Here is a 450,541-nt window from a genome sequence, read left to right as displayed (position 1 = left end):
GAAATAACAAAACATTACAGTCGAAATTCTTCGTGATATCATATTCTTTATATCTAAAATGAGATTTACAGGATTTATCTAACAGCCCCTTGCATCTATAAATAATTCGTAAATTGGTTTAGCGCTCATTCAGTTTCTGATTATGTTAATCGTTGCTTTTTCAGTTGAAAATTAATGACCAAGCCCTTTTAAATATCCTTTTGTATCGGGATTTAAGTAGGCGATCTTTAAGGTATATGCGTTTAAATCATCAATCGTTAAAAAATACAACTGTATCACTTTATCTTTTGTAGTCCAGGTATAGGTTGGAATTCCGTCAGATTGGGGAACTACTTTTAACGTAGCGGTCTTGTTCTGCTTTTTTAATACCTCAAATAAAGCATTATACTCTTTCTGACCCCCGTTATGCAAATTTTGATTTTCAAGAATTATCCTAATTAATTTGTTAGCTGGTGTAGCACTTGCATATAGTTGGCTGAACCCAATTTCTTTTGAATCCCAATAGCCAAAACTCCTTAAATCAGGATCTCTCATTCCAAATAATGGGGCTCTCCTCTCCACAAAATTTAAGTCCCCGTACATTTCACCCTTGTTTATGGTATAATTCGCTCTCCGTTTGTATTGTTCAAGGAATGGCTGATCAGTGATATTATATATTGTGATCCGTTTAATCTTTAGCGGTTCGCTTTGATTATTTGTATGCACCTTTGGTCCCAATTTATCTTCTTTTCCATAAGCTAGTTTAGCAAAAAACTTATCTAAGTTAAGTTTTTGGAAATCAACCTACGCGAGATCAATTGGCTTCCCCCGTTCTAAAACCAGGTTATTTCCATCGGTTTTACAACTGCTCATACTAAGGAAACATAGCACTGAACATAACATTATTTTTAGCTTATTTTGTTTTCTTTTCATACTGAGCTATATAGTTTTCATTGGGATCATAATATACACCCTCATTTAACAAATGAGGAAGAGACTTCTATTTCTGCCATCATATCAATCCAGATCTTCACTAATCTTAATTTTACTCCTGGTCAGTTTTATTTCTTTCTCTTTGTTTTTTAATGACACCTCAGCAGTCATTCCATCTTCATTCAATTTGATTATCAGATCGATAGAATTAGCACCACCAAGTTTCGAATAAGCAGCGAGTATCTCCTTTTCATCAAAAGGCCTGATTTCGAAACCATTCCTTTTTCCTCCTTTATCTTTCCAGATCAGCGTAATGTAATTGGGAACAGCTCTTGAAATGTATCGATTACTGATCAGTTCTTCTCCGAACCTATTTTCTTGTTCTCCGTTTAGGTAACTATAAAAAAGTGTTGCAGCTTTCCCTCCATCTGGAAGGATAATCTGCGGGCGCCAATCGTAACGCTTCCGATAAGCCTCATAAATGTCCATATCCGGCTGTCCATACTGCTTAATTCGAGCTTTGATTTCTGGCTTCATCACCATATCATCTGCCAGTGTAAGCTGAATATAATTAGGTTTGAACATATACTTAGCATTCTCGTATGCTTTCACTGCGGTAACAGTCGTATCATGCGCTTGGAATGTGCCTACCTCGGTTTGAAAACCTGCACCACTAAGCCAAACCATTACCCTACCTTTTGGTGCTAGGCCAACTTTAATCAGTTTATAGGTTTCCTTCTTATGATTCATGGTATTGATAAAACCTTCTCTAAACAATTTTACGATGCGGTTCTTATCGAGCTTCCATTTGCCGGTATAAAATTTATTTTCAACTAGCGAAAGCCAGGTAAAACTTAAAGAATCGGGAGCTTCCATTTGCTTAGTGGAAACTGACATAATACCTCCATCATTTCCCCAGCCCGTATTTTGTGTTCCCCAAATGGCATCAAAGTCATAGGTAAAGTCACTGGCAATAATTGCGCCTTTGTAAACTTCTATAGGGTATTCTTCTGGAGCTGAGACTGTTCCCGTCCACTCGAATTTTTCTGCCACTTTTTGTCCTTTACAACCTATAAAGGCCAATAATGTTAGTAGAAGCAGCAAGTATTTGTTTTTTTCTGACTTCATAAATTGTGACCATTTGATACATTTTTTTGACTGCCATATTCATTTGATCCGTTTTCTATTTTTTGTCAAAATCGAGCATGTTGTTATATTATTTCAAAAGTGTCTTTTCCTTTAGGAATATGTAGGTATAGTCGTTCAAACCTCGATCTTATTTCTCCTTCTTTAGTTTTATAATCTCCCCAAATAGGTTTTTCAAATCTAAAAAACAAGTCATTACTATCTAATTCCAAACACACTACTTTACCATTTCCATATAACTGCATGCGATAATTAGCTAAAGGATCTAATTTAAAGCTTGGCTCTGTAAACATAAAATCCCCCTCATCAACGGTTTTTCTGATCAGCTCCTCGTCTAGGTACTCTGAAATAATTTGATAAGTATCACTATTAAAGCGCAGTTTCGCAACTTCATTTGCTTTTTTGTCCTGAATAAGATTCCAATAATACCTATAGGCTGCTTCAGTTTTATTTAAAAGTTCTATCTGATCAATTTTACTAAGATCCTTACTGTTTTCCAGAACGTCTAAATCGTAAGGTACTTTCGCTTCAAAATCAAAAGTGTAATCATAATAATCTTTCCCATCCCCTATAAAAGACTTGCCATCGGTTTTTGTAGCCGCATGGTGTGTAAGTAGCAATTTTCGGTTTTCAAAACTATTTACTGTATCCGCATTGTTGCGTACATATAGTTTAATATCAAATTTTGTATATAGAGTTAGCTTATTAAAACCTTCGCCATATGTCCTTTTAGTTTGCGGATACAAACGATACGTAATCGTCTGTTTACCTGACTTCTGAATAAAATTATTCAAATTAATAGGCGACATTATCTGGCCATCTTCTACATAATGAAATACCGGAATATCGTTAACCAGTATCCGAAAAAAGCATTGTTCATGATTTACATATAAATAGTAAAAAGGCTCGTTCGAATAACGTTGTATTTGCTTAAGTTCTTGAGCTAAGGTATTAGCAGAGGTAATTACTTGCTTGTTTGAATCAGTGATAGATAGTTTTATGTTATGGGCAGATTGTTTTTTTTGATTGCAAGCTCCTATGCAAAAGAGTAACGATATCCATATATACCTTACTTTCATTTCTGATGTTATAAAATATTTAAACATAGCTTACCGCTTAAAATGACCTTATATAATTTCAAAAGTGTCCTTTCCTTTAGGGATATGTAGATACAGTTTAGTAAAACTTACCCTGGTTTCACCTTCACTGGTCTTGTATTTACCCCAGATAGCCCATCTTTTTTTAAGCCGTAAATCATCACTAGTTTGCTCTAAACAAACAATTTTACCATGCCCATATAATTTCATACTGTAATTTTCCAGTGGTTCCAATTTAAAGGTAGGTTCAGTAAAATCGAGTAATTCATCATTCCTCCCCTTTTGAATCAAATCTTGATCCAGGTATTCTGAAATGATTTGCGAAATACCAGGGGTGAAACCTAATCTGAAATAATCATCTTGATTCTTTTTGTTTATAATATCCCAATAATAATGATAAGCTATTTCTGTCTTCTTCAGTAATTCTTTTTGATCCAGCTTAGTTAAGTCTTGACTATCTTCCAGACCCTTCAATTGATAAGGCACTTTTGCCTCAAAAGCAAAGGTATATTCATAGTAATCTTTCCCATCGCCGATAAAAGATTTTCCATCGGTCTTTGTCGCAGCATGATGTGTAAGCAGCAATTTCTGGTTTTCGAAACTATTTGCCGTATCGGCATTGTTGCGCTTATATAGTTTAACATCAAATTTGGTATATTTAGTCAACGCGCTAAACCCTTCACCATATGTTCTTTTGGTTTGAGGATACAAACGATAAGTAATGGTTTGTTGACCAGATTTACTGATGTAGTTATTTAAGATAATAGGCGACATAATCTCTCCATCTTCAAAATAACGGAATATAGGTACATCGTTTATTAATACCTGAAAAAAACATTGAGCATGATTTACATAGATATAATATAACGGTTCTTCCGAATATCTTTTAATCGCTTTTAATTGATGCTGTAATGAATTCTCTCCTGTAATTTTTTCCTTATTAGATTCGGTAATGGGAGGTTTGGTAATATCCATATTCTTTTGTTTTTGTTTGCAGGCTCCTACACTTAATAGGATCAATAAGATTGTGTATTTGATTTTCATTTTTATTGGTTGTTCTTGTAAAATAAATTAACCTTTGCCATTATAAAGGTTTTATCTTTAAATAAATGAAATTGGGTATCAGCCAAATTATGTTTTTCATCTCCATCCCACGAACTATTATCTTTATTTGACTTTACTACTTCAAGACTAATTTTACCCTTAATTCCCGAGAAATAAATTTTATCCTCATAAAAAATCCCCTCAGTTTCGTTTGCTCCGTAGGTACGAGTGTGTACCAGGTGAGACTCAAGAGTGGCTCCTAGCGTCGCATCATATTGTGTATGGTTGTTCTTAAAAAAAGTAGAAGCCAGAAATGGTGATATCGGGAGGCAACCGACAACATGTATGCGACCTTTTATCATTAATTCTGCCTCCATTTTTATCGCTGTATCTCCAATTACTTTACCGGCACTATTGCTAAACCCTTGCTCTAAACTATTCTTAATACTTACAGGCCCCGCAAATTGCTCATGTGGTGCTGGAGACGAAATTTTAATTTTATATTCTTGGTTTATGCTTCCGCTAAACATAATTTTAATCTTCGCATCGTAACCCGCACGGTCTAACAGTGTCTGCAATCCTTTCCCAATCCCTCCTTCCGCTTTACCTCTAGCAAAGTTTCTGGAGGTTTTATAAACATTATCCTTTAACGGATCTTTATCATCTATTTTTTCTTTTTTCAGGTTGGCAAATTCGTCTTTGTAGCCCATTTCGCCATCTTCTTTTTGCTCTTGAGTAAGCGCCCTTTTTATAAGGGCCTCTAAACTGAGACTTTTCTCAAACTTGATACCAATTACCGGATCAGCCTTTACATTAAACTCGGTGACATAGTGAATCAAACCCCCTGTATGTTTTTCTAAATAGGTTGCATAAGTAAAGGCAACTTTAGGAAATATGAATTCGAATCCTAAATCATCTACCTTATCTCCTACCTCTTTAACCTTTTTTATTAGGCGAGCGGCCTTTTTTAACTTTGGCAGTTTTGTTGCAGCAGATTCGCCCATAGTAAGAATGGCAATAATCAGTTCAACAATCATTACAAGAATGGTAAGGGTTAAAATCCCTTTCTCCACCAAATCCCTGTTATTGTCGGTGTAGTTGGTTAACTCACTAAACTTGCCACCACTGTAATTCCATTTTTTAGCATACCCTATGCCATACATCTCTGCTTCTGACACGAAAAAATCGATCGCCAAATTGGTAAGCATTTTGTAAGCATCTCCCATTGGAAAATAGGTTAATACACTTAAATATAGGTCTATATAATACTTGGCTCTTTCATGCAATCCTTTAATCCCTTTAATTATCGATATAGGTTCTGGTTTACCCCGATATACAATTGGGTAATCACCATCAAAATCGTAAGTAGCCTGTAGAATCCAAAGGGCATCCGTAAAAGCATTAATGACCAGCGTGGTTTTATTAGGATTTGGAAAGTATGCACAGGAATGGATTCCTATTTCATACCTGTTGGGCTTTAATCCCAATGCTGAGGGAAACATATCGCCTTCAAAGGAGAATATCTTTAGTTTTGCCTCTTCACCATTAAGTGAAATATCATTGGGTATATTTCTAACACCATCATAGTTTACGATTTCGCTATATTGGATCGTCGTATGGTCATGCTGTTTTTTTCCCTTTACCTCGGTAAGGCAGGCTTCTGTAACAAATTTTTTTACAAAAATTGAAAGGTCAACCGATTCTTTAAAATTGGGTGTTATCGTATTATAGAAAAGTGTTTTTAAATTATTCACCTTAAAGGTGAGCACTGTTTTACGGTTGATTTTATGAATTGGGCGATCTTCGTTGGTGATATAATCAAATTGTTTTGCAGCTCTCTCTCCATGGTAGAAAGCTTTTAGCTTATTTTTAACACCATTAGTATTAAAATAACTTAAAATGGCATTTGCCCTTTTCTCTGTTAACACATCATTATAGGCATGACTATTTCTAATATCTGCATAGGAATCTATGGTAACGGGTACGTGTGCATTTTGTTTAAGATACTTAATAATATTATTCAGTAATTGCTTACTAGCATTAGGCACCTCATACTGATCTGTATCATATAAAACATTTAGACTGAACAGAAATTTATCTTCCGAAACACCCATTTTGAACGGATTTGACTCATTAAAAACCGTTTCAGGGGCTTCTCTATCATAAATATTAATTTTAGAAAAGGTACAATGATCATACTTAACAGGCTTTTTTTCTTCTTCGCCGATGGTAATTACCTTATTACCTTTTGGTAATGGCACTACCCTAGCAATTATTTTACCGAAACTGTTTTTAATGAATAAGTGGGTTGCATGCTTTAAATCACCTTTTGGTGTGGTATCTTTAATATAGTCTGTAGTTCCTTCTACACTCAATTGGACGTAAAACTGTTCAATAGGTTTCTCGGCACCGATTTCTTTTTTCCATTGTAATACATCATTATAACTGATGTGCACATCTAGTGCACCATTAATACAGGTCTGGGTATAAGTTTTCCTAATTTTCGGATTATCATCTCTGAACAGATTAAATTCACAGTTATATATATGAACAGTACAGTTGTACCCATTCAATCCTTCTAATTCTAAATGTAAATGAAGGGGAACATTATATTGAGTGGGATTACCGACATGTATTTCCTTACTATTTCCGTCAATATCTTCTTTCCAATAAGAACTTACTACTCTTGGTGGACTGTAAGCACGCACAAACAAGCCCGTGCCACCTGATAAATCCTTAAAACCTGTTAAACTTGCTTCAACATAATAGGAAACCTTACCTGCCTGAGCTTTTGAAATAAATAAAGTATATGGTTTTGTACTCGCCTGGGTGCCTTTATAATAATCCACTTTTTGATCTGCAGATTGTCTCATCCAGGTTACCTGTTTTTTCTTATCTGCTTCTGTTGTACCAGGAAACCACTCACCTATAACAAAACCTACGGTAGATCCTCCGTCTATAACAATAGAGTAGTTTGGCTTAGATTTATCTTTATGCACTCTGCCTTCTCCATTCCAAGCGATTTTTTTTATACCTTTCTTTGCCATGTTTTTAGCCTAATACTATTACCCGTCAATAACACCATTATTTAAATCCTCTGTTTCTTGCATATCCTTAGCAGCAATCATCGGGTTAAGCGTTTTCTGCACCCCTTCATTCGCATTGTCAAAATTCTGTGCGGTAGGTTCTGCCATTTGTCCATGTTTAATAATCTTAATACAGTCTGCACCGCCAACCGGGCAAGTAGCTTTAGAACTTTCTAAAAGAATTTTCCCACCGTTATCGAGCAAGGTATCCTCATAGAAATCTGCCCATTTTGTTACCACCGCTGTACATGGAGAGTTGTTCTTTTTTGAACAGCTTCCAAAAGTGTTTTTTTCAAATGTTGATCCTATATCTTTATGGGTTGCAATTGGTTTTTTACTCCCATTATCATCATTTGCATAATTTTTCTGGTTTGTTAAAACTTTCAAATTATCCGGACTTGTACCAAAATTGCACAAGCAAACAGCACCTTGAACTACAATATGTTTTTCAGCCATACTACTCTATTTTAAGCTATTTAAACCAGTTACCCCAAAAGCCTTTTTCACTTTTGTTTGTTTTATTCCCATCCAAAAACACTAAATTTTCTATCGATGCTGCTGCTATATTAGTTGGCAACTTTTCATTGCTTAGCTTATCTGTTGTAAATAGTTTTAATGTTACTTTTTTCTCCGTAATTTCTTTAACCCACCACTCAGCAATGATCATCTGTATCGCTTTTGAAACTGGGCTTAATATGTATTTTGCCTGATAGCCACCTGTTGCTAAGTTTATTTCATCCTGCTCTAGTATCCCTTGGTGTTGTAATTGGAGCGCTCCAAAATGATTCGTCCGTGGGTTTACACTTTCTACCGTTTTATAACCTAAAGCCATGGGGTCAAGATTAGGAAAAACCAGTTGCTCTTCTAAATTTAACTGCGCGTTATAGTTTTTGTAAATCGATTGAAAATAAGTCTGAATAAACCAGTCCTCCCGAAAGCAAATCTGTATAAAATTATCCTCCATTAATCTCTCATCCATTAAATGAATGTATTTGGCAGCATAAGTTCCCTCAAAATAATTTTCAATATCTACCCTAACCTTCGTCCACCTTTTCCTTATTTCATTACAATTTTTAACACCCAAAAATTTCCCATCCCGTTTTGTTTCGACTATCAAAGGATAAAAGATTTTGCCAGCCTCGTAAGCAAGTTTATCTGCAAGTAATTCAGGAATTACCTCATTAATATAAACGGGACTGGTTCGGTCTAATTGCCACAAAAAATTTTGCTCCTCATTTAGCCCCAGGTAGGTTACTGATAGCTCGTATTTGATTTCATGCCATAAGCCTTCTTCTTCAAAAAGGATGACTAGTCCATAATGCTGTTGATCGCCTTTTTCTCCAAACTTTCTTTCCAGCCCGAAATTCCCATCAAATTGAATAGGTTGATTTGCTTTTTCAATCGTTTCAATTGATATTTTTTCTTCTTGAGAAACACCACCGCCATCAAATAATAATTTTTTGTAATTCATACCTTCAGTAAAAACCTAATAAGGGACTCTCACTCTATCTGGTGTGGGGTCCATTCCCACACCTTTATAATTGGCCGACCAATGAAGATACCCATGTCTTAAGGCACGTAAATCTTTTTGCTCTTGCAGTTCACGCTGGTATTCAGCGTACCTGGGCTCATTTGTTTTTACACCTTTATATTTCAAGTGTACATCTTTAAACCATTTAAAGGTGTACGCATTTCCGTTATTAAAAACATAGTTTTTAAGTTTTTTTCTCGCCCTTACCAATAATTGATCGTTGGAAATATCATATTTAATTTCTTCTAACAATTTTTTATTAATAGATATAGCATTATCAAATTGTTTTGCATAATCAACCATAATATGCAAGGGAACATAACTATAGGTATGTTTAAGCCTGCGCTTGCCTGATAGTTCATGATTAGGGCCCCAAAAACTAATAGCAAATTCTTCATCTAAATACCAACCCTGCTGCACCAATCTGTTTTTTTCTGCCTCTAACTGGTATTTTGAACCCTCTAAAATTATAGCAACCTTTTCCGTGCCACTGGTATAACTGCCTCCAATATCGCAATGTACCCCAGGGAGGCTCCGCTCCAGCCCGGTATGCGCATGTGTAAGTGCAAAATTTTCTCTGTGCTCATTTTCTGCGGTTAAATGCAATACACATTTAGCCTTTTGTATGTTATTTAAGCTCAGTTCTGCTACATCGTTTTTAAAATTGTGGCTTATGGCATCTATCGATACTACAGACGTCGCTTTGGGCTCGTAAGAAGAAACGGTATCGTAAATACCCAAAAAACGGATTTCCAGTTTTTCTACAGTTATTTTCTTGTCTTTTAAATATTTAGCCAGGTAACCATAGGCAGGTGTTGGATTTACACCTTTAATCTCTGCTTTGCTTACCTCTGAAACAAAATGCCTGGCAGCGGTAGCGCCACGGCTAAAGCCAAAAACATCAAGCTTAAGTACAGTTATTGTTTCCCCTTTTGGTAATGTAGTTACCAAAAGCATGCATCCTTTGTCTACACGGGCTTTTATACCTGTTTTGCCAGCACCAAAAGCATAACCAGGTATATCATCATCGCCTATATCAGTAGTGCCCATACCTTCTACGTATACACTTTGTTTATCGTTGTAACCTTCCCAAATACGGGCCACATTGCTATATTCGTTCTGGTAACTGCTTTTTTCATCATCAATTCCATATTTCCTATAAGCTTTCGATTTTTTCCCATCTGAATCACTGATCTCCTCCCACTTACTCTCTTTATGATAAGCTAGCCTACCTTCAGTATTGGTTTTATTATTCAGTGTGCCATCGAAAAAAACAGCTCTAACAACTAATACTTGTTCTTTATCTTTCGGTGGAGGAGTATAAGTGCCAAATTTAATATTCACTGCCATAGTTATTGATATGATAATGCACTTTTTCTATTTGTTTTTTGATGTTTCCTTGCTCTAAGCTTATAATGACGGCCTTTTTCTGCGGATCTATTTCGATGATTAATTCGATGGGGCTGTTTTTATCGGGAAGTGCCCCAAATAGCTGTTCTACTTCGCCACCCTCAAAATCTAAAGGAATCTCTTTACTATCGCCGTCATCAAAGTACTTTCGAAGATATCCTTGGTCGCCGGTTAGTACCATAAAACTCTCATACTTATTTCCATGCCAATCTTCAAACTTCAAGTTTATAAAATAAGGTAAAGCTCTTTCTGCCAATGGCAATGAATTACTTCCGACTGGAATATATTCTCTCTCCCCATTACACATCATCGCCCACCAGTTTTTCACCTTGAAGCCATTTGGGAGTACAAACCTAGGCTGCCAGTTATACTTTTTTCGGTAGTCAACTAAATAGATACTGGGATTGGGATAGCCGTGTTGCTTTATTTTCTCCTGTATTTCTGGTTTTACGATCATTGTGTCTTGCAACACATAATCCACATATTTTTTCGTGAACATATATTTATCTTCCTCTAGAACCTTAGCAGTATCTATATGGGCTTCCTCTGCTTTAAAGGTGGCCACTTCTACCTGGTTGCCAGAGCCTTCGCCAACCCAGAGGCTAATATGGCCTTTCGGTGCCAAGCCCACAACAAAAGTATTGTATGTGCTTGTTTTTGATGTGTCTGTAATGTCAGGAAAACCCTTTTTAAACAGTGCCAATATCTTATCTTTGGGCAGGGTAAACTGGCCTGAGTACACCTTTTTTTCTGCAAATGATATCCAGGTAATACCCAGATAATCGGGCAAGTGTTTGGTATCAGGGCCTGCGCCTACCGTACGTCCTCCACTACCCCAACCAGGAGTATGGATACCAAAATGACCGAAACTCTGTCCATAACCTTCCCCAGAAATTTCGCCCTGTACAACTTCTATCGGGTATTCCTCTGGGGCAGACAGTTTACCCGACCAATCAAATTTTTCGTCCATATTTTGTGCTTTACAACTTATTATGGTTAGTACTATTAAAAAAAACAGAAAATATAATTCACCTTGTTTTTTCATGTTTTATTCCCCCTGCCTACAATCTTTTTGTTACATGCTAATGTTAGATTATTGTGTGCTGCTTCGATATTCACCTGATCGGCAACCTTCTCAAGTTTCTTTTCTACACGGAGCACGTAATCAGCACTAACTTTTATCGTCATATTTTTCGACCGCTTAATTATTGCCATAACCTAAAACATTTTTGATTTTTCAGCACTATTGATCTCCACAATTTTCCCACTCTGAAGCGTCATATTTTCTCGTTGACTAAAAACGGTTATCTCACTTGCCAGCTCGTTGGATGTTTCTGAGTGTCTTAAAAAATCTTTGCTTACCATCTCTGTTCGGTTATCAGAACTTTCTTGAATATCTCCGGTAGCAGTTAACGAAAAATTATTCCCCGCAGAAGTGGTTATATCTTTCCCGACCGAGACTGTTTGATTCTCTCCAACGTTGGTAGATTGATCTTTACCCACTTGCACACCCATGTTTTCCTGTACATTAATTTGCATATTCTTGCAGTTTAATGTCATGTTCTCCAAAGCCGTAATGGTGATGTTATTCCCCTTGGTATCGATATGGATAATGTTGCTGTGTATATCAGTAATTTTTATCCCCTGAGTATTCGGATCATCATCAAACTCAATCAGGTGCCCACTTCTGGTGATGATACTTTTAAGGTGATTTTTAATTAAGGGACTACTATCTACACTGGAACTATGATACACACTTCCCATTACTACCGGTCGTGCAATATTTCCTTCTTCAAAAGCGATCATCACCTGATCATCAACCTCTGGTATAGCAAAATATCCACGGTTATTCCCCCTATCTCCTACTCCTGCACTAGGGCTAACCACACGCAGCCATTCGGTTACATCGTTGGTTAAACATTCCCATTTAAATTTCACCTTAATACGGCCCTGGCCCTGTGGATCGTTATTATCAATCACATCTGCCAACTGCATATCTGGATGTGGTTTTTCGAAGTTTTTAACCAATAAGCGTTCGGTAGTAGATATTTTCCCTTCGAAAGTGTTATGGTACTTACCATTTTCATCGATATGATGTTTGATACTGGTAATCAAAAATTTACCCAAACTTTCTGATTTAAAGGCCAGTTCTTTACGAATACTCATCGTAATTTCAGCGATGCTACCGATGCTAAGTCCGGCATTATCGCCCCTGGCTGTAACTTTTAAAAGCTCACTAGTATTGGCTTTCTCTTCGTTTTCTACCAGGTTTTTAATGTCGTTGCTGTTATCTACCCTGATTAACGAAGGTTGGTTGAAGGTTTTACTAAAAGTAAGGTTTGATGCTTTAATCGCATGTGATAAATCAGGTGTACCCTCTGCCTTACCGGTACTCTCGCTCAACAACATTTCATTTTGCTTTGGATTATAAGAGAACCGCTTATTTTTAATCGGCGCTATTTCCATCGCATATTGCATTTCCTGAACATCTCTTCCGTAAAATAGCGCTATCTCTTTTTGTTCGTTGGGTTTGCCAAAGTTGAGTTGCTTACCATCATAAAAAAACCACTCATGGTACTCGGCCGAAAGCCGGTTAAGGAATGCAAAATCACTTTCCCTATATTGGATCAGGTAATCAATTGATGTAGTTCTGGACGCATTGGCCACAACTTTTAAATCATTGGCTGGCGTATCTTTCGTTGCTAATTTTACAATTTCATTTAGATCCTTGTCTAAATAAGAACCTAAATCTGGCCCACGGTCAATCAAAATCGTAGGACTATAACCACTTACAATTAAAATCCCATGGTAGCCATGACTTTGCGACAGCTCAACTTTAGATACCAAACCCACAAAATTCTGCATGCCTTCCGGGGAATGACCAAAAGATGCAGTTAAGGTTTTACCTACAAAATCGCGACTATCATCTAAGCTGATTAAACCAGGCGCCCCCATCTGATCATGGTTAAAACGCAATTCGAAATAATGATGATCATTAAAAGCCTGTTGCAAGCTAAAGGAAGCAAAATGTGTAATTTCCTTATCCTCAATATTGATTTCTGTAATTAGTTTCTTTTCCATATTAATTATAAATCATGATCACAACAATTACCCGAAAATTATATTATGAATTTGTATGCGCGCCGCCCATTCCAGGCACCTATTACCTTGATACCAGTGATCGTTTTTTAATGAAGTTTTTTGGAGGTGGTTAGACATAGCTTAAGCTTAGATTTATTTTTTTTGAGTTGACATAGCAAAACCTTAAAGACATTAATAATGTATTTTAAGACCTAAAATTTAGTCCGGTAAAAAACATGAACGAACTAAAAGCGACTGGCCTGAACCAGTCGCTTCGATTGATTTTATGCGCTAAATAGTTAAGATTTAGGCCAATCATTTTCATGTTCTGCGTTGCCCAGCTTTAGCTTACGGGCTGACACCACAAAACTTAAGGTCATTGGTGTCTTGTCGTTTACCGCAATACCTTCGTTATATTGGATGATATAACCATCTTCAAAAGACAGTTCTTTCATTTTTGAATCCTCTTCTCCTTTTTTGAACACCAATGTTCCGGAAAGAGGCTTATATTGATTGTTAACCATTGATTCGATCACTGAAGTATCTTCAGTAGATTCGATTTCGATGTGGATGGTACCACCATAAACACCAGATGATGGACGGCCTTTTGCGTCAACATCTCTGTTTAGTGAAAAGCTGCACTGTAGTACATCAAATTCCTTTGATCCTAAGTTTAAACGGGTTTTAAATGCCATGATAATTTTATTAATGTTGAAAGATGGATAATTGTGGCCTTTCGTTAAACTTTTGGCCAATCGTTAAGGTGCTCAGCGCTACCTAATTTAAGCTTACGAGCAGAAATCTGGAACTTGAGTGTCATCGGGTGATCGCCCACAATGTTTATCCCTTCGGAATATTTAACAATGTAGCCATCCTCGAAATTAACTTCTTTCATTTTGGCATCTTCATCAGTTTTCTTGATCAGAAGTGTTCCTGAAATGGGTTTGTACTGGTTGTTTACCATCGCCTCTACAATTGAGGTGTCTTCCGTTGACTCGATCTCAATGTCGATGGTACCGCCGTAAACTCCGGAAGATGGTCTTCCTTTAGCATCTACGTCACGGTTTAATGAATAGGCACAATGAAGCACATCGTACTCCTTGCCTGATAAATTTAATCTAGCTTTGAAAGCCATAGTCTTAAAATTTAAAGGTTAAAAAAATTGATTATTGTAGCATCCACTACCGGATCAATTCAAACCAAATATCAGGCCAACTATTAGATTAACTGCTCATACACAAGGAATAAGCTTATTTTAAAAATGGCAACAAAACTCCTAAATCAACCTAAACAACTTGAAAAACGAATATTTATTAAAGAAAATATGTGGAAAGATTTTTAGTTATTTTTAATATTAAAAATACAGGATTATACTACATCACCAAAATAACTGTAGTAATTTCCCCCGGCATGTAGCCTTTTAGGGCACAACTTTATAAAAAAAGATACTGATTAAATCAACTTTGCACCAAACTTTTCCATTTTAGCCAGCCACTTCTGACTGTAATGATTTTCCAGGGAATGTAATTCTCCAATGGTATTAGTGAGTACCGGATTCATTTTACATTTTTCGAAAACAACTTTCTTAATAGAAAGATAAGTTGTTTTCTTATTTGCTTTCCATTCTTTAAAAGTTGCTTCATCCAGGATAGACACAATCCTCGCCGAACGGCCACTAAAATTGTTATTTACATTTTGCTGCTGAGCTGTAAAGATCTGATCAGGCATAAACAGCCGGTCAAAAAAACCTTTAATCTTTGCTGGAATATGATCTACATAGACCGGACAAAAAAGCACAACATGGTTACTTTGCCTAATCGCCGTTAAGGCTTTTTGCAAATCGGGCTCCAACTCGGCAATTTGTCTATTGTTAAATAGTTTGTTCGAGTTAAATATCAGATCAATGATGGCCAACTCCCTCACAGTTGCGCCAGCACTTTCTGCACCTTGCTTATAGGCGTTAATCAGGAAATTTGTAGATGTGTTTTTTTCAATATCCCCATTCAGGATCAGTACTTGTTTCATTTTTTTTGATTAATCTGATCGGGATGATGCATTACAAAACTATAAAGATTTTGGTATTGTCATGCATATTCCATAAAAAAACCAACGCTAAGGCTGGTTTTTTATTTTCAGCTATCAAAAACTATTGCTGGTTGTACTCTGTATTCCAGGTGGTGTTTTCATCCTCACCTTTATGTCCATCAAGTTTTACTACAAAACTTTTAGCTGGAAAATAAGGTGTGATGTGGATATCTAAATGGATTCTATCTTTTTGAAGTTCATCTCTTTCAAAGCGCATAATCTTAAATCTTTCAATTAAGCGATCTGCACCTTGAATTCCATCTAAGAATTTAACAATTTGACCACGCAAATCCTGCTCTGTTTTAGAAGTCCAGTTTTCGAATGCTCTCCTGTTTAAGAAATCGAACAATACTTTAGTAATGTAATCAAATACACGCACTACAGAATAAGTTTGCAAGCCAATATTATCTCCATTAAATAAGGTTTTAGCGGAGAAAGCCATTACTTTCCCATATTCATTAACCATTGGCACCAGGCCTACTCTTTCTAAGTGTGATATTTCGCTTTTCTTTAAGTCGAATTTTACACCATCTACCTCGTTCATTGCACCATGTTTTTTACCCGCAGTAACCTGCGACATTAAAGTGTAGTACATTTTACCTGCAAGTGCGGCCGATCCAGGCACAGTAAGATCATCTTCTTCTCCAACTTCAGCAACTTTACCGCGGCCAACCAACCAATTACAAGTCATAATCACATTAGATCTAAATGCATCAGCACCGGTAAGATTTGCTGCCGTAAATAAATCAAGCACATCATCTGGTTGATCAAGATCGGCAAAATCTGTTACCAGCATTGCTTTGTTATTGTGCGCTATTTTGCCCCATCTTTCTAATACCTTGTTTGAGCCCATGTAGCCAGGCACTACCATTAATGAATAGTTCTTACGAAGATCTAAACGGTCATAATTCTGCTTTAACTCATCATCAACATATTCAATAAAGCGGGGATTATCTAAATCTTTAATCTGATCCATTGATGCGTTTAACAGCACCACATTTTTAAGTTTATCAGATTCGGTATTTTTATAAAATAAATGGACCGATCTATAAGCTTGCTCCAGTTCTCTGCTACTTTCCAGCGCCTTTCCAATATTTTTCTTCAAATTTTGTTCAGCAACATCAAGTTTTTCAGTGCTTTTTTCTACCATATCTGCAACAGAAGTAGAAGACTCAAGCACGTCGATCCAAAGCTGAATTTTCTTTTTCAGCTCTTCGCGTTCTTTCTTCTTCTCATCGCCGGTTAAGAAGATCTGCTTTCTGGCTTTTCTTTCAGGGTTCAAATTCTGAAGGCCATCAACGGTCGCTTCTAACAAATCGAAACCACCAACCCTGGCCAGCTTTTCTAAGTTATCTTTAAGTGACGTCTTTTCTATGGTTTTGACTTCGGCTGGTTTAAAACCCGCCTGAGATATATTTTGGTCTGTTTTTAATTCTTGAGGATTTGACATGTTTTCTCAGCGGTTAGGTTATTTATTTTGCTCCAGTTCATCAACAAAGTTCTTTAAAGCACTAATGAAGGCCGACTTAGTTTCTTCGTCATCCAGCGTAGCTTTTAAGGTTTTGTTAGATTTTAATTGTTTAATTACATTAAGCGACATCTCTCTCTCGATGTTCACATTAGTTAAGTAGTTACTCTGATTGATGATATTTTTCACACCGAAATCTCCCAGATCGTTAAAATTTATCGTTTCAACAACAGTAGATCCGTCTTGCTTTTCGAAAGCTACTTTTACATTTGGTTTATAATGTTGGAATACTTCCTTCACGGTTTTTAATCCTTCTACCTTTTCTGGTTTTATAGGTTCGTTATCGGTAAGTTTCTGCACAAAAAGCGTTTTGTTATGGGCAATTTCTGCGAAAGCTTCTGAAGTATCAACTTTCCGTTCATTACCTCCAATTTCATAATTAAACATAGTTTGTTGATTTAGGTTTGCGATTAATTTTTCTAATAATATAATAGTTAACGTTTTAACTCAATTTTCGTTCCAACATTGCACCTACGGGCTGAATAATATTCCATACTAACTTATCCTCTTCCTGATGTTTGCTTACTTTAATCTTCGATCCTTTTTTTAGTTCGCCTGATATGATGTACTTAGAAATTGGTCTTCTTAAAAGATTCCTGATTACAGCTGATAATTGTCTTGCACCATATTTAGGCGTAAAGCCATCTAAAGCGATCATTCTCTTTGCATCCTCTGCTATTTCAAATTCAATACCCATTTTGTTTAATGATTGTATAAGGCTACTTAACTGGATTTCGAAAATGCGTACCACATTGCTTTCGTTAATCGGTGCAAAAGGAACAATTTCCGAGATTCTGGCTAAAAATTCAGGACGGAAATGTCCGGCCATGACTTCCATCAATTGATTCGAAGCAGGAATAATGCCTTTTCCAATCTGTTCTGCAATCCATTCGCTACCAATATTTGAGGTAAAAAGAATTAATGAATTGCTAAAATCACCCTCTTTACCTAAACGGTCGTGCATATGGCCTTCATCCAAAATCTGCAAAAAGGTATCGAAAACTGAAGGGTGTGCTTTTTCAATTTCATCGAACAGCAGCACAGAATAAGGTTGTTGTCTAATTTTATTGACCAACAAGCCACCTTCTTCATAGCCTACATAACCCGGAGGCGCTCCATAAAGCAATGCGGCACTATGCTCTTCTTTAAATTCAGACATATCGAAGCGGATCATTGCCTTTTCATCGTTAAATAAAAACTCGGCTATTGATTTTGCCAGTTCGGTTTTACCTGTTCCCGTTGGGCCGAGTAAAAAGAAGGATCCGATAGGCTGCCCTTTTTTGTTCAGTCCGCTGCGCGATTCCAGAATGGCATCCGAAACGGCTCTAAGTGCCTGATCTTGTCCCACCACACGTTTCTTTAGGTATTGCTCCATATTTAGCAATTTCTCCTTTTCGCCTGCCTGCAGTTTCCCCATGGGGATACCTGTTTTATAAGCTACTATAGAAGCAATATCCTGTTTGGTAATGCGATCGCTTTTTTCTGCAGCATATTTCTTTAGCTCCCGGAGGCTACCAGCTATATAACCCTGATATTCATCAGCAGTTTCAAAGGCATCAGTCTGCGTTTCATCTGTTAAGCGGCCTAATAAAACCGGACTTAGTTTATTCTGAAGTAAAGAGAAAAGCCATTTATAATCTGCAAATTTCCCGGCTTCCGATTGTTCGTCATTTATTTTCAATGCTTCTAAATCTTCTGCTAAACGCTCAATTACCTGAACAGAAGTGTCATTCATCATTTTCATTGCAGCCATAGTCCTATCCAGCAAATCAAAAGCAGAATCCGGAAGCCTTCTATCTTTCATGTAACGTTTAGCCAGGCGAACACATTCGCCCAAAGCATCGGGCTCAATACTTAACGTATGATGTTCCTCATATTTTACAGCTAGTTTTTGCAACATTTTCAGCGTACTCTCTTCATTAGGTTCATTTACCTGAAGCACTTCGAAACGCCTGCTAAAGGCCTGTTCTGGTTCAATAATTTTGCGGTATTCATCAATAGTGGTCGCTCCTATTACCGTTATTTCACCACGGGCAAGTTCTGGTTTCAATAAATTACCAATACCAGCGCCTAGTGGTCCTTTACTATCTAATAAGGTATGGATCTCATCGATAAAGAGCACCGCCTTTTCAAATTGCTTAATCTCTTTGATGATATTTTTTAAGCGGTCTTCTATCTCTCCTTTATAAGATGCACCGGCAATAAGGGACCCTAAGTCAAGCTCAAAAAGCTGGACTGACTTTAAACTATCAGGCACCTGCTGGTTTACAATGTCTATAGCAAAGCCATCAACCAGCGCGGTTTTACCTACTCCGGCATCGCCAGTAAGAATTACATTTGGCTTGGTTCTGCGACAAAGAATTTCCATCATCATCCGGGTTTCCTTATCCCTGCCTATTATAGGATCTGTTTTACCATCCCGAACCATTTGCAATCTGTCGATACAATACTTATACAGCGCATTACCTGTACTTTTATTTTCCGTACCAGCTGTTGTTTTATCTGGATCAACTACGCTCGAAATCTCTTTATCCTTTATGTATAAGTCTAAAATCTCCCGCTCTTTTATCGGGAAAGATTTCAATTGATCGGGCTGAAAACCTATACCTGGCTTTGCCAATGCGGTTAACACACAAACTGGTGTAATTAAATCTAAACCTAGTTTTATGCGAACATTATCTGCTTCTTCGAAAATAACACCGATTTCAGGCGCAGCCTTAACAGTATCATCAAAGCTTGCCGATTTTGTCTGCTCCTCAATCCGAACCTCTGCCCAGTCGCTGATGTATGCTTCATCTTTCCCAATTGAAGTAATGAATGAACGCAAACCAACGTCCTTATGCATTAATCCTTTGAGCAAATGAGCCCCGGAAAATTCTTCGTTTCTGTATTCTTTTGCCAGCGATTGTGCGATATGAATCGCTGTTTTTACCGATTCGCTTAAATTTGTAACTGCCATATTCCCTAGTTGGTTTTTGGCAAAACTGCCTGGTTAAAATTATTTTCGGTGATGTAGTAATATATTTTGCCGTTTGACACAAACTGTTGCTCAATCTGTGTCGCTCTTTTAATTTGCTGCACGGATTGATTTAATAATTTAATATAGTTTTCAAACTGATCTAGCGGCATTTTTGAAGTTCTCTTTAAATCACCTACCGTATACTGGAATAGAAACTCGTTGTTTAAAGGCAAACCCGTTACCAACTTAATGTAGCTGGCCAAAGTCATGGCTTTTATATCGCCCGATGACACTTTCATTCCAAGCAATTGCTTAGGCATTTTTACATAATTTTTAACCAGCTGGCTTCTAAAAGAAGATTGATCAGCCTGAAGATTTTGTCCCAGCATAATTGAAAAAACATCTATAATCTGCTTGTATTCCATATTGTTTAAAACAATAGCATATTGCAAAGCAGAGCGGTTATTCTTCACAACATCAGCCGATAAGGTTGCTGTCCTGTAATATTTAAAGGCATTGTGTGGCATACGGTCTGCAACTTCAGGGCCAACAGATTCAGGCAACAATCCTTCAACATCAGCAGAAAGATTTTTACGTGATATCCCTGTTAAGCGGAAAGCACTATCCAGCGAACTGATCTGATTATAAATATCAGTATTGGTTTCTTTTACAAAACGTTGAAGGGCTTTTGTCATGCTCTGATTGGAATTTACCGTTCCTTTGGTCGGAAAAACCACGCCACCTTGTATTAAACTATTTTTAGGATAATCTAAATAGTAAGAAATCGAATCTTGCAGACTCGTATTGTAAGGCTGAAAGATTTTTAAACCTTCCCCCTTAACCATTGTATTTTTTCTGTACTCGGCAGAACGGATGGCCGATTCGGAAACCAGTTTACGCGATTGGATTACGAAATCGTTAAATGATGAGTTAAAATCGCTATACACTTGTAAAGCCAAAATTCTAGCGTCAGCAAGGGCAACTTGCTCACTCAATGCGTTAATTAGGTAATTATTAGTCGTACCAACATTTCCCGTACTACCAACAAGGACAATTAAATTGGTTTCATTCTTTTTTTCTTTAAATAAATTTAATCCAGCTTTTAGTCCCCCAAAAACAGGCCCATCTGCAATTTCACCAGTACATGTCGAGGTATTTTTCGCCTCATTTGATAAGAAGGTCATTAACTGCCGGTAATCATCTTGAATCGGGCTAACAAAAATCCCCTTTAGTGCGCATCCGCTTCCGCCACGGTACACTACGCCACCATAGTTAACCTTTGTCCCTTTACCGAAATCGCCCATTATACTTTCAAAAGAAGCAATGGTGTTGGTCATTCCAGAAAAATATTTGGTCATTGAACTTCCTCCATCTATTACAAAAACAACGTTTATCTTATTTTTATTTTCACGCAGTTTCAAATAGTCCTGATAAGAAAGTGCAGATCCGTTAATGGTTAATATTTTATTGTCTTTTTTATTATAAACATCTGTGGCAATGCCCACAGCATAAGTACCTGCCTCATCCGAAATCACCGGAACACTTCTTAAGATCAGATTTTCTCCCGGCAATAAAGGATCTACAACGAAAGACCTTCCTATTCCCTTTCTTATGGCTGTTGAGGTAGAATCATCAAAGTCATAATTGCCGGGGTTAACCGAAGTAATGTATAGTCGATCGCCCCAGCTGTGTACTGCTTCAGCAGAAACCCACCCGTAAACACTTTTTAAAGCCGCATCTGCAACAAGCTGATCATCAGAACCGATTAAGTATTTTTTTCCGTCTTCGGATTTTTTGTAGATATAAGCAATTTCGTGCAACCTCACTTTGCTGCGTCTATCTTTAAGTTCAGGGGTATTGTAAACCAGGATAGAATCGGTGTTATCAAAATAGAATCTGGGTTCGGTTAGTGCATTTTTGCCATTTACAATGCCTATCGCTTTTTCTGCATAACCTGTTTTTTGGTTAGAGAATGCACGCTGCCATAAGAGCAGTTTAGATTTTGTAATCCAACCGTAACTGATGGCACTTTTTTTATCATTTATCTTTCTTCCCCTAACCATTCCCGCCTGGTATTTAATCAACTTCAGGTAACCGTTTTCCTCTTTAGAAACATAGAAAGGTTCCATAAAACTTATTTTTTTCATGATCAGGCTTCCGCCAGGAGAGGTAGTGGTATAGTTATCTTCACGATCGGAAAAAACAATCCAGGGCAAACTGCTGCTACTGGTAGCATCGTTAATATTTATGCTTTCAGCTGGCCTTTCATAAGATTTAGGCATATATTTCACTTTTTTGCCGAAGGACGATGGTGATTGTGCATACGCAAACGATATTCCTAAAAACAGGAAGGTTAAGGCATAATATTTTTTCATAATCTTAGTAGATGAGCTTTGAAATTAGGTTAAGATGTTAATCTATTTTGTTTTCACAGGAGCATCAGTAGTTGCTGATGTTCCTGGCTGGGCCGTTCCTGAATGTTGTTTAATATTTAATAAACTGGCACAGGTAGAACTTGGCTTAATGGTTAGCTGAGCCTCATCTATTGCTATTTCGCCCCCAAAAGTTAGCCCCATGCAATAAGAATAAATATCCGTCTGTTTTTTCTTACCATTCATTTCTACATTTACAGTTACCTTTTCGTTGCTGCACATATATTTGTTAATGAGATAGTAGTAATTAGAGTTAAAATCAGCACCATTTGCAATGGCCTGTAGTTTGGCTCTGATATCATCAATGGTTTTGCGTTCGCCATCGCCCGGAGCAACCAGATCGTCTACTATTTCGGCATTAGGGTCGGTAATTAAAACGGTTAAAAATGCAGGCTTACGGCTTTTATCAGACCTCAGGCGAACCATGTACTTTCCAGGAGCGCGGTAAGTGTATAAAGCGGTCTTTCCTTTAATATCTACGCGGCCAGTTTCGCCGAAAGACCATTCGAAATCCTTTCCTACTCCATCGCCTTCTAACCTTATTTCTTCGTTAACCAAGCCAGCCGTTGGGCCACTAATTGTTAAAGCAGTATCTATAACTGTTCTAATGGTATCTCTTACCGTTACCGGGAATTCTTGACGGAGTTCTCCATCAACAGTTAAACGTACAATGTAAGTATCGGGTTTACTGTAATGATAAGAACCTGTTTTTGAAGTAGCTTTTTCACCATTACCAAACTCCCACAACCATTTTGAGGCTTTTGGTGTATTATCAGTAAAAACTAAATCCTCATTTAAATAAATTTCATCCTTAACAATTCTCGCATCAACTGTTCTTTTCTCAAACAAAGAACTTTTAAATAAGAAAATCAGGCCTGTTAAAAGAGTTACAGCCAGGAGGATGTAGAGAATAACATAGCCTTGCGAATTTGAATTAACCTGCTTGGTGTTTGTGTCAGACATAGGTAGCGTTTTTTATAGGTTGGGATTTTTATCTTGCATTTATAGTTTGCTGTAATTGCCGCCTGTTGAGAATGCAGTCGTCCAATTGTCTTTTATGTAATTCGAGATCTGTAATATTTCTATTTTGTTCTTGTCTATCGTAAAATAACCTATCGTACAACTGGGCAGTCTGAACGAAGATTTTATATCGGGAATCTGATGCTTTACGATCAAATGCGGCTTTGATAGACCCTAATGACAGTTGGATATCGTTCTTTAAAAAAACGGCCTGCACATTTGGGTTGTAACGTGTAATCTGTTTAAAAGTAGTATCAACAATAGGCATGGTTTCTTTCACCATATCTTCGAACCCTTCATTCTCCTTAATCTTAACTTCGAGCGTTTCTTTGGAAATTTCATGCTGCGATTTACCGCTATAAAAAATCCCAAAGCTTAAAAGCCCTACAGTAAAAACAAATAATGCCAAAAAAAACAAGAATTGTTCGCGCCTTTCTTTTATGCTTAATTTTATCATAAGTCGTTAGTTATCGGCCATATATACCGTTTCTTATTTTTTTGGCTGCAGATTGATTTGCCCGTTGACAGTCGTTTATCCGCTCTTTATACCTTTGTATATCCCCCCTCGATTGGATGAGAGAATCTTGCAAATCAGCCATGGCACCCACATTATTATTTAATTTTCTATATAAATCGAAACTTAAGCCCGGAATAGTTTCCTTAACTATTAAATCCTTTATCCTGTTATTGGCAGTTTGAATATCACCAAGCAAAATACTTTGCTTGCTCATTTCGTTTGCATTATAATCGCGGTATTGAGCCAGTTCTTTGAGACGGACCAGAATAAGGTCGAAATTTGTATTGATATCTTTCCTTAAATAGGATAGCTTTTCAGTTTCCTTTACTTTTTTATCAAGTAAGATATACTCATAATCGGAGGCCGCGAAAAAAAGATAGATACAAAAAATGGAGAATAGGCTTAGGAATACAAAGTGTAAAATAAACTTTGTATAAGAATTCCTAATTTCAGTGGCATTAATGGGCTTCATAGACGTTAAGTAGGATGACATTATAGTATTCTGGCAATTAATTCGACAATCAATCTCAATAAAATCCCACAAAATTTCTCAAATTAACACTGCACTATGACAATTTTTATTATTTATTGTTTAGTTATTAAAACAAATTAATTTATTTTACTTTTAACAAACTTTAAGCCAAACATCTATGCCTGAATTTTTTTTCAACAAACCGTTCAGATTTAACTTCATTTTTTCCGGCAGTGGTTTTCAATCGACTGACCTGGGGAAATCGATTTCCAACCACATTGAGTTGGTTATTTTTACCCGTTATGGAGAGCATAGATATCACAATGATTTTGGCTGTGAGATATGGGATCTAGACTTTGAATTAATTGTAAGTGAAAGCATATGGGAGGAGAAATTCCGCAAATCCCTGCTAAAATCGATAACCGATTATGAGTTTAGAATTTACAATACAGCAGTAGAAGTTCGCATTACCGAAGTAGAGAATGTATATCCCTTGCGTAAGGTAACAGAAATCAAAAAAAAGGTGGATATTACCGTTAGAGCGCTAATAAAAACAACAGGCGAAAAATATTTTTTTAATACTGCTTTATTTCTCAGCCCATTATCAACCTAACCAAAATTGCACTAAATATCCTACACATGAAGCAAATTTTTTATTCATCAAAAGATGAAATCCGGAATAGAATTTTAAAAAATGCCCTGGATTTTTGGAATATTAAAGATAGTAACGATTTTGATCCGCTTGTAAAGCTAATTATGGAGGCCTTAAGCAACGAGCTTTTCAATGTCTCCAATGATGTTAAGAATCTGGAAAATAGAATCTTCGATAAAATCAGCCGCATTTTAGCTCCCGAACATTTAACCTCATCATTACCTGCCCATGCCATTATCCATGCCAGCCCCATCGAAGCGGAAGATTACCTTTCGCCATACACCCAGTTTGCTTTTAAGAAAAATATTCAGCTGGATCATGATGAGCTCAAAAAAAGCGACATCTTCTTTAGCCCCATGCACACGGTAAAAGTTCACAATGCAGCTGTTAAATATATTGCCACAGGAAATACCCTTTTTAAGGTAGAACAACTAAGCAAACAGCCTGGTTTAAACACTTTGCCTGGTTTTTCGGTAGAGAAAAACACCATATACATTGGTTTAACCGGGATAAAAAACTGGATGGATTTTAATAAGCTGAACTTATTCTTCGATTGGAAAAACTATTCCGTACCAGAAAATACTTACGATTTGTTATCGCTGGGGAAATGGTCCTACAAAGACAATGAACTCAGGGCTTATACCGAACGATTTATGGACGAGCCGTCAACAGGCAAAATCCAGGCACCATTTCATCACAAGCAGTTGCTCAATCTGATTAAGGCCGATGTGCTACAGTTTTACAGCAACAGGTTTATCACTTTGGGCGATCTTAATGATTTTAATGTTGACGGGAGCAAGGAATTGCCTGCTGTTTTTGAAAACATTTTTCAGCCCGCCAGCCTAAACCAGATCGATGAAAAAGTAAAATGGCTTAAAGTAGTCTTCCCGGCAGCCATAAACCAGGAAATGCTGAACGAACTTCATATTTACATTAATGCATTCCCGGTGGTTAATAAAAGGTTGAGTCAGATAAAACATCGCCTAAAAACCATGAATAACATTATCCCGATTAAGACTGAAGCACTTGATCAGATGCTCGCGGTAGAAAATCTGAAAGATAATAAGGGAAAAAGTTATAACGAAATTCCATACACTAACGAAAACGAAAAGGGCGATGGATCCTTCTCGATTAGATACGGCGGCACAGAGCGCTTTGATACCAGAAATGCTAAAGAATTAGTCGATTATCTTTTTGAACTATTAAGAGATGAGAAAGCTGCTTTCTCTGCTTATGGACCGGATTTTTTAAGTAACACACTTAAAAACTTAGAACAAAATATTGCGTTGATCGAACAAAAAAGCCGTGCTGCACTGAAGGATATTAAGGAGTTGCCTGGTTATATTGTATTAAAGCCGATTGATGATGCTAATATTCTATTCCTGGATATTTGGATTACACAAGCCGAAGAAGCTAACCATATTAATGCGGGTAGCCGGTTAGTGGTCTATGAAAATAACAGAGTTAATGCCGAAAGTATATATTTATTAAGCCCAACAAGAGGCGGCCGCTCCCGGTTAAACGCCACCAACAGGGTTCAAGCTTATAAATACGGATTAACTACTGCAGATAGAATTATTACCAAAGCAGATGTACTTAATTTTTGCCGTTATGAATTAGGCGACAAACTAAAAGACATCACTTTAGCCAAAGGCATAATAATGGATAATAAGCCAAATGCTGGTTTTATTAAAACCATAGATGTTATTATCGAACCTGCAGAGAACCTTAAGCTTAGCGCACAAGACTGGGAAGAGCTCTTAAGCCTTACCCTGGCTAAATTAAATTTAAGGAGTACGATGAATATACATTACCGTATACTATTAAAGCCATCTATTTACAAAAAGGTATAATAATGAAACGACCGTTTAAATATAAACGGTATAACCCAGATAAGCACTTTCGCCATCTGCGCTTAATAACGTTTCCTGAAAATCCGTAGCGGTAAGCAGCTCAACATTTACCTCTGCATCAACAGGTATTAAATAACTAATGGCCATATCTAAAATGGCCCTGTTCTTTTGTCCGGGAATAAAATTTACCAGTTCTTGCGGGGATGTTGGCCCAATGTGAATGCTGAAAGATTCATGCTCTGGCATAAAACTATCTCCAATAATGGTATCAATCCCTAAGGCAGCAGAGCCTAACTTCATCTGCAGTTCATCTGCAATTTTTACTGGCGTAACATTGGCTGTAGTATCTACAATAGCAATAGGTAAGCTAAATAATGCCGTAAGCACTTTAGCAACAAAATCGATATCGTTTCTTTTTTGTTGAATTTCAGGCAGCAGGTGCATCCAAATAATACTCTGTTCCTTGTTTAACAGGTTAAATTCATCCCATCCGAACTCAAATATCTGACTTAGATCAGCATAGGTTGTTTTTTTATCGAGCATATTTTCATACAGCTCGGTCATGATTCTTACATGATTAATTTCGGCATCAAATGGACTAAAAAATAAACGGGCCTGTTTTTCTTCCTCTCTCCGATCTCTGATATCCTTAATCATCGATTCCTCATCCATTCCGGCACTACCTATAGGTGGCCTGTGAAAAAGCCCTTCAGGCAGCATATCATATAAACCTTCTCTATTGGTATTGATGCGAATACGGTCCTGTCTTCTTTGTTCAGAATAATAAGCATTAGAATTTTCAATATCTTTTGCAAAAGCACGTTTATCGGGCCCTATAGGGATAATTTCGACACCATCTGCATCAATCACATTACGCTCTATCAAGTCGGCAGCATAAGCTACAGCCTTATAATCTGTAAAGAGTTCGTTATTAATCAAAGTTTCTTTTTTCATTTAAACTTTAAGGTTGCATTATTGTTATAAATTAAATTTATATTATTGAAAATAATTAGGATTATTATAAAGATACTCTGTTTGTAGCACATCACCTCTATAAAAAATTAATGGACGTTCAATCATTTTTCATTCGCTTCCTCTTATTTCCGCTGATATTTCTGGTCTCAACGGCAATACTTTCTGTCATTAACAAGAAGAACCAGTTTCTGAACAACAAAAGACTGATCGTAAGTGTTCTGCTTATCGGCATTATTTTAGCAATCCCAGGTTTTTTGGGATTCCTTAATTTTAATTTTATGCCATGGGGTTATATAATTTGCTGTATTTATTACCTTCTAATGGGTACAGTATTCGTTTATCTACTAACGAAATATTACCCAAAAGATTTGTTAGAGCGCAAGGTATTTATCTTTTTCGCCACCTTAATTTCAACCAGTTTATCAGTCTATTTATTCCAACTGGCCTTTAACTGGTTAAGTTCGGTAAACTTTGGATGGTTTGGTGCGGGCAGTATAGCCTGTTTTTTTGTACCGCTTATTTTTTGGTGGGCTTATGTTTCGCTACTTGGCATTCCTTCAGAAATTTATAAGATATGGAAGTATCCTGAGACTCCTCTTGATATTAATATGGATCATGTAGATTTCAACAGGCTTTTAGTCCTGGAGTTAGAACTATATAGAAAAAGTACTGATCCAGAGCCACTTAAAGTAAAAGTGAAGGCGCTGGAAGACATGAACTTTGGTATTTGGTTCCATAAGTTTATTGATGATTATAACCTTAAGTTTGCCAAAAGCCCTGTAGAGTTTAAAGGTGGTGATCAGGAGAATTATAAGTGGATTTTCTTTATTAAAACTTCCTTTTTCAAACGTAATATTTTCATAGATCCTGATCTCGACATTATAGAAAACGGCATTACCGAGAAAATGACGATTTATGCAAAACGCGTATCGGAAAATGTAAATAAACCTAACGAAGTTGGAGAAAGTGCTATATTTATTTAATCCATCCTAAAAAAAAAGTTACCATGATAAAGCCGCTAAAATATAAATCCATCAACTGGATTAATGGCATGAAGCTTTCCAGTGATCATTTTACAGCAAGCGACCTCTATTTACAAGATTTTGTCCGGGATGCTATATCACTACACTTAAATAGTAGTAATTATGGGTTTTTACCGCCTTTTGCCGGTTATAAAAGCTCACACGATATCGAAATTATCGAGAAAGCAACCAATCATATCGAAGTCAGGATAAGGTACTGCAATGCGATTACACCTGAGGGCTGTCATATCGACATTGTACAATCTGATCATATGGATACATTGGTTCATAACCATTACTTTGGTCAATCAGAGCCCCGTAACTATGTTATTTTGTTAGTGGTTAGTCCATTTAACCGGGTACCAGCAGGCACACCGAATCCTGAAGAAAGTCCGATCCGTTATCCTGAATTGGCGAAAAGCTATTCTATTGTAGTTTTACCAGAAAATGAACTGAGTTCGCAAACGCCAGACAGCTATTTTCTGACCATTGGACAGGTTTATTATGAAAATGGAAGATTATCTATCAACAATAGTTATATACCTCCAAGCTCCACTATAACCAGCCATCCGGCATTGATCAGATATTACGAGTCTTTCAGTGTTTTATTGAACGATTTACAATTGGCTGCCTTCAAAATCATCGATAAAACAGGAGGACGTGATAATGTTACACCACTCGGCAAGAATATCCGCATAGTCTCTGAAAAAATTGCAGATTATATTGCAGGTTTATTTTATGAGTACAGAAACATTACACACCGAGAATCGCCAGTGGTTATGGTTGGTTATTTCTCCAGTTTAGCTCATATTTTTTTTACTGCTATAAAACTGATTGATCCCCGGGAAAGGGAGGAACTGCTTAAATATTTTTACGAGTGGAAGGATGTTACCCCTGGAAACTTTGAAGAACTTTTAGCCAAAACCATTGAATTGGTTTACGATCATAAGCAGATAAATAATAGCATGATAATGGCCAATGAATTTATGAATGTATTGGTGGCCCTTTGGAATAAATTGAGTGGATTAGAATACATCGGCCAACGCAAAGAAAATATTGTTGTTGCCGAGCAGCAAGTTGTACAACAGGTACAAGCCAGAAAAACCTGGACGCTGCTAGATTAAAATTATTTCTAAAATTAAATTTTATAAAGAAGCTGTACCATTTTAAATATGGTACAGCTTTCCCTCTTCACATCTATCTTCTTTATTAAAATCCGTACCTCAAACCAATTTGAAATTGGTATGGATTACCCGAAGGATTCACAATACCGGAATTATTTACCCGGTAGTTGAATGATCTTGTTGCTGAATCATAGTTTGGAACTGCAGGAATAGCAGGTGTGGTTGGCGTAGCCGCTACCTCTGCACGTCCGTTTAAAGCATATAATGTCTGAGTGCCTAAGGACTCATTTACACCCCATGTTTTCTTAAGTAGGTTGGCAAAGTTGAAGATATCGCCTGAAACTTCTATATGATGTGTTTTATAAATTTTAAATTTCTTACTTACTCTTAAATCTACAACACCGAAGAAATCATTGATACCACCATTACGCTGAGCAATTTTACCTGAGTATTCTATGATATAATCTTTTAAGCTTTGGCTTGCAAGCGGGTTATCCAGTATCGCTTGAAGACCAGTCCGAACGTTTTGAGGAACGGCCTGGTTGTTTCTATCGAAGATAAAAGCCAAATCGTTGGTTGCTACAAAATCTCCATTGTTGTTCGCGCCGGATATCATGCTATAGCGCGTACCACCAATTCCCGAATAACGAACACCAACAGTGACTCCATAAAAAGTTGGAAGCGTACCATAAATCACCACTTTACTTCTGAACTGACCATCAGAATAGGTCATATTACTTAAATCTCTTGGATCATCTTTTACAGGCAGAGATAAGGTTGCAGAGTTTGCCACGTTACCATTGAAAGAGGTGTTGTCTTTTGCATCATTCCAGGTATAACTTGCTGATATTTCACCGTCTTTGAAATATCTCCATGTGGCATCAAGAACCAGGGCAAACTGGTTTACTTTACCTTCGCTGTTTAGTTCCAGTACGCGACCAAATTTATTGCTGATACGGCCCTGTTTCCAGTCCGGGGAGCCATTACCTGGCATTGCAGGTACAAAAACCCCACGGTTATCTTCATTAGGTAAAGTAAAATATGGATTTGCAACCATGTTTCTGTCCACGTACATATAGTTGTTGCGGCCTAAACTTGCATAACCGGTAATTCCAACTTTTAATCTGTCGTTAATCAACTTACTATAGGATAAATTGGCTTTATAGACAACCGGTATTTTTGCATCTTCACCATAGGTGTTGATTGTTGGTAGTTGTAACGACGCTAAGGTCGGTGCAGAAGCGGTACCGTTTCTATATCCAATAAAGTCTGGCTTAGGGACATTATCATTGATAACATCTACCGTTGCTAAGTGTGCACCATCAAAAGTTAAGTTATTAATGGTTACATAGTTGTTCACATCAGATCCGAATATACCTGCTCCGAAACGAAGAAAGTCGGTTCTGTTTTCATTGATATCCCAGTTGAATTGAATTCTAGGCTGAATTAAGAACTGCTTCAGTTTATGATCAGTTCTCACCCCTACCTCCTCCAGCAACGTCTGGTTAAGCGGCGAAGTTGGATAAGCGCTGTAATCCAAACGTAAACCTCCGACAAAATCCAGGCCTCGTGCTAATTTCGTTTGCATCTGACCATAAATAGCGGTATTCCAGATCCCGGCTTTAACTGTTGGATCTTCGACTAAAGGTACTTCACGGTAATATCTGTTTGGAAGCAGGTTGTTAAAATTCTCTAGTGAGGTACCTGCAGTTGAATTGGTATACTCAAATCTTCCGTTAACCTCACTTCCATAAAGTGATTTTGCATGGGTATACATTACATCAACCCCAAATGTGTATTTAACTTTATCCGTATTGTAATACAGGTTATCCACCAACTGGAAAACATTATTGGTAAAACCCTCCTGGGCAAAACGGTGGCCACCAATTTGTATCGCAGTGTTTGCGGTTGTACCATCCGATAAAACAGAAGGTATATTTCCAACAACGGCTCTTGGAATTGCGAAGCCAAGCTCGTCATTTTGCGTACTCGCCTGGAAGGTGTACAAATGCTGTACTTTCAATTCGTTGGTAAGTTTGCTGTTAATGGTGGAGCGTAAACTGGCCAATAAACTGTTGTCTACGTTTTTATCATTGCCATAACTCTCGAAAAAGTTAATCGCCGTGTTGTCGGCCAAACCTAATGGATTTCTGTCGTTCGTATAGTTATCACGAACCGTTAACAGGTTTCCCTCGTTGATTTGCCAGTCTATACGGGCAAATGCAGCATCGGAACCACGGGTTCTGTCAAATGTACCATACTGAGGGGTATTTGCTACGCCGTATTTTGTACGTGCTATAGCTAGAAATTGTGACAGTGTAGCATCGGTGATTCTAAATCTCGCCTCATCTGCAGGGCCGTTAATGTCCGCAATAATTAAGGGACGCGAATCTTTCTGATGGTCTAATCCCACAAAATAATGCAACTTATCCTTAATAATTGGTCCACCTAAAGTAAAGCCGTATTGATAAGTTGAGAAGTCGTTATCACGTTTGACACCTCTTATATCATAAGGGCTCGATAACCAGTCTGCTCTACCATACATGAACGCGCTACCGGAAACGGTATTTGTCCCGGATTTGGTTACTGCTGTAACAGTACCACCGCCAGCTCTGCCTAAGGTGACATCATATTGATTGGTCACCACCTTAAATTCACGAACGGCTTCCATGGATATGGAATAAGGTGCGCCACTACGACTGGTTGTACTTCCCGATGATGTCGGGTTTTTAGCACTCATACCATCAATGGTGAAATTGGTAGACGAGGCTAGTTGTCCGGCAATACCATTACCACGGCTTAAAGGAGATAAATCCATTAAGTTAGAGAAGTTACGGCCATTTACTGGCAATTGATTCATTGTTTTCGCTGATATTTCTGTTGATGCGCCGAAATTCTGAACCTTGTTTTTCAGGCCCGAAGCAACAACTTCCACTGCCTGTAAATCTTGTGATGCTTCCTGCATCACAATGGGAACTCTTGCTGCATCACCAAAATTCAGGATGGCGAGCGTTCTCGTCTGATCACCATACCCCATAAAGGTAGCCTTAACTGAGTATGGGCCACCCAAAGGAAGTTCCTTAAAAGTATATTCCCCTTTAGCATTAGTTGATGTTCTGGTGGTAAAACCTGTAGAGTTGTTCCTCACCTGAACTGAAGCCCCCGGGATTGGCTTCTTCTGCTGATCCGTAACCGTACCAAAAATAGATGCTTGTGTAGTTTGTGCAAAGAGGGGGTATTTAACACAAATACATAGCAATAACACTGCAAATAGTAATTTTTTTACCATAATAAGTTTAAGATTTTTTATGGTACGAAGATGTTGCCCAAATATTAATTGCACTGTGATTTTAAATCAATAAATGATTATGAAATAGGGGGTTTAGGTGCTAATGTTAAAATAAGAAGCACAGCCTAACAATATTATTTTTATCTGTTCTAACTATCATTAGTATTTCTAAATTTGATAATCACTTAAACCAATTATAATATTATGCCTACGCCTATTTCAGAATGCTTGTATTGCCAAAACAATGAAACATTACATCGTTTAATGATTAAAATTGGAGATTTAGAAGTATCCCAATTGTTTTTATTTAAAGAGCAATCACATCCAGGCCGCTGTAATGTGGTCTATAAAACGCATGGAATTGAGTTTCATGAATTGAGCGATGAGCAACGTAATGCATTTATGAGAGATGTGGCAAATGTGGCAAAAGCCATTTCTACTGTATTTAATCCTGATAAAATCAACTATGGAGCATATGCGGATACCATATCTCATTTACACATGCACATTGTTCCTAAATATAAAGATGGCTATGGATTTGGCGGTGTTTTTGAAATGAACCCACAAAAGGTTGCGCTTTCTGATGTCGAATATGCAGAAGTTATAGAAAAAATCAAAAAAGAAGTGGCAAAACAGTTAGAAGGTTAATCAGGCATCTGGTATTTCAGGTTACTTAAAAACTTCGGGTAGACTTTTACTTAATAGCAAACGCCCCCTGAAAATTAATCTCCAGGGGGCGTTGTATAGTATTATTGCGGCTTGTAAAAGCTAGAATTTCTGTCATGGCTAGCGCCCGAATCCGATCCTGTATTATAATTCCGGAAATAATTAGTTCCGAACATCCAGGACAGGATGCTGAACAGCATTTCTAAATCACCTTGTTTAAATGTCTCTTGTATAGCTCTGCACAAGCCAACGCATCACTCAAGGCATCATGATGATTTAATGGAATCCGATATTCCTGACATAGCGCTGCTAACTTCTGTCCGTAAATTTTATAGGTACATTGCTTCTCATAAACAGGTTGTGCAATCTTATAGTAATCTAAGGTTTGTGTAAGGCAGCTAAAATCAAAAGCTCCATTGTGAGCGACTACCGTTTGTCCATCAATAAAAGAAGAAATTTCCCTCCATACTGCGGAGAAATCAGGTGATCTACGCGTTCTTTCGGCGGTAATCCCATGGATTTCCGTATTCCGGTAGAAGTAAATATTGTCTGGCGGGCAAACCAGACGGTTAATAGTTTCTTTAATTATTCCATTTTCAACACGCACCAGACCAACCTGACAAATACTCCATCGTTTACCCTGTGCCGTTTCAAAATCAATTGCTGTAAAATTATGCTTCATAAATTATAATGCGGGAAAATGCTTTTGTTTAATTTGACCTATACGAAGAAACCTGTTTGTTTAGGAGAAATTGACCACCTAATTTGTTGGCGAACGATTGACGCAAATGCTTTAGAAGCATTTGCAAAAGTAGTAATTTAACGACAAACTTTTATTGAAATGAGGGCCATTATGAAAGTTGGCCAGACTGCGTCATTTGATAAGCTTGAAAAGTATAGAGAGATACTTTTCAAGCTTATCAAATGCTAAAAACCTGTCGTAATTACCCCCTCTATTTGTCGGTACTACCCCGTATAAAATAAAACAGGCTACTGTAACTTGCCATAAACTAAAATATTATGTGTGTGAAAAATGAACAGGTATTACATCAACTGAATAAGTTCATTGGGCATTGGAATACAGAAGGAGTTATCTCTTCCTCCAATAATAATGCTGAAGTGAAAATCACGGGATTTGACAGTTATGAGTGGATAGTGGATGGTTTCTTTTTGCTTCATAAAGCAGACGTGGTCATAGGAAGCGATAACAGTAAAACACATGAAATTATTGGCTATGATCATTTTAAACATCACTACACCATGCAGCATTATGACAACAAGGGCGACTCAGGATTTATGACCGCCACGGTTAATGACGGAATATGGACTTTCAGTAGTGACAGATTACGTTTTAAAGGGGGCTTTAATGAGAAGGAAGATGTCTTTTCCGGTGCCTGGGAGCAACTCACACCCAGCAAAATCTGGACTCATTTAATGGACATCAAACTATCAAAAACATCAGAATAGGTGTAGTTTTAAATTGTCGATTAACCGAATAGAAAAATGATTAGATTATTGGATGCAGAAACATTTTGCCATTCACCGTAATCCAGGTGAAATAATTGTATGGCCACTCTTTTGTTTTATTATTAACAATTTTAGACAGTTGCTGGTCGTCTATTGGTTCGATATAGACTTTACCGCTGGGATAATGGCATTGGTATAACTGTTGACTTGTTGTAAAGGCTATAGTTTGCTTATCTGGTGATAATGCTGCAAATTCCCCCCGGATTCTGTCTTTTCCTGGCCGGGTTATTTCATAAGATTTACCGGTTCTCTGGTTAAAAATATAGTCATTATCTACCATTAACAAGTTAGGTCCAATCTTCAGCATATCACGGTTTTCCCATTGTCCGTCGCCCTCTATAACTGTAGGTCTGTCTATACTATAGACCTTTAAACCCGATTTTTGTGCGGTGAATAAATAAAATCTATTTCCTATACTATATGGACCGGAAATGCGCGCAATAAAACTTGTTTTGGCTGGATTAATATAGGTAACGTCATCAAAGTCGTATTGTGAACGCTCCTGAGAAGGGTAGGCTGATAATTCGGAATCGCCCGGGCGCGTCACCTGGGGATTTATCCTGATAACTGTACTATTGTAAAGTACTTCATTCCACTCCGGGAATTGGTTAGATCCGAATAGGCCCCCTACCCATTTTTGTTTCCTGCTTTTTAGATGCCGCTGTGAAAATATAGGTTTGTTACCATTTGGGAGTTCATTTAAATTAACTTTTATATCAAAAAGTGCAGCTTGATATACTTTTTCATGCTTACAGGATGAAAATATGATCAAGGATAAACAAAGTATAAGCTTATTTTGAAAATGAATATTGGTCATAATTTTACTAAAAAAACTATAGTGTATGTAGCTTATTGAAAATTTGAGCTGCCGGTGTAATTTAATCAATTATATACAATTTTCATTTAAGAGGAATTCCATCATATTTAGACGTTCGGTTTTCCGGATCCGGGGACGTGATAACTGGAAAGTTCTATTGCATCTTCCAAAATCACTAACCCCTTTCAGCTATTTAGATTTTAAATCAGAAACAATTATGCTATTCTTTGTTTACACTTGATATGATTAAAACGAAGAAACCCCCTAAATTTGATATTTAGAGGGTTTTTGATAGACATTACATCTATGTGTCGGGGTGGCAGGATTCGAACCTACGACCTCCTGCTCCCAAAGCAGGCGCGATACCGGGCTACGCTACACCCCGAACTGGTATCAATCTTTTACTGGTCATTATAAATAAAACTACTCTTCCGAATAGTTTGTGTCGGGGTGGCAGGATTCGAACCTACGACCTCCTGCTCCCAAAGCAGGCGCGATACCGGGCTACGCTACACCCCGAACTGGTATCTTCTTTTTTTTCTTGTCAATACTAAACGACCTTTCCAGGTAATTTTTGTCGGGGTGGCAGGATTCGAACCTACGACCTCCTGCTCCCAAAGCAGGCGCGATACCGGGCTACGCTACACCCCGAACTGGTATCTTCTTTCTCCCCTTTTCGAGGGGCTTTAAAGTCACTAATCGTTTTGGTTAAACCAAACTTTTCGTTTCTCTATATTATGCGGAGAGGGCGGGATTCGAACCCGCGGTACCGTTGCCAGTACGACAGTTTAGCAAACTGTTCCTTTCGGCCACTCAGGCACCTCTCCAATTTCAATACTTTCAATTAACTATCCCGCTTTAAACAAAAACCGTTGCTGTTTTTCGGGATTGCAAATATAGGAAGATGATTGATAGTTCCAAAATAAATTTAAACATTTTGTAGGTAATCTATACGCACGTGATAGATGCTCATCAGCATTGTCTTGAATATCAACTTTATAGTTTCTAAATCTTTTAAAGTAATATCGCAATTATCTAACTGATTTTGTTCTAATTTATAGTTAATGATCCTTTCGACCAGGTCATTTATACTTTGCGCGTCCGGATTTTTAAGGCTTCTTGAGGCTGCTTCCACCGAATCTGCGAGCATTAACACCCCGGTTTCCTTAGAAAAAGGGATAGGTCCAGGGTAACGGAAAATGTTTTCGTCCACAAATTTCTCCGGAGAGTTCTTCAAAAAGGACTGATAAAAATAATCTACTCTTGTATTTCCATGGTGCGTTCTGATAAAATCGATCACACTTTCCGGTAATTGATGTCTGCGGGTAATTTCGATACCCTTGTGAACATGTTTAATGATGATCTGAGCACTTTGCTCATAAGGCAGCTTATCATGCGGACTGAGTGCCGTATTTTGATTCTCTATAAAGTATTGCGGGTTTTCAATCTTACCGATATCATGGTACAAGGCACCGGCCCTTACCAACAGGGAATTTCCGCCGATTTTAAAGATCGCAGCTTCCGCGAGGTTAGCCACCTGCAAAGAATGCTGGAAAGTGCCTGGCGCTTTAAAGGCCAGCTCTCTCAGTAATTTATTATTCGTATTGGTGAGTTCAATCAGCGCCACATCTGAGGTGATGCCAAACATTCGTTCAAAAGCATAGATCAGCGGGTAAGCCAGCAGGGATAAGAGCACACTAATAATGAAGGGCACAAAGTTGAGCCATTCAATCTCGCTGAAAGACCCTTCTCTTAATAAGCCAATACCAAGGAAGGACACAAAGTAAGCCGACAGGATAAACAAAGCCGACAACAACAGCTGTTCTCTCTTGATCAGGTTTCTGATACTATATATCGCCACCATTCCTGAGGTAATCTGATAAAAGACAAATTCAAAACTATTCGGCACAAAGAAACCCGCAATCAGGATCACCAGCAAATGGAGATACAGTGCCAAACGGGTATCAAACAAAATCCGGATGATGATCGGAACAATACAGAAGGGAATATAATAAATACTCGGCAGATTCAATTTAATGGCCCAGGTTAAACAGAGCAGCATGGTGGTAATCACCAGCAGCAATAAAGACAACTGACGGTTATCAGCAAAAATATCCTTTCTGAACAACTTCAAAAAGAACATCAGCAGACTGACAATAAAGCCTACCAGGAGTATTTGTCCGAAGTAAACCAGTTTACTATCCCCAATAGTTTTCGTTTGCGCTTCATAAGCCTCCTTAAAAGAGAGTAGCTTTTGATAGATTTCATCATCTACCACATTGTCTTTTGCGATGATCAGTTCTCCTTTCTGTACCATCCCACGGGTAGTAGAAAGGCTGTTGACCGTATTCTCCTGTACAATAGTGGTTAGTTTCTCATCAAAAAGGATGTTGGGTTGCAAATGATCTTCCACGAGCCCGACAATCATCTCTTTAACCTTCATGTTCACTGAAGTAAAGTTTTTTTCAAAGTATTCCAGGGCGGAGGGTACGGTAAAAACATCCTGCGTACTTAAATTTTTACTCACGTTATTATTGATCAGCGCAAAATCGTAGTATTTATTCCCTTTTTGGTGTTTAACATTCATGGCGATGATGCCCCTGTTGTAGATCGTCTCCAGAAGTTTAATAGAAGCCGCTTTATAAGCTGCCTTTTCTTCTTCCGGAAAGGCATTGGTCTTCCATTTCACATCAAACTCATTGGAATAAGCTTCTTCCACATTGTTAATCAGTTCTGTATTCATCTTGTAGATGGGCAATACATTACTTAAAGCATCTTTCTTATCTGTCGCCACCTGAGGTGTCGTTTTTAAGATCGCAAAGCTGAATGGAGAAACCAGGTCCTTATTTTTCCATATCTCCCCCTTTTCAAACTCATATCTGAACCTGGGTTGTTTAGGTAAAAACACCGTTATGATCAATACGGACAGCACCATCATCACATATTTGATATTTGATGAATACTTACGGTAAAGCACTCTGTGGGAATTCTTTTTGATTTTTGCCAAAATGGTATAAATTGATTTCATTCAAAAATAATACAATTTTTCCTCATATCGGCTTTTGAGAAAGCTAATCCTGCGAAAGGATGGGATTTACAAATAATAACCTTGCAAATAAGGAATATCATTCGTTACTTTATGATATCAAATCAATATCATTATGTATCAGGAAAAAATCATTAATCCCCCATCAGGCTATCTTACATTTGTATTATTCCTGGCGCTGTTAGGCGGCGGAATCTATGCATTAGCCATTGAACAGTATGCAATTGGCGCTATCGCTCTTGGCCTAAACTTCATTCTGGTTTTACCAGGACTCATCATCAACAATCCTAACGAGTCGAAAGTACTGACCCTTTTCGGGAAATATGTAGGCACCGTAAAGACCGACGGATTTTTCTGGGTAAACCCATTAACCGTTAAAAAGAAAGTTTCCTTAAAAGCGAGAAACCTGAACGGCCATCAGATCAAAGTAAATGACAAGCTGGGCAATCCGATTGAAATTGCGGCGGTAGTGGTGTGGCAAATCCAGGAAACTGCAAAAGCGATGTTTGCTGTAGAAGATTACAACCAATATGTAGCCATTCAAAGTGAAGCGGCAGTGAGACACCTGGCAAACATCTTCCCTTATGATAATTTTGAGGACGAAGAAGCAACGATTACCCTAAAAGATGGCGCGGAAAAAGTAAGCTCCCTCTTAGAAGCAGAATTGAGTGAACGCTTGTCGAGAGCAGGTATCGAAGTGATTGAAGCCAGAATCTCCCACCTTGCCTATGCACAGGAAATTGCCAGCGCCATGTTACAACGTCAGCAGGCGACCGCGATAATTGCAGCAAGAAAACTAATCGTAAAAGGTGCGGTAAGTATGGTAGAAATGGCCTTAGAACAACTTTCTGAGAAAAACATCGTAGAGCTGGATGAGGAGCGCAAAGCATCGATGGTGAGCAACCTGCTAGTAGTCCTTTGTGGCGACAGAAATGTACAGCCAGTCGTAAATACCGGCACATTATATAATTAACACGCATAAGAACATGTCTGAGAAAGATAAAAAAGCTTTTGTCCTGCGGATCAACCCTGCCCTGCTCAAAGAGATTGAGAACTGGGCAACGGATGAGTTCAGGAGCATCAACGGGCAGATAGAATACCTGTTGAATGAAGCTGTGAAATCGAAAAGAAAACGACGGATAAACAAAAATGATACAGATGAACCTCGTTAAAAACGATGGACTTTAACCAGCAGATACGACTAATTACTTAACTTTGCTTCTAACCAAAAATTAAAAGACATCAATGAGAGAAGTAGTTATAGTATCTGCAGTTAGAACCCCGATAGGAAGTTTTGGTGGTTCACTATCAGGTTTTTCAGCTCCCCAACTGGGAGGCATAGCCATTAAGGCTGCTGTAGAAAAAGCAGGCATCAGCCTTGCTGACGTTCAGGAAGTGTATATGGGCAATGTATTGTCCGCAAATATTGGCCAGGCACCAGCCACACAAGCTGCAAAGCTTGCCGGCTTACCCGACCTCCCTGCTACCACCATCAATAAAGTATGTGCTTCAGGAACCAAAGCCATCATGCTGGCTGCACAAAGCATCGCCCTTGGCGAAAACGACATTATCGTTGCCGGTGGTATGGAAAGCATGAGCAATGTGCCCTATTATTTAGATAAAGCAAGAAACGGATACCGTTTAGGCCATGGTCAGCTGACTGACGGATTGGTAAAAGACGGTCTCTGGGATGTATATAATGATTACCACATGGGTTCTGCCGCAGAATTGTGCGCAGCAGAATGTGAGATTAGCCGTGAAGATCAGGATGCTTTTGCCATCGGTTCTTATCAAAAAGCCCAGGCCGCGCAAAATGAAGGCAGGTTCGATTCAGAAATTGTCCCTGTACCTGTAAAAGACCGCAAAGGCGAAGTAACACTGATATCGAAAGATGAAGAACCATTCGCTGTTAAATTCGATAAAATCACGGGTTTAAAACCAGTATTCAAGAAAGATGGAACGGTAACCGCAGCCAATGCTTCTACCTTAAATGATGGTGCTGCCGCATTGGTACTGATGAGCGCCGAAAAAGCAAAAGAACTTGGATTAAAGCCATTGGCAAAGATCCTTGCCTATGCCGATGCACAACAGGCACCGGAATGGTTTACCACAGCGCCGGCAAAAGCAATCCCTTTAGCCTTGAAAAAAGCTGGTAAAAATATCAGCGATGTAGATTATTTTGAAATCAACGAAGCATTCTCTGTCGTTTCATTAGCGAATAACAAGTTACTGGAATTAGATGCAGAAAAAGTAAACGTAAATGGTGGTGCAGTAGCAATCGGGCATCCACTTGGTGCTTCAGGTGCGAGAATCGTAGTTACCTTATTAACCGTATTAGCCCAAAACAACGGAACTATCGGTGTTGCAGGAATTTGTAATGGCGGTGGCGGTGCCAGCGCAATAGTTATTGAAAAGTTAGTTTAAATGTTCAAAGTTTCAAAACCAATCCTGTTGGTCATGATATTATGCTGCGCGATGACGATAGTCCATGCGCAGCATACTTTTCCACTAACCAATATCCCGGCAATGGCCAGGTATCAGGACTCTTTAATCCGCATTGGCGATCAGGCTGAAAATGCCCAAAACAATCAGGCCCGTTTTGAGGCAAATGCACATTTTATAAAAACATTGGTCGAAGCCCTGAAAACTCCGGGCTCATTTAACCATCGTTTTGACTCCTTAAAAAGAGTATCCATCCTGAATGCTCCCGACAAATCCTTCCGCCTCTTCACCTGGTACCTTCCCGTAGATGATGGTAGCTATCGCTATTTCGGCGCGATACAAATCGCCAGTAAAGATGGTAAGCTCAAACTATTCCCTTTAATTGACGCGACAGAGCAGTTGAAAGATCCAAATGTCATTACCAGCAATAAAAACTGGTATGGTGCTTACTACTATCAGATCGTTCCGGTCAGCAGCAATGGAAAATCGCCTTGTTACGCCTTACTCGGATGGAAAGGAAACAACAGCAAAACGTCTAAAAAAGTAATCGAAATATTGTCCTTTGAAAATGGCGAACCCAGCTTCGGAAAAGCCATCTTCGTACAGCCTAAAAACCCGGGAAACAACCGCATCATCTTCGAGTACAATAAGCTCAACTCAATGACGCTTACGATGGACAAAGAGGTAAACATGATCGTTTTTGATCACCTCGCTCCCTTTAACGAAGAAATGACAGGAAATTTTGAATATTATGCTTCTGACCTAAGTTTTGATGCGTATAAAGTGGCTGGCGGCAAACTTAAACTCGTTGAGAATGTGGAACTAAAGAACGATCCCAATGAAATGGACGAGCTCTACATCGACCCTAAAGACAAAAAAATTCAGGCAATCAAGAAGCTTTAAAGGATGATTATACCGCTTTAAACTACTTTAAAAATTTGTGAGTTTGACTCTGGGTGCCTATCTTGCGCGATGGTTTATTTTAACATTATACAAAAACCCTACCAAAACACGCGCCTCTTCATTATTTATTTATAAGAACTAACTGAACCTTTCAATAAATTATTACACAAAAAAACTAACACATGAATGCACAAAATTTGGACACTCCAAATAACTTTTTTGAGAGTAAGGTACTAGGACATCCGGCCGGACTGTTTGTTCTATTCTTTACGGAGATGTGGGAAAGATTCTCCTACTATGGGATGCGCGCATTACTTGTGCTTTTTCTAACTTCTTCCATCATCGGCGACAATCCGGGATGGGGATGGCCTAGAGCTCACGCATTAGCGATTTATGGTTCTTATACAGGTTTGGCTTACTTAACCCCTATTTTAGGAGGTTACATTGCCGACAGGATCATCGGATACCGCTGGGCAGTTATTGTAGGAGCTGTATTAATGACCTTAGGGCATTTATCAATGGCTATCGAAATCGATCATTTCTTTATGTACTTAGGCCTATGCCTATTGGTAGTAGGAAACGGTTTCTTCAAACCAAACATGACTTCCATCATCGCACAGATGTATAAAAAACACCCGGAGAAAAAAGATGGTGCCTATACCATTTTCTACATGGGCGTAAATGCAGGTGCATTTTTAGGGATGCTATTGTGTGGATACATCGGAGAAAGTAAAGACTGGGGATGGGCTTACGGATTCGGTTTAGCCGGTATCTTTATGTTTATTGGTATGCTTCAGTTCTACTTCACTCAAGGTATTTTCGGAAATATTGGTTTAAAACCAGTTAAAAACGAAGTAGAAGAAGCTTCTGATAACCTGGAAGAATCTACCCGAAATCCTTTCTCAAAATTCGATCTGCTATTGATTGGTCTGATTGCAGCGATCGGTTTATCCTGGATCATCAATGATCCGGTTTCCAAAATCACGAGCATGAACTTGTTCGCATTTAAGGTTGGAAGCATGGACGGTAGTAACTTCATGATCATCACAGCGCTGGTACTTTTCTTATTCATCTTAGTGAAAAGGATCAGTCAGTATACTCCGGTATTACGCGATAAAATGATTGCCGTTATTATCCTGGCCTTCATTACCATTTTCTTCTGGGCATCTTTTGAACAGGCAGGTGGTTCGATGACGATCTTTGCAAAAGACTATACCCAACGACTTTTAACTGGTGATTCCAAGGTTATTTTTAACATTGTAAATACCTTGATTACCGTTATTCCTTTAATGATCATCTCTTATGTATTGTTAAAGTTGTTCTCTAAAACTTTCGGTAAATACTCGATCGGTAACATCATTTTAGCTTCAGGTTTCGTCATCATTTGGGTGATTGTAATCTACATGCTTAAAAACCAATATGCTGAAGTGAAATCAGAAGTTCCGGCCACCTGGTTCGGTATCCTGAACTCGCTATTTATTATCAGCTGTGCGCCAATCGTATCTAAACTTTGGGAAAGTAAATACAATCCATCAGCAACGTTTAAAAATGGCTTCGGAATGATTCTTTTAGGTATTGGTTTCGCTGCGCTTGCTTATGGTGCAAGCACGATTCCTCAGGGTGCTGCTGTAGCTTCAGTAAGTATGATCTGGTTGGTATTGGCTTACTTCTTCCATACCATGGGTGAGTTGTTCATCTCTCCGGTAGGTTTATCTTATGTAAGTAAACTGGTTCCAGGCAGAATGATCGCCATTATGTTTGGTATCTGGTATCTGGCCATTGCCATCGGTAATAAAATTGCCGGCACAATGGGTGGTATGATCGATGAGATCACTTCAAAATACTCTATGACTACTTTCTTCCTGATTTTCACCTTTATCCCTATCGGATTAGGTTTGATTATCATGGCGCTGACTCCGGTATTAAAACGCTTAATGCACGGTGTAAAATAATTAAAATCAAGCCTTTGGAACTCTCCAAAGGCTTTTTTTACTAACAGATCAATTACAATTAAGATATGGCTGAAAATCTTACTTTAGAACAAATTCAGGATTTCAAGGGCAAGTACCCTAAACAACTTTGGTACCTGTTTTTCTCAGAAATGTGGGAACGCTTCTGTTTCTACGGAATGCGGGGAATGCTCACCTATTTCATGGTGACGCAGTTAATGATGAAAGATGGCGATGCCAATCTTCAGTATGGCGCCACGCAGGCATTTGTATACGCGTTCACCTTTATCGGAGGGCTCTTTGCGGATAAAATCCTTGGATTCAGGAAATCCCTCTTTTGGGGTGGTATCCTCATGATCGTCGGAAGTGCAATCCTTTCCTACGACCCGCATCAGTTCTTCTTTCTCGGGATCAGTTTCACGGTAGTAGGTACCGGTTTCTTTAAACCCAACATTTCTACCATGGTAGGCTCGCTCTACAAAGGCAATGACCCCCGTCGCGATGCCGGTTTCTCCCTGTTCTATGCAGGTATTAACATTGGTGGTTTATTGGGTGGTTATGCTTGTATTTACCTTGGAAAAACCTATTCATGGCACCTTGCTTTCGGCCTTGCCGGAATTGTAATGACCATCAGTTTACTAACCTTCATATTTACTAAAAAGAGCCTCGGTCCAATTGGATTATCGCCTTTTAAAGACGAAGAGGTGACTGTGATCTTACCGGACAGTCTGGATGGAAAAATCCCTGCTGAACCTGCAGTAGTAAAAACAAAAGCCATCAACAGAAAATGGTATGATTACGCAGTTTATGCGGGATCATTGGCCATCATTCCTGTGATCATGACCATGGTTGCCAAAACGCAATATACCGACTGGTTTATGTACATCATCGGCCCTGCTACACTGGTTTACATCATTTATGAAATGAGTAAATACGGATGGGCAGAGCGTAAAAAGCTGATTGCAGCGATCATCTTTATCCTGTTCTCTATTGTATTCTGGGGAATTTATGAGCAAAGTGGTGGCTCTATGGCACTTTTCGCAGCGCGAAACCTCGACGATAAACTTCTTGGTGTGATTACCTTAGATCCAAACGGTGTAAACAACTCTGCAAACTCTTTCTTTGTGATCATCTTCGCCTTTATCTTTAGTCTGGTGTGGATTGGATTAGCGAAGAAAAAGATTGAACCGAATACCGTAGTAAAATTCGGATTGGGCTTTATCTTTCTGGCAGGTGGTTTCTTTATCCTGTACAGCACCCGTTTCTTTGCCAACGCGCAAGGTATTGCTTCTTTAGACGCCTTTACCCTTTCTTACCTGGTGATTACCTTTGGTGAGCTTTGTCTCTCTCCAATCGGCTTATCCATTATGACCAAATTGTCCCCGGTTAAGTTACAGGGTGTGATGATGGGAATGTGGTTCCTTGCCAGTGCTTACGGTCAGTATGTAGCCGGTATTCTAGGTGCAAACATGGCTAAAGGTGGAGAAAATGATACGACAGCTCAAAAATTAATCACCTTCACAGAAGGCTATAAGCAACTTGCTATTTATGCATTAATCGCAGGAGTATTGTTGATTATCCTTTCACCTTTGGTGAAAAAACTAATGGGAGACGTCAAGTAATCTCATTTTATTGTGATTTAACATACTTTAACCCTCAGTATATGGAATATACTGAGGGTTTTTTCGTTAAGAATACATAATTTCGCTCCTAAATTTATTTTACGTGTCAGACAGTCTAATTATAATCCCTACCTACAACGAGAAAGAAAATATTGAGAAGATCATTAGAAAGGTTTTTTCGTTGCCTTATGCTTTTGAAATCCTGATTATTGATGATGGTTCTCCTGATGGAACAGCTGCCATTGTTAAAGGATTGCAAAGTGAATTTCCTGCGCTTCATATTGAGGAAAGAACAGGAAAGTTAGGATTAGGCACCGCCTATATTCATGGTTTCCGATGGGCCTTGTCCCGTCCGGAATATCAGTATATTTTTGAGATGGATGCCGACTTCTCCCACAATCCGGACGACCTGACCAGGCTTCGTGATGCTTGTGTGAAAGGTGCAGATCTGGCCATTGGTTCCCGTTATGTAAATGGAGTCAATGTAGTCAACTGGCCAATGAGCAGGGTGCTGATGTCGTACTTCGCTTCTATGTATGTGCGTATCATTACCAGAATTGACATTCAGGATGCTACTGCCGGTTTTAAATGTTATACCAGACGCGTTTTAGAGACCATTCCTTTAGATAAAATCAAATTTGTGGGTTATGCCTTCCAGATTGAGATGAAGTTTACAGCGATCAAATATGGCTTTAAGGTAGTCGAAGTTCCAATCATCTTTACTGACCGTACAGAAGGTACTTCTAAAATGAGTACCCGTATTTTCAGGGAAGCATTTTTAGGGGTGATTCAAATGAAAGTCTGGAGTTGGTTCAGGAATTACAACCGGTAATTCCTTATTCCTTGCGGGGTTTTCCATCCCGCATCATCGTTCCGAAATCCCAGTCTTTGTCCATCGCAGTAACAATTTTGACCAGTCTTTTCGTTCGTGTAGCTTCTGTTTTCGCTGAATTCAACCAATTGATGTACCAGTTTTGATGAGATTTTGGTAACTTTAAAAAGCCTTGCAACCATTTTGGTTCATCAGAAAGGCAGGCTTCCAGATCTTCCGGCATCCTGATCTCGAAAGTTAGATCGGCTTCCAGACTAAGCTCAAGTACTGCTCCCTTCTCCTTTTTAAGTTTCTTGCGAAGTGGCCCGTTTAAGGCAATGATGAAATCGCCTTCGCCCATGGGTACCAATGCTAATCCTTCAACAGCAACCTGATCCAGCCTACCTTTTACCCGGTAGCTTTTTCTGCAATCTGCTTTGATTTCATTGGCAATCGCAAAGGGAATGAAAACATAAGTCCAGCCTGTTTTTTCACCCATTTCGGCAAAACGTTCTATCTCTGCTTTAAAAGTCACCATAGCATAAAGTTAAAACTTCTCTTCTACACCTAATCCAAATAATGCAAAATCGTACTTTACAGGATCCAAAGGATCAAATTCAGCAAGCTTTTTAGTCAATTCAACCGCAGTTTGCCAATCCGTTTGCTTTCTGCTGATCATCCCGAGTTTACGTGCCACACGATCTACATGAACATCACAGGGACAAATTAAATCTGATGGTTTCACCGTATTCCAAAGCCCAAAATCCACTCCTTTATTGTCCTTTCTAACCATCCAGCGTAAAAACATATTGAGGCGCTTACAGGTGGACTTTTGCATTGGCGAAGAAACATGTTTGATCGTCCTCTTTGGGAAATCCGGCAGACTAAAAAAGTAAGACCTGAAATAATTTAAGGCCTGTTCCGTTGGAGGTGTTTTCTCTAATTCTGATAACATACAGGCAGCAGAAGCATAGCCTTTTTGTGCTTTACCTTTTAAAGGCACTTCTTCCAGATATTCTTCCCTGAATTCAGGCTTCGGAGCAAGGAATGCAGTTTCCAGACTATCCGACTGTTCGTAATGAAACTTAAAGAAAGACACGAAATACAATAAATCTGTATCATTGAAGGTACGGTGCTTAAAGCCCAGCAAGCCTTTGAGGTCTTCATCGCTATGCTGCAACATGAAATCATAAGGCGCATTGTCCATGCGTTCAAACAGCTCTGTACATTTATTGATGATGGTTTTCCGTTGCCCCCAAGCTAAAATTGCCGCAAAAAATGCGGCAATTTCAACGTCTTGTTTTTTAGAAAAACGGTGCGGAATGCAAATCGGATCATTGGTAATAAAGTTCGGCCTGTTGTACTGCTCCACCTTATAGTCCAAAAAGTCTTTAAGTTCCAGGAATTCCAATATTTCTTATTTTAGTACTGTATAAATTAGCTTAAAGCCTGTTCTAAATCAGCGATTAAATCGTCGATATCCTCTACACCTACACTCAGGCGTAAAAGGTTATCAGTAACACCAACTTTCTCGCGTTCTTCCTTAGGAATAGAACCATGCGTCATACTTACCGGGTGGTTGATCAATGATTCTACCCCACCTAGTGATTCTGCAAGCGTAAACACTTTGAAAGAGGAAGCAACTCTGAACGTTTCCTGAAGGTCAGCACCTTTTAAAGTGATGGACACCATACCACCAAAACCGCGCATTTGTTTCTTCGCGATGTCATGGTTAGGATGATCTTCAAAACCCGGCCAGTAGATCTTATCTACCTTTGGATGAGTTTTAAGGAAACGCGCAACTTTTTCACCGTTCTCACAATGCGCTTTCATACGTAAATGAAGGGTCTTAATCCCTCTCAACACTAAAAATGCATCCTGAGGTCCTGGTGTAGCACCACAAGCATTGTAAATAAACCAAAGGTCTTTATACAACTGCTCATCATTCACTAATAAAGCACCCATCACTACATCAGAGTGACCACCGATATATTTGGTTACCGAATGCATCACGATGTCTGCACCCAGATCAATAGGATTTTGAAGATAAGGAGAAGCAAAGGTATTGTCTACCGTTAAAATCAGGTTATTGGCTTTCGTGATTTTGGCCACACCTTCAATGTCGATAATCTGCATTGTCGGGTTTGTAGGCGTTTCAATCCATACCAATTTAGTTTTATCATTGATATATGGCAGCATATTTTCTGGTTTAGATAAATCCAGGAAATGGAATTTGATGCCATATTTCGCATATACTTTAGTGAAGATACGGTAAGAACCACCATAAAGATCATTTCCGGTGATCACTTCATCACCCGGTTGCAACAGCCTTAAAACCGTATCTGTAGCCCCCATTCCACTAGAGAAAGCCAAACCGTATTTAGCATTTTCCAAAGCGGCAAGGCAATCTTCTAAAGCTTTACGCGTAGGATTTGTACCTCTGGAATATTCAAAACCCTGGTGATCTCCGGGAGATTTTTGCCAGTAGGTAGAAGTTTGATAGATTGGAGTCATTACTGCTCCTGTAGACGGGTCAGGTTCCTGACCGGCATGTATAGCTTTTGTTGCGAACTTCATAGGTTATTATTTTGTTCTGTTTCGGCCTTAAACTGATACCCCGGGTGTTTTCCCGTCGGGTAACCGCTTGCCGCCAACATGGATTGTTTCTGATTTAAAGTTACTTCTTTTATTTGCGCATAAGGGGGAATAATCAAATCGGAAGCCAGACAGATCAAAATTGACCGTTCAATGATATCTGTCAGGCTTTCTACCGTTACCAGATTTGCAAATCGCCCGGCAGTAGCAATGAGTTGCTTTTTCAGCAACTCAAAGACTTCCGTAGTATTTCTGTAGACCGCCTGTTTTAAAGAGGCTTTATTTTTGAATTCAGTAAGTATTTTAGCGTAATTTACTGTGTCCATTTTTTAATCTTTGTTTCCCTTAATCGCGGAAATTACTTTCTTTATTAATAGGCGCGGGCAAATAATACCCTTTGTTTAGATGGTTTGCCTGAGTAAATACAAACACCATCTTCCTGCTTATTGTTTAAAGGAATACATCTGATCGTTGCTTTTGTTTCCTCTTTTATCTTTTGTTCCGTTTCCGGAGTACCATCCCAATGTGCAGAAACAAATCCTGTTTTACCGTCTAACAGTTCTTTCAGCTCATCATAAGAATTCGCTTCAGTAGTATGTTCTTCGCGGTACTGGAATGCTTTATTATAGATATTTGCCTGGATTTCATCTAACAACTGTACGATGAAAATATCAAGACCTTCCTGAGCAACGGTTTGTTTCTCTCTGGTGTCTCTACGGGCAAGTTCAACAGTACCATTTTCCATATCACGGCCACCAATAGCTAAACGGATTGGTACACCTTTCAATTCATATTCTGCGAATTTGAATCCAGGGCGTTGTGCTTCACGGTCGTCATATTTCACCGATACGCCTAAGCTTTTCAATTTAGCAGTTAACTCATCTACAAAACCGGTGATATTTTTAAGGTCTTCCTCATTCTTGTGAATCGGAATAATGACCACCTGGATCGGTGCTAATTTTGGAGGCAATACTAAACCGGCATCATCACTATGTGCCATGATTAAGGCGCCCATTAAACGAGTCGAAACACCCCATGAACTAGCCCATACATGCTCGATTTTACCTTCTTTATTCGTGAATTTCACGTCAAATGCTTTGGCGAAATTTTGTCCGAGGAAGTGAGAAGTACCTGCTTGTAAAGCTTTACCATCCTGCATTAATGCTTCAATACAATAGGTTTCTAATGCACCAGCGAAACGCTCATTAGGCGTTTTCATTCCTTTTACTACTGGCATAGCCATCCAGGTTTCCGCGAAATCAGCATATACATCTAACATTTTCTCTGTTTCTTCCACAGCTTCCTGAGCAGTTGCATGAGCGGTATGCCCTTCCTGCCACAAGAATTCCGTAGTACGAAGGAACAGACGCGTACGCATTTCCCAGCGCACCACATTTGCCCATTGGTTGATCAGCAAAGGAAGATCACGGTACGACTGGATCCATCCTCTGTAAGTATTCCAGATGATGGTTTCAGATGTTGGTCTTACAATTAACTCTTCTTCCAGTTTCGCAGTTTCATCCACGATAATGTTTCCATTTCCATCATTTTTTAGACGGTAATGTGTCACTACGGCACATTCAGTGGCAAAACCTTCCACGTGTGATGCTTCCTTAGAAAAATATGACTTAGGAATGAATAAAGGAAAATAAGCGTTACTATGTCCTGTATCTTTAAACTTCTTGTCTAAAACCGCCTGTATTTTCTCCCAAATGGAGTATCCATAGGGTTTTATCACCATACATCCTTTAACAGAGGAATGCTCTGCCAGATCGGCTTTCATAACAATGTCGTTATACCACTGCGAATAATCTTCATTTTTACTTGTAATACCTTTGCTCATAACTATTTGGAATGTTTTTTGTGTAACTTTGCTTGAAATGTAGTTTACAAATTTATAAATTTATAGCCTACAAAAAAGCGTGTGACACACAAACAACACATATAGTTATGAAACCTAGACATTTATTCACCAGTATGCTGGCTTTGACGACCGTGGTTGTCGCTTCCTGCTCTGCGCCAAGGTATGCGCAGCAAGGTGCCCAAGAGGATGATGTTTACAACTCGAATGCAAAAGCGCAGATTTATACGCCTCAGCCAAGAGTAGTAGCTCCTCAAGAGTATTACGATTCTAACGATGAATATTATGGTACCAGTGATCCTTATTATGACATGGATTACTCTTCCCGTATCAATAGATTTTCTTACGCCAGTCCATGGAGATCTTATTATGATCCTTATTTCGACGGTGGCTTCGGTTACGGTGGTGGATTTGGTAATTACGGATTTTCTTTAGGCCTTAGCTTTGGTTCCGCATGGGGTAACCCATACTACGGATGGGGCGGTGGCTTCTATCCTTCTTTCGGTTATAACCCATGGTATCCGGGATGGGGTGGTGGTTTTTATCCGGGATGGGGCGGTGGCTTCTATCCAGGCATCATTATCGGCTCAAATACCGGCAGAACTAACAATGCTCCAAGACCATCAAGAGGCTTTGGTGACAGAATGAGTAATGGCGGTAGTACGGTCAGAGGAAATTCCGGAAACACAAGAAGCGACAGAAACGGAAATGTGATTTCCCGTGGAAGCAGAGCAGATTCCTATATCCCTAACAGAACACAAGGAACCGGTCAGAGACCAGCAGGTCAAAGTACCAGATCTGGACGTGATAATTACAACCAACAACCTCAAGCCAGACCTTCGAGAGAAAGTTACAGACCACAACCACAAAATACGCCAACCTATAGCGCACCATCACGTGGTGGAGATGGAGGTAGCAGATCTTCTGGTGGCGGTAGTAGCGGCGGCGGCGGTGGCAGATCTTCACGAGGTGGAAGAGGTTAACCTGGTCTAATTATTATCATTCAGAAAACAAACATGAAAAAAATTCTATCCTCCTTAGTGGTTATAGTAGCCACTACAGGTTCTTTATATGCACAGACCGGAGCTGATGCCCTGAGATTTTCTCAAACGAACTATGGCAGCACCGCCAGATTTAAAAGTATGGGTGGCGCACAAATTGGTGTAGGTGGTGATATGAGCTCTTTGGGTGGTAACCCGGCAGGACTTGGTCTTTTCACCAAATCAGAGTTTAGCTTTACTCCGGAATTCAATATGATGAAAGGAAAAGCAGATTTCCTTGGCGAAAGAACCAACTCTTCTAAAAATATGCTGAACCTTAATAACGTAGGCGCGGTGTTTTATAACCCTACTTATAAACCTAAAGGTCAGGATCCTACTAAAGGTGTGATCAGTACTGTTTTTGGCGTAGGTTATAGCCGTAACAACGATTTCACAGGAAAATACAGCTTTAATGGAACCAACAATCAGAATTCTGTCAATAATTTTTTTGCAGAAGAAGCCAACTTTTTCGCGCCGGGTGACCCGACAACTCTGACCAACTACAGCATAGAAAAAATGGCCTATGACAACTACCTGATCAATTACGACGGGACAAACGATGTTTATAGTCCGGCAACCCGTGCACCATACCGTCAAAGCCAAAACGAAATCAGAACAGGAGCCACCTCAGAAATGAATGTAGCAGGCGCTTTAAATATCTCCAATAAATTCTATGTTGGTGCCAGTCTGAATTTTGTAAACTCGAGGTATGTAAGTGATCGTTCATTTAAAGAATCAGGATATAATACCGGTGTTCTCAGCAATTATGATTTAGATTACAGAACAAATTCAGAAATTAAAGGTGCAGGTTTCAATGCCCGTTTAGGTATCATCTACAGACCTGATGCAAACCTACGTATAGGTGCAACTTACCAATCCCCTAGCTGGATGTATTATGATGATGTTCAGGCGCATTCTTTGTCTACTTCTTATTCTGAAGGCATAAAAGAAGGTCTTTTCACGAATACCCCGGGCGTAAATGGCATAACTTACCAATTGCGTACTCCTGGAAAAGGATCATTGGGCGCAAGTTATGTGCTTGGAGGCAGAGCCTTGATCTCGGCTGACATTGACTATGTTGATTATTCATCAATCCATTATTCTGTAGACCAGGACAACAACCAGGGTCAGGTAAATAATGCAAATGACTTCATTAGCGACAATTACCAAAGCGCGGTTAACTATAGAATCGGTGCAGAGTATAAAGTGGATAATGCAGTGAGTTTAAGAGCTGGTTACGGTAACAACGGTACTGCAATAAAAAATGATACCAAATCATATTTTGGCACTGAATATTACACTGGTGGTGTAGGCTACCGTGTAGGTAACTATTATTTAGACCTTGCTTACCAACGCATACAAGGCAATGTAGATCTTGATGGTTACTTTTTAAATAATGGATCAGAGCCTGTTGCCAATATCAAAACAAGTAGAGACAATGTATTTTTAACATTTGGTGTGAGATTCTAATCTCTCCGCCAGATACTAATTTACTATACTAAAAAGGGAAGCTGATGCAAAATCAGCTTCCCTTTTTTATTGAACTACACATGAACAAGTATACTGATTAAAACCCTCCGGCTTTAAAAAGTCCTGCAAATCTTTCTATATTCTTTTCTACCTGAACATCCTTAATTAGTTCCGGCGCATGGTGAGGCTTCTTACGTGCGTCAATTACCACCGGCCCGGTGCAGCCCCAATGTTTATTCGTGGTAAATGAATTGATGCCATGAATATCCACCGCAGGGTTACTTCTTGTAAAGGTGATCCATACCAGATTATTGATATTTTGTGCAGTGAAAGCACTATCATCACATAGCACAATTAAAGCAATTCCTTCCAGATCCAGATCTTTCAGTTGCTCATTTAAAAGCGCGATTTCTTCCATTGCTTTCGCATGGCTCAGGTATGAAGCAGCCTGAACAGCAAGCACCCCTGGAATAGCAATAAAAGCATTGCTAAAACCCTCCGGTAAAGTAAATCCTACCGGAACGACCTCCGATAAGGTTCTACGTACTGCACCAGCAGCTGCAAAGACTACTTTAGAGCCACTATTCAAACCATCACCACTATAATCTAAGGTATCGATGGTGGTATTTGTATGGAAATGCAAATCAGTCCGCGGATCCATTCTTGACAAAACATGTTGCATAAAACGGGAAAGATCATGCGTATCTAAAGATTCATCATCTTCCCTTGCGGCGATAAACAGGTATTTAGCCAGACTCAGCTGATTTTTACCTAGAATATGATTGGCAATGGTTAGGATCTCCTGAGGCCTGCGTTCTTTAAGGAAAGGTGTATATCGCTCGCTTCCTATAGCGAATAACAAAGGATGAACACCCGCAGCATCCACTGCATTCAGCTCTTTTAATCCATGGATTTCTTGCGGCAAAGCCGATCCTGCAATCTCATGAATCAAGGCGCCAAAACTGGTATCCTCCTGCGGAGGTCTGCCCACCACAGTGAAGGACCATATCGCATCCTTACGATGGTACACATTGTGAACCTTCATCAAGGGAAATGGATGGGTTAAGCTATAATAGCCCAAATGATCCCCAAAAGGACCTTCAGGTTTATTTTCCTGAGGATAAACGGTTCCGGTGATCACAAAATCAGCATCCGCAGAAATACAGAAACCTTCCTCATCATAAAAATACCTGAACCTGCGGTTGCCCAATGCACCTGCAAAGGTCATTTCCGACAAGCCTTCCGGCAAGGGCATTACTGCTGCCAGGGGATGCGAAGGCGGCCCCCCTACAAAGATACTCACCTTTAAAGGTTGTCCTTTTGCATTCGCTTTGGACTGATGCACGCCAATTCCCCGGTGAATCTGGTAATGTAATCCGATCTCCTGATCTTGTAGGTAATCATTACCGGCAAGCTGGATCCGGTACATGCCGAGATTGGCATTCATAATTCCGGGCTTATCGATATCTTCTGTATATACCTGTGGCATGGTAATAAAAGGACCACCATCCATAGGCCAGTTTACAATCTGTGGCAAAGCACTGATTGTCGTCTTACTAAAAGTTGATTTAAAAGTTTGTTTTAAAGGCAATGCTGTAAGGGCAGTAAGGGCAATCCCAGGAATTTGCAAGGGCTTTTTTAGCGCAGTCATCGGATCAAATTTCAATCCTACCAACTGCTCTACTTTATCCAGGCTATCTCTGAACATGAATTTTGAACGTTCCAGTGTACCAAATAGATTGGATACTGCCGGAAAAGGACTTCCTTTCACCTTCTCGAAGTACAAAGCGGGCCCCTGTTGTTCGTAAACACGCAAATGGATGGCTGCCATTTCCAGATATGGATCAACTTCTTCTTTAATCCTGATTAAATGGCCGTGTTTTTCTAAATCGGCAACACATTCTGCTAAACTTTTATATCCCATTACCTACCAAAGGTATTAAACTATTATTGTTTGGCCTAAAGCCATTCCATAGAAAAGAGATATATTGCTTTACTCTTATAAAAATAAAAGCTCCGCTGCCAGGAATAGCAGTCGAAGCAATTACAAATGGGAGCGTTCCATAATCTTTAATACCTATAATAAGAATCCCGGACTAATGGTAACTGGTACAAATGTTTAGCACTAATTACAATAACTATTAACCAAAGACAATACGTTTACATTTTTAACAAAAGTAACAGCGAAACTTTATGAAATAGCAAAATTTTACACCTAAAGAGTACAACATTATAATCTTACACCCACTTTTAGCTATTTTGCAACCGCAAACCACAAATTCCTCCATGCCTACACCGCTCCACCAGAAAAAAAAGCCTGATCAAAAATATTTGTATTCGGTATTTGAACGTTTAGATTACTTCTTTCCGCTCCCTTTAGCTGCCAAACTACAACTCAGTGAAACCTGCTATGAAATTCATGTCAGGAAGAATGAATATTTATTGAGAAAGGGGGACTACAGTTATTTTGTATACTTTATAATTGAAGGCATCCTAACCGGTGAGGCTACTTCGGGAAAACAAGTCATCACGAGTTTCATTTGTGTTCAGGGAGAGTTTGTATCTGCCATTGAGGGAATCTATGGAATTGTACCAGCTACGGAAGACATCAAAGCAGAAGAAGATTCCTTACTGCTGGGCGTACATGTAGACGATCTGGAAAAGCTGACCGCAGATTTTCCGGAAATGAATATTGTGATGAGAAAAGTGATGGAGCTTTATTATAAGATTGCACATCACCGTTCGGTATTCTTCCGGATTGGTACGGCATCAGATAAATATGCCGACTTTTTAAAGAATTACCCGCATCACGCTACACGTATCCCATTAGAACTCGTGGCTTCCTATCTGAACATTAAAATCACCACACTAAAGAAGATCGTGAGTGCCTATAACAGGCAGGGGGAGGAAACGGTGTTGTCAAAAGAAAGTATTGCAGCCTATCTGGAGGAACATCACCCCTACCGTCAGAAGAAATTGTCGCTGGCACAACTCGCAGAAATGCTGAATGTGAGTTCACATACCTTATCGCATTTGCTCAACTTATATTTCCAGCAAAATTTCAGTCATTTCATCAATACTTACCGGGTGAATTATATTTTGGCTGAACTACAAAACAAAGACCACTGCAGGCAATACAGTCTGGATGGCTTAGGTCGTGAAGCCGGATTTTCTTCCCGCAGCTCTTTCTTTTACGAATTTAAAAGACAGAAAGGAATTACACCACACAATTACCTGCAACAACAGATTGACCCACCGCTTTAGGAAATAAAAAAAGCCGCTGCCTGAATAATCAGACAGCGGCTTAACAGATCATTAGGGGGAATGATTGTTTACTTTTTACCACAAAAAGATCTCAGCATCCAGGTGTTTTTTTCTTTGAATTGCATGAATCTGTTGACCATGTCATTTGATCCGTCATCACCAGCTTTATCAGTGGCTTCCAACAAATCACGTTCTACCTGGATTAAATGAGCCATATCGGCTAAAATTTCTTCCACCATATCCATGTCTTTCATGCCTATGGTATTCACTTCTTCAAGAGTTGATTCTTTTATATAGTCTACAAAACGGCTATGTGGTGGCTTACCTAAAGTAAGGACACGCTCTGCTATTTCATCAATTGTTAACTGTGCATTGGTATATAATTCTTCAAATTTGATATGTAAAGTGAAGAAGTTCTGACCTTTTACATTCCAGTGACAACCTCTTAATTTCTGGTAATGTATATGATAGTTAGCTAGATAGTCATTAAGCATGTCCACTATAGGTCTTACTTCTTTCTCATTTAAACTAATTTCTTTTGCGTCCATAGTATATATTGTTTTATTTTTGTCCGATCATAGGGTTTGCCTATACAACAACACGAAAATTAAATGGTTTTGAAAATTGTTATTTAGAGGGACAATACCCCCTTGGAATGAACGTTTAATATTCAAAATTCCCGCTTTCTTTTATTATTCGTATAATTGTTCATTAAATTTAACAGAGACATTAATGTATAAATATTATATAGTATCGTTATTTGCAGTGCTTTTAAAATTACCCACTGCCAATGCCAATACCAGTACAAGGGATTCTATAGGAGTAGAAAACCGGAATGGCAAAAAGTTAATTATCCACGAAGTAGCCGCAAAAGACACTTACTATGCCATCGGCAGAAGATACAATGTGATCCCGAAAGACATCATGACTTTCAACGACAATAAGTTCCTCCAGATTGGCGTCATCATTAAAGTACCTACCAATATTCCATTTAATAGTCCGGCAGCGGCAAAAACACCAATCACAGCGACTGGTAAAAATGCGATTCTAAAGAAGAATGAAAATACTGACCCTGATGGCATCCTAATAGAACATACTGTTCAGAAAAAAGAAAACCTGGGTATGCTGGCTAAGAAATATGGCACTACCGTTAGTGAAATCAAAAGGGTTAATAACCTGAACACCATTAATCTTTCTATCGGACAAATCTTAAAAATCCCTGCAAACGAAGGCGTAGAAACTACGGAAACAGAGACAACAACAGCACCGGTAACGGCAGCAGTTCCGATCGTGGTGGCAGCTAAAACAAACACAGTACCTGCAACACCGATAGTGGTTCAGCAACCTGCTAAAAAGGAAGCAAAAGAAGAAGTTCTGATTCCTATCTTCCCGAAAAAACAAACAAAACCTGCTGCAACAGTTCAGGATCAACCGGTAACCGTAAATGCCCCGGCAGATACTTCGGAAGATTTTATTGAGCATACTGTAGCCTCTAATGAAACCATGTATTCTATTGCTACCCGTTACAAGTTATCGATGGATCAGGTGAAAGCTAAGAATAACCTGACCGGATACTCTTTAAGAGTTGGTCAAAAATTACTGATCAAAGGTCAATATCCACAAAAACCAGTGCCTTCGGCAAACCCGGTGGATACTTTGAATTCTATAAAAAATCCGTCATTAAGGTTGCCGGCCAGCAGGTATGGCTTAAACCAAATGGACGAAAAAGGAACAGGAATATGGATTGCAGATCCGGATCTTGATCCCTCAAAAATGTTGGTATTACATCGCAGTGCACCAATTGGAACCGTAATGAAAATCACCAATCCAATGAGCAACAGATCTACCTTTGCGAAGGTGGTAGGTAAATTCACGGAAAATGAATCTACTAAAGACGTAATTATTGTGATGACTAAAGCCGTGGCGGACGCGTTGGGTGCTATAGATAAAAGATTTTTTTGTAATTTAACGTACGGTGGACAAGATAATGAACAATAAGCCATTTATCATTGGTATTGCGGGGGGAAGTGGTTCCGGTAAAACCTTTTTTTTAAATTGTTTCTTACATCATTTTAAGAACGATGAAGTAACCCTGGTTTCTCAGGATGACTATTACATTCCTGTAGGCGAGATGAGCCAGGAAGAAAACAAGCTTTACAATTTCGACCTGCCATCAACCATTGATGATCAGCAGTTCCTTCTGGACATCAAGAAATTGATCAAAGGAGAAGTGATTTATAAGAAGGAATACAATTTCAACAATCCTTTAGCAATCACTAAAATTCTGGAAATCCATCCAGCTCCAATCATTATTGTAGAAGGGCTTTTCATTTTGCATTTCAAAGAAATTGCAGCCTTATTAGACCACCGTATATTTGTGGAAGCAGAAGAGTCTGTTGCTTTAGCACGACGCATTAAACGCGACGGTATGGAAAGAGGGTATCCTGAAGATGACGTTACCTACAAATGGCACAACCATGTGGTTCCTGCCTATAAAGAATACTTGTTGCCATACAGAGAAACTTGTGATCAATTGATCACCAACAATTTCGACACTCCTGATGACATCATTAAAATCACAGAGGATATCTCCTCAGATTTAAAAATAAAATATTTAAAGCATAAAGCAGAGTAAACAAGAAAGGGACGCATCAAGCGTCCCTTTCTTGTTGCCCGTTTATCCGGGATTTTAGCGCCGGTTTTCTTCTGGTATTCTATACCTGATGGACACTAATTTAATATCATTTCCGGCACGTCATCATCTGCAAACAACTTACCGGTTGTAGCTTGTCTGATGTAATCTACGCTCACTCCCGGTGCTCTTTCTATCAGTCTGAATCCGCCACCAGGCAGCACATCTAATACGGCAAGCTCCGTCACAATTTTCTTGATGCAGTTTACACCTGTTAAAGGCAAGGTGCATTTTGGCAAGAGCTTACTTTCTCCGGCTTTATTGACGTGTTGCATGGCCACGATAATGTTCTTTGCAGAAGCAACCAGGTCCATTGCACCACCCATTCCTTTAACCATCTTTCCGGGAATCTTCCAGTTGGCAATATCTCCGTTTTCTGAAACCTCCATTGCGCCTAAAATCGTCAGGTCAATCTTCTGACTTCTGATCATTCCGAAGCTCATTGCGGAATCAAATATGGAAGATCCTGGCAGTGTGGTGATCGTTTGCTTTCCGGCATTGATCAGGTCTGCATCCTCTTCTCCTTCAAAAGGAAAAGGGCCCATACCTAGCAAGCCATTTTCCGACTGTAGCACTACATTGATGCCTTCCGGGATATAGTTGGCAACCAATGTGGGAATACCTATCCCTAAATTCACATAAAAACCGTCTTTGATTTCTCTTGCGATACGTTTCGCAATTCCGTCTTTATCCAACATATAAATAATTTACAGGATTAATTTTTTGTTCTAACTGTGCGTTGCTCAATTCTTTTTTCATACGCCGAACCTTGAAAAATGCGGTGAACGAAGACACCAGGTGTATGAATATGGTCTGGATCAAGTTCCCCTGCCTCCACCAATTCTTCCACTTCTGCGATCGTGATCTTTCCGGCCATAGCCATCACCGGATTAAAGTTCCTGCTCGTAGACCTGAAAATCAGGTTGCCGGCAGTATCTCCTTTCCATGCTTTTACCAGCGCAAAATCAGCATCAAAAGCATATTCCATCAGGTAATCTTTACCATTAAAGTTTCTTACTTCCTTACCTTCGGCCACTTCTGTACCTACCCCGGCAGGCGTAAAAATTGCAGGCATCCCGTATCCGGCAGCCATACATCTGGTGGCCAGCGTGCCCTGAGGAATCAGTTCTACTTCCAGCTCTCCGGTCAGCAGCTGACGCTCAAATTCTGCATTCTCACCTACATAAGAAGAAATCATTTTTTTGACCTGACGCGTTTGCAGCAACAAACCGATGCCAAAATCATCTACGCCAGCATTATTGGATATACATGTTAAATCTTTAACGCCCTTTTTTACCAGAGCGGTAATGCAATTCTCAGGAATTCCGCAGAGCCCAAAACCGCCGAGCATCAGGGTGTTCCCATTCTCGATATCGCTGATGGCTTCATCAGCACCCGAAACTACTTTGTTGATCATATATAAGGTTTTGCTACTAAATTATAGTATAAAATGTGTTCGAACAATTTATTTGGCGATTTCTATAATTTTATCATCACCACCATTACTCGTGCTGATGTATAGCTTTCCTTCCGGAGATTGACAAATGGCCCTGAGGCGTCCAAACTGATTGACCAGAAAGTCTTTAGTAGCCGTGATTTTGTCGCCACCAGCATTTAAACTCAACTGTGTGAGTCTGGCACCTTTTAAACTAAGCAGCAATAAAGAGTTTTTCCATTGCGGAATATAATCCGAGTTATAATAAGAAAGACTGGAAGTCGCGATGGTAGGTGTCCAGGCGAACATCGGTTCTACCACATTATTTGAGGCACAAAAGACCTGTTCGCCAGGCAGGTTACAGAAACCTTCCACATTCGGCCAGCCGTAATTCCGTCCTTTGAGGATCAGATTGACCTCATCATCGTTATTTGGGCCGTGTTCTGAAGCGTAGATCTTATCGCCCACCTGAATCAATCCTTGTGGATTACGGTGGCCGAAACTCCAAACCGGACTATTTGCAGTCGGATTATCCGCAGGAATACTACCATCCAGGTTCAACCGGAGGATCTTTCCGGACAAGGAGTTTTGCAATTGTGCATTAGCCGCGTTACTGGCATCGCCTGTACTGATAAATAATTTTTGATCAGTGCTGATCATTAACCGGGAGCCGTTATGGATACTGGAAGCTGGAATCTGATCAATAATCGGTAATGGCGCTGTTAAGGCCCCGTTCGCATAAGTAAAACGGACCACTTTCTCCCTGTAATTGTTTCCCGTTCCATAATCATAGACCACATATACCCATGGATTAGTGCTGAAATTTGGCGCAAGAGCCATCCCCAGCAAACCACCTTCACCATTGGATACTACTTCAGAAATGGTATGTAATAAGGTGACGGCACCGGTTTGAGGATTGATCCTGCTGATCTTCCCCCCTCTTTCCGTGATCCACAATTGCTGATCAGGACCGTAAATGATTTCCCATGGAAAGGCTAAACCAGCGGTCAGCACCTTTGTTTTCAGTGCAGCATCGGGAAGCGGAGTTTCCACAGTTCCCTTAGATTTGTTTTTCTTGCAACCAGTAGTGCAAAGCAAAATTGCCAATGCACTGATCATCAATATTTTCATAGGACATTGCTTTATTTGATAACAAGCAATGTCCTGAATATGTTTAACTAATTGAAATACACGTAGGTAATCCCATCACCACCTCTATCGGCATGCTCATCTTCCACACGGTTTACCTGACTATATTTTTTAAGATACTCACGGATCAGCTTCCTTAAGATACCATCCCCTTTACCGTGAATCAGCTTAATGAATGGAAAACCCAGCATGATCGACTTGTCCAGATACTTCTCTACCTCATGCAAAGCATTTTCGCCCCGCATGCCACGCAGATCCAGCTCAGCGGTAAAACTACCAATAGCCTCCGACATGCTGCCGGAATAGGAGTTGTTCTGAACCGCCTTTTTAGCCTGTTTATTACTGATTTTATAAACCCTGTTTTTCTTCAATACGGAACGTAGCTCTCCTAAAGCGACCACCAGATTGTCTCTGTTGATCTCTAACACCTGTCCTGTAGTTTCACTATTGTTCAGCTGTACCCAATCTCCAACCTGAATCGGCGTATTTAAGGCCACTGCTAACTCAGGTTTCTTTTCTTCTTTCACCTGATGCTGCACCAATACCTTTTGCAGATTCTGACGCAGTTCTTTAGTTACTATTTTATCTGCCTGCTTATCTTTAATCTCCGCAATTGTATTTTCTACCAGTTTATTGGCATTTTTGATAATAGCCTGCGCTTCCAGTTTCGCTTCTTTAATCAGCACTTTCCTGTTTTCATCTAAAAACAGTTTCAGCTTTTCATTTTCTGCAACCAGATTTTTCACCTTATTCTGCTGATTCGACAAATGCAGTTTGGTATCATAAATCTGCTTTTTCTCTCTTTCCAGATCCACCAGTAAACTGTCAATACGGTTTTGGTTCGTTCCGGTTTTTGCCCTTGCCAGTTCCAGTACTTCTTTTTGAAGACCGATATTCTGTGCAATTTCAAACGCATAAGAACTACCCGGTTTCCCAAGCTCCAAAATATACATCGGTTTCATCCGGTCGTTATCAAACAACATAGATGCGTTTTCCAGACCGGGGGTATTCCCTGCGAAAAGTTTCAGGTTAGAATAGTGGGTTGTGATCACCCCTCTCACTTTCTTATTATTCAACACTTCCAACACAGCCTCTGCCATCGGACCACCAAATTGAGGATCGGTACCTGTACCAAACTCATCAATCAGTACCAGTGTTTTTGGAGAAGCATGCTCCACGAAATATCTCATTTTCGTTAAATGCGCACTATATGTACTCAAATCACTCTCAATTGACTGATCATCACCAATATCAGCAAAGATATTTTCAAAGATCCCCACCTCACTGGATTCATGTACCGGAATCAGTAGACCCGATTGCACCATGAGCTGTAATAAACCAACGGTTTTCATGCAGACCGACTTTCCACCTGCATTGGGACCGGAAACCAATACAATCCGAAGCTCTTCTGTGATGTGAATATTCAATGGAACCACTGTCTTTTTATCTTCCTTAAAAGAAAGATATAAGAGTGGATGCGTGGCATTAACGAATTTTGTTTTCGCTTCTTTGATCAATATCGGCATATCTGCGTCTATATCAATTGAAAACAAAGCCTTGGCCCTTACAAAATCTAATTTAGTCAGGAATCCATGGTACGACAACAATAAAGGTGTGTAAGGTCTTAAATCTGTGGTCAGCGCGATGAGAATCTTAATGATCTCTCTTCGTTTATCAAATTCAAGGTCCCTCAGCTTATTGTTAAGTGTAAATACCTCTTCCGGCTCCATATAAACGGTTTGCCCCGAGGCAGACTCATCGTGAATGAAACCTTTAAGTTTTCTTTTGTTCTCCGCAAGGATCGGAATACACATCCTTCCGTCTCTGATGGTTAAGCTACCATCCGCCACCCAGTTGTTGCCAACCGCAGTTTTGTAAATGGAATCCATCCGCTTTCTCACATCCTGCTCCGCTTTAGCAATATCGCCAATGATCTGTTGCAGGGTTGAGGAAGCATTAGGTTTGATTTTCCCTTTCGGGTCCAGCACCATTTCAATTCTTTTCAGGATATTCTTTTCTACCGGAAGGTGCTCTAATAAAGCCTCCAGGTTGGGATATACTTCTTTTCTTTCTTCAAAAAAACGCAATACAGAAAATACCGTGAGCAGGGAAGCATACATCTGGTGCAGTTCCTCTTCCACCAGATAAGTTCCTTCTACTTTAATTTTATCTGCTAATGATTTGATATCAAAAAACGAGCTGATCTGTAAAGGCTCCTGATTTTCCAGGATACTTTTAAACTCATAAGTCTGACGCAAAAATTTATTGATCTGGTCATACTTCGTCATGACCTGCATTTTATCAACCATTTGTTGTCCCATCGGACTCAAACAGTGTTTATGAATAAGTTGTCTGACCTCACTAAAACCCAAACGCTCTAAACAATTCTCCGGATATAACATACTTATAATTCTAATTTTGGTTTTTATAAACCATCTTTGGTTGAATAAACTCCATCGCCTTCTTCGTGGTATCCGTCAAACTCGTGGTGTCTTTCAAAAGGAAGCGGATTTTATAATCCGGTGATTTTCTGGCCAGCGAATCCGCTGATTTTCTTAACATTAATTCTATTCTATTTTTCGCGTTGATTACTGAATCTGATTTTGTAATCACGTCTTTTTGCCTAGACAAGTCCTGGATCACAAGTGTATAAATATCATCCAGCAGCTTTGGATTGGCGTTGTAATAAGCCATACTCCTTGCAAACATGGCCGAGTCAACACCATATTTCTTATAAATACCTTTATAATAGGAACTGGCCACTTTCTTTGCAGAATCCACTGCTGGAATTGTAGTGATATAACCATCTACCACATGGATATCACTCAACACACCCGGCATTTTATCCGGTTGAATGATGTCTTTAGGAATCCCTGGTTTACAGGCAGAAATCAGTAAAAAAAAGGATAGTATATATAAAAAGTTTCTCATTATGTTTAAAACATCATTATTTCTTAGCCAAAGTTCGCTAAGGTTCTTAATTTTACCAAAAATACTGATAAATGAGTATAGCAGATAACTTATTAAAATATAAAAACGAATTAGACGAAGTTGCGGTGAAATTAATCGCGGTTTCAAAATACCAGGAAGCATCGGCAGTTTTGGAAGCCTATAACGCCGGACAAAGGGTATTTGGAGAGAATATTGTGCAGGAGCTGGTAGAAAAGCAAGCGCAACTTCCTCCCGATATCGAATGGCACCTGATTGGTCATTTACAAACTAATAAGGTAAAATACATTGCCCCTTTTATCAGTTTGATTCAATCGGTAGACAGCTTAAAACTGTTAATTGAGATCAACAAACAAGCGGCAAAAAACAAAAGAGTGATCGATTGTTTATTGCAGATTTATATAGCTGATGAAGACACTAAATTCGGTTTAGGCTACGATGAAGCGATTGACCTGTTGCGTTCAGAAGAGTTTACAGCGATGAAAAACGTCCGCATTACCGGTTTAATGGGTATCGCCAGCAACAATGCACTGGAGAAACAAACCCTGGATGAGTTTACGGAGCTTAGAGTCCTTTTTGATGGCATTAAAGTAAGTTTCTTTAGAAAAGACGACAGCTTTAAAGAACTTTCAATGGGCATGTCCGGAGATTACAAACTGGCCATTGAAGCAGGAAGCACCATGGTTCGTGTAGGCAGCAATATTTTTGGAAAAAGGAAAATTAAACACTGGAAAGAAGAAGTATAATGAATATAAACATCAGAGTTGCCACACAGCAAGATTGCCCGCGTCTATTAGAATTGATTCATGAACTGGCTTTATATGAAAAGGCTCCGGAAGAAGTTACCGTTACTTTAGCAGAATTTGAAGATGCTGGTTTCGGTTCCAATCCGGTATGGAACGCGTTTGTAGTTGAAAATGACCAGTTGATTATCGGCTTTGCCTTATATTACACCAGATATTCTACCTGGAAAGGATGCAGATTATACCTGGAAGACTTTATAGTTACCGAAAGCTACAGAGGCAAAGGCATTGGAAAATTACTTTTTGAAAGAGTAATTAAAGAAGCCAAAGACAAGAACTTTAACGGCATGAACTGGCAGGTGCTGGACTGGAATGAGCCAGCCATCAACTTTTATAAAAAGTATGAAGCACAGCTGGAAGCAGACTGGCTAAATGGTTCTTTTTCTAAAGAACAGATTTCGAAATAGCTAAATTTACGCTAACCGGATTCATTGACCCTTTAAAATCTACCGAAGATGAAAAAATTAGCAGTATTAATGCTGGCATTAAGCTTTGCAGCTTGTCAGAGTGAAAAAAAAGCAAGTGATCAGGGAGACAGTACTGGTCTTTCTATCCATGCTGAAAATGACTTGACTTTTAAATACGACAGCCTTAAGGTTTTCAGTAAACCTAATCCTGCTGTCAAAACAAAAAGTACGGATACTACTTATGTTCGTATGGTCTATCCGGTTTTTTCAGATCAGAAGCTGAACCAGTTGCTGGAACAAAAAACTATTGAAGCGATTGCAAATCCCGATGATAAAAAAGCGCAAAGCTATCAGGAGGTAGCCGATACTTTTGTGAAAGCTTATGAAAACCTGAGAGATACGGAAGGGACTGCAGCGACCTGGTTTTTAGATGCCGAAACAAAGGTATTAACAGATCAGCCGGAGTATTTAGGATTGGAACATAGTCTGGTTAATTATGCCGGTGGTGCCCACCCTAACAGTGCAATGATCTACTGGAATCTGAACCCGAAAACCCTACAGGAAATCACACTGGAATCACTGATCAATGAGGATAGTATGCCTCAACTGGTGACTATTGCAGAAAAGATTTTCAGGAAAAATGAGAAACTAAGTCCAACGGCAAGCCTTAAAGACAGCTATTTCTTTGAAAATGACAAGTTCAACCTGAACCGTAATTTTACGATTACCAAAGAAGGATTAAAATTCCTTTACAACCCATACGAAATTAAAGCCTATGTTTATGGCAGCACTGAATTGATCATTCCTTTCAGCGATTTAAAAACCATAGCCAGGCCAAATACTTTACTCAGTCCGACAAAATAACTATGCTCGTATTCAAATTTGGAGGCGCCTCAGTGAAAGATGCAGCTGGCGTCATCAACCTTGCGCAAATTGTTAGCCGCTACCCGAAACAAAAACTATTGATCGTCATTTCTGCCATGGGCAAGATGACCAACAAACTGGAAGAACTCTGCAAAGCTTACCTCAATGGAGAAGAAGAACAGACTCATCAGATTTTTGAAGCCGTAAAAGCTTACCATTTTGAGATTATCGGGGACCTGTTCCCAAATCATCAACACCCAATCTATAATGATGTAGCCAATACATTTGTAGAAATCGACTGGCTGATTGAAGAAGAGATTACGGATACACCTGATTATATCTATGATCAGATTGTATCTATCGGCGAGGTGATATCTACTAAAATCGTTGCTGCTTATCTGAACGAAACCGGTTTAAAAGCCAAATGGCTGGATGCCCGTAACTTTATTCAAACAGACAACAATTACCGCGAAGGGAATGTAAACTGGGAGAAAACGGAAGCAGAAGTACAGCAACACCTATTGCCATTACTGGATCAATACATTGGCGTAACGCAAGGATTTATTGGTGGTACCAGTGAAAACTTTACCACTACTTTAGGTCGTGAGGGCTCAGATTATTCAGCGGCGATCTTCTCTTCCTGCCTCAACGCCGATTCTTTAACCATCTGGAAAGATGTGCCGGGCGTATTAAATGCGGACCCGAAGTGGTTTGATGAGACGGAACGTATTCCGCAATTGTCGTATCATGATGCCATCGAACTGGCTTACTATGGTGCTACGGTAATCCACCCAAAAACCATTAAGCCGATTCAGAATAAAAACATTCCATTATATGTCCGGTCTTTCCTTCATCCCGAAGCCGAAGGAACAGACATCACAAATGCGGAAAATCATTTACCTGTCCCTTCTTTTATCTTTAAGGTGCATCAGGTATTAATATCTATTTTTCCCAAAGATTTCTCCTTTATCATTGAAGAGAACCTGAGTGATATTTTCAGTCTTTTTCATAACCACAAGGTGAAGATCAATACCATGCTGAATTCTGCCATCAGTTTTTCGGTGAGTATTGATGAGGATCCGGAGAAATTGCAGAAACTAATTGAGGAGCTCTCCGTACACTACAAAGTAAAATACAATACAGGTTTAGAGTTGGTAACCATCAGGTATTACAACCAGGAAACTATCGATCGTGTGACGGTTGACAAGAGCATTTTACTGGAAGTTAAAAGCAGACATACCTGCCAGATTGTGATGAAAGACCGTACCCTTAACGCTTAAAATCAATTCCATTGAACAAAAATATTTTAGCCAGCGAAGTACAGGAATATATCAATACCCATTTAACCGGTGATGTATTTACCATTGCTATGGCTAAAAGTCCCTTTCCGGAGGTCAGTTCCAAAGAACTGGCCAACCAGATTGCAGCAAAGCAGAAGAGCGTAAAGAAACTACCGCAATGGTATCATCAGGAACTGATTTATTACCCGGCTTTAATATCAATTGAACAGTGTTCTTCGGAAAGTACGGCAGCCTATAAATCAGGTCTGGCCATTGGAGAAACGCTGATCGACCTGACCGGTGGTTTTGGTGTAGACAGCCTTTTCTTTGCCCGCAAGCTGAAACAGGTAACGCATTGTGAGATTAATCCGGAGCTTTCCGAAATTGCCTCACATAATGCTCTGGTGCTCCAACAGTACAACATGGAGTTTCTGGCCATGGATGGCATTGCTTATCTTCGGGAAACAAATATCTCTTTCGACACTATTTATATTGACCCCGCCCGAAGAAGCAGCATAGGAAAAGTGTTTATGCTCAAAGACTGCACACCTAATGTGGTGGAACATCTGGATCTGCTGTTGTCAAAATCTAAGAGAATCATCATCAAAACAGCACCTTTACTGGATTTCAGTGCAGGATTAAAAGAGCTGAAAAACGTGAGTGAAATCCATGTACTGAGTGTGAAAAACGAATGCAAGGAGCTGTTATGGATCGTCGAAAACGAACCATCAGCACAAGTAAAGATCGTTTGTACGACCCTTAATGAACAGGAGAAAAGCTTTAGCTTTTTTAAAGGAGAAGAGGATACCGAAGCCGAAATTCCGGAACTGGATTTACAACAATACCTATATGAGCCTGATACCGCACTGTTAAAAGGTGGCGCTTTCAACCTGATCGCCAGCAGATATGGCTTACAGAAACTACATTCGCAAACACAGCTTTACACCTCTTCAAAAGTGCTGGAAGAGTTCCCGGGAAGAAGGTTCCGAATCAATGGACTGATAGCCCCCGCAGATCTGAAAAAAGAAAAAGACCTGAGGGGAAATGTAATCGCAAGAAATTACCGCGACAAAGCGGAGCAGCTGGTTAAGAAATACAAGATCAAGCCTGATCAACAGCGCTTTTTAATCTTCACTCAAAGTAAAAAACAAGGCTATCTGGTAATTGATGCACATATTGAGCAGCACTATTAAACATCCTTTTGCCCAGGTTTCATTCCGCTGCCTTCCTGGAAAATTTAACATTCTTTAACATAATTTAACACTTGTAAAAAACTATCCTTTAATGATTTGGTTATTTTTGATTAACCCAAAATTAAACCTTAAATCATGAAAAATTATTGCCGCATCAACAACCTGGTGGGCTTCCTCCTTTTTGGAATCGCTACCATTGTTTATTGGCTGACAATGGAACCAACTGTCAGTTTCTGGGATTGTGGAGAGTTCATCGCTGCCAGTAATAAACTCCAGGTAGGCCATCAACCCGGAGCCCCTTTGTTCCTGATGATCGGCAAACTATTCTCCTTATTCGCCCTTGGCGATGCTACCAAAATAGCTTATTGGATCAATTTCAGCTCAGTACTATTTAGCGGAGCCACCATTATGTTCCTCTACTGGACTATTACAGCTATGGCCTCCAAACTATATCCCGAAGAAAAAACCAAATTAGAATCGCCGGGTGTCATTGCCGCAGGTATTGTTGGCGCATTGGCTTATACTTTTTCCGATACCTTTTGGTTTTCAGCAGTAGAATCGGAAGTATATGCACTCTCTACCCTCTTTACCGCTATGGTATTCTGGTCTATTCTGAAATGGGAAAAGAGCATGGACAACCGCTGGCTGGTTTTTATTTCTTTTCTGGTAGGCCTTTCTATTGGTGCGCATCTTTTAAGTTTACTCGCCATTCCTGCGCTGGTACTGGTTTATTATTTCAAGAAAACGAAAGAAGTGACCTGGTTGGGCACCATCAAAGCCCTTGCCGTTGCCTGTCTGATTGTAGGCCTTGTGCAAATTGTCATCGTGCAATATCTGGTATTAGCAGCTGCTAAATCCGACCTTTTCTTTGTCAATAATCTAGGATTGAGTTTTGGCTCTGGTGCCATCGTTTTTATTTTATTATTGATTGGCATCACCAGTTACGGCATTTACTATTCTATTCAGCACCGCAAATATAACCTGAACCTCAGTCTCCTTTGCTTTGCATTTATTATCTTCGGATTCAGTTCTTATTTTGTCATACTGATCCGTGCGAATGCAAAACCCAGCATCAACTTATCAAACCCTGACAGTCCATTTTCATTGTACAGTTACCTCGGAAGAACCAATTACGGAGAAACGCCGTTATTGTACGGCAAAACCTATGATGCCAAACAAACCGACTATAAGGAAACCGGCACAGAATACCGTAAGGGCACTTCAAAATACGAGGAGTCCGGAAAATCATTCAAGGTCAACTACGATAAAAACATACTCTTTCCGAGAATGTACAGCAGTAAACCGGATCATATTAACTTTTACCAGCAATGGATGGGTCTGGAAAAAGAACAGGCACCCACGATGTCTGATAACCTTGGCTTTTTCAGTTCTTATCAGGTAGGTTTCATGTACATGCGTTATTTCTTATGGAACTTTGTGGGCCGTCAGAATGATATTCAGGGACATGGAAATCTGGACGAAGGAAACTGGTTGTCCGGCATTAAGCCATTGGATGCCATCAGACTAGGTTCCCAAAATAAACTACCTCCTTCTATTCAAGACAATAAAGGCCATAATGTACTATATGGCCTACCTTTTCTGTTGGGAATGGCCGGACTGATCTTCCTCTACAGAAAGAACAAACAAGAAACCTTAGTGATCGCCACCTTATTCTTTTTCACCGGTCTGGCCATCATTCTATACCTAAATCAGGATCCTTTACAAGTTAGAGAACGTGATTACGCCTATGTAGGGTCCTTTTACGCCTTTTGCATCTTTATCGGTTTCGGGGTACTGGCGATTAAAGAAGCCCTTTCCCGCTTTACTCCAAAAAAGATGAGCCTTGTGCTTGCAGCATTAACGGGATTCCTTATTGCACCTGCTTTAATGGCGGTACAAGGTTGGGACGACCATGACCGTTCCGGCAAAACCACAGCAAGGGACTGGGCAGTCAACTACCTGAATTCCTGTGCACCTAACGCGATCCTGTTTACCAATGCAGATAACGACACCTTCCCTTTATGGTATGCGCAAGAAGTAGAAGGCATCAGAACTGACGTCAGGGTGATCTGCTTACAGTTTCTTAGTGACGGGAATTTCATCAATCAATTGAGGAAGCAACAAAATAAATCTGCTGCACTGCCGATTACCATGGCCGCGGAGAAATATCAGCAGGGTGTTCGCGATTATATCCCCTACATCGATTACGGATTTACTGATAGCGTGGAATTAAAAGACCTGTTAACTGTACTCACTTCAGATGCCAAAGACGATAAAGTACAGATGAACGATGGTTCTTATGAAAATTTCCTCCCTACCAAAAAGCTAAAAATGACTATCGATTCCGATCAGCTGGTAAAAACAAATACCATTAAAGCGGCAGATAAAGCCAAAGCTGCTGGCCAGATGGAATGGACCGTAGATAAAAATTTCATTGGTAAAGCAGACCTGGCGATGTACGACATCCTCGTACATAACAACTGGGAAAGACCGATTTATTTTGCCACTTCTGTTTCTCCGGATACCTATATCGGCTTAGATAAATACCTGTATCTGGAAGGCTATGCCTACCGCTTACTTCCATTAAAAACTGATCCTAAAGACGAGCGTAATAAATCAGAGATCACCAATACGGAAGTCATGTATGATAATGTGATGCATAAAATGGATTATTCGGGTTTCAAATCAGCGAAATACCTGGATATTGAAAGCAGAAGAATTGGAGAAAGCACCTGGACCTTCCACAATACCCTCGCTACAAACCTGATTTTAGCAGGTAAAAATGCGCAGGCTCTTGCGGTCATGAAGAAAAGTGCAAAGGAACTTCCGTTAAAAAACTACTCGATTCAGGATACGATTAACAGGTTCAATAGCATCAGGCTGTTTTATGAGTTAAAAGACCTGCCACAGGCCAATTTAATGGCTAAGGAAACTCTTTCCTTTCTAGACCTGGAGTTGCAGTATATCGCTTCTCTGGAGCCAGAGCTCCAGAGAAGACGATTAAGAGAGATACAGGTTGGCCTGTCTATATTAAACGGGCTGGAGGAACTCAGCAAGGCAAACCAGCAAGCGGAGCTGAGCAAAGCATTTAAATCCCGGTTTAGTAATTACGAAAGTATCTTTGTAAAGTCCATCGGATAAATTTGAAGTCCAAAAACAATTAAAATGCAATGGCCCCAAAATTCTCTGAATCCCGGGGCCATTGTTATGAAATAAAAACTTCAGAAATAAATCAACCTTTATTTATTTGGCTGAGGAGTCATTCTTAGATAAGGTTTGATCACTTTATGTCCTTTTGGAAATTTAGCAGGGATATCTTCTGTTTTAATGCTGTTCATTACCACTACATCATCACCATCTTTCCAATCTGCCGGAGTAGCAACACTATAATTTGCAGTCAGCTGTAAAGAATCAATTACTCTCAATACTTCGTCAAAGTTCCTGCCGGTAGAAGCTGGATAAGTCAGCATCAATTTCACTTTCTTATCCGGTGAAATCACAAATAAAGAGCGTACAGTTAATGTTTCTGAAGCATTAGGGTGAATCATATCATAAAGATCTGCGATCTTTTTATCTTCATCAGCAATGATCGGGAACTCTACAGTGGTATCTTGTGTCTCATTGATATCTCTGATCCATCCTTTATGCGATTCTGCTGAATCTACACTCAGGGCCAGCACTTTTACATTTCTTTTTTCAAATTCCCCTTTTAAGGAAGCCGTACGGCCAAGTTCAGTAGTACATACCGGAGTATAATCTGCCGGATGAGAGAATAAAACGCCCCAGCTATCTCCTAAGAATTCATAAAAATCAATGTTACCGATAGAAGTTTCTGCTTTAAAGTTGGGCGCTACGTCCCCTATTCTTAAACTCATAATGTTGTGGTTTTAGGGTATAAATTATAATATCTACAAATCTAGTATACTTTTTAGAATAATTGTGAATCTTATGTAATTTCTCAATTTTAAGCCCCTAAAAAATTAATCTCCGGGAGCTGGCTACCCAGATGTTTGTTGAATGCTTTGATGGTATAATCGGCCAGAATTGGCGTATCCTTTTCGTCATGTTGGTGCAGGAAGAAATAGACTTTTTCCAGGCCCTGATCCAGCCATACTTTAAGACGTTTCACCCATTCGTCAATTCGCGCTTCATCAGAAGCTTTGAACGCTGCCCCATTTCCTACAAAGCGAATAAAGACCTCGGGAATGGTCAGTTCCATATGGATCACATCCCTTCTTCCACTGGCGTCAGTAATGATAGCACCTTTATTTAATCTGGCCAACATTTCGAAAAGTGGTTTGCGGTTACTTTCAATGTTGAACCATTCTGTGTTTCTAAGTTCTACAAATACCGATAGATCGGTGGCCAGGTATTCGAGATAAGCCGCTAAGGTTTCCTTGTTTTTGGGCCCGAAATTATCACCCATTTGCAGAAAACAGGGCCCCAGGTATTCTCCAAATTCGGAAATACCGGAAAGAAACAGGTCAGTTGCTTCTTCTGCTCCTTTTAGTCTTTTCATATGGGTAATGGTTTGGGAAAACTTCGGACAGAATAAGAAACCATTGCTGGCATTTATGGCAGCCTTTTCTTTCCATTTCCTGATTTGTTCAGGCTTTGGAAGATTATAAAACACAGCATTTAGCTCAATGGAATTAAAATGTTTCACATACTCATCCAGGAAATTAGCTTCTTTAGTTTTGGGTGGATAAATCATGTTCACCCATTCTTTCCTCCCCCATTTGGCGCAGCCTACATAAAACTCAGGCGTATTGCCAGCTTTTTTGCCGGCTAAAGTTTGTGGCGTTTGCAGCCCATCTGCCGGCAGACTAAAGTCTACCCTATTAAGTTCATCATCAGAAACTTTTCCAAAATCCATGTCTTTACATTTAGGTCTTACTCATTAGATTAAATCCGGCTAACACTATAAATCCATACCGGCTTATCCCTATAAAGCTAGAAAACTCTCCAGATAAACGAAATAAAAAAAGCGGTTAAAAAAGAAGACCCTACAGCGAGATCAGCTATAGGGTCTTCTAAGGAATTATAAAGAAATTTCTATTTGTATACTTTGATCATGAATACATAATCCTGTATTTTTTGGACCTGTTTATTTCTGCTCAGGCCTTGTAAAGAGTTTCTTTTATTGAAGGCTACCTTTTTACCTAAAGAATCATTAGGAATAGAGTTTAAAGCCTCTTGAATATATTTCGATTTGATGGCAAATGTAGCCCCATCTACCTGTTTCTCCTTAGCAGAGATCACACCGATGATATTACCCTGATGGTCTAATAATGGACCACCGCTATTACCAGGATTCACAGGAATGGCCACCTGATACTGTGTTGTATCACCGTTATAACCTGTTTTTGAACTCACATAACCTTCGCCAAACACCGCATCATCTTTAGGGAATCCCAATGTATAAACTACATCACCCATTCCTATTCCGCTTTGTTTCAATCGGTAAGGAAGGTTAGAAAGCGGGCTAAATGAAGGGTCTGTAATTTTCAGAATGGCCAGATCGTATTGAGAATCTGTTCTCACTACTTTAGCTTTATAAGATTCACCTTTATTGTCCTGAACATATACAGAGTCTGCGCCATCTACTACATGCAGGTTGGTTAGCAAATAACCATTGGCGGTTAAGGCGAATCCTGTTCCTCCAAAATTGGCAGGTTTCACATTTTTAGGTGTGTTTTTAGAATTGATAATTCTGATCAGGCTACTCTGAGAATTTTTAATTTTCGTCAGTTCCCTGCTTACCAGCTCTACACTACCACTTTGTTTGGTATTTTGCTGTATAGAATACACGGTTACCACCGTTAACAGGATAAAAGACGCGGCAACAGCAATGGCTGCCTTATTTTTACGCCATAAGTTAACGATATAAGAAGGATGTGGCCTTAATGCCTCTGTTAAAGCATCCACATCAATTTCTGCGTGGGCGCGATCCATTTTCGCTTTTAAATCCATCATATTGGCATAGTCTCCCAGAGATTCCAGAAAAACTTTATGCGCAACCACCTTATGGTCCACTATGGGATCATTCTTGCGAAGCTGCTCAAAAGCTACTCTTTCTTCCTCAGAAAGCTTACCATTTAAATAATCTTCAATTATCCCCTCTAACTCAATCTCGTTTCTCATATCACCTTTATACTTGAAAAAACAATTTCTTCAGCCGCTGTAAGCATTTATATTTTTGAGTTTTGGCATTATCCGTATTGGTATAGCCAAACTTCTCACAAATGTCCTGCATAGAGAGACTGTTGATGTAAAAATCCTGAATAATGGTTTTGCAAGGCTCACCAAGATGAAGAAGCGCATCGTTCATTTTATCAAACTGCTGATCTTTTTCTTCATGTTGTTCCAAATCTACCTCTACTGCCATGATATCCTCAAAGTCTGAGATGTTATTGGTTTTCCGACTTTCCTGCGAAAGCTTTTTCAACCATATTCTTCTGCAAACTGAGTATATATAGGTCTTTAGTTTACTGCTCAATTCAAAATTTCCGCCCTTAATTTTATTATATAATACGATGATTCCTTCCTGATACACGTCTTTTGCATCATCTTCATCACCGTTATTATTAAGGATAAACTGCAGTACCATCGGAAAATATCCGGTGTACAGTTTATTTAGCGTATCTTCCGAGTCATTTAGTACCCCTAAAACTACCTCTCTATCTGTTGGAACTGAACTGCTTAACTTATTACTCACCAATTAATACATTTATACGTGAATGGTAACCCAATGTTAACCAAAAAAAAATACTTTTTCTGATCTTTCCCCTAATACCTTATATATAACGTCTGCCCTTCCGGATTCGTCAAATATTTTTTTTTATTTTTTTTGAATTAGCTGGGTTACCTTTTAATCTTTCAGGTATTAATCTGCAAAATTAATTAATTATTTAAAATAGAATTATAATGAAAAACGCATTTAAATTAGGCTTTGCAGCTTTAGCAATCACTTTATCAGTAGCAGCTTGTTCATCAGAAAAAAAAGGTGAATCAACTGATACTACATTAACTGATTCAGGTGCTGTTGTAACTACAGTTGATACTAACGTTGTTGATTCTACAGTAAAAGATACTACTGTAAAAACTACTACTGTTGCTACAGATACAGTTGTTAAAAAATAAGCTCAAAAGGCTAATAACAAAAAAGGTGCTGGAATTTTCCAGCACCTTTTTTGTTGCCGTATACTTTTCCCAACCTTTTTGAGGATACACAAAGTAAGATAAAGGAGATTCATCAGGGAAACGCTATCCATTGATCGTATACTGTTGGTATACGGATGCTATAGTACCGCTCGCTGTTTAAGGGTTACCGAAGGCTTGCTGAGGGGTTCGCGACAATTGATTAGGGGAAATCCTTAATCAGATCCTCATCAACTCTTCAGCAAGCCTTCGGCAACCAGAACCACTATAACAGCACAATATCAGCTATCTCATATCCCTAAGACAGGACGCTCTGAAAAAAAACACTACCTGCCCCTTATCCACAACGCATTCACCACCTATTTAAGGCCGGTCAATATTTATTTTAAAAAAAAATAAAAAATATTTGAAGAATCGGGGTTACCTTTTAGGATTTAGGGTATTAATCTACAAAATTGATTATTTAACATTTAAACAAAATATAATGAAAAACGCATTTAAATTAGGTTTCGCAGCATTAGCAATCACTTTATCAGTAGCAGCATGTTCATCAGAAAAAACAGGTGAATCTACTGACACTACACTTACTGATTCAGGTGCAGTTGTTACTACTGTTGATACTTCAGTTGTTGACTCTACAGTAAAAGATACAGTTGTTAAAACTACTACTGAAGCTGAGAAACCAGCTGCTCACTAGTTTTAATTAACTTCATAAAAAAAGGCTTTGGTTCACTCCAAAGCCTTTTTTTATGCCCTGAAATTCAATTAGCGCGGCTTCCATTCCCAAAAACGGCTAATAATACGTAACTTCGCGACCGTAAACAATCTTAATACCCATGAATTTATCACCATTACAAGCTATATCTCCAATAGATGGCCGTTATAGAAATACAACTGAAAGCCTGTCTAAGTACTTTTCTGAATCTGCCCTAATTAAATACAGGGTATATGTAGAAGTTGAGTATTTCATTTCACTATGTGAAATCGGACTACCTGGATTAGCGAAATTTGATAAAGCGAATTATGGAAAATTACGCCTGATTCATGAGCAATTCTCAGATGTACATGCTCAGGAGATTAAAGACACTGAGAAAGTAACCAACCATGACGTGAAAGCGGTAGAATATTTCATCAAAAAACAATTCGATGATTTAGGCTTCCAGGATTACAAAGAATTTATCCATTTCGGATTAACTTCTCAGGACATCAACAATACTGCAATTCCATACACTTTTAAGCTGGCCTTAAATGAAGTGTATTATCCAAACATCAGTAATTTAATCAGCAAGATTAAAGAACTGGCAACAGAATGGGCAGCTGTTCCTTTATTGGCATTTACCCACGGACAACCAGCCTCACCTACTAAATTGGGTAAAGAATTTCTGGTATTTGCAGAACGTTTAGAAATCCAGTTAAATAACTTAAAAAACATCCCTAACAGCGCAAAATTTGGCGGTGCTACCGGTAATTTTAATGCGCACCATATTGCTTATCCAAACGTTAACTGGGTAGATTTCTCTAATAACTTCGTAAATGAAGTATTGGGCTTAACACGTGCACAACACACGACTCAGATTGAACATTATGATCAGTTTGCTGCACAATGTGATGCATTAAAACGTATCAACAACATCATTATTGACCTTGACCGTGATATCTGGGCTTATATCTCTAAAAACTACTTCAAACAAAGAATTAAAGAAGGAGAAGTAGGTTCATCGGCAATGCCACATAAAGTGAATCCTATTGATTTCGAAAATGCAGAAGGAAACGCTGGTCTGGCCAATGCTTTATTTGAATTCTTCGCTGCAAAATTACCGATCTCCCGTCTACAAAGAGACCTTACCGATTCTACGGTATTGAGAAATGTAGGTGTTCCGATGGCACACACCGTAATTGCGATGTCTTCTACGCTTAAAGGATTAAACAAAATCATCCTGAACAATGATGCGATTGCTGCTGACCTTGAAAACAACTGGGCAGTGGTAGCAGAAGCGATTCAAACGGTATTGAGAAGAGAAGCTTACCCGAATCCTTATGAGGCCTTAAAAGACCTTACACGTACCAATCAAAAGATAACAGCGGATACAATGGCCACCTTTATTGATGGTTTAGACGTAAACGAAACCATAAAAGCTGAATTAAAGCACATTACCCCTTTTAACTATACCGGTGTCTTCTAGGAATTAATGACCTAAAACAGACATCGATACCTTAATTTGCAGCTTTGAATTATTTATTTTTGTAAGAAAAAAAGACAATGACGATCAACGTATATACAGAACAAACCCCTAATCCTGCCACCATGAAATTTATGGTCAATAAACTATTGATCAATGGCAGCGAAGATTTTGCGACTAAAGAGAGTGCTGAGCTATCTCCTTTTGCAAAGGAACTGTTCAAGTTCAACTTTGTAAACGGCGTTTTTTTTGCAAGTAACTTTGTAACGATCACCAAAACCGAAGACGCAGAATGGGCAGATATTGAGCCAATTCTTAAAGAATTCGTAAAGGGCGCAGTAGAATCAGAATATAAAATCAAAGAAGAAACTGACGAAGCTGCTCCGGCATTTACAGGAACAGATATCGAAATCAAGATTCAGCAAATCCTGCACGACTATGTTCGTCCGGCAGTAGAGCAAGATGGTGGTGCTATCAGTTATAAATCATTTGATGATGGTATCGTAACCGTAGAACTTAGAGGTTCATGCAGTGGATGTCCATCTTCTACCATTACGTTAAAATCTGGTATCCAGAATTTACTACAACGTATGGTTCCTGAAGTGAAAGAAGTAGTATCTGAAGCTTTATAAAAAAACAAAGCATACCAAAAGGGCCTTGATTCTAAAAATCAAGGCCCTTTTCTTTTATAAATAAAGGAAACTAATCGTTAAAGTGTGTAGCCATAATCGCCAGTATTTCGGCATCAATGGCACCATTTGTGGCCAGAATCTCGCGCTGTTCGATAAACTCGGCTCCGCCGGAAAAATTAAGGATATTCCCACCTGCCTGTTGCACCAGGTAAGCACCTGCCGCCACATCCCATGAATTCAGGTTGTATTCAAAAAAGCCATCAAACCTACCACAAGCTACATAAGCTAAATCCGTGGCCGCTGAGCCAATTCTTCTTAAGCCATGACAGCTACGCATCATTTCGGAAAGCAGCTTCATATAGGCTTCCTGTTTATCAAACTGATAGTATGGAAAACCGGTAGCCAATAAAGTATCGCTTAGGGAAGTTCTTTTAGAAACAGAGATTTCTTTGTTGTTCAGGTAAGCCGCTCCACCTTTATAAGTAGAGAACATTTCTCCCCTGTTGATCTCATACACCACCCCAATCACTGGCTGTCCATCTTCATAAAGGGCAATGCTGATCGCATAGGTAGGCAAGCCATGGATAAAATTCGTTGTTCCATCTAAAGGGTCTATAATCCAGTTAAAGACCTTACCAGCAGTATTGATCGTCTCTTCCTCCGTGATAAAGCCAGCCTCAGGAATCAATTTCACTAAATTCCTGACCAGTTGCTTCTCCGCATTTTTATCGACATAGGAGACCAGATCATTAAGCCCTTTAATTTCTACCGCATTCGCGTCAAAATTCATAGACTCCTTGCGGATAAAATTGCCTGTCAGACGGGCAATGGCAATAACTTTAGAACAAAGTAACTCGTAATTCAAATCTTAGATTTTAATAGTTAGCATGCTTTTCCTTATTCTTCACAGAATAGATGATCAGCAATAAACCGGATAGAAATAAAATACTGGAGATCAATTCCGCCTGAGTAAAACGGATCCCAGCAACATCGTATTTGGTATTCACTCTGATTAATTCTACAAAGAATCTTTCCATACCATTCATCATCAGGTAAATTCCGAACATCATACCTGGAAGTTTAATCTTAGTACGGATACGCCAAAGGATTAAGAATAAGATAAAGCAAACAATTACCTCATAAATCGGCGTTGGATATACCGGATTCGCCAATTCATGGCAGAATTTACCTACGCAACCCGGAATAGGAATCCCTTCATTGGCCACGTTATTCGGGTAAGTATAAGCCCATAACCAGTCTGGCAACCAGCTTACCGGTTTAGGGTTGAGGTTATCAATACCCCAGTCGCCATCTCCGGACATCTGGCATCCAATACGACCTACTGCATAAGCCAGCATCATTCCCGGACCACCAATATCCAACATGTGCAAGATCTTGATACCATTCTTTTTTGCAATATACAATACCGCAGCACCACCACAGATCAGGCCTCCGTAGAATGTAAGCCCGCTGAAAGACAGCAAACCACCAATCGGGTCTTGTACAAACGTATCCCAATGCTCCAGGTTATCAAATATCTTAGCGCCAAGGAATCCCCATACTGCTGCCCAGACAATCATATTGCCCATCAGTTCATAAGGATGCTGAATCACTTCCACCGTTTTTGGTGCCGGTAATTTAACCCTGTTTTTCTCTTTATGATCCCAGTAGGCAAACAAACCTGCAAAGAACAGGCCGCCTAAAATGTTACCTTTTGTAGAGAGCAATACCGTTTGGGCATCACTCACAAATAATTTATAATTTAATAACGCATAAACCAGTTTATAACCGATCAGGAAACCAAAAATACCGTTATAGAACAGTTCAATAGTGGTTGCAGGTTTTCCAACAGTAATGTATTTCTTAATTGGATGGATAACCCCTAAAGCCTCTTTACGTTTAAACTCTTCTGTAAATGCCCAATAGCCTGCAATGAAAGCAAGCGCTACAAAAACACCGAAGGTATTGAATGGAAGAGGTATCTGGACACCAAAAAGATATTCTATAAAATGAGATACGGTTGGAAACATAGGAATAGATAAGTATTTATGCGAATATAAGATTAATGAGCTAAAACTTCTTCGGTTTCTGCAACTTCTACCTCACCATCAGCGGTAAGTTCAAGTAATTTCACCCTTTTAATTTCATTCACCATTACAGGATCATATTTTGCCTTAACTTTCACATAGTTTTTAGTAAAACCATGCATAAAGCCATCCTTCTGATCATCTTCGAAAAGCACTTCACCTATCGTACCAATTTGTGACTGGTAGAAAGCTCTGCGCTTTTTATCAGATAAGATGTGGAGCATTTTGCTACGGTCCGCTCTCGTGCTTCCTGCAACACGACCCGTCATTTCTGCCGCAGCGGTTTGCTCGCGTTCAGAATAAGTAAATACGTGTAAGTAAGAAATGTCAAGTTCATTCAGGAACTGGTAAGTATCCAGAAAATCTTCATGTGTTTCTCCAGGAAAACCAACAATCACGTCTACACCAATACAACAATTTGGAATTAATGCTTTGATGGTGGCCACACGTTCTGTGTATAGTTCTCTTTGGTAACGTCTTTTCATCAGCCCCAGGATCTTATTAGAGCCCGATTGTAATGGAATATGGAAATGTGGAACGAATCTTTTTGATTGCGCAACAAATTCAATGATCTCATTGCTAAGCAGGTTAGGCTCGATGGAAGAGATACGGATTCTTTCAATTCCTTCTACTTCATCTAAAGCTTTAACCAGGTCGAAGAATTTATCTTCTCTGTTACCGTCTCTGATCCCGAAATCGCCAAGGTTTACACCGGTAAGCACGATTTCTTTCACCCCGCTTTCTGCAATCTGCGTTGCCCTGTTGACTACATTTTCGATGGTGTCACTACGACTGCCACCACGAGCCAGGGGAATCGTACAATAGGTACAAGGGTAATCACAACCGTCCTGAACTTTAAGGAAAGTACGGGTTCTATCGCCTATAGAATAGGCTGCAATAAAGTTGTGGTTTACCTTTTCTATGTTTTGCTGATGAATAACGGCTTTTGGAAGTTTCGTTAAATCAGAGATATATTCTACAATACGGAATTTTTCTGCGGCACCTAAGACCATATCAACGCCTTCAATTTCGGCAATCTCTACTGGTTTCAGCTGCGCATAGCAACCCACAATCGTCACATAAGCATTCGGGGAATACTTCAGGGCTTCTTTAACTACCTTGCGGCATTTCTTGTCCGCGTGCTCCGTTACAGAGCAGGTATTGATCACATATACATCCGCCCCGGCTGTAAAGTCCACCACCGAATATCCGGCATCGGTAAATAACCTCCCTATAGTTGAAGTTTCTGAAAAATTTAACTTACAACCCAGTGTATAAAATGCAACCTTCTTCATTTAGCCCTTATAAAATTTCTTTGAGAATGCGCAAAGATAAGGTTTTAGCTGAGATTATTGCTCATTCCAACGGTAACTATCCTGACGGAGACCGGCAAGGTCGATGACACGGCTAACCACGGTTTGCGCGACTTCTTCAATGGTTTTCGGCAGACTGTAAAACGAGGGACTTGCCGGACAAATGATGCCACCAGCTTCGGTTACGATCTTTAAATTATTGATGTGAATGAGGCTAAAAGGGGTATCACGTACTACAGCGATCAATTTTCTACGTTCTTTTAAGATCACATCGGCTGCTCTGCTGATGAGGTCGTTGGAAATGCCATGAGCGATTCTACCGAGGGTTCCCATAGAACATGGAATGATAATCATAGTGTCAAATTTTGCGGAACCGGAAGCAAAGGGGGCATTGAAGTCCATTTTTGGATAGAACTTATAAGGGTAACGATCGTAGTCTTCATTACCCAATTCAAAGCGCCAGACTTCCTTCGCATTGTCGGACATCACCACTGCTACTGTCTCAATCTGATCAGCAAGTGTCATTAAGTTATCCAATAGTAGTTTAGCGTAAATAGAGCCGCTGGCTCCGGTAATGGCAACAATGATTTTCTTCTTATCCATAGCAGCTGCAAAGATAAAGTTAAAACAAATACGATGTATGGAATGCTTATAGATGTAGCTACGCTAGAAACTGCTGTAAAAAAAAAGGATCGGAAATAAATTTCCGACCCTACATCTACCTATGAAAAACATACCCTCGAAAGGGTAAGCTCAAATGTAATTAACTTTTTGATTAAATGAAAGTTTAAACTCACTTTTTTACGGTAAAAACTTGTTTAGGATGGATTAAAGCCCGTTATTTTACAGTGTAAAGATTTTTACCACTCAGTATCTGCCAGTTAGCTCCAGCTTTCTTTTGCTTTAAGCGCAACGACATTACTTTTCCCTGTTCTTGTGTCACATAAATTTTGACCGGATGGTACCCTGCTTTAAGTTTCACACTAGTTATCATCTCTTTATCTGCTGAATATCCAAAATCAGCATCCAATAATTCCGCTTCATGTAAACGTACATAAGCTTTTCCATTAGTTTCCATAGAGAAACTGTATTCCCCGTCTTCCGCCGCTTTAAACCAGGCTTCATACAAGACCATACCAGCATTTTTAGGAATCTCCCCCGGGTTCAGTTCTGTTGTTTTACCTTTTTGCTGCGCGGTTCTTCCTTTTTCGGTAACCACCCATGGAAAATCTCCTTTAAAGAATCTCCAGCTAATGCCCGGGCTGAGTTTTCCAGCTGGATTTACTGCAGGAATAAGCGCTGCATCATAAGGCCGCGGTGCTTCTGCATCTACCTTTCTTCCTTGTAATACTTTGGCTTTCATCTTTTCCTGTAAGCTGCGATAAGCAGGATTGCCACCCAGATTGGTTCTCTCTTTAGGATCTTTGACCACATCATAGATTTCAAAATCATCGGCTGCAGATTTGATGCTATAGCGTACACCAACCAGATCGCCGATTCGAATCATTTGCATCTGGTTACGCTTTCTACCCCTTCTACTGGCTTCAAAATCTTTGAAATCCGGGGTATTCCCTCCTTCTGTATATTCTACGTACACCTGGCCTTGCTCCTGTTTCCCCTTACCGGTTAAGACTGGCAACAAAGAAACACCGTCTAATCTTGCCGGTGCAGGTATATTGGCGGCAGCTGCAAAAGTAGCCATCCAGTCGGACAGCATACCTGGCAAGGCGATAGTTTTCCCTGCTTTGATTTTTGAAGGCCAGGAAACGAGCGTTGGCATTCTCAGTCCACCTTCCCAAACGTCTCTTTTAATCCCATCAAAAGGACCGTAACTTCCAAAAAACTCCGGACTGTTGGCAACGTAACCTTTTGGCAGGTAAGATTCAATAGAAGGCCCGTTATCAGAGGTGAAAACAACCAAGGTATTTTCTGCAATATTCATGTCTTTTAAAAGCTGCATGATATCGCCTATGGCATCATCAATTCTACGATTAGCCGTTGCATATCGTTTATAAGTATCCGGCCATGGCTTTTCAGGAGTGTTCACATCCTGATCATCATCGTAAGTTGCATTCGCATAATCTGGATGTACATAGCTGTCAATTTCACCGGAAGCCGTATTAATCATGGCTCCGCTTTCCCCTGTCCACTGTAAACCGCCTTTTAAGCCACCTCCCGTAGGGTAAGCCTGAGTTGGCAACTCCAATACTGCATGTGGGGCATCATAAGCAAGAAACATAAAGAAGGGTTGTTTTGCTTGTTTTCCCTGTTCATGATCCACGATCCATTTCTTCGCATAAGCGGTCCATAAATCGGTCGTATAACTTTTACTTAAACCAGCAGCTACATTGGTATAGTTGTCATAAACTTCTTTCTTACCTCTGTAAAGACCTTCGAAAGGATAATGTTCATGACCGTCTGCATGTCTCATATAGCCAAAAAACTGATCAAATCCACGCTTTGACGGATGCGCAGGCCAGTTAGGCTCGTCCTTTGTTTCTCCTTGTAATCCCCATTTACCAATGGCCGCAGTGGCATAACCTGAAGTTTTCAGCATATTGGCGATGGTATGGTTGTTTTCAATTTGCTTGTCGAACTGGTTATCCCTTACGCTGGCATTTCCCTGGTTCATCCCCGTCATAAACGATGCTCTGGAAGGTGCACAAACAGGGGCATTACTATATTGGTTGCTGAATTTAGCGCCGGAGGCAGCCATCTGATCCAGATTAGGTGTCAATTGATAAGGTAAAGCGCCTTTTTGTTTTCGTTGGTTCTGAAAGAAAACACCAAGGTCTCCATAGCCCAGGTCATCCGTTAAAATGAAAATAATATTTGGTGCCCCCGCTTTTTGAACGTTCTGAGTTTTTTGATGTTTTTGGCTTTTCTGAGCGCTAAGGCTCATTGGCATAACTGCAATAGGAAGCATAAAGACCATCATTGTGGTTCTCCAGGTACTTTTCATCATTTTGGTTAAGGTTGCGTGTGTGTGTTAGCAACCAAAGTTATCAGTTTTTATGAAATACGCTTTATCCTAAGCTGATAATCCTGAGTTGGTTATCATGCACTGATTTTCCAAACAGAATCATTCAGCAATATTGGCGGTTATTTGTGTAATAATGAAATTACTGGGTATTTATAAAAGATTTTTATAAATTTAGCCAGACCTAACCAAATTTTATGAAGCCACAACTACTCAAAGTTTCAAACAACCTTGTGAATTCATTTAGTGCAAGGAGAGACAAAGTCCCCTACATCAACAACCGCTGGCATTACCATGCGGAAGTGGAATTAATCTATTTTAAGAAAGGAAATGGCACCCAGTTTATTGGCGATAATATCAAGCGTTTCAGATCCGGAGACGTGGTGCTTATAGGAGCACACCTACCCCATTACTGGAGATTCGACGACAGTTATTTTACTGAAGATGAACAAGAAAATGCTGATGTGGTCGTGGTTCATTTCTGTGAAAACTTCTGGGGAAATCATTTCCTGAATCTCCCGGAAAACAAAGCACTAAAACTGATTTTGGAAAAGGCGCAAAGAGGAATTCAAATTTCAGACAAAGCCAAGCAAGTAATCGGAGAAATCATAGAATCCATTTTACTATCTGAAGGATCGAAAAGAATTATTCTTTTAATGGAAGCATTACTAGCCGTAGAACACTGTACGGAGCATGAGTTGCTTTCTTCTATCGGCTTCCGTCATGATTTTGAAGAGATTGAAAATGACCGCATCAATGCAATTTACAATTACTCTCTGGCCAATTTCAAAAGAAAAATCCAGATGGAGGAAATGGCCGCAGTAGCCAATATAAGTCCCAATTCATTTTGTCGGTATTTTAAGTCGAGAACAAGGAAAACCTATACCCAGTTTATCTCAGAAATCAGAGTGGGCCATGCTTGCAAATTGCTGATTGAGGACAGCATGAATGTAAAGCAGATCTGTTATGAAAGTGGATTTCACAACTTTGCCAGCTTTCACAAACACTTTAAAATCATCACCGGAAAAAGCCCTTTAAACTACCAGAAATCTTATCTGCAAAAATAAACAACAGCTTATCCACCCAAAACAACAACAACAACAACAACAACAGACTAAAAGCTTTAAGCAACAACACCATACGTTTAACACACAAAACAACTCAGAAACCAACCAATTCTATGAACAGAAAGACCTTACTGTCGGCCTTGTTTCTCTGCCTGTCCATGACAGCCAGCAAAGCCCAGGAAAACAGCTCAAAAGAAAAAACCAATGCTACTGCCAATGCCAAAAAGATGGAGTGGTTTACCGATGCCAAACTTGGAATATTTATCCATTGGGGTGTTTACTCCGTAAACGGGATTTCAGAATCCTGGGCATTTTTCAACAACTACATCAGCCATGATAACTATATGAAACAATTGGATGGCTTTAATGCCTCCAGGTATCAACCGGAAGAATGGGTAAAGCTGATCAAAGAAAGCGGCGCCAAATATTCAGTGATTACCACTAAACACCATGATGGCGTTTCTTTGTGGGACACTAAAGCACCTAATGCCACGACTACCCTTAAACATAGTGCGGCTAAAAAGGACCTGATTTCTCCTTTTGTAAAAGCATTAAAAGCTTCCGGATTAAAAACCGGATTATATTTTTCTTTACCAGACTGGAGCTATGGCGATTATGATGGTTTCACAAGAGAACATAAAAGATATCAATTGAAGGCTGAGCCAAAGAGATGGAATACATTCCTTAGCTATTATCAGCAACAGCTTAACGAACTTTCAGCGAACTTTAAGCCCGACTTGATTTGGTTTGATGGAGATTGGGAGCATAGTGGCGAAGAATGGCAGGCACAAAAAGTGCTTAAAAACTTACGTAGTTACAACTCAAACATCATTATCAATTCCCGTCTTAACCACCATGGTGATTATGAAACTCCGGAACAGGGAATTCCTGTTGTAAAACCTGCCGGAGATTATTGGGAATTGTGTTATACTATTAATGATTCCTGGGGTTATCAGCCTTACGACAACAAGTATAAATCACCAAACATGATCATCCGCACTTTAGTGGATTGTATCAGCATGGGTGGAAATTTGTTGTTGGATATTGGCCCTAAGGCCGATGGAACGATCCCAGAGCAACAAGTTGCCGTATTAAAAGGTCTTGCCCGCTGGACCAGCAAACATGGGGAAGCCATTTATGGAACGCGTGCAGGAATCTCTACCGATCATTTCAATGGAAAAACCAGTCTTTCAAAAGACAAGAAAACCCTGTATCTATATGCTGATTGGACGCCTTACGGAGGAGTATTTAACCTGAATGGTGTACTTTCTGATGTTAAATCTGCGAAAATCGTAGGCAGCAATCAATTCCTAAGTATAAAAAAAGACGGGAATAACCTGAGTTTGCGCATTCCGGAAAACGCAGCAGATCAAGATGTAACAGTTATGGCACTTGAATTCAATGAGCCTATCCGCTTAGCAGAGAAAGCCCCTGTAATTGCATCGTTAGCTCCTAAAAAAGAGGCTACTGACAAGCAACAGATTGCTCAGTTTACCAGTGCCATTCATGATGGAAACAACCCTTTCCTGGATACAAAACTTACCGTAGATGGATTGGGATTGGAAGCAGAAAAGAAAACCTTATCTCCTGAAATTTACAACTGGATCACTAAGAATTCAGAAAGTTTATACAAAACAACCAAAGGACTTCCTGAAGGTCATTACCAGGGGAAAAGTGCTCTATCTGCCGATAAACAAACCTTATTCCTATTTGTTGAAGGCAAGCCAACAGGTCCGGTTGCTTTGAAAGGGATTAAAAATAAGATCAGCAGAATCCGCATTGTAGGCGAAGGAACAATGGTGGAACCAGAGATTTACAATAAATTATATTGGAGTGCGGTTCCTGGAATTGTATACATTCCTGTTCCTGAAGATCGCTTAGATAAAAGCTTAACGGTAATTGCCGTATTGCTGGATGGCCCGATAGATTTATACAGGGAAAAAGTAGGTGCGATAGAAAGCAACCTGTAACTCATCCGGTAGAAATATTAAACGCCGCTGTATCAGAATGATTTTACTGATGCAGCGGCGTTTTTTATTCAGGTGTTTTTCTTTAGAAACTAACCGAATGGTCTTCCGGATATAACTGTCCTGACCATGCTTTTTTACCGCTCCAGTCTTCTGCCGGATTTGTCCAGAACACATCATTGGCAGGTAAGCCCAAAGGCAAAAAACCAACACTACACAAGTATAAACTTCCTGTACTGATATAAGTTTCCGCAGCTTCGGGCTGATGTCCGCAAAAACCGAGTTGTAACCATCCTGAAGGACTGAATGTTCCTTTCATTCCGAACTGTCTTTTCATCACTGCGGTTAAAGCAGAGCGTACTTGTGCAGGGCTGATCATCGCAGGCAGCTGATGATTTAAGGCCAGCTGTCCCAATGGCTGGAATGCGCCAACACGATAAACCACCGACCTTCCGATAGCAGGATACGATCCTTCCGGCGAAATCATACGTTCCTGACTCGCGCCATAACGCTGCATTCTCCGCAGTATCAAATTATAGTCTTTTTCGGTGTACAGCCCCTTTTCCACCAACACCTTTACGATGTCTACCAACATGGGTTGAATCACAAATCCATTGTAATAGTCAAAATGGAATTTCTCACCATCCCCATACCAGCCGTCTCCTTTATACCATTCTTTGTGTTTATCGATGGCGTAAGTCACTTTTTCCTGTTGCCATTCTTCTCCGATTTTCAAAAAGAAAATCTCTACCATTGCGGCAAACAACAACCAGTTATTTTGTCCGGGTTTTATCCACCTTAAGTTACGAAAAGCGGTAATCACCTGTTGCTTTCCTGCGGCAGGCAATGGTTCCCAGAGCTGTAGTGGCGCACGTAAAAAAGCATGCGCTAAAAAGGCTGCATCTACCAATAACTGAGACTCTCCTTTTTTCACAAAATCCGTATAATCCGGACTTGCCGGATCTACGATATTTAGAATACTTTTCCGCGCAAGGTCTGCAAACTCCGCTCTTTTCAACCCTTCTTTCGTTTGGTCGGCAGGTAAAGAAAGCCAGCCTGATACACCGGCAAGTGTTCTACCCAAGGCTTCCAGATAAGTCACTTCGGCTACTTTTTTCGCATATCCTTTCGGTGTTTCCAGGGGCATGTTTTTCTTCAACTCCCCTTTAGATGCATTTTTCAAAACCGGTTCTGCAATTCTGATCATGAGTGCCAACCAATATTCCCGGTCTGAAACAGCTGTAAAAGTTTCCGGAATAGACGCAATAACGTTCCCCGGATTGATTAAGCCAAACAACCCAGCCAATGGCGCAATCTTAAAAAAATTCCTTCTTCTCATTAAAATATCATTTGATGTTTATGTTTTTAAACCTTTGCTACGCTAATAAAGCAAGTTCCCCTGCCATTCTATTTCTTCTCCGTAAGTATAAAATGTTTGGCCAGGGCGGCTTAATTAACTTTTCCAGCCGGCCTCCTGTTTGCCCCTTTTCGGTTCGTCAGGTCATCGCCAAGATCCGCTCTTGCTTCTTCCGCAAATCCTTCTATTTGCTTAACGATTTCAGGATAGTTTTCCTGAACATCGTATTGTTCCCCGGGATCATGGGATAGATTATACAAAGCCTTTTTCACTTTTACATCTGGCGCAGGGCCAGGATAACCACCTTTACCTGGTAAACTACCTGAATACGCTCTGGAACTATGTGGAAACACCAGTTTCCAGTTTTTATACCGTACTGCTTTCAGGTTATTGACATCATAATAATAGTAAAAAACTTCCCTTGGACCTTTAGCCGTTTTTCCGGTTAGTAAAGCGGAGAAATCCATTCCATCGATTTTATGAACCGGCAGCTTTGCTTTGGTCAATGCCACAATAGTGGGTAAAAGATCTGTATTCACCATCAATTGAGAGTTCACACTCCCTGCAGCAATTTTACCGGGCCACCTGATCAGGCAGGGAACACGGGTACCGCCATCCCAGGCCGTTCCTTTTCCTTCCCGAAAGCCTCCGGTAGAACCTGCATGGTCACCAAAATTTAACCATGGACCATTGTCGCTGGTAATAATCAAAATCGTGTTTTCCGACAGTTTATATCGATCCAACGTTTTCATAATCTCTCCCACCGACCAGTCCAATTCCATAATTACATCGCCAAATACCCCCAGTTCACTCTTTCCTTTGAAAGCTTTTGAAGCTGCTAAAGGCACATGTGGCATGGGTTGTGCCAGGTATAAAAAGAAGGGTTCCTGCTGATGATCCGTAATAAATTCGACTGCTTTTTTAGTGAAGGTACCGGTCAGTTTCCCCTGATCTTCCAGGTTATCATTATAGGCGACCACTTTCTCACCGCTTATGATGGGCAATCGCGGATATCTTCCTCTGTAAGTGGAGGAATCCAGCGGCTTCCCATCGTAACCAACCGGCCACATATCATGGGAATAAGGGATGCCATAAAAACTATCAAAGCCGAAATAAGTGGGCAGGAATGGCGCTTTAGAGCCAAGATGCCATTTTCCGAGCATTGCAGTTTTGTATCCTTCTTTTTTCAATAAAGAAGCAATGGTTTCTTCAGAATTACTTAAAGCTGTTTTTGCTTCCGGACTTAAAGCATGAGCCAGGCTGAGCCTGTTTGGGTAACATCCGGTGAGGAGTGCTGCCCGGGAAGGACTACATACGGCCTGTGCCGTATTGAAATGTGTGAGGCGCATCCCTTCGGTTGCCGCCCTGTTAAAATTGGGGGTTGGAATACCGGTCATCCCATAAGGTTCCGTATCTCCATAGCCCATATCGTCCATATTGATGATGATCACATTTGGACGTTCATTTTTCTTTTGTTGGGCATCCGTATTCAACGAAATGCCCAATAAAAACAGCAAGGATAGGCTTGTCTTTCTCATCCTACCTCCCCATCCATCCACCGTCAACAGTCATCACTGTACCGTGCATATAGTTTGAGGCTTCAGAAGCCAGAAATACCGTTGGTCCTTTAAAATCTTCCGCTTCTCCCCATCTTCCCGCAGGAATACGTTCCATAATGGAGCGACTTCTATTCTCATCTGCTCTTAAAGCAGTGGTATTATCTGTAGAAATATAACCTGGTGCAATGGCATTCACGTTTACCCCTTTGCTGGCCCATTCATTGGCAAAAGCTTTTGTCAACTGCCCTACAGCACCTTTACTTGCGGCATAACCAGGCACAGTAATTCCACCCTGGAAAGTCAAAAGAGAAGCAGTAAAGATCACTTTTCCAGACCCTCTCAATACCATCTCTTTTCCGATTTCACGGGTGAGGATAAATGGTGCAGTCTGGTTCACGGCAATCACTTCATCCCAATATTCATCCGGATGTTCCGCGATTGGTTTTCTCAGAATAGTACCTGCATTGTTTACCAGAATATCAATTACCGGATGTTCTGATTTCACCTTTTCAATAAATGCCTTTAAAGAACTACGGTCATTAAAATCACATTGATAAGCAAAGAAATTACGTCCTAAAGCTTTCACTGACTGCGCTACTGCAGAGTTTTCAATTTCCAGACTGGCGGATACGCCAATGATATCTGCTCCGGCTTCCGCAAGTGCTTCGGCCATAGCTTTTCCAATCCCACGTTTACAACCTGTAACCAGGGCTATTTTACCTTTTAAATTAAATAAATTCAGTACCGACATTTGATGATGTTTTTATAAAATAAGACTTATTGAACAGTCACCTTTAAAGGCTGTTCTAATGTTTGTTTAAAATTGTTCAGGTAGGTAAACCAGGCCTCAGCAGTTGTAATTTCACCTGCTTTATCCCATGCTGCACCATTATAATACACCACAGGTGATCCACTTTTTGCAGTAGTTTCTGCCAGTAACTGCTCTTTGGTTACCTTCATCTGAAGTTTAGGATCTGATAAGATCACCCCTATCCCCATGGTACCGTCTGCGCCATGTTTAGGCTCCCAATAACCCATTACACCTTGTTGTTCACTTAACAATAAAGTTCCCGGTTCAGGTCTTTTAATGATCCCGACTACCACTGGTAAGTTGCCACCTCCCGGATATTCATAGTTTGCTTCTACCCTATTCAAATGAGAACCTGCATCCAGTGAAATCGTTTTCGATACTTTCACTAATTTCCCGGCAACATCCCAGTTTTCATAACTCAATTGAAAAGTGAAACGCAATGCTCCCTGATCAAGGATTTTCCAGGTTCTGTAGTTTAAAGGATAATAGATTTTATCACCTGCTATCGGGGCAATATCGCCGCCGCCCAAAGTCAGCCCTACATGGTAATAATCATTCCCATCACCAAGGTCTTCATGGTATTTACCTCGTTTATAACGTTCGTTCAACACCATTCTGCTCACTCGCTTTCCCCATACATCGATACCGTAAGCATTTTCTTTCGGCGTATTTTCCAGCGCTTTTCCATACATACGGAAAGCCACCTTATCATTTTCCCAGGCGAAATCATCTTTACGCTCAGGAATGTATCTACCGAAAGTCTTTTGAACTGGTTTCAGCCCTTTTCCTGGAACAATAGTTAGTTTAACAGTACCATTTGCCGGCACGTCCAACTGTACCAGCAAGTTTTGAGGACTTGTCAGTCCTTTATATTCCAATTGAAAAGGCACTTCTTTTTGTGCCGCATTCAAGACCTTAAAGTTTGCCGTATCTATTGCCGGATATTTCGCCAGCACATTTTGCCATGGTATTGAAGTTACCGCAGCTGTTCTTTTTATTTTCGAAGTGTTCTGAATGCTGATCACAGCCTTCGCATTTTTTGTTTGTGCGGTAAGGGCGATGGGCAGCGTTGCACATACCCATAGCACCAGAAGAATCTTTTTCATTAGTTCATACGATTTAAAAGATCAGGCTGTCGCTATTCAGCACAACCTGATCTATTTTGGTTTATCTTTTTTATCTCAGTTCTGTTATCGCGCAGTGGTCCATATCGCCATAATCAAGGTTCTCACCAGCCATTCCCCAGATGAAAGTATAATTGCTGGTTCCTGCTCCGGAGTGTACCGACCAGTTTGGTGAAATAATCGCCTGCTCATTTTGCATCCACACGTGTCTGGTTTCCTGAGGTTGTCCCATAAAATGACATACACTCTGTCCTTCCGGTACTTCAAAATAGAAGTAAACTTCCATCCTGCGATCGTGGGTATGTGCCGGCATAGTATTCCAGACACTACCACTTTTCAATTCTGTCATGCCCATTTGCAGCTGACAAGTAGGCAATACACTGTTCACAATCAACTTATTAATCACCCTGTGATTGGCCGTTGCTGCTGAACCTAATTCTACTACTTCTGCTTCTGCTTTAGAAACTTTTCTTGAAGGATAAGTATGGTGTGCAGGTGCAGAATTGATATAAAACTTAGCCGGTGCATTTGCATCAGCGGAAGAAAAACTCACTTCCTGTGTGCCTTTACCAAGGTATAAAGCTTCTTTATATTCCAATTCGTAAGTAGTTCCATCAGCAACTACAGTACCTTTTCCACCGACATTGATGATCCCCAATTCTCTTCTTTCCAGGAAGTACTTAGCTTTCAGGTTTTCCGGGTTGGATAAAAGAACGGTTCCTTTTACCGGCATTACACCACCGGCAATATATCTGTCGAAATGGGATAAAGTCAAATGAATGGCATCTGCTTCAAAAAGCTTTTCCATCAGAAAGTTATCACGTAATCCTTGAGTATCTAATTGTTTTCCTTCATTTGGGCTCAATGCGAACCTGCTGTCAAAATATGTTTTCATCTATATAATTTTAATAATTGAATATGATCCTGCCTGTTTTATTTTAAGGCGATTGTTTTTATTTAATCCGTTGTTTTAAGCGCTTACAAATACCAGTTTTTATAACGGTGTAAGGCTTCTAAGAAGTAATAATCGGCATAAGTTAAAGGCACATCGATTTCCGATTTATGCGGAATAGAACCTACACTATGCATCAAAAGAAAACCACCATTCTCTCCCAATTTCGCGCGGTACGCGTCTGAGGCCAGGGAACGGATCATCTTTTCTGCTGCATCCACATAAGTTTTACGTTCTTTTTTGCTGACATACTGCCCCAGCTCCAATAATGCCGAAGCATTTACAGCAGCTGCAGAAGCATCACGGTAAGTATCTGGAATACCCGGTGCATCAAAATCCCAGTAAGGAACCAGGTCTGCCGGCATATTAGGATGATTCAAGGTAAACTTAGCGATATTTTTAGCTTGCTCCAGATAGCGTTTGTCTTTGGTAAAGCGGTACATCATGGTATATCCATATAATCCCCAGCTTTGCCCCCTGCTCCATGCCGACTCATCTGCGGCACCCTGTGCAGTTTGTTTTTTCACCACTTCCCCTGTTTTCATATCATAATCGATCACATGGTAAGAACTGAAATCCGGACGGAAGTGATTCTTTAAAGTAGTATTGGCATGAGTAATCGCCACTTCCTTATATTTTTTATCACCACCATGGTCTGACACCCAGCTCAACAATTCCAGGTTCATCATGTTGTCAATAATCACTGGTCCACCCCATTTCTTATTGGCATTCCAGGATTGAATTACTTTTGCCGCAGGGCGATATCTGGTTGTTAAGGAAGCCGCAGCAGTATCTATTGTAGTTTTGTAAGCGGGGTTTTTAGTGATGCGATAAGCATTACCAAAACTGCAATACATCATGAAACCCAGGTCATGGTTTCCTGTATAGTGTTTTTCCTTTTCAAGAATACCCAATCTGGCGGTCGCTTCGGTCAGGATTTCCGGATCTTTCGTATACTCATAGATATAAAATAAGGTACCCGGATAGAAGCCACTGCACCACCATTTGGTGTCACTGGTTTGCACTTTATTTTTCGCCGCATTATAGGTTTGAGGCATCACATCTGCCGGAACATTCTTGCTGAGTACTTTGTATTGCTGTTCAGCAAATTTAAACTGATCATCAATTAACTGGCTCATTCCCGCTTTTGCCGGAATATTCTGGGCCTTTAGAACAGCAGTGTTCATCATTAAAAAACTTAAAAAAACAAGAAGCTTTTGCATAATCTATATCTATTATTAATTCAAAATTTGTGTTTCAATTATTTAGGAAGACATCCGCCTGATCAGATCAACCGGAATCACATAAGGTTTTTGCCCGACTTCCCTTTCTCCATTTTTCAACTGCTCCATCAACACCTCTACAATTTTTTGCCCAACCTTAGCTGGATACTGCTCTATGGTAGACAAAGCGGGCGTAATGATTGAAGTTCTCGGATCATTTGAATACCCGATAATTTTCAAATCACGGGGCACCTGAATCCCGTTTTCTTTGGCAAATTCGAGTGCGGCAATGGCCGTCACATCATTAGCGGAAAACAGGGCATCGGGAACAATTGCTCCTGAAAACATCTTCGTCATCGCTTCTTTCGCATTTTCATGGGTCAGTTCCTGATGGAAAACCCAATCGGGGTTTACCGGCAGCTGGTGTTGTTCCATTGCCTTCCTAAACCCCGCAGTACGATCCTGATAAAGGTTAGAGCTTAACTTCCCGGAAATATGGGCAATCTTTTGACTACCCGTTTCAATCAAATGACAGGTAGCCAGATATCCTCCGCGAAAATCATCCCCTTTAATAAAAGTTGCGGGATAGGCATCCAGGGGAACACGGTCGTAAAAAATCACGGGAATTCCGCTACTCACCAGTTTATCAAAATGACTAAAATCCGTGGTTTGCAGGGTACAGGCAACAATCAAGGCATCTACTCTGGAAGCATAAAGGATATCGGCGAGTTCTTCTTCCATAGTCAGCAGATCATTTGACTGGCAAATAATCAGGTTATACCCATGTTTATGCAGGGCATTCTGAATCGTGGTGATCACTTCTGCATGAAAAAACATGGATATACGAGGCACGATAAGCCCAACGGTATGGGTCTTATTACTCCTTAACCCCGAAGCCATCTGGTTCCTTCTATACCCCAGCTGAGCCGCCATTTTCAATACATCGCTTTTTGTTTTCTCCTTCACATGAGGATGATTGTTCAGCGCCCTTGAAATCGTTGCCGGAGAAAGCTTCAAGGCCTCTGCGATATCAAGAATGGTGTTTTGTTGCGGTTTTTTATCCTTATTCATCTATAAAACTGGATTTTCAGTAAACTAAGAAGAGGCAAGCTAGTCATTTCTTCCATAAAATGAAAACGTTTTCATAAAATTCCAAAAAGCACATCTCCTCCATTATTTTGGCAATATATTAAGCAGAATTGCCGCGAAGCCTTGAAATTCCATCAAAAGTGATAACTTCCCTTTTTCTTAGGAATTCTGATGTGGTACCTGGGATCACGAAACCTTAAACTTTTCTCTATGACCGTTGGCCTTTTCATCCCTTGCTACATTGACCAGTTCTATCCAAATGCAGCAATTGCCACCTTAAAGCTCCTTCAAAAACTAGGCGTTAAGGTCAGTTATCCGCTACAGCAAACCTGTTGTGGACAACCTATGGCCAATTCAGGATTTGAGCACCTGACGACCGGTTGCAATGAACTTTTCATTGATAATTTTGCGGAGTTCGACTATATCGTTTCCCCTTCCGGAAGTTGCGTTCTACATATAAAAGACCATTTACATAGTGATGGACAGCCGGAAAAAGCAATTGGTGTACGTAAAAAGGTTTATGAGCTGACGGAATTCCTGACGGACATTTTAAAGGTAGAAAAGTTAACTGCGCGTTTCCCGCATAAAGTAGGCGTACATCAAAGTTGCCACGGACAAAGGGGATTGATGATGTCCCAAATGACAGAATTGGTGGCTGCTCCATTTTCAAAACCTTTACACCTGTTAAATATGGTGAAAGATCTGGAATTGGTAGAATTGAGCCGCCCGGATGAATGTTGCGGATTTGGCGGAACCTTTTGCGTAGCAGAAGAGGCCGTATCTGTAAAAATGGGTAAAGACCGCGTTGCAGACCACCTCAACCATGGTGCACAGTACATCACGGCAGCAGATATGTCCTGCCTGATGCATATGGAAGGGATTTTAAAACGCCGGAATAGCCAGGTAAAAGTGCTGCACATTGCAGAAATTCTAAATGCAGAAGAAGTTTAACCCATTAGATTTAAACGCAGAAATTTAAGAAAATGAGTACAGGAATAAAGGACCACGCAGCATTGTCTGACCTCTTCAATCAGGATGAAGCCCGCGTAGACTGGCACGATGAAACCTTATGGTTTGTACGTGCAAAGCGTGATAAAGCCGCAAATACATTGGAAGAATGGGAAGCGCTCAGAGAAAATGCTTCTCAGATTAAAGACAATGTATTGTCCAATCTCCACGATTATCTGTCGGAGTTTGAAAGCAATGCGCAAAAGAATGGCGTTATCGTACATTGGGCTGCCGATGCCGCGGAGCATAACCAGATTGTCCATTCCATATTAAAAGCAAAAGAAATCACCAGAATGGTAAAAAGTAAGTCTATGCTGACTGAAGAATGCCATTTGAACGAATATTTACAGCAAAACGGGATTGAGGTTATCGATACTGACCTTGGCGAACGCATCGTCCAGCTGGCCGGAGAACCGCCGAGTCATATTGTATTGCCTTGTATCCACAAGAAAAAAGAAGAAATCGGAGAATTGTTCCATGAGCATCTGGGCACCCCTAAAGGTGCTTCAGACCCGCAATTACTTACTGCTGCTGCGAGGGTGCATCTTCGTGAGAAGTTCCTGACCAGAAGAGCGGCGATTACCGGTGTCAATTTCGCAGTTGCGGAAACCGGAGAATTTGTAGTCTGCACCAATGAAGGCAATGCCGATATGGGCGCACACCTTTCTGAGGTTCATATTGCCTGTATGGGGATTGAAAAGATCATTCCAAAACGCGCAAACCTGGGTGTATTTTTAAGGCTTTTGGCCAGAAGTGCAACCGGACAACCGATTACGACCTATTCCAGCCATTTTCGAACACCCAGAGCAGGACAGGAAATGCACCTGATTCTGGTAGATAACGGGCGTACACAACAACTTGGAAGAGCGGATTTCCGTAACTCTCTAAAATGTATCCGCTGTGGAGCCTGTATGAATACCTGTCCGGTCTATCGCAGAAGCGGTGGACACAGTTACCACACGGCCATTGCCGGTCCTATTGGAGCCATCTTAGCACCCAACCTGGACATGAAGCAATATGCAGATTTACCTTTTGCCTCTACCCTATGTGGTTCCTGCACCAATGTTTGTCCGGTAAAAATCAACATCCATGAGCAACTTTACAAATGGCGACAAGTGATTGTGAAAGAAGGTTATGCAGACCCTAAAAAAGCGATTGCCATGAAAACCATGGAATTCACCTTGTCCAATCCTTCCGTATATAGAACTGCCGGAAAAGCGGGCCGATGGGTGATGAAAAACGCACCTTTTTTGGTCAACAACAAGTTAAATGCCTGGTATAAGCAGCGCGATATGCCAACGCCACCCCAACAGTCTTTCCGTGAATGGTATAAAAAGAATAACAATGAGTAGCAGAGCACAGATCCTTGCACGCGTTAAAGAAAACCAACCTGATCTAACCGTTTTACCCGCAGATTTAATCGCCCTGGTTCAGTACGCTGATCCTGTGGAAATGTTCGGCAAAGTACTCGATGGAATTGGCGGGATGATGCATCCTGTAAAAGACTATGCCGAAATGATCGGGCTGATCAACACACAGTTTGCCGGTTTACCAAGAATCATTTCCACGATTCCTGAATTGAAAGAACTTACTGAAAAAGACTGGGAAAATCAGGACCCTCACAGTTATGAAAACGTAGATGTAGCCATAATTAAGGCGCATTTTGGCGTAGCAGAAAACGCGGCACTCTGGGTAACGGAGTCCTTAATGGGACAAAGAGTGATCCCTTTTATTTGTCAGCAGCTGGTTGTAGTTGTTCATAAAAAAGATATTTTATCCAATATGCAGGAGGCTTATCAGCAAATTGCAGATTCCGTTTATGGTTTTGGCGCTTTTATCGCCGGTCCTTCAAAGACCGCTGATATTGAACAATCATTGGTACTTGGTGCCCATGGTCCAAAAAACATGACGGTTTTTGTACTTGCATAACCTATTTCTGGTGGATTTTTGAAGGAGCATCAACTGGCAAGGTGAAAAAGAACCTACTTCCTTTGCCAGGCTCACTTTCAAGGCCTATTTTCCCGTGGTGGCGTTCCACAATATCAGCGCAAAGGTATAACCCAATGCCAAATCCCGAGGCATTTTTCACCTGTAAATCGTCAATTCTATAGTAACGGTCAAATATTTTACTGAGGTGGTTATTGTCGATGCCAATCCCATGATCCGTTACAGAAACCAATACTTCTCCATTTTCCGGTTTGGCAGAAACCAGTACTTTTCCGCCCTGCGGGGAATATTTGATCGCATTGCTCACCAGATTATCAATTACCTGCGTAATCTTATATTTATCGGCATAAACCAGGGGTAATTCTTCTCCATCAAACAGAATCGGATGGTTCTTTTCCTGAAATAAATAATCATTAATGACTTCTTTAATCAGCTCATTTACATCGATCAATTCTTTTCTAAGTTCGGTCTTATTGGTTTCAATTTTTGAAAGATCGAGAAAGCTGTATACCAGCTTGGTCATTTTATTAATCTGCCCTTCAATTCTGGTGCCCACATTCTTAATGAAGCCCGGATCTGTGGCTGCCTTACTGGATTTCAATAATTGCGCGTACGCTTTTAAAGAGGTTAACGGCGTTTTTAACTCATGACTTGCAATGGCAATAAAATCGTTTTTCTGCAACTCTTCCTGTTTACTTTCCGTAATGTCCATTACGGTCCCCAGCATCCTGACCGGTGTTCCATTGTCGTTAAACATCACCTTTCCGGTAACGCTAATCCAGTAAATCAAGCCATCAGGCCGGTTAATTCTGGCCTGATAATTATACTTTCCTGTAATCAATGCGGTTTGAAAGGCCTGCTCCACTACAGAAGTATCCTCTGTATGGATGACCGAACGAAGCTCCGCATAGCTCAGGTCTTTCTTTCCTGGTATGCCGAATAAATCTGCCAGACCAGGAGAATAAATGATTTCCATGGTTTGCAGATCCAGGTCCCAACTCGCAATACCCGTTGCTTCGGAAGCCAGACGAAGCCGCTCTTCAGCATTTTCAATTTTTTTCCTTGCGAAGACCCTACCCGTCACATTATTTACCACAGAAAGCAATCCGGTAACCTCCTGCCCTTTGCCAAATACCGGCTCCAGATTCAGGTCGAAATAGAAAGTCTCCAGTACCCCATCCCGCTCATATTTAACCGGCGATTCCCTTCCCTGATAAGCCTGTCCGGTGGAAATAACCTGTTCAAAAATCTCCCGATAGCCGAAATCAAGCATAGAAGGCAGTAAATCAAAGATAGATTGCCCTAAAACCTCTAAAGGCCCACCTTTCCCCCACATCTTACAAATGGCTTCATTGGCATATTCAATGATAAAATTGTCTTTAGTATAGAGTGCCATTCCAATCGGAGCTTTCAGAAACATCCTATGTAGACGTTGCTGCTGCTGAAGCAGGTTTTCTGCTGAGGTTGTCGCCATGTCTTTCAACATCACCTGCGCCGTCACATTGGTGGTGGAATTGATGATATAGGCAACATTACCCTGCTCGTCCAACACCGGCTGATAAGAATTTGACCAGTACAATGGCTCCATCTTACCTGTTTCACTGGAATAGATGTCATAGATATAAATCGGAAGCTCTACTTTTTTCTTTGTGCTGATCACGTCTTCCAGTGCATTAAGCGCTAGTTCCCAGCCGTAATCATCTTTTACTTTACCAGGAAGAACATCCAACAGGTTTTTGCCCAATAACTCTGCTCTGGGCTTTAAGGAAATCTCTACAAATTGATCGCTTACCGCTAAAATGGTGAAATCCGGAGAATTAGCTTTAAAAACCACCGACTGCGGGGATACTTTAAAAAAGTTTTGAAAATCCCCACCTGTGTAGAAACAATCGCTGGAATCGTTATTAAGCGCATTGTTCATATTTATCAAAATTTAGTCAGGGTTATTATCATTAAACGAACCGGTATGCTTTTAAATTATGGTGATAACGTAAAACGTTGATATTAAGTTTTAAAAATTCCACGCAAATTCCGGGTAAAATAACCTCCCCGGGTTAACAATATGATAACCTTAAACTTAAGGGCAGCTTACACCAGGAGAATACCTTTGAGCCAATCTATAACCAACAAACCTTTGATATGAATAAAAACATACTATTTAGTTTCTTATTGATTGCCTTTATTGGCTGTAAAAAAGCAGAAACACTCATTACCGAAATACCGGAAGTTCTGGTCAATGAAGATGCGGGGACTTTTGCTGAAATCGCCAGTTACACTGTTGGAGGAGCCGGAGCTGCGGAAATCACTGCTTTTGACCCTGCTACCAAGCGTTTATTTGTGGTGAATAATACCGCGGGGAATAACAGAATTGAGGTGATCGACTTTAAAGATCCTACCGCCATGAAAAGCATTGGCAGTATTCCCGTTGCCCCTTATGGCGGTTTAGTGAATAGTGTAAGCGTGCATGATGGAAAACTTGCCGCAGCAATAGAATCAACAGATAAACAGGCAAATGGTAAGGTAGTGGTTTTCAAAACCAGTGATTATAGTGAGGTTAAGGTAGTAACTGTTGGCGCTTTACCGGATATGGTAACATTCTCTCCCGATGGCAAATACATCTTATCCGCCAATGAAGGAGAACCTAATGACACCTATACTATTGACCCTATAGGTACGGTTTCCATCATTTCTGTAGCCAATAATTACGCAGTAACCACCATCGACTGCGCTGCTTTTGCCAGTCAGAAGGCAGCACTAATGACGAAAGGTTTTCGTGTATTTGGTCCCGGAAATGATTTCCTGAAAGACATTGAGCCGGAATATATCACGATTTCTGAGGATTCAAAAACAGCCTGGGTCACCCTACAGGAAAATAATGCGATTGCGAAAATCAATATTGACAACAAAACAGTAACCGATATTTTCCCTTTAGGCTTTAAAGATTATAACCTTGATGGCAACGAAATTGATCCCAGCGACAAAGACAACGTCATGCTTTTAGGCAAGTGGAAAGTGAAAGGAATGTACCTTCCGGATGCCATCGCAGTATTGGAATCCGCAGGAACACCCTATTTATTTACCGCCAATGAGGGGGATTCACGAGAGTATGCAGGCTTCTCCGAGATCCAGAAAATCAAAGATAAAACCATCATTTTAGACCCTACAGTCTTCCCTACCGCAAGCTTATTGAAAAAGGACGAGCAATTGGGTAAGTTAAATATCAGCACTACTTTAGGCGATACTGATGGGGATGGCGATTTTGATGAACTGTATTCTTTTGGCGCACGTTCTTTCAGCGTATGGAATGGCAATAGCGGAGCGCAGGTATATGACAGTAAAAATGAACTGGATGCAAAGAATATTGCAGCAGGATTTTATGATGACAACAGAAGTGATGATAAAGGGTTGGAGCCGGAAGGCATCACCATTGGTACTGTTGGTGCTAAAAAACTAGCTTTTGTAGGACTGGAAAGATCTGATGCAGTAGCAATTTATGACGTCAGCAATCCTTCAAAGCCTGTATTCCTTCAATTGCTAAAAACAGGAGATGCACCAGAAGGTGTGCTTTTCATTGCAGCAAAAAATAGTCCGACTAAAAAGAGCTTGTTACTGGTAAGCAGTGAGGGCGACGGACAAATTAAAGTGTATACTCCTAAAACTATATAATTTTCTATTCTCGGCGGGGTAGCAGATCGTTCCCGGATCTCTATCCCGTTTTTTATTCGGTTATTTTTTTATTTGGTTCCCTAAGTAAAAACCAATGTACCATCTCCTCTTTGATAAACTTCTGATAGAAACCTAAGTTGGTCAGCGTTTTTGTAGAGGCTTCATTGACGTGCCTGCAACGGGCAGTGATCACTTTTACTTCAGGCTGTTTAAATGCCCATTTGATCAGCCCTTCGGCCGCCTCAGCAGCATAACCTTTACGTCTCTCAGCGGCAATAATTCCATAACCAAGGTCTACTACTCCTTCCGCATCCGGACGCCCTTTAAACCCCCCATCACCAATCAGCGATTTGCTGGCTTTATCAATGATCATCCAGGACTCAAAACCCGATGGTTCTCCTGCCAACTCCAGATTTTCAATAATCCGCGGCAGACATTCCATCAAATCCTCGTCCGGCCAGCCTTTGCCCGGGTTCAATCCCTGAGCTGATAATGAAGTAAAATGTCCGTCCATGACCTCCTTTGCAATCTGAATTGTAAATGGCAGTAAATAAAGACGTTCCGTAGTTATCTTTTTTGATTTCATGACTATAGTAAACTCAATAATAAGAATATTTTAGTCTTTAAACTATATTCCAGTCAATTATTTTTTAAAACCAGTAAAATTTTTATAATCCTAAAGTATTGAGCAATTTTGTAGTCTTTTATTAGTCCGCTTATAGCGCAGCATACTTACTTTATTCCCCTATGAAAATTTTTGCAGAAACTGATCGTATTATTTTAAGAGAGATTACCCTGGAGGATGCCCCATCAATGTTCAAAATGGATGCTGATCCGGAGGTACATAAATACCTGGGCAACAAACCTTTTAAAGACATCAGTGAATCAGAAGAGAATATCCGCTTCATCAGACAGCAGTATGAAGAAAATGGTATTGGCAGATGGGCCGTTATTGATAAGGAAACTAAAACATTTGTGGGTTGGGGAGGTTTGAAGTTCATCACGGTTCCCATCAATGACCGCAACCACTTTTATGAAGTCGGTTACCGCTTTCTAAAAGAACATTGGGGCAAAGGTTATGCTACGGAATCCGCAAAAGCATCATTGAAGTATGCGTTCGAAGAAATGAATCTGGAGACCGTTTATGCAATGGCACATGGGGAGAATGCAGGTTCCCGCCATGCGTTACAGAAATCAGGGTTAAAAATCACTGGTCATTTCGACCATGAAGGGATAAAATGTGACTGGTTTGAGATCAGTAAAGAAGATTGGCTGAAGATTTAAAAAAGAAAAGCCCGGCAATCAAATTACCGGGCTTTCGTTAAGGAGGACAAACGGAATATCAGTCTACAATCCGGTTCCAGTCCGGATGACGTTTCAGATAAGCAGCAACCAGCGGACATAACGGAATCAATTTATAACCGTTGTCTTCGATATAAGCCAACGTTTTTTCTATCACTGCCGTAGCTGCACCTTTACCTTTTAATTCTTCCGGCGACTCCGTATGGATCAACCAGATCTTCTTATCGCGTTCTTTATACTCGATAAACGCAGTATACTCCCCTACTTTAAGTTCAAAACGATGTTCTTCCGGGTTCTTCACCAGGGGTAGACTCACATATTCCTCATTCATAGCCTTATATATTTTAATTAATCAGCCAATTCACCAAATTTACCCATGTTAAAATCAACGATTGCCTGACTGATTTCTTCATCTGTATTCATTACAAACGGACCATAACTCACGATAGGCTCATTTAAAGGCTCGCCACTCATCAATAAGATCACACTACTTTGATTTGCTTTCAAGTGAATCTCTTCTCCTTCATTCGCAAACAAGACAAAATTATGTTCTCCCACAGCTTCTCCGTTTACCTCTACACTACCATTCACTACTAATAAAGCCGTGTTGTGTGTAGCAGAAACAGAGGTACTTACCGTTCCACCTTCGTTCAACTTAATGTCAAACAAATTTACCGGACTATAAGTTTGAGCAGGGCCTGCAATTCCGTTAAAATTACCTGCAATTACATTGACCACACCAGCGCCATCCGGCAATTCCAGTTTCCCCATACCCGCAGCAGTTAACTCCTGATAATGTGGCGTTACTGATTTATCTTTTTTAGGCAGATTTACCCATAACTGTACCATTTCAAAAGGACCACCTTTTTTAGAGAACGCTTCTTCATGATACTCTTTATGTAAAATACCATTACCAGCCGTCATCCATTGTACATCACCAGAATTGATCACCCCATGACTACCTGTACTATCATGATGCGCAACTGTTCCTTTGTAAGCAATAGTTACGGTTTCAAAACCTTTATGTGGGTGAACACCTACGCCTCTGACATGATTTGAAGGACCAAAATCATACTCGGGATTAAAGTCCAGGAGTAAAAACGGGCTGATTCTTTCCTGAGGGATACCTGCTCCCGGGATATAATTAAATACCCTAAACCCATCACCAACCATGTGTGGTCTGCCAGAATTTGTCACGATTTTTTCAATTACCTTTTTCATTATATTTCTCCTTTTTTAGACAATAATCAATCCCTGGTTATATTACATTTCAATTGAGAACGAACTAATAACCCTTAGCGAATTAATTATTGTATACAAAGATACCTTAGCCACTATGCTTCCACATTGATGTAGGATAAGAAGTATTATTTTCTGCCTCCTGCCAGAGTCTGAGGGAATGCATTCTTCATAATTGCCCTGATCACCTCATCAAGCTCATCGGAAGAAGACTTTAAATGCGAGATATAATCTTTTAAAACTTCATCAGAAGAATACTCGTCTAAAAGTTCTACGAGGCCCATAATACGGGCTAAAGGGGCGCGGATTTCGTGCGATTGTATCCAGGAAATTTCTCTTAACTGCCTGTTTTGTGATTCTATTGCTTTGATATGGTTGATCCTTTCCGTAATGTCCTGCATGGAACCAATCATACGTACCGGCTTTCCCAGGGTATCAAATACGATAAAAGAACGGTCTAATACCGACTTGTAAGTACCATCCGCACAGCGAAACCTATATTCCAGTGTTAACCTTGTCTTTTTATTGGTGGTGAGCAATTCAAACTCCTCCAACACCAGCTTCACATCCTCCGGATGAATTCTTTCCAGCAGCCAGTGCTGACTGGTATGGATATTAGCATAGCCAAAAACTTCCTTAATACCCTTGTTCCAAAGGATACTTCCCGTATCCATATTCCAGTCCCAGATGACATCACTGGTGGCCTTAGACACAATATTATATCTTCCGATACTCTCCGCAATTTTTCTTTTGTTCTCAATATCTTCTGTAATATCCCTTGAATTCCAAACCATCCCCTGAACTGCGGGATCATCCATCATATTGGTCATAATCGTTTCCATCCAACGGTAATCCCCCTGATTATTTTTAAATCGAAATGGAGGAATAGCCGCCTGTTTAGGTTTTTTTATCTTGTTAAACTGGCGTCTCGTTTCTTCCTGATCATCAGGATGAATGAAATCAAAGATATTTTCCCCTAACAGCTTTCCGGGATCAATGCCCAGAATGGTAATCGCTGCCGGACTCAGATATTTATATATTCCTTCAGTATCTACAATGGCGATGAGGTCCGAACCATTCTGAACAATTGCTTTAAACCTTTGTTCACTGCTGAACAACGCATATTCTGCCATAATCTGCTTGGTACGGTCTATTACCAATGCCTGACAAGCGGCAATATCTTTAAACCAAACGGCATTACTTTCCACGGAAACATAAACCAAATCCCCGTTCTTTTTACAATGACGGGTAATCGATTGGTTAATGTCGCCTAAATGGAGCGTTTGAATCACCACCTCCTGCAAAACCTCACGGTCTTCTAAAGGCCGGACATCTTTAATCGTCATTTTTAAAAACTGCGCCCGCGTATAACCATAAAAATTTATCGCAGCTTCATTTACATCCAGAAAAGCGAGTGTCTTTTGATTGTATACCCATTGAGGAATTGGACTCAGGTTGAACAAGTCAATGTATCGCTGTTTTTCCTTTTCCAGTTGCTCAGTGGCCAGTTTATGAGCAGTAATGTCCTTAAAATAAACAGACAATCCTTCCCCGGATGGAAAGGCCGCAACTTCCAGCCAGACTTTCTTAGGTTCAAAATATTCCTGAAAACGTACCGATGTATTTTCTGCTACAGCGCGATGGTACTCTGTGTAAAATTTCAGCGGAATCGCATCAGCATAAACTTCCCAGAGGTTTTTGCCAATGATATCTTTCCTCGGCATCATCAACACCTGCTCTGCCTGCTTGTTCCAATAGGTAACAGTCCAATTGCCATCCACTTCAAAAAAAGCGTCAGTAAAGCTTTCCAATATATTAGAAATTCTTTTTTGGTAGGCCTTTAATTGCTTTTCATAGGTGATATCTGAAGGGGGAGCCTTAATATTTTTCATCTGGTTTTATCTTAATCACTTATTCAAATACCTGTTTCCATATCCTGAATTGCTTTCTTAAAAACAAAACATAGAAAAAGTGTAAAAACACTTAGAAATTAAAATCTATCAGATATTATTGCTTGACTCCAAAGAATTAAGTAGTTATGCGAATAATAGATCCATTGTTCTTGAATTTGTAATACAACGAATGTAATACGCAATTGTTTTTAACTAGCGAATAAAATAAAAGAGTGTTCCTTCAAACCGGGCTTGGTATACCCCAGGCCCGGTGAGGATTTAATATTGCTTTATTTTTTGGAATTATCTGCGTCTTTGGAGTTCAGATTAGACTTACGCTGCGGCTTTCTAACCGCGATTACAGGTGTGTAAATGTCCAGACGAAGCTCATTAAGCAGCTTTTTCAAGCCTTTCATCAACCCAATCAGTAAAACAACCTGATTATCGTCCTGATTGAGCAATCTAAATGCATCATCATTAGCCAGCTTAAACTGTCTTTTTAACAGCAAAGGGATTTTATTGCTCTGCGCAGTTAAAGCACAGGAATATAAGAACATGCTATGGATAAATTCTGCAAGGGAACGTTCGTAGCTTAATTTAAGCTTTTTGTAGCTTTTACTACGTTTAAAAAACACCTGAAAGGGCTTAAAACGCATTCCTTCGATGGCATATGTTGCCATTCGTACCTCTTCACCCTCCTCGTCACTGATCCCAAACCAGGTATTCAATTCTTCCTTTGCCTGACCTATCATGGTAAAAGCCTTTAAGCAGTTTTGAACACATGGATCCTCCACATCATCAAAGAAAGCACCATCCTCAATCGGCGATTCCCAGGGATTATTAAATTCACTATAATATGCCTTAAATTCCTTTTTAAAGGTGAGGTAATAAATAAATTCATAAAAATCTGAATGAACAGAGCTCATCAACATACTCAAGCCTCTGATACAATTGTCTAAATCGAACGGATCATTTGTAGAAGTTTTCATAATAATTTATGACTAATAGCTAAACGTATAAGGATAAATATACAATTATATTTAATTTCCTATTTATCTAACTCATTTTTTAAGCGGAGGCTGATGACAGGAATCCCATCCGCCATAGACAGCTGCGCTTTACTGAGTTTAAGTTTAACCGCATGAGCAGTTGCTTCTGTAAACTCTACAGGCTGACCAGTTTCCAGCATATTGCAACTGATCACATCAGACTGATTAAATGGCAAGATCAATGCTCCGGTAGTTAAGGGTTTAATGATGCTGACGAATATCTCGCGGTCTCCCTTTTTCTTATTGGATTCCGTAAATACCACTCCTGAAGGTGCGGAAACACCTTTCAAAGGTTTAGTATCATAAACTGCTGCGCCATTGGCGACTAGCCAGCCTCCCATTTCCCGAAGTCGGTGAACTGCTGCTACAGGGATACGTCCATCAGGCATGGGCCCTACATTTAACAGATAATTGCCACCCTTAGCGGTATTACTAACCAGATATCCCAACATTTCTGTCGCCGGCTTCCAGCTATAATCTGTAGCATGCCAGCCCCAGGAATGTACCATGGTAGCAGGTGTTTGCCATGGACGTTCCAAAATCTTTTCCGGATACTGGTTGTCATGCATTTCTAAAAAGTCAATATCGTCGCCCGGCCCCTGATAACGAATACGTCCGTTAATTAAACATTTAGGACTATATTTTCTAACTAAGGAAATCAGCTCATCCCGTCTATGTCCGGTGATTTTATTGGGCTCGTCCCAGGTATCAAACCATAATAAATCAGGGTCATATCTTTGAATCAACTCCTGCACCTGTGGCAATGATTTTTCTTTCCAATATTTTTCAAACTGTGCATCGCTTCTTTTGACTTTACTCCATTCCGGCCAATCTCCGCCCGGATGCTCCCAATCCTGCCAGTGAGAATAGTAAAATCCAAATTTCAACCCATACTTTTTACAGGCTTTAGCCAGTTCCCCCAGTATGTCTCTTCCTTTCAGCGGACTATTAGCAATATCAAAAGTAGAAACCTTACTGTCCCACAATGCAAAACCATCATGATGTTTAGCAGTAATCACAAAATATTTCATACCCGCGTTTTTTGCCTCCAGAATCCACTGATCTGCATCGAAGTGGATAGGGTTAAACTGAGTCGCCAATTCCTGGTATTCCTTTGCCGGAATTTCTAACCTTTGCTGAATCCATTCGGCATACCAGCTGTTCCCGTATTTAAAAGTGGTATCCGGAAGGTTATGCCCTTTGTACTGCCCCGCTAAAATGCTGTAAAGCCCCCAGTGAACAAACATACCGAACCTGGCTTCTTTGAACCAATCCGCGCGATTAGCCTGATCAACAGGATTCTTTTGGGAATGAAGTTTAGCTCCTGATTGAGTCTTGTTTTGGGTCAGGGCTTGGGTTTGAGTTTGAGTTTGGGTTTGGGTTTGGGTTTGCCCGAAACTTCCGGATAGGAAAATCAGTACGACAAGCGTCGTCAGCAGTGTTCTTTTCATCATTTTGTTGGTTCCTGGTTATCATTTGGTTGTCCCAATTTACTGATTTCAGGCTGAACCAGACCTTTTAAATGCGAAAGATTCAGAAAAACCTTTAACCCGCAAAACCTGCTTGCCTCCACAATTGGCAATCCCCATTAGGTGACTCTATTTATTTTCCAAAATAGGTGTAGGTAAAATAAATTATATAAAGATAATACTTAGTAAGGTCAGGAAAATCAACAGCAATTCTTTGCAATTTTCCCTTTCAATTGCCTGGCGGCCTGCGTATACCCACCTTCTGAACCATCTACAAAATGAATATGGTCATTTTCAAGATCACGGACATAACAAGACATTACAGAATTCCTGCTGAGGTGTATGCCATATAAAATATCACCTGATTTTTCCATCAGGTCTAAAGCGTTTTCAAGCAGTAAACGTTGCGTTTCATTGCCAGAAATGACGGTATTTATACGGCCATCAATAACCAATGTATCCGACATCTCTACCAGACGATTCAGGTAATTCTTTCCCTTTTCTGTTCTAAAATAGATATACCCATATCCATTAATCAACCAGTTTTGAATCAGTTCAAAAAGCTTTGTACTTCCAATTCTAGCCCTCATCTCCATTTTCAACCTGGCGAAAGTAGATTTCAACCGCAATTTATTCACCGAAATTGGTTGCCTTTTCTGAAGACTCCCATAGATTTCTTCCAGCTGATCAATTACTTTACTAAAAACCAGGGAGGAACGTCTTCCCTCTTTTGCTATAATCAGCAGCGTAACAATCTCCTGGTTATTTTCCGGGGGATCAATTTTATCCCAGCGGCACTGCATCCCGGTTAAATCCAGCTCCTCAGCAGGAAGTAAATCTGGTGACAAGAGGTAATCATCTCCTTTCACCAGTTGCTCCGCATAGCTTAAGCCTGTTCCCAAAACTACCGGAATGGAAAAGAAAGAAGAAACACTGTATTTACTGATATTCAGATCTTTTCCTTGCTGATAAATCTGTTGAACAGAGACGGTTCCAACCCGCAGCTGGAGGTTAAAATTGGCTAGCGTGTTTGTTTTAAACCTCAACAAACCTTTCATGGCGATGTCCAGCAGAACTCCAGGAACTATAAAAGTGGCACCATCACCACCAAAAAAGAAAGGAATAGTGATTCCTGCTTTGTGAGCAAGATTTAATACGGTAACGATGCTACCGGTAGCGATCAGATTAACCGTTTCATGAAGCCCTGCAGCTACTGCTCCAGTAGAACCTTTGATGTCTGTGATAATAACATGCCAATCGGAAGGTACAGGATGTAAGTATTTTTCATCCTTCAAAAGCACCGGAAGCGATAGCTTATGGCTCACTAAATCCTGATAAAACGACACCGTTGATTCCATGTTACCTAATGATCAATTCTGTGATTCTACTTATTTTAACCAATGCTATTTTTCTATTCTTTACACCCCCTTTTGTGCTCAGGTGTTTTTTCAAGAACTAAGCTCTGAATAAATTTCCTATAATAATACCTTTCTTCCAATAGTTTATAATCTGCTGCTGTAAAATAAGGCATCATACTCACCAACTTTGAAGCTTCTACATTCCCCGCCAATTTAAAAAACCGATACATCAGGGTTAAGAAAACAGGTTTCCACCAGCCTCCGTTTCCTCCAACGGATTTCCCATCAGGATCTCCTCCGGCAGTTTCCGTCTTTGTTCCTGTTAAATTAAAATCCGTATGAAACCAAAGTCCCCCATCCCTGAGCATAGCATCCAAATGATGAAAGACCATTACAACCCTTTCCTCTGCAAAATTATCAAACAAAAAAGGCGTACAAATCACATCAAAAGTCACATCAGCAGAAAACTCTTCAATCCCAATATTCAGGAAATCAATGGTATTTGCGCTCGTCTTTTGCTTTTTCAAATCCGCCATCTTCTGCTTTGACAGCTCCATCATCTTCGCTGAAATTTCGACATAAACCAGGTGCAACCCTTCCGGACGAACTTTATCGATTTCTTCCAAAATCCAACCTGTCCCTCCCCCAACGATCAACACCCTCCCTTTTTCAGGAAGATAGCGCAGCTGATGAATCTGTGCATTCACCTGCGATTTAAAGAAAATCAGGCGACTCAACCGATCATAATAACGAGCTATTTTATCATAGTTATTTATCATAAACCTGGCGTATTAGCTGAATAGAACATTATTTACAGGTGAATAGCGCATTAGGTTAAAGGCATAAACTGCATTGCCAGTATTCCACAAATGGCTTTAAACAAAATCAATCCATCAATCACCATCAGATAATATAAGATATTTTTCCTGCGTCTCATGGTGTAGGCAATGTAAATGGTCAGCAGGAAAGGCAATAAATTCAGTAGAAACGGAACCGGTCCGAAACCTTTATAACTCACAAAAATGAATAAAGCGATGATCCCAACGATTAACAAAGGAATCAAAATATAAAAGATGGTCTTTCTTAAGCCAAAGCGGACTACAAAAGTTTTCAATTGTTTATTAGAATCCGTAGGATAATCTTTGATGTCGAAAATAATAGCATTCACCGTACAAAACATCCAGTTTTTAATGAACAGCCAGGTCCATAATAAAGGATCATGGTAGCCAACCCCGGTTTCAATTTTAAGCATAATCAGGGGCATCACATTCGCGCAGCAAGCCCAGACAAACCCGATTACAAATGCTTTTAACCATCCGGTATTCCTCAGATTCAATTGTCGGAAGGATTTTGGCAGCAAGCCATAATAAAAAGCACCGGCAAAAACAATCACCCCAATTGCCACCCAGTAATTCACAGGAAGGTCCAGGATATTCTGGTAATTCTGATAAAGCAGGCTGATGGCCAGTCCCAGGCAAACCGTAAAAAGTATCGCCTGACTCCATTTAATGAGGTGCTTATGCTGAAAATACCACATACTCCGCGGATTGTTTGGCACCGGTTGCGCAGACATTTTATGGTAAGCGTAAGTGTAGTAAATCGTTGGTGCTAAAAACAATAACAGGTAATAGTTAATGGAATTAAAGGGCAGTTTAAGTTGTTCCGTAGCTTCCAGCGTTAAAGCCACGGCCAATATGCCCACAAAGTAATTCCCAAAAAATATAAACTGAATAATTTTATTGCCCATTAAAAATACAAGACCAGAAGGATCTATGAAGCCAATTTCGGATATAAAAAGAATATTTCACTATAAACATCCTATTTTTATGGGCTACCCTCAAAACAATGAAAAAACATAGCCTGCTCAGCATCATATTTAGTATATTCTTCTTCGCTTTTTGCCATGCTCAGGAACTAAAACCAGATACCTTAGTCAAAGACCTCGATGCCGATCAGCACCCGGACAGTATTTTCTTCGATAAAAAATCATCCAGGATCATGTGTAAGCTGTCCGGTCAGGGCTTTCAGGAAATCAACAGTAAAGAAATTGAAAACGTAGAGCTGGTGATGTCGGGCATCAGGCTACAGGAAAATGGCTTTGAGTTTTTCAACAACTGGATGAGGGCCGGATATACTTGCTATTTCGTATACGATAAAGCGCGGAAAAAAATCAGACTGGCCGCTATGAGCAGGTATGAATTTGGAAATGCAGCTAATGATGGCAGTGGAAATTCCAACATCAACCTCATCAACAATCAATACACCGGAAATTGGAATTACTACGACGAGGAAAAGGAAAAACTCCTGAAAATGCCTGTCATCAAAAAGATGTTAAAGCTTCCTGTTACCTTTCTTGAAGATTTCTCTGACCAGCAAGTGGAGCAATACATGTTCAAATGCAGTGATTTGTATGAAACATTAAAGACAAAAATGAGAAAGTCAGGAAGCTAATAAGTCTCCAGATTATCACAATTCACGCAATGTAACACCCTTTGGTCTATGCCATAAAGGATACATTCGATATTTCTTCTTTCCTCAATAATTTGTCTGGCATATTTTAGCCCCTTATCCATGTTTTCAAAAACGGTATAAACCTTTTGATCGGGATACACCGCATAATTACAGGCCTCATCCAACACAATACCGGTGCTGATTTCAGCTCTGACCAGGGCGACTTCTTTAAAATCCATTACAGGGAAATTCTCCAGATTACACAAGGCATCTTCTCCTTTTTTCCAGCGCAAAACAATAGACCTTAGCCATTTTTTAAAACGACTGAGCAGTGACGACCGGTAACGTACTGGTTTTTTCATGAGATATAAGATGGAGAATCTGTCGCTAATTAATAAGGTAGAAAATTACGTATTATTTTCATCAATGAAAAATGTAATCCTCCTATACAGACCATTTTAGGCAGCATCCAAATCTAAACCGATGCCAGTTTCCCTGGTATTACCTGCCATTATCCCAATAAATTTTACAGAGATCACGGGCAGAAAAAACTATATTTGAATGAAGGTTAATCTGGTTGTGCAAAAACTTAAAGACAATCTTAAATGAAGGAAGTAGTCCACCAATATGGTGTAGAATTGGATTGGGTAGCAGGTCTTGCTGCACAAATCGGCGGCTATGTAGACGGGAATTATATCCGTATTGCAGATGAAGTACAACAGGGCAACCGTTATGTGCTCCCGATTAATGATCATTTGACCGCTTTTATCATTGATGTCACCTACCGGCAGGATGTGGTCTTCAAACTAAGGAATACCCGCAGCGACTTTGTCGGACTTTATTTTAACCTCAGCGAAGGTGATTCTATTCACATCTTAAATAATGTCAGCAGATCCGCCGGGCGCTGGGGATATAATCTGGGCATATTTGATGCAGATTTAAACGGGGACTTCCAGGTAAAATCAGGTTCAACAACCTATATGATCGCCATTTTCATCAAGAAAACTGCTTTAAAACAATACTTATCGGGCATCCCCCAACACCAGCAAATTGTAGAATCCATCTTCAACCCGGAGCTCAACACCATTGTTCGGTTCGACAGGATGAGCAATCATGCCTGGTGGCTGATGAATGAACTCAGAAAATCCCCTCCGGCAGGACCATTATACGACGTTTTCATCACCGGCACCGTTTATGGTCTGATCGCCGATTACCTGGACCAGCTCATCAATCAGGAAATCATTATCGGACAGGTGCTCCCGGAAGACGTCGGGAATATTCTCAGCTCACAAGCCTGGTTAATCACCCATATTGAAACCGCTTTTCCCGGAATTCAGGCACTGGCAACAGAGGCCAATATGTCGGAGACCAAATACAAAAAACTTTTCAAAAAAATCAGCGGCATTAGTCCGCATGCATTTTTCCTGAGCAACAAGTTATCTTGTGCAAAAGAAATGCTGGAAACGGGTGAATTTACCATTGGAGAGATCGCCGATAAATTCGGTTTCTTTGATTCGAGCCACCTGATCGAACAATTTAAACACACTTTCGGTGTGACACCGAAAGAATACCTTAGCCAGTTATAAGTATGGATCAGGAAAGAATAGAGTTTTGTTATCATTATACCCTTGGCCCGGAATGGCAGCATCAAATCGTAGACGGTATCGGTGCAACGCTAAAAGACAATAAGATTTTAACAATGCCGGAAAACATTGCTGATGGAGGTTCCATTTTTCTGGAAGTTACTCCAGGATTGTCAGTATTATTACTAGATATGACTTTTAAAGTCCCCGTAGCCATCACCAGAGTCCCTACCGACCAGAATTATTACATGGTTTATTTTGACATCGGCGATGAGATAACCACGCATATTATTGGAAACACCGTTCATAAAGCCGGATACCATGCTAAATTAGGGATGGGATTTATGGATTGTAGTATGAAAGGAGTGATCATGCCTCCGGTAGGTCAGCGCTCCTATAGCTTAAGGTTATTCATTGAAAAAGGGCATATGAAAGAGCTGGCAGCATCAACCAGAGACCTGGAAACGAACAACCTACTTTTTGATGAGTCCAAAAACACCCTGCTCTTCTACAGCCATATCGACAGCAGAAGCAAAATATTGCTGAGCCAGTTGAAGGAAAATGATTTTATCAGTCCTTCCTTTGAATTGAAGCTAAAAAGCACCGCATTATACCTCTTAGGTTACCTCGTAGAGCGTGCCAGCAGGTTTGAACCCATTATCAACAAACTATCTCATCAGGATATAGAGCGTGTATTTCAAACTTCCGGATACCTGATGGCGAATTTACAGGCAGAGTTCCCTGGCTTGCAAAAAATGGCAGATATGGCGGACATGTCTGTTTCAAAGTATAAAGGACTTTTCAAAAAGATACTAAAAGATAGTCCAAACCAGTTTTTCCTGAATGAGAAACTGTTACTGGCACAACAGTTTTTACAAAGCGGTAACTTTAACAATGTACAGGAAGTAGCTTACGAGCTGGGTTATAGCAGCCCGAATTATTTTGCAAAGGTGTATAAAAACATGTTCGATACCCTACCCGGCGACGTTTTGATAAAACAGAACAGCAGTCTGTAATGAGCAGCTGCTGTCTGTCATTTTGTAAAAAGTAATTGTTTACTTTTGCATACTGAACACCAGGTAACCTTTGTTTCTGGTATGCACAACTACACTCCCTCCCTTTAATTCGTATTTTTCTCCAATGGCTAGAAAATCCGCTACGTTAAGATCGTTCTCTCCGGGAACACCCTTGGAAGTGGAAACTTTTCCATCTGTCAGTCGCCCATCAGCGCTCACCTTATAGCTTCCTGTCATTTGTAGAAACTCAGGCTTACCAGATACATTGGCCGTCTTTTTATCCTGATCAAAGGTCAGACTTAAACTGCTGAGCGGGTACTTTACGCTTACAGAATCTTTACCCTCAGCATTAGATTGCATCATTTCAATCAACCGGTATTTTCCGGTTGGCAGTACATTTTCTTCCGGTTCTTGTACTTTATCTTTTTTACAGGCAATAAATGCAGTTGCGATCACTAATAGTACAGCTAAAAATTTGTTGTTCATCTTGTTATTTTTATGGTTAATTATTGTTATTTCTACTTTGAATATGGAGGGCTTGCACCTGATGAGGAAGGAATACCTTAATCGTTTATGAAAAGGAATATACTAATCGTCGATGCCCAGGTAGCGTGCAATTAGCTTCTGATCTCTTTCCGGTTTGCTGGCAATGGATAAGGAACTGCTTTCTCCAATACAAACCACACGTTTACCTTTTTTGTCCTTCACAATTGCGAAAAACCCTGCACTTTCCACTTCATTGTCTTTACCCGCCACCTCAGCGTGAATCAGATCTGATGGAAATAAGATAGGGCTTCCTTTTACGATGATATATTTTCTTAATGACATCTTTCCTGGTGTTGTTTTACACTACAAAAGTATGGACCAGTCATTTCCGGGAATGGAACGATCAGACATAAAACTCTTAAAATAAGACCGAAAACACTAAATTGAGCGTTAATACGAATTGATTGAGCCTAAAGACAAGCTGATGGAACCTAATGACGTAAAAATATCAAGGAAGAAACCGATTTTCCCGGTCTCTCCTGGCTTACAGAAATACCTGAGAAGCTACCAGCGGGAGTCCAGACTTCCGATCAGTTACAGTGATTTAATGATGTTCGATGAATCCTACCCCATCATGGATAAATATGGACGGGATTCTTTATGGGAAGGACCTATTTACTCTTCCGATCGAATTGAAAGTCTTCATAATGGCTTAAAGGTAATTTATGCGAATTTAAAAGCATCGGGTAACCTGCGCATTGTACAACATAAATACATTGATAAGATTGAATACTGCACCTTTGGTAACACCCACCCTTTCCGTGTCCGGATTGTAAACCGCTTAAATGATGTTTACGATTATTTCTATGTTAAAATGGCAGATGCCTCCCGTATTTACGGGCTGGAATTAGAAGAGATTTTCTCCCCAAATCAGGTAAATTACCTGGTGGACAGGGAAACACTGATTGAAGAACATATTGCCGGAATCCCTGGCGATGTCTTTGCAAAAACCTATTTACACAACCCGGAATACAACCAGACCCGTATCGCTAAGGAATTCGTGAAATTTAATGAGCGGTGTTTGGTGACCTTACTGGGAGATATGAGGGCCTATAATTTTGTAGTACAGATTACACCAGACTTTGACGACATACAATTTAGAATCAGGGCCATAGATTTTGACCAGCAGTTTTACGAAGGAAATTTAAAGGTATACCAACCACAGTTTTTCAAGGAGAACTACCCCTTTGTGAAATTGTGCACGGAACAGTTGACCGATAAAACATTTCTGCAATATCAGCAGGAAGAGAAGTCGTCGATACTACATCGCGTGCGTTCAGAGCGCCACCGTCTGGCTGATTTAAGAGATGTATCAAATGAAGATGAATTGACAACCATTGAAAACATCAATATGTTAAAACTAAGCATGGCTGCTCATTTTGCAGATCAACATTATCTGGAGTGTGAAACCATGACCGATATCATTGAATTGAATGTAAAGAACATCATCCGACAGGTAAAATTATAAGCAAAAATGCCCGGCAGTAAAATTACTGCCGGGCATTTTTCATTTGTAATCAACATTAAATGTCAATCATTAACATCGCTCCACATTAAATCTTTTTGATCATGACTACACCATTAGTGCTGTCATTCACATCCCCACGAACCTTTGCTTTTATAGTAAATACAGCACCGGTTTCATAGTTATCGATTTTGAAACTATACTTGTTATTACTTGCGTCACTTCCGCTAAAGCCTTCATGTTTATCTTCAGCCACCTTAACGCCGTTTTTAAACACTTCAATTGATTGAATATCCAGACGGGAATCTCCGCCGGTATACCAAAAATGAAGCGCATAAGCACCATTGCCATTGATTTTTCCGGAGCTGTTCATTTCCAGAATACCGAAATCTTTACCCTGAACATTCTGAGAATTCCATTCTGCAACCAGGTCACCATATTTTTTAAACTTTTCATGTTTACCAGGGAAGTAAAATGGTAAAGAGAACTGACTTCTGTTTAACACAGTAATCGCGTAAAAATTGCTCAATTCCGGTACGGTAACCGCTGTTGTATAAACCGGCGAATACACATTTGGAATAGTGCCATCAGTGGTATAACGTATCTCAGCACCATCTACCAGATTTTCCAGTTTAACCACATAACCATTCGCACCTTTCTCATTACTGATCAATTTTGGTACTGGCATACGGTAACCGATTCCGGCAGCATCATAACGGCTGTATTGGCTGCGCATTCTATTTTCAAAACCTGTCCAGTTTTGTCTGGCTACCGGCGTCCATAATACCTCTGCCAAAGCAGACATCCTAGGGAAAGTCAGGTAGTCAAAATATTGCTCTGAACGGTTCTCATTAAGAATTGGAATCTCCTGAAGTATTGTTCCATGAATAAACTGATCTGACCATAATGTTGCCGATGCTCCTAAGATCAATGGACGGTATTTCTCATCCATACCTTCCAGCATTGGATTCAACTGGTAAACTTTCTCTAAAGAGATTGGAGGCAGCCAGCCGGCTGCTTTAATTTCTCCGGGAATAGCACTTTCTGCCACATCGAAGTACAAATATCCTGTCAACGACATTACCGAATAGTGTCCGGCTTCCGAAGCTTTAAACGCTTTCTTAGGCTCATGCCAGATCATACCAACGGCTTTATCTTCTAAACCATCTTCAATAATCTCATCCCATCCTACAATGGTTTTTCCATATTTAGTGGCTATTTTCTGAACGCGGCGGTTGAAATGAAGGCGCAATTGCTCTTCCGTTTTCAAACCTAGTTCTGTTTTTTTCTTTTGACATGCCGGACAAGCTTTCCAACGCGTATAAACCGCTTCATCACCACCAATATGCAGGTATTTTGAAGGGAAGATCGCTACGGTCTCTTTAATGATGTCATCAATAAAATCATAAGTAGTTTCTTTACCCGCACATAAAATCTCTTTACTGATAGAATGTTGTGTCGGAACCTCATACTGGTCACCAGTACAACATAAATAAGGATAAGCCACAATCGCAGCTTGTGCATGAGCAGGTAATTCCAGCTCAGCAATAATATCTACATTCCTTGTAGTAGCATAAGCCACAATTTCCTTCAGGTCTTCCTGTGTATAATAACCACCTTTTCTATCTGGTCCGACACCGCTGAAACCACCAATAGAAGTCAGCTTTGGATATTTCTTAATTTCTATTCTCCAGCCCGAATCATCGGTCAGGTGAAAATGCAGCGCATTCATTTTGTACATGGCCATCATATCAATGAACCTCAATACATATTCCCTGGAGAAGAAATAACGGGCAACATCCAACATCATCCCTCTCCATGGGTACAAGGGTGCATCAGTAATGGCAACACCTTTAATCTCCCATTTCAGGCCTTTCTGACGCTCTTTATTGTAAACCTCCGGAGGTAACATCTGAAGCAGCGTTTGTATGCCATAAAACACCCCTGCACTTGTATTTCCTTTAATGCTGATCAGGTCTTTATTAACGTTTAGCTTATAGCTTTCTTTATTTGAAGAACCGGAATCTCCGGTGCTCAAAGCAATCCCGCTGACCGGACGGTCAGACTCCACTAAAACGAAGTCGTATCCTGTAGCCGGCGACAATGCCGCAACCAGCAGTTCTGCCTGTTGTTTCAGTCCTTTAGCGTAAGAAATCTTTGTTTGTGGTTTAATCAGAAATGGACTACCACCTTCAACCATCTTTTGAGGGAGTGGAACGATGTTAAACTGGGCGAACACCGGTGAGGTGGCCAACAGTAATACTGCGAGTAAAAAGCGCGCCTGGCATTTAATTTTCATAACAATATTTGGTTTGTTTAGGATCAGGACACACCGCATCCCTGGAATGTCCTGATACAATTGTAAGAAAATATTAACCAAAAAAACCTGTTAAAAAACTACGGGAAGGCACACAATCGTTTGCATTAAGCATTGCAAACGATTGCGTAATTTACAAAGAGAGGCCACCTTGGCAGCCCGTTTTCTTATTATTTAAGGTAATCCAATATTTTCTCCATCAATTCGGACTCTGTAAAAGGCTTCACGATATAATCATTCAAGCCGGCAGAAAGGTACCGTTCGTGCGAATCGCTGGTAATTTGTCCGGTGATCGCAATGACAGGTAACTGAGATTTCTGTTCATCCTCCAATGCACGAATTCTCTTCGTCAACTCAATTCCATCCATTTCAGGCATCTGAATGTCTGTCAGCACCATATCATACCTGTTAGATTCCAGGAAGTTCAGGGCCTCTTGTCCGTTGTGTGCCGTATCAAAGCTAATTCCGATCTTCTTAAAGATCATTTTGATCACCAGCAAATTCATATCAGAATCATCAACCACCAATAAATGGAGTTTTTTAAACCGGTCGCTATTGATTACGGCAGGCTTTTGTCCGTCCATTTCTTCACTATCTTTTTCGGCGATAGCGTAAGGGATTTCCAGTGTAAAAGTCGAGCCTTTCCCCAGGGTACTCTCTACAGAGATTTTTCCTTTATGCATTTCCACGAGTTTCTTGCTAATCGCCAACCCAAGTCCGGAGCCCTTTTGCCAGTCGCTACGGTTAGAATTGATCACTTGTGAAAACTCATTGAAAATCAAAGGCAGGTTTTCCGCAGAAATACCGATACCGGTATCCTTTACTTTAATGAGCAAAGTAATCTGTTTTTCGTCTGCTTTTTTAATGCTCAGGGAAATACTCACTTCCCCCTTATCTGTAAATTTTATCGCATTTGCGATCAGGTTCATCACCATCTGTTTCAGTCGGTAAGGATCACCATCCAGCAATAAATCCGGAGAATCGTCCATCACCAACGCTAAGGTCAGGTCTTTTTCATCTGCAAGAATTCTTGCAGTAGCAGCGATATCCGATAAAATCTTTTTATAACGGAAAGGTGTTTTTGCGAGGGACAGCTTTCCGGTTTCCAATCTTGAAAAGTCCAGCACCTCATTTACAGCCGATAATAACATGGAAGAAGAATTGTCCAGGAGCTTAGACATCTGCTGCTGGTCTTCATTTAAAGGAGTAGATTTTAATTGCTCAGACACCCCTATGATCGCGTTCAGCGGTGTTCTCATCTCATGACTGATACTCGTAAAGAACCTGGACTTGATCACTACCTGCTCTGCTGCCAGTTGATTGGCCCTTAAAGTCTTATCATAAGCCCTGTAAAGCTTCCACATCAACAGAATGATGGAAAGGTAAGAAAGTACGCTGATCCAAAAGTTGATCTGTCTGGATCTTCCTATTGCGTCCAGAGAGCTATTGGCCCTGCTTTTTAAAATAACTTTTTTCAGTTCTGCTTTGATCCCTTCTTTGTTTCTAAACTCCTGGAATAAGCGTTTAATATTTTGAAAAATGTTTTCATTTAACTTCAGAATCTCTTCTTCCTTTTTAGTTAAAACTTTGCGGTTATTCTTCAGGTCATCCAGAAGATTGACATAGAAGTTTTCAATATTTTGTAGTTGTTTTTTATTGTAAGCCTCTACATCTGAAGCCGTTTGTTCATAGGAAACCTCTGTTTTCAATCGCCTGATAGAATCCTTTGGCGCTGCTTTATTTACAATGGCATTCTTCAGCCTTCTAAATAGTTTCTGTTTAGGTACAGCTGGTGCTGCAACAGATTCCTCCACTTGCGTGACTTTCTTCAGTACTGCTGCCGGATAGATCTTGAGTGTTGGTTTATTTCCGGTGATTTTTAACAACTCCAACCCTACATTGATGTTATTCAGAGAGTCTGTGAGTTTCTTTAGCTCACCATATAAAGCCATCTGCCCTCTTTTATTCTTCAGATCCCCCTCAATATCCCCGGAAATATCGCTGTTATCAGCTACCGTAAGGTCTTTTAGCAAACTGGAAATCAAGACAATATCTTTTGTATATTTTCTATAATAAGTGGTATCCCATAAGGTGGTATACATTCTGAAATTATTTTCAGCAGTTTGTAAACCCAAAGTGATGGTATCCAGCTTAGAAATCCTTAAGCTGTTATCTTCTAACTCATTAAGACTGGAAACAAGGGTAGATTGCTGACCCCGCTGAACGACTGAATTTCGAAATAGAAAACCAATAAATAAGATAATGACTGCGGAAATGAGAAGGAAAGAGCGTTGTTTGTTTTTCATTGATAAAAAAAGATCAATATAAATTGCTGTCGGTTAGCCGATTTCATTTATTAAGTTCAAAGTTAAACATAATTTATAACAACGTTAAAACAACCGAATAATTATAGCCGGTAGCTATTAGCAGGTAACAACTTGTTTACTTTTGCCCGCTGCAAAGCATAAAACCAAGAATAGGCTGACACTTTTCAGCACAGGATTCATAAAAGCCACCTTCTACCCGATGCCCGGATGCCGTTTCTTTTCCCCAGAAAAACTCAGCAATACTTAAAGGTTTCAAACCATGTGTAGCGGCATAATCCAGCAATTTTGGTGCGCAACAATCTCCTGTACCAACAGGAATCCCCTTTTTCAATTGAAAAGCCTGCTCCAGGGTACGTTTTCCTCCGTTAAAATTATGGAAGGTATAAAGTGCATTGAGTTTTGCCAGAATCCCATGGGAGACTACCCTCCTTTCTGCCAGCTTCAAATACCATGCTTTCGACTCTTTTGGAAGCATATCGATTAAATCTGTTAAAGGGTGAATGTCCAGGTTTCCGCGTTCTACGGTGGCTACAAAAGCATGCTCATCTACCAATGGCGGTACCCAACCAGCAACATTCCAAACGCCGTTGTGGCGGGAAGAAAACGCACGAAGGATTACCTCTTTCCCATGCTCATCTTCACAAACCAGAATCCCAAACATACGTCCCCTCATCTTTGTATATAAAATATCGGTAGATAAACGGGGATCAGCGGCTTCCGGCGGCACATCAAAATCTATTCTTTTGTGCGTAGAAAGTTGAGCCATCAGGGCATGACAATGAGGGATAGCAAGCGCAGAAGGCAATTCGTGGATTTCTTCACAATCATTGCAATAACCAAAACAGGACATATAATTTGACAAGGATACAAAGATAAGTAAAAATATAATAATCGATTTGGATATATGTAGTCAACTACGTAGTTTTGAACCGTACAATAAAAAGAAACAGATGGAAGTACAGATAGTGCAAATAAAAAATGAATCTGCGGCAGCAATAATTGACCTGGTCTTACCGATTCAGCAAATAGAATTTAACGTAGCCATTACGTTAAGCGACCAACCGGATTTATTAGACATAGACAATATTTATTATAAAAACGGTGGTGCCTTCTGGGGCGCAAAAGCAGAAGACAAATTACTGGGCACGATTGCCATGATTAAATTCAGCGACAATGCCGTTGCACTCCGGAAGATGTTTGTAAAAAAAGAATTCAGAGGAAAAGAGTTTGGTATTGCCCAACACTTACTGGAAAACCTGATGATACATTGTAAAAACAACGGAATTGATCATCTTTACCTTGGAACAGTTCCAGTGCTACAGGCTGCGCTTCGTTTTTATGAACGAAATGGCTTCCGGAAAATGGAAAAAACAGACCTGCCCGCACAATTCCCTTTGATGGGTGGAGATTCCGTATTTTATCAGTTATCCCTAAAATAATGAGCGTCATTGACGAACTTGGTATCCTGGCCCTTTCTACACGCTTACAGCGCTTGAGTGAACAACTCCGGAAAGACGGTGCCCTACTCTACAATACCTATGAAATTGATTTCGAACCGAAATGGTTTCCGGTGATTTATACGCTTCATCACAAGCAGCCACTGGGCGTAGTAGAATTGGCCACGGAAATCGGTTATACCCACCCCTCTACCATCAGTTTGCTGAAAGAACTGGAAAAGCAAAAGCTGATCCGCTCCAAAAAAGACAAGAAAGATGAACGGAAAAGGCTGATCCAGCTGACCGCTAAAGGAGAAGAATTGATTCTCAAAATGCAACCGGTATGGCAGTTGATGACCCAAATCTTAACCGACATCACCGACACAGAAAACAACCTGCTGAAAGCCATGACGGAAACCGAAGAGAAATTGAAGCAATTGAGTTTTATACAAAGGGCATTGCAAAAAGGGGCTGCTGTTTAAAAAAACAGCTACCCGCTAATCATATCAAAAAGAACCTTTACACTCATCACACCTACAATCAGCACCACCAATCCCCCAAAAATACTGAGCCAAACCGGGTGCTTATAATCGCCTACAATCTCTTTTTTATAAGCAGCGAAAAGAATGGTTGCCAGGGTAACCGGTAAAATAAATCCGTTCAACACGCCTGCAAGGATTAGCAGTTTAACCGGTTTCCCAATCAACACAAAGATAATTGTTGAAATCAAAATGAAACCAATAATCACCAGGCGTTCCTTTTCCCTGATTTTAGCACTAAAAGATTTGATAAAAGAAACCGAAGTGTAGGCTGAGCCGATCACAGAAGTTACCGCAGCAGAGAACATCACCAATCCGAATAAACGGTAACCCAAATCTCCTGCAGCCAATTGAAAAACTGAAGCCGTTGGATTCGATGCATCTATAGCCAGGCCCTTACTGATGACACCTAAGGAGGCCAAAAACAGAAATACACGGATCAGTGAAGCCACTGAAATCCCCATCACTGCACTCGTATTTACCGAAGGTAATGCCGCTTTTCCTGTAACTCCTGCATCCAGCAAACGGTGCCCTCCGGCGAAAGTAATATACCCACCTACGGTACCACCAACCAAGGTTACAATGCTAACAAAATCTACATTTAAGGGCACAATAGTTCGCAATGCGGCTTCTCCTATTGGAGGCGCCGAAGTTATTGCAATATAAATGATTGCCATAATCATCACAAAGCCCATCACCTGCGCAAACCGATCCATCGCCTTCCCTGCTTCTCTAACCAAAAAAATAGCCACTGCCAGCGCTGCAGAAATGATCGATCCCTTAATCACAGAAATCCCTAATAAAGCTTGTAGTCCAAGGCCAGCGCCCGCTATATTTCCAATATTAAAGGCCAGTCCGCCCAGAACAATTAGAAAAGAGATAAAACCGCCTAATCCCGGCAAGAGCATATTTGCAATATCCTGCGCTCTTTTACCGGATACAGCAATTACCCGCCATATATTGAGTTGCACCCCGATATCTATAATGATAGAAAGCAAGATCACGAAGCCAAAACTTGCGCCCAGCGACTGTGTAAAAAAGGTAGTCTGGGTTAAAAAACCCGGCCCAACAGCAGAGGTTGCCATTAAGAATGCAGCCCCAATCAGGACACTTCGATTTTTTATAAATTTCATTTGTCTGCTACATTAGTATCCTTAGCTAAATCAGCTAAGCCAAGGCGCATTCCTTCCCCTTTCAATGCCACATGAAGCTGTCCGGCAAAGGCGACCGCAGTTTTCCCATCCCCATGAATACAGACTGTATCAGCCTGAATTTTCAGCAGTGTTCCCTGTGCGGAAAGCACAGTCCCCTCTTTAATCATCTGTACCACCCGGGCAACGGCCAACATCGGATCTGTGATCAAAGCATTCAGTTCATTCCTCGGCGTCAAGGTACCATCATGCTGATAAGTACGGTCGGAAAACACTTCATTGGCTACAGACAAACCTATTTTTTCTCCGGCAAGGATCAATTCAGAACCCGATAAGCCATATAAAACCAAAGCCGGATCGATCCTGTAAATTGCAGTTGCGATGGCTTCAGCAAGCGCTTTATCCTTTGCCGCCATATTATATAAGGCTCCATGCGGCTTTACATGCCGCATCGTTCCACCTTCAGTTTTCACAAAAGCAGCCAGAGCACCTACCTGATAAACCACCATATCGTAAGCCTCTTCCGCCGAAATAGCCATTATTCTTCTTCCAAAGCCTTGTAAATCAGGCAACCCTGGATGCGCACCAATGGCCAAACCGTGACTGATTGCTAATTTGACGGTCTTTTTCATCACTGATGGGTCTCCTGCATGAAAACCACAAGCGATGTTAACGGCAGAAACGAAAGGCATAATTGCGGCATCATTCCCAATATCAAAGGCGCCAAAACCTTCCCCCATATCGCAATTCAGGTCTACAGTAAAGGATTTAGTCATGATTTATATATTTGAAAGTTAAACTTTGTTTAAGTTGATTCATTTCCTGCTCCCTCGCAATTAAAAGCGCTTGCGCTTGCTTCAGGGTAAGGAGTTCAAATTGGATTGCATCTCCGGAACGGAGTTGTGCCAATTTCCCAAGGTCCGTACTCAGTACCTGTAAAATCCGCGGATAGCCCCCCGTGGTCTGATGATCGGCCATTAAGACGATCGGACTCCCTTTCGAAGTCACCTGTACTGTTCCAAAGGCTACTGCCGAAGACAGCATTTCTTGAGCTGTTTTCAATTGCAGCACCGGACCTTCCAGGCGGTAACCCATCCGATCGGCGGCTTTACTGATGATAAATTGACGGGTAAATAAGTCGGCAATACTTTTTTCCTGAAACAATTCAAACTCAGGACCCTTCATTACCCGAATCGTATGCTCATGAACCGGTGCATAGAAATCCGGACTTAATGACCAGTTCATTCGCTCAGGTAAATGAACTACATCCGACTTAAAAGCAATCCGGTCCCCCTTTTTTAAGGCTCGCCCCTCAAAACCACCAAAACCTGCACGCAGGTATGTGGAAGAACTACCCAACACGGGAGCCAGGTCAAAACCTCCCTGAACCATTAAATACGTACGACAACCCCTAATGGCTTGTCCGAAAGAAAGCACTGCCCCCTTAGCTACAGCCACAGGACGCCATAACGGAACAGGAAGCCCGTCAATTTCCGCCGATAAATCAGCACCGGTAACAGCAATCAGGGCATCGCTTTCAAAAAGAACCTGAGGGCCGGTTAAAGTACATTCCAATCCGGCTTCGCCCGCTTTATTCCCCAGTAATAAGTTGCCTGATCTTAACGCATCCTGGTCCATCGCACCGCTTACGGAAACCCCGTCTTTGCGGTATCCGATTCTGCCGGGGTCTTGTATGGTAGTCAGCATTCCTGCTTTAAGTATCTTAATTCCCATTTTCCCTCCTTATTTTCATAAATTCTATTTCGGAAATGGCAACAAACCGTACCCGATCCCCTGCTTTTAGCAGCGCCGGCACCTTACGGTTCAGGTCGAATAATGACACCGGACTTTGGCCGATGATCTGCCAGCCCCCGGGTGTCTCTATAGGGTAAATCCCGGTTTGCTGCCCTGCAATCCCTACAGCCCCTGCAGCAATTTTTGCGCGTGGCTGTTCTTTTCTGGGCGCAGCAATTTTTTCATTCATGCCGCCCAGGTATGGAAAACCTGGTGCAAACCCAATCATATAAACCAGGTATGTTGCGGCAGTATGCATGGCAATGACCTCTGAACTGCTCAGCTGGTTATGAGCCGCTACAAACTCCAGGTCAGGGCCACGATCTCCGCCATAAACTACCGGAATTTCAATAACTGCTGCAGGAGGAATTGGCGGATCGTCCATTAATTGGATCAACATTTCCTCCAATAAATCGTGTATCTCCGGATAACTGATAACCCAGGGTTGATAATAGATGGTTACAGAAGTAAAAGCAGGAGTATATTCTATGAATCCTTCGAATGAAAATTCATCAAGATAAGCAGCAACTGCCCTCACCTGCTGATGAATCGCTTCGCTGATCTGATCCCGAAACTGAATCACGATGGCTGAATCACCGAGTGGATAAAAAGTATAAGAATTTGTTTTTTTCATAACCAGTCCAGTGATCAGAATTTCAACTGCGAGCCTGATTCCAACTCATAAGGCTCCATTCCGGCAAGAAATATCCTGGAACTTTTACTGCCTTCGGTAGTCACTAGGGAATCTTTTACACGTACCCAGCTGCCTTCCCTCAATCCGACAACAGGCGTATCGTTAAATACATGAAATTCTTTGATTCTCGTTTCTCTGGTCTCTCCGTTATGCGTACTTGCAGGATCAGGATCCAGGTAATGGGCGTTGATATTAAAAGGTACTAAGCCCATCGTAGTAAAATCCGGAGGATAGACAATCGGCATATCGTTGGTGTTTTTCATATTGAGACCACCGATATTACTACCTGCGCTGGTTCCCAGATAAGGAATCCCGCTTTCTACCTTTTGCTTCAATACTTCCATCAGGTTTGAATTGTGCAGCTGTTGTACCAGTAAAAAGGTATTGCCACCACCTGTAAAAAAACCTTCGGCTTCGGCTATCGCGGTTTCAGGATTAGAATAACGATGCAATCCGCACACCTTAATCCCTATGGTTGCAAAAGTTTCCCTTACCTTTTCGGTATAGTCATCATGACTGATGCCTCCGGGACGGGCGAAAGGAATAAATACAATTTCGGAAACACCGGCAAAAAAGCCAGAAAGTTCCGGCAACAGGTAATCAAGGTATTCTTCTCCATATAAGGTAGAGGTACTGGCGAGCAGGACATTCTTCATAATGATCTTTTTTAAGCATTGCTAAAGTAACGATCAGGTTCCTTATAAACGAAAAATCGCCTCCCGATTTGATTCAGGAGGCGATTATTTATATTATTTAGATTTGCTTTCCAGCCATGCTCTGGCGTTTACAAAAGCTTCCATCCATGGAGATACTTCGTCTTTACGTCCTTTCGGATAATTAGCCCAATGCCATTGGAACAACGAACGTTCAATATGTGGCATCATTACTAAGTGTCTTCCTGATTTGTCACACATCATTGCAGTGTTGTAATCAGAACCGTTTGGATTAGCAGGATAGCTTTCATAAGCATATTTCGCTACGATACCATACTGATCTTCTGCATACGGCAATTGGAACTTACCTTCACCATGTGAAACCCAAACCCCTAATGTACTTCCGGCAAGGCTGGATAACATAACAGAGTTGTTTTCCTGTATCGTTAATGAAGTAAAGATACTCTCATGTTTATGACTGTCATTGTGCAGCATTTTAGGTTTCTCTTCATGATCTTTATTGATCAATCCCAATTCCACAAACAACTGACAACCGTTACAGATACCTACTGAAAGCGTATCCTCACGTTTAAAGAAGTTTTCTAAAGCTACTCTTGCTTTCTCATTGTATAAGAATGCACCAGCCCAACCTTTAGCAGAACCCAATACGTCTGAGTTAGAGAAACCTCCAACAGCACCGATAAACTGGATATCTTCTAAAGTCTCACGACCGGAGATTAAATCTGTCATGTGTACATCTTTCACGTCGAAACCTGCAAGGTACATGGCATTCGCCAATTCACGCTCAGAGTTACTTCCTTTTTCTCTCAATACCGCAGCTTTTGGTCTTGGTTTTGAAGCATCAAAAGAAGTTTTTTTACCATCAAACTGTAATGGGAAAGAATAGTTTAATACATGGTTTTTGTAGTTGTCAAAACGTTCCTTTGCTTTAACCGGACCAGCTTGTTTCTGATCTAATAAGTAAGAAGTTTTGAACCATACATCACGTAGGTGATCAATATCAAAGCTATGGCTGCTTGTTGCATTCTTAACCGTTAATACCGGCTCAGATTTCACGATACCAATTTTATGGTAAGCAACACCAGCTTCTGCTAATAATCCTTCTACAGATGGATCAGCCTGGAATACGATACCAATATTTTCTGCGAACAACACTTTAATCAGGTCATCATTACTCAATTCAGAAAGATCGATGGCTGCACCAAGGTCTCTGTCTGCAAAGCAAAGTTCCAATAACGTAGTGATTAAACCACCGCTACCGATATCGTGACCTGCCTGGATTTTACCAGTTTTAATTAATTGTTGAACGGTATTGAATGAGTTTTTAAACTGAGCAGCATCTGTTACATCCGGAGTTTCATGACCAATTTTGTTCATGATCTGCGCGAAAGAAGATCCACCTAATTTATAAGTATCATTTGAAAGGTTGATGTAATAGATAGAACCACCGTTTTTCTGAAGAACAGGCTCTACTACTGCGGTAATGTCATCACAATGACCACCGGCAGAAATGATCACCGTTCCCGGAGCGATTACTTCTCCATCAGGGTATTTCTGTTTCATCGATAAGGAATCCTTACCTGTAGGAATGTTAACCCCTAGTTCAATGGCAAATTCCGAACATGCTTTAACCGCTTCATATAAACGGGCATCTTCACCTTCGTTTTTACAAGCCCACATCCAGTTGGCAGAAAGCGAAACGCTGTCTAATCCATCTTTTAACGGTGCCCAAACGATGTTGGAAAGAGACTCAGCAATAGCGTTACGGCTACCCGCTGCAGGATCAATCAAAGCAGAGATTGGTGCGTGACCAATTGAAGTCGCGATACCATCTTTTCCCTGATAATCCAGCGCCATTACACCACAGTTGTTTAATGGCAATTGTAATGGACCAGCACATTGTTGTTTGGCAACTTTACCACCTACACAACGGTCAACTTTATTTGTTAACCAGTCTTTAGACGCTACAGCTTCCAATTGTAATACCTGCTCAAGGTAGGTATCTAATTTATTGATATCATAAGTAACAGGTTCGTATTTCCTGTCGATAGTTTTATCTTCCATCACCACCTTTGGCGAGCTGCCAAACATGTCTTTCAATTCCAGATCCATTGGTTTTAAGCCAGTAGCTTTAGAAGCGAAAGTAAAACGGTGATCACCGGTCACTTCACCAACGGTATACATTGGGCTACGTTCACGGTCTGCAATTTTATGTAAAATATCGATGCTGTCTGCGCCGATAACCAATCCCATACGTTCCTGAGACTCGTTTCCGATGATTTCTTTAGCTGAAAGCGTAGGATCTCCAACCGGAAGTTTATCCAGGTCGATCAATCCACCAGTTTCTTCTACTAATTCAGAAAGACAGTTTAAGTGACCACCAGCTCCATGATCATGAATAGAAACGATTGCGTTAACATCGCTTTCTACCATACCACGAACGGTATTAGCCGCTCTTTTCTGCATTTCCGGGTTAGAACGTTGGATGGCATTCAGCTCGATGCTCGAACCTAATGCGCCGGTATCTGCGGAAGATACCGCAGCACCACCCATACCAATACGGTAGTTCTCACCACCAAGGATCACAATTTTGTCTCCTGTAGCTGGTTTATGTTTTAAGGCCTGATCTGCTTTACCGTAGCCTACGCCACCTGCAAGCATGATCACTTTATCGAAACCTAATCTTCTACCTTCTTCTTCATGCTCGAAAGTAAGCACAGAACCGGTGATTAGCGGTTGTCCGAATTTATTACCAAAATCTGAAGCACCGTTAGAGGCTTTGATCAGGATATCCATTGGCGTTTGGTACAACCATTTTCTTTCGTCAACACCAGCTTCCCATGGGCGGTTTTCTTCTAATCTCGACAAGGCAGTCATATATACTGCAGTACCTGCAAGAGGCAATGAACCTTGTCCGCCTGCCAGTCTGTCTCTGATTTCACCACCTGCACCAGTAGCTGCACCATTAAAAGGCTCAACTGTAGTCGGGAAGTTATGCGTTTCCGCTTTAATTGAAATTACAGATTCAAAATCTTTTACCTGGTAATAATCAGGCACATCTGCTCTTTTCGGAGCGAATTGCTGTACTACCGGACCTTTTACGAAGGCAACGTTATCTTTATAAGCAGAAACAATTCCGTTAGGATGTGCTTCTGAGGTATGACGAATCATTTTGAATAGAGAATAGGGTTTTTCTTCTCCGTCGATTACAAATCTTCCGTTGAAGATTTTATGGCGACAGTGCTCAGAGTTTACCTGAGAGAAACCAAATACTTCTGAATCGGTTAACTTACGACCAAGGTTTTCAGCTAACTGGTTTAGGTAATTTACTTCTTCGTCGCTCAATGACAATCCTTCCTGCTTGTTATAAGCAGCGATGTCAGAGATTTCCAGGATTGATTCTGGCTGAACGTTAGTGGTAAATACATCCTGACCTAGTCCTTCATATTTTTGAAACAACATGTGATCAAAATCCGAAGCGTCAGCAGTTACCGTTTCAAACTCCTCGATACGAACGATACCATGAAGGTCCATATTTTGGGTTATCTCTACCGCATTCGTGCTCCATGGAGTCACCATTGCTGCCCTTGGGCCTACAAAGAAACCACTTAAGGAAGTTTCGGTTTTAACTTTTGCGCCTCCAAACAGCCAACTTAATTTTGAAATATCAGCTGGTGTAAGGCTCCGGTTTACTTGCAAGACATAAATCTTGGCAGATGGGGTTTCGAAGAAAGAGATCATATTCATAAAGTCCTGCAAAGATACTTTAAAAAGTAATAATGATGCAATTGAAAAAGACTAAAATAACAACAATCATTGGTTAAAAACAGGTAAATTGCCTCAGATATGACCCTGATCTGATCTTTTTCGCGGTATCGATGGCTTGCCTGTTTATCCTGTTGTCTGGTTAATCTCTGTTTTTATATCCTGGCACCTAAACAAAAAAAAATGCATTTTTGGCTAGAATACGAGGACAAAATCCCTTCAGCCTCTTGCTAAATTGTCTTCGTATTGCGGTCTTATCTTCCCTGGCCTTAACGGGGTGTTGGCCCTTGGTTGGCGGGGCCTTGACGGGGCCAGATGCACTTACAATCACGCGGCAGAAAAGCATCAACTACAGCATAACAACACAGACCTCCCGAACTCATCAGCACAATATCCCGAAAACATGGCGACATAAAAAAGGCTGCCTTCTCTTTGCAGAGGGCAGCCTTTTTTAAAAAATATAGGGTTAACTATGGATTTTGTCCGGCAGGACCGATTGCTTTATTGGCATCGATTTCTGCCTGAGGAATAGACCATTGCCATTCATTTCCACCAGCAGGAACGGTTAACACACCACTAATTGCGAGTGTTGCATTTCCACCGGTTCTGTCTACTGGTAAATTCAGACGTTTCAGGTCGAAGAAACCAAATCCTTCTCCCCAAAGCTCCACTCTTCTTTGAATAAGGATTTCATTCAATAGCGCAGCACCTGTATTTGTAGACAATACATAAGAAGCATCACGGTTTTTAGCCAAAGTAAACAAAGCATTTTGTGCATTGATATTTTCTCCGGCATTGCCTTCTACTGCTAAATGCGCTTTTGCTTCCGCTTCGATCAGGTACATTTCTGCTACCCTCATATTCACCACATCTCCGATACTTGTAGTTCCGGCATTGGTAAATTTACGTTGCATATAAGTAGATCTGATTCCTTGAGCAGGGATCGGGAAAGCTGTATTTGTTCCTGTTGGATCCCAAAGGCCTTTACGTACATCTGTTGCGGCAATTTTAGTATATAATGCCGAATTGATACGTTTCGGATTACTTCTGTTTGCAGTGGAAGCATAAGTTCCCATGTAAGCAAAGAAAGAATAGAAAAAAGTAGTCTGATCTTCTTGTTGTGCGCTACCCCACATCCACTCCGAATTGCTCAGGCTGTTAAAGCCTTTCAGGTAATCAGCATTGCTCATTAAGGTATATCCCGGTCTGGCTTCTGCTGCATTTTGAGCAGCAACCGCCCATAAACCTTGCGTTAAGGCCACTCTGGCTTTCAAGCCTTTAGCCACACTAAGATCCAGGTGTGATTTGGCAGTTCTTGCTGTTGCGCCGGTCAATAGTAAAATTGAAGCATCAAGATCTGCATTAATCTGCTTGTATACCTCTTCTACAGAGGATCTCGGTAAACCGGCATCTAGAATAGAACTGATTTTGATTGGTATTCCTGCTTGCGTATTGGCAGCTCCTTTGTCATAACGTTTTCCAAAAGTCTGTACCAGCACAAAATGTGCCCAGGCACGATAAGCTAAAGCTTCACCTTTGATCAGTTTTTTAGTTGCCTCTGTTCCATCAGCTGCATCGATACCATCAATGATCATATTGGCATTCTCTATGATCCTGTAATAGAAGGTATAGAAGTAGTTATTAGTACCATTGGTTGCATTTTTATGCGACACCCATTTATAAACGTTATGGGCAGTTGTGCTGACTGAATTAACCAGGTCGTTCCCCATATAATCAACATTCAGATTCACCGAACCCTGTCCACCTTCTTCCTGTCTGGAATATTGAATATACAGTGATCTGTGGATCCCGTTTAGGGCAGACATCGCATTTGCAGTGGTGATAAAAACCGCTTTGGTATCAACCAGGTTTGTTGGTTGAACATCTAAATATTCTTTTTTACAGGAGCCAAAGGACAAAATGAGCACGCCCAATGGTAAATATAGTTTGTGTAGATTTTTCATATTTGTCTTATTTTAAAATGTTGCACTTAATCCTAAACTCAGTACTCTCGACGGCGTGTAAACATTAGAGTTTGTACCGTTAAAGTTCTGTCTTGGGTCAAATCCTTTACGTTTAGACCAAAGAACAAGGTTCTCACCAGAAGCAAATACATTAAGATTGCTTAATCCAACACGTTTAATAAATGTTGGTGGCACTGCATAACTTAAGTTTACTGAACGCAGATCCAGGTAAGAAGCATCGATCAGGAAGCGTGTTGAAGTCGCATTACTTAATGCAGATCTACCAACATCCAATCTTGGGGTACTAGAATTATCTCCAACTTGTTGCCAGCTTTTCATAGCATCCACATGTAAGGAACCTCCGTAAGAACTGTAAGACATCAGTCCCTGATAGTTAGCGTCGAATGATTTTCCACCTACACCATAGTTCATTTGTACGGAAAGTGACCATCTTTTATAACGGAAGGTATTGGTGAAACTACCATCAAAATCGGGCAATGAAGTTCCTGAATAAGCAAATAATGCGTTATTGGTATTGGTCGTATAATCCTGACCGTTAACCGTTCTAAGATCCGCTGGAGCAAGAGGACTTAAAGGATTGATCAGGTATAAACTAGAACCATCACCTGGATCTACACCCGCCCATTGACGTAACCAGAATTGATAACGGGAAACACCTTCAGCCAATTGTTTTGTACCATCAATAAATGTTGGCACATTGTCTGGCATTTTGTTGATCTTATTACGGATCATCGTCCAGTTTACATTCAGTGCCCAGTTAAAATCCTGAGTTTTCACCAGATCTCCACCAAGTTGAATCTCAATACCTTTATTGCTCATCTTTCCGATATTCTGGGAAATAGTACTGTCGTATGTTGCTCCATTTCCGATACCGATACCGCTAGACAGCGCCAGGGGCACTCTAAACAATAAATCTGTAGAACGTCTGTCGAACACTTCAAATGAACCGCGTAATCTGTTTCCGAAAAAGCCAAATTCAACCGCTGCATCAACCTGTGTGTTGGTTTCCCAGGTCAAGCCAGGATCTGCAACGTTAGCCAGTAGGATACCTGGTTCAGCACCATTATTATAACCCAATCTATAGAAGTTTCCTGATGGATATAAAGAATCCAATCCGTCATTACCTAATGAACCGTAAGAAGACCTTACTTTTAAATAAGACAACCAACTTACATCTTTCAGGAAGTCTTCCTGACTGGCAAGCCAGGCGCCGCCGATGGCATAAAAATTACCCCATCTATTTCCAGGAAGCCATTTAGAAGAACCATCCGTTCTAAAGGAACCTGATAAAATATATTTCGAATCATAATCGTAATTCAATCTGGCAAAAAAGGCCTCTTTTTTATAAGTATCAGTAAAAGAACTCAGGTCTGTGGTAGTGGCAAAATTAATCAGTTCGGTGTTACCATCCAGAATCTGACCGTTTCTTGCCCCTGTTAAATACTTGTAGCTATAACTATAGTTGTTATGACCCAATAAGACACCAAAATTATGGTTATCAATTTTTTTAGTATAGTTCAATAACTGCTCAATCGTATAAGAAGTCGTGGTGCTGGAAGTATTTCTTGCTCTGCCATTCGGCGCACCATCACCCACAATTTTATTCTGGTAATCATTGAAGAAATAATTGTTTACATCTACCCCAAGGTTAGTCGTGAACTTAAAATCTTTCAGAAAGGTGATTTCTCCATAAGTCCTTGCACCCAATACATTTCTTTTGATTTGTGTAGTATTCAGCAAAGTTTCCTGTAGAATATGACGACCCGGGAGTGCTCCTGAAGGTCTGTTAGGAATACCTAAGGTAGCTTGTAAACCACCGGTATCATAAATCTTCTGACCTTTAGCATCTAAAATAAAGTCTCCTGTTGTAGGATCATGCGCATACACCGGGTAAATTGGTCCGATACTTCTGGAGAAGTTAAAAGGGTTTACAATACTGCCGGAAGTCTCTGCATCAGCCTGATTAGACTTGATGATATTACCGGAAATGTTCAATCCTGTTTTAAACCAGGTTAATGGCTTAGAGTTCACATTGATTCTACCACTGATTCTGTTATAATCAGAACGGATAATATATCCTTTCTCATTCAGGTAACCCAGGGAAACATAGTAATCAGATTTCTCAGAACCACCACTCACAGCCATGCTGTAATCTGATCTTATTCCATTTCTCTGCAAACCATCTAACCAATCCAGATCTCCTGGATATTTCAATTGTGCATTTGGGTTTAATAAACCATCTGTGCCTACAATTGTCTTATCAGGAACGTTAAAAGGGTTATTCGACAACAACGCTTTGATATCATTTGTAGCCATGGTATTGGCCGTAGCAAGAGGCAATCCTGTTCCGGTTGTCGGGTACACTAAACTGTTTCTGTAAGCCTGCCATGCTAAAGGATAATACTGATAAGCATCTACGGTTTCATATTCAGGAATACCTCTGGAGGTCATTCCCTGCAATGCTCTGAAAGTCAGCTGTTCTTTATTTGCTCTACCTTTTTTAGTGGTGATCAGGATCACACCATTTGCAGCACTGGAACCATAAAGGGCCGATGATGCAGCATCTTTCAGGACACTGATACTTTCGATATCTTCCGGATTAATACTTCCGATGTTTCCATCATACTGGATACCGTCCACTACATATAATGGATCATTAGAAGCATTGATGGATCCAAAACCACGCAAACGGATGGAAGGGCCAGCACCTGGCTGTCCTGTTCCGGCATTTACCTGGATACCCGGTGCAGCTCCTGCTAATGCGGTCAACACATTGGTTACCGGTCTTTCGGCCAGATCTCCCGCATTTATACTGGCAACAGCGCCTGTAAAAGCAGATTTCTTTGAAGTTCCATAAGCTACATTGATGACTACATCATTCAATGCTTTTGCATCTTCATCCAGTTTAATATCGCCAAGATTTTCAATTGCTTTCACTTCTTTTGAAACATAACCCAGGTAAGAAACTACCAAAATGGCTCCTCTGTCTACATTTTTAAGCACAAAACTTCCTGTAGCATCAGTACCTGCGCCTTTAGCACCGGATTTAAGTTTCACAGAAGCACCTCCCAAAGGAAGTCCTTTTTCATCCACTACGCGGCCATGCACATCAATTGCGACAATGGCAGCTGCTGGTTCAGTTTCAGCTTTCTTTCTGATCACCACGATATTGTTATTCACAGCATAGGTCAGATCCTGATTGGCAAAACAAATGCGAAGCACTTCTTCCAGCGTAGAGCCTTTCACATTGATGTCAATAGGCTTTGCAGTACGGATCAGTTTGGTATTACCCAGAAAGTCATAACCGGATTGTGTTCTTATTTTATTAATAATTTTTTCGAGAGAGGCGTTTTTCTCAGACAAGGTAATGCGCTGAGCATATCCACTGGCACTTACATGAAGTATCCCTATAGACATTAAAATGATAATCAGCTTCATAATTCTTATGAATTGAATAGGTATATACGCCGACGGCTTACCCCTAAAAAGATGGTAAATAATCATATATTTGATTGTTTGGGTTTAATTGATTGAGTTGTTTTTCGCAATAAGATGGGTTGTCCCGAACAAAAAGATAATTAATTATCGGAGCCGTTTGTGTTGGTAGCACAACGGCTTTTTTGTGGGATCCCTATGATGTTAAGTAGCATTATTTCATCACAATGATCCTCCTTCCTTCGATCCTAAAATGAACTTGTTCTGTTTGTTCAATCGCATCCAATATCGCGGAGACATTTTTACTGCGGGAAACTACGCCGAGCAGAGAAACCTCTGAAGGATTAACTTCGTACACAATTTCTACGTCATACCATCTGGCTACTTTTCGTAATATACTTTGGAGGTCTTCATCATTAAAGACAAAGTTTCCGTTTTTCCAGTCCAGCACATCATCCATATTTACGTTTACTACCTGAATATCCTTTCCGGTAACGGTACTTTGCTGCCCTGGTTTAAGCAGTATTCCGTTTGCTGACCCGGATCCTGAAGAAACTTTCACCATTCCTTCCATCAGACTTGTCCGTATCCCGGGCTCATCTTTATAAGCATTGACATTAAAATGTGTTCCTAAAACTTCTACTTCTTGTCCGGAGCTCTTTACTTTGAAAGGATGCGCTGTATCTTTAGCTACTTCAAAATAAGCCTCCCCTGCTAATTCCACCGTCCTGTCCCTGTTTATAAAGGACACCGGATAAGTAAGCCTTGATGCTGCATTTAACCAGACTTTTGTACCATCCGGCAAGAAGACCTGATACTGTCCACCTTTCGGGGTTTCAATGCTATTCATTGCCGTTAAAGCGCCTTTGGAATTCCCTTCCTGGTCAGCTATTTTATAAATGATATGCCCTTCCGAATTTTTGCTGATTTCTATGCCCGATTCTTCGGCTAAAGTCCCTATTCCGGCGTCTGTTAAAGTAATCTTTTTGCCATCTGCCAGGGTTAAATAAGCTTTATTTCCACCAGGAGGAATATCGTTTTTCGCGAACTTAGTTGCTGTATCATTTTTGGTTTTCCCGGCATCCTGTTTAAAATAAAGGAGGATGCCAACGGAGAAGCTGATGAATAAAATAGCCGCAGTGGAAATTCTTGTCCACAAACGGAAGGTATCCCTGTTGAAATTTAAACTGGTTTTTAGATTCTGCCAGACCTGAGTCCTCGCTTTGACCAGTTCTTCTTCAGCGATTTCATGATCTGATGGAATATCCTGTGCATACCAGGTTTCCAGCAATGCCAATTCTTCCGCATTACAGGTGCCGTTATGGTATTTGTGAAGTAAATCATTCAGATCAGCTTTTTTTTGCATAAGTTCTAAAAAGCCTTTTCTGAGCTTCCTAAACTATAGACCTTTAATACAGGGGGGATGGGGGTAATTTTTTTTTGATTATTTATCAAAAAAATGGGAATAGGAAAAAACTATCACTAAATAGATCAGTAAACCGAATTTAACTCTCAAAATTTTAAGTGCATTTTTCACATGACTGCGCACAGATTGCTCAGTGATGTCCATCTTTTCAGCGATTTCTTTATAGGTATAATTATGTTTTCTGCTGAGTTCGAATGCCACTTTCATTTTTGGTGGCAAAGACTGGACTTCTTTCTCGATGAGTTCGGCCAGCTGACGCTCCCTCACTCTGTGATCTGTAAGTCCTTCCCCAGGCAGGATCGTGACCACTTGTTTTGCAGCATAAGCGGTCACCACATTTTGATGGGCAATGATTTTTAATATTTTATTTCTGGTAGCAGTATAGAGGTAATTGGAAAGGTTTCTGTCGATAGTCATGACCTCTCTTTTTAACCATAAGTCTTCAAACAACTCATGAACGACATCTTTTGCCTGTTCCTGGTCACGAAAACGGTTGAATGCATGCTTGTACAATAACCCAAAAAAACGTTCATAGATCTCCGCAAAAGCCCGGTGATCTCCCAAATGGAGTCGTTCTGCCAGATCGCTATCTGAAAGGTCCTGGTAGGAGGTCATTGATGAATGGATAATAGGTTTAGTTTATACGCCAATATTAATTAATTATTAGCTGATTGTATTATATTTTTTACAAAAACATACAATATTGACTAATTATAAACTTGATAGGATTCTCATGCAAAGAGCTGTATGTTTTTTTTATGGTTTTGAATTTCACAACTAAATAGAGAATAATTAGTCAAATTATACCCGCTTTGACTAAAAGAAGACAGCAGAATTCATAGCTTAATCCTCCAATAAGCCAATCCTAAAAGCGAATATCTTTAGGAAAGGAAATATCTGGTTTTATTAAATTAGGTGGTACCTTTAGTTTTAAAAGAATACGAACATGAATCCGTCCTTACAACCCCTAAAAGATTCAACCAGAAAAATTTATATTACCGCCTGGTTTTTTGGCTTATTGTTTTATTTTCTCGACTATGTAATTCGCTCTGCACCAGCAGTCATGATTCCACAGCTATCAGAGACCTTCCAGGTAAACTCCATCGGTGTGGTCTCTATTATTGGAACCTATTACATCACTTACTCCACCATCAGCCTTGCAGCCGGGCTTGCACTGGATAAATTTGGTGCAAAATATTCTTTATTTGCGGGAGTACTTATTCTTGGGCTGGGCTGTCTACTTTTCATCATATCCAATCATTACGCAGGTACAACCGGACGATTGCTTCAAGGCGCTGGATGTGCATTCGCTTTTCCAGGCTGTGTTTATCTTGCCTCGAAAGGATTTTCGGCAAAATCGCTGGCCACCGCAATAGGTTTCACTCAATGCATTGGCATGCTCGGCGGCTCGGCTGGTCAGTTTATCGTTGGCCCATGGATAGCAGGCGGACTGGCCCCGAAGGTCTTCTGGATTGCCATCGGCCTGCTAACGATTGCTGTTGCATTTGTTTTGCTTTTCATCATTCCCAATTCAAATAATGAAACACCGAAATCAGCTAAAAAACACACATCGGTCAGCCTTTTGAATCCATACAAAGTCGTATTTTCAAATCCGCAATCGTGGTTATGCGGAATTATATCGGGATTTCTTTTTGCGCCGACAACTATTTTTGCAATGACCTGGGGTGTCGCAATTTTCCAGCAAGACAAGGCTTTTAGCTTTCATGAGGCTACCATAGCCAGTGCAATGATTCCAATGGGATGGGTGTTTGGATGTCCATTACTCGGTTACCTTACGGATAGAATCGGCAAACGTAAGCCTGTTCTAATCGGCGGGGCATCAGTGATGATTTTGGCCATCCTGCAAATACTTTTCTTTCCTGAGTTTTGCTCAACCTATGTAACCAATTTCATATTTGGTGTCGCATCTGGTGCTGCAATGATCCCCTATTCGGTTATTAAAGAATCTAATCCCGATGAAGTAAAAGGAAGCGCTACCGGAGCCATCAATTTTATCACCTTTGGCGTAACTACCTTACTAAGTCCAATCTTCTCTAAACTATTTGGAAAAGCAGTATCATTAGACATCGACAAGAATGCACATTTTAAATCTACTGGTCTTTTCTGGATCTCAGGGATCATATTAGCGATCATCTTAAGCATATTTCTGAAAGAAACCGGACAAGGGAAAAAAGGTCAGACCCTACCTGTAGGATAGATCTTTTCAAAACCTGACTTATTTCAAAAGAGACTTGCTGGCAGAGGTTTGACGAAGGAACACAAGCCCATCGAAGGCCTTTTTTAGGGTTCCAAAATATTTGTAATCATCTTCATTTTCAAAAACATACCCCATATCAAGCTGCCTCATTGACGTATCCAGCCAGGAAGAACCGGAGCTTTGCTTAACATTTAGCAGATTCAGGAAATAATTATCAGGTTTAACTTTGGCTAGAATATATTCATAAGTACCTCTATAGGCTGGTTCAATGGAATAGGACAGCCATTTTTTCTGCGCATAATTCTCTGCTGCCATATAGGTCCCCCCTGCGCTGGTGATGGATATCGGAAAATAGTCTATAGAAAATCTTTCCTTCAAAAAAGCACCCATTATTTTTTGCCCATCAAGGGTTCCATTGGCAATATGGGCGTTATGTGCCCAAAGTAAAACCTTATCCTCAGGATGAGACTCAAGAAAAATACTCATATTATCCGCCATATATTCATCTCGGTTTCCACGAAAGAACCTGGTTTCCAGCCACTGGCGACAAACCCTGGCATAGCTTCTTAGCTGAAAGGTATGTCCCTGATTACCTGTCTTTTTCCCTTCCTCCAGGATAAGGGAATCCAGGGAGCTGATGTGTTGCTTTAACCTATTTCCAGCTTCAAGTGTTGTTGGATCCTCCATGCCGTTCCTGCTTAGCTTTAGTAAATCTTCCAGGGATTTATCAAGGATGGCTGTCTGCGCAAGGATTTCTCCACTATGCAACCTGCCATAATCTCTCAACATTTTACGTGAATTTTTCAGTCCAAAATCTTCGCTATCTATGCCTATAAAACGAACCTTAACCTGGTTTGATAAGTTATAGTTGTGTATCCAGGTGAAAAGCCCCAATAGCTCTTCAGTTTTCCAAAGCTTGTAAAATGGCATACTTAAAAGGCTATCCTTTAGAGCTGCTAAAGGTAAATTGAGCAGGCGATTCATTTGATCGCAGGTTGATATTGCCTCTTCCAATGCAATGGTCGTAAATCCTTTTTCTTTAATCAGATATTCCATCAGGCGTATCTTAAATCTCCCTGCCTCACTTGTCCCGTGTGTTGGCTCACCAAGTCCCACTATCCTTGCTTTTTTTATGGCAGTCCCGATAGGCAATAAATCTTTGAATGATGAGCTGGCATCAAAGGACCTGAGCTCAGAGAGGTTTGCCGCTAACCATTTTAAGCTTTTTGCATCGGGTTCCTCGTACAGGCTTTTTGGATCGATAATTTCTACCCCATCCACCACCAGGCTTAAATCATCAAGCCAAACTATACCGTTAGACTTAGTTTCAATGCCATAATAGAATCCAACCCAGGTCTCCTCTGCCGAAGGATTATAAGTCAGGCTCAATTTCCGCCAGCCATTATTAATTAACCCCTGATCATACGCATATACGGTTTTTGCCCCATTCACACCTTGTATAAAAAGTGAAACCGTTGAATCAATCACTTCATTAGTTTTTATCCATCCAGTAACCTGAATGCTCCTGACGATTGTTGAAGAGGTTGCCCCGTATCTACTTCCGGCAACACCTACCTTTTTCTTATCCGCTCCGCTCTTCGATCCATCTAACTGAAGTGACTGCGTACCCGCACGGAATACATGCTTACTGATGCCTATTGCAAACTTCCCGTTTCCATCATCAGAAACCCAATTTCTGGGCATCCCCTTGTTATCGGACAATTCAAAGCCACCATTAATAGTTTCCTGGGCATTTGTAGCAATGTGACAAAACACGATCAGCAGAGAAAGGAGTAAAGAATAAAGGTTTTTCATTTTTTCTAATTTTAGTTTCTGTACAAATGAACCTGAAAATCCTGCGTTACACCTCTTTTATTCGGCCACCTGAATCTTTCGCCAGACCAAAGTCAATGTCCTTCCATTTGTCGTGAAAAAAGTAGCTTTCGTCGGGGAAGCATGGATTAATTCAAATTTTTAAACGATTTTAGTTCCGTGCAAAAAAAGAACGTTTTCAATTTCCCGCTGATCTTCGAAGCCATGATCTGGCTTTTTTACGTCGGTTTCTATAAGTATTCCTATTTAATGGAGCATGCCAATCTTCCTCCGGTAAAGAATGGGTATTTCCCCTACCCGGAAATAGGTCTCTATGCTATTGTCTCCACCTTATATCTGATTCCCTATTACCGCTGGGCGGTTCCAAAATTACTTTACCTCAGACGGTACATTGTTCTTTTCCTGCTGACTTTAGTGACTTTCCTGTTTATCACCACTTACAATAACATTGCGGTCTCCCGAATATTTCTGCAGTTTACAGAAAACACCCCTGTTGGCGCTTTTTTCAGAAGGGAGTCTGCGGGATTCTTCATGGACTGGAACATGATCATGACTGATTTCATTGCATTTCTGAGCATTGCCTTTTCGCGTTTCTCCTATCAGAATGAACGCGAACGATATCAAATCGAAAAGGATCACCTGGAGTTACAGCTTACGATGCTCAAGAACCAGCTCCAACCCCACTTTCTTTTTAACACCCTCAACAGTCTTTACGGAATGAGCCTCATAGGTTCAAAAGAAACCCCAAGATTTATCCTGTTGCTTTCCAACATGATGCAGTATATCCTATATGATTGCGACAAGCCAATGGTTTCCACCAGGGGAGAGCTGGAATTCATGAAAGGATATTTTGAACTGGAACAAAAAAAGTACCCTGATGCTTCGGTTAACCTACTGATTCACGAATTTACACAGGATATAGAAATACCTCCCATGCTACTATTACCACTCATTGAAAACAGCTTCAAACATGGAAAGCATAAGGTAGAAAATAACAGCTCGGTACATGCTGAGTTTATGATCAGGGATCACAAGCTCGAATTCATGATAAAAAATGATAAACTTTCCAGCATGCCCTTTCCTACAAAAAAACTTCCTGGTGGGATTGGACTGGTCAACATCAAAAAAAGACTGGAGCTTTATTATCCCGGTAGGTATGAACTGCTATTGACAGAAAATGAACTATCTTATTCCTCGAAACTAACTATTGCTTTATGATATCCTGCATTATCCTTGACGATGAACCTTTTGCACACCAGGTATTGGAGCATTACATTTCACAGGTCCCTGATCTGGTCCTTACGGCAAAGTTCAGAAATGCAGTAGAAGCCTTTGAATTTCTGGGAAAAACCACCGTCAATTTGCTATTTCTAGATATTGAAATGCCTCTGGTTAATGGTCTGAGTTTCCTTGCGGCCCTTCAACAACCACCAGCAACCATTTTTACGACAGCCTATAAGCAATACGCCTATGAAGGCTTTGAACTCCATGCAGTAGACTATCTACTCAAACCATTTTCTTTTGAACGCTTTCAAAAAGCAATTGATAAAACAGGATTATTACATCATAAGGTCATCCATCAAACCATAGCCATTAAAGATGATTATGGCATAATCAACCTCAGACAGGATGAAATCCTATATATTGAAGGGATGAAGGATTACATCAGGATTACCACAGCGGCACAGGTATATACGATATACCACACCTTAAAGGCCATGCTTGACAAGCTTGATCAGGCCCTGTTCCTGCAAGCCCACCGATCTTATATTGTGAACAGATCACATATTCGTCGTGTATCACAAGAAATGCTCGTGCTCTCCAATCAGACATTTATTCCAATCGGTAAATCTTTTAAAAAGGAACTTTTATTGATATTAAAACACGAATAACACAAAGTCCTCATTTCTGCTAAAGATCGGAACTGGGTATTTTAAGAGCGGTTTTATACTCCGTAAGCCAACAAAAAGATAGCTTACGGAGTATAAGGAGATTTTTTATTTAGAAAATGTTACTGTTTTAACGGCTTGACTATTTGCCGAAAGCACGGTTACTTTCCCATTGCTGGAAACGGTATATTGTGGTAACAAGACATAGGTACTAATCTTGATATCCAATTCTTTTGAAAATTGAACCGGTGCTTCCATTAGTCCATCGTTAGTAATCAAAACCGCTACCGGAACTTTTAAATGGCCAAATTCGCGATACTTATCTTCAAAATATTTATCGTACTTATCATTGTAGATGAGTGCAAGTTTATTATTAATCACCCCAGTACCAACCATGAGTTCCTGATCGAAGTTTTGTGAATTCATTTTACGGCTGATCGGAATCTCAAATTTTTTGCTGCCATCATTACTGAATGCGGTTACACTAATATCCCCATGTGTATAGTTGTAATTAGGGTTCGAAAGCTGGCTCGGACTAATCGCTCCAGTTGTTTTTTCTTCTTCTTTTTTATACTGTTCTCCGATCAGGTAAAAGGTATCACCATTATGAATAATGTTTCTGGCAATAACATTTTGAACCGGAGTTTCTGCTTTAAAAGTTTTAACTTCATTAGGTATCGCAGAGTTGAATAACCAGGTACCGTTATTCGCAATTTCACCTGCCGAAAAACTGGCTTTCTTCTGTGTGTACCCGGCAATGATAAGGTCGCCTTGTGGATTTAAAGCAGACGTATAACTTAGGTTCTTTAAAGTTGGATCAGCGATCATTACCGGAATGATCATTGGCGTACCACCAACAGAGAATTTATAAACTACAGGATAAACATATGACTTGTCGTAGTCATAGCTCGTCATGTAAAAATCACCTTTATCTGAAGCTAGAAAACCTTCAAAAGAAAGCTCTTTTGTATAGCCTGCAAAACTGAATTGACCCTTGCCGGTTTCTTTCAGGTTTTCATCCAGAATATAGTAATTCACTACATCTTCGGCACCTTTTACATGTGGCCTTAAACCAATAACTGCGATATGCTTTTTATCAGGAGTAACGCAGGTATACCATCTTCCACCATTTGAAAGCTTCAGGAAATCCATGCTTGCGACAGGAGTCGCTTCAGCAGCAATATTACCATTTACATCCACTACTTTGGCGACTAATTGATTTTTTAAATCTGCTTTACTTTTGTTCTGTAAAAAGATCAATGATCTGTTGCCAAAAATCATCAGATCAACAACATCAACAGTGTTATTAGAAACACCCATATTTACACTAATCTCCTGACTGGTTATGATATTTCCAGTTTTATCCGCTGTGATGAGGGTGTTTATTTTTTGATAACTTACTTCTTTGCCGATGATGAAATAATCATTATCAGCAGTACTATAAGAAGTAAAAGTAGGTTGTTTTTTGGCAACAAACTGAGGGCTGTTTTTTCCAATGGCAACTTTAACTTGTCCAAAAGCACTTGTGCTAACGAATAAGGTAACCAGGTATAAATAATATTTCATGGGATTATTAATTTATTGATTGTCTTTTTTTAAGCTCGGCGAATAAAATGTCGTAATCTAATTTTAACCTTCTTTCATTGTTGGTCATACTCAGCGAATTCAATTTCCCTAAAGTATTTTGTCCGCCCAGGGCATCGCCAACTGCGAACTGGCATTCCAACAAATTAAAATAGATGGCCATGGTGATTTCTTTGTTGATCCTGGCTTTTTTATTACTCAGGTCTGATTCAGTTAAGGCTTTATTCCAGATTTCGTTAGCATTTTTAAGCTTTACTACCGCTGAAGGGCCATCCTGTTGCAACATCAATAAACCTGAAGAAGCCTCATTAAATGCCATTGTCAGATCAGGATACTCACTATCTCCATTTTTAATGTAGTTTAAGGTTGCATCGCGTTTTACACTGGAATAACCATATTTATCATTGAGCAGGTTATTAATGAACGCCAGGTTGACCTGTAGTACACGCTCTTCGTTCTGTTTGATCAATAATTCATTGTTCGACATCAACTGGCGATCCGAATTACCTGACTTGTATATTTTGTAACTATTTAGTTCCGGAGGCGTTACACTTAAGACTTCTTTCCCCGATGGATCATATACCTTTACTGCCATAGGGTGACGATAAGAAAATTCGGTATGATAAACTATCGATTTATAGGTTGATGTTTTGCCACTCCCGCTACTCACATTGGTCATTTCCTCACCAATAGACCTTGGTTGGGTATGATCGAAACCATAAAACAACACCACAATTTTTAATGCATTTGATGGATCAGGCTGGTAGCCTTCCAGTTTCACATAAGTGCTTAAAATGGTATTATAATCATAAACTGATTGCAGTTTTGGTTGTTCAACACTTTCAAGATAGGGTTTGGTAATGATTTCTTTTTGAGGCTTGCCTGAGGCCAGCAAAGACTGTTCGACGATTTTTTTCCCTACTGTTTTTTTATTGTATTCTGCCATAGCCTTGCCATAGCTTTCATTTGCAGTTTTCACCAGATTTGCATAAACAGCAAGTTCTCTGTTGTATTTATCTATAGCTTCTTTTTTCTGTTCTTTATAATCAGCTAAAAGCTGCTTGTTTTTTGCTTCATAAGCAGCTTCCGCAACAACCTGATAGTTCTTTACACCTGCAATTGTAGCTGAAGGTAACCGGTTATAACTGTAACTAATCTTTTCTTCTTTAAGTTTTTGACCAAAGCTGTTGTTCATATTCAGACACAGCAATAACATACAAAAACCGAGATATTTATTTTTCATGAGTTTGGGCGTTAATTTAATAGGTGGTTAAGGGTTTTTAGTCAGTGCCTGGGCATTGTATTCATTAATAATATCAATAACATTCATCATACCATAACCTTTTTCTTTGCGCTCTACCTTGCCGGCAAGCGTTGTATTATCACCAATAAGCTTATTCATATTTTTCTTAAAACCTAAAGTTAAATCTGCACCAATAACTGGTGCTTCGTTACCTTTTGCCCAAAACATTTGTTGTTCCGGGCCATAATAGGCATAGGTGGTGATAGCTCCTGATTGTGCCACAAAAGCAAAGTTTCTACCTGGTTTACCAAATCTAAGCGTACCATCATAATTAACACTTCTATACTCGGTATTTTCGATAGTATAACTTATTAATTCATTTGGCTTGTAAATATGCTCGCCTCTTCCGTCTTTTTCTTTATAAAACAAACACTGTTTTTGATTTTTTTCATTGTAGTTATTATAAACATATCCATTGATTACAGTTCCGTCGAGTGTAACTACAGTACCCGGATAAAGTTTTAGATTAGGTAATGGATTGATATAATTTTGTGCTTTTGATTGTGATCCAAGCCCAATTACAACGAACAGAAGAAACAATATTTTTTTCATGATTAAATAATTTACACGTAAATCTACTCAAAAACTTCTAATTACAAAGCAGCAAGAACCAAACTATTGAATAAGTAACAATATGTTATTGTTTAGCTCAAAAAGAAATCAGCAAAAAGCCACTGGAGACTGATAATCTGCCTGTTCTGAGGATTAAAAATATATTTCGGTAATTTTTATACTTTGCCATGCCTGGAGACAATGCAAAATCTTTGGGATTGATCCAATCTTAGGAAATCCCCAGCAATCCGGACGAGGGCTGGAAACAAAAAAGCAGTCTTTTCAGACTGCTTTCAAAACCAGGGGTCGCTTATGGTCCAGATTAATTCTATGTTTATTGCTGATTTGAAGCGGTTGGCTGATTTAAAAAGAAAAATGGATGAATTTGATGAGCTTGGAAAAGGGCTAAAAAAAAAAACTGGAAGTAGTATCAGTTTTTTTGGTTTAAAATCTAAATGAAACATTTAGTAATAAGGTAAGTGGTCTTAGCCAAAAATCATTGGATGAAACCTGTAAACCATCAATATCAGTGATGATAAATCTTCGTTCGTTAAAAATATTCATGGCTTTAAACCCGATATCTGTTTTTGTTTTCTTTATGGTATAATTCAATTTAGCATCAAAAAGAATCAACTTATTAGAATTCCCATTATTGCTTTGATACAAATGATTAGCCTCAGCCTGCAAATAGAAATTTTCATTTACATTATAGGTAGATTGTAGTACGGTACTAATAACTTTGTTTACACCCGTAATGTTGTTTTTTAAAGAAATATTCTTCGTAAGAGAAGTTAGATAGCTTACACTCAATTCCGTATTAAAGTACCAAACAGGCTTGGAATTGATCGAAGTTGAAAAATTATTAGAAATGCTTTTTAATTTAGTAATCACATTATTTTGAACTTGATTATAATCTAGAACTGAAGCACTATAACCTGCCTTTATAGTTGCTTTGATTGGAAAAATATACTTACTAAAGTTTGATAAAACTAACAATCGATTACTCAAATTATCAAAATACTCCTGCTTGGTTAGTAACATACCCGAATTAAAAATAGTATTGGAAATAATAGGAGAATAGCTTTTTGAATAAATAATCGCGGTATTGAAAAATATTATTTTTATAGGATTTCTATACGCAAAACTTAAAGTTATTGAGTTGAAAGTGCCAAACTGAACTTCTTGATTATTTTGGGACAAAAGCCTATAACTGTGCAATATACCGCCAAATAAAAGATCCTGTGGAGTAGGAATATTAGTTTGCCTTCTGGCAGCAACTAATAATTTCGAATATCTTCCCAATTCTAAATTAGCTTTAACTTCAGGATGAAAAGAAAATCTGTCTATGGAAATAGATTTAGTCAAAATCTCATCATCATAATTTATATCACGTAAGACCACCGGCAACGTAATTGATAAGTTCATTTTGTTGGTTTTATAATCTACAGAGGGGCCTATCTTTAAACGCTGTTGAAACCAGTTTAAATCATTTAGAAACTTATCACCAAGTAACGTAGTGCTGTTATCTGTTTGTGTAAGGTTAATACCAGTTTGATAATTAATATTCTCCAAAAAATATTCCGCCTTTATAGCGGTTGTGAATTTCTTAATTTGCCTTGATAAGGAGAACATAGTGTTACTGGTAATTGAATGCTGCTTTGCATATTGATCCGCTTGCCTAAAATTTATATTATTGTTTAGCAACCAAGGGTAAATACCATAACCAATGCTTAAGTTCTCAGGATTAGTCGAGTATTTTATGTTTGAGGAAACTTCAAATAGATATTGTTTTTTACTTGCCTGCTTTAATAAAAAGTCATTTTGAATTGTGCTATTATTCCTGCCCAGGCTTTGTCTAAAATTCGTCAGTTCATTTTCTATGTTCGAAGCTCCATTATCTAAATGTGACTCAAAACTTAATCGGTTTTGAAGATAGAATTTACTTGAATTATTTAAGTATGTTAAACCAAAAAAGAGTGCTTTACTTTTTAAGTAACTGATCTGATTTTCATATTGTTTGATTGTATCATTTTGCAAATAAAAAGTGTTAGTGCTTTTTGTATCAGTACTAATTTTATTTGGTAACCAATGTAAGTTAAAACGAATATTTTTGGTTTTACTAATTGGAAGTAAAAAGTTTAAAGCAGCTAGATGGCTTATGTTATTAGTATAATATTTAAATGGTAATACCGGGTTTGGCAAACTTGTAAACCCAAGTAAATTCGTGACATTCTTATCTATTGCTTGTAACCATGGCGCATTAGTGTTTTGGCTTTGTACGTCAGTATTTAAATCCACACCAATATTATTAAAAGCGTAGGTATTGATAAATTTAATTTTACGCTTAAAGGCGAGGGCGTTTACCCTTCCTTCCCCTGAATATAGAGGTAAGCCTGCAGAAATATTTCCTGACCCAAAAACTTTAAGCCTGGCGCTTTCCTTTAACTTTATATTTAAGGCTCCATCATCACTAAATACTTTATTTTCCAACATTTTAACAGGCTGATGGTTCTCCAGAACTTGCACGGCCTCAACTGCATCTAAAGGAATGCTATTTGAGGCCAAGGCGTATTTTTCGCCCAGGAGGTCGTCTCCATCAATATAGAATTTATTTATTGGTCGCCCGTTATAGCTAATTGTTCCTGATGAATTTACGGTAATTCCAGGCAGGTTCTTTATCACGTCACCTATGGTTCTATCCTGGGTTTTACTAAATTTTTTAACGTTATAATTAAGGGTATCTCCATTTTTAGTCAACATATTTTGAGCTTTCACTTTAACCTCAGTTAAATTAACCTCCCCCTCAGTTAATTTGAAATTATATACAAATACCTTATCTGAAATTACATTTTCTTCATTATTAAAGCCAACATAGGATGCTCTAATAAAAACATTACTCATACTTGGTAAAGTAATTATGTAATTTCCCTTCTCATCGGTAATAAAATAGGCAATTATTCCCTTTGTCGTGCTATTGTTAACGGATACGGTAACATCTTTTAAGTTTTTTCCTAAAGCATCCTTTACGTTTCCATTTATTTTAAATTGTGCCTTGAGATTAAATGAACAAAATAAAAGAACAAAAAATACTTTAAAAAATATGTTCATGCACTAGTTGTCTTTTAACTCCACAGGGTTAGATGGTTTCTTAGGCTTGAAATTTCCATTTGCACCACTAGTTGAGAGTTGTAGCCCTGATCCTGCATCTGCTGCAGTTGAATTGATGAATCCCATGGGGTCACTTTTAGCAACTGTTTCCATCTGTAAGTAATCCTTTTTAGTTGTTTTAATGGCTCCTGGTGGTTCCAGGTTTATTTCGCTTATTTTTCCGTGATTTTTCTCTATGCCCGCAAATAAAAACATCACTTGTTTTTTTGTATCGTAGGCTTCTAATACCAGGCCAGGCAAACCCAATAATTTCCAAGGCGCACCCGTTAATGGCAATTCGGTTGTAAACCAGGCATAATAAACCCGCCCCTTATAATTGCCTTCAGCTTTGGTACATTTTATATCTCCAATCTCTTTAACTTCCGAAGTAATTTTCCAAATAATATTCGGGTAAGCATCCTCGTAGTAATACTTTTTAATCAAACTTTCTTTAATTATTATTTTTTTGGTGACCTTATCTGTTAATATTTGGGTAGCTGTTGTTTTCTTTCCTCCAGTATTTATAACAAAGCCTCCGCCTGATTCTATTTGTTTTAATCTAAGGGAATCCTTTTTTTCCTGATCGGCACTGAAGTATTCATTAAGTGATTTACCAACGTAAAGCTTCATATTTTCTTCTCGATAACTATTTTGTTGAGTGGTATCACTCATGTGCTTAAAAGTATAAAACACTTTACCAACAACATTATCCTTTTGCTGGGCAAATGTGTTTACTTTTATTAATACTAACACGATAGTGATAAATGTTTTCATAGTCTGTTTAAATTTTACTTAACTTTTAAAATGGGCAATGACCTTAGCGTAACTTGTTTTAACAGCATTAGTTTTTGCAAAAGTTGTTACAGCAAAAAGTGCAACAAAAGCTACTGACAATGTGATTCTTTTCATTTTTTTTTAGTTTGAGATTTAAACATTTAATTAATTAATTCAAACCTCATTTTAAAAAATGAATATAATATTTTTCGCACCAACAACCATCCAAACAACATGAACGACAAACGAGGCAACATGAACGGCAGTTCGGGTATATAAAAAATCATTGTTAAAATAAAAACAAACGATTACCTTAGTTTTAACCTAATAGTAAAAAATAAAAACTAACCTCTTAAACAATCTATTAAATATGTACACCTGCATCGCCATTGATGATGAATTTTCTGCTTTAGAATTGCTTAGGGATTACATAGCAGAAGAGCCTGACATTAAACTTTTAAAATCTTACACCAATCCGCTTGTTGCACTTTCAGATATAACTAAGCGATTGAAGCCTGTTGACATTATTTTCTTAGATATCCAAATGCCAGAAATGAATGGGTTAGAATTAGCAAAACTAATTAAACATCAAACAAAGAAACTTGTTTTTACAACAGCACATGCTAATTATGCCATAAACTCTTATGAATTGAATGCCGATGACTTTTTATTAAAACCAATTTCGTTCTTAAAATTTAGTCAAACCGTTAAAAAATTATTTGTAAATCCGGAGAAGTTAGTTCAAAAAGATATTAGTGAATATATCCTGGTTAGAAGCGCAGCACAACGTAATCAATTTATTAAAATAAAGGTGGCAGATATTATTGCGGTTGAGGCGCAAGAAAGATCGACCAGAATTACTGCAGAAAAAGAGACCATTTTTTCCAATTCAGGTTTATCAGAAATATTAGCTTTACTAGAAACAACAAGAGGCTTTTCACAAATTCACCGATCATTTGTTATTGCAGAAAATAGAATAAAAATTTTAGAGCGTTCGCATGTAGTTTTAAACAATAATTTAAAAATTCCAATAGGTAGAATGTTTTCAGATTTTTATAATAAGATGACTAAGAAAAACTATAGTCCTTTATAGTCCGTGTTTTTTGCCCGCTTTGGATTTTTCCCATAAACTATGTTTGCTGCAAGCACTTCATGAGCCTTTAATTACCGAATCGCAGTTTTACACTGTTCAGGAGGTCATAGAAAATAGGAAACCTAAATTGGGCTCCCTATAGCCACACCAAAGGAATTACCGCTTAGAGGCTTTCTTAGGTGCCCAACAAGAATGCTTACAGGTAGTCCATCAAAAGGAAAAAAGGGACACGTAGTCTATTATCATTGCACTTCTAAATGTAGTATTCGTTACAATGCAAAAAAAGCCAATGATGCTTTTATTGAAGAACTCCAGAATAATCAAGGATCAATGTAATGAGAAAATAACCAGGCAGGAAGCAAGATTAAGTGATCTCAACGTAGAAAACCATAACTATTTTAGATATAAAACCGATAGCCGAAGAGGCAATGAACAGCTTATGATTATTGGACGAATTTTATGAAAAAGCTGACGTAGAGGGTAAAAGATACCTGATAGGGATGTTGTACCCAGAAAAACTAACCTTTGATGGAAGCATGTATCGAACACCCTCAATGAATTTAGCGACCGAACTCATCCAGGGAAAAACAAAGATTTCCTCCGCAAAAAAACTTTGGGCAAAAAAAAAGCAGTCTTTTCAGACTGCTTTTAAAACTGGGGTGGAATATGGGGCTCGAACCCACGACCCTCGGTACCACAAACCGATGCTCTAACCAACTGAGCTAAAACCACCATGTTTTTTTCAAGGCCACAAAAGTAGTATTTAAATTTGATTTTACAATATTTGAGTGAAATAAATCTATTTTTTTATCTTTGCCGCGTTCCCAATCCCCCTGCTAAGCTTTACACTTAGTTTTATATCAATCATTTACCATCATGAGCAGCATTTTTAAATTTAAAGAATTTGAGGTTAATCAAACTGGCTGCGCCATGAAAATCAATACCGACGGCGTCTTGCTGGCTGCGATTGTAACTCAGGATAACCCGGAATATAGCTTAGATATTGGCACAGGAACAGGAGTTATAGCGATGATGCTGGCCCAACGCTTCCCAAAAACAGTGGTTGACGCCGTAGAAATTGATGAATCCGCAGCGAATACTGCCATTGATAATTTTGCAGGTTCAAAATTTGCTGCACGAACAGCGGCACACCTCAGCCCCATCGCCAGCTACCAGACTGCACGTAAATACGACCTCGTAGTATCCAACCCTCCTTTCTTTGTGAATGATTTGAAAAACCCGGAGATCAGAAAGGGTATCGCCAGACATGCTGATGAGGAGTTTTTCGACTCTTTGCTCCAAAAGGTGAGCGAAATCCTGAGCCCCGCAGGTTCTTTCTGGCTGATCTTACCCGTTAAACAAGCGGAATTAATGGCAGAAAGCGCCAGGCAATACGGACTATCATTACAAAGGCGCATTGAGGTTTGCTCCGACCAAAGTAAACCGGTGATTCGCCACATCATTTGTTTATCGAAAAACAACCACTCCTCCCCTGCTTCGGAAAGCTTTTATATCTATGAATCTAAAGGCGTTCATACCACTGCCTATAAGGAATTGCTAAAAGATTTTTTTCTGGCCTTCTAGGGCTTTCTTTTCCCTCTTTCAAAGATTTCTTTCCCCCTTTTTTTATTGATCTCCAGATCAATATACATAGCTTTGTATAGACAATAAAAGCTATACTTTGAAAAAAATAGGACTTCTTTCTGATACACACGGTTTTCTTGACGATGCCGTTTTCAAACACTTCGATGAATGCGATGAAATCTGGCATGCCGGCGACTTTGGTCCGGATGTAGCCGAACGACTTGCGGCTTTTAAACCACTGAAAGGGGTTTATGGGAACATTGATGATAAAGATATCCGCGCACAGTTCCCGGAACACCTGAGATTCAACTGTGAAAAGGTAGATGTATGGATGACTCACATTGGTGGATACCCGGGTAAATACGCCCCAAATATAAAGCGTGAAATATACACTAAGCCCCCAATGTTATTTATCACCGGACACTCTCATATCTTAAAAGTGATGTTCGATCCAAAAATCAAATGTCTTCACATAAACCCCGGTGCGGCAGGTAATTCAGGCTGGCACAAGGTGAAAACATTAATTAGGTTTTGTATTTCGGAAGAAAAAATCCATACCTTAGAGGCCATAGAAATAGGAAATAGATAACGTATAAAATACACTAAGCAATATGTCAGGCATCAAAACACTAGGCCAGTTTATCATTGAAAAACAAGCTGATTTTTCATACGCAAAAGGAGAGCTCTCCAGATTGCTCAGAGATATAGGAATTGCAGCAAAAATCGTAAACAGAGAGGTCAACAAGGCTGGTTTAGTCGATATTCTTGGGGATGCAGGAACCATCAATATCCAGGGCGAAGGCCAGAAGAAACTAGATGTTTTTGCCAATATCCAATTTATCAGTGCGCTCACCAGTGGTGGCGAATGCTGCATTGTAGCCACAGAAGAAGAGGATGAAATTGTCCGTATAGATTCACCCGTTTCGAAAAATGCCAAGTACATTGTATGTATTGACCCCCTGGATGGCTCTTCAAATATTGATTGTAATGTAGCTGTTGGTACGATTTTTTCAATTTACCGCCGACAATCTGTTGAAGGAGAAGCAACTCTGGCAGACGTATTACAAAAAGGCACACAACAGGTGGCAGCAGGATACGTAATTTACGGTTCTTCTACCATGATGGTCTACACTACAGGAAAAGGCGTAAACGGTTTTACACTAGATCCTTCTATAGGCGAGTTTTGCTTATCACACCCTAACATGACCATTCCTGATGGCGGAAACATCTATTCTTTAAATGAAGGAAATTACGTTCACTTCCCTGAAGGCGTAAAGAAATACCTGAAATATGTGCAGGTTCACGATGAAGAAACCAACAGGCCTTATACTTCCAGATATATCGGTTCTATGGTTGGTGACATCCACAGAAACCTGATTAAAGGCGGTATCTACATCTACCCTACGACCGCAAAATCACCAAATGGAAAATTAAGGTTATTATATGAATGCAATCCGATGGCTTTCATTGTAGAGCAAGCGGGTGGCGTTGCCTCTGATGGTTTCAACAGAATCCTGGAGATAGAGCCTACTGAATTACATCAACGCAGCTCTATTTTTATCGGCTCAAAAGAAATGGTAAATATGGCGGAAGGAATGATGGCTGAATTTTCTGCGGAAAAGAATGTAAATACCGTAACCACACAAAACTTAAAACAAGTAGGCTAAAAAGAACGCTACAGCAACACCGGCTTATAGTAAGGTTGCTTTATTCCGCTCTTTTTCAAACTCAACATCTATCGCCAGTGCAGCTTTATTCTTACCCGCTGCCACGGCCAATTCATCACAACGCTCATTCTCAGGATGGGCGTTGTGACCTTTGATCCATACGAATTTCACATCATGCAGTTTATAGACATCCAGGAAACGAATCCATAGGTCCTTATTCTTTTTGCCTTTAAAACCGATCTTCACCCAACCGAACACCCATTTCTTTTCTACAGAATCTACCACATATTTAGAATCGGAAACGACAGTTACCTGTTGCCCCGGACTTTTGATCGCCTTTAGACCTTCAATCACTGCCAGCAATTCCATCCGGTTGTTGGTCGTCATGCGAAAGCCACCACTCAATTCTTTATAATGCTTTCCTGAACGCAAAATGACCCCATAACCACCTGGCCCCGGGTTTCCACTTGCTGCGCCGTCTGTAAAAATCTCAATCATATGCGGACAAATCTATGTTTTTAAGCTTTAATTGCAATTCATGAAGGATAATAAATATTATTATGAAAATTAAATATGCTGAAATTGAATCGGTTAAAAGAAAAGACGAGGTTAAACCTCAAAAATATTTGCATTAAATAATATTAATCGTACTTTTGTGACGTTGAAAAAACATGGTGGTTTTAGCTCAGTTGGTTAGAGCATCGGTTTGTGGTACCGAGGGTCGTGGGTTCGAGCCCCATATTCCACCCCAGTTTTGAAAGCAGTCTGAAAAGACTGCTTTTTTTTTGTCTGAGATTTTTTTCATTCAACACGCAGCTACCAAAAAACGAATTTCCGATCAGTGTCGTTTTCTTTTAACCCAACTTCCTATCTGAAATATATGGCACAATCGGATAGATATAATCATCCATCTTAACCCCCAGCTTTTCCGGTGACGATCCTACAAAAACCGTTTTCTTACCTTTAATCGTAATCTTACCCTTCCCTTCAATTTCAATCATTGCCCATATCGGATCTTTATAAGGAACCGTGTATTTAATATTCGGATGTGATTTATCCACCTCTTCCGAATACCTGCTTTCCTTATAATCATCGCCTAGCCATTGATACGAAGCACTGTTGATCTGCACATAATGGATCTGGTTGATAAAATTGTAATAATCCTGATGGTGGTGACCACTGATCACCATAACTACCTTCTGCTGACCTGCCTTTTTATTTGCCTGCTCCAGCGTGTATCTCAGTAGAGTCCCATTTTCTAATCCACCTGAATCATTGTCCAATCCCTGATGACAAAAAACAACCGTTGGTAAGGCGGTATCATTCAGATCCTTTTTCAACCAGTCCAATTGTACCGGAGAAATATAACGTGCATAACCTTTTGGCCGATACTCACTCACATTATTTTCGTTTCCATCCAGTACCACAAAATGAAACCCATTAACATCAAATGAATAATATTTCCCTTTTGCACTCCAAAAATCAACCACTTGTTCTCGTGTATATCCTCCATCAGTATCGTGATTCCCGATGACATGATACTTCGGTCCTTTAAAATTATTCCAAACATCCATTAGTGGAAGGTTTCCTTTTTTTGGAAAGCAAAAATCACCGCCTTGAATGATAAAATCAGGCCTTTCTTCATTCATCTCTTTGATAAAAGCAGACAATCTATCTATGCCATCATGCATAATATCATGGTGCAAATCTGTGATCATTCCAAATCTGACCTTTTTGGGGATTGGATTTAGTTCAGGGAACTTCGCAAAAAGTAAAGTACCTCCTGCTAATCCGGATTTTGTGAGAAATTCTTTTCTATCCATATCTATTTTTTTAACTGAAATAATGTCATTATCGCGGCATGGTCTGAGGGAAACATCACCCTATGGTAATCAATAACGGCTGATGCCTTTCATTAACCTAATGTAGCAAGACTAAACATTAGTTTAGCATTACTGTATATAATTTTACCGCTACAAATGTTTTTTTCTACCATATAAAAGCATCCGACCAGAGAAAACGATACTATAGTATGTATTAAGCCTTAAAAGCGCATTCACCTGTTGCTCATTGGGATGACCAAAATGAATACTTTTATCGCCTTCTATCTGTAATTAGTCTAAATAACTGTATATTCGCCAAAAATCAGAAACAAATGAAGGTCAGAATTTCACCACTTTTATCTATAATGCTTCTCCTCCTATTCCCTTTACTTACCAATGCTCAGAATCACCAGAGTGTAGTGATTGGAAAAATAACAGATACCCTCCATCAAAAGATCAGCTTTGCTACGGTACAGCTCAAAAAACTCAATAAAAAAACAACTTCAGATAAAAACGGTGAATTTCAATTGAAAGGCATTCCTTCAGGAACGTATCAGCTTCGCATCTCTATGACGGGATTTGAAACTAATGAAACGCTGTTCACTGTGAATGAAAATGATACTTTAAAGATGGATTTCATATTAAAAGAGAAACATTCAGATTTAAAAGAAGTGATCGTTTCTGCCAGCAGAAAAGCAGAATCACTGGCGCAAACACCTTCATCGGTCACCGTGCTGACTGCAAAAGAAATCAACGCCCTATCTATTATCAGTCCGAATTTAGCGAATATACTAGCCTATAGTGTTCCCGGATTAGGCGCTGCCACCAATCAAACCGGAAATTCAGGTCAGACACTACGTGGAAGAACTGTATTGGTCTTAATTGACGGCATCCCACAATCTACACCGCTTAGAGCAGGTGGACGTGATATCCGTAGTGTAGACCCTTCGGTAATCGAAAGAGTTGAAGTCATTAAAGGCGCAACCGCTATCTATGGAAATGGCGCAGAGGGTGGTTTAATTAATTATATCACTAAAAGAGCACCAGCAGATAAAGTTTTCGGCGGTTATACTCAAATGGGCTTAACCGGAAATACCAAAGGAGACAGTACACTTGGCTACCGCGTGGTACAACAATTATATGGAAAAAGCGGAAAAATTGATTACATCGCAAGTGGTTCCTACGAAAAAACCGGCGTCTTCAAAGATGCTAAAGGCGAGGTGATTTCTCCGGATTACGGCTTAGGTGAAACAAAAACCTACAATGCCTATGCTAAAGTTGGCTACGACTTCTCCTCAAAACAAAGACTGGAATTAATGTACAATTATTTCAGTTCCAGACAACATTCTGATTATGTCTTAAAAAGCGGAATCTATGGACAAGAGCCTGCAATTGGAGTTAAAGGTGAAAGAACAGGTGCAGAAGAGGGTACACGCTACAATCACAATGCAAATCTTCAATATACCCAACAACAACTATTTGGTCAGACAGATTTCCAGGCCAATGTGTATTTACAGGATTTTTACACCATCTATTCCAATGTAGCTTCTTTTTATGAAGGTGGCCAATCTGCCATTAAATCTACAAAAATGGGTGCAAGAGTGAATTTAAATACGCCGTTTTCTATTTCTAAAAATGTATACGCACAGCTTAATTACGGTGTGGATTTGATGAATGACAAGACTTCACAAGACCTGGTTGACGGTAGAGTTTGGGTACCAAAAATGAACATGGTGAACTTCGCGCCTTACTTACAGGCGACCACTAATCTATTTAACGACTTAACCATTAAAGGTGGACTAAGGGTAGAGAATATCAACATTGACGTAGATGATTTTAACACCATTGCCACCGGAGCAAATAATGCCGGAAGTATTGCCGTTAAAGGAGGAAACCTAAACTATAATGCACTCGTGTTTAATCTGGGTGCAAGATATTCAGCCCATAAGCTCTTCAATCCTTTCATCAGTTACGCACAATCTTTTTCTGTGTTTGAGTTAGGTAGAGTATTGCGTTCTGCTAAAAGCAACACCTTATCTCAACTGCAAACCAAACCGATTATTGTAAATAATTATGAGGCTGGTTTTAGCAGCAGAATAGGCGATTTAAATTTTAGCGCCGCCTATTATATCAGTACTTCTAAACTTGGTGCAAATCTATTAGAGGTTGACGGCGTTTATATTTCACAACGAATCCCGGAAAGAGTTTCTGGCTTTGAAATCCAGGCAGATTACCCTTTGATGGATAAATTATTAATAGGTGGTAATTATGCTTATGTAGAAGGAAAAGGCGATATCGATGATGATGGCAAGTTTGATGGCGAAAACGATGTTTACCTGAACACTACCCGTATCCCACCTTCAAAAGCAACCGTTTACCTGAGGTATACTGGTGTTAAAAATCTAATGGTAGACCTGAACTGGATGAATATTGGAAGTAGAGATCGCTTTAAAACCAATCCCACCACCAATAGATATTCTATCGGAGAAGGCCCTGTAAAAGCTTACAGCCTGATTAACCTCGCTACTGCGTATCAGGCCTCAAAATCTTTAAAACTTAGCCTGGGCCTTGAAAACTTATTGAACAAAACCTATTATCCAAGTATTTCTCAATTCTACGGAAACAATACCGTTTATGCCAGAGGAAACGGTCGTAGGTTTAATCTTGCAGCAACTTATACGTACTAATGAAAATCACTAAGAAATTTATGCAGGTAATGAGGTTCAGCCATTTATGGCTGGGCCTTTTAACAGGTATTATTGTAGTGATCATTAGCCTGACAGGTTGTATCTATGTTTTCGAAAAAGAGATTCGGGAATACCTGGATAAGGATTACGCTTTTGTTCCAGCCCGGCAAGAACCACAGGCCAGTTTAGGCCTGTTATTGAAAGGATTTGAGAAGATGGCTCCGGATCAAAAGATCACCAGTATCACGATTCGTCATACCGAACCGAATGCCACAGTAGCTATTAACACCAAAGAACACCTGGTTTATTATCTGAATCCTTACAATGGCCAGCTGGTAAAAAAGTCTGAACTGGATTTTTTACATACCGTGGAGGAAATCCATACTTCTCTCCTCCTGGGAGATCAGGGCAAATTTATCATCCGCTGGTCGGTAGTTATTTTTGTACTGATGCTGATTACCGGTTTAGTTTTATGGTTTCCCGCACAGATGAGGTTACTGAAACAGGCATTCACCATTAAATGGAAGGGTTCCATCAAGCGTATTAATTATGATCTACATAATGTATTGGGCTTTTATGCCTCAGGTATTTTGTTGGTCATCTCTTTATCAGGCCTGTATTTTGGCTTTAAGGAGGTTAAAACTGCCGTTAGTTTTTTTAGCGGATCAAAATTAACTGAAGGCAAGAAAGCAGCACCAACCATACAGGCCGATACGGCAAGCTCAATTCCGGAACGATATGAGCACATGTATCAGAAAGCAATGGTTCAATTTCCCGGCGCCAGTCTCACGACTTTATCAATTCGTAAAGATGGAAGCATCAGACTCCGTTTAAACTACCCTACAGAATGGGCCCGAAAACGAAATACTTTCTTTTATAACTCAGAGAACGGGCAGCTCATCCGCTCTAAACTTTATAAAGATTTTAATCCCGCTGACACTATAGAAGCAAGTATTTACGACGTGCATACCGGACAGTTTTTTGGCTTGTTCGGTAAAATTGTAGCCACAATAGCCAGCTTAATTTCTGCCAGCCTGCCGATTACCGGTTTTATCATTTGGCTGAAAAAAGGAAAAAAAAAGAAAAAGTCTCCTAAAAGACGCCTGGTATTATCCAAATTACAAGGCAGGATTAATGATACTTTACCTAAAAGGGAGGTCTGTTAAACAGCCTCCCTTTTATTATTTATCATAGTATGTATATATACATATAGTATTGAGCTTACTATTGAGCTAACGCAAAAGCCAGAGGGATGGTATACCTCACCCTTACGGTCTCTGCATTCTGTCTGCCTGGTTTCCATCTTGGAGATTTACGAATGACTCTTAACGCTTCTTCATCACAACCAGAGCCAATGCCATTGATCAGTTTCACATCTGAGATTGATCCATCCCTTTCAATGACAAAACTCACCAGTACCCTTCCCTGCACACCGTTCTCCTGAGCTAAATCAGGATAGCGAAGATTTCTTTGCAGGAATTTTGCCCAGGCTTTCATCCCCCCTTCAAATTCCGGATAAACTTCCACCCCTGCTGCGTTGTAAATCTGATTGTCGATTTCCGCAGGACCACCAGGTCCTGTTGTACCTCCCCCGCCTTTACCGGTCTGTGCTAAGCGCTGCAAATCGGTTTCTAACCCCGCTTGTGTGACCGGACCAGCAACTGCATGTTCCATTTCTTTCAATGTAGGTGGTTCTGATACCGGATCCTGAACTACAACCGGACTTGAAACAGCCTTATACATTTTTAACTTTTCCTTTACCGGCTCCACCTTTGGCAATTCTTGCTGTTTTTTAGGCGGCAGATTTTCTACTGGCGGACGAAGTTCCACAACCACATCTTTTCTTGTGGCTACATCTGGCTGAGAGTTGATCATCGTTAATAAAAACGGGATCACGAACAGCGGAGTTGCAATCATCAGGGAGCGCAGGAGGATTTTGGAAGATTCAGCCCTCAATACAAATGCGCCATAATTTTGGTTTCTGTTTTTAAATACAAGGTCGAGCCACTCGGACTTGTACAGGTTTGAAGAGGAGTTTAGCATAATTCGAAGGGTTTATTCAAGGTGATGATGGAAATTTTACCTATATTCCATAATTAGTCGCTGTTTTTAATCGTTTAGATGAAAAACCAGAAAAGAACCAAACAGAAAGTGCAACAAAGCCTTTTTAAGACCTGTTTTCCAGAAAACACCAAAAAACGAGAAATATTTCTTTGATTATTTAACGACATTCGTATTTTTACAAACAAATCAAGAGAAATACCAAACAAAAATTATATTTTTGACCAAATTTTAAACAAATAAATGAAAAGCTTAAGGACAACTGCATTAAAAGAGGCACAATCAAGAATTTCACCAGAAGTAAAGTCGCCTTCGACTAAGATTTCTGAGTTTTTCGGGATAAATGTTTTTGATAAGAAAAAAATGAAAGATTTCTTATCAAAAGAAGTATTTGAAAAATTAAGTTCATCAATTGACCAGGGTGAGCTGATCAATCATGAAGATGCTAACCACATCGCTACAGCAATGAAAACATGGGCAATGTCTAAAGGTGCAACACACTATACGCATTGGTTTCAACCATTAACCGGTTCTACTGCTGAAAAACATGATGCTTTCTTTGAACCAAGTAAAGATGGCGCAATTGAAGTGTTTGCAGGAAGTGCATTGATTCAACAAGAACCAGATGCATCAAGTTTCCCTAATGGTGGTATCCGCAACACTTTCGAAGCGCGTGGATATACAGCATGGGATCCTTCTTCTCCAGCATTCATTATGGAAAGCAAAGCAGGTAAAACCCTTTGTGTTCCTACTGTATTTATTGCTTACACAGGCGAAGCCCTTGATTATAAAGCCCCTCTTTTAAAAGCATTATCTGCTTTAGATAAAGCTGCAGTTGATGTTTGTCAGTATTTTGACAAAGGAATCACTAAAGTAACCGCTTCTTTAGGTATTGAGCAGGAATATTTCCTTGTTGACCGTGCGTTATACAATGCCCGTCCGGATTTAGCTTTAACAGGCCGTGCCTTATTTGGACATATCTCTGCAAAAGGACAACAATTAGAAGATCATTATTTCGGATCTATTCCTGAGCGTGTGTTCACTTATATGGTTGATTTTGAAAACGAAGCCTTGAAATTAGGTATTCCTTTGAAAACCCGTCACAATGAGGTTGCACCTTCTCAATTTGAGTGTGCTCCGATTTATGAAGAAATCAACCTTGCCATTGACCACAACCAATTGTTGATGGACTTAATGGAAAAAGTTGCCGTAAAACATGACTTCAAAGTGTTATTACATGAGAAACCATATGCAGGTATCAATGGTTCAGGTAAACACAACAACTGGTCGTTAATCACCGATACTGGTAAGAACTTATTATCACCGGGAAAAACGCCTAAAAATAACTTAATGTTCTTAACGTTCTTCGTGAACACAATCAAAGCGGTACACGAACACGCAGACCTTTTAAGAGCAAGTATTGCTTCAGTGAGCAATGATCACCGCCTGGGTGCTAACGAAGCTCCACCGGCGATCATTTCGATCTTCCTTGGTTCTCAATTGAACGATGTGTTAGATGAAATCGAATCTTCAAGAAGCATCATTAAAAAAGTAAAAAGCGAAGACTCATTATGGTTAGGTATTCCTAAGATCCCACAGATCTCTTTTGATACTACCGACCGTAACCGTACTTCTCCTTTCGCCTTCACAGGTAATAAATTTGAGTTAAGAGCAGTAGGTTCTTCTGAAAACTCTTCTGCACCAATGACTGTATTAAACGCAATCGTTGCAGATCAATTGAATAAGTTCAAAGTTGAGGTTGACAAGCTGATCAAAAAAGGAGAGAAAAAAGATGTGGCTTTATTAACCATCATCAAAAGATACCTTAAAGAATCAAAAGACATCCGTTTTGAAGGAAATGGTTACAGTCAGGAGTGGGAAGAGGAAGCTGCGAAACGTGGTTTATCAAACATCAAAACTACACCTAAAGCACTTGATGCTTATGTAACTGATAAGACTACTGAACTTTTCGCTAACACAAATATCTTCAGCAAACGTGAATTACATGCTCGTCATGAGATTCTGTTAGAAAGCTATTTCAAGAAACTTCAGATCGAAGCAAGGGTAATGGGCGAAATGGTAAACAGTATCATCATTCCGGCAACCATCACTTACCAGAATGTATTAATTGAAAACGCCAGGGGTCTTAAAGATCTTGGTTTATCAGGCGAAGCATTAGAAACTCCGATTAACATTATCAACAAAGTTTCTGAGCATTTAAGCGGTCTGAAAGTAAACATCGACAAGATGTTGGAAGAACGTAAATTAACAAATGCTATTGAAGATAGCCGTGATAAAGCAATCGCTTACGATGAGAATGTAAAATCATACTTCGATACGATCCGTTATCACACAGATAAACTGGAGCAAATCGTTGATGACAGCGTATGGCCTCTTCCAAAATTCAGAGAATTATTGTTTCTGAAATAGACCAAAACGTAATAATCCATTAAATTTTAGTTTTTATAACCCTTCAATCAATTTTGAAGGGTTATTTTTTTGTTCTTAAGGCCTCAACATTCGGGCGTTTCCCTATCTTTGCAACAACATGAGTGATAACAGGTACAACCAACGTGGCGTTTCTGCGTCAAAAGAAGATGTGCACCAAGCCATCAAGAATATAGATAAAGGTATTTTTCCGCAAGCCTTCTGTAAAATCATACCTGATATTTTAGGGAATGATGACGCATTTTGCAACATTATGCATGCAGATGGTGCCGGAACGAAATCTTCCCTCGCCTACGTATACTGGAAAGAAACAGGTGATCTTTCCGTATGGAAAGGAATTGCTCAGGATGCCATCATTATGAACATTGACGATTTGATTTGTGTAGGCGCTACAGACCAGATCCTTTTATCTTCTACCATCGGACGTAATAAAAATCTGATCCCTGGTGAAGTAATTGCCGCAATCATCAATGGTACTGAAGAAATCCTTGCAGAACTTAGAGAACTAGGTATCTCGATTTACTCTACAGGCGGTGAAACTGCTGATGTAGGCGACCTTGTACGCACGATCATTGTAGATTCTACAGTTACCTGCAGAATTGAAAGAGATAAGATCATCAGCAATCATACGATTCAGGCTGGTGATGTAATTGTTGGGCTTTCGTCGTCCGGACAAGCTACTTACGAAACAGAATACAACGGTGGTATGGGTTCTAACGGACTTACTTCTGCAAGACATGATGTTTTTGATAAGTCGGTGGCAACAAGTTACCCGGAGAGTTTTGATCCTTCTGTTCCTTTTGACCTGGTATTTTCTGGTGGTAAAAAGTTAACAGATACCATCAAAATTGATGAGGATACAGAAATTACAGTAGGAAAATTAGTGCTTTCTCCTACACGTACTTATGCTCCGGTGATTAAACAGATTTTAACGGCTCACAGAAGTCAGATTCATGGTCTTGTTCATTGCAGCGGTGGCGCACAAACTAAAGTGCTTCACTTTGTAAATGATGATGTTCATATCATTAAAGACAATATGTTCCCTGTTCCTCCATTGTTCCAGTTGATTCAGGAGCAGTCTGGCACAGATTGGAAAGAAATGTACAAAGTATTCAATATGGGCCATAGAATGGAATTATATGTTCCTGCAGCAATTGCTGAGGATATCATTGCAATTTCTAAAAGCTTTAATATCGATGCGCAGATTATTGGTCGTGTAGAAGCTTCTGAGCAGAAACAAGTAACGATTGAAAGCGATAAAGGTACGTTTGTATATAATTAAGTAGATTTTTCGCTGAAAGGCGCGATTATAAAAGGAAACCGGTGATTTTATTGCCGGTTTTCTTGTTTTGTGAAGTTAGGTAAGTAAAAAAAGAACACCTCGCTCTTCAAAGGCGGCAAGCCTTGCGCTGAAGGGCGCAAAACCTGCTATGCCTTTTCTGAGAAGGTATTCCTTTTTTTTAGCAAATAGCCTATTCTTCCCTGCATTCGACACAACGGTTAAAGAAAATGGAGAAAGAGGTTAAAGGGCAAGACTTTTCTTAGCAGGATTACCCGGCAAGCTAACTAAGCACCCATATTAAACAGACGTGTTAAATAGACGTGTTAAACAGGCACATTAAACAAAGCGTATTAAGCAGTGTGCTATTAGAAAGCTGCCTTAATGGTTAAAATTAACGTATAAAAAAAGGGATCAGACTTAACGTCTGATCCCTTTTTGTTTTTCTGCTTCAGAACTAAACACCTTACCGGCTGTAAAATTATGATGCAGTATTACTCTTTTTTAAAATAAAGGATGTTCCTCTTTGACTACCTGCGAAGGTTTGCTCTTCAGCAAAGATTCGGGTAGGAGAAGAGAGAATATTCTTTATTTACGAATAGACAACTCGTTGATAATGTTTTTCGCACCACCTAACACGTCAATACACCACAATACGTAACGTACATCCACACAGATTGTGCGTTTAAATTCTTTATCAAAAGCGATATCGCCACTCATTGCTTCCCAGTTACCATCAAAAGCAAGACCGATTAACTCGCCATTACCATTGATTACCGGAGAACCTGAGTTACCACCAGTGATGTCATTGTTTGTGATAAAGTTTACGGTTAATGTACCGTTGTTACCATACTGACCGAAGTTCTTTTTATTATAGTTTTCGATAAGGTTGGCAGGAAGGTCGAACTCACTATCACCTGGAATGTATTTTTTCATCATACCATCGATGGTAGTGGTCGTTTTATAAACGATACCATCTTTAGGAGAGTAGTCCTGAACATTTCCATATGAAAGGCGCATGGTAGAGTTTGCATCCGGGTACATCAGCTTACCTTTGTTTTTCTCCAGGGTAGCTTTCAGGTACAGGTGATCAAGGTCTGCTTTCTTAGTTTCAAAATCAGCTACTAAAGAACCGAAGTTAGTTTTGATATAATCCGGAGGGTACACATTGGCAGCATAAACATAGGCAGGATCGGCTTTAACGGCTTCTAATGAAGGGTTAGTAGCCAAAAATGCTTTCAATTTCTCTGGTTTAATCAGGTTACTATTTTCCCACAGGTACGCTGCGAACTTATCGAAAGTAGTCTCAGGGTTCCCTGTCCAGTATTTCTCTGCAATTTCCGCGAAGAACTTAGGCTGAGATTTCACAGGAACATCCTGATAAAAAGCCGCAAGAATTTTAGCGAAGATCTTTTTATCTGCTGTTTCTACATAAGTTTCTGCATAAGCATTTGCCGCATTATTCAGACTGGTTTTCACTTTTTCAGCGAAAGCAGCATCACCTTTTTTCTGATCTACCGCAGCATAAGAGCGCACGATAGAAATCGCGTTAGGCACCCATGCAGAAGCCATAAAGCCTTCATTGATATAGGTACGTTGTACAGAAATCGGGTCGATATCTTTATAGATCTGAGCATATTGCTCCATCAGACCAGCAAATTCAGTTTTCTGAGCTGCCCAATCTGTGAAAGATTTCTCTTCTTTTCTTTTTGAATCAGAAACTTTAAGTCTTTTCAACTGCTCTGTCTGACCGATAAAATACTTCCAGTAGTTGGCGATATTTGCATATTGAGAAGACAATTTCAAGCGCGTATCTACACTTTTATCCATTTCCTGTTTCCAGGATTTAAGGCGGATATCACGTAATTTAACAATAGTAGGACTTACCTTTTCTGTCGCAAGATCAACACCATAAGAAGTTAAATATCTGTCGGTACGACCAGGATAGCCATAAACCATAGAGAAATCACCGTTTTTCACACCTTTGATAGAAACCGGAAGGAATTTTTTAGGGGTATAAGGAACGTTTGCTGCAGTATATTTTGCAGGTTGGTTTTCTTTACCGGCATACACTCTGAACACAGAGAAATCTCCTGTCTGACGAGGCCATTCCCAGTTGTCAGTATCACCACCAAATTTACCAATATTCTGAGGAGGCGCACCTACCAAACGGATATCGTCGAAACGCTCGTATACAAAAAGGATAAACTGGTTAGACTTATAAAAGTCTTTTACATTCGCTTCAATCGTTGGACCGGTTACTGCGGCTTTAGCAATTGTATTGAATACTTCTAACATTTTAGAAGATTTCTCCGCACCTGCTAGGCCTTTAGTAGCCGCTTCAACCTGAGGCGTTACATCTTCCATTTTCAACAGGAACTTTACAAATAATCCATCGATAGGTTTCTCTTCACCGTAATTTTTAGCGTAGAAACCATTGTCAAGGATGTTATTCTGAGGAGTGGAGTTCGAAGCGATCGCATCGTAACCACAGTGGTGATTGGTAAAGATCAATCCTTTGTCGGAAACAATCTCACCAGTACAGAAGCCACCGAAATGAACGATTGCATCTTTCAGACTGGAACCATTTGCATTATAAAGGTCTTTTGCTGTTAGCTTAAACCCTTGCTTCTTCATTTGCTCATAGTTTTTGCCTATCAGCATTGGGATCCACATCCCTTCATCTGCTTTAACGGTGTTTGCAAAGGACATAACCATTGCACACAACAGCAGATAAACTGTTTTTCTCATGATATAATAAATTAGTTAGTGATAACCAAAGTTAAGTAATTGTGACCATTAATAGGTATAAATTACACGCTTACCGTCTTTCTATGCGCAGATTTACTCCTATAAATCACGAAAGCAATAGTGGAGGCAATGCCGATCAGTCCTTCCATGAAGATTGCCGGTCTGGGGCCCATTACATTTGCCAGCCAGCCAATCAACAGGCTACCTATCGGAAGAATCCCCTGATAAGCCATGACATAATAACTGATGGCCCTTCCACGCATTTCCGGAACAGAATGCGTTTGTATATAAGTATTGATGGCTGAGGTTTGTCCCATCATCCCTACCCCGGTCAGAGTCATGAAAAACAACGCTACCGGCAACTGGGGTGCATAGGCGAGAAACAACAGGCTCCCCCCCAGAATTCCACCGGCGATGGCGACCATTTTCATCAGTCCGTTGTTGTTTTTCAGGTTGGCCAGATAAACCGCACTAATGATAGAGCCTAATCCGGCGGCACTCTCAAACCAGCTGAACGTTCGGGCATCACCGCTAAAAATATCTTTCGCGAAGATGGGCATCAGGGTATTAAAAGGGATCACAAACAGACTGCTCACACCAATCATGATCAGCATACTGCTCAGGTTTTTATCACCGGAAACGTACTTAAATCCTTCTTCCAGCTCTGTCCAGATGCTTTTCTCTGATTTCTCCATCACGATTACCTTTAAGCGCATCATAAACAGACAAATCAATACCGGGATGTAACTCAGGAAATTCAATATAAAGCAAAAGTCTGTCCCGAAGGTGCTTAAAATGATGCCGGCAACCGCCGGGCCAGCGATCCTTGCAAAGTTGACCATCGTAGAATTCAGTGCGATGGCATTTGGAAGGTCCTCTTTATGGTCTACCATTTCCACCATTAAAGATTGCCTGCAAGTCATGTCGAACGCATTGATGATCCCCTGAATCAGACTGAGCGCGATAATCAGCAGGATGTTGTAATAGCCGAAGAATATGATCCCTGCCAGGGCACCTGCCTGAACCATGGAGGCGATCTGCGTAAGCACCAGAATATGGTAGCGGTTGTGGCGGTCTACCAGACTTCCCGCGTAGGGCGATAAAAATAAAGAAGGGATCAGACTCACAAAGCCCACGACCCCCAGCAATAACGCCGATCCAGTCAATTGATAGACCAACCAACTCACCGCCGTCTTCTGCATCCAGGTCCCCACAAGGGAGATAGATTGTCCGTAAAAAAACAGTTTAAAGTTGCGGGATTTGAGTGATCTGAATAATGTCATGAAGGGTTATTTTCTGAGCTTTGCTGCGCTGATTGCTGAACAGATTGTTCAGCTTATCTGCGTTGGCCTCAAATCTCGGGATAAAGAATGTATCTGTAAAATTGATAGTTTTAATGATATTCATTAGTTTTACCGATTGATCAGAAGAAGATCACAGAGAGATTATACCAGGATCAGGCTAAGATCCCACAGCTATCTTACCCCATACATATAGACCATTATGGAATTCAGACAACTCAGTTATTTTATTAAGGCCGCGGAGTTATTACACTTCACAGATGCCGCAGCGCAGTGTTTTGTGACGCAGTCTACTTTATCACAACAGGTGAAGCAGCTGGAGGAAGAATTGGGAATGTTGCTTTTTGACCGGGTGGGTAAACACGTACAGCTCACCGAGGCGGGGAAGGTATTTCTAAACCATGCACGGCAGATTATGCTGGAAATTAAGAAATCAAAGCAAGCGATCTTTGAATTGAATAACCTGGTGAACGGGGAGTTAAGAATCGGGGTAACTTATGCTTTTAGTTCCTTACTGCTGCCTTCCCTCACTCCTTTTTCCAACAAATATCCGGGGATTAAGCTGCACATAGAGTCCGGTATTGCCGGCGCATTGGAAGCCAGACTGAAGACTGCAGATCTGGACTTCATTTTAGCTTTTCATGAGCAATCCGACAACGAAGGGCTCGAAATGCAGCTGTTGTTTTCTTCCAGGATCAAAATGGTGACCTCAAAAAAACACCCTTTAGCAAAACTAAACCGGATCTCTTTAAAGGAACTGGCACAAACTGAAATGATTCTGGCGAATAAAGGCTTCAGCTCCAGAGATATGCTCGATGAGATTTTCAAGAAAAACAACATCATTCCTAACATCAAAATAGAAATGAATGATACACATTCCCTGCTCTCATTAGTGGATACAGGAAACTGGGTTACAATTATCAATGAAAAAGCAATTACGAGCTGGGAAAACCTGGTCGCCATTCCGATAACCGGAAAAGAATTGTATAAAGAAGCTTATATCTTGTGGCAGAAGGGGGTTTTTAGAAAAAAATCAGCAACTCTTTTTATAGAAGAGCTGCTGAAAATAGTATAAGAGAGCGGACAAATATCGGAATATTCCACTCCCCCCGGAATGTATTTGACATGGCCTCTTTTCATTAGCAACCGACAATAAATATTGCCAGCATTATCAAAATATCCTGACCTCTCTAGTTACAAGAACTAAAACTACAGCAAATTATTGATAATAACCATTAATTAAATCATTACTTAACAAATAAATAGATTCTTCTTAAGAAGAATTACTTAGTTACAACTAAGCTACACCCATTTATTCATACAAAAACAGCTACTGATAAATAATCAGCAGCTGTTTTAAATAATCAGAATAAGGGCTTAATTAATAAGTTTTGATCGATGATTTATTCCCCGTCGTATTGATTTTATACCAGGCTTTATTTTCATATAATGCAGCTTCATGATGACCTGCATGTTGGTTCACGTCTATTCCAAGTACCTTTCCATTATAGTAAAAGCCTACATTGGTATCGGTAATCGTATGACCAACGATAATCCTTTTCACCTTATACAGTGCCAATGTCTGATCTACCTCTGCTTCTGTTGCTTTCGGTTCTACAAAATATCCCCTGTACCAGAATAAAGAAGAGCGTCCGCCATCAAACAATAGCTCCACTGCCTTATCAGGAATTGTGATTGATTTTCTGTCCTGATCATAAAAGGGTCTGCAACGGTCGTTGATTTCCTTCAAACTCATCTTCAAATCATTGATAACGGGAGCTACACCTGCGTGCAGACAAAGGTTATCGCCAATCTTTTCAATCAGGTTTTTAGTTCTCAACCAGCGCCCTATCTCGGCATCCGGACCATATAACTCCATGTAATTCAGTTCCATCAGCTTTGCATTGCTCATATATTTTGGCTGTACATAACGTAGGTCGCCACTTAAGTTCATGATGTCATGGTTACCCAGAATTGTGTGCAGATAGCCTCCTTTGGCCTTCGCATCCTGCTCCAGCTTATACAGCAACCAGATTGTGGCCGACACCTCTTCTCCGCGGTCGAATAAATCACCGCAGATCACCAGTTGCCCTTTCCCAAAAATCCAGTTGTATTGTTCATCCATTACCTTATTGGCCAGCAACAGCTTCCTGAAACCTTCAAACTCCCCTTCTACATCGGAAAGCGCGAGTAGCTTATCCGGTTGCTTAAATTCTGCAGGTTCATTTTTAAGAACGCGTTGCAATCTGACAGAGAAATTCCATTCCGGATGGTTAGAAAACTTCACCTCTACCGGCAGCTCAGCCTTCTTGCTGACCGGATAAGTTTGCAGCTTGCATTTCTGCAAACCACCTTCTGTCACAATCGTCCGGACCTCAATCAGGTCATTTTTATACAATACATAAGGACCGTCGTTCATATTCTTTGATGAAGCAGGAATTTGAGCACAGGAAGAGAAAGTCATCCAGCTGAGAACCAGCGAAAAGGCTGTTGTTAATAATTTCATACACGCTAATATAATTATTTATAGCATTCATTTTAAACAACATCAGGAAGCCTATTCCTCTGATTTCGCGAAATCTTTAACCACTGCTCCAAGGTCGTAGACCGGAGTTATTGCACCAAATTCCGCAGCGATAATGCTGCTTCCGGCGGCGCTTCTGCTCCCTCCTGCACAATGTACTACAATCGGTTTATCTGCCGGAACTTCCATAATACGTTCCCTCAGCTCACCCAAAGGAATGTTCGTAGCATTAGCAAAAACCTTTTTCTTTTTCACTTCATTCGCATTCCTGACATCAATAATGGTAAACTCCTCAGGATTGGCAATAAAGCATTCCAAAGGCAGTACCGGCATCAGTACATCACCAGAATCCGTTACAAAAGCGGCTACAATACACGCTTCATAACCGATACTTGCAGCGCGATGAATTAATTCTTCCAGATGTTGAGGATTGGCGGCTGTTAAGTAGAAATGCTCGCCAGGTCTGATGATGCTTCCCAACCAGGTTTCGAACTTTTTACCATACACAATATTCACTGCTCCCGGATAATGACCTTCCTTAAAATCGCCTTCCGGACGGGCATCCACGACAATTATGGCTGCATTAATCTCTTCCAGTTCCGGTTGCTTAATCCATTCTACCTGATCAACATTGGGTTTAAAATGAGGGGCACCCTTTCTGTTCAGGTCTACATCATAACCAAAATATTTCGGAATAAATGGCTGATCTGTGGTCAGTTCTTTAATAAAATCTGACTCGCTCATTTCCTGTAGCGACCAGTTACTGGTCTTTTCTGCGCCGATCGTACTGGAACTTGCCGTACTTAAAGCTTTACCACATAAAGTACCTGAACCATGTGCAGGATAAACCAATACCTCATCATCCAGCACCATCAGTTTATCTCTTAGCGAGTGGTACATCTGAAGGGCTAACTTCTCCCTTTTCGCCTGTAGGTTCCCGACAGATTCCCTCAGATCCGGTCTGCCACAGTCTCCGATAAACAAGGTATCACCGGTAAAAACTGCTTTAGCGACCCCATCATGCTCCAACAACACCGAAATGCTATCTGGTGAATGACCCGGGGTATGAATACTGGTCAGCTTTATTTTACCAAAACTAAGCGTTGCTTCTTCATCAAAATAATGTACCGGATAAGCGGCACCCGTTAAACTATGGGCATATATTGTAGCGCCGGTTGTTTCATGAATCTCCAGGTGGCTACTCACAAAATCGGCATGAGGATGTGTTTCTATGACCCCAATAATCTCTGCATCAAATTTCTTTGCAAATTCATAATAAGGTTCAGGATTACGCGCAGGATCTATCAACACGATCTTTTGCTCACATTCACTAACTATTGCATAGCTATAATGTGCTAAAAACTCATCTTTAAACTGTTCTATAATCATCTTTTATTCATTTAACGTAAAAAACTAATTCAAATCCTGTAAGGATTCATTGCATCCCCTTTAACGTTTCATGCTATACAAATTTCAGCATAAAAAGGCGGTGTTTTTTGTGATATAGGTCACGCACAAGCAATTAATTAATCATTTTATACCTGAACCTATCATTTAAAACCTGGTGATTGATTTGTAAATACAACAACCAAAACTGATCATTTAATGCGGGAGTTTATCTTTTAACAATCCATAAAGATAAGTTCCGAGTAAAGAACCAAAAATGACAATCAACATCGTTAGGTAACCGTATCCAAGGTTTACAAACATCGGCCCCGGACAAGCGCCGGTCAGTGCCCAACCCAGACCAAAAATCGTACCTCCAATGATGTATTTTTTATAGCTACTTTCCTTTTCAGGAAACTGAATCAATTGGTTTTCCGAATCTTTCAATTGAAACTTTTTAATCAGGAATACCGCAATTACACCAAGTACCACTGCTGTTCCGATGATTCCATACATATGAAAAGATTGAAAACGAAACATCTCCTGAATGCGGAACCAGGATACTGCTTCTGATTTACTCATGATGATGCCGAACAATATGCCGGCAAGTATATATTTTATTGATTTCATGTGATCTGCTTAATAATTTGTAATCGTTAATTTTTAACAGGAATCCATTTCATTTGGAACCTTCGCTTTAAATGAGGGAATCTTGTATCCTTAGTCAGCCCTTTCTTCTCCTTAAATCAGGAAAGGCAAAACCAGCCAGGTCATGATCAATCCTCCAATAAAAAAGCCAATTACCGCTACTAAAGAAGGCAATTGCAGGTTCGACAAACCTGATATTGCATGTCCGGAGGTACAGCCACCAGCATACCTGGATCCGAAACCTACTAAAACTCCTCCGAAAAGCAACAGGAACCATGTTTTTGGAGAAGCCAGTGCGTCCAGCGCAAACAATTCATCAGGATTTAGCTGACCATTGAAATGAACACCCATTTCCTGAAGGTCCTTTACCGTAGCTGCAGACAAGTCCAGCGCCTTAGGATTAGAGAGGAATTCAGAAGAAATCCATCCGCCAATAATAGCACCGACTAAAAACAGCAGGTTCCAGCGTTGTGCTTTCCAGTCAAAATCAAAAAACTTCACCTTTTTACCGGCACCGGCTATGCTACACATCGTTCTTAAATTGGAAGAAAAACCAAAGGATTTACCCCAGAAATTGAGCAATAACATAATTACTACAATCATAATCCCCGAGAAATACCAGGGCCATGGTTGCCTTATAAAATCTATCATCGTATTCATCTTATATATTACTATTAAAAAACTATATACTGTTATCAGAACATACTTTCAGTCTCCTGCTACCCGGCTTTTGCTCCGTTTTATTTAAACAAAAGCTCTTTCGTCAGGATATAAACACTCATTATCAACACAAACCAGCCGAAACCAATTTTCAGTTTCTTGCTATCCACCTTTTTACTCAGATTACCACCTATAAAAATACCGACAATGGCAATGAAGGTAATCTTTAATAAAAACACCCAATCGATATCAAAATGACCGAAATCTCCGGAGAACCCGATTAAGGAATTCAGGGCGATAATAAAAAGCGAAGTCCCTATGGCTTCTTTCATGGGTAAGCCCAATAATATGACTAAAGTAGGAATCAATAAAAACCCACCTCCGGCACCCAATAAACCTGTTATAAAGCCAATACCGACACCAAAAAACAACAACTTAGGAAGGTTTAGATCTTTAGCAACTGTAGGTTCTTCCACATTATTCTTTCCGCTTCTGATCATGGCAATTGCGGCGATGAGCATCAGTATCGCAAAAAGGCTCATCACCAACATGTTTTCAGTAAGCTCGAAATGCTTAAAAGAAGCGATATGAGGAGGAATGGCAGGAATCAGGAACTTTCTGCTGAGCCAAACGGTAGTTACCGAACTCAATCCGAACAACAAGGCCGTTTTCACCTGTACCTGACCGTTTTTATAATTCTGATAAGCACCTACCAGACTCGTACTCCCTACGATAAACAACGAATAAGAGGTGGCCATCAATGGCGCGATGCCAAACAAATACACCAATACCGGAACCGTTAAAATGGACCCACCACCGCCTACTAATCCTAATGAAATACCAATCAGCGCCGAGGCCAGGTATGCAACAACTTCCATATTTATTTCCTTTAGGACAAAGATGTAAATTCTGCACCTGACTTAGGGTGACTTTTGTCACAAGGTTTTATTTTTTCAGTTCAATAAAGTTCCTGTACAACTTTATTTCGCCCTTTTGTTCCATTTTTTTGAGCAATCTGGAGATCACCTCTCTGGATGAATTCAGATCAGAAGCAATCTCCTGATGGGTCAGCTGTAGCTCATTTGTTTGCAGCTGTTCCTGTTGTTTCTGCAGGTAAAAGCTCAACCTTTGATCCAGACCGTTAAAGGCAATACTATCTATGACCAGCAATAACTCTTCAAATCTGGAACGGTAAGTTTCCATCACAAAATAATACCAGCTGGGGTATTGCTTCATCAGGTCGTCCATTAAAGTGATGGGCACCATCAAAATCGTACTATCTTCAATTGCTTTTCCCATGATTTTACTGGACTCCTGTTTGGCGGCACAAATCATGGATAGTGCACAGGCTTCCCCGGGTTGCAGGTAATACATAAAAAACTCGTTTCCATCTGTACCTTCTCTATACAGTTTCACCCGTCCTTCCACAATTAACACGGTAGAACGAAAATATTGTCCGGTTTGCATCAGGTGTTCACCGGCTTTAAAATCTTTGATCGTTACCTGTTCAATTAACTTTTCTCTCAAAGCAGGCTCAAACTGCGGAAAAAGCGTATTTATATAATTGCTTATACTGGATGAATTCATATTTTTATAGCTATTGACCAAAACCCCAACAATTGAAATATACAGAAAAAAAGATCATTTCGGTATCAGGCGATCCTTTGCTATCCCTTCAACAGCTTTCTGTGAAGCAGCTCAGCGAACCTGTATCCTATCCGGTCTATACCATCCTGTTTATCCCCGAAGGCAAAGGTTCTTTCCAGGCTGATTTCGGAAACTTCTCTTTTGAAGGGCCGGTGATATTTTTTGCGACACCATTCCAGACCATCCATTTCAAAGAAATCCCGAAGGGAAAGCTGATGATGTTGCAGTTTCATGGTGATTTTTACTGCATTGCTTACCATAAAGCCGAGGTGGCCTGTAATGGCCTTTTGTTCAATAATATTTTTCTGGAACCCTCCATATCCTTAAGTCCGGAAGAAGCGGAATCATTTGATTCTTTATTAACCCAGTTAAAGAGTGAGCTGAGTAGCGAGCAACCGAGTGAAGCGGTCCTGACCGCCTATCTGCAATTGTTTCTGGCACAATCCAGTCGCATTAAATTGAAATCAATGCCGGCCATGGTGCAGCCTGCCAAAGAGGCCTTGATGGAAGCCTTTCAAACGGCTCTCGAAGAAAACTTCCTGACCTTGCGTAAACCCGCCGATTATGCTAATCTGTTACACCTGAATCCGAATACCTTTACCAAGCGCTGTAAAAAACATTTCGGCAAAACACCAACTACCCTCATTCAGGAACGACTGGTCCTGGAAGCTAAAAAACTACTGCACCTTACCCGGAAAAGCATTAAAGAAGTGGCTTATCAACTCAATTTTGAAGATGAATACTACTTCAGCCGCTTCTTCAAAAAGATGACCGGTGTATCTCCACAACTCTTCAGAGAGAAAACAGGAATATCTATTGTGGCTGATTTGTCCATCTAATACACAGGTATCGTCCATGGTTTAAGGGATAACAGATGCCGAACTTTGAAGCTTAATATCAAAGCTTATGTCTGTTCAATTTTCCTCCTTCCTTCAAACCCTTGCTGGTTTATCTTCGCTGAGCACCCGTTTAATCCGCATTGCGATCGCCATTGTGCTGATCTGGATTGGTGGACTAAAAGTTTACAATTATGAAGCAGAGGGCATTGTTCCTTTTGTGGCAAACTCTCCGGTGATGTCGTTCTTTTACGCGCATCCTTCCGAATACAAACCCTATATGCAAAAAGAAGGCGAAGCCAATCCCGATAAAATTGCCTGGCATACTGCCAACAACACTTATCTGTTTTCTTATGGATTAGGCGCGGTGTTGGTTGTTTTGGGCATCATGCTATTGCTAAACACTTATAACCCCGGCATTGGTATGGCTGGCGCAGCGATGGTCATCATCATGTCGGTTGTGACCCTTTCCTTTTTAATCACGACCAAAGACAACTGGGTTCCTGACCTCGGGGATCCGAACCATGGTTTCCCATTACTTTCCGGCCGCGGCAGATTAGTTGTAAAAGACATCATTATGATGGCTGGCGCTTTTGTTGCTTTATGTGATTCCGCCAGACAATACCTGGTTAAAACACAAAAGGCATAAAACATAAAAAGTTTATTGGACAATCAGTTTACCCCTCATTGTAGCAACATGACCGGGAAAAGTACAGATGTAATCATAGGTTCCTTTTTCCGGAACAGTAAACTCGATGGTATCAGATTCATTGCCTCCAAGTAGTTTGGTATGTGCAATAATTTTACTGCTTAAGGATTTAGGGATGAAATCATTGTCTTTTGCGGTTAAGGCAATTGTCGCAAAATTATCAATATCAGTTCCCGGAGTAAGCAGCACAAAATTATGCCCCATCACATTTTTATCCATGGTCCCGATATGGGTAAAGGTTAAGGTAATTGGCTTTCCTGCAAGGGCCTTTAATACGGTCTGGTCGTATTTCATCTCATCATGAGCTGACAGGGTTAACGTATTGCTGATTTCTTCAACAGGTGTGGGTGCCCATTGCTCCTCGGCAGGGGCTTTTGTTTTATCCTCTTTCCCACCGCCACATGAATTAAAACTGAATGCCATGATCGCGAGCAATGCGATGATACTTAGAGACCTTTTCATTTTTGATTGATTTTAATCCCCATAACATGTGTTATGTATTACAAAGTTATCGGGATCCGCAGCCTGATCTTATGATCGAGATCATAAGATTAAAAACAATTACCGATATACCTTATGGTTATCTATCAGAAGTTCTCCTTTTTTTTCCAGAGATTTAATCGACCGGATGACTGTCTCCACCCTTAACCCGGTCAGGTTAGCAATTTGCTGTCTGGTGATTTCTACCCGGTATTTTTGATCCGAAGCGATACAAAATACCTTGATTTTAAAATAGTCGAGTAATTTCAGCACCCTATGTTCCGGTTCCTGAGAAGAAATCTCAGAAGCCATAATAGACCTGAAATAAAGTCTTTTCGCCAGGTTAACAGTCACAGCAAGATGAACATCAGGATTCTCTTTCAGCAGCTGCAAAAACCTGTTTTTGGGCAACAGGAAAAGCGCTGAATGTATTAATGCTGACGTATTAGTTGCATAAAGATCCTCAATAAACAACGGTGGTTCTCCAAAACTGTCACCAGCGGTAAACAAGCCCTGAACAAACTCCTTCCCACCATCGTTAAAGTTATTCATTTTGACCGCTCCATTTTGAATCTGAAAATAATACCTGGGGCTGTCTCCCTGTCTGAATACAATCTCCCCTTTTTCAAAAACCACGAGTTTAGCGCCAAACTTAATCAGCAAATCTTCATCAATCATGAGCATTCATTTAAACCTGACCAACCATACCTTACAACAGCCATAGCACAAACATTGTTTATTGCCCCTATTTTTCAACTGCAATCCCCCTTTACACTATCTACACTCATGATCAAACGATTGCGTTGACATTTATATCAATCTGATGATAAATAACACTTAATTTTAATATAAAATCAACACAACCGTTTTTATGAAAAAATACTTTGTACCATTTATTTTGGTATTTCTGACCGGAGCGGGGGCTGCATCGGCACAGGAACTAAAATATACCAATGGTAAAGATGCATGGAACCCCGACTCCCTGGGCAACCACCGCGTGGTCCTCCAGGTCACCAGTGATGGAACTGTAGCCAAAGCCATCATCCCCTGGCGCAGAAGAGACCTGCAACCCGAACTAAAAGAGATTTGGGTAGTAGATGCGAAAACCAATCAAAAGGTAAAACAAGTCAGGGCCGCGGAAATCAACAGAGAACAAGGCAGCATTTATTTTGAACCGACCTCTGGTGCCGGCACTTACTACGTTTATTACCAACCTTACAAAGTAGATGGCCGTTCCAATTATCCGAATGCCATTTACCTCCGGAGAACGGCCAATGGAAACTCCTCCCGGCCATCCGCAACCGCGAAAACTGCAACGGTAAAAGTACAGGAAATCCAATCGGTCAATGCCATGAACAGCAATTACCCGATGGAAATCATCGCCACTGCAAAAGAAACCAAAGACCTGATCAAAGCGCATCCACAATCCGCTTACCTGGTATTTCCGGAAGACCGTTTAAATCCGATAAAGATGACGGAGGACCTGCCGCAGCGCTGGATCTTAAAAGGACTAAAACCACAGTTTTCGGGTACTGCTGCTAAAGGAGAAAACTATGCTTTTCAACTGGGAATATACCCGGTAAAGCAGGACTTAAAGAACGTACAAGTAAAATTTACCGACCTTAAAAGTAAAACCGGAGCGCGAATCCCGGCCAGCATCCTTTCCTGCCTGAATACTGATGGGATCAACTGGAATACACAACCTTTACATAAAACGGTGGACGTAGCTAAAGCACAGGTTCAAGCCCTGTGGATATTGGCCAACCTTCCCAAAAATGCCGTTCCGGGGAGTTATACAGGTACCATCACTGTTACTGCCAATGGCGTTCCGGCTACCCCGATCCAGCTCAACCTGACCGTCAGCACGAAAACCTTAGCAGATGGTGGCATCAGTGAACCCTGGAAACAAACCCGTTTAACCTGGTTAAATTCTACCCTCGCGCAGAAAAACGACGTCATTGCCCCTTACCTCCCATTGGAAGTAAAAGCGCAGACCATCTCTTTGCTGGGCAGAAAAGTAGTGTTGAACAAAGACGGATTTCCGGCACAGATCCAAACGTTTTTTACCCCGGAAATGACTGATTTTTCGACTACCGGAAAAGACATCTTAACGGAGCCAATTCATTTCCATGTCAAAAAGGGTAAAGACATCGTCTGGAAAAACGGACCATTAATCTTCACAGAACAACAGCCGGGAACGGTAAAATGGACTACAACCAACACTTCCGACAGCCTGAAGATGGAAGTCGAAGGTGCTATAGAATTTGACGGTTTCCTGGCCTATACCGTGAAAATCATCGCCTTACAGGACCTAAAACTGAACGACGTCCGTTTGCACATTCCTTTTTCGGAACAGGCGGCTAAATACATGATGGGCCTTGGGTTAAAAGGCGGCAACAGACCGGATACCCTAAAATGGAAATGGGATGTAGCCCATAAAAATCAGGATGGCGCATGGATTGGCGATGTCAATGCAGGCCTGCAATACACCCTGAAAGACAATCATTACGTCCGCCCGCTCAATACCAATTTCTACTTACAGAAACCTTTGTTACTCCCAACTTCCTGGGGAAATGAAGGTAAAGGTGGTATCGATGTGTTTAAAAAAGGAAAATCCATTTTATCGGACAACTACAGTGGTGAACAAAACCTAAAAAAGGGTGACACCTTATATTACAACTTCAACCTACTCATCACCCCTTTCCACCCGATCAATACTGATTTTCAATGGAGCAACCGGTTTTATCATAAGTATGACAACCTGGACACGATTAAGGCAACCGGTGCAAACCTGATCAATATCCACCATGCTACACCAATAAACCCTTATATCAACTACCCTTTCATCGCGCATAAAGAGATGAAATCATACATCAATGAAGCGCATTTGAAAGGCTTAAAGGTGAAGATCTACAATACCGTGAGAGAGCTGTCTAACAGCGCTTATGAAACCTTCCCTTTACGCAGTCTGGGGCATGAGATTTATTCGCCCGGAACCGGCAAAGGGTATTCCTGGTTGCAGGAACACCTGGGCAAAGACTATATCGCTGCCTGGTACGTACCGGAAATCAAGGATGCCGCAGTGGTGAACAGTGGCATGAGCAGGTGGCACAACTACTATGTGGAAGGCATGAACTGGCTGGTACAAAACGTAGGCATCGATGGTATTTACCTGGATGATGTGGCCTTCGACCGTACCACGATGAAAAGGATCAAAAGAGTATTGACGAAAGACGGGCATCCGGGGATCATCGATTTACACTCTGCCAACCAATACAATAAAAGCGATGGTTTTAACAACAGCGCTAACCTGTATATGGAGCATTTCCCTTACCTGAACAGGTTGTGGTTTGGAGAATACTTCTATTACGACAAAAACAGTCCTGATTTCTTCCTGACAGAAGTTTCGGGGATTCCTTTCGGCCTGATGGGCGAAATGCTACAGGACGGCGGAAATGCATGGAGAGGAATGGTATACGGCATGACCAACAGGATGCCATGGAGTGATGGTGCAGACCCACGTCCGATCTGGAAAGCATGGGATAACTTTGGCATGCAGGGCAGCAAAATGATCGGCTACTGGGTAGAAAACAATCCGGTGAAAAGCAACAACGCCAATGTTCCGGTCACCATTTACAAGAAAGACAAAAGCGTATTGGTGGCCCTGGCCAGCTGGGCGCCAACAGATGTCAATATTAAATTAGCGATAGACTGGAAGGCCTTAGGTATCGACCCTGCGAAAGCAACGATTACCGCAGCGGAGGTTAAGAACTTTCAATCCGCAGCAAGCTTCAAGGCAGATCAGGAGATCCCTGTTACAGCAGGTAAAGGCTGGATGTTAGTGATTAAAGAAAACTAAGCACTGGATTTATAGCTCCTTTAAAATAGTAGAAATAACAGGTATAAAAAATCCCCGCTCCTTTTACAAGGGCAGGGATTTTTTATATTGAGTAATTACGTTTAGTTAAAAATATATCTGATACCAAACTGTGCAGCCCAACGAGAGCTAATTTGGTCAACGTTATATCCTGTACCAGCAGTTGGTGCTCTGAAAGTATAACCGCTACCAGTATAGCTAATCAATGAGTTAGCCTGATTGCTTAGGAAATAACCTCTACCCCAGTCTTTATTGATTAAGTTACCTACATTAAATACATCTACAGAAAGCTGAATTTTGTTTGAAGAACCTTTAATTAATGCACCTAAATCCTGCATTAATCTTAAGTCAAACTGGTGTTGCCAAGGCATACGTGCACCGTTACGTTCTACATATTCACCTCTTTTGCCTTTCAAATAAGGATCACTATCAATGTAAGCATTTAAGCTATTCCATTGCTCAGCTGCCGTAATGGTAGGTGCTGAAGAAGAAGTAATGTCTAATAATTTGATCTCAGAAGCGTTTCTAGGCACATAAATTAAATCATTACCATTAGAACCATCACCGTTTAAGTCACCGTTATATAAGTAAGTAAATGGATTTCCAGATCTTCCAGCATAGAATACAGCGATTGAAGTACCGAATAAACCTTGTTTACCATATCTTACCCCGTAGTTTAAGCTACCCACGATTCTGTGTTTAGTATCGAAAGTTGAATAAGCCAATGGCGTGTTGTTCGGATCGTTGACGATCTGGTTGAACTGCCAGTTAGATACAGCTGTTGAGCTGGTACCACTGTTTACGTCTTTTGCTTCACCGTAAGTATAGGCGATGGAAGCACCGAAACCACTATTAAATTGTTTTTGTAATTGAGCGGTGAAGCTATATGCAGAACCTTCGTCGCTATTTTGAAGTAAAATTGCGTTGGTTACATTAGGGTTCACTTTACCACCATAAGTTGGTCTGGTATCCTGACCACCAGACAATCCAGGAGCTAATGTTCCTGTTACGCCCTTGATGTTAAGATCCTTGTAAGTAATGTTGTTCAATGTTTTGCTGTAGATCGCCTCTAAAGTTGCAGAGATACCTGCAAATAATTTAAAGTCGGCAGCGAAGTTAGATCTGAATACCTGTGGTAATCTGAAGTTATCCTCGATTAAGTTTAACTGGTAGTTCCCTGGAGTTCCTACAGTAGACTGCAAGTTTGGATCCGGTTGGAAACCACCTGGGATTTGTGCATTTGAGGTTAATCTAACCTCTCCTGTTAACAAACCTGTATTTGTAAATTGGTTAGACAACCATACAAATGGTACACGACCAGTAAAGATACCAGCACCACCACGTAATTGTAAGCTTCTATCACCAAATACATCATAGTTAAAACCCACTCTTGGCGCAACTAAAGGCGTGCTTTTTGGTGTTCTGTCAGTTCTGTAACCGAATGAAGCTTCAGCTGCAGGATTGTTACCTGGTTTATCAAAGAATAATGGAACGTCTACTCTTAAACCAGCAGTTAATCTCAACTCAGGAGTTACCTGAATATCATCCTGTGCATAGAAACCTAATTGAGCAGCGCCAAATTTAGCTTCTGGATTTTGACCATTAATTGGGAAAATCACCTCTGCACGAGAAGGTTTGTTAGCTTCAAAATCAGCTAAATTATTGAACTGCCAGTAACCATATCTATTGTTTACGAATAAGTTTCTGAATTTGTAAAACTCGTTGTGAGTACCGATAGTGAAGGTATGATTACCTGCAAAAATCTTAAAGTTATCCGTGATCTCGAAGATATCCTGATCTAACTCATTAGCAGTACTGCTTCTTTCTGAACCGAAAGCAACAATATTACTTGAAGCGTTAAAGTTACGGATTTCTACCTGAGGGAATAAAGAACCTGAGACTGATCTTGCATCTCTGATTCTTGAATAACCTAATAATAAGTTATTTGATAAGGTTTCGGAGATCTGGCTTCTTAATTCTAAAACAGAGATGTTTTGATTACTGTTGTTTCTTCCACCATTGTTACCAAATTTGAAACTTGTTCCAGAACGGGAAAGTACATCATCATAAGCTTTAATATAGTTATGACGAACCATCAATTGATTTTTAGCGTTGATGTTCCAGTCTAATCTGGCAAATAATTTATCATTTTGAGTTTCGGCATCCTGTTCACCATAAGAACCTACATCATATTTGTATTTATCCAATACGTAAGCAGCTAATTTTTGTGCTTGTTCTACAGACAATACAGCACCTGGATCACCTGCATTATTTACAGTAGGTTGTTTTTTTCTACCTAGCTCACCATTCAGGAAGAAGAATAATTTGTCCTTCACGATTGGACCACCAATTCTGAAACCATAGGAGTAATCAGAGAAATCAGCAGATTTCAAACCGTTTGGTTGTTTACCTACAGTCGACTGGTTTCTTCCGAAGAAGTATGCAGAACCTTCTACTTTGTTTGTTCCTGAGCGTGTAATTGCGTTTACACCAGCACCGGTAAAGTTACCATAAGTGATGTCGTAAGGTGCTAATACTACTTGAATCTCCTGAATTGCATCCAAAGAAATAGGTTGCGTGTTTGCACCGCCACCTGGCGTGATTGAACTACTTGACGCTGCAAATACATCGTTATTAACGGCACCATCAATAGTGATACTGTTATAACGTTGATTGGCACCACCAAAAGAGTTACCATTTGCCTGAGGCGTTAAGCGGTAAAAATCCGATAAAGATCTGCTCAAAGTTGGCAGGCTCTCTAATTGCTCTTTACTGATACTAGTAGAAGCACCGTTTTTCTTGTTGTTAAAAATGGCACTTTTAGTACCTACCACCTGAACCTGGTCTAAAGTTACACCTTCATCTCTTAATACTACGTTTAGAATGAAAGGCTCCCCTAATTTAAGTACGATTCCATCGTATTCCTGTGGCTGGTAACCAACAAATGTTACCACAATTTTATAACTACCACCAACACGCATGTTTGCAATATTAAAACGGCCTTCAGAGTTTGTTGATACTGAGTAAGTTGTTCCGGTGGACACCTGTGTCGCTTTGACACTAGCGCCAGGCAAAGGCCCTTTAGCGTCGCGAACGCTACCCGTCATACTTGAGGTAGTAACCTGCGCATTTACGTTGGAGATTAATCCTACGAATGCAAAAATGATTACTGCAATCTTAAATAGTAAAGATTTCTTCATACTTTTTCTAATTATTGTTTGTTTTTTTATGATACTGCAATACAAGTTATCGGCACAAAGGTAAAAATTAAATCATCCAGCAGCACGGTCGCAATGTTAAATTATTATTAAATATCACAATAATTTTCAACATTTAACATCTTCTTTAACATATCAAACGTGCAGATTGTCAGCAAACTGTTAAATTTTCAAATAAATACAATAAGGGCTTCTCTGGGGCGATATTTAAATTAAAATCTCCGAAAATCAACAACAAAAATCTAACAGGCCGTATTACTGAACAATTTTTTTAATTTTGGCAATTACTTAAGTTAAAATTCCTTTATATAAGATATGAACTACGATGTAATTGTAATAGGCAGCGGTCCTGGTGGATATGTAGCTGCAATAAGAGCTTCTCAGTTAGGTTTGAAAACTGCGGTTGTAGAACGCGAATCTTTAGGCGGTATCTGCCTTAACTGGGGATGTATCCCAACCAAAGCCTTGTTAAAAAGTGCACAGGTTTTTGAATATATCAACCATGCTGCTGAATACGGTATTAAAACTGCGGAGGCTGAGGCCGATTTCGCAGCGGTAATCAAACGTAGTCGTGGTGTTGCTGATGGCATGAGCAAGGGTGTTCAATTCTTAATGAAGAAGAACAAAATTGACGTGATCATGGGTACCGGTAAAGCTAAACCTGGAAACAAGGTGGAAGTTAAAGCGGCTGATGGAACTCAGAAGGACTATACTGCAACCAGTATTATCTTAGCTACAGGTGGCAGATCAAGAGAATTGCCAAACCTGAAACAAGATGGTAAAAAAATCATCGGTTACAGACAGGCAATGGTATTGCCTGAGCAACCTAAATCTATGGTGGTAGTTGGTTCTGGCGCGATCGGTGTTGAATTTGCTTACTTCTACGCTACTTTAGGTACTAAAGTAACGGTAGTAGAATTCATGGAAAACATTGTTCCGGTAGAAGATGAAGACATTTCTAAACAACTATTGCGTAGCTTCAAAAAAGCAGGTATAGAGGTAATGACTTCTTCAAGTGTAGAATCTGTAGACACAAGCGGTACTGGCTGTAAAGTTCAGGTTAAAACTGCTGCAGGTATGGTGACTTTAGAATGTGATGTCGTTCTTTCTGCTGCTGGTGTTGTTGCAAACATTGAAAACATAGGTTTAGAAGAAACCGGCATTAAAACTGAAAAAGGTAAAGTGATCGTGGATGAGTTCTACAACACTAACGTAAAAGGTTATTATGCAATCGGTGATATCGTTTCCGGACAGGCTTTAGCTCACGTAGCTTCTGCAGAAGGAATTATCTGTGTAGAGAAAATTGCTGGTCACAAACCAGAGCCTTTAGACTACAATAACATCCCTGGATGTACATATTGCAGTCCTGAGATTGCTTCTGTTGGTTATACGGAGAAAGCAGCAAAAGCTGCCGGATATGAATTGAAAATTGGTAAATTCCCATTCTCAGCTTCAGGTAAAGCCAGTGCAGCAGGCGCCAAAGATGGTTTTATTAAAATGATCTATGACGCAAAATACGGTGAATTGCTAGGTGCCCACATGATTGGTGCGAATGTAACCGAATTGATCGCTGAGATCGTAGTTGCCCGTAAACTGGAAACTACAGGACACGAAATGTTAAAAGCTGTTCACCCGCATCCAACAATGAGCGAAGCCATTATGGAAGCTACAGCTGATGCTTACGGTGAAGTAATTCACTTGTAAATTATAAAATCGCCTTTTCTTTAGAACCGGCTGATTGTTTCAAAAAACCTGTTGAGCTTTTCAACAGGTTTTTTTTTACATTTATATTTTTACCATTACCTAATTCCATCTCCTCATGAACTTACATACGATCGATACCGGTTTATTTAAATTAGACGGCGGAGCCATGTTTGGTGTAGTACCCAAATCAATCTGGCAAAAAACGACACCTGCCGATGCCAATAATATGTGTACCTGGGCCATGCGTTGCCTGCTGATTGAAGATGGGGACCGGTTGATTCTGGTTGACAATGGCATTGGAGACAAGCAGGATGAGAAATTTTTAGGTCACTATTACCTGCATGGTGAGGATACCCTGGATCGCTCGCTGGCGGCCAAAGGTTTTTCCAGAGCAGACATTACCGATGTTTTTTTAACCCACCTGCATTTTGACCATTGCGGAGGTTCTATTGTTCGCGAGGGCGATAAACTCAGACCAGCGTTTAAAAATGCTTTTTACTGGAGCAATGCTAAACACTGGGATTGGGCTGTAAATCCCAACGACAGAGAAAAGGCTTCCTTCCTGAAAGAGAACATCCTCCCTATTCAGGAAAGCGGACAATTGCGTTTCATAGAAGATATAGAAGGCGTACAGTTTCATGAGGGGATCAACATCCGCTTTGCTTACGGACATACTGATGCCATGATGCTGCCGCAAATCCAATACAAGGGCCATACCATCGTGTATATGGCAGATCTATTACCTTCTGTAGCACATATTCCACTGCCTTATGTGATGGCCTATGACATGTTTCCTTTGCAAACCCTGACAGAAAAGAAATCCTTCCTACAGGAAGCCGCTGAGAAACAATATATCCTGATGCTGGAACACGATGCCGTAAACGAATGTTGTACGCTTCAGCAGACGGAAAAAGGCATCAGACTGGATCGTACCTTCGACCTGTCCAGCCTATAATTCAAGAAATTCTAACACAAAAATCTGCCGGCTTGTTAAATAAAGAGACCTGTTTAGGTTCCATTATTTTACAAGCCGTTTTTTCATAGGAATCCCCCAGTCCATTTCCGGACAGCCTTTCTCTTAACCAATAATTAACCCGGTATGGATTAACCAGGCTTTCCGGGTAAGTGCTCCAGTTGTTTTTTGAGCGCCTGATATTCCTTTTCCAGACATTTAAATGCTTTGGTTTTGGGTATCTCGCCGTAACTGGCTTTCAATTGCGCTGAATAACTGCCTTCCACCTGGTCAAACCTTGTTTTCACCTGCTGGTATTTCTCCTGCTGTAGTTTTTCTGTTTCATTTTGACCTTCACCATTCAGATTGCCCAGATAAACACTGTCGGACACCTTTTCGCCATCCGCAGAAATAAAGGAAATATAAGCTTCTATCTGTTGATTCAATACCTGCTCATACATCGGAATAAAGCATTTCCCTTCTGATCTTCTGGCCACATTCAGGTATTCCTGGTCTTTTCCGGTTTCCGGGCAACAAATCATGACCATCACACTGTCGTTATCCTGTAAGCCTGCATAATCTTTTGGATCCCAGGTGATTTCCAGTCCGCCGGCTAACTTATTTATTTTTAAATCAGCGGTTTCCGGCATGATGCCCTGACTGAGCTTAACCTTGCTGTAATCAATGCTGATATTAGGGTATTCGCCTTTTAAAGCCTGTTTTTTATGATAGGAAGTCGCTAAGTTATGTGCATTATGGACTGTTCCTCTGGCTTGCAAACCGTAACCTAGTTTAATAAAGCCGCCCATTCTTTTAAGCAGTCTGGTGGTGACGGCCATTTCCTGATAATTGGCCAGTTGAAGCGTACTTGGTTTCCCTTTTCTGCCGTTTAAGCGTACTACAGGCTGCCCGTTGAGCATATAAAAAACAAGATTGCCTACTTTTCCGTTGAGGTGGCCTTGTGGGCCGTTTGAAGCTATTGCCATATTAGAGTCGTTAAAGATTTGAGGTTGAGCGCAGTACTATACAGTATGATTATCATGAAGGTAGTCATAATGTTTGGGTTATCCCGCTAATGACATCATAATTATCAGGGTACTAAAAGAAAGTTATAAGCTGTTCTTCAAGGCTTTGACAGGGCTACAAGCCCTCCGAGGCCCTATCAACCCCCTGTTAAAACAGGAACAATACCCTGATAATTATAAGCTCATTACGAAGGCAGTACGGTAACATAGTAACCTTTGCAGGTTTTCATGCTGGCGGTGGCCTTATCCTGGTATAACCAGGGAGTCAAAAGAAATAGTTATTTCTATTTATGAATATTTGTTTCCAATAAAAAAACAGAAAATCTTCAACAATTAAGGGTATTTTAGAGATATCATTTCAAAATGAATAAAATGCTCATTATCAAAATATTGTTTTGATATGATTTTTTTTATAAATTGAAATAAAAACCTCAACCTGAAAACAAAAAACTAATAAAAACGATTATGGGAAAATTCGAAATCAAAACAAGAAAGAACGGCGAATTTCAATTCGATTTGAAAGCAGGTAACGGCCAGGTTATCTTAACCAGTGAAGGCTATACGACCAAAGCCAATTGTCAGAACGGAATTGAATCCGTTAGAAAGAACTCCAAAGACGACAGTAAGTTTGACAAAAAGACATCTACCAATGGAAAGCCTTATTTCAATCTGAAAGCAACCAACGGACAGATTATTGGTACCAGTGAAATGTATGAATCGGAAGCTAGTCGCGACAACGGCATTGAATCCGTTAAAAAGAATGCGCCAGACGCGGAGGTTTCGGACCTTAGCTAAGCGCATATATAAAAAATGAATAAGGCCTGTCAGTTTCATTTGAAAAACTGACAGGCCTTATTTTTATGCTTTATTTATCCTTATGGGATTCTAAATCCTTACGATACGCTAAAATATCACCGGGTTGGCAATCCAATGCCAGACAGATCGCGTTCAGTGTTTCAAAACGAATCGCTTTTGCTTTCCCTGTTTTCAAAATGGAAAGGTTTGACATGGTAATGCCCACCTGCTCCGTTAATTCTGTTAATGACATTTTCCGCTGGGCCAACACCACATCTAAATTCACCACTATCGCCATCTTTTATATCGTTAATTCATGTTCCTGCTGCAACTCGTATCCTTTTTTGAAAACATACATGATCACCATTGTGATCATTCCCGCTGCAAATAAGATATAGTTAAAATCAAAGTAGTATTCCACCTGATAATTGGTAAACCTAAACAATTCTTGTTTCCTTAGAAAAGCCAGTACATCTCCTACCCAGAGCAATATGCTCAATGAAATGCAAAAAAAGCCAATTTCTTTAATACGGTTGATATTTTTTAAGGTAAAAATCTCCCCTTTTGCGGAATCGTCCAAAAAATAGTATAATTTACTGAACACCTTGAAGCTAATAATGAGCACAATGATGCCCAGAATAGTCATTATTATTGCATAAAAGGAAATCATGTGATTATCCTGATGAAGGTTATATACGGTACCCGTCACCATATCGCTCTTTTTCAAATTAAAAACATAGCCATCTCTGCCGTTTATATGCAAAGAATCCCCTGATTTGGTAATGATATTATCAAAAACGGCATTCTGAAACTGGGGTTGCAGTGGCTTTAATTCTTCATCTGCATTCCAGCCTTTCCTGAAGGCCGGGCTATGGTCATAAACAGCCCAAATCAATAAAATAGCAGAAACCAGGAGCAAAATCCCCTTGATTATCCGGATAAATTTTAGATCTTTTCTCATTTTCACAGTTTTTTGCGGTTATTATCAGAGCTTTTTGCTTTTTGTCAGCTGACAGATTCGCTCTCTTTATCGAAATTAATATTCCGCAATAAAGAATTTTGCATTCTGACTTCTGTTAGACAAATCACATTTCTAAACAAACATAACAGATTTATTATTATAAATCAAAATATATTTATTGAGAAACAATAAATATACACCTATTCACAATACCGACATAAAATACTGACAAAAGTATTTTGGAATAATTATTGCTACTTAAAATCTGTAGAAATACCAGTTGTAAACTGTAACATTTTCAGGAATTTAAGTTTTCAAATTGCCTTTAAATTCTTACTTTTGCAAGTTCAAACACATAACGAGTACCAAAGCATATAAATGAGACAACTCAAAATCACGCAATCCATTACCAATCGCGAAAGTCAGTCTTTAGACAAGTACCTTCACGAAATTGGTAAAGTAGATTTAATCACCGCCGAAGAAGAAGTAATATTAGCAAGGAAAATACGCGAGGGGGATCAGGCCGCATTAGAACGTTTAACCAAGACCAATTTACGTTTCGTTGTTTCAGTAGCGAAGCAGTATCAAAATCAAGGTTTAACACTAGGAGATTTAATCAACGAAGGTAACCTGGGTTTAATTAAAGCTGCAAAGCGTTTCGATGAGACTAAAGGTTTCAAGTTTATCTCTTATGCTGTTTGGTGGATTCGTCAGTCTATATTGCAGGCAATTGCTGAGCAAAGTCGTATCGTTCGTTTGCCATTAAACCAGGTAGGTTCATTAAGCAAAATCAGCAAGGCTTTTTCTAAGCTTGAGCAGGAATTTGAGCGTGAGCCTTCTCCGGAAGAATTAGCAGATATCTTAGAAACTACGGTTGATAAAATCTCTGATACTTTAAGTAACTCCGGTCGTCACGTATCTATGGATGCACCTTTTGTTCAGGGTGAAGAAAATACATTGTTAGATGTATTGGAAAATCATGAGCCAAATACGGATAGCAGTTTGATCAATGAGTCTCTTTCTGAAGAGATCAAACGTTCTCTTTCTACTTTAACAGAACGTGAGCGCGAAATCATCGTACTTTTCTTCGGATTAAGCACTAACCACCCACTATCTTTAGAAGAGATTGGTGAGAAGTTTAACCTGACCCGTGAGCGTGTACGTCAGATTAAAGACAAAGCGTTACAACGTTTACGTCATACTTCAAGAAGTAAAATCTTAAAATCATATCTGGGCTAGTCTGTTAGTTCCATTTAACACCTTGTGTGATAAATTTATAAAGTAAAAAGGTTGGGTATCTCGCTCAATCTTTTTTACTTTTGTGGCATTCTAACCAAAAATATTGCCACATGCTAAAGAAGTACCAATCCGAATTCCAAAGTTGGATTGAAAAAGAAAAAAAAGCCATCGAGCTGATTAATGTCGTAGGCCAGCTCTGGTTCGACAGATCCATTGAACTTGTATTGTTCCGCAAACCTTTATTTGATGTTGGAAGTAGCGAAATTCTTTCTCATCACCAGTACGCGAAACAAATCAGCGGAAAAGACATCAGTATCTATGAAACCCTGGAGCTTGCGCTGACCATTTCAAAATGTAACCTTGCTCCATCCCGTATTGACATCGGCCGTCTAGCTTCAGAATGGCTGGAAGACAATGACCACTACCCTACCATCCACGACTTTGTGGTGAGTAAACTCAGCAAACACATCGGTAAAGACAAAAGAAACTTAGTCCCTAAAGACGTGGTATTATTTGGTTTCGGTCGTATTGGCAGAATTGCCGCCCGCGAGTTGATTCTTCAAGCCGGTAAAGGTGAACAATTGCGCTTAAGAGCAATCGTAACCCGTAGTTACAGTGATGAAGAACTGATCAAAAGAGCAGAACTTTTACGTACGGATTCTGTACATGGCCCGTTCAATGGTACCATTACAGAAGATTTTGAAAATAAAGCGCTGATCATTAATGGTCAGACCATCTATTTTATTGTTGCCAAAGAACCGGAAGACGTAGATTATACCACCTATGATATCCATGATGCCTTATTAATCGACAACACTGGTATTTTCCGCGACCGTGAAGGTCTGAGCAGACACCTGGTTGCCAAAGGAATCAGCAAAGTCTTATTAACTGCCCCTGCAAAAGGAGATATCCTGAATGTAGTGGCCGGAATTAATGACTCAGGCATTGATTATGAGTCGGAGACCATTTTATCGAATGCCTCTTGTACCACCAATGCCATTGTACCGGTATTGAAACTGATTGACGATGCTTTTGGCATTGAAAAAGGACATATCGAAACGGTTCACTCTTATACGAATGACCAGAATTTACTAGACAATTACCATAAAAAATATAGAAGAGGCAGAGCTGCTGCTTTAAACCTGGTGATCACAGAAACCGGCGCTGATAAAGCGGTGGCTAAAGTAATCCCCCATTTAGGTGGCAAACTGACTGGAAATGCAGTGCGTGTTCCTACACCGAATGTTTCACTGGCGATCTTAAACTTATCCTTAAACACAGTAACGTCCAAAGAAGAAGTGTCTGAAATTTTAAGACAGGCTTCCCTTTTCGGAGATTTATCAGAGCAAATTGAATACTCTATTTCAAATGAACTGGTGAGTACTGATTTAATCGGTAACAGTCATGCTTCGATTATTGACGGACCAGCTACGATTATGGCCAAAGACAATAAGTCTGTGGTTTTATACGCCTGGTATGACAACGAATATGGCTATACCAGACAAGTGATCCGTTTGGCTAAAAAACTGGCAGGGGTAGTGAGGTTAACTTACTACTAATCCAGGAAAAATTGATTTAAAAAGGGCGGTGTTTTAAAAAACACCGCCCTTTTTAATTTAACTGCGAGAAAATTACCTGCAGTAATCTTTAAAACTGAGGTAGATGAGGTTTCGTTTGCATGATATCCTCAATATCTGTCATCACCTGTTCCGTAAGCAAAGGCAAGACCTCCAGGGTAGTCAGGTTTTCTTTGAGCTGTGCTGTTTTCGAAGCGCCTAAAATCACTGAACTCACATTTGGATTTTTTAAACACCAGGCCAGAGATAATTTGGCCAGCGGAACATTCAATTCATCCGCAAGTCCCTGAAGTTTTTCGGCCTTTTTCAATTTCTCTTCATTCAATACGGCATCCTTCAGCCACTCCATCCCTTTCAGTTCTAAACGGGTATCTTTAGTCCCCCCTTTGGTATATTTGCCCGACAATAAGCCGGAGGCCAATGGCGACCAGATGGTGGTACCCAATCCATATTCCTTGAACAACAACTGGTATTCATTTTCCATTTTATGACGTTCCAACAGGTTGTATTGTGGTTGTTCCATCGTAGGACCAATTAAGTTGTACTGTTTTGCTACCCGAATGGCCTCCATAATTTCTGAAGCACTCCATTCTGAAGTTCCCCAGTACAGGATTTTCCCTTGTTGTAATAAGGTATTCATTGCCCATACGGTTTCTTCAATCGGGGTGTTTTTATCTGGCCTGTGGCAAAAATAAAGATCCAGATAATCTACCTGTAACCGTTTTAACGCCCCGTTACAAGCCTCAATAACATGCTTACGGGATAAACCCATCCGATTTGGCCCTTTGTTTTCTGTCCCAAAAAAAACTTTACTGGACACCACAAAAGACTCCCGCTCCCATTTTCTGGCTTTAATGATCTTTCCCATCACCAATTCAGATTTACCTTCCGCATACCCTTCGGCATTGTCGAAAAAGTTAACCCCTGCATCATAAGCAATTCCCATTAATTCATCAGCGGTCTGGTCGCTGATCTGATTTCCGAAAGTAAGCCAGCTACCCAAAGAAAGTGCACTAACCTGTAATCCTGATTTCCCTAAACGTCTATATTCCATTTCCTGTTATTTATTTTATGAACTGATCTCACCCGTTCTATGGGCATTAGCCCTTTTAAGGGGCATTAGAAAAACACCTGTTCCTTAATTAAGTTTTCTCTATCCGGGATTGAACTAGATATCCATCATTTTTTTACCTTTATATAACAAGAGCCCATAAAAATGAAAACCTACCTGCTAATTCCTTTAATCGCACTGTTGAGTTGTAATTCCGTTAAGAATCAGAGTCAGGCGCAAAACACGGCTTCCTACACTAAAACAGAGCAACAATTACTGAAGGATGTGGAGATCTTATCTTCTGATGCTTATGAAGGCCGTAAGACAGGCACCAAAGGCGCCGAGATGGCAAGAGCATACATTAGCGGTCGGTTCAAAGAGATTGGCTTAAAACCGCTCCCTACCCTTACCGGGTATGAACAGGATTTCTCTTTCCCGGACCGATCAGGTGCTAATAAGACTATTTCCGGCAAAAATATGCTGGCTTATATACCGGGGAAAATGGAAGAAGTCATTGTTATTTCTGCACATTACGACCATGTGGGGGTGATCAGGGGCGAGGTTTACAATGGTGCCGACGACAATGCTTCCGGCGTTGCAGCCTTATTGAAATTTGCGGAGCATTTTAAAAAGAATAAACCCAATTACACCCTGGTATTCGCTGCTTTCGATGCAGAAGAAATGGGATTGAGAGGCTCAAAGGCTTTTGTAGCCCAGCCTCCTGTGTCTTTAGAAAAGATCAGATTAAATGTAAATATGGATATGATCAGTCACAACGACAAAGGAGAACTTTATGCTTGTGGCACGTTTAAACATCCGGACTTAAAAAAGTATTTCATCACGACCAGGCCAACGATTAAAGTACTGTTCGGGCATGATGACCCAAAAACCGGCAATGACGACTGGACCAATCAAAGTGATCAGGGTTCATTTAACGCGAAAAATATTCCCTTTATATATTTTGGTGTGGAAGACCATAAGGATTATCACAAGGCCTCGGATGAGTATAAAAACATCAATAAAAAGTTTTTTATCGATGCTGCTGCTTCCATTCAGGAAATCATTGACAACATCGATAAAAAACGTGACCTGCAATCCATCTTCAGAGAAAACCTCCAGATGAATAAGCAATAGGATTTAGAATTCTATGGCTAGAAGACTGTTTAAAGGGATATGAACCCCGCTTTTCAATTGCAGATATTTTTCAGTCACCTGCCATACTGTAGTAGAAACCGTTTTAGGTCCTTCTTTAGTGTTAAAGGAGATGTCTGCTTTGGATTTAAATTCATTTCCAAGGCGTTGTGCCGAATTCAATTTGTCTCTTAATTCTTCAGTATGGTTCTGCTCAGCTGGTATGATCTGGCTGATGTCTATTGCTTCTTTTTCGATTAATTCCCCGATCATAATACTCTGTCTTAGTTCTAATAAATATGCGTTTAAGCATTTAAAATCGCAATAAAAAGCCGCAGATCAAAGCCAATTTTTACATAACTGTGTAAATAGGACTTTACAATCTTCAAAAAACTCTGATTAACAGCGCTTTAATTTTTCAGTCTGTAACGGGTTTCCACCATACCTGCAGCACCCATATTGTCATTTGAGAAGTTTGTTCGCATCAATTTCGCAGGAGTTGCGCTTATACCCTGACCTACTGAAGAGCTGCGACTGGCCAATACGGAAGGAGCAACCGGAGCTAGTACCGAAAGTGCTTTATTCAGATAACTTTCTCTCGGATCTCCAAAATCATATCTGGAATCATCAAAAAGACTATTTTCTCCGACATCTGCATAGTCAGGTTTAATTCCGGCATAATACCCGCCTTCTCCTCTGGAATTCTTACTTTCAAAACTAGGCAAATACACCGAATAGTGCTTATCCAGCGTGATAGGAAAGAAACCTACCGGCTTACCATAAGTGGTCTGACCTACGAGTTTTACACTCTGAACATGTGGTTTTATACAGTTAATCAGCAATTCACTTGCAGAAGCTGTATTTTCAGAAACCAGAAAGAATATATTCTTTACGCCATTTAATGGCCCTTTTTTTGAAAAATTAAAAACATTGCCGGCATCGGACCAGTCAACATTTGCAAGTGTTAACAATTTCCCGGCACTATTGTAAACGAATTTGCCATCAGCACCTTTTAAAGGTTGATTGGCAAGAATCGTCGCATTTCCACTCTTCATCGTGTTGTTGTACGTTTCCTTAAACATCACGCCAGTGGTATTGGCAGGGGCGATCAGGTTGAGTAAATACTCAGCGGCCTGTACGGAGCCACCTCCGTTATACCTTAAATCGATCACTAAATCACTCACATTGCTGGCAGCAAAAATGGCAAATACGGGATCAATTCTGGAATCCGAGGGATTGTTATCATTAGGTACAGTTAATACAGAAAAACGTGCATATGCCAGGTAGCCGATTTTTTTACCTCCCTGATCAATTACTTTAGAAGTAAAAACCGGACTGCTGGTGTATTTGGTCACTTTTAAGGGAACATTGGTAAAAACAGTTCCATCTGTTCTTACGCCAGAAACGGTGGTGCTGGTAAGCGACCCATTTAAAACCCCATTGATGACTCCTACTTCCGCATTAAAATTAGTCCCTATAGACTGCCCGCCAATATTGGTAATCCGGGTTCCCCTGGTTATTTTGGCTAAATCTGCCGGTGAATTTGTGTAAACACCTTTGACATAGAGTTGATAATTATTATTATCTCCATAACCCTGAAAATTTAAAATACCCATATCGAAGCCGATATCCTGTAAATCTACACTGGCTTGTGTGCTTGCAATACTGCTCTGATTTCCATTGGAATTATTTTCATCCCTGATAAATGCATATTTCGGACTTGAGGATCCTGGAACAGTTTCAAAGGTCGAATATTTGGTGATGTTGAACAGCTCATTGTTAAAATTAGCCAGGTCTGTACTTAATCCTTTGTAGGTTCTGGGATCAAAGACATCATAAGTTGGTAAGGTTTCATTCCAATAATAGATCTGCTGTGCATATAAGAACAGGGAATCATTGGTTAGCTCACGCCTGTCGGTAGTAGGCGTTTGTTTGGTATTTGTTCCGGTGCCAGGCTGTGGTACAGTTACAGCCTTAGCTTCCGGAATAACCTTATTTTTTTTACAGGCACTAAACACAACAGGAAGGAGTGTCAATCCTATAATTATATACTTTCTATATATTGTACTTTTCATCATCTGTAGGAGATTTACATTTACAAAAGTATAACAATAAAATCTCATTACCGCATGATACTCAGCAACTTTAGTCCAATTTCTCCTCCAAAACCTCTGAAACAGACAAATATCCGACATTTGCATTCCGGGCACATTCCTGATCTGCGGCCTTCGCTCCGATCATCAGCACCTGTTCTGGTTTTAAATTATGGCGTTCCAGGATCATTTCTATTCCTTTTGTGCCGGGTTTAGGTTCCGATTCTTCAGAAAAATAAACGATGAGGTTCTTTTCCAGTCCATTCCATTCTACCTGTTTGATTTTATTTAATTGCATTAAGGAATCACCATCTACAAATAAAAATATTTGTTTGCCGGCAGCAACTATATCCTGTAAGAAAGTAAGCGCTTTATTATAAATCAGCAATTTCAATGGCAGCTTTGCATTTTGCATAACCAGATCAAAATTAACTTTATACTTCTCTGGAATTTTGAATTCCGCAGCCGTTTTTTCAAATAGGTTTTCCGGTCCTTCAGCAAGGTATTGCTCCTGCATATATTTTACAATATCCGCAGAATTCAATTGCTCACCGTATTCAATAAACTGCGCGAACAGATAGTATACCTGTAATAAATAATCTTTTTCAGGATAAAGGACATTGTCCAGTTCAAAAACGAATGCTTGTTTGTCTTTTAATAATTGCTCAGGCATCATGGGCTTAGGAATTGAGGGTAAATAAAACAGGTTTCAGGCCTTCAGGGCTGTCAACGGTATAAAACACACCATTCAATTTTTCTTTTATACCCAGTTCCTTTTGTGCTTCGGTCGCATTTTCAGGGAATTGCAAGGTACCATCCTGGTAGAGTGCCCAATCACCGGATTGCTTTCCTGTGTTCAGGAATTTAGGCAAATCAGCTGGTTCCGGAAGCAATACACGAATACCAAACTCTTCGAACAAGACCATAGATTTAGCGACTGCCTCAATTTCAAAATCGTGTATTGGCAAGAGTACTTCTATTTCCTGATCCAGACAATTGTTCAGCAAAGCATGTGCAGTGGTGTCGTCATTCCTGATGCCTAAAGAATGCATTTGATAAGCCGGGGAAGAAAATGCGGGCATATCTCCGTAATCGGCAAGTAGTATATGGTGGCTGGCAAAAGCTTTCAGCAGCTTTAATGCTGAGGCAGATTTACCTCCTGTAATTAGTATGTTCAAAATATTATATGATTAATCCGTCTTTCATGGTGACTACCCTGTCACTGATTTCTGCTAGTCCTTCATTGTGGGTAACGATCACGAAGGTTTGTTTAAAGTTATCGCGCAGGGTGATAAAAAATTCGTGTAAGGCATTGGCATTTGCCGAGTCCAGGTTTCCGGAAGGTTCATCTGCCAGGATAATCGCAGGACGGTTCACCAGGGCTCTGGCTACTGCAATCCTTTGCTGTTCTCCGCCCGACAATTCATTCGGTTTATGCGAGGCCCGATCCTTCAATCCTAAGAGGTCTAAAAGCTCCATTGCGCGGTGCTCTGCCTCTTTTTTGCTGGTTTTAGCGATAAATGCAGGGATACAGATGTTCTCCAGCGCACTAAACTCGGGCAACAGGTGATGAAACTGAAAAACAAAGCCTATGTTTTTGTTACGAAATACACTAAGTAGTTCTCCGGAGAGCTGATTTACTTTGGAACCATTTAATTCTACAGTTCCCTGATCTGGCTTGTCCAAAGTGCCCAAAATGTGCAGCAAGGTGCTTTTACCCGCACCGGAAGCGCCGATGATGCTGACAATTTCTCCCTTTTCCACCTCAAAATCTACCCCTTTAAGGATGGGTAAATTTCCATAAGCTTTCTTTATACCTGTTGCTTTTAGCATAAATGCAAACTTACTGTTTTTAAAACCAATCTGAAATTGTAGATTTGGACAAATTTTTTCAGCAAATGAATATCCACGAATATCAAGGTAAAGAAATACTTAAAAGTTTTGGTGTAGCCGTACAAGAAGGCGTCGTTGCCCATACGGTTGAGCAGGCTGTAGAAGCGGCTAAAAAAATGAAAACCGACTACAATTCTGATTGGGTTGTGATTAAAGCACAAATCCATGCAGGCGGAAGAGGTAAAGGCGGTGGCGTAAAGCTGGCGAAAAACCTTGAAGAAGTTAAACAAAGAGCAACCGATATTTTAGGTATGCAACTGGTAACTCCTCAGACTGGCCCGGAAGGAAAGAAAGTTAACAAGATTTTAGTAGCACAGGATGTTTACTACCCTGGAGCGTCTGAAACTAAAGAATTCTATGTGAGCGTGCTTTTAAACCGTTCAACAGGAACTAACATCATTATGTATTCTACCGAAGGTGGAATGGACATTGAAGAAGTTGCAGAAAAAACACCTCATTTAATATTCAAAGAAGAGATTGACCCTAAAGTTGGTCTTCAAGGATTCCAGGCTCGTAAAATCGCCTTCAATCTAGGATTAAGTGGTGCTGCTCATAAAGACATGGTGAAATTTGTTACCGCGCTTTACAAAGCATATGACGCTACTGACTCTGCAATGTTTGAGATCAACCCGGTATTGAAAACTTCTGATGACAAAATCATCGCTGTTGATGCTAAAGTTGACTTAGATGAGAACGCATTGTTCCGTCATCCTGATTATGCAGCAATGCGTGATAAACTGGAAGAAGATCCAACAGATGTGGAAGCAAGTGAGTCTAACTTAAACTATGTGAAATTAGATGGTAACGTTGGCTGTATGGTTAACGGTGCTGGTTTAGCAATGGCGACCATGGACATCATCAAAATCGCAGGTGGTGAGCCGGCTAACTTCTTAGACGTAGGTGGAACTGCAAATGCACAAACTGTAAAAGCAGGTTTCAACATCATCCTTAAGGATCCAAATGTTAAAGCTATTCTGATCAATATCTTTGGTGGTATCGTTCGTTGCGACCGTGTAGCTCAAGGTGTAATCGATGCTTACAAAGAAATCGGTGATATCCCTGTGCCAATTATCTGTCGTTTACAAGGTACTAATGCCGCTGAAGCGAAACAGTTAATCGATGAGTCAGGATTAAAAGTATATTCTGCAATCGCATTGAAAGATGCAGCAGATTTAGTAACTAAAGTATTGGCATAAGCACCAATCCTTTTATCCATAAAAAAGTCAGTTGTTTATTCAGCTGGCTTTTTTTTTATGGAAAAAATTTTCGCTCTGGGATTCTCCCCGCCACTTACAGGGATTTCCTGATTATTTCCCGCTCCACAGGCCTTTAAAAACAAAAGCGGCCTACAGTCATCCAACTGTAGGCCGCTTTAACCAAATATAAATTAAACGAGCTGACACAAATATAGAATTTAAACACATAATTCACAATTTATTTCAAAATAAATATCGATAAAAATGATTTAACCACAAAATAATAGCTTAAATAACCATAAAAGCACACAAATAAACCAAAAACAACAAAATAAACTAAAAATACAACCCAAAAAAGATTCAATTATTTTACAAAACAGGAATATTTTGATATTTATTGTGATAAAATTGAAAAACACCAACAAAAACAAGGTAAAATCCGGATATAATTGACTTAAATTCAAAAAAGACTAAAACAAAAAGACTAAACAGCCTGCAATTTCAAGGAAATATAAAAAACAGAGCCTTTACCGATTTCAGTTTCGAACCAGATATTTCCTTGTTGCTTTTCCGTATACTCCTTACACAAGAGTAAGCCCAGTCCGATTCCCTTTTCATTATTGGTTCCATAGGTAGCGGAGGCGTTAAGCTGGAACAGGCGTTCCTGCTTTTCAGGCGTTATGCCGATTCCATTGTCAGATATGATGATCAAGCCACTTGCACCACGGTAACGGGTGGAAATGACCACCTCTCCACCCTCAGGCGTGAATTTTAAAGCATTAGACACCAGATTCCTGATCACCAGATGTAACATGTCGTGATCAGCCATGACATGGAGTCGCCCTGCAGTCAGCATCTCCAAACGGATTCCTTTTTTAACGGCGATGGCATGTTCTACTTTCAACCAGTCCCGGAGCGCTTCATTTATATCCAGAGCCTCAAGTGTCACATTATCCCCTTTGACCTGCATCTTAGACCAGGATAGCAGATTCAGGAGCATTTCAGACGTATCTCTGGTAACTTGCAACAATTGTCCTTTTATCAATTGCTTTTCTTTCTCCTCCAGATCTATGGCGTTCAGAATTTCCAGGTAACCCTGGATGGAATTCAGGGGCATCCTGACATCATGAGCCACAATAGACAATAGCCGGTCTTTTTCCCTGTTCAAATACTCCAGCTCGGCCTTTTGCAATAAAATCTCCTCTTTTTGAGCTTCGATCTCCTGGTTACGCTGTTCTACAGACAATCGCTCATGCTCATAATTTATCCGGATATAACGTATAGACAAAAAGATTAAAATCACTGAAACGAGGTAGGCAACCGCAAAATCAATGGTTTTTGCTAAAGGGCCGGGGTAGAGGTCCGGCGCCAGTTGCGGCCGGCAGAACTCTATTACCAGCACAGCTAACACCAACAGTATATTTACCGGCACCCAGAACTTATATTGCGCTTTTGGGATAATGGCAATAATGAAAAAAAAAGAAAGTGCAAACAACAACACATTCGGGCCAAGGATCCCCGAGTTGTAAAAATAGCAATAGACAAAAGTGAGGTTGCTCATGATACAGAACAGTGTAATGGCAAGAGAAGACTTCCGTTTTACTTTGGAAAGATAGTATAGTCCGGAAATTAACACCATGCATACGCAACCTACCCAGACCAGCACCTTAAGGTTCATTAAATAATTATATGGCGACACGATGAACATGGCGAAAAACGCAAAAATACACATGGTATTAAAAATGCGCTCTTCCAGAGAAAACTCCGCGATTTTGCCAATAGAATTTTGCCAGAAATAGTTTTTATGATTTGATTGCACGTTAATTGAGATTGAGATGTCGCCGTGCAAACTTAATATAATAAGAAACATTAAAAAAATCATTCTACAATTGAAGATAAGCGCCTGGTTCTTCCTGATTTATTGATTAAATCCTTATTTTTGAACCTCTCCACAATAAAATCATGATCAAAAGAGAAAAAGTAAAAAGCCTGTTAGAGACAGAGCAGTTCGACAGAGAAGTAACAGTGATGGGTTGGGTGCGTACTTTCCGCAACAATCAGTTTATTGCTATCAATGATGGTTCCTGCATGGGAAATATCCAGATTGTTGTTGACTTTAATAATACCCCTGAAGATTTATTGAAACGCATCACTACCGGCGCTGCTATTGCTGTAACTGGTATGATCGTAGAATCTGTTGGTAAAGGACAGCGAGTTGACATTAAAGCGAATACTATTGAAATTTTAGGAGATAGTGATCCGGAAAAATTCCCGCTTCAACCTAAGAAACATAGTTTAGAGTTTTTAAGAGAAATCGCTCATTTACGTTTCCGTACCAATACCTTCAATGCGGTATTCAAATTACGTCATGCTTTAGCTTTTGCTATTCATCAGTTTTATAATGACAGAGGGTTTACTTATATGCATACCCCTATCATTACCGCTTCTGACGCAGAAGGTGCTGGTGAAATGTTTAAAGTAACCAATTTAGATTTAGAGAATCCTCCAAGAACAGAAGATGGTAAAGTAGATTTTTCTCAGGATTTCTTTGCCCGTGCCACCAACCTTACCGTTTCCGGACAGTTAGAAGGTGAGCTTGCTGCAATGGCTTTTGGACAGATTTATACTTTTGGCCCTACTTTCAGAGCTGAAAACTCAAATACTACCCGTCACCTTGCAGAATTTTGGATGATTGAGCCAGAGGTTGCTTTTGCAGACCTGGAAGACAACATGCAATTGGCTGAGGACATGATGAAGTATGTGATCAAATATGCTTTAGACAACTGTAAAGAAGAGATCGACTTCTTAAACAACCGTTTACTGGAAGAAGAAAAAACTAAACCTCAGAATGAGCGTAGTGAATTGTCGTTAATTGACAAGTTGAACTTCTGCTTAGACAATGATTTCGAGCGTTTAACTTATACAGAAGCCATCGCGATCTTAAGATCTTCTAAACCTAATCAAAAGAAACAATTCAAATATCTTATTGATGAGTGGGGAGCAGATTTACAATCAGAACATGAGCGTTACCTGGTAGAGAAACATTTCAAAAAACCAGTGATCTTAACGGATTACCCGGCAGATATTAAATCATTCTACATGCGTCAGAATGAGCCTGATGCTCAGGGCAGAAAAACAGTGGCCGCTATGGACATTCTTTTCCCTGGTATCGGTGAAATGATCGGTGGTTCTCAAAGAGAGGAACGTTTAGATAAGCTGACACAAAGGATGGATGAATTAAACATCTCTCAGGAAGAAATGTGGTGGTTCTTAGACACCAGACGTTTTGGTTCAGCACCACACTCCGGTTTCGGATTAGGTTTCGAAAGACTGGTACTTTTTGTAAGTGGTATGACTAACATCAGAGACGTCATCGCTTTCCCTCGTTTCCCTAGAAACGCAGAGTTTTAAGCTTAATATTGATATACGGAAAAGGCCGGGATTTGAAAATCCCGGCCTTTTCTATTTAATGCCATTCTGTTTCTATTTATAGGCTACACTACTCCTATTCCTGTTTCAAGCAGCTACTGTTTATACTCCAAGGTTCGCGTTTTAACTTTGTGCAGCCGGAGGCAGGTTGTCATGGAAAGAGTTTGCATGGGCATAGTCTATCGGAGAAACCTTATAATCCGTAGGATTAAAACTGCTGGAACTGCTTAAGGCCATCCCCAGTTCGAACCGCAGCGGATAAGGCGTTTTTAATAAACTCCCTTCCGGGATATATGGAAAAGTTTCCATGTACGACTGCATCACATTCGGCGCAATTCTTCTATTGATATAAGCTCTGGTCAGTTGATAGGGATGGTGTAATCCGGCCGCTCCGAGCAGCTCTACCGCACTACCAATAGTATACTTATGGAAGTTGTGCACCCGCACCTTTTTATCTTCTACAACCAGTCCTTTCATCAAGCTCGGGTCCTGAGTCGCCACACCTGTAGGACAGGTATTGCTATTGCATTCCAAAGCCTGAATACAACCCAGGGCAAACATCATTCCCCTTGCCGAGTTACATAAATCTGCCCCCAGGGCGATATTCTTAACCAGGTCGAAGCCGGAAGCTACTTTTCCTGAGGCAATGATTTTAATGTGTTGTTTTAAATTAAAGCCGGTCAGCACATCATATACAAAGGCTATGCCTTCTCTTAATGGCATCCCTACTGCGTTTGAGAATTCCTGTGGTGCCGCTCCGGTACCGCCTTCTCCCCCGTCTACGGTGATAAAATCAACATAGATTCCGGTTTCAGACATCGCTTTACAAATGGCAAAAAACTCGCTTCTTCTGCCGATACAGAGTTTGAAACCGATAGGCTTCCCTCCGGACAATTCCCTTAATTTCTGTACAAAACCCACCATTTCCAATGGAGTTTTGAAAGCCGAGTGGGCAGGTGGAGAGATCACATCAAATCCTTCTTTCACCAATCGGATTCTGGCAATTTCCGCCGATACTTTCTTTGCGGGTAAGATACCACCATGCCCGGGTTTAGCCCCCTGAGAAAGCTTTATTTCAATCATTTTCACCTGTTCGGACTGTGCTTTTTCTCCGAAAGCTTCGAAATTAAACGTTCCATCATGGTGTCGGCATCCGAAATACCCGGTACCGATCTGCCAGATCAAATCTCCACCCGGATTGGCATGGTAATCACTGATCCCACCTTCTCCGGTATTGTGGGCAAAGTTTCCGAGTTTTGCACCTCCGTTTAAGGCAAGGATGGCATTCTGACTTAAAGAGCCGAAACTCATCGCTGAAATATTATAGATACTTGCCGAATAGGGCTGCTTACATTCCGGGCCGCCTACCAGCACTCTTGGGTCTTCGTTTAACTCGGTATGGCTGATTGCCGCGATACTATGACTCAGCCATTCGTATCCGTTCTCATAGACATCGAGCTGGGTTCCGAAAGGAATGGTGTCATTTTCCCGTTTTGCACGCTGGTAAATGAGTGAGCGGTTTAACCTGCTGAAAGGTTTTCCATTGGTATCACTTTCCACAAAGTACTGGTACACTTTTGGCCGGAGATCTTCCGCCAGGTACCTTAATCTCCCCAGTACCGGATAGTTTCGTACAATACTGTGCTTCGGTTGATACAAATCATAAATTCCGAGCAGAATGATTGGGCCGATAAAAATAAATGCCCAATAAAAGGGTGGCCAGGCGAAACTGATCATCAGCGTCGCAGCGACCAAAAATGCGGCAATTGCAATAAAAGCTTTTCTCATAAAAGATAAATTAATGAAAACATACCAATACAACAACAATAAACCGGTTTCGGTACAAAGATTGTGTAAATTTACACATGCTCATAAAAATATATCCTGAAAACCCAAATCCTAAGGCAATTGAAGAAGTTGTTGAAGTCTTGAAAAAGGGAGGCATCATCATCTATCCTACCGATACCATTTATGGATTAGGTTGCGACATTACCAACCAAAAAGCAGTAGAGAAAATTTGTCGTTTACGTGGCATTAAACCTGAAAAGGCCAATTTCTCTTTCATCTGCTCCGATTTGAGACACATCTCAGATTTTATCAAACCGATTGACACGACTACTTTCAGGGTTTTAAAGAAAGCCCTTCCCGGCCCTTTTACTTTCATCTTTAATGCGAGTAATAATGTACCGAAGCTGTTGAGTTCTAAAAAGAAAACAGTGGGTATCAGGGTACCGGATAATGACATTGCCAGAGAAATTGTAAAGCTATTGGGAAACCCGATCTTATCGACCTCCATCAGAGACGACGATGATGTGATTGAGTATTCTACCGATCCTGAATTGATTCATGAGAAGTATGAAGACAGCGTAGACCTGGTGATTGATGGTGGATTTGGTGACAATGAACCTTCTACGGTGGTAGATTGTACTTCCGGATCATTTGAAATTATCCGTGAAGGAAAAGGCGATCTGGAAAGTTTCCTTTAAGCTGTTAACCAACCCCTTTAATCTTAATTTAGCACATGGCGAAACTTTTAAATTTACAAGCATTCAGAGATTTTTTCCGTTCCGGACAAATTGGAGGTATCATCCTATTGGTTTGTGTGGCCGTCTCTTTATTCATCGCAAACTCTTCTTTTAGTACCGGATTTGCAAACTTACTCAACACCAATTTAGGCCTCACCTTTGGGGAGACCAACTTATCTTTTACCGTTTCTGCCTGGATCAATGATGCTTTAATGGCGGTATTTTTCCTGCTGGTCGGTCTGGAAATCAAAAGAGAACTTCTGGAAGGGGAATTGTCTTCCATGAAAAAAGCTTCTTTGCCAGTCATAGCTGCATTAGGCGGAATGCTGGTTCCTGCCGGAATTTACTACGCCTTTAACTATGGTACTCCTTCTGCAAGTGGCTGGGGTATCCCAATGGCTACCGATATTGCTTTTGCATTGGCAATCATTTCTATGCTGGGCAAAAGTGTTCCTACTTCTTTAAAGGTATTTTTAGCGGCGCTAGCCATTGTAGATGACCTTGGTGCAATCCTCGTGATTGCGGTGTTTTACACGAATGAGGTTCATTTTGACTACCTTTTAATGGCGGCAGGTGTTCTTGCGGTCTTAGCCTTATTCAATTACCTGAACTTAAAAGCATTATTTTTCTACCTGATTCCAGGGGTTTTCCTTTGGTATTTCATCCACCATTCTGGTATTCACGCAACTATTGCAGGGGTGTTACTGGCTTTCACCATTCCGACTAACAAGACGAATGTAGAGTCTCCACTGGAAAAACTGGAGCACCTGTTAAACGGTCCGGTGAATTACTTTATCATGCCCATCTTTGCTTTGGCAAATACGAACATTACTTTTCAGAAGGAAATGTTGGGTGGCCTGGTTTCTCCATTAGCAATGGGGATTGTTCTCGGGCTATTTGCCGGAAAAACAATAGGGGTTACGTTATTTTCATGGATAGCAGTAAAGCTCAAATTAGGAACTTTACCTTCCAGATCCGGTTGGAAGCACATCATTGGATTGGGTATGCTTGCCGGAATTGGATTTACCATGTCCATCTTTATTTCCCTATTGTCTTTCAGCGACGAGATGCATGTTACGGAGGCTAAATTTGCCATCCTTTGCGCCTCTGTAATTGCTGGATTAGCAGGTTTTATCTACCTGAAATCAATCAACAAAAAGAAAGCCGTTACGGCTTAAATGTTTTCATAAATTCTTTCACACTACCGGATACATCATCGGCTTTGAGGTTCTTTACAAAAGCACTACCGATGATGGCTCCGTTAGCATACTGACAAGCTTTATCAAAGGTTTCTTTGCTGCTGATCCCGAAACCAATCATGGTTGGGTTCTTTAGCTTCAAGGCTGCGATCCTCGAGAAGTAAGCTTCTGTACCTTCAGACACCTGTAAATTTTGTCCGGTTGTAGCCGAAGAAGAAAGCAGGTAGATGAAGCCATTACTTAAACTATCGATCTTTTGAATTCTTTCCGGAGCCGTCTGAGGCGTAACCAGGAAGATATTGGTCAGGTCATATTGTTTAAAATCTTTTTCATAGAACTCTTCGTATTCTGCCATAGGCAGATCGGGAACGATACAACCGTCTACCCCTACTTCCGCACAGGATTTGCAAAAGTTGGCGACGCCATATTGTAATAAGGGATTCACATAGCCCATTAATAAAACCGGAATGCTCACTGTTTTACGCAGGTCTTTCAATTGCTCAAACAACAGTTTAAGCGTCATGCCGGCATCTAATGCCGATTTGCTGCTGGCCTGAATTACCGGTCCGTCGGCAACAGGATCAGAATACGGAAAACCGATTTCCAACAGGTCTGCACCAGATCTTTCCAGCTCTTCTGCAATGGCCACTGTATCCCCTAAGTTCGGGTAACCCGCGGTATAATAGATGGATAGTATGTTTTTTTTCTCTTGAAATAACTTATTAATTCTATTCATTGCTCTTCTTATAAACCAAAATACTTCATATAGGTATCCATGTCTTTATCTCCCCTTCCGGACAAACAAATCACGACATTTTCCTTACCTGTAAACTTCATTTTCTCTAAATACGCCAGGGCGTGTGCACTTTCAATTGCCGGAATAATTCCTTCCAGTTGTGTCAGTAACAATCCTGCCTGCAAGGCTTCATTATCAGTTGCTGAAACATACTGCGCTCTTAAAGTCTTGAACAAATGCGCGTGCTGAGGGCCAACACCAGGGTAATCCAGACCTGCAGAAACCGAATATGGTTCAATCACCTGTCCATCTTCCGTTTGCATCAGGATGCTTCTGCTGCCATGTAATACACCTTCTTTACCTAAAGCAGTGGTTGCTGCAGAATGACCGCTATCTACACCTTTACCGGCAGCTTCAATCGCAATCAGTTTTACGTTTTCATCATTTAGAAAATGATAGAACATGCCCATGGCATTACTTCCACCACCTACACAAGCCAATACGTAATCAGGCTGATCGTTACCGGTCTGCTCAATGAGTTGTTTTTTTGTTTCTTCAGAGATGATCGATTGAAAAGTAGCCACCATATCAGGGTACGGATGTGGACCTACTACAGAACCGATAATGTAATGGGTGTCGATTGGGTTATTGATCCAGTCGCGCATAGCCTCATTAGTCGCATCTTTCAATGTTTTACTACCGGAAGTTGCGGACACTACTGTTGCACCCAGCATTTTCATTCTGGCTACGTTAGGTGCCTGACGTGCGATGTCGATTTCGCCCATGTAAACTACACATTCCAGACCACGCAATGCACATACGGTAGCCGTAGCTACACCATGTTGTCCTGCACCGGTTTCTGCAATGATGCGCTTTTTTCCTAAACGCTCTGCTACCAGAATCTGACCAATGGTATTGTTGATTTTATGTGCTCCGGTATGGTTCAGATCTTCTCTTTTCAAAAAGATGTTTGCTCCGTATTTTTCCGAGAGGCGTTTGGCCAGATATAATGGCGAAGGTCTGCCTACATAGTCTTTTAACAGTTGGTGAAACTCCTTTTGGAAGCCCTCGTCTGCAATAATTTCCAGGTATTTAGTTCTCAGTTCCTCTACATTAGGGTAGAGCATTTCAGGGATATATGCTCCTCCAAAATCTCCAAAGTATCCCTTTTCGTTTACAAAATAGTTCATAATCTTGTTCTTATTTTTTATCCTGATCTTTTGGCTTTCAGCGTTGTTAATCCGCATTCCGCTTTTGATCATTTATATATTTACACCGGGTTGTCTATTCCTGGTTATTATTTCTGGTTGTCTATTTTCCCATGGTTACCTGCTACCTTTTTATCAGCCTGGCCATGCAGGAGACTACTTATGATAACCTGCTTTTAAATTCCTTTAGCTTAGGAAGGTCTTTTAGTCCGGGTTCTATTTCAAACTTACTGTTCACATCAATGGCAAACAGTCTTGGATCGACAATTCCATTCAATATTTCCGCACTTTCTACGCCGATTCCGCCACTTAAAAAATAAGGGACATCGAGTGTGTACTTTTGGAGCAGTTGCCAGTCGAACTGACGACCTGAGCCCCCATGATCCGGAGTTTGTGTGTCAAACAAAAAGTAATCTACCATACCTACGTAAGGGTTTAGCTGGCTGAAATCGAAATCATCGTTGACGCCAAATGCCTTGATCAACTGTACTCCCACTATTTTCAGCTTAGGTTCAGCAGCTTCGGCTTTGATTTTCAGTTCAGTAATCCCGGTATCAGCATGGTTTAACCTTATTTTCAACTCCTTACAGTATTCCGGGCTTTCTGCACCATGCAATTGCAAGGCATTCAAGCTGTATTTATCAACCAGGTGGAGTACGGTATCCAGTGTTTCATTCACAAAAACACCTGTTCTCTTTATGTTTTCAGGTAAGGTATCCAGAACTTCCGGCAATACTGCTCCGGCATATCTTTTTGAGCCTTTAAAAAAGATGAAACCCATATAGTCGGGTTGCAATGCTGCCACCTCCCTGATATTTTCCGGGTGTAGCATCCCACATATTTTCAATAGCGGAGTACTCATTATCCTACCAGGCTTTTAAAGCGTTTCAATGCACTTTTACTAAACAAAGATTCTTCGGCTTCATAGAAGCAATCGGCAAAAGATTTGGTATCATCTATGGTTTGTATCGCCAATGCGGCATTACAAAGGACCACATTGTGCTGTGCATCCGTTGCTTTTGCGTTTAACACGTTCATGAAAATTTCCGCTGAAGAAGCCACGGTGTCGCCACCTTTAATCAGGGACTCATCCATCTCTTCAAAGCCAATATCCGCTACCTTTACTAAGGCTTCTCCCTTTTTGCTGAAGATTTTAAAGTCGCAGGTCAGAGAAACTTCATCAAAACCGTTCACTGCATGAAGAATCGTATAGTTCTTATCAGTTTCCTGATATAAGTAAGCATACAAACGGGCCAGCTCCAGACTAAACACACCTACCAGTTGGTTTTTCGGCTGTGCCGGATTACACATTGGCCCAAGCATATTGAAAAATGTTTTTACGCCCAGTTCTTTACGAATTGGTGCTACTGTTTTCATCGCAGGGTTAAACAACGGGGCATGGATAAAGCAGATTCCTGAGGTATCCAGGTTTCTCTTTAAAGTATCCGGATCGCTCGTAAACTGATACCCCAGATATTCGATTACGTTAGAAGAACCGCAGCCGGAAGAAACGCCGTAATTACCATGTTTGGCTACTTTATGACCGGCACCGGCAACGACAAAAGAAGCCAGTGTAGAGATGTTAAAGGTATCCTTACCATCACCACCAGTACCACACAGGTCAATCAACTCATAGTCTGAGAAGTCGAGCTTTACACATAAATCCAGCATGGCATCTCTAAATCCCTGCAATTCCTCAACTGTGATATTACGCATCCCATAGGCGGTAATAAAGGCCGCAATTTGTGAAGTATTAAACTCACCTAAAGCAATAGCAGTTAAGATTTTTTGTGCCTCAGCTCTGCTGAAGGTCTTATTTTCAAATAAGTGATTTAGTATTTTCTTCATGGGTATAAAACAAAAAGGGCTGCTTTAAAAAGCAACCCTCAAAATATTTTTATGTAAAATAAAACGTTCAAATAGGGGGTTACACTACGCTATTGCGTTGTGCCACCACCAAAGATTAAGTACGTTTGTCTGTATCATCAAAAGCAAAGATGGAATAGTTTTTAATAATTGCAAAATTTTTCTTGAAATATTAAAGATTTAAGACCGTTTTTAAGAGAAAACTGCAAATACCCGCTGATTTTTATTCTGGTAACCAATCGGTTGCAAGGTATCAGGGATTAATATTGAGCCACAAAATCAAGTATTTTCTGATAAAGCTGGTTGCTTCCAAAAACCATCTGACTGATCATGCCTACATGTTTTTTACCCTTGATCACGTATATTGAACTGGGGATCTGTTGTGCGGTTAACTGCTTTTGAATACGCTCTGACTGTATTTGTATGGCCGGATAGGTTTTCTCTCCATAAAAAATCAGGTGTGGGTTTTCAATTTGCTGCACATAGTTTAATGGTGATGCTTTGGTCCAAACGACCGGATCATCACTGAACGTACGCAGAAAGTTATGGTAGTTATCATCCTTTTCGGCCTTGCTCAGGTACTCATTCATATCCAGTCCGAAAGCATCGTTTAAAATGACTCCTTTAACTTTTCCCTTAAATCCCGCTGCTTCCAGGTATTCCGGATCTGCATTGATGAACTCAGCAAGGTGCCCACCGGCAGAATGTCCCATCAGGAATATCCGTTCCGGATTTCCACCGTAATTATGAATATGTTGTGATACCCAGGTTACCGCAGCAGCACAATCGGCAGCCATTTGCGGGTATTGCTGCTCGGGGGCCAGACCATAATTGATGATCACTCCAACCAGGCCCTTGCGGGCCAGATTTCTGCCCAGCCACCAGTAAGTTTCCTTCTTACCACTACTCCAGGATCCGCCATGGATAAAGATGACAACTCCTTTTTTAGCGACAGTATCTGCCGGATAATAGACATTTAACTGGTTGCTTACCTTGCTTTGCTCCTGACCATAACCGATATCCTTCGCTACCTTAATCTGGGCAGCGGAAGTAAATATTTGTCCGGCAAAAGCTAATAGCATGTATAATAACCTGGTTTTCATTTATAGTTTATTTGATCAAAACGTTCTCCTTATCTATTCAACTTTACCTGATCAATTCTGCTTTATGTGATGAATTCTGCTTTATTTGATCAACGCGTTTTTCTCTTTGGTAAAATGGTTGAACACCAATTTATCCGCCAATGCGGGCAACAGTTTATTGATCCACACGGTTAATTTCCCTTGCCCTGTCATGATCAGCGTACGTTTTCTTGCTGCAATGCCATTTACGATACGGTGTGCAACCTCATCAGCAGTCATCATTTTACCTTCTTCCATACTGGTTTCTCCATGTGCAAGGCCATCTTTTGCCAATGCCGTAACACGGATATTTGAAGCGGTAAAACCAGGACAAGCCACCATAATATGTACCCCTGTTTTTAACAATTCTGTCCTTAACGCTTCCATAAACCCATTCATGGCAAATTTTGAAGCCGAATATCCGGTACGTCCCGGTAATCCACGGTAACCTGCAATAGAAGATACGCCAATTACACTGCCTTTGGTTTTCAAAATCTCAGGTAAAGCATATTTTGTACAATATACCGTGCCCCAGAAGTTCACATCCATCAGGTTTTTCAATACCGTAAGATCAAGGTCGTTGAATAAAGCACGCATCGATAGTCCGGCATTATTCACCAGGATATCAATTTTCCCAAAGCTGAGGATGGCTTGCTTAGTCAGTTCTTCGCAATCCTGTTCTTTACTTACATCAGCTTGTACAGCAACTGCTCGAATGCCATATTTACTTTCCAAATCTGCTGTAACTTCGCAAAGGGTCACATATTGTCTGGCAGCAAGCACCAGGTTTGCGCCACGTTTTGCAAATTCTTCGGCACAAGCCTTTCCTATACCGGAAGATGCACCGGTAATGATGACTACTTTATTCTTAAAATCCATGCTGATTATTTGATTAATGAGTTTTCATAAGGCACTCTTGTAATGATAGAGCGGCCCAGGGTGATTTCGTCTGCATATTCCAGTTCGCCACCAAAAGCGATACCACGCGCAATGGCCGTAATCGGAATCTGAAAATCTTTAAGACGTTTGTAAAGGTAGAAAAGAGTAGTATCTCCTTCCATAGTTGCGCTCAGGGCCAAAATAATTTCCTTAACGGGGCTGGTGGCGACACGTTGCACTAAAGAATCGATAAAAAGATCCGCCGGACCGATGCCATCCATCGGGGAAATCAATCCGCCCAACACATGGTAAACGCCGAAATATTGGGAGGTATTCTCTACCGCCATCACGTCCCTGGTATCTTCTACCACACAAATCACTTCTTTATCGCGCTTGTTAGCCGTACAGATTTCGCAATGCAAATGGTCCGAAATGTTATGACATACCGCACAATGTCTGATCTCCTGACGAAGCTTAATAATGGAGTTTCCGAAGTTCGAAACTTCTTGCTCTTCCTTGTTTAACAGGTGCAATACCAAACGTAACGCGGTCTTTTGTCCGACTCCCGGTAACTTTGAAAATTCGTTGACTGCGTCTTCAAGAAGCTTGGATGAAAAGTTCATTTTACAAATTTATATTTATCTTCCGTTATTTGATTTTTAAAATTTGATTTTCTTACATTTAGCTGCTAAAAACATACTATGAGCCCAGCTATACTTTTGTCTTTTTTGATTGGTTACTTCCTGATATTGATCATTATTGCCTTTGCTACTTCCAAAAAATCATCAGACAATGCCACCTTTTTTATTGCCAATAGAAATTCAAAATGGTACCTGGTTGCTTTTGGAATGATTGGTACCGCCTTATCCGGTGTCACTTTTATCTCCGTTCCCGGAGAAGTAGGTGCCCCATCCGGTAATCAGTTTCAATATTTTCAGTTTGTATTGGGAAATGCCGTCGGCTTTATCATTATCGCAACAGTTTTACTGCCGTTGTATTACCGGATGAGGCTCACCTCTATTTATAGCTATATCGAACAACGCCTCGGCTTTTACAGTTATAAAACTGCGGCATCGATATTTCTGATCAGCAGAACTATCGGATCAGCTTTCCGGTTATACCTGGTGGTTATCGTATTACAGCGCTTTATCTTCGACAGTTATGGTGTCCCTTTTTGGGTAACCGTATTAATTTCTCTGGGTTTAATCTGGTCCTATACCTTTAAAGGTGGATTAAAAACCATCATCATCACGGATACTTTACAAACGTTCTTCCTGGTATTATCGGTCTTCCTCACCCTGTACTTCATTTGCAGCAGTCTGGATATGAACATCCCTCAGGCCTTTGAAGCCATTAAATCGAGTGGTTATTCTAAGGTTTTCTTTTACGAGGACTTCATGACAAATGGCTTCCATTTCAGTAAACAGTTCATAGGAGGGGTATTTGTGACCATTGCCATGACGGGTTTGGATCAAGATTTGATGCAAAAAAACCTGAGTATGAAAACCATTGGAGAAGCGCAGAAAAACATGTTTACTTTTACCGGAATATTTGTAATCCTGAACATCTTCTTCCTGAGTGTTGGTGCTTTGTTATATATCTACGCCACTAAAAACGGTATTGAGATTCCTCTGGATCATATTACCGGAAAGCCACGAACGGATTTTCTTTTCCCGGAGATCGCCCTGAATCATTTGAGCGTGGTACCTGCTATTGTATTCATGCTGGGTTTAACAGCAGCAACCTTCGCCACAACAGATTCGGCATTAACCGCATTGACCACTTCCTTCTGTGTAGATTTCCTGCATATGGGTAAAGATGACAATGCCAATGCTGATGGCGCCGTAAAGAAAAGACATTTGGTACACGTCGTATTTTCGCTGTTAATGTTCCTGGTGATCATTGTTTTTAATACTTTAAATGATGAATCTGTCGTTAAGGGTATCTTTAAGGTAGCCTCCTATACTTACGGCCCATTACTTGGCTTGTATAGTTTTGGTCTTTTTATGAAGAAAAGAGGACTTCATGATAAATTAGTACCTTTAGTATGTATCCTCGCACCAGCAGTGTGTTACCTGCTCAATGCCAACTCTGCCACTTTACTTGGCGGTTATACATTTAGTGTGGAACTCATTCTCGTGAATGGGTTGATTACCTTTACCGGACTGTTACTGATCAGTAAAAAAACAGCATCGCAAACCAGATTTTAAGACCTAAATATCTATAGAATGACAAGTGAAGAGAAAATTAGAAGTGCATTTGAAAACAAAGACTGGCAGGAAATAAAAGTTACAGATTCCTGGCAGATCTTCAAAATAATGGCCGAATTTGTAGATGGCTTTGAGAAATTAGCGAAAATTGGTCCTTGTGTATCCATCTTTGGATCTGCAAGAACTGCGGAAACAAATAAGTACTATGAGATTGCTGTAGAATGTGGCAGGTTGCTTACGGAACGCGGATATGGAGTGATCACCGGTGGTGGTCCGGGTATTATGGAAGCCGGTAATAAAGGTGCACACATGAATGGAGGAAAGTCTGTAGGTTTAAATATTGACCTTCCTTTTGAACAGTTTCACAATAAATATATTGACCATAATAAGTTACTGGAATTTGATTATTTCTTCATCAGGAAGGTGATGTTCATGAAGTACTCGCAGGGGTTTGTCGTATTACCTGGTGGTATGGGGACAATGGATGAGCTTTTCGAGGCGATTACTTTAATCCAGACGGGTAAGATTGCGAGGTTCCCGATTGTTTTAGTCGGAAAAGAGTATTGGGGTGGTTTAGTAGATTGGATTACTTCTACGATGTTGCACCAGGAACACAATATTCATGCGGAAGATTTGAATCTGTTTAGGTTAGTAGATACGGCAGAAGAAGCCGCTGAACATATTTTCAGGTTCTACGACAAGTATGTGTTAAAACCGAATTTCTAGGCTTGAAGGCGGTTTTTAATTGACCGGTGTAAGAACTTAGGTAAAATGAAAAAGATAGTTGCTCCCCTCCTCAAATCTTTCGCTGAAGGGCAAAAGATTTGAATGTCGGGCTCACAACTATCTTTTTTCATTTTCAGCATCAATTACATTCATGATGAATACCTTATTTCAGGTTTATTTCATGATGATTACTTCAGTTCATATGGAATGCTTTATTGATCACCTTATTCCATGATGATTACTTCAGTTCATGTTAAATGCTTTATTCCAGGATTTATTTCATGTTGATTACCTCAGTTCATATAGAATGCTTTATTTCAGGATTATTATTTCCAATCAGTGATCATCAGCGTTCTTTAGCTTATCAGCGTTTTATTTTTAGATATGACTTACACCACCTGATACGACTAGTTTCATTGCTTCAGCGGCAGTCATTTTTAAAGGCTTGATCTTTTCATTTTTCACCACATAGACTTGTCCGGCGAAAGAGTAAGAAAAAGGAAAATATACGATAGATTCTCCCGGGAGTCCGATTGCAGATAAATCGCTTTGCGTTAGAAATCCGATTCTTTTTAAATCCCCTTCGACTTCTACGAGTACAGGGTTATTGAATTTCTTTTCATCCCCGACGAAAGCTTCTGTAAGGTCTTTAATGGAAGAATAAATGAATTTAAGGATGGGAAGTCTGTCCAGTATTCTGGCGAACCAGTTGTACATGGGTTCGGTTACGAAATTGGTAACGAACACACCGGCAACAAGTGTAATGGCTACTACGAGTGCTAAGCCCAGTCCGGGAATATTCCTGCTGGCACCTGTCCGGGGATCCACACCGAGGATATTGTTTATATTTAACCAGCTGTCTACTGTAGTTACAGCTACGATCACAATAAAAATACTTAGTGCAATAGGCAATACAATTAAGAGTCCTTTAATGATATATCTTAATAAGGCCCTACCAATTCTGTTCATGCTGCAAAACTACTCATAAAAATAAATCCGTTTCACCCTTTGTGAAATATTCGTTAAAATCTCATAAGGGATGGTTTCGATTTGTTCAGCGAGCATGGCAATGGTTAGTTTTCCATTGAAAACAATCACTTCATCACCTGTTTTTACGTCCAGTCCGGTTACATCTAACATGCACATATCCATACAGATCACGCCAACTGTTGGCACCAGCTGACCATTCACCAACATTTTCCCTACCCCATTACCGAACCTTCTGGTATAACCGTCTGCATAGCCGATTTTGACGGTTGCAATGGTTCCTCCTTCGGGTAAAAGCCCTTTCCGGCCGTAACCAACAGTTTCATTTGCTTTGATTTCTTTCACCTGAGTAATGGTAGTTTTCAATACGGCAACGGTTTGAAGTCCTTTATTCTGGTTTAATCCGCCATCATGGCCGTATAAACCTATCCCTAGTCGGACCATATCCAGTTGCGCTTCCGGATGACGGGAAATGCCGGAGGTATTCGAAATATGCCAGATAAAATTATACCCGAGTCCGTCTGTTATCTTTTGTGCAATTGACTTGAATCTTTGAATTTGATGTTGGGTAAATTCATCATGATGAATTTCATCACTCCCTACCAAATGAGAGAAAGCAGATACTACTTTGATTTTTTTACTGTCCTGAATAGTATTTAGTAAATCTCCGAGTTCGGTTTCTTCGAAACCCAGCCGATGCATGCCAGTATCAATTTTAAGGTGAACCGGATAATCATAGCGCTCTCCCGGAAGAAATTTGATGAAGCTATTCAGGATGTCCAGGTTATAAATTTCGGGTTCCAGCTTATATTTTACGATGGCATCAAAGGCAGAAGGTTCCGGACTCATCACCATAATCGGCATCGTAATCCCTCCTTTTCTCAGTGCTACACCCTCATCTGTATAAGCCACCGCCAGATAATCTACTTTATGGTATTGCAACACATTGGCGATTTCAAAACTCCCGCTTCCATAGGAAAAGGCTTTCACCATGGCCATGATTTTGACACCTGGTTTCAGCTTATTGCGATAGAATTGGAGGTTTCCTGCAAGCGCATTCAGGTCGATTTCCAATACGGTATCATGAACTTTTTGAGCGATCATCTTACTGATGCGCTCAAATTCAAATTTCCTCGCTCCCTTTACCAGGATGGTTTCATTATAGAAATGTATCGCCGGAAAATGATCTATAAAATCTTGTGTGCTTTCATAAAATGAGGCTTCCATATCAAATAGGGAGGCCATCGAAGATATATTAGGGCCAATACCGATTAGTCTTTGCAGGTTTTTCTGCTTTAACAGGTCTGCAATTTCCGCATAAAGAACGGATTCTTTTTTACCGGTCTCCTGTAAATCGGATAGAATTAATGTTTTTTTAGGGTGTTGATTCTGAAGGTTCAGAAAGTCGAGCGCGATGGCAAGAGAAGGAATATCTGCAACATAGGAGTCATCGATAACCGAACATTGATTGATACCGTTTTTCAACTCCAATCTCATCCCTACCTTGTTTAATTTCTCCAGACGTGCATCTGCTACTTCCGCCGGATACCCCATAGAGAGCATCGTAGCCCAGCAAATGATGCCATTTTCAACAGAAGCCCTGTCGCTAAAAGGGATCAGGCATTCTATTTCTGAACCTTTATATATTGCCCTGATATAGGTCTTGTCTTCTATAGGCTCCACAAAGGATATCTGTAGATCCGCTTTTTGCGTTAAACTCCAGGAGAATTTTGTTTGTCCCGGCAGGTCTTTAGTTGCTATTCCACTGGTATAATCCGGAGAATAAATGAAAACCTCAGTATCCTTAAAGAGCTTTAATTTCTCCAGCAGCTTTGCTTTTGGAGAGGAAAATCCTTCTGCATGCGCCTCCCCGATATTGGTTAAAATCCCGATTGTAGGTTTAATAATACGTTGAAGTGACTCCATTTCATTTTCTTTGGAGATCCCTGCTTCGAAAATCCCAAGGGTATGTTCTTCCTGAATGCTCCATACCGACAAAGGCACGCCGATCTGAGAATTGAAACTTTTAGGACTACGGACGATGTTATAATCAGCAGCCAAAAGTTGATAGAGCCATTCTTTGACTATCGTTTTTCCGTTGCTACCGGTAATAGCCAACACTTTTAAATCGTATTGATCCCTGTGTGCAATGGCCAATGTTTGCAGCGCCTGGCCTACATTTTCGACCAACAGCATGTTTGCATCCGGAAAAACGGCGAAGTATTGATCATCACTGATCACAAAACTCCTGATCCCGTTAGCGTATGCCTCCCTCAGATACTCATGACCATCACGCTTCCCCTGTAAGGCAAAAAACAAAGAACTTTCAGGGTCAATAACCGCTCTGCTATCTATCACCAGTCTGGTAATGGTCAATTTCGGTTGAGGACTAAAAGCTTTTGCATGAAGAATCTCCGCAAAATGGTCAATTGTATACGTGGTACTGCTCATAGCTTCAAAATTAAAGTATTTGCAGGGATAACAATAGTTAAGGCGTGATTTTTTGATCAATTTTATGCACCATTAGGTTTGACCGTTCTCTTGTTGGTTATTTTTGTTGATTTCCCACTATTACTGATACCTGTTGTTGATTTGTCAATTGTTAGTTCCGCTAACCTGGCCTTTTTGTTGTGAATACTGCTCTTGTTGCTATCTTTTGCTCCTAACCCTTTATTTGTATTAAAAACGTCAATATTGCATTATGGCCGAAGGATTTCAAATTCAGTAGTTATCGATTGTGTATTATTGTAGACTTGGAAAATTCAGAGAAAAAAATCGTCAAATACGATAAGAAAACAGCTTTATTCAAAGCCGAGCATTATTGTGCCTATCAGGAACGTGCGCAGCAGGAAGTCAGAAATAAGCTTTATGAATGGGGATTGAGGCCGGATGAGGTGGAAGAAAACATTTCTGAACTCATCACCACCAACTATTTGAACGAAGAAAGATTTGCTCATGCTTATGTTTCCGGCAAGTTTAACATCAAGAAATGGGGTAAAATCAAAATCAAGCAGGCACTTAAATTAAAAAAGGTTCCTGAGAAAATGATTTTAAAGGCTTTAAATACGATCGATTACGATGATTATTTAAAAGCCATACTAGCTTCTGCGGAGAAAAAGTCGAATTTAATCAAGGAATCTGATCCTTATAAAAGGAGAAATAAGCTCATCACCTACCTTATGACGAAGGGTTTTGAAAATAATTTGATCATGGAAGTATTGAAAGACAATAACTTATACTAGCCAACCAAATTATTTATAAAAAAAACTTGACAGATAAATAAAAGTCCCTATATTTGCATTCCCAAACGAAACAAAGGGTATTACGAAATACACTTTAAGAACTTGGCAACATCGGATGATGTTAAAATAAAAACCATGCGAAAGTAGCTCAGTTGGTAGAGCACGACCTTGCCAAGGTCGGGGTCGCGAGTTCGAATCTCGTCTTTCGCTCTAAATAACTTCAACTATCATGAAGCTATTTAATTTAAAAGGTTAACACCTGCTCAGATGGTGGAACTGGTAGACACGCAGGACTTAAAATCCTGTGACCTTAAAAGTCGTGCGGGTTCGATTCCCGCTCTGAGTACACAGCCTCTTTACGAAAGTAGAGAGGCTTTTTTTTGCCCCTATAATTCTGGCAATTACCCCCTCAGTAACCAGAATCAAGTTGAACACCTATACGACCTGCTCCTTTCGCTTCAGCCCAAAACATATAACTCCCAACAGTATAAAAATAAACCAGCAACTACTTTGAAATACAAAGTACTTTTCATTAACTTTAAGATACAATTGCTGTTCTATAAAAACTAAGTACTCCGGTTATTGAAAGAATAGCGACACGCTTAAAAAATACAGACACCTTATTATTAACAACAAAATGATCATGACACAGCACAACAGTTTACCAACCCAATCCATTCACGCTGCTCCATTAAGCAAACGAATGTTGCAAGGCGCAGGAATTGCTTTAATTCTAATCGTATTTTTTCTTTTTCAAACCGGAGAGCCTAACCCGGAATGGGGAAAGCTATGGATGATTAAACCGCTGATTATCGTTCCTCTGGCCGGTGCATGTGGTGGCATAGCCTATTATGTAATGGATCATATTCGTTACCATAACGGATGGAGAAAGGTAATGGCAAATATATTGAGTTTGATCGTCTACATCATTGCATTATGGCTTGGCACTGTTTTGGGATTAAACGGTACTTACTGGAATTAACAGCTGAACATGCGGGTTTAACTCCTACCCTAAGTACTTCCACTTCTTTAAGAAAGTAGAGTACAATTATTTAAACCAGCTATACCTGAAAAAAGACTCTCCTGGATTAAAAGCCATTATGGAGGCCAGAGAATACACCGCCAAACCTTATGTTGATGCCAGGCAGAGGCTTTGACTTTGGACCATCAGGAGAAAGTAAAGCATTGTATGTGAAAAATGTGATCGGATTCTCTGAAGATGGCAGGCCGATTACCATAGAAGTAGCGCTTTTACCAGTCGTATAACGCCATACCTGATCAAGTTTAAAACAGCCGAAAAGTAAGAAAAGGCCATTTAATCTATGCCTGGTAGTCATCAATTAAAATTTTACTCCCTGAAATCCAGCTTCTTCGATGAAATTCCAAAAAGAGATTGCAGAAAAGTGAAAACTATCCCTATCTTCGTGGCACGTTAACAGCGAAAGTAGCTCAGTTGGTAGAGCACGACCTTGCCAAGGTCGGGGTCGCGAGTTCGAATCTCGTCTTTCGCTCAAAAGCCTTCCATTCGGAAGGCTTTTCTGTTTTTAGCCCAAAATTCATTCTCTACAATCAGCAGGAGCTTTTTTTTTTGGATCAATCCCAAAACTCCTAAATCAGGTTTTATCTGGAATTCCTTTTCAGCCGGCATAACCTAAGCATCAACCACAAGCAAAACATCCATCCTCTACACTCCTGTTTCAATACCTCTGCTGATAAAAATGTCTCTGAATTTTAGAAATAGCAGCAGTATTTATCGATTATCATACTTTTCTTTAAAAAACACAGCCTCATTAATGGGGATCAAAAGCTGGTTTAAAGGTTAAGAATCGATATTTAGCTGTCAAAATGATGGGCAAGAAAAAATAAATGATTTTTTTCTGCTTGAAATCCAGTGCATTCGGTGAAATCTTCCGGGTGGAGTATAAAAAAGTCAAAACAATACCTATCTTCGTATCGTCATCAACGCGAAAGTAGCTCAGTTGGTAGAGCACGACCTTGCCAAGGTCGGGGTCGCGAGTTCGAATCTCGTCTTTCGCTCTAATGCCTTCCAGATAGAAGGCATTTATTTTAAAAGGTTTAACACCTGCTCAGATGGTGGAACTGGTAGACACGCAGGACTTAAAATCCTGTGACCTTAAAAGTCGTGCGGGTTCGATTCCCGCTCTGAGTACATTGCCTCTTTACAGCCCGTAAAGAGGCTTTTTTTTTGCTAAAAATTATTCTACGCTTACCTGATTGCCTGGTGACAAAATTTTTCGATACGGATGCTCCATGAACAGCTGCAAAAAATCCGTACCCTGAAAACTAAAACCAGATAAATGTCCACGGTTGTGAAATACGAGTAGCTGACTATTGGGCATATAACGTTTGATCAATTGATTATAAAAGGGCCGGCACCAGGGATCGATATCTCCGGCTGACATCAATACGGGGATACTAGAGTATACCGGAGATTTAACTGCTGCAGGTTCAGCCGCTACCTTCCAACATTTGCAAATCTCATGATCTACATTATTAAAAACATATTCTGAAAGCCATGGCATGACCAATTCCTGGTCATGGACCAACTTTTCATTTGAATAGGCGATCTGTTCTGTACAATAAACGGAATACCGCATCCCCCTGGACAATTTATCGTCGCCAGAGAAGTAGCCATCCATCACTTCCCTGACATAGTCAGCATGTTTCCCGTTAATCAGTTCATTCATAATAAATGGTACAGATTTGACCTGACTGGTATTCAAATGATTAATGATCACATCCAGCAATTCTGATTTCCCGTAATTGATTTTCAAACTATCTTTTGTGCCCTTTTCCAGGTAAGAAACACTAAATTCTTTTCCCGTAATCGTTGTAAAATATTGCTGGAAACGGGATTTAAGGTCTTTGTAGATTTCTTTTCGGGAAGAATCTGCCTGGCAATTTTCAAAAACCTGGTTTAGTGCTTCATTGATATTGAATAAAGCATGTTCTTCATAATTGACATAACCAGGAAGTGGAGAGTTCAGGATCAGGGAGCGGACTCCTTCCGGGTGGTTCCTGGCCACAGTGAGCATCAGACCACCACTGTAAGAAATCCCGACAAGGTTTAGTGAGTCCAGCTGTAAGGCCAGGCGAAGGTCATTTATATCTTTAGCGCTTTCTGTCGTATTGTATGCAGACAGGTTAATTCCCTGAGCTAATAGTTTCTCCCGACACTTTTTAACCGCTTCTAAAACAAGTCGTTTTTGAGGTAGGTTTCTTTTGTAACTGATTTTAATTGCGGTATCTATTTCCGGACAATCAAGGCAAGTGCCCGACCGCTTAGTCCCACGCTGATCAAAAACAATAAAACCTCCATATTTTAAGAACCCGGAGTCATAACCTACACTGTCAATGTTTGCGATCGTGCTATAGCCAGGACCGCCGGTAGTAAAAAGTGTTATCCCTTTTTTTTCTGCTGACCCGGGTTTTCTAAAAAAGACAAAAGGGATTTTAATCTTCCTACTCCTGGTATTTCCCCTATCCTCCGGGACAACCAGATATCCTGATTTAACAATTAACCGGGGATCATATTTGATCATAGACGGCCCTTGCTCAATGTGAGGTGTATATTTCTGTCCGATGACCTTTCCAAAAGAAAAAAACAGGATCGTTAATAACAGGAAGGTTCTCATCTTAATCTTCTCCATAAAATACTTTTCATAAAATAAATAAATCCAGTTCTCCGAAAAAAGTAAAAAACGGACAATTAATCATTTGAAAGCAGACAGTTTCTGTCCGGTGAATTTTAGGATATCTTTATAGAAATGACCTGGATCATAATATCCATGTTGATAGGCAGAAAAAGCTTTAGGGTTAAGAATATAGGAAGTCAAGGCCTTTCTGGCACGGTTTACCATCATATAGGTTTTAGGATTAGCGCCAACTGCTTCCGTAAAATGTCGATAAAATGTTTTATCGGTAAGACATAAATTACTTGCAATGAAACTATTGCTTTCCCCGGGCTTTAAAGTATCAAATGCATGAATGGCCTGCCTGATCACTTTGATGTGCTGGAGTTCTTTTCTTCCTTTTTGTTTTTCCAAAAAAAAATCCTGGAGCAGGTTCACTCTATCCGCAAAGTTCCCGCTTGATTTTAACCGGTTTAAAAAAGGAATGGGAATCAGATCGGAAAGTGGAACTACCTGATCTCCTATTTTATGTTGACTGAAGCCAAAGACGGATTCAAACCCTCCCGGATGAAATTTAACTGTAAATATATTGTCTGATGGAAGGTTATTTCTTTCCACAACCTGATTCCTCAGGACTAGAATATCTGCATGCTGGCCTATCCGTTGGGTCGTACTCCCGTTTTTCAGCCAATAAGGTGATCCCAGGTTGATCCATATGGTTGGGGTATAACTTGGAAAAAGTTTAACTGTAAAATTTTCAGATTTAATATAATGCGCTGTTGCAGTTAATGAGGTCTCCGAATAAAATTCGATATCCTTAGCCAGATCCGAACAAGGAGGCTTAAATTGATAAAGTTTTCTGATATCATTAAAAATTTCTATCATCAGCAAAGAATCTACAGTTTTACAAGGCCTTAGCTATTCAAATGTACGGGTTATTCTTTAGGTTTCTTCTTCATTCGGAGACCTGTCATTAGAAAATCCGTCATGCGGCCAAATCTCCTATCATAATAATTCTTAGCTTTATCTCCTATGAAAACCCATTTATTTTGTATCGCAATGCTGATTATGAGCACTGCATCATTCGCACAAAAAAACACCTCCGCTACCGAAGCGGTCATCACCTATGGCTCCCGCAGCAACGGCAAGGAAACCGGCGGAGAGAAAAAGCTATTTATCAAAGGAGCTCAGGCGAGGATCGCCGGTCAGGATCGCCAGGCAAAACAAGAACAATTCCTGCAATTTGAAGAGGCAGTTACCTATCAGGTGCTGAATAGCAATGGAAATCTATACACCTTTAAAAAACCTTTTTCTGAATATGCCACAGCAGAGCTGATCGCAGGTACAGATACAATAATGGGTATTCCCTGTAAAAAAGCAAAAGTTTTTATCCGCTCTAATACTATTGAAATCTGGTATACAAATGACCTGAAAATTAAAGGAACACCAGACCTGACCATTACTCCCGGCATCGGTCTGATCCTAAAAACCATTCGCAATGGCAATACAGAAACTTATGCGAAGAAAATTGATTACCGCAAGGTAAAAGCCGAAGAACTGGCCTGGCCTAAACAATGGGGTACAATCCTTGACGAAGCCGCCTATCAACGTCAGGTGATTGAAAGTCGCTACCAAACGATCAACATCTTCAATAAGGAAAAGATCAGTTTTGGAAACAAAACAGAGAACCCTGCTGCTGACCAGAGCAATGCAACTTACCATTTCTCCGGCGGTACCGTAATCCTTAAAAAAGTAAAACTTCCGGCTGCAAGACCAGGACAATCTGTATTTGCAGAGCTGATCCAAAACTCTAACGGTGATGCTTACGACAGAACAGGATCGGTGTTTATGATCCCGGTAGACAAATCAATTTCCTTCCTTAATGCCTTACAAAACGGATTACAGACTTTACCGGTTTATCTTGCCCGTAATGGCAAAAAATATCAGGGTGTTACGGCTACGGACAATTACCTCCCTCCTTTAGAACTGATGCGTTTTTTCACTTCATTTGGCGTGAAACACTTTAATGAACAAGCAAAAATAAAAGGATACAACTGGGCAGATTCAGTGATTTACAAACAAGATATTACTGTCCTTTCTCCGAAATTACAAGGCGAAGTCTGGATTGGCGTATATATCGGAAACTATGATAAAGGCGGACATACCGTAAGCCTGAACCTAAATTACTACCCTGGATATGAGGGTGAAAAAGAGAAGGAAAAGAAATCTTTTATCATGCCTGTATTTAACACCACCAATTTGATGGAAATGGCCGGACAAGAGTATGGAACCATGTTTGAAAAAGATTCCCTAACCGTAACCATTGATGTCCCACAAGGTGTAAAAAACCTAAGGTTAAGGTACCTGACAACCGGCCACGGTGGCTGGGGTAAAGGAGATGAATTCGTTCCAAAAATGAATGAGATTTTTGTGGATGGTAAAAGAGTTTATCATTTTATTCCATGGAGAGAAGATTGTGCAACCTACCGTTTTAGCAATCCTTCTTCCGGTAATTTCGGAAATGGTCTTTCTTCTTCAGATTTAAGTCGCTCAAACTGGTGTCCGGGAACGCTTACGCTTCCTGTAGAAATCCCCTTAGAAAACCTTACACCAGGTCAGCATACACTGCAGGTAGCCATCCCTCTTGGAAAACCAGAAGGCACCAGCTTTAGCTCATGGAACGTTTCCGGCGTATTAATCGGCGACCAGGAGTAAAGCCTGATCAAAAGGAATCAGCATTAAAATACTCCCATAAAATTATGCTGCACTGTCTCCAAAAAAGCATTGCACAGCTCCCAAAAGCATTGCACAGCCCCCAAAATGTTTGAAAATTTTGGGGGTATTTTTATGATGGATACCGCCATTCTACTTCCCTGTAAAATAGTGCTTCATTTTCTAAAACAGATGAATCAGCTCCCTGATCCAACACACAAACACCTCTAAATCTTACATTTATCTGTTTATACTTTTTTGTACAAGCAATAGGTTAGCCGTACCTTTATAAGGTACAGTTATTGTGATAATAACATCAAAGACCGATATCATGAATGAAGATTTGGATATGTTGGAGAAATCCGCACTAAACGACTACAAGTACGGCTTTACAACAAAAATAGATACAGACATCATCCCTAAGGGATTAAACGAGGGGGTTATTGAGCTCATTTCTAAAAAAAAGAACGAGCCGGAATGGATGCTTGCCTGGCGCCTTAAAGCCTATGCCTACTGGTTAAAGCTAACCGAACCAACCTGGGCCAACATCAAACACCCTCCTATTAATTACCAGGATATTATTTATTATGCTGCCCCGAAGCAAAAAGAGCAGCTAAACAGCCTTGATGAGGTTGACCCGGAACTGCTGCGTACTTTTGAAAAACTAGGGATTTCCCTGAACGAACAAAAGAGATTAACAGGAGTAGCCGTTGATGTGGTGATGGACAGTGTCTCTATTGCGACCTCTTTTAAAGAACAATTGTCCGAAATCGGGGTCATTTTTTGTTCCATAAGTGAAGCCATTCAAAAGCATCCCGAATTGGTAAAAAAACACCTGGGTTCGGTAGTACCGATGACCGACAATTACTTTGCGGCATTAAATTCAGCAGTCTTTACCGATGGATCATTCTGTTATATTCCTAAAGGCGTAAGATGCCCGATGGAGCTCTCTACTTATTTCAGGATCAACGCTGAAAATTCCGGACAATTTGAAAGAACATTGATCATCGCGGAAGAAGAGAGTTATGTGAGCTATCTGGAAGGTTGTACCGCACCGATGAGGGATGAAAATCAATTACACGCAGCAGTGGTAGAACTTATTGCCATGGAAAAGGCAGAAATCAAGTATTCTACTGTTCAAAACTGGTATCCCGGTGATAAAGAAGGAAAGGGAGGAATTTACAACTTCGTTACCAAACGTGGTATTTGTCAGGGGGATTATGCTAAAATCTCCTGGACACAGGTAGAAACCGGCTCTGCCATCACCTGGAAATATCCGAGTGTGATCCTTAAAGGTGACCATTCTATTGGTGAGTTTTACTCTGTGGCCTTCACCAATCATCATCAGCAGGCAGATACCGGCACTAAAATGATACATCTTGGAAAAAACACGAGAAGCAGGATTGTTGCCAAAGGCATCTCTGCCGGACAAAGTCAGAACAGTTACCGTGGCTTGGTTCGTGCCTCCAAAGGAGCGATCAATGCGCGGAATTATTCGCAATGCGATTCCCTCCTGTTGGGAGATAAATGTGGCGCCCATACCTTTCCTTATATAGAAGTAAAAAACAAAACCGCCATTGTAGAGCATGAAGCTACCACCTCCAAAATCGGGGAAGATCAACTTTTCTACTGTCGCCAGCGCGGTATTGATGCAGAAGCTGCTGTGGCGCTGATCGTAAACGGGTTTGCCAAAGAAGTGATGAACCAGCTCCCTATGGAATTTGCTATAGAAGCGCAAAAACTACTCACCATTAGTATGGAAGGCAGTGTAGGCTAATTTCTAATCCTCTAAAATTTCAAATATGATGTTATCTATAAAAAATATACACGCAAATATTGACGGCAAAGAGATCCTGAGGGGCATAAATCTGGACATTAAAGCCGGAGAAGTACATGCCATCATGGGCCCTAATGGTTCCGGGAAAAGTACTTTAGCCTCCGTACTTGCAGGAAGAGAAGAATATGAAGTCACTGAAGGTACGGTCACTTTTCTGGATAAAAACCTGCTGGATTTGTCTATTGAAGACCGCGCCAGGGAGGGTCTGTTCCTCGCATTTCAGTATCCGGTTGAGATCCCCGGGGTGAGCACAACGAATTTCATTAAGGCTGCAGTGAATGAAAAGCGTAAATATCATGGTCAGGAGCCATTGGATGCACTCGCTTTTCTGAAGATTATGAAAGAGAAAATGGCATTGGTGGAGATCGATCAATCCTTACTCAGCAGGTCGATCAATGAGGGGTTTTCCGGCGGAGAAAAGAAACGTAATGAAATCTTTCAGATGGCCATGCTGGAGCCGAAACTTGCCATCCTTGATGAAACAGATTCCGGACTGGACATTGATGCCCTTCGTATTGTGGCCAATGGGATCAACAAATTGAGAAATGAAAACCGGGCGATACTACTGATTACCCATTATCAGCGCTTATTGGATTATATCCAGCCTGATTATGTCCACGTACTTTACAACGGACGTATTGTTAAATCCGGCACCAAAGAACTTGCCCTTGAACTGGAAGAAAAAGGATATGATTTTATTACCGATGAAACGGATTTAGCTGCAAAAGAGTAATCTTTTAAAAGCACCATCCGGTCCATTTAAAAACGAATCCTTCTTAAAAGAAAAGACAATGACTAACATCGCTTATTTTACAGATCAATTTGAAGGTTTAGCAGCTACTGATTCCACAAGTACTATTAAGGAACTTAGTAAAGCAGCTTTTGATACTTTTAATCAATCAGGATTACCTACCTATAAGCTGGAAGAATGGAAATACACCAATATCAGCAGTTTATTTGACAAGAATTATCAGTTTTCAAAAGAGGATTCAAAAGAAAACCTAAGCCTTGCCGGGCTCCGCGCACTGAACTTACCCGGAAAAAATGAAGCCAATGAGCTTTATTTTATTGATGGACGGTTTATGCCTGGTTTATCAAAAATGATTTCTTCTGAAAAAGAACTGATCATTTTACCGCTGGAAGAAGCGGCAAAAGGCCCTTATCAAAAGATTGTAGCAGAACATCTGGGCAGTAGCAGCAAATACCTGAAAGATGGCCTCCATGCCTTAAACACCGCATTTATACAGGACGGAGTTTTCATTTATCTTCCAAAAGGGCAACAATTAGATGCAGCCTTGTATTTACACCACATTAACAATGCAAATACAGAAAACATCCTCTCCCAACCGCGGAGCCTGGTCTATTTAGCGGAAAACACGAATTTACAACTGGTAGAAACCTATACCACACTGGGCAGCATGGATAGTTTCAGTAATGAGGTGATCGAAATTGTCTTACAGGAAAATGCATTTCTAGCTTATTATAAACTTCAGAATGATGGCGCTAATGCCGCTCAGGTAAGCAGTACACAGATCCATCAAATCGGAAAAAGCTATGTGCAGACCTTAACGATCGCCCTGAATGGTGGCGTAATCCGCAATAACCTGAACCTGATTTTAGACGCCGAAGGCAATGAAACGCATTTGTATGGCTTGTCTCTTTTGAAAGGAAACAGTCATGTAGATCACCATACGCTGGTCGACAATAAACAGCCAAATTGCTTCAGCAACCAGCTTTACAAGGGAATTGCCGACGATACTGCGACCGGGGTTTTCAGTGGAAGAATCATCGTACAACCGGATGCTCAAAAGACAAATGCTTACCAATCCAGCAAGAATATCATTCTATCTGAGCGGGCAACTATTAATGCCAAACCTCAACTGGAAATCTTTGCTGATGACGTAAAATGTTCTCATGGCTGCACTGTAGGGCAGCTGGATGAAGAAGCGATGTTTTATTTAAGAGCCAGGGGGCTTCCTTTAAAAACTGCTGAATCTTTATTATTACAGGCATTTGCATCCGATATTCTGAACCAAATCAAGTTGGAACCTTTACGTATACACGTTGAACAATTAATTTTAGATCAGTTAGCCAGCTCATAAAATGAAAGCACCAGAGATCAAACCTTCCTCATTGACAGACAAAACAGCTGATTCAGGCCAAAGGACTAATGATGCGGAACAATCTGCTTTTGAGGTACAAGCCATCAGAGCCCAATTCCCTATCCTGAGCAGGACAGTCAATGAAAAGAAGCTGATCTATTTTGATAATGCTGCGACCTCCCAAAAACCGCAATGCGTAATTGATGCGCTAAGCGACTATTACAGTCGTTATAACGCCAATATCCACCGCGGAATACATACGCTCGCAGAAGAAGCTACATTGGCTTATGAGGCCAGTCGTCATGCCGTTCAGGAGTTCATTGGAGCGGCAATGCCGGAAGAAATTGTCTTTACACGCGGAACAACAGAAGGAATCAACCTCGTAGCCAACACCTGGGGCAGGCAAAACATTAATGCCGGTGATGAAATTCTGATCTCCGGAATGGAACACCATTCCAATATTGTACCCTGGCAAATCCTGTGTCAGGAAAAAAAGGCGGTTTTAAAAGTCATTCCTGTATTAGATGACGGGACACTTTCTATGGAGCAATACCAGCACTTACTGAATGAAAAAACTAAGCTGGTTGCCATTGTACAAGTCTCTAATGCACTGGGTACCGTCAATCCTGTCAAAGAAATGATTTCAAGGGCACATCAGTCCGGCGCAAAAGTATTGGTAGACGGCGCACAATCGGCAGTACACCTGGACATAGATGTTCAGGATTTAGACTGTGATTTCTTTGCTTTTTCAGGTCATAAATTATATGCCCCTACCGGCATAGGTGTACTGTATGGTAAGAAAGAACTCCTGGAAGCTATGCCGGTTTTTCAGGGCGGAGGGGAAATGATCAAAGAGGTTAGCTTTGAGCGGACCACCTATAACGACCTACCCTATAAATATGAAGCCGGAACACCGAATATCGCCGATACCATTGCCTTAAAAACGGCAATAGACTTCATCAAAAGCATCGGAAAAGATCAGATCAGAAAACATGAAAATGAATTACTTGATTATGCTACCGCCGGACTGGAAAATATACCTGGTCTGGAGATCATTGGAAAAGCTAAAGAGAAAGTAAGTCTGGTTTCATTTATCATCAAAAACATCCATCCACATGACATTGGCATCCTACTGGATAACCTGGGCATTGCCGTAAGAACGGGGCATCATTGCACCCAGCCACTGATGAAGCGGTTTGGCATTCCCGGCACCATAAGGGCCTCTTTTGCGCTTTACAATACGAAAGAAGAAATAGATGTCCTCCTTGCAGGACTTCATAAATCCATTAAAATGTTATCCTGATGAATCAAAAGAATATAGCTGAGATAGAAAAAGAAATCATTTCTGATTTTTCCATGTTTGACAGCTGGGAAGATAAGTATGAATACCTGATTGATTTGGGAAAACAATTGCCGGCATTGGAGGAAAGTTATAAAACGACAGACCATAAAATAAAAGGTTGTCAATCCAACGTATGGCTTATCGCGTCATATCAGGATGGGAACGTGTTTTTTAAAGCGGACAGCGATGCGATGATTGTGAAGGGCCTGGTCAGTATGCTAATTAAGGTGCTATCGGGACAGTCGCCAAAAACCATCCTGGAGGCTAAATTGGAATTCTTTAAAGAGATCGGGATGTTCAGCCATCTGGCGCAAACCAGATCTAACGGCTTATTGGCGATGATCAAACAAATGAAAAATTATGCATTGGCTTATCAATCCATTAAAGAACTTGAAAACAAATAGATCATGGACAAAGAGGAATTGAAACAAAAAGTAATTGACTGTTTACAGACCATATATGATCCGGAAATACCGGTCAGCATTTATGAGCTTGGCTTAATCTATGAAACAGAGATCCTGACTCCATTCAATAATGTTCAAATTGTGATGACCCTTACTGCGCCTGGTTGCCCTGCTGCACAAAGCATCCCTCTGGAAGTAGAGGAAAAAGTGAAAAAGATTGAAGGGGTAAATGAAGTAGCTGTGGTTGTCACCTGGAACCCGCCATGGACCAGAGACATGATGTCGGAAACCGCTAGATTTGAATTAGGAATGATGTAAAAATCAGGATTCCTAAAAAATAAACCTACGAAAACCTCCTTTAAACCCTACTAAACACTCATTCAGAAGTATTTCAAAATAAAGACTACTATTTTAGTATACTTTATATATATTTGCTGCTGTAGGGACCACACCTATTACATAGTCATGTGGCCGAGTGGTTAGGTATGGGTCTGCAAAACCTTTAACGGCGGTTCGAATCCGCCCATGACGTCATTAAAAGCTTGCCTTCGGGCAGGCTTTTCTTTTTTGTTGCTATTGAAAAATCCGGGGCAAAAAGAAACGGGGATATAGCTTCCAGCCACATCCCCGTCATCTAAATTAACGCTCTCATATATAAGACGCCTAAATCATCTGATTATTGTATTCCGCGTAAAAAATATTATTTTTCATAGAACTCTATGGGCAACAAATCAGGATCTGCAATAAAGGTAAATCGTTTACCGGTAAACTCATCTACTCTGATGGGTTCTGGCGCTACTCCTTTTTCTTTCAGCACCTGAATCACTTTTTCCAGATCGTCGACCTGAAAAGCAAGGTGTCTTAAACCTACTGACTCTGGTCTGGAAGGTCGCACTGGCGGATCAGGAAAAGAGAAAAGCTCAATCACGTACTCCCCGTTCAAGGCAAGATCAAGTTTATAAGAATCTCTTTCTGCCCGATATACTTCCCGGATGATGGTTAAACCCAATACATCCGTATAAAAAATCTTAGAAACATTATAATCGCTGCAAATAATTGCAATATGGTGTACTTTACTTAACATGGATTTACTTTGTAGTTATAGTTAACCGATAAATCTGCCCTTTATTGCCTGCAAGCAGGATTAAACCACCGGTTTTTGATTTTTGAATCACGTTCATGCTGACCACTGAAATATTATACCAGTTTTTACCACCATCAGAAGAAACATCAGTTCCTGAACTGCCTGTAGCTACCAGCATTTTTTCAGTGATATAAACCACTCCTGAGCGGTAGCCATCTACTGGCTTCTCAGGTTTCTGCCAGGTTTTACCGCCATTACTGGTCAACAAAACATTGTTTTCATTTTCTTTATCTTTCAGGTAATTACCACCCACTACTATCCCATGATTGTCATCATAAAAATCCATAGAAAAGGGGCCTGTACTACTTTCTCCCTGAAGAATCGGGCATTCAAACACCTGCCAGGTAGATCCAAAATTGCTGGAATAATAAATATTCGAAACCTTTCCTCCGGTAGCAATCCATACTTTTCCGTTATCCAGGGTTTTAATGGTGGTACCGCTGGCAGCAAAAGCGGCTTCGCCAACACCCATTTTAGCCTGCAGGTTTTCCGAAATGTCATTCCAGGAAACGCCACCATCGATCGTTCTTAACAATTGCATTTTACTATTAATCGGGTCGCCAAAAACAATTCCACGTTGTTCATTCCAGAAACCCATTCCATCTAAAAAAATAGCAGAATCCAGATTTTTATAACGCTCAGTCCAGGTTTTTCCGCCATCAATAGTTTGTAGGATATAAGCAGGCGAACCTGCATTAACTACGATTGCTTTATCTGCATCAAAGGCTTCAATGTCTCTAAAATCTAGTTTTTCATGACCTTCGGGTTTGATCCATTCCCAGGTTTTCCCGGCGTCGGTAGTTTTACCAATATGGCCATTACTGCCGCTTACCCAGGCCACCTGATCAGAAACGATACTCATTCCCCGCAGACTGGTATTTTCTCCGGTAGTGACCGGAATCAGGTCGTAGGTTTGTGAAAATGAGTATAAAGGAAAAAATAATAAACAAAAAATAAGTCCTCTCATCTATTTAAATCTTTTCCAAACATCCGTCCTGCCAATCAGAGAGAAACCAATATATCCCCTCACATTCAACTGTCCATTACTCTTAAGGCTCATGTTACAGCTGTAAGTCTTGCCTACTTTTGGATCATAAATCGTACCATCTACCCATTTTCCATTGTCATAAACAAAGTCCTTTAGCATTTCAAGGCCTAAAACTGGTCTTGATTTTAAATTAGCTGCAGGATTCTTTACGTCTAGTTTAGGATTACCCTTTTCGTCTTTCGGTTCTTTTAACCAGACGATTTTTCCAAAGAAGCGGTCTCCTTTTTTAAAAATATCAATGTGTGCTTCACCGGAAGAATTAATCCATTGGCCCAAAATAGCATCGCTTGTTTGAGAAAACCCGGAGAAAGAAATTGCAGTGAATAGAAGTAACAACGAAATGTATCTCATATTTCAGATTTTAAATGTATCTAAAGTTACTAAATAGCCCCTAGAATAAGTAAGGAACAGTAAAATTAGCACATTGTTTGCTATTCCGGTTTTTGATAAGGAATATCGAACTTAAAATGACATCCTTTTCCTGCATCACTTTCTACGCTGATGTGTCCGTTTTGAAGTTCTATCAGCTGTTTACAGATGTAAAGACCCAGGCCTGTTCCCGGTTTCCCTGCCGATCGGTTGGCCTGATAATATCTGGTAAAAAGTTTTCCCTGCTGGTCTTTTGGAATACCGATACCCGTGTCAATGATACTGACATTCAACAGCACAGTCTGCTCCCCAACAGTCTTTAAATCCACTTTTACATTCACCCCACCCTGATCAGTGTACTTTACTGCGTTGTTCAGGAGATTGAGCATGATCTGTTTTAATCTAAAAGGATCCCCATTAACCATTGCCTCTTCGTCCCCGTTAAAGTCGGCTGATAAAGAAATCTGCTTCCTTTCGGCAATGAAAGTCATGGCTGCAATAGTCTCCTTAATCTCTGTACAAGGTTGAAAAGAAACTATTTTCAAAGCTGTTTCTTTTTGGTGATCAATTTTGCTGACATCAAGAATATCATTGATGGTATCCATCAGCATACTTGATGATAAATTGATAGAGTTAAGTTTCTTTTTTTGATCCTCATTCAGCGGACTCCTGTTCAACAGGTAAATTAAACCGGTGATGGTAGTCAGCGGATTTCTAATCTCATGACTCATGATCGCCAGCATTTCCGATTTCTGTTCTGCCAGTGCGACAGCACGTTCGTTTTCACGAATGTAATTGTCTTCTGATATCCCTGCTTTACGGATATAAATGATCAGCAAAACAATAAAAATCAGAATCATCAATACCGCTACTCCGGTAAAGCTATTCATATCATTAGTTGCCGATTGGTATTGATTCAGCATTTCTGCCCTGGCTTTTTCCCAGTCATTCAAATAAGTATCTTTCAATTCCTGGACCAGCTGATGTAATTGAATCACCAGGCTTAAATTTGCTGAAATCAATTGCTGATTGGATTTCGCCAAACGTCCATTTTCTTCATTCAGTTTCCTGAGAATATCTCCCTGAGTATTGTTCTGTTTTCTGAGTACAGATCTGTTTATAGAATCCCGGATCTGCTTTTCGCGATTTACAGTAATCACTTTAAGGGACTGTTCACTTTCCTGTTTATTTTCTATCGCGTCCTGAAGCCGCTTAAAAAGTCCTTTTTTCTTTGGTTCAGGTTTGATGATCCGCACAGTAGTATCTGCTTTTCCGGAACTTCTTTTAACGGTAGTATTGTATTTATGTTTCTCAGTAAATTCTTTGGATGGATTCCCAACCATACTTTGGATGTTCGTAATCCGCAACAAGGAATCAAAATTATGCTTAAGGCTAAAAATTTCATTAGAAATCTGCAGTTTGTCGCCAAATGCTTTCCCTAATTGCTCTTTACTGGCAGAGAATCCACCTGAACTGTCCAGATCATGCTTTTTCAAAATCAGTTCAATCTGGTTGAAAGTCCGGGTCAGTTTAGTTTTATAATCTTCCAGCTTCTGATTCTCCCCATACAGAATGGCCTGCTGAAAATCACTTTCAGCACCGCTTAAGTCCAGCAAAATATTACTGATTTCCTGATTCTGAGAATGCTCACGCAATTTTGCCGCGAGTGTATCTAGCTTTTGGAAGATAGAATGCCTCAGCAATAAAGATCCTGCGGCAATTAGAAAAGTGAATACCAGAAATAAAACGAAAAGTTTACGAAGATTATTAGAGGTTTCACCTGATTTATTAACGAACATAGTATTATTTAATATTTCCACCAAAATCTTTGTGGACTGCAAATTTATTAATATTTATCCGCTATAAGAGAAGAAAGATCAGTAAGTCAAGCAAATAAAGGACCGCTGATTTGATGTTTTTTAAATTAAAATGGTATTTTTAATTATTAACGCGCTTTTTCCGAAGGTTTACGATGCTGTTCCTCATTGCTATTTTAATTGCTGTTTCGAGCTTTTTATCCTCCTTTTTAAGCAGATTAATTGGTTTTATTGCAATATAGGTTTCAATTTCAGTCTATATAGTTCTTAATTTCACAACATATAGTTTTCAATTTCAACCCATGCTGCTTTCAAGTCCACAACCTATAACTTTCAATTGCAGTTAATTCAATTGAAAGCTACCCTAATTCAATTATACCATACTATTTTCAATCTCACAGCATGTCAGATACTACAACACATCATCTAAATCATCAACCCGATTTTAAAATAAAAGACCATATGAAAACCTTGAAATTACTCCTGTTCATTCCGGCATTTCTGATCATCAACACGGCCTGTGCACAGGTAAACATTCCGCAGAAATTCAAAAAACTGGAATGGCTAACCGGCAAATGGAAACGTACCAATCCTAAAGCCGGAGAAAGCGGCCATGAAATCTGGGCAAAATCAGGTCCTTTAAAATTAATAGGAAAAGGGGTTACGCTGAAAGGGACAACGCCCACATTTATAGAAAACCTGGAATTCAGTGTCAAAGGAAAGGACATCTATTATATAGTTATGATGGAAGGTGATGAACAACCTACCTATTTTAAGCTCACTTCATTAGCAGCAGATGGCTTTACCTGTGAGAATCCGGAACATGATTTCCCAAAAAAGATCCGTTACAAAAGAACCGGAAAAAACATGAAGGCAGTCATTTCAGGAGGGGGTAAAACGATAGATTTCGACTTCATTAAAGACAAGTCCCAGGGGGAACACGACAAAACGTTTTAGAAAACCGATTCTTCTACTGCTTTCATTGAGAAAAATGATGAACTTTACGCCTACCCATTTTTAGGTACATAAAATTGCAATTTGCAGGAAAAGAAAGGATGAATCTGATGACAGAAGAAGAAGTGATACTGGTTGATGAAAATGATAACCCAATAGGAACTATGCCAAAACTTGAGGCACATCTTGAAGGCAAATTTCACAGGGCATTCTCCGTCTTTGTTTTTAACAGTGCCGGTGAACTTTTACTACAACAACGTGCGTTCGATAAATACCATTCTGCGGGAAAATGGACGAATACCTGCTGTAGTCACCCCAGACCCGGTGAACTTACCGCAGATGCAGCAAACAGAAGACTAAAAGAAGAAATGGGAATGGCCTGTGAATTAAGTCCGGTTTTCAGCTTCTCTTATCGTGCTGAACTTGAAAACGGACTGATTGAAAATGAGTATGACCATGTTTATTTTGGTCGAACTGATATTTTACCTGTTCCTAATCCACAAGAAGTGGCAGACTTCAAATACATAACCATGGAGGCGCTGGAACTGAGTTTAGTTCATGACCCTACAGTCTATACCGAATGGTTTAAAATTTGTTTTGACCAGGTCATCGAGCAATACCGTAAAAATTCATACTAAAATAGGAATTTGCTGCTCAGGAAGAGCAGCGGAAAATTACCTCATAAAAAAACCGGATTAAATTCTAAAGAAGAATTCAATCCGGTTTGTACCCAGAAGCAGATTCGAACTGCCACGCCTTTTCAAGCGCCACCCCCTCAAGGTGGTGCGTCTGCCAATTTCGCCACCTGGGTATTTCTCCTACAAATATATATTTATTCGCAGAATATGCTTAAGCCATCATAGGCTAATTTAATATTTTTTGGTAATTCTTCTTCTACCTCCTCATGTAAGCCTAAATTATGACTGATATGAGTCAGATAAGTCATTTCTGCGCCTATCTTTTGAGCAAATTCAATGGCTTCCTGTAGTGTAAAATGGGAAATATGTTCTTCATGCTGTAAAGCATTGATCACCAAAACCTTTGTTCCCTTTACTTTTTCAATGGTTTCTTCAGAAATTGTCTTAGCATCGGTAATATACGTGAAATCATGAATTCTAAAGCCCAGAATCGGCAGTTTATAATGCATGATATTTAATGGAATCACGGTGGTATTGCCAATTTCAAAAGGCTGGTCAACAATGGTATGTACATCTATCTGGGGCAATCCCGGGTAATGTGTTTCTGCGAAGATGTAAGAAAACTCTCTTTTTAAAGCTTCCTGAACACGCGTAGTTGCAAAGATGTCAATGTTCTTTTTCAAAAGATAATTAAAAGGCCTGATGTCATCTAAACCGGCCACATGATCTTTATGCTCATGTGTATAGAGAATAGCATCCAGGTCTTTCACCTTTGCGCGCAACATCTGGTACCTGAAATCAGGACCGCTATCAATGACGATCGTCTTATCTCCCATTTCAACCAATACAGAAACCCTCAGGCGCTTGTTTTTATGGTCTGTAGACTGACAAACCGAACAATTGCAAGTGATTACCGGAATACCCTGGGAAGTACCTGTTCCTAAAAATGTAACTTTCAAAATTGATGAGTTGAGGCCATATCTTCAAAAATAACAAATTACCTTAAGTCTACAACTTCTACTCCCGGATACTTCTTCGGATCAAAAGAAAAAGTACTTTCCGGAACTTTCAGGTTTGTCACCATCTTACTTACCGTATAGCTGTATTTATTACCACCTTTATCAAATATGACTACTGTACCAATCTGTTTCGCTGCCTTATCAATTCCTAAACGGATCTTAAAGTACGATTTACTTACGTCTACAGGAGCCAGATCGATCATTTGATATACTTTGCCGCCTACTTTACTTTCGCCGGTATAGCCATATTTAAAGCCTTTTTCGTAAATGGTGAATAGCTGAGCTGGATTTAAAGCATCACCGCTATGATCGGCGTCTGTTACCTGTACTTCTTTATCTTCTTTTAAATATGTCCATTGCGTTTTACCATCACTGATCAATTCCTGATTCGTCATTGTTACGCGGTACTTATTTGTTTTCGCTTTAACAATTAAAGTTCCTTTCTGTGTCTCTTTAAGCTTCGCCTGCGCGTTGTCTAAAGAAAAGGTGAAGTCAGCCTTTACCACATCAAAAGAACGATATTTCTTACTTACCTCTGCCAATATTGCTTTCGCCTTTGCATCCTGCTGTGCATAACCGGAAAATCCAAAACCTGTCAATACCAGTAACGACCATATTATCTTTTTCATCTATTTCTCTTTTCGGGTTAGTTATTCTTCAGGTCAGTCAAGAACTGTTCCAAAGCGTAATCGTCAGGAATCAGCACCTCTCTGGCTTTACTACCTTCAAAAGGTCCGACTACACCTGTGGCTTCCAGCTGATCGATGATCCTTCCGGCCCTGTTATACCCCAGCTTCAACTTCCTTTGAATCAAAGAAGTAGAGCCTTGCTGATGCATTACAATTAAACGTGCGGCTTCCTCAAACATCGAGTCACGATCTTTAGGATCGAAGTCCGATTTAGCTGATTCTGCTGCTTCATCAACATATTCAGGAAGCTGATAAGCCTCTGCATACCCTCTTTGATTGCCGATAAATTCAGAAATACGATCTACTTCAGGTGTATCCACAAAAGCACACTGCAATCGGATCAGGTCATTTCCTGTCGACAATAACATGTCTCCTCTACCAATCAGCTGATCGGCACCACCACTATCAAGGATCGTTCTCGAGTCAATTTTCGACAATACCCTGAAGGCCAGTCGCGCAGGGAAATTCGCTTTAATTGTACCTGTGATAATGTTTACCGAAGGACGTTGCGTAGCCAACACCAGGTGAATACCTATCGCACGTGCCAACTGCGCCAAACGGGCAATCGGTGCTTCCACCTCTTTACCGGCAGTCATCATTAAATCTGCAAACTCATCCACAATCAATACGATATAGGGAAGGAAACGGTGTGAGTTGTTCGGGTTTAGTTTTCTTTTGATAAACTTCTCATTGTACTCTTTCAGGTTTCTTACCTGTGCATCCTTCAATAAATCATAACGCTGATCCATTTCAATACAAAGTGAGTTCAGGGTATTGATTACCTTTTTCGTATCCGTAATAATCGCATCAGCTTCTCCCGGAAGTTTAGCCAGGAAGTGACGCTCAATTTTATTGAACAAGGTCAACTCTACCTTTTTAGGATCGACCAATACGAATTTAAGTTGTGAAGGGTGTTTCTTGTAAAGCAGGGAAACCAGGATAGAGTTGATCCCTACCGATTTACCCTGACCCGTAGCACCGGCCACTAATAAGTGAGGCATTTTTGCCAAATCACCAATATAAACCTCATTGGAGATGGTTTTACCCATTGCAATCGGTAATTCCATCGTAGTAGTCTGGAATTTTTCGGTGCTCAGGATACTTCTCATAGACACCATTTCCGGGTGTAAATTAGGTACCTCAATACCAATTGTACCTTTACCCGGCATCGGTGCAATAATCCTGATCCCCAATGCCGCTAAACTTAAGGCAATGTCATCTTCCAGATTTTTAATCTTGGAAATCCTTACTCCAGGTGCCGGTATGATCTCATACAAGGTTACCGTTGGACCAATCGTTGCTTTAATTTTATCAATTTCGATATTGTAATGAAGCAGGGTATTTACAATTTTATTCTTATTTGCTTCCAATTCATCCGTATTCACAGAAATCTTATTGGAACCGTAATTTTCTAATAAATCAAGACCTGGATATTTGTAACTGGCCAGATCTAAAGTAGGGTCATAATTACCAAACTGTTCTACCAGCTCATCAGATTTTTTATCTTCTTCGGACTTTTCAATCACCAATTCCAACTCAGGTTCCGCCTCCGGAACAGGCGTAATTTCCATCGGCATCGCTGCAGCTGCTGCTGAAACCAGTGGCGCCGGTTCTGTCGCGGCTACTGGCGGCATAGGCACCATTGGAGGTACTACCGGTGGCACTGGAATTACAGGCGGTGTTGCTATTGGCACATTAGCCAGCGGAGTAGTCTGTTGATGAGCTGTTGCTCTGTTATATTCCGAAATAACATCTCTTTCCAACTCTGGTTCTTCCATCTCTTCAAATCTTGTTGAAGGCATGATGGTCACATGCTGTTCTCTTTTTTTATCTCTAGCCAAACGGTCATTTAAGGTGAATTCTACTGGCTCTGAGCGCAGCGCATTTCCGGTTCCTTCGGTTTCATCTTCATCTTCCTGTTCAGGAATATCAGGAATAATAGCTTCCGGTCTTTTACGTTGTGGCAGTTTAAAGTCGATATTATAAGCAATAATCAGGATAGACAAGCCTAAAAATCCGATTAATCCGGCAACTCCAGCCTTTCCTATCTGGGCGGCCAGTAGTTTATTGGTCCAGTAGCCAAACTCTCCTTCCAGAAAATGAGGCGCATCACTGATAAAGGAATGCGCAAAACCAAGGGTAAGTGAGATGAACAATAAAAAGAAGAGGCTATAAGCCAGTGTTTTTTCAATAGAGAATATTTTCACCTTAAACAGCAGGCGGTATCCGATTACAAAGAATACAAAAATGAATAAGAAAGAGGCTAAGCCGAACCATTCATAAATAAACTGGTGTGCCAGTAAAGCTCCGATCTTTCCGAGCCAGTTAGACACTACCGGATTAATATTTACCTGTTGTAGCTCTTCGAAAGTTTTAAAAAGATTACCCCATCCCCCATTTGCATCGATCACATAACTATGATCTTCCTGCCAGGTGAAAAGATAAGAAGTAAAAGCAATTAGAAAATATAAAGACAATACGACAAACACTAATCCTATGATCTTAAACAACCTGCCATTCTGGAAATCCAGGCGGGGCATGATGTTAAATCTTTCTGTGGATGGTCTGGACGCTGATGACTTCGAGCTTTGCTTATCGCCAGATTCGTTTTTAAACGAATTGGACCTGAATTGATTTCCCCTTACCGACATTTTTCGTGACTAATATTATACACAACAAATATAAAACATATCCTTGTATGTACTAAGTTATTATAAATACATTTAAACGTATACTTATTAAATAAAAATTCTAACCTGCTTAATCGGGGGAAATCAACTGATTTCAGTAGCCGGTTAAACCTTATAACCCCATCATAGTCATACTTGTAGCGTTTGAATTTTGATTAGAGATAAGTTTTGTTTTAAGGTTAATCCCGTCCGGTATTTTTATCAGGCGGGATTTTTTTTATCCTGATGTCATTTAAAATTTGTTAATTTATTCCCATATTTTAAGAAATAAATCGATCAATGGACATCTCTCAGCTCGAAACACTAATAGAAACAGACAAAAAACAAGAGATTGCTGATTTGCTGAACAAACATCCGGAACTAACCAGCCAGGAAACCAGTCATGGAATATCGCCACTACTACTCGCTTGTTATTATAAGAAGCCGGTAACTGCTGGTATCATTGCTGGTTTTGCGAAAAACATTACGCTTTTCGAAGCCTGTGCATTGGGGAAATTTAAAGAAACGGATGACTTACTGACGCAGCAACCAGACCTGCTCAATTCTACTTCGAAAGATGGCTTTACTGCTTTAGGACTAGCTGCCTATTTCGGGCATGAGGAAATCACCAGATTATTACTTTTTAAAGGTGCAGATCCCAATATCCCTGCCAATAATGGATTTAATGTCTTCCCGATTCACTCTGCTGTTGCGGCGAAAAGTTTTCCCATTACCAAAATGCTTTTAGAAGCTGGTGCAGATGTCAATGCAAAACAACAAGCCGGATTAACCGCATTACACGCAGCTGCGCAAATCGGAAATATAGAACTTATTATCCTGTTACTGGAACATGGAGCTCCCCTGGACATTAGAATGGAAGGTGGTAAACTGCCTACAGACCTTGCTGAAGAAAAAGGATTTCCGGAGATCGCGGCTATTCTAAAAGTTTAAACATCCCAGATGCGTAACCTGATTTTTTTCACATAATGTCTCACATCCAATACCAATGCGGCCAGAATGTAAAAAATAATAGGAAAGCCTACCGCTAAAAAGGAAGAGTAAATGAAAAACAACCTGATTTTGCTGATTGAGATATTCAGGCGTTCAGCAAGATAAGTGCAGACCCCAAAACTTTGCTTTTCAAAAAATGTAATGATACGTTGGAACATGTTATTGGTTTAATATCTTGATTCCGATACCACAATTTAAGCATTTTTTCTGAGCACAATAGTATTTATTAATTTGAAGGACTGCCTGGGAGAAAAAAGCATTATCTATGCGGACCCCTGCTTGCTGATAGGACCTCGTGATCACATTACTTTCAGCAGGCGTTTCCTCTAACAACTGCAAGCCGCGGTTAATCAAATCCGGTTGATCCGAATATTTGCCATAAGCCGATACAAAAAGACAAATCGCATTAATGATCAGATGAAAAACTGAGCCCGTACCAAGCTGGATCTCCACCTTTTTTGCCTCCTTATGAAAATGATAATGGGTAGTCCAGTAAGGATTAACAGGTAGATTTTGCAGCAAGGTCTTTAATTCCGGCAATTCCTCCAGCTCCATCACCTTAGAAAACAAACGATCTGATTTCAGTAATAAAGCGCAGAACTGGGCCAGCCTTAACGTTGGGAAATTCTGCGGCCGCATCCTTAAGAACCGCCATGCAGCTACCCCAATGGGAATCAAACCATACTTCTTTTGCAGGAATCGATATTCCTTTTTTAATTCCCGGGGATATGTATCTTTAAAAGTAGCCGATAAAAAACCGGCTTGCCCAAATACCAATGCTTCCACCTGCAATGGATGATCCAGGTGCTTTCTGATCACCGACAAAGGCAAAGAAGCGGCTAAAAGTTCAAATGGGATCGCATTCACCTTAAAGCCAAAGCTTTTGGCTAAAAAATGGTAAAATGTACTTTCCCAATCCCCATTCACTTTTGCCAGATGTTCAAACACCTGTTCAGATTTCTGCGCTAAGCGCGTGATCATCATTCTGGATAAAACTCCATTCACAATCACTGCATCTATTCCATGAATTAGTTTTTCACAGGGAAAAGTATGGACGGAATTGACCAGGCCCTCATAATGTATTAAAAGACTTTCGGGGAACAGCTCTTTCAGGATCAGCACCGGAATCTCGCTGCCATCCTTTCGGTAAATTTGACGGTCATGCTCATAAACCACGTGTAGAATCACTGCATCATAACCAGAATCATCCTGATGACCATGTAAAAACCAGTCGGAAGACTTCAGGTGGATTTCCACATCCCCAACCCAGATATGGCCTCCAATACTAAGCTTCGCCTGAGTAAAATCCGGCCCTGCATTCTTATTTGGCATTCCTACTGCCTGAATACTCAGCGACTCCCCTGTGGTACAAAACAGATTTAGCGCCTGGAACAGCCGGAATTGCCAGATAAAATGAAGAAAGCTTTCAGGAAATCTCATGAAGTCTAACTTAATGATTCGGCATTAAATCATCACCATGAAATTACAAAATTATTTCCTTCTGTAATTAGTAATAAAAACACCAGCGATAATCAATACCGTTGCAATTAAAATATCCGTTGTAATGACCTCGTCTAAAACCAGCCAACCCAGGAATAATGCAATTACCGTATTGAAATAAGTAAGAATAGAAACTTCTGTAGGAGATACCCTTTTCAGCGCATAATGGTAGCAAAAAAAGGTAAATACGGAACCGAAAACTGCCAGATAGCCCACGGCCAGTAAACTATGCAAACTCCAGTTGCTCACCGATGTAGGGCCTGAGAACAGGAAGGCCAAAGCAAACTGGGCAACCGCCGAAAATGCAAACTGATAAAACAGATCCAGTAAAATATGATCTGATTTATGGCTGTTTTTCTTGGTATAAATGGTCCCGATTGTCCAACCGCTAATCGCGAAACAAAGAAACATGATACCCGTTTTATAATTAGGGTCCAGCAATTCACTAATACCCTCCCTAAAAATAAAAACAACCCCGAGAAAGGCAATAACTACACCTAAAAACCCTTTCCAGCTTGGTTTTTGCAAACCAACAGCTACACAGGCCAAAAATACGACTAAAGGATTTAAGGAATTCAGCAGGGATGTTAATCCGCTGGGAATCGTCTCTTCTGCAACGGTAACCATCCCATTGGCCATCACTACCATCAATGTAGACAACATGATCTGTCGTCTAAGATAGGGCCAACCCTTCCAGGCTAGTTCCTTTCGACTCATCAAAATGATCATCAAAATAAAAGAAGCAATGGTTTGTCGCATAGCTGCTACAAACCAGGCAGGAATTGTTTCCACCGCGACACGAATACTGAGATAGGTAGTCCCCCATACAATGGCGACTACCAATAATGCCCCAATAAGCTTTAAGTCAGTCTTTTGGGTCATATCAATTTAGCTGTCAACAGAATTGCTTCCATCTCCTGCTGCAACTTCAAGGCCTCTTCTCTTGCACGTTCGGCAAAATCTTCGCCTTTACTCGCATAAATGATGCCTCTGGAAGAATTTACCAATAGACCACATTCTTTATTTAAGCCAAATTCACAAACGTCCGCTAAGCTTCCGCCTTGCGCACCAACACCTGGAACCAATAAGAAATTATCTGGTGCCAGTCTTCTGATGTTTTTAAATTCTAAACCTCTGGTTGCACCGACAACATACATCAACTGCTCACTATCTGCCCATTGAGAAGAAATACGAATCACTTCTTCGTACAATTTACCTTCCGGAGTCTGGTGCAATTGAAAATCACTATGACCAGCATTTGAAGTTAGTGCCAACAAAATCACCCATTTATCTTTATAAGTTAAGAAAGGACTTACCGAATCTTTACCCATGTATGGAGCCACGGTAACCGAGTCAAAACTCATGTCCGACTTTGCCTCATTGAAAAAAGCATCCGCATACATCGCAGAAGTATTGCCGATATCTCCTCTTTTTGCATCTGCAATACTGAAAATATCTTCGGGCATATATTGCCAGGTTTTGATCAATGTTTCCCAACCTTTCAATCCCATGCATTCGTAGAAAGCCGTGTTCGGTTTATAAGCCACACACAAATCTTTTGTGGCATCAATAATCTGCTTATTGAATTCTAAAACCGGATTTTCGTATTTTAGAAGGTGCGGAGGGATATTTTCTAATACCGGATCAAGGCCAACACACAAAAAAGATTTTTTAATCTGGATCTGCTCAAATAGCTGTTTTTTATTCATCTATGCGTAATTTTGTGTGCAAAGATGCCAAATTTCACAAGGATTTAAGACTTGTTTTTAAACTTTTCAATGTAATTTTTATAAACATTTTAAAGTTTTCCTTGGAGATTAATTTACAAATACATACAATTGTGGCATAATTCCCTATAGTTTATCTGATCATTCCAGAAAATCCCATAAAATTTTGTTCCAAACCATCTTTTATAAATGCATTTTTTGCTCTGTTCAATTGGATAAACAATTTTATTTAAAATATTCTCTACACCCATATAATGTTTAACAAAACAGAATTAAATGAAAAGCTCACCGCCGAATTGCGGGAGATAGCTAAAACTCAAGGTATCCTAAATGCCGACGAGTTACGTAAAGCTGAACTGGTTGAAATCATCTCTCAAATGACAGAGCAACAACCAACTGTTGCACCTGTTGAAGGTGATATACCTGCAAAAGCGCCAAAAGTAAAAGCTGTAAAAGAAAGCTCTGCTGAAAAATCTACCAGAAAAAGGATCAGAATAACGCCTAAAGAGGAAGAAGAAAGCAAAAACAACAACTTTAACAGGGCTGCATTATTCGACAACGAGCCTGCTCAGGCCCAGTCGCAGGCTCCGGCCCCGGTAGTAGCAGAAGAGAAAATTACTAACGCTCCTGAAACCGCTCCGGCACAAGCCTCAGCACCAGCTATAGAAGCTGTTGCAGAAGTAAAAACCGAAACGGCAGCAAATACGCAAACGGAAGTTAAAAAACAACGCCCGCCAAGAGAAGACAACAGGCCACAGAAAGCGCCTAATCAACATGCAAATCAGAAACAAAGCGAAAACAGTTATTCTAACCTGGATTTCGACAATACCATCACCAACGAAGGGGTATTAGAGATTATGCCTGACGGTTACGGTTTCTTAAGATCTGCGGATTATAACTACCTGTCTTCTCCGGATGATATTTACGTATCTCAATCTCAGATCAAATTATTTGGTTTGAAAACCGGTGATACGGTTAAAGGAAGTATCCGTCCTCCAAAAGAAGGCGAGAAATATTTCCCATTGGTAAGGGTAGAAACCATCAACGGACGTTTACCTGCTGATGTAAGGGATCGTGTTCCTTTCGACTACCTGACTCCACTATTCCCTACAGAAAGATTAAACCTGTTCACGGAAAGCAATAACTACTCGACCAGAATCATCGACTTATTTACCCCGATCGGTAAAGGACAACGTGGTCTGATCGTAGCACAACCTAAAACCGGTAAAACCAATTTACTGAAAGAAGTTGCAAATGCGATTGCTAAAAACCACCCGGAAGTATACCTGATCATTTTATTGATCGATGAGCGTCCGGAAGAGGTAACAGATATGGCCAGAAGCGTAAGAGCGGAAGTAATTGCTTCTACTTTTGATGAGCCTGCAGAAAGACACGTTAAAATTGCCAACATCGTTTTAGAAAAAGCGAAACGTCTGGTAGAATGTGGTCATGATGTAGTAATCTTATTAGACTCTATCACCAGATTAGCCAGAGCTTACAATACGACTGCTCCTGCTTCAGGAAAAATCCTTTCAGGTGGTGTGGATGCCAACGCATTACACAAACCTAAACGTTTCTTCGGTGCTGCCCGTAACATTGAAAGAGGTGGTTCATTAACCATCCTTGCGACTGCTTTAACGGATACAGGATCTAAAATGGATGAGGTAATCTTTGAAGAATTTAAAGGTACCGGTAACATGGAATTACAGTTGGATCGTAAATTATCTAACAAACGTATCTTCCCTGCAATTGATATCACTGCATCAAGTACACGTAGAGACGATTTACTACACGATAGAGACACTTTACAACGTGTTTGGATCTTACGTAATCACCTGGCGGACATGAACGCTCAGGAAGCCATGGAGTTTGTACAGCAGCAAATCAGAAATACAAAAACCAACGAAGAGTTTTTGATTTCTATGAATAGCTAATTTGAAATGATCATAAAACAGATACCCAATGCCATTACCTCCGCTAACCTGTTTACCGGATGTATTGGCATTGTTTTCGCATTTAACCAGGATTTAAGATCGGCTGCCCTGTGTATCCTGATCTCCCTGTTCATCGATTTTTTTGATGGTTTTGCCGCACGCCTGTTAAAGGTGAGCGGGCCTATGGGCAAAGAACTGGATTCTTTGGCAGATATGGTGAGCTTTGGCGTATTGCCATCAGTGATCCTGTTCCACATGGCACCAAAATCATTTTTCGGATATGAAGCCTTCCCTATCCTTTCTTACTTAGCCTTTTTTATCGCAGTATTTTCTGCCTACCGGCTGGCGAAGTTCAATCTGGATACCAGGCAAACTGATAAATTTATAGGCGTGCCCACTCCGGCTATCTCCGCAGTGATCGCATCTGTTCCTTTTATCTATGAAAGTGATGTGTTTTATTTCGACAGTTCTACCACTACCGTATTGCTATACCTGGCTTTTATTCCCCTGGCATGCTATTTACTAGTCAGTGAGATTACCCTGATCGCTTTAAAATTTAAAAGCTTCGGCTTCGCTGAAAACACCTTCAGGTATACCCTTATTATCGCTTCCATATTATTATTACTGATCTTTAAATTTGTGGCGATCCCACTTATTTTGGTATTGTATATCGTTCTATCCATTATTGAGAATAGAACGACAAAAGTTAAAGCCGTTTCTTAAGATCGGCTTTAGCTTCATCCAGTTGTCTGTATAAGACTACCGCAAAATCGCAAAGCTCGTTAAATGCCTGTGGCAATTCTGAAATATTATTCAGCTCCCTGGCATTTCTTTCCATCATCTGCATATGATCTTTCGCATCTTCCCGTCCAACGTAAGCAAACGTAGGTTTGATTTTATGCGCACAGCTCGATGCTCTTGCCCAATCTTCGTCTGCTATGGCCTTGCCTAAATCCGCTACATAAGTAGGCGTCTGCGACTTAAAAAGGTCTAACATTTCTATAATAAATTCGGCGCTATCCCCTGACATATCCTTCAGGTACGTCAGGTCAAGTGGTTCGTTGTTCTTATTCGGGTCGATCATCAAACAAATCTAATAAATTAAATTTTTGTTACAGTTAAATTATCCTCTAATATAGCTAATATTTCTGATACACGCTTCCCGATAACAGGGTGAATTAACCCTCCTGCAATCTCCGCCAGGGGAACCAATACGAATTTTCGGTACTGCATCTGAGGATGTGGAATTTGAAGTTCTTCTCCCATATCTACAATTTCATCTCCATAAAACATCACATCAATATCCATCAGGCGGGCACCCCATTTTTCTTTCCTTACTCTCCCCAATTCCGCTTCAATACCCAATACGGCCTTCAAAACTTCCAAAGGGCTCAGTCCGGTTTTCAGCCCTACTGCCAGGTTTATAAAAGAAGGCTGGTCGGTTTTACCCCAGGCCGCAGTCTCATAAAATGAAGATTGTGCAAACACCTCACCTACCTTTTTTCCAATCTGCGCAACAGCATCATTCAGCAGCTCTTCCCGATCACCTAAATTACTGCCCAGTAACAAATAAACATTTTTACTATCCAACTCCATATAAAACCGTCAGGCATTTTTTCTACCTTTATTTACAAATTAAATATTTAACCAGCAAATGAAAGAATTTTTTAAGTATGTTTTTGCAACTGTTGTAGGAGTTATTTTATCGGTGGGGGTGTTTTTCATCTTATTCATCGCAATTATCGTAGGTATCGTCTCTTCTCTCGGTGAAGATAAAACGGTGGCTGTCGACAATGACTCTGTACTCTACCTCAACCTGGATCAGGCCATTACCGAACGTACTTATAGCGATCCGCTAGCTGACTTGCCTGTCTTTGGCAATGATGGTAAAAAAACAATCGGTTTTACGGACGTCATTAAAGCCCTGAAATCGGCTAAATACGACGATAACATCAAATGTATTTACCTGAGTGTTTCCTCTCCAAATGCTGGTTATGCCAATATGAGAGAAATCAGAGAAGCCCTGATCGACTTTAAAACCAGTAAAAAGAAAATCATCGCCTATAGCGAAGTCTACACACAAGGTGCTTATTATTTAGCTTCAGTGGCGGATAAAGTATACATCAATCCGGAAGGCGCATTAGAATTCAAAGGATTAAGCTCACAATCAGCCTTCTTTAAAGGTGCATTAGATAAATTGGGTATTGAAGCTCAGATCATCCGTGTAGGTACCTATAAAAGTGCTGTAGAGCCTTTCATTGATACTAAAATGAGTGATAAAAACCGTGAGCAGGTAACCGCTTATGTAAACGGACTATATGCGACCTTCCTAAACGATATTTCAAAAAGCAGAAACATCCCTAAAGACAGTCTGTTTCAGATTGCCAACCAGTATAAAATCCAACAACCAAACGATGCTGTAAAGTATAAAATGGCAGATGGCTTAAAGTATAAAGATGAAATCATTGACGAGTTAAAATCGCTTAGTGGAATCAGCAAAAACAAAAACCTAAACACCATTTCCATCAATGACTATGCGAAAAACGTCGTTATGGGCAGCAAAGGAAATACCAACAGAACTAAAGTCGCAGTAATCTATGCCAATGGCGATATTATGGGTGGCGAAGGAGACAATGACCAGATCGGTTCGGAAAGAATTTCCAGAGCAATCAGAAAAGCCAGAACGGACACTAGTATTAAAGCCATTGTATTAAGGGTAAACTCACCAGGTGGTAGTGCACTTGCTTCGGATGTGATCTGGAGAGAGGTTATCCTGACCAAAAAAGTGAAACCAGTGATCGCTTCTTTTGGTAATGTAGCCGCATCCGGCGGATATTATATCGCCTGTGCTGCCGATTCTATCTTTGTACAACCGAATACCATTACCGGCTCTATCGGCGTATTTGGCATTATTCCTAACTTCCAGAAGTTAATGAACAAAGAGCTTGGAATTACATTTGACGGCGTAAAAACAGGACAATATGCAGACATCATGAGTACCGTCCGTCCAATGACTGCCGGAGAACGACTGATCGTTCAGAACGGCGTAAACCATGTGTACGATAGCTTTATCACCCGGGTAGCAAATGGCCGTAAGAAAAGTAAAGCTTATATCGACAGCATTGCAGGTGGCCGTGTATGGGTTGGAACTGATGCCGTTAAAATTGGCCTTGCCGATAGAACAGGTAGCTTCGAAGATGCCATTAAAGCCGCTGCTAAAAAAGCGAAAATTACAGACTACAGAATTGTAGAATATCCGGAAATGATTGACCCGATCAAAGCTTTACTGGAAAACTCTACCGATAAAATAAAAACCTATTATGCTAAACAGGAGCTAGGTGCCAACTACCTGCTTTATCAGCAAATTAAAACTGCGATTTCAAAATCTGGTATACAGGCCAGAATGCCATTTGAAATCACGGTAAACTAACCCGGTAATTTCGACCGTCTACAATCAGACCGGTCCTAAAAGAACCCGGAAAACAGGAATGTAAAAGGCCTGAACTTAATCTTCTTGATAAGGAGTTTAAGTTCAGGCCTTTTTTCATGACCGTCTTTTCTAAAACCTGGCCCTGCGGCTTTCTCCAGCTAATTCTTATCATTATAAAGCAAGAAAGTCCACACATTTCCAGTTTAATCGGAAAATCGGGGCTTTTTATTTAATTTAGCATCCCCATGGAAAATAAGACCATTGCACGCAACCTGCGACTGCTTTCTCAATTGATGGAATTACACAATGAGAACCCTTTTAAAATCAAATCAGTAGCCAATGCTGGTTTAAAAGTTGATAAACTTCCGTTTGCCATTCAAGGCAAAACGCTGGAAGAGATCGCACAGATTGACGGACTTGGAAAGAGCATTTCTGCGAAAGTCCGGGAGCTACTGGAAACAGGTACCATGACCGATTTACAGGAGATTCTGGAAAGAACACCGGAAGGTATTGTCGAAATGCTGGGCATCAAAGGCATCGGACCAAAAAAGATCAATGTGATCTGGAAAGAACTCGGTATTGAAAACATCGGAGAACTTTACTACGCCTGCAATGAAAACAGATTGATCGAAGCCAAAGGCTTTGGATTGAAAACCCAGGAAGAGATTAAAAAGATCATTGAGTTCAGAATGGCCGGACTAGGGAAATTCCTATATGCCCATGCAGAAGGTACCGTGAATAAATTATATGCTGACCTTGCCGTTTGGTTAAACCAGATTTCAGGAGAACCACTATTGGGTATTGCCGGCGAATACAGACGTTGCATGGAGATCATTGAATACGTTCCTTTCCTGATTGGCGCTACCTCACCAGAAGAAGTTCGCGAGAAAATCAGCGCTTTTGATGGACTTACTTTTGAAGAACAAGCCGACGGAACTTACCATACCACCACCCTATCCGGATTAAAAATACAAATACATATCTGTCCGAAAGACGCTTTTTACCTGACATGGTTTGAGCTGACCGGCAACGAACAACATGTTAAAGAAGTACTTGCACTGGCAGGAGGTGGTCCTTTTGAAACAGAAGAAGCCATTTACAAAGCTGCAGGACTCGCATTTGTAGCTCCGGAAATCAGAGAAGGATTAAACGAAGTACAACTGGCTAAAGAAAACAAACTGCCAACCCTGATTACTTACGGGGACCTGAAAGGAAGTTTACACAACCACTCCACCTGGAGCGATGGTGTACATACCCTGGAACAAATGGCCACTTACTGTAAGGACAACCTGAAAATGGAATACTTCGGAATTTGCGACCACTCCAAATCGGCATTTTATGCCAACGGATTAAACGAGCAGCGTCTATATGCCCAACACCTGGAAATAGATGCATTAAACGCTAAACTTGCACCCTTCAAAATCTTTAAAGGCATAGAAAGTGATATTTTAAATGATGGGTCTTTAGACTATAGTGATGATATTTTGAAAACATTCGACTTTGTTGTAGCCTCTGTGCACAGCAATTTGAGAATGGATGAAGAGAAAGCCACAGCCAGACTGATTAAAGCAATAGAAAACCCTTATACGACGATTTTAGGACACCCTACCGGCAGGTTACTATTGAGCAGAAAAGGATATCCAATAGATTATGTAAAAATAATCGATGCCTGTGCAGCAAACAAAGTAGTGATCGAGATCAATGCCAACCCATTACGTTTGGATCTGGACTGGCGCTGGCACCGTTACGCGCTGGAAAAAGGCGTGTTACTGTCTGTCAATCCCGATGCGCATCGAATGGAAGGTTTCTACGATATGCACTATGGTGTACTAATCGGTAGAAAAGGCGGACTGGAAGCAAAACAGTGTTTAAATGCCATGACGCTCCAAGATATCTCAGAATACTTCAACAATAAAAAATAGTTATCCTTACCTTTGAGCCATGATTAGTCAGCTTTGTAATAAAATATTTCAGGACGTGATCAATGATTATCACGTTCACAACAATATAGATCAACCCATTCAAAATCCTTACCCAATCGGTACGCTGGAGCATTTATTATACATGAAATGCTGGATCGACACTGCACAATGGCACATGGAGGATGTAATCCGTAATCCGGAAATTGATCCGGTAGTGGCTTTGCAATGGAAACGTCGCATTGATGCTTCGAATCAGGAACGTACAGATGTGGTAGAATATATCGACAGCTACTTTCTGGAAGAATATAAAAATATTGTACCCGCAGCAAATGCAAAGATCAATTCTGAAAGTCCGGCATGGGTAATCGACAGGTTATCGATCCTTGCTTTAAAGATTTATCATATGAACGAAGAAACCCTTCGTACTGATGCTTCTGAAGAACATAAAATCAGCTGTACTACAAAACTTAATATTTTGTTAAACCAAAGAACAGATCTTTCTTCTAGTTTAGATGAATTGATCGCTGATATTGAAAGTGGCGCAAAATACATGAAAGTTTATAAGCAAATGAAAATGTATAATGATCCGAGCATGAATCCGGTGCTTTATAACAACAAGTAATTAATGCCAAAAGAAACTACTAAAATATTAGTAATCCGTTTCTCAGCAATGGGGGATGTCGCTATGACTGCCCCCATTCTAAAAGAATTCACTGAACACTACCCTGAACACCAGCTACTTGTTGTTAGCAGACCTTTCTTTAAACCCTTCTTCCATGAAGTGGAGCGCCTGAGCTTCCAGCCTTTTGATCCAAAAGGGACACACAAAGGATTTTTCGGACTATTAAAACTTTTCCGGGAATTGAGCAGGCAAGACATTACCGCAATTGCCGATTTACATAACAACCTGAGGAGTAAGATTCTTTGTTTCCTTTTTATGCTAAAAGGTATCAAATCGGTGTCTGTCGACAAAGGAAGAAAAGAGAAATCAGCACTAACGCGTAAAACCAATAAAATTCTGGTGCCTCTCGAACTGACGGTTTCCCGTTATGCCAAAGTATTCCAGAAGTTAGGTTTCCCATTTCCACTTTCCAATACCTTAAAAGCGCGGAATCCAGCACCGTTAAACAATGTTATTTTTCCGGAGAAAACGCAGAAATGGATTGGCGTAAGCCCTTTTGCACAACATTTACAAAAGGTTTATCCTTTGCATAAAATGGAAAAAGTGGTCCTTGAACTGGCAAAGCTGGGTCATCACCTGTTTATTTTTGGTGGATCAGCAGCAGAAGAAGCAACAGCCAATAGCTGGGCTGCTAAACATGAAAATATCACTTCCCTGGTTAGAAAAATCAAACTGGAAGAAGAATTAGACTTAATTTCGAATCTGGATGTAATGCTCAGTATGGATTCTTCGGGTATGCACCTGGCTTCCCTGAGAAACATCCCTGTTGTCTCTGTCTGGGGTGCAACACATCCTTACGCCGGATTTTTAGGCTATGGACAATCCCTGAAAGACGCGGTACAAATCGATTTGTATTGTCGCCCATGCTCGGTATATGGAAACATTCCCTGCTATAGAGGTGATTTTGCCTGCATGAACAATTTAACCGAATCAACTGTTATAAATAGTGTTTTAAACAAACTAATTCATGGGCAAGCAACTTCTATTGATACGACACGGAAAATCTGATTGGGGAAATAGCCATATTTCCGATTTCGAAAGACCATTAAATGCCCGCGGGCTTAGAAATGCGCCGGAAATGGCGGGTAGAATCCTGGCAAAAAACCTCGTCCCTCAGTTGTTAGTGAGTAGTCCGGCCGTTCGTGCATTAACCACCGCAAGAAATTTCGCAGAAGTATGGAACAAATCATTGAACCGGATTCAGGAAGAAACTTCCATTTATGAAGCCAATGTGATGACCTTACTAAAAGTGGTAAATAACCTGAGCGACAAACACGATCGTGTGGCTTTATTTGGTCACAATCCGGGACTTACAGAATTCGCCAATTACCTGAGTAATGCGAACATCTATAATATCCCTACTTGTGGTACAGTGCTTATGGAGTTTCCATTTGAAAAATGGGCACAGCTAAGCAACCATACCGGTAATTTATTAGCTTTTGATTTTCCTAAAAGCGCTAATGAAGACTAAAAATGCAAGTGCTTCACTGTTAATCCATTATTAATCAACTGTTTTAAGGAATCAATTCCAATTCTTAAGTGTGTATCCACGTAATTGCTGGTTACTGAGCTATCGCTTTCCGCAGTTTTTACACCTTCAGGAATCATTGGCTGATCAGAAACCAGTAGCAATGCCCCTGTAGGTATTTTATTGGCGAATCCGGTAGTGAAAATCGTAGCCGTTTCCATGTCTACAGCCATGGCACGTAAAGTTTTCAAATACTTCTTAAACGCTTTATCATGCTCCCAAACCCTGCGGTTGGTGGTATAACAGGTTCCGGTCCAATAGTCTCTGGAATGGTCACGAATGGTGGTAGAGATTGCTTTCTGCAAAGCGAAGGCAGGTAATGCAGGTACTTCAGCAGGTAAGTAATCATTTGAAGTTCCTTCTCCCCTGATTGCAGCGATAGGTAAAATCAGATCACCCAATTGGTTTTTCTTTTTCAAACCACCACATTTCCCTAAAAACAAGACTGCTTTAGGCGCAATAGCGGACAGCAAGTCCATCATTGTGGCTGCCATCGGACTACCCATCCCAAAGTTGATAATCGTAATGCCATCGGCAGTTACACTTTGCATTGGCTTGTCCAAACCCATAATCGGCGCACCACCATGCCATTCGGAAAACATATGTACATATTTACTGAAATTGGTCAATAAGATGTATTGTCCGAATTCTTCTAATGGTCTTCCTGTATATCGTGGAAGCCAGTTTTTAACAATGTCACCTTTAGATTTCAAACCAGATTTCACCGGAGTTTCTACTTCTTTATTTTTCTTTACTTTTTTTCCTTCTTCTCCGTCTTTGTTTACTTCTAATTCTTCATTCATATTATGCTCGTTTTTCTAGTATAGTTAGTAGTTTTTTTCCTGCAAGGAACCTGCCAGAATTTATTTTCTGATGGGCGGTTGATGAGCACCGCAGCAGATCCTAAAATAACAAGTTAAAAAAAATCCCCGTAAAACGGGGATTAAATTATTTAAGCAGCTTTCAGCTTTTTAAAATCAGCCTTTTCGAATTTCTCCAGCGCGTATTCGAGCGTAATGCTCAACTCCTTAATGCTGGGATCGGAAGGGATATCAAACATGGCGTCCAGCATAATCGCCTCGCAGATGGAGCGTAAACCCCTTGCACCCAGTTTGTATTCCATTGCTTTATCTACAATGAAGTCTAAAACATCATCTTCAAAAGTCAGCTTCACACCTTCAAATTCAAACAACTTCACGTACTGACGGAACAAAGAGTTCTTAGGTTCAGTCAGGATATTACGCAATGCTGATTTATCTAAAGGATTCAAGTGTGTCAATACCGGTACACGACCAATCAGTTCAGGAATCAAACCGAAAGATTTTAAATCCTGAGGCGTGATGTATTTATAAAGGTTGTTAAGGTCTAATTCTTCATCATCCTTTTTCACTTTATAACCTACCGCCTGGGTACGCAATCTGTTTGCGATTTTACGTTCGATACCATCGAATGCACCACCACAGATAAACAGAATGTTATTGGTATTTACAGGAATCATTTTCTGATCCGGGTGTTTACGTCCGCCCTGAGGTGGAACATTCACTATAGTACCCTCTAAGATCTTCAGTAAAGCCTGCTGTACGCCTTCTCCCGATACATCTCTGGTGATAGAAGGGTTATCGCTTTTACGCGCAACTTTATCTACCTCATCGATATAAACGATACCACGTTCTGCTGAGGCTACATCGTAATCCGCAGCCTGCAATAAACGGGTTAAAATACTCTCCACATCCTCTCCAACATATCCTGCTTCGGTTAATACCGTCGCATCACAAATACAAAAAGGAACGTGTAAGATCTTAGCGATAGTTTTCGCCAGTAAGGTTTTACCGGTTCCGGTTTCCCCTACCAACATGATGTTTGATTTCTCGATCTCCACCTCATCTGCCTGATCTACCGTTTGCCCCAATCTCTTATAGTGGTTATATACCGCTACAGAAAGTACTTTCTTAGCATCATCCTGACCGATAACGTATTGGTCAATATGTGCTTTGATTTCCATTGGTTTCAATAAGGTAACCGAGGTATCCATTGGTTTCCCTTTTTTGCTTCCCAGTTCCTGAGCCAGTAACTGATTGGCTTGAGTCACACATTTATCGCAAATGTAGGCATCAAGACCTTCAATAAGCATTAAAGTATCTTGCTTACTTGATCCACAAAAAGAGCAACGGGATTCTTTATTTTGTTTCGCCATTTTTTTCTTTGTTATTCGCTCCCAGCACTTCATCAATCATTCCAAAGCCTTTAGCTTCATCAGCTTTCATCCAGTAATCACGGTCTGAAGCTTTTTCTACCCATTCGTAATCTTGTCCTGAATGGTTAGAAATGATATCATATAATTCTTTTTTCAATTTCAGCATCTCTCTAAGGTTGATCTCCATATCTGAAGCAACCCCCTGAGCACCACCTGATGGTTGGTGAATCATCACACGTGAGTGTGGCAATGCAGCACGTTTACCTTTAGCACCTGCTACTAATAATACAGCACCCATTGAGGCTGCCATACCAGTACAGATTGTAGCCACATCTGGTGTGATATATTGCATGGTATCATAGATACCTAATCCTGCATATACAGAACCACCTGGTGAATTGATATAAATCTGAATGTCTCTATTGTTATCGGTAGACTGTAAAAACAGCAATTGTGCTTGTATAATGTTCGCGTTACCATCATAGATCGCATCACCTAAAAATATGATACGGTCCATCATTAAACGTGAAAACACATCCATTTGTGCCACGTTAAGCTGACGCTCTTCAATAATATAAGGAGTCATACTTTTTGGAGAGTTATTGGTAGCACCAATAAAACGATCCACGTTTAAACCATTAATACGATGGTGTTTAACAGCGTATTTTCTAAATTCGTCTTTGTCTATTTTCATCAGTATGTCTATTTATCTTTAATTGTAATGAAGCTTGCTTCGCAGGTTTCAGCAATATGTCTATTTATAATGTTCACCAAATTAATGAAACTAATTTGGTAAATTATTGTGGTATTGTAAAATTCTATAATGTCTTTATATAAATAAGGCGGCCTTAATAAAGCCGCCTTATTCTAATATCTGTTAAAAGTATCCGGGTTGCCCCTGAATTACTTCATTTCGATAAATTTATTATAAGCTATCTCTTTTTCTTCAATTGTAGCTACCGACTTGATGTATTCAAAAACTTTAATCGCTTTCACCTCATCAAAAATACGGTTTGCATTGTCTTTCTCTTTTAAGAAAGTTGCAGTGTACTGAGCCAACTGATCTTCAGGCATTGGGCTTGGGCTGTACATTCTGAACTGTGCATCTAAACGTTGTTTAGCAGTTTGGAAAACATCCTCATACTTGATTTCAATGCTATTGTCTTTAATTAATTTATTCTCAATTAAAGTCCATTTCAGGTTTTTAGCGAAATCTTCATATCCCTGATCTAGTTCAGCATCCGTTAATTTCTCGTTAGTAGCTTTTAACCACTTACGTAAAAATACATCAGGCAATTCCATTTTCACGCTTTCAACCAGTTTCGTGTAGATGTCATTCTGCAATTTGCGATCTGCATCCTGCTTGAACATACCTTCTACTTCTTCCGTGATTTTAGCGGTAAAACCAGCCTCATCAGTTACTACACCTTCACCAAATAATTTATCAAAGAACTCCTGGTTTAAATCAGACTCCTCTAAACGGTTTACATTTTTAACCGTTACCTGGAATTTCGATTTCACTTCTTTAGCTTCTTCTTCCGGAATGTTTAACAATTTGGCAATGATCACCTCATTGTTATCAAACGCTTTCTGAACATCTAATTCAACAACATCGTCTTTCTTCAAACCAACTAAGGTTTTCAAAATCTTTTTATCAGCAACCTGATCTAAACGAATAGAACCTGTGCTGGTGATGCCACCTTCAAAAACTGAACCATCAGCAGAAAGTTGTGCTAAATCGGCATAAAGGACGTCATCTTCTGCCGAAACTTCCGGGTTTGTCATTTTGCCATAGCTTCTTCTGATATTTTTGATACGTGAAGCTAATGTTTCTGCATCTGCTTTAACTACGTATTGAGTAAATTTATCTTTAGCTGTGATTTTTACCTCTACTGCTGGTGCAAGACCGATTTCATAGTCAAACTCGAATTCATCAGTACCATCCCATTTGTAGTCTTTAGTATCATCCATTATTGGCAATGGCTGACCAAGAACTTCCACTTTATTATCAGCAAGGTGCTTGCTTAAAGTTTCGCTCAATAGGGTATTGATTTCTTCCACTAAAATATTTCTGCCGAACATTTTCTTAATATGTGCAACAGGAACCATTCCTTTACGAAAACCTGGAAGGTTTGATTTTTTAGCTTGTTCTCTTATAGATTTATCAACCTTTTCAGTATAATCTTCAGGTGAAATCTTAATTTTTACAACCGCGTTTAAGTCGTTAATTTTTTCCTGTGTAATGTTCATCTTTCTGAATCAATAATTATTAATGTCTATATACAAAAAATCCCCCTTGCGGAGGAACTTTTATTGCGGAAGAATGGACTCCAATCCACCGCTCAAATTTCCCTTTCGAGGGCGCAAATATATTCTTTTTTGTTGATTTCAATGCCTATAATTGAAAATATTATGTCTGCTGATTGTCTGAATCTCAGCACTCCAAAGGCCAATAAAACCCGATATAAAGACAGATACAGAGGCTGATAAACCCCCTTCTATTTTTACTACAAAGCTGGTACAGAACTCCGGGTTGACGAAGGATTGCTCAAGGACTGCCGGAGCACCGATAAAGGTTGCTCAGGCCATATCCGTCATGAACACCTCATCACCTCTTCGTTAACTCTTTATCAACTACGACCACTATAACAGCAACACAGGATACCGGTAGCAATTCAAATCAGCGGGGATCAGAATCAGGTATCAGGCTTAGCTCAGGAAATTGCGATAAAAATGGCCGGAAAATAAAAAAGGTGATAAATTTTTCAATCTATCACCTTTTTTGTGCGGAAGAAGGGACTCGAACCCCCACGCCGTGAAGCGCCAGATCCTAAGTCTGGTGCGGCTACCAATTACGCCACTTCCGCAGTTAGGATGTTCCCTTTCGGGATTGCAAAGATAGAATAGTTTTTTAAAAACACATAAATATTTTAAATAAAAATACAGGCTTTTTTGAGCACTACAAAAACGACCAGGCTTTACCTCCAAATAATCAACCATTTACCCTTTAAACCGGCTTTAATACCGATCCATAAATAAAAAAACATTGGTGATATATGTCATGCAGGGCTCAGGATATTTTCAGCATATCCTCAGGATGCTTCGCATTGGGTCAAAAAAAAACCTTATTACAAATTTAGCTGCAGCACATCCCGGGAATACCGAAGAAAGGATGTTAGGAGGAACGGGCTCCCAAGAAACCCGGGCCAGATTTTCGGGCAAAAAAAAACAGCCCTTTCGGGGCTGATTTTCAATTGTTGTGCGGAAGAAGGGACTCGAACCCCCACGCCGTGAAGCGCCAGATCCTAAGTCTGGTGCGGCTACCAATTACGCCACTTCCGCAGTTAGGATGTTCCCTTTCGGGATTGCAAATATAGATATTGTTTTTATACTTAAAAACTCTTTTGCAATTATTCAGCGGCACTTTAGCTAACCTATTGATCTTACAGTATTTAATTTTCAATCTTTTTTACACGCCCTTTAATCAAACGCAAAAAACAATAGATTTAACACCATAAACCGATAGGTTTAGTACAATTCTTTCTGCAACTGGAACAAATACTGGACTGCTTTTACCAGTCTGCTGCCATACCAGGAGAACATTTCCCCATCTACCAGCATCACTTTTGCATCAGGCAGGAAGAGACTGATTTCTTCCAGATGCTTTTCCTTAAAGGGATAAGGTTCTGAAGATAAAAATACCAGATCGGGGTTCAGTCCCGCGAGGGTTTCCAGATCCATTTCAGGATAGCGGCTTTCTTTGATCACATTGTTAAGCCCGTTCATGGCCAGCATCTGATTGATGAAAGTATTTCTTCCGGCAAATAGATACGGGCCTTTCCAGATCAGGTAAGCCACTGATTTATTAAGGCCGTTTTGCAAGGCCAGAGTTTGTAAATCATTGAAGCCGGCAGTGATGAGGTGGTTAAGGTATGCCGATTCGGGTTCCCGGTCTACCAGTGCCCCTATTTCTGTAATTGTTCGCTTCGCTCCTTCCAGATCATAAATATCGCTCATCCAGACCGGAAATTCTGCCATTAGTTCTTCCATCTGATCGCGCTCATTCTCTTCTTTATTTCCAATGATCAGATCGGGTTTCAGACTCCTGATCAGCTCCATATTCAATTTCTTTGTTCCTCCGATTTTAGTCTTTTCCCTGAACTTTGTCTCCGGATGAATACAGAATTTGGTAATCCCAATCACTTCTTTATCCAGTCCCAACTCAAACAGTAATTCTGTCTGAGATGGAATCAGAGAAATGATCCTTTTTGGAGGATAATTAATATTTATGGTACGATTAAGCTGATCTGTAAAACTGCGTTGCATCTTACAAAGATACACGCCATTCCCTAAAAATCTATTCGTATTTCAGTGCATCTACAGGATTTGTTTTTGCTGCTTTGTAGGCTTGCCAGCTTACCGTTAAAAGGGCAACTGTTAGGGTGGAAAGCGCTGTTAACATAAAAACAGGCCAGCCAATAGCCACATGGTAATCAAATTTCGACAACCATTTGTCCATCATCCAGTAAGCAACAGGCATCGCAATCACGACTGCCACCAATACTATTTTCATAAAATCCAGCGACAGTAATTTCACCAGACCGCTTACCGAAGCACCCAGTACTTTACGCACACCAATCTCCTTTGTCCGCTGCTCCGCAGAAAAAGCGGAGAGTCCAAATAAGCCCAGACAAGAAATAAATATCGCCAGTCCGCCGAACAAATTAGACAAGATACCGAGTATCTTTTCGTTTTCAAATTTGATCTCAATCAGACTGTCTACAAATTTAATGTCGACAGGAAAATCCGGATTGATCTCCTTCGTAATCCTGGTAATCAGCGCCATATTATGCGCTGTAGAATTTAAAGGATTCATCCGCATGTTAATCACATCGCTATTCTCTGGATTAAAGCCGATCATCATTGGAAGATTCCGCTTAGCAGGATCTCCCCAGGTGACATCCTTAAACACGCCAATTATGGTTATATCCATGCCCCAAAGTTTGACTTTCTGTCCGACAGGCTCTTTTAAGCCCATCGTCTTAACTGCAGTTTCACTCAACATCAACGCGTTCTTATCCGAAGCAATCTTCGGGTCAAAATCACGCCCTTCCAACAACTGTATCCCATTCGTTTTAATGAAATCATAGTTGGTATAAATCTGATTAAAGGACATTCGTTTACCAGACTCGTCCATCCCTTTCCACTCCATTCCCGAAGCATTTGAATTGGGTGTAGAAATACTTCCGGATGACTGCGTTACACCGGTCACCGCACCAGAAGCCAGCAGGCGCTCCTTTAACAAGTCGAATTTAGGATATAAATTTCCTTCATGAGGCATTTCCAACAGGGAGTTGACTTCATAACCAAGGGGTTTATTCTTAATATATTGTAGCTGCTGATAAACCACCAAAGTCCCGACGATCAACACAATAGCAAAGCTAAACTGAACTACCACCAGCACTTGTCTGAAGTTTAAAGAAAAACCCTTTTTCGCATTTACCGACTTCTTCATCGTCTGTATCGGACTAAAAGAAGAAAGAAAAAAAGCCGGATAACTACCCGCTATGACACCGGTCACTAATATCAATACAATGGCTGTTAACCAGGCCAATGGGTTTGTGTAATTAAGTTCCAGTTGAATGTTCACCAAATGGTTAAATTTAGGCAAAGCCAGTTCTACGAGGATCACAGCAACCACTACACTCACAAAAGTGAGTAATAAAGATTCTAACAGGAACTGTACAATTAAGGACTTCCTGGAGGCCCCAATGGTCTTTTTTATGCCCACTTCTTTTGCTCTCTTTTGAGATCTTGCCGTGGCCAGGTTCATAAAGTTGATGCAGGCAATGATCAAAATCCCTAAAGCCAACGCTACAAAGAACCGCAACTGCTCAATTCTTCCTCCGGAAGGATGTCCATTTTTAAATTCTCCATACAAGTGAAGGTCAACTAATAACTGAACAAAGACACCGGGATCAATGTTATCACTTGGTGCATGTTTATCAATAATATTGCTGATTTTATGGTTAAACTGATCTACGTTAACCCCTTTTTTCAGGGTAAGCAAAGTATAATAAGCATAATTACCCCAATTAGGTTCAGCAGCCCAACTGTGCAGTTTTTCATATAATGTCCATGGAGTCAGACAATCAAACCTATAGGTCGTATTGGCTGCATGATCTTTGATCACACCAGTCACCTTTACATCTGCCTGATTTTCATATTTCAGCGTTTTATTCAACACATCCGTACTTCCAAACAATCGTTTTGCCGTACTTTCTGTAAGGATCACAGAATTAGGATCATTGAATGCTTTATCCGGATTACCACTAATAAACTGATAATCGAAGATCTTTAAGATTGCGGCATCTGCATTTCGCCCCTCTACTTTAAAAGTATTTTCGCCATTAGCCAGGAGGCGTTGTATAGGCCATAGGATCCTTGCGATGTTTTCAATTTCTGGTAACTCTTGTTTTAAAGTTATTGCCAGAATATTTGGCGCCTGATTTCCGGTAGCTGTCACTTGCTTGTGCTGATCAGAGAAATTTACCATCACCTGGTAAATATTATCCCTGTTTTTATAGCCTCTGTCGTAATTCCACTCATAAGCCACATACAGAAACAGCATCAAACAAGCGGCAAGACCAATCGCCAGACCGCTAATGTTGATCAGTGATGCGGTCTTATTTCTTAATAAATTTCTGAGCGCAATTCTAAAGTTCAGTTTAAACATCTACAGTCTGGATTAATTGGAGAAACAAAAGACAATTTGATTAAACACCCTGTTCTACTGCAAGGTCTTCTTTGATTACGCCATCCAATAAATGCAGGACGCGGCTACCATAAGCGGCATTCACTTCCGAATGTGTCACCTGAACGATCGTGATCCCCTCTTCTTCATTTAATTTCTTAAACAAATCCATAATTTGAAGTGCCTGCGCTGATTGCAGATTCCCTGTAGGCTCATCGGCTAAAATAATCGAAGGTTGCGCCACTAAAGCCCGGGCAATCCCCACCAATTGTTGCTGACCTCCGGAAAGCTGGTTCGGAAACAAGTCTTTTTTTGCCACCATATTGAAACGATCCAATATATCGGCGACCCTGCTTTTACGCTCTGCTCCACCTACCTTTTTATACAATAAAGGAGCTTCAATGTTCTCTGCCACGGTCATCTCATCAATCAGGTGATAAGCCTGAAATACAAAACCGATATGGTTTCTATAAAGTTCAATCCGCTTGCGTTCATTAAGCGAGAGTACATCTTCGCCCATGAACTCATATTCGCCATAAGTAGGCTCTTCCAGCATCCCAAGAATGTTGAGCAAGGTAGACTTTCCGGCACCGGAAGGCCCCATAATTGAAACAAATTCTCCTTGTTTAATATGCGTACTTACATGACGCAGGATATAACTTTTAACGCCTTTATTTGCGTAGTATTTCTCTATATTTTTAAGTGTGATCATGGTATTTATTTTAGTGTTCCTCTTGATTTATTTTAAGCATCGGATTACTCCTTTTTTATTGTCTTCTTAATCCTCCTATATCATATAATACTACTCATATTTCAACGCATCTATCGGGTTTGTCTTTGCCGCTTTTAAAGACCTTAAACTTACTGTTACCAGTGTAATCAATACCGACAACACCATGGCCAGCAGGAAGGGCCAGATGCTCAGGTCAATCCTGTAGGCGAAACCATCCAGCCATTTCGAAGTGAAAATATAAGCTAGTGGCCAGGCCACCAGGTTTGCGATGAGTACCATATACAAAAAGGAACGGTTCAACATTTTCACCAGCTCCATGGTTGAAGCACCCAATACTTTCCGGATGGCAATTTCTCTGGTTCTTTGGGTAGTGATAAAAGAAACCAAGCCAAACAAACCAATAAAAGAGATAAAAATGATCACTCCGGCGAATACTTTGAAAAGTACGCCCATCACCTGTTCCGTTCTGTAAAAGCTTTCAATGGTCTGGTCCATAAACTCCAGTTCATAAACGTGGTTGGGGAAAGTTGCATTCCAAATCTGCTCTACCTCATTCATGGTTTTACTGACCTCTTTGGGATCAATCTTCAGCGCCATTGAACTGTAATGCTTACGGTTACTAAAGATAACCAGGGGAGACACAGCCTGTTTTAACGAATTGTTATTGAAGTCTTTGACTACCCCAACAATCGGAGCTTCCAGGCCGTTAATCTTCATGCGTTTACCGAGCACATCCTCAGGACGCAATACGTTTAACATTTTCAATAACTTTTCATTAACTACATACTCCTTAACCGTATCGCTTTTTGACAAACCCCGTCCGGCAACAACAGCCATATTGAAAGTTTTCAGGTAATGTTCATCGGCTATTTTCAGATTCAATTGAAAGTCTTCATCTTTCCCGCGGTTATCAAAAGAAAAATTAGACTCACTATTACCATTCGACAATGGAGCTGCAATACAATAAGTGCTTTCTTTGACGCCCGGCAACTGCATTATTTTCTCTCTGAAACCATTCAACTTAGTCAGGTTCAAACTATCTGTGGGAATATCAACCACAGCAACCGAAGCGTGATCAAAGCCTAAAGACTTTTCCCGCACAAATTCCATTTGCCTGATCACTACCAGGGTCGATATGATCAAGACCGCTGTAATGGCAAACTGCAACACCACCAATGTTTTTCTTAACCCTATACCTCCGGCATTTGCCGCACTGATCTTGTTTTTAATGGCTAATGCCGGACTAAATCCAGAAATCACCAGTGCAGGGTAAAGACCTGCCAGAAAACTCACCACCGCTACCAGCAGCAGCATAAATCCAAAGATGGCAGGTTCAGCAAAAAGCTGGAACCTGATCTTATCATCCATCAGATGTTCCATTCCCGGAATCGCCAGTTCAGTCATCACACAAGCCAACAACAAGGCAATTACTGTAATCAAAGTGGTTTCACTCAGAAACTGCCAGACCAATTGTCCACGTCTGCTACCCATCACTTTACGCACACCAACTTCTTTAGAGCGACTAATTGCCTGGGCCGTAGCCAGATTAATAAAATTGATACAGGCAGTGATCAATAGAAAAATGCCGATCACCGCCAGACCTCCTAATTCCTGATAAGAAACGGTCGTATAGTTAAAGTTCCCAAAACGCCCGTCATGATGAACTTCGCTCATCGGCTGAAACATATGGTTCTCTTTTCCAGGACCGTTATCAACGTAATACTTTTTAATAAAATTTTGTAAAGGTTGATCAAGGTCTGTAACAGCTACTCCTGGCTTCAACAAGACATAACACTCCGAACGGTTTGTTACACTCCCCCATTCCTTAGAGTCCTTTCCCGGAAAGGAGGCATAGGAAGCAACCAGTCCAAATGGAAAGTCGCTGTTTTGAGGAAAATCTTTAAAGACACCAGTGATCTTAAAATCAGTCTTTTGATCGAAGTTGATACTTTTTCCTATCGCATTTTGCCAGGAACCGAAATATTTCGTGGCTGTCTTTTCAGACATCGCCATCATTCCCGGAGCAGATAAAGCGGTAGCAGGTTTACCGGAAAGCCAGGTGATATTAAAAATATCATAGAACCGGGGCTCCACATAATAGATCTCTTCTTTTCTTTTGACATCTGTATTCCCTTGTGTTCCTGCCGCTCCCTGTAGCTCTTTTCCCACCCGGTCTTCTGAGGTTGTATTGGCAACAGGATAGGTACCTTTTGCTAAAACTACACCTCGCGTACTTCGCACCGCAGCCACCTGTTCTAATTGCGAAAAATCATTACGCAAAGCAGGAGCTAAAGGAACTGGTACCCCATTCGAAAAGAAATCCCCGTCGGGATAAGTCCAGGAAGATACTACACGATAAATGCGGTCCTGCTTATCATAACTGTTATCAAAACTCGTCTGAAATCTTAAAAAAAGAAAGATCAAAAGGCAACTGGCCAGTCCTATTGCCAATCCAATGACATTAATAGCAGTGTAACCTTTATACTTCCAAAGGTTCCGCAGCGCGATTTTAAGGTTAAGTCTAAACATGGTTGAAATATTTATTATTCATATTTTAAAGCGTCAACAGGGTTCGCTTTCATTGCTTTTCTGGCTTGAAAACTAACGGTTAGTAAAGTCAAAAGAATACTAATTGATCCGGCAATTATAAATGGCAAAATTGGCAGGTCGATTCTATAGGCGAAAGTTTCCAGCCACCTTTGGGCAGCGATGTAAGCAATCGGCCAGCCGATGAGGTTGGCGATCAGCACGATCCTGACAAAGAACGTATTTAGCATACTGAGGATGTTATAATCTGTGGCACCCAATACCTTCCGTATAGAGATTTCTTTCATTCTGGTGGTTATGGTAAAGGCTGAAAAAGCGAAAAGACCAAGCGTAGCGATGAAAATGGTTAACAATGCAGCGCCATAAAAAACAGCTTGTAACTGTTCTTGTTTTTTAAACAGGCGGCCATACAACTCGTCCATAAACTCATACCTGAAATCGTCTCCATCCATCTTATTCAGGTCTTTCCAGTTCGATTTTAAGGCTGCTAATACTCCGGCCATCTGGTCAGGATCTATATTGACCATTAGTTTCATTTTACCGTTTGCACAAGCACTTTTGATCGTATAAACGGTAGGTTCAACCGCAGCCTCAAAGCCCTGCATTTTGGCATTCTGGATGACTCCAACAATGCGGTAATCCATATCACAGCCTCTGATCGTCTTTCCTACAGGTTGTGTGATTCCGTAGGCAGCAACCGCCGCTTCATTTAGCACGATTGCATTTTCTGCATCAGCAGGATAAGTTTTAGAGAAGAAACGACCGTCTTTAAGTTTCAAACGCAGGGTCTCGAAATAGTCGAAATCTACATGAACGATATCCATGCCCAGTTCTTTACCCGCCATCGTATAATTAACTCTTCCAGGGCGGGAACCATCAGGAATATCGGAGGCCACCGTAAATGAATTGACACCGGGGATTTCCATAACCCGTGCTTTCATGTTATCAAAATAACCCCGGTCAAACCAAACAATGTTCTTGATGTACACCACCTGTCCGGCTTTAAAACCGGTATCTTCTGTACGCATGTATTTCAATTGACTACTCACAATCAGTAATCCAGCCATGAAAACAATGGCCACAGTAAACTGTGTCACCAACAAGGTATTCCTCAGCCACAGCGTTTTATAGCTGGTTTGAAGGTTTCCTTTTAATACGTCTGCCGGTTTAAATCCAGACAGGACTAATGCAGGATAAACACCCGATATCAAGCTAATGATCAGCAACACTACAGGCAGCTGCCAGGCGAGTTCATAATTATCTTTCCATAGCGAAAATGAAACACCAAAGACCTCATTAAACTGCGGCAGAAAGATTTCGGCAAGGATCACTGCCAGAATCAATGCCACCAGGCATTGCATAAAAATCTCTATCAAAAACTGGAAGATCAGGTTGAGGCGGTAAGCACCCAAAACCTTTTTCACACCTACTTCTTTTGCTCTCTTATTGGTTTGTGCAATCGTCAGGTTCGTGAAATTGATACAGGCAATCACCATTACCAATACGGTGAGTACGGAGAGTGCCATCACAATTTTATAATTGGTATTATTACCGGCAACAGGTCTTAGATGCAGGTTATCCAGGGGATCCAAAAAAACACCTGATTTTTTTAATGTATTTACATCAGCAGCCATATTAACATCAGGAACCATACTTAATTCGGCAGAATTCCGGTCTTTAGCTGCCGTGACCATAGATTTCTTGATTTCTTCCTTAAAAACAGCATCGACCTTTTTCTGAAGCAGATCCGGATCAGTACCCGGTTTAACCTTGATATAAGTGTAATAATTATTGGCACTCGGTTCCTGATTTTTCCCTACATCCCCGGCAATGATTAAAGCATCAAAAACCACATTGGAATGTGCAGAATTATGGTTAATCATTCCTGAAACCTCACCAGATTGACCCGCACTGATTGGCCCAACACCCACCTTAACCGGAAAAACAGGTGTTTTCTTTGGAAACAAGGCTGCTATGAATTCTTTCGGTATATACACATTCAGCGCATCGCCTTCCGGTTTTAACAAGCCTGTTTTGGGTTCAATATGAAACATTTTAGCCAGGGTGTAATCAATTGAAAGTACTTCCTTTCCATACACACGGCCTTCAGGAGTGTTAAATGCAAACTCAAAGTTAGTCCCCCTGCTTCTACCAACACTTTCAATCTCCGGTATAGCTTCTTTTAGCGCCTGCGCCAATGACAAGGAAGTATAATTCGTTTTTTTGTCTGGTAAAACCCTACCTACCAAATAAATATCCTCATGACCAGGAACATCATGATCAAAACTGGTCTCGAAACGTACATAGATCGCTACTAAAATAAATGCAGACAAAGCAATGGCGAGTCCACCGATATTTATAGCAGTATAAACCTTGTTTTTCCAAAGGTTACGCAGGGCGATTTTAAGGTTAAGTCTGAACATAGTTTATTCGTATTTAAGTGCATCAACAGGATTTGCTTTCGCCACTTTCACAGATTGCATGGACACCGTAAACAGGGCAATCAGCAAGGATAAAACGATGGCAAGGACAAATGGGATTACTGAAATCTCCACCCGGAATTCATAATTAGAAAGCCATTTATTAATGATAATATAGGCTATAGGAAAGGCGATTACATTGGCAATGACCACCAGTTTAATAAAATCTTTATTTAATAATGTGAGGATATGGAAGGTATTAGCCCCCAATACTTTTCGGATACTGATTTCTTTTTTGCGTTGTTCGGCCATGAATAATGTGAGTCCAAGGAGACCGAGGCAAGAGATAAACACGGCAAAGCCCCCAAACCAATTGGCCAGAATACCCAGGAGTTTTTCATTGTTAAATTTCGCTTCAAAGCTGTCGCTCAAAAAGATAACCTCCGCTGGATAATCAGGGTTGATCTCTTTGACAATCGCCCGCACTTCTGCTAAAGAAGTACTGATATTTTGCGCAGGATTTAAGCGCATAGCCATCACCCCCTCCCCAACCTGTTCATTCCTGATGTACATTGGTGCGGCAGTTTGATAAGGATTGTCCATCACAAAGTCTTTCATTACGCCAATTATTGTCAATTGATCCCCATCCACGGTGATCAGCGAACCAATCGGTTTCGACAATCCCATCACTTTAACCGCAGCTTCATTGATCACCACATTGGTAGAATCATTGAAACGGGGAGAAAAATCTCTGCCCAACAGTAAATCTGACCCCAGCGTAGCGGCAAAATCATAATAAGCATATCTGGAATTGAACATGATCCTTTCTTCTGGATTTTTCCCTGGCCAACTCACATCAATGGTATTGTTACCGCCACGGGTCAGGCTCACACTGAACATACTTGCATGACTTACTGCTCCGGATTTCAGTAATTTATCCCGCAGTAAGATGGCTTTAGCCGGATCTTCCAGAACCCCTTCTATCGGGATTTCTACCAATCCATTTTTCTGATAACCAACCGGTTTATTCTTAATGAAAGTCAGCTGCTGATAAATTACTGCAGTACATATAATCAGACTGGAAGCGAAGACAAACTGGAAGATCACCAGGACTTTTCTTATGGATAAAGAAGCGCCTCCAGCCCTGTTGAACCCTTTTAATACTTTTATCGGTTCGAAAGAAGAAAGGTAAAATGCAGGATAACTGCCGGCGATAAAGCCGGTAAAGAGTGTCAGTCCGAATAATACAATCCAGAATTTCCAATCCGCATAATTGAGCGTCAGTGTCGTATTTAACAATCCATTGAAGTAAGGAAGGCTAACTTCGATCAGGATAAAAGCGACAATCATTCCCAAAAAGGCGAGCAACATAGACTCCAGCATAAACTGTCCGATCAATGATTTTCTTGCGGCACCAATGGCCTTTCTCACACCTACTTCTTTTGCTCTCTTTTCCGACCTTGCGGTGGAGAGGTTCATAAAATTGATGCAAGCGATCAATAAGATAGAGAAAGCGAGTATAACAAATATCTTAAGCGTATCTATCTTTCCTCCAACAGATTTCCCCTGTTCAAACTTATCGTATAAATGCCATTTTGAGAGTGGATGAATCAATCCAACATTATCATTTCCCTTCTGATTTCTTGTAAAAATAGTACTGAATGAGGCGTTTACCTTTTCAAAAGAACTGTTGTCTTTCAATTGAAGCACAGTTAAGCAATGGCCAAATCCCCAGCCAGCTCTTTTAACCCATGGGTTGGTCTGCTCATACATCCCCCATGACATCAGGTAATCAAACTGAATACTACTACTGCGGGGTACATCTTCAATAACACCCTCTACGGTTAGTAAATGTTTACCACTAAGTTTAACCGTTTTATTTATTGGGTCTTCCTTGCCGAACAGAATTTTAGCAAAACTTTCCGTAAGGATCACTCCATTTGGAGACTTTAATGCTTTTTCTTTATTCCCTTTAATCATTTGATAAGGGAAAATTTTCAGAAAGGAAGGATCAGTAAAAATGCCCGGTTTCTTAAAAGATTTATCCTGGTTAGTAATCAAAAATTCGTTGGGATAAGTAGAATGGGAAGCAAAGGCAACCTCAGGCATGGTACTGATTAAGTACGGTGCCATCACCCCTGGTGTCCAGGCATAACTATTGATATCATTTGCATTTTTCTGATTACTATACACCACATAAGTGCGGTCGTAACCCGCGGTATATTTATCGTAACTCCATTCGTAAGCCACGTATAACAGCAAAAGCATACAACTGGCCAAACCAATTGCCAGCCCTCCTACATTGATCAGGGTATAGCCTTTATGCTTCCAAAGGTTGCGTATGGCGATTTTGAGGTTGAGTCTGAACATATCTTTAGGTATTATTCGTATTTAAGGGCATCTACCGGTTTTGCATTGGCCGTTTTATAGGTCTGAATACTGACCGTAACAATCGTCACAACCACAGAGATGAACATCGCCGCCAGGAATGGCCAAATGGTAATCGTACTGCGATAGGCAAAACCCGACAACCAGGAACTGGCGAGTATGTAAGCAATTGGAATGGCAATCAGATTTGCGATCAGTACCAGAATTAGAAAACTGCTATTGATCATTTTTAAAATATCTTTAGTTTCTGCACCCAACACCTTTCTTACACCAATTTCTTTGGTACGTTCTTGTACGGTGAAAGAAGCGAGGGCAAATAAGCCTAGCATGGCAAGGGAAAGCGTTACATAGGTGAATATGTTAAAAAGCTTATCGAGTCTCACATATTGTACATATACATCGGCGAAAGTCTGGTCAAGCCAGGTGTATTCAAAAGGAAAAGGTTCTACAGATTGCCACACTTTTTTGATAGCTGCGATGGTTTCCTGCGTATGTTCTCCATTGAGTTTCAAGATCACATGATCAGCAGCATTTGTTCCTTTATATTCTATCATATAACCTGTTGGCTCTGCTGCAATTTCCATCCCTTTTTGGATGTGGTCTTTCACAACGCCAACTATGACACGATCGCCGAACCACTTCTTACCGACCATATTTCCTAAGTCATATTTTTTAACAGCAGCTTCGTTGACTACAATTGCCGTACTGTCCGTTTTAAATTGGTTAGAAAACACCCTGCCAGATTTAGCGGGCATACCCATTACCTCGAAATAATCAAAATCGACCGTAACCACACTCATATTTTCTATACGCTGCCCGTTAAACTCCCTTCCTACTACTTGCATGTCTTTTACTCCTGGATAATAATTCACCCGACTCAATGCAGTTATCCCATCAATTTTCAATAAGCGATCTTTTACCTGTTGAAAATTCCTTCTGGTATCTCCTTTTCTGATTTTAAATACCAGAACCTGTTCTTTATTAAAGCCAGCATCCTGATTTTTAATATAGGTAACCTGCTGTTTGATAATGATCAGGGCGATGATAAAAACGATGGCTACCACAAATTGTATAGACATCAACGCTTTGCGTATCCATAGGCTCCCGGCCCCCCTTGAAAAGTTTCCTTTTAAGACTTTAACCGGCTCGTAATTTGACAAAAAGAACGCTGCATATCCTCCGGAAAGGATAATAACCAATAACATGACGAGGCCAATCTGGAGGATCAGTTGTCCGGGGTTGTTATAAGTAAATAATGATAAATTAATATCCATTAACCGGTTCATCACCGGAAGAGATACTTCTGCAAATACAAGGGCCAACAATAGCGCTACCAGACATTGAATGGTTGTTTCAGTTAAGAAATAAGTAATCAGATTGCTTTTCGCAGCCCCTAATACTTTACGGATTCCCATTTCCTTTGCTCTTTTTACTGATTGCGCAATAGATAAATTGGTAAAGTTGATACAGGCAATAATGAGTAATAAAGAAGAAAACAAGATTAGGATGGTCACCATTGCCGGATTTCCTCTTTTAGTCGGGTCCTGCAGACTGGTGGAATGGAGGTAAACGTCAGTTACCGGTAAGGTAATCAACCTTACCTTTTGCATATTCGTATCTTTTCTTACTAAGGGTAATTTTTGAAATGCAGCATTGAGTTTTTGACTCAGTAACAAGGGATCTGTTCCTGGTCTGGTTTTTAAATAAGTATAAAAATTGCCATTGCTCCAACCATCTCCTTTGGAAGACTTTTTGATAAACCCCTCCACTTCAATATGCTCAGGGGTGTTTGGCACTTCATATACCCCGGTTACGGTATAACGTTTATTGGTATTGATTAATATAGATTGTCCAACAGGATTGGTTGTTCCGAAGAACTTTTCACTTACCGGCTGACTCAATACAATCTGATCATTTGATAAGATTGAAGATTTCGCTTCTCCGTAAATGAATTTATAAGGAAAAAGATTGAACCAGTTGCTATCTACCCCAAGAATATGATTGATATACATTTCTTTTGGGCCAGAACTCAATAATCGTTGTTGACTATCCCAAACATAATAACGGCCATAGTCTACAATTTCCGGGGTCATCTCTTTTAATGCGGGAGCCAGCTCTGCCGGGCTTGAAGAATATTCATCCTGATCAGGTCCCCATTTAATAGAAAGACGGTATACATTCTCTGCATTCGGATTCCAACTGTCATAACTTCTTTCCAGATTTGCATAGAGTAGAATCATGAGAAAACCTGCAAGTCCGATAGACAACCCGAGGATGTTTAATAAGGTATAGCCTTTGTTTTTCCAAAGGTTGCGAAATGCGATTTTTAGGTTGAGTCTGAACATCAGGAGCTGGTATACTGTTTTTAAATTAATTCTTCCGTACGGGCTTTGTTGATTTTCTCCGAGATCACATGACCATCTTTTAAATTGATGATGCGGTTGGAGAAACTGGCGTCATGAGAAGAGTGGGTCACCATCACAATGGTGGTTCCTGTTTCGTTGAGTTCACAAAGTAATTCCATCACTTCATTACCATGAGAACTATCCAGGTTACCGGTAGGCTCATCGGCAAGCACCAATTTAGGTTTGGTGACCAGTGCTCTGGCTACTGCTACCCGCTGTTGTTGTCCACCGGAAAGTTGCTGTGGAAAGTGTCCGCTCCTGTTTACGATATTCATCCTTTCAATGATCTCATTCACCAGTCGCTTGCGTTCGGTTGCAGCTACTTTGTTATAGATCAATGGCAGCTCAATGTTTTCGAAAACCGTCAGTTCATCGATCAGGTTAAAGTTCTGAAACACAAAGCCCATGTTACGTTTCCTAAAATTGGAACGCTCTTTATCATTCAGTTTCAGCAATTCCGTATCTATGAATTTGTAGCTACCACTTTCCGGCTTATCCAATAAACCCATCACATTTAAGAGCGTAGATTTACCGCATCCGGAAGGTCCCATAATGGAAACAAACTCTCCTTCTTTGACGTGCAGGTTGATCCCATTTAAAGCGGTGGTTTCAATTTCTTCAGTTTTGTAAACTTTCTCCAGGTTTTCAATTCTTATCATGGCTATATTTTTCAGGTTATTTACTTACTTCTACTATATCATATTGATTAAACTGGTCGTAAGATGAGGTAATGACATCTTCTCCTTTTTGCAATCCTTCCAGTACTTCATAATACTTGTGGTTTTTGCGGCCAATTTTCACATTTCTTTTCGTGGCTTTACCATCTTTCAGGACGAATACCCAGGTGCCACCGGTGCTTTGGAAAAACTGCCCCTGTGCAATCAGCAGTGATTTACTATTATCGGAAAGGGTAAGTTTCACCTGCATAGACAATCCTCTTCTCAGGTCATCCGGTGATTTTCCGTCGAACACGAGTTCTACCTGGAATTGTCCGGCAGTAACCTCAGGGATGACTTTCCGCACCAATAGCTTATAGGTGTTTCCATTGAATTCTACAGTGGCAGTCTGCCCTTCTTTCACTCTGTTCACATAATATTCGTCTACGCTGGCTTGCAATTTATACCCTTGCAACACATCGATTTTACCCAGCATTTCATTAGGGCTATAAGACTTACCTATGACCGGATCGTAAGAGGAGAGACGACCGGCCACAGGCGCCTTAATAGTCATGTTTTCTATATTTTGCCTGATGGTTTCCAGACTTTCATTCATTCTGCCGATAGAGATGTCAATTTGTTTCAGTTGCATCACCCTACCCTGATTTTCCTGTTTGATCGCTTGTCTCAAAATCCCTCTTCTGCCTTGAAAATATTCATAATCCTGATTAGAAGTGTTGAACTCTTCTCTGGTGATCACATTTTTCTTAAACAAGGCGCTATCAATTTTATACTTACGGGTTGCGGTTCTCAAACTATTTTCAATATCCATCATATCCTGTCCCATCATCCTTTGATTTTGCTCCAGGTCTAGTCTTAATTTCCTCAATTGATTGATCTGCTCTGTGATGCTGGTTTCGCTGGAGGTATAACTTGATAAAGCATTTGGATTGGCGATTCTCAGTAAAGGTGTACCCTTTACTACTGATGCACCATTTTCTGTAAAGATCTCTGCTACCGTTCCACCTTCCGGTGAACTCACAATCACCGAGGTCAGTGGAACTACACTGGCATTCAACAAAACCACATCTTCAAAGTCGCCAAAAGTTACCTGATTGATGGTCAGTTTCTCCGCATCAGCTTTGTAAACTTTATTTAGTGACAAGCTATATCCGTAGGCCACCAGGCCCACTAATGCAACCACCCCAACTATAGTCAGTATCGTTTTTTTGTTGAACCGTTTTTTCTCTATGATCTTATCCATTTTTGTATTACGCTTATTGCTGAGCCATAAGCTAAGGCTGTGCCAATCTACCAAAACACTTTTACATCGCTAACTATCAACAAGTTAAAGCTTAATCAGATTAAAAACCGTTCATAATCGGACAGTAGCTGTACATCATCGAACAGTTTCTTTTACTTTTGAGACCTAAAGAGGTAGAAAAGGAATTATTGATTCCAATGGCGGGCGGGATTAATATAGAAAAGCTTAAATTCATACCATGATAGATGCAAATGTTTTAGTTATTGATGATGATGATGACATCTTACTAAGTGCAAGATTATTCTTAAAACAACATTTCAGTCAGGTGATCACCTGCAAATCCCCGAAAGAGATCAATGTGCTGCTGAGTCATAATGAAGTAGACCTGATTTTGCTGGACATGAATTACCAAAAAGGGGCTAGTGATGGCCGTGAAGGGTTATACTGGCTGGAACATATCTTATCAATTGATAAGGATTATGTGGTGATCCTGATGACTGCCTACGGAAATGTGGAACTTGCCGTTCAGGCCATCAAAAAAGGTGCGACAGACTTTATCCTTAAACCCTGGGAAAATGAGAAACTGTTTGCCACCCTTTCTTCCGCTTCCCGGTTAAGGCAATCCAACAAAAAAGTGAAGAAGCTGGAAAAGATTCATTCTTCCCTGCAAAAGGACCAGGCCAGACAATTTGAACACATCGTAGGGAACTCCGCCCCGATAAAGCACCTGCAAAACACGTTAATTAAGGTAGCCCCTACCGATGCCAATGTCCTGATATTGGGCGAAAACGGAACAGGAAAACAGGTGTTCGCTTACGAATTGCACAAGCATTCCCTAAGGAAAAACTCGATCTTCATGCATGTAGATTTAGGCTCCCTCAATGAGAACCTTTTTGAAAGTGAGCTTTTTGGCTATGCGAAAGGTGCTTTTACCGATGCCAAAGAAGATAAACCCGGCAGGTTTGAACTTGCCGAAGGCGGAACGATATTTCTCGATGAGATCGGTAATTTATCTCAGCCACTACAGGCAAAACTGCTGAGTGTGCTTCAAAACAGAACAGTTACCAGACTCGGAGAAAGTAAAGAACGAAAAGTAAATGTCCGTTTAATTACCGCTACCAATATGCCTTTAAATGAAATGGTAACCAAGGGGACTTTCCGACAGGATTTACTTTTCCGCATCAATACAGTGGAGCTATTGTTACCAGGACTGGCACAACGCGGCGAAGATATCACCTTGCTGGCCAACCATTTTCTGCATAGTTTCAGCACCAAATACCATAAAAGCACGTACAAATTCGAGCCGAAAGCGGAAAGCTTATTACTAGGCTACCACTGGCCTGGAAATGTGCGCGAACTACAACATGTGATTGAACGTGCGGTAATTATGGCCGATGGAATGGAGATTTCTGCACAGGATTTACAGTTGAGTCCGCAGAAATTTGGTGGTGCTGCCCTGATCCAGCCGGAAATGGGCCTCGAGGAAATGGAAAAACTGATGGTTCAAAAAGCAATCGATAAACACAAAGGAAATATTTCCAGAGCTGCACTGGAGCTGGGCCTCACCCGTGCCGCACTCTACCGACGCATAGAAAAGTTTGACCTATGACCTTTTACAACCGATTCACCTTCCGTCTCCTCTACCGACTGGCTATCATCAATATACTGGGTATTCTTTTGTACCATCTGATCCAAAAAACAGAGCTCTGGTTTACCATTTCCGGCCTGACTATTCTTTTGATCGCCGCTTTGATGAACTTGTATTTCTACATTAACCAGATCAGGGAAGATATCAAACGCTTTATCCTCGCAGTAAAAATGCGGGACAGTACCTTAAACTTCAGAAACAAAGCCACAAAAGGGAGTTTTCCGGAACTTTACGAGTCCTTCAACGACATCATCCAGACACAAAAGGATATGCAGCTGGAAAAAGATTCTATGTTTCAGCTGATCAAAACCATATTGGAGCAAGTGCCGGTGGGTGTGATTGTGGTAAAAGACAATGAGCAGGATACCAAACAAGCAGAAATCGTGTTTTTTAATCAGGCAGCCACCAGTTTACTGGGAATTCCTGCTTATAAATACTGGCATCGGTTGGCGCAGCATAGTCCGGAGTTTGCTCAGGAAATAGAAAACATTGGTAAGGGAGGCAAGCGATTTATGGAGCTAAAAATTCAGGATAAACAGATCCAGCTTTCCACAGAAGTGATCCCATTAAACTTATACCTGACGGATTATACCATCATTTCCTTCCAGAATATCAAAGATGAGATTGAGCAAAAGGAATCTGAAGCCTGGAACCGCCTGATCGGTGTGATCTCTCATGAGATTCTGAATTCTATTACGCCAATCAGCTCTTTATCGGACACCGTAAACAGCATGATCGCCGATAAGGAATCCTTGAATGCTGAAGATCTTGAAGATTTAAAACCGGCCATAAAGACCATCAAAAGAAGATCTGAGGGACTGCTGGACTTTGTAAAGGATTACCGTCTGATCGCAGAACTACCTACCCCGGATCTGGAATACCATACCATCGGGGAAATCCTGCAACACATTAAAGTTTTGATGCAGCCTTTTGCCAATGGCAGAAACATCATGCTTAAAGTAGAACAAACTTCGTCTAAGATCACCATTCAGATAGATTTAAAATTGGTAGAACAGGCGCTAATCAACCTCGTTACCAATAGCATTTATGCTTTGGAAGGTGTGGAACATCCGGTCATAGAAATCAACTACCGCATGGATCAGAACAAACTTTACCTGGAGGTGAGCGATAATGGAAAAGGAATTGACAGCGAATTGATCGAAAAGATCTTTGTGCCTTTCTTTACCACCAGAAAAAACGGATCAGGTATCGGGCTTACCATCACCAGAAACATTATGAAAATGCACCATGGAAATCTGGAAGTGAACTCAGTCCCTTATGAAAAGACCGTATTCTCTTTAGTGTTCAGGTATCAATAAAAAAGCCTTGTAAGGGAAACCTACCCTTGCAAAGCTTTTTTACGGTGTTATTAAAATAATCATATCCTCAGTTTCAACAAAACTTATTTAGAGGGTGATGCTATCTTTAATCATAGTTTTAATCACGGTACCATCAGGAATCACCGCTCCTTTTTTCACCACTACAATACCATCTTTAACGGTATATAAGGAATGGTCGCTATCCGGAAGATGTGCTCCACCGATAATCTGTACGTCATTACCAATCCTGCAATTTTTATCCAGAATGGCATTGGTGATTGTACAATTGTCGCCGATACCAATCCATGGTTTGTTATTCTCCAGGTCCTTTTCCAAATCTTCCAATACCTGATATTTATCACTCCCCATGATATAACAACTGTCTATCGTGGTGCCTTTACCAATTCTTGCACGAATACCAATCACCGAATGTTTGATACATTTGGCGTGTAAAATACAACCTTCGGCAATAATGGTTTTATCCAGTGTGGTGCCTAAAATTTTAGAAGGCGGCAACATACGTGCGCGGGTAAAGATGCTGTGTTTACTATCAAAAAGGTTGAATTTAGGCAGGTCATCTGTAAGGCCCAGGTTGGCTTCAAAGAAAGAGGATATGTTTCCGATATCGGTCCAGTATCCATCATATTGATAACTCAACACATGATTAGAGGTTAATAACCTCGGGATAATCTCTTTTCCGAAATCCTTCTCCTCCGCATTTTCCGCGAAGATTTTAATCAGCAGATCTCTGTTGAAAATATAAATACCCATAGAGGCCAGGTGTTCACGACCTTCCTCACGCATTTCTTCGCCGGTATCTGAAGTCCATTCCTCCAGTAATTCCGCGGCAGGTTTTTCAATAAATGCAGTAATGATATTATCGGAATTGGCTTTAAGAATACCAAAGTCCGGCGCATCTTTTGCGGTTACCGGAATGGTAGCCAGGGTAATCTGTACACCACTTTCAATATGGGCATTCACCATTTTATTGAAGTCCATCTGGTAGAGCTGGTCGCCGGATAAAATGAGGACATACTCAAACTCATGGTTCAGCAAATGGTGCATCACCTGTCTTACTGCATCGGCCGTTCCCTGAAACCATGTCGGGTTTTCAGGAGTTTGTTCCGCCGCCAGAATGTCTACAAAAGCAGCACTAAAATGGCTGAAATGATAGGTATTCTTAATGTGTTTATTCAGCGATGCAGAGTTAAACTGCGTCAGGACAAACATCCGGTGGATACCAGAATTTAAGCAGTTAGAAATAGGAATATCGACCAATCTGTATTTTCCTGCAATAGGAACAGCAGGTTTGGATCGCGTTTGTGTTAGTGGAGAGAGCCTTGAACCCTGGCCACCACCGAGGATGACGGCTAATACTTTATCAGTCATAAATATTCAGTTTATATGTGGTACAAATCAATATATTGTTGTGCCGCTCTATCCCATGAGTGGTCTAATTGCATCATATACTTACGGATTTCTTTCAGTTGCCCATGATTCTGATACAGTTCATAAGCCCTGCCAATCGCGTGCCCTACATCCCAAACGCTGGTCTGATCGTGACAAATCCCAAAACCTCCATCACCAATATCTACCACCGTATCTTTTAATCCTCCTATCCTGCGGACGATAGGAACCGTCCCATATCTTAGGGCATACATCTGATTCAGTCCACATGGCTCCACTCTGCTTGGCATCAGCAGAAAGTCGGCCCCGGCATAAATCTGGTGTGACAACTGTTCGTTGTAACCAATGTACGCATTATAATTCCCGGGGAAAGCCTCTTTCAGCTGAATTAATCTACCTTCTACCTGGGGATCGCCGGATCCCAATACCAATACGTTTATAGCACCATTTCCCTTCGATAAGGCATTGTAAAAGATCTCCGGCAACAAGTCAGCCCCCTTCTCTCCTACTAACCTACCTATAAAAGTAAATAACGGCTTTTCAGGGTCCAGGTTAAACACCCGGCATAAGGCCGCCTTATTCGCCTTTTTCCCATTTTCTAATGTACGTAATGTAAATTTCTTTTCCAGCATCGGATCATGCTGCGGATCCCATACTTCATTGTCTATTCCATTTAAGATGCCCACAGATTTGGAGCGTTCCTGTGCGAGCAGGTCTTCCAGTCCATTGGCTTTAAAACTAATTTCTTCTAAATAACTCGGTGATACTGTTGTCACTCTCCATGCACATTTAATGGCCGCAGCAAGTGGATTTATAGAACCTTTCCAATCTAATTGTCCGGATTTCCATAAATCAAATGGCGGCAAATAATGCAGTTTATCCCAGCCAAACTGCCCCTGATACTGCGCATTATGAATGGTCAGAATCGTAGGAACATGGCTTAACTTTTTAAACTGATGCCCATATGCCATCATAAAAGGGACCAATCCGGTATGGTGATCATGACAGTGAATGACATCCGGCTTGTGCTCCCATTGCGCAATCCAATCCAATACGGCAATCTGGTAAGCTAAAAAACGCTCAGTATCATCGTCATAACCGTAAACATTTGGCCGGTCCATTAACCCCGGTATGTGAACGAGGTATAAGTCGAAGCCCAGTTTATTGGTTTGCTCCCTGAATATTCTTACCGGAAAATCATGAAAGCCCAGTTTTCCCCATCCATCATAAACTACTTCAAACTCGTTTTCCTGCATGAATTTGGTCTGATAAGCGGGCATTACCACTTTAGCAACGTGGCCAAGCTTGTTCTGATACTTCGGCAAAGCGCCTACAACATCGCCTAAACCACCTACTTTGGCAATAGGGTAACATTCAGCACTCAGGTGGATAATCTCCATAATTCTCAAGGGGTTAAAAAGTATCTTAAATTAGGTAATACAAGATGAAAAGGCAATTATTCCTGCAAATAATTTCACTTAAAAAAAGCAGGCTGTTCGATCCTGAAATCTTTTGCGCTGAAGGGCGCAAAATTTTCGAGGTCTCTCTACAGCAAAACTTTTTTTAACAGCAGCAAAATTAACGCAGGATACTCCTGGAGGGGGAGGGAGCTGAACAGGATACTTAAAGAGAGAACGAAAGTTAAACCCGGAAGCGATGGTGACAGCGGAATTGGAGTTGATGTAATAGTAAAGTTGAGGGAAAAAGATGAACAGCTTGGATTATTCTTTGCAGGAGTAACAAAAAAAAAGAAGCGTTCTAAGAAAAGGTATAGAAAGTTTTGTGCCCTTCAGCGCAAAAGATTTCAACCTTTTATTAGTAATGCTTCTTTTTTTAGTTCAAAAAATTAATAATCAGCGACCGCTCTAAACATCAGCGCAGCAACCGTTAAATTCGTTCTGCTGTCGATCAAAATCGCTGCACCATTCGCTTTATTCTCCGTATAAAGATCAAAAGCCAACTCATCAGCTGTTTTAATTAAAATCCGGCCAATGTCATTCAGCTTGAAGTCAGTTGCATTCTGCTTCTCTAAAGTATTGATGTCTACTTTATAGATGATTTCGCTGATCTTCGCTTTCGTAACCTTGCTATTGTGTTGCAATAAATAGGTGATGCTCTCATCAAGCGGACGACTATCCATCCAGCAAACATCTGCTTCAATCAGTTTAGCATTTTGTGGTAGATGATCTGCGTTTACCAGCACATCGCCCCTGCTAATGTCTATATTGTCTTTCAGGTGAAGGGTAACCGACTGTCCGGCATGAACCTCTTCCGGTCTAAGGTCAAATATTTCGATTCTATCAATTACAGAGCTACTTCCCGAAGGCAATACAGTAACCTTATCATTCACTTTAAAAGAACCGCTCAACACGCGACCAGCATAACCACGGTAATCATGAAGCTCATCAGTCTGAGGCCTTACTACCCATTGTACCGGCATTCTGGCCAGGTTATAGCTTTGTTTATCTTCTACATCAACCGTTTCCAGAAAATGTAGCAGGCTACGTCCCTGATACCAAAGCATGTTCTGAGATTCATGAACGATATTATCCCCTTTTAATGCACTCACAGGGATGAACGTTACTTCTTTCATATCCAGTTCGGCAGCCAGTAATGCATACTTCTCCGTGATTGCATTGAAGACTGTTTCACTATAATCTACCATGTCCATTTTATTAATGGCCACTACAACATGCTCAATACCCAATAAAGAAACCAGGTACGAATGTCTGATCGTTTGTTCTACTACTCCATTTCTGGCATCGATTAAGATGATGGCCAGTTTAGCCGTAGAGGCACCGGTTACCATGTTTCGGGTATACTGAATATGGCCAGGGGTATCGGCGATAATGAATTTACGCTTTTCCGTCTGGAAATATTTATAGGCCACATCAATGGTGATTCCTTGTTCTCTTTCTGCTCTCAGACCGTCTGTTAAGATGGCCAGATCTATGGTACCATCGTCATTTTTGCGGTTAGATTGCTGTAAGGCTTCCAGTTGATCCGCTAAAATAGAATCTGTATCGTAAAGCAGTCTTCCGATAAGTGTACTCTTTCCGTCGTCTACACTTCCTGCTGTAAAAAATTTCAATAAATTCATTAAAAATACCCTCCTTTTTTGCGGTCTTCCATCGCAGCTTCCGATACCTTATCGTCCAAGCGGGCGCCCCGTTCACTAATTTTTGATGCACTGATTTCCCTGATGATGTCTTCGATCTGATCGGCTTCCGATTCTACGGCTGCGGTACAGCTCATATCACCTACGGTGCGGAAACGAACCATTTTATTTTCTACGATATCGTCTGCATCCATGTTCAGGAATGGCGATGCGGCCATCAGCTGACCATTTCTGGTAATCACATCTCTGCGATGCGCGAAGTAGATGGAAGGAAGATCAATATTTTCTCTTTTTATATAGTTCCATACATCAAGTTCCGTCCAGTTACTGATTGGGAAAACGCGAACGTTTTCTCCTTTATGGATTTTACCATTATAGATGTTCCACAATTCCGGACGCTGACGCTTAGGATCCCATTGTCCGAATTCATCCCTTACGGAGAAAATCCTTTCTTTGGCTCTTGCTTTTTCTTCATCGCGACGTGCGCCACCGATACAGGCATCGAAACCATGTTTGGCAATCGTATCCAGTAAAGTGATCGTTTGCAGGGAATTTCTACTTGCATTTTTCCCTGTTTGCTCTACTACTTTACCCTGATCGATAGATTCCTGTACATGGCCAACGATCAGTTTTTCGCCAAGGCGTTCCACCATCTGATCGCGGTAAGCAATTGTTTCTTCGAAGTTATGCCCGGTATCGATATGTACCAGCGGGAAAGGGAACTTTCCCGGGCGGAATGCCTTTTCAGCAAGTCGCACCAGGGTGATCGAGTCTTTTCCTCCGGAGAATAGCAATGCTGGCTTTTCAAATTGGCCTGCTACTTCACGTAAAATATGAATCGCTTCAGCCTCCAGTTCGTCTAAATAATCTAAATTATATTTACTCATTTTCTTATCTTTTACTTGGTGGCATGTAAACCACATTCTTTCTTTGATTGATCTTCCCACCACCAGCGTCCGGCTCTGAAATCCTCCCCTTCGCGTACCGCTCTGGTACAAGGAGCACATCCGATGCTCGGAAAGCCTTTATCGTGCAGGGTATTGTATACGATGTTATGTTCTTTTATGTAAGCCTTTACTTCTTCGAGCGACCAGAAAAATATAGGATGAAACTTCAATAAATTATTCTGCTCATCCCATTCCAGGTTGGTCATATCAGTTCTGTTTACCGATTGTTCGGAACGGATGCCCGTTACCCAGCAATCTTTACCGGTAAGTGCTCTTTTTAAAGGTTCTAACTTACGGATAAAGCAACATTCTTTTCTGTTTTCTACCGATTCATAGAAGCTGTTTGGACCTTTGGCATTCACCATTTCCTGTAAAGCTTCTGCTTGTGGATGGTAGGCCAGAATTGGCTTTTTATAAATTTCTAAGGTTCTGTTCCATACGTAATAGGTTTCCGGAAAAAGTCTGCCTGTTTCCAGGGTAAACACTTCAATGGGAATATCATTTGAAAAGATCATGTGAGTGATCACCTGATCTTCCCAACCGAAACTGGTAGAGAACACAATCTTTCCGGGGTAGGTAGCTGCGAAATATCGTAGTGCCTCTACCGGGTCTTTATCTTTTATTTGTGCGGCTATTGCTGCTAAATCTTCTTTCATAACTAAAATTCTTTAAGGACAAAGTTGATGATGCTACGTAAGCTAACCAATACCACCAACACGCCTACCGACACCATAATTGTTTTTACAGAGATCTTGTTGGATACCCTTGCTGCAATCGGCGATGCCAATGCACTACCAATTACTAAACCTGCTACAGCTTCCCAATGAGCACCATTTAACATGGTGATAAAAGTCAGGGAGCTCATCAGAGCGATAAAGAAGCGGGTAATTTTTACCGTTCCTAAAGAGAACCTTGCGTTTCTTCCACCGGCAATTAAGCTCGACAATACGATTGATCCCCATCCACCACCACCAACAGCATCAATAAAACCACCGAACAAGCCCAGAAGGCCAATCTTTTTGATTTTACCTTTCGGATTTTTCACCTTACGGTTGATTTTCCAGGCCTTAGAAAGGATTACTCCACCAAGAATCAGCGTGTATAACGAAATGATTGGCTTGGTATAATGGTTGTAATGTTCCAGCGATGACAGCAGGTAAGCACCAACTACAGCGCCCACAATTCCTGGTAATAGCAACATGCGGAACAACTTCCAGTTTACATTACCAAAACGGTAATGCATCCAGCCGGCAATTCCATTGCTCAGGATTTCTGATAAATGGACACCCATACTCGCTGAGGCCGGAGGAACACCCATTGCCAGAGAGAAAGAAGTGGAAGTGACGCCATAAGACATCCCAATCGCACCGTCGATCATCGCAAAGACAAATCCACCAATCAGGAACCAGTAAAATAGCGGATCCAATTGTGTCAGGTATGCCTGAAATTCAGGCTCCTTATGCCAGAAAGCCGTAATCACTACCAAAAAAGAAAGCACAATCGAGGTCCATATCAGCCATTTGAAGTTCTTTTTCACCTTGTCGACCTTCTTTTCAGTCACCAAAATAGCCGTTACTTCATTCAGCCTTTTCACTTTTTCGGCAAAATCACCGTTCAAAGTATTTCTTAAGGCCTCCATGTTTCCTAAAGTATCATTCAGTCCTTCCGGCAGACTATCATTCAGCACCTCTTTTAAGCGTTTTGCAATTGTTGGCGACTTTCCATTGGTTGATATCGCAATTTTCAGGTCACCTTTTTTCACGATAGAACCCAGGTAAAAATTACACAGATCCGGCTTATCGGCAAAGTTCACTAACAAATTCCGCTGATCAGATTCGGCTCGGATCTGCTGGTTTAAGTCCGCATTATTTGTGGCGGCTACCACCAGATCGGCATTATCCAGATCCTCAGGAGTAAATTCCCTTTGGATAATTTCCACTCCCTGATAAGCCGCTGCCAGTGCCCTTAATTCCGGTAAAACATCAATTGCAATGACGGTAACCCGGGCTTCCGGGCTATTGGACAAGATGGCTGCTAATTTTTCCAGTCCAACCGGACCTGCACCAATCAGCACAGTGCGAATGGTATTCAATTTGATGAAGACAGGAAATAACTGGTTGCCTTCCATACTAATTATTGATCTTCTTTAAGTGCATTGAAAAATTCTCTGATGGGTTGGAAAGAAGGATGCAAGGACACCACCTCGCCAAAAATCAATAGTGCCGGTGCTTCAATGCCTTTTTCTTCTACGGTTTCCACGATGGTATCTACCACGCCGATCGCCAGTTTTTCATTTTGTGTAGAACCGCTTTGAATTGCAGCAACCGGTAGCTGTCCTTTTCCCTCATTTTGGAAAAGTTTCACAATCTCTTTCAGTTTACCCAATCCCATTAATACGACCACAGTAGCTTTAGATCTTGCTGCTTCGTACAAATCGTTGGAAATCTTTCCAGAAGCTGTGGTTCCAGTAACCACCCAGAAGCTTTCACTTAATCCGCGGTGTGTAACTGGAATTTGTTGCAAGCCAGGAACAGATATCGAGCTCGATAAACCAGGGATCACGGTTACCGGGATGCTATAACCCGCTGCAAAATCCAATTCTTCATAACCTCTGCCGAATACGAAAGGATCACCGCCTTTTAAGCGTACTACGTGACCATAGTTAAGGGCATAATCAATCATCAGCTTGTTCACTGCATCCTGCGAATAAGAATGTTCGCCGGAGCGCTTTCCTACATATACTTTGATGGCCTCAGGATTGGCATAATCCAACACTCCTTCATTCACTAAAGCATCGTACAAAACCACATCCGCAGATTTCAATGCATTTGCACCTCTCATCGTGATCAACTCAGGATCACCAGGACCGGCACCTACCAAAGTAATTTTTGGCTCTTTATTGTTTATATTTTTAGTGCTCATTAGATTTGCTCCTCTCTTTTTGCATTAATCTGATTAAAAAAGTCTGTTACATCAGCCAGGTAAGCGGCAGCAAATTCTGCTGTAGGCTCATTCTTGTTAATTTGTAACACCAGTTCATTAAAAGTACTTTTCAGTTTAAACTCTCCGGTTTCTACATAGTGGGTATCAAACTCACGGATTACACCGATTTGCGTGCTGCTGTTTACCGCTTTATCCAGTAACAGCGCTTTTGCAGCGTTCACAAATACTGCGTAAGTATGGTAAATAGCGTCAGACCAGGCCTCCGCTTCGAAGGACGCTTTTGCCCAACCTAGTTTTTCTTCTGCTTCTAAAAGCAAGGTTGCTACTAAGTCGATCACTACACCCGCACACTCTCCAACACCAATTGCCGTATTAAAGATCTCTTCATGACCCCAATCTACATATTCTTCATCTTTCAGCGTAGTCAGATCAGCCAGTGGTTTTAACAACTGGTAGAAATAATCTTTCCCTTGTCTGTCATAATAATGGTGGAAACTTTCTTCGGCTTCACTGTTGGTACTAAAATCGTTTAACAATGTTCTTAATACCGCAGTAGCACGCTTAGAAGGCGCTTTAATCACCCTTTCTGCAACTCTACCTTCGCCATCACCCACGGTACCACCACCCAGCATTACCTGTACTGCCGGCACAACTTTTCCGTTTGCTTTCACCGAGCTGCCATGGAAACCAATGTGAGCCAGGCCATGCTGACCACAAGAATTCATACAACCGCTGATTTTGATTTTGATGTCTTTATCGTAAATCAATTCAGGAAACTCTTCATAGATCACTTCTTCCAGCGCCACCGAAAGCGACATACTGTTCGAAATCCCAAGGTTACAGGTATCTGTCCCGGGGCAAGTGGTCACATCACCGATGCTGTCAAATCCAGGCGTAGCAAAATCTACTGCCTTTAATGCTAAATATAAAGAAGGTAAAGCGCCTTCTCTAACAAATTTCAAGAGTAAGCCCTGGTTTTGTGTGATGCGAATTTCATCTGCCACAAAGGGGCTGATGCCTTCCACCATTTTACGGGCACGGTCTGTTTTGATATCTCCTACCGGCACCTTTACATAGACACCATAAAAACCTTGTTGTTTTTGAGGTACTACGTTTGTAGCGCGCCAGTGCTGATAATCCAGGGTATCGACTACATCCAGTTCCGGGTAATCCAGCAAAGCAGGAGGTTCAGGAGAAAGAACAGCGTCTCTATCTATCTTGAAAGATTTTGATTTATTGGCAATTCTTTCCTCGTCAATTAATCTCAACAACTCTTCTAATCCCAGTTTTTGTACTAAATATTTAAGACGTGCTTTATTTCTGTTCGTACGTTCTCCGTAACGGTCAAATACTCTCAATACTGACTCAGCATAAGGAATAATCTGATCTTCCGGAAGAAAATCATGCACCAAACTAGCTAGAAAAGGTTGTGCACCCAATCCACCACCAAGCATTACTTTAAAACCACGTTCTCCTTTTTCATTGATTTTAGGAATAAAACCAAGATCATGGATATAGCTATATGCCGTATCTTTTTCATCCGAAGAGAAAGAAAACTTGATCTTTCTGCCCATCTCCTGGCAAATCGGATTGCGCAGGAAGTAAGTGAAAAATGCATGTGCATAAGGAGAAACATCAAACAATTCGTTTGGATTGATTCCTGAATCCGGCGATGAGGTTACGTTTCTTACCGTATTTCCACAAGCTTCACGGATCGTTACATCATCGCGTTCCAGCTCCTCCCACAATTGCGGGGTCCTGTCTAAACTCACATAATGAATCTGGATGTCCTGTCTGGTGGTTAAGTGGAGGTTTCCACTGCCATACTCATCAGATACATCTGCGATGCGTAACAGTTGTTTAAAGGTTACTTTTCCAAAAGGCAATTTAATACGCACCATTTGTACGCCAGGCTGTCTTTGTCCGTAAACACCACGGGCAAGGCGCAGGCTTCTAAATTTTTCCTCATGGATTTTCCCTTCGCGGAAGGCCCTGATCTTTTTCTCCAGATCAATAATATCCTTCTCAACAACAGGATTTTCTAACTCTGTTCTAAAACTTTGCATAGTACGTTTGGTCTTATTTGAAAAAAGCTTCTTCTGTCGGGGAGACTGAAGAAGCTTTTAAATATTTTTTCTCTTTACAGCCAAAATCATTAAACACACATACAGTGGCTTAGCATCAGATTTCCGTTGTAAATTGTTTGGTTCATAAAGCAAATATATAAAGTATATAGGTTTAGTAGTATATAACTTATGTAATTAATTTGTAACTTGTTGTTTTTCAGCTAATTAATTTAATACCAATCCTATAGGATTAATTACAAGAGAACCAATCATACTGATTATAAGTAGATTACAACAACGGCTTTCTGGTTGAATTTTACAGATATGTTGCCTTGTTCCTCTTTTCTATCCATCACCATACCTTATTCTGGTTCCTGTTTCAGTGTTCTGCTCCAACACGACAACCCAACCTCCCCTGCCCTTCCCACCTTCTATTTCTTAATCATCGGGAAAATGTCAAATTGACCGGGATCAAAACAAAATCCCTTCTGAAAACCTACATTTATAATTGTAAGCCTTTTATGAAAAGAAAAATCAACCTTTTGCCCCTTGCGATCATCGCCGGTTTTGTCTTATTGATCAACTGGTATGTCCTTTCCGGAATTGAAACACTGACCAGCAGCAGCTGGCTGAGTCCGGTATTCTGGGGCTTCCTCATTTTCATTCTGGCCTCACTAGCCTATTCTATTCAGCGCATGCGCAAAAATGGCATGGATATCTTTTTCAAGATCACTACACATACTTTTTTAGTATTGATCACCAGCGAACTGATCTTTATTCTTGTTTTAATGATTGGAGATGGCTATCGTCTGATTACCGGTGGGGCCCGAAGCGTTTACTGGGTCGAATTTGGTCTGGTTTTATTTGTCATCACCATACTGATTTTCTTATATGGAATAATTAAAGGGAAATACGCTTACCGGATCATTAAACACACCTTATTCTTCGACGAGCTACCTGAACAATTTGAGGGATTTCTCATTGCGCAGATCTCTGACGTACATGCGGGGAGCTTTAAAAATGTTAAAGCAGTACAGAAAGGCATCGACCTCATCAAAGCACAAAATTCAGATATATTCGTTTTCACCGGAGATCTGGTAAACAATAAAGCGGAAGAAATTGTACCCTGGATGGGCCATTTTTCGCAGGTAAAAGCACGTTACGGGCAGTTCTCTATCCTCGGAAACCATGATTATGGCGATTATATCAAATGGGAAAGTGAAGCCGCCAAACAAGCGAACTTACAAGCGCTCAAAAAACACCATGCAGAAATGGGCTACCGCTTGCTTTTAGATGAACATGTACGTATTGAAAAAAACGGACAACATATTACCCTCGCAGGAGTAGAAAACTGGGGCATTGGTTTTGGAGAACGTGGCGATCTGAAAAAGGCATTAGCAGGTGTAAATCCGGATGATTTTAAAGTCTTGCTTTCTCATGATCCCACACATTGGGATGCCGAAGTGAAAACCTGGCCTTCAAAAATACAGTTAACCTTATCTGGCCATACCCATGGGATGCAATTTGGGATTGAAGCTTTTGGCATCAAATGGAGTCCTGTGAAATATCGCTATGCGCATTGGGCAGGAATTACCAGTGCTAATGGCAGATACCTGAACATTAACAGGGGATTTGGCTTTCTTGGTTTCTCAGGAAGAGTAGGCATCTGGCCTGAAATTACCGTGATCGAGTTAAAGAAAACCAGAAGATAAGCCCCGTTTTCTTTAACCCGACAGGCAATATACAAACACCAATTACAGCAATAATCCTTCTGCATAAGCAGATACACCTGGTTTTGCATAACATTTTGCCAGCTTTTCAACCGCATAATCAATCTCTTCGGCTGTATTGTAACGGCTAAAAGAAAATCGAACCGTAGCCCGTCCAAAAGGAGTGTCCAACGCACTGAGCACATGAGAAGCGGCCCCCGAATGACTGTTACAGGCACTACCTCCGGATACTGAAATCTGATGTTGGTCCAGGTAAGAAATCAGGCTGATTCCAGTATTCGGATCAGGAACTGACACACTCAGCACACTATTTAAACTCTGTCCCGTATTTGCTGAATTCCCGTTGAAGTCAACATCAGCAATCCTATCCCTCAATTTAAAAATCAGGCGTTCCTTTAACCTGAGCAGGTGCTGCCGGGTAACTTCCTGGTTTCTATAACTGATTTCTAATGCCTTTGCCAGGCCCACAATACCGGTTACATTTTCTGTACCTGCGCGCTGCTTTTGCTCCTGCGCACCTCCATAAATCAAAGGGTAAAGGGCTTGTCCGGCGTTTCTGTATAAAAACCCTATGCCTTTCGGTCCATGGAATTTATGGGCAGAGCCGACCAGAAAATCCGCATTCAACCGGCGGGTATCGTAACGGTATTGGCCCATAGACTGAACGGTATCCGAATGAAAAACGGCCTGGTATCTTTTACAGACCTGAGCAATGGCTTCGATATCATTTAGGTTTCCGATCTCATTATTCCCATGCATTACAGAAACAAAGGCTCTTTCATTGGTACTCAGCAATTTTTCCAGATGGGGCAGGGAAAGATTTCCCTGAGCATCATGCTGCAGGTAAACAATCCGGATTTCTCCGTTTTTCTCCAGCGCCTGCAAAGTATGCAATACGGCATGGTGTTCAAAAGCAGAAGTGATGGCCAGTTTAATGCCATTACTACGAATACCGGAAAGGATAGCGGTATTGTCAGCCTCAGAACCACCTGAGGTAAACACAATGTTGTCCGGACTCGCATTAAGCAAGTCTGCGATGATTCCCCGGGCCTGGGCAATCGCTACTTTTGCCCCTCTCCCATGGTGATGTGCGGAAGATGGGTTGCCAAAGTTTTCAAAGAAATAAGGCTCCATCGCCAAAAATACTTCTCTGTTTAAAGGTGTTGTTGCGGCATTGTCTAAATAAATTCTCATGCGAATTGGTTTAATAGATTAAAAAATAATCTACTTAATCAGTTTACAAGAATAAGGCATAGGACGAGTTCCAGGAAAACCAACGAACAGGGTTTTCTAACAACTTATCTCTTCCGCCAATGGCGGACAGGAATTAGCACCTTATTAAATAACAGGTTGCTAAGACATCACAGGGCCTTTCCCTCAGTCTTTCTGGATAAGTAAATAAATGTATGAACGTTTACTGCCGACAAATATACAATAAAGACTACTATTTCAATAGTCTTTATTGAAATAGTTATTCATTTCATAATTTTCGTCATATAATTGCTAATTCTACCTAATAAATAATGGACTTTGGTACCAATTGAAGTTTCAATTCCATATTTTTGCAGCATATTCTAAAAGAGTATAATTACAAAACCTGAATGGAAGAAAATAAATTGAGAGAAGAGGCGCATCAAGTAACTGGCGACAGCAGTATTTTAAAAAGAATATTCCAGGATAGAAAAAGAACCAATATTTTAAGCGGTGTAGAACAGAGCACTATTTCATGGCTGGTAAAACGTATCCCTAATTTTATCAGTTCAGATATGCTGACGTTCATCGGTACTGCTGGTTCTGTAATTGTACTTTTAGGTTTTATCCTCGGTACTTATGTTGGTAGAGAATACCTGTTATTAGGTCCGGTAGGCTTAGCGATCAACTGGTTTGGTGATTCCTTAGATGGAAGAATGGCTTACTATAGAAATACTCCACGTAAATGGTATGGCTTTTCATTAGACATCATTATGGACTGGGTAAGCACCGTTATGATCGGCTTGGGCTATTTGGTATATGCCAGAAATGAATATGAATTGATTGCCTTTATATTTGTAGCCTTATATGGCTGGGCCATGATTATCTCCCAGTTGCGCTATAAAATCACCGATATTTACAGCATCGATGCAGGTCTGGTAGGTCCTACCGAGATCCGGATCATTCTTGCACTGATCATTATTTTAGAAGTAACGTTTGGACATTTAATTGAATACTTTGCAACTGGTATCTGTGTAGTCTTGTTCATCATCAACTTCATTGACACGAGAAAACTATTAAAACTGGGTGACATCAGGGATAATGCGGAGCGTGAAGCAAAACAACAAAAGGCGCGTTAATGAGCATGATGAAATCTGTATTCGTTTTTGCAAAGGCACAGGTTTCCGCTTTCTCGGGCGGCATTATCGATTACCTGATCATGATCGCCTGCACAGAATTACTACACATTCATTATACCATTTCTATCGCTATTGGTGGCATCATTGGTGCCATCGTAAATTTTTCCATCAACCGTTACTGGACCTTCAATGCCAACCAGTCCAACCAGCTTCCGGTAGGTAAACAACTCGTTAAGTTCGTATTTGTAGTGGCCGGCAGTATTCTTCTGAAATCTTCCGGAACCTATCTTTTCAGCACGATGCTGCGCCTGGATTATAAAATAACCAGGATCATGGTCGATATACTGGTTTCCCTGGGCTTCAATTATACCCTGCAAAAATATTGGGTCTTTAAAAAACATGATACTGTTTCAAAAACACCACAAGCAACAGAGCTAAAAGGCTAATTAGCGCAATACCCGATCAACACCTGAATCACAATCAGTAAAAAGTACCATTTTATGGAGAATTAGTACCGCTTGAAAATCCCCGTTAAGCAGTATCTTTGTATATGAAGAATGACATACCTGTTTATGACATCAGTACTTTTGAAGAATACAAAAATGCAGGTATTCTTGTGAGCAGGTTTGGTCATTATTCTAAGCAGTATTTACACTTACATTCGGCACACCGCCATTCCTTTTACCATATGGTTTGCTTCACAAAAGGAAGCGGCAATCAAACCATAGATTTTAAAAACTACCCTGTATTACCGGGAATGATTTATTTCATGACCCCCGGACAAGTGCACAGCTGGGCTTTTGAATCGGAAGTGGAAGGATATATCATCAACTTTTCTGAAAATTACTTCAAGTCGTTTTTATACAATCCGCTATACCTGGAGAATTTCAGTTTCTTTGATGAGCATTCCGGTGATGCAGTATTGGTATTACCAGAACTAACCATGGCAAAAGTTGTTTCTCTTTTTGAAGAAATCCTTCATGAAGGAAAAGAGCCGGGACCATTTGATGCCGATCTGGTAAAACTGTTAATGCTGAACATTTTTATTCAGGTGTCCAGAGGATTGAGTTTAAAACAACAAACACAAACGAACTCCTACAACCAGACCCTGCTTAAAAGTTTCAAACGGTTAATTGAAACCAATTTTATAGAATTGAGGTTTCCCAGGCAATATGCAGCGCTGTTATACATTACCCCAAATCATCTAAATGCCTTATGCAATGATCTTTTGGGCATCTCTGCTGGTCAGCTCATCCGGGATCGGGTGATTTTAGAAGCCAAACGTTTGCTGATCAATATGGAGCTTTCCATTTCGGAAATTTCGGAGAAACTGGCTTTTAGTGATCCCTCCTATTTCATAAAATTCTTCAAAAAACAAGTGGGTTCAACCCCGGATAAATTTAGAAAACAAGATAAATAAAACACACAGATATGAGCAGCACGGACCAATTAAATCAGAAACCGCATGTTTCCCAATGGTATGGTATCACCCATTCTAAATGCCCAAGATGTCGTACAGGTAATGTTTTTACAGGCGCTACTTACGGCTTCAAAGTGCAGAAAATGAATGAATTTTGCCCTCATTGTGGTTTAAAATTTGAACGCGAACCTGGCTATTTCTATGTAGCGATGTTTGTGAGTTATGCAATGAACGTAGCGCAAATGATCTCTATGAGCGTTGCCGCCTATGTTTTAGGTCTGCCTTTAACTTATGAAAACCTATGGTACTATGTAGCCATTCTATTGGTGGGTGTATTTTTATTCTCCCCATTCAATTACAGATATTCCAGAATGGTACTCCTGTATTGGTTATCACCGGGACTAGGTTACGACCCTTCTAAAGTTTAAAAAGACCGGTTGGCAGCATTTCACTAAGTCAACAATTCCCCCTCCAATAAGTAAAGGCTCACAGGTATACTGCTGAGCCTTTTGTTTTTCAAGAGCAGCAGGATGATTAACAACAAGAGCAGCAGGTTGAACCAAAGCTAGTTATGGCACCATCATTTCCTGAGGCCTCAAGCCTAATACCTGCTGAAAGGTATTGCTAAAGGTCGACACACTGTCGTATCCCACCTTCATCGATACGCTTTTCACGTTCTCACCTGATATCGAGAGCAACTCTACCGCCTTGATCATTTTATATAACTTAAGGTATCCGGCTACGGTAATCCCGATATCCTGCTTAAACAACCTTTCCATCGTTCTTGCAGAAAGATTAAAGCCTGCGGCTACCTCAGGAATTTTAAGTTCATTCATCACAGCACCACCTTTATCTACACATTCGGTCAGGTAATCCACCATTCGCGCAATCCTTGGATCCCGGGGTACCGGAAGTACCAAAGGCAAAGAGGCATTAAAAGTAAGCGGTAAAATCCCGACCAGGGCCTTAATAAAATCCTGCTCCAGGGCTTCTTCTTCTTCCAGCCCCGACCATTGTTCGGTAAACAAAATCATCTCTCTCAATACCTTTGAGGTATGAAAAATGTTCAGTTCTTTAAAAAACGGGCTATCACTGGTTTTATTTAGAAAGATACAGCGCAGGTATACCTGCTTGACAGGGCTTGAAGTCCGGTGCGCCAATCCCGGTGGAATCCAGGCACAATGCTGGCTGGGCAATAAATAAGTTCTTTCCGCAGTATGGAGATATTGAACCCCTTTTTCTACAAAAATCAACTGCCCCATCTGATGGGTATGCCATTCGTCAGAAAACTTCCAATCTGCTTCATGCCATACATAGGCTTCCTTTTTGACCGAATCAACGGTTAAATGACAAAATCTAGCTTTATTCATGTGTCGTAAAATGACATGTTATTGGCAAATATAGACATTTAAAGACAAGCAGGTTTACCGACCTTTGAGCTCTTATTACATCATTAAATCGATATTCAATGAATTTTATAAATTCAATCCGCGTAAAAGCGGGTGTTTTAGTATTGCTAGCCCTGTTGAGCAGCCCGATCTTAAAAGCCCAACCTAAAATGACCCAAAAACCTTCAGCTATGAAAATTCTGGTCTTATTTAATACAGAAAGTGGTGGTACCTACAAAATGGCGAAAGCAATCGCTGCCGGTATAGAAAAATTCCCTGGTGCAACAGCGGTATTAAAGCAGGTACCAAGGATTAAACCGCTGGCAAACGAGGATAAACAAGCATTTGGTAAAATTCCTTATGCCAGCATCACAGAATTACCGGATTATGACGGTATTGCATTTGGATCAGCCGTTCATTTTGGAAATATGTCCTCGGATATGCGTTATTTTCTAGACCAGTCTGTAGGCATCTGGACGGCTCATAAACTGGAAGGCATACCCGCAACCGTGTTTATGTCGGCAGGAAGCGGAGCCGGACGTGAGGCAGCCATCCTATCTTTTTGGAGTACATTAGCCGTTCATGGTATGCTAATCGTACCAACCGGAATTATGGGAAATCAGGAAATCGATAAAACCATCCCTCAGGGAAATACTGTTTTCGGCGCAACTTCTCTTGCCGGTGCAACTGCTGTAAGCAGACCTTCTGAAGGAGAATTACATATTGCTGCACTTCAGGGCTATGCCCTGGCTAAAGCGGCTAAAGGTTACCAACTGACCAAAGACAGCGCGCCAATGGCACCTGGTAAAGCGGTTTCCGCAGCACCTAAAATGAGTAAAACTGAAGCCCGTTTAAAAGCATTAAACCTGACTTTACCTGATGCTCCTGCACCCGTTGGAAATTATAAACCTTTCCGAATTTCAGGAAAACAGGTATTCATTAACCAGATTGCTTTAAATGCAGGAAAAGTTGATCATCCGGGAATGGTGGGTACAGAGGTAACAGAAGAACAGGCCAAACTGGCTACGCGCCAGACTTTACTGAACGTCCTTGCTGTTTTAAAACAAGCGGCTGGTGGTGATTTGGATAACGTGAAACAAGCGGTACAGCTGACAGGATTCTTTTACACTGCCGCTGGTTACACCAAACATGCGGTATTGATGAATGAAGCATCTAACCTTCTTGTAGAAATATTAGGAGAGAATGGCATGCACACCAGGGCTACTGTTGGCGCTTCCTCTCTCCCTATGAATTCGTCTGTAGAGATCCAGGCTATTTTTGAACTGGAATAACAGGAGTAGTCAGCAATCGCCTGTGGTAATTGATCTGACCGGTATGGTAGGCCAAATGCGCTAATAAATGACACAACATGAAATCGTTCGTTTGGCCTTCACACACCGCCTTGATATGAATCGGATAAGCCGCATTCAGATCTTCCAGCTTTTCAATACTCGCCTTTACATCTGCTTTTAAAGCGTAAAGTTCTTTCAGTAGTTCCTCATCGGTAAATCTTACCGCCTTAAATTCTGCTTCACGATCACGTTCATAAGGAAACCCGCCCATTGGCGCACAGACGAAGGTTCTTAAATTCCCGATCAGGTGTTGTGCCAGGTGGCCTGAGGTATTACTGATGCCGGTAGCATTTAGCCACATTTCTTCCGGCTGAGGATAAGCCTCCATCTCCATGATCAATCTTTGAAGGTCTCTTTCGTAAAGTTCGGTATAGTATTGTTTTGTCATGATGTATTTAGGTATGCCTTCAAAAATCGTAAAAAACAGCTGATCTTTACTCATTTTAATTAAAAAACCAGAGAAGAATTAGCACAATGTCATGATTGCCCATAGGGAAGTGCCGGATATAGCCAGCCAAAGGATCAGCCCTTGCAGGAATGGCTTAATGCCAACCACCCTAACCACTTTAAAGGACAAGCCGCTACCAATCAGAAACAGTGTAAGTGTCAATCCCGCTTTAGCAATACTCACTATATAAGGCGACAAGGCATTTACAAAAGGCAGGTAAGTATTGGCCAGCATAGCCAGGATAAACAAACCGATAAAATAAGGCAGCTGCACTTTACAACGGTCGCTTTTAAAGAAAAAGGCTGTTCCAAATGCCAATGGAACAATCCATAAAGCACGTGCCAGTTTCACTGTTGTCGCGATCTGCAAAGCTTCCGTACCGTACTTACTGGCGGCTCCCACTACAGAACTGGTATCGTGAATGGCGATGGCACACCACATTCCAAACTGGCTTTGTGTTAAGTCCAATGCGTGTCCAACCATTGGAAAAAGAAACAAGGCGACGGAGTTCAGGATAAAGACAATCCCTAAAGAAACAGAGATATCCTTTTCTTCGGCATTCATGACCGGAGACAGAGCGGCAATAGCGCTACCGCCACAAATGGCTGTTCCGGCAGAAATCAGATAAGCAGTTTTTTCTCCGATTTTAAAGATCTTTCCAAGGATGTAACCGAGGATAAGCACGCCTGCGATGGAGGCAATGGTAAACAACACCCCTTCCCTTCCGGCTTTCATGGCGGCAAACACGTTCATTCCAAAGCCCAGACCCACTACAGAAACCTTCAATAACCAATTGGTTGCCTTATGGTTGAGCTCCGGATAAGGATGTTTCATCAGTTGCGCCATTATTAAACCTAGTAATAAGGCCAATGGTGCCGACATGAACGGCAACAGGCAGAATAATGCGGCGGCTAAAAAAATAATCTTCCGTTTTTGCTCAGTCAGTTCCATAATCAATCTTCTTTCTGACACAAAATTGAGAAGAATGGAAGTACTGGTCAAATTGAAAAACCTGATCCGATATTACTTTAAGTTATAAGTTAACTGCGCATGACGTAAGAATACTTCAGACAATCCATCAAGTTTACCTTGGAGATGGATAAAGTAAAAATAGCGCTCAATGTTTAATCCATTTACATCAATCACACTCAGACTGCCATTTTGCAATTCTTTAGTCAAGGCATGAATAGAGATAAAAGCCAGACAGGAAGAATTCATCAGATAGGATTTCATACTTTCGGTACTACCCAACTGGATTTCCATTTTCAGATCGGACATTTTTAAGCCGACAGATTTTAGCGAATGGCTGATCACTTCTCTGGTTCCCGATCCCTGTTCCCGCAAAACGAAAGCATAATCTTTAAGGGTTTCCGGATTCAGCTGGTCCTTTTTCGCCAGGGGATGGTCTTTCCCGCAAACCAAAACAATTTCATCCTTGATAAACTCCGTATAACTGATTTCCTGATTTTTAGATTTCCCCTCTACAATGCCCAGGTCTATTTCTTTGTCGATCAAAGCTTTTTCAATCTGCTCTGTATTCCCATTGATGAGATTGAGACGAATGTCCGGAAACTTCTTTCTGAAACCGGCAAGTAGCGGCGCGGCAATATAATGCGCAATCGTAGTACTGGCACCAAGGTTCAACAAGCCTTCTTTTTTATCCACGAGGGCATTCATTTCAAAGTCGATGTTCCTGTAAATGGCAAACAACTCTTCCGCATGGTGTAATAATAATTCACCGGCAGGCGTTAACTCTATCCGGTTTCCTTTGCGCACAAATAACTTATTATTATACTGCTGCTCCAGTTCATGGATGTGTTTCGTGACTGCCGGTTGGGTAATGAATAAACTTTCGGCGGCCCTGGTAAAGCTGAGGCGTTTGGCCACCGTATAGAATACTTCTAGGCGAAAATCTGACATCGGAATCCGGGTTTGGGTGCTTAATTAAACACCCAAACTTAAAGAAACCCATTCAGGTATCCTTAAAACCGAATCATATTGTTACCTTTTATTTTACCGGAATTTCCATTTTCTTCAGGGCCTGGTTTCTAAAAATCGCTACCGGAACCTTTTGTACCAACTGGAAACCGGATTGAACTGTGGCCAGGTCATTCCAGTTTTTAATCTCTTTGCCATTGCACATCAACAACACATCGTTAGCCTTTAACAATCCATTTAATACACTTTTCTCCGGCACCTCTACCACCAATACACCTGTTTCGCTAGCCATACCTGTTGCAGAACGTTCGCCCAGGGTATTTAGATTCTTCACTTTTGCACCCAGAAAATCATGATATCCCTCTCCGTCAGACTTCATTTCTGAAACAATAACAGGCAATTTAACCGGCCGCAGCAATGCTTTTAAAGCGGCACTGGTTACACCAAATTGATCTGTTGGGAAATTCTTAAAACCTACTTTCAATGCCGGGGAACCCGCTTTCACTCTATAATCTCCTTTTTCAGGGTTGATAAACTGAGGATTACCAAATAAGGAATGGGCATCAGTACCTGCTTTTTGAGCAGCTAACAATGCTTCTTTATCAGGAAAAAGGTTATAGTCCACTTCTTTACCCCAATCCTTCACCTGAATCGGATAATAATTACGCATCACAATATTGTGTCTAAAGATATCTCCACTATTTTCAAACCATACATGAGGATGAAAAGAGTTATTGAGGATCACATTATTTTCAACGGTTCTGAAAAACCCTTCTCTGAGTTTTAGTCCGCCATTAAGGCAAACGTTGTTGTAAATATGGTAGTTACCGGAACCATCGTCCAGGTCAATATCCCAGCCATGATCGCAACGGAAACGGTTGTCGTGGATCACAATCGGCTTAATCACATCCGCAGTAATCAGCTGAGGATTGTTTTTAGCAATTACGCCCATCAAAGCATTGTCAGGGTGCCAGAAACGATCCCTGCCCCAGGAGTTAAATGCCCCATGGTCGCCAGATTCCAATACGGTATCATACACATCATTATAGGCAATCAGGTGTCCACCCCAGGTCCCCTCACTGATGTTAATTCCCGCTCTTGGAACATCATAGATCGTATTGTGACTCACTTTAATGTCCATCGACATAGAAATCTCTACGCCGGCGACCTGTTTTTCAACGCTTCCCAGTCCATACATTAAGGTATTTTCTACGGTACACCCGGCCGGATAATTATTGGTTTTCGGGCCGGGTTCGCGATCCATATCCTTTAAAGGAACAAACTGTACATATTCAAAACGCGGAGAACGTACAGCACCGGGATCACCAACAAAGCAAACACCACTGGCACCTGCATTGGCAATATGGCAACCGGTCACAACATTATTCCTGTTGTAATTGCTCATAAAAACGGCATTCCCACCAACAGTATTAAAAAAGCATTTGCTGATCACACAATTCTCCGCACCTTCCATCACTACAGCGCCACCACGATAAATCGTCCAGTCGCTACGCAATAAAGGTTCTTTAGTTTCCATGAAAGTTCTTAAAGTATGACTGAGTTCCATCCCTTCGATCCGGATATTTCTTACCGGCAAAGCGGCTGTTCCGCGGAACTCAAAAAGCGATTTTAACTGTGGAACCACCACCAATGCTCTGGTTATATTTACTGTTTTTTCCGGATACAAATACAGTGTTTTATCCTTTTTATCGAAATACCATTCCCCGGCAGTATCCAGTTCTTCAAAGATATTCTCTACAAAGCGGTATTTATCATGCATTCCTGATTGTCTGTTGTTCTGAAATCCGCCGGTTAGCGCCAGCTTTCCTTCTTCATCTTTCCCTGTAATCTCATAGTGGTATCCGCCCCATTCATGACGGTGTAGCGCATGCACAAAACCACCTTCCGGATGTTTCCAGCTTTTCACCCTTTCCGGACTGATGGCATCCGCTGAGGCACCACCAAAAAATCGTACCGCCGGATTGTAATTAGGATATCTGGCCATACGTTGTTGTTTCCCATTTACAAACAACTGATCAAAGGCCACATCTGCGGTTACCTTTGCTTTTTTGATGCCATTAGAAAGTGATTCCCAGGTCAATTGTAATGGCTTTCCTCCGCTTACCTTCACCTGTTCTCCATCGAAGGCTTTATAAACTACGGCAGTTTTTGGGGAGCGGTCATCTTCCCGCGTAAACAACAGGGGAGCCGAAAGGTAATAAGTACCTCCACGAACATATACCGTTACGGCTTCATTGATTTTCCTGGTCAGGAGTTGCGCTTTTTGGAAGCTGGCAAGAGGTTTTTCCTTTGTTCCGGGATTTTTGTCACTCCCCTTTACGGAGATGTAGAGGTCTTTAGCAAAAGAATTGCTGCTTAGTAATACTAAAAGCAGGCAACAGCGCAAAGAAAACTTAGCGCGCATTAAATGTTTCATCTTATATCTGGTTTATTTGGTGTTTCAGCTGTGGTTCAAACACTTAGCTAATGATACAAAATATAAAACAGAAACTGTAATAAATAATGAAATTGGTAAAAATAAGCCTGTTTTGTTGCTTTTTTTATCTGTTTTAGATAATTACGGGGGACCCGCAAAAATATAATACCTGCGTAAAACGGCCTGAAATGGCAAAAAAAAGCTGAAGGATGGCTTCAGCTTTTCATGAAATATGTACGGGAGCGTTTCTTGTTACGGGGATTTATTAAAAATAATAAATAATCTATAAACGACTGTTATTCAGTTCATTCATTATATTCCCAAAACCTATAAAACATATTTTCAAAAAAAATAAAACGATATAAAATAACCTGTCGATTAATGAAAGCCGCTATTTACCTGGAGTTGATAATGACCTGGTGTCATTCCGACTAATTTTTTAAATGCACGTATAAAATAATTCGCATCACTAAATCCAAGCTCATAACTCACCGCAGCTACTTTCGCTTTCGGATTGCTCAGTAGTTGTTTGGCTTTCGTGATTTTTTCAGAAAGGATAAATTCATTTGGGCTCAGTCCCAGTTCCCGTTTAAATAAACGGTAAAAAGTCGCTTTACTCATACATGCCTTATCCGTCAGATTATTGATGCTGATTTTCTCATTCAGGTTGGCTTTAATATAATGGAGCACAAAAGCCAGGGGATTGCGGTTCACATTTGCCGGATCTGAACCCAGTGTTTTCAAATTCTGTTTTTGCATAATCTGCACCAGCAATTCTTTTAAGGTCAGATCAGCCAGAATATCCATGGCTCCCGACCGCTCAGAACAAATCCTCACCACTTTATTAATCAATGAGGCGATATCTTCGCTATTCTGAAAATGGCAATCCTCAAAGTTCAGCTGCCATTTACCGGAAGCCGCTTCCTTAGGAAAAAACTCATTGAGATAACCTATTGTGTTTTTGATCTGATCGGGAGCTATGGCCAATGCGATACACTGCGTTGGATTTTCGTTGGTAGCTTCCGGAAAATCGATGTTCATCCCTAATGCGGGGGGTACAATCACCGTTTGTCCGGGATAGTAATCAAATTCCGCTTTCCCGGAAAGGTGCATTACCTTCTTCCCGCTCAACATACTGGTGATCACCAAATCATTAAACACCAGCGGTACCTGATAAGATTCCGTGTAAGTTTCAAAAACATTCAATTCACAGTTTTGCAAGGTATATGCGGTTCTGTTTTCTACAAGTGTCTTTAAACTTTCGGCTCTGCTGAGGGCAAACGGATTTAATCTGTGCTGCATATCAAGATAGGATTTGGTTTAACTTATAAATGTTTCAATTCAAACTTATCATATTGTAAAGCGGTTGTCAGGATGAGACAATAATGCTATGGAATGAAACAATCCTCCTACCTGTGGCAGCTCGTATGCCTTAGGTTTGTAATAGCGGGTTTCTCCCGATCAAATTCAATGTACTTTAAAATCATTAAAAAGACGATATATTCATGGAAAATCTAGTAAAAAGACCGTCATTTAAATCGCATTACGACAATTTCATTGGCGGCAAATTTGTAGCCCCTGTAAAGGGTGTTTATTTCGATAACATCTCTCCGATAGATGGGAAAGTATTTACAAAAGCAGCAAGATCCAGTAAAGAAGATGTAGAACTGGCCTTAGATGCCGCACATGAAGCTTTCAAAACCTGGAGCAAAAGTTCAGCAGTTTACAGAAGCAATATATTATTAAAAGTTGCACAAAAGATAGAAGACAATTTAGAATACCTCGCGACAGTAGAAACCATAGACAATGGAAAAGCGATCAGAGAAACACTGGCAGCAGATTTACCACTGGTTGTAGACCATTTCAGGTATTTTGCCGGCGTCATCAGAGCTGATGAGGGGTCTATTGCCGAGCATGATGAGCATACGGTAAGTATTGCCTTACACGAACCGATTGGTGTGGTTGCGCAAATCATTCCATGGAATTTCCCATTATTAATGGCCACCTGGAAAATCGCACCAGCCCTTGCTGCAGGATGTTGTACCGTAGTAAAACCAGCAGAACAAACACCGATATCCATCATCGTACTGATGGAATTGATTGGTGAAATATTGCCTCCCGGCGTGCTAAACATCGTTAACGGATATGGAATTGAAGTGGGTAAACCACTGGCTACTTCTTCGAGAATTTCGAAAGTTGCCTTTACAGGCAGTACCACTTCCGGCCGTTTAATTATGCAATATGCCGCAGAAAACATCATCCCTTCCACGATGGAACTGGGTGGAAAATCTCCTAATATATTCTTTGAATCGGTGGCTGATAAAGACGATGCCTTTTTCGATAAGGCGGTTGAAGGTGCGGTGATGTTCGCCTTAAATCAGGGGGAAATCTGTACTTGTCCCTCACGTCTCCTCGTTCAGGAAAGTATCTATGATAAATTTATCGCCCGTGTAATTGAGCGTACCAAAGCCATAAAAATCACACACCCGCTTGATAGAACGGGTATGATGGGAGCCCAGACTTCCAATGAGCAGTATCAAAAGATACTTTCTTACCTGGCGATTGGTAAAGAAGAAGGCGCGGAACTGCTTACCGGCGGAGTTGCCAATAAGCTGGATGGAGACCTGGGAACCGGTTATTACATTGAGCCAACCATTTTAAAAGGCCACAATAAAATGCGGATCTTCCAGGAAGAGATTTTTGGTCCTGTGCTCTGTGTAACCACCTTCAAAACAGTTGAAGAAGCGATAGAAATTGCCAATGACACTTTATATGGATTAGGTGCAGGAGTCTGGACCCGCGATGCCCATGAGCTGTATCAGGTACCGCGCGCAATTCAGGCAGGTAGAATCTGGGTAAACCAATACCATGCTTACCCTGCACACGCTCCATTTGGAGGATATAAAAAATCAGGTTTCGGAAGAGAAAACCATAAAATGATGCTGGATCATTACCGCAGCACCAAAAACATGTTGATCTCTTATGATAAAAATAAATTAGGATTCTTTTAGTGGTTGATTTTTCAATCCCGGGTTAACAGTTGTTAATCCGGGATTTTTTCATTTACGGGAATCGGATCCACAAATAAATATTAAACATGGGAATCAAAAGAATTGAAGCGACAGAAAAAGCCAAAGCGGTAATTGCTAAATTAAAAGAAGCATATGGGGAACTGATGTTTCATCAAAGTGGGGGCTGTTGCGAGGGCTCCTATCCACACTGTTTTGAAAAAGGCGGCTTTTTAGTCGGCTCCAACGATGTTTGCCTCGGCGAAATTGAAGATTGTAAATTTTATATGGCCGGAGACCAGTTTGAGTATTGGAAGCATACGAAGCTTACACTCGATGTCATTGCCGGAAGAGCCGCTGGTTTCTCTCTGGAATCTACCATCGATATGGGCTTTTTAATTCATTCCCGGTTATTTACGGAAGCGGAATTGAAAGATCTGGAACCAGTAACAGCTGCGGACTAAGCCCGCAGCTGTTAACTTTTATGAAATGAGTTTACTTGTAGAACTGATCCCGGCTGCCCTGGTAGTTCTCCTCAAAATTCTCCTTGTTATCAAAAACGATGGGCAAATTTTCCAGGCTGAAATAATTAAATTCATCATAAGATTTCAGTAGCTTCAGGTATTCCTTTCGGATTTCCGCCTGAACTCCGTTTTCTTTACTACCGGTCAGCTGTTCCTTTGTTTCAAAGATAAATGTGGTATAAGCACCAAATCGGGCAATCTCCCAAAGCTGCTGATCTAAAAACCGGGATTTAAAAGCATTGATTTCTTCCTGCGGAATTTTCTCATTACAGGCTGCCTGCTCAGCTGGTTCAAATTCCTGAAAAATCACCCAGATATCTGAGTTATCAGAAATCCCGCCATTTTCATTCCTGAAAGCTTTGAACTGATCTACAATAGCCTTCCGTTTTCCCTCATCATAACCTGTACCATTGTGAAAAACGGATGCCTGACCTTGAAGTTCAAAGATCAGGCTCAGTTTAGGCCGGTCATTAGGATCAATTTTATCGTAAATTATATTGATGGGTTTCCATCCAAATTCTTCTAAAATCCAATCTGCAAATCTGGAAAAAGAACTATCCAGCACTTTCTCTCCCTTTTTTATCAATTTTGTTGAATGATAATCTCTTTCAGAAGTATACATCATCTACCCTGCATTTTATATGGCCTTAACGGCCGGATTTCACCCGTCTCCCCTCTGTTTCGGAACTACTTGAGCGCTGACGGGCTCCCTTAACATCTTTACTTCCGAAACGATAGGTACAAGTTAGGCGAAATACCTGACTTTCCCATCTTTCATTGACTACATAATTTTGTGAAGGCAAAGCACTGGTTATCTTACTTTTTTGGAGCTTAAATGCATCATTGGCGGAGAACTTAAGGTTCAGTTTATTGTCCATAAAGGACTTACTAGCGCCCAGGTCCACACCATATTGCGAGGCAATTAACAAAGTTCCATAGACTTGTTTCGACTGATAATACCCGGACCATTCAAATTTTGTCGTAGAATTTAAGGTTAAGGTCTGCGTGGTATTCAGGTTAAATGATAATCTTCCGCTACTATAAGCAGCCCCCAAAATATCAGGTGCCTGGAAATTGTTGTAGTAAGTCGTTAAATTGTTGTTGGTACTCCACCAGGAGGTAATGGCAATAGGATAGCTGAGGTTCAGGTTATAAGAATCCTGTTTGGCCAGATTTTGTATTGAGATAAAAATTGTTTTTCTGGCGGTATCGGTCAGCAATACATCGGTCATCACATCACTGGTATGGCTATATCCTAAAGTCAGGTTCAAGCTCTTCTTAAAGGAATAAGAAAGTTCAAAAGCATTGGTAAATTGTGGTTTTAAGAAAGGGTTACCCTGTCTGTAAGAATACAAATCCAGGTAGCTGATAAAAGGGTTTAAGTTACCATAATCCGGACGGTCTATCCTGCGGCTATATGATACCCCAACCTCATGATCTTTTGACAACTCCTGATTGATGAAAACACTTGGGAATAAATTGATATAATCTCTTTTAACTACTTTATTCTCAGTGATAGAATTTCCTTTAGAATTGGTCTGTTCTGCCCTTAATCCTACCTGCAGCGTCGTATTTTTGAATTTTGTTTTAAAATTAGCGTAGGCTGCATTGATATTTTCATCATAAACAAAGCGGTTGCTCCTGTTCACATCATTTTGCCATTGATCCTGCACAAAATTCTCAAACAGGAAGTTATTATCCGTGTTCACAAAGCTGGACTTCAGACCAAGATCTAACTTCATATCCTTATTGATTGGATAGGTATAATCCATTTTTGCGCCCCATATTTTCACGGTAGAAGGAGCGGCATTTCTAAAAATATAATCGGGTTTTAAAGGCTGCCCTGTTGAATTTTTAAACATATTATTGAAAACATTGTCCTCATTTCCATTGTAACGGGAATAATCTGCATCAAAACTGATCTCCTTTCCCAGAGTATCCAATGTTCCACGGTAATTTAAATTATAAGTAATACCGGTATATTTTGAAGAGCCCGTATTTGGCGCCACTACCGAAGAATCTGTTTTACCAGGTTGATCACCAATTAACGTCAGCACATCTGAAGCAGATTTTCTGTGACTACGGTATCCATTTACAAAGAAGCCGAGGGTATGGTTGTCATTGATAAAATAGTCCATTCCTGCTTTAAAGTTCCCGTTTTTCCTGGTGCTAACCGAATGGCTGGTTTGATCAAAATAAGTCTGATCGGCAGCCGTATTGTTCACCCTTACAATATCTGTTTCTCCAAAACGCTTGTTCAATCCGAAATCGGCATTTCCGAAAACATTAAACTTCTTTTCCCTGTGGTTCAGGCTCAATCCGCCATTTGCTTTATGGTAAGTACCATAGCCGGCACCTGCTGATAAGGAACCATTGGTACCGAAATTTCGGTTTTTCTTTAATTTAATATTGATAATTCCTGAATTCCCCGCAGCATCGTACTTCGCAGAAGGATTGGTGATTAACTCTATGGATTGAATAGCGCTACCTTCCGTAGAACGCAATAAATTGGCCAGTTGCTCTGATGAAAGGTAGGTAGGTTTTCCATCCAGCATCACCGTTACGCCTTGTTTTCCTCTCAGGGCGATTTTACCATCTTTATCTACGGTTACACCCGGAGCTTTCTGCAGGATTTCCAAAGCCGTATTTCCTGTTGCGAGGATACTATTTTCTATATTCAACACCGTTTTATCGATCTGTCTTTCGATGAGCGGCTTTTGTTTCACAATCTCCACCCCTTTCAGCTGTTTCGCATCGACCACCATTTGAACCATGCCTACGGAGTGTAAACGTTGATCCGCTCCAATCTGATAAGGACCTTTAACCATCTTTTTATAGCCCACCACATAAATAGATACCAGATATTTACCTGGCTGAATGCTTTTAAATTCGTAGGTACCATTGTCTCCGGTTAAAGTCCCTCTTACCGAAATGGAATCTTTGGCATTTAGCAAACTGATACTTGCATAAGGAAATGCTTTCTGTGTTTCATCAAGGACTTTCCCTGAAATCTCTCCCGAACCGACTGCGGAATTCTGAGCTTGTGCTTCATTAAAAATAAATAACAAAGTACTGAGCAACAAGGGAAAGAAGTAGTATATTTTCGTTTTCATATAGACATAGTTGTTCCACCTACGCTTTTAAGCATATTATCAATTAAGGTGAAGAGTTTGGGTGATCTTGTTTATTTGAATATAAGATGTCCTTAACAGGCAGAAGGTTACATGAAATTGAAAATATTTTACAGACATGCGCGTATTTTTACAAAAACTACTGACGGAACGGGTGATCAGACTGGCGAACAAGTATACGTCCCGGCCAGAACAGAAACGCGTTCATGAAGCCCTCACCTCCTTATTTAACCACATTAGCAAAGGCCAGGGAAAGCAAGGTTTAATCCTTGATTTTGAGCATTCCTCCAGGCTCATTATATTTTCAGACCAGCACAAGGGTAACCGAAATCCCGGGGATGATTTCGCTTTATCAGAAAAAAACTACCTCGCTGCATTGCAGCATTACAACGATGAGCAGTTTCTTTTTTGCAGTCTGGGCGACAGCGAAGAATTTTGGAAATACCCTGTATTAAGTGTACTTAAACACAACAAGGCGACTTTTGAGCAGGAGTCAAAATTCTTAAAGCGCGGTGCATTCTTTAAAATTTTTGGAAACCATGATTTATATTGGGACAATGATCCGCTTGCCGGATACCAGCTGGAAAAAGTATATGGCAAAAAGCTAAAAGTCTATGAAGGAATAATTCTGCGCATCCCCGTTGAGGGCAAAACGCTGGAGATATTTTTAACCCATGGCCACCAGGGAGATCTTCAAAGTGACGGCAACTGGTTTAGCAAATGGTTTGTCTCCAATGTCTGGGGCCCTTTTCAGGCTTACCTCCGCATCAATCCAAATACACCAGCCTTCGACAATCAGTTGAAATCCACGCACAATGCGATGATGTATAACTGGACGGCCGAACAATCCGGTATGGCTTTAATTACCGGACATACCCATCAACCTGTATTTAATTCCCTGACCCACCTGGAAAGAACTTATATCCGTTTGGATGAAGCGAGAAAAAATGGACAGGCGGAAGTTGTTCAAAAGCTGGAAGCCGAATTGATTGCAGGAAAAATTAGTGGTGATACCTCCCCAAGGCTGGAATATTCCAAAAACACCTATTTTAATACCGGGTGTTGCTGCTTTAACGATGGTGATATTACCGGCATAGAAATCGAAGATGGTAAAATCAGGTTAATCAAATGGAAGTTCAAGCCCGATACTGGTTCCAAAAGATTTGTATTGGAAGAAAGTCCGCTGGCAAGCTTACTGGAGGCTGCTGTGAATGCCAAATCTAAAATCTAAGCCTGGTTTGCTCCCGCTAACCTTAAATGAAACAGCCGGAATCACTATGAAAACGAAGAATTCTGATAAAACTAAATCCACCAACAGTTGTTTTTAAATTATAAACATAGAAAGGAATCATCATGAACAAAGAACAACATCCCAAAAACAGTGGCGTTAGCCAGGGGAATCCGACCTCAGATCGTGCCTATCACAGTGTAAAAGACGACAAGAAAAAAATAGGTATTACCAATGGTGGCGGACAACGATCGGATCAGACTTCCAACAAAGACAATACCCGAAAAAGAACGAACAAATAAATTTCACCGCCTGTATTTCTCAAGGAATTGCAGGCGGTTGTATTTTTTCCCCGATTAGTGATTAACTTTACGGGATGAATCAAGAAATTGCAGTCATCTTTGACATGGATGGCGTTATCTGCCATACCAATCCTTATCATTCACTTGCCTTTCGTCATTTCTTTTCCCTTAGAAATCTGGCTCCTACAGAAGAGGAGTTTGCCCAACACATGTTTGGAAAAAGCAACAGCTATATCTTCAGTCACTTTTTCAACAGACCGGTTACCGGCACTGAATTGTTCGAACTGGAAGAAGAAAAGGAAGGGTTATTCCGCGAAATCTACAAAGACCATATTGAACCGATTGCCGGTATCGTTGAGTTCATGACAGATCTGGAAAGCCATGGGGTTAAACTAGGTGTTGCTACTTCTGCACCTTATGCCAATCTTGAATTGATCCTCAGCGAGGTAGACATCAGGAATAAACTAGGCTCTATTATGGCCAGCGAAGATGTGAAAAAACACAAACCAGATCCGGAAGTTTACTTAACCTCTGCAAAAAACCTGGGAGTATCACCGGATCAATGTCTGGTGTTTGAAGATTCTTATTCGGGGATTTCTGCTGCATTAAATGCAGGGATGCGCGTAGTAGGTGTTTTAACTTCCCATACGATTGAAGAACTTCCGATATGCGATTTATATATCAATGACTATAAGGAGCTGACTTACGACAAGATCATCCGGTTATTCAACTAGGATCCCAAATCAGTTATTACTTACATGAAAAATCCGGATTTCTACTGCAGAGCGCAGTGAAAATCCGGATTTCCTGTATAGTTATTTTTTTCTCTGGTTACTCAGCTCGATTTTCAACTGTTGAATTTCTTCCTGTGTATGTTTATTCTCCAGGTAATAATAGATGGCAAAGGCTAAAAATATCTTACCCAATATAAATACGGCTCCGAATACCCATCTCCATATCTTGTGGATACGCATATGACCGGATTCTCCTTCTACCTCAATAAACTGCTCAGTTTTACGTGATCCTGGATTGGGGCGGCTTCTTTCTACCGGCTCTTCACCGATGAGGTATTCCATCTTTGGGCTGGTCACCAGTTCGTTCATACTGGCTTCAATCTTCAGCCAGGTATTTGGCGGTGGCGCAATGGCCATATGTTCCGCGATACGTTCCAGATCAGCTTCCAGAATAGCCAGGGCTTCTTCAACCTGAGGATGTTTGGATTTAAGGGACAACAGCTCTTCAATTTCAGCTTTAGAGGCAGCGCCTAATACATAGGATTCCAATGCCCCGCTTTCTAAGTACTCGTTTATTTTAACCACCGCTTCTCATAATTAGGAAAGCCTCTTTTAAAGTCTTTCTGGTTAAATCCTCTGTTGTATTTAGTGCTACTGATAATGCCGAAATTGTTTGGCCATGATGATAAACTTCACAGAAAACCCTTCTTTGCATTTCATTTAACCGGTCCAGGTAAATATTCGCTGGACCAACCACTGTCATTCCAGGATGAGCATGAGTCTCTTCGTACCTGTTCTGCACATGAAGCAGCAGCAATTTTGTTTTTGTATATTTCAGCAACTGACACCAGGTATTGATGTCCACCTCACCCTGCTTTTCCCGCAGTAAGGAAAGGGCTGAAAAGATCTTCACTAAGTATTCTTCGGCTAATTTTCGGTCTTTTACCACTTCAAAAATATAACCTAATAGCATTCCCGCATGCTTATCATAAAGACAGCGTATGCTTTGAGTTTGGTGATCTATTGTCACCTGAGCGGTAGATTCGAGCATGATTACCTCTAATTTAACCAAAGTTTAGCAAAAACAAAATTAAAATAAACTATGCTGCTATACCTTCAGGCTGTTTCTTGTTCATTCTAAAGATGAAAAACATAATAACAATAGACAACAAAATCAGAATCAGGTAACTGTAACTCAGATTCCTTTCATCTTGTGCAGGAACGATATTCACGATACCATAACTTAAAAAGGAAACAATTACATAGGTAATTCCCCCGGTAAGTCCGCCTGCAATACCTGCATTTTTCGGGAATTTACTCAGACAGAAAGTGAAATAGTTATTAAAAGTATAACCAGCCCCCACATGAATGATAAAGGCAAAGAAAATCAGTGAATATAAATTACTGACGTAGTTCAGGCTAAAAATCATGACCGCAACAAATGCCAGTTGCAAAGAGACATTCCATACCAACCGGCTAAAGAAGGGCCTGTTGATGGTTGCTTTACCGATAAAGCCACCTACCATCCAGGCAAAACCCAGTACCAGTGAGCTATAACCAGCAATCACCGGAGAAAAATTAAGCTGATGTTCGATGATAAAAGGACCGGTCATATTGTAGACCATCACCATGCAATAAGCCAGACCCAGCATGACAATCCCCAGGGTAAAACTGGCTGTTTTAATCATATCCAGATAGATATTTACAATCTTTCTGAAATTAAATTCCGTCGCATGAACCAGGGTTTCTCCGCTGTAAATCAGTTCCAGTGCTGCAAAAACCACAGCAAATCCTGCCAGAAAATAGAAATTGGATTCCCAACCAAAAGCTGCCTGCAGGTAGCCACCCACAAAAGGGGCTACAATTGGCCCGGTAGACCAGATGATAGAAAACAAGCTGAGGTAATGTTTAAGCTGATCACCTTTAAAAACATCGACAAAATAGGCTCTTTTGGCGACTACAATTGCACCCACTGTAAGGCCATGGATGACCCGCATGGCGTAAATCAGGTAAATATTATGCGTAAGGGCAATCACCAGACTGGCTGCCGCGAAGATCAAAAGAGAAACCAGGCAAACTTTATACCTGCCAAAGCTGTCCAGCACACTACCGATAAACAATTGGGATACGCCATAACTGATCAGGAAAATACTCAAAGTAAGCTGGACCTGGATACTGGAAACATTCAATACTCCTGCCATAGTGGGCAGTGAGGGGATATATATATCGGTAGCAAAGCCCGATAAAGGAAGTAAAGCAAAAGCCAGCCACGTCGCAATCTGCTGATGGTTTTCTTTTATTGTTTTTGTTTTTGATAGAGTTGTAATCATAGATGCGGCAAAATTAACAATTTACCAGCAGAGAGAATTATGAGAATCAAATATGCGATTACATAAATCAACTAAACAAAACACCAAAGAGGCTTAAAAACACAATGAAGGCGCTAAATTCATTAAACCATCTTCCATACTCAAAACAAAGATTACACAATTCAAACAAAGAGGGTTTTAAATAGCGTATTACACGCTTTGGATTATTTTTTCAAAGTAAGGTAAAATATGGTCCCCTGTCCTAAAGCACTCCAGGCATGAATTTTCGCATTCATGATCGTCGCCATCTCATAAGAAATACTCAGGGCAAGACCGGCGCCATGATTTTGATTTTCCTCCCCATCAGCAGCTGCTAAAGTAAATAGCTGGTCTATTTTTTCCTGGCTCATTCCTGCTCCCTCGTCTTTAATGCTGACCACCATTTCTGCTGCGCCAAGCTCGAGGGCCACGGTAATCAGTCCACCTACCGGCGAAAATTTAGTCGCATTGTTCAACATATTCCGGAGAATAAACAGCAGCATCTGCTTATGCGCGCAAACACTGACATCTTCCGGAACATCCAGTTCCAGGCGGATCATTTTCTTCTCCTGTCCCATCTGAAAGAAAGTATTGGCCTCATCAATCAGGGCTTTGAGCATCAATTTTTCCGGATGGTATTCAAAGCCATTTTTCTTTGATTTAATCCATTCCAGCAAGCCGTCCATAAAGGACAGACTTTTCTGTGCGGTCCCATTGAGCTCCCTCATGATCTCCAGCTTTTCCTCCTCCCCCAGCAAATCTACTTCTGCATTAAAAATACTGGAAAGCATCACTACGGTGCTAAAAGGTTGCCGTACATCATGCGCAATCACAGAGATCAGCATGGTATTGAAGTGATTTGTTTTTTGCAGCTCCGTATTTTGTCTCAATGTCAGTTGATGGAGTTTTCTTTGAGCCTCGGCATATTCCTTTTTTGCCCGCAAAGAGCGATATACAAAAAACAACAGGGCCACGCTGAGTGCAAACAAGCAACCCAATAACGCAATCATCCGGAACCTGGAATCAGCTTTACCTTTTAGCTCCAGATTTTCATTTTCACGCAAGGCGAAGCTCAGGTAGTTAAAGCCTGACTTATCCGCAGCCCTGGCAATCTGATCTCTTTTACCCAATAAAAGAGAAACATAGTAATATGCCTTTTCAGGCTGTCCGTGTGATTTATAATAGCGGTATAATTTTTCTGCGAAGGTGGTATAATACTCTGCGTAGCCGAACTCTTCTGAAGCTTCCAGTCCATTGGTCAGGTAATTAATCCCCAGCTGGTCTTTTTTCTGATCCAGCATCATATCACTCAGCGCAACGTAAGTCCAGACCTTCACACTCTCAAAACCCATCAAATCAGCCTGCTTCAATGCATTTAATACCGTATCCAGTCCTGCCTGTTTTTCTCCAGCTCCATAAAGGCTAACACCGGTAGTGGCGGCATAGAAAATCATCATCCGGTGATCTTTATTCTTTTTCGCGATGGCATAACCTTCGTCAAACAACTCCTTAAAACGTGCTTTACTTAAAGCAGTATCAATATTCAGGTATTTGCTAATGAGGATGGAGCGGATAGAATCCTTTTTCAAAGACTTACTTTTCTCGTAAGCTTCATGGATATATTGTTGGGCATTGCCTCCAGATTTATTCACAAAAATCAGACTACCCATATTCATCTGGACCTGACAAATACCTTCCTCATCGTCTATTTTCTTATAAATCCGGAGGGCGTCATTAAAATATTTTGCAGAAAGGTAGTTGTTGATGGCTATATAATAAATACCCTGACAGTTTAGCGCGTCAGCAATTCCTTTATTATAATCATGTCTGAGGGCAATACTCTGCGCTTTCTGCGCATAATAAAGACAGGAGTCCCGATATTGAAGGTGGGAAAGCATACCAATGCGGTTGAGTACATCCACATACCTGATGCTATCTTTAATCCCCGGGAGCCTAGATTCCAGATTCCTGACCTCCGCAATTTGAGAGAACCCATCTTTGCTACTAAACCCTAAAGTTAACAACAACACAAAAAACATAAAACGTTTATGACTGAAGAGCGCGGATTGATCAGGCATAATAAGCTATTGTGTGGTCACTGGTCTCCATCATATTAATTTCCTTAAAAATAAGCAATAATTTTACAGCTAAGTTATTTTTATATATTTATAAATAGGTTCAATTTCACTGTCATTTCGCACTCTAAATAGGAGTGCAGCCCTAAAGAACTTTATTATCATGAAAATAACGTTCTCAACTTTCAGACCATCAATTAGATTACTGTTTTTTTTATCTTTTATTTTCTTTAATCTTAAAAGTAGTTCACAACCAAAAGTGTTATGGAAATTCAACACGGGAAATGCGGTATACGGCACAGCGACTATTCACAACCAAACGGTTTATTTCGGAAGTAGCAATCACAATTTCTATGCATTAAACAAAATTTCAGGGGAATTAGTTTGGAAATTTAAAACAAATGGGGCCATCCATTCAGATCCCCTGATTCATGGAGACAAAGTGATTTTTCCAGTGCCGATGGAAAAGTATATGCTCTAGACCATCGCAAGGGAAAGCTGATATGGACTTATACTACTAAAGGAGAACAGCAGTATGATGCCTGGGAATATTACCTTTCCTCCCCTGTTGTAGCAGAAGACCTCGTTTATATCGGTAGTGGAGATAGTAGTGTCTATGCGCTGGATTTACAATCCGGAAAAAAGATCTGGTCTTTTAAAACCGGAGGAATTGTACATGCCAGTCCTGTGATCAAAGATAAAAAAGTACTTATAGGCAGTTATGACGGCCTACTCTATGCTTTGGATACCCGGACCGGTAAACTCATCTGGAAATTTAAAACGGTTGGCGACCTGTATTTCCCAAAAGGAGAAATACAAAAATCGGCAGCTACAAACGAAAATCCGGTGTTTTTCGGAAGCCGTGATTACAATATTTACTCCCTCAATTTAAAAACCGGAACCGGACAATGGAATAGGAAAGAAAGCGGCAGCTGGATCATTGCAACCCCTTTTCTTTACCAGGACAAACTTTATATGGGCACATCAGATACCCATCAGTTTTACAGCATGGGCAGTACCTACGGTGATATCAAATGGACCTTAGCACTCCATATGAGGGTTTATGGTGCTACCCGTATCATGAACAAGGAATTGGTTTTCGGATGCTTCAATGGCAGAATTTATTTTGTTGATCCCGAATCGGGAAAGATAAATGCCAGCTTTCAAATGGAGGAAAGCAAAAAGCATTATGCCGCCTTATTTGATGAAAAAGATAAAGTCAGAAAAGACATTGATCCGGATGGAAAAAACTATTTATCCTCTCTACCCCTACCGTAGAGAATGATCTGCTTTATTTTGGCGACTCCAATGGCTTCTTCTATGCCCTGAAAAGGTAAGGGAATTAACCCTTACTTTCTGCCAGTTCCTTTACTTTAGCCAGAGCCAGAGGCCAGGTTTTCAGCATATACCCCTCGAAATCTTCGGTGATATCGGCGCTGATGCTCCATTCTGTCTGTCCATCTACCTCCGTGAGGGTATAATTTTCGAGCGCACCGGCCCATCCTTTTACCTCTTCGCTATCCAGGTCTTCTACACCATTTATCACATTCCCAAGGTGTCTGACCGACAGGAATTTATTGGGGATATTTTCTGCAATTTCAGAGACCATTCCATTTCCGCTTCCATCCAGAAAGATCGCCTTGCTGCCTTTTTTCCAATCCGTTTTCACTTTGGAGCCTTCGGCAAATCCCGCGGTCCATATCGGATAGGTGTCTACGCCCAACAGTACTTCCCATACTTTTTCAGCTGGAGCATTGATCATCGTTTTAAATTCCATTGTTTTCATAGCTTCAATATTTAGCGGGTTCACTTCTAAATTACGGCTTAAATTCAGTTTATTCAAAGATTTCCTGTCTTCTAAAAATCTAATAGACAAAGATAACAGGAGTTCCTGTTTTTGAAGCCTCGCAGAGCGGACAAATCCAGGGGCTATTCCCGCTAAAAAAGCTAAAAACCAGGAGGAAACAAAAACGCCCTGCAAACTAATAACAGCGATTGCAGGGCGTTTTATTTGAACAGCAGTTGATGCTGATATTTTTTAATCTGTTAGTTCAGGTTAATCATCCGCTTATTTAGCGTCGATTAATTTCACTGTAAAATCAAGTACTGAATTTTCCGGAATTCCACCTGTTGCTTCATTTTTATAAGCCAATTGGGAAGGAATCAGTAAACGGATTTCGCCACCTACATTAATTTTAGGAATACCGATCTGCCATCCTGTAATTACACCTCCCAGAGGAAAGCTAATCGCTTTTCCACCGCCATTATCAAATACACTACCATTCAATAATCTGCCTTCGTATGCTGCAGTAATCACTGTATTTGGGGTATAAACTACAGCCACATCTCCACGTTTAATAATCTGGTAGAATAAGCCTGAAGGATCTTCTACTACATCTTTTTCAGGAATCTTTTGGTCGGCAATAAATTTTCTGATCAGCTCTTTATCTTTTGAAAATTGCTTTTCCTGATCAAATTCTTTAGCACAGCCTGCAAAGCATACCGCTGTGCAAACCAATAGAAATAAGTGTTTTATCGTTTTCATTGCCGCAAATATATCATTTAATTGATTTTCACAACGTGATCCCTTAGTTTTTATTGCTAAGTTTAGTGCAGCAAGAAGCTCATCAGGCTATCCTTTTTTTTTATTAGCACTCCTTATGAAATCATTAACGCAAAGAATCCCATTGCTTGACCCTTTATTAAAGGGAGTCGGGCAAATCATGTTACAGGAAAATGCCTGGACAGGCCTTCTGTTTTTAGCCGGAATATTTTGCGGCTCCCTGCAAATGGGAATTGGTGCCATCCTCGCCACTTTATGTGGTACGATCACGGCAAAGGTTTTAAATTACAAAGAAGAAGAGATACAAAGCGGTCTTTACGGGTTTAGCGCGGCCCTGGTCGGTGTAGCTTTACCATTTTATTTTCAGACTGTAGCGGTCATCTGGATCGCAATTGTCATTGGTGCCATTTTAGCCACGATGCTGCAACACTTTTTTATTGTCAAAAAAATCCCGGTGTTTACCTTTCCTTTTGTATTTGTAACCTGGATTTTGCTGTATATTTTTCATCAGGTATATCCGGTAGCAGCTTCTGATGTATTGATGATGGAGGCGCAGGTGAATGAAGACTTCGCCCATGCTTTACGTGGCTTCGGACAAGTTATTTTTCAGGGCAGTACCATTGCCGGATTGCTGTTTTTTATTGCTGTATTTATCAGTTCTCCGATCTCAGCGCTGTATGCAATGGCGGCTGGTGTAGTCGCAGCTATGATTTCAAGCTGTTTATCCTTGACTCCACAGGAAAACATTGCCATGGGACTGGGTAGTTACAATGCGGTATTGTGTGCCATTGTTTTTGCCGGCACGAAAGTGATGGATGGATTTTGGGTATTATTATCAGTGGTATTGGCATTGTTTATAGCCTGGATAATGGCCAGCTATAATTTCACCTTGCTCACCTTCCCTTTTGTTGCAGGAACCTGTCTGACGTTAGTGCTTAAAAACATACATACTAATTTCTTCAACATAGAAAAGGTAGCCAAATCTGGCGCCAATCAAAGACATTAGCATATAGAAAAGCCGGATTGCAAAACATGCAACCCGGCTTCCTCTTAAAAACATTCGTTTTAAAGTCCTTTTGCTAAAATAGCAGCAGCATCCTGATCATCATAATTTGCGATCTGCGCATTCAATTCCTTATTCATTTCAGCGGTAATCTGCTCATAACCTTTCTTACCATATAGGTTATTCAGCTCATTAGGATCTTTTTTCAGGTCAAACAGTTCCCAACTATTCACGCGTTTATAGAAACGAATTAACTTATACCTGCTGTTCCTTATGCCGAAATGTGGCGATACGCTATGTTCTCCATTTTCGTAATAATGGTAAAACATCACCTTTCTACCCGCTGTTTTAGGGTCTTTCAGCTGAGGCAGCATTGATTTCCCTTGTATAGCTGCAGGAATGGCAATTCCGGCGGCGTCCAGCATGGTTGGTGCAATATCCAGGTTCATGACAAAATCCTTTGATACTGAACCCGGTTTAATCACCCCTGGATAACGCATCACCATTGGCGTACGGAAAGACTCTTCATAGATGAATCTTTTGTCGAACCAGCCATGTTCTCCAAGGTAAAAACCCTGATCAGACATATAAATAACGATGGTATTTTTGGCTAAGCCTTGTTTGTCCAGGTAATCCAGTGTTCTGCCGATATTGCGGTCTAAAGAAGCGGCCGTGCTTAAATAATCGCGCATATAATGCTGGAATTTCCATTCTGTTAATGCATTTCCAGTTAGATTTCTGGATTTCAGATCGGCAGCTATCGGCTCATAATAAGCATTGAATTTCGCTCTTTGCGCAGCATTCATACGTTTTACGGAACCCTCTCTATCGGCTTCGGCTTCTGATCCGAACATTTTCAGGTCATAACCCATGATCATTGTTTTAGCGATGCTCATGTCCTGAATTTTAGCAGCCTCACGGGTTTTATAATCGTCATAGAAATTATGTGGCAAAGGGAACGTTACTTTATCGAACATGCCCATATCGGCAGTATCCGGTAACCATACGCGGTGGGTAGCCTTATGCCCGATCACCAGGCAAAAAGGTTTCGACTGGTCACGTTTATCTAACCATTCTTCTGCTACATCTTCCACTACATTGGTCACATAACCATCGTATCTTTTCTTAGTTCCGTCCTGCATCAGAAAATCCGGGTTATAATATTGTCCCTGATCCGGCAATACCTGCCAATGGTCAAATCCCTGTGGCGTCGTTTCTAAATGCCATTTCCCGATCCATGCGGTTTGATATCCTCCATTTCTCAGTTGTTTTACAAAAGAATCCTGACTGCCATCAAATCTGGAATGTTCATTGTCTTTGAAGCCATTTTTATGGCTGTATTTTCCGGTTAAAATTACCGCGCGACTAGGTCCGCAGATAGAATTGGTGACATATCCTTTATCAAAGCGAACCCCTTCTTTAGCAATCCTGTCGATTGCCGGGGTTTTCATCAATTTGCTGCCATACGCGCTAATTGATTGAAAGGCATGGTCATCGGAAACTATAATGATGATGTTGGGCTGCTGTTGGGCATAGGTCAAATGTCCGCAGAACAGCAAAAATAATAAGGAAAGCTTTTTCATTTTGTGGTATTAGGTTTAAATTTCAGGCGGTCTAACCCACCGCCTGAAAGGGTTATTTATCCTGGGTTATATTAAAAGTAACTGCCGGAAGGTTAAAGGTAGGATTTACTTTTACAGTAACAATTCTCGCAACGCCACTGGTATTTGGTTTTACGGTAACCGGGAGTTTAAAATCTCCTGAGCCATACATCCGGGTGATCGTTACCCAATCTGTTTGGGGAGTCGTAATCCACCAACCGTCAGCACCTGCACTGATCACAATATTCAATTTTCCTCCCGCAGCAGGGAGGCTGGTTACTCCAGCTTCCACAACTGCAGAAAAAGGTGTAGGCTCAGGCTTTGGCGAGATCTTTTCCTTTTTACAGGAAAACGACAGGCCAATCAGCATGACCAAAAGCAAGAGTTTAAATTTATGATTGATTGTCTTCATTTCTTTTAATTTAGATTGTGATTACCATCCTGGATTTTGAACCCATTGACCTGCGGTTAATTGTATCATTCGTTGTTGAATCGGCAATAAATAATCTCTTTGCGGATTAAAGCCAGCACCATTTGGCAGCACACTTTTATAAGGATCGATGTATCGCTGTGCATCACCAGGGTTACCATTCAGGTAAAGATTTACCGATTTACCAGCTGGAGCAGTATCATAATACAATAAGGAAGCGCTATAAAATCCTCCGGCAACATTCTGACTGGTCATATCACTACCCACAAAAAGCGTCCCTAACTGGCGTTTGCCAATCAACAATTCTCCTGCTGCTGCCCAACGCATGATGTCATCTAAACGCATCCCTTCTGCGGCCAGTTCCACTCTACGTTCTCTCCTAACCGCCTGGATCACATTGCTCAGGTTCCGGAAAGGATAAGTAGCATCGGTATTATATTCTCTGTTGAAATCAATTGCAGGCATTCCAACACGCGCTCTCAATGGGTTGATTGCATTTGCAATTGCTGTAGGATCTCCGTTCAATTCTGCAACTGCTTCTGCATAGTTTAACAAGACCTCTGCATAGCGAAAAGCAATGGCCGGAGCAACACTTTTAAAGTCGTCAGATACGGCAGCAGCATTGTTGTACTCCAAAAATTTATAGAGCGGATAACCCGTTGTACTTTTGTTAAAGCCAGTCTGATTGATCGGCGGATATCCCGGAACTACTACAGCTGGTTTTAAAGGTTTAGCCGGAAGCGCTACGGTTTGTCCCAATCTAGGATCTCTCAGTACAGGACTCAGCTCTTTGGCATATACTTTTTGTGCATCTGCACGCTCAGCACCGACAAATGGCCTGCCGTCTCTGGTTAAATAATCATCCACCAGGGATAAGGTTAAGCCCAGATCCGCCCCCCCGGTAGAAGTATATTTGCTCACACTATGCGCAATATTATCATTAGCATTATATTTTTTCCAAAGCAGTACCTCCGGATTTGTAGATAAGTCCGTCGTAATAAACAGATTTCCATAATCTTCCAAAGGTTTTCCGGTGGTATAAAGAGACCATTTACCACTGCTCATCACCGCAGATGCGGCATCACGTGCCTGTTCAAAATAGTTTTGAATCTTCTCCGGACTAATGTCTTTGCTGAAAAACGGATCATTTTTAGCTTTATGGTATTTCTGCCAGGTTGCTTCATATAGTGCTACTCTCGACTTAAAAGCCCTGGCCACATCTTTATGAAGTCGCATACTGGCGCTATTATTAGCCGTAGGCAATAAAGTTACCGCCTTATCCAGGTCGGCCAAAACAGAATCTACAATCAGCATTCTCGAATCTCTTGGTACTTCCATTAATTCCTGCTCTCCGGGCAATACACGATTCACCCAGGTAACGCCGCCAAATCTCTTCAGCATATTAAAATAAGTATAGGCTCTGAAAAAACGTGCTTCCCCTAAATACTTCTCATTCTCAGCAGCCTGTCCTTTTGCATTTTTAAAATTCTCAAAGAAATAGTTCAGATTTCGAATCACGTTATATTCTACGATAACAGGGGCATTACTCAGGGCAAAAAGTCCGCTGGTACGCGTATTTACGGAGGAGAAAATCATGTTATCGGTTCCTGAATCATTAAAAGCAATCCCTACCCCGCCAATACCAGTTGGCTGGCCAGGGAAAGTATTCTGATAAAACTGGTTCATATACATCCTCAATTCATTCGTAGAAGCGAGACTATTGGTGGTACTTAAAGTATCCAGTGGCTCCAGATCAAGAAAGTTTTTCTTACAGGCAGAAAAAACAAACAGCAGGCCTAATACCAAACATATATTTAAATTCTTTTTCATTTTCTTATCTTTTTATAGCCCAATATTTACACCCAATGCATACACCCTGCTTAAAGGGTAAATCTTTCCGGCATCATTATTATTAACTCCGGCGATGGTTTCAGGATCCAGCATTTTCGCCAGTTTAGTGATTGTAAACAAGTTTTCACCCGTTACAAATACACTCACTTTACTCATCTTTAGTTTCCTGATCCATAGTTCCGGCAAGGCATAGCTGATGGTAGCATTTTTTAACCTGAGGTAAGCTGCATTTTGAATGTACCTATCAGCCACCTGTTCTGTTTTACTGGTAAAGGAACCCGCAGAACCAGCAGGTGCTGCATAAGGATTCGGATAATAAGCACCGGTATTTTGTGGCGTCCAATAATCTAAATGTTCTTTAAAGACGGTTACCTGAGCTAAAGAACCTGCACCCCAGAAATAAACATCACTAGATCCTGGCACGTAATCTCTTTTACCAATCCCCTGGAATAAGGCGGAAACAGAAATCCCTTTCCATTGGATGTAACCGTTGAAAGAATAAGCATACCTGGCGGCAGAATTACCGATAATGCTCAAATCTCCGGTATCACCGACTACATTATTTCCTCTATCAAGTTTCCCGTCACCATTCAAATCCAGGTAATTCACATCTCCGGGTACCCAATTTACTGCAGAAAGGAAAGAGTGGTTTAATTTATTAAAAGCAGCGGCCTCTTCAGGTGTTTGAATCAACCCTGAAGCTTTGTATCCCCAGATTTCGCCTACTTTTTTGCCTTCATACCAGGCAATGGCCGGGTCACTATTGGTTGGGTTCTGGTATTTTGTAACGACCGATTTATTATCAGATAACATGGCAGTCAGGGAATATTGAATGCCATTATCCAGCTGATCACGCCAGGTCAGCGACAATTCCCATCCATTGGTTCTCAGATTAGCATTATTGCTTTTTGGCGGAGTACCTCCGTACATATCAGCAATATCCAGAGAGGGACCTAACATATCTTTTGTACTTCTTTGGAAAACATCAACACTCCCGCTCAGCCTGCTATTCAAGGCTTCGAAATCTAATCCAATGTTCCCATTCTGCACCTTTTCCCAGGTAACACCCGGATTAAATGGTACCGGAGCATTGATATATCCTTCTCTGCCATTTTGAAAATACCATGGCCCGCCAGCTCCTGATGGACCCGGAACGGTGATATTCATCGATTGCGCATAAGAATAAAGACCTGCACCGGATTGATTTCCTAAGAAACCATAAGATCCACGCAGTTTAAGCATACTGATATGTTCTTTCAACGGCTCCATAAATTTCTCCTGAGCTATGTTGTATCCCAGAGAGAAAGAAGGGAAAAAACCCCATCTGCTGTCTGATGCAAAGCGGGAAGAACCATCGTAACGGCCATTGATCTCTACCAGGTATTTGCTTTTATAATTGTAATTGAATCTACCAAAAAAGCCCTGTGTTCCCCAATGGTTGCGTAGTTCCTGGGTAGTCTGAGCCCCTGTAGCCAGAGAAATACCTGGTCTTGTTGGGCTAATCAAATCCTGAACCGAAGAAGAAAGCCATTTATACTCATTCAACTCCTGTTGAAAACCTGCCATTACACTGAAATTATGATCTTCATTCAGGGTATAATTGTAAGAACTGTATACATTCGGTGAGAAGTAATTGGTGGACCCCATATTACGGGAATAGCCACCTAGTAAAGGGATATTATATTCGGACCGGTTTACAAACTTCGGCGTACCATCAATTCCATAAATCAGTCCCGGCAATTTCAAAATATCTTCATTGGTATTTTTCTTCAGGAGGTTGAAATCGGCCATGATTTTCCAGTTTTTTACCGGTTCAAATTCTAAACCAGGCAAAATAGCCAGGGTATTTTCTTTGACCACATCACTGGAACCAGACTGCAGATAAGGGACATTAGACATCTCCGAGAAATTCCCATTCAGGTCGTACGGAGAAACATTGGGCCTCATCCTGGCCAGATTATGAAAAAACAGAGCTTCAAAGCCCGCGAATGGCGTTTTAGAAGTAGACTGCGTGAATTTGGTGTTTAGCTTTAGTTTCACCCAACTTGTCAATTGCGAGCTGATACTGGCATTCAGGTTGTATCTATCGTAATTTATATCCGCATAGCGCATGCTTCCACCTTCATTATAATAGGCACCGGATACAAAGAACTGCGTATTCTTATTTCCACCACTTGCGCTTACATTGTGCGATTGTCGCAAGGCATAAGGTTTATAATGAAAGGCGAACCAATCGGTATTGGCCACCCCGTTTGAGGTGTTTTCCCAATTCGAATAGTAGTTATCATTAGCTTCCGGAAAGATATTCATTCCAGTAGGATCCTTGATATACTGTTGTAGCAAAGCCAGTTTCTCCTCAGAATACTGTTTGCTCCCTGTTGCGTTGAAAGTTGCAGTATTGAAATACGTTGCAAAATCATAGGAATTGGCCATTTTTGGCAGCATTAAGGGAGAGGTTAGTCCTACGTTACTGGAATAAGATAAGGTGGTTTTATCTGCCACTCCCTTTTTTGTAGTCACCAAAATCACCCCATAAGGTGCCCTTGCGCCATAAATAGCAGATGCTGCTGCATCTTTCAATATGGAAATAGACTCGATGTCATTCGGATTTACATCCGATAATGACATGGCCATTCCATCTACCAACACAAAAGGCCCATCTCCACCACTTATATTTCCGGCGCCTCTAATATTCAGGTTAAAACTTTGTCCGGGTTTGGTGTTACCCCCTACCGAAACATTTAATCCCGGGGCAAGTCCCTGCAAACTTTGCGTCGCATTAACAACCGGTCTATTTTCCAGCTCATCCCCTTTTACCACGGATATTGAACCCGTCAGGTTGACTTTCTTTTGTGTTCCATAGCCCACAACCACCACCTCATTTAGTTGCCCTAAATCAGCTTGTAATTTCAGGGTGATCTGTTTTTGTCCATTTAGTTTCACCTCCTGAGTGATATAGCCCAGATAAGAAACCACTAAGGTTGCGTTTTCATCCACACCTTTCAAAAGAAACTGCCCATTGGTATCCGTAACAGCCCCTTGTCTGGTGCCTTTCACTTTTACTGTTGCTCCGGGAACCCCTTGTCCGGTTTCATCCAGCACTTTTCCTTTTACCTCAATCCCTGCCAATCCAATCAATTGATTTAGGGATGCCGGCCTGGTCTTTTTATCTTTTACAATCACACTTTGCCCTTCAATCGTATACACGATTAGCGGCTGGTTTTTGAAACTTTGTCTCAGAGCTTCTTCCAGACTCACCTCTTTTACATTGATGTTTACAGGGTTAGATTGTTTCAGTGCATCAGAAACAAAAACAAGGTCGAAACCACTTTGTCTGGAAATCTCGTTAAGGACTTTTCTAAGCGACACATTTTTCTCCGAAAGTGAGATTTTATTTTGAGCAAAACCCGCAGCACTTACTTGTAGTAAACAGGACAATAACAACAGTACCGTGAGTTTCATTGTCAATAATAATTTACGTTTCATACGGCGATGGCCATACGAATTAAAGGTTATAAATTCATACATTTGGTTTAGTTGGTTTTTAATGAACGAGGCATAGCGGTGCTGTAACCCTCGTTCCTGGTCATTTATAATGCGTTCGTGTTTTATGAAATGATACCTGTAAAAACTTTATTGAACCAGGAGCGGCTTCAACGCTTCTGGTTTTTTTGTTACAGGCCTTTAGCTGGTAAAATTTAAGGCATAACTGTAACCCTCCTTCCTTCAACTTTAAAGTTAAATTTATCAGTGCCAGAGAGTGTTTTTAGCACCACTTTCAGCGACTTGTTCCGGGAAATTCGTCCACCAATTTTTTTAGAACTTATATGAGGCTCATAAGCCACGTCCACATCGTACCATCGTGCAACCTTTCTCATGATCGACCTGATATCCTCATCCTGAAAAAGAAAACAGCCCTCTTTCCATGCGACAACTTCTGCTACATCAATAGCAGATACATCCAGATGATCATATTCAAATACCGCTTGCTGACCGGGTTTAAGGAGTGCCGTTGCAGCAGATTTGGCTAGTTTAACTTTTACACTACCTTCCAATAGCGTGGTTTTTGTCTGTCCTTCATCTTCATAGGCATTGACATTGAAATGTGTGCCTAAAACTTCTATTTCCTGTCCCTTGGTATACACCACAAATGGCATTTCCTTGTTCTTTGCCACTTCAAAATAAGCCTCACCAAGAAGTCTTACTGCACGTTTATCCCCGGTAAAGGCCGCTGGATAATTTAAAGAGGAAGCTGCATTTAGCCATACCTTTGTGCCGTCAGGCAAACTGATCTGATATTGCCCACCTTTTGGCGTAGCAATATTATTAAAAGCACTTTCTTTTGCTCTTCCTTCGTACACCAGCAAACCATCTTTCGTTTTGGTAATGGTTACTCCAGCCTGTTTCGCAATTTCACCATTACTGGCTTCGTCTAAGGCAATCGTCCGACCATCAGCCAGGGTAAGCATGGCCTTATTCTTTGATGTTTGTGTGGTATGACTGATTTTCCCGTTAGGAACTGAGCTGACCTTATCCGGGGAATTATAGAAATAGAAGCCTATACCCAAAGTAATCAGCACCATTGCTGCTGCTGCTGTAATCTTTGGCCATAAAGGGGTAATATGGTAAACAGCTTCCGTATCCTCCGCAGCCGGGAGATCTATTTTATCAGCAAGAAAAGCCCATATTTCCTCTAGTTGCCCGTCTTTCTTTTCCTGAGAAAGCTCAGGAAATCCGGCTTCCTCATATTTAAGGTACCAGGTTTCCAACATTCCACGCTCCTGCTCTGAGCAATTTCCTGCAAGATATTTCTTTAATAAATTAGGTACCTCTTCTTTTTGCATAAGTAATCAAGAATTTTCTTCTTTTAAACCATGACAGCTAAAGGGTACCCTAACAGGTAGAAGGTTTGAAAATATTTTTCGTTTCTACAGGAAATAGAAAAAAACACCCAGTCTAACCCTTAAAATTTTCAGGGCATTGCTGATTTGTTTAGAAACTGTTTGAGGAGAGATATTCAGGTGTTTCGCAATTTCCTCGTGAGAAAGATGCCCTTCACGGCTCAAAACAAATACTTCTTTCATTTTAGCTGGTAATGCATCAATCTCCTGCCGGATAATTTGGGCGAACTCCTTTTCCCTGATCACCAGGTCAGTGATATAATTATCCTCATTGATAAAAGTCTGGATAGAACTGATGTATTTAGACGCGACTTGCTGATGCGACAGATGGTTAAAAACACGATTTCTTGCGGCACTAAACAAATAACCCGGAAGATTATCCGTAAGCGGCATCTCTGACTTATTATCCCAAAGCTTTACAAAAAGATCCTGTAATACATCTTTAACCAATTCCAGGTCACCCAATTTTTTGTACAGATGATTTTGAAGTAAATTTTTATGACGGTTATAAATCTCAGTGTAGGCGTACTTATCACCTGCTCTGAGCAGGCTGGTCAATTCCCGATCACTGAGTATTTTATATTCCAACATTACATTTAGGTCCCCGGAACGAAATTATAAAAATAAAAGGGTAGTTTTATCATACTTTATCCTTCTGCCTCATGCCATTGGCGCATGCGATCAGCTTTTGTAATCAGAATTTCCGGTTTGGAGAACTCTGATCAATTATAAAATCCTATTTTTATTAAAAAAAGCCTCCTTTTACTCCTTTCAAATAAAATCATATGAAAACTAACGGCCCTTTTGTAGAAGCGCAAATGTTGATCAGAAAACCTGCTGCCAGCGTTTTCCAGGCATTTATTGACCCGGAAATCACCAAAAACTTCTGGTTTACCAAAAGCAGTGGGCAGCTGGAAACCGGAAAAAGCGTGACCTGGGAATGGGAGATGTATAAGGTATCCAGCACAGTATTAGTGAAAGAGATCATAACGAACGAAAAAATCGCTCTGGAATGGGATCAATACTCCACACCGGTAGAGTTCTTATTTGAAGCCACCAGTCCGGAAACTACCTACGTAACCATCAAACAATACGGTTTTCGGACCAGTGGTGATGAATTACTGGCAGAAATTAATGGCGCGAGCGGTGGTTTTACAACCGTCCTTGATGGGCTGAAAGCTTACCTGGAACATGGAATCAATTTAAACCTGATTGCCGATAAATTTGCTAAGAAATAATCCCTCTTTTCGTTTTTCTTATCATAGGTCAAGAACAATGCTGCAATTAATCCTTCTATTTGCATCAAATATTTAAAAACCCATCAATAATAAAACAATGAAAAGATTAATCTTAGCTGTTGTAGTCTTAGGTACTACCCTTTTTTCTTTCAAATCTAATGCACAAACGACCTGGGAAGCTGATGCATCTCACTCTAAAATAGGTTTTGAAATCACGCACATGATGATCTCTGATGTAGAAGGATCTTTCAAAAAATTCCAGTCTACTATCGTTTCTTCGAAACCAGATTTCTCTGATGCAGTGATTACTTTAACTGCGGATGTAAACTCTGTAAACACTGACAATGACCAAAGAGATGGCCACTTGAAAGGTGAAGACTTTTTTGATGCAGCTAAATTTCCAACATTAACTTTCAAAAGTACTTCAGTTAAGAAAGTTGGCGGTAACAAATACAAAGTTGCTGGTAACCTTACTTTCCATGGTGTAACTAAAGCCGTTACTTTAGATGCAGTTTTAAGAGGCGTAACCACTAATCCAATGTCTAAAAAACCAACTGCTGGTTTCAAAGTGACAGGCACGATCAAAAGAGCTGATTTTAACTTTGGCAGCAAATACGGTGCGGCAATGTTAGGTGAAGAAGTTGCTTTAACTGCAAACACTGAGTTTGTACAGAAATAACATCAAAATAAGGTTGGGAATCAATTTTTCCAACCTTATTTTAAAGAGTAAAATTTATAACTATAGCCCGATCTGAATACATGGGTTTCATAGTAATCGGTACTAATCAAATGAAAACCATTCCCTTGAATGGTTTTTTTATAACCTGATGGTTCCCTAAAATTATACAGCCTCCCTGCGAAATCTTCTAAAGTATTCCCACAGTAGGCCAAATGAATGTTTTTTAGATAATAATTAGTCTTTCAGTTTTTTCAATCTTAACGAAAGATAAACCTGAAAAACTCCGATCACAATAAATGATGCGGCAGTATAGAAAACAATCGTCATCCCTGCAAAAATCGGATTCCAAAGCATGATGAAAGAAAAAATCAAACCTATGATACCGATCCCTAATAAGCTACCCCAGCTTTCAACTTTTTGTTTTTTAAGCTCTATCGACCAGCCTATGGCCATAATCGAACGGAATAAGATGGCAAAACCAACATAGAACGGAAGAACCAATAAGGAAATTTGTGGGTTTGCGACCAACATGATACCAATTAATAAATCGACTATACCACCGGCCAGCGACCAGCCCCAGTTATCGAGCGATTTACGATTGGAAATCGCATATACCAGTTCCATGATTCCGGTAAAAAGAAAAGTTACCGCAAACAACATAGAAAGGGTAATGTAAGATGCCAAAGGGGTCATAAACACCCAAACGCCGACTAAAATTAAGGCTACGCCCAATAAGGCCAGTAAATACCAATATTTAACCGTCTTTCTGATGCTTCCTAAAACTTGTGTTTCCATAGTATTGATTTTATATTTAAAATTTGATGTCTCTGTTACCCGTTTCATTTTTATGTCGAATCCATCAAATCCATTAACCAATATAATATGGCAAGTATATGAAAGCGTTATCCATCATAAAGACACGATTATGAGGACAACAAAAAATCTCTAAAAATGTTTATGCTTTATGCGGATTTGCCTGATCACAATCGCCTGCCATGGCAGTGAGCTCATCCTTTAAGACTGAACCAGTGCTCGTTACCGGCAGCTGAGGAGCCGATTTTATTGCAGAAATCGCCACATCATTGAGCAAAGATTCCAGAAAATCGCCCACATGAGTGGTCAAGCCGTTTTTATACTTTTCATTTCGGAACTTCTTTAGCATGTAGAAAATCCTCCTTTCTTTTTAGTAAAAAAAAACAGAATAGTTTATTGAAACCAAAAATATAGTTCATTTAAAACTTATCAAGAGGTATACCAAAGGGCAAAAACAAAATAAAAAGAGAATAAAAGTGTCAGATTTTCATTTTTCTGACAAAAATTCGCGTCAGGGGCAGCAGCATATTCCCGGCAGTTACAGCAGCTCTATTTTACTTCTTCCTAAAAATCAGGGGAACAAAAATGCAGAAGGCAAGGATAAAACTGAGTAATAATCCGATGACTGCAATCACAGGCATTCCATGGAATTTTGGTGGCCGGTCTGCGGAGATGAGAATTGCAGACCCGATCAATAAACCAGATAAGAGTAATGCCATGATTAACCTGTTCATCAGGCTGCCCATCATTTTTCTGGTACGTTCCAGTTGTGGCACTTCCTGAATCACCTTTAATTCACCATTATTTAGTTTGCTTAAAACCGATTGGAATTCTTCCGGCATGGTTTTCATCGCTTCCGTCAATGTTCTCAGCAGATTTAATGCATTCTTTTTCATTTCATCGGGACTGAGTTTCCGCAGTGCGATTTTCAGGATATACGGGCGTAAACTCTCTACAATATTCAAATCCGGAACCAGCGCTCTTCCAATTCCTTCAATCAGTACGATACCACGAACCAATAAATAAAGGTGATCAGGCATCAGGATTTCGTTCTGATTCAGGATTGCAGAGAATTTTGTGAGCACCTCTTTGATGTCCATTTCCTGAAGTGAGGCTCCTTCCAACAGGTTAAAGAAACCATGAATATCACGTTCCAGTTGGTTTTCATCCTTTACGTTAAAGCGAAGCGCCATTCTTTTGAGCGTCATGATCAGCCTTCTCGCATCCTGAGCCATAAAATGGGAGATAAAATCTTCCAGCATTTCTTTTTCAATCGGCATCATACTGCCCATAGAACCGAAATCAATAAAGGCAATTTGTCCACTTTGCAAGACGATCAAATTCCCCGGATGTGGGTCGGCATGAAAAAAACCATGTTCCAGAACTTGTACCAGGTATAAATCCAATCCGTTTTCTGCAATCTGAGCGGGTTTCAGCTCCATCCGGATGATCGCTTGCTTATCAGTAATTTTAGCTCCTTCAATAAATTCCATACAAAGGATATTATCATTTGAAAGCTCCGGAAACACTTTAGCGAGGTAAATCGACCGCTGTCCTTTAAAGTTTCTGGAAAAGCGTTCAATGTTATCCAGCTCATTCACAAAAGAAAGTTCATGAAAAATAGATTTTTCAAAGGCTTCCAGTACTTCCACCAGATTAATCCGCCGGAATACATCGCTATAGCTGATTAATAATTTGGCGATGTCTTTCATGATCAACATATCCGAGGTCACAACCTCACGGATACCAGGCCGTTTAATTTTCAAAATAACGTCTTCTCCGGTAATCAGGGTAGCTTTATAGACCTGAGAAATGGAAGCCGAGGCAAAAGGTATTTCGTCGATATGTAAAAAATAAGCTTCAGGATCTATGTTCAGATCTTCACTAAGTAAGGTTCTTACTGCAATTGGCTTTGCCTCCACATTATCCTGTAGCTTTTGCAATTCGACAATCATTTCTTTTGGTAAAAGATCTTCTCTGATACTAAATGCCTGTCCGAATTTCACATAGGTGGGACCAAGCTCTTCTAAAGTCATACGGATCCGCTCATAAACCGTTAAGGAAGCGTACTCATTGTTGTTGTCATGATTGGTATAGTTCAACAATTCCCCGAATCCATATTTCGCCAGGATTTTGACCAGCGAAACAGTTCTTTTAAGCTTTTTCTTCTGATTTATCATCATAGAATCTTAAATTTTTCGTTTAACAACAATCAAATATCTGGCCAGTATTAAAATAAAGTATTTATTTCGGGTGTTGAGTAGAAATAAGGATCAAAATAGACGTGTCGGGGAAGTGCTCGGGTTGTAGTCGGGAAGAACGGCATCTTCGGATAGGGTATGGTATAGGTTCAGTAACGGTTGCTCTAACTTTGCTGTGCTCCTGCCTATCCGAACCCTATCCATACCTTTAACCAACCCTAACTCAAAGTAAGGCTCTTCCCGACCAGTACCAACACTATTTTATACCCATTTGAAAGAAATTTAAAAAGATTCACCCATCCTTCAATTTTTTCCTTATAAGAAAATCCTTCGAATCGATCAGATTTGATTTTAACCGCTTATCTTTGACAAAAATTATTGATAAGCTATGAAAAGCATCCTAAAAACCGCCTTCATCATCGGTCTGACTCTTTTTTCTATAACCGGTTTTGCACAAAATAAAATGAAGACTGCGGATGAATTAATCAATACCACTGATCCGGCATGGCCTCTGGTTCAAAAATGGCTGGATTCTGCTAAAAATAAAGTTCAGGTATTGGAATGTGACACGGCGCTTGCTAAAACGGCCTTATACCATGCTCAGGTATCTACCTATGCGACCTTAGGAGCAGTTATTTACCACACTGGCGGGATCATGATCGACAATGGCTGGTTAAGAATTTTAGGTTCGGGAAGTGCGAAACTGAGTCGTTCTGTACCGGATTGGAATAAAGGAAAAACCATCAAAGAATTTGGAGAGCAACCTGATTTCACCCTGATCGCGGATGATGCGATAGGCGGTTTTTTTGCCATCAATTACGGTGCTTTCGGTGCTGATCTAAAAAGCGTGTACTATCTGGCGCCAAACAGTCTGAAATGGGAGTCTTTAGGCTTAGGCTACACTGAGTTTCTTCAGTTCTGTTTTAACGGTGATCTTTCAGATTTCTACAAAGGATTAAGGTGGTCTACCTGGGATCAGTTTATTGCCAATCTGGACGGCAACAAATCCTACAGTTTCAGACCTTACCTATGGTCGGAAGCCGGAATGGATATAGAAAAGGTGTCCAGGAAGCTGGTATCCACAGAAGAGCTTTATAAATTTAACCTCAATAAACAGAAGGAATTAAACCCTACAGGGGTAATTGAAAAACATTAAAACAATTGATCTTCAAAGAATGTATAGCTATTAAGCAATACCTGTGTTAAATAAATATACATTATGAAGAAAAAATACTATTTCCAACTGCTCGTTTCAGCGCTTTTGTTGAGCTGTCAAAGTAAAACAACCGGCGATCAGGGCGATGCCATTTACTTTGGTGGCCCTATTTTAACCATGGAGGATGCGGAACCTACCGCAGAAGCCATTGTGGTGAAGGATGGTAAAATCTTATTTACCGGAAAAAAAGCAGAAGCCGATAAATATGTTGGTGACAAAACGGAAGTCCATGACCTTCAGGGAAAAACGTTGATGCCTGGTTTTATAGATGCACATGGCCACCTGACTTCCAGAGCTGGTATGGAGTCGGCCATCGACCTTGCTGCTGCCCCTTACGGAACGGTAAATTCGATTCCGGATATGCAGAAAACCATCAAAAAATACATTGCAGACCATCCGATGCCAGCAGATATGCCATTATTGGGTAATGGTTATGACGATGCATTGATGGTGGAACATACCAATCCAACATTGGCGGAAATGGATGTAATTTCCGATACTCACCCTATTTTAGCCTTACATGCTTCTGGTCACGTGAGTGTGGTGAACACCGCCATGCTTAAATTTCTGGGCATTACAGAAACCGTTAAAGATCCTCCTGGTGGACATTACGGCCGCGATAAAAAAACCGGAAAGCTAAACGGGAAACTGGAAGAGAATGCCAATTTCATGGCTTTAAATGAATTGATTAAGAAAATGCCGGTACCTAAAGTAAAAGCCGGAGAAGAATCTCAGGCCATGCAAAACCTGATGAAAGCGCAGGAAGAATGGTTAAAATATGGACAAACCACGATTTGTGATGGCAGAACAATGGGTGAAAGTGTGCCGCTTTTAAAAGAAGCAGCAGCGAAAAAACTACTGGTAGCCGATGTGGTTTATTTCCCTGATTATGATATGTACAAGGATAAGCTGGAATCGTTTAAACCGGAATTCATGAAATATACTGATCGTTTAAAATTGGGTGGATTTAAGTTCTCCTGTGATGGTTCTCCGCAAGGAAAAACAGCCTGGTTAACGATTCCTTATGTGGTTCCACCGGAAGGTCGTGGTAAGGACTACAAAGGATCTCCGATTTATACCGATGAGTATTTGTACAATGGCTTGAAAAATGTTTTCCAACATGGATTTACTGCGCAGTTACACGTAAATGGTGATGCAGCGATTGATCAGGCCCTTGGTGCATTTAAAAAATTAAAAGACGAAGGCGTTTACAAACCTGATATGCGTGCGACCTTGATTCACGTGCAGAATAGTCGCCCGGATCATATTCAAAAGATAAAAGATGTAGGCGTGATCCCTTCTTATTTCTCTACGCATGTTTATATATGGGGCGATTGGCATTATACCAGCGTATTTGGCCCGGAAAGAAGCCAGTTCTTAAGTCCGGCAAACTCTGCCAGAAAAGCAGGAATTACTTTCACCATTCACCATGATGCACCTGTTACACCTCCTGATTTGTTAACCGCAGTATACGCTGCCGTAAACAGAAGAACTCAATCGGGAAGGATATTAGGACCGGATGAGAAAATAACTCCACTGGAAGCTTTAAAAGCAATCACCATCAATGCAGCTTATCAGTATCAGGAACAAGACCGTAAAGGTTCTTTAAAAGTAGGTAAACTTGCCGATTTGGTGATTCTTGATCAGGATCCTACCACGATTGATCCTTTAAAAATTAAGGACATTAAAGTAAGCGAAACGATTAAAGAAGGAAAGTCGGTTTACAAACAGAAAATATAAAACATTTTTTATTTACAAAAACAGGGCCTTCTTTAACGGAAGGCCCTGTTTTGTTTTACTGGAATTCCAGGTTTTATTTCATAGAATGGAATCCGATGGCATTGCCTTCAGTATCCATACCTACGCCACAGAAACCGTATTCTCCAATCGACATTTTATCATTCAGCAATTTTCCTCCTGCCGATACTACTCTGGATATTTCTGTTGCACAGTCTTCGCAGCTAAAGTAAACCAGCGTACCACCCAAACCAGGTTTGAACATCGATGATTTTACCAGCGCCCCACTAGTTCCCGGAGCGGCCATTTCCCCCGGAAAAGATACCATTTCATAAGAATCTTCGCCGTCTATGTCCATGCCAGCTGGCACAGGCAAAGGTTCCAATTTCACTGCCAATACTGTTTCGTAGAATTTTTGGGCTCTTGCCATATCTTCCACATAAATTTCTGTCCATCCAAATGGATTCTTTGATGCTGCCATTTTCTTGATTTTTAAATTATGAATATAATTTGATCATCTTTTCAACTACACTAAGTTCCGCAAATTAGTCTGGTTATTATGGGGCAAACAAGACAAAAGAAAGGGGCATTTGCGTCCTTAAAAAAAGATTCAAATGCCTTACCACATATCACCTTCCCTTAGCTGGAATTTTGCAGAACACCTGGTAACCTTTACAGGTTTCTCATTTTTATCAAATAAATCTCCTTCGAAACTCAGTTCCAGTTCGATTGTTTTGGTGCCTTTAATACGTTCCGCTTTCAGTATTTTGAACGTAGAATTACTATGGCTTTCTGCCGTTAAGGATGATTTCTTACCCAGGATTATTGGGCTATAAGAAGTGAGTGTGACAGAATTTGGCAAACTAATCTCTATGGCAACACCTTCCTGATCATTCTCTCTTTCAAAATCTAATGCAAATTTTGGACTGGTGTTTTTATACAAGTCAAAGTCACTTTTAGCATAATAAATAGATATGCCGGAATCCATTTCCCTTTTTGCATATTTCTTTATAAAAGAGACTTTAATTGAAGCTCCAGACTGGCCCATCGAAGTCTCAAAATACTTAGAATACTGTAAAGAATCAGGATGACCAGCCCAATACTTTCCATTTGACATTACCGTCCATTTTTTGTCTTTGGTTGTTTCTTTTAAATTCGCTCCACTATTGCCAGTACCTTTTGAATAAGATATACTTTTGTCCGCTTCATTGTAATTGGTAAATAATTTTCCATCTACCATAAATGAGACACGCCCCCAGGCAGAGGCGTCCTCTATTTCTGGCTTTGGTTCAGGCTTAACCTCAGTATCAAGCTCAGCTGATTCCTTTTTACAGGAAGCAAATATTACCAATAATGATAATACCATTGTTAATTTTCTCATAGTTTCATTTGTTTTAGCGTGTATGAACCGAATCTACAAAATAAAACCGCAAATAGATTATCTAATAATGACATTATTTGATAAAAATGATATTATTCAATAAAACATCAACACGAACATTTATTATTGTAGGATTGTTGTTTAAAAACAAAGCATAAAAACCGACCAGCATTGACAGAACTAGAGCATTACCTACATCACTATTTCAGCATTGGGCTGCATGACTGCAAAAAACTGGCTGCCCTATTTCAGGAAGAAAAACTAGCCAAAGGGGAATTCTTTCTAAAAAGCCAACAGCAAAGCAATAAGTTAAGCTTTGTAGCACATGGTCTTTTGAGGTTATTTGTGGTCTTACCAGATAAAGAAGTGACCCAATGGATCGCGAATAGCGGAAATTTCGTCACAGATCTTTCTGGCTTCCTCTTTCGCAATCCGGCACGATGGAACATACAGGCGCTTACTGAAGTCACTTTATATACGATCAGCCATGAGCAGTATCTGAAGGTCGGGGACTTGATTCCTAAATGGAACGAATTTGAGAAACTATTTATAGGAAAGTGCTTTGTTACTCTTGAAAACAGAGTATTTAACCAGATTTCTTTGTCGGCAGAGGAACGTTATCAGTTGTTATTTGAACAGCAACGCGAATTATTTCATCAGGTTCCTTTGCAATACCTGGCCTCCATGCTGGGCATGACGCCAGAAACCCTGAGCCGCATCAGAAGTAAAAAAAATTCTTGACTTTTGTCAATTCCAATTGCTGTTTTTCTCCCCTACTTTTGACCTGACAAATTTAAAAGATCAGGTAATGAGTAAAAAAATGAACCTCAGTATTCAATTGGAAGAAGCGGCTATAACTGCGATATCTGTATATTTCCTTTCACAACATTCCCATGGACTTTCTTTATGGGTCTGGATTCTGTTATTTTTTATTCCGGATATTTCTATGATAGGTTACCTGTTCAACACAAAAACAGGTGCTGTTATTTATAACCTGTTTCACCATAGAGGCATTGCATTGATTCTAGTCGGGATAGGATTTTTTATCCAGCAGGAAATATGGATGTCAATTGGCATTCTACTCTTCGCTCACGCTTCATTTGACCGGATGCTGGGATTTGGATTAAAATATAATGATGCGTTTAAACATACCCATCTGGGGACGATGTAATCGCAACATCAGGAATTATCTGAAAGTGCAAAACCTATTGCGCTTTCAGATAAACCGGTAAAAAGTTATAACCCCGATTGATTATATGTTATTAGTTTTCTGCCCTGAATGTATTGGACATTAATTTTCTTGGACGCTTTGTTTTAAAGGGCTCCGTGCTCATTGCAGAACCTTGTAATTCCTGAGATTGGAAACGGTTTTCTCTAACTGCTCTCGGTTTCTCTGCCCTGTCTTCATCAGCAAGTTTAACCGTAATTTTTCTACCTTTCAATACCATTCCATTGATAGCGGCAATCGCTCTGTCGGCATCAGCCTGATCCTCCATTTCGATAAAACCAAAACCTTTATGTCTTCCGGTCACTCTATCGGTTAGCAAACTCACACTGTGTATTGTTCCATGGATGCTGAAAATATCAATCAGTTCAGCTTCCTGTATATCTAGTGAGTACCCCACCACAAATAATTTAATCATGCTTTTATTTAAAGCTGCAAATTTAAGGTTTAATCCCTCAATAAAAGAACTTGTCTGTTTTTCGATTTTCCATGGGCATCAAAAACTTCCAACACCAGGGAAGTTATACCTACAGCTGCCAGGCTTATCACCAGTTCCTGTCCGATATCATCACTACTTACTACCCGCAGAATCTGGTCACAATCCTCCAGATCAACAGACCATGCGGAGATACTGAAGAAAGCATCCATCACCAGGGAAACTTGCTGTAAATCGAGCGGCGTTTGGATCACAGTGGATAGGATAATGACGTTTCCGGACATAGTAATTGTGGTTTGAGGGGACAAATGTATTAATTATTTGCAAACAAACCAATCGTTCGGTATCTTTGAAAAATGGAAAATCCATATAAAAGAAAGAAAGATCCGGAAGCCAGTAAGCAGCTGATACTTGATACTGCTGCCGAGATCGGTGCCACCGCAGACTGGCACCAGGTAACTTTTCAGGCTATTGCCGATAAAACAGGCCTGAGTAAAGGTGGTATTATCCATCATTTCCGCAATAAAGAGGAATTGCTTGAAGAACTGGTCCGTCAAAGCCTTACAGAGCTAACCGATTGGATCGTTGAAGAAAAAAGAACTTTAGGAAATGACATTGCCCCTATTGCCTTTCTGCGCTTCGTGATTAAAAAAAGCAGTGACTTACATTACAGGAGAACCATGAAAGTCATTTTACAGGCCGCATTGATCAATGAACATTATAAGAAAATGTGGCATGAATGGTTTACCGAACATATTGCTGGTGGATCAATTGAAGATCTGGATGTGAACAGCCAGATTATTATGCTGGTTGCTGATGGACTTTGGTTCGCAGATAACCTCAATCTCTACAATATCAGCGAAAAAAGCAAAGCGCAGATCGTTAATAAATTAATGAACTTAAACTAATTCCCATGAATAATTCTGACGAAACTACCGTCCACGAAGGCAAAACATTTACCAATATCAACTATGCAGAAAAACGATTGGAAAACAGGGAATTTATCAACTGCGAATTTGTAAACTGTGATTTTTCCAGGAGTGACTTAAGTCATAATGATTTTATGAACTGTGATTTTAAACAGTGTAATTTCTCCCTGACCATTGTAACAGGCACTGGATTCAAAGATGCCACCTTTACCGGTTGTAAAGTACTGGGGATAGACTTTTCAAAATGCAACAAGTTTTTATTCTCTTTTACCTTTGAACAGAGCCACCTGGATTACTCTACTTTTTATGGCACTAAGCTCAGGAAAACTAAGTTTACTGACTGCTCGCTGAAAGAAACTGACTTTGAAGAAACTGATTTAACTTCCGCCATATTCCATAACTGCGACCTTTCAGGAGCAACTTTTGTCCGCAGTATATTAGAGAAGGCAGACTTCCGTACCGCAAAGAATTTCAGCCTGGATCCCGCAGTCAATAAGGTAAAACAAGCTAAATTTTCTGCGCTAAATCTCTCTGGATTACTGTATCAGCATAACCTGGACATCGATTATCATGGTAGTTAATTAGCCCTCCTATTTCTTATATCCCGGGGGTTTTTCCAATCCTAAACTTAAAACAAGTTAAAATACTCAGTCCCTGCTAAGTAAAGCTAGCAGGGTTTTATCTTCAAGACGAAGATTTGGTCTAAAAAGCGAAATAATTTTTGTTAAATACTTTTTATATCTAAAAAATTAATAGATTTAGATATAAATGAAACTCTCTCTTAATTTAAAAACAGCGCTCTGTACGTTTTTTATCTACGTATCTTTTTATTCCCCAATAATTGCTCAAAGCAGCAAAATAGACAGCTCAGCCATGGTTACGCTGCGCCTTGACCCCGGAAGCGCCAGAGGTGCTGCCGTTTCCCAGGTTTTTGAGGAAGTCAGCTTTATTCCACTGGAAACGACTAAGGAAAGCCTTTTTGGTTCAATTAGCCAGTTAGAGGTCACTGAAAAGTGTTTTATTGTTTATGACTACGATACCAAATCCATTTTAATTTTCAGCAAAGCGGGCAAGTTTAAGGCTAAAATAAACTCCAGCAATATTAAAGATGAAAAGGGAAAAGAAGCGCAGTCTTTCTGGGGATTTTCTTTAAAACAGGAGAACCATGAAGACTTTATTCAAATCAATTCCGGTAAATATTCGATCTATTTTGATCTGAATGGAAAACTGGCCAAAAAAGTACAGTCAAAGGATGATAAACCTGATAACGGATTAAAATTCGCAGATAAAACGCAAATCGTAGAAGGATACTTAGACAAGAAGGATAAAGACAGTATTTATTATCAGGTCGGCTTGGTTAAAGACAGTAATGAGGTGGCAAAATATCTCCCTTATAAAGCCGATAGATTTAAAAATGACCAATTTTATTCCGGAGGCAATCCTTTTTATGACAGTGGGATAGCGGATGAACTATTCTTCCTGAATTATTATGAGTACAACATTTTCAAGGTAACGCCAAAAAAGATGCTGCTGGCGTATCGCATTATATTTCCGGCAATTAATTCTTTACCCGCTGATTTTGCAGCTAATCCTGTCTATAAGAACAAAAGACAGGAATATTTTGAGAAGTACCCCAAAGCGTTCTATGCCATTAGTAACACCTATAAGATAGGAGATCAGCTGTTTTTAAAAATGCACAACTGGGACCATAGCAAGGAAAATAAAAACGCCTTAATCTACAACCTAAAAACGACCGCTTTAATTTCCGTTAACGGTATAGAACCAGATTCTTCCTCTTTCTTCCTGCCGGTAACCGACCTGGGATTTTATTATGATTTTTCAAACCGGGGCTTTCTTAAGTATGATAAAAAATACTTTTACACAAGTTATTCCTCATTGGCCATGTTTGCATTTAAGGAGCAAAGTGCAGATAAAAAACCAAAATATAATGCCCTGATGTCAAACTATTTTAAGACAGAAAACAGGAAAAGTAACCCGGTTATCATTCAGTTAAAACCTAAGCAAGACTAACGCTCCTCTCCATGTATCTATTCCGAATTTTAATCACAGCAGTATTGCTTGCTGTGACCTTAATTAATACAAAGGCTCAAACTATTAACCCAAGCCATATTGGTACTGCAAAAGGTATCTTAAGGGATACGGTTCATAATTATGTATTAAAATCAGCTACGGTCTCCATCTATAAAGCCGCCGACAGCACCTTGTTAAGTTACCAGATCAGCAATAACTACGGGGAATTCAAGTTCAATAACCTGCCTGTAAATCTGCTGTTGAAAGTTGAGATCAGCCATGTTGGGTATCAGGCTTTAAGTAAAAAATTTACCATTCCCGCAGCCAAAAATCTCCTGGACTTACAAACCATGATTGTCAAGCCAAGGGATATATCCTTACAAGAAGTGATGATTTCTATACCACCAGTTAGTATGAATGGGGATACCCTGGAGTTTAATGCCTCTGCATTTAAACTGGATAGCAATGCGGTAGTAGAGGATTTACTCCGGAAAATACCAAACATTACCCTATGGGGTGATGGACAAATTACCGTAAACGGTCGTGAAGTGAAAAGCATTTTAGTGAATGGCAAGCCTTTTTTTGGTGGGGATACGAAAATGGCGACTCAAAACATAGCCAAAAATGCTTTAGAAAAAATCCAGGTTTACAATACCATCAAGAATAAAAGTAATCCCCTGGATTCTACGCTTGAGGTTAACCTAAAGCTCAAAAAAGGAAAAGATATTGGTTATTTCGGGAAAATCGGAGCTGGTTACGGGACAAATAAGCGCTATGAATCAGATCTCAGTTTTAATATTTTCTCCCCAAAAATGGAAATTGCCCTTATCGGAGCGAGCAATAATGTCAATAAGATCGCCAATAATATTCAGGCCTTGCAAAGCAACAGCACTTTTAAAGGCGTTGGTACCAATGTAGCCTATCAACCGGATTTCAGAACTTCAGGCTTACACCAACCTAATGCAGGAGGTGTTGCTTTTACCTACAATTTTATTGAAAAGCCTACATACGACAAGAAGAACAGCTTAAACTCGAACTATTTTCTACAGAATAAGAACAGCGAAAATTTATACGAGGCAAAAACAACTACAACCTTAAATAACAATGAGATCATCACCGAGAAAAATAGCCGTAAAACTAATGATGTCAGTACAAACCACAAATTCGATTCTAAATATGAATGGGTAAAGAAAAACAAATCATTAAATATTTCGCAATACTTAACTGTAAATCAAGGGGAAACGAACAGTGGTAGTTTCAGGGCTGCAGAAAACGGACAAAATATATTAACGAGTACAAATAATTCCATTAATCAGAGTAACTATAAAAACACCAGTTTTAACCTGTTTGCTAATTATGTCCTGGGCCAGAATTACATGAAATACAACCAGCGTTTTAAAGGATTTAATGCAACTTACAACCTTACTGTTAATGAGAATAGCGCTCAGCGGTTAAACATCACGGAATTTAAATCTTACACCGATCCTGGAGCCAACAAAAATTTCAACCGCAAATACGACACTCAATCGGAGGGAATCAATCAGCAAATTGACGTTGAATTGCCCAATATTAAATCCATTATTTTTGGCAATTCCAAATTGGCAGGAATAGATTTCTCCATCACTAATAACCTGAACATTAACCACAATAAAGACCATAACCGGGTAAAGGATCTTGATGAGGCTAGTCAAAACTACCAGAATAATGACTATTTAACCAACCAGATTCAAACAAATGTGATCAATGAAACTACAGGTTTAAATATCAAAAAAACATTTTCAAAAAGTCTATCCAACAGATTCAATAAGGACTTGTCTTTTAACCTGAGTCCCAACCAGCAGTTTATCTACCAAAACAACCAATCTGACAGGTCCTTTCAGAATATTAAACGTAGCTATAGCCAGTTTTTACCGAATGCTACTGCTTCTTACGTTCACTATCAATACGGAGATTTTTACAAGAGTTACCGACTAAATTACACGACTACCCTACACATCCCTACCATATACCAATTGGCTCCTTTAACAGACAGTACCAATCTCTATGCTTTGCAAAAAGGGAATGTAAATCTAAAGGCCGCCCTGGAAAAGAAAATCCATTTCAGTTATTCCCATACTGATCAGACCAACAAAAACACGTTAAATTATAACCTGAATTTTAGCGCCGGCACAATTAAAAACAATATTGTAGATAGTGTGCTTATTGATGATCAAAATAGAAGAACGATCTACCTTGTCAATGCCGATGGGCATAAATACATAAATTTTTATGGAAGTATACGAAAAGCCATTAAACTTAAAACCTCAGAAATTCAGGTCAGTTTAAATACCTCAATAAATTCCTCCAGACAACCCGGGTACACGAATGATGTTTTCAGCTTCTCCAAAAATTTCAACACAAACACCGCATTAGAATTAAACTATACCTATAAAAGCGATCTCGCACTTGTACTTGGCGAAAGCTTTTCGACGTACCAATCAAAGCAGGAAGCTTTTAATACCGAATACAGTGGAAAAACGCTGACAACAACCCTAAGATCCAGCTATAATATAACCAAAAAACTCACGCTAAACAATATTGTAAGTTTCAATTCGAGTGCAGCAGCAGCAACTAAAACTGTTAATTTCACCATATGGAATGCAAATGCAACCTATCGGTTTCTTAAAGGGAACAATGCTGAATTCAAATTCTCTGCCCTTGATTTACTACGCGAAAACAACAGTATTATCAACTACGGAAATGCGAATGGATTTACCGTGGGTACTCAAAACGTGCTGGAACAGTATTTTATGATCACCTTCTCCTATTATCCGAGACAATTCGGGAAGAAAGGAGTAAAGAAATAAATGGGGTTTAAGGCCAGCTACTGTGACACAAAAAAAGCGCCCTGATTTCCATCAGGACGCTAATATGATTCAATTTACTTTAGCTTACAAAGAGGCTAAAATAGTATTCAATGTTTCACTTGGACGCATTGCTTTGTTTGCCAGCTCATCATTTGGATGGAAGTAACCACCAATATTTTGTGGCTTACCTTGTGCAGCGATTAGTTCTGCAGAAATCTTAGCTTCATTTTCAGTTAACGCTTTAGCCAATGGTGCAAATTTAGCTTGTAATTCAGCGTCCTTAGTTTGTTTCGCTAACTCCTGAGCCCAATATAGAGCCAGATAGAAATGAGAACCGCGGTTGTCAATTTGTCCGACTTTACGAGCTGGAGATTTATCATTAGCCAGGAAAGTTTCAGTAGCTGCGTCTAAAGTTTCAGCCAAAACTAAAGCTTTTGCATTGTTTTGTGTCTGACCTAAATGCTCTAAAGAAGCACCTAAAGCTAAAAACTCTCCCAATGAATCCCAACGTAAATAACCTTCTTCGATAAATTGTTCGATGTGTTTTGGAGCTGAACCACCAGCACCAGTTTCGAACAAACCACCACCATTCATTAAAGGAACAATGGATAACATTTTAGCAGAAGTTCCTAACTCTAAAATCGGGAATAAATCTGTTAAGTAGTCACGTAATACGTTACCAGTTACAGAGATGGTATCTAAACCTTTTCTAATTCTTTCTAAGGTAACTTTAGTCGCCTCAATTGGTGCAAGAATCTGAATATCCAGACCAGTAGTATCATGGTCAGCTAAATATTTTTTCACTTTCGCGATGATTTCTCTATCGTGGGCCCTGTTTTCATCTAACCAGAAGATTGCTGGTGTAGCTGATAAACGAGCTCTGTTCACTGCTAATTTAACCCAATCCTGAATTGGAGCGTCTTTAGTCTGGCACATGCGGAAGATATCGCCTGTTTCAACTTTTTGATCGAAGAAAACATTTCCATCTGCATCTGTTACACGGATCGTTCCGTTTGCTTTTGCCTGGAAAGTTTTATCATGTGAACCATATTCTTCTGCTTTTTGCGCCATTAAACCTACGTTAGGTACAGAACCCATTGTAGAAACATTAAAAGCGCCATTTACCTTACAATCATCAATTGTTGCTGTGTAAACACCAGCATAACAACGATCAGGAATTAAAGCTGTTGTATCCTGAGATTTACCGTCTTTGTTCCACATTTGACCCGAAGTACGGATCATTGCAGGCATCGAAGCATCTACAATTACATCACTTGGCACATGAAGGTTGGTAATTCCTTTATCAGAATTCACCATTGCCAATGCCGGACCATTCTCTATGGCTTTGGCTAAATCAGCTTCAATTTCTGCTTGCTTAGGGTGGCCTGCAATTTTTGCATAAACATCACCTAAACCATTGCTTGTATCAATATTTAGTTCCTTAAATAAATCTGCATATTTAGTAAACACATCAGCGAAGTAAACTTCTACAATGGCTCCAAAAATAAGTGGATCAGAAACTTTCATCATCGTTGCTTTTAAGTGCGCAGATAATAAAGTTCCTTCAGCTTTTGTTGCTGCAATTTCTTTAGCTACAAATGCTTTCAAAGCAGCTAAGCTTAAAGCTGAACTATCAATCACTTCACCTGCTTTTAATGGAGCTAAACCTTTTAATTCAGTAACGCCACCATCTTCAGCAACAAATTCTATTTTAAATTGAGTTGGATCAGTAACAGTTACAGATTTCTCTGAACCATAAAAATCACCTTCGCTCATGCTTGCCACACGGGTTTTAGAATCAGCAGACCATGCACCCATCGAGTGAGGGTTTACTTTTGCATAATTTTTAACCGCTTTAGGAGCTCTACGATCAGAGTTACCTTCACGTAAAACCGGATTTACTGCCGAACCTAATACTTTGCCGTATTTAGCTTTTATTGCTTTTTCTTCATCCGTTTGTGCGTTATCCGGATAGTTTGGCAAAGCATAACCTTGTGACTGTAATTCAGTAATGGCTTCCACCAATTGAGGAATAGAAGCTGAAATATTTGGTAATTTAATGATGTTAGCTTCGGGCGTAGTTGCTAATGCACCAAGCTCTACTAAAGCATCACCTATTTTTTGATCATCTTTTAAAAACTCAGGAAAGTTTGCTAATATTCTACCTGCTAAAGAAATATCTCTTGTTTCTACATCAATACCTGCTGATGCGGTAAAAGCTTGTACGATTGGTAAAAATGAATAGGTTGCCAACATTGGCGCCTCATCGGTTTTGGTGTAGATAATTTTTGATGTATTCGACATATTGATTTTTGCTTTATAAGATTAACTATTCGATAGATTTTAATTGTAAACCTATCCATATTTTAAAATCGCCTAAATATAAAATAATCGTCCGACTAAAGGAACATACTAATGTATTTTATGGTATTAAAATAGACGATAAACCTAATGGTTAAGCGACGATGAAGATGGAGTCAAGCTCAGATGTTGCACGGAATGGCGTAGGCTGGAGACCATTTTGATCCGCAGTTGTTATAGGGCTGGTTCCATGTTAGAAAATACCAACATCAGCAGCCAGCAAAACAAAAATAATTTTTAACCCGGATTACTTTGATATTGAAAGCAAGACTAGCTATTGCGCCTGATTAATTATATTTCGCACCACCTCATCAAGATTCTGAGCTGCTTTTGCCAGCATATCTATGACATCGGCATTACATGTGGTGTCTTGGTTTTCTTTGATCAATTCTACAAGGCCCAATATGCTGGCTAGTGGAGCCCTTACTTCGTGCGATTGTGTCCATGATATCTTTTTCAGTTGTTCATTCTGTTTTTCAATCATTTTCATTTGCATCAATTGCTCAATTTGATTTTTTTTCTGCTCAGTAATATCAACAAAATAAACAGCCAGGCCGTCTTTTTTGGGATACACATGCATTGATCCCCAAACGCCAAGCGCTGTATAGCATTCTTCAAAATGTACGCTTATTTTTTCCTTTAATGCACGTTGGTATTCCTGATAAAACCTTCCTTCTTTTGATCCGGGAAAGAATTCCCAGAGGCTTTTCCCCAACAAATCCGCTCTTTTACAGTTTAAGATCCGTTCTGCCTCTTTGTTGATATAAGTGACTTCCCAATTTTCGTTCATGGCATAAAATCCATCAGTGATACTTTCCAGAATGTCAGCAATCTCCTCATTCTTTTCTTTTAGGGCATTTTCTGCCTTAACTTTTTGATCAATGTCAATTGCCATGACCACCCTGACCACTCTATTTTGGAAAATGTTACAATGTGCGTAGATGTGAACAAAGAATTGTTCGCCGTTTTTACGGATGTGTTTCCACACTCCATAATCGGAATAAATAGCCTTTATTTCCTGGATAGCCTTCTTGAAGCGTTTAACTTCTTCCACTGACCTGATTTGTAAGGCACCCATTAAGAGAAACTCTTCTTTTTGGTATCCGTACTGATTTAAAGCAGCAGCATTGACTGCCAGAAATTCATAAGTATGGAGATCAAAGATGTACATTGGCGCTGGGTTTCCCTCAAAAATTTGTCTGAAACTGGCCGATTCTGTATCCGTCGGATTGATCTTAACAGGGGTATTCATCATGATTTTACACTAAATAGGGAACCCAATTTAGTAAAAAATATGATTTAAGCATCGCTCTTTTAACGTACTTCAGATCAGGCGTACCTGAGGTGGTGGTTTCATACACCTTTTTCACTTGCTCCGACTGTTCCCGGGCTTGCGTGTCTTGTCCTGAAATCATAAGATTGCGTATTACCGCATAGGGAAGACAACTTTGACGTTAATTCCATAAATCAGGACAAAGCTTCAGAAAGAAGCCGGAAAGTTAAATGGTTCTTTTACAGAGCCCTTCCTGAAATTGGCTGGATGTATAATACTCGTGTTTAAGCTTGAACATTTGACGAATTGGTTGGTGATCCCTGTTAGGGAATCCCGTACAGAAAACTTTTAACTTCGATAGGTATATCCCTGAAGCTTCATAAAAGAGAAAAGGTATGGAAAAAAGTATCATTGCTCCACAAGTTTTGGGATTGATCCCTTTTATCGACCACATCTTCCGGCATAACCTGCAGAGGATCAATAAAAAAGGGTTGCTTTTTTATGAGCAACCCTTTGATTCTTCGGACATCAGTCCGGTATGTACCGTTTCTCCGGAATACTTTGAACATTTAGATCGATTTTTAGGGCTTATGGAACCTATTATTAATGATTTAAGTGTCAAAGGTTTTATTTGAATTTGCCTTTACTCTAGTTGTTAATTGTGCAAATTTAACGAAAAACAACCTTAACCGGACTGCTATTGAACCAAAAACTTGGAAGTAAAGTAATTTTGGTTTATGGGCCATGATGAGTTCGATCCATCGATCAAACACTATACTAAGAAAATACAATAACTGAAAGTAAAAAAACAAGCAAAGGACTCAATAGAATAAAATAATAAGATATATGATCAACTAAAGTATTCTTTTCATCAGTAATTAAATCATCTTTTTTATCTATATAATTCCTGTTTAAATATTGTAGAACATAAATCGCTAAAAAATAAAATGGTATATATATATACTTAGGAATATTTTTAAGAAAGGCGCTGAAAAATATGGCTACTACTACAAGCAACTGAACATTAAAGGCAAACATCAAACGAACCGTCTTATCTTTAACCCCTCTTTTATCTTTAGTTCTTGTTAAATAATTAAAAAACCAATCAATTACGCTCTTATACGGATTTAATGTCATAATTAAATTTTTGTTGGAACCATGCCTAAATTAATTAAATATCTTTGAATAGTCTGTTCGACTGGAGGCAAATTGGTATCTACCATTCCCTTTATACCATCAATTGCACCTGTAGCATCTAAAATCGCATAGGCAGCAAGAGCCCCTAAACTTACTATCCATCAAATGCACCGACAATGGGTTTGACACTTCTACTGTACCCACCTGAAATTTTGTTTGAAATGCATTTAAATCAAAATTAGCAAAATCTAGTGTCATTACTAATTTTAGAAAACTGATACAAAGGCTGTTTGATAATTTATTATATATACTAAAAAAAAAATTCGGTAGAAAAGTGCACATGAAGGGTGATTGGTTACTAATTTCATTTTGGGAAGATTTTTTCTTTTTAGGTCCTATAGGAGATGAGAAGAAAATGATGATGGAAGTAATTCTCAATCTTATAAAGATCAAGAATTAAAAAAGCCTCTAGATATCATCTAAAGGCTCCAATAAATATATTTTTTAATAACCTTTCCCATATGGGAAAGATTGCTGTAACGTTACTCCGGATTACTTTGAACATTTAGATCGTTTTTTAAGGCTTATTGAACCTATTATTAATGATTTAAGTGTCAAAGGTTTTATTTGAATTTGCCTTTGTTCTAGTTGTTAATTAGGGCAAAACTAGCGAAAAACAACCTTAACCGGACTAGTATTGAACCAAAAACCTGGAAGTAATTTATAGTTTTGATTTATATACTCTTCGGTCCTTATGGACTTTTGTGTTAAAGTATGTTACTATCTACTTAAAGGTAGCAACTCCACATACTGTTACTGGGTTTGAATCTGTAAAAGTAGTGAGCTATAAATTTCATTAGCTGAACAATTTTGTTTTATCGTTTTCCAGTGCTATACCCCATTTGGAACAGCTGCCACTGGCTCCTCTTTTTGTCCTTCTTTTACCAAATAATTGGTTGGGCTTCTTTTTGACAACGGGATTTCAGGTATTTTAAGTGTTACCATAAAACTTGCAATTACTAATACTAAAATCGCATCATAAACATTAGCTATTCCATTAGTATAAGCGCTGGCTGAAGTTGAGAATTGAGCGGTGGCTATGGATAATGTTAATATTACACCTAACATAGCAGATGTAATTAAACCTCCGATCTGCCGGGAAAATTGGCAAGCTGATGTTGCTTGACCGATGAGGTGTCTATCAGTGGCATTCTGCACCGCAAGCGTGTACAAAGCCATTGAGGGACCAATACCTAATCCACATATAGCAAGATAGCACAATAGACGAGCATACGAAACGCTTTCATTGACTCGAATGAGTAGCATCAGTCCCAGGCTTAGCAGGATAAGGCCACCAAGCATCCAGAATTTGTAATGGCCGTATTTTGACACCATCCTACCTGAAAGCATTGATGTGCAAACAATACCTAAAGACAGTGGTACTAAACCTATTCCTGCACGGGTAGCAGATTGGCCTAACACATTCACCATAAAGAGTGGTTCAAAAATAATGATGCCAAAAAAAGCACCCCCCAACAGGAAAATTGCGATTGACGCCGGCCGGAAAACCCGGTTTTTAAACAACCCAAAGTTCAATAAAGGATTGGAAGTTAAACGACTCCTGATCATGAACAGCAACAAGATGGATAAAGCCCCAACGAACAGTATGACAACAACCTTCTTTCCAAATATGCCTTTACTCGATTGAATGGCTAAAACAAATGTGCCTATACCAGTAATGAGTAATAGTGCTGAAAGCCTATCCAATTTTATGTTTTGCTGAACAGGCAACAAAGCTGGCATTTGTCGGGTAATAAAGATCAAGGCAATCAAACCGAATGGTAAATTGATGAAAAACACGAGCCTCCATCCTGCCATTCCTGATATTAAATGACTTCCATGATCGGTGAGGAAGCCACCAAGCATTGGCCCTAAAATGGATGCTACAGCAAATACTGCCCCAGTATAACCTTGGAAACGTCCGCGTTCAGCCGGGCTAAATAGATCTGCAATAATCACAAAAGCCATTGCAAATAAACCTGCTCCTCCTAAACCCTGAATACCCCTGGCTAAAATTAGCTGAGTCATGCCGTCACCAAAGAACCAAGGCAAATTAAACTGCCCAGCAAAACCACATAAACAGGAGCCTAATAAAAACACACACACGGAAGTTAGTTCGATTGCTTTGCGGGAATAGATATCGGCAAGTTTTCCATAAATCGGGATCAATGCTGTGCTTGCCATAAGATAAGCGGTAGTAATCCAAACAAACCGATCCATACCATGCAGATCCGCTACAATTTGAGGAACCGCAGCAGAAACGATGGTCTGATCAAGAGCCCCGAGAAACATAGCCAATAAGATCCCCGTTAAGATCATCATCTTTTGACGATGCGTTGTCTCTACACACATTCTTTCAAAAAAGCTTCTGGATCAACAGAATGATACTCCATCTTTAAATTGCCATTTTGATCCCACCAATGTTCTTCTGGACGATCCCAATAAAGTTCTATTCCATTCCCATCGGGATCATTTAGATAAATTGATTCATTTACAACATGATCAACAACAGAAGTGATGATCACGTCTGCTGCTTTTAGGCGTTGATAAACCTTAATCATCTCACTGCGTTTGGAAAATAAAATCGCCAGGTGAAATAACCCTGTTGTTCCTTGCGCTGGTACCGAACCGTTTTTACTGTGCCAGGTGTTTAAGCAGATATCATGGTGATATCCACCATAAGCTAAAAAGACGGCTTCATCCCCAATTTGCTTGGTAATTTTAAAACCAAGCACTCCGCTGTAAAATGCAAGAGCGCGATTAAGGTCTGCTACTTTAAGATTAATGTGTCCGATGCGGACCCCACCTACTGGTTTGTTCAGTTCTTGGTTGTTTTTTTGTATTGACATTTTTTAGAAAAATTAACAATGCAAAGAACCGTTATGCGGATTAAATTTGAAATGGAAGGACAAAGGCAATGATTGTACTATTCCCTGTTTTTATTGCGGAAAGTTAATGGGCTAATACCTACATGTTTTTTAAAAATCTTAAAAAAATAGGTATGGTCTGCGAAGCCCAAACTATGGGCAATTTCTTTCACATCCATTGAAGTATAGTACAGCAGGCGTTTGGATTCAAGCAAAAGTTCTGTCCTGATCCAATAGCTAATGGTAAATCCTGTTTCCTTCTTGATGGTGTCATTAAGATAGTTTTCTGTGACATTCAATAATTCAGCGTAGGTAGAAGGGCTTTTTAATTCCTTAAAATATGTGTTAAGCAAAGACTTGAATTGCCTACACAATTTATTTCTTCCCGTAATTTTCAAACTTAGACTATCTTGACGATTGTATTCGCAAGCGATAATCCCCACAAATGAGTGTAGGAGTGTTCGTATAACTTCCTGTTCTAAACTCCGATTTACACTAGAAGAATTTCTTTTTTGGATGATCTGTAATAAAGCCAGGGATTGGCTGAAGGACTCTGGACTCAATGTAAGGGCTTGCTGCAAAAAAAGGTTTTCTTCAAAAGCACTCCGCAATTCGATAGGAAGGAGTTGAGCATCGACTGCCAGGAACCAACCGTTCGCTTGTTGGTTGTTAATCCTACTATGAACCTGCCCCGGTAAGATATAATATACCTGATTAGGTTGAAAAGTGACTTCTTGAAAATCAATCAAAAGATGAGCCCTTCCTTCTTCAAATAAGAAAAAGATATAATGATCATCTCTATGAACCCCGATTTTTTGCCCGGGAGCAGGATGTTCACCCATACAGAACCGACGAAGGTTTAACGTTCCATTGTTCTGATTTAAATAGTGAATAGGAATTTTGTTCATATAATCTTCAATATATAGTTATATTTGTAACCGTTACAAATATAACTATTGATCATGAATTTGTCGAATGAAAAAAAAGTATCCTTAGAATTGAATAGTGTTGACCTGATCAAATATGCTTTGTTTAAAGATTACCATTTACCAAAGGAGTTTGCGATTAATATTACGCAGGAAAGAATTTTAATGAACGTAAAAAACTCCATGAACTTATCTATGGTATCCATTTCCAGGGCCATTGGTTTAGAAAAAGGACCATTTTCTAAATCTGTTGATAAACTAGAAGAACTTGATTTATTACAAAGAGTTCGCTCCTCCTCAGATAAAAGATTGGTCCATTTAAATTTAACACCAAAAGGAGATCTACTGGCTAAAGAAGTAGAAATGAGTATGGAAAATCACTTTTCCGAACAAATAAAAACGCTAAATGAGCAACAATTAAAAGCTTTTTTCGACTCCTTAGAAACACTAAAAAAAACTGCTGAAATTTTAATATCAAAATAAAACATGAATAAAATGCCAATTAATAAAAAAGAACATTTAGTCTATACATTTTTAATGGTGCTGTTTATGGCCGCTGTAATGACCTCCTACAACGTCATCCTACACAATGGATTCTCCGTAGAAAGTATAAAGATCGCCTGGTTAATGTTTCCTTTTACATTTGTAACCGCTTTTTTATGCGAATGGTTTCTTGTAGGAAAACTGGCGATGAAACTCTCCCATAAATTATTGAAACAGGATGATTTGATCATCAAAAAAGTCCTGATCACAGCTTTATTTTTTGTAACAGGTATGGTTGTATTGATGTCTTTTTTTGGTCCATTATTAGCTAACGGTTTTTCAACAGATATCCTGGAAATATGGGGAAAAAGCATTCCTGTAAACTTTGCAATGGCTTATCCACTCCAGGTAATTATTGCTGGTCCAGTTGTAGGTTATGTCTTTAGAAAATTATTTCCAGTAGGGACGCTGATGGTAGGATAATAAAAGCCTGATGAGGCTGATCTATCGACCAAAAGATTCTGAGCCTTTCACTATAACTATGCCTAGTTGAGGAAAATTCTGCTTTTCTAACTTACACAGTTAAAAAACTAAAAAAGCCTTTAGATATCATCTAAAGGCTCTAAAAATATAATTTTTATAATCTTTCCCATATGGGAAAAATTTCTGTACCGTTTCTCCGGATTACTTTGAACATTTAGATCGTTTTTTAAGGCTTATAGAAGCTATTATTAATGATTTAAGTGTCAAAGGTTTTATTTGAATTTGCCTTTGCTCTAGTTTATACTAGTGCAAATTTAGTCAAAAATAACCTTAACCGGACTACTCTTGAACCAAAAACTTGGAAGTAAAGTAATTTATAGTTTTAGTTGAAGTTACCAGACCTGTAGTACACAAGAGCCAGATTCCTCTCAGTTTTTTTAAAAAAAAATTAACGAGCGTTTTTAACACAAACACAATCACCAGTAACAGGGTCCAACTCTATGTGTTCATCAGGTTCACAATGGCAATTGAACAGTGAATTTACACCCGTATTTGCCGTAAGCCCCAATTTTACTAAAGTAAATTCTTCTAGGCCATTTTTAGCCAACACTTCATTTAACTGGGCAGAGATAAGTTTTAATTTCTTAACAGAGATCTTTTTAGCCATGGTTTTAATGTTTAGTTATTTGAAATAGTATGTATTAAGATAGAGTCTTTAATAGTGGTATTACGTCCATTTTCGTCAAGTAGATGGCATTTGAGCCAGATCCTTTTACCGACACCGATTTCGCCTGGTGTATATGTAGCTGACACGTTGGAACTGGCATTACTAGAAAGCTGTAACTGCCGATAGAAGCCGTTCACCGGCGTTCCATCCTCATAGCTATCACTAAAAATCACCTTATTACCTTTAGACACGAATTTATTGGAATTGTTAACCAGTTGGCCTATGATACTGATTTCATTGCCATATTTCACCATAACAGAAAATGAACTCGCCGTTAGCGTCAGTTTGTCAGGAATACTACTTAAAGCCTGAACACTAACCATTTTGGTGAAATCGCGCTTCTCATTAGAAAGGTCTACCCTGGCTTTTATCGTAATTGTACCAGTGGAGATGGGCGCTTTAAACTGGACACGGGAAATCAGCTTTTCTCCTTCAAAAATAGCCTTTTGAGAAATGGTAGAATCTCCCTTTTCACCGAAGCTTCCGTTGTTACTCGTAAACACTACAATTCTTCTGTCCGGATCAGAATCTTCATTAATTTCTGCAGTAACATAAAGGGTACTGCTTCCATCTGCAGGTACTTCAGTAGCGGAAACCTTCAATGATCTGATCAGATCGGTGGAAATGACTTTTTCTTTTTTACAGCTATTAAATAGTAATAGCAATAAAACTAAAACGCTTAAATTTTTCATAACTGTTACTTAAAAATTCTTGATTTAACTGAAGCTGCCGATGAAAAGATATCAAGATCAAAAGAAAAAGCAAAATATCCACCGAAATGCGTATGGGTATCAGAGATGATCGGGTTAATGTCTGTTTGTGTCGTTAATACCGTTCCTGTACCTAAACGAAACCACCTATTAAAACGGAAACTGGGCCCCAACATAAGAGAAAAGTCGTTGAACAGATTGCTAAATTCCTTATTCCCTAAATCTCCGTAAGTCAATCCGAGCTGAAATGACATAATCCGCATGAGGTTAAATCTCGGAAAATCCGCCTCTGGTAAAGATTTATCTACCGGACGAAAATAAACATTAATACCTACAAATGGTCGGGGATAGAATTTCCAACCTTTATGACCATTGAGTGCCAATGTGGCCAAGCCCACATCCGGCATGATCACAAACTTGGAAAGTTTTTCAAGGTCATTGAATTCATTACCTGCTATAAGCCATTCTTCAACAGTAATGCCTGGATGATCTTTAATCTTAGCAGTGATCTTGTTCAGATTATTACCCAGAACATCCAAATTTTCGTTTAATTTTTTGAGCCAGCAGCTGAAACGGTGTCGCAAGTCGTCTATCTTCTTATCTGTACCAAGCATTTGCAACTTGTCACATAATATCAAAACTTTTTTTACGACGCTGACGGCGGAATCTAGTCTTACGAGCCGTTTTGCATAATCGGTTTCTCTAACTGGGTCAGCACCTAAATTATGGATATCAACCCGGTTATTAAATAACTGATTAGTGGATCCGTCATTTACTAACTGGGAAATCAATAAGAGATCATTATTTTGAATTTTATTTATACTAAGTTTATACGCAAAGTAGTTGATTTCCTGTGGACTTATTCTAGGATATGACTCCAGATAATTATGTTCTTTTAAATTACGATATCTTGGCATCAGATATTCATTAAAAATCTTTTTATAATCTTGATGAGATATTTTTTGAAATGGCGGATTTCCATATTCCTTGGACTTCAGACAGTCCATGTAATTGGTGAAATATTTAAACATCCCACTTATAGCAGCAGTATCATTACGTAAAGTACTTTCATACAAACGCTCATTGATAGCCATAATCGTATCCATTTCTTTGGGATATAATTTTCTCAAGACAGCAATATCAATCAATGTATTGGGAGGTATCCCTTTAATATTCATCAACAAGACATTCTTTACAGTATCCCAGCTTTTGAGGTACTTTTCCCGATTGACATCCATATCCAATGTTTTGATTTTGCCACTAACTTTCACCCTATAAACATGAACCTTGAATAATTCATCTTTTTCAAGCGGATATTGCAGAGTAAAACTCCTATCAAATGGGATCGGTGCATCCGTTTTCTTTTTAAAACGATCAATCAAGATATTAGGGCTACTGTTGGGTGTAAAGATTTCAGGCTGCTGGGCCGCAGCATAATGGCAAAGAAAAACCAATACCAAGAACGATCGAATTCTTTTCATTTTTCAGGCGTTAATTCACTCTAATTTAATCACTTAAAATCAAAACACAAAACACATTTTAACCAAAGAAATAATAAATTAACATTACTCAACTCATTCAGTAATAAAACAGGGAATAAAAACCAAAATAACTACTCATTACCCCATACTGAACAACACTAACGTCGAGTTCCACCATTTTACAATTGAAAGGGTATTACACAGAATAGCAGAATTTGCTGCTCTTTTGAAAATGATTATATTAGTCGCAGGGATAGGTATTCTAATCTATAAACTTTCTGACCAAACTAATAAACAATGGAAACGGACCAATTGCACCTTTTCGAGAATAAATTGCTTGCCAAATTGAAGAAAGGTGATCAAGCATTGTTCAAATATTTCCACCACATATTTGCTTACAAGAACGCTCTCAATCTACCTTAAACCTTAATTGTGCAAATTGCACAGAAACATCCATTTTAAAATAAAAAAGTATAGTACAAAAAAATTATATGCCTAAAAGAACTGGCTCTCGCCGAGCTCTTATTGTTGATATAAAAAAAGGCAAGTTTAATAGTATAACCCTGCACGCCATTTTTAAGTATAATTTTGACAATCCAGAAAGAAAATACATTTTGGAGCATGTAAATTCAAAGTTCTTTGATATAGGGTATAATAACCCGAAGCCGGAAAGCCACCTCGAATTGATAAAAAATCCAGCATTTATTGAAGATGATATTACCTTAAAAAAAGAGCTGGATTTTTTCCTAGAAGGTTTACAGATGTTTAAATCTGAAATAAACCGATATCTTATTATAAATGACCAATTTGAGCATTCACTATTAAGTAGTGATTTTGAAAATTGCTTTAGCTATTTAGATAGCATGGATGAAGCCTCAGGCCACTCAATGTACACTTTACTTGCTGAATATTTAGTGAACGATCTAAGCGGAGACACTGAAGCTAATCACGAACTGTTGAAATACCTCAATTCAAATAGCTCGCAGCCAAAGCACTACTAGCTGAACCTCTAAAACAAAAGCAGGAAAGATTAAAAGAAAAACTGAATGCGATCAGCGCAATTAACGCCAAAATTCTAGAGCTGGAAGAGAAATTCATGAATAATCAGATTGAGAACACAACTTATCAGTCTTGGTTTAAGAAATACAAAGAAGAAAAAGCATCCCTGGAAATCAGCCTAAATGGAAATCCTAAATCAAAAATAGAAATTGACAGTCTGATTGATCGGGTTCTGCCGGCTCTTACCAACCTTTTTGAGATCTATGAAAAAAGTAACATCTACCAAAAACATGCTATTATAAGGGGGGTGTTCAAAGATAATCTGGTATGGGCAGGGGGTCTACTTAGAACCGCTTTCATCGACCCGACCTTCCGGCATAACCTGCAGAGGATCAATAAAAAAGGGTTGCTTTTTTATGAGCAACCCTTTGATTCTTCGGACATCAGTCCGGTATGTACCCGGAGCCGGAGTCGAACCGGCACGGTTTCCCACAGGTGTTTGAGACCAGCGCGTCTACCAATTCCGCCATCCGGGCATTTCCTTCGTTAGCGGGTTGCAAATATAGGAACTTGTTTTATAAATGCAAATTTTTATTTTAATTTTCTTCTTTTAGCTTTTTATCCACGATAAAAGGGGCAAAAGGTAGCAGGGAAGCAGCACCAATCATGGCTACTTTTTTGAAATTCCATTTATACTCCATCCAGGCCATGATTAAGATTACGATGTACATCACAAACAGTAAACCGTGCGCCCAGCCCGTATATTTAACGGCAAGTGGCATACCGGCCCAGTATTTCATTGGCATCGCTACAAATAACAATAACAGGTAAGACAGCCCTTCAGCCACCGCAACTTTTCTAAAAATAGATAATGTGTTCATATAAATGGGTTTGATCCCAAAAGTACCTTAAACAAGCATTGTAAAAAAGCCCTGAGGGGCTTTTTTACAATGCCGTAACACCTATGCGGCAGATTCTGCCTTTTTGATACTCTCCCGGATCCGGTATAAGTATTTATTGCGGTAATATAAATCCTTTATAGCAGTCAGGATGCGAAGCTGGGCTTCCTTATCCTTATTTTCGAATGAAGTCGTTAGAGAGACGATCTGATCGCTTAAACCCTTTTCTATTTCATCTACCTCTGCTTTTAATGCGGCTAAACGTTCGGCATCCGGATCAAACTGTAAATCCATCAGCGCTTCATTCACGTCCATCATTTCCATCAGGAAAGACTGAGGAAGCATATAATTCTCTCCCTCGATCAGCTGCCCCTTTAATTCCAGGATATAATGTACCCGTTTTTGAGGATCGCTTAATACCTGATACGCTTTATTATTGATCGTGCTGAATTCCAAAACCTCTGCCTGTTTCTCTTCCGGTTCATTGATGTAAAAATCCGGATGATACTTTTTGCTCAGCTCATAAAACTTCTTTTTAATCAGCGCAGCATCAGGGTGAAAAGTAACGGGTAATCCGTAAAATTCAAAGTAATCTACCATAGCGTTAAGGTTTGAAGAAGACTTTGAACAAGTCGTTCCCCAACACAAAGACCATCAACGACAGTAAAATCACGAAACCTACCATTTGCGCACGCTCCATAAATTTATCACCAAGTGGTTTACCTTTTACCATTTCAATTAACAGGAACACTACGTGTCCACCATCCAATGCAGGAATAGGTAATAAGTTCATAAATGCCAAAGCGATAGAAATAAAGCCTGTTGAAGCCCAGAATCTCGCCCAGATCCACTCACCACCGTAAACTTTACGTGCGATCTCTACAGGACCTGAAAATGCTTTGTTAGCATTAACTTTTCCGGTTACCACTTTCCAGATGCCCTTAGCATTGTCGCTAAAAGTTCTCCATGCCTGGTCTACACCAATTGGAAGCGCAGCAAACAAACTGTATTTAATGGTTTCCTGTTTAATCTCATTCGGGTCAAAAGCAAAGCCGATGGTACCAGCAGTGTCCACAGGAATCATCAGGTCCATATTTTGTCCGGCACGATTGATGGTGAAATCAGCCGTTTTACCTTTATTTTTTAAAATTAATTCGCGGGCATCAATATCACTTTTAACCGGTTCTTTATTGATGGCAAGGATCTTGTCTCCTTTCAATACGCCAGATTTTGCTGCTGGTTTCCCTGCAATCACACTATCTATTGTTGCCGTACGCAGTGGCACACGACTAATAAAGCCTTCAATACCAGAATCAGATACTTTGTTCAGAATATTATCAGGTACTTTAATATCTAAGGTTTTATTGCCACGGACAACCGTTAAAGTTGTATTTCCCAGCAATACTTTAGAGCTGATCAGTTCTTCAAAACGAATCACTTTCTTACCGTTCACCGCAATCACTCTGTCTCCTCTTTGAAGACCGATTTCTTTACCGATCTCACCAGGATTTATCCCTACGAGTACAGAACTGTTAGGAATGAATGTTTCTCCATATTTAAAGGTCATCATCCAGAAAATGAAGATACCTACCACAATATTGACAAATACACCGCCCAACATCACGATCAGACGTTGCCATGCTGGTTTACTTCTGAATTCCCAGGGTTGCGCCGGCTGGTTCAATTGCTCGGTATCCATCGATTCATCAATCATACCTGCAATTTTAACATAACCTCCTAAAGGCAACCATCCTATTCCGTACTCACAATCACCTCGCTTGAAGCTAAACAATTTGAAGCCCCAGGCATCAAAAAACAGGTAAAATTTCTCTACTTTAATCCCAAAAGCACGCGCCGCCAGAAAATGTCCTAATTCGTGTAAAATTACCAGTATCGATAACCCCAGAAGCAACTGGGCTGCCATAATCAATCCGCTCATATCTTATATTAATGTTTTAATTTTGATTCGTTAATTTCTATTTTGTTACTAATTGATTCGCAAATATACGCGTATGCTGATCCGTTTCTAAATAATTATTCAGCCCTGGTTCTTCAATAAATCCAATCTCTTCCATACACCTTTCAATCACCTCACTCATCTCCAAAAAGCCGATTTTATCCTGTAAAAACGCGTTTACGACCACTTCATTAGCCGCATTAATGATACATGGCATATTGCCTCCTTTTCTCAAAGCAGTATAGGCCAAATCAAGATTTCTAAAGGTTTCGTTATCCGCCGGATAAAAGGTCAGTTCCGGGTACTCCAGGAAGTTAAAACGCTTAAAGTCCGTACTTATTCTTTCCGGGTACGCAAAAGCGTAATGAATTGGCAGTTTCATGTCAGGAACACCCATTTGTGCCTTCATTGAACCGTCCTTAAACTGTGCAATAGAATGAATAACCGATTGTGGATGTACAATCACATCAATCTGATCTGCCTCCAGGTCAAACAACCATTTCGCTTCAATCACTTCCAGTCCTTTATTCATTAAAGAAGCAGAATCTATCGTGATTTTAGCACCCATCACCCAGTTTGGATGTTTTAAGGCTTGTGCTTTGGTTACACTGGCCAGAAACTCACGGTCTTTCCCTCTAAAAGGACCACCGGAAGCGGTAAGGTATATTTTTTCCAGAGACTGATTTCCCTCGCCTACCAGACACTGGAAGATCGCAGAATGTTCTGAATCCACTGGAATAATATTTACCCCATGTTTTTTAGCCAGACTCGTGATTAAATCACCGGCTACCACCAAAGTTTCTTTGTTTGCCAGGGCAATGTCCTTTCCTGCTTCAATCGCAGAAATGGTCGGTTTTAAGCCTGCTGAACCTACAATAGCGGTCAGCACCAGGTCAACTCCTGCTAAAGCAGCAGCTTCACATAAAGCTTCCTCACCTGCCAATACCCTGATCGGAGTACCTGCCAGAGCCGTTTTTACCACCAGATATTGACTTTCATCACCGATAACCACTAGTTGTGGCTCAAATGTTAAAGCCTGACTAATCAGTAAAGCAGCATTGGATTGAGCAGTTAGCGCCAAAACCTTATATATTCCAGGATTTGCCTCAACTACAGCTAAAGCCTGGGTACCTACAGATCCTGTAGACCCTAGTATTGATATGTTCTTCAATTAAAATTCTCCCTGTTCTTCGCCTTTCTGACGAATTGTAAAACTACTTAAATCATCTGCAATCTTCCTGTCATTTGATAAACGAGGAACTTTATTCTGTCCACCCAGCTTACCTTCCGCCCTCATATAGTTCACAAATGCGTCTTTTTGAAGGGAACGAATGATTAAAGGTTGCAGTATTTTACCTTCAATGAGGTCAAAATAGTAAATATTCTTCTTTTGCAAAGCCAGATCTACCTTTTTACTAAATGCAGCAAGGTCTTTTGGCGCAACAGAGAACTCCACAAACCACTCATGGTAAGGTAATTCTCCCTGTGGCGTACTCACTTGAGGGGCCACGGTGAATTCGGTGATCCCTACCCCCTCTTCATTGGCCACTGTTAAAAGTGCATGTTCCACTTCTTCCCCAATCACATGTTCTCCAAAAGCGGAGATAAAATGTTTGATCCTCCCGGTAACCATGATCTTATAAGGATCTTTTGAAACAAATTTAATGGTATCCCCAAGACTATAGCCCCATAAACCGGCATTGGTATTCAGAATTAACGCGTAATTCTTTTCCAGCTCCACTTCCCCCAGACTTAAACGCGTGGGGTTTTCACTGTAATATTCATCAGCTGGCACGAACTCATAAAAGATCCCTGCCTTCGCCAATAACAATAAACTTTTATCTTTCTGGCTGTCCTGATAAGCAATAAAGCCCTCAGATGCCGGATATGTTTCGATAGTATCTATTTTTCTGCCGATGCTCTCTTCAATTTTCGAACGGTAAGGCTCGTAATTCACCCCACCATAAACGAATAAGCTAAAATCAGGAAAGATATCTTTGATCTGTTTGCCCCCGGATTTCTCCCTCAGCTTATCAAAATACATCTGTACCCATGGCGGAATGCCGGATATCAGCGTCATATTCTCCTGAAAAGTCTCTTTTACAATCGCATCAACTTTCTCTTCCCAATCTTCAATACAATTGGTTTCGTAAGAAGGAAGCCTGTTTTTTTGCAGATACTTAGGCACCAGGTGGGCCACGATGCCTGATAAACGACCTACATTGATGCCGTACTTTTTGGTCATCACCGGACTACCTTGTAAAAAGATCATCTTCCCGTTGATGAACTTCACATTACCCGTTTCATGAATGTAGGTTAATAATGCATTTCTTGCTGCCTTGATGTGTTCAGGCATAGATTCCTTCGAAATAGGAATGTATTTTACACCGGAAGTAGTGCCCGATGTTTTAGCAAAATACTGCGGTTTTCCTTTCCACATCACATCGGCTTCGCCTGCCACTACGCGATCAATATAAGGTCTTAAGGCCTCATAATCTCTTAATGGAACCTGCTTTTTAAAGTCTTCATAGTTCCGGATTTTCCCGAAACCATGGTCTTTACCAAAAGCCGTATTTTTTGAGGAATCAATGAGCCCTTCGAGAATCGTATGTTGTGCAGCTACTGCATTTTTTTTCCATTTATTGATGCCCTTGACTACAATTGCCGCAAACGGTTTACTTAATGCCGCTTTTAATCCCATAAATTATTTTTAAACGATGTTGTGTAAAATATCAGGATGTTCATCTCCTTTATATTCTTTCACCATTCTACGGTAAGCTACAGTTACTAAAGCTGTGGAGAACGGTACGACAATAAAGGAACTAAAAATAGCTGTAAATAAAGAAACGTAGGAATAAATCTCGTAGTTGAAAATCAAACTGATCAATTGAAAACCACTTACCACTACGATATAGAAAAAACCGAAAACAATCGCCTGAATCAGCACAAAACCGCCAAAAATAAACAGCAACTTAATAAAGTTCCCTTTGGTGGTAGCCAGACTCAGCTTAATTGATTCGAAAGGATGCACATGTTTGTCAATGATAAAGAAAGGGAAGAAAATGATCCTGATGAAGGTAAAAAAGATGCTCAGAATCGCAATTGCTACTGCAATATTGACGATCACCTTACCCGCAGCAGTAAAATTCTCAATGAATCCCTGGTTGACTGCAAACTTTAAAATCAGGTCCAGAATGTACAATACCGGCAGCAATAGAATTCCTACCAGGAAAATACTGATCCCAAAATACACAGTACCTACTAAGAAACGGATGATTTCCGTTCTGGTTGGCAAAGTTTCAATGATCTGAATATCCTGATCATCTTCCTTATCCAACAGGCGAAAAATGTATTTCAGCAGGGAAAGGTTGACGATACAATACAATAATACAAAGATCAGCAACATCACCACCCTTACGCCGGTAGGAAGTTCTCCCATAAAAAAGGCCATAAAAGTTGAGGTGGAAACGGTTATAAAAACCAGGAAACACAAGGTGGCAATAGAGAAATAATTGTCGCGCGTAACGATCCAGGCCTGCATGATCACATCCTTCACCGTAAACGTACTCTCCTTTAAAAAATTTATCATGGTTGTTTAAATACTACACGCTTAAAAAAATCCTGCATAAACCCTAACCCATAAGCGGTTAGTTGAATGAATGATGCAATGATACTAAAAAATGCCACTTTTAAAGATTTGTTGATTTGCCAGGAATGAAAAAAGATCATCACAAAGTACAGCAACAACATAAAGTTACAGATAAAAGCCAATGGTGGCCAAATGATATTCATCAACAAAGTGAAGATCACAAAACAGGTAAATGCTGCAGGGAAGAAATGGACTATTTTCAGTTCCGAAGGGAAATGTTTATAGATATTGATCCTTGCTCTTCCAAAAAAGTGAAGTTGTTTATAAAACTGACCGAAGCTGGTTCTTCTCTTATGAAACACTTTGGCAGCCGGGATGAGCCCGATCTTAAATCCACTTTCATGGATTCTGATGCTGTACTCAATATCTTCTCCTAAACGGGTCAGGATAAATCCGCCTACTTTTTCCCATACCGCTCTGGAAACTCCCATATTGAAGCTTCGCGGATGGAACTGGCCGATGTGTTTCTTATTCCCTCTGATCCCACCCGTAGTAAAAGGGGAAGTCATCGCATAGCTGATTGCTTTTTGTACTGGTGTAAAAGTATCATGCGCCGCATCCGGACCGCCATAAGCATCCAGATGGTGTTCAAAAAGATAATTTTTCACCATTTCCAGGTAATCTTCCGGAATCAGGCAATCAGAATCGAAGATGACGAAATAATCACCTTTAGCCCGCTCAAAACCGTAGTTTCTGGCAAAGCCTTGCCCTTCATTAGGTTTAAAGAAATACTTAATATCAAGTTGATTTTCGTATTCCGCTACAATTGCTTTCGCATCATTTGTAGATCCATCCTCTATCACCAACACCTCAAACTGAGGGTAAGTCTGCTGTACCAAAGTATTCAGCAACTCATCAATTTCCTGCGGACGGTTATATAAAGGGATAATTATAGAAAAAAACATGGATTAAAGGATTTCCTTTTCAATAAGATAAGCATTTCTTTCCGGCGCATTTCTGGTCACCAGCTCTGCAACAAAGCCCGTAAGGAACAGCTGAGAACCTAAAATGATGGCCACTAAAGCAATGTAAAATAAAGGCTGGTCAGTAATTTCCCTTTTATAAGGAATCAACATCGCGATATGGTATAACTTTACACCGATCATCCAAAGCGCCATAATGGTTCCCAGAAGGAAACTCAACACGCCTAATGAACCGAAAAAGTGCATTGGTCTTTTGCCAAACTTGCCCACAAAGAAGATGGATAATAAATCCAGAAAGCCATTTACAAACCTGCTCAGTCCGAATTTAGTAACGCCATATTTTCTTGCCCTGTGTTCTACCACCTGCTCACCAATATTTTTGAAACCGGCCCATTTTGCAATTACAGGGATATAACGGTGCATTTCTCCGTAAACTTCGATGGTTTTCACCACCTCTTTACGGTATGCTTTTAAACCACAATTGAAATCATTCAGTTGAATACCAGACATTTTTCTGGTGGCTGCATTGAACAGTTTGGTAGGAATGGTTTTTGAAATCGGATCGTAACGCTTTTTCTTCCATCCGGAGATGATGTCCAGCTTCTCTTCTTTGATCCTGCGGAATAATTCCGGAATCTCATCAGGACTATCCTGTAAATCTGCATCCATTGTGATGATTACATCACCCTGTGCCGCCTCGAAAGCAACATTCAGCGCTGCTGATTTACCATAATTCCTCCTGAATTTAATGCCCTTTACCGCATTAAACTGAGTTTTCAAATCTTCAATCACTGCCCAGGAAGTATCTGTACTACCATCGTCAACAAACAGGATTTCGTAAGAGAAGTTATTCGCTTCCATCACCTTAGCAATCCAGGAAGTTAACTCCGGAAGAGACTCTTCTTCATTATATAAAGGAACTACAATAGAAATATCCATGACTTAATAACGTGCTAAAAAAAAGCAACGTGCAAATTTCATCAAATAAAATGATAAAACTGCACGTTGTATATTTATAAATACATCAGTTAAATTTACTTTAATCTGCGTGTAACGGTCTTTCCTTCTTGAAAACTGCCGCTCCAATAAGACTCGCAATCAAACCGATTATCGTGTAGGTAATCGCGGTTCCAAAACCAACAAATAATCCCATATAAGGACGCATCATTTCCGTTCCTTTAAGTTTTTGTTCGTCGCCATCAGCCTGGTCAATTGCAGCAGCAAACAATTCCTCAGTAGCCGATTTATCTACAAAATAATAGATGACCTGTACCAAAAAAAGTAGCAATCCAGCGTAAGCCGCAACTTTAAATCCGGCAGAAAAACCACGTTTAAAACTCATGTAATCACCAAGTTCTTTTTTATGGTTTGCTTGCACATACACAATAGCCAGAAAGAAAGGAACATAGGACAACAACTGACTCACCACTTTTGAAGCGGTAGACAAATGGGTATTTGCCGGACTGATATTCAGAAATTTAAACACAAAAATCAGTACGAAAAAGTATAATGCGAAAGCTGTAGCTGCTTGAAAAGCCAATTTATTTGGCTTTTTTTCCATCTCAATTAAGTCTTGGTCCATATATTGTTATTTAGGTATTAGTTTTTGTTAAAATTAGCAATTAACGTATAAACTGCAACGTCAAATTCTTTGTTAGGGCTATACTCCTGTAAATCTTTAATTACTTCTTCACTTTCTTTTGGTTGGTGGAAGAAACACATGAAAGGAATAAATAAATCTTCCATTTCTTCACCCAGGTCGATCATACCTACATGGCTGCAAATATCTTCTACGCTACTTTCTACCAGATTCTGGTTGGTAATCAAATCTTCATAGATATGGAATTCGTCCTGGAACTCATCTTCTTCAACCAATAAGAATTCTTTCAGGAAGTCGCCAAGCTCTGGCTTAATGCGCTCATCATGACATTCATTGATGTACAATAACAGGTTTAAAAGCTCTGTACCTCTATCGATAGTCTCTTCCTCAATATCTGCCCACTCATCGGTCTCCAGGTAATCTTCCTCCAGTTTTTTCACATCATTGGCAAAGAAATTAATCATCAATAAATCGAAGAAAACTTCTCTTAATTCCTCAAACGCAGGGTACTCATCAAATACCTCATCAAATTCTTCTACCTTCTCCAGGAAGCCAAGATCTTTACTAAATACTTCGATCAACCCCTCTTCTAATTTGATGGAATCTATTCCAGATACCGCTGCAAATTTATCTAACGACGCAATTAGCGCTGTTCTAACATGATTATCCATATGCTTGTAATTGTTTGTTATTATATACCAGTTGAACTTTACCGGTTAATTTTTTATTTAAAAGCGGTGAGTTCGCTGATTTTGATTGGTTATTTGCAATATTATATTCCCATTCCAGCGTTGGGTGATACACCGTAAAATTGGCGATCTCATCCTCTTCGATCACAGGAACTGCAAGCTTTAACAATTTGCGGGGATTGATAGCCAACTTTTCTGCAATCTGCGTTGCATCCAGTCCGGCTTTAAGCATTAAAGGTAAAACCGTTTGCAAAGCGATGATGCCATAGGCAGCGATTTCAAATTCTACGGCTTTAAATTCTATTTCCTGTGGACGGTGTTGAGAGCATACCGCATCAATAGTGCCGTCTTTTAAGCCGTTGATCAATGCTTTTACATCTGATTTTCCACGCAATGGCGGTTTCACTTTATAATTGCTGTCGAAATCATTCAAGAGCTCTTCGGTGAACACCAAATGGTGTGCTGCCACATCACAACTGATCTTTAAACCGTCTTTTTTGGCCTTTTTAATCAGTGCTACAGAACCGGCAGTAGAAATATTACTGATGTGTAATGGCGCTTCATGATAAGTAGCCAGGAAGATATCCCTGCTAATGTGCATTTCTTCAGCCAATGCCGGAACACCTTTCATCCCCAGCAATACACTGGTCTTACTTTCATTAATCTGTGATTTTCCGGAGATCGATTTGTTTTCAGGATGCACCATCATCAGGCCGTTAAAGCCTTTCAGGTATTGCAAAGCGCGGCTCATGAATCCATCGTCACAAATCGGTTTGGTTCCATCAGAGAAAGCAATGGCACCTGCCTGTTGCATATCATACATCTCTGCCAGCTCTTTTCCTTCCAGATCAGTACTTACTGCCCCGATTGGCAATACATCTACCAGATTTCCTTTTGCTTTGTTGATGAGGTAAGCGATTTCTCCTTTAGAATGAACAACCGGTCTGGTATGTGGCAAAACGGCCAGTCCAGTGAAACCACCAGCCATAGCGGCGCGGGTTCCCGTTTCCACATCCTCTTTAGTTTCAAATCCAGGATCTCCTATGGAGCAGTTCAGGTCAAAAAAGCCTGGTGATAAAATGGCACCTGCTCCGTCAAAAACTTCTTCCTTGCCGGAAGACTGCAGGTTACTGCCAATAGCAGTAATCTTGCCCTGTTCTACACGTACATCACAAGTTTTTTGATGGAACTGGCTGTTTGGGTCGGCAATGGTTACCCCAGTGATGAGAAGATTCATGGTTTTTGTATGTTTTTTGTTTTATTAAAAAATCGGATCAATAGTATTTCGATGGCTAAAAAAACAACAGCCAAAATTAGGCAAAGTTTCCATAACTCTATACTGCTATTTTTCGCCTGTATATTTAGCGATAAGGCATCTTTCTGAGAATTGTGCATCGCGATCTGTTGTCCTGCGAATAAATCCTTCAGGTTTTGCTCCTTTGCGTAATTCATATCGGACTCTCTGCGGTCGTCATTAAAAGCCAATACTGAGAGTACCGAATCGGTTCTTTTAAGGTCGTAGAAGCCAGGTTTCTTAATCTGGTCTGCAATATACAGCAGGGTTTTCCCTGGTGTCTGACGGATTTCAGGAATGATCTCCAGCCCTTCAGCAGATTTAAGAATAAGCGATTGGTTTGCACCGACACTGGTTTTTTGCTGCTCCAGTAAATCGTCTTTGCCGGCAGTATAATACATCGGCTGTTCTTTAGCGCTACTAAAAGCCACCTTAAACAACAGCGGTACAAAGACCGGATGTCTGGATAAATTGCTGTCTTCAGACTTAAGGCTGCTGGCCGATAAATAGATCTTTCCTGCTCCGGAAGGATATCTGGCAAAAAGAGCCTGGTTTAACGGTAATTGCAGGATATTTTCTTTCCCTGTCGCATTTCTTTCCAGATAACTGAAATATCTGTTGACTACCGGAAGGTCCATATTTGCAGGAACCTGATCAAATACGTCTTTAAACAAAGGGTCTTTGAGTTCGATGCTACTACTTACTGCTGCTCCTGTATTCAGTTGCTTTACTGCGGGCAGCCCTAGTGCCGTTAAAAACGGCGTATAAACCGCAGCACCGGCGTCCAGATCCGGAAATATCAGTAAAGACCCTCCATTCTGAACATAACTTTTAAGCTGTTGCGCCAATCCGGAAGAAGGTTGTTTTAAACCATTCAATACCATCAGGCTATATTCCGGGAAGCTCGAATATTTGATATTCGCCTCTGCCATTTCCGTTAGTTTAAAATAAGGATCGGTAGCGAACAGTGATTTTATGAACTGTTGTATGGGATCACCGGAGATACTTAAAACCTTCATTTCGCTATTCACGCGGAAGCTAAAATTCAGTTCATCATCAAAAGTGATGGGAAAATCTTTAATGGATATCAGGCCTTTTTGCCAGCCTTTTTGTAAACCACTGAATGCTAAAGTATCTTTTACAGATTTGCCGGCAGGGACTTTAATATTGCTGATGGCTTTTTGTTGTTGATTGATCAGAAGTTTCAAAGGAACATCATTGGCATCCTCAGCACCATAATTATGCAACTGTACCACCAATTGTTCCGCCTGTTTGGGCTGATGAACCGGCGAAAGGCTCCATACGCTGTCTACTGCAATATTTGGAAGCGCATTGGCATTTAATTTAATCAGGGAATACCTGATATTGGGATCAGATTTTATCTTTTCTGTCCCTGCAAAGTTTTGCTGAAAATCTGAAAGCAGGTAAACGATCTGGTTTTTTCTGGAATCACCTTCTTGATGCAGTCTGTTGACCACTTGTTGCAATGTTCTGCTGGCTGGTGATATTTTCACATCTTCCAGCATTTGAATAAAGGCTTCCTTATTTAATTTACGCTGATGTTTCCCTTCAAAATCATTGGTCAGCAACTGGAACTGGTCATTCAGCTGATAGGCTCCGGCTATTTCCTTCGCCTTGCGCTTCGCTTCATCCAATAGGTTCCCTTCCTTGTTTACCGTTTCCATACTATAGGAATTATCGATGTAAACACTGATCAGGCTGCCTTTATTAGGGTCTGCACCGGTTTCCAGCGGGATATATGGCCTTGCAAAAGCAAACACGAGGAACATAACCGCAAGAATCCTGCAAGCCAATACCAATAGATGCCGGAGCTTATCCCTGGAAGAATTCTGTTCTTTCGCCTCTTTAAGAAACTGTACATTACTGAAATATACCTTCTTAAATTTCCTAAAATTAAATAAGTGAATTACAATAGGAATGGCTATTGCCAGCAGTGCGAAAAGAAAACCTGGGTATAGGAAATTCATTAAAAACCAAAGGTAGAACTTTTACATGAATTTCCTCATAGCTGACCATAAAGTTTCATCTAAACCATAAACATCTGCTCTATATTGCATTGTACCGTTCTGTGACCAGGCAGTAATGTAATTAATAATCAATGGAACCTGTTTTTTGGTACCAAACCAGGTCGGTTTTAGTTTAAATAAATTAACGGTATCTGCTTTCTTTGCCAGTTTTTTGCGATACAGTGCCATTTTAGTCGTATCTAAAGGCGGAAGATTGACTTCCATCCTCAGCTGATCATAACGATTTTTATCTTTAACCAGGTTCTGCGCAAATTCTAAAGGTTTTTCTACACGGATACAACCATGGCTAATGGCACGGTTGGCTTTTGCAAAACCACTTTTATTATTGGTGTCATGCAGGTAAATACTGGAACCATTGTCGAATATAAATTTAAACTTACCCAAAGCATTACCGTTTCCGGAGCCCTGTTTAAACTGGTAGGGTAACTTCTCTCTCTGATAGTTGCTCCACTGAATGGTATCAGGCTCGCCAATCAATTTCCCATTACGGTACACATTGATATTGCTATTAGAAAGGTAATAAGGATCTTTTCTTGCCATCCAATAGATTTCATTTCTGGCGATACTCATCGGAATGTTCCAGATCGGATTTACCTGAATTGAATTCAGCTTACTATATAAGATCGGTGTTTCATGGTTTTTTGGTTTATCATCCAGATTACCACTTTTCAGGTATCTGGCGATTTTCTCCGCGTATCCATCTTCTCTCTTCCCTCCTACACAAACCTTCATATGGCTTAGGGTATCTTCTTTACTAAACCAGGTTAGCGAGAAATCAGGAATATTTACTTCTACGTACTCCTTCCCCATCTCGGGCAGTTTCCACCTTAAACGTTCCATATTTACCAGAATGGTTTTTGCCTGATCGCTCTTTTCTAAACCAGCCGATTTTAAAGCGGCAAATTTGCGTTGCAGCGCAAGATATTGTTTAGAAGCTGGCTGAATTTCTTTCAACAATCCCTGAATATCTGCCGTTTCCATGACCTTAGACATGCTCACACTATCCGGACGCTTTACCGGAACATAATAACGGGAGAACAGTTTACGAGGGTTTACACTCCCATAACTGACAAAATTATCATACTTGGTTAAGCTTTCCGCAGCATTCAGCTCTAAGTCTGCAATGGCAGGATAAACTTCCTGGATGGTTTTGAATTTATTGACCGATAACGCTTCTAAAGCCTTTTTCAATTCTTCCAAACGGAAAAGCTCCGGATTGTAACCATGTGCATCTACTCTTGCGATGTAAGCTGTTAAGGTATCCAGTCCGCCGCTAATGAAAAACTGAGTCACCAAACGCGGCTCCTCATGATGGCTTGCATAAAAGTTTTTAATGGTATTCGGATTAGTTAATTTTCCTTTCAAAGCATCAAAACGTTGCTTAAAGACTACATTATATTCAGCAGTATCAAAATCTTTATAAATTTTGCTATCGAAATGCTTAGCTAACACTAAACCGATCTCAGGAGTTTCCTTAAACCAGGAACAGGCGTTTAATAGTAAACAGAACGGGATTAAAAGGAACAGTAATTTTTTCAATGTGGTATTTTTTTTTACAAAACTAGACGTTAATTGTCATTATCAAACTGAAATAGGCAAATTAAATGCCATATATATTTTGTTTTGTGCTTTCAATCTATATATTTGCAGTCCCACAACATGCTAACACTTGTTGATTAAGGACTTAAAAAGAATTATGACACTAATTTTGAACCATCACTTACATTTGCACCATCGCCTGTCGGCGATGTATATGTAATGTTTTGTACTTCAAAACTTGTTTCCGAATTACCTTCTTGTCCAATATTCAATAAATTCAAATTAGCATAATTGAAAACACTTAAAATCGCTATCCAGAAATCTGGTAGATTAAACGAAAAGTCAGTAGAAATCCTTAAAAATTGTGGTTTATCATTCGAAAACTACAAAAGTTCCCTAATATCCACCGTTACTAATTTTCCTTTAGAAATTCTTTTCCTGAGAGATGATGACATTCCGGAATATGTTCAGGATGGCATTGCCGATTTAGGTATTGTTGGTGAAAACGTAATTGTGGAAGCCGGTGCAGATGTCACTTACCTTCAACGCTTAGGTTTCGGAAAATGCACCTTAAAAATTGCCATTCCTAATGAAAGCAGGATCACTGAGATCGCACAATTAGAAGGTAAAGCTATCGCTACTTCTTATCCGGTCATCTTAGAAAAATACCTGAAAGAAAACCATGTCAATGCGGAAGTAAGAACGATTTCCGGTTCTGTAGAGATTGGTCCGGGCTTAGGATTAAGCGATGCCATCTGCGATATCGTTTCTACTGGTGGTACTTTAAAGAGCAATGGTTTAAAACCCTTCTCGGAAGTGATGAAATCTGAGGCTATCCTTATTGGAAGCAAAGGTTCTGAGCTACTTCCTGAAGTTCAGGAACTATTACAAAGAATCCTTTCGGTGTTGCGCGCTAAAGAAACCAAATATGTGGTCTTGAACGTTGCAAAAATCAACCTAAAGAAGGTAGTTGATTTATTACCAGGTGTAAAAAGTCCGACAGTGGTTCCTTTATTTGATGAAGAATGGGTTGCCGTTCATTCTGTAATTGCGGAACACGATTTCTGGGAAAAAATCAACAGCCTGAAAGCTGCCGGTGCCCAGGGAATTGTAGTTATGCCAATTGAGAAAATCATCGCTTAAGTTTCACCTCATTGAAACCAAATCAGCATAATGTTTGCAAAAAGCATTGAAATATGCTGATGAAAGCTTCATAACCTTAAAAAAACAACATACTCTGATGAAAATCTATAGTTATAAAGAATTGGCTGAACAGGAGATCAAAAATCTATGTTTAAGACAACTGGAAGACGATAGTAGTATTCTGGATCGTGTAACTCAAATCATTGAGCAGGTAAAAACCCGCGGAGATGCTGCATTGATCGATTATGCACAGCAGTTTGACCAGGTAACTTTAACGGACTTATACCTTTCGGAAGCGGAGATTGAAAGTATTGCGGCTACTATTCCGGCAGCAGAAAAAGCAGCCATTGATACTGCTTATGCAAACATCAGCGCCTTTCACGCGGCTCAAGCCAACACGGAAGATAAACTGGAAACCATGCCTGGCGTAACCTGCTGGCGGGAATCCAGACCTATCAGTCGTGTGGGATTATACATTCCCGGCGGATCGGCAGTTTTACCCAGCACCTTTCTCATGCTCGGTATCCCCGCTGTATTGGCAGGATGTAAAGAAATCGTGGTCTGCTCCCCTCCTCAAAAAGACGGAAAAACCAATTGCTACCTCGCTTACTGTGCCCTAAAGCTTGGTATCAAAAGAATATATATGATTGGCGGTGCACAAGCCGTTGCTGCAATGGCTTATGGAACGGAAAGTGTGCCTAAAGTTTATAAGATCTTCGGCCCTGGAAACCGTTACGTTACCCAGGCAAAACAACTGATTCAATCCAGCAGCATGACGGCTATCGATATGCCTGCGGGTCCTTCAGAAGTTTTGGTCATTGCAGATGAGAGCGCCAATCCGGCTTTCATTGCCTCGGACTTACTGGCTCAGGCAGAACATGGCGCTGATAGTCAGGCAATTTTAGTGGCGACTTCTCCGGAAATAGTTACCGAAACTTTAAAACAAATTGAAGCGCAGATTGCTATACTTCCCAGAAAAGACGTCACAGAAAAGGCGATCGCCAATTCTTATGTGGTATTGGTGGAAAACCTGGAACAGGCCATGGAATTTAGCAACGAATATGCCCCTGAACACCTCATCTTAGCTACCAATAAATTTGAGCAGCTGATCCCCTTAATTGAGAATGCAGGTTCTGTGTTTTTAGGTAACCTGACTCCCGAAAGTGCCGGTGATTATGCCTCCGGAACCAACCATACCTTACCTACCAGCGGTTTCGCAAAAGCGTACTCTGGTGTATCGCTGGATTCTTTCCTCAAGAAAATCACCTTTCAACACATCACAGAACAGGGTTTAGCCAATATTGGCAACACCGTTGAAGTATTAGCCGCAGCAGAAGGCCTGCAAGCGCACAAGAATGCAATCACTATTCGTTTAAAATCATAAAGATGGATATCAATAACCTCCAAAGAGAAAACATCAAAAATCTGAAACCATATTCTACTGCCAGGGATGAATATAAAGGACAGGCCAGTGTATTTTTAGATGCCAATGAGAACGGATACGGTTCTCCATTAGATGTAAATTTTAACAGATACCCGGACCCATTGCAACTGGATCTTAAAGATGCCCTTAGCAAAATCAAAGGTGTACCTATTGAAAATACTTTCCTTGGAAATGGCAGCGATGAGGCAATAGATATATTGTTCCGCGCTTTCTGCGAACCTGGAAAAGACAATGTCATCATCCTTCCACCAACTTATGGAATGTATGAAGTATCTGCCAATATCAATAACGTAGAAGCCAGAAAAGTGAACCTCCTGCCGAACTACCAGTTAGATCTGGAGAAAATTGCAGAAGCAATTGATGAAAACACGAAACTGATCTTCATCTGTTCTCCAAATAACCCAACCGGAAATTCTATTATCCGCACAGATATTGAGACTGTACTGGCTAACTTCCAGGGATTGGTGATTATTGATGAGGCTTATATCAACTATGCAAAACAACGCACTTTTATTAAAGAACTGACGGAATACCCTAACCTGGTGGTCTTACAAACTTTTTCTAAAGCATGGGGTCTTGCTGCATTGCGCTTAGGAATGGCATTTGCTGCCCGTCCGGTAATCGACATCCTCAATAAAGTAAAGCCTCCTTACAACATCAACCAGGCAACACAAGATCTTGCTTTAAAAGCATTGGAAAACATCGCGCAGGTAAACGAGTGGATTAAAATCACCGTGGCAGAAAGAGAAAGCCTGAGCGAAGCATTGATTAATTTACCAATCGTTAAAAAAGTTCATGCTTCTGATGCCAATTTCATACTAATTGAAGTCATTGATGCGTTGAAAACTTATGAAGCCTTAGTAAACCAGGGCATCATTGTCAGAGACCGTTCTAAAGTGACATTATGCGAAGGTTGCCTTCGAATCACCATAGGAACCCCACAAGAAAACGAAATCCTTCTAGCGGCTTTGAAAGCGCTTAACTAATAAAAACATGAAACCGTTATAAGCATACTGCTTACAAACCATCATAATTATGCTAATAATAGCTTCATAACCACTGAAAACAATTACATGCTAATGAAAAAAGTATTATTTATTGACAGAGACGGCACCCTCATTAATGAACCACCTGATGAGCAGATAGACTCTTTTGAGAAACTGGAATTCTACCCACGTTCTCTTTATTACCTTTCAAAAATAGCCAGAGAGCTGGATTATGAATTGGTGATGGTGACCAATCAGGATGGATTGGGAACAGACTCCCACCCTGAAGTCAACTTCTGGCCGGTACACAACTTTGTGATGAGCACCTTTGCCAATGAAGGCGTAGTGTTCAATGAGGTGATCATCGACAAAACTTTTGCCCATGAAAATGCACCAACACGTAAACCTAACATCGGTTTATTGCAGCACTTTCTAACCGCAGATTACGACCTGAAAAACTCTTTTGTTATCGGTGACAGAATCAATGACATCATTCTAGCCAAAAACCTGGGTGCAAAAGCGATTTGGTTATGCAATAACCTGCAATTAGGGGCCAATGAAAATCTGGATAAGATAGAAGCACTTAACGAGTATATTGCATTAAAAACTCAAAACTGGGAAGATATATACACCATGCTGAAAGCCGGAACACGGACCATTCACCATGAAAGAAATACCAATGAAACAAAAATCAGCATCGATATTGACCTGGATGGCACCGGCAAAGCAGAGATCTCTACAGGATTAAACTTCTTTGACCACATGCTGGATCAGATTGCCCGTCATGGTAGTATCGACCTGAAAATCAAAACCAATGGCGACCTTCATATCGATGAACACCATACCATTGAAGATACAGGAATCGCTCTTGGCGAGGCATTTGCAAAAGCAATCGGCAATAAATTAGGTTTAGAGCGCTATGGTTTCTGCTTACCTATGGATGATTGTTTAGCACAGGCAGCTATCGACTTTGGCGGCAGAAGCTGGATCGTTTGGGACGCAGAATTTAAGCGTGAAAAAGTAGGTGATATGCCTACAGAAATGTTTTATCACTTCTTCAAATCGTTTAGTGATGCTGCAAAATGCAACCTGAACATCAAGGCAGAAGGTGAAAATGAACACCATAAAATTGAAGCTATCTTTAAAGCTTTCGCTAAAGCCATCAAAATGGCGATTAAACGCGATGCTGAAAAGCTGGTCTTACCGAGTACTAAAGGCGTATTGTAATGATTGGAATTGTAAACTACGGCGCAGGTAACATCTTTTCACTCAGCTCAGCATTGGAAAGACAATACCTGAACTATGGGATGGTCAATACGGAAGCAGATCTGGATAAATATACCCATATCATCATTCCAGGGGTTGGCCATGCTGGTGCAGCCATGAAAAAACTGGAACAAACCGGACTGGTGGAACCCATTAAAGCGCTTAAAAAGCCGGTATTGGGCATCTGTGTAGGTATGCAGCTCCTAACCGCTCATTCTGAAGAAGGAGATGCCGAACTAATGGGTATCTTCCCTTTAAAAACCCGCTTATTTGACAAAAATCAGGGCATTAAAATCCCGCATATGGGATGGAATAATATCGAACATAAAAACAATGCATTATTCGAAGGGGTTACTAACCTAACACAATTTTACTTTGTGCATTCGTACTTTATTGAATATAACCCTATTTTTGATATTGCCACTGCAAATTATGGTACGCCATTTTCTGCTGCGATACAAAAAGATAATTTCTATGGCGTTCAGTTCCACCCGGAAAAATCCGGGAGCGCCGGCGAGCATATATTAAAGAATTTCTCAAACTTAAAACAATAAAATGTACATTATTCCTGCTATTGATATTTTAGATGGTAAAGTGGTTCGCCTTAGAGAAGGTGACTATAACCAGAAAACTGAATATGATGTTTCCATCGCTGAAATGATCGAAACATACCGTTCTAACGGTACAGAATTCATACATATTATTGACTTAAATGGTGCTAAAGGAGATTTCAGTAACCAGAAAGCATTGTTTGAAATCATCAGTAAAACTGATATGCGTGTACAATACGGAGGCGGAGTCCGCACCATTCAACAGGTTACAGACCTATTGGATGCAGGAATTCACCGCGTTATCGTAGGTACACAAGCCATTACTAATCCTGATTTCCTTGCGGAATTAAGTCAGGAAGTAGGCAAGAAATATGATTATGCCAACAGAATCGTCGTTGCGATTGATGTGTTGGATGAAGTGATCAAATATTCTGGCTGGATGGAAAGTTCACCAATCAAATTAATGGATTACGTGGATAAATGTCTGCAACTAGGCTTTTTCAGATTCTTATGTACCGACATCAACAAGGACGGAAAACTAGGCGGAGCAGCAGTAGATCTTTATAAAAAACTATTGGAGCACTCTCCATTCATTAAACTGATCGCTTCTGGTGGTGTAAGTTCAATGAAAGATATTGAAGAGCTGGCGAAATTAGACATCCGTTCTGTAGTAGTGGGTAAAGCCATTTATGAAAACAGAATCACTATCGAGGAGATCAAAGAATGGAATTTAAAGCAAATGACTTCTCTTTAAGCCGATGCTAAGTAAACGTATCATTCCATGCCTGGATGTTAAAGATGGCAGAACGGTTAAAGGGGTCAACTTTGTGGACCTTAAAGACGCGGGAGATCCGGTAGAACTGGCCTGGCAATATGCACAGCAAGGTGCCGATGAACTCGTGTTTCTGGACATTACCGCTACTCATGAACGTCGTAAAACGATGATAGAAATGGTGAAATCAGTTGCCCGTCAGCTGAATATCCCTTTTACTATTGGAGGCGGTATTACCACGATTCAGGATGCAGAAGCCCTGTTAAATGCAGGTGCCGATAAGATCAGTATCAACTCAGCAGCGGTAAAAAACCCTGCTTTAATTGAAGAACTGGCTGCTGCATTTGGCGTTCAGTTTGTGGTGGTTGCCGTAGATACCAAATTGGTGGAAGGCAAAAACCGTGTTCATCTGAATGGTGGCCGACTGATCACTGAACTGGAAACCGAAAACTGGATCCGCCAGGCGGAAAGTATGGGTGCCGGAGAAATCCTGCTCACTTCTATGGACCATGACGGGACAAAACAAGGATTTGACTGTGGCTTATTGAATACCGTCACTCAAATGATCAATATCCCTGTGATTGCCTCCGGGGGTGCCGGAACCGTTCAGCATTTCATAGATGTCTTTGAAAAAACAGGCGTCGATGCAGCCCTTGCGGCTTCGGTATTTCACTTCGGTGAGATCCCTATCCCCGAACTGAAACAAAAATTAAAATACCACAATATACCTGTAAGGTTATGAATATAGATTTTGAAAAAACAGACGGACTGGTTCCTGTCATCATTCAGGACAACCAGACACTGGAAGTTTTAATGCTGGGTTACATGAACCAGGAAGCCTGGACAAAAACTCAGGAGGAAGGTAAAGTAACCTTCTTTTCCAGGTCTAAAAACCGCCTCTGGACTAAAGGTGAAGAAAGTGGCAACTTCCTTTTCGTAAAAGACACGCATATTGATTGCGATCGCGATACCATCCTGATTAAAGCGAGTCCTGTAGGTCCAACTTGTCATACCGGAAGCAGAAGCTGCTTTAAAACCGACTACAATCAAAACTTCCTTTTTGAACTGGAAAGCATTATCTCCGACAGGTATGAAAACCCTTCTGAGGAATCTTATGTCAACAAACTTCGTCAGAAAGGACTGAACAAGATTGCGCAAAAAGTAGGTGAAGAAGGTGTAGAAACCGTTATTGCCGCTTTAAATGAAACGGATGAAGATTTTGTAAATGAGAGTTCCGACCTGATTTTCCACCTTTTAGTCCTGCTGAAAGAAAAAGGAAAAAGCTTAACAGAGATTGCTCAGAATCTTGAAAAAAGACACCTTAAATAAAACAAATCATGCGCTGTAATTAAACGGCGCTAGTAAAATAAAGATTACCGGATAAAATAATTATGCTGAAACACTTACATACCCTAAACGGACACCAGAACCCAATTTATGCCTTAGCGACCTCCCCTAAAAAAGACACCTTTTTTAGTGCCGGTAATGACAAAGGCGTGGTAGAATGGTCACTGGAAACAATGGGTTTTGTAAAAGTTCTTGTTCCGGTGCAAAGCTCTGTATATGCTTTGCACCGTTTCGGCAACTTATTATTCATCGCACAGCGCAGCGGATCAATCCTGGTCTTTAACCTCGACGAAGAAAAGGTAACTGCCACTTTAAGCTTCCATCAGAAAGGGGTGTTTGACCTCAAAACCATTACTTATAAGAATGAACTGATCAGTACCGGAGAAGATGGTATGCTTGCCGTATGGTCTTTAGCGGACTTCTCTTTACTGTATCATTTTCAGGTGATTCCTCAAACGGTGAGGGCCATTGCTTTGAGTAATGATGAAAAGGAAATGGCACTAGGTGGTAAAGACGGCGTAATCAGAATCTATAAGACTGAGGATTTCAGCCTGCTAAAGGAACTAACCAGTCACACGCTCCCCATCACCTCCCTGCAATATGCGCCTACCGGAGATTACCTGATTTCGGGAAGCCGCGATGCACAGTTAAAAGTATGGAGCCTGCCAGGTTATGAACTGATCAATAGCATTGCCGCACACATGTTCAGCATCTATGCCATTGCATTTCATCCTACTGAGCCCTATTTTGCAACCTGTAGCCAGGATAAAGGCATTAAAATATGGAGCAGTACAGATTTCAGATTATACAAGATTCTAAGCCTTGAAAAAAACACAGAAGGACATTTTCATTCCATCAACAAACTGATTTGGAGTGCTGATGGGAAATACCTGATTTCTACCGGAGACGACAGACAAGTGATGGTTTGGAAATTTAACTAGCAGGTTATCAGAATACTGCCATTTACTTTCAAAAAACTGAGGAAAGAAAACTAAGAATGTTTAAATTGGTATAAAATAGTACCAATCATGCCAAAAGAACATCTATACAAAACCGTAGTCACCTGGACAGGAAATAAAGGTTCAGGAACAATGGACTATCGCTCCTTCGACAGAAACTATGTGATTTCTATTGATCATAAAGCCGACATTTCAGGTTCTTCAGATTCCGCGTTTCTAGGCGATAAAACCAAACACAATCCAGAAGATTTACTCGTTTCTTCCCTATCTTCCTGCCACATGCTTTGGTATCTTCACCTTTGTTCTCAAAACGATATTATTGTGATGGATTACAAGGACAATGCCGTAGGTACGATGCTGGAAAACGCGGATGGTAGTGGTTACTTTTCCGAAGTCACCTTGAATCCGGTGGTTACAATTACCAGAGCCAGTGATCAGGATAAGGCAAATGCCCTACACGAGCAGGCACATAAAATGTGCTTCATTGCCAATTCCTGCAACTTCCCGGTGAAGTGTGAACCCAGCTGCATTGTAGAAGGAAATTAAGTTTCCGCTCCTTAAATAAAACGTTTGATGATTCTGAGTTGGTGACTGTAACGTCCCAACTCCGCATTGTAAATACCCTGATCATCTATTGGATCAATCCTTACCTTACCCGAGGCATGGATGATACGATCGGCACTGAGCATGATGCCCACATGAATGATCTTACCGTCTGCGTTGTCGAAAAAGGCAACGTCTCCAGGTTTCACGGCAGGTAAAAAGTCCACCACATCCCCCTGCTCTGCCTGCTGCCAGGCGTCCCGTTTCAATTGATATCCGTTCAGTTTAAAGACAATCTGTACAAATCCAGAACAATCTATTCCGAACAAACTTCTTCCACCCCATAAATAAGGTGCATTTAAAAAGAAAAGTGCATGTTGAATCAATTCCTCGACGGTATGAAAAGCAGTGGTTTTTAATGGGGTAAACATCACGGCGAACTTTTGTTCCCCAATACTGCAAAAGCCGTTTTCCAACATCGGAAGGTTACTTCCCGGAGAAAGGTAATATCTACTCCCCTCCTCATCGATCACTGTTCCCATTAATTCCGCAGGAACCACATGGTCACAGGAATGGTTGTTAACATACTGCTCCAGGGTAATCATGCTCAGCTGCTTGAAATCCATCCAGCCCTCATAACCATCAAAGGCATTATAAACCAGCCACCAGTTTTCTTTCTTTTCCAGGATCTCTACATGATCACCAAAAAGTAATTGAGAACTTATTTCGGCCCTATCGGAGGCTTCAGTCCTTAGCGGCGCAATGGCCACCCTACAAATTCCATATTCTTGTTCCATATTATCGCTGACGCTGCTGCCATAAAAATAACAATATCTCTATCATATTACAATTTTTGAGTCATCCCTATTTCGGCTCCATTCTGAAATAAGACCAACTTCTTCGTTTTACCATCTTTGTCCAGACTAAACTTAATCCTTGCCGGTACTACGGTATAAAAGAAACTATCCTCAGCCTCCGGATAAATCTGAAACTCTGCCTGAGTATGATAACGGGCATAAAGATGGTTTCCATCTGCACGGATCTTCATTTTAAGTGCCGGAGTCTGATCAACTACATATTCACCAGCTAAGGGTTTTAATTTACCTGCAGCAATTGGGATACTTTTCTTAATGACTACTTTCACTGGAATCTCAGGTTGCTTCCCATCAAGGAGTTGAACAGCTCCGGCCATCAATTGAAAAACACTTGCCTTATTGCTGTAATTTGTCAAGAGAATTATGGTTCTTTTTAACCTGGTATTCCTAAGCATCAGGTTAACATAACCGCCAAAGCCACCTGTATGGAACATCTCCTCCCCCATTACTTCCCCGGGACTCATCATCCAGCCAAAACCAAAAGGACAACCCGGCATCATTTCCGCAAATTTATCAGATCCCACTAATTTTGTAGGGGTAAAAGCCGCTTTAAAAGTCTCTTTACTAACCAGTTTCTCTGTATATAATGCCTGATCCCATTTAAAAAGATCATTGATCGTACTACTGATGCCATATGGTCCATTTACGCCATCCAAATAATTCGTCATGTCACTTTTAAGATCATCCGTTTTAACATAACCATTTATCGCAGCATCCCAAACTTCATCACTGGCATAATTGAGGATCTTTTTCGGAGCGGTTAGTCTGGAATAAACTTCTGTGTGTAGCATGCCCACCGGAAGAAATACATGCTTTTCATATAGTTAGCAAAAGACTGACCAGATATCTTTTCTACGATAGTCGCAAGCAGCAAATAGTTAGTATTGGAATAACTACAGGCTATACCTGGTTTAAAAATCGGTTGAAGCTTACTACTTGCTAGTTTTTTAATGATATCCGTATTAAAGTTCACCTTGTTAAGGTCTAAATCATTGGCTGAAAACCCCAGAAATTCAGGAATACCTGAGGTATGTGTTAATAGATTCCTAATCGTTACCCCTGGATACTCCAATTCCGGGAAATACCGCTTTACGCTATCTTCATAACTGAGTTTTCCCTTTTCCTGCAACTGCATAATCGCCATTGCGGTAAACATTTTGGAAACCGAAGCCAATTCAAAAGCCGTTTCCGTGTTCAACAGGCGGTTTTGCTGCTCATCAGCATAGCCATAAGCTTTGCTAAAAATCGGTTTCCCCTCTTCTGCTATTAAAATGCAGCCATTTAAATTCTTTTGAGCATAAATCGTATCGAAGTAAGTTTGCAGTTTCGCTGCTTTATCCTGAGCATATAAAGCCGGATTTAACAGGCAAGAACCCGCAAGCAGGGCAATGGAGAAAATTCTGAAATTCATGGAGTACGTTAATTGAAAAGGAAAGATAGCCAATAAAATGAAGACTAGAAATTACGTGATGAGTTTCCATAAAGCCATTGGAAATCTATATATTAGACAGAGGGATTTACCTTTTCAGGAAATCCACAGCATGATATAACTTTAGCTAACCAAACAATTTACCTTAAAAAGATGTCTTAATAGTATAACCATTAAATTGTAAGACCATGAACCTTAAAAAGATTTTAATTGCTGTCGACAATAGTACCTGCTCCGAAAAGGCGGCCAAGACAGGGTATGAAATCGCAAAAACATTTGGTGCAGAAGTAGCACTGGTTAACATCATAGAGCCTATTCCGGCTAATATCAACCCGGATCTGACGCTTGCTCCTGTGTTTCTGGAGACTTACGATAACAGCGAAGAGAATAGCAATATGCTATTGAAAGAAATAGAGTCAAAATATAGCCTTGGGATTCCAACCACTTATTTAAGTGTGATTGACAATGCCGCACATGGCATCATTCAGCAATCCGACGAATGGGGTTCTAACCTGATTGTGATCGGTACTTATGGCCGCACTGGTCTTTACCATTTCCTAATGGGAAGTGTTGCAGAACACGTAGCCAGAAAATCCGCCTGTCCGGTACTGATTGTTCCCAACAAATTTGAAGATAAAGATTAAGTATAAAAAAAGGACGCCAAAAGCGTCCTTTATATTTTGTAATACTTCTGTTCTTAGTTTTCCTGATGTAACCAGGCCTTTTTAGCCAGTAGCTCTTCTTCAGTTTCACGTACATCTTCATCATCAACACAACAATCTACCGGGCATACTGCCGCACATTGAGGTTCATCATGAAAGCCTTTACATTCTGTACACTTATCGGAAACGATATAATAAACTTCGTCCGACCCTGCTTCCATTGCAGCTTCTGAATCCACTTCTTTACCGCCGAAATCAATGACACCATTTAAATTGGTTCCATCAGAGAATCTCCAGGCTGTGCCTGCGTCATAAATTGCATTATTTGGGCATTCAGGCTCACATGCTCCACAGTTAATACATTCGTCTGTTATTTTAATAGCCATGTCTTCGTCTAATTCTAATGCTAAGGTTACCTTTGCAAGGCAAATATAACACATAAACTTTAAAATAATTGGAATATGGCAATCCTTACTGCTGAAAAACTCAAAATTGCACTCAAAAAGCTTGGTCAATTTACTGCCAATCCCGATCCTGACTTTAAAAATTTAATTTTATCAGCACCAAACAGCAATGCCTGGTTCACCGTTGAAGAAGTAGAAAAAGCACTGAAAGCTTTGCACCACATGCTCAACGACGAGGATATTGAAATCTGGTTCAAATCTGTCAAGGTTAGCGAGACCCCAAAAAGAGTCGGATTAATCTTAGCCGGGAATATCCCGATGGTTGGTTTTCACGATGTGATTTCTGTACTGGCTACCGGAAATATTGCACTAATCAAACTTTCCAGCTCAGATGACAAGTTGTTACCTGCCCTGTTGAAAAGACTGGTTGAATTCGAACCTTTACTGGCAGATCAAATCGTTTATATAGAAAGACTGAAAGATTTTGATGCGGTGATTGCAACCGGCAGCAACAATACTTCCAGATATTTCGAATATTATTTCAGTAAAGTACCCAATATCATTAGAAAAAACAGAAATAGTGTGGCGGTGCTGACCGGCGAAGAAAGCAGAGAAGAAATCGCGATGTTAGGTCATGACATTTTCGATTACTTCGGATTAGGTTGCAGAAATGTATCTAAACTTTTCATTCCGGAAGATTACGACATTAAAGATTTCTACGAGCCTATAGAAGGTTACCAGGACATCATCAACCATTTCAAATACAACAACAACTACGATTATAACAAGTCTATTTACCTGGTCAATGCAGCGACACATTTCGACAATGGATTCCTATTGCTGAAAGAAGATGAAAATATGGTATCGCCACTGGCTGTCCTGTTTTACGAGCGTTATAAAAACCTGGACGAAGTTCAGGAAAGACTGGCCAAAGAAGAGGAAAACATCCAGTGTATTGTTTCTAAGGCTGATTTAAAACTAAATACTACCGTGTTGGCACCAGGACAAAGTCAGGCTCCTAAATTATGGGATTATGCTGACAATGTAAACACCATTGAATTCCTGAACGGAATATAAAGGTCTGATTCTTGTATCTCTGCTTAGGAAGCGTGTTAGCTGACCATAGTGTGTCCTGGATTAATGGTAAAATTAGGGGGAAACCGCTTCATTTCTCATTTTGAAATACTATTTTTGAACAAAATGTATGTAATCAAAGTTAAAGGCATTGCCAAAATCCCAGACTATGTACAGTTGCGGGATGAAAAGTTCACGCTATTGGCGTATTTTAGGGTAGACAGGCCTGAGAAATCCCTGGAGAAACTCGGTTTAGGGGAGAAATTAACGGCTATAATGAATTTTGTGAACGATTTGCCTTTCGGACAAATCGCTAAATTAGATATTTAAACATGACAGAAAACGCAGTTATAAATTTAAAAAACGTAGATGTGTTCCAGCAAAAACACCTGGTCTTATCTGATGTAAATCTGAATGTGGATAAGGGAGAGTTCGTTTTTCTAATCGGTCAGACAGGTTCCGGTAAAAGTAGTTTACTAAAAATCATTTATGGCGATCTGCATATCGGAAACGGTGAAGGGCAGATTGCAGGATTTGATTTAAAGAACCTGGCGATTAAGGACGTGCCTTATTTACGTAGAAAACTGGGCATTGTGTTCCAGGATTTCCAACTGCTAACCGATAGAACGGTAGAAAAAAACTTAGAGTTTGTATTAAAAGCAACCGGATGGAAAGATTCGGCATTAATTCAGGAGCGTATTAAAGACGTACTTGAAAAAGTGGGCTTACGTTCTAAGATCAGAAAAATGCCTCATGAGCTTTCTGGTGGAGAGCAGCAACGTGTGGTTATAGCCCGTGCTTTACTGAATAACCCGGAGATTATCCTGGCGGATGAGCCTACAGGAAACCTTGACCCGGATACTTCCGAAGAAATTGTAATGTTACTGAAACAAATCAGTCAGGGAGGAACCGCTGTATTAATGGCTACCCACGACTACCATATCATCCGTACTTTACCTTCCAGAATCATAAAATGTGAAGGTGGTATCGTGCATGAGGATGCACAAATTGTGTAACCATATTCTGACAAATTATTATAATTCAGCCATTCTAGTCAGTGTTTTCATTTGAAAACTGACAGTATGGCTGATATCATTCATTGGCAAACCTTTTGAGTTTGAATCCAAAAATTCTACTATACCATGTTTAGCAAGAAGAAAAAAAACGACATCGAAGATCCTATTATGGGAAATACTGCTGATGAGCAGGTAACCAACGTGCAAGCCGAAGAAAGTGCAGATGCCGCTTCAACACCGGAAGAAGTTATACCGGAACTTTCAGTTGAAGAAAAACTACAACAAGAAGTTGCAGCTTTAAATGATAAATATCTGCGCTTATTCGCAGAGTTCGACAACTATAAACGTCGTACTCAAAAAGAACGCGTAGAGCTTTTACAAACTGCAGGTAAAGACGTAATTGTCTCTATGCTTCCGGTATTGGACGATTTTGACCGTGCCAATAAGGCCATGCAAGGTGCTACTGACGTTGCACCGATCCTTGAGGGTCTGGCATTGGTTCACCACAAATTAAAAAGCACATTGAACCAGAAAGGACTGAAAGAAATGGAAACGTTACATACGCCATTTGATACAGACCTTCATGAGGCAATAACTAATATTCCTGCTCCTGAGGAGTTAAAAGGAAAAGTGATGGACGAATTAGAAAAAGGATACACTTTAAACGACAAAGTAATACGCTTTGCTAAAGTCGTTGTAGGGAGTTAATATTTTATGAGCAAGAGAGATTATTATGATGTGCTTGGCGTGTCCAAGGGTTCATCTGCTGAAGAGATTAAAAAGGCTTACCGTAAGTTAGCCATTAAGTTTCACCCGGATAAAAATCCGGATGATAAATCAGCAGAGGATAAGTTTAAGGAAGCAGCTGAAGCTTATGAGATTTTAAGTAATCCAGAGAAAAAACAACGCTATGACCATTATGGACATGCGGGTGTTGGCGGTGCTTCTGGCGGCGGTGGCGGCTATGGTGGTGGCGGCATGAACATGGAAGATATCTTCAGTCAGTTTGGAGACATCTTCGGTGGTGGTGGCGGCAGCCCATTTGATAGCTTCTTTGGCGGCGGCGGCGGTGGTCAGCAATCTCGTGGTGGCGGCCGACGTGTAGCGAAGGGTACCAACCTGCGTATTAAAGTAAAACTTACCCTGGAAGAAATCGCCAACGGTGTAGAAAAGAAAATCAAAGTTAACAAACAAGTTAGCTGTAAAACCTGTGATGGTTCAGGTGCTAAAGACCGTAATTCGGTAAGCACTTGTCAAACCTGTGGTGGAAGCGGTGCAGTACGCAGAGTAACCAATACCATATTGGGACAAATGCAAACGACCTCTACCTGCCCTACCTGTAACGGTAGCGGTTCACAGATTACTTCTAAATGTACTTCCTGTCATGGTGAAGGTATCACCCGTGGTGAAGAAACCATTACCATCAATATTCCTGCGGGAGTTAGCGATGGTATGCAACTGAGCATGAGTGGTAAAGGTAATGCAGCTCCTCAAGGTGGAATTCCAGGTGATTTGATCATCCTGATTGAAGAAATTCCTCATGAAAGCCTGAAACGCGAAGGAAACAATGTTGTTTACGACTTACATGTTTCTATCATTGATGCAGCTTTAGGTTACAGTGCTGAAGTTCCTACCATTGATGGTAAAGCAAAAATCAAAATTGAACCAGGTACACAAAGCGGCAAACTTTTACGTTTGAAAGGCAAAGGTATTCCGGAAATCAATTCTTACCACCGTGGTGATGAGATTATCCATGTAAACATCTGGACGCCGAAAGCTTTAACTTCGGAAGAAAGAAGTATGCTGGAGAAACTTAGGGAATCCCCTAACTTCAAACCTCAGCCAGGAAAGAACGACAAGAGTTTCTTTGAAAAAATGAAAGAATATTTTGACTAAAATCAATTAGTCAGAACCGAAAAAGCCACCTCAGGGTGGCTTTTTTTATGTCTCATTTTTATTGTATTTTAAATTATTATCTAAAAATCAGTAACATTTTAATAAGTTAGTATACTAAACTATTAAAACTAAAAAATGCTGATTATTAATAACATTGTAAAGCAATATGCTGCTCATCGCGCTTTAGATGATGTCAGTTTACGCGTAGAAAAAGGAAAGATCTTTGGCCTTTTAGGCCCGAACGGTGCAGGAAAGACCTCCCTCATCCGAATCATCACCCAAATTACCGGCCCCGATAGCGGAGAGGTACTTTTCAACGGAGAAAGGCTTAATGTACAACACATCTCTCAAATCGGCTATCTGCCGGAAGAAAGAGGCCTTTATAAGAAAATGGAAATCGGCGAACAGGTCTTATACCTCGCCAGACTCAAAGGATTAAGCACTGCCGAAGCCACCAAAAGAATCAGGTACTGGTTTGAAAAACTGGACATGGCCGATTGGTGGAATAAAAAAGTAGAAGACCTGAGTAAAGGGATGCAACAAAAAGTACAGTTTGTAGCTACCGTATTACATAAACCAGAGCTGATCATCCTCGATGAACCCTTTTCAGGCTTCGATCCGGTGAATGCAGATGTCATCAAAAACGAAATCCTGGAACTCAATAAAGAAGGCGCTACTTTCATTTTCTCTACACACAGGATGGAATCTGTGGAAGAGCTTTGTGACAATATCGCCCTGATCCACCGTTCTAAGAAGATCCTGGACGGACCGATGGCAGAAATCAAAGCACAATACCGCAACAATACGTATTGGCTGGAATACCAGGGGGAATACAATACTGAAAACGCCAGGGAGATTTTTGAAGTGCTGGAACACGCTAACATTGCAGGTAAAACCAGACTCAAAATCAAAATCAGAGAAAATCAGAATGCAAATCAGGTGCTGGCGGCCTTACTTCCTTACGTCGCCATAAGCAGACTAGATGAAGTGATCCCTACCATGAACGATATTTTCATTGAAAAAGTAACCCAACAAAGCTAAAATCATGAACAAAATCTTACTCATTATACAAAGAGAATACTTATCAAGGGTAAAGAAAAAATCCTTTATTGTGATGACTTTACTTACTCCAATCATCATTGCCGCTTTTTATGGTTTGATCATTTACTTTTCAATTGAAGGTGTCAAAGGAACCCATAGCAAAGTAGCGGTTGTTAACAACAATAAGGCTTTAACCGAGCAACTCAGCTCCAATAAAAACATCAGCTATACCTATGTCGGTCAATCTTTAGAGGACTTAAAAGCCTCTTTTAAAAAATCAGACTATGACTACATCTTGTATCTCCCGCCTTTTGAACTGAGCAAACCGACAGGAATTCAACTATTAGGCACTAAACAAGCTGGTTTATCCCTCAACGGACGAATCTCCGGAGATGTAGAAAACATGATCCGCAACCAGAAACTGAAAGCCTCCGGAATTGCGCAGGCTGATCTGGATGGCTTAAAAACCAATGTAGATATCGACAACAAAAAAATTGGCGAAAGCGGTAAAGAAGAAGATTCCAGTGCCGGAGCCAGCACCATTATCGGAACCGTAGCGGGTATCCTGATGTTCATGTTTATCATGCTTTATGGCATCCAGGTGATGCGTGGGGTAATTGAAGAAAAAACGAGCAGGATTATAGAAATCATGATATCCTCCGTGAAACCCTTCCAGTTGATGATGGGAAAAATCGTCGGCATTGCCCTGGTTGGGCTTACCCAGTTCATCTTGTGGATCGTACTTACCGCTTCTATCTCCACGGTTGCCGTAACCGCTTTCGTAGGGAAAGATAAGCTGAAAGAAAGCAGCGGCATGGTTTTAAAAGCAAAAGACGGTACAACCATCAATACACCGGCAACTGCCACCGTAGACAGCCCCGTGTTGTCCATGCAGAAAAGTCTGGCTAGCTTACCACTAACCAAAATCATTCTGGTATTTATATTTTTCTTTATTGGCGGATATCTGTTCTATAGCGCGCTCTATGCAGCCATCGGATCGGCCGTCGACAGTGAGACGGAAACCCAGCAATTTATGATGCCTGTCATGATGCCATTACTGGTAGGTTATGCACTCTCTTTAAGTGTGGTGGCTAATGATCCTTACGGACCCATCGCATTTTGGCTGTCCATGATCCCTTTCACCTCTCCTATTGCCATGGTGGTGCGTTTACCTTATGGTGTACCGGATTGGCAATTGGCGCTGTCAATGCTTATTTTAGTAGTCGGATTTATAGGTACTGTTTGGCTGGCCTCGAGAATCTACAGGGTAGGAATTTTAATGTATGGCAAGAAAACCAGCTTGAAAGAGATGATCAAATGGTTTTCTTATAAAAACTAATCAGCATGAAGGTTGCAGTTATAGATCTCGGCACAAATACTTTTCACCTGATCATCGCTGATCTGGATGGGCCTGAGGCTAAAGTTATCTATAAAACAAATCTGCCGGTCAGACTTGGTGAAGGAAAAATTAATGACAACATCATCATCCCGGAGGCTTTCGAAAGAGGCCTCCGGGCTCTGGAACAATTCAGTCTGCTGATTAAAGCGCATGGGGTTAGCCTGGTTAAAGCCACCGCTACCTCTGCGATCAGGAGCGCTGCCAATGGCGCTGACTTTGTAAAAGCCGCCAAAAACTACGCAGAAATTGAGATTACCGTAATTAGTGGTGAAGAAGAAGCTGCTTATATTTTTGAAGGTGTAAAGGCTACCGGGCTCCTAAAAGAGTGTTGTTTAATCATGGACATTGGTGGTGGAAGTACAGAGTTTATCATTTGTGATCCTACACAAGTCTACTGGAAGAAAAGTTACAATATTGGCGCTGCAAGGCTGATGCAAGCCTACTTTCATTCTGACCCGATCAATACGAAGGATAAAACTGCGATTACACAGCATTTAACCACTGAATTAGCCGACTTAAAGGAAAACTTAGACAAGTACCAGCCAAATCATTTGATTGGCTCAGCGGGCGCATTTGAGACTTTCACGGGGATGCTTTATCCTGAGCTGGATTTAAAGGCAATCAAATCACACAAAATCCCCCTTGCTGATTACCGGGAGCTATCGGCAACTTTTATAGCTTCCAGTCATGCGGAAAGAGCGCACATGCCAGGTCTGATCAAATTAAGGGTGGATATGATTGTGATGGCCGCCCTACTCACAGATTATATTCTGGAGCTGGGCAACCTTCAGCAAATGAGTTTATCTACCTACGACCTGAAAATGGGCGTACTAGCATCTTTAAAAGATCAGACAGACCAGTTACCTTCGGCCAAAGCCCTGTAAAGTCGTTCTGTAGGCAAGCCCATTACATTGGTATAAGAACCGATGATTTTCGCAACAGCGATTAAACCGATCCAGTCCTGAATACCATAGGATCCGGCCTTATCCAGTGGCTGGTAGTTTTTGATGTAATATTGGATTTGTGCTGGCGTCAAAGTATTGAAAAACACTTCGGTAGTGTCGTAGAAAGAACGGATTTCGCCATTATGGGTTAAACTAACACCAGTATACACCTGATGATTGGTACCTGATAATTTGGTTAACATTTCTGTAGCATGATGTGCATCTTCAGGTTTCCCAAGAATTTCACCGTTATAGGCAACAATGGTATCGGCAGTAATGACAATACTTCCTTTGCTGTCTTCATCAAATGCTTTCGCTTTTTTCTCTGCGATGTAAACCGCGATTTCTGCTGGAAGCAGGTCTTCCGGATAAGTCTCATCCACCTCCTTCAATACGACCTTAAAATCAAGGTTCATTGCAGTCAATAGCTCTTGTCTGCGTGGAGATTTCGAGGCCAGGATAATGGGAAGTTTTTGCTGGTACATAAAATATATTTGTGCAAAAATAACAAAAGCGGCCAATGGCCGCCTTTATTATTTGCAATAAAAGTAATTTATTGCTCCCCCCCAACTTTGGGTCCCTGACCCATCCTATTATTTTTCATGCGTTCTTTACGTTCCGCTTTATACGTTTCGTAAGTTTTTTTCTGATCGGCAGTTAAAATTGCAGCGATCTTTGCATCAGTATCTTCCGACAATTTCATCATTTCAGCTCTTCTGGCCTCTTTATCAGCATTAGCAGCTGCACGGGATTTTTCCATGGCATTCGCCTGATCTAAAAAGATCGCCGTAGCTTTAGTCTTTTGATCATCATTCAGGTTTAACTTTTTGGTTAAACTTTCAACGCTTCTTTGGGCTCTTTGCTCCGGTGTCATTTTCTGACGACCGCCATCTTGTGCCTGTGCGAATGTAATTACACTGAATAACAGTCCGCAGATCATTAATAATTTCTTCATGTGGTTCATTTTAATTTTTTAAAATTCTGAGTTCAACACACCGATCCGCAAAATTAGGGTCAGTATCAGGAGCCCGTTTTTTGTAGAATTAGAGAAAAAAAAACGCACATGGTTTAACACCCCTAATGTAACATATCTATTACACAAAGAAGCAGGAAAACAAAAAAATAGATTTATTTATTTACCGGAGTCGGCAGCAGCAGGGTTTTCATCAAACCATTTCTCCTGTACACGCATTACTTTTTCAATAATATCTCTCACGGCAGTCTTACCACCGGTGTAGGGAGAAACATATTGTGCAATTGCTTTAATTTCAGGAACGGCATCTGCCGGACAAGTAGGGAGCCCTACGAGTTTCATGACCTTTAAATCAGGGATATCATCACCCATATAAGTTACTTCAGCCATGGTCAGCTGACGTCTATCCAGATAATTGCTAAGCACTTGTACCTTATCAGATACGCCAAGAAAAATGGCCGTAATGCCTAAACCTTCAAAGCGTTTCTGCATGGCCAGCCCCTTACCGCCGGAAATGATACAAACATGGTAGCCTTTTTTTACAGCAAGCTGCAAGGCATAACCATCTTTAATATTAAATGTCCGCAAAAACTCCCCCGAATCTGAGGCCAGGATATCCCCGTTTGTCAATACACCATCCACATCAAAAATGAAGGTGGTAATCTCTTTGAGTTTTTGCAGAAACATATGGTTTAATTTTGGTTATCTCTCCATTCATAAACCCAGGCCGACTGGATTTGCTCCAGGTGTCCTTCAGAACTTTCTTCTTTGGTTCCTTTAAAATTAGGCAGGGAAAGTACCCATTCTAATAATTCAGTAAACCTGATACGGTATATTTTGGCTTCATTGAATTCGTCCCCAAATTTCTCATATAATTCCTGAGCGATGTCTTCGTGGTCGTTCCAATAAATTGGTAAGGCAAATTTATCTTGCATGATGCTGTTTGTTTATTAATTAATGGCCTAAAAATTCGGATTGATCCGGGATTGTCACTTCAATATCTCCGCTGATTACTACACATTGGCAGCCTAGTCGGGAAGTAATCCTGGGACGAACAGCACGGTCAATAAAGTCTTCCTCCTTATCGGAGATTTCCTGAATATTATCCATACCCTTAGTCACGTAAACATGACAAGTACTACATCCACAAACACCACCGCAGTTATGTTGCAACTCTATTCCGTGATCATGGCATACATCAAGAACTGATTCACCTCCAGCGATTGGAAGTTCAATTGGTTCTTTACCCTTCTCTTCAAAATTTATCTTTAATTTAAAAATACTCATAATTTATGTGTCAAAAATAAGCACCAAAAACGGTAATTAAGTTATTAAACTGTTTTTTTAATGCTTTTACTTAAAGTTTCATAGAGATCCTGAAGTTCAGGCATCCCTGTTAACAATTCTTTATGTTTGGATAATGTTTGTTCATCATTACGGATGGCAGGTCCGGTTTGTACATCGCGGGGAAATGCATGTTGCACTTTTTCAGCGGTTTCCATAATTAAAGGCCGTAAAATCTCAAAGTCAAGCTGGTTCTTTTCCAGGATATCCTGACCAATTGCATACAGGTGGTTGCTGAAGTTACAGGCAAAAACAGCGGCTAAATGTAAGATCCTCCTTTGCGCAGAATTCACCTCATAAACCAGTGGGCTCAAACTCAGGGCAATCTTTTTCAAAACAGCCAGTACCGTTTCATTTTTCGCCTCCAGACAAAGCGGCACCTTTGAAAAATCGAGTGCTTTAGTCCGGGAAAACGTTTGTAAAGGATAAAGTACTCCGTAGTTCTTCATCGAAGCAGGAAATACGTCAAGGTCTGTTGCACCTGAAGTATGTACGACCAGGCCATTAACCTCAGCCAGTAGCTGCACCATTTCCGGAATCGCATCATCCTTTACCGCAATCAGGTATAAATCAGCATGAAGGTCGATATCCGCCAGGACGGAAATCCCTTTAGCCCCTACCTGATCGGCCAATAACACCGCATGGTCCTGATTTTTGCTCCATACCTGAACCAATTCATATCCTGCTGCAACAAATGCAGTAGAAAAATGTGTTGCCACATTACCAGAACCGATGCAAACTACTTTCATTTCAGAACCAAATTTAAATGCCTGAGCTTTCCTGATAAATAGATCATCGGGAAAGCTCAGGCAATATATAATTAAACAACTTTAGCCTCTTTTTGTCTTCTCAGGATCGACAGTAAAAACCCGATCACCATTACTATGGTACCCGCCCAGTATAAATTGATGTACGGGAATTCAATAGATTTAAATACTACCCAGTCCTTAGCTTGCTGAGGTTTTTCGAAAACCTGCAACTCTACTTTTCCCTGATCAGGAAGTACTTTGGTAAATCTGAATCTCAAGCCCAGCTCATCAATATTACGTGCAAAATCAAAGGTATTGTTTCCTTTTACCAGGAAGATAGGCTCCGTTTTGTAGACCTTACCATTCACTTCAACTTCCAGTGGTAAACCTACTGCAAGATCGTTTTCTCCCAATACCAGGCTTTTTGCGGCCGGTTTATTATTCAACGCTTTGATGGTAATGATACCACTACCCGTGTGTAAAGTATCACCTGCTTTTACGTTTGCAATTCTAGGTGCCTTATAGTTTTCCTCTGGATTATGATCTTCATGATCCTCATGCGTATCCTTTTTATCAGGGGCACTGGTGATGTGGGTATACACATCATAAGTCAGGTAATGTTTGGTATCCGGAGAAGCAATCAATCCCATTTTCTCATTCGCCTGAACATGTGGATTCAATTCAAAATCTTCTTTCAGCTTGCCAGTTTCCTCATCATACACCTTAAAATTCAGCGTATAAATCGTGTTTGGAGCAATGGTTGTATCTCTGGTATAAGTAACCGTATACTTGCCCATTTTCTTAGGCTCATTTTTATACAATACAATGTTTTCACCAGGTTTCTCTGCTTTCTCAAAATCCTTTACCGGGATAAAGTTTGTGGTGTTGATAGAGATCGGTTTATTTGTTGCAGCAGCAACTAAAGCGCCAATCAACAATAATGCAAACCCCATGTGTGCCACAGCAGCACCTACCAGTTTACGTTTTCCACCAAGTCCTTGCGCCAGAACTCTTGCATTGGCAAGAATCGCAAATACACAGCTAAAAGTAAGCAGGATATACATTAAGTTAGTGTAAATATTGGTCAGGTATACGAAACCTGCAGTGATGATAATGGCAAAAACAATCGAAGCAATTAAGCTGCTATAGAATTTACGGATATCTGTCCTCTTGTATTTCATGAACTGTGCGAAACCAGAGATCACGGTTACCAGGATGGCAAACGGTGCCTGCCATTGGTTGTAATATTTAATGGCATCAATCGGAGGGGCAAAATTAGTCCCGAAAGCCGCATTGAATACCGGAACGGAAGTAGAGAAAATCACCTGAATACAGGCAACAGTAATCACTAAAGCACCGATAAACATCCAGAATTCTCTGGAATAAGTTTCTTCATCTTTGTTGGTGATCGGCAATTCCTTCCATCTGATGATCAGGAGCACCACAGGGATCGTCAGGAACACCACGTTATATAAGATCAGGTGACCAAACATCCCCAAATCTGTAAATGAATGCACTGAAGTTTCGCCAAGGATACCACTTCTCGTTAAGAAAGAAGCGTATAATACCAGTACAAAACTGATAATCACTAAAATAATCGCAGTAAAGAACGAGTGACCTGTATTTTTAAAAGCGATCATCACGTGTACACCTGCAATCAGGGTTAACCAGGGAATGATGGAGGCGTTCTCTACCGGATCCCATGCCCAGAAGCCACCAAAGTTTAAGGCTTCATAAGCCCAGAAAGAGCCCATGATAATACCGGTTCCCAGGATCATTACGGCAAATAAAGCCCATGGCATCGCAGGTTTAACCCATTCTTTATACTTCTTCTGCCATAAACCAGTCACGGCATAAGCGAAAGGAACGATCATACTGGCAAAACCCAGGAACAAAGTTGGCGGGTGAATCACCATCCAATAGTTCTGTAATAATGGGTTTAATCCTCTACCATCGGTAATAAATTTCAAATAGTTTTTAAAGTTCTCAGGATCGGCAAATACAACCGGTGCCATATCTTTCAGATTTACCGCTTCCCTTAGCAGGATAAATGGGGAGCTACCAATTCGTTCTCCAAAAATCTGTACGCCCAATAACATGGAGGTTAAGAAGACCTGCGAAAAAGCGACAACAGTCATGACACCATTTTCCCAGGATTTTGCTTTCCAGATCAGGATTCCTCCTAACAATGATTGCCAGAAAGCCCATAACCAGAAGCTTCCTTCCTGTCCTTCCCAGAATGCAGAAACGATATAATAAACCGGAAGTTCTTTTGAAGAGTGCGAATAAACGTAGTAATACTCGTTATTGTGATTTAAAATCAGGTAAAATAAAGTAACGCCGATTCCCAGGATACTTACCCAGTTAATTAGAAATGAAATCCGACCTATGCGTGTCCATGATCGATCTCCAAGGTCTTTATTCTTAGTAGCAAAAAAGTAAGCTATCGTAGAAAGTAGTGAGGCAGCAAATGCTAAAACAATAAAGAATTGGCCGATTTTACCGGGCAGGAGGTTCTCTCCAAAAAATTGTATATCCATTAAGATTAATTGTATTTTATTACCTGACCGTCCGCTTTCACCTCAACAAGGTCGTTGTTGTATTTAGAAGGACATTTCATTAATATTTTTGAAGCATAAAAGGTACCATCTTTCATTTTACCGATTAAAACTAATTTTTCTGAACGTTCAAAATCTTGTGGTTTGGTGCCTTTGTAAACCACCTGGTTCACCTTCCCTTTTTCATCTTTCATGAAGAAAGCGAAATGATTGGCATCTTTCTGAGCATCATAGTACATGCCTTTTTCTTTTTCCCAGAAGCCCATTACGTGGAATTCTCTGGAATCTTTGGCAGCCTCAGTAAAAGTTGAATAGTTGCTGGTACCGGCGTTTAAACTGATTAAGAAGCCTACGCAGATCGCTATTGTGATTAAACCAATAATTGCACTTTTTCTCATGATGCTAATAAAATTTTAGATTGACACAAAGATAAAAAATATAGTTACCTAAAATCTTTTAGAGCCCTGCAATTCACTTTGATGACGATTTATTGATAGTTCTCTGACAAAAACAATGTAAATCAGTGAGCAATGATCGAAAAAGAAAATATTTCGCCTATTTCAGGTACTCAGATTTGATCATTTCCGGCATTTCAGACCTCAGTTTCATCACTTTTGGTCTGGAAACATTTCTGATATAGGAGTTCCCCTGATTTCGCTGATAATAATCCTGATGTTCCGTTTCTGCGGGATAAATCACTTCGAAAGGAAGGATTTCCGTAGCGATAGTTCTGCTCTTAAAATCTGTTTGCTCCAGCCTATGAATCATACCGGAAATGATGCGGTACTCTGCCGGCGAACGAAAAAAAGCAATAGAGCGGTATTCCGGTCCCAGGTCTGCGCCTTGCCTGTCTACCTGCGTTGGGTCATGGACGTAAAAGAACGCTTTGCAAAGCGTTTCAAAAGAAATTACGGAAGGATCATAATACACCTGTACAGCTTCGGCATGCCCACTGCTTTGCGACTGTAAATCCTGGTAAGTTGGGTTTTTGATTGTTCCACCGGCATAGCCACTGATCACTTTATGAACACCTTTTAATTCTATCATAGCCTCCTGAACAGCCCAGAAACAACCACCTGCAAAAGTAGCTTCCTTTTCATTCGCTGCCGGCGCAACGATCACTGCAAATCCGTTTTTACTTTCCAGTTGCTGTACTTTTTGATTCCCGGAACAGCCCCATAATAAAACCAACACTGCAATAATGATAAAATTCGATATGCTCATGATTTACCCCTCCAATACTACAAGATACGGGAATCGGGTAAAAAAAGATGTTGCACATTAGAAAGTGCTACAGGGAAATGACAAAAATAAAGGTCATAAAAAAAGAGGAGGAGTTACCTCCTTCCTCTTCGCTTTTAAATTCTGAACCGATCAGGGCTTAAGGCCAGATACCAAGATTCATATAAGAAATGGCAATTTTATCTATAGAGCCTACAAAAGCAGCCGTTCTTAACGTCTGGATGCCTGGTTTGCTCATTAATGTTTCTCTGATTTCATGGTAAGAATGGATCATCGTATCCTCTAAACCTGAGTTCACCAATTCCAATTCAGAAGCACCTTTAACGATCATTAAACGGTGTTCAGCAGGAATGCTTTTACCGGTTAAGCTTTCTAAAGTATTGATCAGGTTTCTGTTTGAGTTTTCCGCATAACGGTTTTCCATACGGCCAAACGCGACGTGAGAAAGGTTTTTCAACCACTCGAAATAAGATACGGTTACCCCACCTGCATTACAATACATATCAGGAATGATGATACCACCCATTTCAGTGAAGATCTCTTCTGCTTCAGGAGTACAAGGACCATTTGCACCTTCAGCGATGATTTTCGCTTTGATATTTCTGATATTGTCTGAAGTGATCACATTTTCCAATGCTGCAGGAACCAGGATATCACATGGTTGCTCTAAGCCTTCCATTGAGTTTTTAAACTCTTTAGCGCCCGGGAAACCTAAGATAGATCCGGTTAATTTACGGTGTGCGAACACTTCATCAATGTTCAATCCGTTTTCATTGTAGATCGCGCCTTCAAACTCGCAAAGACCAACGATAGTAGCACCAAATTCAGCTAAAAACTTAGCAGAATGGTAACCTACGTTTCCTAAACCCTGAACGATCACTCGTTTATCACCTAAACCAGCTTTAAAGCCAATTTTAGCCATATCTTCAGCTACAGTCACACATTCTCTGATGGCATAAGCTACTCCACGACCAGTCGCTTCCTTACGTCCACGGATACCGTGTAAAGCAATTGGCTTTCCGGTAACGCAACCCAAAGCATCTAACTGACCCGGGTTCATGGTCATATAAGTATCTGCGATCCAACTCATTTCACGCTCACCTGATCCGTAATCCGGAGCAGGAACGTCAATACCAGGACCGATAAAGTTCTTTTTGATTAATTCTGTTGTATAACGACGGGTGATGTTTTCCAGCTCACCAACGGTATAGTTTTTAGGGGTGATTTTGATCCCACCTTTAGCACCACCGAAAGGAACGTTTACGATCGCACATTTGTACGTCATCAATGCGGCTAAGGCCATCACCTCATCTTCATTTACCATCTCGCTGTAACGAATACCACCTTTGGTAGGACTCATGTGATGAGAATGTTCCACGCGCCATGCATCGATTACCTCAAACCCATTTCCTCTGCGGATAGGGAATTGAAAACGATACACACTGTTACAAGCTTTAATTTGGGTTAACAGACCTTCTGGATGAGAAGTAAATTGTGCGGCACTGTCAAAGTTCTTGCATACGTCTGCAAAAAAATTTGTCTCGTTTGCTGTATTAGCCATTCTTTGTTTTTTATGAATTGAATATAAGTTCTTATACTAATTACCTGCAAAATTGCAGTAAAAAAAACCATTTATGCAAATGGTAAATCACTTAGTGTAAGGCAAACACTACATCAAAACAAGCGCCAAAACAGGGCTTAAACGATTTAAAATAAGTTTTTAGCCGGTTATTTCTTTTCTAACTTTTTTAATCTTTTTTCTATTGTAAACAGAAAGAAAAGCAAGCCAAGCAAAATTACCAATACACAAGCCACTACAACGTATATTTTGCCGGATGAATAAAGGGTGTCGCTGATGGCAGAACCAGTTCCCTGAGCGAACAATTGCAGCGTTAACAAGAACATTAAAAAGGTTGCTGTAAATTTTTTCATTAGAATATCTTTTGATGATTAAAGGCTATGGAAAGACCATTTCCTGTTTATTTCGATAATTTATTTCTTTCTAAATCGCGGAGTCTGTAAAGGATGTTGTAAATCCAGCAGCCGATCAGAATCCAGCCCAGACAAGCCGGGTAAAACACCATTCTCATGTGCTTATCCAGATCATAAGCATTAAAACCGGGGTTACCGCCATTGCCGGGGTGTAGGGAATCCGACAAACGTGGCAATACAAACAGTAAAACCACCATAATCGGGAAGGCGAAAATATTGTAAATCGCAGAAATTTTTGCTCTCTTTTGTTCTTCATCAATCGCATTGCGAAGTACCAGATAAGCGAAATAAAGTAAGATGGCTATCGCAGCGAAATTTTGCTTTACGTCGAAACTCCATGCTTGTCCCCAGGTAAATTTAGCCCAGATAGCACCGGTTACGATACCCAAAAGGCCGAATATCACCCCTGCATTGACACTTTCTACGGCTTTAATATCGTCTGCAGGATCATTACTTCTCAATGACTTGATGCTGTAAAAAACGGAAATACTGAACAATACGATCATGCTAAACCACATTGGCACATGAAAATAAAGGTTTCGGATACTCTCCCTAATAATTGGCAATTCAGGAGTTTTCATTAGAAAACCTGCAACAGTTGAATAAATCACCAATATTGCACCTAATACTTTCCACCAGTTCTTATACATTGACATTAAAATTTGATCTCTTTAACTCTGTTAATCGGCAAATGTAGCTAGAAAATTCCCTACTTCCGTTATATATCAGCCGATAAACGGCGGTTCTTTAGCTGTAAAGCATGGTAAATGACGCGGGGCTTACGGAATTTTAATCTCTCCAGAGGTATGGGAATAACAAGACTGATACCGACATCACCAGGGCGTTAATGATCAGTAACAGGCCGATTTCGTCCAGACTCACACTGCGATCTAAACCGTCCATTGCATTTTTGGTAAGTTTAATCAGGACCACCAGCACCGGAATAATGATCGGAAAACTCAAAATCGCCATCAGCATTCCTCCGTTTCCGGCTTTGGACGCAATCGCAGAAACCATCGTGAAAATCGTAGAAAAGCTCAGGCTTCCCAATAAGGCTGCCAGTAAATATAAGCCCAAATCCTGAGGACCAAAATCAAAAACCATAATGTAGAAGCCAAGTGCAATCACGGTCAGCACCATCATTAACATGGAATTATAGATCGTTTTGGAGATAATAAGTGCCAGTGGACTGGCAATCGTATAAATATAAACCTGTCTGCCCCTGCTCTCCTGCAGAAAACTTTTAGACACTGCATTGATCGAAGCGAAAAGCATGATGATCCAGAATAAAGCATTTAAAGTGACCTTATCTGTACTCACAAAAGATAAAAAGCAGACAAAGACGGTAGACACGACGTATAAAAGCACCCCGTTTAAAGCGTATTTGGAACGCCACTCTAACAACAATTCCTTTTTTATTAAATGTTTGATCTGTTCTGCTAAATTCATCCGGTCGCAAAGATAATTGTTAATCATCCGATTTACTAACGAGCAGGGTAATTAAGTTAAATGCCAGCGTAAAACAGGTCTAAATGCCTTGATAAAACCTATATAACTGTGACTTGACGAAGGACTGATAAAGAGTTGGTCAAGAGTTCAGGAAGATTGCTAAAGGGATATCCTTCAGCAACTGATCAGCACCTGACCGGCAACCCTTCGACAACATGGACCACCGTACGAACACAAAAAGAAAAATATAGCTGGTATAATTCAACCCCTTATCCAGGTTTCAACAACTCAATACAGGTAGCCTGAAAACACCATGAATATTATACCTGATAGGTAATATACTTTTGAAAACTTCTTCCTTTGAGCAGGAAGATAAAATGCAACCCAAATTGAGGAATCCCCCAGGTACTGAGGTAACCGGCAATCGGCTCATCCAAACGGTCTATAAATTTAAGACAATAATGTTCAAAATTATGGTCAATAAATTTGTCCTGATAATCCGGACTAAAATGGTTCAGATTAATGCGCAGATTACCATTGGCCAACAGGATCAACAAATGATGTCCAGTCATTGCACGCATAATATGTGGGTTCTTCTTCACCCACCTCGCCATACTCCTGTTGAAGTCTAGCTCATCAATATCAATAAACTCTTGCGCTTCCATTTTATAAATCAGGGCAATACTAGCAAAAAAAACTAAAGCGTTAAAATTTTATACATTTGAATAGCAAAACTTTACCTAAGTATGCCTATGAGCACGATCTATTGCAGTATTTTACAAAGTCCGGTTGGCGCGGTTTATATATTTACCGGCGAGGAATCGGTAAACGAAATCACCTTCAGGGAAAGCGATACGCGTGGACTTTCGGAAAACAGAATCAGCAAACTTGCAGCAACACAGCTAAATGATTATTTTGAAGGAAAATTAACAGCCTTCCAGCTGCCACTGCAACAATCCGGAACGGTCTTCCAGCAAGGGGTATGGACAGCCTTACAAACCATTGATTATGGCCATACCTGCTCCTATCTGGAATTTTCAAAACAACAAAACAATGTGCTGGCAATTCGTGCGATTGCCGCTGCGAACGGAAAAAATAAACTAGCCATTGTTGTCCCTTGTCACAGGGTGATTGGCAGCAATGGCAAACTGGTGGGGTATGCCGGGGAACTCTGGCGCAAAAAGTGGTTGCTGGACCACGAAAGAGCCATCAGTAAAAAAGGACAAATGACACTTGCTTTCTAAACCTGTTAACCCGGATCTATAAATTAATATTTAGCCCTATGAACGAATATCTGGATATTATGCTGAGAAGTCTCGCCGTTTATGCCTTTATGCTGGTCGCCATTCGTTTGACCGGTAAAAAGGAACTTTCACAGCTCAACACAACCGATGTTGTACTGATTTTGCTGATCAGTAATGCAGTACAGAATGCAATGGTAGGCAACAATACGAGTCTGCTGGGTGGTTTGGTGGCTGCCGCAATCCTTTTTGCGCTGAACTTCGCACTGAAAAAACTAATGTATAAAAGCAAGTGGTTCCGGGAGCTGCTTTCCGAAAAACCGGAAATTCTGATCCATAACGGTAAGCTTGATTTTGAAAAGCTGGCAAAACTAGACATTACAGACGAAGAATTGAGAGAGGCCATGAGAGAACATGGCGTAGAAAAGTTCAAAGATGTGAAGCTCGCGATCTTTGAAGTGGATGGAAACATCAGCATCATTAGTGGCTCAGACAGCCTGAAACAGACGCATTACAAACGAAAAAGAAAACAAAAAGCGCTAGGGGGATTGAACTAAAAATAGATTAAAATAAAACCAACCTATAAAAAATGAGCTGATCCATTACGATCAGCTCATTTATATTTTATCCGATCATTTAAGAATCTTTACAGTCTTCCTAAATAACTCATACAGCTCATTTAAAGACTATAATACGGCAACATCCGGCTGACCGGCCTGCACCAATACTACCCTTGGTTTTCTTACCGTAATTAAAACCCCGGCACCAACTACAATCACGTACCAGCCCCATTTCAATTTCACCATTCCTGCTGCAATATTCACCATCTTTTTGAAGTGAAGAAAGCCAAAAGAATCGTGTACTTTGAAATAAATACCGACTAATGTAATCGCGACCAATGCCATTACTGCCCAACCTGCAAACTTGATTAAACCAGTTTTATTAGCAAAAGAACCTAATAAAGCGACTACTACTAACACATAAAAAGTGATGGCCAAAGTAGGATCAATATCAAAATAGTTCCAGTTTCCAATGATCGGTAAGCGCATCAAAGGACATAGTCCACCGACAGCCATAACTGCTGCACCAATAACTCCCTGAATTTTCATTCTAATCTTATTGCTGCGTATTAATCCCCATTTTATCGGCGAAATGCGCACAATAATCGCGTAAATCTTCGACGATCAGTTTCTCACCTGTAGCTTTCAGGAAGCTATCACCCATCGTTTGCAAAGTTTCATAAAAGAATCTTTTCATCTCATCTACAGGCATATCTTTAGTCCATAGATCGATGCGCATAGAGTTCTTATAATTATGATCCCAAAGTGCTAACATCATCGATTTCACAGGCACCTGCTCTTTAGTAGCTGAATCTGTAGATTCCCAAAGAATATTGTCCGGTACATTGTTGTCGTCTAACTCAACGGTAATTTTAATTTCTGCTTGTTTCATTTAATTTATGCTGACTTTTATAATAATAAATAAGAGAACGGTAAAAAGGATCACAGTACACTCGATAATCCAGATCTTCTTCAACTCAGGAATAAACTTCCTGAAAATCTGATCGGACACGAAAGCCACTACCGCAATAACCAGACTAAAACCAACCAGGATTGCCTTTAAATCGATTACATGCGCATGTGATGGCGGTCTTTTCTCGAATAACATCACGACTGCTATCGTTATAAAGATGGCAGAAATGATATTAAGTGGGGTCAGTTTTACTTTCAATTCCCTTGTTTTACTTTTTGTTTTTGAACTTTTTTGACTTCCAGGCAGGAGTTTTATTTTTCATTTTCTCTCTTTCTGAAGCTGCAATCGCTGCGGCGTGTTTCTTCTCATGGAAAGCTCCTTTAAACTCAGGATCATCCTTACGTTTCTGGTCATCAATTGATCTGGCAATTGCCTGACGTTCTTCATAAGGCGTCTCTTCTACGAAAATTTCCGCTGGTAAAGGTAGCACAGGAATCTGTTGTCTGATCAACTTCTCTATTTTCTCAATGTAATATTTTTCTGCAGGCGTAGCGAAAGTCAAGGCATCTCCTTTGGCATATGCCCTGCCAGTACGTCCAATACGGTGTACATAATCTTCAATAATGATCGGTACATCGAAGTTGATCACATGACTCACCTCAGAAACATCAATACCTCTGGAAGCAACATCTGTAGCTACCAATACCCTGATATTTCCTTCTTTAAAGCTATTAATCGAGTTGATACGTGTATTCTGACCTTTATTGGCATGGATTACCCTTACCGCTTCCGCACCGAATCTACGCTCGATAAAGCTGAAAATATTGTCGGCAACTGTCTTCGTTTTACAGAATATGATCAGTCTCTTAAACTCCTCATCATTTTTCAGCAGGTGCTGTAATAAATTGATCTTGGTTTTGAAATTGGGAACCTCATACAACTTCTGCGTAACCGTTTGCGCAGGTGTAGCTTGCATGCCTACCTCAATAATAGTCGGGTGTTTCAGGAAGTCACCAGCAATTTTCTGTACCAGATCACTCATGGTAGCAGAGAATAATAAGTTTTGACGGCGACGGGGAACCACTTCTAAAATACGGTGAATAGAGCCAATAAAGCCCATATCCATCATTTTATCCGCTTCATCCAACACCAAAAACTTCATGTATTGCGTATTGATGTGTCCGGCTAAATAGATGTCTAAAAATCTTCCCGGAGTAGCCACGATAATGTCTACACCCGCTTTAATCTGTTCGATTTGTGTTTTTGGACCGATACCGCCGAAAACGACAACGGTACGTAAGTCTGTATATTTAGAGAAAATTTTAACATGTTCAGTGATCTGCATCGCCAACTCTCTGGTCGGTGCAAGGATCAGGGCTCTTGGCGCATCGCCCTGAGCATATTTTAATTGCATCAGGATCGGTAAAACATAAGCCGCTGTTTTTCCGGTTCCAGTCTCGGCAATGCCGAATATATCCTGTCCTGATAAAACAGGTGCAATTGATTTTTCTTGTATAGGGGTGGCAACAGTAAACCCTGCATCAGCTACAGCATTTAAAATCTGTCGATTAAGGTTAAACTCTTCAAATGTTTTGGGCATTTTGCAAAGATACTATTATTTATAGGATCAACAGCTGAACGTATTATTTATGATGGCGATTGTTTTAAAAAATCTTAAATAATGTACTTTTATAAGTATAACGAATCAACCAGATGCGAAAACAACAAAACAGATGGTTAAAGGCAATATTCCCGGCTGCCTTTACCTTACTGCTAACCGGAACCACGGCGGCTTATGCCCAGGATTTATACTTACCCAGAAATATTAAAATGGCTTATGAAAAAGGAAGCCGGTCTAAAGATGGAAAACCAGGAAAGCATTACTGGCAAAACAAAGGCAAATACGACATGACCATCAGTGTGGACCCTGCCAGTAAAATCGTAACTGGTTCAGAAATCATTAAATATACCAACCACAGTCCGGATACATTGGGTCAAATCGCCATCAGATTTGTCAACAACCTGCATAAACCAACCTCTCCACGTGCAAATTATGTGAACAAAGACTTTTTAAGCGCAGGATTAACCATCAGTTCTTTTCAAATTGACGGGCAAAAATATGACATCAAATCTGAGAATTGGGAGACAGTAGAAGGCATTAAACTCAAAACACCCTTAAATCCGGGGCAGACTACCGAGCTGAACATCAGCTGGTCTTATCCACTATCAAAAGAGAGCGGCAGGGAAGGTCAGCTGGACAGCAGTACTTTTTTTGTGGCCTATGCCTTCCCGAGAGTTTCCGTTTATGATGATTACAATGGCTGGGACTATATCCCCCATACCGACAGGACTGAATTCTACAACGATTTCAACGATTACCGGCTTACTGTAAAAGCCCCGAAAAACTTCGTCGTATGGGCTACCGGCGATCTGCAGAACCCTCAGGAAGTGTTACAACCCCTTTTTGCAGAAAGGTTGAAAAAATCTTATACCAGTGATGAGATCGCTCCGATTGCCAATGCAGAAGAAATGGCGAAAGGTCTGGTTACGCAACAAAACGAATGGAATAGCTGGGTATTTACCGCAGATCACATCACAGATGTAACTTTTGCCTTAAGCAACCATTACTTATGGGATGGTGGTAGTGTGATTGTAGACCCAAAAACCGGCAGAAGAGCCAGTGCACAGGCCGCTTATGATGCGAAAGCACCCGATTTCCCAAAAGCGGTAGACTGGACCAAACAATCACTATCCTGGTTTTCCAACAGCTGGCCGGGCGTTGCCTATCCATATTCAAAAATGACCGCTGTACAAGGTTTTGCAGACATGGAATACCCGATGATGATCAACGATTCTACCACTCCTGACATAGAATTCTCTCAATTTGTATTGAACCATGAGGTTGCACACACCTATTTCCCTTTTTACATGGGCACCAATGAAACCAGATATGCACACATGGACGAAGGTTGGGCCACGACTTTTGAATACCTGATCTCTACCGCACAGCTGGGAAAAGAGAAAGCAGATGCGAACTTTAAGAAATTCCGCGTGAATCGCTGGATCAACGATCCTTCCACCGAAGAAGATCAACCAATCATCAGCCTGTCTACGCAGGTTTCCGGCCCGGGTTATGGCAATAATGCCTATGGAAAACCAGCCCTCGCCTACCTTGCTTTAAAGGATATGTTGGGCGATGTTGCCTTTAAAAAGCACCTGCATACCTATATGGAGCGCTGGAACGGCAAGCATCCTATTCCATGGGACTTCTTCTACACCTTCAACAATGTATCCGGACAAAACCTGAACTGGTACTGGAACAACTGGTTTTTCAGCAACAATTATATTGACCTGGCGATTAAACAAGTGTCCGGCAAAGGACTGGCTTACCAGATTAAACTGGATAATATTGGCGGTTTTGCCGTCCCATTTGACATAAAATTGAAATATAAAGATGGCACAACCGGCGTATTTCATCAGACTGCCGGAGTTTGGAAATCCAGTCAGAAAACCACAGTCATCAGCCTGAAAGCAAAGCAGGTAGTTGCAGAAATTCTGATTGACGGTGGGATATTTGTAGATGCTACCCCTGCGGACAACATCTGGAAAAGCAAATAACGTTTTTTTTATTTAAGTTTGAAGGCATGAACACCATTCTGATAAAAGCGGCCTCAGTGGTAAACGAAGGCCAAATCTTTGTTGCTGACGTACTGATTAAAGAGGGATTTATTGTGAAAATTGCGCCTAATATCCAGGCGGAAGGCGCAAAAGAAATCAATGCAGAGGGCTTGCACCTCTTCCCTGGAATGATCGATGATCAGGTACATTTTAGAGAACCCGGACTAACGGATAAAGCGGATATATTTTCTGAAAGTATGGCTGCCGTTGCCGGAGGGATCACTTCCTTCATGGAAATGCCCAATACCGTTCCTAATACCTTAAGTCAGGAATTACTGGCCGATAAATATAAAATCGCCTCTGATGTTTCTTTAGCGAATTACTCGTTTTTCATGGGTGCTTCCAATGACAATCTCGATGAAGTATTGAAAACTGATCCTAAAAACGTTTGCGGGATTAAAGTATTCATGGGCTCTTCTACCGGAAATATGTTGGTAGACAATGCGACGGTTTTGGAAAACATTTTCAAAGAGGCGCCGATGTTAGTCGCTACACATTGTGAAGATGAAAAGACCATCAGAGAAAATATGGCGCGTTATAAAGCGGAATATGGCGACAACATCACCATAGACATGCACCCATTGATCAGAAGTGCAGAAGCTTGTTATATTTCTTCTTCAATGGCCGTTGAACTTGCTAAAAAATACCAGACGCGTTTACATATTCTACACATTTCTACTGCCAGAGAAGTCGCGTTATTTGATAACATTACGCCATTAAAAGATAAAAGAATTACTGCGGAAGCCTGCGTGCATCACCTTTGGTTCGACGATAGAGATTATGCCACAAAAGGCAACTGGATCAAATGGAATCCGGCAGTAAAAACGGAGCAGGACAAAGATGCGATCTTAAAAGGCGTATTGGATGGCCATATCGACATCATCGCGACAGACCATGCCCCGCATACTATTGCAGAAAAAGAGCAGCCTTACCTGCAAGCCCCTTCTGGTGGCCCATTGGTACAACACGCCCTTTCTGCCCTGCTGGAAATGTACCATCAAAAGAAAATCACACTGGAACAGATTGCTGAAAAAACAGCTCATAATGTGGCTACTTGTTTTCAAGTGGACAGAAGAGGCTTCATTAGAGAAGGTTACTGGGCAGATTTAGTGTTGGTAAACCTGAATGATCCGGTTAAAGTAACCAGAGCGAATCTTTGGTACAAATGCGGATGGTCACCTTTTGAAGGACAAACCTTCCAGTCAGAAATAACACACACGTTCGTTTCCGGAAATCTGGCTTATCAAAAAGGTAGTTTCATGACCAATGAAAAAGGAAAAAGACTGGCTTTTAACAGGTAACAGGATTACTTATCCGGATCCTGATAGGATGTGGTCATTGGATAAATCCATCACAAATTAAAAGGAATAGATCATTAAATTGACGAATCATAAAATTAACAGATCATAAATAATGAGATTAATGGACAAGCCCGGATTTAAACAGTTTGTCCAGCTGTTCAGTCTGTCAGGAATTGTATTTCTTGCCGGACTGAACAGTAATTTTATAGAGAAATACTATTCCAATGGCCTGTATCAGGTCAGTTCTGTGATTCAACGCTGGATCAGCTCCTTATTTCCCTTCCCTGTCGGGGACTTTCTCTACCTCCTACTCGTGTTGTACATCCTGAGGAGTATCTATCTCTTTTTCAAAAAGCTATCTCAAAAAAAACTAAAGAAGGCAGACCGGATCAAGATCCCCTTGCAGCTGGTTAATTTCGGTCTGATTTTATATCTGGTCTTTAAAGTCCTTTGGGGATTAAACTATTCCCGCCCATCTATCGCCAAACAACTTGGTATTTCAAATGAGAAGTATACGACTGCAGAACTGGTCTCACTGGGTGAATATTTCATAGGCCAGCTCAACAACCTGCAAACGATTAAAAAGGAAAGATACACCCTGAATCAACTCGAAAGCAAGGCGAAAACCTCCTATGATAGCCTAAAGAAAACCAATCAATTCTTCAACTATCCTGCGCCTTCGGTTAAGGCAGTATTGAACAGCTGGATTGTCACCAAAATCGGTATTGAGGGTTATTACAACCCCGTATCCGGCGAAGCCAATGTCAACATGAGACTGCCCACAACGGCACTCCCATTTGTGACCTGTCATGAAATTGCACACCAACTGGGCATCGGCAGAGAAGATGAAGCTAATCTGATCGGCTACCTCGTGGCCATCCACAGTACTGATAAAAATTTTCAATATTCTGCGGTATACAATATGCTCAGAAGTATTCTTTTTGAAATCAAATACAAGTCGCCGGAAGATTACATACGGCTCTACGCGACCATAAATCCGGTCACCTTAAACGATTTTCAAATAGAAAGCGCTTTCTGGAAAAAATATAACAGCGACATGTATGGCTATATGGATGTGGCCCTGGATAGCTTTTTAAAGCTTAATAACCAGAAAAAAGGAACAGATAGCTATCAGGATATTGTATTATGGTTGTATAATATTCATAAAAAAGACCTGATTCCAGCTGAGAAGGTTAAAACATTACAACCTTAAAACAAAAAAAGAACAAAACATTCCTAAATTTGCCCCACTATGGCAAAGATATCCATTAACCTCGCAACAGGTTCCTTACAGAAAGAAGAAATCATCGTCGGCATTGACCTTGGTACAACCAACAGTCTGGTAGCCTTTATCAACCCCGACAAAAACCCTATGGTCATTAATGACACGGGAAAGGGCGTATTGGTACCATCAATCGTGCATTTTAATGCAAATGGCGATGCAGTTGTAGGAAATGAAGCCAAAGATTTTTTAATCAGCGATCCCTCAAACACCATATTCTCAGTAAAAAGATTATTAGGCAGATCCTATAAAGATGTTGCTGCACACCAGGATACTTTCTCTTACAAAATCATAGATGACGAAAACGATTCTTTGGTGAAGATCAAAGCAGGCGATAAGTTTTACACGCCGATCGAGCTTTCCGCAGAAATCCTGAAAGAACTAAAAGCAAGAGCAGAACACGCGTTAAAAACACCGGTTAACCGTGCTGTAATTACCGTTCCTGCTTATTTTAATGATAGTCAGCGCCAGGCCACCCGTGATGCGGGCAGGTTAGCAGGCCTTGACGTGTTGAGAATTGTGAACGAACCTACCGCAGCCAGTCTGGCTTACGGAATCGGTCTGGACCCTACTCAACAAAAAACCATTGCCGTGTACGACCTTGGCGGAGGAACGTTTGACGTTTCCATCCTGTCCATTCAAAACGGAATCTTCGAAGTACTGGCCACTAATGGAAATACCTTTTTAGGAGGTGACGATTTTGACCGTGCCATTGTTCACCACTGGATAGAGCAAAACAAACTTGATGCTGCAAGCTTATCAGCAGATCAGGGATTAATGCAGTCCTTAAGACTCAAAGCAGAAGAAGCTAAAAAAGCCTTGAGTACTCAAAATCTTTTCAATGAGCAAATCGGAGAAATCTGGTGTACTTTAGATAAACAGACCTTTGAACAACTGATTTCGGCTAAAGTTGCAGAAACCATGACCGCTTGTAAACAAGCCTTAAGCGATGCCAACTTAACTGTAAAAGAAATCGACGAAGTGGTGCTTGTTGGTGGCTCTACACGTACCCCATATGTAAAAGCACAGGTTGCTGAGTTCTTCAATTCTACGCCACACGACCAGATTAATCCGGACGAAGTCGTGGCATTAGGTGCTGCAATTCAGGCAGACATCCTTGCCGGAAACCGCTCAGACATCCTTTTACTGGACGTAACGCCATTGTCTCTTGGTATTGAAACCATGGGTGGATTAATGGACGTGATCATCCCTAGAAACGCAAAAGTACCTACCAAAGCAGGCAGACAATACACTACCTCTATCGACGGACAGGTGAACATGAAAATCTCTGTATTCCAGGGAGAACGTGACCTGGTTAAAGAAAACAGGAAACTGGCTGAATTCGACTTAAAAGGTATCCCGGCAATGCCGGCAGGATTACCAAAAGTAGACATCAACTTTATGCTGAATGCCGATGGTATCCTAACCGTACAGGCGATAGAGCTACGTTCTGGTGTAAAACAGGAAATCGACATTACTCCAAGTTATGGTCTTACCGATGATACGGTAGAACAAATGTTGATCGACAGCATTACCCATGCGAAAAGTGATGTGGAACAACGGATGTTGATCGAAGCAAGAAGTGAAGGCGAACAATTGGTGTACACCGCAGAACGCTTCATTGAAAAACATAGCAACTTCCTGACCGCAGCAGAAATCACAGACACAAAAACGTATATTGAATCGCTGAAAAGCGCATTGGCTACCGCAGAAAAAGATAACATTTTGAAAAAAGCGGATGAGTTGAATGAATTCACCCGTCCATTCGCCGAAAGGGTGATGGACATGGCTGTTTCCTCAGCCATGAAAGGAAAAAGCATCGAAGAATAACCAGGTAATAGGTTATTATACAGAACTTGACAGGGATGAATCGTGTATTTATCCCTGTTTTGCTTTTAAGCGCATTGGTATTGTGTTCCTCCTGGGGATTTTATGCACACCAGCGCATCAACTACCTGGCTGTTTTTACGCTCCATAATGGCCTCAATACTTTTTACAAGGCAAATATCAACTACCTGAGCGATCACGCTGTAGACGCTGATAAGCGTCGCTATGCAGACACTGCAGAAGCACCCAGACATTTCATCGATGTAGAATGTTATGAAAATCACATTGACAGCATCCCCCGCAAATGGAATGATGCGCTAAAAAAATACGGTGCGGAAAAACTTCAGACCAATGGCATCCTCCCCTGGCAAATCCAGAAATCCTATTTCAAACTTGTTCAGGCCTTTGTAAACAGGGATTCCCTGAAAATACTGATCTATTCGGCTTATCTCGGCCATTACCTTTCGGACGCGCATGTCCCCCTCCACACCACGCAAAACCACAATGGCCAGCTAAGCAACCAGCATGGCATCCATGCCTTCTGGGAAAGCCGTTTACCGGAACTCTTTGCAGCGCAATACAATTTCCGTGTCGGGAAAGCAGTCTACATTGATGACCCTTTAAAAACAGCCTGGAAGATGGTGACTAATAGTCACCGGTTGCTGGACAGTGTTCTGGCTATGGAAGCAAAAGTGAGCGCAAGTACTCCCGGAAGGAAGAAATACAGCTTTTCTAAGCGCAAGAACCTGCTGCTCCGGCAGTACTCAGAAAGTTATTCCATGGCATATCATAATGTAATGAACCAAATGGTGGAGCGACAAATGCGGGCCGCCATTCATGCTACAGGCAGCTATTGGTACTCCGCCTGGATCGATGCCGGACAACCAAACCTACAAAACATGCCTAAAAAAAACGCTGCTTCAAGTCTGGTTAAAGAACTCGAAGCAGCGCCGATGCCCAATGGGCGTATAATTGGTAGAGAGCCGAATTAGCCCTTCAAAATATCTTTTGGTTTGATTCTGCTTTTGATCGCGGCATAAATTACCGGACCGAAGGTCACCACAGCAATTGTAATGATCACAATTGAAAAGTTATCTCTGATGATTGGAATTTGTCCAAGCAGGAAGCCCGCAAACAATAAACTGAAAATCCAGCCAATCCCACCTACTACATTGTAATAGGTAAATCTGCCGAAAGGCATTTTAGCTACACCTGCAACGAAAGGGGCAATCGTTCTGAAGATCGGAAGAAAACGGCTGAAAATAATCGCTTTACCACCATGCTTTTCAAAAAACTCATGAGATTTATTGTAGTATTCCAGCTTCAGGATCTTATTCCCTTCTTTAAATACTTTAATACCAAAATAGCTACCCAAGCGGTAGTTCAAGCTATTTCCAGCAATCGCAGCAATGGTTAGTAACAGGAACATGATCCAGATATCAAGGCCGGTTCCGCCTTTTGCGATCAATGCACCAACGGCAAACAGCATGGAGTCACCAGGTAAAAACGGGGTAACTACAAATCCGGTTTCCGCGAAAATGATTAAGAATAGAATAAGGTAAGTCCATGTTTTATAATCGCTTACAAGCTGTACTAAAGCTTTATCGGTATGCAATATAAAATCTACTAGTTGTGATAAAAGTTCCAAATCGTATAGTTTAAGCCCAAAATTAAGAATAACATGTTAATAAACATCCTATTTTAAATTTTAGTAGTCAATAATTAGTTAGCTGTGACAGAACAAATTCCGTGGTTCTTCCGGGGATTTGGCAAAAAGAAGGCCTGATAAAATACCAGGCCTCTTTTTATACTTTAAGATAATTCTAGTTGTAGTTGTTCAGCATTACTGGCATCACCAACATCAAAACATCTTCATTCTCGTCATTTGTGTGTGGAATTAGTAATCCTGCACGGTTAGGTGTAGAAAGTTCCAAAGTCACTTCTTCGCCGCTCAGGTTGCTCAGCATTTCGATCAGGAAACGGGCATTGAAACCAATTTCTAAATCTTCTCCTTCATACTGGCAGCTCAAACGCTCATGTGCTTCATTGGCGAAATCTAAATCCTCCGAAGAGATATTCAGCTCAGAACCATTGATTTTTAAACGTACCTGATGCGTAGTTTTGTTGGCGAAAATTACCACCCTACGTAAAGTGTTTAAGAACAATGCGCGGTCGATGATCAGTTTATTAGGGTTATTCGCAGGAATTACTGCTTCATAATCCGGGTAACGCTCATCAATCAGGCGACAAACCAAATTGATGTTTTCAAATTTAAAGAAAGCACTGGTGGCATTATAATCCACAGACACATTCACATCTGTAGAAGGGAGTGCTGCTTTTAATAAAGTCAGTGCTTTTTTAGGAAGGATGAATGAAGAAGCTTTTTCGCCTTTGCTGTCCATTCTTCTATATCTTACCAATTTATGTGCATCAGTAGCTACAAAAGTGATGTGTTGTTCAGATAACTGGCAATATACACCAGTCATTGCCGGACGCAACTCATCACTGCTTACTGCAAAAATGGTTTTGGTAATCGCTTCTGTCAAAACTGAAGCAGGAAGGTTTACCGATGAAGCATTTTCTACTACCGGAATCTTCGGAAAATCATCCCCGTTTTCTCCGCTTAGTTTATATTTACCGTCACCTGCACTGATTTCAATGGAGAAAGTGTTGTCGTCAATATTGAAAGAGATCGGCTGATCTGGTAATGTTTTTAAAGTGTCTAAAAGTATTTTTGCTGGCACAGCTACTTTTCCGCCTTCCTTAGACTCAACCGGTAAAGAGGTGGTCATGCTGGTTTGTAAATCAGTAGCAGAGATGGTTAAACTTCCATCTTTAATTTCAAAAAGGAAATTCTCCAATATCGGCAATACAGTACTGCTGCTTGATGCACCATTTACTGTTTGCAAATGTTTTAATAACGTTGATGTGGATACAATAAATCTCATAGTATGATCTTGTCAGTTCTCAAAAATATAAAAATTACCTCGCATACTTATGCTTGCGGTAATAATGTTGAAAAATCGCGAACGATATTAACAATAATAAGGGCAATGCCATATTGACCAATTGCCATTGTAGTTTTTCTGTACGTAGTTTCGCTTTATCCAACAGCCTGATCTTAACCTCTTTATTTCTCAAAGCGATTAAATGATCATCATTCGACAGGTAATCTGCGATATTTAAGAGCAAAGCTTTATTTCCGTAGTTTTTTTGCGTGTATCTGTCGAAGCCCAATGGAAATGCCGAACCGTCCTTGCTGCTGATTTGATTTTTGAAAACATCTCCGTCGCCAATGACCACCATTTTAGTTGGCTTGCTGACCGCCGGAAGCGGGTAGTTCCCGATGATTCCTGCCGGAACAGCACGGTTCAAAAATACAGAAGGAAAATTCCCTTCGATCAATACGGCCAGCGCTTGTGGTACGCTCGCATAAGCCCGTGGATCCGGTTGCTCGGCCACCATTTGCAACGACAATAATTTAGGCGCATTGAAGATCTTATTAAAGGGAGAAGTGTGTAAAATGACTGTTTTCTTCAAGCCTTTCACTGCGATGGTATCCACAGTGCTCACAAACTCCCCTTTGACCACATCAATATTCTTAACGAGGTTGTGCGAAGTATCCGGCTGCATTAAAGGATAATATACCCATGGTGCCATCTCTATTTGCCCGTTTCCGCCCATACTCAAGGGAATTTCCGCACAATTGGCATCAGCAATCAGGTTGTAATTTACCCTTGCACCGTACATGAACAGCATATCGTCCAGGTTTAGTTTTTTATTGAAGGCCAGCTGTTCTCCCGAACCTTTCAGGCTATCCAGATCAGCACTCACCTGATCAATCGCCCAGACTACCCTGCCGCCTTTCATCACAAAGTAATTGATTTTATACTTCTCCGCTTCTGTAAATTCCTTTTGAGGCCTGGCAATGATCAGTGTTTTCAATTTATCCAGTCCCGCAGCATCGATGGTATTCAGGTTTACCCTGCCCACTTCATAGCTATCAGACAAACTGGTAATGGCATCGTTCAACAGCAGATCCGGCAATTCTCCGTTTCCTTCTGTAAAACCAATCCTTGGGTGATCCGTAGAAAGCAGCTTTTGTATGGCAGACGTAAACAGGTATTCCAGGTTCTGAATCGAATTGTTAATATTTTCCTCATAACCACCGGTAGCCCCTAAATTCTGTAATAACTTTACCGGTAATTGCCTCTCATGGCTTTCCAGCATGGCCATCGGAAAGACCATTTTCTGCGCAAAACCAGCATCATTTTTAATGTTGACCGTGGTTGGTTCAATCCCTGCCTCATATAAGTGATTGATCACCGTATCCTGATCGGCTATCGACAATCCTGAAACCGGGTCTTTGAAAATCACGCTAATCTCCCGACCAGAAGCTGCTTTGTAATCAGCCAGCAGGTCTTTTGTAGCGTTTCTCAACCTTTTAAAAGGAGCCGGCAAATCGCCTTCCAGAAACACCGTAATGGTGATAGGTTGTTTAATATTCCCTAAGATCTCCTTTGATTTTGCAGTAAGGGTGTATCTTTTCTCTTTGGTGAAATCGATTCTGGTGTAAAAATACTGAGCCCCTATATTGAGCAAAACCAAAGCGAGAATGAAAACGGCAATACGGGTTAATTTCTGTTGCAGAATTACCATTTCCTACCTCCGATCACCAGTTTGGTTAAGCCTAGAAAAGTCAAAATAAAAGTCAGGAAGTAGATCAGGTCACGTGTATCTAATACGCCTCTGCTCATGGATTGATAATGTTCATTGACACTCAGATTGAGCAATATATTTTCAATGGAGCGAAAGCCAAAAATCTGGCTCATCGCCTCAAATCCACTGTAAGTGAAGAAACAAAGGAATACAGAAAATGCAAAAGCTACCACCTGATTTTTGGTCAGCGAGGAAGCAAAAATGCCGATGGAGGCAAAAGCTGCCCCTAACAACAATAAGCCTATATAAGACCCGATGATGGCTCCGGTATCGATATTTCCTTTTGGCAAGGCCAGTTCAGAGATTGAATACGAATAAATCAGGGTAGGCAATAAAGCAAACAAGACCAGTACAAAACAGGCCAGGTATTTGGCGATAATGATCTGCCAGTCAGTCACAGGACGCGTGGCCAGTAAGATGTAAGTACCTTCCCTCCTTTCCTCTGCAAAAGAACGCATGGTGATGGCAGGGATAAGAAAAAGGAATAAAAAAGGAGCAAGCCCGAAAAACCCGCTGAGTTCTGCATAACCATATTCCAGGATAGAAGTATCCGGAAAAAACCACAACAACAAGCCGGAGGCCAGCAAAAACACACCGATGGTAATATAGGCCATCAATGAATTCAATAAACTAAATAACTCTCTTTTAAATACCGCGTACATTCATTTGGATTAACGATGCCGAAGTTAGAAAATTTAAAAGACAAAAAAAGGGTGCCCAATAAAATCGGACACCCCACACACTAACTAAAACCCCTAAGTTTATTATTGTTTATCCCACCAAACTCTACCTTTGGTTTCATTGATATCGACTCCGTAAGCTGCATCTTTAGCTTTCATATCGTTAGCAGCTTTCAATATGTTGGCTCTGTTCAAATCAGCACCGGGTAATACACCTCTTCTTGGTCTGATCAGATTGGCATTACCATTCCATAAGTTTTCCAGGTAAGCAACCCCGGTACCATCACCAATATTTCCGGGAGTGGTTGGTTGTCCGGCTCTGTAATCTACAGCCTGAGGATAGCCTGTTCTTTTCCACATTGCCCATGCTTCTTCCGGTTGAGCCAGAAAATGCACCCAGGATTGAGAATATATACTTACCAGTCCATTATAAGGGAAACGTGACAAATAATCTCCCAAAGCAAGCGTTGATGCAAATGGCACTTTAATATCTACTCCAACTTTTTTGTATTGATCAAATGAAGCAGTAACACCTTCATTATACCAGGTAGCTGCAGCTTTCCCCATTACAGAACCACCTTTTTTAGCTGCAATTTCTGCCATCATGAAACAAGTTTCCGCATAGCTCAGGAACAAAGATTTATACTTTAATGAACCACCGGCAACCACTTCTTCATTTGTGTTCAATAGTGGATCAGCTATTCCTTCTTTAAAACCACCATTTTTAACGAAGTAGCGACCTTGAATCAGTGATTGATAAGTTAAATTAACCGCAGCACCAGTCGTTGAAAATGTTTGGAAGCGACCCGCTCCTGTTGGTCCATAGGAAGCATCCTGTGAAGCAGGGAACGTATGTTTCCCATAATAACGCTGTTTATACTCAGGAGTAGCCAATAAGGCAAGAGTAGCCGGAGTAGCCGTAGTTAACAAACTGCTATACGCTGGATTGTTCGTTCCCAATTGATTCTGACGAACCATTACTGCCAATCTAGGATCATTAGCAGATTTCAGGAACTCTACAAAAGGATAGGCTGCATTAAAGCTCGTTTTGATCGCATTGATATCATCCACGTTATTGTTCCAATCTCTGGAATTATTGATCCCGAAAGATTCTTCATAAGTAGAGATCAATTGTCCACCAAAGTTAGTTTCCACATCAACCAGGATCGCATCCAGATTTGCGGGATCTCTTTTCTCATAACGTTGCGCAATTTTAATACGCAATGTATTGGCAAACTTCAGCCAGTTGGTCATTGCCCCTTTATAAAAGAAGTCATTAGCGGTTAATTCCGATTGTCCGGCAGGTAAGGTTTTGATCGTATTCGCTGCTGCTTTTAATTTAGCATCGAATATTTTATACAGGTCGTAATCATAATCATATGCAGGTAATGGAAAGGCCACATCTTGAAAAGCTTGCGTGTAAGGCATCGCTCCGAATACATCTGCTGATCTCCAGGCCTGGTAAACATCAATAATCTGACTAATTGCCTTTAAATTCGCATAGCCGGTTTTTTGAGCTTCCGGCATTTCATCAATTTTAGCGATGATCCTGCTCAGGCCTACACCTACCTTTTGATAATAATCATTATAATATTGACTCAGGCCGGGATTTCCTCCTTTAGTAGCAGCTGGTGCCCAATAATTGCCTGAAAGATCCGCATTAGCACCATCCTGAACAATATATTGCATATAGGTCATGATGGTGAATCTATTCTGAACCTTAAACCTTTCATTATAATTGATATCGTTTATTGCGGTAGAGAATAAGAACCTTGGATCAACATCCGGAAGCGCATCAGGTCTTGTGTTGAGGTTAATCATGTCTTTTTTACAAGACTGTCCAAGTGATGCAAAGACAATCAGTCCCAGTATATATAATTTCTTTTTCATTTCTTTAGTTTTTAGGATTAGAACTTAACGTTTAAGGAAACTGCATAATTCCTTGTAAAAGGAACTCCACCAGTAATCCATGGGCTAAAAGGATCATTACTTTGAACAGATTCAGGATTTTGACCGCCTGTTAAACTGTTGTATAAATACCCCAGATTTCTAGCGGTAAAGCTGAGACGTGCGCCTTTAATCTTCACCTTGTCCAGGATTTGATAAGGAATTTGATAACCTAAGGTTACCTCACGTAACATCAACCAGGACATTTTAGAGATTGCATCGGAATTATTCAGTGCATTCTGCCATCCTTTTGTATAAGTGTAATAAACTGAAGCTTTCCATGGCTCTACAAGTCCCTGATCATAAGCCGACTTGAAGGTCATCCCTCCGATAGATTTGGTTGGATCAATTAAACTCATTTGTCCTGGAGCAAAAACAGCATCAGGAATTGCACCATCAAACACCGTTTGTCCGGTATAAGAATCTATACGGGCTACACCACCATGAGCCTGATCACGATATTTTAAAGAGGCTAACGGAACACCATTTCCCATAGAGTAGGCATATGTTTCTGAATAAACATAACCACCAAAACGGGCATCCATTTGTGTAAATAAGCTAAAGCTTTTATACCTCAGATTCACAGAGAAACCACCTGTTAAACTTGGTTCCACTCTACCGATAGGCAACCTTCCATTTGGCAAATCGGAATCAGAGTTATCAACCAGATTATAGTTGGCCACATTGTATTTCACATCTGCATTTGCATTTGCAAGTCTGGGGGCATTGATAATTAAAGGAAACCCTGTAGCAGGATCAATTTTCACAGTGGTATTGGCACGCATTTCCAATACGCCAAAATCGCCACCTTCATACGCCCAGATTTGTCCACCTTCATAATCGCCGGTAATGTTCCAGCTGGTGATACCGCCACCAAATTTGATGATCTTACTTCTGTTGTGGGCAAGGTTAAGGGATAAATCTAATCCCCAGTCTTTAGTTCTGATTGGAGAGCCACTAACTGAAGCTTCAAATCCTTTATTTTGAATGTTACCTGCATTAAAGAAGGTTCTTTTATAACCTGTTTCGGGTACTCCGTCCAATTTAAGGAGCTGATCGTAAGTATTACCTTTATACCAGGCAAAATCCACATCTATCCTGTTTTTCAGGAAAGATAAGGTAGTACCAAACTCAATTTCACGTTGTCTCTGCGGTCTAAGGTCATAATTTGGTTTTGTATCCCCATTAATCTGAGTCGCAGCAGGTACCGTCTGACCATTCTGGTCAATAATAACCGATGGCGAATATCCGGCACCTGTATCGAAAGGTCTGGCAATACCTGCACTTCCTACATAGGCAATGGAAGCTCTGATTTTCCCGAATGACAACCAGGATGGCATATCATCTTTAAAGTGATCAGAGAAGATATAGGAAAGGTTTGCCGAAGGATAGAATACAGAATTGTTATTTTTTCCCGGAACAATTTTAGGATAGGTTAAAACAGAAATCCAGTCGTTACGTCCGGACAACTCTAAGTTCAGGTATTTCTTATAAGAGAAGTTCACTACTCCGGCTATACCGATTGTTTCTCTGCTCGGCTTAAGAACTGAATACTTCCTGGTGGTCAGGTTAACTGCATCTCCCTGAATAGGTTTAACAGAGTTATCAAGGAAGAAAAAGTTTGGTACTGCCAAACCACCGTTGGTATTTGCACCATAAGTTTCACCTAGTTTATCACCATAAATTTCATTAATCAACCTGACATCAACATTCAGGTCGTCGCTAATATTTTTATTGGCATGTGCCATGAATAATAAGGTATAATCCGTAGAATAACCACCACCTGCAGCATAATATCCACCTTTATTATCTTTCTCGTTACCATATTCTTTGGTTTCGGCAAAGTTTTTCTGGTAGTTAAAGTTACCTCTTGCACTAAAATCTAACCAGGGGTTTACCTGTGCTTTTAATTGAAGGTATCCCAATAGTGAATTCTCATGATTGGTATAGTTCTTTTTGTCAATTCTTGAAAAGGTGTTGACTACCGCATCAAAATTACCCCCGGGTTTACTGTAGGTATAGATCTCATTATTTGCAGGATTTCTATATCCGGCATACCAATCTGCAAAATCAATATTTCTTGGTAAATAATAAGTACTAAAAGCCAGGGCATTGTCGCCATAAACAGAAAATCTACTTTGGTTAAAATAGTTGGAAGTTCTGGTATTCGCATAGCTGATTCCCATTTCCGAAGAAAATATTTTATTAATATCTCCACCAACTTTAACATCTATCGCGTCTCTTTTCAAGCCATTATTTGGCAAAATACCTTTGTTACTGGTATTAGAGTAAGAAACACGGTAATTAAATTTATCCGTACTTCCACCTAAGGCCACGTTGTTATTGATATAATTTCCATTGCGGTAAAAGGTCTTCCAGTTGTCTGGCTGCGCCTCATAAGGAACCATTTTTGATGGGTTATAAATCGCCGGAGTCAATCTTCCATCGAATTTTGGCCCCCAGTTACCTGTGGTTAAACTTTGCGTACCATCTGGTCTGAAATTACCCTCTCTGGTAATGTAACTTCCCATACCATGCTCATTCTGAAGTTCCATAAAGCTTTTATAAACTTCAGTAGTCTGGTAAGTACTGTTCACCTCAATACCTAATCCCTGACCACTTTTCCCTCTTTTCGTGTTGATAACAACCGCTCCATTCAAACCTCTGGAACCGTATAATGTAGTTGCCGCAGCACCTTTAAGGATCGTGATCGATTCATAATCATCAGGATTCAAACTTTTAAGCTGAGAACCGCCGTCAGCAGCATCACCACCTACAATGTTATTGGTGATCACCTGACCATCAATCACAAAGATTGGCTGGTTATTCGCTTGTCTGTCGCTGCTACCCAATACTTTAGCACCCCGGATTTGAATGTAAGGAGAAGTTTGTACCCCTGCAGTTCCCACCACATTGATGTTCACTCCAGCCACTTTACCTTGCAAACCAGTAATTGGATTGACGGTATTGGTACGGGTAATTTCGTCTCCTTTGATCTTGGTTATGGAATAACCGAGGTTCCTGTCTATCTTTTTCACCCCGAGCGCGCCCTCTACGGTCACTTCCTTCAAAGCATTATCGCTTGGACTTAAGCTGACATTAACCACCCTGTCAGCACCCACAACAGCTTCTTTGCTTGCATACCCCAGATATCTGAATTCCAGTGTATTTCCAGCTACTGCATCAATCATGAATTTCCCCTCTGCATTGGTACTAGTTGATTTTTTTGTTTCTTTCACCCGCACGCTTACCGCAGGCATAGGCGAGCCTGTCTCATCTTTTACAGTACCGGTTACGGTACGACCAGTCTGAGCAAAGACTCCGATGCTCCAGAATAACGCCGCAAAGCTAAGCCACGTCATTTTTAGTAGTAGTTTTGTCATAGTTGTTTTGTTTTAATTTGGGTTTATATTGATCGGTTAAAGGATGGTTCTCTTTTAAGGTTTACTTTATAAAAAATCCGTTCTCTCTATCACCATGTGAGCTGCCCCAAGCAATTCCGCCTCATTGCCGATTTCAGAAACTTCGATATCGGTACACTCTGCTATTCTGGGAATACAGAACTCATTAATGGCCTGCTGAATCGAAGGCATAAAGATCTTACCAGCTATGGCAGCTCTCCCACTCAACACAATTTTCTCAGGATTCATGATGTGAATTAAGGTAGCGACCCCCTTACCAAGATGAAATGAGGCTTCGGACAAGATGGAGATGGCCAATGGATCTCCGGAACGGGCGGCAGCTAAAAAATGATCCCCGTCATGTCTGGACTTATCCAAAAACAATCGTTTCATACTTGATTCGATACCTGCCTCCACCTGGGCTTTGGCCTTCCTTGCCATCACCAATAAGGAAGTTTCTACTTCCAGGCATCCTCTTTTACCGCAGGAGCATAAATGATCATTACCCGATAAAGGGATATGGCTAAACTCACCAGCGAAACCACTATGGCCCCTAAATACTTTTCCAGCTATAATCATCCCAAGGCCGGTGCCCCAGCCCAAATTGATCACCATGACGTCTTGCTTGCCTTTGGCTTTTCCAAATTTTAGTTCTGCAATTCCAATTAAACTAGAGTCGTTGTCTATGAACACCGGTAGATTTAGGTGAGTACTGAGGTGATCTCTCAGGCATTCCCCACCGGCAGTTGGAAATATGGTGTAGTTGATCCCTTCTTCAATGTTTACGAAACCAGGCATACCTATTCCGATGCCCAGGATATGATCCCTGTTTAGCCCTGATTTCTCCAGATTATCCGCAATAAACACCACTAATTTCTGAAGCGCGTTTACATCAGTGTAAGTATCAATTTCAATAATTTGAAGTGGAAGTTGAATTTGATTGGTCAGATTATAAATCACCATTCTGGTAACTACCTGATCTACAGCAACCGCAATAATGTATCGTTCTTTTTCAGGATTCAAAAGAAACATAGAGGCTCTTCTTCCCCCACTTGAAGGCGCAAGTCCATCGCTGATCATAAATCCATCTGTCACCAGATCATTTACCACGGTGGTCACAATAGGGAGACTTTTCTGAGTCAGTTTGCTGAGCTCATTTAATGAAAGTGCTAAGCCTGAATATAAATGCTTAAGTATTTCCTTCCTTAATTGTGCACTCTTCTTAATTATTGCAGACATATCTATCGTTAATTTTACATAAACATATAGAAAGTTACATTAAGAATACAAACCTTTTATATTTTTTTAAAAAGATTGAATAGGTTAGGAATAAAATAGATAAGAGTACAAGTATTTGAAAAGCCTAAAAAACACTTGAAAGAAAATTCAAGGAAAATCTGTGAAAAATCACTTTAGTTTAAAAAATAACGCTCGATGAAACGGTTGAGTTTATTAGAAATATTTTTAGGAAAAAATTATCTTTTACTTTAAATTGACATTTCTTTAAAAAATAGACAAAACAACTCATTTCTAGTCGGTTAGTGTTATTTCTACACTTGAAAAAAAAATCAAAAATAAGTTCAATTACTTACAAAAAGTATTCTTAAAAGAAGTAAAACACCTTAAAAACAAGTGCTTTTAGGGACTAAAACTGCCGCTAAAAAGTCTGATTCTTCCTAAAACCGATCAAGTCAGACATAATCCTACTAACTTTTGCTCCAAAAGGCCTTATAAATCCGGCTAAAAAAAGGGAAAATATAGTGATTTTCTCTCCCTGAAAAACTGAAAATGATGAGCCCGGGATCAGTCCCCTCATCATCGATTATCTGAATCAAAGAAAAGACGTGGCAAACATTTAAGCTGGAGAGATGAAAGGGGTAAAAAACAGCAAAGCCCTCCTGTTTCCAGGAAGGCTTTAGGGATGCTTATGTTAGCACCGAATAAAATTAGTTAAAATTACAAACCGAAGTTGAATGCAGCTCTTACACCTATGAAAGAAGGAGTAAGACCAAATTCTTTTGACCAGGCTTCATAACGGACACCTAAATCAATTGAAGCTTTATCTGCCACTGGAAACTCAACACCAGCACCTGGTGAATATGCAAATCTGGTTTTATCACCATCTTCGGTAGCAAATGCAGCACCGACCTCACCGTTCAAATAAAAGTTTTCAGCTAAAAAATACCTTGCACCAACCTTCACTGGAATGTAACCAGAGGTACCTGAAAACCCTAATATTTCTTTTGTTTTAAAACTAAGGTACCCGGCATTTGCAGTTAAATTCAAATTTGGAGCAACAGGATGTTGGTAAGTCAATGACCCGCCATATCCCATTTTATAAAAATCACCATAATTTCCCATCGGAAATGCAAATTCTGCACCTATACCTAATTTAGGACCATTCATAGCAGGATCTTTCTGAGCCTTGGCATTTGAAAAGGCAAAAATACCTGCGATCGCTGTTAGTAAAAATAATTTTTTCATGTGTTTAAGTTTAATTCGTATTAATGATATAAAATCAATACATAAATGCAAAAACTTGGCCAATGGCTTAAAACACATCAAAAAAACCACATCAGGAAGTCAGTTTTCTGAAAATATCCTCTAAAGAAGTCAGTTTGTGTTCTCTTTTAAGTTCATCAATTGAGGCATTTGCTACAATACACCCTTTATCAATGATAATCACCTCGTCGCAGAGTGCTTCTACTTCCTGCATAATGTGCGTAGAAATGATCACTGTTTTGTTTTTCCCAAGTTGCCTGATCAGCTCCCTGATCTCTACCAACTGGTTGGGGTCCAAACCCGAAGTCGGTTCATCTAAAATTAATACCTGCGGATCATGAATGATTGCCTGCGCCAAGCCCACCCTTTGCTTATAGCCTTTAGAAAGCATCGCAATTTTCTTATGCTGTTCAGAAGCAAGCCCTACCTTTTCAATGGTATCCTTTACTTTTTGTTTAGCATTTTTCAACTGATAAGTATCGGCAACAAACAGTAAAAACTCCTGAACATACATATCGGTATACAAAGGTGTATTTTCAGGAAGATAGCCCATAATCTTTCTAACTTCGACAGATTGTGTCTGCACATCAAAGCCACAAAGGCTGGCGGTACCTGAGCCAGGTTTCAGATAGCTTGTCAACATTCTCATGGTGGTCGACTTCCCAGCCCCATTGGGACCGAGAAAACCTAAGATCTTGCCTGGTTTAGCTTCAAAACTAATTCCGTCTACTGCTTTTTGCCGGCCGAAATGTTTGCTGAGTGATTTTACCTGGATGCTCAATTTATTTTACCTTTTTAATGTGTGAAGAACGCATCTTTTTATCTTTTCTATACTGATCAAATTCTTTTCCAGCCAATGCTAAATTATCAGTAGAAATCATATCGGCACCAGCTTCCAGATACTGATAGTAATATTTACCATTTGGTCTGGCCAGGGAGCGTTTGTCTAAGTTGCCCATGGTGCCCATGATACAGGTGATCCCGTTTTCATGTAAACCCTTAAATACTTTTTGTTCCGGAAGGGAAGTCCCTACGAAAGCCACAATCCTGTTGTTTGGCACACCTTTACCATTTAACCTGTCCAGATCTGTCGCATATTTAACGGAAGCTGAAATCATCAGATCAGGTGCAAGACGGTGTACTTCTACAGCCTGGTTGTCATTATAAGTGATCACAATGGAATTGTTCTCTGATTTTGTTTTACGTACCTCATCGATGATCTTGGCAAAAGGAACACCCTTTTTCACATCAATGGTAAACAATACTTTTCCTTTCCCCCAGGTGAGCACCTCATTTAAAGTAGGGATTTTATAAGTGGTTAAAGTTCCGTAGTCGTCTTTCAAGCGCAGCTTTTGTAATTCTGCGTAAGTATAGTTTCCAATCATCCCGGTACCATTACTGGTTCTGTCCAGACGGTCGTCATGCATAATCACCAATACAGAATCTTTACTCAGGGCAACATCAAACTCAATCACTACCGGTTGATATTTAGTCGCATTTTGAAATGTAGGGATACAATTTTCAGGAAAACCTTTCATTGGCGCTCCTCTATGTGCAGAAATCAGCGGATAACCCGGTGTTTTTCTATTTAAAAAGGACCTTAATTCTTCGCCACTGCTAAAAGAAATATAGTTTTTTGTTTGTCCTGTGCAGGATACGGCAAGCATCAGGAAGCTTACCAGAACCAGATTAAATTGTTTCATGGCCAAAAGTAGGAATTTAGGCCCTATATATATTTGTTAATCTTCTATATTTGCATCATTATGGCAAAGAACACTAACGACGAACAATTTAAAAATGTAATATCACATGCCAAGGAATACGGTTTCGTATTTCAAAGTAGCGAGATTTATGACGGACTAAGTGCTGTATATGACTACGGACAATTAGGCTCGGAATTAAAGAATAACATTAAAACTTATTGGTGGAAATCCATGGTTCAGATGCATGAGAACATTGTAGGAATCGATTCTGCAATCTTTATGCACCCGAAAGTATGGAAAGCCAGCGGACACGTAGACGGCTTTAGCGATCCTATGATCGATAACAAAGACTCTAAAAAACGCTACCGTGCTGACCAGTTGTTAGAAGATAAAATTGCCCGTTACGAGAAAGACGGTAAAACTGATAAAGCTGCAAAATTGCAGGCGGATATGGATGATGCATTAACAGCTGATGATCTTCCACGCTTAAAACTACTGATCGAAGAGCATGAAATTGCTTGTCCGGTGAGTGGCACAAAAAACTGGACCGATGTACGTCAGTTTAACCTGATGTTCAGCACACAGTTTGGTGCAATGGCAGAAGGTGCTGAAGAGGTCTATTTACGTCCGGAAACTGCACAGGGTATCTTTGTAAACTTCTTAAATGTGCAGAAATCAGGAAGAATGAAAATTCCTTTCGGTATCGCACAAATCGGTAAAGCATTCAGAAATGAAGTAATTGCACGTCAGTTCATCATGAGAATGCGTGAATTCGAACAAATGGAAATGCAATTCTTTGTTCGTCCGGGAGAAGATTCAAAATGGTTTGCTTACTGGAAAGAAGCGCGTCTAAAATGGCACCAGGCTTTAGGTACGCCAGCTGAAAAGTACCGTTTCCATGACCATGTTAAATTAGCACATTACGCAAATGCCGCAACAGATATCGAATTTGAATTCCCATTCGGATTTAAAGAAGTAGAAGGTATCCACAGTCGTACAGATTTCGATTTAACACAACACCAGACTTTCTCTGGTAAGAAAATGCAATATTTCGATGCCGAACTAAACGAAGAAGGCAAGCCTTACGGAAATTATGTTCCTTACGTAATCGAAACTTCTATCGGTTTAGACCGTATGTTCTTACTAACGATGATCAATGCTTTTGAAGAGCAGGATTTGAGTACTGAAGAAAAACAAGACAGCAGAACTTTACTACGCTTACACCCTTGCTTAGCACCGGTTAAAGTGGCGATCTTCCCATTGACGAAGAAAGACGGCTTACCAGAAAAAGCAAGAGAAATCATGAACAGCCTGAAACTTGATTTCAACTGTGTGTATGAAGAAAAAGATGCTATTGGTAAACGTTACCGCAGACAAGATGCAATTGGTACGCCATTCTGCTTAACTGTAGATCACCAGACTTTAGAAGACAATACCGTAACTATCCGTCACCGCGATACGATGGAACAGCAAAGGATTGACATTAAAGACCTGGAAGAGTTGATCTCCAGCAGAGTAAGCTGGAAAAACCTTTTGCAGTAAGGATATATTAACTGAATAAAAAACCCCTGCAATCATACGATTGCAGGGGTTTTGTTTTTGTGTGATCCTGAAAAAGGTAGACTAAACCAGCGTTCGTTTTCTCAGGGTATGCAAACGTGCATAACAAATGCCACTGTAGAAAGCCCATAACAACATCAGGTGCAGCAATAACTTCGGATTCTCCCATATACTTGCCCCCGACTGTACCACCGCAGTATAGAGCTGTATAAATGGCGTAGTTGGCAATAACATCGATAACCACTGCACTGGCAACGGTAGAGACTCAAATGGCCAGGAATACCCGGTAATCAGGAAAATCGGGTACGTTGAAAAGGCCATCATCTGTAAACAGAGTAGCTGTGATTTGAATAAAGATCCGATAAACTGTCCCATTGGAATTAACGTAAGCAGGAACAGCAATAGCAATAAGCTCAGCTCAAAACCATTGCCCCTCATGGGCAGATCGAGCAGACTGTAATTGACATTGAGAAAGAAAAACGCATAGGCGGAGAACAGGATCAGGTAAAACAAGCCTTTACCCCAAATCGCAGTTGAGGCACCACCTCTTAACCAACCGCCTAAAGTAGCGTGTTGCCTTTCGGCTGCTACACTTTCCGAAAGACCGATCAGCAAAGTTTGTTGCAGAATTAACGCCAACAATCCAGGTAGCAGGAAAGCTCCGTAACTGGATCGCTCATTAAAGAGCGGTCGGTAATCGAGGCTAACGGGCATTACATTCTGCATCGCAATAGTGGAGGTCATCCCCTCACTCTTCTCAAAAAACCGGAGCCGGACTCCTGCCCCTACAGTCAGACAGATTTGTTGTACACTCGCCAGAATATCACTGGAAGGTAGAAATCTGGCAGCATTTACCGCCAATACCACATTACTTTGTTTGAGGCTTAACAGATTTGTTTGTGTCCCCCTGGGAATGTACATATAGCCCTGGCAATTCCCTGCATACATCTGTTCCTTTGCATCTTCCAGATTGGAAAAATGGAGTAGTTCTACCATCGGGGAATTGTCGATATTTTGCTGTAATAAACGAGACAAACGGGTTTGATCATCGTCTACGATGGCCAGTTTCACATTTTCTTCTTCTTTATTGATGTAAATACTGCCGTAAAAAAAGGCATATAACAAAGGGGCGATCAGCAAGGTAAGGAGCAAACTATGGTCCTTTACCACTAGTGCAGCCTCTCTCAGTAAAAGATTAATTAAGGACGGGTTCGGCTGCTGCTTCATTTTTGCTGTTATTAAATTGACGTTGGAAAAGAATTAGGGCAGTCGGGAACATGACGGCTGGAAACAACAATAACTTATACAAGTCGGCCTGCGCATAATAAAAAGGCAGGTTCATATAGTATATTTTAAAGAAAGTATCCAGAAAGGGGGTATACGGCATGATTGTCGCGTAATACTGATCATACCAGGGCATTGCCCAGCGTGGAAAAGTAAAACCACTGAACACAAAAGCCGGCGAAGTATAAAACAAGGCCACATCGCCTGAAAGCATCACATCTTTAAACAAGGCAGAGATGAACATTCCGATCCCGATACAGGCGATAGACAGTAAGGTATATAGGGCAAAAAACTTGCCTGTTGCCGCCGGAACGCCGATCTCAAAAAATGGGAAGAGGATAAAGGCAATGAGGACAAAATTGAACCAGCTGACCACCAGGTGGGCAATTGTTTTTCCGGTAATCACGCGAAATGCCGAGCCCTTTGCCAATTCATAAAGCTCCCCCATCGTATTCGTTTTGTACTCATAATTGAGCGCCAGCATACTGCTGATGATCAGAATCATTTGCATTCCCACAGTAATCAGTCCGGGCACGAGGTATTCCTGGTAATTGTAAGTCGCATTGTACAGCTGATAGGTGTCCAGTTTGATGGGGTTAGCCAAAGCCATTGCCCGATCTGGCTCCATCCCTGTCTTGACCAACTTCTTCAGCACAATTCCGGTACTACCGGTAATGATCACCTGTGCCGCAGCCTTATAGACCATTTTTGCTGGCACTAAAGCCGCCGCATTGGTATATAAAGTCACTGTTGTAGGGTGACGACTATAAATATCGTTCTGCATATTGACAGGAAAATGCACGGCGCCCATGATTTCCCCAGTCTGAATTGCACGCTGTACTTCTGCTTCGCTATACAATCTTTTGCTAATGCGCAACGCATCCCGTTGCTCCAGCAAAAAAATCAGCTGTCTGCTTACCGGACTTTGATCGTCATCCCAGATGGCAAAAGGAAGGTTTTTCGCCTCTTTTTCCTGATAGATATACGCGTAAAAAGAAAATAACAGGGCAGGAACCACCAACATCACCAGGTAAAATACCTTTAGCTGGAGAATCCTGTTCCATTCCCGAATAATGATCTGACAAGTCGAACGCATTATGGCAAAATTAAGGAAGCGGTCATGCCAGCACGCAGGCCTTTAATTCCGGCAGGGTTTTCTGGTTTCAGCTCTATGGTAAATGTTCTCAGTTCAAACTGTCCTTTGTCTTTTGTAGGCACCCAATTGGCAAATTCCAGGGTTGGTGCAATAGAAGTGACTTTTACTTCAAAAGATTCCGGATCACAGCCAGGCACTTTTACAGAGGCTTTAGAACCAACTTTCAAAAGGTTAGATTCATCCTGACGGACATTAAACCTCAACAGTTTGGAATTTTTCTTTTCAATGGTCATCATTGGATAACCGATAGAGACAATTTCACCCTGGTGGGTTACTAAGCTAGAAATCACCCCGTCTGCCGGAGCATGAACCCTCGTATTATCACCTAATGATTTTGTCAGCTCATAAGCCTGTTCTGCTTGTTTTACAATCGCATTAGCCGTTTTCATAATTTCAGGACGGGTACCATCTTTTAACATTTTCAGGTTCAGTTTCGCCATTTCCATTTCTTTTTTTGCAGCCTCATAGCGGAAATAGAAAACATCTCTTTCCTGACCGGAAATCACATCTGCGTTGTACAGACGTTGCATTCTGTCGTTGGTGGCACTAAATAGTTTGTACTGATCTTCGCTGATCTGGTAGAGTTTAGAAGTAGCATCGATCAATTCTGGTCTTGCCCCTTTTAATAATAATTCCTGCTGTCCTTTTGCGGCATCAATTGCGGCAAGGGCCTGTGCTTTTATCGCATCAATCTCGTTAGAACGGAGAATCGCTACGATCTGGCCCTCTTTTACTGTATCGCCAAGTTCTACCAGTAAAGAATCCAGACGGCCCGGGAATTCTGCCGCCACGTCTACGCTGGAAGCATCTACCATCCCGATGAAATTATTGGCTTCTTTTTTATTCCCTGCCAGGAAGAAGAACAACGCAGCGATGACCACTATAACAGGGATTAGTAAGGCCCAGTAATTTTTTATGATATCTTTCATGTATAGGTGTTTTATATCTTGAGTTTTATGTTTGTATTAATTGTAATTGTATGCGGATAATTTATTTAAGGAATTGTGCCAGTTCTTTGGGAGTTCCTATACTATTAAAGTAAGCGGCAACGGCCAGATAATAGCCAAAAACGGCAGTATGATAGCCTTTATCAATCTCTGTTTCGAACAGTAAAGCATCATTAACATCTTTAGGAGAAGAAAGTTGATTTTTCATCCTTTCGCCGATAAGCGTACTGGTGGTATGTGCTTCTTTCCTGGCATTGTCTAAGGCGTTCACATCATTTTGCAGCGACCTCATTTTATTTCTGGCCACTGTTGATTGCACCTGTAAGGCCAATCCTGCACTTTGCTCGCCAAGTTTAGCCTCTTCTACGAGTTTTCTGGCTGCTTGTGTGCGTTTACGCGTTTGTCCGTTAAATAAACTCCATTGCATTTCTACGCCGATAAACCAATCTGGCATCGTTACCGGAAGGTCTTTCTGGTAAAGGTTGTAATTACCAATGGCAAAAATATTAGGTAGGGAAAAGGATTTGCTGATCTTCTCTGCGGTTTTCGCATAGTTGATTTTACTTCCTGCGAGTCTGTAAATGGGGTTTGATACCCAAAAATCTTCTTTTGGTGCCGCCGGCACGATATGGCGGTATTTTAGCGTATCGGCGATTACGATATTCGAATCCAAGGGGATACCCAGCAGTTTATTCAACTCTACTTTCGCATTTTCCTGCTCTAGTTTAATGTTATTGAACTGGCTCTCTGCCTGAATCAGGACCACATTTGTCCAGCTTTTCTGGTATGGGGCAAGGATTTCGTTTTTCACCAGCTCCTGTGCGTAAACCTTATTTTTAGTTAATGCGGTCACCATCGTTTGCTGTTCGCGCAGCAAAGTATTCAGGAATAAAATCCGCAGGTACTGCAAAGAAATCAGGAATTCTACTTCCTTACCTACCAGGTCTACATTGATGTCTGCCGATTTAACCAATGATTCTGCGAGATTCCCCGCAGCATCCAGTTTATAACCCAGAAATATAGGCTGTCTAAAACCTACTCCAGCTACAAAATAAGACTGTCGGCTCAGGCTAGGATTATAATCCGGGTAAATAGCGCCGATCACATTTTTAGAAGTGTTGTAAATGCGGTCTTGTACCGATTGTGGAAGGGGATTCCCGGTAATTTCTTTGAACACTTCATTGGCCGTATTGACACTTTGCTGCGAAGAACCGTTCACCACCCCATCCCTTGCCTGTTGCAGGTTAATGGTTAAAGGACTGCTCAGATAGGTATAGCTGGACAGTAAATCCACCTTAGGCAGGTAGCTTTTCTGCTCTGCTTTCAGGTTGGCTTCTCCGGAAGCCAGGGAAGACTTTGCCTGTCTCAGGGTCAGGTTGTTTTGCTGTGCGAGCTTAAAACAATCCTCCAAAGTAGTATTCTGTGCGTTTGCCCCGATCCCCCAGACCATCAGGCCACAAAGGAGGACATAACTTTTATAGGTATGTATTTCTTTAAACATGTTACTTTTTTAAAACTTTACTCAAGGTATATTCCCAATTCATTCTGGCGATATTCAGGACGGAAATGCTTTGCGGACATTCCACTTCACAAGCTTCGGTATTGGTACAATGACCAAAATCTTCAAGGTCCATTTGTGCCACCATAGACAATACCCGTTTTTTCGATTCCATCTTTCCCTGTGGTAATTTAACGAGGTGTGCAATTTTAGCGGAGGTGAATAAAGCGGCACTGGAATTTTTGCAGGTAGCCACACAGGCGCCACAACCAATACATGCGGCACTATCGAAAGCCGATTCTGCCTGCTCATGTGTGATTGGGATGCCGTTCGCTTCCGGCGCTTGTCCGGTGTTTACAGAAACAAAACCTCCGGCCTGGATGATTCGGTCGAAAGCAGAGCGGTCTACGCGAAGGTCTCTTTTCACCGGAAAAGCAGCCCCTCTAAATGGTTCTATATAAATCGTATCGCCATCTTTAAACTCGCGCATGTGCAGCTGACAAGTGGTTAAATGTTTGACCGGGCCATGTGCACGGCCATTGATCATCATGCCACATTGTCCACAAATTCCTTCCCTGCAATCATGGTCGAACTCCACAGGGCGATCGCCGCTTAGAATTAGTTGTTCATTCAGGGTGTCCATCATTTCCAGAAAGGACATGTGTGGAATCACATTGTCCAATTCATAACCGACCAATTTCCCCGGACTACCGGCATCACTTTGTCGCCATATTTTTAAATAGATCTTCATAGCCGCTGTATTATTTGTAACTCCTTACGGTTAATTCTACATTTTCAAAATGCAGGGGTTCCGGAACCAGTAATTCTTCCTGATCCTCCCCCTGGTATTGCCAGGCTGATACGAAACAATATTTATCGTCGTTTCGTAAAGCCTCTCCTTCCGGAGTCTGATATTCTTCCCTGAAATGGGCGCCACAAGATTCTTCCCTGCTCAATGCATCCTGACACATCAGTTCTGAAATTTCCAGGTAGTCACTGATGCGGCCTGCTTTTTCCAGCTCTCCATTCATTTCCTCCTCGGTACCGGGCACTTTGAGGTTCTGATAGAAGTCTGCACGCAGATTTTTGATCTCCTGTATTGCTTTCGTTAATCCTGCTCTGCTTCTTGATAAACCACAATAGTCGTAAAGAAGTTTTCCCAATATTTTATGGTAGTGATCAGCAGTTTTTGTACCGTTAATGGCGATTAGTTTACCGAGCTGTGCTCTTACGCCAACTTCGGCATCTACAAACTCTTGTTCCTCCGTAGTCAGCCTGGCAGATTTAATTTCTCCGGCCAGGTAATCAGACACCACATAGGGTGCGATAAAATAACCATCCACACAAGCCTGCAACAAGGAATTAGCCCCTAATCTGTTGGCGCCATGGTCGGCAAAATTAGCTTCTCCTAAAGCAAATAAACCCGGAATGGTGGTCATCAGTTCATAATCCACCCATAAACCGCCCATAGAAAAGTGTGCGGCAGGCGAAATCATCATGGGTTCTTCGTAAGCATCGATATCTGTGATTTTACGGTACATATCAAACAGGTTTCCGTATTTCTCTTTAATCTTGTCTTTTCCCTGTTCTTTGATCGCTTTTGAAAAGTCAAGGTAAACGGCATTGAGCTGTGGACCTACGCCAAAACCGGCATCGATGCGTTCCTTTGCTGCACGGGAAGAAATATCCCTTGGTGCAAGGTTTCCAAAAGCAGGATAACGGCGTTCCAGATAGTAATCCCTTTCTGTTTCGGGAATATCATTGGGTTTCCTACTTTCAGGATTTTGCAAAGGCACCCAGATCCGACCGTCATTCCGTAAAGATTCGGACATCAAAGTCAGCTTACTCTGGTAACTACCTGATTGTGGTAAAGAAGTTGGGTGCACCTGTGTCCAGCTTGGACAGGCCATAAAGGCACCTTTTTTATGCGCCCGCCATATGGCAGAAGCGTTGCAGCCCATGGCCAGTGTAGACAAATAGTAAATCTTACCGAAGCCTCCGGTGGCCAGAATCACGGTATGGGCGCTATGTCTTTCGATCTCACCGGTATCCAGATTTCTCACAATAACTCCTCTCGCTTTCCCATCTACGATCACCAGATCCAGCATTTCATGTCTGGTATATAAGGTGACAGTTTTGGCGGCTACCTGTCTCATGAGTGCCTGATAGGCGCCCAATAACAGTTGTTGTCCGGTTTGTCCCCTTGCATAAAAAGTCCGGCTCACCTGTACACCACCAAAAGAGCGGTTGTTCAGGTATCCACCATATTCACGGCCAAAAGGTACGCCCTGGGCTACTGCCTGATCGATCAGCTGTGCCGAACATTCTGCCAGGCGGTAAACATTGGCTTCTCTGGAGCGAAAATCTCCTCCTTTAATCGTATCATAAAACATGCGATACACACTATCGCCGTCATTTTTATAGTTTTTCATGGCATTCACACCACCTTGTGCGGCAACAGAATGCGCTCTTCTTGCGGAGTCCTGGAAGCAAAATGATTTAACATTGTAGCCCATTTCTCCCAGAGATGCGGCAGCAGCACTTCCGGATAGTCCGGTACCTACCACGATCACATCCATTTTCTTTCTATTGGCGGGGTTTACCAGACGGGCATGGTCTTTATAAAAGCTCCATTTATCTTTTAAGGGGCCCGGCGGGATTTTAGCGTTTAATTCCATACCACATGCTGCGTTAAATAAATATAAACAGGGATAATTGCGAAGCCGAACGTAATCACGTAACTGTAAACCTTTCCAAAATTCCTTACCCAGTTAACGTATTTAGGATGGTAGAGTCCGAGAGAACGGGCGGCAGAAAAAAAGCCGTGTAGTAAGTGATAACCCAGTGCAAACATAGAAAGCACATAGAACAACACATACCACCAGTCCTGGTAAGCAGCGATCACAATACTGTATAAATCTTTATGTCCGGACTCGTCCATAGGTAAGGTTCCAAACTTGTATTGGTACCAGAAATCTTTGAAATGGAATACCAGGAAGATCAGGATCAATGTGCCTAGAATCCCCATATTCCGGGAATACCATTTGCTGGTAGCAGCTCTTCCATCTACAGCATATTTACCGGCAGTTTTTTTATTCTTCAGGGTGATCACCAGGGCATCTATACCATGTATCATGATAGCGGCATACAACACATAGGAAATGATTTTAATAAATATATTGCCCGAAAGCAGTTGGGAATAACCGTTAAAGCTTCCTTTTGCCTGTTCTGCTGGCAATAGCAATTGCAGGTTTCCCAGCAAGTGAATCACCAGAAAAAAACAGAGGAATAAGCCAGTTAAAGCCATCAATGTTTTACGCATCAGCGTAGAGGTATTTGTTTTTCTATCCATAGCTTTAAATTAAAATACGCCAATTACTTTCCACCAAAGTCCACCGATACCCATCCAGATGATCAGGAAAATGATGCTGAGAATAAAGCCCCTCGACCACCAATCTTTCACATCTACATACGTACTTCCAAAAAACACGGGGGCGGGTCCATGTCCGTAATGGGTTAAGGTGCCGAAAATACCACCGCAAAAACCCAGTGATAAAGCCAGTAACATCGGTGGAATACCAATAATTACGCCTACCCCTAATAATGCAGCATACATAGAGGCTACGTGTGCTGTTGCACTGGCAAACAGGTAATGACTGTAAAAATAGACCAGTATGATAATGGGAAAGGCGAGTGTCCAGCTCAGGCCACCAATCTGATCTTTCACCAGGTTGCTCAGCCATGGAATTAATCCGAGGGTATTTAACGCACTGCCCATCATCACCAAAGCGGAGAACCAGACAATCGTATCCCAGGCACCTTTTTCACTTTTCACATCTTCCCAGGTCAATACCCTGGAAAGCAGGAGAAATACCAGTCCGATAAAAGCGGTAGTAGTGGCATCGATTTTGAAAAAGTCGCCGCTTACCCATAACACCAGGAGCAGTACAAAAGCGATGAGCATCAACCATTCATTGGTAGAAACCGCACCCATTTCTTTTAGCTTATCCGTAGCCATTTTTGTTGCGCCCTGTGTGGCTTTAATTTCCGGCGGATATATTTTATAAAGTACATAAGGGATGACCAGCAGCGAAATAATACCGGGAACAATCGCAGCCCACATCCATGACATCCAGGTAATCTGAATACCCAGATCCGCAGCAAACTTCTGACACATGGGATTACTGGCGGTACCGGTAAGGAACATGGAAGAAGTGATGAGGTTGACATTATAACTGCTCAGACTCAGGTAGGCACCCAGTTTTCTGTGCGTTTCTTCCTGATCAGGAAAAGAGCCGAAGTTGATGGCCATTGCTTTCATAATCGGGTAAATAATACCACCTCCACGTGCTGTGTTACTGGGAATTGCAGGTGCGAGCACTAAATCTGCCAGGCCTAATCCGTAGCCTAAGCCCAGAGAACTGCGACCAAATACGCGGATAAAAAGATAGGCAATCCTGCTCCCCAGTCCCGTTTTTATAAAGCCACGGGCGATAAAGAAAGAGATCCCGATTAACCAGATCACCTTATCACCGAAGCTACTTAAAGCTAAAGAGATTGCCTTTCCCGGATCACCAGGCGCGAGTACGCCAGACACGGCCACAGCAGCAATAGCGATCATAGACATGGTGCCCATCGAAGCGGCCTTGAGAATAATCCCCAGGATAGTAGCCAGGAAAATGGCCAGTAGCTGCCATGCTTCTGCTTTGACCCCTTCCGGTTCCGGGATGAACCAAATGACCGCCCCGAATACCAGCGTAATCAGGAGCATTTTGTAGTTTATTTCTTGCATAGTTTGGTTTATACTATTTTAAAACAAGCTTATTTTATTAAAAACCGGGTTTCCCCTGATTAAAAACGGGCCTGCACCTGGCAGATCACCCGGTTGGTATTGTATTGTGTGGTGTTGGGTATATTTCTTTCGTAGCGGTCCATTTGCAGTCCGACTTGTACGCGGATGGCGTAAGCCTCGGCAAAAGAAGCGCTGAGCATTGGAATGTAAGTCTCCCTGGAATTTCCGGCCTGCCTGAAGTCAGCATCCAGATATTCATAGCGAAAGGCAAATTCAAGGTCTTTCAACCTTGTGTTTTTAAAGCTATAACTCACATTTGGCAACACATATACCCCTCTCATGGCATATTTGCTGACTGGTTTCAGTGGTGTTTCCTGTCCAAAGAACTCCTGACTGTTGATGCCTTGCTTATATTCAGAAACAAAACTCATCCCCCATCTGTCGTTCAGCTTTTTGGTATAGTCTACATCTACGCCATAAGCCCAGATCTTCTGTCCCATATTCTTTCCTACTCCTCCACTGGCACCCAGATGGGTGTTTTTGCTTAAGCCAAGGACTACTCTCGCAGGAAAAATCTTCCCATCGTCATTATCGCTGACCTGATTCCGGTTATTGCCGTTAAAAACACCTATCGAATATTGAATGGGAATTGCGATATCTTTAATCTGTCCAGAGAAACTTGCACCAATCTGGAAACTCTGCCAGCTATTAGCACCAAAGAGATAGTATTGATTAGAAAAGTCTATAGATTTGACAAAGTCTACCGGGTAATTATCTTCCTGTCCAAATTGCGGACGGAACTGTCCGAATTGAAAGTTCACATAATCATTGACACTATATTTGATATAGGCGTTTTCCAGCACTTTATTTTGTGGGTTTCCGGTAAAGTCACCGAAGTTGACCAGGATCACCGCATTGATACGGTCGTTGATGGCCGCATTCAGTTGTACCCTTGCCCGTTTTACGGAAAATGAATTGTGCGCAAAATGCTCATCACCGGAATGATGTAGCCCTTTGATGTCTACATCATCGTCCAGCGAGTAATTAAACTGGCTTTGCAACATGCCCGATAAAGTAAGTTTGGTCTTCGAGGACACCGGTATTTCGACCCCCTGGGCCTTTAATAAAACCGGTGTACATAGCATTGATAGAAACGTTAGAATTTTGAACTTCATTAATTTAGAGCTTTTGATGAGCATCACCTAAATAATAAGAAGGCGCCTTACCGGTGTTTTTAATAAAGGCCCTGAAAAAAGTAGTTCTGGAAGTAAATCCCGCCTGCCATGCCATGCCTTCTAAAGACAATTGTTTCCATTCTTCCTGGTGGATTTGTGACTTCACATATTCCACTCTCTGAAAGTTAATAAAATTCTGGAAATTTAACTGGTACTCCTTGTTAATCAGGCAGGAAAGATGATGTGCAGGTATACCGGTATCTTCTGCAAGATCTTTGATAGAATACCCTTTGGTAAGGAAAGGCTGCTGATCGGCAAGTGTTCTTTCTAAAGTTTCCAGATAGGCAGTACGCTTATCTTTACCATAGAGCAGGTGTCCCTGACAGGGGATGATTTTTTCCATCGGTTGCCCGACGTTTACCTCTGGTTGAGGTTCAGGTGAAAGTTTTCTTTTGAGGGTATTTATAAATCGGAAAATGGGGTGTTTTACGACTTGTGGAACGAAAAAAAGCAGATAAGCTGCGCTTACAAACGCGTTATTATCGATTTGCAGGGAAAAATGTACCATGTAATGAGCATTTAGTATTTCAAGGATAGATAGGATGTTTTTAGGCAACAGGAAAACTACCCCGGACGGAGATACCTGTTAGCATGAGGAGTATGTTTTTCCATAGGTAATGGATTTTGTAAGTTTTTTCCGCTAAGCAATTAATAATTTCACAACCTACATCTCTACAAAAAAGAGCTAAAAGCTCCGGTTTTAGAGATAGAGGTTTAGTATAGTACATTATTGAGGGAAAAAGGTTTTATTTATTTTGAAATAAATAATTACCTAAATAGAGGATTATTATCAGAATAATTCTATGTAAAGTTCCGCTCCTTTTATGAAGATAAAAGAAGGGAAACATTTAATTTCTTAACAAAAAATTAAGATACTGAAAAACTAAAATCTGAATTGCAGCGTAAGCTGAATTCGGCTATTATTGGCAGAATCGCCGTTTAAATTCTTTCTGCTGCCATATAAGTATTCAACACCACCTTTTACAAAGCTATTTGGATAATAGATCAGGTTTAAAATCCCATAATTAGACGCTTTAAAGTTCTGATCTGCAACAGTCCCCTTATTTTCAAGGTTTAAATATCCCCATCCGGCAGTCGAGCTAAATTTATCCGCCCACCAGTGATCATAAGAGGCAGATACTCCCCAAACAGCCAATACTTCCAGGTTGTCGCTGACCGGATTATAGACCCCATCGTAATTATCCGGGCCAATGTCGTTAATGTATTTACTGATCCCCTTGCCATAAGTGGCCTGAAACACGAAATTATCCTTATTTCCGGGTTGCTGTAATACGCCACTCGCACTTAAGCCGTATCCAAGCTTACTTTCTCTTTTCTGCTGCGCATCTTCGTATATAATAGGGTGTAATACTGATGCAAAACGCAGGTGACTTCCATCTTTACTGTACTGAATACTGCCGGTAATATCAGGTATTTGCTTTAAAGCTTTAAAGTCCGATTGCTCCGGCAGGGTTAGAAAACTCTGAGGGTCTTCCAATGCGAATGCTACTGCTGTGGTTTTGCTGACTGGCAGGGTTAACCTAAACTGTACTTGCCGACCGGAAGTCATCGCATTAGGCCCATTATAATCCAGCGTATTTGGATAAGCATCTACATCCATAAAGTTAGACCAGTACATTCCGACTAGTACCTTCCCATATTCGGCATAAGCATTTCTTAAATTCGGACTAAAAGAGCTGTTGAAAAGATCAAACTCCAAAACTGTTTTCAGCGCTTTCCCTTCAATCGGGATTTGTCCACTGAGGTTAAAACGACTGGCGGCAACACTATAAGTTGTATTGCTTTTTTTAGCATTGGGAATATCTATTCCGGAAGAGAGAAAGCCTAAAGGGCTGTTGTTATTGTGAAAATCATGAATGGCATCCGTCTGGATAAAACCACCGATCTGCAGGGCAACACTTTCATCGTCGGCCATAACCACACCGGTATACCTTCCCGATTCTACCGCACTTCTGGTTTGCGTTCTTGGCGGAGAAGCATTTTTCTTTAACCTGATGTCAAGGTAATTCAGGCGGGCTTCCAGACTATCCAGGCGTTTGCGGATCAGGGAATCTTTTTGCGCAAAAGCGGTCATCGCCAGCATTTGAAGGAGCAATAAAACGGGTGTCAGTTTAAGGAGAAGTCGCATCATTTGATCAGTTTTGATAGTACATAATATATAGTTCATTTATCCCGGCCTTCTTTTTCTTAACTCAGAGCATCCATCGCCTTTGAGCAGTGAAAGAAATGGTGAGCCATAGGTTGTTATTTTTATCTTTAATCCCATCGTACACTTCCGCGCGGATTAAATCCAGCTCATCTACGGAATGGAGTGGATAGCCTTCCGGTAAAAGAAAATCAATTTCTATCAGATGGTGCTTGCCGGTTTTAGCGATATGGCTTTTCACATCAAGGAAGTTCTTAGTACTCACAATCTCCTGAACCAGTGCCCTGGTAGTTCTTTCCACTTCATCATCGGGAGCAAATAAAAGCAGCTCTTTCAGGTTCCTGATCCCCGTTCGGATTGGCTCGACGAGAAAAATCAGCGAAGCCAGAATTACTAGTGCAGGATCTACATAAGGTACAAAGGCATGGAAACCCAGCCAGTCCAAAATAAAGGCAACCATCATTCCTATTAAAATCGCGATGCTCAAAAAAGTACCCAGTTGCCATTCCAGAGCCTCTATTTTCACAAACTCAGAAGCTACTTTCTGCGCTTTTCTCCTGAAATACAACCAGATAGCAAGAGATCCAAAAGCAGAAAATATTAAAAAGACAATGGCGACATCCAGGTTTACAATTCTACCGCCATGCATAAAATCCAGCGTTGCGGTAATCAGAGAATATAGACAGAGGAAGATGATGACGAGACATTGTATCAGAATGATAAAAGGTTCAAAATGAGCCCTTCCATAAGGAAGCACCTGGTCTTCTGGTTTTCTGATGAAGCGGATGGCG

Annotated in this window: 393 protein-coding genes, 16 tRNA genes, 2 pseudogenes and 1 riboswitch (1 of these 412 running past the window's edge); of the genes and pseudogenes, 152 read left to right on the top strand and 259 right to left on the bottom strand. The window is 40.5% G+C overall.

Going from position 1 to position 450,541, the window contains the following annotated elements:
* Positions 1 to 171: 171 nt before the first annotated feature.
* From OQX61_RS10615 to tssO (OQX61_RS10515), 21 genes are all read right to left on the bottom strand, one after another.
* Positions 172 to 582, bottom strand: coding sequence for a hypothetical protein (locus OQX61_RS10615; protein WP_265841635.1), 411 nt, complete (start codon positions 580 to 582; stop codon positions 172 to 174).
* A 414-nt stretch (positions 583 to 996) separates the two neighbouring features.
* Entirely contained in the window at positions 997 to 2,040 is a 1,044-nt protein-coding gene (locus OQX61_RS10610; RefSeq protein ID WP_265841634.1) for a DUF2931 family protein, read from the bottom strand.
* Positions 2,041 to 2,123: 83 nt separating this feature from the next.
* The gene (locus OQX61_RS10605) at positions 2,124 to 3,164 is read right to left on the bottom strand and encodes a hypothetical protein (protein ID WP_265841633.1); all 1,041 of its coding nucleotides are present in this window, start codon (positions 3,162 to 3,164) and stop codon (positions 2,124 to 2,126) included.
* Between the two features lie 21 nt (positions 3,165 to 3,185).
* Positions 3,186 to 4,199 carry a hypothetical protein gene (locus OQX61_RS10600; RefSeq protein ID WP_265841632.1) on the bottom strand — a complete coding sequence of 338 codons (1,014 nt, stop codon included), beginning with the start codon at positions 4,197 to 4,199 and terminating at the stop codon, positions 3,186 to 3,188.
* A gap of 2 nt (positions 4,200 to 4,201) precedes the next feature.
* A complete protein-coding gene (locus tag OQX61_RS10595; protein ID WP_265841631.1) occupies positions 4,202 to 7,246 on the bottom strand; it encodes an OmpA family protein in 3,045 nt (1,014 codons plus the stop codon).
* 18 nt (positions 7,247 to 7,264) lie between these two features.
* Positions 7,265 to 7,741, bottom strand: a complete 477-nt coding sequence (locus tag OQX61_RS10590; protein ID WP_265841630.1) for a DUF4280 domain-containing protein — start codon at positions 7,739 to 7,741, stop codon at positions 7,265 to 7,267.
* A 16-nt stretch (positions 7,742 to 7,757) separates the two neighbouring features.
* Positions 7,758 to 8,756: a hypothetical protein gene (locus OQX61_RS10585; RefSeq protein WP_265841629.1), complete on the bottom strand. Its 999-nt coding sequence runs from the start codon at positions 8,754 to 8,756 to the stop codon at positions 7,758 to 7,760.
* 15 nt (positions 8,757 to 8,771) lie between these two features.
* The gene (locus OQX61_RS10580; RefSeq protein WP_265841628.1) at positions 8,772 to 10,166 is read right to left on the bottom strand and encodes a DUF2235 domain-containing protein; all 1,395 of its coding nucleotides are present in this window, start codon (positions 10,164 to 10,166) and stop codon (positions 8,772 to 8,774) included.
* On the bottom strand, positions 10,150 to 11,271 hold the full coding sequence (locus OQX61_RS10575; RefSeq protein WP_265841627.1) for a DUF2931 family protein: 1,122 nt from the start codon (positions 11,269 to 11,271) through the stop codon (positions 10,150 to 10,152). The genes OQX61_RS10580 and OQX61_RS10575 overlap by 17 nt, the downstream gene beginning before the upstream one ends.
* On the bottom strand, positions 11,268 to 11,441 hold the full coding sequence (locus OQX61_RS10570) for a hypothetical protein (protein WP_265841626.1): 174 nt from the start codon (positions 11,439 to 11,441) through the stop codon (positions 11,268 to 11,270). Before OQX61_RS10570 ends, OQX61_RS10575 begins: the two co-directional genes overlap by 4 nt.
* A gap of 3 nt (positions 11,442 to 11,444) precedes the next feature.
* Complete coding sequence (locus OQX61_RS10565) at positions 11,445 to 13,307, bottom strand: phage baseplate assembly protein V (protein WP_265841625.1); 1,863 nt, start codon at positions 13,305 to 13,307, stop codon at positions 11,445 to 11,447.
* 299 nt (positions 13,308 to 13,606) lie between these two features.
* Positions 13,607 to 14,002, bottom strand: a complete 396-nt coding sequence (tssD, locus tag OQX61_RS10560; protein ID WP_265841624.1) for a type VI secretion system tube protein TssD — start codon at positions 14,000 to 14,002, stop codon at positions 13,607 to 13,609.
* Positions 14,003 to 14,046: 44 nt separating this feature from the next.
* Entirely contained in the window at positions 14,047 to 14,442 is a 396-nt protein-coding gene (gene tssD / locus OQX61_RS10555) for a type VI secretion system tube protein TssD (RefSeq protein ID WP_265841623.1), read from the bottom strand.
* A gap of 317 nt (positions 14,443 to 14,759) precedes the next feature.
* Positions 14,760 to 15,332 carry an NAD(P)H-dependent oxidoreductase gene (locus tag OQX61_RS10550; RefSeq protein ID WP_265841622.1) on the bottom strand — a complete coding sequence of 191 codons (573 nt, stop codon included), beginning with the start codon at positions 15,330 to 15,332 and terminating at the stop codon, positions 14,760 to 14,762.
* Between the two features lie 121 nt (positions 15,333 to 15,453).
* On the bottom strand, positions 15,454 to 16,842 hold the full coding sequence (locus OQX61_RS10545; protein WP_265841621.1) for a DUF5458 family protein: 1,389 nt from the start codon (positions 16,840 to 16,842) through the stop codon (positions 15,454 to 15,456).
* An 18-nt stretch (positions 16,843 to 16,860) separates the two neighbouring features.
* Positions 16,861 to 17,307 carry a hypothetical protein gene (locus OQX61_RS10540; protein ID WP_265841620.1) on the bottom strand — a complete coding sequence of 149 codons (447 nt, stop codon included), beginning with the start codon at positions 17,305 to 17,307 and terminating at the stop codon, positions 16,861 to 16,863.
* 55 nt (positions 17,308 to 17,362) lie between these two features.
* Positions 17,363 to 19,879, bottom strand: a complete 2,517-nt coding sequence (locus tag OQX61_RS10535; protein ID WP_265841618.1) for an ATP-dependent Clp protease ATP-binding subunit — start codon at positions 19,877 to 19,879, stop codon at positions 17,363 to 17,365.
* Positions 19,880 to 19,884: 5 nt separating this feature from the next.
* Positions 19,885 to 22,254: a type VI secretion system protein TssR domain-containing protein gene (tssR, locus tag OQX61_RS10530; protein WP_265841617.1), complete on the bottom strand. Its 2,370-nt coding sequence runs from the start codon at positions 22,252 to 22,254 to the stop codon at positions 19,885 to 19,887.
* A 42-nt stretch (positions 22,255 to 22,296) separates the two neighbouring features.
* A complete protein-coding gene (locus OQX61_RS10525) occupies positions 22,297 to 23,274 on the bottom strand; it encodes a PKD domain-containing protein (RefSeq protein WP_265841616.1) in 978 nt (325 codons plus the stop codon).
* A 28-nt stretch (positions 23,275 to 23,302) separates the two neighbouring features.
* Positions 23,303 to 23,788: a type VI secretion system TssO gene (gene tssO, locus OQX61_RS10520; RefSeq protein WP_265841615.1), complete on the bottom strand. Its 486-nt coding sequence runs from the start codon at positions 23,786 to 23,788 to the stop codon at positions 23,303 to 23,305.
* 10 nt (positions 23,789 to 23,798) lie between these two features.
* The gene (tssO, locus tag OQX61_RS10515; protein WP_265841614.1) at positions 23,799 to 24,320 is read right to left on the bottom strand and encodes a type VI secretion system TssO; all 522 of its coding nucleotides are present in this window, start codon (positions 24,318 to 24,320) and stop codon (positions 23,799 to 23,801) included.
* 178 nt (positions 24,321 to 24,498) lie between these two features.
* Between tssO (OQX61_RS10515) and OQX61_RS10510 the strand changes: the two genes are divergently transcribed.
* Positions 24,499 to 24,933 (top strand): GPW/gp25 family protein, encoded by a 435-nt coding sequence (locus OQX61_RS10510; protein ID WP_265841613.1) that lies wholly within the window; start codon positions 24,499 to 24,501, stop codon positions 24,931 to 24,933.
* Positions 24,934 to 24,959: 26 nt separating this feature from the next.
* Positions 24,960 to 26,825 carry a hypothetical protein gene (locus OQX61_RS10505; protein ID WP_265841612.1) on the top strand — a complete coding sequence of 622 codons (1,866 nt, stop codon included), beginning with the start codon at positions 24,960 to 24,962 and terminating at the stop codon, positions 26,823 to 26,825.
* A 15-nt stretch (positions 26,826 to 26,840) separates the two neighbouring features.
* On the opposite strand, the gene OQX61_RS10500 is transcribed toward OQX61_RS10505, so the two are convergent.
* Positions 26,841 to 27,779: a type VI secretion system baseplate subunit TssG gene (locus OQX61_RS10500; RefSeq protein ID WP_265841611.1), complete on the bottom strand. Its 939-nt coding sequence runs from the start codon at positions 27,777 to 27,779 to the stop codon at positions 26,841 to 26,843.
* Positions 27,780 to 27,889: 110 nt separating this feature from the next.
* Here OQX61_RS10500 and OQX61_RS10495 point away from each other — a divergent pair, with 110 nt between their 5' ends.
* Positions 27,890 to 28,783, top strand: coding sequence for a TssN family type VI secretion system protein (locus tag OQX61_RS10495; protein ID WP_265841610.1), 894 nt, complete (start codon positions 27,890 to 27,892; stop codon positions 28,781 to 28,783).
* A 23-nt stretch (positions 28,784 to 28,806) separates the two neighbouring features.
* Positions 28,807 to 29,946, top strand: a complete 1,140-nt coding sequence (locus OQX61_RS10490) for a hypothetical protein (RefSeq protein WP_265841609.1) — start codon at positions 28,807 to 28,809, stop codon at positions 29,944 to 29,946.
* Between the two features lie 85 nt (positions 29,947 to 30,031).
* On the opposite strand, the gene OQX61_RS10485 is transcribed toward OQX61_RS10490, so the two are convergent.
* A complete protein-coding gene (locus OQX61_RS10485; protein ID WP_265841608.1) occupies positions 30,032 to 33,235 on the bottom strand; it encodes a carboxypeptidase regulatory-like domain-containing protein in 3,204 nt (1,067 codons plus the stop codon).
* A gap of 204 nt (positions 33,236 to 33,439) precedes the next feature.
* On the opposite strand from OQX61_RS10485, the gene OQX61_RS10480 reads away from it, so the two are divergent.
* The gene (locus OQX61_RS10480; RefSeq protein WP_265841607.1) at positions 33,440 to 33,883 is read left to right on the top strand and encodes an HIT family protein; all 444 of its coding nucleotides are present in this window, start codon (positions 33,440 to 33,442) and stop codon (positions 33,881 to 33,883) included.
* Positions 33,884 to 34,103: 220 nt separating this feature from the next.
* Here OQX61_RS10480 and OQX61_RS10475 read toward each other — a convergent pair whose 3' ends face one another.
* Positions 34,104 to 34,583: a 3'-5' exonuclease gene (locus OQX61_RS10475; protein WP_265841606.1), complete on the bottom strand. Its 480-nt coding sequence runs from the start codon at positions 34,581 to 34,583 to the stop codon at positions 34,104 to 34,106.
* 338 nt (positions 34,584 to 34,921) lie between these two features.
* On the opposite strand from OQX61_RS10475, the gene OQX61_RS10470 reads away from it, so the two are divergent.
* Positions 34,922 to 35,368 (top strand): DUF1579 family protein, encoded by a 447-nt coding sequence (locus tag OQX61_RS10470; RefSeq protein ID WP_265841605.1) that lies wholly within the window; start codon positions 34,922 to 34,924, stop codon positions 35,366 to 35,368.
* Between the two features lie 40 nt (positions 35,369 to 35,408).
* On the opposite strand, the gene OQX61_RS10465 is transcribed toward OQX61_RS10470, so the two are convergent.
* The 6 genes from OQX61_RS10465 to OQX61_RS10440 all read right to left on the bottom strand — a co-directional run bounded on the left by OQX61_RS10465 (position 35,409) and on the right by OQX61_RS10440 (position 39,273).
* Positions 35,409 to 36,245 carry a hypothetical protein gene (locus tag OQX61_RS10465; protein WP_265841604.1) on the bottom strand — a complete coding sequence of 279 codons (837 nt, stop codon included), beginning with the start codon at positions 36,243 to 36,245 and terminating at the stop codon, positions 35,409 to 35,411.
* Between the two features lie 311 nt (positions 36,246 to 36,556).
* Positions 36,557 to 36,630 (bottom strand) — tRNA-Pro (locus tag OQX61_RS10460).
* A gap of 60 nt (positions 36,631 to 36,690) precedes the next feature.
* Positions 36,691 to 36,764, bottom strand: a tRNA-Pro gene (locus OQX61_RS10455).
* A gap of 58 nt (positions 36,765 to 36,822) precedes the next feature.
* Positions 36,823 to 36,896, bottom strand: a tRNA-Pro gene (locus OQX61_RS10450).
* Between the two features lie 89 nt (positions 36,897 to 36,985).
* Positions 36,986 to 37,072 (bottom strand) — tRNA-Ser (locus OQX61_RS10445).
* Positions 37,073 to 37,173: 101 nt separating this feature from the next.
* On the bottom strand, positions 37,174 to 39,273 hold the full coding sequence (locus tag OQX61_RS10440; protein ID WP_265841603.1) for an HDIG domain-containing metalloprotein: 2,100 nt from the start codon (positions 39,271 to 39,273) through the stop codon (positions 37,174 to 37,176).
* A 133-nt stretch (positions 39,274 to 39,406) separates the two neighbouring features.
* Between OQX61_RS10440 and OQX61_RS10435 the strand changes: the two genes are divergently transcribed.
* The 7 genes from OQX61_RS10435 to OQX61_RS10405 all read left to right on the top strand — a co-directional run bounded on the left by OQX61_RS10435 (position 39,407) and on the right by OQX61_RS10405 (position 47,039).
* On the top strand, positions 39,407 to 40,264 hold the full coding sequence (locus tag OQX61_RS10435) for an SPFH domain-containing protein (RefSeq protein ID WP_265841602.1): 858 nt from the start codon (positions 39,407 to 39,409) through the stop codon (positions 40,262 to 40,264).
* A 13-nt stretch (positions 40,265 to 40,277) separates the two neighbouring features.
* The gene (locus OQX61_RS10430; RefSeq protein WP_265841601.1) at positions 40,278 to 40,463 is read left to right on the top strand and encodes an Arc family DNA binding domain-containing protein; all 186 of its coding nucleotides are present in this window, start codon (positions 40,278 to 40,280) and stop codon (positions 40,461 to 40,463) included.
* Between the two features lie 73 nt (positions 40,464 to 40,536).
* On the top strand, positions 40,537 to 41,715 hold the full coding sequence (locus tag OQX61_RS10425) for an acetyl-CoA C-acyltransferase (protein WP_265841600.1): 1,179 nt from the start codon (positions 40,537 to 40,539) through the stop codon (positions 41,713 to 41,715).
* Positions 41,716 to 41,748: 33 nt separating this feature from the next.
* Positions 41,749 to 42,636, top strand: coding sequence for a hypothetical protein (locus OQX61_RS10420; RefSeq protein ID WP_265841599.1), 888 nt, complete (start codon positions 41,749 to 41,751; stop codon positions 42,634 to 42,636).
* A gap of 182 nt (positions 42,637 to 42,818) precedes the next feature.
* A complete protein-coding gene (locus OQX61_RS10415; protein ID WP_265841598.1) occupies positions 42,819 to 44,588 on the top strand; it encodes a peptide MFS transporter in 1,770 nt (589 codons plus the stop codon).
* 65 nt (positions 44,589 to 44,653) lie between these two features.
* Positions 44,654 to 46,207, top strand: coding sequence for a peptide MFS transporter (locus tag OQX61_RS10410; RefSeq protein ID WP_265841597.1), 1,554 nt, complete (start codon positions 44,654 to 44,656; stop codon positions 46,205 to 46,207).
* Between the two features lie 103 nt (positions 46,208 to 46,310).
* Positions 46,311 to 47,039: a polyprenol monophosphomannose synthase gene (locus tag OQX61_RS10405; RefSeq protein ID WP_265841596.1), complete on the top strand. Its 729-nt coding sequence runs from the start codon at positions 46,311 to 46,313 to the stop codon at positions 47,037 to 47,039.
* A 4-nt stretch (positions 47,040 to 47,043) separates the two neighbouring features.
* On the opposite strand, the gene OQX61_RS10400 is transcribed toward OQX61_RS10405, so the two are convergent.
* From OQX61_RS10400 to proS, 5 genes are read right to left on the bottom strand one after another with little or no spacing between them, the layout of a single operon-like run.
* Entirely contained in the window at positions 47,044 to 47,556 is a 513-nt protein-coding gene (locus tag OQX61_RS10400) for a YdeI/OmpD-associated family protein (RefSeq protein ID WP_265841595.1), read from the bottom strand.
* Between the two features lie 9 nt (positions 47,557 to 47,565).
* Positions 47,566 to 48,429: a TIGR02757 family protein gene (locus tag OQX61_RS10395; protein ID WP_265841594.1), complete on the bottom strand. Its 864-nt coding sequence runs from the start codon at positions 48,427 to 48,429 to the stop codon at positions 47,566 to 47,568.
* A 26-nt stretch (positions 48,430 to 48,455) separates the two neighbouring features.
* On the bottom strand, positions 48,456 to 49,595 hold the full coding sequence (locus tag OQX61_RS10390; RefSeq protein WP_265841593.1) for a cystathionine gamma-synthase: 1,140 nt from the start codon (positions 49,593 to 49,595) through the stop codon (positions 48,456 to 48,458).
* Positions 49,592 to 49,939 (bottom strand): hypothetical protein, encoded by a 348-nt coding sequence (locus OQX61_RS10385; RefSeq protein ID WP_265841592.1) that lies wholly within the window; start codon positions 49,937 to 49,939, stop codon positions 49,592 to 49,594. The genes OQX61_RS10390 and OQX61_RS10385 overlap by 4 nt, the downstream gene beginning before the upstream one ends.
* Positions 49,940 to 49,983: 44 nt before the next feature.
* Positions 49,984 to 51,456 (bottom strand): proline--tRNA ligase, encoded by a 1,473-nt coding sequence (gene proS, locus OQX61_RS10380; protein WP_265841590.1) that lies wholly within the window; start codon positions 51,454 to 51,456, stop codon positions 49,984 to 49,986.
* Positions 51,457 to 51,563: 107 nt separating this feature from the next.
* On the opposite strand from proS, the gene OQX61_RS10375 reads away from it, so the two are divergent.
* Both OQX61_RS10375 and OQX61_RS10370 read left to right on the top strand, forming a co-directional pair.
* Positions 51,564 to 52,457: a hypothetical protein gene (locus tag OQX61_RS10375; protein ID WP_265841589.1), complete on the top strand. Its 894-nt coding sequence runs from the start codon at positions 51,564 to 51,566 to the stop codon at positions 52,455 to 52,457.
* A gap of 33 nt (positions 52,458 to 52,490) precedes the next feature.
* Positions 52,491 to 53,984, top strand: a complete 1,494-nt coding sequence (locus OQX61_RS10370) for an outer membrane protein transport protein (RefSeq protein WP_265841588.1) — start codon at positions 52,491 to 52,493, stop codon at positions 53,982 to 53,984.
* Positions 53,985 to 54,081: 97 nt separating this feature from the next.
* Here OQX61_RS10370 and OQX61_RS10365 read toward each other — a convergent pair whose 3' ends face one another.
* Positions 54,082 to 55,908 (bottom strand): UbiD family decarboxylase, encoded by a 1,827-nt coding sequence (locus tag OQX61_RS10365; protein WP_265841587.1) that lies wholly within the window; start codon positions 55,906 to 55,908, stop codon positions 54,082 to 54,084.
* A gap of 362 nt (positions 55,909 to 56,270) precedes the next feature.
* On the opposite strand from OQX61_RS10365, the gene OQX61_RS10360 reads away from it, so the two are divergent.
* Positions 56,271 to 57,248, top strand: coding sequence for a helix-turn-helix domain-containing protein (locus tag OQX61_RS10360; RefSeq protein ID WP_265841586.1), 978 nt, complete (start codon positions 56,271 to 56,273; stop codon positions 57,246 to 57,248).
* A 68-nt stretch (positions 57,249 to 57,316) separates the two neighbouring features.
* Here OQX61_RS10360 and OQX61_RS10355 read toward each other — a convergent pair whose 3' ends face one another.
* Positions 57,317 to 57,796, bottom strand: a complete 480-nt coding sequence (locus OQX61_RS10355) for a DNA starvation/stationary phase protection protein (protein ID WP_265841585.1) — start codon at positions 57,794 to 57,796, stop codon at positions 57,317 to 57,319.
* A 184-nt stretch (positions 57,797 to 57,980) separates the two neighbouring features.
* On the opposite strand from OQX61_RS10355, the gene OQX61_RS10350 reads away from it, so the two are divergent.
* A complete protein-coding gene (locus OQX61_RS10350; protein WP_265841584.1) occupies positions 57,981 to 59,246 on the top strand; it encodes a LysM peptidoglycan-binding domain-containing protein in 1,266 nt (421 codons plus the stop codon).
* Entirely contained in the window at positions 59,236 to 59,883 is a 648-nt protein-coding gene (locus OQX61_RS10345; RefSeq protein ID WP_265841645.1) for a P-loop NTPase fold protein, read from the top strand. Before OQX61_RS10350 ends, OQX61_RS10345 begins: the two co-directional genes overlap by 11 nt.
* Before the next feature lie 95 nt (positions 59,884 to 59,978).
* Here the strand turns inward: OQX61_RS10345 and OQX61_RS10340 are convergent, their stop codons facing one another.
* The 5 genes from OQX61_RS10340 to OQX61_RS10320 are packed head-to-tail and all read right to left on the bottom strand — an operon-like array spanning position 59,979 to position 65,455.
* Positions 59,979 to 60,638 carry a CoA transferase subunit B gene (locus tag OQX61_RS10340; RefSeq protein WP_265841583.1) on the bottom strand — a complete coding sequence of 220 codons (660 nt, stop codon included), beginning with the start codon at positions 60,636 to 60,638 and terminating at the stop codon, positions 59,979 to 59,981.
* Positions 60,639 to 60,655: 17 nt separating this feature from the next.
* Positions 60,656 to 61,357, bottom strand: a complete 702-nt coding sequence (locus OQX61_RS10335; RefSeq protein WP_265841582.1) for a CoA transferase subunit A — start codon at positions 61,355 to 61,357, stop codon at positions 60,656 to 60,658.
* A gap of 48 nt (positions 61,358 to 61,405) precedes the next feature.
* Positions 61,406 to 62,506 carry a PQQ-dependent sugar dehydrogenase gene (locus OQX61_RS10330; RefSeq protein WP_265841581.1) on the bottom strand — a complete coding sequence of 367 codons (1,101 nt, stop codon included), beginning with the start codon at positions 62,504 to 62,506 and terminating at the stop codon, positions 61,406 to 61,408.
* 47 nt (positions 62,507 to 62,553) lie between these two features.
* Positions 62,554 to 64,926 (bottom strand): endonuclease MutS2, encoded by a 2,373-nt coding sequence (locus OQX61_RS10325; protein WP_265841580.1) that lies wholly within the window; start codon positions 64,924 to 64,926, stop codon positions 62,554 to 62,556.
* Between the two features lie 10 nt (positions 64,927 to 64,936).
* Positions 64,937 to 65,455: a DUF4296 domain-containing protein gene (locus OQX61_RS10320; RefSeq protein ID WP_265841579.1), complete on the bottom strand. Its 519-nt coding sequence runs from the start codon at positions 65,453 to 65,455 to the stop codon at positions 64,937 to 64,939.
* Positions 65,456 to 65,526: 71 nt separating this feature from the next.
* On the opposite strand from OQX61_RS10320, the gene OQX61_RS10315 reads away from it, so the two are divergent.
* The 6 genes from OQX61_RS10315 to OQX61_RS10290 all read left to right on the top strand — a co-directional run bounded on the left by OQX61_RS10315 (position 65,527) and on the right by OQX61_RS10290 (position 73,161).
* A complete protein-coding gene (locus tag OQX61_RS10315; RefSeq protein WP_265841578.1) occupies positions 65,527 to 66,219 on the top strand; it encodes a YggS family pyridoxal phosphate-dependent enzyme in 693 nt (230 codons plus the stop codon).
* Positions 66,219 to 66,683 carry a GNAT family N-acetyltransferase gene (locus OQX61_RS10310; protein WP_265841577.1) on the top strand — a complete coding sequence of 155 codons (465 nt, stop codon included), beginning with the start codon at positions 66,219 to 66,221 and terminating at the stop codon, positions 66,681 to 66,683. Before OQX61_RS10315 ends, OQX61_RS10310 begins: the two co-directional genes overlap by 1 nt.
* Before the next feature lie 48 nt (positions 66,684 to 66,731).
* Positions 66,732 to 67,547, top strand: a complete 816-nt coding sequence (locus OQX61_RS10305) for a DUF3298 and DUF4163 domain-containing protein (protein WP_265841576.1) — start codon at positions 66,732 to 66,734, stop codon at positions 67,545 to 67,547.
* A 2-nt stretch (positions 67,548 to 67,549) separates the two neighbouring features.
* Entirely contained in the window at positions 67,550 to 68,827 is a 1,278-nt protein-coding gene (locus OQX61_RS10300) for an aspartate kinase (RefSeq protein ID WP_265841575.1), read from the top strand.
* An 11-nt stretch (positions 68,828 to 68,838) separates the two neighbouring features.
* Complete coding sequence (locus tag OQX61_RS10295; protein WP_265841574.1) at positions 68,839 to 70,020, top strand: hypothetical protein; 1,182 nt, start codon at positions 68,839 to 68,841, stop codon at positions 70,018 to 70,020.
* Between the two features lie 135 nt (positions 70,021 to 70,155).
* Complete coding sequence (locus OQX61_RS10290; RefSeq protein WP_265841573.1) at positions 70,156 to 73,161, top strand: DUF2723 domain-containing protein; 3,006 nt, start codon at positions 70,156 to 70,158, stop codon at positions 73,159 to 73,161.
* Between the two features lie 98 nt (positions 73,162 to 73,259).
* On the opposite strand, the gene OQX61_RS10285 is transcribed toward OQX61_RS10290, so the two are convergent.
* The 4 genes from OQX61_RS10285 to OQX61_RS10270 all read right to left on the bottom strand — a co-directional run bounded on the left by OQX61_RS10285 (position 73,260) and on the right by OQX61_RS10270 (position 76,738).
* Complete coding sequence (locus OQX61_RS10285) at positions 73,260 to 73,895, bottom strand: peroxiredoxin (protein WP_265841572.1); 636 nt, start codon at positions 73,893 to 73,895, stop codon at positions 73,260 to 73,262.
* An 89-nt stretch (positions 73,896 to 73,984) separates the two neighbouring features.
* The gene (locus OQX61_RS10280) at positions 73,985 to 74,896 is read right to left on the bottom strand and encodes a DUF72 domain-containing protein (RefSeq protein WP_265841571.1); all 912 of its coding nucleotides are present in this window, start codon (positions 74,894 to 74,896) and stop codon (positions 73,985 to 73,987) included.
* 179 nt (positions 74,897 to 75,075) lie between these two features.
* Entirely contained in the window at positions 75,076 to 76,164 is a 1,089-nt protein-coding gene (locus OQX61_RS10275; protein ID WP_265841570.1) for a serine protease, read from the bottom strand.
* A gap of 7 nt (positions 76,165 to 76,171) precedes the next feature.
* Positions 76,172 to 76,738 (bottom strand): sigma-70 family RNA polymerase sigma factor, encoded by a 567-nt coding sequence (locus OQX61_RS10270; protein WP_265841569.1) that lies wholly within the window; start codon positions 76,736 to 76,738, stop codon positions 76,172 to 76,174.
* A gap of 209 nt (positions 76,739 to 76,947) precedes the next feature.
* Here OQX61_RS10270 and OQX61_RS10265 point away from each other — a divergent pair, with 209 nt between their 5' ends.
* The 4 genes from OQX61_RS10265 to OQX61_RS10250 all read left to right on the top strand — a co-directional run bounded on the left by OQX61_RS10265 (position 76,948) and on the right by OQX61_RS10250 (position 79,993).
* Positions 76,948 to 77,163 carry a hypothetical protein gene (locus OQX61_RS10265; RefSeq protein WP_265841568.1) on the top strand — a complete coding sequence of 72 codons (216 nt, stop codon included), beginning with the start codon at positions 76,948 to 76,950 and terminating at the stop codon, positions 77,161 to 77,163.
* Positions 77,164 to 77,665: 502 nt separating this feature from the next.
* The gene (locus tag OQX61_RS10260) at positions 77,666 to 77,878 is read left to right on the top strand and encodes a hypothetical protein (protein ID WP_265841567.1); all 213 of its coding nucleotides are present in this window, start codon (positions 77,666 to 77,668) and stop codon (positions 77,876 to 77,878) included.
* A 139-nt stretch (positions 77,879 to 78,017) separates the two neighbouring features.
* On the top strand, positions 78,018 to 79,364 hold the full coding sequence (purB, locus tag OQX61_RS10255; protein WP_265841566.1) for an adenylosuccinate lyase: 1,347 nt from the start codon (positions 78,018 to 78,020) through the stop codon (positions 79,362 to 79,364).
* 77 nt (positions 79,365 to 79,441) lie between these two features.
* Positions 79,442 to 79,993, top strand: coding sequence for a NifU family protein (locus tag OQX61_RS10250; protein ID WP_265841565.1), 552 nt, complete (start codon positions 79,442 to 79,444; stop codon positions 79,991 to 79,993).
* 70 nt (positions 79,994 to 80,063) lie between these two features.
* On the opposite strand, the gene OQX61_RS10245 is transcribed toward OQX61_RS10250, so the two are convergent.
* The 5 genes from OQX61_RS10245 to OQX61_RS10225 form a co-directional block, all read right to left on the bottom strand.
* Positions 80,064 to 80,858, bottom strand: coding sequence for an inositol monophosphatase family protein (locus tag OQX61_RS10245; RefSeq protein WP_265841564.1), 795 nt, complete (start codon positions 80,856 to 80,858; stop codon positions 80,064 to 80,066).
* A 10-nt stretch (positions 80,859 to 80,868) separates the two neighbouring features.
* Positions 80,869 to 82,023 (bottom strand): prolipoprotein diacylglyceryl transferase family protein, encoded by a 1,155-nt coding sequence (locus OQX61_RS10240; RefSeq protein ID WP_265841563.1) that lies wholly within the window; start codon positions 82,021 to 82,023, stop codon positions 80,869 to 80,871.
* A gap of 32 nt (positions 82,024 to 82,055) precedes the next feature.
* Positions 82,056 to 83,375 carry a tRNA (N(6)-L-threonylcarbamoyladenosine(37)-C(2))-methylthiotransferase MtaB gene (gene mtaB, locus OQX61_RS10235; protein ID WP_265841562.1) on the bottom strand — a complete coding sequence of 440 codons (1,320 nt, stop codon included), beginning with the start codon at positions 83,373 to 83,375 and terminating at the stop codon, positions 82,056 to 82,058.
* 54 nt (positions 83,376 to 83,429) lie between these two features.
* Positions 83,430 to 83,996: a UbiX family flavin prenyltransferase gene (locus OQX61_RS10230; RefSeq protein WP_265841560.1), complete on the bottom strand. Its 567-nt coding sequence runs from the start codon at positions 83,994 to 83,996 to the stop codon at positions 83,430 to 83,432.
* A 235-nt stretch (positions 83,997 to 84,231) separates the two neighbouring features.
* The gene (locus OQX61_RS10225) at positions 84,232 to 86,358 is read right to left on the bottom strand and encodes a sulfatase-like hydrolase/transferase (protein WP_265841559.1); all 2,127 of its coding nucleotides are present in this window, start codon (positions 86,356 to 86,358) and stop codon (positions 84,232 to 84,234) included.
* A 212-nt stretch (positions 86,359 to 86,570) separates the two neighbouring features.
* Between OQX61_RS10225 and OQX61_RS10220 the strand changes: the two genes are divergently transcribed.
* Entirely contained in the window at positions 86,571 to 87,440 is an 870-nt protein-coding gene (locus OQX61_RS10220) for a helix-turn-helix domain-containing protein (protein ID WP_265841558.1), read from the top strand.
* 113 nt (positions 87,441 to 87,553) lie between these two features.
* On the top strand, positions 87,554 to 89,410 hold the full coding sequence (locus tag OQX61_RS10215) for an alpha-L-fucosidase (protein WP_265841557.1): 1,857 nt from the start codon (positions 87,554 to 87,556) through the stop codon (positions 89,408 to 89,410).
* Positions 89,411 to 89,492: 82 nt separating this feature from the next.
* Here the strand turns inward: OQX61_RS10215 and OQX61_RS10210 are convergent, their stop codons facing one another.
* From OQX61_RS10210 to OQX61_RS10180, 7 genes are all read right to left on the bottom strand, one after another.
* Positions 89,493 to 90,746: a DUF2264 domain-containing protein gene (locus OQX61_RS10210; RefSeq protein WP_265841556.1), complete on the bottom strand. Its 1,254-nt coding sequence runs from the start codon at positions 90,744 to 90,746 to the stop codon at positions 89,493 to 89,495.
* Positions 90,747 to 90,856: 110 nt separating this feature from the next.
* Entirely contained in the window at positions 90,857 to 92,302 is a 1,446-nt protein-coding gene (locus tag OQX61_RS10205; protein ID WP_265841555.1) for a sulfatase, read from the bottom strand.
* Position 92,303: 1 nt separating this feature from the next.
* Positions 92,304 to 93,074 carry an SDR family NAD(P)-dependent oxidoreductase gene (locus tag OQX61_RS10200; RefSeq protein ID WP_265841554.1) on the bottom strand — a complete coding sequence of 257 codons (771 nt, stop codon included), beginning with the start codon at positions 93,072 to 93,074 and terminating at the stop codon, positions 92,304 to 92,306.
* A gap of 26 nt (positions 93,075 to 93,100) precedes the next feature.
* Positions 93,101 to 94,240 (bottom strand): DUF4861 family protein, encoded by a 1,140-nt coding sequence (locus OQX61_RS10195; protein WP_265841553.1) that lies wholly within the window; start codon positions 94,238 to 94,240, stop codon positions 93,101 to 93,103.
* 70 nt (positions 94,241 to 94,310) lie between these two features.
* The gene (gene kduI, locus OQX61_RS10190; RefSeq protein ID WP_265841552.1) at positions 94,311 to 95,153 is read right to left on the bottom strand and encodes a 5-dehydro-4-deoxy-D-glucuronate isomerase; all 843 of its coding nucleotides are present in this window, start codon (positions 95,151 to 95,153) and stop codon (positions 94,311 to 94,313) included.
* Between the two features lie 83 nt (positions 95,154 to 95,236).
* Positions 95,237 to 96,400, bottom strand: a complete 1,164-nt coding sequence (locus tag OQX61_RS10185; RefSeq protein WP_265841551.1) for a glycoside hydrolase family 88 protein — start codon at positions 96,398 to 96,400, stop codon at positions 95,237 to 95,239.
* 75 nt (positions 96,401 to 96,475) lie between these two features.
* Entirely contained in the window at positions 96,476 to 97,504 is a 1,029-nt protein-coding gene (locus OQX61_RS10180; RefSeq protein ID WP_265841550.1) for a LacI family DNA-binding transcriptional regulator, read from the bottom strand.
* Positions 97,505 to 97,732: 228 nt separating this feature from the next.
* Here OQX61_RS10180 and OQX61_RS10175 point away from each other — a divergent pair, with 228 nt between their 5' ends.
* The 3 genes from OQX61_RS10175 to OQX61_RS10165 are packed head-to-tail and all read left to right on the top strand — an operon-like array spanning position 97,733 to position 100,459.
* Entirely contained in the window at positions 97,733 to 98,473 is a 741-nt protein-coding gene (locus OQX61_RS10175) for a (Fe-S)-binding protein (protein WP_265841549.1), read from the top strand.
* A gap of 32 nt (positions 98,474 to 98,505) precedes the next feature.
* Positions 98,506 to 99,882 carry a lactate utilization protein B gene (locus OQX61_RS10170; protein ID WP_265841548.1) on the top strand — a complete coding sequence of 459 codons (1,377 nt, stop codon included), beginning with the start codon at positions 98,506 to 98,508 and terminating at the stop codon, positions 99,880 to 99,882.
* Entirely contained in the window at positions 99,875 to 100,459 is a 585-nt protein-coding gene (locus tag OQX61_RS10165) for an LUD domain-containing protein (RefSeq protein ID WP_265841547.1), read from the top strand. The genes OQX61_RS10170 and OQX61_RS10165 overlap by 8 nt, the downstream gene beginning before the upstream one ends.
* A gap of 1 nt (position 100,460) precedes the next feature.
* Here OQX61_RS10165 and OQX61_RS10160 read toward each other — a convergent pair whose 3' ends face one another.
* Positions 100,461 to 102,398, bottom strand: a complete 1,938-nt coding sequence (locus tag OQX61_RS10160; RefSeq protein WP_265841546.1) for an ATP-binding protein — start codon at positions 102,396 to 102,398, stop codon at positions 100,461 to 100,463.
* A 218-nt stretch (positions 102,399 to 102,616) separates the two neighbouring features.
* On the opposite strand from OQX61_RS10160, the gene OQX61_RS10155 reads away from it, so the two are divergent.
* A complete protein-coding gene (locus OQX61_RS10155; RefSeq protein WP_265841545.1) occupies positions 102,617 to 104,143 on the top strand; it encodes a choice-of-anchor I family protein in 1,527 nt (508 codons plus the stop codon).
* Positions 104,144 to 104,195: 52 nt separating this feature from the next.
* Here the strand turns inward: OQX61_RS10155 and OQX61_RS10150 are convergent, their stop codons facing one another.
* Positions 104,196 to 104,729 (bottom strand): GNAT family N-acetyltransferase, encoded by a 534-nt coding sequence (locus tag OQX61_RS10150; RefSeq protein ID WP_265841544.1) that lies wholly within the window; start codon positions 104,727 to 104,729, stop codon positions 104,196 to 104,198.
* Between the two features lie 161 nt (positions 104,730 to 104,890).
* On the opposite strand from OQX61_RS10150, the gene OQX61_RS10145 reads away from it, so the two are divergent.
* Positions 104,891 to 105,427 carry a GNAT family N-acetyltransferase gene (locus OQX61_RS10145; protein ID WP_265841543.1) on the top strand — a complete coding sequence of 179 codons (537 nt, stop codon included), beginning with the start codon at positions 104,891 to 104,893 and terminating at the stop codon, positions 105,425 to 105,427.
* A 58-nt stretch (positions 105,428 to 105,485) separates the two neighbouring features.
* On the opposite strand, the gene OQX61_RS10140 is transcribed toward OQX61_RS10145, so the two are convergent.
* The 8 genes from OQX61_RS10140 to OQX61_RS10105 all read right to left on the bottom strand — a co-directional run bounded on the left by OQX61_RS10140 (position 105,486) and on the right by OQX61_RS10105 (position 114,199).
* On the bottom strand, positions 105,486 to 105,776 hold the full coding sequence (locus OQX61_RS10140; protein ID WP_265841542.1) for a GNAT family N-acetyltransferase: 291 nt from the start codon (positions 105,774 to 105,776) through the stop codon (positions 105,486 to 105,488).
* Between the two features lie 17 nt (positions 105,777 to 105,793).
* Positions 105,794 to 106,666, bottom strand: coding sequence for a pirin family protein (locus tag OQX61_RS10135; RefSeq protein ID WP_265841541.1), 873 nt, complete (start codon positions 106,664 to 106,666; stop codon positions 105,794 to 105,796).
* 146 nt (positions 106,667 to 106,812) lie between these two features.
* The gene (locus tag OQX61_RS10130; RefSeq protein WP_265841540.1) at positions 106,813 to 108,576 is read right to left on the bottom strand and encodes a PAS domain S-box protein; all 1,764 of its coding nucleotides are present in this window, start codon (positions 108,574 to 108,576) and stop codon (positions 106,813 to 106,815) included.
* Between the two features lie 290 nt (positions 108,577 to 108,866).
* Entirely contained in the window at positions 108,867 to 109,565 is a 699-nt protein-coding gene (locus OQX61_RS10125; RefSeq protein WP_265841539.1) for a hypothetical protein, read from the bottom strand.
* Positions 109,566 to 109,624: 59 nt separating this feature from the next.
* On the bottom strand, positions 109,625 to 111,079 hold the full coding sequence (locus tag OQX61_RS10120) for an alpha-L-fucosidase (RefSeq protein WP_265841538.1): 1,455 nt from the start codon (positions 111,077 to 111,079) through the stop codon (positions 109,625 to 109,627).
* 215 nt (positions 111,080 to 111,294) lie between these two features.
* Positions 111,295 to 112,452 (bottom strand): DUF3095 domain-containing protein, encoded by a 1,158-nt coding sequence (locus OQX61_RS10115; RefSeq protein ID WP_265841537.1) that lies wholly within the window; start codon positions 112,450 to 112,452, stop codon positions 111,295 to 111,297.
* A 53-nt stretch (positions 112,453 to 112,505) separates the two neighbouring features.
* A complete protein-coding gene (locus OQX61_RS10110; RefSeq protein ID WP_265841536.1) occupies positions 112,506 to 113,231 on the bottom strand; it encodes a class I SAM-dependent methyltransferase in 726 nt (241 codons plus the stop codon).
* Between the two features lie 50 nt (positions 113,232 to 113,281).
* Positions 113,282 to 114,199, bottom strand: coding sequence for a UbiA family prenyltransferase (locus tag OQX61_RS10105; protein ID WP_265841535.1), 918 nt, complete (start codon positions 114,197 to 114,199; stop codon positions 113,282 to 113,284).
* Positions 114,200 to 114,297: 98 nt separating this feature from the next.
* Here OQX61_RS10105 and OQX61_RS10100 point away from each other — a divergent pair, with 98 nt between their 5' ends.
* Positions 114,298 to 114,903: a hypothetical protein gene (locus OQX61_RS10100; RefSeq protein ID WP_265841534.1), complete on the top strand. Its 606-nt coding sequence runs from the start codon at positions 114,298 to 114,300 to the stop codon at positions 114,901 to 114,903.
* Here OQX61_RS10100 and OQX61_RS10095 read toward each other — a convergent pair.
* On the bottom strand, positions 114,900 to 115,265 hold the full coding sequence (locus OQX61_RS10095; protein ID WP_265841533.1) for a hypothetical protein: 366 nt from the start codon (positions 115,263 to 115,265) through the stop codon (positions 114,900 to 114,902). The two genes, OQX61_RS10100 and OQX61_RS10095, sit on opposite strands and share 4 nt — an antisense overlap.
* A 243-nt stretch (positions 115,266 to 115,508) precedes the next feature.
* Between OQX61_RS10095 and OQX61_RS10090 the strand changes: the two genes are divergently transcribed.
* The gene (locus tag OQX61_RS10090; protein ID WP_265841532.1) at positions 115,509 to 116,489 is read left to right on the top strand and encodes an AraC family transcriptional regulator; all 981 of its coding nucleotides are present in this window, start codon (positions 115,509 to 115,511) and stop codon (positions 116,487 to 116,489) included.
* A gap of 2 nt (positions 116,490 to 116,491) precedes the next feature.
* Positions 116,492 to 117,502 (top strand): AraC family transcriptional regulator, encoded by a 1,011-nt coding sequence (locus OQX61_RS10085; protein ID WP_265841530.1) that lies wholly within the window; start codon positions 116,492 to 116,494, stop codon positions 117,500 to 117,502.
* Positions 117,503 to 117,541: 39 nt separating this feature from the next.
* Here the strand turns inward: OQX61_RS10085 and OQX61_RS10080 are convergent, their stop codons facing one another.
* Together OQX61_RS10080 and OQX61_RS10075 are read right to left on the bottom strand one after the other, a co-directional pair.
* Positions 117,542 to 117,988, bottom strand: a complete 447-nt coding sequence (locus OQX61_RS10080; protein ID WP_265841529.1) for a hypothetical protein — start codon at positions 117,986 to 117,988, stop codon at positions 117,542 to 117,544.
* 102 nt (positions 117,989 to 118,090) lie between these two features.
* Positions 118,091 to 118,330 carry a hypothetical protein gene (locus tag OQX61_RS10075; RefSeq protein ID WP_265841528.1) on the bottom strand — a complete coding sequence of 80 codons (240 nt, stop codon included), beginning with the start codon at positions 118,328 to 118,330 and terminating at the stop codon, positions 118,091 to 118,093.
* A gap of 142 nt (positions 118,331 to 118,472) precedes the next feature.
* Between OQX61_RS10075 and OQX61_RS10070 the strand changes: the two genes are divergently transcribed.
* A complete protein-coding gene (locus OQX61_RS10070; protein ID WP_265841527.1) occupies positions 118,473 to 119,516 on the top strand; it encodes a hypothetical protein in 1,044 nt (347 codons plus the stop codon).
* Positions 119,517 to 119,601: 85 nt separating this feature from the next.
* Here the strand turns inward: OQX61_RS10070 and OQX61_RS10065 are convergent, their stop codons facing one another.
* From OQX61_RS10065 to OQX61_RS10055, 3 genes are all read right to left on the bottom strand, one after another.
* Positions 119,602 to 121,812, bottom strand: coding sequence for a family 20 glycosylhydrolase (locus OQX61_RS10065; RefSeq protein WP_265841526.1), 2,211 nt, complete (start codon positions 121,810 to 121,812; stop codon positions 119,602 to 119,604).
* A 188-nt stretch (positions 121,813 to 122,000) separates the two neighbouring features.
* Complete coding sequence (locus tag OQX61_RS10060; protein ID WP_265841525.1) at positions 122,001 to 124,136, bottom strand: ATP-binding protein; 2,136 nt, start codon at positions 124,134 to 124,136, stop codon at positions 122,001 to 122,003.
* Positions 124,137 to 124,272: 136 nt separating this feature from the next.
* Positions 124,273 to 125,007 (bottom strand): hypothetical protein, encoded by a 735-nt coding sequence (locus tag OQX61_RS10055; RefSeq protein ID WP_265841524.1) that lies wholly within the window; start codon positions 125,005 to 125,007, stop codon positions 124,273 to 124,275.
* Positions 125,008 to 125,107: 100 nt separating this feature from the next.
* On the opposite strand from OQX61_RS10055, the gene OQX61_RS10050 reads away from it, so the two are divergent.
* The gene (locus OQX61_RS10050) at positions 125,108 to 125,596 is read left to right on the top strand and encodes a GNAT family N-acetyltransferase (protein ID WP_265841523.1); all 489 of its coding nucleotides are present in this window, start codon (positions 125,108 to 125,110) and stop codon (positions 125,594 to 125,596) included.
* Positions 125,596 to 126,075: a MarR family transcriptional regulator gene (locus OQX61_RS10045; protein WP_265841522.1), complete on the top strand. Its 480-nt coding sequence runs from the start codon at positions 125,596 to 125,598 to the stop codon at positions 126,073 to 126,075. The genes OQX61_RS10050 and OQX61_RS10045 overlap by 1 nt, the downstream gene beginning before the upstream one ends.
* An 8-nt stretch (positions 126,076 to 126,083) precedes the next feature.
* Here OQX61_RS10045 and OQX61_RS10040 read toward each other — a convergent pair whose 3' ends face one another.
* The 10 genes from OQX61_RS10040 to OQX61_RS09995 all read right to left on the bottom strand — a co-directional run bounded on the left by OQX61_RS10040 (position 126,084) and on the right by OQX61_RS09995 (position 141,671).
* Positions 126,084 to 127,265 carry an NRAMP family divalent metal transporter gene (locus OQX61_RS10040; RefSeq protein ID WP_265841521.1) on the bottom strand — a complete coding sequence of 394 codons (1,182 nt, stop codon included), beginning with the start codon at positions 127,263 to 127,265 and terminating at the stop codon, positions 126,084 to 126,086.
* Positions 127,262 to 128,059: a 5-oxoprolinase subunit PxpA gene (locus OQX61_RS10035; protein ID WP_265841520.1), complete on the bottom strand. Its 798-nt coding sequence runs from the start codon at positions 128,057 to 128,059 to the stop codon at positions 127,262 to 127,264. The genes OQX61_RS10040 and OQX61_RS10035 overlap by 4 nt, the downstream gene beginning before the upstream one ends.
* Complete coding sequence (locus OQX61_RS10030) at positions 128,052 to 129,017, bottom strand: biotin-dependent carboxyltransferase family protein (protein ID WP_265841519.1); 966 nt, start codon at positions 129,015 to 129,017, stop codon at positions 128,052 to 128,054. Before OQX61_RS10030 ends, OQX61_RS10035 begins: the two co-directional genes overlap by 8 nt.
* Positions 129,007 to 129,711 carry a 5-oxoprolinase subunit PxpB gene (gene pxpB / locus OQX61_RS10025; RefSeq protein WP_265841518.1) on the bottom strand — a complete coding sequence of 235 codons (705 nt, stop codon included), beginning with the start codon at positions 129,709 to 129,711 and terminating at the stop codon, positions 129,007 to 129,009. The genes OQX61_RS10030 and pxpB overlap by 11 nt, the downstream gene beginning before the upstream one ends.
* A gap of 14 nt (positions 129,712 to 129,725) precedes the next feature.
* Positions 129,726 to 130,427, bottom strand: a complete 702-nt coding sequence (gene pepE / locus OQX61_RS10020) for a dipeptidase PepE (protein ID WP_265841517.1) — start codon at positions 130,425 to 130,427, stop codon at positions 129,726 to 129,728.
* 93 nt (positions 130,428 to 130,520) lie between these two features.
* On the bottom strand, positions 130,521 to 134,186 hold the full coding sequence (gene purL, locus OQX61_RS10015) for a phosphoribosylformylglycinamidine synthase (protein ID WP_265841644.1): 3,666 nt from the start codon (positions 134,184 to 134,186) through the stop codon (positions 130,521 to 130,523).
* A 494-nt stretch (positions 134,187 to 134,680) separates the two neighbouring features.
* Complete coding sequence (locus OQX61_RS10010; protein ID WP_265841516.1) at positions 134,681 to 136,174, bottom strand: RagB/SusD family nutrient uptake outer membrane protein; 1,494 nt, start codon at positions 136,172 to 136,174, stop codon at positions 134,681 to 134,683.
* 12 nt (positions 136,175 to 136,186) lie between these two features.
* On the bottom strand, positions 136,187 to 139,633 hold the full coding sequence (locus OQX61_RS10005; RefSeq protein WP_265841515.1) for a TonB-dependent receptor: 3,447 nt from the start codon (positions 139,631 to 139,633) through the stop codon (positions 136,187 to 136,189).
* A 211-nt stretch (positions 139,634 to 139,844) separates the two neighbouring features.
* Positions 139,845 to 140,996 (bottom strand): FecR domain-containing protein, encoded by a 1,152-nt coding sequence (locus OQX61_RS10000; protein WP_265841514.1) that lies wholly within the window; start codon positions 140,994 to 140,996, stop codon positions 139,845 to 139,847.
* 78 nt (positions 140,997 to 141,074) lie between these two features.
* Positions 141,075 to 141,671: a sigma-70 family RNA polymerase sigma factor gene (locus OQX61_RS09995; RefSeq protein ID WP_265841513.1), complete on the bottom strand. Its 597-nt coding sequence runs from the start codon at positions 141,669 to 141,671 to the stop codon at positions 141,075 to 141,077.
* 331 nt (positions 141,672 to 142,002) lie between these two features.
* Here OQX61_RS09995 and OQX61_RS09990 point away from each other — a divergent pair, with 331 nt between their 5' ends.
* Complete coding sequence (locus OQX61_RS09990) at positions 142,003 to 143,274, top strand: MFS transporter (protein ID WP_265841511.1); 1,272 nt, start codon at positions 142,003 to 142,005, stop codon at positions 143,272 to 143,274.
* 18 nt (positions 143,275 to 143,292) lie between these two features.
* On the opposite strand, the gene OQX61_RS09985 is transcribed toward OQX61_RS09990, so the two are convergent.
* The gene (locus OQX61_RS09985) at positions 143,293 to 145,089 is read right to left on the bottom strand and encodes an erythromycin esterase family protein (protein WP_265841510.1); all 1,797 of its coding nucleotides are present in this window, start codon (positions 145,087 to 145,089) and stop codon (positions 143,293 to 143,295) included.
* 177 nt (positions 145,090 to 145,266) lie between these two features.
* Between OQX61_RS09985 and OQX61_RS09980 the strand changes: the two genes are divergently transcribed.
* Positions 145,267 to 146,325, top strand: coding sequence for a sensor histidine kinase (locus OQX61_RS09980; protein WP_265841509.1), 1,059 nt, complete (start codon positions 145,267 to 145,269; stop codon positions 146,323 to 146,325).
* On the top strand, positions 146,322 to 146,999 hold the full coding sequence (locus tag OQX61_RS09975; RefSeq protein ID WP_265841508.1) for a LytTR family DNA-binding domain-containing protein: 678 nt from the start codon (positions 146,322 to 146,324) through the stop codon (positions 146,997 to 146,999). The genes OQX61_RS09980 and OQX61_RS09975 overlap by 4 nt, the downstream gene beginning before the upstream one ends.
* Before the next feature lie 105 nt (positions 147,000 to 147,104).
* Here the strand turns inward: OQX61_RS09975 and OQX61_RS09970 are convergent, their stop codons facing one another.
* From OQX61_RS09970 to OQX61_RS09960, 3 genes are read right to left on the bottom strand one after another with little or no spacing between them, the layout of a single operon-like run.
* Positions 147,105 to 148,562: a hypothetical protein gene (locus tag OQX61_RS09970; protein WP_265841507.1), complete on the bottom strand. Its 1,458-nt coding sequence runs from the start codon at positions 148,560 to 148,562 to the stop codon at positions 147,105 to 147,107.
* A gap of 7 nt (positions 148,563 to 148,569) precedes the next feature.
* The gene (locus OQX61_RS09965) at positions 148,570 to 149,823 is read right to left on the bottom strand and encodes a hypothetical protein (protein ID WP_265841506.1); all 1,254 of its coding nucleotides are present in this window, start codon (positions 149,821 to 149,823) and stop codon (positions 148,570 to 148,572) included.
* A 27-nt stretch (positions 149,824 to 149,850) separates the two neighbouring features.
* The gene (locus OQX61_RS09960) at positions 149,851 to 150,435 is read right to left on the bottom strand and encodes a hypothetical protein (protein ID WP_265841505.1); all 585 of its coding nucleotides are present in this window, start codon (positions 150,433 to 150,435) and stop codon (positions 149,851 to 149,853) included.
* 312 nt (positions 150,436 to 150,747) lie between these two features.
* Between OQX61_RS09960 and OQX61_RS09955 the strand changes: the two genes are divergently transcribed.
* Entirely contained in the window at positions 150,748 to 150,894 is a 147-nt protein-coding gene (locus OQX61_RS09955) for a hypothetical protein (RefSeq protein ID WP_265841504.1), read from the top strand.
* On the opposite strand, the gene OQX61_RS09950 is transcribed toward OQX61_RS09955, so the two are convergent.
* Positions 150,880 to 153,543, bottom strand: a complete 2,664-nt coding sequence (locus OQX61_RS09950; protein WP_265841503.1) for a hypothetical protein — start codon at positions 153,541 to 153,543, stop codon at positions 150,880 to 150,882. The two genes, OQX61_RS09955 and OQX61_RS09950, sit on opposite strands and share 15 nt — an antisense overlap.
* 3 nt (positions 153,544 to 153,546) lie before the next feature.
* Positions 153,547 to 154,356, bottom strand: coding sequence for a GLPGLI family protein (locus OQX61_RS09945; RefSeq protein ID WP_265841502.1), 810 nt, complete (start codon positions 154,354 to 154,356; stop codon positions 153,547 to 153,549).
* Between the two features lie 370 nt (positions 154,357 to 154,726).
* Here OQX61_RS09945 and OQX61_RS09940 point away from each other — a divergent pair, with 370 nt between their 5' ends.
* Positions 154,727 to 155,449 carry a LytTR family DNA-binding domain-containing protein gene (locus OQX61_RS09940; RefSeq protein WP_265841501.1) on the top strand — a complete coding sequence of 241 codons (723 nt, stop codon included), beginning with the start codon at positions 154,727 to 154,729 and terminating at the stop codon, positions 155,447 to 155,449.
* A gap of 655 nt (positions 155,450 to 156,104) precedes the next feature.
* On the opposite strand, the gene OQX61_RS09935 is transcribed toward OQX61_RS09940, so the two are convergent.
* A tRNA-His gene (locus OQX61_RS09935) sits at positions 156,105 to 156,181 on the bottom strand.
* Between the two features lie 198 nt (positions 156,182 to 156,379).
* On the opposite strand from OQX61_RS09935, the gene OQX61_RS09930 reads away from it, so the two are divergent.
* The 3 genes from OQX61_RS09930 to fbp all read left to right on the top strand — a co-directional run bounded on the left by OQX61_RS09930 (position 156,380) and on the right by fbp (position 158,700).
* On the top strand, positions 156,380 to 157,033 hold the full coding sequence (locus tag OQX61_RS09930; protein WP_265841500.1) for a methyltransferase: 654 nt from the start codon (positions 156,380 to 156,382) through the stop codon (positions 157,031 to 157,033).
* Between the two features lie 97 nt (positions 157,034 to 157,130).
* Complete coding sequence (locus OQX61_RS09925) at positions 157,131 to 157,622, top strand: metallophosphoesterase family protein (RefSeq protein WP_265841499.1); 492 nt, start codon at positions 157,131 to 157,133, stop codon at positions 157,620 to 157,622.
* Between the two features lie 22 nt (positions 157,623 to 157,644).
* A complete protein-coding gene (fbp, locus tag OQX61_RS09920; protein ID WP_265841498.1) occupies positions 157,645 to 158,700 on the top strand; it encodes a class 1 fructose-bisphosphatase in 1,056 nt (351 codons plus the stop codon).
* A gap of 24 nt (positions 158,701 to 158,724) precedes the next feature.
* Here fbp and rnhA read toward each other — a convergent pair whose 3' ends face one another.
* The gene (gene rnhA / locus OQX61_RS09915) at positions 158,725 to 159,198 is read right to left on the bottom strand and encodes a ribonuclease HI (RefSeq protein ID WP_265841497.1); all 474 of its coding nucleotides are present in this window, start codon (positions 159,196 to 159,198) and stop codon (positions 158,725 to 158,727) included.
* A 176-nt stretch (positions 159,199 to 159,374) separates the two neighbouring features.
* Here rnhA and OQX61_RS09910 point away from each other — a divergent pair.
* Positions 159,375 to 159,451: transfer RNA gene (locus OQX61_RS09910), tRNA-His, on the top strand.
* A gap of 103 nt (positions 159,452 to 159,554) precedes the next feature.
* On the opposite strand, the gene OQX61_RS09905 is transcribed toward OQX61_RS09910, so the two are convergent.
* Complete coding sequence (locus tag OQX61_RS09905; protein WP_265841496.1) at positions 159,555 to 160,523, bottom strand: metallophosphoesterase; 969 nt, start codon at positions 160,521 to 160,523, stop codon at positions 159,555 to 159,557.
* Between the two features lie 332 nt (positions 160,524 to 160,855).
* Between OQX61_RS09905 and OQX61_RS09900 the strand changes: the two genes are divergently transcribed.
* Together OQX61_RS09900 and OQX61_RS09895 are read left to right on the top strand one after the other, a co-directional pair.
* Positions 160,856 to 163,210: a TonB-dependent receptor gene (locus tag OQX61_RS09900; RefSeq protein WP_265841495.1), complete on the top strand. Its 2,355-nt coding sequence runs from the start codon at positions 160,856 to 160,858 to the stop codon at positions 163,208 to 163,210.
* Positions 163,210 to 164,376 carry a PepSY-associated TM helix domain-containing protein gene (locus tag OQX61_RS09895; protein WP_265841494.1) on the top strand — a complete coding sequence of 389 codons (1,167 nt, stop codon included), beginning with the start codon at positions 163,210 to 163,212 and terminating at the stop codon, positions 164,374 to 164,376. The genes OQX61_RS09900 and OQX61_RS09895 overlap by 1 nt, the downstream gene beginning before the upstream one ends.
* Positions 164,377 to 164,434: 58 nt before the next feature.
* Here the strand turns inward: OQX61_RS09895 and OQX61_RS09890 are convergent, their stop codons facing one another.
* On the bottom strand, positions 164,435 to 165,253 hold the full coding sequence (locus OQX61_RS09890) for an energy transducer TonB (RefSeq protein ID WP_265841493.1): 819 nt from the start codon (positions 165,251 to 165,253) through the stop codon (positions 164,435 to 164,437).
* A 261-nt stretch (positions 165,254 to 165,514) separates the two neighbouring features.
* On the opposite strand from OQX61_RS09890, the gene OQX61_RS09885 reads away from it, so the two are divergent.
* Positions 165,515 to 167,701, top strand: coding sequence for a glutamine synthetase III (locus OQX61_RS09885; protein WP_265841492.1), 2,187 nt, complete (start codon positions 165,515 to 165,517; stop codon positions 167,699 to 167,701).
* A gap of 118 nt (positions 167,702 to 167,819) precedes the next feature.
* On the top strand, positions 167,820 to 169,001 hold the full coding sequence (locus tag OQX61_RS09880) for an AIR synthase related protein (protein ID WP_265841491.1): 1,182 nt from the start codon (positions 167,820 to 167,822) through the stop codon (positions 168,999 to 169,001).
* Between the two features lie 585 nt (positions 169,002 to 169,586).
* On the opposite strand, the gene OQX61_RS09875 is transcribed toward OQX61_RS09880, so the two are convergent.
* The gene (locus tag OQX61_RS09875) at positions 169,587 to 171,749 is read right to left on the bottom strand and encodes a S46 family peptidase (protein WP_265841490.1); all 2,163 of its coding nucleotides are present in this window, start codon (positions 171,747 to 171,749) and stop codon (positions 169,587 to 169,589) included.
* Positions 171,750 to 171,811: 62 nt separating this feature from the next.
* Positions 171,812 to 173,032 (bottom strand): MFS transporter, encoded by a 1,221-nt coding sequence (locus tag OQX61_RS09870; protein WP_265841489.1) that lies wholly within the window; start codon positions 173,030 to 173,032, stop codon positions 171,812 to 171,814.
* Positions 173,033 to 173,252: 220 nt separating this feature from the next.
* Between OQX61_RS09870 and OQX61_RS09865 the strand changes: the two genes are divergently transcribed.
* On the top strand, positions 173,253 to 174,125 hold the full coding sequence (locus OQX61_RS09865) for a LysR substrate-binding domain-containing protein (protein WP_265841488.1): 873 nt from the start codon (positions 173,253 to 173,255) through the stop codon (positions 174,123 to 174,125).
* A gap of 306 nt (positions 174,126 to 174,431) precedes the next feature.
* Here the strand turns inward: OQX61_RS09865 and OQX61_RS09860 are convergent, their stop codons facing one another.
* From OQX61_RS09860 to OQX61_RS09835, 6 genes are all read right to left on the bottom strand, one after another.
* Positions 174,432 to 175,556 (bottom strand): metallophosphoesterase, encoded by a 1,125-nt coding sequence (locus OQX61_RS09860; protein WP_265841487.1) that lies wholly within the window; start codon positions 175,554 to 175,556, stop codon positions 174,432 to 174,434.
* A 51-nt stretch (positions 175,557 to 175,607) separates the two neighbouring features.
* Positions 175,608 to 176,963 carry a rhodanese-like domain-containing protein gene (locus tag OQX61_RS09855; protein ID WP_265841486.1) on the bottom strand — a complete coding sequence of 452 codons (1,356 nt, stop codon included), beginning with the start codon at positions 176,961 to 176,963 and terminating at the stop codon, positions 175,608 to 175,610.
* A gap of 213 nt (positions 176,964 to 177,176) precedes the next feature.
* Positions 177,177 to 177,590 (bottom strand): DUF6691 family protein, encoded by a 414-nt coding sequence (locus tag OQX61_RS09850; RefSeq protein ID WP_265841485.1) that lies wholly within the window; start codon positions 177,588 to 177,590, stop codon positions 177,177 to 177,179.
* A 111-nt stretch (positions 177,591 to 177,701) separates the two neighbouring features.
* Positions 177,702 to 178,259, bottom strand: a complete 558-nt coding sequence (locus OQX61_RS09845) for a YeeE/YedE thiosulfate transporter family protein (RefSeq protein WP_265841484.1) — start codon at positions 178,257 to 178,259, stop codon at positions 177,702 to 177,704.
* Positions 178,260 to 178,348: 89 nt separating this feature from the next.
* A complete protein-coding gene (locus tag OQX61_RS09840; RefSeq protein WP_265841483.1) occupies positions 178,349 to 179,146 on the bottom strand; it encodes a sulfite exporter TauE/SafE family protein in 798 nt (265 codons plus the stop codon).
* Between the two features lie 67 nt (positions 179,147 to 179,213).
* Entirely contained in the window at positions 179,214 to 179,855 is a 642-nt protein-coding gene (locus OQX61_RS09835; protein ID WP_265841482.1) for a Crp/Fnr family transcriptional regulator, read from the bottom strand.
* A gap of 32 nt (positions 179,856 to 179,887) precedes the next feature.
* Between OQX61_RS09835 and OQX61_RS09830 the strand changes: the two genes are divergently transcribed.
* Both OQX61_RS09830 and OQX61_RS09825 read left to right on the top strand, forming a co-directional pair.
* A complete protein-coding gene (locus tag OQX61_RS09830; protein ID WP_265841481.1) occupies positions 179,888 to 180,754 on the top strand; it encodes a helix-turn-helix domain-containing protein in 867 nt (288 codons plus the stop codon).
* Between the two features lie 67 nt (positions 180,755 to 180,821).
* Positions 180,822 to 181,400: a DUF417 family protein gene (locus OQX61_RS09825; protein ID WP_265841480.1), complete on the top strand. Its 579-nt coding sequence runs from the start codon at positions 180,822 to 180,824 to the stop codon at positions 181,398 to 181,400.
* Positions 181,401 to 181,412: 12 nt separating this feature from the next.
* Here OQX61_RS09825 and OQX61_RS09820 read toward each other — a convergent pair whose 3' ends face one another.
* Both OQX61_RS09820 and OQX61_RS09815 read right to left on the bottom strand, forming a co-directional pair.
* Positions 181,413 to 181,922, bottom strand: coding sequence for an azurin (locus OQX61_RS09820; protein ID WP_265841479.1), 510 nt, complete (start codon positions 181,920 to 181,922; stop codon positions 181,413 to 181,415).
* 99 nt (positions 181,923 to 182,021) lie between these two features.
* Entirely contained in the window at positions 182,022 to 182,618 is a 597-nt protein-coding gene (locus tag OQX61_RS09815; RefSeq protein WP_265841478.1) for a Crp/Fnr family transcriptional regulator, read from the bottom strand.
* A gap of 193 nt (positions 182,619 to 182,811) precedes the next feature.
* Here OQX61_RS09815 and OQX61_RS09810 point away from each other — a divergent pair, with 193 nt between their 5' ends.
* Positions 182,812 to 185,799: a glycoside hydrolase domain-containing protein gene (locus tag OQX61_RS09810; RefSeq protein ID WP_265841477.1), complete on the top strand. Its 2,988-nt coding sequence runs from the start codon at positions 182,812 to 182,814 to the stop codon at positions 185,797 to 185,799.
* Between the two features lie 101 nt (positions 185,800 to 185,900).
* On the opposite strand, the gene OQX61_RS09805 is transcribed toward OQX61_RS09810, so the two are convergent.
* On the bottom strand, positions 185,901 to 189,017 hold the full coding sequence (locus OQX61_RS09805; protein ID WP_265841476.1) for a carboxypeptidase regulatory-like domain-containing protein: 3,117 nt from the start codon (positions 189,015 to 189,017) through the stop codon (positions 185,901 to 185,903).
* A 333-nt stretch (positions 189,018 to 189,350) separates the two neighbouring features.
* On the opposite strand from OQX61_RS09805, the gene lpdA reads away from it, so the two are divergent.
* Positions 189,351 to 190,739: a dihydrolipoyl dehydrogenase gene (gene lpdA / locus OQX61_RS09800; RefSeq protein ID WP_265841475.1), complete on the top strand. Its 1,389-nt coding sequence runs from the start codon at positions 189,351 to 189,353 to the stop codon at positions 190,737 to 190,739.
* Between the two features lie 115 nt (positions 190,740 to 190,854).
* On the top strand, positions 190,855 to 191,694 hold the full coding sequence (locus OQX61_RS09795) for an MBL fold metallo-hydrolase (RefSeq protein ID WP_265841474.1): 840 nt from the start codon (positions 190,855 to 190,857) through the stop codon (positions 191,692 to 191,694).
* A gap of 149 nt (positions 191,695 to 191,843) precedes the next feature.
* On the opposite strand, the gene OQX61_RS09790 is transcribed toward OQX61_RS09795, so the two are convergent.
* A complete protein-coding gene (locus OQX61_RS09790; RefSeq protein WP_265841473.1) occupies positions 191,844 to 192,677 on the bottom strand; it encodes a DUF6266 family protein in 834 nt (277 codons plus the stop codon).
* A 504-nt stretch (positions 192,678 to 193,181) separates the two neighbouring features.
* Here OQX61_RS09790 and OQX61_RS09785 point away from each other — a divergent pair.
* The gene (locus tag OQX61_RS09785) at positions 193,182 to 193,511 is read left to right on the top strand and encodes a YegP family protein (RefSeq protein WP_265841472.1); all 330 of its coding nucleotides are present in this window, start codon (positions 193,182 to 193,184) and stop codon (positions 193,509 to 193,511) included.
* Positions 193,512 to 193,581: 70 nt separating this feature from the next.
* On the opposite strand, the gene OQX61_RS09780 is transcribed toward OQX61_RS09785, so the two are convergent.
* On the bottom strand, positions 193,582 to 193,809 hold the full coding sequence (locus OQX61_RS09780; RefSeq protein ID WP_265841471.1) for a helix-turn-helix transcriptional regulator: 228 nt from the start codon (positions 193,807 to 193,809) through the stop codon (positions 193,582 to 193,584).
* Positions 193,810 to 193,812: 3 nt separating this feature from the next.
* Entirely contained in the window at positions 193,813 to 194,472 is a 660-nt protein-coding gene (locus OQX61_RS09775; protein ID WP_265841470.1) for a DUF2975 domain-containing protein, read from the bottom strand.
* 378 nt (positions 194,473 to 194,850) lie between these two features.
* On the opposite strand from OQX61_RS09775, the gene OQX61_RS09770 reads away from it, so the two are divergent.
* Both OQX61_RS09770 and OQX61_RS09765 read left to right on the top strand, forming a co-directional pair.
* Entirely contained in the window at positions 194,851 to 195,711 is an 861-nt protein-coding gene (locus OQX61_RS09770) for an RNA polymerase sigma factor RpoD/SigA (RefSeq protein WP_062547391.1), read from the top strand.
* Positions 195,712 to 195,821: 110 nt separating this feature from the next.
* Positions 195,822 to 197,270: a glyceraldehyde-3-phosphate dehydrogenase gene (locus OQX61_RS09765; RefSeq protein ID WP_265841469.1), complete on the top strand. Its 1,449-nt coding sequence runs from the start codon at positions 195,822 to 195,824 to the stop codon at positions 197,268 to 197,270.
* A gap of 88 nt (positions 197,271 to 197,358) precedes the next feature.
* Here the strand turns inward: OQX61_RS09765 and OQX61_RS09760 are convergent, their stop codons facing one another.
* Positions 197,359 to 198,342 (bottom strand): aldo/keto reductase, encoded by a 984-nt coding sequence (locus OQX61_RS09760; RefSeq protein WP_265841468.1) that lies wholly within the window; start codon positions 198,340 to 198,342, stop codon positions 197,359 to 197,361.
* Positions 198,343 to 198,504: 162 nt separating this feature from the next.
* On the opposite strand from OQX61_RS09760, the gene OQX61_RS09755 reads away from it, so the two are divergent.
* Positions 198,505 to 199,473 carry a M20/M25/M40 family metallo-hydrolase gene (locus OQX61_RS09755; RefSeq protein ID WP_265841467.1) on the top strand — a complete coding sequence of 323 codons (969 nt, stop codon included), beginning with the start codon at positions 198,505 to 198,507 and terminating at the stop codon, positions 199,471 to 199,473.
* A gap of 3 nt (positions 199,474 to 199,476) precedes the next feature.
* Here the strand turns inward: OQX61_RS09755 and OQX61_RS09750 are convergent, their stop codons facing one another.
* From OQX61_RS09750 to OQX61_RS09730, 5 genes are all read right to left on the bottom strand, one after another.
* Entirely contained in the window at positions 199,477 to 199,743 is a 267-nt protein-coding gene (locus tag OQX61_RS09750) for a hypothetical protein (RefSeq protein WP_265841466.1), read from the bottom strand.
* Positions 199,744 to 199,880: 137 nt separating this feature from the next.
* Entirely contained in the window at positions 199,881 to 201,548 is a 1,668-nt protein-coding gene (locus OQX61_RS09745) for a S41 family peptidase (protein ID WP_265841465.1), read from the bottom strand.
* A gap of 67 nt (positions 201,549 to 201,615) precedes the next feature.
* On the bottom strand, positions 201,616 to 202,239 hold the full coding sequence (locus OQX61_RS09740; protein WP_265841464.1) for an HAD hydrolase-like protein: 624 nt from the start codon (positions 202,237 to 202,239) through the stop codon (positions 201,616 to 201,618).
* A 4-nt stretch (positions 202,240 to 202,243) separates the two neighbouring features.
* Positions 202,244 to 202,741 (bottom strand): hypothetical protein, encoded by a 498-nt coding sequence (locus tag OQX61_RS09735; RefSeq protein ID WP_265841463.1) that lies wholly within the window; start codon positions 202,739 to 202,741, stop codon positions 202,244 to 202,246.
* Between the two features lie 4 nt (positions 202,742 to 202,745).
* Positions 202,746 to 203,396, bottom strand: coding sequence for an ABC transporter ATP-binding protein (locus tag OQX61_RS09730; RefSeq protein ID WP_265841462.1), 651 nt, complete (start codon positions 203,394 to 203,396; stop codon positions 202,746 to 202,748).
* 65 nt (positions 203,397 to 203,461) lie between these two features.
* On the opposite strand from OQX61_RS09730, the gene sucC reads away from it, so the two are divergent.
* Positions 203,462 to 204,652, top strand: a complete 1,191-nt coding sequence (sucC, locus tag OQX61_RS09725; RefSeq protein ID WP_265841461.1) for an ADP-forming succinate--CoA ligase subunit beta — start codon at positions 203,462 to 203,464, stop codon at positions 204,650 to 204,652.
* Between the two features lie 484 nt (positions 204,653 to 205,136).
* On the opposite strand, the gene OQX61_RS09720 is transcribed toward sucC, so the two are convergent.
* Complete coding sequence (locus OQX61_RS09720) at positions 205,137 to 206,471, bottom strand: HAMP domain-containing sensor histidine kinase (protein ID WP_265841460.1); 1,335 nt, start codon at positions 206,469 to 206,471, stop codon at positions 205,137 to 205,139.
* Between the two features lie 143 nt (positions 206,472 to 206,614).
* On the opposite strand from OQX61_RS09720, the gene asnS reads away from it, so the two are divergent.
* A complete protein-coding gene (gene asnS, locus OQX61_RS09715; RefSeq protein ID WP_322973559.1) occupies positions 206,615 to 208,063 on the top strand; it encodes an asparagine--tRNA ligase in 1,449 nt (482 codons plus the stop codon).
* 141 nt (positions 208,064 to 208,204) lie between these two features.
* Here the strand turns inward: asnS and OQX61_RS09710 are convergent, their stop codons facing one another.
* Positions 208,205 to 209,869, bottom strand: coding sequence for an FMN-binding glutamate synthase family protein (locus OQX61_RS09710; protein WP_265841459.1), 1,665 nt, complete (start codon positions 209,867 to 209,869; stop codon positions 208,205 to 208,207).
* A 77-nt stretch (positions 209,870 to 209,946) separates the two neighbouring features.
* On the opposite strand from OQX61_RS09710, the gene OQX61_RS09705 reads away from it, so the two are divergent.
* The gene (locus OQX61_RS09705) at positions 209,947 to 210,567 is read left to right on the top strand and encodes an L-threonylcarbamoyladenylate synthase (RefSeq protein WP_265841458.1); all 621 of its coding nucleotides are present in this window, start codon (positions 209,947 to 209,949) and stop codon (positions 210,565 to 210,567) included.
* A 35-nt stretch (positions 210,568 to 210,602) separates the two neighbouring features.
* Entirely contained in the window at positions 210,603 to 211,784 is a 1,182-nt protein-coding gene (nhaA, locus tag OQX61_RS09700) for a Na+/H+ antiporter NhaA (RefSeq protein WP_265841457.1), read from the top strand.
* Here nhaA and trpA read toward each other — a convergent pair.
* From trpA to recR, 7 genes are all read right to left on the bottom strand, one after another.
* The gene (trpA, locus tag OQX61_RS09695; RefSeq protein ID WP_265841456.1) at positions 211,774 to 212,541 is read right to left on the bottom strand and encodes a tryptophan synthase subunit alpha; all 768 of its coding nucleotides are present in this window, start codon (positions 212,539 to 212,541) and stop codon (positions 211,774 to 211,776) included. The genes nhaA and trpA overlap by 11 nt on opposite strands.
* An 8-nt stretch (positions 212,542 to 212,549) precedes the next feature.
* On the bottom strand, positions 212,550 to 213,731 hold the full coding sequence (gene trpB, locus OQX61_RS09690; protein ID WP_265841455.1) for a tryptophan synthase subunit beta: 1,182 nt from the start codon (positions 213,729 to 213,731) through the stop codon (positions 212,550 to 212,552).
* Between the two features lie 178 nt (positions 213,732 to 213,909).
* Positions 213,910 to 214,611: a phosphoribosylanthranilate isomerase gene (locus OQX61_RS09685; RefSeq protein ID WP_265841454.1), complete on the bottom strand. Its 702-nt coding sequence runs from the start codon at positions 214,609 to 214,611 to the stop codon at positions 213,910 to 213,912.
* Complete coding sequence (gene trpD, locus OQX61_RS09680) at positions 214,611 to 215,597, bottom strand: anthranilate phosphoribosyltransferase (protein ID WP_265841453.1); 987 nt, start codon at positions 215,595 to 215,597, stop codon at positions 214,611 to 214,613. Before trpD ends, OQX61_RS09685 begins: the two co-directional genes overlap by 1 nt.
* A gap of 278 nt (positions 215,598 to 215,875) precedes the next feature.
* Positions 215,876 to 216,718, bottom strand: coding sequence for an alpha/beta hydrolase (locus tag OQX61_RS09675; protein ID WP_265841452.1), 843 nt, complete (start codon positions 216,716 to 216,718; stop codon positions 215,876 to 215,878).
* An 81-nt stretch (positions 216,719 to 216,799) separates the two neighbouring features.
* Positions 216,800 to 217,615 (bottom strand): SDR family oxidoreductase, encoded by an 816-nt coding sequence (locus OQX61_RS09670; RefSeq protein WP_265841451.1) that lies wholly within the window; start codon positions 217,613 to 217,615, stop codon positions 216,800 to 216,802.
* A 5-nt stretch (positions 217,616 to 217,620) separates the two neighbouring features.
* On the bottom strand, positions 217,621 to 218,238 hold the full coding sequence (recR, locus tag OQX61_RS09665) for a recombination mediator RecR (protein ID WP_265841450.1): 618 nt from the start codon (positions 218,236 to 218,238) through the stop codon (positions 217,621 to 217,623).
* A 78-nt stretch (positions 218,239 to 218,316) separates the two neighbouring features.
* Here recR and OQX61_RS09660 point away from each other — a divergent pair, with 78 nt between their 5' ends.
* Positions 218,317 to 219,825: a sodium:solute symporter gene (locus OQX61_RS09660; protein WP_265841449.1), complete on the top strand. Its 1,509-nt coding sequence runs from the start codon at positions 218,317 to 218,319 to the stop codon at positions 219,823 to 219,825.
* An 18-nt stretch (positions 219,826 to 219,843) separates the two neighbouring features.
* A complete protein-coding gene (locus tag OQX61_RS09655) occupies positions 219,844 to 220,551 on the top strand; it encodes a TIGR00730 family Rossman fold protein (protein ID WP_265841448.1) in 708 nt (235 codons plus the stop codon).
* A gap of 378 nt (positions 220,552 to 220,929) precedes the next feature.
* Here OQX61_RS09655 and OQX61_RS09650 read toward each other — a convergent pair whose 3' ends face one another.
* Both OQX61_RS09650 and OQX61_RS09645 read right to left on the bottom strand, forming a co-directional pair.
* Positions 220,930 to 221,520, bottom strand: coding sequence for a DUF502 domain-containing protein (locus tag OQX61_RS09650; protein ID WP_265841447.1), 591 nt, complete (start codon positions 221,518 to 221,520; stop codon positions 220,930 to 220,932).
* Positions 221,521 to 221,529: 9 nt separating this feature from the next.
* The gene (locus OQX61_RS09645; protein ID WP_265841446.1) at positions 221,530 to 223,989 is read right to left on the bottom strand and encodes a bifunctional UDP-N-acetylmuramoyl-tripeptide:D-alanyl-D-alanine ligase/alanine racemase; all 2,460 of its coding nucleotides are present in this window, start codon (positions 223,987 to 223,989) and stop codon (positions 221,530 to 221,532) included.
* Positions 223,990 to 224,291: 302 nt separating this feature from the next.
* Here OQX61_RS09645 and OQX61_RS09640 point away from each other — a divergent pair, with 302 nt between their 5' ends.
* From OQX61_RS09640 to OQX61_RS09605, 8 genes are all read left to right on the top strand, one after another.
* Positions 224,292 to 224,780: a regulatory protein RecX gene (locus tag OQX61_RS09640; protein ID WP_265841445.1), complete on the top strand. Its 489-nt coding sequence runs from the start codon at positions 224,292 to 224,294 to the stop codon at positions 224,778 to 224,780.
* Positions 224,781 to 224,917: 137 nt separating this feature from the next.
* Positions 224,918 to 224,990: transfer RNA gene (locus OQX61_RS09635), tRNA-Gly, on the top strand.
* Positions 224,991 to 225,041: 51 nt separating this feature from the next.
* Positions 225,042 to 225,126 (top strand) — tRNA-Leu (locus OQX61_RS09630).
* Positions 225,127 to 225,423: 297 nt separating this feature from the next.
* Positions 225,424 to 225,762 (top strand): hypothetical protein, encoded by a 339-nt coding sequence (locus OQX61_RS09625; protein ID WP_265841444.1) that lies wholly within the window; start codon positions 225,424 to 225,426, stop codon positions 225,760 to 225,762.
* Positions 225,763 to 225,917: 155 nt separating this feature from the next.
* Positions 225,918 to 226,046 (top strand): hypothetical protein, encoded by a 129-nt coding sequence (locus OQX61_RS09620; RefSeq protein WP_265841443.1) that lies wholly within the window; start codon positions 225,918 to 225,920, stop codon positions 226,044 to 226,046.
* Positions 226,047 to 226,218: 172 nt separating this feature from the next.
* Positions 226,219 to 226,291, top strand: a tRNA-Gly gene (locus OQX61_RS09615).
* 453 nt (positions 226,292 to 226,744) lie between these two features.
* Positions 226,745 to 226,817 (top strand) — tRNA-Gly (locus OQX61_RS09610).
* A gap of 48 nt (positions 226,818 to 226,865) precedes the next feature.
* Positions 226,866 to 226,950: transfer RNA gene (locus tag OQX61_RS09605), tRNA-Leu, on the top strand.
* Between the two features lie 46 nt (positions 226,951 to 226,996).
* On the opposite strand, the gene OQX61_RS09600 is transcribed toward OQX61_RS09605, so the two are convergent.
* On the bottom strand, positions 226,997 to 228,451 hold the full coding sequence (locus OQX61_RS09600) for an alpha/beta fold hydrolase (RefSeq protein ID WP_265841442.1): 1,455 nt from the start codon (positions 228,449 to 228,451) through the stop codon (positions 226,997 to 226,999).
* A gap of 63 nt (positions 228,452 to 228,514) precedes the next feature.
* Complete coding sequence (locus OQX61_RS09595; protein ID WP_265841441.1) at positions 228,515 to 229,318, bottom strand: helix-turn-helix domain-containing protein; 804 nt, start codon at positions 229,316 to 229,318, stop codon at positions 228,515 to 228,517.
* Positions 229,319 to 229,465: 147 nt separating this feature from the next.
* On the opposite strand from OQX61_RS09595, the gene OQX61_RS09590 reads away from it, so the two are divergent.
* The 8 genes from OQX61_RS09590 (at position 229,466) to OQX61_RS09555 (ending at position 237,362) form a co-directional block, all read left to right on the top strand.
* Complete coding sequence (locus tag OQX61_RS09590; protein ID WP_265841440.1) at positions 229,466 to 231,148, top strand: PNGase F N-terminal domain-containing protein; 1,683 nt, start codon at positions 229,466 to 229,468, stop codon at positions 231,146 to 231,148.
* 328 nt (positions 231,149 to 231,476) lie between these two features.
* Complete coding sequence (sufB, locus tag OQX61_RS09585; protein WP_265841439.1) at positions 231,477 to 232,922, top strand: Fe-S cluster assembly protein SufB; 1,446 nt, start codon at positions 231,477 to 231,479, stop codon at positions 232,920 to 232,922.
* Positions 232,923 to 232,950: 28 nt separating this feature from the next.
* Complete coding sequence (gene sufC / locus OQX61_RS09580) at positions 232,951 to 233,715, top strand: Fe-S cluster assembly ATPase SufC (RefSeq protein ID WP_265841642.1); 765 nt, start codon at positions 232,951 to 232,953, stop codon at positions 233,713 to 233,715.
* A 58-nt stretch (positions 233,716 to 233,773) separates the two neighbouring features.
* Positions 233,774 to 235,084, top strand: a complete 1,311-nt coding sequence (gene sufD / locus OQX61_RS09575; RefSeq protein WP_265841438.1) for a Fe-S cluster assembly protein SufD — start codon at positions 233,774 to 233,776, stop codon at positions 235,082 to 235,084.
* 1 nt (position 235,085) lies between these two features.
* Positions 235,086 to 236,387: a cysteine desulfurase gene (locus OQX61_RS09570; RefSeq protein ID WP_265841437.1), complete on the top strand. Its 1,302-nt coding sequence runs from the start codon at positions 235,086 to 235,088 to the stop codon at positions 236,385 to 236,387.
* Entirely contained in the window at positions 236,387 to 236,830 is a 444-nt protein-coding gene (locus OQX61_RS09565) for a SufE family protein (protein ID WP_265841436.1), read from the top strand. Before OQX61_RS09570 ends, OQX61_RS09565 begins: the two co-directional genes overlap by 1 nt.
* A gap of 3 nt (positions 236,831 to 236,833) precedes the next feature.
* Positions 236,834 to 237,148 (top strand): iron-sulfur cluster assembly protein, encoded by a 315-nt coding sequence (locus OQX61_RS09560; RefSeq protein ID WP_265841435.1) that lies wholly within the window; start codon positions 236,834 to 236,836, stop codon positions 237,146 to 237,148.
* Positions 237,149 to 237,291: 143 nt separating this feature from the next.
* Positions 237,292 to 237,362: transfer RNA gene (locus OQX61_RS09555), tRNA-Cys, on the top strand.
* A gap of 168 nt (positions 237,363 to 237,530) precedes the next feature.
* Here OQX61_RS09555 and OQX61_RS09550 read toward each other — a convergent pair.
* The 4 genes from OQX61_RS09550 to OQX61_RS09535 all read right to left on the bottom strand — a co-directional run bounded on the left by OQX61_RS09550 (position 237,531) and on the right by OQX61_RS09535 (position 241,190).
* A complete protein-coding gene (locus OQX61_RS09550) occupies positions 237,531 to 237,914 on the bottom strand; it encodes a VOC family protein (protein ID WP_265841433.1) in 384 nt (127 codons plus the stop codon).
* Between the two features lie 4 nt (positions 237,915 to 237,918).
* On the bottom strand, positions 237,919 to 238,941 hold the full coding sequence (locus OQX61_RS09545) for a YCF48-related protein (RefSeq protein WP_265841432.1): 1,023 nt from the start codon (positions 238,939 to 238,941) through the stop codon (positions 237,919 to 237,921).
* Positions 238,942 to 239,373: a DUF2147 domain-containing protein gene (locus tag OQX61_RS09540; protein ID WP_265841431.1), complete on the bottom strand. Its 432-nt coding sequence runs from the start codon at positions 239,371 to 239,373 to the stop codon at positions 238,942 to 238,944.
* Positions 239,374 to 239,453: 80 nt separating this feature from the next.
* Positions 239,454 to 241,190: a HAMP domain-containing sensor histidine kinase gene (locus OQX61_RS09535; RefSeq protein ID WP_265841430.1), complete on the bottom strand. Its 1,737-nt coding sequence runs from the start codon at positions 241,188 to 241,190 to the stop codon at positions 239,454 to 239,456.
* A gap of 480 nt (positions 241,191 to 241,670) precedes the next feature.
* Between OQX61_RS09535 and OQX61_RS09530 the strand changes: the two genes are divergently transcribed.
* Positions 241,671 to 242,165, top strand: coding sequence for a DUF6265 family protein (locus tag OQX61_RS09530; RefSeq protein ID WP_265841429.1), 495 nt, complete (start codon positions 241,671 to 241,673; stop codon positions 242,163 to 242,165).
* Between the two features lie 107 nt (positions 242,166 to 242,272).
* Positions 242,273 to 242,800, top strand: coding sequence for an isopentenyl-diphosphate Delta-isomerase (gene idi, locus OQX61_RS09525; protein WP_265841428.1), 528 nt, complete (start codon positions 242,273 to 242,275; stop codon positions 242,798 to 242,800).
* A gap of 89 nt (positions 242,801 to 242,889) precedes the next feature.
* Here the strand turns inward: idi and OQX61_RS09520 are convergent.
* From OQX61_RS09520 to OQX61_RS09505, 4 genes are all read right to left on the bottom strand, one after another.
* A tRNA-Leu gene (locus OQX61_RS09520) sits at positions 242,890 to 242,973 on the bottom strand.
* A 21-nt stretch (positions 242,974 to 242,994) separates the two neighbouring features.
* Positions 242,995 to 243,759: an MBL fold metallo-hydrolase gene (locus OQX61_RS09515; protein ID WP_265841427.1), complete on the bottom strand. Its 765-nt coding sequence runs from the start codon at positions 243,757 to 243,759 to the stop codon at positions 242,995 to 242,997.
* Between the two features lie 38 nt (positions 243,760 to 243,797).
* The gene (locus OQX61_RS09510) at positions 243,798 to 244,448 is read right to left on the bottom strand and encodes an outer membrane lipoprotein carrier protein LolA (protein ID WP_265841426.1); all 651 of its coding nucleotides are present in this window, start codon (positions 244,446 to 244,448) and stop codon (positions 243,798 to 243,800) included.
* Positions 244,449 to 244,465: 17 nt separating this feature from the next.
* Positions 244,466 to 247,159 (bottom strand): DNA translocase FtsK, encoded by a 2,694-nt coding sequence (locus tag OQX61_RS09505; protein WP_265841425.1) that lies wholly within the window; start codon positions 247,157 to 247,159, stop codon positions 244,466 to 244,468.
* Between the two features lie 318 nt (positions 247,160 to 247,477).
* On the opposite strand from OQX61_RS09505, the gene OQX61_RS09500 reads away from it, so the two are divergent.
* Positions 247,478 to 248,128, top strand: a complete 651-nt coding sequence (locus OQX61_RS09500; RefSeq protein ID WP_265841424.1) for an ankyrin repeat domain-containing protein — start codon at positions 247,478 to 247,480, stop codon at positions 248,126 to 248,128.
* Here the strand turns inward: OQX61_RS09500 and OQX61_RS09495 are convergent.
* From OQX61_RS09495 to pyrF, 4 genes are read right to left on the bottom strand one after another with little or no spacing between them, the layout of a single operon-like run.
* Positions 248,125 to 248,346: a PspC domain-containing protein gene (locus OQX61_RS09495; protein WP_265841423.1), complete on the bottom strand. Its 222-nt coding sequence runs from the start codon at positions 248,344 to 248,346 to the stop codon at positions 248,125 to 248,127. The two genes, OQX61_RS09500 and OQX61_RS09495, sit on opposite strands and share 4 nt — an antisense overlap.
* Before the next feature lies 1 nt (position 248,347).
* A complete protein-coding gene (locus OQX61_RS09490) occupies positions 248,348 to 249,628 on the bottom strand; it encodes a DUF2851 family protein (RefSeq protein ID WP_265841422.1) in 1,281 nt (426 codons plus the stop codon).
* A gap of 51 nt (positions 249,629 to 249,679) precedes the next feature.
* The gene (locus OQX61_RS09485; RefSeq protein WP_265841421.1) at positions 249,680 to 250,570 is read right to left on the bottom strand and encodes an EamA family transporter; all 891 of its coding nucleotides are present in this window, start codon (positions 250,568 to 250,570) and stop codon (positions 249,680 to 249,682) included.
* Complete coding sequence (pyrF, locus tag OQX61_RS09480) at positions 250,567 to 251,397, bottom strand: orotidine-5'-phosphate decarboxylase (RefSeq protein WP_265841420.1); 831 nt, start codon at positions 251,395 to 251,397, stop codon at positions 250,567 to 250,569. The genes OQX61_RS09485 and pyrF overlap by 4 nt, the downstream gene beginning before the upstream one ends.
* Positions 251,398 to 251,669: 272 nt before the next feature.
* On the opposite strand from pyrF, the gene rho reads away from it, so the two are divergent.
* Complete coding sequence (gene rho, locus OQX61_RS09475) at positions 251,670 to 253,349, top strand: transcription termination factor Rho (RefSeq protein WP_265841419.1); 1,680 nt, start codon at positions 251,670 to 251,672, stop codon at positions 253,347 to 253,349.
* 6 nt (positions 253,350 to 253,355) lie between these two features.
* Complete coding sequence (gene pssA, locus OQX61_RS09470) at positions 253,356 to 254,072, top strand: CDP-diacylglycerol--serine O-phosphatidyltransferase (RefSeq protein ID WP_265841418.1); 717 nt, start codon at positions 253,356 to 253,358, stop codon at positions 254,070 to 254,072.
* Here pssA and OQX61_RS09465 read toward each other — a convergent pair.
* Complete coding sequence (locus OQX61_RS09465) at positions 254,056 to 254,433, bottom strand: Hpt domain-containing protein (protein WP_265841417.1); 378 nt, start codon at positions 254,431 to 254,433, stop codon at positions 254,056 to 254,058. The genes pssA and OQX61_RS09465 overlap by 17 nt on opposite strands.
* A 17-nt stretch (positions 254,434 to 254,450) precedes the next feature.
* Complete coding sequence (folK, locus tag OQX61_RS09460; protein WP_265841416.1) at positions 254,451 to 254,945, bottom strand: 2-amino-4-hydroxy-6-hydroxymethyldihydropteridine diphosphokinase; 495 nt, start codon at positions 254,943 to 254,945, stop codon at positions 254,451 to 254,453.
* Positions 254,946 to 255,003: 58 nt separating this feature from the next.
* Here folK and sppA point away from each other — a divergent pair, with 58 nt between their 5' ends.
* From sppA to OQX61_RS09435, 5 genes are all read left to right on the top strand, one after another.
* Positions 255,004 to 256,779 (top strand): signal peptide peptidase SppA, encoded by a 1,776-nt coding sequence (sppA, locus tag OQX61_RS09455; protein ID WP_265841415.1) that lies wholly within the window; start codon positions 255,004 to 255,006, stop codon positions 256,777 to 256,779.
* A 245-nt stretch (positions 256,780 to 257,024) separates the two neighbouring features.
* Positions 257,025 to 258,701 (top strand): DNA polymerase/3'-5' exonuclease PolX, encoded by a 1,677-nt coding sequence (locus OQX61_RS09450; RefSeq protein WP_265841414.1) that lies wholly within the window; start codon positions 257,025 to 257,027, stop codon positions 258,699 to 258,701.
* A 19-nt stretch (positions 258,702 to 258,720) separates the two neighbouring features.
* A complete protein-coding gene (locus OQX61_RS09445) occupies positions 258,721 to 259,323 on the top strand; it encodes a DUF4254 domain-containing protein (RefSeq protein WP_265841413.1) in 603 nt (200 codons plus the stop codon).
* Positions 259,324 to 259,326: 3 nt separating this feature from the next.
* Positions 259,327 to 260,391 (top strand): glycosyltransferase family 9 protein, encoded by a 1,065-nt coding sequence (locus OQX61_RS09440; protein WP_265841412.1) that lies wholly within the window; start codon positions 259,327 to 259,329, stop codon positions 260,389 to 260,391.
* The gene (locus OQX61_RS09435) at positions 260,351 to 260,854 is read left to right on the top strand and encodes a histidine phosphatase family protein (RefSeq protein WP_265841411.1); all 504 of its coding nucleotides are present in this window, start codon (positions 260,351 to 260,353) and stop codon (positions 260,852 to 260,854) included. The genes OQX61_RS09440 and OQX61_RS09435 overlap by 41 nt, the downstream gene beginning before the upstream one ends.
* Here OQX61_RS09435 and OQX61_RS09430 read toward each other — a convergent pair.
* The 15 genes from OQX61_RS09430 to OQX61_RS09360 all read right to left on the bottom strand — a co-directional run bounded on the left by OQX61_RS09430 (position 260,851) and on the right by OQX61_RS09360 (position 282,272).
* Entirely contained in the window at positions 260,851 to 261,714 is an 864-nt protein-coding gene (locus OQX61_RS09430) for an AMP nucleosidase (RefSeq protein WP_265841410.1), read from the bottom strand. The two genes, OQX61_RS09435 and OQX61_RS09430, sit on opposite strands and share 4 nt — an antisense overlap.
* Before the next feature lie 149 nt (positions 261,715 to 261,863).
* Positions 261,864 to 263,105: an ATP-dependent Clp protease ATP-binding subunit ClpX gene (clpX, locus tag OQX61_RS09425; protein ID WP_265841409.1), complete on the bottom strand. Its 1,242-nt coding sequence runs from the start codon at positions 263,103 to 263,105 to the stop codon at positions 261,864 to 261,866.
* Positions 263,089 to 263,799, bottom strand: coding sequence for an ATP-dependent Clp endopeptidase proteolytic subunit ClpP (clpP, locus tag OQX61_RS09420; RefSeq protein ID WP_062547320.1), 711 nt, complete (start codon positions 263,797 to 263,799; stop codon positions 263,089 to 263,091). Before clpP ends, clpX begins: the two co-directional genes overlap by 17 nt.
* A 209-nt stretch (positions 263,800 to 264,008) precedes the next feature.
* Entirely contained in the window at positions 264,009 to 265,355 is a 1,347-nt protein-coding gene (gene tig / locus OQX61_RS09415) for a trigger factor (protein ID WP_265841408.1), read from the bottom strand.
* Between the two features lie 535 nt (positions 265,356 to 265,890).
* Positions 265,891 to 265,972 (bottom strand) — tRNA-Leu (locus OQX61_RS09410).
* 393 nt (positions 265,973 to 266,365) lie between these two features.
* Positions 266,366 to 266,447 (bottom strand) — tRNA-Leu (locus OQX61_RS09405).
* 186 nt (positions 266,448 to 266,633) lie between these two features.
* Entirely contained in the window at positions 266,634 to 267,431 is a 798-nt protein-coding gene (locus tag OQX61_RS09400) for a helical backbone metal receptor (protein ID WP_265841407.1), read from the bottom strand.
* 31 nt (positions 267,432 to 267,462) lie between these two features.
* Entirely contained in the window at positions 267,463 to 269,841 is a 2,379-nt protein-coding gene (locus OQX61_RS09395) for an ABC transporter permease (RefSeq protein WP_265841406.1), read from the bottom strand.
* Positions 269,842 to 269,881: 40 nt separating this feature from the next.
* On the bottom strand, positions 269,882 to 270,571 hold the full coding sequence (locus OQX61_RS09390; RefSeq protein ID WP_265841405.1) for an ABC transporter ATP-binding protein: 690 nt from the start codon (positions 270,569 to 270,571) through the stop codon (positions 269,882 to 269,884).
* Between the two features lie 90 nt (positions 270,572 to 270,661).
* The gene (locus OQX61_RS09385) at positions 270,662 to 273,121 is read right to left on the bottom strand and encodes an ABC transporter permease (RefSeq protein ID WP_265841404.1); all 2,460 of its coding nucleotides are present in this window, start codon (positions 273,119 to 273,121) and stop codon (positions 270,662 to 270,664) included.
* A 14-nt stretch (positions 273,122 to 273,135) separates the two neighbouring features.
* Positions 273,136 to 275,562, bottom strand: coding sequence for an ABC transporter permease (locus OQX61_RS09380; RefSeq protein WP_265841403.1), 2,427 nt, complete (start codon positions 275,560 to 275,562; stop codon positions 273,136 to 273,138).
* 3 nt (positions 275,563 to 275,565) lie between these two features.
* The gene (locus OQX61_RS09375; protein WP_265841402.1) at positions 275,566 to 277,929 is read right to left on the bottom strand and encodes an ABC transporter permease; all 2,364 of its coding nucleotides are present in this window, start codon (positions 277,927 to 277,929) and stop codon (positions 275,566 to 275,568) included.
* 11 nt (positions 277,930 to 277,940) lie between these two features.
* Positions 277,941 to 280,292 (bottom strand): ABC transporter permease, encoded by a 2,352-nt coding sequence (locus OQX61_RS09370; RefSeq protein WP_265841401.1) that lies wholly within the window; start codon positions 280,290 to 280,292, stop codon positions 277,941 to 277,943.
* A 20-nt stretch (positions 280,293 to 280,312) separates the two neighbouring features.
* On the bottom strand, positions 280,313 to 281,011 hold the full coding sequence (locus OQX61_RS09365) for an ABC transporter ATP-binding protein (RefSeq protein ID WP_265841400.1): 699 nt from the start codon (positions 281,009 to 281,011) through the stop codon (positions 280,313 to 280,315).
* A 16-nt stretch (positions 281,012 to 281,027) separates the two neighbouring features.
* Positions 281,028 to 282,272 carry an HlyD family efflux transporter periplasmic adaptor subunit gene (locus OQX61_RS09360; protein WP_265841399.1) on the bottom strand — a complete coding sequence of 415 codons (1,245 nt, stop codon included), beginning with the start codon at positions 282,270 to 282,272 and terminating at the stop codon, positions 281,028 to 281,030.
* 238 nt (positions 282,273 to 282,510) lie between these two features.
* On the opposite strand from OQX61_RS09360, the gene OQX61_RS09355 reads away from it, so the two are divergent.
* The gene (locus tag OQX61_RS09355) at positions 282,511 to 283,881 is read left to right on the top strand and encodes a sigma-54 dependent transcriptional regulator (RefSeq protein WP_265841397.1); all 1,371 of its coding nucleotides are present in this window, start codon (positions 282,511 to 282,513) and stop codon (positions 283,879 to 283,881) included.
* The gene (locus OQX61_RS09350; RefSeq protein WP_265841396.1) at positions 283,878 to 285,239 is read left to right on the top strand and encodes an ATP-binding protein; all 1,362 of its coding nucleotides are present in this window, start codon (positions 283,878 to 283,880) and stop codon (positions 285,237 to 285,239) included. The genes OQX61_RS09355 and OQX61_RS09350 overlap by 4 nt, the downstream gene beginning before the upstream one ends.
* A gap of 87 nt (positions 285,240 to 285,326) precedes the next feature.
* Here the strand turns inward: OQX61_RS09350 and OQX61_RS09345 are convergent, their stop codons facing one another.
* From OQX61_RS09345 to OQX61_RS09310, 8 genes are all read right to left on the bottom strand, one after another.
* Positions 285,327 to 286,628: a glucose-1-phosphate adenylyltransferase gene (locus OQX61_RS09345; protein WP_265841395.1), complete on the bottom strand. Its 1,302-nt coding sequence runs from the start codon at positions 286,626 to 286,628 to the stop codon at positions 285,327 to 285,329.
* An 11-nt stretch (positions 286,629 to 286,639) separates the two neighbouring features.
* On the bottom strand, positions 286,640 to 288,046 hold the full coding sequence (locus OQX61_RS09340; RefSeq protein ID WP_265841394.1) for a glycogen synthase: 1,407 nt from the start codon (positions 288,044 to 288,046) through the stop codon (positions 286,640 to 286,642).
* A gap of 446 nt (positions 288,047 to 288,492) precedes the next feature.
* Positions 288,493 to 289,746: a GTP-binding protein gene (locus OQX61_RS09335; RefSeq protein ID WP_265841393.1), complete on the bottom strand. Its 1,254-nt coding sequence runs from the start codon at positions 289,744 to 289,746 to the stop codon at positions 288,493 to 288,495.
* Positions 289,746 to 290,651, bottom strand: coding sequence for a sulfate adenylyltransferase subunit CysD (cysD, locus tag OQX61_RS09330; RefSeq protein WP_265841392.1), 906 nt, complete (start codon positions 290,649 to 290,651; stop codon positions 289,746 to 289,748). Before cysD ends, OQX61_RS09335 begins: the two co-directional genes overlap by 1 nt.
* Before the next feature lie 11 nt (positions 290,652 to 290,662).
* Entirely contained in the window at positions 290,663 to 291,367 is a 705-nt protein-coding gene (locus tag OQX61_RS09325; protein WP_265841391.1) for a phosphoadenylyl-sulfate reductase, read from the bottom strand.
* 2 nt (positions 291,368 to 291,369) lie between these two features.
* Positions 291,370 to 292,839 carry a TSUP family transporter gene (locus OQX61_RS09320; RefSeq protein ID WP_265841390.1) on the bottom strand — a complete coding sequence of 490 codons (1,470 nt, stop codon included), beginning with the start codon at positions 292,837 to 292,839 and terminating at the stop codon, positions 291,370 to 291,372.
* Positions 292,840 to 292,844: 5 nt separating this feature from the next.
* Positions 292,845 to 293,633: a uroporphyrinogen-III C-methyltransferase gene (gene cobA / locus OQX61_RS09315; RefSeq protein ID WP_265841389.1), complete on the bottom strand. Its 789-nt coding sequence runs from the start codon at positions 293,631 to 293,633 to the stop codon at positions 292,845 to 292,847.
* Complete coding sequence (locus OQX61_RS09310; RefSeq protein WP_265841388.1) at positions 293,633 to 295,720, bottom strand: nitrite reductase; 2,088 nt, start codon at positions 295,718 to 295,720, stop codon at positions 293,633 to 293,635. Before OQX61_RS09310 ends, cobA begins: the two co-directional genes overlap by 1 nt.
* A gap of 521 nt (positions 295,721 to 296,241) precedes the next feature.
* Here OQX61_RS09310 and OQX61_RS09305 point away from each other — a divergent pair.
* A complete protein-coding gene (locus OQX61_RS09305) occupies positions 296,242 to 297,432 on the top strand; it encodes a metallophosphoesterase (protein WP_265841387.1) in 1,191 nt (396 codons plus the stop codon).
* Positions 297,433 to 297,474: 42 nt separating this feature from the next.
* Here the strand turns inward: OQX61_RS09305 and OQX61_RS09300 are convergent, their stop codons facing one another.
* Entirely contained in the window at positions 297,475 to 298,644 is a 1,170-nt protein-coding gene (locus OQX61_RS09300) for a cysteine desulfurase family protein (protein WP_265841386.1), read from the bottom strand.
* Between the two features lie 101 nt (positions 298,645 to 298,745).
* A riboswitch (SAM riboswitch) is annotated at positions 298,746 to 298,847 on the bottom strand.
* Between the two features lie 204 nt (positions 298,848 to 299,051).
* Between OQX61_RS09300 and OQX61_RS09295 the strand changes: the two genes are divergently transcribed.
* From OQX61_RS09295 to OQX61_RS09280, 4 genes are all read left to right on the top strand, one after another.
* A complete protein-coding gene (locus tag OQX61_RS09295) occupies positions 299,052 to 299,780 on the top strand; it encodes a CDP-alcohol phosphatidyltransferase (RefSeq protein ID WP_265841385.1) in 729 nt (242 codons plus the stop codon).
* Positions 299,780 to 300,226 carry a GtrA family protein gene (locus tag OQX61_RS09290; RefSeq protein WP_265841384.1) on the top strand — a complete coding sequence of 149 codons (447 nt, stop codon included), beginning with the start codon at positions 299,780 to 299,782 and terminating at the stop codon, positions 300,224 to 300,226. Before OQX61_RS09295 ends, OQX61_RS09290 begins: the two co-directional genes overlap by 1 nt.
* Positions 300,227 to 300,330: 104 nt before the next feature.
* Complete coding sequence (locus tag OQX61_RS09285) at positions 300,331 to 301,200, top strand: helix-turn-helix transcriptional regulator (RefSeq protein ID WP_265841383.1); 870 nt, start codon at positions 300,331 to 300,333, stop codon at positions 301,198 to 301,200.
* An 11-nt stretch (positions 301,201 to 301,211) separates the two neighbouring features.
* Positions 301,212 to 301,628, top strand: coding sequence for a DUF983 domain-containing protein (locus tag OQX61_RS09280; RefSeq protein ID WP_265841382.1), 417 nt, complete (start codon positions 301,212 to 301,214; stop codon positions 301,626 to 301,628).
* Between the two features lie 141 nt (positions 301,629 to 301,769).
* Here the strand turns inward: OQX61_RS09280 and OQX61_RS09275 are convergent, their stop codons facing one another.
* On the bottom strand, positions 301,770 to 302,570 hold the full coding sequence (locus OQX61_RS09275; RefSeq protein WP_265841381.1) for an AraC family transcriptional regulator: 801 nt from the start codon (positions 302,568 to 302,570) through the stop codon (positions 301,770 to 301,772).
* Positions 302,571 to 302,668: 98 nt separating this feature from the next.
* Here OQX61_RS09275 and wrbA point away from each other — a divergent pair, with 98 nt between their 5' ends.
* Positions 302,669 to 303,880: an NAD(P)H:quinone oxidoreductase gene (gene wrbA, locus OQX61_RS09270; protein ID WP_265841380.1), complete on the top strand. Its 1,212-nt coding sequence runs from the start codon at positions 302,669 to 302,671 to the stop codon at positions 303,878 to 303,880.
* Here wrbA and OQX61_RS09265 read toward each other — a convergent pair.
* The 5 genes from OQX61_RS09265 to OQX61_RS09245 form a co-directional block, all read right to left on the bottom strand.
* Positions 303,861 to 304,382, bottom strand: a complete 522-nt coding sequence (locus OQX61_RS09265) for a DUF1572 family protein (protein WP_265841379.1) — start codon at positions 304,380 to 304,382, stop codon at positions 303,861 to 303,863. The genes wrbA and OQX61_RS09265 overlap by 20 nt on opposite strands.
* Before the next feature lie 24 nt (positions 304,383 to 304,406).
* The gene (locus OQX61_RS09260; RefSeq protein ID WP_265841378.1) at positions 304,407 to 305,339 is read right to left on the bottom strand and encodes a putative sulfate exporter family transporter; all 933 of its coding nucleotides are present in this window, start codon (positions 305,337 to 305,339) and stop codon (positions 304,407 to 304,409) included.
* A 72-nt stretch (positions 305,340 to 305,411) separates the two neighbouring features.
* Positions 305,412 to 306,308, bottom strand: a complete 897-nt coding sequence (locus OQX61_RS09255) for a LysR family transcriptional regulator (protein ID WP_265841377.1) — start codon at positions 306,306 to 306,308, stop codon at positions 305,412 to 305,414.
* Between the two features lie 88 nt (positions 306,309 to 306,396).
* The gene (locus tag OQX61_RS09250) at positions 306,397 to 308,763 is read right to left on the bottom strand and encodes a right-handed parallel beta-helix repeat-containing protein (protein ID WP_265841376.1); all 2,367 of its coding nucleotides are present in this window, start codon (positions 308,761 to 308,763) and stop codon (positions 306,397 to 306,399) included.
* Positions 308,764 to 309,141: 378 nt separating this feature from the next.
* Positions 309,142 to 310,065 (bottom strand): AraC family transcriptional regulator, encoded by a 924-nt coding sequence (locus OQX61_RS09245; RefSeq protein ID WP_265841375.1) that lies wholly within the window; start codon positions 310,063 to 310,065, stop codon positions 309,142 to 309,144.
* 203 nt (positions 310,066 to 310,268) lie between these two features.
* Here OQX61_RS09245 and OQX61_RS09240 point away from each other — a divergent pair, with 203 nt between their 5' ends.
* Together OQX61_RS09240 and OQX61_RS09235 are read left to right on the top strand one after the other, a co-directional pair.
* Complete coding sequence (locus OQX61_RS09240; protein ID WP_322973557.1) at positions 310,269 to 311,774, top strand: aldehyde dehydrogenase family protein; 1,506 nt, start codon at positions 310,269 to 310,271, stop codon at positions 311,772 to 311,774.
* An 86-nt stretch (positions 311,775 to 311,860) separates the two neighbouring features.
* Positions 311,861 to 312,235 carry a DUF779 domain-containing protein gene (locus OQX61_RS09235; RefSeq protein WP_265841374.1) on the top strand — a complete coding sequence of 125 codons (375 nt, stop codon included), beginning with the start codon at positions 311,861 to 311,863 and terminating at the stop codon, positions 312,233 to 312,235.
* Between the two features lie 31 nt (positions 312,236 to 312,266).
* Here OQX61_RS09235 and OQX61_RS09230 read toward each other — a convergent pair whose 3' ends face one another.
* Both OQX61_RS09230 and OQX61_RS09225 read right to left on the bottom strand, forming a co-directional pair.
* On the bottom strand, positions 312,267 to 312,920 hold the full coding sequence (locus OQX61_RS09230) for a hypothetical protein (protein WP_265841373.1): 654 nt from the start codon (positions 312,918 to 312,920) through the stop codon (positions 312,267 to 312,269).
* A gap of 22 nt (positions 312,921 to 312,942) precedes the next feature.
* A complete protein-coding gene (locus OQX61_RS09225; protein ID WP_265841372.1) occupies positions 312,943 to 315,408 on the bottom strand; it encodes a TonB-dependent receptor in 2,466 nt (821 codons plus the stop codon).
* Between the two features lie 136 nt (positions 315,409 to 315,544).
* On the opposite strand from OQX61_RS09225, the gene OQX61_RS09220 reads away from it, so the two are divergent.
* From OQX61_RS09220 to OQX61_RS09210, 3 genes are all read left to right on the top strand, one after another.
* Positions 315,545 to 316,657, top strand: coding sequence for a metallophosphoesterase (locus tag OQX61_RS09220; protein ID WP_265841371.1), 1,113 nt, complete (start codon positions 315,545 to 315,547; stop codon positions 316,655 to 316,657).
* A gap of 122 nt (positions 316,658 to 316,779) precedes the next feature.
* Positions 316,780 to 316,956, top strand: a complete 177-nt coding sequence (locus tag OQX61_RS09215; RefSeq protein WP_265841370.1) for a hypothetical protein — start codon at positions 316,780 to 316,782, stop codon at positions 316,954 to 316,956.
* 74 nt (positions 316,957 to 317,030) lie between these two features.
* Positions 317,031 to 317,690, top strand: a complete 660-nt coding sequence (locus OQX61_RS09210; protein WP_265841369.1) for an HAD family phosphatase — start codon at positions 317,031 to 317,033, stop codon at positions 317,688 to 317,690.
* 81 nt (positions 317,691 to 317,771) lie between these two features.
* Here the strand turns inward: OQX61_RS09210 and OQX61_RS09205 are convergent, their stop codons facing one another.
* The 4 genes from OQX61_RS09205 to OQX61_RS09190 all read right to left on the bottom strand — a co-directional run bounded on the left by OQX61_RS09205 (position 317,772) and on the right by OQX61_RS09190 (position 322,116).
* Entirely contained in the window at positions 317,772 to 318,275 is a 504-nt protein-coding gene (locus OQX61_RS09205) for a hypothetical protein (RefSeq protein WP_265841368.1), read from the bottom strand.
* On the bottom strand, positions 318,268 to 318,741 hold the full coding sequence (locus OQX61_RS09200) for a hypothetical protein (RefSeq protein WP_265841367.1): 474 nt from the start codon (positions 318,739 to 318,741) through the stop codon (positions 318,268 to 318,270). The genes OQX61_RS09205 and OQX61_RS09200 overlap by 8 nt, the downstream gene beginning before the upstream one ends.
* Before the next feature lie 49 nt (positions 318,742 to 318,790).
* A complete protein-coding gene (locus OQX61_RS09195) occupies positions 318,791 to 320,041 on the bottom strand; it encodes an MFS transporter (protein WP_322973564.1) in 1,251 nt (416 codons plus the stop codon).
* 182 nt (positions 320,042 to 320,223) lie between these two features.
* Positions 320,224 to 322,116, bottom strand: a complete 1,893-nt coding sequence (locus tag OQX61_RS09190; protein ID WP_265841365.1) for a HAMP domain-containing sensor histidine kinase — start codon at positions 322,114 to 322,116, stop codon at positions 320,224 to 320,226.
* Between the two features lie 465 nt (positions 322,117 to 322,581).
* On the opposite strand from OQX61_RS09190, the pseudogene OQX61_RS24295 reads away from it, so the two are divergent.
* Positions 322,582 to 323,391 (top strand): annotated as a pseudogene (locus tag OQX61_RS24295) (PQQ-binding-like beta-propeller repeat protein); the annotation flags it as partial.
* A gap of 64 nt (positions 323,392 to 323,455) precedes the next feature.
* Here OQX61_RS24295 and OQX61_RS09175 read toward each other — a convergent pair.
* Together OQX61_RS09175 and OQX61_RS09170 are read right to left on the bottom strand one after the other, a co-directional pair.
* Positions 323,456 to 323,899, bottom strand: a complete 444-nt coding sequence (locus OQX61_RS09175; protein WP_265841364.1) for an SRPBCC domain-containing protein — start codon at positions 323,897 to 323,899, stop codon at positions 323,456 to 323,458.
* Positions 323,900 to 324,181: 282 nt separating this feature from the next.
* Entirely contained in the window at positions 324,182 to 324,658 is a 477-nt protein-coding gene (locus tag OQX61_RS09170) for an FKBP-type peptidyl-prolyl cis-trans isomerase (protein WP_265841363.1), read from the bottom strand.
* Positions 324,659 to 324,773: 115 nt separating this feature from the next.
* Between OQX61_RS09170 and OQX61_RS09165 the strand changes: the two genes are divergently transcribed.
* Positions 324,774 to 325,682 (top strand): urea transporter, encoded by a 909-nt coding sequence (locus tag OQX61_RS09165; protein WP_265841362.1) that lies wholly within the window; start codon positions 324,774 to 324,776, stop codon positions 325,680 to 325,682.
* Between the two features lie 59 nt (positions 325,683 to 325,741).
* Here the strand turns inward: OQX61_RS09165 and OQX61_RS09160 are convergent, their stop codons facing one another.
* The 6 genes from OQX61_RS09160 to OQX61_RS09135 all read right to left on the bottom strand — a co-directional run bounded on the left by OQX61_RS09160 (position 325,742) and on the right by OQX61_RS09135 (position 335,053).
* Positions 325,742 to 327,262, bottom strand: a complete 1,521-nt coding sequence (locus OQX61_RS09160; protein ID WP_265841361.1) for a sulfatase — start codon at positions 327,260 to 327,262, stop codon at positions 325,742 to 325,744.
* Positions 327,263 to 327,314: 52 nt separating this feature from the next.
* Positions 327,315 to 327,692: a BACON domain-containing protein gene (locus OQX61_RS09155; protein WP_265841360.1), complete on the bottom strand. Its 378-nt coding sequence runs from the start codon at positions 327,690 to 327,692 to the stop codon at positions 327,315 to 327,317.
* Positions 327,693 to 327,713: 21 nt separating this feature from the next.
* Positions 327,714 to 329,540 carry a RagB/SusD family nutrient uptake outer membrane protein gene (locus OQX61_RS09150; RefSeq protein ID WP_265841359.1) on the bottom strand — a complete coding sequence of 609 codons (1,827 nt, stop codon included), beginning with the start codon at positions 329,538 to 329,540 and terminating at the stop codon, positions 327,714 to 327,716.
* A 12-nt stretch (positions 329,541 to 329,552) separates the two neighbouring features.
* Positions 329,553 to 333,023, bottom strand: a complete 3,471-nt coding sequence (locus tag OQX61_RS09145; RefSeq protein ID WP_265841358.1) for a TonB-dependent receptor — start codon at positions 333,021 to 333,023, stop codon at positions 329,553 to 329,555.
* A 236-nt stretch (positions 333,024 to 333,259) separates the two neighbouring features.
* Complete coding sequence (locus OQX61_RS09140; protein ID WP_265841357.1) at positions 333,260 to 334,405, bottom strand: FecR family protein; 1,146 nt, start codon at positions 334,403 to 334,405, stop codon at positions 333,260 to 333,262.
* Positions 334,406 to 334,489: 84 nt separating this feature from the next.
* Positions 334,490 to 335,053: an RNA polymerase sigma-70 factor gene (locus OQX61_RS09135; RefSeq protein WP_265841356.1), complete on the bottom strand. Its 564-nt coding sequence runs from the start codon at positions 335,051 to 335,053 to the stop codon at positions 334,490 to 334,492.
* Positions 335,054 to 335,247: 194 nt separating this feature from the next.
* Here OQX61_RS09135 and OQX61_RS09130 point away from each other — a divergent pair, with 194 nt between their 5' ends.
* Complete coding sequence (locus OQX61_RS09130; RefSeq protein ID WP_265841355.1) at positions 335,248 to 335,700, top strand: SRPBCC family protein; 453 nt, start codon at positions 335,248 to 335,250, stop codon at positions 335,698 to 335,700.
* A gap of 97 nt (positions 335,701 to 335,797) precedes the next feature.
* Positions 335,798 to 336,379, top strand: a complete 582-nt coding sequence (locus tag OQX61_RS09125) for a YceI family protein (RefSeq protein ID WP_265841354.1) — start codon at positions 335,798 to 335,800, stop codon at positions 336,377 to 336,379.
* A gap of 234 nt (positions 336,380 to 336,613) precedes the next feature.
* Here OQX61_RS09125 and OQX61_RS09120 read toward each other — a convergent pair whose 3' ends face one another.
* The 3 genes from OQX61_RS09120 to OQX61_RS09110 form a co-directional block, all read right to left on the bottom strand.
* A complete protein-coding gene (locus OQX61_RS09120) occupies positions 336,614 to 337,174 on the bottom strand; it encodes a DUF308 domain-containing protein (protein WP_265841353.1) in 561 nt (186 codons plus the stop codon).
* A gap of 160 nt (positions 337,175 to 337,334) precedes the next feature.
* Positions 337,335 to 337,541, bottom strand: coding sequence for a hypothetical protein (locus OQX61_RS09115; protein ID WP_265841352.1), 207 nt, complete (start codon positions 337,539 to 337,541; stop codon positions 337,335 to 337,337).
* 205 nt (positions 337,542 to 337,746) lie between these two features.
* The gene (locus tag OQX61_RS09110) at positions 337,747 to 339,375 is read right to left on the bottom strand and encodes an AarF/UbiB family protein (protein ID WP_265841351.1); all 1,629 of its coding nucleotides are present in this window, start codon (positions 339,373 to 339,375) and stop codon (positions 337,747 to 337,749) included.
* Positions 339,376 to 339,781: 406 nt separating this feature from the next.
* On the opposite strand from OQX61_RS09110, the gene OQX61_RS09105 reads away from it, so the two are divergent.
* Together OQX61_RS09105 and OQX61_RS09100 are read left to right on the top strand one after the other, a co-directional pair.
* Positions 339,782 to 340,549 carry a DUF2625 domain-containing protein gene (locus tag OQX61_RS09105; protein ID WP_265841350.1) on the top strand — a complete coding sequence of 256 codons (768 nt, stop codon included), beginning with the start codon at positions 339,782 to 339,784 and terminating at the stop codon, positions 340,547 to 340,549.
* Positions 340,550 to 340,612: 63 nt separating this feature from the next.
* Positions 340,613 to 342,349 carry an amidohydrolase gene (locus tag OQX61_RS09100; RefSeq protein WP_265841349.1) on the top strand — a complete coding sequence of 579 codons (1,737 nt, stop codon included), beginning with the start codon at positions 340,613 to 340,615 and terminating at the stop codon, positions 342,347 to 342,349.
* 73 nt (positions 342,350 to 342,422) lie between these two features.
* Here the strand turns inward: OQX61_RS09100 and OQX61_RS09095 are convergent, their stop codons facing one another.
* Together OQX61_RS09095 and OQX61_RS09090 are read right to left on the bottom strand one after the other, a co-directional pair.
* A complete protein-coding gene (locus tag OQX61_RS09095) occupies positions 342,423 to 342,827 on the bottom strand; it encodes a VOC family protein (protein ID WP_265841348.1) in 405 nt (134 codons plus the stop codon).
* Between the two features lie 138 nt (positions 342,828 to 342,965).
* Positions 342,966 to 343,727 (bottom strand): hypothetical protein, encoded by a 762-nt coding sequence (locus tag OQX61_RS09090; protein ID WP_265841347.1) that lies wholly within the window; start codon positions 343,725 to 343,727, stop codon positions 342,966 to 342,968.
* A gap of 171 nt (positions 343,728 to 343,898) precedes the next feature.
* Between OQX61_RS09090 and OQX61_RS09085 the strand changes: the two genes are divergently transcribed.
* Positions 343,899 to 344,468 (top strand): Crp/Fnr family transcriptional regulator, encoded by a 570-nt coding sequence (locus OQX61_RS09085; RefSeq protein WP_265841346.1) that lies wholly within the window; start codon positions 343,899 to 343,901, stop codon positions 344,466 to 344,468.
* A gap of 67 nt (positions 344,469 to 344,535) precedes the next feature.
* A complete protein-coding gene (locus OQX61_RS09080) occupies positions 344,536 to 344,898 on the top strand; it encodes a DUF4260 domain-containing protein (protein WP_265841345.1) in 363 nt (120 codons plus the stop codon).
* Positions 344,899 to 344,989: 91 nt separating this feature from the next.
* Here OQX61_RS09080 and OQX61_RS09075 read toward each other — a convergent pair whose 3' ends face one another.
* Together OQX61_RS09075 and OQX61_RS09070 are read right to left on the bottom strand one after the other, a co-directional pair.
* Entirely contained in the window at positions 344,990 to 345,370 is a 381-nt protein-coding gene (locus tag OQX61_RS09075; protein ID WP_265841344.1) for an RNA-binding protein, read from the bottom strand.
* Between the two features lie 29 nt (positions 345,371 to 345,399).
* On the bottom strand, positions 345,400 to 345,672 hold the full coding sequence (locus OQX61_RS09070; RefSeq protein WP_265841343.1) for a hypothetical protein: 273 nt from the start codon (positions 345,670 to 345,672) through the stop codon (positions 345,400 to 345,402).
* Between the two features lie 72 nt (positions 345,673 to 345,744).
* Between OQX61_RS09070 and OQX61_RS09065 the strand changes: the two genes are divergently transcribed.
* The 4 genes from OQX61_RS09065 to OQX61_RS09050 all read left to right on the top strand — a co-directional run bounded on the left by OQX61_RS09065 (position 345,745) and on the right by OQX61_RS09050 (position 351,194).
* The gene (locus OQX61_RS09065; RefSeq protein WP_265841342.1) at positions 345,745 to 346,296 is read left to right on the top strand and encodes a TetR/AcrR family transcriptional regulator; all 552 of its coding nucleotides are present in this window, start codon (positions 345,745 to 345,747) and stop codon (positions 346,294 to 346,296) included.
* Positions 346,297 to 346,301: 5 nt separating this feature from the next.
* Positions 346,302 to 346,898, top strand: a complete 597-nt coding sequence (locus OQX61_RS09060; RefSeq protein WP_265841341.1) for a pentapeptide repeat-containing protein — start codon at positions 346,302 to 346,304, stop codon at positions 346,896 to 346,898.
* 187 nt (positions 346,899 to 347,085) lie between these two features.
* The gene (locus OQX61_RS09055; RefSeq protein ID WP_265841340.1) at positions 347,086 to 348,348 is read left to right on the top strand and encodes a 6-bladed beta-propeller; all 1,263 of its coding nucleotides are present in this window, start codon (positions 347,086 to 347,088) and stop codon (positions 348,346 to 348,348) included.
* Positions 348,349 to 348,359: 11 nt separating this feature from the next.
* Entirely contained in the window at positions 348,360 to 351,194 is a 2,835-nt protein-coding gene (locus OQX61_RS09050) for a hypothetical protein (protein WP_265841339.1), read from the top strand.
* Positions 351,195 to 351,278: 84 nt separating this feature from the next.
* Here OQX61_RS09050 and OQX61_RS09045 read toward each other — a convergent pair whose 3' ends face one another.
* From OQX61_RS09045 to OQX61_RS09035, 3 genes are all read right to left on the bottom strand, one after another.
* Positions 351,279 to 353,498, bottom strand: a complete 2,220-nt coding sequence (locus tag OQX61_RS09045) for an NADP-dependent isocitrate dehydrogenase (protein ID WP_265841338.1) — start codon at positions 353,496 to 353,498, stop codon at positions 351,279 to 351,281.
* Between the two features lie 331 nt (positions 353,499 to 353,829).
* Positions 353,830 to 354,810, bottom strand: a complete 981-nt coding sequence (locus OQX61_RS09040) for a PAS domain S-box protein (RefSeq protein WP_265841337.1) — start codon at positions 354,808 to 354,810, stop codon at positions 353,830 to 353,832.
* A gap of 4 nt (positions 354,811 to 354,814) precedes the next feature.
* A complete protein-coding gene (locus OQX61_RS09035) occupies positions 354,815 to 354,970 on the bottom strand; it encodes a hypothetical protein (RefSeq protein WP_265841336.1) in 156 nt (51 codons plus the stop codon).
* 253 nt (positions 354,971 to 355,223) lie between these two features.
* Between OQX61_RS09035 and OQX61_RS09030 the strand changes: the two genes are divergently transcribed.
* Positions 355,224 to 355,463 (top strand): hypothetical protein, encoded by a 240-nt coding sequence (locus tag OQX61_RS09030; RefSeq protein WP_265841335.1) that lies wholly within the window; start codon positions 355,224 to 355,226, stop codon positions 355,461 to 355,463.
* A 142-nt stretch (positions 355,464 to 355,605) separates the two neighbouring features.
* On the opposite strand, the gene OQX61_RS09025 is transcribed toward OQX61_RS09030, so the two are convergent.
* From OQX61_RS09025 to OQX61_RS09010, 4 genes are all read right to left on the bottom strand, one after another.
* Positions 355,606 to 355,965 (bottom strand): hypothetical protein, encoded by a 360-nt coding sequence (locus OQX61_RS09025; protein WP_265841334.1) that lies wholly within the window; start codon positions 355,963 to 355,965, stop codon positions 355,606 to 355,608.
* An 891-nt stretch (positions 355,966 to 356,856) separates the two neighbouring features.
* The gene (locus OQX61_RS09020; RefSeq protein ID WP_265841333.1) at positions 356,857 to 358,347 is read right to left on the bottom strand and encodes an MDR family MFS transporter; all 1,491 of its coding nucleotides are present in this window, start codon (positions 358,345 to 358,347) and stop codon (positions 356,857 to 356,859) included.
* A gap of 20 nt (positions 358,348 to 358,367) precedes the next feature.
* Positions 358,368 to 358,874: a VOC family protein gene (locus tag OQX61_RS09015; RefSeq protein WP_265841332.1), complete on the bottom strand. Its 507-nt coding sequence runs from the start codon at positions 358,872 to 358,874 to the stop codon at positions 358,368 to 358,370.
* 77 nt (positions 358,875 to 358,951) lie between these two features.
* The gene (locus OQX61_RS09010; protein WP_265841331.1) at positions 358,952 to 359,800 is read right to left on the bottom strand and encodes a helix-turn-helix domain-containing protein; all 849 of its coding nucleotides are present in this window, start codon (positions 359,798 to 359,800) and stop codon (positions 358,952 to 358,954) included.
* Between the two features lie 54 nt (positions 359,801 to 359,854).
* Between OQX61_RS09010 and OQX61_RS09005 the strand changes: the two genes are divergently transcribed.
* The gene (locus tag OQX61_RS09005) at positions 359,855 to 360,301 is read left to right on the top strand and encodes a MarR family winged helix-turn-helix transcriptional regulator (RefSeq protein WP_265841330.1); all 447 of its coding nucleotides are present in this window, start codon (positions 359,855 to 359,857) and stop codon (positions 360,299 to 360,301) included.
* 12 nt (positions 360,302 to 360,313) lie between these two features.
* A complete protein-coding gene (locus OQX61_RS09000) occupies positions 360,314 to 360,784 on the top strand; it encodes a DUF2798 domain-containing protein (RefSeq protein WP_265841329.1) in 471 nt (156 codons plus the stop codon).
* A 448-nt stretch (positions 360,785 to 361,232) separates the two neighbouring features.
* On the opposite strand, the gene OQX61_RS08995 is transcribed toward OQX61_RS09000, so the two are convergent.
* The 3 genes from OQX61_RS08995 to OQX61_RS08985 are packed head-to-tail and all read right to left on the bottom strand — an operon-like array spanning position 361,233 to position 363,702.
* Positions 361,233 to 361,451 carry a hypothetical protein gene (locus OQX61_RS08995; protein ID WP_265841328.1) on the bottom strand — a complete coding sequence of 73 codons (219 nt, stop codon included), beginning with the start codon at positions 361,449 to 361,451 and terminating at the stop codon, positions 361,233 to 361,235.
* 11 nt (positions 361,452 to 361,462) lie between these two features.
* Positions 361,463 to 362,203: a hypothetical protein gene (locus OQX61_RS08990; RefSeq protein WP_265841327.1), complete on the bottom strand. Its 741-nt coding sequence runs from the start codon at positions 362,201 to 362,203 to the stop codon at positions 361,463 to 361,465.
* A 5-nt stretch (positions 362,204 to 362,208) separates the two neighbouring features.
* Positions 362,209 to 363,702 carry a hypothetical protein gene (locus OQX61_RS08985; RefSeq protein ID WP_265841326.1) on the bottom strand — a complete coding sequence of 498 codons (1,494 nt, stop codon included), beginning with the start codon at positions 363,700 to 363,702 and terminating at the stop codon, positions 362,209 to 362,211.
* A 491-nt stretch (positions 363,703 to 364,193) separates the two neighbouring features.
* Here OQX61_RS08985 and OQX61_RS08980 point away from each other — a divergent pair, with 491 nt between their 5' ends.
* Positions 364,194 to 364,703, top strand: a complete 510-nt coding sequence (locus tag OQX61_RS08980; protein WP_265841324.1) for a hypothetical protein — start codon at positions 364,194 to 364,196, stop codon at positions 364,701 to 364,703.
* 454 nt (positions 364,704 to 365,157) lie between these two features.
* Here the strand turns inward: OQX61_RS08980 and OQX61_RS08975 are convergent.
* From OQX61_RS08975 to OQX61_RS08910, 14 genes are all read right to left on the bottom strand, one after another.
* A tRNA-Leu gene (locus OQX61_RS08975) sits at positions 365,158 to 365,237 on the bottom strand.
* Between the two features lie 60 nt (positions 365,238 to 365,297).
* Positions 365,298 to 365,582, bottom strand: coding sequence for a DUF3817 domain-containing protein (locus tag OQX61_RS08970; protein ID WP_265841322.1), 285 nt, complete (start codon positions 365,580 to 365,582; stop codon positions 365,298 to 365,300).
* Positions 365,583 to 365,663: 81 nt separating this feature from the next.
* Positions 365,664 to 366,200 (bottom strand): Fe-S protein assembly co-chaperone HscB, encoded by a 537-nt coding sequence (hscB, locus tag OQX61_RS08965; protein ID WP_265841321.1) that lies wholly within the window; start codon positions 366,198 to 366,200, stop codon positions 365,664 to 365,666.
* Positions 366,201 to 366,204: 4 nt separating this feature from the next.
* Positions 366,205 to 367,539 (bottom strand): RIP metalloprotease RseP, encoded by a 1,335-nt coding sequence (gene rseP, locus OQX61_RS08960; protein WP_265841320.1) that lies wholly within the window; start codon positions 367,537 to 367,539, stop codon positions 366,205 to 366,207.
* 37 nt (positions 367,540 to 367,576) lie between these two features.
* Entirely contained in the window at positions 367,577 to 368,728 is a 1,152-nt protein-coding gene (locus OQX61_RS08955; RefSeq protein WP_265841319.1) for a 1-deoxy-D-xylulose-5-phosphate reductoisomerase, read from the bottom strand.
* Positions 368,729 to 370,258, bottom strand: coding sequence for a GH3 auxin-responsive promoter family protein (locus tag OQX61_RS08950; protein WP_265841318.1), 1,530 nt, complete (start codon positions 370,256 to 370,258; stop codon positions 368,729 to 368,731). It lies immediately after the preceding gene.
* Between the two features lie 9 nt (positions 370,259 to 370,267).
* Positions 370,268 to 371,146, bottom strand: coding sequence for a hypothetical protein (locus tag OQX61_RS08945; protein ID WP_265841317.1), 879 nt, complete (start codon positions 371,144 to 371,146; stop codon positions 370,268 to 370,270).
* Positions 371,143 to 372,111, bottom strand: a complete 969-nt coding sequence (locus OQX61_RS08940; protein ID WP_265841316.1) for a glycosyltransferase — start codon at positions 372,109 to 372,111, stop codon at positions 371,143 to 371,145. Before OQX61_RS08940 ends, OQX61_RS08945 begins: the two co-directional genes overlap by 4 nt.
* Before the next feature lie 3 nt (positions 372,112 to 372,114).
* Positions 372,115 to 373,068 carry a glycosyltransferase family 2 protein gene (locus tag OQX61_RS08935; protein ID WP_265841315.1) on the bottom strand — a complete coding sequence of 318 codons (954 nt, stop codon included), beginning with the start codon at positions 373,066 to 373,068 and terminating at the stop codon, positions 372,115 to 372,117.
* Positions 373,069 to 373,168: 100 nt separating this feature from the next.
* Positions 373,169 to 373,711 carry a DUF4199 domain-containing protein gene (locus tag OQX61_RS08930; protein ID WP_265841314.1) on the bottom strand — a complete coding sequence of 181 codons (543 nt, stop codon included), beginning with the start codon at positions 373,709 to 373,711 and terminating at the stop codon, positions 373,169 to 373,171.
* A 17-nt stretch (positions 373,712 to 373,728) separates the two neighbouring features.
* Positions 373,729 to 374,400, bottom strand: coding sequence for a hypothetical protein (locus OQX61_RS08925; protein WP_265841313.1), 672 nt, complete (start codon positions 374,398 to 374,400; stop codon positions 373,729 to 373,731).
* A complete protein-coding gene (locus OQX61_RS08920; protein WP_265841312.1) occupies positions 374,393 to 375,655 on the bottom strand; it encodes a dihydroorotase in 1,263 nt (420 codons plus the stop codon). The genes OQX61_RS08925 and OQX61_RS08920 overlap by 8 nt, the downstream gene beginning before the upstream one ends.
* Entirely contained in the window at positions 375,652 to 377,700 is a 2,049-nt protein-coding gene (locus OQX61_RS08915; protein ID WP_265841311.1) for a VWA domain-containing protein, read from the bottom strand. The genes OQX61_RS08920 and OQX61_RS08915 overlap by 4 nt, the downstream gene beginning before the upstream one ends.
* A 21-nt stretch (positions 377,701 to 377,721) precedes the next feature.
* Positions 377,722 to 379,299: a L,D-transpeptidase family protein gene (locus tag OQX61_RS08910; RefSeq protein ID WP_265841310.1), complete on the bottom strand. Its 1,578-nt coding sequence runs from the start codon at positions 379,297 to 379,299 to the stop codon at positions 377,722 to 377,724.
* A 291-nt stretch (positions 379,300 to 379,590) separates the two neighbouring features.
* Between OQX61_RS08910 and hisG the strand changes: the two genes are divergently transcribed.
* The 10 genes from hisG to OQX61_RS08860 all read left to right on the top strand — a co-directional run bounded on the left by hisG (position 379,591) and on the right by OQX61_RS08860 (position 388,313).
* Positions 379,591 to 380,442 (top strand): ATP phosphoribosyltransferase, encoded by an 852-nt coding sequence (gene hisG / locus OQX61_RS08905; protein WP_265841309.1) that lies wholly within the window; start codon positions 379,591 to 379,593, stop codon positions 380,440 to 380,442.
* A 97-nt stretch (positions 380,443 to 380,539) separates the two neighbouring features.
* Entirely contained in the window at positions 380,540 to 381,826 is a 1,287-nt protein-coding gene (gene hisD / locus OQX61_RS08900; protein ID WP_265841308.1) for a histidinol dehydrogenase, read from the top strand.
* Positions 381,827 to 381,828: 2 nt separating this feature from the next.
* Entirely contained in the window at positions 381,829 to 382,872 is a 1,044-nt protein-coding gene (gene hisC / locus OQX61_RS08895; protein WP_265841307.1) for a histidinol-phosphate transaminase, read from the top strand.
* Positions 382,873 to 382,965: 93 nt separating this feature from the next.
* Positions 382,966 to 384,099 (top strand): bifunctional histidinol-phosphatase/imidazoleglycerol-phosphate dehydratase HisB, encoded by a 1,134-nt coding sequence (gene hisB / locus OQX61_RS08890; RefSeq protein WP_265841306.1) that lies wholly within the window; start codon positions 382,966 to 382,968, stop codon positions 384,097 to 384,099.
* Entirely contained in the window at positions 384,099 to 384,692 is a 594-nt protein-coding gene (gene hisH, locus OQX61_RS08885; protein WP_265841305.1) for an imidazole glycerol phosphate synthase subunit HisH, read from the top strand. The genes hisB and hisH overlap by 1 nt, the downstream gene beginning before the upstream one ends.
* 1 nt (position 384,693) lies before the next feature.
* A complete protein-coding gene (gene hisA / locus OQX61_RS08880) occupies positions 384,694 to 385,443 on the top strand; it encodes a 1-(5-phosphoribosyl)-5-[(5-phosphoribosylamino)methylideneamino]imidazole-4-carboxamide isomerase (protein ID WP_265841304.1) in 750 nt (249 codons plus the stop codon).
* 4 nt (positions 385,444 to 385,447) lie between these two features.
* A complete protein-coding gene (hisF, locus tag OQX61_RS08875; RefSeq protein ID WP_265841303.1) occupies positions 385,448 to 386,203 on the top strand; it encodes an imidazole glycerol phosphate synthase subunit HisF in 756 nt (251 codons plus the stop codon).
* Positions 386,200 to 386,790 (top strand): bifunctional phosphoribosyl-AMP cyclohydrolase/phosphoribosyl-ATP diphosphatase HisIE, encoded by a 591-nt coding sequence (hisIE, locus tag OQX61_RS08870; protein ID WP_265841302.1) that lies wholly within the window; start codon positions 386,200 to 386,202, stop codon positions 386,788 to 386,790. Before hisF ends, hisIE begins: the two co-directional genes overlap by 4 nt.
* Before the next feature lie 62 nt (positions 386,791 to 386,852).
* Positions 386,853 to 387,749 (top strand): WD40 repeat domain-containing protein, encoded by an 897-nt coding sequence (locus tag OQX61_RS08865; protein ID WP_265841301.1) that lies wholly within the window; start codon positions 386,853 to 386,855, stop codon positions 387,747 to 387,749.
* A gap of 87 nt (positions 387,750 to 387,836) precedes the next feature.
* Complete coding sequence (locus OQX61_RS08860) at positions 387,837 to 388,313, top strand: OsmC family protein (protein WP_265841300.1); 477 nt, start codon at positions 387,837 to 387,839, stop codon at positions 388,311 to 388,313.
* 11 nt (positions 388,314 to 388,324) lie between these two features.
* Here OQX61_RS08860 and OQX61_RS08855 read toward each other — a convergent pair whose 3' ends face one another.
* Together OQX61_RS08855 and OQX61_RS08845 are read right to left on the bottom strand one after the other, a co-directional pair.
* Positions 388,325 to 389,107 (bottom strand): C40 family peptidase, encoded by a 783-nt coding sequence (locus tag OQX61_RS08855; RefSeq protein WP_265841299.1) that lies wholly within the window; start codon positions 389,105 to 389,107, stop codon positions 388,325 to 388,327.
* Between the two features lie 47 nt (positions 389,108 to 389,154).
* Positions 389,155 to 390,596: pseudogene (locus OQX61_RS08845) on the bottom strand (serine hydrolase).
* 206 nt (positions 390,597 to 390,802) lie between these two features.
* Here OQX61_RS08845 and OQX61_RS08840 point away from each other — a divergent pair.
* Positions 390,803 to 391,258 carry a universal stress protein gene (locus OQX61_RS08840; RefSeq protein WP_265841298.1) on the top strand — a complete coding sequence of 152 codons (456 nt, stop codon included), beginning with the start codon at positions 390,803 to 390,805 and terminating at the stop codon, positions 391,256 to 391,258.
* 53 nt (positions 391,259 to 391,311) lie between these two features.
* Here OQX61_RS08840 and OQX61_RS08835 read toward each other — a convergent pair whose 3' ends face one another.
* On the bottom strand, positions 391,312 to 391,662 hold the full coding sequence (locus OQX61_RS08835) for a 4Fe-4S dicluster domain-containing protein (protein WP_265841297.1): 351 nt from the start codon (positions 391,660 to 391,662) through the stop codon (positions 391,312 to 391,314).
* A gap of 75 nt (positions 391,663 to 391,737) precedes the next feature.
* Here OQX61_RS08835 and OQX61_RS08830 point away from each other — a divergent pair, with 75 nt between their 5' ends.
* The 8 genes from OQX61_RS08830 to OQX61_RS08795 all read left to right on the top strand — a co-directional run bounded on the left by OQX61_RS08830 (position 391,738) and on the right by OQX61_RS08795 (position 398,990).
* Positions 391,738 to 392,757, top strand: coding sequence for an acyl-CoA reductase (locus OQX61_RS08830; RefSeq protein ID WP_265841296.1), 1,020 nt, complete (start codon positions 391,738 to 391,740; stop codon positions 392,755 to 392,757).
* A 123-nt stretch (positions 392,758 to 392,880) separates the two neighbouring features.
* Positions 392,881 to 393,084, top strand: coding sequence for a fructose-6-phosphate aldolase (locus OQX61_RS08825; RefSeq protein WP_265841295.1), 204 nt, complete (start codon positions 392,881 to 392,883; stop codon positions 393,082 to 393,084).
* A 2-nt stretch (positions 393,085 to 393,086) separates the two neighbouring features.
* Positions 393,087 to 393,770, top strand: coding sequence for an ATP-binding cassette domain-containing protein (locus tag OQX61_RS08820; RefSeq protein WP_265841294.1), 684 nt, complete (start codon positions 393,087 to 393,089; stop codon positions 393,768 to 393,770).
* Between the two features lie 126 nt (positions 393,771 to 393,896).
* A complete protein-coding gene (locus OQX61_RS08815) occupies positions 393,897 to 394,478 on the top strand; it encodes a nucleotide exchange factor GrpE (RefSeq protein WP_265841293.1) in 582 nt (193 codons plus the stop codon).
* Between the two features lie 6 nt (positions 394,479 to 394,484).
* Positions 394,485 to 395,666, top strand: a complete 1,182-nt coding sequence (gene dnaJ / locus OQX61_RS08810; protein WP_265841292.1) for a molecular chaperone DnaJ — start codon at positions 394,485 to 394,487, stop codon at positions 395,664 to 395,666.
* Positions 395,667 to 395,801: 135 nt separating this feature from the next.
* Complete coding sequence (locus tag OQX61_RS08805) at positions 395,802 to 396,707, top strand: ATP-binding cassette domain-containing protein (protein WP_265841291.1); 906 nt, start codon at positions 395,802 to 395,804, stop codon at positions 396,705 to 396,707.
* A gap of 4 nt (positions 396,708 to 396,711) precedes the next feature.
* The gene (locus tag OQX61_RS08800) at positions 396,712 to 398,046 is read left to right on the top strand and encodes an ABC transporter permease (RefSeq protein ID WP_265841290.1); all 1,335 of its coding nucleotides are present in this window, start codon (positions 396,712 to 396,714) and stop codon (positions 398,044 to 398,046) included.
* 5 nt (positions 398,047 to 398,051) lie between these two features.
* Complete coding sequence (locus OQX61_RS08795; RefSeq protein WP_265841289.1) at positions 398,052 to 398,990, top strand: exopolyphosphatase; 939 nt, start codon at positions 398,052 to 398,054, stop codon at positions 398,988 to 398,990.
* On the opposite strand, the gene OQX61_RS08790 is transcribed toward OQX61_RS08795, so the two are convergent.
* From OQX61_RS08790 to OQX61_RS08725, 14 genes are all read right to left on the bottom strand, one after another.
* Positions 398,954 to 399,535, bottom strand: a complete 582-nt coding sequence (locus tag OQX61_RS08790; RefSeq protein ID WP_265841288.1) for a Maf family nucleotide pyrophosphatase — start codon at positions 399,533 to 399,535, stop codon at positions 398,954 to 398,956. The two genes, OQX61_RS08795 and OQX61_RS08790, sit on opposite strands and share 37 nt — an antisense overlap.
* A 68-nt stretch (positions 399,536 to 399,603) precedes the next feature.
* The gene (locus tag OQX61_RS08785) at positions 399,604 to 400,005 is read right to left on the bottom strand and encodes a hypothetical protein (RefSeq protein ID WP_265841287.1); all 402 of its coding nucleotides are present in this window, start codon (positions 400,003 to 400,005) and stop codon (positions 399,604 to 399,606) included.
* 177 nt (positions 400,006 to 400,182) lie between these two features.
* Positions 400,183 to 400,710 carry an HAD-IIIA family hydrolase gene (locus OQX61_RS08780; RefSeq protein ID WP_265841286.1) on the bottom strand — a complete coding sequence of 176 codons (528 nt, stop codon included), beginning with the start codon at positions 400,708 to 400,710 and terminating at the stop codon, positions 400,183 to 400,185.
* 5 nt (positions 400,711 to 400,715) lie between these two features.
* A complete protein-coding gene (gene iscX / locus OQX61_RS08775) occupies positions 400,716 to 400,958 on the bottom strand; it encodes a Fe-S cluster assembly protein IscX (protein WP_182961361.1) in 243 nt (80 codons plus the stop codon).
* Positions 400,959 to 400,977: 19 nt separating this feature from the next.
* The gene (locus OQX61_RS08770; RefSeq protein ID WP_062547207.1) at positions 400,978 to 401,310 is read right to left on the bottom strand and encodes a 2Fe-2S iron-sulfur cluster-binding protein; all 333 of its coding nucleotides are present in this window, start codon (positions 401,308 to 401,310) and stop codon (positions 400,978 to 400,980) included.
* Between the two features lie 44 nt (positions 401,311 to 401,354).
* Positions 401,355 to 402,116, bottom strand: a complete 762-nt coding sequence (locus OQX61_RS08765; protein WP_265841285.1) for a Rossmann-like and DUF2520 domain-containing protein — start codon at positions 402,114 to 402,116, stop codon at positions 401,355 to 401,357.
* Between the two features lie 71 nt (positions 402,117 to 402,187).
* Positions 402,188 to 404,656 carry a cytochrome c biogenesis protein CcsA gene (ccsA, locus tag OQX61_RS08760; RefSeq protein ID WP_265841284.1) on the bottom strand — a complete coding sequence of 823 codons (2,469 nt, stop codon included), beginning with the start codon at positions 404,654 to 404,656 and terminating at the stop codon, positions 402,188 to 402,190.
* A 5-nt stretch (positions 404,657 to 404,661) separates the two neighbouring features.
* Positions 404,662 to 405,072 (bottom strand): cytochrome c maturation protein CcmE, encoded by a 411-nt coding sequence (locus OQX61_RS08755; RefSeq protein WP_265841283.1) that lies wholly within the window; start codon positions 405,070 to 405,072, stop codon positions 404,662 to 404,664.
* Between the two features lie 157 nt (positions 405,073 to 405,229).
* Positions 405,230 to 405,898 (bottom strand): peptide-methionine (S)-S-oxide reductase MsrA, encoded by a 669-nt coding sequence (gene msrA, locus OQX61_RS08750; RefSeq protein WP_265841282.1) that lies wholly within the window; start codon positions 405,896 to 405,898, stop codon positions 405,230 to 405,232.
* Positions 405,899 to 406,055: 157 nt separating this feature from the next.
* On the bottom strand, positions 406,056 to 407,477 hold the full coding sequence (locus OQX61_RS08745; protein WP_265841281.1) for a Glu/Leu/Phe/Val dehydrogenase: 1,422 nt from the start codon (positions 407,475 to 407,477) through the stop codon (positions 406,056 to 406,058).
* Between the two features lie 167 nt (positions 407,478 to 407,644).
* Positions 407,645 to 407,848, bottom strand: coding sequence for a CcmD family protein (locus tag OQX61_RS08740; RefSeq protein WP_265841280.1), 204 nt, complete (start codon positions 407,846 to 407,848; stop codon positions 407,645 to 407,647).
* Between the two features lie 47 nt (positions 407,849 to 407,895).
* Entirely contained in the window at positions 407,896 to 408,558 is a 663-nt protein-coding gene (gene ccsA / locus OQX61_RS08735) for a cytochrome c biogenesis protein CcsA (RefSeq protein WP_265841279.1), read from the bottom strand.
* A 139-nt stretch (positions 408,559 to 408,697) separates the two neighbouring features.
* Positions 408,698 to 409,357 (bottom strand): heme exporter protein CcmB, encoded by a 660-nt coding sequence (locus OQX61_RS08730; protein ID WP_265841639.1) that lies wholly within the window; start codon positions 409,355 to 409,357, stop codon positions 408,698 to 408,700.
* 320 nt (positions 409,358 to 409,677) lie between these two features.
* A complete protein-coding gene (locus OQX61_RS08725) occupies positions 409,678 to 410,022 on the bottom strand; it encodes a hypothetical protein (RefSeq protein WP_265841278.1) in 345 nt (114 codons plus the stop codon).
* An 87-nt stretch (positions 410,023 to 410,109) separates the two neighbouring features.
* Here OQX61_RS08725 and OQX61_RS08720 point away from each other — a divergent pair, with 87 nt between their 5' ends.
* Both OQX61_RS08720 and OQX61_RS08715 read left to right on the top strand, forming a co-directional pair.
* Positions 410,110 to 410,601, top strand: a complete 492-nt coding sequence (locus OQX61_RS08720; RefSeq protein WP_265841277.1) for a methylated-DNA--[protein]-cysteine S-methyltransferase — start codon at positions 410,110 to 410,112, stop codon at positions 410,599 to 410,601.
* 38 nt (positions 410,602 to 410,639) lie between these two features.
* Positions 410,640 to 411,155 carry a YetF domain-containing protein gene (locus OQX61_RS08715; protein ID WP_265841276.1) on the top strand — a complete coding sequence of 172 codons (516 nt, stop codon included), beginning with the start codon at positions 410,640 to 410,642 and terminating at the stop codon, positions 411,153 to 411,155.
* A 129-nt stretch (positions 411,156 to 411,284) separates the two neighbouring features.
* On the opposite strand, the gene OQX61_RS08710 is transcribed toward OQX61_RS08715, so the two are convergent.
* The 4 genes from OQX61_RS08710 to OQX61_RS08695 are packed head-to-tail and all read right to left on the bottom strand — an operon-like array spanning position 411,285 to position 413,671.
* Entirely contained in the window at positions 411,285 to 411,707 is a 423-nt protein-coding gene (locus OQX61_RS08710; protein ID WP_265841275.1) for a hypothetical protein, read from the bottom strand.
* Positions 411,708 to 411,714: 7 nt separating this feature from the next.
* A complete protein-coding gene (gene gldC / locus OQX61_RS08705) occupies positions 411,715 to 412,050 on the bottom strand; it encodes a gliding motility protein GldC (RefSeq protein WP_062547194.1) in 336 nt (111 codons plus the stop codon).
* The gene (locus OQX61_RS08700; RefSeq protein WP_265841274.1) at positions 412,051 to 412,329 is read right to left on the bottom strand and encodes a hypothetical protein; all 279 of its coding nucleotides are present in this window, start codon (positions 412,327 to 412,329) and stop codon (positions 412,051 to 412,053) included. It lies immediately after the preceding gene.
* A 10-nt stretch (positions 412,330 to 412,339) separates the two neighbouring features.
* Complete coding sequence (locus tag OQX61_RS08695; protein WP_265841273.1) at positions 412,340 to 413,671, bottom strand: DEAD/DEAH box helicase; 1,332 nt, start codon at positions 413,669 to 413,671, stop codon at positions 412,340 to 412,342.
* A 113-nt stretch (positions 413,672 to 413,784) separates the two neighbouring features.
* On the opposite strand from OQX61_RS08695, the gene OQX61_RS08690 reads away from it, so the two are divergent.
* The 5 genes from OQX61_RS08690 to OQX61_RS08670 all read left to right on the top strand — a co-directional run bounded on the left by OQX61_RS08690 (position 413,785) and on the right by OQX61_RS08670 (position 421,151).
* Positions 413,785 to 415,689 carry a M1 family metallopeptidase gene (locus tag OQX61_RS08690; RefSeq protein ID WP_265841272.1) on the top strand — a complete coding sequence of 635 codons (1,905 nt, stop codon included), beginning with the start codon at positions 413,785 to 413,787 and terminating at the stop codon, positions 415,687 to 415,689.
* A gap of 26 nt (positions 415,690 to 415,715) precedes the next feature.
* The gene (locus OQX61_RS08685; protein ID WP_265841271.1) at positions 415,716 to 417,050 is read left to right on the top strand and encodes a dihydroorotase; all 1,335 of its coding nucleotides are present in this window, start codon (positions 415,716 to 415,718) and stop codon (positions 417,048 to 417,050) included.
* Between the two features lie 121 nt (positions 417,051 to 417,171).
* The gene (locus tag OQX61_RS08680) at positions 417,172 to 418,263 is read left to right on the top strand and encodes a DUF3810 domain-containing protein (protein ID WP_265841270.1); all 1,092 of its coding nucleotides are present in this window, start codon (positions 417,172 to 417,174) and stop codon (positions 418,261 to 418,263) included.
* A gap of 39 nt (positions 418,264 to 418,302) precedes the next feature.
* On the top strand, positions 418,303 to 420,162 hold the full coding sequence (gene hscA / locus OQX61_RS08675; protein ID WP_265841269.1) for a Fe-S protein assembly chaperone HscA: 1,860 nt from the start codon (positions 418,303 to 418,305) through the stop codon (positions 420,160 to 420,162).
* A gap of 35 nt (positions 420,163 to 420,197) precedes the next feature.
* Entirely contained in the window at positions 420,198 to 421,151 is a 954-nt protein-coding gene (locus OQX61_RS08670) for a zinc dependent phospholipase C family protein (RefSeq protein WP_265841268.1), read from the top strand.
* Here the strand turns inward: OQX61_RS08670 and OQX61_RS08665 are convergent.
* The 10 genes from OQX61_RS08665 to OQX61_RS08620 form a co-directional block, all read right to left on the bottom strand.
* Positions 421,148 to 421,807, bottom strand: a complete 660-nt coding sequence (locus tag OQX61_RS08665) for a VTT domain-containing protein (protein WP_265841267.1) — start codon at positions 421,805 to 421,807, stop codon at positions 421,148 to 421,150. The two genes, OQX61_RS08670 and OQX61_RS08665, sit on opposite strands and share 4 nt — an antisense overlap.
* Before the next feature lie 175 nt (positions 421,808 to 421,982).
* A complete protein-coding gene (gene dnaN / locus OQX61_RS08660) occupies positions 421,983 to 423,107 on the bottom strand; it encodes a DNA polymerase III subunit beta (protein WP_182961418.1) in 1,125 nt (374 codons plus the stop codon).
* Positions 423,108 to 423,141: 34 nt separating this feature from the next.
* Positions 423,142 to 424,818 carry a gliding motility-associated ABC transporter substrate-binding protein GldG gene (gene gldG, locus OQX61_RS08655; RefSeq protein WP_265841266.1) on the bottom strand — a complete coding sequence of 559 codons (1,677 nt, stop codon included), beginning with the start codon at positions 424,816 to 424,818 and terminating at the stop codon, positions 423,142 to 423,144.
* Positions 424,812 to 425,540, bottom strand: coding sequence for a gliding motility-associated ABC transporter permease subunit GldF (gldF, locus tag OQX61_RS08650; RefSeq protein WP_265841265.1), 729 nt, complete (start codon positions 425,538 to 425,540; stop codon positions 424,812 to 424,814). The genes gldG and gldF overlap by 7 nt, the downstream gene beginning before the upstream one ends.
* Before the next feature lie 102 nt (positions 425,541 to 425,642).
* Positions 425,643 to 427,448 (bottom strand): SusD/RagB family nutrient-binding outer membrane lipoprotein, encoded by a 1,806-nt coding sequence (locus tag OQX61_RS08645; RefSeq protein WP_265841264.1) that lies wholly within the window; start codon positions 427,446 to 427,448, stop codon positions 425,643 to 425,645.
* Between the two features lie 17 nt (positions 427,449 to 427,465).
* Complete coding sequence (locus tag OQX61_RS08640; protein WP_265841263.1) at positions 427,466 to 430,888, bottom strand: SusC/RagA family TonB-linked outer membrane protein; 3,423 nt, start codon at positions 430,886 to 430,888, stop codon at positions 427,466 to 427,468.
* Between the two features lie 66 nt (positions 430,889 to 430,954).
* Positions 430,955 to 432,145, bottom strand: a complete 1,191-nt coding sequence (locus OQX61_RS08635; protein WP_265841262.1) for an ROK family protein — start codon at positions 432,143 to 432,145, stop codon at positions 430,955 to 430,957.
* A 717-nt stretch (positions 432,146 to 432,862) separates the two neighbouring features.
* On the bottom strand, positions 432,863 to 433,390 hold the full coding sequence (locus tag OQX61_RS08630; protein ID WP_265841261.1) for an outer membrane beta-barrel protein: 528 nt from the start codon (positions 433,388 to 433,390) through the stop codon (positions 432,863 to 432,865).
* A 91-nt stretch (positions 433,391 to 433,481) separates the two neighbouring features.
* Positions 433,482 to 434,189 carry an ATP-binding cassette domain-containing protein gene (locus OQX61_RS08625; RefSeq protein ID WP_265841260.1) on the bottom strand — a complete coding sequence of 236 codons (708 nt, stop codon included), beginning with the start codon at positions 434,187 to 434,189 and terminating at the stop codon, positions 433,482 to 433,484.
* 1 nt (position 434,190) lies between these two features.
* A complete protein-coding gene (locus OQX61_RS08620; protein WP_265841259.1) occupies positions 434,191 to 435,111 on the bottom strand; it encodes a glycerophosphodiester phosphodiesterase family protein in 921 nt (306 codons plus the stop codon).
* A gap of 60 nt (positions 435,112 to 435,171) precedes the next feature.
* On the opposite strand from OQX61_RS08620, the gene OQX61_RS08615 reads away from it, so the two are divergent.
* Positions 435,172 to 436,653, top strand: coding sequence for a glycine--tRNA ligase (locus OQX61_RS08615; protein WP_265841258.1), 1,482 nt, complete (start codon positions 435,172 to 435,174; stop codon positions 436,651 to 436,653).
* Positions 436,654 to 436,734: 81 nt separating this feature from the next.
* On the opposite strand, the gene OQX61_RS08610 is transcribed toward OQX61_RS08615, so the two are convergent.
* From OQX61_RS08610 to OQX61_RS08555, 12 genes are all read right to left on the bottom strand, one after another.
* Positions 436,735 to 437,898 (bottom strand): ABC transporter permease, encoded by a 1,164-nt coding sequence (locus OQX61_RS08610; protein WP_265841257.1) that lies wholly within the window; start codon positions 437,896 to 437,898, stop codon positions 436,735 to 436,737.
* Positions 437,867 to 439,051 (bottom strand): ABC transporter permease, encoded by a 1,185-nt coding sequence (locus OQX61_RS08605; protein WP_265841256.1) that lies wholly within the window; start codon positions 439,049 to 439,051, stop codon positions 437,867 to 437,869. The genes OQX61_RS08610 and OQX61_RS08605 overlap by 32 nt, the downstream gene beginning before the upstream one ends.
* Complete coding sequence (locus tag OQX61_RS08600) at positions 439,051 to 440,040, bottom strand: efflux RND transporter periplasmic adaptor subunit (protein WP_265841255.1); 990 nt, start codon at positions 440,038 to 440,040, stop codon at positions 439,051 to 439,053. The genes OQX61_RS08605 and OQX61_RS08600 overlap by 1 nt, the downstream gene beginning before the upstream one ends.
* Before the next feature lie 61 nt (positions 440,041 to 440,101).
* Positions 440,102 to 441,559: a TolC family protein gene (locus OQX61_RS08595; protein WP_265841253.1), complete on the bottom strand. Its 1,458-nt coding sequence runs from the start codon at positions 441,557 to 441,559 to the stop codon at positions 440,102 to 440,104.
* Position 441,560: 1 nt separating this feature from the next.
* On the bottom strand, positions 441,561 to 442,307 hold the full coding sequence (locus OQX61_RS08590; protein WP_265841251.1) for a succinate dehydrogenase/fumarate reductase iron-sulfur subunit: 747 nt from the start codon (positions 442,305 to 442,307) through the stop codon (positions 441,561 to 441,563).
* A 10-nt stretch (positions 442,308 to 442,317) separates the two neighbouring features.
* Positions 442,318 to 444,234: a fumarate reductase/succinate dehydrogenase flavoprotein subunit gene (locus OQX61_RS08585; RefSeq protein WP_265841250.1), complete on the bottom strand. Its 1,917-nt coding sequence runs from the start codon at positions 444,232 to 444,234 to the stop codon at positions 442,318 to 442,320.
* The gene (locus tag OQX61_RS08580) at positions 444,225 to 444,908 is read right to left on the bottom strand and encodes a succinate dehydrogenase cytochrome b subunit (protein ID WP_265841249.1); all 684 of its coding nucleotides are present in this window, start codon (positions 444,906 to 444,908) and stop codon (positions 444,225 to 444,227) included. The genes OQX61_RS08585 and OQX61_RS08580 overlap by 10 nt, the downstream gene beginning before the upstream one ends.
* Before the next feature lie 9 nt (positions 444,909 to 444,917).
* Positions 444,918 to 446,348, bottom strand: coding sequence for an anion permease (locus tag OQX61_RS08575; protein WP_265841248.1), 1,431 nt, complete (start codon positions 446,346 to 446,348; stop codon positions 444,918 to 444,920).
* A 59-nt stretch (positions 446,349 to 446,407) separates the two neighbouring features.
* Positions 446,408 to 447,523, bottom strand: a complete 1,116-nt coding sequence (locus tag OQX61_RS08570; protein ID WP_265841246.1) for a porin — start codon at positions 447,521 to 447,523, stop codon at positions 446,408 to 446,410.
* A gap of 4 nt (positions 447,524 to 447,527) precedes the next feature.
* A complete protein-coding gene (locus OQX61_RS08565; RefSeq protein WP_265841245.1) occupies positions 447,528 to 448,091 on the bottom strand; it encodes a helix-turn-helix domain-containing protein in 564 nt (187 codons plus the stop codon).
* 375 nt (positions 448,092 to 448,466) lie between these two features.
* The gene (locus tag OQX61_RS08560) at positions 448,467 to 449,735 is read right to left on the bottom strand and encodes a DcaP family trimeric outer membrane transporter (RefSeq protein WP_265841244.1); all 1,269 of its coding nucleotides are present in this window, start codon (positions 449,733 to 449,735) and stop codon (positions 448,467 to 448,469) included.
* 61 nt (positions 449,736 to 449,796) lie between these two features.
* Positions 449,797 to 450,541 carry the 3' portion of a cation diffusion facilitator family transporter gene (locus tag OQX61_RS08555; RefSeq protein ID WP_265841243.1) on the bottom strand. Its footprint extends 161 nt past the window's final position, so the window shows 745 of its 906 coding nt (coding positions 162-906); the start codon falls outside the window, past its right edge; the stop codon is at positions 449,797 to 449,799.

The organism is Pedobacter sp. PLR, assembly GCF_026239675.1.
Classification (GTDB): domain Bacteria; phylum Bacteroidota; class Bacteroidia; order Sphingobacteriales; family Sphingobacteriaceae; genus Pedobacter.
This window is presented reverse-complemented; position numbering and strand designations above follow the sequence as displayed.

Coding starts and splice junctions, on each gene's coding strand:
- OQX61_RS09110 (WP_265841351.1), bottom strand. CDS start 339,375: ATGATGATAAATCAGAAGAAAAAGCTTAAAAGAACTGTTTCGCTGGTC.
- OQX61_RS09295 (WP_265841385.1), top strand. CDS start 299,052: ATGGAAGAAAATAAATTGAGAGAAGAGGCGCATCAAGTAACTGGCGAC.
- pssA (WP_265841418.1), top strand. CDS start 253,356: ATGATCATAAAACAGATACCCAATGCCATTACCTCCGCTAACCTGTTT.
- OQX61_RS10160 (WP_265841546.1), bottom strand. CDS start 102,398: ATGAACAATGCGCTTAATAACGATTCCAGCGATTGTTTCTACACAGGT.
- OQX61_RS08630 (WP_265841261.1), bottom strand. CDS start 433,390: ATGAAAAAATTATTTTTACTAACAGCGATCGCAGGTATTTTTGCCTTT.
- OQX61_RS09335 (WP_265841393.1), bottom strand. CDS start 289,746: ATGAATTTATTGAAATTTTTTACAGCAGGAAGTGTAGACGACGGAAAG.
- OQX61_RS10430 (WP_265841601.1), top strand. CDS start 40,278: ATGTCTGAGAAAGATAAAAAAGCTTTTGTCCTGCGGATCAACCCTGCC.
- OQX61_RS10280 (WP_265841571.1), bottom strand. CDS start 74,896: ATGGATTTTGGAAAAGTTTCTGATGATGAACTTAATAGGGTAGACTTT.
- OQX61_RS10570 (WP_265841626.1), bottom strand. CDS start 11,441: ATGGCAATAATTAAGCGGTCGAAAAATATGACGATAAAAGTTAGTGCT.
- OQX61_RS09395 (WP_265841406.1), bottom strand. CDS start 269,841: ATGTTTAAACTGAACTTTAGAATTGCGCTCAGAAATTTATTAAGAAAT.
- OQX61_RS09080 (WP_265841345.1), top strand. CDS start 344,536: ATGAGTAAAAAAATGAACCTCAGTATTCAATTGGAAGAAGCGGCTATA.
- OQX61_RS08805 (WP_265841291.1), top strand. CDS start 395,802: ATGCTGATTATTAATAACATTGTAAAGCAATATGCTGCTCATCGCGCT.
- OQX61_RS10525 (WP_265841616.1), bottom strand. CDS start 23,274: ATGTCTGACACAAACACCAAGCAGGTTAATTCAAATTCGCAAGGCTAT.
- OQX61_RS09010 (WP_265841331.1), bottom strand. CDS start 359,800: ATGAACAAAATTCCTATTCACTATTTAAATCAGAACAATGGAACGTTA.
- OQX61_RS10355 (WP_265841585.1), bottom strand. CDS start 57,796: ATGGACGCAAAAGAAATTAGTTTAAATGAGAAAGAAGTAAGACCTATA.
- OQX61_RS09755 (WP_265841467.1), top strand. CDS start 198,505: ATGAAAACCTACCTGCTAATTCCTTTAATCGCACTGTTGAGTTGTAAT.
- trpA (WP_265841456.1), bottom strand. CDS start 212,541: ATGAATAGAATTAATAAGTTATTTCAAGAGAAAAAAAACATACTATCC.
- OQX61_RS09310 (WP_265841388.1), bottom strand. CDS start 295,720: ATGCAAAGTTTTAGAACAGAGTTAGAAAATCCTGTTGTTGAGAAGGAT.
- OQX61_RS09370 (WP_265841401.1), bottom strand. CDS start 280,292: ATGTTCAGACTCAACCTAAAAATCGCATTTCGCAACCTTTGGAAAAAC.
- OQX61_RS10595 (WP_265841631.1), bottom strand. CDS start 7,246: ATGGCAAAGAAAGGTATAAAAAAAATCGCTTGGAATGGAGAAGGCAGA.
- OQX61_RS10110 (WP_265841536.1), bottom strand. CDS start 113,231: ATGATAAATAACTATGATAAAATAGCTCGTTATTATGATCGGTTGAGT.
- OQX61_RS09365 (WP_265841400.1), bottom strand. CDS start 281,011: ATGATAAGAATTGAAAACCTGGAGAAAGTTTACAAAACTGAAGAAATT.
- cysD (WP_265841392.1), bottom strand. CDS start 290,651: ATGAGTAAATATAATTTAGATTATTTAGACGAACTGGAGGCTGAAGCG.
- OQX61_RS10585 (WP_265841629.1), bottom strand. CDS start 8,756: ATGAATTACAAAAAATTATTATTTGATGGCGGTGGTGTTTCTCAAGAA.
- OQX61_RS09020 (WP_265841333.1), bottom strand. CDS start 358,347: ATGATGATCTTAACGGGGATCTTATTGGCTATGTTTCTCGGGGCTCTT.
- OQX61_RS09040 (WP_265841337.1), bottom strand. CDS start 354,810: ATGATGAATACCCCTGTTAAGATCAATCCGACGGATACAGAATCGGCC.
- OQX61_RS09865 (WP_265841488.1), top strand. CDS start 173,253: ATGGAATTCAGACAACTCAGTTATTTTATTAAGGCCGCGGAGTTATTA.
- OQX61_RS09160 (WP_265841361.1), bottom strand. CDS start 327,262: ATGAAAAAGCTTTCCTTATTATTTTTGCTGTTCTGCGGACATTTGACC.
- OQX61_RS09290 (WP_265841384.1), top strand. CDS start 299,780: ATGAGCATGATGAAATCTGTATTCGTTTTTGCAAAGGCACAGGTTTCC.
- OQX61_RS08680 (WP_265841270.1), top strand. CDS start 417,172: ATGGACAAGCCCGGATTTAAACAGTTTGTCCAGCTGTTCAGTCTGTCA.
- OQX61_RS09140 (WP_265841357.1), bottom strand. CDS start 334,405: ATGCAAAAAGAAGAGGTACCTAATTTATTAAAGAAATATCTTGCAGGA.
- OQX61_RS09590 (WP_265841440.1), top strand. CDS start 229,466: ATGAAAACCCATTTATTTTGTATCGCAATGCTGATTATGAGCACTGCA.
- pxpB (WP_265841518.1), bottom strand. CDS start 129,711: ATGAAAAAAACAAATTCTTATACTTTTTATCCACTCGGTGATTCAGCC.
- OQX61_RS09125 (WP_265841354.1), top strand. CDS start 335,798: ATGAAAAGATTAATCTTAGCTGTTGTAGTCTTAGGTACTACCCTTTTT.
- OQX61_RS09760 (WP_265841468.1), bottom strand. CDS start 198,342: ATGGAATATAGACGTTTAGGGAAATCAGGATTACAGGTTAGTGCACTT.
- OQX61_RS09850 (WP_265841485.1), bottom strand. CDS start 177,590: ATGAAATCAATAAAATATATACTTGCCGGCATATTGTTCGGCATCATC.
- OQX61_RS08945 (WP_265841317.1), bottom strand. CDS start 371,146: ATGATAAATTTTTTAAAGGAGAGTACGTTTACGGTGAAGGATGTGATC.
- OQX61_RS09280 (WP_265841382.1), top strand. CDS start 301,212: ATGAGCAGCACGGACCAATTAAATCAGAAACCGCATGTTTCCCAATGG.
- OQX61_RS10170 (WP_265841548.1), top strand. CDS start 98,506: ATGAGTACAGGAATAAAGGACCACGCAGCATTGTCTGACCTCTTCAAT.
- OQX61_RS10265 (WP_265841568.1), top strand. CDS start 76,948: ATGAAAAACGCATTTAAATTAGGCTTTGCAGCTTTAGCAATCACTTTA.
- OQX61_RS09880 (WP_265841491.1), top strand. CDS start 167,820: ATGAGTGATAACAGGTACAACCAACGTGGCGTTTCTGCGTCAAAAGAA.
- OQX61_RS09465 (WP_265841417.1), bottom strand. CDS start 254,433: ATGATCGACCCGAATAAGAACAACGAACCACTTGACCTGACGTACCTG.
- OQX61_RS10435 (WP_265841602.1), top strand. CDS start 39,407: ATGTATCAGGAAAAAATCATTAATCCCCCATCAGGCTATCTTACATTT.
- OQX61_RS08710 (WP_265841275.1), bottom strand. CDS start 411,707: ATGAAAATTCAGGGAGTTATTGGTGCAGCAGTTATGGCTGTCGGTGGA.
- OQX61_RS09805 (WP_265841476.1), bottom strand. CDS start 189,017: ATGAAGAAATCTTTACTATTTAAGATTGCAGTAATCATTTTTGCATTC.
- OQX61_RS08635 (WP_265841262.1), bottom strand. CDS start 432,145: ATGTCTGCAATAATTAAGAAGAGTGCACAATTAAGGAAGGAAATACTT.
- OQX61_RS09235 (WP_265841374.1), top strand. CDS start 311,861: ATGGGAATCAAAAGAATTGAAGCGACAGAAAAAGCCAAAGCGGTAATT.
- OQX61_RS09595 (WP_265841441.1), bottom strand. CDS start 229,318: ATGATAGAAATTTTTAATGATATCAGAAAACTTTATCAATTTAAGCCT.
- clpX (WP_265841409.1), bottom strand. CDS start 263,105: ATGGCGAAACAAAATAAAGAATCCCGTTGCTCTTTTTGTGGATCAAGT.
- clpP (WP_062547320.1), bottom strand. CDS start 263,799: ATGAAAATAGACAAAGACGAATTTAGAAAATACGCTGTTAAACACCAT.
- OQX61_RS10030 (WP_265841519.1), bottom strand. CDS start 129,017: ATGGGAATTAAGATACTTAAAGCAGGAATGCTGACTACCATACAAGAC.
- OQX61_RS09855 (WP_265841486.1), bottom strand. CDS start 176,963: ATGATTATAGAACAGTTTAAAGATGAGTTTTTAGCACATTATAGCTAT.
- gldC (WP_062547194.1), bottom strand. CDS start 412,050: ATGAAACAAGCAGAAATTAAAATTACCGTTGAGTTAGACGACAACAAT.
- pepE (WP_265841517.1), bottom strand. CDS start 130,427: ATGAAGAATGTCCTGCTCGCCAGTACCTCTACCTTATATGGAGAAGAA.
- OQX61_RS10215 (WP_265841557.1), top strand. CDS start 87,554: ATGAACAGAAAGACCTTACTGTCGGCCTTGTTTCTCTGCCTGTCCATG.
- OQX61_RS09960 (WP_265841505.1), bottom strand. CDS start 150,435: ATGAAAAAAATATTGTTTCTTCTGTTCGTTGTAATTGGGCTTGGATCA.
- OQX61_RS10065 (WP_265841526.1), bottom strand. CDS start 121,812: ATGAAAATTAAATGCCAGGCGCGCTTTTTACTCGCAGTATTACTGTTG.
- OQX61_RS09130 (WP_265841355.1), top strand. CDS start 335,248: ATGAAAACTAACGGCCCTTTTGTAGAAGCGCAAATGTTGATCAGAAAA.
- OQX61_RS10155 (WP_265841545.1), top strand. CDS start 102,617: ATGAATAAAAACATACTATTTAGTTTCTTATTGATTGCCTTTATTGGC.
- OQX61_RS10060 (WP_265841525.1), bottom strand. CDS start 124,136: ATGAAAAACAAACAACGCTCTTTCCTTCTCATTTCCGCAGTCATTATC.
- OQX61_RS08570 (WP_265841246.1), bottom strand. CDS start 447,523: ATGAAGTTCAAAATTCTAACGTTTCTATCAATGCTATGTACACCGGTT.
- OQX61_RS08755 (WP_265841283.1), bottom strand. CDS start 405,072: ATGAGAAAAAGTGCAATTATTGGTTTAATCACAATAGCGATCTGCGTA.
- tssR (WP_265841617.1), bottom strand. CDS start 22,254: ATGAAAAAATATTATGCCTTAACCTTCCTGTTTTTAGGAATATCGTTT.
- OQX61_RS09845 (WP_265841484.1), bottom strand. CDS start 178,259: ATGATAGATTTTATAAGGCAACCATGGCCCTGGTATTTCTCGGGGATT.
- OQX61_RS08835 (WP_265841297.1), bottom strand. CDS start 391,662: ATGGCTATTAAAATAACAGACGAATGTATTAACTGTGGAGCATGTGAG.
- OQX61_RS08730 (WP_265841639.1), bottom strand. CDS start 409,357: ATGAATTTAGCAGAACAGATCAAACATTTAATAAAAAAGGAATTGTTG.
- OQX61_RS09215 (WP_265841370.1), top strand. CDS start 316,780: ATGAACAAAGAACAACATCCCAAAAACAGTGGCGTTAGCCAGGGGAAT.
- OQX61_RS09105 (WP_265841350.1), top strand. CDS start 339,782: ATGAAAAGCATCCTAAAAACCGCCTTCATCATCGGTCTGACTCTTTTT.
- purL (WP_265841644.1), bottom strand. CDS start 134,186: ATGATCTCTTTCTTCGAAACCCCATCTGCCAAGATTTATGTCTTGCAA.
- OQX61_RS08685 (WP_265841271.1), top strand. CDS start 415,716: ATGAACACCATTCTGATAAAAGCGGCCTCAGTGGTAAACGAAGGCCAA.
- OQX61_RS10320 (WP_265841579.1), bottom strand. CDS start 65,455: ATGAGAAACTTTTTATATATACTATCCTTTTTTTTACTGATTTCTGCC.
- OQX61_RS10375 (WP_265841589.1), top strand. CDS start 51,564: ATGAAACCTAGACATTTATTCACCAGTATGCTGGCTTTGACGACCGTG.
- OQX61_RS09670 (WP_265841451.1), bottom strand. CDS start 217,615: ATGGATTTTAAGAATAAAGTAGTCATCATTACCGGTGCATCTTCCGGT.
- ccsA (WP_265841284.1), bottom strand. CDS start 404,656: ATGGATATACAATTTTTTGGAGAGAACCTCCTGCCCGGTAAAATCGGC.
- mtaB (WP_265841562.1), bottom strand. CDS start 83,375: ATGAAGAAGGTTGCATTTTATACACTGGGTTGTAAGTTAAATTTTTCA.
- OQX61_RS10120 (WP_265841538.1), bottom strand. CDS start 111,079: ATGATGAAAAGAACACTGCTGACGACGCTTGTCGTACTGATTTTCCTA.
- OQX61_RS09050 (WP_265841339.1), top strand. CDS start 348,360: ATGTATCTATTCCGAATTTTAATCACAGCAGTATTGCTTGCTGTGACC.
- OQX61_RS08780 (WP_265841286.1), bottom strand. CDS start 400,710: ATGTTTCTGCAAAAACTCAAAGAGATTACCACCTTCATTTTTGATGTG.
- OQX61_RS09930 (WP_265841500.1), top strand. CDS start 156,380: ATGAAAATCAATACCGACGGCGTCTTGCTGGCTGCGATTGTAACTCAG.
- OQX61_RS09015 (WP_265841332.1), bottom strand. CDS start 358,874: ATGTCAATACAAAAAAACAACCAAGAACTGAACAAACCAGTAGGTGGG.
- OQX61_RS09120 (WP_265841353.1), bottom strand. CDS start 337,174: ATGGAAACACAAGTTTTAGGAAGCATCAGAAAGACGGTTAAATATTGG.
- OQX61_RS09285 (WP_265841383.1), top strand. CDS start 300,331: ATGAAGAATGACATACCTGTTTATGACATCAGTACTTTTGAAGAATAC.
- sppA (WP_265841415.1), top strand. CDS start 255,004: ATGAAAGAATTTTTTAAGTATGTTTTTGCAACTGTTGTAGGAGTTATT.
- OQX61_RS10225 (WP_265841559.1), bottom strand. CDS start 86,358: ATGATGAAAAGTACCTGGAGAACCACAATGATGGTCTTTATGCTTCCT.
- OQX61_RS09255 (WP_265841377.1), bottom strand. CDS start 306,308: ATGTCAGATTTTCGCCTAGAAGTATTCTATACGGTGGCCAAACGCCTC.
- OQX61_RS08585 (WP_265841250.1), bottom strand. CDS start 444,234: ATGGAATTAAACGCTAAAATCCCGCCGGGCCCCTTAAAAGATAAATGG.
- OQX61_RS10385 (WP_265841592.1), bottom strand. CDS start 49,939: ATGGACACAGTAAATTACGCTAAAATACTTACTGAATTCAAAAATAAA.
- OQX61_RS10420 (WP_265841599.1), top strand. CDS start 41,749: ATGATATTATGCTGCGCGATGACGATAGTCCATGCGCAGCATACTTTT.
- OQX61_RS09000 (WP_265841329.1), top strand. CDS start 360,314: ATGCCAATTAATAAAAAAGAACATTTAGTCTATACATTTTTAATGGTG.
- OQX61_RS08855 (WP_265841299.1), bottom strand. CDS start 389,107: ATGGAACAAGAATATGGAATTTGTAGGGTGGCCATTGCGCCGCTAAGG.
- tssD (WP_265841623.1), bottom strand. CDS start 14,442: ATGGCTTTCAAAGCTAGATTAAATTTATCAGGCAAGGAGTACGATGTG.
- OQX61_RS10040 (WP_265841521.1), bottom strand. CDS start 127,265: ATGAAATTTATAAAAAATCGAAGTGTCCTGATTGGGGCTGCATTCTTA.
- OQX61_RS10440 (WP_265841603.1), bottom strand. CDS start 39,273: ATGAAATCAATTTATACCATTTTGGCAAAAATCAAAAAGAATTCCCAC.
- OQX61_RS10145 (WP_265841543.1), top strand. CDS start 104,891: ATGAAAATTTTTGCAGAAACTGATCGTATTATTTTAAGAGAGATTACC.
- OQX61_RS10070 (WP_265841527.1), top strand. CDS start 118,473: ATGGAACCTAATGACGTAAAAATATCAAGGAAGAAACCGATTTTCCCG.
- OQX61_RS09600 (WP_265841442.1), bottom strand. CDS start 228,451: ATGGAGAAGATTAAGATGAGAACCTTCCTGTTATTAACGATCCTGTTT.
- OQX61_RS09095 (WP_265841348.1), bottom strand. CDS start 342,827: ATGGCAGCATCAAAGAATCCATTTGGATGGACAGAAATTTATGTGGAA.
- OQX61_RS10575 (WP_265841627.1), bottom strand. CDS start 11,271: ATGAAAAAACAAGGTGAATTATATTTTCTGTTTTTTTTAATAGTACTA.
- OQX61_RS10490 (WP_265841609.1), top strand. CDS start 28,807: ATGATAAAGCCGCTAAAATATAAATCCATCAACTGGATTAATGGCATG.
- OQX61_RS09070 (WP_265841343.1), bottom strand. CDS start 345,672: ATGTCCGGAAACGTCATTATCCTATCCACTGTGATCCAAACGCCGCTC.
- OQX61_RS09705 (WP_265841458.1), top strand. CDS start 209,947: ATGCTCATAAAAATATATCCTGAAAACCCAAATCCTAAGGCAATTGAA.
- OQX61_RS10195 (WP_265841553.1), bottom strand. CDS start 94,240: ATGAAAAAGATTCTTCTGGTGCTATGGGTATGTGCAACGCTGCCCATC.
- OQX61_RS08690 (WP_265841272.1), top strand. CDS start 413,785: ATGCGAAAACAACAAAACAGATGGTTAAAGGCAATATTCCCGGCTGCC.
- gldF (WP_265841265.1), bottom strand. CDS start 425,540: ATGTACGCGGTATTTAAAAGAGAGTTATTTAGTTTATTGAATTCATTG.
- OQX61_RS09655 (WP_265841448.1), top strand. CDS start 219,844: ATGACAAGTGAAGAGAAAATTAGAAGTGCATTTGAAAACAAAGACTGG.
- OQX61_RS09115 (WP_265841352.1), bottom strand. CDS start 337,541: ATGCTAAAGAAGTTCCGAAATGAAAAGTATAAAAACGGCTTGACCACT.
- OQX61_RS08820 (WP_265841294.1), top strand. CDS start 393,087: ATGACAGAAAACGCAGTTATAAATTTAAAAAACGTAGATGTGTTCCAG.
- OQX61_RS09090 (WP_265841347.1), bottom strand. CDS start 343,727: ATGAGAAAATTAACAATGGTATTATCATTATTGGTAATATTTGCTTCC.
- OQX61_RS10285 (WP_265841572.1), bottom strand. CDS start 73,895: ATGAGTTTAAGAATAGGGGACGTAGCGCCCAACTTTAAAGCAGAAACT.
- gldG (WP_265841266.1), bottom strand. CDS start 424,818: ATGGTAATTCTGCAACAGAAATTAACCCGTATTGCCGTTTTCATTCTC.
- OQX61_RS09860 (WP_265841487.1), bottom strand. CDS start 175,556: ATGAAATTATTAACAACAGCCTTTTCGCTGGTTCTCAGCTGGATGACT.
- OQX61_RS09225 (WP_265841372.1), bottom strand. CDS start 315,408: ATGAAAACGAAAATATACTACTTCTTTCCCTTGTTGCTCAGTACTTTG.
- OQX61_RS09820 (WP_265841479.1), bottom strand. CDS start 181,922: ATGAAAAGGTCTCTAAGTATCATCGCATTGCTCGCGATCATGGCATTC.
- OQX61_RS10130 (WP_265841540.1), bottom strand. CDS start 108,576: ATGAAAAATATTAAGGCTCCCCCTTCAGATATCACCTATGAAAAGCAA.
- OQX61_RS08815 (WP_265841293.1), top strand. CDS start 393,897: ATGTTTAGCAAGAAGAAAAAAAACGACATCGAAGATCCTATTATGGGA.
- OQX61_RS09795 (WP_265841474.1), top strand. CDS start 190,855: ATGAACTTACATACGATCGATACCGGTTTATTTAAATTAGACGGCGGA.
- OQX61_RS10085 (WP_265841530.1), top strand. CDS start 116,492: ATGGATCAGGAAAGAATAGAGTTTTGTTATCATTATACCCTTGGCCCG.
- asnS (WP_322973559.1), top strand. CDS start 206,615: ATGATCAAAAGAGAAAAAGTAAAAAGCCTGTTAGAGACAGAGCAGTTC.
- OQX61_RS09780 (WP_265841471.1), bottom strand. CDS start 193,809: ATGGCGATAGTGGTGAATTTAGATGTGGTGTTGGCCCAGCGGAAAATG.
- OQX61_RS10425 (WP_265841600.1), top strand. CDS start 40,537: ATGAGAGAAGTAGTTATAGTATCTGCAGTTAGAACCCCGATAGGAAGT.
- OQX61_RS09375 (WP_265841402.1), bottom strand. CDS start 277,929: ATGTTCAGACTCAACCTCAAAATCGCCATACGCAACCTTTGGAAGCAT.
- OQX61_RS10550 (WP_265841622.1), bottom strand. CDS start 15,332: ATGAAACAAGTACTGATCCTGAATGGGGATATTGAAAAAAACACATCT.
- OQX61_RS09825 (WP_265841480.1), top strand. CDS start 180,822: ATGTCTGTTCAATTTTCCTCCTTCCTTCAAACCCTTGCTGGTTTATCT.
- OQX61_RS09750 (WP_265841466.1), bottom strand. CDS start 199,743: ATGATCGGGGAATTAATCGAAAAAGAAGCAATAGACATCAGCCAGATC.
- OQX61_RS09730 (WP_265841462.1), bottom strand. CDS start 203,396: ATGCTAAAAGCAACAGGTATAAAGAAAGCTTATGGAAATTTACCCATC.
- OQX61_RS08985 (WP_265841326.1), bottom strand. CDS start 363,702: ATGAAAAGAATTCGATCGTTCTTGGTATTGGTTTTTCTTTGCCATTAT.
- OQX61_RS09150 (WP_265841359.1), bottom strand. CDS start 329,540: ATGAAAAAGAATTTAAATATATGTTTGGTATTAGGCCTGCTGTTTGTT.
- OQX61_RS08715 (WP_265841276.1), top strand. CDS start 410,640: ATGAACGAATATCTGGATATTATGCTGAGAAGTCTCGCCGTTTATGCC.
- OQX61_RS09440 (WP_265841412.1), top strand. CDS start 259,327: ATGCCAAAAGAAACTACTAAAATATTAGTAATCCGTTTCTCAGCAATG.
- OQX61_RS09390 (WP_265841405.1), bottom strand. CDS start 270,571: ATGATCACACTTAAAAATATAGAGAAATACTACGCAAATAAAGGCGTT.
- nhaA (WP_265841457.1), top strand. CDS start 210,603: ATGGCGAAACTTTTAAATTTACAAGCATTCAGAGATTTTTTCCGTTCC.
- OQX61_RS09710 (WP_265841459.1), bottom strand. CDS start 209,869: ATGAGAAAAGCTTTTATTGCAATTGCCGCATTTTTGGTCGCTGCGACG.
- OQX61_RS09740 (WP_265841464.1), bottom strand. CDS start 202,239: ATGATGCCTGAGCAATTATTAAAAGACAAACAAGCATTCGTTTTTGAA.
- OQX61_RS09065 (WP_265841342.1), top strand. CDS start 345,745: ATGGAAAATCCATATAAAAGAAAGAAAGATCCGGAAGCCAGTAAGCAG.
- fbp (WP_265841498.1), top strand. CDS start 157,645: ATGTCAGGCATCAAAACACTAGGCCAGTTTATCATTGAAAAACAAGCT.
- OQX61_RS08825 (WP_265841295.1), top strand. CDS start 392,881: ATGTATGTAATCAAAGTTAAAGGCATTGCCAAAATCCCAGACTATGTA.
- OQX61_RS10365 (WP_265841587.1), bottom strand. CDS start 55,908: ATGGGATATAAAAGTTTAGCAGAATGTGTTGCCGATTTAGAAAAACAC.
- OQX61_RS09970 (WP_265841507.1), bottom strand. CDS start 148,562: ATGAAATATTATTTATACCTGGTTACCTTATTCGTTAGCACAAGTGCT.
- OQX61_RS08790 (WP_265841288.1), bottom strand. CDS start 399,535: ATGTACCAGCAAAAACTTCCCATTATCCTGGCCTCGAAATCTCCACGC.
- OQX61_RS10605 (WP_265841633.1), bottom strand. CDS start 3,164: ATGTTTAAATATTTTATAACATCAGAAATGAAAGTAAGGTATATATGG.
- OQX61_RS09565 (WP_265841436.1), top strand. CDS start 236,387: ATGAATCAAAAGAATATAGCTGAGATAGAAAAAGAAATCATTTCTGAT.
- OQX61_RS10105 (WP_265841535.1), bottom strand. CDS start 114,199: ATGGGCAATAAAATTATTCAGTTTATATTTTTTGGGAATTACTTTGTG.
- OQX61_RS09510 (WP_265841426.1), bottom strand. CDS start 244,448: ATGAAAAAGATAATATGGTCGTTACTGGTATTGACAGGTTTTGGATTT.
- OQX61_RS08785 (WP_265841287.1), bottom strand. CDS start 400,005: ATGAAGAAATTATTAATGATCTGCGGACTGTTATTCAGTGTAATTACA.
- OQX61_RS08765 (WP_265841285.1), bottom strand. CDS start 402,116: ATGAAAGTAGTTTGCATCGGTTCTGGTAATGTGGCAACACATTTTTCT.
- OQX61_RS09485 (WP_265841421.1), bottom strand. CDS start 250,570: ATGACCCAAAAGACTGACTTAAAGCTTATTGGGGCATTATTGGTAGTC.
- hscA (WP_265841269.1), top strand. CDS start 418,303: ATGGCAAAGATATCCATTAACCTCGCAACAGGTTCCTTACAGAAAGAA.
- OQX61_RS09135 (WP_265841356.1), bottom strand. CDS start 335,053: ATGTTGGAATATAAAATACTCAGTGATCGGGAATTGACCAGCCTGCTC.
- OQX61_RS10000 (WP_265841514.1), bottom strand. CDS start 140,996: ATGCAAAAAAAAGCTGATCTGAATGATTTACTTCACAAATACCATAAC.
- rnhA (WP_265841497.1), bottom strand. CDS start 159,198: ATGATTGAGATTTTTACAGACGGCGCAGCAAGTGGAAACCCGGGGCCA.
- OQX61_RS09055 (WP_265841340.1), top strand. CDS start 347,086: ATGAAACTCTCTCTTAATTTAAAAACAGCGCTCTGTACGTTTTTTATC.
- OQX61_RS09340 (WP_265841394.1), bottom strand. CDS start 288,046: ATGGAGATTATCCACCTGAGTGCTGAATGTTACCCTATTGCCAAAGTA.
- OQX61_RS10300 (WP_265841575.1), top strand. CDS start 67,550: ATGCTCGTATTCAAATTTGGAGGCGCCTCAGTGAAAGATGCAGCTGGC.
- hisIE (WP_265841302.1), top strand. CDS start 386,200: ATGAATATAGATTTTGAAAAAACAGACGGACTGGTTCCTGTCATCATT.
- OQX61_RS08795 (WP_265841289.1), top strand. CDS start 398,052: ATGAAGGTTGCAGTTATAGATCTCGGCACAAATACTTTTCACCTGATC.
- OQX61_RS10095 (WP_265841533.1), bottom strand. CDS start 115,265: ATGAAAAAACCAGTACGTTACCGGTCGTCACTGCTCAGTCGTTTTAAA.
- OQX61_RS10010 (WP_265841516.1), bottom strand. CDS start 136,174: ATGAAAAATCTACACAAACTATATTTACCATTGGGCGTGCTCATTTTG.
- OQX61_RS09265 (WP_265841379.1), bottom strand. CDS start 304,382: ATGAGTAAAGATCAGCTGTTTTTTACGATTTTTGAAGGCATACCTAAA.
- OQX61_RS10090 (WP_265841532.1), top strand. CDS start 115,509: ATGAAGGAAGTAGTCCACCAATATGGTGTAGAATTGGATTGGGTAGCA.
- OQX61_RS10125 (WP_265841539.1), bottom strand. CDS start 109,565: ATGAAAACTTCTACAAATGATCCGTTCGATTTAGACAATTGTATCAGA.
- OQX61_RS08640 (WP_265841263.1), bottom strand. CDS start 430,888: ATGACAAAACTACTACTAAAAATGACGTGGCTTAGCTTTGCGGCGTTA.
- OQX61_RS08740 (WP_265841280.1), bottom strand. CDS start 407,848: ATGAAAAAATTTACAGCAACCTTTTTAATGTTCTTGTTAACGCTGCAA.
- OQX61_RS10470 (WP_265841605.1), top strand. CDS start 34,922: ATGTGTGTGAAAAATGAACAGGTATTACATCAACTGAATAAGTTCATT.
- OQX61_RS10165 (WP_265841547.1), top strand. CDS start 99,875: ATGAGTAGCAGAGCACAGATCCTTGCACGCGTTAAAGAAAACCAACCT.
- OQX61_RS09535 (WP_265841430.1), bottom strand. CDS start 241,190: ATGTTCGTTAATAAATCAGGTGAAACCTCTAATAATCTTCGTAAACTT.
- OQX61_RS10540 (WP_265841620.1), bottom strand. CDS start 17,307: ATGTTTAATTATGAAATTGGAGGTAATGAACGGAAAGTTGATACTTCA.
- cobA (WP_265841389.1), bottom strand. CDS start 293,633: ATGAGCACTAAAAATATAAACAATAAAGAGCCAAAAATTACTTTGGTA.
- OQX61_RS09570 (WP_265841437.1), top strand. CDS start 235,086: ATGAAAGCACCAGAGATCAAACCTTCCTCATTGACAGACAAAACAGCT.
- OQX61_RS09165 (WP_265841362.1), top strand. CDS start 324,774: ATGAAATCATTAACGCAAAGAATCCCATTGCTTGACCCTTTATTAAAG.
- OQX61_RS08925 (WP_265841313.1), bottom strand. CDS start 374,400: ATGGATAATCATGTTAGAACAGCGCTAATTGCGTCGTTAGATAAATTT.
- proS (WP_265841590.1), bottom strand. CDS start 51,456: ATGAGCAAAGGTATTACAAGTAAAAATGAAGATTATTCGCAGTGGTAT.
- OQX61_RS08645 (WP_265841264.1), bottom strand. CDS start 427,448: ATGAAAAAGAAATTATATATACTGGGACTGATTGTCTTTGCATCACTT.
- OQX61_RS08995 (WP_265841328.1), bottom strand. CDS start 361,451: ATGGCTAAAAAGATCTCTGTTAAGAAATTAAAACTTATCTCTGCCCAG.
- OQX61_RS09660 (WP_265841449.1), top strand. CDS start 218,317: ATGAGCCCAGCTATACTTTTGTCTTTTTTGATTGGTTACTTCCTGATA.
- OQX61_RS09965 (WP_265841506.1), bottom strand. CDS start 149,823: ATGAAAAATAAATATCTCGGTTTTTGTATGTTATTGCTGTGTCTGAAT.
- OQX61_RS10200 (WP_265841554.1), bottom strand. CDS start 93,074: ATGTCGGTACTGAATTTATTTAATTTAAAAGGTAAAATAGCCCTGGTT.
- OQX61_RS10590 (WP_265841630.1), bottom strand. CDS start 7,741: ATGGCTGAAAAACATATTGTAGTTCAAGGTGCTGTTTGCTTGTGCAAT.
- OQX61_RS08620 (WP_265841259.1), bottom strand. CDS start 435,111: ATGAAACAATTTAATCTGGTTCTGGTAAGCTTCCTGATGCTTGCCGTA.
- OQX61_RS10100 (WP_265841534.1), top strand. CDS start 114,298: ATGAAAAAACATAGCCTGCTCAGCATCATATTTAGTATATTCTTCTTC.
- OQX61_RS08940 (WP_265841316.1), bottom strand. CDS start 372,111: ATGTTTTTTTCTATAATTATCCCTTTATATAACCGTCCGCAGGAAATT.
- OQX61_RS09100 (WP_265841349.1), top strand. CDS start 340,613: ATGAAGAAAAAATACTATTTCCAACTGCTCGTTTCAGCGCTTTTGTTG.
- OQX61_RS09975 (WP_265841508.1), top strand. CDS start 146,322: ATGATATCCTGCATTATCCTTGACGATGAACCTTTTGCACACCAGGTA.
- OQX61_RS09890 (WP_265841493.1), bottom strand. CDS start 165,253: ATGCTAAACTCCTCTTCAAACCTGTACAAGTCCGAGTGGCTCGACCTT.
- OQX61_RS10415 (WP_265841598.1), top strand. CDS start 42,819: ATGAATGCACAAAATTTGGACACTCCAAATAACTTTTTTGAGAGTAAG.
- OQX61_RS08575 (WP_265841248.1), bottom strand. CDS start 446,348: ATGCAAGAAATAAACTACAAAATGCTCCTGATTACGCTGGTATTCGGG.
- OQX61_RS10610 (WP_265841634.1), bottom strand. CDS start 2,040: ATGAAGTCAGAAAAAAACAAATACTTGCTGCTTCTACTAACATTATTG.
- OQX61_RS09765 (WP_265841469.1), top strand. CDS start 195,822: ATGCTAAAGAAGTACCAATCCGAATTCCAAAGTTGGATTGAAAAAGAA.
- OQX61_RS09430 (WP_265841410.1), bottom strand. CDS start 261,714: ATGAATGAAGAATTAGAAGTAAACAAAGACGGAGAAGAAGGAAAAAAA.
- OQX61_RS10495 (WP_265841610.1), top strand. CDS start 27,890: ATGGACGTTCAATCATTTTTCATTCGCTTCCTCTTATTTCCGCTGATA.
- OQX61_RS09650 (WP_265841447.1), bottom strand. CDS start 221,520: ATGAACAGAATTGGTAGGGCCTTATTAAGATATATCATTAAAGGACTC.
- OQX61_RS09815 (WP_265841478.1), bottom strand. CDS start 182,618: ATGATTGATGAAGATTTGCTGATTAAGTTTGGCGCTAAACTCGTGGTT.
- hisA (WP_265841304.1), top strand. CDS start 384,694: ATGTACATTATTCCTGCTATTGATATTTTAGATGGTAAAGTGGTTCGC.
- hscB (WP_265841321.1), bottom strand. CDS start 366,200: ATGGTAGATTACTTTGAATTTTACGGATTACCCGTTACTTTTCACCCT.
- OQX61_RS10005 (WP_265841515.1), bottom strand. CDS start 139,633: ATGAAGCTGATTATCATTTTAATGTCTATAGGGATACTTCATGTAAGT.
- OQX61_RS09745 (WP_265841465.1), bottom strand. CDS start 201,548: ATGATGAAAAGTACAATATATAGAAAGTATATAATTATAGGATTGACA.
- OQX61_RS10505 (WP_265841612.1), top strand. CDS start 24,960: ATGAAGCAAATTTTTTATTCATCAAAAGATGAAATCCGGAATAGAATT.
- OQX61_RS09905 (WP_265841496.1), bottom strand. CDS start 160,523: ATGGATAGAAAAGAATTTCTCACAAAATCCGGATTAGCAGGAGGTACT.
- tig (WP_265841408.1), bottom strand. CDS start 265,355: ATGAACATTACACAGGAAAAAATTAACGACTTAAACGCGGTTGTAAAA.
- OQX61_RS10315 (WP_265841578.1), top strand. CDS start 65,527: ATGAGTATAGCAGATAACTTATTAAAATATAAAAACGAATTAGACGAA.
- hisH (WP_265841305.1), top strand. CDS start 384,099: ATGATTGGAATTGTAAACTACGGCGCAGGTAACATCTTTTCACTCAGC.
- OQX61_RS09245 (WP_265841375.1), bottom strand. CDS start 310,065: ATGCAGCACAGATTAAATCCGTTTGCCCTCAGCAGAGCCGAAAGTTTA.
- OQX61_RS08615 (WP_265841258.1), top strand. CDS start 435,172: ATGGCAAAGAACACTAACGACGAACAATTTAAAAATGTAATATCACAT.
- sucC (WP_265841461.1), top strand. CDS start 203,462: ATGAATATCCACGAATATCAAGGTAAAGAAATACTTAAAAGTTTTGGT.
- OQX61_RS10210 (WP_265841556.1), bottom strand. CDS start 90,746: ATGAGAAGAAGGAATTTTTTTAAGATTGCGCCATTGGCTGGGTTGTTT.
- OQX61_RS10545 (WP_265841621.1), bottom strand. CDS start 16,842: ATGTCAAATCCTCAAGAATTAAAAACAGACCAAAATATATCTCAGGCG.
- OQX61_RS09895 (WP_265841494.1), top strand. CDS start 163,210: ATGAAAATCACTAAGAAATTTATGCAGGTAATGAGGTTCAGCCATTTA.
- ccsA (WP_265841279.1), bottom strand. CDS start 408,558: ATGTATAAGAACTGGTGGAAAGTATTAGGTGCAATATTGGTGATTTAT.
- OQX61_RS09995 (WP_265841513.1), bottom strand. CDS start 141,671: ATGACCTCCTACCAGGACCTTTCAGATAGCGATCTGGCAGAACGACTC.
- hisB (WP_265841306.1), top strand. CDS start 382,966: ATGAAAAAAGTATTATTTATTGACAGAGACGGCACCCTCATTAATGAA.
- hisD (WP_265841308.1), top strand. CDS start 380,540: ATGAAAATCTATAGTTATAAAGAATTGGCTGAACAGGAGATCAAAAAT.
- dnaJ (WP_265841292.1), top strand. CDS start 394,485: ATGAGCAAGAGAGATTATTATGATGTGCTTGGCGTGTCCAAGGGTTCA.
- OQX61_RS08860 (WP_265841300.1), top strand. CDS start 387,837: ATGCCAAAAGAACATCTATACAAAACCGTAGTCACCTGGACAGGAAAT.
- OQX61_RS09625 (WP_265841444.1), top strand. CDS start 225,424: ATGACACAGCACAACAGTTTACCAACCCAATCCATTCACGCTGCTCCA.
- OQX61_RS08695 (WP_265841273.1), bottom strand. CDS start 413,671: ATGCCCAAAACATTTGAAGAGTTTAACCTTAATCGACAGATTTTAAAT.
- hisF (WP_265841303.1), top strand. CDS start 385,448: ATGCTAAGTAAACGTATCATTCCATGCCTGGATGTTAAAGATGGCAGA.
- OQX61_RS10075 (WP_265841528.1), bottom strand. CDS start 118,330: ATGTCATTAAGAAAATATATCATCGTAAAAGGAAGCCCTATCTTATTT.
- OQX61_RS10135 (WP_265841541.1), bottom strand. CDS start 106,666: ATGAAAAAGGTAATTGAAAAAATCGTGACAAATTCTGGCAGACCACAC.
- OQX61_RS09550 (WP_265841433.1), bottom strand. CDS start 237,914: ATGTTAAGTAAAGTACACCATATTGCAATTATTTGCAGCGATTATAAT.
- OQX61_RS09495 (WP_265841423.1), bottom strand. CDS start 248,346: ATGTTCCAACGTATCATTACATTTTTTGAAAAGCAAAGTTTTGGGGTC.
- OQX61_RS09175 (WP_265841364.1), bottom strand. CDS start 323,899: ATGAAAACAATGGAATTTAAAACGATGATCAATGCTCCAGCTGAAAAA.
- OQX61_RS10400 (WP_265841595.1), bottom strand. CDS start 47,556: ATGGTGACTTTTAAAGCAGAGATAGAACGTTTTGCCGAAATGGGTGAA.
- OQX61_RS10340 (WP_265841583.1), bottom strand. CDS start 60,638: ATGTTGGATAAAGACGGAATTGCGAAACGTATCGCAAGAGAAATCAAA.
- OQX61_RS10370 (WP_265841588.1), top strand. CDS start 52,491: ATGAAAAAAATTCTATCCTCCTTAGTGGTTATAGTAGCCACTACAGGT.
- sufC (WP_265841642.1), top strand. CDS start 232,951: ATGTTATCTATAAAAAATATACACGCAAATATTGACGGCAAAGAGATC.
- OQX61_RS10410 (WP_265841597.1), top strand. CDS start 44,654: ATGGCTGAAAATCTTACTTTAGAACAAATTCAGGATTTCAAGGGCAAG.
- OQX61_RS10205 (WP_265841555.1), bottom strand. CDS start 92,302: ATGAGAAAGACAAGCCTATCCTTGCTGTTTTTATTGGGCATTTCGTTG.
- OQX61_RS09060 (WP_265841341.1), top strand. CDS start 346,302: ATGAATAATTCTGACGAAACTACCGTCCACGAAGGCAAAACATTTACC.
- OQX61_RS09835 (WP_265841482.1), bottom strand. CDS start 179,855: ATGAATTCATCCAGTATAAGCAATTATATAAATACGCTTTTTCCGCAG.
- OQX61_RS09840 (WP_265841483.1), bottom strand. CDS start 179,146: ATGGAAGTTGTTGCATACCTGGCCTCGGCGCTGATTGGTATTTCATTA.
- tssD (WP_265841624.1), bottom strand. CDS start 14,002: ATGGCATTTAAAACCCGTTTAAACTTAGGATCAAAGGAATTTGATGTA.
- OQX61_RS10535 (WP_265841618.1), bottom strand. CDS start 19,879: ATGGCAGTTACAAATTTAAGCGAATCGGTAAAAACAGCGATTCATATC.
- OQX61_RS09190 (WP_265841365.1), bottom strand. CDS start 322,116: ATGCCTGATCAATCCGCGCTCTTCAGTCATAAACGTTTTATGTTTTTT.
- OQX61_RS09325 (WP_265841391.1), bottom strand. CDS start 291,367: ATGAAAGAAGATTTAGCAGCAATAGCCGCACAAATAAAAGATAAAGAC.
- OQX61_RS10035 (WP_265841520.1), bottom strand. CDS start 128,059: ATGACTAAATCCTTTACTGTAGACCTGAATTGCGATATGGGGGAAGGT.
- OQX61_RS09885 (WP_265841492.1), top strand. CDS start 165,515: ATGAAAAGCTTAAGGACAACTGCATTAAAAGAGGCACAATCAAGAATT.
- dnaN (WP_182961418.1), bottom strand. CDS start 423,107: ATGAGATTTATTGTATCCACATCAACGTTATTAAAACATTTGCAAACA.
- OQX61_RS09540 (WP_265841431.1), bottom strand. CDS start 239,373: ATGAGATACATTTCGTTGTTACTTCTATTCACTGCAATTTCTTTCTCC.
- OQX61_RS09260 (WP_265841378.1), bottom strand. CDS start 305,339: ATGGAACTGACTGAGCAAAAACGGAAGATTATTTTTTTAGCCGCCGCA.
- OQX61_RS08915 (WP_265841311.1), bottom strand. CDS start 377,700: ATGAATTTCCTATACCCAGGTTTTCTTTTCGCACTGCTGGCAATAGCC.
- OQX61_RS09450 (WP_265841414.1), top strand. CDS start 257,025: ATGGAAAATAAGACCATTGCACGCAACCTGCGACTGCTTTCTCAATTG.
- OQX61_RS09035 (WP_265841336.1), bottom strand. CDS start 354,970: ATGATTTCAGGACAAGACACGCAAGCCCGGGAACAGTCGGAGCAAGTG.
- OQX61_RS09500 (WP_265841424.1), top strand. CDS start 247,478: ATGGACATCTCTCAGCTCGAAACACTAATAGAAACAGACAAAAAACAA.
- OQX61_RS09240 (WP_322973557.1), top strand. CDS start 310,269: ATGGAAAATCTAGTAAAAAGACCGTCATTTAAATCGCATTACGACAAT.
- OQX61_RS10230 (WP_265841560.1), bottom strand. CDS start 83,996: ATGGATAAGAAGAAAATCATTGTTGCCATTACCGGAGCCAGCGGCTCT.
- OQX61_RS08980 (WP_265841324.1), top strand. CDS start 364,194: ATGCCTAAAAGAACTGGCTCTCGCCGAGCTCTTATTGTTGATATAAAA.
- OQX61_RS10465 (WP_265841604.1), bottom strand. CDS start 36,245: ATGACCAATATTCATTTTCAAAATAAGCTTATACTTTGTTTATCCTTG.
- OQX61_RS10045 (WP_265841522.1), top strand. CDS start 125,596: ATGAGCGTCATTGACGAACTTGGTATCCTGGCCCTTTCTACACGCTTA.
- OQX61_RS10600 (WP_265841632.1), bottom strand. CDS start 4,199: ATGAAAATCAAATACACAATCTTATTGATCCTATTAAGTGTAGGAGCC.
- OQX61_RS09505 (WP_265841425.1), bottom strand. CDS start 247,159: ATGTCGGTAAGGGGAAATCAATTCAGGTCCAATTCGTTTAAAAACGAA.
- OQX61_RS09300 (WP_265841386.1), bottom strand. CDS start 298,644: ATGAGAATTTATTTAGACAATGCCGCAACAACACCTTTAAACAGAGAA.
- OQX61_RS09145 (WP_265841358.1), bottom strand. CDS start 333,023: ATGAAACTCACGGTACTGTTGTTATTGTCCTGTTTACTACAAGTAAGT.
- OQX61_RS08600 (WP_265841255.1), bottom strand. CDS start 440,040: ATGAAAGATATCATAAAAAATTACTGGGCCTTACTAATCCCTGTTATA.
- OQX61_RS10345 (WP_265841645.1), top strand. CDS start 59,236: ATGAACAATAAGCCATTTATCATTGGTATTGCGGGGGGAAGTGGTTCC.
- OQX61_RS08605 (WP_265841256.1), bottom strand. CDS start 439,051: ATGCGTTCGACTTGTCAGATCATTATTCGGGAATGGAACAGGATTCTC.
- OQX61_RS08935 (WP_265841315.1), bottom strand. CDS start 373,068: ATGGATATTTCTATTGTAGTTCCTTTATATAATGAAGAAGAGTCTCTT.
- OQX61_RS08990 (WP_265841327.1), bottom strand. CDS start 362,203: ATGAAAAATTTAAGCGTTTTAGTTTTATTGCTATTACTATTTAATAGC.
- OQX61_RS08595 (WP_265841253.1), bottom strand. CDS start 441,559: ATGTTTAAAGAAATACATACCTATAAAAGTTATGTCCTCCTTTGTGGC.
- OQX61_RS10510 (WP_265841613.1), top strand. CDS start 24,499: ATGCCTGAATTTTTTTTCAACAAACCGTTCAGATTTAACTTCATTTTT.
- OQX61_RS09770 (WP_062547391.1), top strand. CDS start 194,851: ATGAGACAACTCAAAATCACGCAATCCATTACCAATCGCGAAAGTCAG.
- OQX61_RS10335 (WP_265841582.1), bottom strand. CDS start 61,357: ATGATCAACAAAGTAGTTTCGGGTGCTGATGAAGCCATCAGCGATATC.
- OQX61_RS08720 (WP_265841277.1), top strand. CDS start 410,110: ATGAGCACGATCTATTGCAGTATTTTACAAAGTCCGGTTGGCGCGGTT.
- OQX61_RS10580 (WP_265841628.1), bottom strand. CDS start 10,166: ATGGCAGTGAATATTAAATTTGGCACTTATACTCCTCCACCGAAAGAT.
- OQX61_RS09790 (WP_265841473.1), bottom strand. CDS start 192,677: ATGGCAATAGCTTCAAACGGCCCACAAGGCCACCTCAACGGAAAAGTA.
- OQX61_RS09810 (WP_265841477.1), top strand. CDS start 182,812: ATGAAAAAATACTTTGTACCATTTATTTTGGTATTTCTGACCGGAGCG.
- OQX61_RS10185 (WP_265841551.1), bottom strand. CDS start 96,400: ATGATGAACACTGCTGTTCTAAAGGCCCAGAATATTCCGGCAAAAGCG.
- OQX61_RS09985 (WP_265841510.1), bottom strand. CDS start 145,089: ATGAAAAACCTTTATTCTTTACTCCTTTCTCTGCTGATCGTGTTTTGT.
- OQX61_RS08970 (WP_265841322.1), bottom strand. CDS start 365,582: ATGAACACATTATCTATTTTTAGAAAAGTTGCGGTGGCTGAAGGGCTG.
- OQX61_RS08745 (WP_265841281.1), bottom strand. CDS start 407,477: ATGGCTAATACAGCAAACGAGACAAATTTTTTTGCAGACGTATGCAAG.
- OQX61_RS09045 (WP_265841338.1), bottom strand. CDS start 353,498: ATGTCGAATACATCAAAAATTATCTACACCAAAACCGATGAGGCGCCA.
- OQX61_RS10475 (WP_265841606.1), bottom strand. CDS start 34,583: ATGAAGCATAATTTTACAGCAATTGATTTTGAAACGGCACAGGGTAAA.
- OQX61_RS08920 (WP_265841312.1), bottom strand. CDS start 375,655: ATGAATCTTCTCATCACTGGGGTAACCATTGCCGACCCAAACAGCCAG.
- OQX61_RS08830 (WP_265841296.1), top strand. CDS start 391,738: ATGGCAATCCTTACTGCTGAAAAACTCAAAATTGCACTCAAAAAGCTT.
- OQX61_RS10565 (WP_265841625.1), bottom strand. CDS start 13,307: ATGGAAAAGAAACTAATTACAGAAATCAATATTGAGGATAAGGAAATT.
- kduI (WP_265841552.1), bottom strand. CDS start 95,153: ATGAAAACATATTTTGACAGCAGGTTCGCATTGAGCCCAAATGAAGGA.
- OQX61_RS09275 (WP_265841381.1), bottom strand. CDS start 302,570: ATGAATAAAGCTAGATTTTGTCATTTAACCGTTGATTCGGTCAAAAAG.
- OQX61_RS08865 (WP_265841301.1), top strand. CDS start 386,853: ATGCTGAAACACTTACATACCCTAAACGGACACCAGAACCCAATTTAT.
- OQX61_RS08930 (WP_265841314.1), bottom strand. CDS start 373,711: ATGGACCAAGACTTAATTGAGATGGAAAAAAAGCCAAATAAATTGGCT.
- OQX61_RS10275 (WP_265841570.1), bottom strand. CDS start 76,164: ATGAGAAACGAGATTGAGTTAGAGGGGATAATTGAAGATTATTTAAAT.
- OQX61_RS10260 (WP_265841567.1), top strand. CDS start 77,666: ATGAAAAACGCATTTAAATTAGGTTTCGCAGCATTAGCAATCACTTTA.
- rho (WP_265841419.1), top strand. CDS start 251,670: ATGTTTAACAAAACAGAATTAAATGAAAAGCTCACCGCCGAATTGCGG.
- wrbA (WP_265841380.1), top strand. CDS start 302,669: ATGAATTTTATAAATTCAATCCGCGTAAAAGCGGGTGTTTTAGTATTG.
- OQX61_RS09320 (WP_265841390.1), bottom strand. CDS start 292,839: ATGGAAGGCAACCAGTTATTTCCTGTCTTCATCAAATTGAATACCATT.
- OQX61_RS09030 (WP_265841335.1), top strand. CDS start 355,224: ATGGAAAAAAGTATCATTGCTCCACAAGTTTTGGGATTGATCCCTTTT.
- OQX61_RS09940 (WP_265841501.1), top strand. CDS start 154,727: ATGTACACCTGCATCGCCATTGATGATGAATTTTCTGCTTTAGAATTG.
- OQX61_RS09530 (WP_265841429.1), top strand. CDS start 241,671: ATGAAAACCTTGAAATTACTCCTGTTCATTCCGGCATTTCTGATCATC.
- sufD (WP_265841438.1), top strand. CDS start 233,774: ATGACTAACATCGCTTATTTTACAGATCAATTTGAAGGTTTAGCAGCT.
- OQX61_RS09560 (WP_265841435.1), top strand. CDS start 236,834: ATGGACAAAGAGGAATTGAAACAAAAAGTAATTGACTGTTTACAGACC.
- OQX61_RS10485 (WP_265841608.1), bottom strand. CDS start 33,235: ATGGTAAAAAAATTACTATTTGCAGTGTTATTGCTATGTATTTGTGTT.
- OQX61_RS09210 (WP_265841369.1), top strand. CDS start 317,031: ATGAATCAAGAAATTGCAGTCATCTTTGACATGGATGGCGTTATCTGC.
- lpdA (WP_265841475.1), top strand. CDS start 189,351: ATGAACTACGATGTAATTGTAATAGGCAGCGGTCCTGGTGGATATGTA.
- OQX61_RS08560 (WP_265841244.1), bottom strand. CDS start 449,735: ATGATGCGACTTCTCCTTAAACTGACACCCGTTTTATTGCTCCTTCAA.
- OQX61_RS10290 (WP_265841573.1), top strand. CDS start 70,156: ATGAAAAATTATTGCCGCATCAACAACCTGGTGGGCTTCCTCCTTTTT.
- OQX61_RS08725 (WP_265841278.1), bottom strand. CDS start 410,022: ATGGAAGCGCAAGAGTTTATTGATATTGATGAGCTAGACTTCAACAGG.
- OQX61_RS09955 (WP_265841504.1), top strand. CDS start 150,748: ATGGTCCAGATTAATTCTATGTTTATTGCTGATTTGAAGCGGTTGGCT.
- purB (WP_265841566.1), top strand. CDS start 78,018: ATGAATTTATCACCATTACAAGCTATATCTCCAATAGATGGCCGTTAT.
- OQX61_RS09990 (WP_265841511.1), top strand. CDS start 142,003: ATGAATCCGTCCTTACAACCCCTAAAAGATTCAACCAGAAAAATTTAT.
- OQX61_RS09945 (WP_265841502.1), bottom strand. CDS start 154,356: ATGAAAACATTTATCACTATCGTGTTAGTATTAATAAAAGTAAACACA.
- tssO (WP_265841615.1), bottom strand. CDS start 23,788: ATGATAAAATTAAGCATAAAAGAAAGGCGCGAACAATTCTTGTTTTTT.
- OQX61_RS09645 (WP_265841446.1), bottom strand. CDS start 223,989: ATGAGCAGTACCACGTATACAATTGACCATTTTGCGGAGATTCTTCAT.
- OQX61_RS08580 (WP_265841249.1), bottom strand. CDS start 444,908: ATGGATAGAAAAACAAATACCTCTACGCTGATGCGTAAAACATTGATG.
- OQX61_RS10330 (WP_265841581.1), bottom strand. CDS start 62,506: ATGAAAATATTGATGATCAGTGCATTGGCAATTTTGCTTTGCACTACT.
- OQX61_RS09435 (WP_265841411.1), top strand. CDS start 260,351: ATGGGCAAGCAACTTCTATTGATACGACACGGAAAATCTGATTGGGGA.
- OQX61_RS09875 (WP_265841490.1), bottom strand. CDS start 171,749: ATGAGAAAAACAGTTTATCTGCTGTTGTGTGCAATGGTTATGTCCTTT.
- OQX61_RS10360 (WP_265841586.1), top strand. CDS start 56,271: ATGCCTACACCGCTCCACCAGAAAAAAAAGCCTGATCAAAAATATTTG.
- OQX61_RS09200 (WP_265841367.1), bottom strand. CDS start 318,741: ATGCTCGAATCTACCGCTCAGGTGACAATAGATCACCAAACTCAAAGC.
- OQX61_RS08950 (WP_265841318.1), bottom strand. CDS start 370,258: ATGGGATTAAAAGCGGCATTAAGTAAACCGTTTGCGGCAATTGTAGTC.
- OQX61_RS10150 (WP_265841544.1), bottom strand. CDS start 104,729: ATGAAATCAAAAAAGATAACTACGGAACGTCTTTATTTACTGCCATTT.
- OQX61_RS08800 (WP_265841290.1), top strand. CDS start 396,712: ATGAACAAAATCTTACTCATTATACAAAGAGAATACTTATCAAGGGTA.
- OQX61_RS10050 (WP_265841523.1), top strand. CDS start 125,108: ATGGAAGTACAGATAGTGCAAATAAAAAATGAATCTGCGGCAGCAATA.
- OQX61_RS10325 (WP_265841580.1), bottom strand. CDS start 64,926: ATGTTATATCCGGAGAATTGTTTAGAGCGTTTGGGTTTTAGTGAGGTC.
- tssO (WP_265841614.1), bottom strand. CDS start 24,320: ATGAAGCCCATTAATGCCACTGAAATTAGGAATTCTTATACAAAGTTT.
- OQX61_RS10240 (WP_265841563.1), bottom strand. CDS start 82,023: ATGTTTCCAACCGTATCTCATTTTATAGAATATCTTTTTGGTGTCCAG.
- OQX61_RS09355 (WP_265841397.1), top strand. CDS start 282,511: ATGATAGATGCAAATGTTTTAGTTATTGATGATGATGATGACATCTTA.
- recR (WP_265841450.1), bottom strand. CDS start 218,238: ATGAACTTTTCATCCAAGCTTCTTGAAGACGCAGTCAACGAATTTTCA.
- OQX61_RS09345 (WP_265841395.1), bottom strand. CDS start 286,628: ATGACTGATAAAGTATTAGCCGTCATCCTCGGTGGTGGCCAGGGTTCA.
- OQX61_RS08610 (WP_265841257.1), bottom strand. CDS start 437,898: ATGAAGCAGCAGCCGAACCCGTCCTTAATTAATCTTTTACTGAGAGAG.
- OQX61_RS10615 (WP_265841635.1), bottom strand. CDS start 582: ATGTACGGGGACTTAAATTTTGTGGAGAGGAGAGCCCCATTATTTGGA.
- OQX61_RS09170 (WP_265841363.1), bottom strand. CDS start 324,658: ATGAAAACGATAAAACACTTATTTCTATTGGTTTGCACAGCGGTATGC.
- OQX61_RS10350 (WP_265841584.1), top strand. CDS start 57,981: ATGTATAAATATTATATAGTATCGTTATTTGCAGTGCTTTTAAAATTA.
- OQX61_RS08670 (WP_265841268.1), top strand. CDS start 420,198: ATGAATCGTGTATTTATCCCTGTTTTGCTTTTAAGCGCATTGGTATTG.
- OQX61_RS10250 (WP_265841565.1), top strand. CDS start 79,442: ATGACGATCAACGTATATACAGAACAAACCCCTAATCCTGCCACCATG.
- folK (WP_265841416.1), bottom strand. CDS start 254,945: ATGGAGTTGGATAGTAAAAATGTTTATTTGTTACTGGGCAGTAATTTA.
- OQX61_RS09005 (WP_265841330.1), top strand. CDS start 359,855: ATGAATTTGTCGAATGAAAAAAAAGTATCCTTAGAATTGAATAGTGTT.
- OQX61_RS08590 (WP_265841251.1), bottom strand. CDS start 442,307: ATGAAGATCTATTTAAAAATATGGCGACAAAGTGATGCCGGTAGTCCG.
- trpD (WP_265841453.1), bottom strand. CDS start 215,597: ATGAAGAAAATACTAAATCACTTATTTGAAAATAAGACCTTCAGCAGA.
- OQX61_RS09675 (WP_265841452.1), bottom strand. CDS start 216,718: ATGAAAACCAGGTTATTATACATGCTATTAGCTTTTGCCGGACAAATA.
- OQX61_RS10055 (WP_265841524.1), bottom strand. CDS start 125,007: ATGTCCTGTTTTGGTTATTGCAATGATTGTGAAGAAATCCACGAATTG.
- hisC (WP_265841307.1), top strand. CDS start 381,829: ATGGATATCAATAACCTCCAAAGAGAAAACATCAAAAATCTGAAACCA.
- OQX61_RS09305 (WP_265841387.1), top strand. CDS start 296,242: ATGAAAAGAAAAATCAACCTTTTGCCCCTTGCGATCATCGCCGGTTTT.
- OQX61_RS09870 (WP_265841489.1), bottom strand. CDS start 173,032: ATGACATTATTCAGATCACTCAAATCCCGCAACTTTAAACTGTTTTTT.
- pyrF (WP_265841420.1), bottom strand. CDS start 251,397: ATGAATAAAAAACAGCTATTTGAGCAGATCCAGATTAAAAAATCTTTT.
- OQX61_RS09075 (WP_265841344.1), bottom strand. CDS start 345,370: ATGATTAAATTATTTGTGGTGGGGTACTCACTAGATATACAGGAAGCT.
- OQX61_RS08565 (WP_265841245.1), bottom strand. CDS start 448,091: ATGGTACATTTTTCCCTGCAAATCGATAATAACGCGTTTGTAAGCGCA.
- OQX61_RS09220 (WP_265841371.1), top strand. CDS start 315,545: ATGCGCGTATTTTTACAAAAACTACTGACGGAACGGGTGATCAGACTG.
- OQX61_RS09490 (WP_265841422.1), bottom strand. CDS start 249,628: ATGAGATTTCCTGAAAGCTTTCTTCATTTTATCTGGCAATTCCGGCTG.
- OQX61_RS10220 (WP_265841558.1), top strand. CDS start 86,571: ATGAAGCCACAACTACTCAAAGTTTCAAACAACCTTGTGAATTCATTT.
- OQX61_RS09785 (WP_265841472.1), top strand. CDS start 193,182: ATGGGAAAATTCGAAATCAAAACAAGAAAGAACGGCGAATTTCAATTC.
- OQX61_RS09385 (WP_265841404.1), bottom strand. CDS start 273,121: ATGTTTAGACTTAACCTTAAAATCGCGCTGCGGAACCTTTGGAAGTAT.
- OQX61_RS09360 (WP_265841399.1), bottom strand. CDS start 282,272: ATGGATAAGATCATAGAGAAAAAACGGTTCAACAAAAAAACGATACTG.
- sufB (WP_265841439.1), top strand. CDS start 231,477: ATGAATGAAGATTTGGATATGTTGGAGAAATCCGCACTAAACGACTAC.
- OQX61_RS10305 (WP_265841576.1), top strand. CDS start 66,732: ATGAAAAAATTAGCAGTATTAATGCTGGCATTAAGCTTTGCAGCTTGT.
- OQX61_RS09380 (WP_265841403.1), bottom strand. CDS start 275,562: ATGTTCAGACTTAACCTTAAAATCGCCCTGCGTAACCTTTGGAAAAAC.
- OQX61_RS09155 (WP_265841360.1), bottom strand. CDS start 327,692: ATGAAGACAATCAATCATAAATTTAAACTCTTGCTTTTGGTCATGCTG.
- OQX61_RS10480 (WP_265841607.1), top strand. CDS start 33,440: ATGCCTACGCCTATTTCAGAATGCTTGTATTGCCAAAACAATGAAACA.
- OQX61_RS09445 (WP_265841413.1), top strand. CDS start 258,721: ATGATTAGTCAGCTTTGTAATAAAATATTTCAGGACGTGATCAATGAT.
- OQX61_RS09950 (WP_265841503.1), bottom strand. CDS start 153,543: ATGAACATATTTTTTAAAGTATTTTTTGTTCTTTTATTTTGTTCATTT.
- OQX61_RS09250 (WP_265841376.1), bottom strand. CDS start 308,763: ATGAAACATTTAATGCGCGCTAAGTTTTCTTTGCGCTGTTGCCTGCTT.
- idi (WP_265841428.1), top strand. CDS start 242,273: ATGACAGAAGAAGAAGTGATACTGGTTGATGAAAATGATAACCCAATA.
- OQX61_RS10175 (WP_265841549.1), top strand. CDS start 97,733: ATGACCGTTGGCCTTTTCATCCCTTGCTACATTGACCAGTTCTATCCA.
- OQX61_RS09025 (WP_265841334.1), bottom strand. CDS start 355,965: ATGACATTAAATCCGTATAAGAGCGTAATTGATTGGTTTTTTAATTAT.
- OQX61_RS10115 (WP_265841537.1), bottom strand. CDS start 112,452: ATGGAATCAACGGTGTCGTTTTATCAGGATTTAGTGAGCCATAAGCTA.
- trpB (WP_265841455.1), bottom strand. CDS start 213,731: ATGAACTATTTTGTAAACGAAAAGGGATACTTTGGAGATTTTGGAGGA.
- OQX61_RS10140 (WP_265841542.1), bottom strand. CDS start 105,776: ATGAATGAGGAATATGTGAGTCTACCCCTGGTGAAGAACCCGGAAGAA.
- OQX61_RS09545 (WP_265841432.1), bottom strand. CDS start 238,941: ATGAGAGGACTTATTTTTTGTTTATTATTTTTTCCTTTATACTCATTT.
- OQX61_RS09775 (WP_265841470.1), bottom strand. CDS start 194,472: ATGAGAAAAGATCTAAAATTTATCCGGATAATCAAGGGGATTTTGCTC.
- OQX61_RS08840 (WP_265841298.1), top strand. CDS start 390,803: ATGAACCTTAAAAAGATTTTAATTGCTGTCGACAATAGTACCTGCTCC.
- OQX61_RS10080 (WP_265841529.1), bottom strand. CDS start 117,988: ATGAACAACAAATTTTTAGCTGTACTATTAGTGATCGCAACTGCATTT.
- rseP (WP_265841320.1), bottom strand. CDS start 367,539: ATGAGCGGATTGATTATGGCAGCCCAGTTGCTTCTGGGGTTATCGATA.
- OQX61_RS09685 (WP_265841454.1), bottom strand. CDS start 214,611: ATGAGTACTCCGCTATTGAAAATATGTGGGATGCTACACCCGGAAAAT.
- OQX61_RS09230 (WP_265841373.1), bottom strand. CDS start 312,920: ATGATGTATACTTCTGAAAGAGATTATCATTCAACAAAATTGATAAAA.
- msrA (WP_265841282.1), bottom strand. CDS start 405,898: ATGAGCATATCGAATTTTATCATTATTGCAGTGTTGGTTTTATTATGG.
- OQX61_RS10310 (WP_265841577.1), top strand. CDS start 66,219: ATGAATATAAACATCAGAGTTGCCACACAGCAAGATTGCCCGCGTCTA.
- OQX61_RS08770 (WP_062547207.1), bottom strand. CDS start 401,310: ATGAGTATTTTTAAATTAAAGATAAATTTTGAAGAGAAGGGTAAAGAA.
- OQX61_RS10500 (WP_265841611.1), bottom strand. CDS start 27,779: ATGAAAAAAGAAACTTTGATTAATAACGAACTCTTTACAGATTATAAG.
- OQX61_RS10390 (WP_265841593.1), bottom strand. CDS start 49,595: ATGAAGTTCGCAACAAAAGCTATACATGCCGGTCAGGAACCTGACCCG.
- OQX61_RS09900 (WP_265841495.1), top strand. CDS start 160,856: ATGAAGGTCAGAATTTCACCACTTTTATCTATAATGCTTCTCCTCCTA.
- OQX61_RS09400 (WP_265841407.1), bottom strand. CDS start 267,431: ATGCAACGCAGTTTTACAGATCAGCTTAATCGTACCATAAATATTAAT.
- iscX (WP_182961361.1), bottom strand. CDS start 400,958: ATGCAAGATAAATTTGCCTTACCAATTTATTGGAACGACCACGAAGAC.
- OQX61_RS10180 (WP_265841550.1), bottom strand. CDS start 97,504: ATGAATAAGGATAAAAAACCGCAACAAAACACCATTCTTGATATCGCA.
- OQX61_RS09350 (WP_265841396.1), top strand. CDS start 283,878: ATGACCTTTTACAACCGATTCACCTTCCGTCTCCTCTACCGACTGGCT.
- OQX61_RS09620 (WP_265841443.1), top strand. CDS start 225,918: ATGCCAGGCAGAGGCTTTGACTTTGGACCATCAGGAGAAAGTAAAGCA.